The organism is Pseudomonas sp. LBUM1674 (assembly GCF_059695635.1).
Map to the genome: position 1 here is coordinate 4,760,453 of NZ_CP166779.1, position 461,373 is coordinate 5,221,825.

A 461,373-nucleotide genomic window follows, 5' to 3' on the forward strand; every position below is an offset into this window, starting at 1 on the left:
CAGTACGCTGCCATCCGCCGCAAAGGTGCCACCTGTCGTCTTGACGATATCGGTAGCAATTTGCCGCATACGTGCTTCGGCCTGCGCACTGCCCATCAGAATGCCAAAGTCGATCAGGATGTGTGCAGGTGGTTCATTGCCGTTGAGCACGCGGATAAGGAAACAATCGCCCAGATAGCCGGCATATTCACGACCTTGAGCGCCCAACGCCCGGTACATGCGTACGATTATTTGGCTCTTCGCGTTAGCGGGGCCGCCTTTCTTTTGTCGAGTCATTCGAAGCTCCTGTGCAGGAAGGCAAATGGCTCAAGATTGGCGCTCACACGTGAGCCAATCGCCTGTCCCGACGTTTTGCCTGTACGGAAGTCGCGCTGGGCAGCCAAGCGTTTGTCGTCGCAAACATTCTTTCTGATGATGCGAATCAGCTTGCCATCGCGCAGGTCAATATGAATGGTGGCGCCACCGCGGAACCAGAAATCAGGGTCACGCGCGAGGAGAACAGGGTCACCCGCATCCGCCTTCTCCTGGTCGATCGGATCGTCGTACCCACGTCGTTTCTGCGTCATCTGGATGATGAGTTGATGGGTCTCTTGCCCTTCGGGACCGGCTCGCCGAGCGATGCGCGCTGAATGCACCTCGAACTTCGGCACCTTGGAAAATTTGCCGTTCTCATTCGCCTTGCCTGTCCACAACGTAGGGACGTTGGTCAGCGGCGCCTTGCGACGAGGATCATCGAAGGCAAGCAGACGCATGCCGACCAGCTTCTCCCAACCCTCGTCGAACGCACTGTCTTCCTTGAACCACTCGTGAATGAGTAACTGGTTACGCTGGATTACGCCGACAGCGGCTTCGCGGAGGTTGCGTCGCCCACCGCCAGAGGCTCCATGCACGCTCGACGTGTGCATGGGCCCGAGTGAAATGGACAGTTTGAGTGTAGCGAGCAGTTCGGAGAAGACGTTGCTGAGCCCCTCTTCGGGATTCCCGCCGGCTTCACCAAACTCGGGGGTCTCGGAAAGATCCGGCTCATCCCATAGCAAGCTGTCAGGTGCCATCGAGATGCAACCGGGCACGGTGATGCCACGCTTTCTAAAGGCTTCGACGAAAGCAATGCGATAACGCATCGGGTCGTTAGCTACGAGATCCGTATCGGCCGTGATAATTGCCCGCAAATATTCGCCGAAGTGCAGGTCGACAGGGGGGGTATAGTCCAGCGCCCGCACGCACATGCGAAGCACCTGGTCCGCGGCTCTTCCGGCCTCAACAGCCAAACGGTCAACGAGTTCGGCAGAGAGATAATCCTGATTGGGTGCGGCATTCGACCGCGCGAGGCGAAAGAGATCAGCAGTCTTGTGCTCGTAAATGGTGACGAATGCATCAAAGATGGCAGCAACGAGAAAGCCACCACGCGCGTGCGCTTCGAACGTTTCAGATAGTTTCTTGGGTGGCGCGATTTCGCCACTGCCTTTCTCATCGGTCTGGGATGTAGCACCGGCCGATTTTACGGGAGACCCCAGGTACTGCAGTGCATAGCGCAACGACCCGCGGCGTCCCGTCGCGTGACCAAACTGAAGAGCAAGACCATTCAGCAGGCCCGGCTCGCGCAGCGAACCTTTACTCTGTGCCAGCTGATGCCTTACGACATTCGTCAAACTGAAATGCTGGAGTAGCGCAATGATGTCGGCAAAAGCCTCATGAAAGGCCAGAGAGTCGAGATTGGAGGATTCAATCGAGCGCTGCTGCATTCCATGAAGAATCGCATGCGTTGTTTCATGGGCAACGATGTCTTGCGAGAGACAGGTAAAGACCCAGCTGCTGGAAGCGGTGTCGCCTTCTGGATGCTTGAAGTACCCGAAAAGCAGTGCGCGCTTGCTAGGGCTGTAATAGGCATTCTTTTCGCGAAGGCCGTGGGGATAAATCCGCAACCGACGTGTGAAGCTTCGATCCGGCGTGTCTTGCGGTGCATTCCTGTCGCCAGCCCACAAGACCATGCGCCCAAGCGCTCGCTCGAAATTGCGGATGGTGCGCATCGCAACCGCGAACACCATCTGCTGATGGAACTGTGGGCAACCTTCAGACGGTGGTAACCCGTCTTGAGCCAGCAGAAAGGGGGCGTTGAGATCGACCGGGGCGTAAAAGACGTCTGAACTGGGATCGTAATCTATCACCTCGAGATAATCGTTAATGGGGCCTGGCTCCAACTGGTCTTCCCAGCGTGTTTCCCATGGGAGTTCGATGACGGTGTCGTTAATTACCGCGGTCTTCAGTTCCACTGAAGATTGTGGATCGAAAGCGTATACGCGGAGCCGCCGCATGGGTGGCTTCGGCACCAGAGGAACCAGCTGCTGGATATCCGTCATCGTTTCGGTCCTCGCTGGCGTGTAGAGGAGGAATAAACGCTTTTTCACCCATGTCGAGCCGCCGAGTCAGCTGCATCTCGGTTAGCTGGGGATGTCTACCGGAGCGAAAGTAGTCCACCCACGTAAAGTTAGAGTCTTGAACCAGAGGGAGATCTGGTTCATAGATGGCAACTCAGCTTCCCCTACAGTTTTTTTGCGAAAATTAATAACACTTAGAGTCGCAGGTATTAATTTGTGCAATGCCTCGAACCGGAAGTCTAGCTATAAAAATGAGCCTGCTTCTATTAAAAGAGAGTTACGCTTATGACGAAAGAGTATTGAGAGAGCTAGCAGACACTGGTCGCTACTGCCCATAGTAGCGCGCTATAAGAGTGTTTTTTTGGCGCCATTTGTTTGGCATGGAGCGTCTTGTGCGGCTGAACGAGTGATCACATCGGGACGGTTCCGAACCGGCTGATCGGGACAGTGACGAACCGCAGCTTTTGACATAGGCTATTTTGAATAGTATTGGCTGAATCAAACCAAAAGTCGCAGCGCAGGTTGCTTGCTGGACAGGATCATCGGGAAAATTACTTGAATCGAATGATCGGTTGCACTTAAAAAAGGAACCTTCTATGACTGAAGACCAACTGAATGCAGCGCTTCAAGCAGAATATTTACATCTCCAAAAGACCATTGAGGACTTCGATTCACGCGCCTTGACCATTAAAGCTTGGAGTATAACCTTCGGTCTGGTCTCGATAGCTGGAGCTTTCGCTAGTCATTCGTATATTCCTTTTCTTCTCTCCTCCATGAGTACTGCAATTTTTTGGCTGCTTGAGACTCAATGGAAGATCTTTCAGCTCTGTTACTCTTCCCGGAGTAATCTGATCGAGACACACTTCCGTGATAAAGCGAAAGTCGAACACCCTTTCCAAATTGGCTCGTCGTGGTACACCGAGTGGAAAACGATACGAATTCAGAGACTTAAACAAGTCTCACTGTGGCCCCATGTCGCACTTCCTCACGTCTTTGTTATGATTCTGGGCATGTTGCTATTCTTCCTCTCAATTACAAAGGTAATCAACCTGAATGCTACCTAGTTTTATAAACGCAGCTGACTGGCTGCTTTCGGCTGACTTCTGTTGACTGCCACAGGCTGCTACGGGTCGCTTTTTGCCTATCGCCATCGGCAGCTTTGGGTCCAGGCTGTGTGAAAACGTCAGCGCCTAATCGAACAGGGCGTTTCTATGTGAAATCCGTAAATGTTTGGTTGGTTGGCAGAGCTGGATTTTGCGTACAGGCGTAATTTTCGCCCCATTTCCGAACGCCCCAAAGGCTTGGCTACGTTTTCACACAGCCTAGGTCGTAAGCAGCTAATCAAGAACGGCCGCTTCCCACCTACTGCAAACACCAACGTTCAGTTTGAGGGGCGCGAAGCTTGCTGGCGGATCATCCCTCTCGAAGCTCTAGTGAAAATTCACTGCTGGGTGCTCTCTTTGGTTGAGGAAGTCGCTCTGGCTTCTCGAATCATCCGCAGCAATGGTTCTAACTGAGCTGCTTCGCGAGTTCTGTCGGCCGACTCAATAAGCATCTTCAGCGAGCAACCGCGAACGTGGGTAGGATTTTCAAGTACTGCCTGCATTGGCTGGCCAACGGGACCGATAACCATCTGGCGTCCATGCTCTTCAAGGGAATAGCTTGTTCCGCCAACTCTCAAGACGAACAACCCATGAGGATGAGGCTGCGCCAAGGGAAGCCCAGCCGACCGTCCCGCGCCTGCGTCGCAGAACACGTGATAGTCGATGTGATCACCACCGTAAAGTATCAGCGGGCGCTCTGTACGGCCTGAGATCAGTCGAAGAGATGCCTCGCCCGATATATGTGGGGTGGAGAAGTCAGACTCCCTTCGTAGTCCCGATGTCGCTACGATCATTGCTTCAAGGATATTAGGTTCCACTGCCGCCAGCTTTACTCGTGTATCTCGAAGTTCAGTTGATGTCCGCGCCAAGTTTACCTCTAGCTCTCGTTGTCGCTTAGCGGATTCGACCGAAGCCGCATTTGAGCGAATCTCCTTGACAATGCCGAAAGCAAGAGTGCAAAGCATGCACGAAAGTGCAAGCCATCCGCGCCGAGTAATTCGCTTATGTAATGGCTCATTTGTTTTCAACCAAGTCTCGCCACCGAATGCGGCTAACGCTCCGGTGGTGCCAAGGAATAGCAAAGTAAGATTGATCACGGACATCATAGATACTCCGGTGAAGCCTTACGTGGAGATAACCGGCGCTCCGCGACTCTTTCGCGCAGTGTCCAGTTGAACGCGGTGTTAGATTTCTATCTGTGAAATCCGACACCAAGATATTTGTCAAGAACGCACCAGGGAGTGGTGACATGTCTATTGACTATATGAGCAAGTGTAGCAACGTGCCAGTAGTCTGCTTCGGGCAGGATGTCGCTTGTCTCCATCGGCATCTATGGGTCGGAAGAGTTCATTCATGAACGGCAGCTATTGGCCGATTTCTGCCTTGCTGACTGGCAGAATCGGTCGAAACCCGCCACTCGCATGAGACTGTTTCAACCAGGAACAAACCGAGAACCAAAAGCGCCGGAATGCAGTTCTCAACATCAACCTACCGTCTAATCTCATGAGTACCCGACTGCACACACGCTGCTAGCCGCCCCCTGCTGGACAATGCCATTACCGGAAAAACAGCACACCACTGCGCGTCATGGGTCCTGCCCTCCCTGCTCGCCATCAACCTGGCGTTGCTGGCGGGATGTTCAGGTAAGGCCGCCACCGCTCGCTATTCAGCGTCGAACTCAGGCTCGAACTGCTATGCCAAAGCGCTCCCCACCTCCGGCGAGGGCGGTCTCGCCTGGGGAGACACTTTGAGCATGGCGCGCAAGAAATCCCTGAATAACTGCATTAGCTATGCCGGCCGATCCGGTGGCACGCCGGATACCTGTAAGGTGGTGTTGGCCGAGTGCAGAAATTAGGCGTGCAGAAATGTTCGCTCACTCACTTTAAACATCCGCGCAAGGCGCGTGTTTAAGCGCCCTACTGCTTGTTTCCTGAAAGCTACAAGACCTTGCGCCATTGCCTACGGTTACGCCAGAATCCGCCAGCTTGTGCGTCTTGGGGTTGCTCGGTAACTTGATTCGCGTCACTGCTCATCAGTGATCGGGTTTAGTCGCCCGGTGTTATTCAGCAAGATTCACAAGCTTCATTAAGTCAGTATCTCTGTATCTGTACTCAATGGTGGCTGTGTGTAGGGCGCTTCGGCGCGCCGGCAATGCTGATTCTCACCGGTCGACTAACCTGCACACAGCCGCCACCATTCGTTTAGTCGCGATATGGCTGCGGCTCCAAGCATGGAGAATCAGCATATGTTCAAGGTCACGCCCAATCCGCCGGACACCGATCCGGTATCGCCGCACGAACCCGATTCAAACAATCTAAACGAAGCCGCCGAACGCGCCCTCGACTTCCACGTCCCCTCGACTGCCGACATCAATGCCACCCCGCGCACACCCAGCACCCTGTTTACCGTAGCCCCAGAGGCCACCACCGAAACCCTCGTGGTTTATCTGGTCGAAACGCTAGCCTCGGCCGATGTAATGGTCCATCACCTGGTGGATCATCTGGACGGCGGATCGCGCAATGCCCTGCTGGGCATTTCCAACAGCATCATGCTGGCGGAAATCACGGCGAACCGGGTGCTGGATCAAATCGATCCGCCCGCCTGAGGCGAACGAGTCAGCCATGCGGGCTGTGCAGCGGTCCCTTTTTTTGTGGACCGCATTTCACTCCAATAACGAAACCAGCCGCGGCTGAATCGAACCCTCAAGCACCTCCAACAACGCCAGCGTCACCGGCAGCTTGAATCTGCGCCGCCCCGCGCTGCCTGGATTGAGGTACAGCCGTTCGCCGCGCCATTCAATGCATGGCTTATGCGAATGCCCGGTGATCACCAGTCTTATCCCGGCATCCAACTCCGCCGGCACATCGGCAATGTCGTGCACCAGCAAGGTCTGCCAACCGTTCAGGTCGAAACACAGGCGGTCGGCGAGATTGTCTGCCCAGGGGGCGCCCAGGTCATTGTTCCCGCGTACTACGTGCAGGGGGGCCATGGACGCCAGTTGCTCGAGGATCTCGACTGTTCCGATGTCGCCGGCGTGGATGATCCGCTCGCAACCTCTCAGGGCCGCCAGGGCTTCGGCGCGGAGCAAGCCGTGGGTATCGGAGATCACGCCAACTTTCATGCACGGCTCCAAGGCAGGCTCATGAATGTGAATACAGGTTACCTGAGCCAGCACGCTGAGGTCGCAACACTAAAACCTGGCTGTCACTTCACCAGGCGCTTTTCCTTGGAAGGCCTGTAGCCAAAATACGAGCTGTAGCACTTGCTGAAATGACTGGGCGAAACAAAGCCGCAGGCCACCAGCACGTCGACCTGGGACAGCTCCGTGTGCTGGAGCAGTCGACGGGCTTCGGTGATCCGCAGTTCCATGTAATAGCGCTGCGGCGTGGTGCCCAGTTGTTCCTTGAACAGGCGCTCCAGTTGGCGACGTGAGCGGCCGGCGTAGACGGCCAGTTGCTCCAGCTCCAGCGGCTCTTCGAGGTTGGCATCCATCAGTTTCACCACCTCGCGCAAGGGCGCGCTCACGCAGATGTTTTCCGTGGGTTTGATGCGCCGGTAGCGCGACTCTTCGAACGCCAGGATGTCTTCGATGCCCTCGACCAGGGCTTTGTCGTGCAGGCCCTTGATCCAGTCCAGCGCCATATGGAATGCCCCCGAGGGGCTGGATGCCGTGAGCCGGTCGCGATCGATGACATAGGGTTCGCTGCTGACCTGGGTCGCCTTGGCGATTTCGGCGAGTGCGGGGCGATGTTCGGGGTGGATTGCGCAGCGATAGCCGTCGAGCAGGCCTGCCCTGCCCAGGAACCATGCACCGTTCCACAATCCGGCCAGTGTGACACCCTGGTCTGTCGCCGCTCGCAACAGGTTGATGAATTCCTCGTTTGCCTTCAGTTCTGTCCGGTAGCCACCGCAGATGACCAGCAGATCCAGGTCGTGGATAGCTGCAGAATCGAGGCGTGCATCCGGGCGGATGACCAGCCCCAGATCACTGACGACTTCTGCGTCATTCAGGCCGAACGTGCGCGATGAGAACAGCCCGGGGCGCAGCAGATTGGCGGTGACAATGGTATCCAGTGCCTGGGTGAACGCAGGCAGCGAGAAATGCTCGAGCAGCAAAAAGCCTGCTCGAGTCATCTGAGCAGGCTGGCCAGGGTTTTCATTCAGATAGCGGAGGTTTTTACCCTTCATGCCTCCGCTGAATTGACGTCGTTCGATCAAGGTTCGACCCACTCGTTTACGTTAACCAGCCTGTCGCTTGGCGAGCCGGTAAAGCGTAATGCTACCTGCACAAGCGCAAAAAACCCTAGCGCCATTATGCAACTGATCAGGCGAGCTGGAAGCGGTGACGAAGCGGGTCTTTGTGGTCGACGAAAAGGGGGTTGTGTCCGGTGATCTGCGATACCGATGCTTGGGCAGATGCCGTCAAAGGTTCGGAGTTTTACCGGGGCTTCGACCTTTCCTTCGAAGATCGTGCCGATCAGGCTTTCGTGGCGGCCTGCGCAAATGAGTCAGCCGCCCTTAACGGCCCTGCCACACCTGTGTTACACATCACCTGCCTGTGATTCCGCGTCCAATGAGGTTTGCCAATGCTCCACTTCCCACGCTTACCGCAACTGCTGACCTGCGCGCTGCTCGGCGTGTTCGCTGGCGCCGCACAGGCCGCCGCGCCCGCGCCCGATAGCCTGAAACCGCTGCTGGCGACGATGAACGAGCGCCTGAACATCGCCGATCTGGTGGCGTTGACCAAGTGGGACAGTGGCAAGCCAATCCAGGACAGTGCCCGGGAAGCGCAAGTCATCGCCGGCGCGAGGAAGCTGGCCGTGGCGCGCAAGCTGGACCCGGACGACGTTGCCGAATTGGTCGGTGCCCAGATAGAAGCCAACAAGCTGGTGCAATACGGACTGATCGCGCAATGGCATGCGGCGGGCAAGGCGCCGGACACGCCACGGCCGGACCTCACCAAACAGATCAGGCCGCAGCTGGATGAACTGCAGAACCGCCTGCTGCAGCAATACGCCAGGTTCGTGCCCTATCGCACCAACCCGAGCTGCCAGGACTGGCTGGCCAAGGCGCGCTCCGACCTGATCAAGGACGTTTTGCACGGCCAGGCGCTGATCCGCGCCACCGGCGACCTGTGTATTGCCGATCGGTGAGTGCTGGTTGAAGCAGCCATTGACGGAGTTAATAGTCACCATTAACTCAATGAAGTTCTCTTAAAAACTCCGGGGCGTAACATCGCCTCCATACCAAACAACTACACCCCGGAGCACACCATCATGAAACGCCAAATCCTTCTCAGCATCGCTTTCTCGGTTTTTGCAGCTAATGCTTTCGCCGCTACCTCTGCTCACCCGGTTGTCGCTGAAGGCGGCTCGGATCGTTTGATTGAAAGCCGTGTGGCTGAGGGTGGTTCGGATCGTTTGATCGAGAATCGTGTTGCTGCCGATGGTTCGGATCGTTTGATCGAGAATCGTGTTGCGGCTGATGGCTCGGATCGTTTGATCGAGAATCGCGTTGCTGCCGATGGTTCGGATCGTCTGATCGAGAATCGTGTGGCTGCCGATGGTTCGGATCGTCTGATCGAGAATCGTGTTGCCGAAGGTGGTTCTGATCGTTTGATCGAAAGCCGTGCGGCGTAAATGAATGGTTTTACCGCAACACTCAACGAAAAACCCGGCCTCGTCTGCCGGGTTTTTTTATACCTGCAATAACCCGCAATTGGGGTCCCCGGGCGATCACCAAAATCGCCGCCTACGGTATCGACACAATCACCTGCATACAGCCAGCTTGCGGAAAACGCCAATCCTGTAGGAGCCGGCTTGCCGGCGAAGGCGTCTGCATGGGCGCAGCAAGACTCGAGGCCGCCTTCGCTGCGGTGCGGCAATCCGACAAGCCAGCTCCTACACAAGCCTGCGCCACAAAGGCCGGGTATATCCGCCAATTCGTGGTCGTACGCGCATCCCGCAGGCTCCGATCTTTTCGCCCCCTTGCTGTCCACGCAAGGCCTCTTATACTCGACGGGCAACGCAACGCCGCCGGAAGGCCAACAATAAAAATACAGGAGTAGAAGATGTCTGGACTGAAACTGCATCCCGAAGCCGCAGCCTCTCTGAACCAGTGGCACGACATGATCCGCAAGGGTGACTTGAGCGCCTTGCCTGAATTGTTGGACCCACAGGCGATATTCCGCTCGCCGATGGCGCACAAGCCTTACCCGGGAGCGGTCGTGGTCTCGAAGATTCTCAACACCGTCATTGAGGTGTTCGATGATTTTGTCTATCACCGGGAACTGGCGACGGCAGACGGGTTGAGCGTCGTGCTGGAGTTCAGCGCCAACGTCGACGGAAAGGCGCTAAAGGGCATCGACATGATCCGCTTCAATGAACAGGGGAAAATCGTCGAGTTCGAGGTGATGGTCCGTCCCTTCAGTGCCTTGCAAGCCTTGGGCGAGCAAATGGGGCAACGCCTTGGCGCCTACCTGGCGGCCCTGTAGGAGCTGGCTTGTCGGATCGCCGCACCGCAGCGAAGGACGTCAACGATAACGCATTGTTCTTTGGCTAAACGCGTCGCCCGTGGCGTCGGCGGTTGAACCACCACGCACCTCGCGTGCCCCGTTGTTTAGCCAGTTCAATGCGGTTGAAAGGTCTGAAGATAAGCCAGCACGTCTTCGACCTTTTCCGGATCGCTGAGCCCCCAGAAAATCATCCGGGTTCCGGGGACCACCTCCTTCGGAGCTTCGAGGTACGCGGTCAGTGTTTCGCGAGTCCAGACGATGCCGGCCGCTTTCATCGCGTCGGAGTACAGGTAGTCCGTCGTGCTGCCTGAAGGGCGACCGAAAATCCCATTGAGCTGCGGACCAAAAGAGCCCCGCGCCGACTCCCCGACCTGATGGCAGCCACCGCAGATCCGCTTGAACAGTTTGCCGCCTGCCTCGGCATCGCCGGCCGCTTCGGCCTGGGCGCTGCAGAGTCCTGCATTGAGCAGCAGGGCGAAGGTCAGTACGGCATTGCTCTTCATGTCGGTTCCAGGTGTCGTTCACAGCAAAAAAGGGCGGCTATTTCATCATGACTGGCTCCGGCACCAAAACTTAAATGCAAAACTGCCCTCCCCGGCCTTGGCGGCGAAAGCCAGTTGATCACCTTGGGGCTGCCAGCAGATGTGGCCGGATTCAGGCCGCCGGCGAGGGCAACTGCGATCAGGTGTTGGTTGTATCGGCCTGTATGTTTTCCGCCGATCTTACACAGCGATACACAACCGGCGGTTCAGGACACACACGCACTACATGAAGGTGGAAAAGTGGGCGCCATCGGACATCAGCTTCTCCGATGAATCCAGCGACATAACCGCTGAAGAGTCCAACATCCCAGCAGGAGCCACCCATGATCAATCAAATCGACACCGTGCTGTACACCGGCAAGACCCACACCACTGGCGGGCGCAACGGCGAAGCGCGAAGCGACGATGGCCGTCTGGACATCAAGCTGTCCCCGCCGGGCAGCTCAGGCAGTGGCACCAATCCCGAACAACTGCTGGCGGCCGGCTGGTCGGCCTGCTTCATCGGCGCCATGGGCAAGGCGGCTGCCGCGATGAAGCTGAGTTTGCCGAGTGACATCACCGTCGATGCCGAAATCGACCTGGGCAAGACCGAAGAGGCGTTTTTCCTCCAGGCGCGCCTCAATGTCAGCCTCCCGGGCCTGGACCCTGCCGTCGCCCGGGCAGTGGTGGATGACGCGCACCAGCGCTGCCCGTACTCCAAGGCGCTCAGTGGCAACATCGACATTACGATCAATCTGGTTTAACCGGGGCCTAGGCGCGGCCTGCCTTGTCGGGCTGGCTGCGCCGACTTTCCAAGGCCTGAATGCTGGCCCTGTACTACCCCGGTATATGGGCATTACACCGATCAACTGTAGGAGCTGGCTTCAGGGCGACTCGATTCAGGTCAGGCGAGTGCCCGACATCAGGCCTTCGGTGAGCAGCGAGACCAGGGGCTGAACAGGATGTTGAGTGCGAACACCGTCGCCAGGCTCTCCTGCTACGTATAAGCCCCCACCACCCTCTTCACTTTCACCAACGCCTGGCGAAGCGTGTCCAGATCCACCGACCCCAACGCCAAACGGATCGCATGGGGTACATGCACGGAGATCGCAAAAGGCTCGGCGATCGAGACCGCCACCTGCTCGCGCATCAGCTCCATGGCGATCTGGTCGGCCCGTGCGTCTTCCGGCAACGGCAGCCAAAGAAAATACGACGATGGATGACTGATGTAGCGAAGGCCCACAAGCACTCGCGCGGCGATGGCTTGCCTGGCCTGCGCGTCCTTGCGTTTCTCCTCTTCCAACTGCATGACGGTTCCATCGTCGAGCCACGTGCTCGCAATCGCTGTCAGCACGCCAGGGGTATTCCAGGTGGTGGCCCTGATTGTTCGCTCCAGGGCGGGCACCTTATCAAGGGGCGCAGCGATGAAACCTACGCGCAAGCCGGTGGCGACACTTTTGGATAACCCGGACACGTAAACCGTACACTCAGGGGCGAGATCGGCTATCGGTGGCGGCGGGTTTTCAGCCAGGAAGGCGTACGCGGCGTCTTCGATGATGAGCAACTCATGGCGACGCGCAATCGTCACCAGGTGCGCGCGTTGCTCGGCACTCATTACCCATCCCAGTGGATTGTGCAGCGTTGGCATGCTGTAAACCGCCCTGACGCGACGGCTCCGGCAGCGCTTTTCCAGGGCATCGAGATCCGGCCCCTGTTCGGTCACGGGAATGGGCACGATTTCGAGGTGCAGGGCTTCGGCGAGCACCTTGAAACCTGAATAGGTCAGCGCATCGGCGGCAATCACATCACCGGGCTTGAGCAGCGCCATCATCGTCACGGCCAGCCCCTGTTGAGCGCCATTGACGATCAACACTTGCCCGGCCTCCACCGTCAATCCGCGAGCTCGCAGATGACGTGCCACCGACGCCCGCTCATGCAGTCGCCCGGCGTGTGGCTGATAGCGCAGCAGCGCCTCCAGGTCACCACCCGACGCCAGTTGGCGCAGCGCACTGCGCAACAGCTCTGCCTGCCCGGGCAGCGCCGGATAGTTGAAGTTGAGATCGATCATGCCGACGGCCACGTCTTTCTGGTCGATGCCCGCCCCCGGCGCCAGCGCGGTTTCCCTGACGAAGGTGCCGCGCCCGGTTTCCCCGCTGACCAGGCCCATGGCCTCGAGTTCTGCATAGACCCGGCTAGCCGTCACCAGCGCCAGGCCTTCGGTCGTCGCCAGTTGACGGTGGGTCGGCAGGCGCGTGCCTGGCAGCAGGCGCCCGGAGCGGATATCCGCGGCAAAGCTGTCAACCAGCGACTTGTATCGAGAGCGAGGCATGGGCAGATGTATCCATGACAATATTTTGATTGTATTGATCTTCGATCATAGGATGGATCTCTGCAAACTTTTTGAGTGTGAACGAAATGGAACGGGCATCGAAGCTGCAAAACCTGGGGTTGGAAAAGACCGCCAGCGGCTGGCTCAACGGGTTCATCGGCGTCCTGATCTTCAGCGGCTCGCTGCCTGCCACACGGTTGGCCGTGCTGGAGTTCGACCCGGTATTCCTGACGGTTGCCCGCGCCATGATCGCGGGGCTGCTGGCGCTGTGCATGCTGCTGCTGTTCAAGGAAAAGCGTCCGGCCCGAGGTGATCTGCTGCCCCTGGCGATCGTGGCACTCGGGGTTGTGGTGGGGTTTCCGCTGCTGACGGCGTTGGCGCTGCAGTACGTGACGTCGGCGCATTCGATCGTGTTCGTTGGCCTGTTGCCGCTCGCCACCGCGGCGTTCGGTGTAGTGCGCGGTGGCGAGCGGCCGCGGCCGGTGTTCTGGTTTTTCTCGGTGCTGGGCAGTGCGCTGGTGGTGGGTTTTGCATTTTCCCAAGGCCTGACCGCGTCGCCGACGGGCGACATTCTCATGTTGCTGGCGATTCTCGCCTGCGGCCTGGGTTATGCCGAAGGTGCGAAGTTGTCGAGGACCCTGGGCGGCTGGCAGGTGATCTCCTGGGCGTTGGTGCTGGCGCTGCCGGTCATGGTCCCGTTGACCTGGTACCAGGCCCCGCCTTCGTTCTCCGGAATAACGGCATCGGCGTGGATCAGCCTGGCTTACGTGTCGGTCTTCAGCATGCTGGTCGGTTTCGTCTTCTGGTATCGCGGGCTGGCCCAGGGCGGGATTGCCGCGGTCGGCCAGTTGCAGTTGCTGCAACCGTTTTTTGGATTGGCGCTGGCGGCGACGCTGCTGCATGAGCAGGTGAGCATTGGCATGTTGGGGGTGACGGTGGCGGTGATTCTTTGTGTGGCGGGGGCGCGGCGGTTTTCGAAGTAGATGGGGTCATCCGCTGTCGCTGTTTTTTTGATCGTGTACATATCCGTTGTTGCGGTAACGGCGGCTTAGGGTTCCGCCCTTACGGCGGGTCACTTTCGAAAAGCGCGAAAGTAACCAAAGCGCTTTTGCCGCTTTCGTTCGGTGCCTCGCCTAGGCTCGGCATGCCCTCGCTCCGGTCCTGCTCCGTGGGCCCGCCGCCATCGGCCATCCATGGCCGGGGGCGGCTAACCCGGCATCCATGCCGGGTTGCCCACTGCGCAGAACCTCCACTCGGCCTCTCGAGGCGGCGTGCACCGCAACAGCAAAATCAAGAGCCAAAGCGAGGCGGCCTGCCAGCCGACCTGGCTCCACATAAATGCATTACCCTGTAGGAGCTGTCGAGCGAAGCGAGGCTGCGATCTTTTGATCTTGACGTTGACGTTGACGTTGTCGTTACTATTGCCGTTTCACCCGCTAAGGCGCTACCTGTCTCTGCATGACGATGGTGCGCTCGGCCCCGTGAAATTCATCCCGCACTTTTCGAAAACCCAGCCTGGCATAAAAGCCCTCTGCGGTGATTGAAGACGGTACGTGCAGAACAGCAAGGCCCAGTTCAAGGGCAGCCGAATGAATCACGTCCATAAGCTTCCGACCAATTCCGGCGCCCTGGTATTGCGGGTCGACAAAGACGCTTCGTACAACGTCCCCATCCAGGCTGGCGGTCGCGACGACACGTTGATCGAGGGACGCCACATAAACCCGGCGCTGCGTCATCAACTGACTGATCCCCTGCGCAGAGAAGCCCTGCTCCACTCGCGCGATGACATCGGCCGGATAATCCTGCGCATTGGACTCACGTAGCGCGCTGATCACCACGTGACTGATCGCTGCTGCGTCCCCGGTTGTTGCGAGACGAACCTGACAATCCATTTTGCGTTCCCTCGCTACTGTGATCATCCAATCGTAAACGCATAAAAGATCTTGGGATACGCTGATCCGATCATTTCATTTCCGCCCGGAATCCATCACCGGACGCTCTGCATCCGCATGGGACACGGAGAGTGCCGGGTTGCATTCCCATGCGGACGGTTCGACATGGGAATGACCATGTGGGTCAATCCTGTGGATCGACGTTATCCAGTGCCTGATTCACCGCCAGTTCGGCCAGCATGATGACCTGCTGGATGCCCAGCATCGTGTTGCGCTGCGACCCTTCCAGGAACGCCGCGAAATCACTGGCCATGACACTGGCGGAGGCCAGGGATTCACAGGCGTGAGCCAACAGGGTTTCGGTGTTGATGCCGGGGGCGATGACGAACATCGTGCTGGGTTTGTGCGGTGGGATGGCGATTTTGAGGTTTCGGTGAGTGTGCTGAGGGTGGCTGGCACGGTCGGCAGATTCGCTTGCGTCTGCTGACTCGGGAGGGCTGGGAGTTGATCTGATCACAGTGAAGCTCCTTGATTGATGGAGCGGCTACGGTTCGCTGCGAAACGAAAGGTGGCAGCTGTACGCAGGTTCGCAGACCGGGAATCAAGGAACCCGGCAGACCCGAAGATCTCCCGCGCACAGCCGCCATAACGCATTGCAGTAGACGAAAAAAGCGCCACTGAATGGAAACGGTGGCGCTGAGCGCCTTGATTGACCCGGGCTGCGAAACCCGATCGCTGATTTTCAGCAACCCGCAGACGATAGAAGGCAGGCTCAAGGCGCACAAGTCGGCGGATTCTGTCTTAGGCGTAGGCATCTACGCAAGACGATGTAGCCTCCTGCCTACAACTCAGAAAGTTCCTACAGCCGTCCTTTCAATCTGATCGTTCCCACGCTCCGGCCTGCTAATTCACGTGAACGCTTGACGGTGTAAGATGCCCAACAAACGCTCACCATCGAGGCTGTCATGACCGGTATATCCCTGCACCTGCCGGAAGACCTTTCGAACGCTCTCGCCGATCTGGCCAAGACGAATGGCCAAAGTGTGAGCTACTTGGCGATGGACGTTCTTCGCGACTACATCGAGCATGAGAGGACGCTGACCGCACAGATCGAATTGGCGGTAGAGGAAGCCGATCAAGGTAAATTCGCCACCGACGACCAGGTTGCGGCCATGCGCGCCCGCCGCTGGAGCAGGAATGCGGGTTGAGTGGCTGGAAAAAGCCCTAAGAATCTGGAAGACGAAGCCAGCTAAATTGCCAAGACTTTCCTAACCGCTTCGTGAGCAACCGATTCACCATGGACACCCACACATGGAAGTAGCCCCCCGGTTCATCATTCATGAAACCGCCCATTGGATACTCAATCACCACATGTCGTCCGCGCTTCCCGGCTATCTGATGCTCGGCTCAAGGACGCACGTCAGCTCGCTGGCAGAACTGCCCGACGGTGCGCTGGCGGAACTGGGTGGTCTGCTCGCCAAGGTTCAGAAAACCATTGAATCGCAGTTGAAGCCGAAGTGGCTCTACATCAGTCGATTCGGCCATGACCCCGGTTATCCCATCCATTTCCACTTCATCCCGGTGTATCACTGGGTCGAAGATCTGTTCTGGAAGGATACGAGATACAGGCTGCTGGAGACCTTCGCGACAACCGAAAACGCAACGTCGCTTACTGACGGAGCGGAATTGACGCTGTTCATCTGGCGCGAATTCGGGGAAAGCCCTGAGCCACCCCCCATTCAAGGGCCTTCAACCGATCAAGTCATGGATCTGCTACGCAGGTCGTTCAGATAGGACAGCACGGCTGTCGCATCGGGTCGAAATCAGCATCACCCAACCAAGAGGTAGAAAAAAGTGGTCACTTGTTATCTCAGATACGTACTGGATCCCTACCAGATCAAAGCATTCGAACACTACGCGACGCTGTGGATTCCACTGGTTGAAAAATTCGGTGGTCAGCATCACGGCTACTTCCTGCCGTCCGAGGGCGCCAATAACATCGCCATGGCGATGTTCAGCTTCCCGAGCCTTTCGGCGTACGAGCAGTATCGGCAAGACTCCATGAACGATCCGGACTGCATCGCGGCGTTCAAGTATGCAGAGGACACAAAATGCATCCTCAGCTACGAGCGGTCTTTTTTCCGGCCGGTGTTTGGCAATCAGTCGTAGAGGTCAGCGGCATGGCAACGGGCGCCTTTCGGGCGCCCGTTCTGGCTTCAGGCACTCGATTTCATGGCCTGGGTTTGCCGGCCGTTGAAGGCCAACGAGAAGCAGAAAAAGATCGCCAGCGCAAAACCCGCCGGGAACAACCAGATGCTTTTCCAATCGTGGCTGTCCGCCGTCGCATAGTGATCGGTCACCTGCCCCGCCACCCAGAATCCAATGAGCATGCCCAGGCCATAGGTCGCCAGCGTGATCAATCCTTGCGCTGAGCTTCTAAAGCGCTCCGAGGCTTTTGCATCGGTGTAGATCTGCCCCGACACAAAGAAGAAGTCATAACAGATGCCGTGCAGCGCGATGCCGGTGAACAGCATGAAGGCCAGGTCGCCGTTGTTGCCGTAGGCGAACAACAGGTAGCGCAAGGCCCACGCCAGCATCCCCACCAGCAACGCAAGCTTGATCCCGAAACGCTGGATGAACAGTGGCAGGAGCAGCATGAACAGCACTTCGGACACCTGCCCGATGGCCATCTTCGCCGTGGGATTGGTGACACCGATTTCAGCCAGGAACGGGTTGGCATTCTGATAATAGAAAGCCAGGGGAATGCAGATCAGGATCGAGGCGATGAAAAACACCAGGTAGCTGCGATCCTTGAACAAGCCCAAGGCATCCAGCCCGAGCATTTGCTTGAGGCCGCCACTGCCGGGCTCACGCGGCAGCGGTGCGGTACGGGGCAAGGTGAAGCTGTAAAGGCCCAGCGCGAGGGACGCGATGGCGGACATCAGGAAGGTGTTGCGCAAGCCGCCGGACGAGATCGCCTGTTGCGAGTCCCAGGCAAACACAAAGCTGATCACCACGCCCGCGACAATCCAGCCGAGGGTGCCCCACACCCGGATTCGCGAGAACTCCAGCGCCGGGTCGCGCATCTGCCGGAAGGCCACCGAGTTGACCAGGGCCAGGGTCGGCATGTAGATCATCATGTAGGCCAGCACGTACGGATAGAAGGTGCTGAAGTCTGCAGCTTTATAGAGCTGAAACAGCAACACGGCGCCGACCAGATGCAACACCGCGAGGATGCGCTCGGCATTGAAGTAGCGGTCGGCGATCAGCCCGATGACAAAAGGCGCGATGATCGCGCCCCAGGATTGCGTGGAGAACGCCATGCCGATCTGCCCGCCGCTGGCGCCCAGGTTGCTGGAGAGGAAAGTGCCGAGGGTGACGAACCAGCCACCCCAGATAAAAAACTGCAGGAACATCATTGCGCTCAATCGCGCACTCATCGTGGTCATGAACTGTCACCTTGTTGTTTTTATTGTCTGGAAAAAATCGGCAGTTTCAGGCGTCGGGCAACCCCAGCAGCCGTCGATTGAAACGCTCGTCGGACGCCACGCTGGCGAAGTCGTCAAAGGCCTTCCGGGTCTTGTTGATCATGTGCTCGCGGATGAACGCCGCCCCTTCTGCGGCGCCCTGCTCCGAGTCTTTCAGGCAACACTCCCACTCCAGCACGGCCCAACCGGCAAAGTCGTACTGGGCCAGCTTGCTGAAAATCGATTTGAAATCGATCTGGCCATCCCCCAACGAACGGAACCGACCCGGGCGATCCACCCAATTCTGGTAGCCGCCGTAGACGCCGGAACGGGCATCGGGGCGGAATTCGGCGTCCTTGACGTGGAACATGCGGATGCGCTCGTGATAGCGGTCGATGAACCCCAGGTAGTCCATTTGCTGCAACAGCAGGTGACTCGGGTCGTAGAGGATCGTGGCGCGCGGATGGTGATCGACGGCCTCCAGGAAGCGCTCGAACGAGGCGCCGTCGTGCAGGTCTTCGCCGGGGTGGATTTCATAGCAGAGGTCGACGCCGGCCTCCTCGAAGCAATCGAGGATCGGCCGCCAGCGCTGGCCCAGTTCGGCAAACCCCTGCTCGACCAGACCGCTCGGACGTTGTGGCCATGGGTAGATGTAGGGCCACAACAGCGCGCCGGAGAAGGTCGCGTGGGCTTTCAACCCCAGGCGCTGGCTGGCGCGGGCCGCCAGTTTCAACTGGTCGATGGCCCATTCGGTCCGCGCCTGGGGCTGGCCGCGCAGATGCGCGGGGGCGAAGTCGTCGAACAAGGCATCGAACGCCGGATGCACGGCCACCAACTGGCCTTGCAGGTGAGTCGACAACTCACTGATTTCGACGCCTGCCTCGGCGCAGACGGCGTTCAACTCGTCGCAATAACTCTGACTTTCCGCGGCACGGGCCAGGTCTATGTATTGCGTGCCCAGGGTGGGTAGCTGAATGGCCTTGTAGCCCTGGGACGCCGCCCAGCGGGCAATGTTGGCCAGGGTATCGAAGGGCGCTTCGGCGGACATGAATTGCGCGAGGAAAATCCCCGGGCCGCGCAGGCCGGTCGGTGCTTGGGAGGTAGGGTTCACGGGTGGGTTCTCCAGGTTCATGGATGGCAGACCAGGGCGGTCCACTTCGCGTCGCCGCGATGGTTGGCGATCGCCGCTTCGATGAAGGCCATGCCGCGCAGCCCGACGTCGATGCCCGGCACGCCGGGGGCGTCGTGGCCTTCGCCCTTGTTGCGGATCGCGCTGGCGAAGTCGCCGTAGAGGTTGGCCATGGCTTCCAGATAACCTTCGGGGTGCCCGGCAGGCAACCGCATGCGCTTGGTCGCGGCCTCACACAACCAGGGCTGGCCGACACCGGAGCGCAGGATGCGCATCGGTTGATCGAGGGAGCGATGGATCAGGCTCGACGGTTCTTCCTGACGCCATTCCAGCCCGCCTTTGTCGCCGTAGACGCGGATCTTCAGCGGGTTTTCTTCACCGGCGCAGACCTGGCTGGCGATCAACACCCCGGTCGCGCCGGCCGCCATCTTGAACAGCATCGCCGCGTCATCGTCCAGTTGCCGCCCGGCAATGTGCACGCCCAGGGTCGCGCAGATCTGCTCGATGGGCTGATCCGCAACGAATTCGGCCAGGGAAAAGGCATGGGTGCCGATATCGCCAATGCAGCCACCCAGCCCTGACTGCTCGGGCTGGTCGCGCCAGCCGGCCTGCTTGTTGCCCTGCCCGGCCACATCCCGGCTCAACCAGCCCTGGGGGTATTCGACCATGACCTTGCGCACGGCGCCGATCACACCGGTGCGCACCATCTTGCGGGCCTGCCAGACCATCGGATAACCCAGGTAGGTGTGCGCCAGCCCATAGAGGCGGTCGCTGTTTTTGAGCACGGCTTTGAGCGCCAGCAGCTCGGACAGATTGAGCGCCGCGGGTTTCTCGCTGAACACATGAAAACCCGCGCTCAGCGCCTGGCTGGCGATCGGCGCGTGCAAATGATTGGGGGTGACGATGACCAGCAGCTCCATGCGCTGGTCTGCGGGCAGTGCGCGTTCGGCCTCCAGCATGTGCTGCCAGTCGTTGTAGCAGCGTGAGGCGGGCAAGCCCAAGGCGGCACCGCTGTCCTGATTGTTGCGCGCGTCTCGACTGAAGGCGCCGCACACCAGCTCAAAACTTCCATCGAGGCCGGCAGCCTGGCGGTGGGCCTTGCCGATGAAGGCGCCCTCGCCGCCCCCGACGAAGCCCATTCTTATTTTTGGCGTGACCACATTCATCGCGAATTTCTCTTGTTCGGGGCAGGTTCAGACTCAGGATTGACTATGATGTAACCGGTTACATCATGCCGGAAATTTAGGCTCAGTTGCCTGAGGTGTCAAACCCGGATTAGAAACGAAGGTCATTTCAACGCACGACCTGCCTGCGGTAAGCTCGCCGGCCGCGCTGACATTTGCCGTTTCGTAACGAGGTTGTCTTGTCCAATATCCGTGAAGTTGCCCGCCTGGCCGGCGTCTCGGTGGCTACCGTGTCCAGAACGCTGAAGTCGCCGGAACGCGTACTCCCCGAAACCCGGGACAAGGTCAACGCGGCAGTGGAACAGGCCGGCTACCGGCCGAACCTGATGGCCGTGCAATTTCGTTCGCGCAGAACCGGCAACCTGGTGATTCTGGTCCCGGCCATCGCCAACACGTTTTTCGCCCGGGTCATCAGCGGTGCCCAGCAGGCTGCCCAGGCGGCCGGTTACCGCCTGCTGCTGTGCGACACCCAGGGCCGCGAGGAAGTCGAACGGGAATTCGCCGCGCTGGTGCATGCCCATCAGGCCGACGGCGTGATCCAGTTGCGCGCCTACGACCCTTTCGAGTCGCCCTCGCCCAACGGCGAGTCACCGCCCATGGTCAACGCCTGTGAGGTGATTCAGGGCGGACGTCATCCCACCATCAGCCTGGATAACCGTGCAGCCGCCAAGGCCATGACCGAGCATCTGATCGATCTGGGCCACCGCCGGATCGGGCTGGTCAAAGGTCCGAAAAGCAGCCCGCTGACCCGCGATCGGGTGGCCGGCTATCACGATGCGCTGAACCAGGCCGGGATTGCCAGCGACCCGGCGCTGGTCTGCCACGGCGATTTCACCTTGACCGCCGGTTTCGATGGGGCGGGCGCGATGCTGGAACTGGCCGAGCGCCCCACTGCCCTGTTCTGCGAAAACGATGAAATGGCGATCGGTGCGTTGAAGCGCATCAAACAACAGGGGTTGCGGGTGCCCGAGGATATTTCCCTGGTGGGGTTCGACGACATTCCCTTCGCCGCCTACTGTGACCCGCCGTTGACGACCATCGCGCAACCGGCCGAAATCTTTGGCCAGAAAGCCGTGGAGATGCTGATCGCACTCATCGAGAAAAAACCCATCCCGCAGCGGCATGTGGTGCTGCCGTTCGAGTTGACCCTGCGCGACAGCACTGCGGTGCTCAAGAGCGACGCTTGATTCAGCCCTGTTTCAGATCAAGGCAATAGGTGTAGTAACCCGTATCGCGCACATAACCCAGCGACTCATATAAGCGTTGCGCCCCGTGGTTGTCCGTGGCCGTCTCCAGCACCAGGCCTTTGGCGCCGGTCAACAGTGCAAAGGTTCGGGCGGTGTTCATCAGCAAGGTCCCGACTCCGCGACCTCGGGCTGCCGGGGTGGTGAAGAGATCGCTGAGCAGCCAGGTGCGGTGGGCGTCGATGGAGGAAAACGTCGGGTACAACTGAACGAACCCCAGCGCTTCACCCGTGTCGTCCTCGACGAAGAAAATCACGGATTCGTCCCGGGCGATGCGCTCGGCGATGAAATCGCGGGACTGTGTGAGGTTCGGCGGCTGGCCGTAGAAGCCGCGATAGGCGTCGAAGAGGCTGGCGATTTTGTCGAGGTGGGATGGGGCGGCGCGCAGGGGCTGGAGTGCCATGTTGATCGTCTCCGAACGGATAGATTTGATCAGCGGGAAAGGGAAATGTAGATCAAAAGATCGCAGCCTGCGGCAGCTCCTACAGGGGGCGCGTGTATTGGTCGTTCCCAATCAGATCGGAAGAACACCTGCGCTTGAAGGATAGGTCGGCTGTCAGGCCGTCTTCGCGAGCAGGCTCGCTCCCACATAAAGCGCCTCCGGTTCTATGCGCGATAGCGTGACGTCGAAGACGGGGCGTTCCCTCCCGGCTGATCTTTCGGGCTCACCCAGAATTCCGGACATTCAGCTCCGCTCAGAAACCACCGCCGGCACTGATCCCCTGGCCAGCCCGTAATAAAGCATCCCCGGCACCACCAACCCCACGATCCAGGAAATATCGACACCGCCGAGCTGCGCCACCATCGGCCCCGAGTAGAATTTGGTGTCGACAAAAGGCAGCTGGACCAACACCCCGATCGCATACACGCTGATGCCCAACAGGTTCCAGCGTCCGTAGCGACCGGCCGGGTCGGATAACGCCGCAATGTCGTAGCGCTCCTTGTTGATGAAGTAGTAATCCACCAGGTTGATCGCGCTCCAGGGCGTGAAGAACGTCAGCAGGAACAGGATGAAATACTTGAAGGTGTTCAGGAACGAATGCTGCCCCAGCAGCGCCAGCGTGGTGGACGCCGCGACAATCACCAGCACGAACAGCATGCGCTGCCGGGCAGTAATTTCGAGACGGCTGCGAAAGCCACTGATGATGGTCGCCACGCACATGAAGCTGCCGTAGGCGTTGAGGGTGGACACCGTAACCTTGCCGAACACCACGCTCAGGTACAGCAGCGAGGCCATGACGCCGGTACTGCCCAAACCGACGATGGTCGCGACTTCATGCCCGCGAAAATTCGCGCCGGCCAACGCGGCGGCAAACACTCCCAGCACCATTGAGGCCTGGGCACCGAGCACCGTGCCAAGGCCGACGGCGGTGAAGGTCTTCCAGGACGCGGTCTTGCTCGGCAGGTAGCGCGAGTAGTCGGCCACGTAGGGACCAAAGGCGATCTGCCAGGACGCGGACAGGGATACCGCCAGCAGGAAGGTACTCCAGCCGAAGTGGCGGTTTTCCAGCAACAGGCCGATATCATTGAGCGTCATCAACCGGGTAAACAGATACACAAAGGCGATGATCCCCAGCACGCTGGCCACCTTGCCGACCAGGTGGATGACCCGATAGCCGAAGATGGTCAGAAAGGCGATGCAGGAGGCAAAAATCAGGATGCCGACGCTGTCGCTGACATCGATCAACTGGGCAATGGCCTGCCCCGACAGTACCGCGCCGGTGGCGCTGAAACCAAGGTACATCAGGCACACCAGCACGATCGGGATCGCTGCCCCATAGACGCCGAACTGCACGCGACTGGAAATCATCTGCGGCAGCCCGAGCTTGGGCCCTTGCGCCGCGTGCAGCGCAACCACCGCGCCGCCGAGCAGTTGGCCGATCAGCAAACCGATCAGCGACCAGAACACATCGCCGCCCAGCACCACGGCCAGGGCACCGGTGACAATCGCCGTGATCTGCAGGTTGGCGCCAAGCCACAGGGTGAATTGGCTGTAGAGGCTGCCATGACGCTCGGCCTCGGGAATGAAATCGATCGAACGGGTCTCGATCAGGGGACTTCGTTGCGGACTATCGCTGACCTTGGTCATTGCGCTGTTTTCCTTTGAGGAGCTTGTTTTTATTGTGTGGGCTTGCAGGCTTAGAACGTCTTGCTGGCACTGGCGACCACCGTCGCCGTGCACAGATCGCCGTAGCCATACCACCCCGCGCATTCACTTTTCGACAGGTCGGTATCGATGTAGCTCAGACCCCAGGTCACGCCCACGAAATCACGGCTCAGTTTGGCTTCCCACTCGTAATAGGTATCGCGGCTATCGCCGTTGGTGGTCCAGTACGCCGGGTCTTTGACATCGCCGCGCCCGATGCGCAAGTCCAGGCCCAGCTCGGCCGGCAAGGCGATCTGGTAGCTGAGGTAGGTGTAAAGGGTGTCCTGGTCTTCGCCAAAGACGTTCGGCGTATCGTTTGAGTAGTTGGCGCCAAGCTTCACGCCATACACGTCAAGAATGGCGTAGACCTCACTCAGGTTGAATTGGCCCTCCTTGGGATAGTCGTACTTGATGTACCCCAGGTCGAGACTGATGGCCTCGGTCGCCTGCCAGTAATAGCCGGCGTAGTACTCGAGTTCCTGCCGGGTCTTGAACTCGCCGCCGAAATCGACATTCGACGTCCAGGCGCCCATGTACAGGCCGCTGCTGTGCACCAGCGTGGCGCTGGCCTGTGCCGCCGGATCACCCAGGGTTTGCGAAATGCCCCGAGTGCGGTAGTCGCTGAATACACCCAATGTCATGTCCAGGTTGAAGTCGTCATTGAGGGTCAGTGCCTGGGTCGTCAGGGGCGCCAATACAAGACTGGCCAGGGTCAATACTGCGCGTGCGTTCATACAAATCTCTTATTTTTATGGAGGTGCGGGGAATGTCGGGCATGGCGAAGCCGAGCCCCTCGCCATGCGAGGAGCCGGTCATCTTTTTTTTCGGTGCTGCGGCTGGGGTATTCGTCAGGACGCGGGGGAGTAAACCTCTTTGCCGGCGAAGTAGGTCTTCAGGACTTTGGTGTCGAACAGTTCGTCATCGCTGACCTTGAACACATCGCGGTCGAGAATGATCAGATCAGCCTGCTTGCCGGGTGCCAACGAGCCGATCTGCTGCTCCAGGCGCAGGGCTTTGGCGGCATTCAAGGTGTAGGCGTAGAACATGCTCTGGCGATCGATGCTTTCCTTGGCATTGAGCACACCCAGCGGCCCTTTGCGCGTGCTGGCCTGAGCGATGGCATTCCACGGGTTGGGGCTGGACACCGGCCAGTCACTGCCGCCGGCGATGACGGCGCCGGCGTTATGCAGGGACCTGGCGGGGTACTGGTAACCGTAGGCAAACGCGCTGATATAGGGTTTGACGAGTTCGACGGTGTAGCTCTCGCCGGTGGCCCAGAGCAACTGCATGGAGGCGATCACGCCCAGCTGCTTGAAGCGCGCGAACTCTTTGGGGTTGACCAGTTGCAGGTGGCTGATGCTATGGGCCACCGGGGTCGGATTGAGTTTGCGCGCATAGGCAATACCATTGAGTGACTCACGGACCGCGCGGTCGCCGACCGCATGCATGTGCACGATCCAGTCGCGCTTCTCCGCCGCCACCACCAATTCACCGAAGTGCGTGGGATCGATCAGCAGTTGACCGTTTTTCTGGCTGTTGTTGAAGGGAACGATGACCGCTGCCGTCTGCCCTGGGAACTCGAGAACGCCGTCGGCGAATACCTTGATGCCCGGAAAGCTCAGGTTGGGTACGCCCTCGAATGTCTTCATCACCTTGGCCAGCACTTCCAGGTCGGCCGGTCGGCTTTTTGGATTGGCCAGCAACAGCGCGGCAACGTGGGCGCTGAGTTCACCCTTCTGGGCCAGTTCGCGATACAGCGGCAACACACCGTAGCTCTGCTCGGTGGCCTGGAAATCGAACAGCGAGTCGCCACTGCCGGCATTCGCCGCCGCGTCCATCCAGGCGGTGACGCCATTTTGATTGTTGACCTTCACCGCCTCGCGGGCGGCTTTCAACATGATCTCCTCGCTGGGCGCGGGGATCTGACTGCGTACCTGGTCCCAGCGAGACTCGGCAAAATAGCCATTGGGGGTGAAGTCCGCGTCGTGACCGACAAAGCTGCGATCCTGTTCCGACAGACCTTTGACCAGTGCCGCGTCGATCTTCAGGCGCTTGAGCATGGCGTTGTTGGCCCATCCGGTATGCCCGTCAATCCCGCTGAGGACCACCGGTTGTTCCGCCCAGCGCCCTTGATTGAAACGCTGGCCGAGTTCACGGCTTTTGTCCCAATAGGCCGAACTTACCCCGGCAATGCTGATCACGTCACCGGCACGCGCAACGCCCGCCTGATCCTGTTCGATGATCCACTGCTCAAGTTCCGGCAACGGCTTGACTTCATCCAGCAGGTTGGCGCCCATGCTGTTGAAGGCCGCCACCACCGGGTGACTGTGGGTATCGATCATTCCCGGCATCAGCACCTTGCCTGCCAGATCGATGCGTTGCGTGTGGCCATCGGCCAGGGCGTTGATCTGGGCATTACTGCCCGCTTTGAGAATTTTGCCGTCTTGCACGGCCACCGCCTGGACCAGTCCCTGACCGGGTTCGGCGGTGAATACCTTGCCGTTGAACAACACCAGGTCAGCGGCGGCCATGGCCTGCACCGAAGACAAAGCCAGGGCTGCGGCCAACAGGTTGGGAATAAATCGTTGCATCGGAACACTCTCTTGTTGTTATTGGGCTGGGCGGGAGGCTGATGCCTGGGACAACACCTGCGGATCAAGGCCAACGAACGGCGCCTTGGCCCACACGACCTTGCCGCCTACCACTGTCAGCAGCACGTCGTTGCGGGCCAGCGCCTCCTCGGGGACCTGCATGAAGTTCTTGTCCAGGACGATCAGGTCGGCGAACTTGCCCACCTCGACCGAGCCGACGACAGCGTCCAGTTTCAGCTGCTCGGCGGCGTTGATGGTGATGGTGCGCAGCACTTCAGTGCGCGACAGGGCCGGGGCGGCATTCAGCCTGCCCGCGTACTTGGGGCCGTAGCTGTGCGGGTTCAGCGGATCGCCTGAGCGGGTGACACCGATCTTCAGCGCCAGGAATTCGTCGAGCGGGTCGACGGGCCAGTCGCTGCCATACGCCACACGGCCGCCGGCACGAGCGATGCTGCCGGAGGGTTCCATGCGGGCAAAACGCGCAGGCCCCAGATGCTCGTTGGTACCGTCGACCGTAGAAGGTGCCTGCTGGGCCCATTGGAAGGACATGTTGGCGGTCACGTCGAGCGCCTTGAAGCGCGCATAGTCGGCAGGGTCCACCGACTCGTTGTGAGTAATGGCTGGGCGAAAGCCATTGCCAGGCAGTTGCTGGCGCACGTATTCGATGCTGTTCAGCGAATCACGCACCGCCCGATCTCCGGTGGCATGCAGGTGCGGGTCGAGGCCGGCCTGGACTGCCTTCAGCAGCAGCGGATTGAGCACTTGCGGCGGGAAGTAAAGCTCACCGGTGTTCTTGCCGGGAGTCCACTTCGGCGCGGTATCGGTGCCGGCATTGCGCAGGTACGGCGCCAACATTGCACCGGTGTCGGCCGGCGCGTTGATGATGCCATCCATGAACAATTTGACGTGGCGCATGCTCACACCGGGCGCGGCTTTGGCTTCGCCCTGGTCGTAGGTAGTGGCCAATGCCTTGGCCTCGGCGATGGTTTTCGCCGGGTCTGCAGCGGCCGCCGCCGGGTCCAGTTTGATCGCCAACAACGCCCGGGCAGTCAGCTCACCCGACTGTTGCAGGGTAGTAAAAGCTTTGCCGTTTTCCGGCCCCGACAAGGCATCGAAGAAACTGGTGATGCCTTGCTGGCGCATGGCATCGAGCGCCGCGCGGGTCTGATTGAGTTTCTCTGTGTCGGTGGCGGGCGGCACCACGGCGGCCATGGCATCGGCAGCACCGTCTTCGCAGATGCCGGTCGGGTTGCCGGCGCTGTCGCGCACGTACTTGCCGTCACCGGGATTGGCCGTGTGCTTGTTGATGCCAGCCACTTCCAGACCGCGAGAGTTGGTCAGCACGGTATGGAAATCAGTGGAGCGGACCTGAATCGGGCGGTTGGTCTTGAGCGCGTCCAGCGTCGATTTGTCCGGGTCACCGTCAAGTCCGTCCATGCCCATGCGATCCCAGCTGCCCACTTCCAGCCAGACATCGGGGCCTTTGCCCTGGTCGGCATCCAGGCATGCCTGAATGGTCTCCTGGAAAACCTTGCGGGTCATCGTCTGGTATTTCAGGTCGCACAAGGTCATGGCGCGACCGCCGTCCCCCGGATGCATGTGCGCATCGATGAAGCCCGGCATCAGCATGCGGCCCGCCAGATCGATCAGCTGCGTCTGTTTGCCGATGTAAGAGGAAACCCCTGCATCACTGCCGACATAAACGATCTTCCCGCCCGTGACGGCGATCGCCTGCTGCACCGAATTCTTGCCGTCGACGGTGTAGACATAACCGTTGCGCAGCACCATATCGGCGCCTGTCGAACCCTGGGTCTGACACCCCACCAGCGCCATGCTGGAAACTGCCGTGGTCGTGGCAACGGCGATAAATAGCCTGGAAAATTTCAACTGCCTCACCTCTGTTTTTATAGTTGTGGAAGTGGCCCGAGCACGCTGCCGTGCAACCCCTGAATGCCAGGCACACCTTATAGAGGGCAGCACAAATCCGGACCTCCACAAATGAGGAGGGGTAAGGCAGTTTTCAGGTAAAAAATCAGTGGCGCCGCGCCTATTCCCGACGTGCGGCCTCTGCGGGCGAGGGTGGCGAGCGCAAGGCAGAACCGAGTTCCACCTTGCTTTTGACGCCGAGCTGCAGATAGCAGTTGCGCAGATAAGTGCGCACGGTGGCAGGACTCAACGCCAGGATCCTGGCAATTTCCTTGTAGGAATGACCGGCGGCGAACAGCATGGCGGCGGTCCGTTCCCGGGGTGCAAGCGCCGCCCCGCGCGACAGTGTCTCCAGCGACAGAATGACATGCTCGGCATTGGGACTCAGGGTCAGTGCACAACGGCCCAGGCGCATCACGCAGGGTGCCTTCGGCAATTGCGCGATCACCTGCGAAGGCAGCATCGAGCCGCTCCAGCCGGGCAACTCACGCTGAATGGCAGCGCACAGCCTGGCCCCCACGTAGAGCAGGCTGCCATCCATGCGCGCAACGCCGAAGTCGGTTGCACCGTTGCCCGTGTCGAACCGGATCATGTCCTGGACCTGAAATCGCCACAGCTGCAACAGGTGATCGCAGAAGGCCGAAAACAAGCCGGCCTCACTGTCGTTGAACGCCGGTGCCTGAAGGCCACGGTAGAGGCAGACGAAGAACATCAAGCCGCTCTCGGGCAACTCGAACGTGATGCACATCAAGTGGTAGAGATCATGGCGCCGGGCAAAGTCGTTCACTGCCTCGCAGGGGTCGGTGAACCCACTGTCGCGCACGACCTCACCGGGCTGGCTCAGCGTGTCATGGGAAAACCTGTCGCTGACCGCCACCTTGTGCCATTCGACGGCAAACGACTCGGGCAGATTGATTCGCCCGTGCATCCAGCTTTGCGGGGGCGCACTGGCGTCGGACGTCGACATCTCGCCCCACCATGCCGAAGCGAAGGGCACCAACTGAGCAAATGCCTGCAAGCCATCCGCAATGAATTGGGAGGCACCGCGATCCCGGGCAAGGCGCCCCAGGTGAAGCACACACTGATTGAACGCTTTCAGCGTTGCCATCGACGTCCCGACGCCGACCTCATCACCCTCCTCCATCGTTCTGTTCCCGTTTGCTCATTGGCCTGGGATGCGACCATGCCATGACGCACTAATCGCGTCCAGCCGCCGCGGCCGTTGTCCCCCCTGCCCCCTCCTTCATCCGTTACCCGACCGAACGACTCAACCGTAGATCGGGTCAGTGCATTCCTGACCGGGTTGATCGAGACTTTCGGTTCCTGATGCGTATTTCGCTGGTCGGGATCACATCGATCCGGGACACCGGACTGGTCAGGCGTGCGAGGCGGGTATTGTGCTCGGCAATGATGTCATCGGCGGCCATATTGTCGGTGTCGACTGTGGAATGGGCGTCCGCGGCGAGCACTACGTCATAGCCCAGTTTCAGGGCCTGGCGCACGGTGGCATTGACGCAATAGTCGGTTTGCAGGCCGCAGATGATCAGGCGCTCGACGTCCCGCTGTTGCAGCATTTGCAGCAGGCGTGTCTGGTAAAAAGAATCCCGGCTGTTTTTTCGTACACGCAGGTCGTGGGGCGAGGTTTCCAGGCTATCGGCCAGCTGCCAGCCTTCGCCACCCTGCTGTAGCAGACTGCCCTTTTCCTCATGTTGAATCAGGATGACCGGGATGCCTGCTACGCGTGCCCTGGCGCTCAGGCCGTTGATGAGATCGATGACACGCTTGATCTCGAAGCATTCGTACTCGCCGACGCAGAGCAAACGTTGGACGTCGATGATCAGCAGTGCAGTGGTCATGGTGACTTCCTTGAAATCTCAGTGGTTCAGGGGACAGAAAAACAGGTCCGTCCCCTTTTAAAACGACCTTCAGTAACCGAGCGACAACCCGGTATTGCGTCGTGGATCGTTCGCCCCGTAGAAACGGTTCTTGCCCACCGGCTTGCCTTCCAGCGAAGGCGCGCCGACCAGGATCGCCGCCAGGTGGTTGGGGTCCTGGGGACCGGCAAACTTGTGGCCCCAACTTTCCAGCATCTTCACCGTATCCGGGCTGGTGGTGAAGGTTTCCAGGTTGGTCTCTTCCGGCAACCATTGCTGGTGGAAACGCGGGGCGTCGACCGCTTCCTGGATGTTCATGCCGTAGTCGATCACGTTAAGCATGGTCAGCAGGGTCGCGGTGATGATGCGGCTGCCGCCGGGAGTGCCGACGACCATGACCACTTTGCCGTCCTTGGTGACGATGGTCGGGCTCATGGACGACAGCGGTGCCTTGCCGGGCGCGATGGCGTTGGCCTCCCCTTGCACCAGGCCGTACATGTTCGGCACGCCGATTTTCGAGGTGAAGTCGTCCATTTCGTCGTTGAGGATGACGCCAGTCTTGCTGGCCATGACGCCGGCACCGAACCAGTCGTTGAGGGTGTAGGTTACCGAGACGGCATTGCCCCACTTGTCGACGATGGAGTAATGGGTGGTGTTGCTGCCTTCGTGGGGCGCTACGCCGGGTTTGAGCTCGCGGGACACGCCGGCCTTTTGCGGATTGATGGCGGCGCGGATTTTGGTCGCGTAGTTTTTATCCAGCAGATGGGCGATCGGGTTTTTCACGAAGTCCGGGTCGCCGAGGTAGCTGTTGCGATCCACGTAGGCGTGACGCATCGCTTCGATCTGGTAGTGCATGCCCTGGGCCGAGTGATAGCCCAGGTCTTTCATCGGATAACCTTCGAGAATGTTCATGATCTCGCAGATCACCACCCCACCGGAGCTTGGCGGTGGCGCCGAAACCACGTGGTAGCCGCGGTAATCGCATTCGATCGGCGCCAGCTCGCGGGTCTTGTACTTGTCGAGGTCGGCCTGGGCGATGATGCCCTTGTTGGCCTGGCTGGAGGTGACGATGGCGTCGGCGACCCAGCCTTTATAGAAACCGTCAGCCCCCTTCTCGGAGATTTCCCGCAGGGTCTTGCCCAGGTCCTTCTGCACCAGCCTCTGCCCGACCTGCATCGGTTCGCCATTGCTCAGGAAGATCGAGCCGGAATCCTTCATGTCCTTCTTGAACACGTCAGTGGCGTATTCCAGCAATTCGACATCGCCTTGCTCCAGCACAAAACCGTCTTCGGCGAGCTTGATTGCCGGGGCGATCACTTCCTTGCGCGGTTTGGTGCCGTACTTCTGCAGGGCCAGTTCCATGCCGGACACGGTGCCCGGCACGCCGACGGCCAGGTGACCTCGGGTGCTGAGGTCGGGGACGACATTGCCTTCCTTGTCGAGGTACATGTCGGCGGTGGCAGCCAGCGGCGCTTTTTCACGGAAATCGAGGAAGGTCTTGCGCCCGTCCGCCAGTTGAATGGTCATGAAACCACCACCGCCCAGGTTGCCCGCCGCGGGGTATACCACCGCCAGCGCATAACCCACCGCGACCGCGGCGTCGACGGCGTTGCCACCGTTCTTGAGCACATCGACGCCCACATGGCTGGCCAGATGCTGGGCGGTGACCACCATGCCGTTTTCGGCCGCAACCGGGGCCACGGAGGCGGCGTGGGCCATCAGGCAGCTTAGCGCTAACGAGGTCGCAATGAGCGATTTGGCAAAAGGTTCGAACTTCATGAGTCGGTCTCTTTTGGTTTTTTGGCTCTGTGAAAAAACAGAGGAAAAGTTTCAAGAACAGTAGGCAAGTATGGCTGGGATTGCGCATTGCGCCTCCCTGTCGAGGCAGTATGCTTGGCCCCCCTGATCGGCACTTCTGCGGAGTCTGCCTGCATGACCTACACCTGCATGACCATGGCGTCGCCGGTTGGCGAGCTGAAGCTGGTAGCGAACGGTTCGCGACTGGCGGCCATCCTCTGGGAAAACGACAAGCCGAACCGGGTGTTGCTGGGGCCGATGAGCGAAGCCCCGGACAACCCGATCCTCGTGCGCACCGCACGACAGCTGAAGGAATACTTCGCCGGCACACGCGACCGTTTCGAGCTGGAGCTGGATTTTGTCGGGACGGAATTTCAGAAAAAGGTGTGGGCGGCGCTGCTAACCATTCCGTTTGGTGAGACTCGCAGCTACAGCCAGATTGCCGCGCAGATCGGCAATCCAAGTGCGGTTCGGGCTGTGGGTGCGGCGAATGGCAAGAATCCGATTTCGATTGTGGCGCCCTGCCACCGGGTGATTGGCGCGTCGGGGAAACTCACCGGGTTTGCCGGTGGGCTTGAGGCCAAGGAATGGTTGTTGACGCTTGAGGGCGGGCAATGGGGTGGAACCGGACGACTGGAAGGCTTTTGATCCTGCTTTTGATCCTGTAGGAGCTGCCGCAGGCTGCGATCTTTTGATCTTAAGCGTCTGCAAGGGCACCAAAGATCAAGATCAAAAGATCGCAGCCTGCGGCAGCTCCTACAGGGATCGTGTACACCCGTTTGATTTCCGAGGGAATGCGTACACCCGTTAGATTTCCGTAGGGGATGCGTACACCCGTTTGATTTCCGTAGAGTGAACGTGGCTCAACCCGTCGTGAAGATGTTTTTCATCGCCGCATACTGCAACAGCATGATGGTCTTCGCATCGCAGATCTCCCCGCGATCGAATGCTGCAAGCGCATCCTCGAACGACCACTCCAGCACTTCCAGTTCCTCGGTCTCCTCCTCCAGCCCGCCACCCTCGCTGACTTTCGATGAAGCGTCGTACTCGGCGATGAAGAAGTGCAGCTTTTCCGTCACCGAACCGGGGCTCATGTAAGCCTCGAACACCTTCTGCACATGGTGCACGCGATAGCCGGTTTCCTCTTCTGCTTCATCGCGGATGCGCGCTTCAGGCGCCGCGCCTTCAAGCAACCCGGCCGCCACTTCGATCAACAGCCCGTCGTGGTCGTTGACGAATACCGGCAGGCGGAACTGCCGGGTCAGCACCACGGTGTTCTTTTCCCGGTTGAACAGCAGGATCGCCGCGCCATTGCCACGGTCGTAGACCTCGCGGGTCTGGCGTTGCCATTCGCCGTTGTTGCGTTGGTAATCGAAGGTGATTTTCTTCAGCAGGTACCAGTCGTGGGACAACACCTTGGATTCGATGATGTTGACCCGCTCGGCTGTGTTCGACATGACTACGCTATCCCTTTTTCGTCAGAAGGCGGCCATGTTAGACGAAAACACGCTCAAGAAAGCTGGGCCTTGTACTCCTTCACGTATTGCCCGGCCAGGGTCTCTTTCTGTTTGTCGTCGAGCAGCTTGCCGGCCATCTGGAAGAACTTCTGCTCTTCCTCCTTCAGGTGGTGATGCACCTTTTCGCACAGCTTCTTCGCGGTCGCCAGCCAGGCCGGGCTGGACATCTCGGTCTCATCCAGCGCTTCCATCATTTCATCCATCTCGTGATGTTCGGCGATCCCATGGCGGCTGAGGTCGACGCCGTTGTCGAACTCCATCAGCGGGATGTAGAAATGCCGCTCTTCAGCGGTTTCGTGGGCTTGAAGTTCCGACTTGAGCTGCTTGTAGGCCTCGACCCGCTCCGGGGTGTCGCCGCTGGTCTGGATCAGCGCATCGGCGTAGGTGCGTTGGCGGTCATGGCTTTCGCGCAAGGCTTCAAAAATATTCACGGGTTGTCCTCATGGGCTGCGCTCTGGAATGACGCTGTCTAGGTTAGACAGCTGCGCGCTTATGACGGTTCCACTTGAGGGCTGGAACAGCGACCGGGTGCCGCGATAGGCTTGGGACTGTTTTTCACCCTGGCCATAAGGAAGTAGCTGATGAACCTGCGGATCGAACAGTCGCAAAACCCAACGGATGAAGAGGAGCAGGCGATCGTCCTGCCGTTGCGCGCCTACAACGCCTCCAAAGCCGGTGTCACTGTCGCGGAGCCGATCGCCTTGCTGATCCGCGACGAACACGACGAGATTCTCGGCGGCCTGTATGGTCGGTTTTTTTATAGATGGTTGTATGTCGAGTTGCTGTCGGTACCGGAACAGGCCCGGGGACAGGGCATCGGTTCGAAGCTGATGCAGATGGCCGAAGACCTGGCGCGGGAGAAGGATTGCATCGGGGTCTGGCTCGACACCTTCGACTTCCAGGCGCCGGCGTTCTACAGGAAGCTGGGCTACAGCGAGTTGGGGCAGATCGCTGACTACCCGCCGGGGCATAAGCGCTTCTTTTTTCAGAAGCGCCTGATCAACAACGTCTGACCCCTGTAGGAGGGGGAAACGCTGCCGTCAGGTCAGAGGCAGGTCGCCAACGCCGCCAACCGGCGTTTGGCGACAAAATCATCCTTCTGCGCGTAGTAGCTCAACAGTGTTCCCGAGGCATCGGTGGTCACATCCACGAAGGATTCCGCCGAGCGCGTGTAAACCGTGGACCCGCCCTTCTTGCCCGGCTGCAGATACGCACTGGCATCGACCCCGAACACCGCCTCGTCCTGCCAGGAAAACTGAACGCACTGGGCGACGAGTTTTTCCGGTTTGTTCGAGGTCAGGGTTTTGTACGGGGTTCCAGTACGCGCATCGTTCATCGCCGAGCCCGCGCATCCCGCCAGCAAGGTTACGGCCAGCGCTACCATCAGAATTCGCATTGCGTTCGCTCATCAAGAAAAAGCGGACTGTATCACCGTGGCACGGCGTATCGTTCTGCTTTACTTCATTTATACCGCGACACCGCGTGACGATTCGCGCACCCTGTCGCGCCATTAACGCTGCATCGCGCATTTTTCTGGAACGACCCATGACACCCAACGCCGAATACTACAAACCGACCGCTGAATACGCCGACAAACTGATCAGCCAGATCGGTCAGACACCTTCCTGGATCGCCAAGCGCATCGGCGTCACCGACAAGCGGATTCGTTACATCCTTGATGGCGAACGTACCGTCAAAGGTGAAACCACCCCGATCCAGATGACGTACCCCGAGCAGTTTGCCCTCGAGTGCCTGGCCGCTGCGGCCAAAGCCAGCAAGAAGCAGTCTGCGTAATCCATTTTCAAGGAGCGACCATGGCGGCAACCGAACAGCAACACGAGCAGGCGCTGAAGAGGTTTCTCGATGAGCGCCCTGAGCTGCGCGCCGAACTCGACAACCTCAACCCGCTGCTGGCCCAAGCCAAAGGCGAAACCCAGGCGCAGTACCGCGACGACCGCCTGCATGAAGCCTTCGAGGCCGAAGCCGAGCGCCTCGGGCTGTTTGCCTGGGAGCTGACGTTGCAGTTGACCGCCGCGTCGGCGCAGGACTATGAGACCCAACGCATGGAAGTCCACAAGGAAGTGGCCGAGATGGCCGGTATGGACTGGCTGGAGTATTGCGAGTTATATGGATTAGGCAAGTAACCGTCGCCGCTCAAGGATTTATCTAACGATGCTGCCCTCGTCCTCCAGCACCCACGCCAGTCCGGGCCATCTGCATATCCAGAAATGGCGCGGACGCATCGGCCTGTCGCTGGTGGCCGCACTCTCGGTACTGGCCGGCATGACCGATGCCATCGGCTTCATGGCCAGCGGCGATTTCGTTTCATTCATGAGCGGCAACACCACCCGTCTCGCCGTGGCCATCAGCGACGGCGACATGGGCCTGACTCTGCGCCTGATGATCCTCGTGGCCACGTTCATCATCGGCAACGCCCTGGGCATCGTCGTCAGCCGTCTTGGCGGCCGGCGGGCGCTGCCCTTGCTGCTCTGCATCGCCACCCTGCTCTGCGGTGCCGCTGCCTGGCCTTATGACGAACAACTGCCGGCGTTGCTGGCGGCGATCATCGCCATGGGCATGCTCAATGCCGCGGTGGAAGAAGTGAATGGCCTGCCGGTCGGCCTGACCTACGTCACCGGCGCCCTGTCGCGCTTCGGTCGCGGCCTGGGGCGCTGGATGCTCGGCGAACGGCGCAACGGCTGGCGAGTGCAGTTGATTCCCTGGGCCGGGATGTTTGCCGGCGCGGTGCTCGGTGCGGTGCTGGAGCATCATCTTGGGCTCAGGGCGCTGTTTGTCAGCGGGTTGCTGGCGGGAGGGATCGGGTTGCTGTCGTTGAAGATTCCGCGGCGTTGGCAGTTGGGGTATATGCCGCGTTGAATCTTGTATTGACTGTAAGGGCCTCATCGCGGGCAAGCCCGCTCCCACAGGGGTTTGTGTGATGTCAAAGATTCCAGCTTCACCAAATAACCTGTGGGAGCGGGCTTGCCCGCGATGGGGCCCTTACAGACAACATCGATTTAGCCGACCCGCCGATAAAGCTTTATCATGACCGCAGTTTTGCTGATCGAGTCCGTCATGAAGTTCGCCATCGCGCTGTTTTCCGCCGCCCATGCGCCCTCCTCGCGCCGCGCCTTGCTGTTCGCCCAGGCCGCGCTGGCCGGCGGGCATGAGATTGTCCGGCTGTTTTTCTATCAGGACGGCGTTCATAACGCCTCCGGTAGCGTGGTCACCCCACAGGATGAGCTGGATTTGCCCAGTCAATGGCGCACCTTCGTCACCGAGCATCAACTGGACGGCGTCGTCTGTATCGCCGCCGCCCTGCGGCGTGGTGTGTTGAACGCAGAAGAAGCCGGACGTTATCAGCGCGAAGCGGTTGCCGTGGGCGCGCCGTGGGAATTGTCCGGGCTGGGCCAGTTGCATGACGCAGTGCAGGACGCTGACCGCCTGATTTGTTTCGGAGGTGCGTGAAAATGCCCAGATCCTTGCTGATTATCAGCCGTCAGTCCCCATGGTCCGGGCCGGGTGCACGGGAAGCGCTGGACATCGTACTGGCCGGCGGCGCTTTTGATTTGCCTGTCGGCCTGTTGTTCCTCGATGATGGTGTGTTCCAGCTCGCCGCGAAACAGGACGCCAGGGCCCTGCAACAGAAGGACCTGAGCGCCAATCTGCAAGCGCTGCCGATGTTCGGTGTCGAGGACCTGTTTGTCTGTGGCGACAGCGCTGCTGAACGCGGCCTGGACCCGAGCGCTTTGTCGCTCGAAGACATCCAGGTGCTGGCCGCCCATGAAATCACCGCACTTATTGACCGTTACCACCAGGTGATCACCCTCTGATGTCGACTTTGCATGTGTTGTCTCATTCCCCTTTCGGCGACGATCGCCTGACCAGCTGCCTGCGCGTGATTGGCGCCGAGGATGCGCTGCTGCTGTCTGGCGACGCGGCCTATGCCTTGCAACCGGGCACCGCGCCGTTCAATGTGCTGAGTACCCGCAGTCTGAAACTGTTCGTGCTGGCTGAAGATGCCCAGGCTCGCGACCTGCAAACGCCGGACTGGGCCAAGGCCATCGACTACCCGGCCTTTGTCGAACTGTCGATCCACTACGACAAGGTCAACAGTTGGCTATGAATGTCCTGACCGTGGGCGCCCGCGCCATCGAGCTGGACAAGGACGGTTTTCTGGTGGAACTGAGCGACTGGTCACTTGAAGTCGCCAGCGCCCTCGCCACCGCCGAAGACATCGAGCTGAGCCCCGAACACTGGGAAATCCTCGAATTGCTGCGTCATTTCTACACCGAATTCCAGCTGTCCCCCGCCACGCGCCCGCTGATCAAGTACACCGCATTGAAACTCGGCCCGGAAAAAGGCAACAGCCTGCACCTGAACCGACTGTTCAAAGGCACCCCTGCCAAACTCGCCGCGAAACTGGCGGGCCTGCCCAAACCGACGAATTGCTTATGACCGACTTGACCCTCGAAACACCCGCCGAGCACCCGTTCGCCCAGTTCGTGCGCATCCTCGGCAAAGGCAAGCGTGGCGCCCGCGACCTGACTCGCGAAGAAGCCCGCCTGGCCATGGGCATGGTGCTCGACGACAAGGTCGAGGACACCCAGCTCGGCGCTTTCCTGATGTTGCTGCGGCACAAGGAAGAAAGCGCCGAGGAGATGGCGGGGTTCACCGAAGCCTTGCGTGAACGCTTACAGGCACCGGCGTTGAATGTCGATCTGGACTGGCCGACCTATGCCGGCAAGAAACGTCATCTGCCGTGGTACCTGCTGGCGGCCAAGTGCCTGGCGCAGAACGGTGTGCGGATTTTCATGCACGGCGGCGGCGCGCACACGGCGGGACGGCTGTATAGCGAACAGTTGCTCGAAACCTTGCAGATCCCGCTGTGCCGCAACTGGCAGCAGGTCGGCGCGGCACTCGATAATGGCGGCCTGGCTTTCATGCCATTGGTGGATTGGGCTCCGCAGTTGCAACGGATGATCGACCTGCGCAACACCTTGGGTCTGCGTTCACCGATCCATTCCCTGGCACGGATCCTCAACCCATTGGGCGCTCGCTGTGGCCTGCAAAGCATCTTTCATCCCGGCTACCAAGCGGTGCATCGCGATGCCAGCGGTTTGCTCGGCGACACCGCGATCGTGGTGAAAGGCGACGGCGGCGAGATCGAGATCAACCCGGACGCCGACAGTCACCTGTACGGCACCAGCGGTGGCGAGAGTTGGGATGAGGAATGGCCGCAACGGTCAGCCCAGCGCCACGTCAAACCGGCCAGCCTCGAGCCTGAACACTTGAAAGCCGTGTGGCGCGGCGACGTGGTCGACAGCTACCCGCAAATGGCCCTGATTTCGACCATGGCCCTGGCCTTGCGCGGCCTCGGCCAGAGTCGCGAACAAGCTTTCGAAACCGCCCAGCAGTATTGGGATGCGCGGGACAGATCGATTTAACCGATCATAACTGCCCAACCTTTGCGCTTTTAGTTCGAACCTATGCGAATAGACTCCTCTCCAACGCTTATCGGTCGAGGAGTCTTGAAATGGGTTTATTAGTCGAAGGCCGCTGGCACGACCAGTGGTACGAAAGCAGCAAAGACGGCGCGTTCCAGCGTGAACAGGCGCAGCGTCGCAACTGGGTGACCGCCGACGGTAAGCCAGGCCCTAGCGGTGTCGGGGGCTTTGCGGCCGAGGCCGGTCGCTATCATCTCTATGTGTCCCTTGCCTGTCCTTGGGCTCATCGCACGCTGATCCTGCGCAAATTAAAAGGTCTGGAAAGCCTGATCGACGTATCGGTGGTCAGCTGGCTGATGCTGGAAAACGGCTGGACCTTCGACCAGCACCTGGGCTCGACCGGCGACAAGCTCGATCACTTCACGTTCATGCATCAGCGCTACACCGCCGATACCGCCGACTACACCGGCCGCGTCACCGTACCGGTGCTCTGGGACAAACAGCAGAACCGCATCGTCAACAACGAATCGGCGGAGATCATCCGCATGTTCAACAGCGCCTTCGATGATTTGACCGGCAATGATCTGGATTTTTATCCGGCACCGTTGCGCAGCGAGATCGACGCGTTGAACGAGCGGATTTATCCGGCAGTGAACAATGGTGTTTATCGCGCCGGATTCGCCACCTCGCAGAAGGCTTATGAAGAGGCATTCGATGAGTTGTTTGCCGAGCTGGATCGGCTGGAGCAGTTGCTGGACGCCAATCGTTATCTGACCGGTGAGTATTTGACGGAAGCCGATATTCGGCTGTTTACCACGATGATTCGCTTCGACGCGGTGTATTACGGGCACTTCAAGTGCAACCTGCACCGGATTGCCGATTATCCGAATCTGTCGAACTGGCTACGGGAGATTTATCAGTGGCCGGGGGTGGCCGGGACGGTGAGTTTTGAGCATATCAAGCATCACTACTATGGCAGTCACAAGACCATCAATCCGACGGGGATTGTGCCTAAGGGGCCGGCGCAGGATTTCACTGCGGCGCATGATCGGGCGCGGTTGAGTGGGAAAGGGGTTTGGCGCAGGGCCTGAAGATTTGTGCAGGTTTTAGGGCCCCATCGTCGGAACGCCGCCCGGAGCAAGCTCGCTCCCACAGGTTATGTGGTGAAGCTGCAATCTTTTGCATCACATAAATCCCTGTGGGAGCGAGCTTGCTCGCGATGGGGGCGACTCGGTGTTCAGAGTTGCCCCTGAGCCCCTTCAAACCAAGCCAGTTTCTCGCGCAACTGCACCACTTCCCCAACAATCACCAATGTCGGCGCATGCACCTCATGCTCCGCCACCAGCTGTGGAAGGTCGGCCAGGGTGCCGGTAAACACCCGCTGATTGACCGTAGTGCCCTGCTGAATCAACGCCGCCGGGGTATCCGCCGCGCGACCGTGCCTGATCAATTGCTCGCAGATGATCGGCAACCCCACCAATCCCATGTAAAACACCAGGGTTTGCGCCGGCGCGACCAGATCGGCCCACGGCAGATCGGTGGAGCCGTCCTTGAGGTGCCCGGTGACGAACCGCACCGACTGCGCGTAATCGCGGTGGGTCAGCGGGATCCCGGCATAGGCCGCGCAACCGCTGGCCGCCGTGATCCCTGGCACGACCTGGAACGGGATGCCATGGGCCGCCAGTTCTTCGATCTCTTCCCCGCCACGGCCGAAGATAAACGGATCGCCGCCCTTCAGGCGCACCACGCGTTTACCGGCCTTGGCCAGATCCACCAAGCGCTGGTTGATCTGATCCTGAGGCACGGCGTGATCGGCGCGGCGTTTGCCGACGTACACCCGCTCGGCATCGCGACGACACAAATCGAGGATCGCCGGCGCCACCAGGCGGTCATACAGCACCACATCGGCTTGCTGCATCAGGCGCAAGGCGCGGAAGGTCAGCAGGTCGGGATCACCCGGCCCTGCCCCCACCAAATAGACTTCGCCAGTGGCAACAGGTGCCTGGCCATTGATTTTCGCCAGCATCAAGCGCTCGGCTTCGGCCCCCTGCCCGGCCAGTTGCCGATCGGCAATCGGGCCCTGGAACACGTCTTCCCAGAACGCCCGACGCTGCTGCACATCCGGGAACAGGCGTTTGACCTGGCTGCGAAAACGCGCCGCCAGACCGGCAAGTTGCCCGTAGGTGGAAGGAATCCAGGTTTCCAGTTTGGCGCGGATCAACCGTGCCAGCACCGGCGCATCGCCGCCGCTGGAGACCGCGATGATCAGCGGCGAACGATCGACGATCGCCGGGAAGATCACGCTGCACAGGGCTGGCGCATCCACCACGTTGACCGGCACGCAACGCCGATGGGCGTCGGCGGAAACCTGAGCGTTCAGCGATTCGTCATCAGTAGCGGCAATGATCAGCCCGCAACCGTCCAGATCGGCCTCGACGTAACCACGCAACAAGCATTCGCCACCGCTGCCGGCCACCAGTTCGCGCAGTTGCGGTTCGATTTCAGGTGCGACCACCCGCAGCAGCGCACCGGCTTCGGCCAGCAGGCGGGATTTGCGCAAGGCAATCTCCCCCCCGCCGACGACCAACACACGACTGCCGCGAAGGTTATGAAACAGCGGCAGATAGTCCATTTCAGCCGATGACCTCGATGCCACCCATGTACGGTTTCAGCACGTCAGGCACACGGATCGAACCGTCGGCCTGCTGGTAGTTTTCCAGCACCGCCACCAGGGTACGACCGACCGCCAGACCGGAACCGTTGAGGGTGTGAACCAGCTCAGGCTTGCCGGTTTCCGGGTTGCGGAAACGCGCTTGCATCCGACGGGCCTGGAAGTCGCCACAGTTGGAGCACGAGGAAATCTCGCGGTACTTGTCCTGGCTCGGAATCCACACTTCCAGGTCGTAAGTCTTGACCGCGCTGAAGCCCATGTCGCCGGTGCACAGCGCCAGGGTGCGGTACGGCAGCTCGAGCAGTTGCAGGACTTTCTCGGCGTTGGCGGTCAGGCCTTCCAGCGCTTCCATCGAAGTCGACGGCTCAACGATCTGCACCATCTCGACCTTGTCGAACTGGTGCTGGCGAATCATGCCGCGAGTGTCGCGACCCGACGCGCCGGCTTCGCTACGGAAGCACGGGGTGTGCGCAACGAACTTGATCGGCAGCAGTTTCGAATCGACGATTTCGCCAGCGACGATGTTGGTCAGCGACACTTCGGCGGTCGGGATCAGGTACAGATCGGCTTCACCTTCGCGAGCGATCTTGAACAGGTCTTCTTCGAACTTCGGCAGCTGGCCGGTGCCTTGCAGCGCCGGTGCTTGAACCAGGTAAGGCGTGTAGGCCTCTTCGTAACCGTGTTCGCTGGTGTGCAGGTTGATCATGAACTGCGCCAGGGCGCGGTGCAGACGGGCGATCGGGCCGCGCAGCAGGGCGAAACGCGCGCCGGACAGTTTGGCGGCGGTTTCGAAATCCAGCCAGCCGAACTTCTCGCCCAGGGCCACGTGGTCCTGCACCGGGAAGTCAAACACGGCCGGCGTGCCCCAACGGCGCACTTCGACGTTGCCGTCTTCGTCATCACCGATCGGCACCGATTCGTGCGGCAGGTTGGGGATACCGAGCAGGATCGAGTCCAGATCGGTCTGGATCCCGTCCAGCTCGACTTTACCGGCACTCAACTCATTCGCCATGCGCTCGACGTCGGCCATCAGCGGCGCGATGTCTTCGCCGCGCTGCTTGGCCTGACCGATGGACTTGGAACGTGCATTACGCTCAGCCTGCAGTGCTTCGGTGCGGGTCTGGACGGTCTTGCGCTGTTCTTCCAGCGCTTCGATGCGCGCAACATCCAGCTTATAGCCACGGGATGCCAGGCGGTCCGCTACGTCCTGAAGGTTGCTACGTAACAGTTTGGAATCGAGCATGTCGGTTTCTCGTTTATCAAAGTTTGGTCAAGGACAGGCCGGCCCAGGTGGCAAGCAGCCCGCCGAATACGCTGATCGCCGCATAGCCCAGGGCCAGCGGCACTTGCCCGCTTTCCAGCAAGCGCACCGTATCCAGTGAAAAGGATGAAAAAGTCGTCAGCCCCCCGAGGAAGCCGACAATCAGCCCGGCGCGCACTTCGAAAGGCACGTCCGGGCGAATCAAAAACAGACCGTATAGAACGCCGATCAGCAGACAGCCCACGATATTAACGGCCAGCGTCGCGGTATAGAAGTGCCGCGGCCAATTAGCGTTGATCCAATTGCCGGTGGCGAAGCGCAACAGCGTGCCGGCGACGCCACCCACGGAAACCGCAACGATCAATGGGAGCACTATTTTCTCCGCTGCCGGGGGCTGAGTCGGTCCAGTTGCGCCAGGTGATTGAGTTTCTCGCCGATCTTCAGCTCCAGGCCCCGTGGCACCGGCTGATAGAAGGGTTGCGGCTCGAGTTCTTCCGGAAAGTAGTCTTCACCCGCGGCGTAGGCATCCGGTTCATCGTGGGCGTAACGGTATTCGTCGCCATACCCCAGCTGTTTCATCAACTTGGTCGGCGCGTTACGCAGGTGCAGCGGCACTTCCAGCGAACCGTGTTCGGTGGCGCTGCGCAGGGCGGCCTTAAACCCCATGTACACCGCGTTGCTTTTCGGCGCGCAAGCCAGATACGTGATGGCCTGGGCCACGGCCAATTCGCCTTCGGGGCTGCCGAGGCGCTCCTGCACTTCCCACGCGGCCAGGCACAGGCTCAGGGCGCGCGGGTCGGCGTTGCCGATGTCTTCGCTGGCCATGCGCACCACGCGACGCGCCAGGTACAGCGGATCGCAACCGCCGTCGATCATCCGCGCGAACCAATACAACGCACCGTCGGGGTTGGAGCCGCGCACCGATTTATGCAGCGCGGAAATCTGGTCATAGAACGCCTCACCGCCCTTGTCGAAACGGCGACGGGTATCGCCCAACAGGCTTTGCAGCAGATCGACACCGATCTCGCTGTGGTCTTCGGCCAGGTCCGAGGCGTTTTCCAGCAGGTTGAGCAGGCGTCGGCCATCGCCATCGGCCGCAGACAGCAGCATCTGGAAACCTTCATCACTGAGGGTCAGTTGGCGTTTGCCCAGGCCACGCTCTTCGGTCAGCGCGCGATGCACCAGTTTGCGCAGGGCCGTTTCGTCGAGACTTTTGAGCACGTAGACGCGCGCCCGGGACAGCAAGGCGTTGTTGAGTTCGAACGAGGGGTTTTCCGTGGTCGCGCCGATGAAGATCAGCGTGCCGTCTTCGACATACGGCAGGAACGCATCCTGCTGGGACTTGTTGAAGCGATGCACTTCGTCGACGAACAGGATGGTGCGCTTGCCGTACTGCCCGGCCTGCTGCCTGGCGATTTCCACCGCCTGGCGGATTTCCTTGACCCCGGCCAGCACCGCCGAAACCGTCTCGAAGTGCGCATCCGAGACTTCCGCCAGCAGCCGCGCCAGGGTGGTCTTGCCCACACCCGGCGGCCCCCAGAAAATCATCGAGTGCAGGGCACCCTGCTCCAGGGCTTCGCGCAATGGCTTGCCGCGAGCGAGCAGGTGTTCCTGACCGACGTACTCATCCAGATTGGCCGCGCGCAAACGGGCGGCCAGGGGCTGAGCAATCGGGGCACTGCGAAACAGGTCCATCACTACTTATGAAACCTCACTGGGTCCTGATGCCGACGTATTTATCACCACACCCCCTATGGGAGCGGGCTTGCCCGCGATGGCGGCGCGTCAGTCACATCAATGCTGGATGTGCCGACGCTATCGCGGGCAAGCCCGCTCCCACAGGTTCTGTGTTTGTTCTTTATTCCTGGATCACATCGGCACCCTTGGGGATGACGAACTTGAACTTGGACGCCGCAATCGGCTCGTTGGCCTTCACCCCGGTGAACAGGATATTGGTGCGCTGGCCGACACTGTCGATCAGTTGCATATCATTGACCAGACCATTGCGGAACGACAGACGCAGGCTGTCGAACAGCGTGTCCTTGGTTTTCGGTTTCAGGGTGAAGTCGATCACGCCGCCGGCTTCCTTGGCGCTGATATCGAAGCTCTGGCTGATCTTGGACACATCACCGGACAGCAGCAACGCCGGCGTCTGGGTCAGGCGCAGGTCGAGGGTCTTGATGGTGACCTGTTCCAGGTCCGGGTCCCACAGCGTTACCTTTTTGCCGTCGGAGACCATGGTCTGCTCGGCCGGCGCATCGGTGTGCCAGTAGAACAGGCCCGGGCGCTGCAACGACATTTCACCGGCCGTTTCCTGCAACTGGGTGCCGCCGCCGTCGAGGGTCAGCTGGGAGAAACGTGCGGTCAGGGTCTGGGATTTTTCCAGCAGTTGGGTCAGGCGCGCCACGTCCTTGTCATCGGCGTGGGCCGAGAGCGTGGTCAAAGCCAGAACCGGCAGCAATAGCATGCGGATAAGACGCATGGGAGTCCTCATAACATTCGTGGGGGGTGCGGGGCGCATTTCTGCGCCAACGCTTTTCAATTCAAGGCCTGTTCAAATCAGTCGCGTACCGGGCCAGGCGCCAGGACTTCACGGGAACCGTTGGTGTTCATCGACGTCACGACCCCGGCCATTTCCATGGCTTCGATCATGCGCGCGGCGCGGTTGTAGCCGATTTTCAGCTTGCGCTGAACCGCGGAGATGGAGGCGCGACGGCTTTCCAGGACGAATTGCACGGCTTCGTCATAGAGCGCATCGGTTTCGGGATCATCGTCGCCACCGCCGCTGCCGCCGTCGAAACCGCTACCCGGCTCTTCGACACCGGCGAGGATCTCGTCGTTGTATTCCGGCGCGCCGCGCAGTTTCCAGGCTTCAACCACCCGGTGAACCTCGTCATCGGAGACGAAGGCACCGTGGACACGGATCGGCAGGCTGGTGCCCGGCGGCATGTACAGCATGTCACCGTGACCCAGCAACTGCTCGGCACCGCCCTGGTCGATGATGGTTCGCGAGTCGATCTTGCTCGATACCTGGAACGCCATGCGCGTCGGGATGTTCGCCTTGATCAGGCCGGTGATCACGTCGACCGACGGACGCTGGGTCGCGAGGATCAAGTGGATACCGGCCGCTCGGGCTTTCTGGGCGATACGGGCGATCAGTTCTTCAACCTTCTTGCCGACGATCATCATCATGTCGGCGAACTCGTCGACGACCACCACAATGGTCGGCAGCTTGGTCAGCAGCGGCGCTTCGTCATGAATGCTTTCGCGCTTGTACAACGGATCGGTCAGCGGCTCGCCGGCGTCCTGGGCTTCCTTGACCTTGGCATTGAAGCCCGACAGGTTACGCACGCCCATCTTCGCCATCAGTTTGTAGCGACGCTCCATCTCCGCCACGCTCCAGCGCAGGGCGTTGGCCGCGTCTTTCATGTCGGTCACGACCGGGCACAGCAGGTGCGGAATGCCTTCGTAGATCGACAGTTCGAGCATTTTCGGGTCGATCATGATCAGTTTGGCGTCTTCCGGTCCGGACTTGAACAGGATCGACAGGATCATCGCGTTCACACCCACCGATTTACCGGAACCTGTGGTACCGGCCACCAGCAAGTGCGGCATTTTCGCCAGGTCGGTGATGACCGGCTTGCCGCCGATATCATGACCCAGGGCCAGGGTGACCGGCGACTTGAAGTTATCGTACTCGGGGGTCGACAGCACTTCGGAGAACCGCACGATCTGCCGGTCTTCGTTCGGAATCTCGATACCGACCGTGGTCTTGCCCGGGATCACTTCCACCACGCGTACGCTGGTCACGGCCAGGGAACGGGCCAGGTCTTTCGCCAGGTTGGAGATGCGGCTGACCTTGACGCCTGCCGCGGGCTGGATTTCGTAACGGGTAATCACCGGGCCCGGGTGAATCGAATCCACCGAGACTTCGACGCCGAATTCCTTGAGCTTGATTTCCAGCAAGTGGCCCACCGCGGCCAGGGATTCAGGCGAGTAATTGAGTTGTTTCTTTTCCGCGGGGTCGAGAATCGAGATCGGCGGCAACGTGCCTTCGACGGCGCTGTCGACGAACAGCGGTGCCTGCTTCTCTTTTTCCACGCGCTTGCTGGGGGCCGCGGGTTTCGGCGGCGCTGGCGCGATCACTGGCGGTACCTGCTTTTCGCGGTCCGACATGTGTTTGCTCAAGGCTTGCTCGCGCTCGATCAGGCGCTCCTTGACCTTGGCCTGCTCGCGCTTGTCGGTGACGCTCGGCGCCACCACGTCATGCACGCGGTCGTCGACTTCACGCAATTGCGCCACCAGCTGCTTGCGCTCGACACGGGCCGCCCACCAGCGATTGGCCGCGCCCTGGAACAGCTCGAACAGGTCGAGCGTGATCTTGCCGGTGACGTCCATCACCTTGAACCACGACAGGTCGGTGAACACCGTCAGGCCGAACAGGAACAGCGCGATGAACAACAATGTGCTGCCCTGGATGTTCAACGCATTCCTGGCTACGTCACCGAGGCTTTCACCCAACGCGCCGCCAGCGCCGGCCGGCAGACCGGTCGCCGCGTGGAAATGGATATGGGCCAGGGCCGCGCCGGACAAGACCAGGAACACCAGGCCGATCAGGCGCCAGGAGAACAGCCAGCCGCTCCATTCCCAGGGTTCGTGGCGCTGACGGAAGATCTGCCAGGCCTTGACCGCCAGCAGCAACGGGAAGATGTAGGCGAAGTAACCCAGCACCATGAACAGGATGTCGGCGCTGTAGGAGCCGGCCGGGCCGCCGAAGTTCTGCACGTCGTCGATCTTGCTGTTGTGGCTCCAGCCCGGATCGTCCTTGCCATAGGTCAGCAAGGCCATCATCAGGAACAGGCACAAGGCACCGACGGCGATCAACGCACCTTCCTTGAGTCGGTAGTGCAATTGCTGGCGCCAGAGCGGAACGACGGCTGGTTTAGGTGCTGCGGTGGATTTCTTCAAAACGCTTCTTTTCCTGCGCCCATGGCGCGTCCATCTGTTGAATGACTATAAAAAACTGCCCAACCCAGGCAGGTAAAAAAGTTAACAGGCGCAACTGGGACTACTTTTAACACTGCACCCCGGTTTTTATAAACACGGCTCGCAATGCTTATTTTGTTACAAGCACGCTGACAGCAGGCATTGTACGGGTTTGTTCGTCCGATGCCATGCTTGCAATCCCGGGTGTAGCATAGTCAACGGGACTTGCATGCGGTTCAATTTGAGCATGCATTCTCTTTCGTGACAAAGGCTTATGAGGTGTTTTTATGAGCGAAGCGAAGCATTCCCGCCTGATCATTCTGGGTTCCGGCCCTGCCGGTTACAGCGCGGCCGTTTATGCCGCCCGCGCCAACCTCAAACCCGTTGTCATTACCGGCATACAGGCAGGTGGCCAGCTCACCACCACCGTCGAAGTCGACAACTGGCCCGGCGATGTCGAAGGCCTCACCGGCCCGGTGCTGATGGAGCGCATGCAAAAACACGCCGAACGCTTTGACACAGAGATTGTTTACGACCACATCCACACGGCCAAGTTGCAACAGCGCCCGTTCGAGCTCATCGGCGACAGCGGTACGTACACCTGCGACGCACTGATTATCGCCACCGGCGCCTCGGCGCAATACCTCGGGCTGCCCTCGGAAGAAGCCTTTGCCGGCAAAGGGGTTTCGGCCTGCGCGACGTGCGACGGCTTTTTTTACCGCAAACAGGTGGTCGCGGTGATCGGCGGCGGCAACACAGCGGTCGAGGAAGCCCTGTACTTGTCGAACATCGCCAGTGAAGTCCATCTGATTCACCGGCGCGACAAGTTGCGCGCCGAGAAGATTCTGCAGGACAAACTCTTTGAAAAAGCCGCCAATGGCAATATTCGCCTGCACTGGAACCAGCATCTGGATGAAGTGCTGGGCGATGCCAGCGGCGTGACCGGCGCCCGCCTGCGGGACAGCCACAGCGGCGAAACCCGCGAATTGCCGCTGACCGGGGTCTTCATCGCCATCGGCCACAAACCCAACACCGACCTGTTCCAGGGCCAACTGGAAATGCGTGACGGCTATTTGCTGGTCAAGGGTGGCAGCGAAGGCGATGCCACCGCCACCGCGATCGCCGGCGTATTTGCTGCCGGCGACGTGGCCGATCACGTTTATCGCCAGGCCGTCACGTCCGCCGGGGCCGGCTGCATGGCCGCACTGGACGCAGAGAAATACCTCGACGACATTCCCACCGTTTGACGGCACACTTCCGGCGGGCCTGACAGCCCGCTACTGCCCTCCCCTCCTGCAAAGCCCGGATGCCATGCTGACTTGGTTACAACGCAACACCCTGACCTTCCCGCCGCTGGAAAAGGCCATGCGCGACCCCAACGGGCTGCTGGCGGCGGGCGGCGACCTGTCCGCCGATCGGCTGATCAAGGCCTATCGCCATGGCTGTTTTCCGTGGTTCTCGGAAGGCCAGCCGATCCTCTGGTGGTCGCCGGACCCACGCACGGTGTTATTTCCCGACGAACTGCATGTCTCGCGCAGCCTGAACAAGTTGCTGCGCCAACAACGCTACCAAGTGACCTTCGATCAGGATTTTGCCGCGGTCATCCGCGCCTGCGCCGCGCCGCGGGAATACGCCGACGGCACCTGGATCACCGAAGCCATGCAGGATGCCTACCTCGAGCTGCACAAGCGGGGTTACGCGCATTCGGTGGAAGTCCGGGACCAGGGCGAACTGGTCGGCGGGCTGTATGGCCTGGCCATGGGGCAGCTGTTTTTCGGCGAGTCGATGTTCAGCCGCGCCGACAATGCCTCCAAATATGGCTTTGCCACGCTGGTGCGACATCTGGAAGACTCAGGCTTTGTGCTGATCGACTGCCAGATGCCGACCGACCATCTGCACAGCCTCGGCGCCCGGGCGATTCCCCGCCGCGAGTTCGCCGGCTACCTGGCGCGGCACCTGGACCAACCCAGCCGCGCCACCTGGGTTTGCTGAGCGACTTTGGCCCGCGTGACTTACACTTATTCAAAAGCGCTTACACTTATCCAAAAGCTTATCGAGGGTTGATCATGACCGAGTTGGCGCGCTTGAAGTTTTATGCCACTCAGCCCCACTCTTGCAGTTATCTGCCCGAGGAGCAGGCCACGACCTTGTTCCTCGACCCTAGCCAGCCCATGGATGTGCATGTCTACGCAGACCTGTCGGAAATGGGTTTTCGTCGCAGCGGCGATCATCTGTACCGGCCCCATTGCCAGAATTGCAATGCGTGCGTACCGGCGCGTATTCCTGTGGCGCAGTTTTCACCCAACCGTCAACAGAAGCGCATCTTCAAGCGCAACGCCGATGTGCAAGTCCGTCCGGCCAGACCCAAGTTCAGCGAGGAGTACTTCGACCTCTATCAACGCTATATCGAGCAGCGTCATGCCGATGGCGACATGTACCCGCCGAGCCGCGATCAGTTTTCGACCTTCCTGGTACGGGACCTGCCGTTTTCCCGGTTCTATGAATTCCGTCTCGAAGGCCGGTTGCTGGCAGTGGCTGTCACCGACTTGCTGCCCAACGGTCTGTCGGCGGTCTACACCTTCTACGAGCCCGATGAAGAGCGCCGCAGCCTGGGGCGTTACGCGATCCTCTGGCAGATTACCGAGGCCCGGCGACTGGGCCTGGAAGCGGTCTACCTCGGCTACTGGATCAAGAACTGCAAAAAAATGAGCTACAAGACTCAATATCGCCCTATCGAACTGCTGATTAATCAGCGCTGGGTCATCCTGAACTAGAGCAAGCCCTAAACCCCTTGGCTTAAACCCCATTTTTCGGGCACAATGCACGCCGCTTTTGCCTGGCGCAGTTGCACCGGGCCATTCATTGGACACCGAGGGCTTTACTGCATGTCGAAAGAAGACAGCTTCGAAATGGAAGGCACTGTCGTCGACACCCTGCCCAACACCATGTTTCGCGTGGAGTTGGAAAATGGGCACGTCGTAACCGCGCATATCTCCGGCAAGATGCGCAAGAACTACATTCGTATTCTTACCGGTGACAAAGTGCGCGTCGAGCTGACGCCCTATGACTTGAGCAAAGGGCGCATCACTTACCGCGCTCGCTAATCAAGTCAATACAAGACGCCCGGCTTATGCCGGGCGTTTTTGTTTGCCTGCGATTTACCCCTTCACTTTTGAACACCTGCACAAAACCCCTGTGGGAGCGAGCTTGCTCGCGATAGCGGCGGATCAGTCGACATCAATGTTGAATGACATGCCGTCATCGCGAGCAAGCTCGCTCCCACAGGGTTACGTGTTGATTCTCAAAATTCAGCAGACAGCAAAAAGGCGCCTTTCGGCGCCTTTTGCTGTGTAGCGGTTAACGTCAGGCCATCTCAGCCGTGGTCTCGAACTCGAAGGTCAACTCGCCGTCCTTGAGATCGATGTGCACCACGCCACCATGGTCGGCCAGTTCGCCAAAGAGTATCTCTTCCGCCAGCGGACGCTTGATCTTGTCCTGGATCAAACGCGCCATGGGTCGAGCGCCCATTGCCGAATCGTAGCCACCGGCTGCCAGCCAGCTGCGCGCGGCGTCCGTCACTTCCAGCTGCACACGCTTGTCTTCCAACTGCGCCTGAAGCTCGGTAAGGAACTTGTCCACCACGCTCTTGATGACCTCATGACTGAGGCGACCAAATTGGATAATGGTGTCCAGACGGTTGCGGAATTCCGGCGTGAAGCTCTTCTTGATCACTTCCATCGCATCGGACGAATGGTCCTGATGGGTGAAACCGATCGAAGCACGGGCTGCGGTTTCGGCACCGGCGTTGGTCGTCATGATGACGATCACGTTACGGAAGTCCGCCTTGCGCCCGTTGTTATCGGTCAGCGTACCGTGGTCCATGACCTGCAACAGCAGGTTGAAGACTTCCGGATGCGCCTTCTCGATTTCATCGAGCAACAGCACGCAGTGAGGCTGCTTGGTGATGGCTTCGGTCAACAGGCCGCCCTGATCGAACCCGACATAGCCTGGAGGCGCACCGATCAGACGCGATACGGTGTGGCGCTCCATGTACTCGGACATGTCGAAACGAACCAGTTCGATGCCCAACGCCTTGGCCAACTGACGCGCCGCTTCGGTCTTGCCGACCCCGGTAGGCCCTGCGAACAGGAACGAACCGACAGGCTTGTCAGGCGACTTGAGGCCGGCACGGGACAGTTTGATCGCGGTCGACAGCGAGTCGATCGCGGCATCCTGGCCAAATACCGTCAGTTTCAAGTCACGTTCAAGGTTACGCAGCAGTTCCTTGTCGGAGCTGGTGACGTGTTTAGGCGGAATCCGCGCGATTTTCGCGACGATGTCCTCGACCTGAGGCACTTCGATGCGTTTTACGCGCTTCTCGATTGGCTGCAGACGCTGATAGGCGCCCGCCTCGTCGATGACGTCGATGGCCTTGTCCGGCATGTGCCGGTCATTGATGTAGCGCGACGCCAGCTCAGCCGCCGCACGCAACGCTTCATCGCTGTATTCGATGTTGTGATGCGCTTCGAAACGCCCTTTCAGGCCGCGCAGGATACCGATGGTGTCTTCCACCGACGGCTCCGACACATCGACCTTCTGGAAGCGCCGGGCCAAGGCACGGTCCTTCTCGAAGATCCCGCGGAATTCCTGGAACGTGGTCGAACCGATGCAACGGATATCACCGGACGACAGCAGCGGCTTGAGCAGGTTCGAAGCGTCCATGACGCCACCGGACGCGGCACCCGCACCGATGATGGTGTGGATTTCGTCGATGAACAGGATCGCCTGCGGACGTTTTTTCAGCTCATTGAGCAATGCCTTGAAGCGCTTCTCGAAATCGCCGCGGTATTTGGTCCCGGCCAGCAGCGCCCCCAGGTCGAGGGAATACACCACGCTGTTGGCCAGCAGGTCCGGCACCTGGTTGTCGACAATGCGCTTGGCCAGGCCTTCGGCAATCGCGGTTTTACCCACGCCTGCCTCGCCCACCAGCAGCGGATTGTTCTTGCGACGACGCGCCAGGATCTGCGCGACACGCTCGACTTCCAGCTCACGGCCTACCAACGGGTCGATACGACCCTGGCGCGCGAGTTCGTTGAGGTTGCTGGCATAAGCATCCAGGGGATTGCCTGAAGAGGAAGACTCACCGCCCTCGTCGTCCTGCATATCTTGCTCACCTTCAGAGTGATCGCCGTGCCCCGGCACTTTGGAAATGCCATGGGCGATGTAGTTGACGACATCGATGCGCGCGACGCTCTGCTGTTTCAGCAGGAACACCGCCTGACTCTCTTGTTCGCTGAAGATTGCAACCAGCACGTTGGCGCCAGTCACTTCGCGTTTGCCCGAGCTCTGTACGTGAAAGACAGCACGCTGCAGGACACGCTGGAAGCCCAGGGTTGGCTGGGTTTCACGATCCTCGTCATGGACGGGAATCAATGGCGTGGTGGAGTCGATGAACTCCTGCAGGTCATGCTTGAGTTTGTCGAGGTTTGCGCCGCAGGCACGCAAAACGGTGGCGGCAGCCTCATTATCCAATAGGGCCAGCAGGAGGTGTTCGACGGTCATGAACTCATGACGCTTCGATCGGGCCTCCTTGAAGGCAAGATTGAGGGTGACTTCGAGCTCGCGGTTTAACATAGCTTCACCTCATACCCAAGTGGTCGGCGATTAACCGTCCTTCTCGATTTCACAGAGTAGCGGATGCTGGCTTTCCCTGGCGTACTGGTTGACCTGCATGGCCTTCGTCTCGGCGATGTCGCGGGTAAACACTCCACATACTGCCCGTCCTTCTGTGTGGACGGCCAGCATGACCTTGGTCGCCAGCTCGCGATTCAGGTTAAAAAACACCTCGAGCACTTCGACGACGAAATCCATCGGTGTGTAGTCATCGTTGAACAAAACCACCTTATACATCGGTGGTGCCTGTAACGCAGGCTTTGCTTCCTGAACAGCAATGCCTGCTGAATCGTCGTCGTGTTCCTCCGGGCGATCTTTTTGGAGAGTCGGACGATCCTGATTGAATGTTAGTCGAATCTGGCTGATTGCATGCATGGAAAGAAAGGTTCGTCAGTGTGCGAATACAGTGGTGGGGGCGGCCATCGTCGATTTCAACTCCGACTGCCTGGTCACCTTGACTATCGGCAAAACGGTGTTACAACCAATAGAGCCCACAGTGGGTAAAAAAGGTCCGCGGAGTCAACCTTATTTCTAAGAAATGACTGCGGATGTACTGGATGATACTCCAGTGATGGAGTCTGTTGCAGAGGGATATGAGTATGGCGGTCGGCAAGGTGAAATGGTTCAACAACGCCAAGGGGTATGGCTTTATCAACGAGGACGGCAAGGATGAAGATCTGTTTGCCCACTACTCGGCGATCAAAATGGACGGTTATAAAACCCTTAAAGCCGGGCAACCCGTGACCTTCAACATCATCCAGGGCCCGAAGGGGTTGCATGCCGTCGATATCGCCGCCGCCGAGGCTGCGGTAGAACAGACGCTGCCCGCCTCGCAAAACGAAACGGTATCGAGCTGACGCAACCAAACATCCCGTCATAAAAAAACCGCCCGACTCAATCACTGGAGCCGGGCGGTTTTTGTTACAACCGAAATCGCTTACATATGCGAAATCAGCGCATCACCAAACGCCGAAGAAGACAGCAATTTCGCGCCCTCCATCAGACGTTCAAAGTCATAGGTCACGGTCTTGGCGGAGATCGCGCCGTTGGTGCCCTTGATGATCAGGTCGGCCGCCTCGGTCCAGCCCATGTGACGCAGCATCATCTCTGCGGACAGGATCAGCGAACCCGGGTTGACCTGGTCCTTGCCGGCGTATTTCGGCGCAGTACCGTGGGTCGCTTCGAACATCGCGATGGTGTCGGACAGGTTGGCACCCGGCGCGATACCGATACCGCCCACTTCGGCCGCCAGGGCGTCGGAGAGGTAGTCGCCATTGAGGTTCAGGGTCGCGATCACATCGTATTCGGCCGGGCGCAGCAGGATCTGCTGGAGCATGGCGTCGGCGATGGCATCCTTGACGATGACGTTCTTGCCGGTTTTCGGGTTCTTGAACTGCATCCACGGACCGCCATCGAGCAGGGTCGCGCCGAATTCTTCAGCCGCCACTTCGTAGGCCCATTCCTTGAAGGCACCTTCGGTGAACTTCATGATGTTGCCTTTGTGCACGATGGTCAGCGAGTCGCGGTCGTTGTCGACCACATACTGCAGGGCCTTGCGCGCCAGACGCTTGGTGCCTTCCAGGGACACCGGCTTGACGCCGATACCGCAGTTTTCGTCGAAACGGATCTTGGTGACGCCCATTTCTTCTTTCAGGAACTTGATGACCTTGGTCGCCTCCGGCGAACCGGCCTTCCATTCGATACCGGCATAAATGTCTTCCGAGTTTTCGCGGAAGATCGTCATGTCGACGTCGCCAGGTTTCTTGACCGGGCTAGGCACGCCTTCGAACCAGCGCACCGGACGCAGGCAGACATACAGGTCGAGTTGCTGACGCAGGGCCACGTTCAGGGAACGGATGCCGCCGCCGACCGGGGTGGTCAGAGGGCCCTTGATGGAAACCACGTAATCCTTGACCGCGTCCAGGGTTTCCTGGGGTAGCCAGGTGTCCTGATCGTAAACCTGAGTCGCTTTCTCCCCGGCGTAGACTTCCATCCAGGAAATTTTGCGCTCGCTGCCGTAAGCCTTCTTAACAGCAGCGTCGACAACCTTGATCATGACCGGGCTGATATCAACGCCAATACCATCGCCTTCGATGAAGGGGATGATCGGGTTGTTAGGAACATTGAGAGAATGGTCCGCGTTGACGGTGATTTTGTCGCCGACGGCTGGAACCTGAATCTTCTTGTATCCCATGCTGAACTCCATTGTTTGGATTGAACATCTGGCTTCGTTCGAGCGTACCCCAGTTAATTCGGCGCGCAAACCCTCTGTTCCGACCATCTGCCGCAAAGCGGCGCGGTTCGGGGTCTACAAGCCTGAAAGCAAAGGGAAAAACGCCAAACTCAAGCACGGTGCAAGACTCTACGCCCCGCACCCCCCTGCGACCTTTAGACCAATGGACGACATTCGTTGTGTATGAACCATCGGCAGATTGCCAGCTACCTATGTATAATGCCGGCCGCTGACCACAGAGTCACGACGGCCGACCTCTCTGCAACTGGAAATGTAGCCGAGACTTTGGGCCCGAAAAAGCAGGACCGTTACCGCAGTCCACCCGCTTGACGCTCGACTGATGCACCCAACATCACCGCGCACAAATCTCGACATTCGGCTCATGGATGACTTTGAACGAACGCGCTTACCCGGCGCCCCTCGAGTTTTTCTGCGCACGCTTTAGCAAAGAAGAGAGAGTTAATCCGAATATGCCCACCCGCTCGAAGATCATCTATACCTTCACCGACGAAGCCCCCGCCCTCGCCACCTATTCACTGTTGCCTATCGTAGAGGCCTTCACCGCCTCCGCTGATATCGCCGTGGAAACCCGCGATATCTCTCTTGCAGGGCGCATCCTGGCCAGCTTCCCCGAGCAACTGGGTGACAAGGCAGTAGCCGACCACCTCGCCGAACTGGGCGACCTGGCCGTCACGCCTGAAGCCAACATCATCAAGTTGCCGAACATCAGCGCCTCGGTTCCGCAACTGCAAGCCGCGATCAAGGAACTGCAAGCCCAGGGCTTCGCAGTGCCTGACTACCCGGAAACCGTGACCAGCGACGCCGACAAGCTCGCCAAGTCGCGGTACGACAAGATCAAGGGCAGCGCCGTGAACCCGGTCCTGCGCGAAGGCAACTCCGATCGTCGTGCTCCGCTGTCGGTCAAGAACTACGCACGCAAGCACCCGCACAAAATGGGCGCCTGGGCCAAAGACTCCAAGTCCCACGTTGCGCACATGAGCACCGGCGATTTCTACGGCAGCGAGAAAGCTGCCCTGATCGACGCCGCTGATGCCGTCAAAATCGAACTGATCGCTAAAGACGGCACTACCACCGTCCTGAAAGAAAAAACCACCGTGCAAGCCGGTGAGATCCTCGATTGCGCAGTCATGAGCAAAAACGCTCTGCGCAGCTTCATCGCTGCCGAGATCGAAGACGCCAAGCAAAAAGGCGTACTGCTGTCGGTTCACCTGAAAGCCACCATGATGAAGGTCTCCGACCCGATCATGTTCGGCCAGATCGTTGCCGAGTTCTACAAAGACGCACTGGCCAAGCACGCTGATGTGCTGGCACAGATCGGCTTCAACCTGAACAACGGCATCGGCGACCTGTACGCTCGCATCAAGGCCTTGCCTAGCGATCAGCAAGCGCAGATCGAAGCGGACATCCAGGCGGTCTACGCCGTCCGTCCGTCGTTGGCCATGGTCAACTCCGACAAAGGCATCACCAACCTGCACGTGCCGAGCGACGTTATCGTCGACGCCTCGATGCCGGCGATGATCCGTGACTCCGGCAAAATGTGGGGCACCGACGGCCAGCTGCACGACACCAAGGCGGTGATCCCGGATCGCTGCTACGCCACCATCTACCAGGCGGTGATCGAAGACTGCAAGGTAAACGGCGCTTTCGATCCGACCACCATGGGCAGCGTGCCTAACGTTGGCCTGATGGCGAAAAAAGCCGAAGAGTACGGCTCCCACGACAAGACGTTCCAGATCAAGACCAACGGTGTTGTCCGGGTTACCGACAGCAAAGGCGGCCTGCTGCTGGAACAGTCGGTTGAAGCCGGCGACATCTTCCGCATGTGCCAGACCAAAGACGCGCCGATCCAGGATTGGGTCAAGCTGGCCGTCAATCGTGCTCGCGCAAGCAGCACCCCGGCTATTTTCTGGCTGGACCCGATGCGCGCCCACGACGGCGTAGTGATCGAGAAAGTTCAGGCGTACCTGAAGGATCACGACACTGCCGGTCTGGATATCAAGATCATGGCGCCGGTCGACGCGATGAAGTTCACCCTGCAACGCACCCGCGAAGGCAAGGACACCATCTCGGTGACCGGCAACGTATTGCGCGACTACCTGACTGACCTGTTCCCGATCATGGAGCTGGGCACCAGCGCCAAGATGCTGTCGATCGTGCCACTGATGAACGGCGGCGGTCTGTTTGAAACCGGCGCCGGCGGTTCGGCTCCGAAGCACGTGCAGCAGCTGCTGGAAGAAAACTTCCTGCGTTGGGATTCCCTGGGCGAGTTCCTGGCCCTGGCCGCGTCCCTCGAGCACCTGGGTGTGACCTACAACAACCCTAAGGCGCTGGTTTTGGCCAAGACCCTGGACCAGGCCACCGGCCAGTTCCTGGACAACAACAAGTCGCCATCGCGCAAAGTCGGCAACATCGACAACCGCGGCAGCCACTTCTACCTGGCGCTGTACTGGGCACAAGCCCTGGCCGCCCAGGCTGAAGACGCTGCACTGCAAGCGCAGTTTGGCCAGCTGGCGAAAACCCTGACCGAGAACGAAGCAACCATCGTTGCCGAGCTCAACGCCGTTCAGGGCAAGCCAGTGGACATCGGCGGCTACTACCACGCCAATGCCGAGCTGATCAGCCAGGCCATGCGCCCGAGCAACACCTTCAACGCCGCGATTGCCGCGTTGGTTTAAGGTTGTAAGGGAACATCACAAACCCCGGCCTCGTGCCGGGGTTTGTGTTTCTGGCGCTCACACATATTTATCTGTAAACCCGGACCAATGTGGGAGCGAGCTTGCTCGCGATAGCGGTTTATCATTCGGCACTGATATTGACTGACCCACCGCTATCGCGAGCAAGCTCGCTCCCACAAGGGTCGACTCCTACATTGAAATCTTTGCAAACCCGAAATCGAGGAAGCTTTATGGATTGGCTACCCCACATCACTGTCGCGACCATCGTCGAAGACAACGGCCGCTTCTTGATGGTCGAAGAATCCAAGGGCGGACGAACGGTGTTCAACCAGCCCGCCGGTCACCTCGACCCGAACGAAACCCTGATCGAAGCCGCTGTACGCGAAACCCTCGAGGAAACCGGCTGGGACGTCGAACCGACCGGCGTGGTGGGCATTTACCTCTACACCGCCCCCAGCAACGGCGTGACTTACCAGCGGGTCTGCTTCAGCGCCAAACCGCTTAAACATCGCCCGGACTATCAACTGGACGACGGCATCGTCGGCGCCATGTGGCTGACGCGTGACGAATTGCTGGCACAGCGCGCAAACTGGCGCAGTGAGTTGATCATCCGCTGTATCGATGATTATCTGGACGGCAATCACTTCGGTCTCGAACTGATCCGCCCTTCTCTTTAGCCTTGTGGGCTGCGGCCTGCTAGAATCGCGTCCTTTTTCAAGACACTCATTGAATCCCTATGCGTGATCCAGCCCCTTCTGACACACAAAAGAAGCGCGTCATTGTCGGCATGTCCGGCGGCGTGGACTCTTCCGTTTCCGCTCTCCTGCTGATCGAGCAGGGTTATGAGGTGGAAGGCCTGTTCATGAAGAACTGGGAAGAAGACGATGGAACGGAATATTGCACCGCCATGGATGACCTGGCGGACGCCCAGGCCGTGTGCGACAGGATTGGCATCAAGCTGCACACCGCCAACTTCGCTGCCGAGTACTGGGACAACGTGTTCGAGCACTTCCTGGCCGAATACAAGGCCGGTCGTACACCGAACCCGGACATCCTCTGCAACCGCGAAATCAAGTTCAAGGCGTTCCTCGACTACGCCATGATGCTCGGCGCCGACCTGATCGCCACCGGTCACTACGTGCGTCGCCGTGACATCGATGGTCGCACCGAACTGCTCAAGGGCCTGGACCCGAACAAGGACCAGAGCTACTTCCTGCACGCCGTCGGCGGCGAACAGATCGCCAAGACCCTGTTCCCGGTCGGCGAGCTGGAAAAGCCCGAGGTCCGTGCGATTGCCGAGAAACACCAGCTGGCCACGGCGAAGAAAAAGGATTCCACCGGGATCTGCTTTATCGGCGAACGCCGCTTCAGCGACTTCCTCAAGCAGTACCTGCCGGCCCAGCCGGGCGAGATCAAGACCACCGAAGGTGAAGTCATCGGCCGTCACCACGGCTTGATGTATCACACCATCGGCCAGCGTCAGGGCCTCGGCATCGGTGGTTTGAAAGACGCCGGCGACGAGCCCTGGTACGTGCTGATCAAGGATCTGGAGCATAACGAGCTGATCGTTGGCCAGGGCAATGACCACCCTTATCTGTTTTCCCGCGCCCTGCTCGCCTCGGATATCTATTGGGTCAACCCGATCGACCTGACCGAGCCGCGCAAGCTGACCGCCAAGGTCCGTTATCGCCAGAGCGATCAGCCCTGCACCCTGGAAAAGACCGCCACCGGCTACCGCGCGACCTTCGATGACCCGCAACGCGCGGTGACCCCTGGGCAATCGGTGGTGTTCTACGACGGTGAAATCTGCCTCGGCGGCGGCGTGATCGAAATTGCCGAACCCTGGACGAGCAAGAGCACCAGCAAGGGCCAAGCCCAATGAATCCGACCCAGGAGCAATTGACGGCACTGGGCGGGGTGTTTCTCGCCGCGGTGCTGGTCGACAAGATCGCCAAGACGGGCCAGACCACCGAAGCCGGCCTGACCTGCATGCTCGGTAGCCTGCTGATTCGCGACCCCAAGGACACCCTGGAAGTCTACGGCGGCGACGACCTCAATCTGCGTGAAGGCTACCGGGCGCTGATTGGCGCCCTGGAGCGCGACCCCAGCACCCTTCAGCGCGAACCGCTGCGGTATGCGCTGGCCATGCTGGGCCTGGAGCGCCAGCTGGCCAAACGCGGGGACATGCTGGACGAAATCGGCAAGCGCCTGCCGCAGATTCAGTCCCAGGTCGAACACTTCGGCGCGGCTCACGAAAACGTGATCGCAGCCTGCGGCGCGCTGTATCAGGACACCTTGAGCACCCTGCGTCAGCGGATTCAGGTGCACGGCGACATGCGCAACCTGCAGCAACCGAGCAACGCTTCGAAAATCCGCGCCCTGTTGCTGGCCGGGATTCGCTCGGCACGCCTGTGGCGACAGTTGGGCGGCCATCGCTGGCAGCTGGTGATCAGCCGTCGCAAGTTGCTTAAAGAGCTTTACCCGCTGATGCGCAGCAGCTGAACCGCGCCCGCAACACCTTTGGTAATTTGTAACGCGTAATACGCCGGTCAGTTGGCAACGGACCGGCGGATTTTTTCATGTATGATACGCGCCCCATTTCGTTGCCCGACTGTCCGAGAACACCCCATGCAGCTTTCTTCGCTCACTGCGGTTTCCCCTGTTGACGGCCGCTACGCCGGCAAAACCCAGGCCCTGCGCCCGATTTTCAGCGAATACGGCCTGATCCGTGCGCGCGTCCTGGTTGAAGTGCGCTGGCTCCAGCGCCTGGCCGCTCACCCAGGCATCAGCGAAGTGCCGGCGTTCTCCGCCGAAGCCAACGCTGTGCTGAACACCCTGGCGGACAACTTCGCCCTGGAGCACGCCGAGCGCGTCAAAGAGATCGAGCGCACCACCAACCACGACGTCAAGGCCATCGAATACCTGCTCAAAGAGCAAGCGGCCAAGCTGCCGGAACTGGCCAAGGTCAGCGAATTCATCCACTTTGCCTGCACCAGCGAGGACATCAACAACCTGTCCCACGCCCTGATGCTGCGCGAAGGCCGTGATGATGTGATGCTGCCCCTGATGCGCCAGACCGCAGACGCCATCCGCGAGCTGGCGATCCGCTTCGCTGACGTGCCGATGCTGTCGCGCACCCACGGTCAGCCGGCTTCGCCGACCACCCTGGGCAAAGAACTGGCGAACGTGGTTTACCGTCTGGAGCGTCAAATCGCTCAGGTCGCCGCCGTTCCGCTGCTGGGCAAGATCAACGGCGCTGTCGGCAACTACAACGCTCACCTGTCGGCCTACCCTGAGATCGATTGGGAAGAAAACGCCCGCGCCTTCATCGAAGACGAGCTGGGCCTGGGCTTCAACCCGTACACCACGCAGATCGAACCGCACGACTACATTGCCGAGCTGTTTGACGCGATCGCCCGTTTCAACACCATCCTGATCGACTTCGACCGCGACATCTGGGGCTACATTTCCCTGGGTTATTTCAAACAGCGCACCATCGCTGGCGAAATCGGTTCGTCGACCATGCCGCACAAGGTCAACCCGATCGACTTCGAAAACTCCGAAGGCAACCTGGGCATCGCCAACGCATTGTTCCAGCACCTGGCGAGCAAGCTGCCGATCTCCCGCTGGCAGCGCGACCTGACCGACTCCACCGTACTGCGCAACCTCGGTGTCGGCTTCGCCCACAGCGTGATCGCGTACGAAGCCAGTCTGAAAGGCATCAGCAAACTCGAGCTCAACGCTCAGAAGATTGCTGCCGACCTGGACGCGTGCTGGGAAGTATTGGCCGAGCCGATCCAGACCGTGATGCGTCGCTACAACATCGAAAACCCATACGAAAAGCTGAAAGAGTTGACCCGTGGCAAGGGCATCAGCCCTGAAGCACTGCAAACTTTCATCGACGGCCTGGACATGCCAGCCGCGGCCAAGGCCGAGCTGAAATTGCTCACCCCGGCGAACTACATCGGCAACGCTGTAGAGCAAGCCAAGCGCATCTGATCGACCGTTGTACCCGTTTGAGACGCCCGGCAGCGCCGGGCGTTTTTATTCCCGTCTGAAAAGTGCTTTTTTTCAATAGGTTACACATGAATCCTGACATTCCTCTTCAACTTCTGGGCGGCATCACGGCGCGCGAATTCCTGCGCGACTACTGGCAGAAAAAACCCCTGCTGATCCGCCAGGCGATTCCTGAATTCGAAAGCCCGATCGACGCCGACGAACTGGCCGGCCTGGCGCTGGAAGAAGAAGTTGAGTCGCGCCTGATCATCGAGAACGGCGAGCGCCCTTGGGAATTGCGCCGCGGCCCGTTCGCCGAAGACGAGTTCAGCAAGCTGCCGGAACGTGACTGGACCCTGCTGGTTCAGGCCGTTGACCAGTTCGTACCGGAAGTCGCCGAGCTGTTGGAAAACTTTCGCTTCCTGCCGAGCTGGCGCATCGACGACGTGATGATCAGCTTCGCCGCCCCAGGTGGCAGTGTCGGTCCGCACTTCGACAACTACGACGTGTTCCTGCTGCAGGGCCACGGCAAGCGCAACTGGAAAATCGGCCAGATGTGCGATTCCGAGAGCAAGCTGCTGCAACACGCCGACCTGCGCATCCTCGCCGACTTCGAAGCCACCGACGAATGGGTGCTGGAACCGGGTGACATGCTGTACCTGCCGCCGCGCCTGGCCCATTGCGGCGTTGCCGTCGATGACTGCCTGACCTACTCGGTCGGTTTCCGCGCGCCGAGCGCCGCTGAAGTACTGACCCACTTCACCGACTTCCTCAGCCAGTTCCTGCCGGACGAAGAGCGTTACACCGACGCCGACGCCCTGCCTGCGGCCGATCCGCACCAGATTCAGCATGACGCCCTCGATCGCTTGAAAGGCCTGCTGGCCGAACACATGAGTGACGAGCGCCTGCTGCTGACCTGGTTCGGCCAGTTCATGACCGAGCCGCGTTACCCGGAACTGGTGGTAGGTCCGGAAGAGATCGAAGAAGACGACCTGCTCGCCAGCCTCGAGCAAGGCGCGGTGCTGATCCGCAACCCGAGTGCGCGCCTGGCCTGGTCCGAAGTCGATGACGACCTGCTGCTGTTCGCCAGCGGCCAGAGCCGTTACCTGCCGGGTAAACTGCGCGAGCTGCTGAAGATGATTTGCGCCGCCGATGCGCTGCACGTCGACAATCTCGGCGACTGGCTGAGCGACGAAGACGGTCGCGGCCTGCTGTGTGAGCTGATCAAGCAAGGAAGCCTGGGGTTTGCCGATGAATAAGATTCACGTACGTGTCGCAGACTGGCAAAAGGACAACGCCGAGATCCGGCGCATTCGTGAGACGGTGTTCGTCGCCGAGCAGTCCGTTCCGCCAGAACTGGAATGGGATGCCGATGATGTGACGGCCGTGCATTTCCTCGCCCTCGAAGGCGACTTTCCGGTCGGCACCGCCCGCCTGCTGCCCGACGGTCACGTCGGCCGGGTGTCGGTGCTCAGGGACTGGCGCGGCTTGAAAGTCGGCGATGCGCTGATGCAGGCGGTGATCGGCGAAGCCGAGAAACGCGGGCTGAAGCAGCAGATGCTGAGCGCGCAAGTGCAGGCCACGGCGTTCTACGAGCGCTTGGGCTTCAGCCTGGTCAGTGAGGAATTCCTGGAAGCAGGGATTCCGCATGTGGATATGGTGCGGCATTCGGCCTGATACCGAGGCGCGGCCATCGCGAGCAAGCTCGCTCCCACAATTGGAATGCATTCCCCTGTGGGAGCGAGCTTGCTCGCGATAGCGGCTTCAAGAACACCACAAAACGCCCCGCCATCCTCGGATGCCGGGGCGTTTTGCTGTCTACGATTCAACTTGCCCCACGTCGGGCCGACAAGCTGGCAATATCAAACCCCCTGTAGGAGCGAGCTTGCTCGCGATGGTCGCCAACGATAACGCTGGAAACTTGATACCCCGCGGCGATTTCACATCCATCGTCGGAACGCCGCCCGGAGCAAGCTCGCTCCTACACAATATCAAGGCATCAGAAGCCGGAGATAACGGACATGTCCCCACGCACCCTGCTCACCACGCTACTGCTGACCTGCTGTGTTTCAGTCATGGCCGCCACCGAAATCGTGCCCCTGAACTACCACACCAGCGCCGACATGCTGCCGATGGCCCAGGATTTCATCGGCCAGGACGGCCAGGTCAGCGCCTACGGCAACCAGCTGATCGTCAACGCCGATCAACGCAAAATCGACGAACTTAAAGCCCTTATCAGCCAACTCGACACCCAACCCAAGCGCTTGCTGATCACCGTCGACACCAACGAAAACAACTTCCAGGATGACCAGGGTTACTCGGTGAACGGCGCCAGGCCGGGCCAGACCCGCATCATCAGCCGCAGCACCGACAGCCGTGACGGCGGCATTCAGCAAATCCGGGCCAGCGAAGGTGCGCCAGCCCTGATCCAGGTCGGACAGAGCGTGCCGCTGACCAGCACCCAGACCGATGCTTACGGTGACCTGCGCAGCCAGACCGAGTACCGCAACGTTACCCAGGGTTTCTATGTCACCGCCCGCATCACCGGCGAAACCGTTCACCTGGCGATCAGCACCAATCGTGACCGCGTCAGCCAGGAACGTCCCGATGTAGTGTACGTGCAAAGTACCGACACAACTGTCACGGGACGCCTGGGCGAATGGATCACTCTGGCCGGTGTGAATCGCCAGACCCAGGCCGATAAACAGGGCCTGACCCGCAGCTACTCGACCCAGGGCCGGGATGACATGACCCTGCGGGTGAAAGTCGATACTTTGGACTGAATCACCGAAAACTGACTGATTAGTCGTATTAGACCAAAGATGTAGTGCTTTAAAAAAAGCACTACAAAACGTTTGACGATACAAAAAAGCAAAGGCATGATGGCCTCGCTCCCGCTAATCAGGGGCCCTGGCAAGGGCCTTCGAGGCGATGTTCGCACCTACCCCGCGAGCCGCTTCGTGTCTGTACCGCCCACAAGGTGTGTTTGACGAGGTTGCCGACTGGAACGAAGTTGTCCCGAGGGACGGAAGCGTAATTAGGTAACCCGGCTCCACACTGAAGTTCGTATAAAGGCCCACGATGCCCGAATGCGCTCGCCAGTTCGCCCTTACCTGCTCACTTCCCCTCGAGCCCATCGTTCATCCCGTCGCCAACCCCGCCGAATTCGACTTGACCACCTAAGCTTCTGGTCAGCGAGCATGAATTTTTCACCGCAGAACAACTTTCCGTAAAAGACGCGACGAGGTTTATCTCCATGGCACTGACACGCGAACAGCAAATTGCAGCCCTCGAAAAAGACTGGGCTGAAAACCCACGCTGGAAAGGCGTGACACGCGCTTACTCCGCTGCTGACGTCGTCCGCCTGCGTGGCTCGGTTCAACCTGAGCACACCTTTGCAAAACTGGGCGCCGAGAAGCTGTGGAACCTGGTTACCCAGGGCGCCAAGCCGTCCTTCCGTCCTGAGAAAGATTTCGTCAACTGCATGGGCGCCCTGACCGGCGGCCAGGCTGTACAACAAGTCAAAGCCGGTATCCAGGCGATCTACCTGTCGGGCTGGCAAGTCGCCGCGGACAACAACTCCGCCGAATCGATGTACCCGGACCAGTCGCTGTACCCGGTGGACTCGGTTCCAACCGTGGTCAAGCGCATCAACAACTCGTTCCGTCGTGCCGACCAGATCCAGTGGAAAGCCGGCAAAGGCCCGGGCGACGAAGGCTACATCGACTACTTCGCGCCAATCGTGGCTGATGCCGAAGCCGGTTTCGGCGGCGTACTGAACGCTTACGAGCTGATGAAGAGCATGATCGAAGCAGGCGCCGCCGGCGTTCACTTCGAAGACCAACTGGCGTCCGTGAAAAAATGCGGCCACATGGGCGGCAAGGTACTGGTGCCTACCCAGGAAGCGGTACAAAAGCTGACTGCTGCTCGCCTCGCGGCTGACGTGGCCGGTACTCCGACCATCATCCTGGCCCGTACCGATGCAAACGCTGCTGACCTGCTGACCTCCGATTGCGACCCGTACGACCAGCCATTCGTGACTGGCGAACGCACCCAGGAAGGCTTCTACAAAGTGCGCGCCGGTCTCGACCAGGCCATCGCTCGCGGCCTGGCTTACGCGCCGTACGCCGACCTGATCTGGTGCGAAACCGCCAAGCCGGACCTGGACGAGGCTCGTCGCTTCGCCGAAGCAATCAAAAAGGAATACCCGGACCAACTGCTGTCGTACAACTGCTCGCCGTCCTTCAATTGGAAGAAAAACCTGGACGACGCGACCATCGCCAAGTTCCAGCGCGAATTGTCCGCCATGGGCTACAAGCACCAGTTCATCACCCTGGCCGGCATTCACAACATGTGGCACAGCATGTTCAACCTGGCGCACGACTACGCCCGCAACGACATGACGGCCTACGTGAAGCTGCAAGAGCAGGAATTCGCCGATGCTGCCAAGGGTTACACCTTCGTGGCTCACCAGCAGGAAGTGGGCACCGGCTACTTCGACGACATGACCACCGTGATCCAGGGTGGTTCGTCTTCGGTCACCGCGCTGACCGGCTCGACTGAAGAAGAACAGTTCCACTGATAGGCCGCACCTGAACAAACGGCCGTTGCGGACCGAGTAGAAAGCTAACCGCAACGTCGCACATCTGACGCCCCGACTGGTTCGGGGCGTTTTTTTTGCCCGGGAATTTACCGACACCGCCCCCCCCGTAGGAGCTGACGAGTGAAACGAGGCTGCGATCTTTTGATCTTGCTTCTAAAAAAAAAAAGTCAAAAGATCGCAGCCTCGTTGCACTCGTCAGCTCCTACAGGGGTCGGCGACAGCCCGGGAAAAATCATTGATCCAGAGCAGTTTCTCGCTCAGAAGAACAAGGTAAAACGACCCCGCCCACTACATGCAGTAACGCGCATATAAGACAACTTCCCACTCACCCATCCGCCAAACAGTTTAAAAACTACCGCAAACAATATTGATTATCATTTAGCTCGAATTATGTTCGTTACATTCCTTACAAAACATATTTAACGAAAACCCGGCTAATGCCCGCCACGCATGGGCTACAGGGTCCCGGAGGTCCGTCGTGTCCTTATTTCGCCCAATAATTTCGCTATCTGAATTTTACTTGCACGGTGTTTAGCCATAAAATCAGCGGGATCGATTGCTGCGACATATCGTCACTGCGTTGTTTCTTTTTCAAGCTCAGAGACCTTTGCTCTCTGTTAAGGATTACCAGCATGCCCGAAGCGACAGGACTCATGGCCCACAACTGGGGCTTTGCCATTTTCCTTCTGGGCGTTGTCGGCCTTTGTGCCTTCATGCTTGGCGTCTCCAGCCTCCTCGGGTCAAAAGCCTGGGGCCGCAGCAAAAACGAACCGTTCGAATCCGGCATGCTGCCTACAGGTGGCGCCCGTCTGCGGCTCTCTGCAAAATTCTATCTGGTCGCGATGCTCTTCGTGATCTTCGATATCGAAGCCCTTTTTCTCTTTGCCTGGTCTGTGTCCGTCCGCGAAAGCGGCTGGACCGGATTCGTCGAAGCTCTCGTTTTCATAGCAATTCTGTTGGCAGGTCTTGTCTACCTATTTCGAGTGGGCGCCCTTGACTGGGCTCCGGCAGCTCGTCTTAAGCGGCAAGCGAAGCTGAAACAATGAGGCTTTGGCAATGCAATACAATCTCACCAGGATCGACCCCGATGCTCCTAACGAGCAGTATCCGATTGGCGAACGGGAAACCGTTTCCGATCCGTTAGAAGATCAAGTCCACAAAAACATTTTCATGGGCAAGCTCGAAGACGTGCTTAACGGCACGATCAACTGGGGGCGCAAGAACTCCCTGTGGCCGTACAACTTCGGTCTTTCGTGCTGCTACGTGGAAATGACCACCGCCTTCACGGCGCCCCACGACATCGCGCGCTTTGGCGCCGAGGTTATCCGGGCATCGCCGCGTCAGGCGGATTTCATGGTTATCGCCGGTACCTGCTTCATCAAGATGGCGCCGATCATCCAGCGTCTCTACGAGCAAATGCTCGAACCTAAATGGGTTATCTCCATGGGTTCGTGCGCCAACTCCGGTGGCATGTACGACATCTACTCCGTCGTTCAAGGGGTGGACAAGTTCCTGCCCGTGGACGTCTACGTGCCTGGCTGCCCGCCCCGTCCTGAAGCTTTCCTGCAAGGCTTGATGCTCTTGCAAGAGTCGATTGGACAGGAGCGTCGTCCGCTTTCCTGGGTCGTCGGCGATCAAGGCGTTTATCGCGCCGAGATGCCTTCGCAAAAGGAACAGCGCCGCGAACAGCGAATCGCAGTCACCAACCTGCGCAGCCCCGACGAAGTCTGATCCAGATCTGCTTCTTTTATAGAACGAGAACCTGGCTTCATTCTTTACGTTGACCGAAAGCGATAAATAACCATGACTACAGGCAGTGCTCTGTACATCCCGCCTTATAAGGCAGACGACCAGGATGTGGTCGTCGAACTGAATAACCGTTTTGGCCCCGAGGCGTTCAGCGCCCAGCCTACCCGTACCGGCATGCCGGTGCTTTGGGTTGCCCGTGCCAAACTCGTCGAAGTCCTGACCTTCCTGCGCAACCTGCCCAAGCCGTACGTCATGCTCTATGACCTGCACGGCGTGGACGAGCGTCTGCGCACCAAGCGTCAAGGGCTGCCAAGCGGCGCCGACTTCACTGTGTTCTATCACTTGATGTCGATCGAACGTAATAGTGACGTAATGATCAAGGTCGCCTTGTCCGAGAGCGACCTCAGCGTGCCGACCGTCACCGGCATCTGGCCGAACGCCAACTGGTACGAGCGTGAAGTGTGGGACATGTACGGCATCAACTTTGCCGGCCATCCGCACCTGACCCGCATCATGATGCCGCCGACCTGGGAAGGTCACCCGCTGCGCAAGGACTTCCCGGCCCGTGCCACCGAGTTCGACCCGTTCACCCTGACCCAGGCCAAGCAACAGCTCGAGGAAGAAGCCGCGCGCTTCAAGCCTGAAGACTGGGGCATGAAGCGTTCCGGTGCGAACGAGGACTACATGTTCCTCAACCTCGGTCCCAACCACCCTTCCGCGCACGGTGCGTTCCGCATCATCCTGCAGCTGGACGGTGAAGAGATCGTCGATTGCGTGCCGGACGTCGGTTACCACCACCGTGGTGCCGAGAAAATGGCCGAGCGTCAGTCCTGGCACAGTTTCATCCCGTACACCGACCGTATCGACTACCTCGGCGGCGTGATGAACAACCTGCCGTACGTGCTCTCGGTCGAGAAGCTGGCCGGCATCAAGGTGCCCGAGAAGGTCGACGTCATCCGCATCATGATGGCCGAGTTCTTCCGGATCACCAGCCACCTGCTGTTCCTGGGCACCTACATCCAGGACGTCGGCGCCATGACCCCGGTGTTCTTCACCTTCACCGACCGCCAGAAGGCGTACACGGTGATCGAAGCCATTACCGGTTTCCGTCTGCACCCGGCCTGGTATCGCATTGGCGGCGTCGCTCACGACCTGCCGCGCGGCTGGGAAAAACTGGTCAAGGATTTCGTCGAGTGGATGCCAAAGCGTCTGGACGAATACCAGAAAGCCGCGCTGGACAACAGCATCCTGCGTGGCCGGACCATCGGCGTCGCGGCCTATAACACCAAAGAGGCCCTCGAATGGGGCGTCACCGGTTCCGGCCTGCGTTCGACCGGTTGCGACTTCGACCTGCGTAAAGCGCGCCCGTACTCCGGTTACGAGAACTTCGAGTTCGAAGTGCCGCTGGCCGCCAATGGCGATGCCTACGACCGTTGCATCGTGCGTGTCGAAGAAATGCGCCAGAGCCTGAAAATCATCGAACAGTGCATGCGCAATATGCCGGAAGGCCCGTACAAGGCGGATCACCCGCTGACTACACCGCCGCCCAAAGAGCGCACCTTGCAGCACATCGAAACCTTGATCACGCACTTCCTGCAAGTTTCGTGGGGCCCGGTCATGCCGGCCAACGAATCCTTCCAGATGATCGAAGCGACCAAGGGCATCAACAGCTATTACCTGACGAGCGATGGCGGCACCATGAGCTACCGCACCCGGATTCGCACCCCAAGCTTCCCGCACCTGCAGCAGATCCCTTCGGTGATCAAAGGCAGCATGGTCGCGGACTTGATCGCGTACCTGGGTAGTATCGATTTCGTTATGGCCGACGTGGACCGCTAAGCATGAACAGCACGCTTATCCAGACAGACCGTTTCGCCCTGAGCGAAACCGAGCGCTCGGCCATCGAGCACGAGCTGCATCACTACGAAGACCCGCGCGCGGCGTCGATCGAAGCCCTGAAGATCGTCCAGAAGGAACGTGGCTGGGTGCCTGATGGCGCGCTGTACGCCATCGGCGAGATCCTCGGCATTCCGGCCAGCGACGTTGAAGGGGTGGCGACGTTCTACAGCCAGATCTTCCGTCAACCGGTCGGCCGTCACATCATTCGCGTCTGCGACAGCATGGTCTGCTTTATCGGCGGCCATGAGTCCGTGGTCAGCGAAATCCAGAGCAATCTGGGGATCGGCCTGGGCCAGACCACCGCCGACGGTCGTTTCACCCTGCTGCCGGTCTGCTGCCTCGGCAACTGTGACAAGGCGCCGGCGTTGATGATCGACGACGACACTTTCGGTGATGTGCAGCCTGCCGGCGTTGCCAAATTGCTCGAGGGCTACGTATGACCCTGACTTCCTTCGGTCCTGCCAACCGCATCAAGCGGTCGGCCGAGACTCACCCGCTGACCTGGCGTCTGCGTGACGACGGCGAAGCCGTGTGGCTCGACGAGTACCAGGCCAAGAACGGTTACGCCGCTGCGCGCAAGGCCTTCGCCGACATGGCCCAGGACGATATCGTCCAGACCGTGAAAGACGCCGGCCTAAAAGGCCGCGGCGGTGCAGGCTTCCCCACGGGTGTTAAGTGGGGCCTGATGCCCAAAGACGAATCCATCAACATCCGCTACCTGCTGTGCAACGCGGATGAGATGGAGCCGAACACCTGGAAAGACCGCATGCTGATGGAGCAACTGCCCCATCTGCTGATCGAAGGCATGCTGATCAGTGCCCGCGCGCTGAAAACCTACCGTGGCTACATCTTCCTGCGTGGCGAATACACCACCGCCGCCAAGCACCTGAACCGTGCCGTGGAAGAAGCCAAGGCAGCGGGCCTTTTGGGTAAAAACATCCTGGGTAGCGGCTTCGATTTCGAGCTGTTCGTCCACACCGGCGCCGGGCGTTACATCTGCGGTGAAGAAACCGCACTGATCAACTCCCTCGAAGGTCGCCGCGCCAACCCGCGCTCCAAGCCGCCCTTCCCTGCCGCCGTTGGCGTGTGGGGCAAGCCGACCTGCGTGAACAACGTTGAAACCCTGTGCAACGTGCCGGCGATCATTGCCGACGGCGTGGACTGGTACAAATCGTTGGCCCGGGTCGGCAGCGAGGATATGGGCACCAAGCTCATGGGTTTCTCCGGCAAGGTCAAGAACCCGGGCCTGTGGGAATTGCCATTCGGCGTCACCGGCCGCGAGTTGTTCGAAGACTACGCCGGCGGCATGCGCGACGGTTACACGCTCAAGTGCTGGCAGCCAGGCGGCGCCGGTACCGGTTTCCTGTTGCCGGAACACCTGGACGCACAAATGTACGCCGGCGGCATCGCCAAGGTGGGCACCCGGATGGGTACCGGCCTGGCCATGGCGGTGGACGACAGCGTCAACATGGTGTCCCTGCTGCGCAACATGGAAGAGTTCTTCTCCCGTGAGTCGTGCGGTTTCTGCACCCCGTGCCGTGACGGTCTGCCATGGAGCGTCAAGCTCCTGCGCGCGATCGAGAACGGTGAAGGGCAAGCCGGCGATATCGAGACCCTGCTGGGTCTGGTCGGCTTCCTCGGCCCGGGCAAGACCTTCTGTGCTCACGCACCGGGCGCCGTGGAGCCGTTGGGCAGCGCAATCAAATACTTCCGCCATGAGTTCGAAGCCGGCATTGCGCCTGTCAGCGCCGTCGTCCCGCCTCTGGCAAGGCCGATCGTAGTCGGCGCTTAACGCTTTAAAAAAGGCGAAGGGTCCGTGCCCTTCGCTTTTCGTGCGATGACGCCGTAAGCGGCTGTTTTGATTCGTGCGGATAACAAGACTCCATTAGCCACGCCCGCTGACACCGGGCCAACGAAGAACTTTGAACCATGGCCACTATCCACGTAGACGGCAAAGAGCTCGAAGTCGATGGGGCAGACAACCTGTTACAGGCGTGTCTGTCGCTAGGCCTCGATATCCCTTATTTCTGCTGGCACCCCGCCCTTGGCAGCATTGGCGCTTGCCGCCAGTGCGCGGTCAAGCAGTACACCGACGAGAACGACAAGCGTGGTCGGATCGTCATGTCCTGCATGACCCCCGCTACCGACGGCAGCTGGATCTCCATCGACGACGAAGAAGCGAAAGTGTTTCGCGCCAGCGTCGTTGAATGGCTGATGACCAACCACCCTCACGACTGCCCGGTCTGTGAGGAAGGCGGTCACTGCCACCTGCAAGACATGACGGTGATGACCGGCCACAACGAGCGCCGTTATCGCTTCACCAAGCGTACTCACCAGAACCAGGATCTCGGCCCGTTCATCGGTCACGAAATGAACCGCTGCATCGCCTGCTATCGCTGCGTGCGCTTCTATAAGGACTATGCCGGCGGCACCGACCTCGGTGTTTTCGGCGCCCACGACAACGTGTACTTCGGTCGCGTTGAAGACGGCACCCTGGAAAGCGAGTTCTCCGGCAACCTCACCGAGGTCTGCCCGACCGGTGTGTTCACCGACAAGACTCACTCCGAGCGCTACAACCGCAAGTGGGACATGCAGTTCTCGCCGAGCATCTGCCATGGCTGCTCCAGCGGTTGCAACATCTCCCCGGGCGAGCGTTACGGTGAACTGCGTCGCATCGAAAACCGTTTCAACGGTTCGGTGAACCAGTACTTCCTGTGCGACCGTGGCCGTTTCGGCTATGGCTACGTCAACCGCAAGGATCGCCCGCGTCAGGCATTGCTGGCCAACGGCGCCAAGCTGACCCTCGACGAAGCACTGGATAAAGCCGCCGACCTGCTGCGCGGTCGCAACATCGTCGGTATCGGTTCGCCCCGCGCCAGCCTCGAAAGCAACTACGCGTTGCGCGAACTGGTGGGTGCCGAGCACTTCTACTCCGGTATCGAAGCCTCCGAGCTGGAACGCATTCGTCTGGTGATGCAGGTGTTGAAAGACAGCCCGCTGCCAATCCCGAACATGCGTGACATCGAAGACCACGACGCCATTTTCGTTCTTGGCGAAGACCTGACCCAGACTGCTGCGCGCATGGCCCTGTCCCTGCGTCAATCGGTCAAGGGCAAGGCCGAAGACATGGCCGACGCCATGCGCGTTCAGCCCTGGCTCGACGCCGCCGTGAAGAACATCGGTCAGAACGCTCTGAACCCGCTGTTCATCGCCAGCCTGGCTGAGACCAAGCTCGACGACATCGCTGAAGAATGCGTTCACGCCGCGCCAGACGACCTGGCCCGCATCGGTTTCGCCGTGGCTCACGCCCTCGACGCCAGCGCGCCTGCCGTTGAAGGCCTGGACGCTGAAGCTCTGGAGCTGGCCAAGCGCATTGCCGACGCCCTGCTCGCGGCCAAGCGTCCGCTGATCATTGCCGGTACCTCGCTGGGGTCCAAGGCGCTGATCGAAGCCGCGGCGAACATCGCCAAAGCCCTGAAGCTGCGCGAGAAGAACGGTTCCATCAGCCTGATCGTGCCGGAGGCCAACAGCCTCGGCCTGGCCATGCTCGGTGGCGAATCGGTCGACGCAGCACTGCAAGCGGTGATCTCTGGCCGTGCCGACGCCATCGTCGTGCTGGAAAACGATCTGTACACCCGTACCGACAAAGCCCGTGTCGATGCTGCCCTGAACGCCGCGAAAGTGGTGATCGTGGCGGACCATCAGAAGACCGCCACCAGCGATCGCGCGCACCTGGTTCTGCCAGCCGCCAGCTTCGCTGAAGGCGACGGTACGCTGGTCAGCCAGGAAGGCCGCGCCCAGCGCTTCTTCCAGGTCTTCGACCCGACTTACCTGGATGCGAGCATCATGGTTCACGAAGGCTGGCGCTGGCTGCATGCCCTGCGCGCCACCCTGTTGAACCAGCCGATCGACTGGACCCAACTGGACCACGTCACCGCTGCCTGTGCCGCAAGCACTCCGCAACTGGCCGGCATCGTCAGCGCCGCACCGTCCGCCGCGTTCCGCATCAAAGGCCTGAAACTGGCGCGCGAACCGCTGCGCTACAGCGGCCGGACCGCCATGCGCGCCGACATCAGCGTGCACGAACCGCGTACCTCCCAGGACAAAGACACCGCGTTTTCGTTCTCGATGGAAGGTTACTCGGGCTCGGTCGAACCGCGTCAGCAAGTGCCATTCGCCTGGTCTCCGGGCTGGAACTCGCCGCAAGCCTGGAACAAGTTCCAGGACGAAGTCGGTGGTCACATCCGCGCTGGCGACCCGGGCACCCGCCTGATCGAAAGCACCGGTGATTCGCTGAACTGGTTCGCCAGTGTTCCGCGCGCGTTCAACCCGGCTCCGGGCACCTGGCAGGTCGTGCCGTTCTTCCACCTGTTCGGCAGCGAAGAGAACTCTTCCAAAGCCGCACCGGTTCAGGAACGCATTCCGGCGGCTTACGTCGCTTTGGCCAAATCCGAAGCCGACCGTCTGGGGGTCAATGACGGCGCCCTGCTGAGCTTGACCGTAGATGGCCAGACCCTGCGTCTGCCGCTGCGCATCAACGAAGAGCTGGGTGCCGGTCTGGTCGCGTTGCCGGCCGGTATCGCCGGCATTCCGCCAGCGATCTTTGGCAAATCCGTTGACGGTCTGCAGGAGGCAGCTCAATGACCTGGTTCACTCCTGAAGTGATCGACGTGATCATCGCGGTCCTCAAGGCCGTGGTGATTCTGCTCGCCGTTGTGGTCTGCGGCGCCCTGCTGAGCTGGGTCGAGCGTCGTTTGCTCGCCCTCTGGCAGGACCGTTACGGTCCGAACCGCGTCGGCCCGTTCGGCGCGTTCCAGATCGCCGCCGACATGATCAAGATGTTCTTCAAGGAAGACTGGACGCCACCGTTCGCCGACAAAGTGATCTTCACGTTGGCACCGGTCGTGGCCATGAGCGCCTTGCTGATTGCCTTCGCGATCATCCCGATCACCCCGACCTGGGGCGTGGCGGACATCAACATCGGCATTCTGTTCTTCTTCGCCATGGCCGGTCTGTCGGTCTACGCGGTGCTGTTCGCCGGCTGGTCGAGCAACAACAAGTTCGCCCTGCTGGGCAGCTTGCGGGCCTCGGCACAAACCGTGTCGTACGAAGTGTTCATGGGCCTGTCGCTGATGGGCATCGTGATCCAGGTCGGCTCGTTCAACATGCGCGACATCGTTGAATACCAGGCGCAGAACCTGTGGTTCGTCATTCCGCAGATCTTCGGTTTCCTGACCTTCTTCATCGCTGGCGTCGCCGTGACTCACCGTCACCCGTTCGACCAGCCGGAAGCGGAACAGGAACTGGCCGACGGTTACCACATTGAATACGCCGGCATGAAATGGGGCATGTTCTTCGTCGGTGAGTACATCGGCATCGTGTTGATTTCGGCGCTGCTGGTGACGTTGTTCTTCGGTGGCTGGCACGGTCCGTTCGGCATTCTGCCGCAGATCCCGTTCATCTGGTTCGCACTGAAAACCGCGTTCTTCATCATGTTCTTCATCCTGCTGCGCGCCTCGATTCCGCGCCCACGGTATGACCAAGTGATGGACTTCAGCTGGAAGTTCTGCCTGCCGCTGACCCTCGTCAACATGCTGGTGACCGCTGCGATCGTGTTGCTCAACACGCCCGCCGTCGCGGCTCAGTGAGGATAGAGAATCATGAAGTACATTTTTGACATCGTGCATGGCTTCTTCACCCAGCTTCGCAGCCTGGTGATGATCTTCGGCCATGCCTTCCGCAAGCGCGACACGCTGCAGTACCCGGAAGAAGCCGTGTACCTGCCGCCGCGCTTCCGTGGCCGTATCGTCCTGACCCGCGACCCCGACGGCGAAGAGCGTTGTGTAGCCTGCAACCTGTGCGCCGTGGCATGCCCGGTCGGTTGCATCTCGCTGCAGAAAGCTGAAACCGATGACGGTCGCTGGTACCCGGAGTTTTTCCGTATCAACTTCTCGCGCTGCATTTTCTGCGGCCTCTGCGAGGAAGCCTGCCCGACCACCGCGATCCAGCTGACACCGGATTTCGAGATGGCCGAGTTCAAACGTCAGGACCTGGTGTACGAGAAAGAAGATCTGCTGATCTCCGGCCCCGGCAAAAACCCTGATTACAACTTCTATCGTGTTGCAGGTATGGCGATTGCCGGTAAGCCCAAAGGCGCCGCGCAGAATGAAGCCGAACCGATCAACGTGAAGAGCTTGCTGCCTTAAGGAAGAAAGATGGAATTCGCTTTCTATTTCGCATCGGGTATCGCTGTGGTGTCCACGCTTCGCGTGATCACCAACACCAACCCTGTGCACGCCCTGCTCTACCTGATCATTTCGCTGATCGCCGTGGCGATGACGTTCTTCGCCCTCGGCGCACCGTTCGCCGGTGTACTGGAAGTGATCGCCTATGCTGGCGCCATCATGGTGCTGTTCGTGTTCGTGGTGATGATGCTGAACCTGGGGCCCGCCTCGGTTCAGCAAGAGCGCGTCTGGCTCAAGCCCGGTATCTGGCTTGGCCCGGTCGCCCTCGGCACCCTGCTGCTGATTGAACTGCTGTACGTGCTGTTCAGCGACGCCAGCGGCCAGGCCATCGGCCACACCACCGTAGACGCCAAGGCCGTGGGCATCAGCCTGTTCGGTCCGTACCTGCTGGTGGTCGAACTCGCCTCGATGCTGCTGCTTGCCGCAGCCGTCACGGCGTTCCACCTGGGCCGCAACGAAGCCAAGGAGCAATGACGATGCCTGCTATCCCTCTGGAGCATGGTCTGGCGGTCGCCGGCATCCTGTTCTGCCTCGGTCTGGTCGGCCTGATGGTCCGGCGCAACATTCTCTTCGTGCTGATGAGCCTGGAGGTCATGATGAATGCCTCCGCCCTGGCGTTCATCGTTGCCGGTAGCCGCTGGGGACAGCCGGATGGACAGATCATGTTCATCCTGGTGATCAGCCTGGCAGCCGCCGAGGCCAGTATTGGCCTGGCGATTCTGTTGCAGCTGTATCGCCGCTTCCACACTCTCGATATCGACGCTGCCAGCGAGATGCGCGGATGAATCTTCTCTATCTGACTTTCGTATTCCCTCTCATAGGTTTCCTGCTGCTGTCGTTCTCACGCGGCCGCATTTCGGAAAACCTTGCCGCGCTGATCGGCGTCGGTTCCATTGGCCTGTCTGCCATTGTCACTGCTTATGTGATCTGGCAGTTCAACGTCGCCCCGCCTGAAGGCGGTCACTACACCCAGGTGTTGTGGCAGTGGATGGCGGTGGAAGGCTTTACACCGAACTTCGCGCTGTACCTGGATGGCCTGTCCCTGACCATGCTCGGTGTGGTGGTCGGTGTCGGCTTCCTGATCCACCTGTTCGCGTCCTGGTACATGCGCGGTGAAGCCGGTTACTCGCGCTTCTTCGCCTACACCAACCTGTTTATCGCCAGCATGCTGTTCCTGGTGCTGGGCGATAACCTGTTGTTCCTGTACTTCGGTTGGGAAGGCGTGGGCCTGTGCTCGTACCTGTTGATCGGTTTCTACTACAGCAACCGCAACAACGGTAACGCGGCACTCAAAGCCTTCATCGTGACCCGTATCGGCGACGTGTTCATGGCCATCGGCCTGTTCATCCTGTTCGCGCAACTGGGCACGCTGAACATCCAGGAGCTGCTGGTGCTGGCACCGCAGAAATTCCAGGCCGGCGACTTCTGGATGGTCATGGCCACCCTGATGTTGCTGGGCGGTGCTGTCGGTAAATCCGCGCAACTGCCGCTGCAAACCTGGCTGGCGGATGCGATGGCCGGTCCTACCCCGGTTTCGGCATTGATCCACGCCGCAACCATGGTGACCGCCGGTGTCTACCTGATCGCCCGTACTCACGGTCTGTTCGCCCTGGCGCCGGATATCCTGCAACTGGTGGGCATCGTCGGCGGAGTGACCCTGGTACTGGCCGGTTTTGCCGCCCTGGTGCAGACCGATATCAAACGTATTCTCGCCTACTCGACCATGAGCCAGATCGGCTACATGTTCCTGGCCCTGGGCGTCGGTGCCTGGGATGGCGCGATCTTCCACCTGATGACCCACGCCTTCTTCAAGGCGCTGCTGTTCCTTGCGTCCGGTGCGGTGATCGTGGCCTGCCACCACGAGCAGAACATCTTCAAGATGGGCGGCCTGTGGAAGAAACTGCCTCTGGCCTACGCCAGCTTCATCGTCGGCGGTGCGGCCCTGGCGGCCCTGCCACTGGTGACCGCGGGCTTCTACTCCAAGGACGAAATCCTTTGGGAAGCGTTTGCCAGCGGTAACGACGGTCTGCTGTACGCCGGTCTGGTCGGTGCCTTCATGACCTCGCTGTACACCTTCCGCCTGATCTTCATCGCGTTCCACGGTGAAGCGAAGACCGAAGCGCACGCCGGTCACGGCATCGCTCACTGGCTGCCACTGTCGGTGCTGATCGTATTGTCCACCGCCATCGGCGCGATGATCGTTCCGCCCCTGCACGGTGTGCTGCCGCAAAGCGTCGGCCATGCCGGCGGCGAAGCCAAGCACAGTCTGGAAATCGCTTCGGGCGCCATCGCCCTGGCCGGTATCCTGCTGGCCGCGATGCTGTTCCTCGGCAAGCGTCGTTTCGTCACTGCAATCGCCAACAGCGGCATCGGCCGCTTCCTTTCGGCCTGGTGGTTCGCTGCCTGGGGCTTCGACTGGATCTACGACAAACTGTTCGTCAAGCCCTACCTGGCGATCGTCCACGGACTGCGCAAAGACCCGCTAGACCAGACCATCGGTCTGATCCCGCGCATGGCCAAAGGCGGCCACACCGCCCTGAGCCGTACCGAAACCGGTCAACTGCGTTGGTACGCGGCTTCCATGGCTGCCGGCTCCGTGCTGGTCATCGGCGCCATCGTGCTGGTAGCGGTCTGATATGAACCTTGCGAACTTGCGAAAGGAATTGAGCCCGTCATGATTCTGCCTTGGCTAATCCTGATCCCCTTCATCGGCGGCCTGCTGTGCTGGATGGGTGAGCGCTTCGGCGCTACCCTCCCCCGCTGGATTGCGCTGATCACCATGTCCCTGTTGCTCGCTCTCGGCCTCTGGCTGTGGGCCAACGGTGATTATTCATTTGCTCCGGCACCTGGCGCCGATCCGACCTGGGTGATTGAGTTCAAACACGTCTGGATCGAGCGCTTCGGCATCAACGTGCACCTGGCCCTCGATGGCCTGTCGCTGTTGATGATCATGTTGACCGGTCTGCTGGGCGTGCTCTCGGTTCTCTGCTCGTGGAAAGAGATTCAACGTCACGTTGGCTTCTTCCACCTGAACCTGATGTGGATCCTGGGCGGTGTCGTCGGCGTGTTCCTCGCCCTCGACCTGTTCATGTTCTTCTTCTTCTGGGAAATGATGCTGGTGCCGATGTACTTCCTCATCGCGCTCTGGGGTCACAGTTCTTCGGACGGCAAGAAAACCCGGATCTACGCGGCGACCAAGTTCTTCATCTTCACTCAGGCTTCCGGCCTGATCATGTTGGTGGCGATCCTGGGCCTGGTACTGGTCAACTTCAACGACACCGGCGTGATTACCTTCAACTACGCCGACCTGTTGAAAACCAAGATGTCGCTGACCACCGAGTACATCCTGATGCTCGGTTTCTTCATCGCTTTCGCGGTCAAGCTGCCGGTCGTACCGTTCCACTCCTGGTTACCTGACGCTCACGCCCAGGCACCGACCGCGGGTTCGGTCGACCTGGCTGGTATCTTGCTGAAAACCGCTGCCTACGGTCTGCTGCGTTTCGCCCTGCCGCTGTTCCCGAATGCTTCGGCCGAGTTTGCGCCGATCGCCATGACCCTCGGTCTGATCGGGATCTTCTACGGTGCGTTCCTGGCCTTCGCGCAAACCGACATCAAGCGTCTGATTGCCTTCTCGTCCGTTTCCCACATGGGCTTCGTACTGATCGGCATCTACTCCGGCAGCCAACTGGCGCTGCAGGGCGCAGTGATGCAGATGCTGGCGCACGGTCTGTCGGCCGCGGCACTCTTTATCCTCTCCGGTCAGCTGTACGAGCGTACCCACACCCGCGACATGCGTGAGATGGGTGGCCTGTGGTCGAAGATTGCCTACCTGCCGGCCCTCAGCCTGTTCTTCGCCGCCGCGTCCCTGGGCTTGCCGGGCACCGGTAACTTCGTCGGTGAGTTCCTGATCCTGATCGGCACCTTCCCCGCTGCGCCATGGGTCACCATCATCGCCACGTCCGGCCTGGTGTTCGGTTCGGTCTACTCGCTGATCATGATCCACCGTGCCTACTTCGGTCCGGCCAAATCGGACGCGGTACTGCATGGCATGGACGGTCGCGAACTGATCATGGTGGTCGGGCTGGCGGCGCTGCTGATTTACATCGGCGTGTACCCGCAACCGTTCCTCGATACCTCTGCTGCGACGATGCATGGCGTGCAGCAATGGCTCGGTACCGCCTTCACTCAACTCGCTTCGGCCCGGTAAGAGCGCTATGGAATTCACGACTCAACACTTTATCGCGCTTGCGCCGTTGTTGATCACCAGCGCCACGATCATCGTGGTGATGCTGGCGATTGCCTGGCGCCGCAACCACTCGCAGACCTTCCTGATTTCCGTGGCGGGTCTGAACCTGGCGCTGCTGTCGATCCTGCCAGCCCTGAAAGTCGCGCCCCTGGCTGTGACTCCGTTGCTGCAAATCGATAGCTTCGCCTGCTTGTACATGGCGCTGATCCTGGTCGCCACCCTCGCTTGTGTGACCCTCGCCCACGCCTACCTTGGCGATGGCGGTTCGGGTTACCCGGGCAATCGTGAAGAACTGTACCTGCTGATCCTGATGGCCGCCGCCGGTGGCCTGGTTCTGGTCAGCGCGCAGCACCTTGCCGGGTTGTTCATCGGTCTGGAACTGTTGTCGGTGCCGGTCTACGGTCTGGTGGCTTATGCCTTCTTCAACAAACGTTCGCTGGAAGCCGGTATCAAGTACATGGTGCTGTCGGCCGCCGGTTCCGCGTTCCTGTTGTTCGGTATGGCCCTGCTGTATGCCGACTCCGGCAGCCTGAGCTTCAACGGCATCGGCCAAGCCCTCGCGGCCACCGGCCTGCCAAGCTCGCTGGCGCAACTGGGCCTGGGCATGATGCTCATCGGTCTGGCGTTCAAGCTGTCGCTGGTGCCGTTCCACCTCTGGACCCCGGACGTTTACGAAGGGGCTCCGGCACCGGTGGCGGCGTTCCTGGCCACTGCGTCGAAAGTCGCCGTGTTCGCGGTGATGGTGCGCCTGTTCCAGATCTCGCCAGCGGCAAGCAGCGGCGTGCTGAGCGACGTGCTGACCATCATCGCCATCGCGTCGATCCTGTTCGGTAACCTGCTGGCGCTGACCCAGAGCAACCTCAAGCGTCTGCTGGGTTACTCGTCCATCGCCCACTTCGGTTACCTGCTGATCGCCCTGGTGGCGAGCAAGGGCTTGGCCGTGGAAGCCATCGGCGTGTACCTGGTCACCTACGTCATCACCAGCCTCGGCGCCTTCGGCGTGATCACCCTGATGTCCTCGCCGTACAACGGCCGTGACGCGGATGCCCTGTACGAGTATCGCGGCCTGTTCTGGCGCCGTCCGTACCTGACCGCCGTACTGACCGTGATGATGCTGTCCCTGGCCGGCATCCCGCTGACCGCGGGCTTCATCGGCAAGTTCTACATCATCGCCACCGGTGTCGAGTCGCACCAATGGTGGCTGGTCGGTTCCCTGGTACTGGGCAGCGCCATCGGCGTCTTCTACTACCTGCGTGTGATGGTCACCCTGTACCTGATCGAACCGAACCTGCGTCGCCACGATGCGCAACTGCACTGGGAACAACGTGCGGGCGGCGTGATGCTGCTGGCCATCGCCGCACTGGCGTTCTTCCTTGGGCTGTATCCGCAGCCGTTGCTGAACCTGGTTCAGCAGGCGGGGTTGGCGGGTTGATCGCGTAGCGGTACTTGGTAGAAAACAGGAACGGCACCTTCGGGTGCCGTTTTTGCGACCGGCTGATTATTGCAACCGCCATGACGGAACCAATGAAGCTACTCACCGCCGACGGCTCTTACTTGAGTCGCCGCGCGCTGTCCCCACGCACATGACGAAATTGTAATAACCCCATCACCTTGGCGTTATCCGCAGATTGCAACGATGTCACCCGGCGACCACGCGGGCGGGCCCTGCTCTCCCGTCGAACAGTAAAACCCACGCCGAAGAACGTTCCAGTTCTGCCGATCTCGAGGAGTGCTTGATGGTTAACAATACAAAAATGTCGATGGCCGCTTTAGCCGTGGTTGTCAGTTCGGGGGCGTCTATCGCGCAGGCGGAAGATAAAGCCGAGGGGTTTATCGAGGGCAGTAGCCTGACCGTGCTCAACCGTAACTACTACTTCAATCGCGATCACCGTAACGGCCAGTCCAGTCCGACCGGCAATGGTTATTCCGAGGCCTGGGCGCACGCGATCATCAGCAAGTTTGAATCCGGGTTTACCCCGGGTACCTTCGGGGTGGGTGTCGATGGGTTTGCGATGATCGGGTTGAAACTCGATACCGGTGACGGCCGCAACGGAGGCCGCAGTTCGTTCGACGTACTGCCGGTCAACAGTGAAGGCCAGGCGCGGGACGAATACACCAAGGTCGGTGGCGCCGCGAAAGTGCGGGCCTTTGATACGGTGGTTAAAGTTGGCGATGTATTTCCCTCCAACCCGGTCGTCGCGGCGGGCGACTCCAGGCTGCTGCCGGAAAGCTTCCGGGGTGTCACGGCCACCAATACCAGTATCGAACGCCTGTCAGTCCAGGGCGGTCGCCTGCATGCGATGAGCCAACCGGTTTCCAGCGACATGCGCGAAAACTTCGCGACGTTCTACGCGGGCCCGGTCAATTCGCCATGGATTGGCTACTTCGGTGGCGACTACGCACTCAACAACAACCTCAGTTTCAGCCTGTACTCCAGCCGTCTCAAGGATGCCTGGAATCAATATTACGCAGGCAGCGCGTGGACTTACCCGCTGTCGGATGACCTGTCGCTGTTTGGTGGCCTGAATTATTACAAGGCGGTCGACGAAGGCAAACAGCTGCTCGGCGAGTTCGACAACAATATATGGAGCGGTCGGGTCGGGGTGAAACTTGGGGCCCACTCCGTAGCCCTGTCCCATCAGCGCAACAACGGCAATGACGACTTCGATTATCTGCGCCAATCCAATTCGATCTTCCTCGACAACTCCATCCAGTACAGCGACTTCAACTCGCCCAAGGAACGTTCCTGGATGGTGCGGTATGACCTCGACATGAGCAGCTACGGCGTGCCGGGGTTGTCCTTCATGACCCGTTACGCCCGTGGCACCGATGCCGACTATTCCAACGCCAATGCCGTTTACATGCGCCGCGATGCCGAGGGCAACCCGTTAACCGACCAGAAACGCTGGGAGCGCGACGTCGAAGTCAAATACGTGGTCCAGACCGGCTCACTGAAAGATCTGTCATTGCGCCTGCGTCAGGCCAATATCCGCGCCACAGCGTTCGAGTCGGACCTGGATGAAGTGCGAGTGATTGTCGAATACCCGTTCGCCATTCTCTAACTGCGGTGTTGATGCAAATTCACCTTTAGAAGCTCCTTGCTCCTTTGGTAAGAGGTGAATCCTTTGGCGTCCTTCGGGGCGCCTTTTTTATGACCCCGCAAAACAACCCAATAAAAAACCCGACTCATTCAACATGAACCGGGCTACTCGACTATCATATTTCTCAACCACCGCCCTGACGGCAATCCCCCAACACGCTGTACTTGATCGTATTCAGTTCCCCCTGTGAGTCCTCATAAGTCATGGCGGTAGGTACCACAGCACACGCCACCGCCGGCCGCACAACGCTCACCACCTTGACCACATCAAGTTCCATCCCGTATTCATAGTCTTTAACCTCCGGCGCGCGCTTGCCCCGGTCGGCGGCGAATTGCTCCATGGCTGTGGTGTTGGCGCTCAGCATCTTCTCGAACGTCTTGTCACCGCCCCCTTCAGCAAACACGTTCAGGGACATCGCCATCACCCCGGAGAACGCAATCGACTTGATCAATTTCATAGCCTTTACCTTCAAAACATAACTCATAAAAAAGCGCACCATCGGCACTCGATGACGGGCTTGTTCAAGTGCGGCACGCTTGCAAGTCTTGGGTCTTGCCGTCCTCTTTCTCATTCACGACGACGGGATCACGCGCCTGCTCTTTGGCGACAAACAGCGCCACCGAGCGGTCTTTGGACGCCATCATTCTTTCGAAGGTTCTGTCGCCGCCGCCTTCAGCCATGGCCAGAGAAGACATCAGCAACGCCGCCGCAAACACACTCAATTGTGCAAATTTCATATTTGATTCCTCGTTTAATTAACTAACGGAATCAGGGTAACAATGTGAACCTATCGTCACGGTGTCGGGGAAATTACATATCCGTTAGGTGGCTAAAACTATGTGGCGAGTACAACCTCCTCTTCACGGCGATGGGCCAACTGATAGAGCACGGGCAATATCAGCAGCGTCAGGATGGTCGAAGACAGAATCCCGCCAATCACCACGGTCGCCAGCGGACGCTGCACCTCCGCCCCTGTGCCCGTCGCCAGGGCCATCGGAATGAAGCCCAATGACGCCACCAGCGCCGTCATCAACACCGGCCGCAGCCGCGTGAGTGCACCTTCGGTGATCGCGTCGTCGAGTGAGCGTCCCTCCTCCCGAAGATTGCGGATGAACGCGATCATCACCAGACCGTTGAGCACCGCCACGCCTGACAGCGCAATGAATCCGACGCCCGCAGAAATCGAAAGGGGGATGTCACGCAACCACAACGCCATGACGCCACCGGTTAAGGCGAACGGAATCCCGGTGAACACCAAAAGGCCGTCCTTGAGGTTATTGAACATCATGAACAGCAGGCCGAACACCAGCAACAGGGCGACCGGCACCACGATCTGCAGCCGTTTGGCCGCCGACTGCAATTGCTCAAACTGCCCGCCCCAGCTCGTCCAGTAACCGGCCGGAATCTCGACACCCTGCTCGATCGCATCGCCGGCCTCTTTGACGAAGGAGCCAATATCGCGTCCACGGACGTTGGCGCTGACGATCACCAGGCGCTTGCCGTTTTCGCGGCTGACTTGATTCGGTCCAAGCACCAGATCGAGGCTGGCGACCTCCTTGAGGGCGATAAAGCCGATCTGACCGGCACTGCCATTGAGCGGCGCAGGCACCGGAATCAGCAGTGCTGACAAACCCTCGATGTCCTTGCGCATGGCATCGGACAGTCGCACCACCATGTCGAAACGCCGGTCACCCTCATACAACGTTCCGGCCTGCCGCCCACCGACCGCCACTGCAATGGTGTCTTGCACATCGCCGACGTTGAGCCCGTAACGCGACGCCCTTTCGCGATCAATGTTGATCGTCAGCACCGGCAGGCCGGTGGTTTGCTCGACCTTGACCTCGGACGCACCGTTAACCTTCTGCATGGCGGCGGCGATCTTCGCCGCCGTGGCGTTGAGTACGGCCATGTCATCACCGAACACTTTTACCGCCACGTCACTGCGCACGCCGGAAATCAGTTCATTGAAGCGCAACTGGATCGGCTGGGACAGTTCGTAGTTGCTGCCCGGCAGCGTCGCGGCGGCTTGTTGCAGTTCGGCCATCAGGGTTTCGCGGGATTTGCCCGGATCCGGCCATTGCTCTTTCGGCTTGAGCATCACGTAGCTGTCAGAGATGTTCGGCGGCATCGGGTCGGAAGCGATCTCGGCGGTACCGGTGCGGGCGAATACGCGCTCGACCTCCGGCACTTTGGCGAGAATCAGGGTTTCCAGACGCTGCTGCATGTCTACCGATTGCGTGAGGCTGGTGCCCGGCACGCGCAAGGCTTGCAGGGCAAAATCCCCCTCGCTGAGGCTCGGCACAAACTCGCTGCCCATGCGGCTGGTGACCACGCCACTGAGCACAATCACGCCCAACGCCGCACCCACAGCAACTGCACGGTGAGACATCACCCAGGCCAGCGCCGGTGCATATATGCGACGCGCGCCGCGCATGACCACGCCTTCTTCTTCCTTGACCTTCCCGGTGACGAACAGCGCAATAGCCGCCGGAACAAAGGTCACAGACAGCAGCATGGCGCCAAGCAACGCGATCACAACGGTGAACGCCATCGGGTGGAACATTTTCCCTTCGACGCCGCTCAAGGCGAAGATCGGCAGGTACACGACCATGATGATCAACTGGCCGAAAATCAGCGGTCGGCGCGCTTCTTTCGCCGCCGCGAACACTTCGTGAAAGCGTTCGGAACGGGTCAACAAGCGCCCGTGATGTTGCTGCGCATGGGCCAGGCGTCGCAGGGTGTTTTCCACGATCACCACCGCGCCGTCGACGATGATGCCGAAGTCCAGGGCACCCAGACTCATCAGGTTGGCGCTGACCTTGTTGCTGAACATTCCGGTGAAGGTGAACAGCATCGACAACGGAATGACCATTGCGGTGATCAGCGCGGCGCGAATGTTGCCCAGAAACAGGAACAGAATCGCGATGACCAGAATCGCACCTTCCACCAGGTTCTTCTTCACCGTGGCGATCGCCTTGTCCACCAGGTGCGTGCGGTCATACACGGGAACGGCGATCACGCCTTTGGGCAAGGAGCGGTTGATCTGCTCGAGTTTGGCGGCCACCGCCCGGGAAACTGACCGGCTGTTTTCGCCGATCAGCATGAACACCGTACCGAGCACGACTTCACGACCGTTTTCAGTGGCGGCGCCGGTACGCAGCTCGCGGCCGATGTCCACGGCCGCGACGTCCTTTACCCGGATCGGCGTGCCATCGACGTTGGCCATGACGATATTGGCAATGTCCTCGGTGCTCGCCACCTGACCCGGCGCACGAATCAGCAATTGCTCGCCGCTACGCTCGATGTAACCGGCACCGACGTTGGCATTGTTGCGTTCCAGTGCCGTCACCAGATCGGTCAGCGTCAGCTTGTAGGCGGCCAGCCGTTTCGGATCGGGGGCGATCTGATACTCCTTGGCGAACCCACCGATGGTGTTGATCTCGGCGACACCGGGAACATTGCGCAACTGTGGCTTGATGATCCAGTCTTGAATCACCCGCAGATCGGTGGGCGTGTAGGCACCGCCGTCATCCTTGATCGCGCCCTCCTGCGCTTCCACCGTCCACAGGAATATCTCGCCCAGACCGGTGGAAATCGGCCCCATCAGCGCTTCAACGCCCTCGGGCAATTGTTCTTTGGCGATCTGCAAACGTTCGTTGACCAGTTGCCGGGCAAAGAACAGATCGGTGCCATCCTTGAAAATCACCGTGACCTGCGACAACCCCGAGCGTGACAGCGAGCGGGTCTGCTCCAGTGCCGGCAAGCCGGCCATCGCGGTTTCAATCGGGAACGTGATGCGCTGCTCGGTTTCCAGCGGTGAGAACCCGGCCGCGCCGGTGTTGATTTGCACCTGGACGTTGGTGATGTCCGGCACGGCGTCGATCGGCAGCTTTTGATAGCTGGCGATACCGAGGCCGGCCATTAGCAGAACGGCGAGCAGCACGATGATGCGCTGCTCGATGGCAAACTGGATCAGGCGTTCGAACATGAGAACCTTCTCGTCGAGATTGCGGATCAGTGGGAATGTTCAGCCGAGGCTTTACCCAGTTCCGATTTGAGAATGAAGCTGCCGGCGCCGGCGACTTGCATACCGGACTCCAGCCCTTGGGTGATTTCCACGTGACCGGCCGCGCGACTGCCCAACTCCACCGGCTGCGCCTTGAAGCCCTCGGCGGTGCGCACGAATACCGTGGGCTTGTTCTCCACGGTCTGGATCGCGGTTTCAGGCACAGCGACCCGCACTTGTCGGCTGTCGGTCGCGACCAGTACGGTCACGAACAACCCGGGACGCCACGCACCTTGCGGGTTGGCCAGGGTCACCCGAACCGTCGCGGTGCGCGTCTGCTCTCCCAGCAAACTGCCGACGTAGGACACGGTGCCGGCGACTTCGGCGTTCAGTTCCGGGGCGCTGACAGTGACCGGCTTGCCCACCTGCACCTTGTTCAAATCCTTGGGCGAAACACCGAAAGTCACCCACACCCGGGACAGGTCCGAAAGCGTGAAGGCGTTGCTGGTTTCGTCGACCACCTCCCCCGGTGTCAGGTGTTTTTCCACCACCACGCCGTCGAACGGCGAACGCAGCTCATAACGATTGCCCCCGCTGGCGATGACACTGCCGCTGAGCACGCTGATTTTCTGCCGGGCATTGTTCAGGGCGATTTCAGCTTCTTCCAGCGCTTGCCGGGCCTGGAGGAAATCCTGTTCAGCGGAGATTTTGTCCTGCCACAGTTGGCGCTCACGCTCGTAAGTGGTGCGCGCCAGCGCCAGACGCCGTTGCGCAGCCGCCTGCTCGCTGCGCTGATCGGAGATCTGCTGACTGGCGATCACCGCCAGCAACTGACCTTTTTTCACCGACTGCCCGAGGTTGACCTGTACCGACTCGACCACCCCCGGCACACGAGGCACCACGTGCGCCGTGCGGTCTTCGTCGAAGCGCACTTCGCCGGGGAATGGCAACCCGAGGCTGATGTCCTGCGCGCGGGCTTCGGCCAATTGAATACCCGCTGCCGCGATTTGCTCGGTGCTCAGGGTCAGATACCCTTCTTCGCGCTCACCTTCAGCATGTTCGCCACTGGCTGATGCGCCTTCTTCGACAGGGTCGGCGTGCTCGGAGGCTTCATCTGCGTGTGCGTCTATTGATGAATCGCCTGGCCACATCGAGCCGATGCCGATGCCTAAGGTCAACGTCGCCACAGCGACAACGATCAGTTTTTTATCCATGGAAACTCCTCTGCGTCATGCCGTCGCCTTCCACGGTGTCGTGGCGCTACCCGGCCGTGCAGTTATTTGAAAGGTGAAATTCAGGGGCTGACGCCGAACGTGCCGAGATCTCCGAAAATGCGCTCAATGCGTACCCGCGCGTCCGTTGCCTCGGCGACAGCCTGGATGTATTGGGTGCGGGCGCTGATCAGGGTTCGCTGGGCGTCGAGCACATCCAGAAAACCGAACTTGCCCATTTCGAAACCGCGAGTGGCACTGTCGACCGCACTCTGCGCGGCAGGCAGGATGGTTTGATTGAACGCTTTGACTTCGCCGTTGGCGGTCTGCCACTGCGCTAGCGTGGTCTGGATTTCCGTGCGTAAACGCAGTTCTGTGGCATTTCGCAGATCCCGGGCCTGATCGGTACGCCGGGCAGCCGCCAGCACATTGCCCTGATTGCGGTTGAACAGTGGAATCGGTATCGATAGCCCGACGACATTCACCCGCTCGCGCTCCAGTTCGCTGTACTGACTGCCGACATTTACCGTGAGATCAGGAATCCGTTGCGCCTTCTCCAGCCCCAATGACGCTTCGCGCTGATCAATCAGCAATCTGGCCAGACGTAACTCGGCGGTCTCATCCAGACGCTCGATCAATCGGATCGGGGGTGGCGCGGCGGGCATGCCTTGAGCGGCAATCTGCACACTGACCAACGTCGACAACGGCTCGCCCATGACCTGCGCCAATTGCTGATAGGCGTTGGCTTGATCGCGCTCGGCACGACTCACTTCCAAACGCACTTGCGACAATTGCACCTGCGCCCGCGTACCTTCGACCGGAGACGATCTGCCCGCCTCGATACGCCCTTGCGCCACGCGCACACCGTGCTCGGCCAATTGCATCGACTGACGGGACAACTGCAACCGCTGCTGCGCGGTCTGTGCACTGGAAAACGCTTGAATCACATCCGCCCGCAGCGAATTGCGCTTACGCTCCAGCTCGATTCCGGCGGCATCCTGCGCGCGGCTGGCGACATCGATCCGCGCGCCGCGCTTGCCGCCCAGCTCAATCGGCTGGTTGATCATCACCGTGGTGGTTCGCGAATTGCGCCGGGTGTCCTCGGCCTCCCAGGACATCTCGGGGTTGGGGATCAAACCGGCCTGGCGCCGGTCGCCTTCTGCAATACCGATGTCCCACTGTGCCGCCGCCAATTCTGGATTGCCGGCGAACGCGGTTTGCAGGGCTTGACCCAGGGTCAGGGTCGATGCCGACGAAACGGCCGCAACACCAGGGCCAGCCAGCAATAAAAAGCAGGTGCAACTCACCACCTGCGCTGTTGTTTTCAGGCGTGATCGCGCCGTCAGTTCTCTAAATCCGGGCAATTGAATACTTCCTTTTTCAATCAAGAATCTTCGATGCCGCCACGTTAGGGTTTTGAACTTATCGACAAGGTGACTGGAACATTACAAATACGTTATCCACGGTACTCGCGAGTTGTTTTTTGCTCTAGCACGCCAAGTGAAAAAGCCGATACAGCAATACAACGAAACAAATGCCTGGTATTTATCCGCCAAACAGTACTTGCCCGAACTAACTTCCCATGAGGCTGAAGGATACCAGCGCCTATTTCTGCGACAAGCTATTGCATTTCTGCGTTTTCATGGCTCAAGGCGGAGGCCTGCGATTGACTCTGTAGCCACTACTGACTTTACACTGCACGCCTTCATTTGGAGAAATCTCTGCATGAAAGCAACAACCAAATCATTTGACTGTTATTAAAATCCGTTCGGAAGATCCTACAAAAACAACAACTTTCCCGACCGCCCTAATTACTTATACATCAAATAAAAGTGGTGATTGATCATGCGAATCCTTGTCGTTGAGGACGAGCTTAAAACTGCCGAGTACTTGCATCAGGGACTGACGGAAAGTGGCTATATCGTTGATCGCGCGGCCACCGGCGCCGACGGACTTCATCTGGCCCAACAACAGGTCTATGACCTGGTGATACTGGACGTCAATCTGCCCGAACTGGATGGCTGGGGCGTACTGGAACAACTGCGTCGCACACGTGCCACCCGCGTGATGATGCTGACCGCGCGCGGGCGCCTGGCCGACAAGATCCGCGGCCTGGATCTGGGGGCCGATGACTATCTGGTCAAACCGTTCGAGTTTCCGGAATTGCTGGCACGGGTGCGCAGCCTGATGCGCCGTTGCGTAAACATTCCGGTGCCGCAGGTGCTTAAAGTCGCCGATCTGGAACTTGATCCGGGCCGTCATCGTGCTTTCCGCGGCGAGCAGCGGATCGACCTGACGACCAAGGAGTTCGCCCTTTTGCATCTGCTGATGCGCCAGTCAGGTGAAGTCCTCACCCGCACCCAGATCATCTCGCTGGTGTGGGACATGAACTTCGACTGCGACACCAACGTGGTCGAAGTGTCAATCCGCCGACTGCGGGCGAAAATCGACGACCCGTTCGACAACAAATTGATCCATACCCTGCGCGGTGTCGGCTACGTTCTGGAGGCGCGGGCATGAAGCCGGCGAGCCTGTCGCTGCGGCTTGGTCTGACCGTCAGCATTCTCGGCGCCCTGCTTGTGGTGCTCCTCGCGGTACTGGCCTACTTTGCCCTGACCCACGAATTTAACGCGCTATCGCGGGACAGCCTGGCCAAGAAGATGGAGCAGGTTGATCACAGCCTGTCGCTGTACACCGATGCCGGCGAAATCCGTTCGAAGCCACACATCTTGCTTGATCAAGTCATGGGGCATGACAACCTCACCCTGACCATTTACGACCGGGCTAATCTGCGCACGCCGCTGCTGAAATCCGGAACCGGCATGTCCGATCCGCGTCTTGAACTGAAGGCGGTGCGAGGGGCTACGGATCAGTTGGCCTTCTCCCGCAACACCGACAACCAGGGTGGGCGGTTTCTGACCGTCTCCCGAATGATCCGCATAAAGGACGGCACCAGCGTCCCGGTGTTGCTGTCGATGGACAATGCCCACGATCAGGCGTTGCTCAGTGCCTATCTGCGCTCGACGCTGATTGCCTTGCCGCTGTTGCTGATCTTTATCGGTCTCAGTGCCTGGGCGGCGGTACAACGAGGGCTGGCACCGCTGCGTGAGTTTCGCAAAGTGGCGGCGATGGTCTCGGCGCACGACCTCAGCCATCGCCTTTCGGCGGTCCGGATGCCACAGGAACTCAGCGAACTGGCGCAGGGCATCAACTTCATGCTGCACCGCCTCGACGGCGGTGTTCAGCAGTTGTCGCAGTTCTCCGACGACCTGGCCCACGAACTTCGTTCGCCGATCAACAACCTGATGGGCAAGGCTCAGGTGACGCTGTCCCGGGAGCGAACGGCTGAGGAGTACAAAAACGTGTTGGTGTCGTGCACCGAAGAACTGGAACGCGTCGCACGAATTGTCTCGGACATGCTGTTTCTGGCACAAGTCAGCCACCCGGCGGCGCTTACGCCGTTCGAGTCGATCGCTCTCGAAGATGAAGCGTTGAAAGTAGCCGACCTGTTTTCCCTGTCGGCGCAGGAGAAGCGGATCAGCCTGAATGTGGTCGGCAACGCGCGGGTGCTGGGCGATCGATTGATGATTCAACGGGCGATCTCCAACCTGCTGTCCAATGCCCTGCGCCACTGCCCGGCCGGGCACACGATTTCTCTGCTCATTGAACAGGGGGCGACCCAGGTTTCGCTGCTGGTCAGCAACCCCGGCGCGGGCATCGAAGCGCAGCATCTGCCGCACCTGTTCGACCGCTTTTACCGGGTCGATAGCAGCCGCTCGCGCGCGCAGGGCAGCACCGGGTTGGGGCTGGCTATCGTGCGCTCGATCATGAGCCTGCATCAGGGGGTGGCCGAGGTTAAAAGTTTGCCTGGGACGATGACGGTGTTTCGGCTGGGGTTTCCAAAAGCCGACAATGCAATGTAGGGCAGGTTTGCCCGCGATGGCGTCGACCGGTAGATATCAATGTTGAATGTCTGTCCGCATTCGCGAGCAGGCTCGCTCCCACAGGTCTCGCGTCGTTCATCACATTTGTGAACACCACAGACTATTGTGGGAGCGAGACTGCTCGCGAAAACAATGGATCTGGCACAAACAAAAACGGCACCTCTCGGTGCCGTTCTGGTTCACACGATCCAGCTATTTACTTACGCGCCGCCTCCCACGATTTCAGCAGTTCGGTATAGCTCACGGTTTCACCTTTTGGCTTCTCATTCGCCAGCTTGGGCTTCGGTGCACCCGGCTGATCGAACCAGTACTGCGCATCCCGCTCCGGATTCATTTTCGGTGCGCAGGTAGCCTGGGCCTTCGAACGTTCCAGACGGGTCATGATCGCGTCCTGATCCTTGGCCAGGCCGTCCAGCGCCTGTTGCGGGGTCTTCTCGCCACTGGCGGCTTCGGCGATGTGGCTCCACCATAGCTGCGCCAGGCGCGGGTAGTCCGGCACGTTGGTTCCGGTCGGGGTCCATTGCACGCGGGCCGGGCTGCGGTAGAACTCGACCAGGCCACCGAGTTTCGGTGCCAGGTCGGTCATGGCTTGGGAGTTGATGTCCGATTCGCGGATCGGGGTCAGGCCGACGATGGTTTTCTTCAGGGAGACGGTTTTCGAGGTCACGAACTGCGCGTACAGCCAAGCCGCCAGTCGTTGCTTCTCGGGCGTGGACTTGAGGAAGGTCCAGGAACCGGCGTCCTGATAACCGAGTTTCATGCCCTCTTCCCAATACGGCCCTTTCGGCGATGGCGCCATGCGCCATTTCGGTGTGCCATCGGTGTTCATCACCGGCAGGCCTGGTTTGGTCATGTCGGCGGTAAACGCGGTGTACCAGAAGATCTGCTGGGCGATGTTGCCCTGGGACGGCACCGGGCCAGACTCGGAGAAGGTCATGCCCGCCGCTTCCGGCGGGGCATATTTCTTCAGCCAGTCGACGTATTTGGTGGTGGCATAGACCGCCGCCGGGCCGTTGGTGTCGCCGCCGCGGGTAATGCTGGAGCCGACCGGATGGCAGTCCTCGACGCGGATGCCCCACTCGTCCACCGGCAAGCCATTGGGGATGCCCTTGTCGCCAGCACCGGCCATGGAGAACCAGGCATCGGTGAAGCGCCAGCCCAGGGACGGGTCTTTCTTGCCGTAGTCCATGTGCCCGTAGATGCGTTTGCCGTCTATTTCCTTGACGTCCTCGCTGAAGAATTTGGCGATGTCTTCATAGGCCGACCAGTTCACCGGCACGCCCAATTCGTAGCCGTACTTTTCCTTGAACTTGGCTTTCAGGTCCGCCCGCTCGAACCAGTCGGCGCGGAACCAGTACAGGTTGGCGAACTGCTGGTCGGGTAGCTGATAGATCTTGCCGTCCGGCGCGGTGGTGAAGGAAATGCCGATGAAGTCCTTGATATCGAGGGTCGGCGAGGTGTACGCCTTGCCTTCGTTGGCCATGAGGTCGGTGATCGATTCGGTCTTGCCGTAGCGCAAGTGCGTGCCGATCAGGTCCGAGTCGTTGACCCAGCCGTCATAGATGTTCTTGTCCGATTGCATCTGGGTCTGCAACTTCTCCACCACGTCGCCTTCCTGCAGCAGGTCGTGGGTCAGCTTGATCCCGGTGATTTCGCTGAAGGCCTTGGCCAGTACCTTGGATTCATATTCGTGGGTGGCGATGGTTTCGGAGACTACCTTGATGTTCATCCCGCGAAACGGCTCGGACGCCTTGATGAACCACTTCAGCTCCGCGAGCTGCTGCTCTGGCGTGAGGGTGGATGGTTTGAACTCGCTGCCAATCCATTTTTTGGCGGCGTCCTCATAGGCATCGGCCCAGGCCGCAGCGCTCAAACCGCTGAGTGCCAGCATGGCTGCCAATGAAACGCTATGTCGCAGCTTATTGTTTTTGTCGAACATAAGACCTCCTGTTTGAGTTTCGGAGCAGGCTCTGTACGAGAACTGCCTGCGCGTCGACCATGCTGCGTTAAAAACAGGCTCGGAATGCTCATTGACTAAAGTCAACTCCGCTACCTCGCCTGTTTTTGCCTTGCCTGATCGCCGCTCGGCGAGTTCTCGTACAGACCCTATCCCCAACGCATCACAGCCAACAGCCACACCAGGGACAACGCGAACGCAACCCAGATGCTCCAGTCGGTGACGCCGATTACCAGCAAATGCAGGTAGGCGCTGCCGAGAAGACCGATAAACAACCGATCGCCACGGGTGGTGGCAATCGGCAAGAAACCACGCCGAGGGGTACTCGGCGAACGTAACTCCCAGGTCGTCATGCCCACCAGGATCAAGGCAATGACGCTGAAGAACGCCGCCGTAGGGCCGGTCCAACTCATCCATTCCATCATCAGCTCCTCAGACCCGGCCCAGGGCAAAGCCCTTGGCCACGTGGTTGCGAACAAACCAGATCACCAGCATGCCTGGCAGGATAGTCAACACCCCCGCCGCCGCCAGTACGCCCCAGTCGATACCGGACGCGGAGACCGTGCGCGTCATCACCGCCGCAATCGGTTTGGCGTTGACCGACGTCAGCGTTCGCGCCAGCAGCAGTTCGACCCAGGAAAACATGAAGCAGAAAAACGCCGTCACACCGATCCCGGAACCAATCAGCGGAACGAAAATCTTCACGAAGAACTTGGGAAAACTGTAGCCGTCGATGTAGGCGGTTTCGTCGATTTCCTTCGGCACGCCGGACATGAAACCTTCGAGGATCCACACCGCCAACGGCACGTTAAACAGGCAATGAGCCAACGCGACGGCGATGTGCGTATCGAACAAACCGATCGAGGAATACAGCTGGAAGAACGGCAGCAAAAACACCGCCGGTGGCGCCATGCGATTGGTCAGGAGCCAGAAAAACAGGTGCTTGTCCCCGAGGAACCGATAGCGCGAGAACGCATACGCGGCCGGCAATGCCACGCTCAGCGAAATCACCGTGTTCAGGCTCACGTAGTACAGCGAGTTGAGGTAACCGGTGTACCAGGCCGGATCGGTGAAGATCACCTTGTAGTTGGCGAAGGTGAAATCCTGCGGAAACAACGTCAGACCGCTGAGAATTTCGGTGTTGCTCTTGAAGGACATGTTCAGCAACCAGTAGATCGGCACCAGCAGGAACAGGATGTAGATCAGCAACGGAATCAGCTTTCTCTTGCTCATGGCAGACCTCAGCGGTTGGCGTCAGAGTGAGTCATGGCCGTATAGAACAGCCAGGACACCAACAGGATGATCAGGAAGTACACCAGCGAGAAAGCCGCCGCCGGGCCGAGGTCGAACTGCCCGATCGCCATTTGCGTCAGGGTCTGACTCAAGAAGGTCGTGGCATTGCCCGGACCGCCGCCCGTCAACACGAACGGTTCGGTGTAGATCATGAAGCTGTCCATGAACCGCAACATCACCGCGATCAGCAGCACGCTCTTGAGCTTGGGCAGCTGGATGTGCCGGAACACCGCCCAGGCCGACGCCCGATCGATCCGCGCCGCCTGGTAGTACACGTCCGGAATCGCCCGCAGCCCGGAGAAACAAAGCAGCGCCACCAACGACGTCCAGTGCCAGACGTCCATCACCAGCACCGTGACCCAGGCGTCCATGGTGTTGGCCGCATAGTTGTAGCTGATGCCCATGGCATTGAGGCTCGAACCGAGCAGGCCGATGTCTGCCCGGCCGAAAATCTGCCAGATGGTGCCGACCACGTTCCACGGGATCAGCAGCGGAATCGCCAGAATGATCAACACCAGCGACGACCAGCGACCCTTGGTCGGCATGGTCAGGGCGATGGCGATCCCCAGCGGGATTTCGATCAGCAGCACACAGGCGGAGTAAATGAACTGACGCAGCAGTGAGTCGTGCAAGCGCGGATCGAGCAGCACCTGCCGGTACCAGTCGGCGCCGACAAAGTAGCGGCTGGACTGGTCGAAGATGTCCTGCACCGAGTAGTTGACCACGGTCATCATCGGGATCACCGCACTGAACGCCACCAGCAAAAACACCGGCAATACCAGCCACCAGGCCTTGTTGTTGTAGACCTTGTTCATGGCTGTGCCTCCAGCAGATAGTCGTCCGCATACACCATCAACCATTGCGCCGGGAAGCTGATGTACGCCGTCCCTTCAGGCACCGGTTTGTCTTCGGCCAGGCGCACTTTCAGCGGCGCGCCGTCGAGGTTCAGGGTCACGATCTTGTAGGTGCCCAGGTCTTCGACGTGTACGACCCGGGCCTGCATCGCGTCATCAAAGGGTTCGTCCCACACATGCACGAACTCCGGACGGATACCGACTTTCAGGGTTTGCCACTCGGACTCGGCGACGCGCTTCTGCTGCGCTTCGGACAATGGCAAGTGAGTCGAGGCGAAACCGACGCCACCCGGCTGCGGCTGCACCTCGATCAGGTTCATCCCCGGGCTGCCGATGAAATAGCCGACAAAGGTGTGGCTCGGGCGCTCGAACAATTCCCGCGGAGTACCGAACTGCACGATCTGCCCGCCGTACATCACCGCAATTTTGTCGGCGAAGGTCGAGGCCTCCAGCTGATCGTGGGTCACGTAGACCATGGTGATGTTGAATTGCTCGTGGATCTGCTTGAGCTTGCGCCGCAGCTTCCACTTCAGGTGCGGGTCGATCACCGTCAGCGGTTCGTCGAACAGGATCGCCGAGACGTCATCGCGCACCAATCCCCGGCCCATGGAGACCTTCTGTTTTTCATCGGCGGTGAGATTGCGCGCCTTCTTGCTCAGCAGTGCCTGGAGGTCGAGGACTTCGGCGATTTCCTGCACCTTGCTGTGAATCTTCGCCTCGGCCATGCCCTGGTTGCGTAGCGGGAAGGCCAGGTTGTCGTACACCGTCATGGTGTCGTAGACCACCGGAAACTGGAAAACCTGGGCGATATTGCGCTTCTCCGGGGTCAGCTCGTTGACCACTTTGCTGTCGAACAGTACCTGGCCCTGGGACGGACTGAGCAGGCCGGAAATGATGTTGAGCAAGGTCGACTTGCCGCAGCCCGAAGGCCCGAGCAAGGCGTAGGCACCGCCCTGCTCCCAGACGTGATCCATCTCGCGGATCGCGTAATCGTCGGGGCCGGTCGGCGTGCGGGTGTAACTGTGGGCGAGGTTCTGCAAGCGGATTTCGGCCATCAGGCAACCCTCGCGATTCGGCGACCGGGCGCCTGGACCAGCCGTCCCTGGGTATCGAACACAAACAGTTTATGGGTCGGTATGTAGATGCGAATCGGCGCGTCGACATCGTATTCATGGACGCCGGGCAGGTGCAGCACCAGCAGGAAATGCTCGTTGCGCACGTGCAGGAAGGTTTCCGAACCGCTGATCTCAGCGACTTCGACGGTCACCGCCAGTTCTAGATCGTCATCATTGCTGGGCACCAGCGAAATGTGGCTGGGCCGCACGCCGAAGCGGAACTCGCCCTCGCCCACCGGGCGCAGATCCACGTTCAACGGAAAGTGCACGAAGTTGGCGAAACTCACTTCGTTGCCGGCGATACGGCCAGGCATCAGGTTGATCGGCGGCTCACTGAATAATTCGGCGGCCAGCACGGTTTGCGGCTGGTGATAGACCTCGGAGGACCTGCCGCTCTGGATCACCCGGCCTTCATGGAGAATCGTCGTGGTCCCGCCCAGGGCCAGGGCTTCGTTGGGTTCGGTGGTTGCGTAGATGGCGATGGTGTGATGCGCCTTGAACAGCTCGCGCATTTCCTGACGCAGTTCCTCGCGCAATTTGTAGTCGAGGTTGACCAGCGGCTCGTCGAACAGGATCAGCTCGGCGTCCTTGACCAATGCACGGGCCATCGCGGTGCGCTGTTGCTGGCCACCGGAGAGTTCCAGCGGATAGCGCTGGAGGAATTTTTCAATGCGCAGCATCTTCGCGGTTTCCAGCACCTTGCTCTGGATCAGCTCGCTGGAAACACCGCCCTGGCGCAATGGCGAAGCAATGTTCTCGAACACCGTCATGGTCGGGTAGTTGATGAACTGCTGATAGACCATCGACACATTGCGCAGGCGCACTGGGCGCTGGGTGACGTCGACGCCATTCATCAGGATGCGGCCGCTGTCGGGCTTGTCCAGGCCGGCCATCAGGCGCATGAGACTGGTTTTGCCGGACAGCGTGCGGCCTAGCAAAACGTTGAAGGATCCGGGTTCGAAACTAAGGCATGCATCGTCGATCCAGGTCTGGCCCTCGACGGTGCGGCTGACGTGCTCCAGGGTTAATGACATGGCTCGGCCTTTTTATTATTGGAGTCAAGCGACCCAGGCTGTAGAGCGAGTTCCATGCCAAAAATCGCAAGCTGTTGATCCAGCTTTAAAATCCTCAAAACAGCGGCGACACCGCTTTCGTTGCTGAACAGAAATGAACAACCGCGATTGAACATCTGAACAGTCCGACGGTTGACAATGAACAATAGTGAACAACACTCTATGGATGCTTTTTGCTTTACCTGCCGCATCGCGGTCCAGGTAGGAGCTGCCGCAGGCTGCGATCTGTTGATCTTGATCTTCGCCATCGTCACGGGAGCCAAGATCAAAAGATCGCAGCCTGCGGCAGCTCCTACAGGGTATTGTTTTCGACGCGACATCCGTGGCGTGCCGAATGTTATGCAAAGCCCATAAAAACAATAAAAACTTGCTCAGAGATCGACTGCCATGGCCGCTCCCGCCCTGCCGCTCTCCCATGACGCCATCATCCAGGACTCCTGGTCCCGATGCCGCGCGTTCGGTCTCGATCATCAAAGCGCCCCTGCATTCGATCAGCTGCCGCCCGAGGGCATCGCCCGGCTGCTGGAGAGCCAGCATTCACTGGTGCAGACCACCCATCAGGAAGTCCTGCCGTATTACGAGAACATCCTGAGTAATTCCAATTGTTTGATCATGCTGGCCGATAATCAGGGCCAGGTGCTGACATCCTGGGGTACCCAGCGCTTTATCGAGCCCAGCCTGACCCGCGGTTTCAGTGCCGGTGCCAGCTGGATGGAGCGTTGCAGCGGCACCAATGCGATCGGCACCGCGCTGGCGTGCGAGCAGGCGGTGCATATCGAGCATGATGAACACTTCCTCAAGGCCAACCGCTTCATGACCGGTTCCGCCGCGCCGATTTTCGATGCCGAACGCAAGGTGATCGCGGTACTCGATGTATCCAGCGACAGCTACCTGCCGCCGTCCCACACCCTGGGCATGGTCAAGATGATGAGTCAGACGGTGGAGAACCGGCTGATACTCAACCTGTTTCAGGGTCAGCATTTCCAGCTTACGTTCAATACGGGATTGAACAACCTTGACAGCCAATGGGCCGGGCTGTTGATTTTCGATGAAAGTGGTCAGGTGCTGTCGGCCAACCGCCGGGCCGACAACCTGCTGGGCATCAGCCTGTCGCGGGCCAGCGTCGAGAGCCTGTTCAAGGTTTCGTTGCTGGAATTGTTGAATCAGCCAGAAGGTTTGCCGTTTGCATTGCAAGCCTCCGGCCGCAACCGCTTCCAGTGTTTGTTGAAGCGGCCGAAACAGGCACCGATTCAGGCGCGGGTATTTGCCGAACCAACCGTCACGACGCCAGCTGCGATCAGCCTCAATACCCTGCACTTCGGTGATAGCCGCGTGGAAAAAGCCGTTCGCCAAGCCGAACGGCTACTGGAAAAAGACATTCCACTGCTGATCCACGGAGAAACCGGCGTCGGCAAGGAAGTGTTCGTCAAAGCCCTGCATCAGGCCAGCTCCCGGAGCAAACAACCGTTCATTGCCGTCAACTGTGCCGCCATCCCCGCCGAACTGGTGGAATCCGAGCTGTTCGGCTACGAGAAAGGCGCGTTCACCGGGGCCAACCAGAAAGGCAGCATCGGGCTGATACGCAAGGCAGACAAAGGCACACTGTTCCTCGATGAAATCGGCGACATGCCGCTGCCGACCCAAGCCCGGTTGCTACGGGTGTTGCAGGAACGCTGTGTGCAACCGGTGGGCAGCAGCGAGCTGTTCCCGGTGGACATCCGGATTATCTCGGCGACCAACCGCTCGTTGCGCGAGCAGGTTCAGCTTGGGCGGTTTCGTGAAGATCTTTATTACCGGATCGGCGGTTTGACCCTTGAATTGCCGCCGCTCAGGGAGCGCAGCGACAAACAGGCGTTGTTCAAGCGGTTATGGGAGCAGCATCGTGAACCGAGCCAGTGGGCCGGGTTGAGTCGTGAGGTGATGGAGTTGTTCGGCCGTCATCCGTGGCCGGGGAATCTGAGGCAGGTCAGTAGTGTGATGCAGGTAGCGCTGGCCATGGCCGAGGAACAGCCGGTGCGGCCGGAGCATTTGCCGGATGATTTTTTTGTGGATCTGGAGATGGAACCGGTGGATGCGGCCGAGCCGATGGCCGTCGACCTGAACGATGCAGAAGAACTGAATCGGCAATTACAGGCGGTCGGGGGGAATATTTCCCATTTGGCCCGCAGGCTCGGGGTTAGCCGCAATACCCTCTACAAGCGGTTGCGCCAGGTTGAGTGACGAGTGAGCCGTAATAGCTGTGCTTGGCTTAAGACCATCGCGGGCAAGCCCGCTCCCACAGGGATTTGTGTCGTTCGCCACATTGGAATCCACCTCCAAACCTGTGGGAGCGGGCTTGCCCGCGATAACGTCGGTCGCGACACCGCCGCTCTAGCGCCCTGTGGAAAAAAACAAAAACCCGCACAAGGCGGGTTCTGTTTTACAGCCGATCCAGCAATCAGTCAGCCAGACGCCAGGTCGTGCCACCCTTGCCGTCTTCCAGCACCACGCCCATCGCGGTGAGCTGGTCGCGGATGCGATCGGATTCGGCCCAGTCCTTGTTGGCACGAGCCGTCAGGCGCGCCTGGATCAGTGCATCGACCTCAGCCGCATCAACCCGCCCTTCGGCACCGGCCTGCAGGAAGTCGTCGGCTTCAAGCTGCAACACGCCCAACACGCTGGCCAGTTCTTTCAAACGGGCAGCCAGACCGGCCGCTGCGTTCAAATCGCTCTCGCGCAGGCGGTTGATCTCGCGCACCATCTCGAACAGCACCGCGCAGGCTTCCGGCGTGCCGAAGTCGTCGTTCATCACCGTGGTGAAACGCTCGACAAAGGCTTCGCCGCCAGCAGGCGCCACGTTCGGCAGGCCTTTCAACGCGTGGTAGAAACGCTCGAGGGCGCCCTTGGCGTCCTTGAGGTTGTCTTCCGAATAGTTGATCGCGCTGCGGTAGTGGCTCGACACCAGCAGGTAACGCACGACTTCCGGGTGGTACTTGTCGAGCACGTCGCGGATGGTGAAGAAGTTGTTCAAGGACTTGGACATCTTCTCGCCATTGATGCGAATCATGCCGCAATGCATCCACGCGTTGGCGTAGGTCTTGCCAGTGGCCGCTTCGCTCTGGGCGATTTCGTTTTCGTGGTGCGGGAACTCGAGGTCGCTGCCGCCGCCATGAATGTCGAAGGTCTCGCCGAGGCAGCAGGTGGACATCACCGAGCACTCGATGTGCCAGCCCGGACGACCGTCGCCCCACGGCGAAGGCCAGCTCGGTTCACCCGGCTTGGCGCCTTTCCACAGCACGAAGTCCAGCGGGTCCTGCTTGGACTCGTCGACTTCGATCCGGGCGCCGATGCGCAGGTCTTCGATCTTCTTGCGCGACAGCTTGCCGTAGCCCATGAACTTGGCGACGCGGTAGTACACGTCGCCATTGCCCGGAGCGTAGGCATAGCCCTTGTCGATCAGGGTCTGGATCATGCTCTGCATGCCAGCGATATGATCGGTGGCCCGCGGCTCCATGTCCGGCTTGAGGATGTTGAGGCGCGCCTCGTCCTCATGCATCGCGGTGATCATGCGCTCGGTCAGCACGTCGAACGGCTCGCCGTTCTCCTTGGCCCGATTGATGATCTTGTCTTCAATGTCGGTGATGTTGCGCACATACGTCAGGTTATAACCGCTGAACCGCAACCAGCGGGTCACCAGGTCGAACGCGACCATGCTGCGGCCGTGGCCAATGTGGCAGTAGTCGTACACGGTCATCCCGCAGACGTACATGCGCACATTGTTGCCATCCAGCGGCTTGAACACTTCTTTGCTCTTGGTGAGCGTGTTGTAGATCGTTAGCACTTTAGTTGTTTCCTTGAATCACTGGCCCCACGAATCACGCAAGGTCACGGTACGGTTGAATACCGGAGCGCCCGGTTTCGAGTCCTTGATATCCGCGCAGAAGTAACCTTCGCGCTCGAACTGGAAACGGTCTTCCGGCTGTGCGTTGCCCAGCGAGGGTTCAGCACGACAACCGGTGAGAACTTGCAGCGAGTCAGGGTTGATGTTGTCCAGGAAACTGGCGCTGTCTTCGGCCTTCTCAGGGTTGGCCGAACGGAACAGACGATCGTACAGACGCACTTCGCACTCGACGCTTGCAGCCGCCGGCACCCAGTGCACCACACCTTTGACCTTGCGGCCTTCAGGGTTCTTGCCCAATGTTTCCGGATCGTAGGAGCAACGCAGTTCGACGATGTTGCCATCGGCGTCCTTGATCGCTTCGTCGGCGCGGATCACGTAGCTGCCGCGCAGACGCACTTCGCCGTTCGGCTCCAGGCGCTTGTAGCCTTTTGGCGGCTCTTCCATGAAGTCATCGTGGTCGATGTAGATTTCACGGGCGAACGGCAGCTTGCGCACGCCCAGTTCTTCTTTCTGCGGATGACGCGGCAGTTCGAGGTTCTCGACCTGGTCTTCCGGGTAGTTGGTGATCACCACCTTCAACGGACGCAGCACGCACATGGCGCGCGGAGCATTCTGGTCCAGATCCTGACGGATGCTGAACTCGAGCATGCCGAAATCGACGACGCCGTCAGAACGGTTGGTGCCGACCATATCGCAGAAATTGCGGATCGACGCAGGCGTATAGCCACGGCGGCGGAAGCCCGACAGCGTGGACATGCGCGGATCGTCCCAGCCGAACACGTGCTTTTCATCGACCAGTTGCTTGAGCTTGCGCTTGCTGGTGATGGTGTAGTTCAGGTTCAGGCGGCTGAACTCGTACTGGCGCGGGTGCGCCGGTACTGGCAGAGCGTCCAGGAACCAGTCGTACAGCGGACGATGGCTTTCGAACTCCAGGGTGCAGATCGAGTGGGTGATGCCTTCGATGGCGTCCGACTGACCGTGGGTGAAGTCGTAGTTCGGGTAGATGCACCACTTGTCGCCGGTCTGGTGGTGGTGAGCGTGACGGATGCGATACATGATCGGGTCGCGCAGGTTCATGTTCGGCGAGGCCATGTCGATCTTGGCCCGCAACACGCGTGCGCCATCCTTGAATTCACCGGCCTTCATGCGGGCGAACCAGTCCAGGTTTTCTTCCACGGAGCGATCGCGGAACGGGCTGTTCTTGCCCGGCTCGGTCAGGCTGCCACGGTATTCCTTGGCCTGTTCAGGGCTCAGGTCATCGACGTAGGCCTTGCCGGCCTTGATCAGTTCAACGGCCCAGTCGTGCAACTGGTCGAAATACTGCGAGGCGTAGCGCACTTCACCGGACCATTCGAAGCCCAGCCATTTGACGTCGCTTTCGATCGCGTCGATGTATTCCTGGTCTTCCTTGGCCGGGTTGGTGTCGTCGAAACGCAGGTGCGTGACGCCGCCAAATTCCTGGGCCAGGCCGAAGTTCACGCAAATCGACTTGGCGTGACCAATGTGCAGGTAGCCGTTGGGCTCAGGCGGGAAACGGGTGACGATCTGCGTGTGCTTACCCGAGTCCAGGTCCGCCTGGATGATCGGGCGCAGGAAATTGACCGGCACGGCAGGGCCGGTCTTGGAATTCGAGGTAGGGTCGACAGTGGGCTTGCTCATAGGATCCTTGAACGTACAAGTGCGCGGCCAGTTGGCCAAATCAAAGCGGCGGTTATAAATCAAAGGGGCTTATCATAGCCGATGCTGTGAAGTCGCTGACAGAGCAGGCCCGAAAACGGCTGCATTTAATCGGATGCAAATGAAAAACGGCCTCGAAATTCGCGCCTGTCGCGCTAAACTGCGCACCTTGGCCAACATTGGCCGGACCGGTTGAGGGCTGTAACGCCCCTGAACCCACGAATTCCCTGAAAACGCATCTCCCAAAAAGAGTTCACGATCATGACCCAAGTCAAACTGACAACAAACCATGGCGACATCCTCCTGGAACTGAACGCTGAAAAGGCACCGCTGACCGTTGCCAACTTCATCGAGTACGTCAAAGCCGGTCACTACGAAAACACCGTTTTCCACCGCGTCATCGGTAACTTCATGATCCAGGGCGGCGGTTTCGAGCCAGGCATGAAAGAAAAGAAAGACAAGCGCCCAAGCATCCAGAACGAAGCCGACAACGGCCTGCCGAACGACAAGTACACCGTCGCCATGGCCCGCACCATGGAGCCGCATTCGGCTTCCGCCCAGTTCTTCATCAACGTGGCTGACAACAGCTTCCTGAACCACAGCGCCAAGACCACTCAGGGCTGGGGCTACGCGGTATTCGCCAAAGTCGTTGCCGGTACCGACGTGGTCGACAAGATCAAGGGTGTTTCCACCACCATGAAGTCCGGCCACCAGGACGTACCTGCAGAAGACGTGATCATCGAGAAAGCCGAGATCATTGAGTGATACTGCTGATTTCAGACTTGCATCTGGAAGAGGAGCGCCCGGACATTACCCGGGCGTTTCTGGATTTGCTCGCCGGGCGCGCCCGCTCGGCGAGTGCGTTGTACATCCTGGGCGATTTTTTCGAGGCATGGATTGGCGACGATGCCATGACCGCCTTCCAGCGTTCCATCTGCCAGGCCCTGCGCGACCTCAGCGACAGCGGCACGGCCATTTTTCTGATGCACGGCAATCGCGACTTCATGCTCGGCCAGGCCTTCTGCAAACAGGCCGGCTGTACATTGCTGAAGGACCCGAGTGTCGTGCAGCTAGCAGGCGAGCCGGTGCTGCTGATGCACGGCGACAGCCTCTGTACCCGCGACGAAGCCTATATGAAGCTGCGTCGCTATCTGCGTAATCCGATCACCCTGTTCGTCCTGCGGCATCTGCCCTTGGGCACCCGGCAGAAACTGGCGCGCAAGCTGCGCAGTGAAAGCCGTGCGCAGACGCGAATGAAGGCCAACGACATCGTCGATGTCACGCCAGACGAGGTGCCGCGGGTGATGCAGGCCCATGGCGTGAAGACCTTGATCCACGGACACACCCACCGCCCCGCCATCCACAAGTTGCAGATTGGCGAGCAGGCGGCCAGGCGTATCGTGCTGGGGGATTGGGATCGTCAGGGCTGGGCGTTGCAGGTGGATGAGCAAGGGTTTGCGTTGGCGCCGTTCGACTTCGCCCCTCCGCCACAACTGGCGGCACCTGCAAACTGACAGACAAATACCTAAACCCTTGTGGGAGCGAGCTTGCTCGCGATAGCGGTGGATCAGTCAACAAAGATGTTAAATGTGAATCCGCCATCGCGAGCAAGCTCGCTCCCACATGGGTTCTACGGTGCAATCGGATTTTCGGGATTACTTGACCAGAACAGGCTGCCCGCGAAGGCGTCGTATCAGTCAGCTTGATATCGCCTGACACGCCGCCTTCGCTGGCAAGCCAGCTCCTACAGTGGGATTGTCGGCAATCCGGGCTTAATGGCCGGCGGCCGCAGGCCCCGCCTTCGCCGCAAACGGCGGTTTCGCCAGCCACACCAGCAGGATCAACCCCATGAACCCCCACCCCAGCAACGTGAAGTAATCCACGGTGGAGAGCATGTACGCCTGACTGGTCAGCACATGGTCCAGCTGCGCATAGGCCTGATTACTCGCCCCGCCCAGCGCATTCAGCGCATCCCGTGTCGCCGGCTCATAGGTGCTGATGCTTTCGCTCATATAGGCATGGTGTTGATCCGCCCGGCGAATCCAGATCCAGGTAGTCAGCGACGCCGCAAAACTGCCGCCCAGGGTCCGCAGGAAGGTCGCAAGGCCGGCGCCGTCGGCGATCTGGCTCGGTGGCAGGTCCGACATCAGAATGCTCAAGGTCGGCATGAAGAACAGCGCCACGCCGATGCCCATGAACAGCTGCACCAGGGCGATGTGCTGGAAGTCCACTTCGTTGGTGAACCCGGCGCGCATGAAACAGCTCAAGCCAATGGCCAGGAACGCCAGTCCGGCGAGCAAGCGCAGGTCGAACTTGTGCGCGTACTTGCCGACAAACGGCGACATCAGCACCGGTAGAATCCCGATTGGCGCCACCGCCAGACCGGCCCAGGTCGCGGTATAGCCCATCTGGGTCTGCAGCCATTGCGGCAGGATCAGGTTGATCCCGAAAAACCCGGCATAACCGCCCACCAGCACAATGGTGCCGATACGGAAATTGCGATACGCGAACAACCGCAGGTTGACCACCGGGTGCTTGTCAGTCATTTCCCAGATCACAAACACCGCCAGCGCAATCACCGAAATGGCCGCACCGATGAGGATGAAGTTCGACTCGAACCAGTCCAGGTCGTTGCCCTTGTCGAGGATCACCTGCAACGCCCCGACGCCGATGATCAGGGTGATCAACCCCACATAATCCATCGGCTGATAACTGGTCACCACCGGCCGCGCCTTGAGTTGCTGGCGCACCACCATCACCGCGAAAATCCCGATCGGTACGTTGATAAAGAAGATCCATGGCCAGCTGTAGCTGTCGGTGATCCAGCCGCCGAGAATCGGGCCGGCAATCGGCGCGACCACCGTGACCATCGCCAGCAACGCCAGGGCCATGCCGCGCCTGGCCGGTGGATAGACCGCAATCAGCAGCGTCTGGGTCATCGGGTACAACGGGCCGGCCACCAGGCCTTGCAGCACCCGAAAGCCGATCAACTCAGGCATCGAGGTGGAAATGCCGCAGAGAAACGAGGCCAGCACAAACAGAATGGTCGCCCAGAGAAACAGCTTCACTTCACCAAAGCGGCGGCTGAGCCAACCGGTCAATGGCAGCGCAATCGCGTTGCTCACCGCGAACGAGGTGATGACCCAGGTGCCCTGCTCCGAACTCACGCCGAGGTTGCCGGATATCGTCGGCAGCGCCACGTTGGCGATGGTGGTGTCGAGCACCTGCATGAAGGTCGCCAGCGACAGGCCGATGGTGCTGAGCAGCAGGCTGGGCGGCGTGAAAGACGCGTTATTGCTCATCGCAAATCCCGTGAAACTGGCTGACGCTGCGCCCTTTACAGGCGCAGCTGACCCTGTGGGAGCGAGCTTGCTCGCGATGGCGGATTAACATTCAACATCTTTGTTGATTGATCCACCGCTATCGCGAGCAAGCTCGCTCCCACAAGGTCGGTGTGATGGCGAGTCAGCGTTGCGCGGTTTTGCTGACCGCGGCGCTGTTGTCGTGGATCAACTGGGCGATCATCGCGTCGGCTTCGGCCAACTGACGGTCGTAGACGTTAGTGCTGAACGAAGCCTTTTGTGGCGGCTGTTGTGCCAGCACCGGGCCGCTCTGGTCATGCAGGTTCACATCGACCTGGGTCGACAGGCCGACCCGCAACGGGTGCCTGGCCAGTTCTTCGGCATTGATGTGGATCCGCACCGGCACCCGCTGGACGATCTTGATCCAGTTACCGGTAGCGTTTTGCGCCGGCAACAAGGCAAAGGCGCTGCCGGTGCCGGCGCCGAGGCTGTCGATGGTGCCGCTGTATTTCACGTCGCTGCCGTACAGGTCGGCCTCGATGTCCACCGGTTGGCCGATGCGCATGTCACGCAGCTGGGTTTCCTTGAAGTTGGCGTCGATCCACAGTTGATCCAGCGGAATCACCGCCATCAGCGCCGTGCCCGGCTGAACGCGCTGACCGAGTTGCACGGTGCGCTTGGCGACGTAACCGGTGACCGGCGCGATCAAGGTGCTGCGTGCATTGTTCAGGTAGGCCTGACGCAATTGCGCGGCGGCAGACATCACATCCGGATGGGACGACACCACCGTGTCATCCACCAAGGCGCTGGTGGTTTTAAGCTGCTGCCTGGCGTTGGCCAGGGCGTTTTGCGCCGAGGTCAGATCGTCGCGAGCGTGGGACAGCTCTTCCTGGGAAATCGCCCCGCCAGCCGCCAGATTCTTGCGGCGATTGAAGTTGTCCTGGGCCTTTTGCACTTCCGCCTGTTGCGCATTGACCTGGGCCTTCATGCCGTCGACGTTGCTGTACAAGCCGCGCACCTGGCGCACGGTGCGAGCGAGGTTGGCCTGGGCACTTTGCAGGCCGACCTGGGCATCGTTCGGGTCGAAGTTGATCAGCACCTGGCCTTCATGGACCAGGTCGCCATCGTCGGCGCCGATGCTGACCACAGTGCCGGTGACCAGCGGGGTGATTTCCACCACGTTGCCGTTCACATAGGCGTCGTCGGTGCTTTCGTTCCAGCGCCCGTAAAAGTGGTGATAACCCCAGGCACCCAGACCGGTGAGTATCACCATCAGCGCCAGGACCACCAGCATGAGTTTGCGCTTGCGCTGATTGCTCGTGTCTTGGGGGGTGTCAGGGGCTTGGGTTGTGTCGGCAGTAGCCATGACGAATACCTTGAATTAGTTGTGCTGCGTGGCTGGGGTCGGGTTGGCGGCGGTCAGGGTTTCGCCCTGAAAACCGCCACCCAGCGCCTGCATCAGTTGAATCGACAGGTCGATCTGCTCGGCATTCAGGCTCGCCAGCTGACGCTGGGCCTGGAGCAATTGCTGCTCGATGCTGAGCACGTCCAGGTAGTTGCCGATGCCGGAACCGTAGCGCTGGACCACGGTGTCGTATGACTGCTGGGCAATATCGGTGGCGTGTTGCTGGGCGCCGATCTGCCGGCCGATATCGCGCAACTGGTTAATGGTGTCGCTGACATCGCCCAAGGCCTTGACCAGGCTTTTGTTGTATTGCGCCACCGCGAGGTCGTAATCGGCGTCGCGGGCATCGAGGTCGGCACGCAGGCGACCGCCGTCGAAAATCGGCACGGAAATCGTCGGCGCAATGTTGAAGAAACGACTCGCGGAACCAAACATCGCATCGCCCAGCAACGACTCGGCCCCGGCCGCGGCACTCAGGTTGAGGTTGGGGTAGAAGCGGGTTTTACCGGCGTCGATGTTCTTGCTCGCCGCCTCGACCCGCCAGCGTGCCGCCACCAGGTCCGGACGACGACCGAGCAGCTCGGCCGGCAGCACCGATGGCAGTGCCACGGCACTGGCCTGGAGGATGTTCGGCCGGACGATGTCATTACCGCGATCAGGACCTTTGCCGAGCAAGACGGCCAAGGCGATTTTCGCGCTTTGCAGGCGTTTTTCGGCGTCGATCAGGCTGGCTTGGGAGGACGCTTGCAGGCTTTCGGTCTGCTGGAACTGGTACTGACTGTCGATCCCCGAACTCAAGCGACGCTGGCTCAGGTCGAGCATTTGTCCGGTGCGCTTGAGGTCTTCGCTGGCCAGGTCATGGACGATGTGCGCCTGCCCCAGATCGCTGTAGGCACGGGCGACGTCGGCTGCCAGCGTCAACTGCGCCGCCTGCCGGTCGACTTCGGCGGCACGGGCCTGGCCCAATGCGGCTTCCCAGGCGTCGCGCTGGCCACCCCAGAGGTCGAAGTTGTAATTGAAACTGGCGCCGATGTTGCGCACGGTGGAGTAGGCATCACCCTGCCCGTTCGGGTCTTGATCGCGGGCCAGGCGCGAGCGGCTGACGCCGGCGCTGGCATCGAGGGTCGGCATGCGCTCGGCGTCGGCGGCGTAAGCGGCGGCGCTGGCCTGATGGGCGCGGGCGTCGGCGATTTGCATGTCCGGGCTGTCGTGCAGGGCTTCACGGATCAGACCGTCGAGCTGCGGGTCGCCGAGGCTTTTCCACCAGTCGTTTTTCGGCCAGGCCGCCGGCGACAGGGTCACGCCGCTGAGAGATTGTCCGGCCTTGAGGTTTTTCGCCTCGAGGCTGACGCCTTCGGTATTCAGGCCGCTGTAGCTGGCGCAACCGGCCAGGCTCATGGCCAACAGCACCAGGCTGAGGCCGGTGCGCAAGGTTTTACTGTTCATTTGTCACCTACCCGCAGCAGGGTGATCGAGTCACCGGCTGCCACCAGGATTTTCTTCAGGATCTGTTCCAGGGTGTTCAGTTCTTCCGGGGTGATGGCGCCGGCCAGCTCATTCATGGCGTCGGCGCCGATGTGTGGCAGGCGGTCGGCGAGCTTCAGCCCCTCTTCAGTCAGCACCAACTGCACCTGACGGCGGTCCGCCGCGGAACGTTGGCGGGCGAGGAAGCCTTTCTGTTCCAGACGGTCGAGCATGCGTGTCATCGAACCGCTGTCCAGGGACAGGTGACGACAGAGCTCGGCCGGGGTATCGACGCCGAACTGGGCCATGATGATCAGCACTTTGAACTGCGCGGACGTGATGCCGTGGGGTTCCATGTGGGTGTCGATGATCCGGTCCTTGAGCAGCGCCGCGCGCCCGAGCAGGAGGCCGAGATGGCAATGCTGGAATTCGTCCGGGGTGAAATGTTTCATCTGACCACCAATTAGCTGCCTAGGCAGAGAATGTATGTCGAGATGTTACTGCCTAGGCAGCGAATGTCAATGTAATAGTTAGGTTGCTTGCTATTTCCCTGATAAAAGGCGCCGGATTATGTGGCGTCCACGCCGACGCCATCGCGAGCAAGCTCGCTCCCACAGGGATCACATTGAACCTGTGGGAGCGAGCTTGCTCGCGATGGGGGTGACTCAATTTCCGGAAGGGAACGGGGCTTAGAAATCCCGCTTGTAGAAGATGTCCAGCGAACTGGCCACACCACCCGCGGCTTCGAGGTAGACTTTCTTGCTCAGCTTGTAGCGCAAGGCAATAGTGTTGGCCGGTTCAAACACGCCAACCCCATAACGCAGGCTGAGTTTCTCGGAGATATTGCCGCTGGCCACCACACTGGTTTCGTTGCCGCTGCCTTCGGTATCGAGCTGGAAGTCCTGAATACCCAGGCTCTTGGCCAAGCCGCTGGTCACCCCCGAACTGCCCATCAGGCCCAGCCCGAGGGCGGCCTGGGCGAGCATGTTGTTGTCTTCACCGCTGGTACTCAGCGGACGGCCCAGCACCAGATAGGACAACGCCTGTTCCTGGCTCATGGCCGGTTCGGAGAAGATTTGCGTGGTCGGCTGCTCGGCGCTGCCACTCAGGCGAATCCCGGCGATCACGTCATCGGTCTGGCGAATGGCTTCGATGTCGAGGTAGGGCTGGTCGATGGGACCGGCAAACAGCAAACGAGCCCGGCGCACTGTCAGCCGCTGGCCGTAGGCACGGTAACGCCCGTCGTTGAGCCAAAGCTCGCCGCGGGTGTCCATGTTGTCGCCAATGTGCACATGCCCTTGCAGGTTGGCAGTCAGGCCAAACCCGGCAAAGCTGAGTTTTTCTTCGCCGACCACCACATCGATGTCCATCGCCATGGCCATCGGCGGTTTGCCCTCTTCGGTCTGCTGGCCGATGATCACCGTGTCGTCGGAGACCTTGACCGTCGACGGCGGTAACTCGCGCACGGTGATGTCCCCCTTGGGCACCCGCACTTTGCCGGCAACCGACAGTTTGTCGTCCTTCATCGAGATCTTCAGGTCCGGCGCCATTTCCAGCTTGGCATACGGCTCGACGGTCACCGGCAACTGCGAGCCCTTGAGCACCAGATCCACCACCAGCGCCTGGCCCCAGGCGATGTCGCCATTCAAGCTGCCCTGCCCGGTCTTGCCGCTTTTCCAGCTGCCATCCAATTGCACGGTTTCGCCGGCAATCACCGCCCGCAACTGCTGGGCTTCAAGCTCCATCGGCAGTTCAGCCCCGGAAATCTCACCGTCACTGAGCAGCACACTGCCGTTGACCTGAGGGGCCAGCAGTGCACCGGAAATCGTGCCGCTGCCATTCAAGCGCCCGGTCATTTTCTCGACCATGGGCACAAATGGCCGCGCCACGGACAGGTCCAGCCCGGTCAAACGGAAAGAGCCGGTCAGCGGCTTGTCCTTGGGCAACGGATTGATCTGTGCCTGCACCATCAGTTCACCGAGCTTGCCGCCCACGAAGTTGAGGTCGGTGTCGATGCGCTTGGGCGTGAGTTTGCTGGTCAGTTTCAGGGTCTGGTACGGGAAGTCCAGCCACTGATCTTTCTCCCGCACGCGCAGGGTGCCACCGCTGGCATCGATGCTGATCTGACCATTCGGGCCGCTGGCGGGCATGTCCAGTTGCAGGTCAGCGTTGAGCCGGCCCTTCCAGGCAAAATCCTTCGGCAACCACTGCGCCAGGCTGTCGATCGGGAATTGCTTGAGGTGATAACGCAACTTTGGCTCCGGCATCAAGCGCTGGTCTTCACCGCACAGGCTGGCCGGGCCGGACATCCAGCAATGGGCGCCGAAGTTGACCTTGCCGTCCGCCAGCCGTTCGAGCTTCGCCGGGCCTTGCAGCTTCCAGTCCTGACCACCGGCCTGGATAAGGCCACTGGCCAGACGTCCGCGCCAGTTGCCTTTGTCCAGCGTACCGTCAACGCCCAGCGCCAGCTTCAGCTTCGGTCCTTGCAGATCGAGGGTCAGCTTCTGGTTCTTGATGTCGCCCTGGCCGCTGGCGGTCAGCGTTCCCAGCGAGGTGTCCCCGGCCTGGATGCCGCTGCCCTTGAGATCGATTTTCGCCCGTTGCGCGTTGTCGAGCGTCGCGTCCAGGTTCAGGCTTTGCAGACGATTGTCTTCAAATGCCAGCTGCGTACCTTGCAGCCCGAGTTTGCCTTGCGGTGCCTTGAGCGTGCCGGCGAGATCGACGCGGCCATTGAGTTGACCGCGCAGTTGCGGCCAGAGCTGCGCCAGGCGCATCAGCTTGATGTCGATCTGGCCGGTCAGTTTCTGTTGCAGGCTGCCCTTGCCATTGATGCTGTTGTCGCCCAGGCGAATCTGCAGTGCGCTGAGGTTCCATTGCTCGCCGCCGCCATCGGCTTTGGCCTGGATCACGGCCGGTTGGCCGCGCAGCTTGCCCTTCAGATCCAGGTCGGCATTGAGGCTGAGCTTTTCATTCTTCAGCTCGCCTTTGCTGCGTAATGGCCCGGCCAGGGTGCCCGGCAACTCCGCGACCCAGTACGCCGGATTGATCGCCGACAGGTCCAGCGCGGTGTCCCAGGCAATGCCATCGGCAAATTGCAGGTTCAGATGTCCCTGGGCCTTGCCCTGCCCGGCTTCGAGCTGGATTTGTTGCAGGTAGATTTTCGTCAGGTCGCCGGCGAACGGGCTGTTCAGGCTGAAGGCCCCGGCCGGGCCATCCAGTGCCGCCTTGAAGTTGCCAAGGTATTTACCGTCGGTGTAGGAGACTTCACCGTTGAAACTGCGCAACGCCACTTCCGGTTCGTCGATCAGCGGATAGAGGCGGTGCCAGGGGAAATCCAGCCAATCGACTTTCGCCTGGGCGCTCAGGCCTTTGCTCCAGTCCAGAAGCCCGGTGAGCTTGAGGCTTTGCTTGTCGTTGGCCGTCAGGTCCAGACCGGCGATCTGCGCGCCATTGGCGTCGACCTTGCCTTGCAGCAACAACGCGACCGGGCCTTGCTCGGCGGGCAGCGTGGCCTTGCCGAGCAGCTGATAACCCTGTTTCAGGTCGCCGTCGCCGGTGAGTTCCAGCTGATTGAGTTGCAGGGTGTCCGGCAGGTCGGCACTGGGTTTGAAGCCGTCGGCGGTGATCCGCACCTTGGCCGGCAGGTTTTCCACCAGTGGTTGCAATTCTCCAGTCAGTTGTCCGTTCAGATAGCCGCTGCTCTCGGCTTTCAGGTTAAGGGTTTTCAGCAGGTCGCCGTCGACCTTCAGGGCCAGCGCCCAAGGTTCGGTGCCCGGCGACGGCAGGGTCAGTTTGCCTTCGGCGTTGAGCGGCCAGTTGCCAGAGGGTTGCAGCAGGCCGGAAAGATTCAGGCTCAGCTCATCCCGTTGCAGATGCACGGAGTCGATCTGCAAACCTTTTTCGGTCCAGTGCGCCGCCAGTTGCAGGCCCTTGAGCTCTTCGCTGCCATTGAACAGCAGGCTGCCGACCCGGACATCGCCCAACTCGATCGCCAGTGGCAATGTCAGGTCCGGGAGCGTGATGGGGCCGCTGCTCTGATCTTCCTCGCCCGGCGGAAATTGCAGACTGACCTGGTCCGCCTGCAATTGCTCGATGCACAGGGTCATGCGCGTCAGGCACAACGGCGACCAGGCGAAAATCGCCTTGCTCAGCTCAACCCGGCTGCTGTCCTGCTGCCACAGCAGATGGTCGGCGCTCCATTGCCCGCCCAGGCGGCCCTGGAAATTCTCCACGGTCAGCCCCGGCACAAACCCGAGCGCCCAGCGACTGCCGGTCACCGTGCCCAACACCGTGGCCAGCGTCAGGACGACCACCATCAACAGCGCCAGGATCGCCAGCAGCGTTACTTTCAAACCACGCTTCACAGCTCAGGCCCCATGGAAAAGTGCAGTCGAATGCCGCCGTCGTCGTCCATCGCGTGAGCCAGGTCGAGGCGGATCGGCCCCACCGGCGACACCCAGCGCACGCCGATACCGACGCCGGTCTTGAGGTTCGGCAGTTCAAGTGTATTGAAGGAGTTGCCCTGGTCGATGAAGGTCGCCACCCGCCATTTTTCGGCGACGGAATACTGATACTCGACGCTGCCGGCCACCATGTAACGACCGCCGATGCGGTCGCCGTTGGAGTTTTCCGGGGACAGGCTCTGATAATCGTAACCGCGCACGCTCTGATCGCCACCGGCGAAGAACCGCAACGACGGCGGCACCGATTTGTAGCCGTTGGTGGCGCTGCCGCCGACCTGTACCCGACCGAGCAAACGGTGTTTGTCGAAGACAGTGGTCAAGCCCTTCACCAACGCCGTGCCGTAGAGCAGATTGTTATCGGACCCCAAGCCCTCCTTGGCGACCTTGGTTTCGAATGCCAGGCGATAACCATTGTGCGGGTCGATACGGTTGTCGCTTTTCAGATAGGAATAACTGACGCCGGGCATGAGCAAGGTGCTGAGCCCCGAGTCGTCGCCGAGTCGGTACTCTTCCCGTTGCCATTTGAGCGACACCACCCGTTGCCAGCCGCTGGGCAACTTGCTGTGCCACTCGGGACCGAGGGTCAACAGTTTGCTCAGGCTGTCCTTATCGGCGATTTCTTCATACTGATAGCCGCCGGCGAAGCGCAGTTTGTCGGTCAGCGGCGGGTCCAGCGGAATGTCGTAGAACAGCCCGACGTTTTGCCGTGGCGCCGAGACTTCGGTTTCCCAGCCGTAGCTGTGCCCCTGGGGGTTGACCCAATGCCGGGTCCAGTTGGCCTTGACCCGTGGGCCGACGTCGGTGGAGTAGCCCACGCCCAGGCCCATGGTCCGCGGCTTGCGGGTGTCGAGCTTGACGTCCACCGGGATCACATTGTCCTTGGACGCGGTCGGCGCCGCATCGACCCGCACCCCTTCGAAATAGCCACTCGATTGCAGCGCCTGGTTGAGTTCGGCGATCAGTTCGGAGTCATAGGGTGCGCCCGCCTTGAACGGCACCATGCGTTGCAACAAGTCTTCATCGAAGGGGGTGTCACCTTCGAAGCTGACCTTGCCCAGGGAATAACGTGGGCCGCTGTTGTAGACCAATTCGATGTCGGCCACGCCGGCTCGCGGGTCTACCGCCAGTTTCTGGCGGGTAAAGCGTCCGCTGAAAAAACCGTAGCGCGACCCCTGATTCTGGATCAGGCGCTTGGCGTCTTCGTAATGCCCGTGGTTGAGCACCGCGCCGGTTTTCAGCGCAGCGCTCTTGGGCACACGAAAGGATTTAAGGGACGCGGCCGGACCCTCAACGCGAAGGGTGACATTGCGCAAATGCACCGGCTCGCCGGGATCGATGTTCAGCACCAGGCGCGGCGTCTTGCCGCCCTTCACGTCGCTGTCGATCTGTGGCTGGTAATAACCCAGGGCCTGGGCCGCCTTGCGCGCCTGTTCCTCGGCACCACGACTGAAACGCAGCAAGGCTTCCTCGTCGCGATCGCCGAGGCTGCCTATATAGCCCTCTATATTGGCTTTGAGTTCATCGTTGGACGGTTTGATCCGCACATCCAATTCACTTTGCGCCAGCGCCGCGCAGCTGGTGATCAGCATCAGCACGCCGCTGGTAAATCTTCCTGGAAACTTCATAGGCGCGGATGCTATCACGAGCTTGGGAGCGTGATAGAGCCTCGCTATGCAAGAAAGTTCTACCGTTATGCCGTTGCTATTTGTAACACCTGAGGATTGGCGTGGAAAAACACATGCTCGCGAATCGGTCCTACGGCCACCTCGCCGATTTCCTCATAGCCCTGACGCTTATAGAACTCCAGATAACGAGGATTCCCAGTATCGAGGACGACGCCCTGAGAGTGTTCATCCACCGCGCACCAGTTATGCACCGCTTGCAACAGCTGTTCGCCGAAGTGTTTGCCCTGAAATTGTGGATGAATCCCCAGCAATGGCAGCAGGTGTACCGAATCGGACGGCACGCACGCCATCACCGCATCGTGATACTCGAGGTAGCGGCGGGTGCAGCGAAAGCCGGTGCTGAGCACCATGCGCAGGCGCCAGGCCCAGCTTTCGGTGATGCCCAGGCGCCGTTGCGGCGGCGCGATCAAGGCGATGCCGATCAACCGGTCGTTGACCAGCAGGCCGATGGCCGGCAAGTCCTGCAGAAAATGCTGTTTGACCAGTTCGCGCACCGTGGCGCGAACCCGTTGTTCATACCCGGGGCGTTCCGCTTCGAACAGATAACCGAAGGTCGGCTCGTGCCGATAAGCCTGGTACAACAAGGATCGGGCTTCGCGGGAATAGCCGCTGTCGAGCATGTGAATATCGGCGATGGCGGTCGAGGTTTCGGGCATGACGGTTGATCTCTCCGGGGCGCAGCTCAAATGACTGTGCTCTTATGGGTACGAGCCTTTGGTTGCCGACACAGTTCCCCAGACAGGTATAGACCAAGTCAAGATCTTCATCGACTGAGCTGGCCTCTTCGCGGGCAAGCCCGCTCCCACAGGATCATTGGCGTTCACAGATTTTGTGTACGACTGGGGTACCTGTGGGAGCGGGCTTGCCCGCGAAGAGGCCGGCAAAGGCAACACATGTTTGGCAGAGGTACATTCCTCCGGCACCGACACTGGCCCCATTCCTCCAGGTCAGCTAGCATCGCCCTTTTGCCAGGACTGCCGACCATGAAGATCGTCTCCTTCAACATCAACGGGCTGCGCGCTCGCCCGCATCAGCTGGCGGCGCTGATCGAGAAGCACCAACCTGACGTGATCGGGCTGCAGGAAACCAAGGTCCACGACGATCAATTCCCCTTGGCCGAGGTTCAGGCCCTGGGCTACCACGTGTATTTCCATGGGCAAAAGGGCCACTACGGGGTCGCCCTGCTCTCGCGGCAAGAGCCCCTGGCGCTGCACAAGGGGTTTGTTACCGATGACGAAGACGCTCAGCGCCGCTTCATCTGGGGCACGTTCGCCGACGCCAATGGCATGCCGGTGACCATCATGAACGGCTACTTCCCCCAAGGCGAAAGCCGCGACCACCCCACCAAATTTCCGGCCAAGGAGCGTTTCTACGGCGACTTGCAGCAATTGCTGGAAAGTCAGTTCAGCAATGATCAGCCGCTGGTGGTAATGGGCGATGTGAACATTTCCCCGGAAGACTGCGACATCGGCATCGGTGCGGACAACATGAAACGCTGGCTGAAAACCGGCAAATGCAGCTTCCTGCCCGAAGAGCGCGAGTGGATGGCGCGCCTGAAGAACTGGGGCCTGGTGGACAGCTTCCGTCACCTGAACCCGGACGTGGCCGACCGCTTCAGCTGGTTCGACTACCGTAGCCGCGGCTTCGAGGATGAACCCAAGCGCGGGCTGCGGATCGACTTGATCATGGCGTCCCACGGGTTGTTGCCGCGGGTGAAGGATGCGGGCGTGGATTACGAACTGCGCGGGATGGAAAAACCCTCGGACCATGCGCCGATCTGGATTGAGTTGAGCTAAAAGCAAAGGATCGCCGCCCGGCGGTGGAAGAAAAACCGCCGAATGGCGTTTTTTGCGTGTTATCTGCCGCTTTCTGCCTTGCTCTGTGCGCCTGGGTCTACGATTCTTCAAGAACAACGACAACACCTGAGAAACCGCCATGAAAACCGTCGCCCAACTGCTAAAGTTAAAGGCCCAGCAAAATCAGGAAGTCCATACCATTGCGCCTCATCAAATGGTGCTGGAAGCGCTGATGGTCATGGCCGCGAAAAACGTCGGCGCCTTGCCGGTCGTGAAAAATGGAGAGGTCGTCGGCATCATCAGCGAGCGTGACTATGCGCGCAAACTGGTGCTCAAGGGCCGTTCGTCCGTCGGTACGCCGGTCGAGGACATCATGGTGTCGCCGGTCATCACCGTGGACACCCATCAGACCGTGGAAACCTGCATGAGCATCATGTCCGACAAACGCCTGCGGCACTTGCCGGTGGTGGAAGGCGGGGCGCTGATCGGCTTGCTGTCGATCGGCGACCTGGTCAAGGAAGCCATCGCCGAACAGGCCGAACTGATTCGGCAGTTGGAGCAGTATATTCGCGGGGAATAACTCGCTAATACCGCATACCCCCTGTGAGAGCGGGCTTGCCCGCGATTGCAGTGGGTCAGTCGAAACCTATATTTTCTGACCCACCGCAATCGCGGGCAAGCCCGCTCCCACAGGGGATTGGTGGTTTTTTCAGGCTGGCCAATGCCGGGCGAAGACCGGTGCCAGCGTCGGGTGCCGGTCGATGCGTTCCAGCCACGTGAAAAACCCCGGCCGGGTACTGCGCAGATGCTCACGACTGCCTGCCCATCGCGTCACCACCGCTGCCAGCAGGTCCAGGGCCCTTGGGGTTTCATCGCCCAGGTACAACTCGCCCGAGAACTGATCGGCAAACACCTCCCAGCTCCAATGCAGGCGCTTGCGAGCGCCGGCCATGAGGTTCTTCCTGGACGCTTCATCCGCCTCGGCCAACCAGCGTTCGGGGTAATCGATGATGCCGATGGCCGCGTAGCAATTGCTGACGATGTAGGCCAGGCCGCGGATGGCCTGATCGCGCTCGGCGGCCTTTTCCGGCAGCAGCTTCGAATCGGGAAAGGTGAGCCCCAGGTGAATCAGGATCGCCGCACTCTCGGTGAGAATGCTGCCGTCGGGCAGTTGCAAGGTCGGAATCTGCTTGAGCGGGTTGAGTTTCTCCAACGCCATGGTGTCCTGCGGGGACGACTCGACGTCGATGAAGCGGTAAGGGATCTCGCAGAGTTCGAGTGCTGCTTCGATCGCGGCTGCGCCGGAGTTCTGGTGTCCGTAGAGCTGGTACATGGTGCGCTCCCCTGGCGAGACAAGAATATAGTCGGTAGAGGCGCTCTCACCCGCCCTCGTTCCACTTCATTGAGCGAACACTGCCCGTTCACAGTGTAGAAGTGCGCAGGGATGCCGGCAATAATCCGGGGCTCATGCGGTGTCCGCCCCCCCTGTAGGAGCTGGCTTGTCGGATCGCCGCACCGCAGCGAAGGCGGCCTCGAGCCGTGCAGTGCCCATGAAGACGCCTTCGCCGGCAAGCCGGCTCCTACTCCCGCGCCATACACCGCTGATACCGCTCATCGACCCGTTTGGCGAACCATGCCGTAGTGAGCTTGCGGGTGATTTTCGGGCTCTGCAGCACGATTCCCGGTAATACCGCGCGGGGCAATGAGCGGCCCTCGGCCTGTTCGGCCAGCTCAAAGACTCGCTGATACAGCTCGCTGTCCTCGAATTCGAGGCTTTTACCCTCCTCCAGCTGATTGCGGATGGTCGGATTGCGCATGCCCAGTTGCTTGCCGAGTGTGCGCACCGCCAATTCCGTAGTGCCGGGCATGATCGAATCGTAGCGGACCAGATCGCCATCCAGCGCCAGCGGGATGCCCGTCGCACGACTCACCGCGTTCTGAAACGCGGCATTGCGGCTGGCGTACCATCCGGCATTGAAATCGGCGAAGCGGTACAGCGGCTGCTTATAGCTCACCGGATACCCGAGCAAGTGGGCGATGCCGAAATACAGACCACCGCGACGGCTGAACACTTCCCGACGAATCGAGCTTTCCACCGGGTACGGATAATCCTGCGCCTGCTCCTCGGCGAAATCGATGCTGACCTGCATCGGTCCGCCGGTGTGTACCGGGTTGAAACCGCCGAACAACGTGCGGCCCATGGGCACCATGCCGATGAAATCATCGAAGATCGCGCTGAGCTCTTTTTCGCTGCGCGCGGCTTGCAGGCGGTCGCTGTAGCTTTTGCCGTTGCTGGAACTCACCTGCAGCGCGCCACTCACCAGCAGGCCGGGGATGTGGGCCTTGGCGGCTCGGCGGTCGATTTCGTCGCGGGCGATCTTGCCCAGGCCCGGCACCGGGGGGTCCACCTGAAAGGTCGACTCCTGCTCGGTGACCGCCAGTACCGAACACAGGTTTTGCGTGGAGGGGTAGATGTTCTGGGCGGCAAACGCTGCATGGATGTCGGTGGCCCATCCTTGCCGGTCGACGGTTTTGGCCGGCAGCAGACGCACGATCTCGGCCCTGACCTCGGCGGGTTTGCGCGCCGGTGGCTCCTGGACGCGTTGAGTGCCGCAACCGGCCAGGACCAGCAGCGCGGCGATACTCATGATCAATCGATTGGCTTGCATGGTGCTCCATCAAATCCGTTGAGCCGGGTTAACCATACGATCAATGGTATGGCGCAGGCTATGACTGTGGGAGCGATGCGCTGTTCCCTCTGCTGATACATACCTTGTGCGGGCGCCACAAAAAGGCCCCGCTGCTTGATGGCTGCGGGGCCGTTTCCATTGAGCAGTCAGCCTGACCCTATGCCTGGACTGGACCATACTTGCTCCACACATCGAGGATGTACAGCCCATGAACCGTAGCGACGTACTGATCATCGGTGCCGGCCCGACCGGACTGGTACTGGCGCTGTGGCTGAGCAAACTGGGGATCCGCGTGCGGATTATCGACAAGTCGTCGAGCCCCGGCACCACGTCCCGGGCGCTGGCGGTGCAGGCGCGGACGCTGGAGTTGTATCGCCAGCTCGACCTGAGCCAGGCCGTGGTGCAGAACGGTCATCAAGTCGCCGCGGCGAACTTCTGGGTCAAGGGCGCACAAGTGGCGCGCTTGCCTCTGAGCAGCATCGGCGAGGGTCTGACCCCCTACGCATTCCTCGAAATATACCCGCAGGACGAGCATGAACGGCTGCTGATAGAACGCCTGGAAGCCTTTGGCATCAGGGTCGAACGCAATACCGAGCTGGAGGGTTTCGAGGAAACCGGCGACGGCATCACCGCCCGCCTGCGCTTGCCCGATGGCCAGCAGGAAATCTGCCAGACCTGCTATCTGGCCGGTTGCGACGGTGCCCGGTCGATCGTGCGCAAAACCCTGGACACCGGATTTCCCGGCGGCACTTATCAGCAGATTTTCTACGTTGCCGACGTGCGAGGCAGTGGGCCGACGTTCAATGGCGAACTGCACGTGGACCTCGATGAGGCAGATTTTCTCGCGGTGTTTCCTTTGGCCGGTGAAGGGCGTGCCCGACTGATCGGTACGGTGCGCGATGAACGCGCCGAGCAGGCCGAAACCCTGCGCTTCGAAGACGTCAGCAGCCGGGCCATCGAGCACATGAAGGTGCATGTCGAACAGCTGAACTGGTTCTCGACTTACCGAGTGCATCATCGGGTGGCGAATCACTTCCGTACCGGCCGCGCGTTTCTGTTGGGCGACGCCGCCCACGTCCACAGCCCCGCCGGCGGCCAGGGCATGAATACCGGGATCGGCGATGCGATCAATCTGGCCTGGAAACTCACGGCGGTATTGAGCGGTGGTGCCGAGGCCAGACTGCTCAACACCTACGAAACCGAACGCATCGCGTTTGCCCGCAAACTGGTTACCACCACCGACCGCGTGTTCAGTTTCGTCACCGCCGAAGGACGCCTGGCCGACTTGCTGCGTATGCGGGTGGCGCCGTTCCTGATCCCCAGGCTTGCGTCACTGGAAACGAGCCGCGAGTTCCTCTTTCGCACAGTGTCGCAAATCACCCTCAATTATCGCGGGATGCCGTTGAGCAAAGGCGTTGCCGGGCATGTGCATGGCGGCGACCGGCTACCGTGGGCGCATGACGGTGAGGGGGACAATTTCGAATCCCTGAAAAGCCCGACCTGGCAGGTGCATGTGTATGGCGACACCAGCGATGAAATGATTGCCTGGTGCAACGAACATCATTTGCCGTTGCACGTGTTTGGCTGGCGTCCGGCATTTGAAGCGGCGGGCCTGGGGCGTAGCGGGTTTTATCTGTTGCGGCCGGATACCTATGTGGCGATTGCCGAGACGTGCTCTGATCCGAAGGTGATCGAGCGGTATTTCCGGGATCACGGGATCAGGCCGTTTTTTGCTTGAACGAACGTCAAAAGATCTTTATCAGATCCCGGCCAATGCCAGGTCCATCGCGAAGTAAGTGAAGATCAGATCCGCCCCCGCCCGCTTGATCGCCCCAAGGCTTTCACGCACCACCCGATCCTCATCGATTGCTCCGGCCTGTGCGCCGAACTTGATCATCGCGTACTCGCCGCTCACCTGATACGCCGACAGTGGCAGGCGCGACGCTTCACGGATGTCGCGGATAATGTCCAGGTACGCGCCAGCCGGTTTGACCATCAACGCGTCGGCGCCTTCCTGCTCGTCCATCAGCGATTCGCGCACGGCTTCGCGGCGGTTCATCGGGTTCATCTGATAGCTTTTGCGATCGCCCTTGAGCGCACTGCCACCCGCCTCGCGGAACGGCCCATAGAGCGCCGAAGCGAACTTGGTGGAATAGGCCATGATCGCGACCTGGCTGAAACCCGCCTCATCCAGCGCCCGGCGAATGGCCCGGACCTGCCCGTCCATGGCGGCTGACGGGGCAATCACATCGGCCCCGGCCCTGGCGGCGGCCACGGCTTGTTTGCCTAGATTGACCAGGGTCTGGTCGTTGTCGACTTCGTGGTTGTGCAGCACACCACAATGACCGTGGTCGGTGTACTCGCAAAAGCAGGTGTCGGACATCAGGATCATTTCCGGCACCGCATCCTTGGCAATGCGCGCCATGCGCGATACCAGGCCGTTGTCGCTCCAGGTGTCGCTGCCGCTGCTGTCCAGATGATGGGACACGCCGAAGGTCATCACCGACTTGATCCCGGCCCGGGCATAGCGCTCGATCTCGCCGGCCAGTCTGGATTCCGGAATGCGCATCACCCCGGGCATGCTCTTGATCGGCACGAAGTCATCGATTTCTTCCTCGACGAAAATCGGCAACACCAGGTCGTTCAAGCTGAATTCGGTTTCCTGGAACAGGCTGCGCAGGCTCGCATTGCGGCGCAGACGGCGTGGACGTGCTTCGGGGAACTGACTGGACATGGGGCTTCCTGAAAAATCGGGGGGTGGGACGAAAGTCGTAGGGGGCGAAGCTTATGCCCTGCAAGGCGCAGCGCACAAACATTGAACGCTCAAGACTGCGTTACCGGGACGGCAACAATCATTGGCATCAATACAAAACCCTGTAGGAGCCGGCTTGCCGGCGAAGGCGGTGGGTCAGTCAATACATGTGGCGACTGACACTCCGCCTTCGCCGGCAAGCCGGCTCCTACAAGTCCTCGGTCAGCCTGAGATTGGCTTGGGGATTTCCAGCCCGCGCATCACCGCCGGCCGCGCCAGGAAGCGCTCCAGCACTCGAGTGACGTTGCGGAAGTTTTTGATGCCCACCAGATCCCCGGCCTCATAGAAGCCGATCAGGTTGCGCACCCAGGGGAAAGTCGCGATGTCGGCGATGGTGTAGCGTTCGCCCATGATCCAGTCGCGCCCTTCCAGACGTCCGTCGAGTACCTTGAGCAGGCGTTTGCTTTCTTCAACGTAGCGTTCCAGCGGCCGTTTATCCTCGTAGTCCTTGCCGGCGAATCTGTTGAAAAAACCGACCTGACCGAACATCGGCCCGATACCACCCATCTGAAACATCAGCCACTGAATCGTCTCGTAACGCGCAGCCGACTCCTGGGCCAGCAATTGCCCGCTCTTGTCGGCGAGGTAGATCAGGATCGCCCCGGACTCGAACAGCGCCAGCGGCCGGTCGTCCGGTCCATGGGGATCGAGGATGGCCGGAATCTTGTTGTTGGGGTTCAGCGAGAGGAATTCGGCGGACAGCTGATCCTGGGTATCGAAGCTCACCCGATGCGGCTCGTAGGGCAGTCCGATCTCTTCGAGCATGATCGAGACCTTGACGCCGTTGGGGGTCGGCAAGGAGTAAAGCTGGATCCACTCCGGGTATTGGGCCGGCCATTTTCGGGTGATCGGGAACGCGGACAGATCGGTCATGGGGGAGAATCCACGGTAAAATCAAGACCGTTGATCATAATGCAGGCGTTGGCGAAGGCTACGATCTTTTGGGGTTATCGATATTGCTGATGAGCAAGATCAAAAGATCGCAGCGTTCGTCGCCGCCATCGGAGGTACCCTGTCCATAAATCCGCAACATCCTGTTGATATCCTTTGCTCCAATCCGATCAAGGTTGCCGCTAAAGTGCTGCGCTCGCCCGGATCGAACCAAATGGGCTCTGAGGACTCCAATGGACCGGCCCCATGACATGGAAAACACCCGCAGCCAGGAGCTCGCGGTGTAGAGGTTTGTCAGCCTTAACCGAATGCGCCGAAGATCACCCTTACACATGATGAACCCTTTGAAATTCGCCAAACGCTTCAAACATCGCGCGTACATTTTCCTGCCCTCCTTGCTGGCAGTGAGCGCGCTGTTCCTTTCGCTGGAATCCAGCGAAAGCCGCGCCCAACCGGCGGATGGCACCCAGACGCTGGTATTCCTGCGCCACGCGGAAAAACCCGCCGGCGGCCTGGGCCAGCTCAATTGCCAGGGCTTGAACCGCGCCATCGATCTGGCCACCTTGCTGCCGGAAAAATTCGGCAAGGCCAATTACGTGTTTGCCGCCAACCCGACGCGCAATGTCGAGGAAGGCGAACTGGACAATTCCTACAGCTATATCCGTCCCTTGATGACCATCAGCCCCAGCGCCATCAAGCTTGGTTTGCCGGTGAACATCAATTTTTCGGCCAACGACACCAGCGACCTGGCCGATGAACTGCTGCACGACAAGTACCACAACTCGGTCATCTACACCGCCTGGTCCCACGGCTACCTGCCGGAGCTGATCAACAAGGTCGCAGGCGAAGCCGTCGGCAGGAAACAGAACATCACCGATGACTGGGAGTCCAGCGACTACGACACGTTGTACGTGCTCACGCTGACCTGGCACAACGGCAAGGCCAGTGTGGTGAGCCACAGCTATAAGCAAGGGCTGGATAATGGGCAGGAGACCTGTCCGACCTGAGCATCAGTGAGTCGGGCGGGGCGGTATTGATTCAAGGTTTATAGCGTCTGCGAGGGCCTCTTCGCGAGCAAGCTCGCTCCCACATTTGGATCTGCGTCGTACACAAATTTCGTGGCCACTGAAGATCACATGTGGGAGCGAGCCTGCTCGCGAAGGGGCCGGCAGATACACCATCAACCTCGCTGACTGCCCCGCTCTCGCAGATACTCAAGCACAGCCCCCCGCTCCCCCGCGAACTCGATCCGAGCGCCCTTCTTCTCCCGCTGAAACCCATACATCGGGTCGTAATACTCGCGCAGCAGCCCTTCGATCCAGCCCCGATGCAAATCCACCGCCCCACTGTTCTCCTGCTCCGCCAGGGCAGCTTCCATCAACATCAACATCCTCCGATGACGCTCGCCGCCCAGGCGCTTCTGCACATTATTCAGGCTCGCCAGCAACCGCTCGGAAAACAGCCCGAAGCCTTCATCGCCATGTACTTCGATGAACTCGGCGGACAAATCCACCACGTAGTCGCGCAGGATCCGCTCCACCCGCCCTTCCAGGCTGTCTTCCAGCCAGACCATCGGAAACTGCTGCATGCCCTGATACAGCGGTAATGGCAAGGCGCAACTGCCGATCGCCCGGCTCTCGTCTTCCAGCACGAACTGCTCGATGCCACGGGCGCGCTTCTTCAGCATGTCCACGGCCAGGCGGTTTTCAAAGTCGATGTTGGAGGGTTGACCGGTGGCGCGTTTTCCGAAGCTGGAGCCGCGATGATTGGCGTGACCTTCAAGGTCCAGCCCGTTGTTCAATTGCGTGAGCACCTCGGTCTTGCCGGTGCCGGTCATGCCGCCCAGCAGGACGAAATCGCACTGGGCAATGGCTTGATCGACCGTGTCCAACAGGAACGTGCGCATCGCCTTGTAGCCGCCACCGACCCGCGGATAGTCGATCCCCGCCTCGTCCTTGAGCCATTGCTGGACAATCTGCGAGCGCAAGCCGCCGCGAAAACAGTACAAATAGCCGTCGGGATGCGCCCGGGCAAAATCGGCCCAGGCCCGAATACGCTCGGCCTTGATGTCGCCGGACACCAGTTGATGACCCAGGGTAATGGCCGCTTGCTGGCCGTGCTGCTTGTAGCAGGTGCCGACCCGTTGCCGCTCGCTGTCATTCATCAGCGGCAGGTTGACCACGCCGGGGAATGAACCCTTGAGGAATTCGACCGGTGCGCGGGCATCCATCATCGGCCGGTCGTTGAGGAAGATGTCGCGGTAATCGGTGCAGTCCAGTGACATCAAAACACCTCGACCGCATGGGTCTGTCGCTCGACCAATTCACCGATCGGTTCAAGGTTCAGGCCCAGTCCGGCGGCCACTTCGAGGAATTGTGCATTGCCTTCGGGGCTGACGGCGATCAGCAGGCCGCCGCTGGTCTGCGGATCGCAGAGCACGCGTTTGTGCAGTTCCTGCAGGCGTCCGAGCTTGCTGGCGTAGCTGTCGAAGTTGCGCAAGGTGCCGCCGGGAACGCAGCCCTGTTCAAGGTAGTACTCGACACCCGGCAAGCGCGGCACACGGTCATATTCGATGCGCGCGGTCAGTTGGCTGCCATCGGCCATTTCCACCAGATGGCCCAACAGGCCAAAACCGGTGACATCGGTCATCGCGGTCACCCCATCGAGCTTGCCGAATCGGCTGCCGGGTTTGTTCAGGGTGCACATCCAGTCGCGAGCCAGGCCGATGTCGGCATGGCGCAACTTGCCCTTCTTCTCGGCGGTGGTGAGGACGCCGATGCCCAGGGGCTTGGTCAGGTAGAGCAGGCAACCGGCGGTGGCGGTGTCGTTGCGCTTCATGTGGCGCTTTTCCACCAGCCCGGTCACGGCCAGGCCGAAGATCGGCTCCGGCGCGTCGATGGAATGCCCGCCCGCCAACGGGATCCCCGCCTCATCGCACACCGAACGTCCGCCGCGAATCACCTCCCGGGCAATCTCCGGCGCCAGTACATTGACCGGCCAGCCGAGGATGGCGATGGCCATCAGCGGATCGCCGCCCATGGCGTAGATATCGCTGATGGCGTTGGTTGCGGCGATGCGGCCGAAATCGAACGGATCGTCGACGATCGGCATGAAGAAGTCGGTGGTCGACACCACGCCGCGCTCCTCATCGATGGCATACACCGCCGCGTCATCGCGTGAGGCGTTGCCGACCCAGAGTTTCGGATCAAGGTTCTGCGCCCCGCTGCCGGCCAGGATCACCTCCAGCACCTGGGGAGAAATCTTGCAGCCGCAGCCTGCGCCGTGGCTGTATTGGGTCAGACGGATCGGCTCGCTCATTGGGGATCACCTCGTGAAGTCATAGCCCAAGAGTCTACAACAACCCAAACCGTAGGGATCGCGGCGAACCAGGGTGAGGGTCGCCCGCCCTGGGCCGCAATCATTGGGGTTTTGCGGGATTTCATGGTCAAGGGCCGCAGCACTTGTCGCCAGCGGCGGCAGCCGTCCGACAATCCGAATGAATTTTCCGCAGCCCCGACGATCCCTCTATTACCACAGGGAGGAATACCGGCTATATGAACAATGCAAAACTTTTCGTCATTGAATACACCCTTCATGGCGCTCCCAAGTCTTTCATTATCCGCCTGGAAAAAATGGATAACGCGGAGGCCTGGCATTGGGCGAGCTGCGACGCCGGCGTGGGACGGATCCCGCGCTTCGGCCGGGAAAAGGTGCAAAAGACCAGCAAGCCGATGGCGGAAAAATTCGGCGTGGAGAACGTCAAGTGGCGGCCGGCGAATTGACCGCTCGCGCCCGTTTCAGACATTGGGAGGATCAGTGCATGACCACGACACCACTCACCAGCATGGCTCACATCGACTACGGCCTGGACACGCTGTTCGGGCGGGTCACCAAAAGCGCCGAATGTCTGGTCGGGCTGGAACAAGTCGAACATGATCCGACACGCTTTGCGTTACGCGTTCAACCACCCTTGCCCGAGGATCTGGAAAAGGCAAAAACGCTGGTGGTGAGGGTCGCAGGACGACATTTCAATGGTGTCGTCCGCCATACCGAGCGACTGGACGATGAAAGCCTGAAACTGGAAGTGGAGCCCGAATAGGCTCCACTTTATCTCGATGAGCTATTTGTTGTGGGCACACTTGCAACCTTTACTGGCGCATTCTTCGCCGTGTTCATGGTGCTTGGCACAGGCTTCACAGCAATAGTGCTTGCCGTGACGTGCGATCGGATGTTCACCGAGCTTGCAGGAACATTTGGGGCAGTCGCAGATGCTTTCACTGTCGATCATGAGTCTGACTCCATGGGTATGGTTGTCCGGGGCTGTAAATGCGCACCGTAATACCAGTGTAGGAGCTGCCGCAGGCTGCGATGAACGATGACGCGATGTGCCTGATAAACCGCGGCGCCTGAATCGCGGGCAAGCCATGCTCCCACAGGGAAATGTGGTTACAGCACCATCGCCGCCACCCAGCCAAACGCCAGCAGCGGCAGGTTGTAATGCAGGAAGGTGGGAACCACGGTATCCCAGATATGGTGATGCTGGCCGTCGATGTTCAGGCCGGAGGTCGGGCCCAGGGTCGAGTCCGAGGCGGGCGAACCGGCGTCACCCAGGGCGCCGGCCGTACCGACGATGCTGACGATCGCCAGCGGGCTGAAGCCCAGTTGCACGCACAGCGGCACGAAAATCACCGCCAGGATCGGGACGGTGGAAAACGACGAGCCGATGCCCATGGTCACCAACAGGCCCACCAGCAACATCAGCAGCGCGCCGATTGCCTTGCTGTGGCCGATCCACGAGGCCGAGGTTTCAACCAGCGTCTGCACCTGCCCGGTGGCTTTGATCACTTCGCCAAAGCCTGAGGCGGCGATCATGATGAAGCCGATCATCGCCATCATCTTCATGCCTTCGGTGAACAGGTCGTCGGTGTCGCGCCATTTGACGATGCCCGACACCGAGAAAATCAGAAACCCTGCCAGCGCACCGATGATCATCGAGTCCAGCAGCAACTGGACGATGAAGGCCGCGGCGATGGCCAGGCCGGCCACCATCAGGCTCAGCGGGTTGTACTGCACCGCGACCTGCTCGACCTGTTCGATTTTTTCCAGGTCGTAGATCCGCTTCTTGCGGTAGCTGATAAACGCAGCGGCAAGGCCAAACACCATGCCCAACGCCGGAATGCCCATGGCATGGGTGACGTTGATGCCGCTGATATCGACGCCGCTACGGGCAACGTTGGCCAGCAGGATTTCATTAAGGAAGATGTTGCCGAAGCCCACGGGCAGGAACATGTACGGCGTGATCAGGCCAAAGGTAATGACACAGGCGATCAGCCGCCGGTCCAGTTGCAGCTTGGTCAGCACATATAACAGCGGCGGCACCAGCAGCGGAATAAAGGCGATATGTATCGGCAAGATATTCTGGGAGGCGATGGCCACCACCCAGAGCAAGCCGATCAGCAGCCACTTGACCTGTCCGCCACCGCTGGCGTGCTGGCGATCGACCATCGCCAAGGCCTTGTCGGCCAGGGCATGGGCCAGCCCGGACTTGGCAATGGCCACCGCGAACGCACCCAGCAAGGCGTAGGACAAAGCGACCGTTGCCCCGCCGCCGAGGCCGCTGTTGAACGCCTTGAGCGTCGCGTCGATGCCCAGGCCACCGGTCAAGCCACCGACCAGCGCGCCGACAATCAGCGCGATCACCACATGCACGCGGGACAGGCTGAGTACCAGCATGACGCCGACCGCGGCAATTACTGCATTCATTATCAAGACCTCAAGACAAACGGAATGAGTCCGGCCGGCAGTCTGCGTGAGCCGCCAGCGGATTGGAGAGTGGGTTTTATTAGAGGGCGGGCACTGTGCCGGACCGTTGCGGCCTTGTCAAAGCAAACGCCCCCCCTGTAGGAGCTGCCGAAGGCTGCGATCTTTTGATCTTCGGCGCCATCAAGAACGTAAAGATCAAAAGATCGCAGCCTTCGGCAGCTCCTACAGGGTGTGAATCAGGGGGAGCGTCGATATTCGGCCAACGGCATAAAGAAAGCCGAAACCCTGCCGCTACAGTGCCGAGTCTCAGATAATTATCGAATAAAGGACGTCTCCATGTCGCTCAGACAACTTTCCATTCAATGGAAGATCACCCTGCTCGCCGGGCTGTGCCTGGCCGGTATCGTGACCCTGCTGGTGGGTCTTTCGCTGTATCGCATGGAGCACAGTGCCGCGCTGGTGAAAGCCTCGAGCATGGAGATGCTTACCGAAGCCGCCCAGGCCCGGATTGAATCCCAGGGTGAAAACCAGGCGTTGGAGATTCGCCAGCAGTTCATGGACGCCTATCAATACGGTCACGGATTTTCCCGCCAGGTGCTGTTCCTGCGCGACCAGGCCGAGAAGCGCTTTCTCGACGCCTTCGACCTGCGCGAAGACCTGACCCGCCAGGTCAAGTCGGCGCTGCAAGCCAACCCGCAACTGCTTGGCCTGTCGCTGGTGTTCGAAGCCAACGCGCTGGACGGCAAGGACGAGCTGTTTGCCGGCCAGGCGGAGCTGGGCAGCAACGACAAGGGCCGGTTCGCCCTGTATTGGTCGCAACCGACGCCGGGCAAGGTGACCTCCATGGCATTGCCGGAAAGCGACATGACCGACACCGGCACCGGCCCCAGCGGCGAACCGGCGAACGCCTGGTTCACCTGCCCGCGCACCACGCTCAAGCCCTGCGTGATCGAGCCCTACTTCTATGTGATCGACGGGCAGAAGGTGCTGATGACCAGCATCGTTTTCCCACTGATGGTCAATGGCAAGGTCATCGCGTCGCTGTCGGCGGACATCAACCTCAACAGCCTGCAAGCGGTCAGCCAGGACGCAAGCAAGAAGCTGTATGACGGCCAGACCCACGTCAGCATCATCAGCCCGGTCGGCTTGCTCGCCGGCTACAGCCCGGACGCCGGCAAACTCAGCCAGCGCCTTGATACCGTGGACTTGACCAGCGGCGCCGAGCTGATCCGCATGCTCGCCACCAGCAGCCAGACCGAAAGCCTGCACAGCAACCAACAGTTAAAGGTGCTGGCGCCGTTCCAGCCGATTCCCGGTGGCAAGTCCTGGGGCGTGTTGCTCGAGGTGCCGGAAAAAGTGCTGGTGGGCCCTGCCGAAGCCCTGAAGAAACAACTCGATGACAGCAACACCGCCGGCACCCTGGTGGAACTCGGCCTCGGCGCGCTGGCGGCGTTGATCGGCCTGTTGCTGGTGTGGCTGATGGCCCGCAGCGTGACCCGACCGATTCTCGGCGTGGCGCACATGCTCGAAGACATCGCCAGCGGCGAAGGCGACCTGACCCGGCGCCTGGCCTACGACAAACAGGACGAACTGGGTCAGCTGGCCGGCTGGTTCAATCGCTTCCTCGACAAGCTGCAACCGATCATTGCCGAGGTCAAACGCTCAGTGCAGGACGCGCGCAGCACGGCGGATCAGTCGTCCGCCATCGCCACCCAGACCAGTGCCGGCATGGAACAGCAATACCGTCAGGTGGATCAGGTCGCGACCGCCTCCCACGAGATGAGCGCCACCGCCCAGGACGTCGCCCGCAGCGCCGCACAAGCGGCACAAGCAGCGCGGGACGCTGATCACGCCACCCGTCGCGGTCTGAGCGTGATCGACCAGACCACCACCAGCATCGACAACCTCGCCGCCGACATGAGCGCGGCCATGGTGCAAGTCGAAGGCCTGGCGGCCAACAGCGAGAAAATCGGTTCGGTGCTGGAAGTGATTCGCGCCATCGCCGAACAGACCAACCTGCTGGCCCTCAACGCCGCGATCGAAGCGGCCCGCGCCGGTGAGGCCGGACGCGGTTTTGCCGTGGTGGCCGATGAAGTGCGCAACCTGGCACGCCGGACCCAGGAGTCGGTCGAAGAGACCCGCCTGGTGATCGAGCAGTTGCAGAGCGGCACCCAGGATGTGGTCGGGTCGATGAGCAACAGCCATCGACAGGCCCAGGGCAGTGTCGAGCAGGTGGGTCAGGCGGTGACGGCGCTGCGCCAGATTGGCGAAGCGGTGACGGTGATCAGCGACATGAACCTGCAGATCGCCAGTGCCGCGGAAGAGCAAAGCGCGGTGGCCGAAGAGATCAACAACAACGTGGCGACCATTCGGGATGTGACCGAGTCGCTGTCGGGCCAGGCCAATGAATCGGCGCGGGTGAGTCAGTCGCTCAATAGCCTGGCCAATCAGCAGCAGAGTTTGATGGATCAGTTTCGCGTCTGACCCCGCCATGATCATTCCCACGCTCCGCGTGGGAATGCCGCCAGGGACGCTCCGCGTTCCGCTTTGGGATGTGACGCAGAGCGTCACGGGATGCATTCCCACGCGGAGCGTGGGAACGATCAGTCGGCGGAGGTCAGCGCTTGGGCAACTCGATCACCACCTTCAACCCGCCCCACTCACTCTCCTCCAACCTCATCACCCCGCCCCACGTATCAACGATGTCGCGCACAATCCCCAAGCCCAACCCATGCCCATCCATCTGTTCATCCAGCCGCGTACCACGACTGAACACCTGATCGCGCTGGTCCTCGGGAATCCCCGGCCCATCATCTTCCACGCTTAGCTCAAACCCTTGCGCCGTCTCGACCACGTTCAAGCGAACCTCGGCATCCGCCCATTTGCAGGCGTTGTCCAGCAGGTTGCCGAGCAATTCCAGCAAATCCTCCCGGTCCCACGGCAGTTGCAACCCCTGTGGCGCGACATAGCTGAGGTCCAGGTGTTCACCGTGGATCATGTTCAACGTCGCCAACAACCCCGGCAATTCCCCATCGCAATCAAACAGCGCCCCCGGCAGCGCATCGCCGGACAATCGGGCGCGATTGAGTTCACGATTGAGCCGCTGCTGTACCTGCTCCAGCTGCGCCTGAATCACCTTGCGCAGTTCCGGATGCGCGTCGAGTTTCTCGCTGGAGGCCAGGCTCAACAACACCGCCAGCGGCGTTTTCAAGGCATGCCCGAGGTTGCCCAGGGCATTGCGCGAACGCTTGAGGCTGTCTTCGGTGTGGGCCAGCAAATGGTTGATCTGCGCCACCAACGGCTCCAGCTCAATCGGCACCTGATCGTCGAGTTGCGAGCGCTGCCCCTGTTGCAACTGGGCGATTTGTTCACGGGCCTTTTCCAGCGGACGCAAGGCGCGGCGCACGGTGATCCGTTGCAACACCAGAATCAGCAGCAACCCCGCCAGGCCAAGGCCGAGGCCGACCTGTTGCATGCGCAAAAAGCTCTCGCGCACCGGGGTGTAGTCCTGAGCGACGCTGATGGAAATCGACTGGCCGAGGCGGCGATAGTCCGACCGCAAAATCAGCAGCTGCTGCCCTTCCGGCCCCAGTTGCAGGTTGCTGTGCAGGCCGGGATGATCCAGGCGCGGCAGTTCCTGATCCCATAGCGATCGGGAGCGCCAATGGCTGTCGGCGAAATCGATGCGGAAATAATGCCCGGAAAACGGCCGCTGATACGCTGGCGACAGGTGTCGTTCATCCAGCTGCAACCCCTGTGGCCCGCGCACCAGCGCTACCAGCAGGCTTTCACTGTCGTTGCGCAGGCCGGCCTCGAGGTAGCGCTGCAAACCCATTTCGAACAGCCACAGACTGGTCTGCGCCAGCACCAGGCCGACGATCACCATCACGCTGATCAGGCCCAGGCTCAAGCGGCGCTGGATCGACCTCACCGGGCTTGCCCGCCGAACAGGTAACCCTGGCCGCGACGGGTTTCGATCACGCTGCGCCCGAGTTTGCGTCGCAGGTGGTTGACGTGGACTTCCAGCACATTGGAATCGCGCTCGGTTTCACCGTCGTAGAGGTGTTCGGCGAGGTGGCTTTTGGACAGGATCTGTTCGGGGTGCAGCATGAAGTAGCGCAGCAGGCGGAATTCAGCCGCGGTGAGCTGAATGTCGGCGCCGTCGCGGGTCACGCACTGGCGGCCTTCATCCAGATGCAAACCCGCCGCCTTGAGCGTCGGCTGGTTAGCCTGACCGTGGGAGCGGCGCAACAGTGCCTGGACCCGCAGGTGCAATTCTTCAGGATGGAAAGGCTTGGTCAGGTAATCGTCGGCGCCAGCCTTGAGGCCTTCGATGCGTTCGGCCCAGGATCCTCGCGCCGTGAGGATCAGCACCGGCGTCGCCAGGCCGCCGGCGCGCCATTGCGCCAACACCTCCAGCCCCGACAACCCCGGCAGGCCGAGGTCGAGGATGATCAGGTCATAAGGCTCGCTGCTGCCCTGGTACACCGCGTCGCGACCATCCGCCAGCCAGTCCACGGCGTAGCCCTGGCGGTTGAGGCCGGCCATCAGTTCGTCGGCCAGGGGCACGTGGTCTTCCACCAGGAGCAATCGCATCGGTCAATCTTCCTTGTCTTTCAGTAACTGGCCAGTGGTGGCATCGAGGTCCAGCTCACGGACCACACCGTCGGTGGTCAGCAGCTCGACTTCATAAACGTAGACGTCGTGCTTTTCCTCGAGCTCGGCTTCCAGCAGCTTGGCCCCGGGATAACGGTCCAGCGCCTGCTGCAACAGCTGCTCCAGCGGCAGGATCACCCCTTGCTGACGCAGGCGCAGGGCTTCGTCCTGATCCAGGTCCCGGGCCATCGCCATCGAGCAAAAAACCAGCAGCGCCAGGGCCAGGCGGCTGGCGCGCCGGTCTGCAATACAAAGCACCTTCATTACGTATCCTGATGATCCTTGAGAACCTGCCCGCTCACCGCGTCCAGTTCCATGTCCCACTCAATGCCTTGTGGGTCGCGCAGTTCCACCTGATAGATGTACTTGCCGTACTCTTCTTCCAGTTCGGTTTCGGTGATGGTGGAACCCGGGTGTCTGGTCAATGCGGTGGCGTTGAGCTTCTCGAAAGACACAATGGTACCAGCGTCGCGCAGTCTCAGGGCTTCATCGGGGCCCAGGTCGCGAGCCTGGGCAATGCCGGCAGTCAGGGTGATGAGGGTGGCGGTGAACAGGGCAGTCAAAGTGTTCATGGGTGTCTCCGTATTTTTTTATGTGTTGCTTACGGCGGCCACCTTAGCGATTCGAACTTAATTGAAACTGAATTGCCATCATTGGGGCTGGCACCACGATATCGCAGACATGCCCCCGATCAATGTAGGAGCTGCCGCAGGCTGCGATCTTTTGATCTTGATTTTCGGTGCCCATGAAACCGCCAAGATCAAAAGATCGCAGCCTGCGGCAGCTCCTACAGGGGGCAGGGCGTGCTTATAATCCCCGCTCGCCAGACACTGAGACCAGCATGACCGCCATCCACATCAAGTTCCCGTCCCTGACCCTCAAGGCCGGCCCCCGTGCCTTCGCGCGCATCCGTGAGAACGGTTTGAGCGCCACCGACGTCGGCACGCTGCCCGGTGCCGCCGGTGGTCCCAAGGCGCTGGGCATTCAAGGTCTGGACCTGGCACTGTTCGGCGAATGGCTGCCGGCGGCGCCACGGGAGCGTTCGTTGATTGGCGCCTCGGTCGGTTCCTGGCGCTTCGCCAGCGCCTGCCTGCCGGACGCCGCCGAGGGCATTCGCCGTCTCGGGCATCTTTACACCGAGCAAAATTTCGCCAAAGGCGTGACCATGGCGCAGATCAGCCAGAGCTCCCGACGCATGCTCGATGACCTGCTCGACGGCCGCGATGCTTCAATCTTGAGCAACGCCCATTACCGACTGAACATCATGGTGGTCAAAAGCCACGGCCTGCTCGGGGACGATCATCGCGGCCGGCTGGGGCTGGGCCTGTCGTCGGTGATTGCCGACAACCTGCGCGGTCGCGCGCGGCTGTCGCGGCATTTCGAGCGGCTGATCATCCACGACCCGCGCCTGGCGCCACCGCTCAATGCGCTGAACGATTTCCCGTCGCGCTTCATCGCGTTGGAGGCCGGCAACCTGCGCCAGGCCCTGCTGGCTTCGGGCTCGATCCCGATGGTGATGGAAGGCGTGCGCGACCTGCCGGGCGCCGGCACAGGCACTTTTCGCGACGGCGGTCTGCTGGACTATCACCTCGACCTGCCCTACAGCGGCAATGACATCGTGCTCTACCCGCACTTCACCGACCGGGTCATCCCCGGCTGGTTCGACAAAACCCTGCCGTGGCGCCGCGCCTGTGCCGCGCGCCTGCAGGACGTGCTGCTGCTGGCACCGTCGAAGGAATATCTGGCGCGCCTGCCCTACGGCAAACTGCCGGACCGTAATGACTTCAAGCGCTTCATGGGCGACGCGCCGAGCCGGCAGAAGTACTGGCGCGTGGCGATGGACGAAAGCCGCAGGCTGGGCGACGAATTCCTCGAACTCGCCGCCAACGGTCGCCTGGGCGAGCGCTCGCTGACCCTTTAGTCAGTGTTTTCCCGCAACGCCAAACGCAAACTGTTAAACTTGCCGCCTGCCCACATCGCCACGGCGATCGCCACCTGACAGAGCTCAAACCACTGTGGAAATCTTCAAAGAATTTACCTTCGAATCCGCCCACCGCCTGCCCCACGTACCGGAAGGCCATAAGTGCGGTCGCCTGCATGGCCACTCGTTCAAAGTGGCCATTCATTTGAGCGGCGATCTTGATCCGCATACGGGCTGGATACGGGACTTTTCGGAGATCAAGGCGATTTTCAAGCCGCTTTATGAGCGGCTGGATCATAACTATTTGAATGACATTCCCGGGTTGGAGAATCCGACCAGTGAAGTGTTGGCCAAATTTATCTGGAAAGAATTGAAGCCTCTGCTGCCGGAACTCAGCGCGATCCGTATCCACGAAACCTGCACCAGCGGCTGCATCTATCACGGCGAATAGACCAGACAACCACATTCCCCCCTGTAGGAGCTGGCAAGCCAGCTCCTACAGGGGGGAATGCGTTTCGTCAGTGAATGATAAAACCACCTTTAGCGGTGGTTTTTTTATGCCTATGCTTTTTGGCTCGCACACGCCAAGAGGACGCACCCATGACTGACTGGCCGCTGGCTCAGACCTATCGTTTCAACGGGCACGCCGTGCACTTCGCCGACCGGGGCGACGGCCCGCCGCTGGTGTTCGTGCATGGCACGCCTTTCTCTTCTTACGTGTGGCACCGGATTGCGCCGCATTTCATCACCACGCACCGGGTGCATTACTTCGACCTGCTGGGTTATGGGCTGTCCGACAAAGTCGCGGGCCGAGCGTTATACCCGCGAGGCTGAGGGGTTGTACCCGACCATTCGCTGCCCGGTACAGATTCTTTGGGGCGAGGATGATCAGTGGATTCCGATCGAGCGTGGACGAGCGTTGCACGGGATGATTGCGGGGTCGCAGTTTTATCCTGTCCCTAATGCAGGGCATCTGGTTCAGGAAGATGCGCCGGAGGCGATTGTCGCGGCGTTGCTGAGGTTTTTGCCTTCGGTCGATTGATTACAAAGATCAAAAGATCGCAGCCTGCGGCAGCTCCTACACAGATCGGCGTAGGAGCTGCCGCAGGCTGCGATCCTGGCAATCTTGCAAGGCACACAAATGTTCCGGATTGACTTAACCCCGCACCGCTTTCGCGCCCGCCCCGAACCAAATCCCCTCGCTCGTCTATAAATAACAACACCTGCCCCGCTTGGCACGACCGCTGCAACACCCTTCGCGTCCTCCCACCAGCAAGGAACGCCCCATGACGCAGAACGACTCCGGCAACGACTACCCCCTCAGCGAGGTCCCGATGCACGCCCGCAAGGGCCTGGCCTCCACGGCCATGGTGCTGCTCGGTTTCACCTTTTTTACGGCGACCATGTTTGCCGGCGGCAAGCTCGGGGTGGCGTTCGGTTTCGGCGAGATGATGGCGGTGATCGTCGTCGGCAATCTGCTGCTGGGGCTCTACGCCGCAGGCCTGGGCTACATTGCGTTCAAGAGTGGCCTCAATTCGGTGCTGATGGGACGTTTCTGTTTTGGTGAAATAGGCAGCAAGCTCAGCGACCTGATCCTAGGCTTCACCCAGATCGGCTGGTACGCCTGGGGCACGGCGACCGCGGCCGTGGTGTTGGGCAAGTATTTTGAATTGAGCGAGGGCACAGTACTTGGCCTGATGGTGCTGTTCGGCCTGGCATTTTGCGCCACGGCCTATATCGGTTATCGCGGACTGGAAATTCTGTCGTACATCGCCGTGCCCGCCATGATGTTGCTGCTGATGCTGTCGATGTGGGTCGCCACGACCAAGGTCGGCGGGCTCGATGGCTTGCTGGCGGTCGTGCCGACGGCCACCCTCGATTGGTCGACCGCCATCACGCTGGTGTTCGGCACCTTTGTCAGTGGCGCGACCCAGGCGACCAACTGGACGCGCTTCTCGCGCTCGACCAGGGTCGCCGTACTGGCAAGCCTGATCGGTTTCTTTATCGGCAACGGCCTGATGGTGTTGATCGGCGCGTACGGCGCCATCGTCTACCAACAACCGGACGTAGTCGAAGTGTTGCTGCTGCAAGGGTTCGCCTTGGCCGCGATGGCGATGTTGCTGCTCAATATCTGGAGTACCCAGGACAACACCATCTACAACTTCGCCGTCGCCGGCTGCAACCTGCTGCGCACCGGCCGGCGCAAAACCGTGACCCTGGCCGGCGCGGTGATCGGCACACTGCTGGCGCTGCTGGGCATGTACGACTATCTGGTGCCGTACCTGATTCTGCTGGGCACGGTGATTCCGCCGATCGGTGGCGTGATCATGGCGGACTTTTTCTTTCGCCATCGTGGTCAATATCCTCGTCTGGCCGATGCCCGGTTGCCGGCGTTCAATTGGACGGGCCTTTGTGCTTATGCGGTCGGCACCGTCGCTGCGTTCGGTTCGCCATGGGTCGCGCCGCTGGCAGGGATTGCCGCTGCCGCGCTAACGTATGTGATATTGACCGGAATACTCGGCACCCGGACTGCCAACGTGCCACTAGAAGATCTATAAAAGGATTCGCCCGATGCACATCATCAACGCCCGCCTGCGCAACCAAGAAGGGTTGCATGAGTTGCACCTGGAAAACGGTCTGATCAGCAACATCGGCCGACAGACCGAGGCGCCGACCCTGGGTCCCGATGATCTGGACGCCGGCGGCAATCTGGTGATACCGCCCTTTGTCGAGCCGCATATCCACCTCGATGCGACGCTGACCGCCGGCGAACCGCGCTGGAACATGAGCGGCACGCTGTTCGAGGGCATCGAATGCTGGAGCGAGCGCAAGGTAACGATCACCCAGGAAGACACCAGGATCCGCACCCGCAAAACCATCCAGAGCCTCGCCGCCCACGGCATCCAGCATGTGCGCACCCACGTCGACGTCACCGACCCGCAACTGACGGCGCTCAAGGCAATGCTCGAAGTGCGTGAAGAAAGCCGGCACCTGATCGACATGCAGATCGTCGCCTTCCCCCAGGAGGGCATCGAGTCGTATCGCAACGGTCGGGAGCTGATGGAAGAAGCGATTCGCATGGGCGCCGATGTGGTCGGTGGCATTCCACATTTCGAGTACACCCGGGATCAGGGTGTGAGTTCGGTAAAGTTCCTCATGGACCTGGCCGAGCGCACCGGGTGCCTGGTAGACGTGCACTGCGATGAAACCGACGACCCGCATTCGCGCTTTCTTGAGGTGCTGGCCGAAGAAGCCCGCAGCCGCGACATGGGGTCACGGGTCACCGCCAGCCATACCACGGCCATGGGCTCCTACGACAACGCCTACTGCGCCAAACTGTTTCGCCTGCTCGGGCATTCCGGGATCAGTTTTGTCTCCTGTCCCACCGAAAGCATTCATCTGCAAGGGCGCTACGACAACTTCCCGAAACGCCGTGGCGTGACCCGCGTCAACGAGTTGCTCGAAGCGGGCATGAACGTGTGTTTCGGCCAGGACTCGATCGTCGACCCCTGGTATCCGCTGGGCAACGGCAACATCTTGCGGGTGCTCGAAGCCGGCTTGCACATCTGCCACATGCTCGGTTACCGCAACCTGCAAAGCGCGCTGGACCTGGTGACCGACAACAGTGCCAAGGCCATGAACCTGGGTGATCGTTACGGACTGGAACGGGGGCGGCCGGCGAATTTGCTGATTTTGTCGGCGGACAGCGATTACGAAGTGATTCGCAGCCAGGGCCTGCCGCTGTATTCGGTACGCGCGGGCAAGGTGTTGATGAAGCGGCAGATGCCGGTGGTGGAGTTTTTCGGGGATCAGGGCTGAATTCTGCGTTGACTGGGCTGACGCCCTCGCGAGCAAGCTCGCTCCCACAGGGATTGGCGGCGAGCACAACTCCTGTGAACGCCATCAACCACTGTGGGAGCGGGCTTGCCCGCGATGGCGATTTCGAAATCACCCCATCAACCGCGCCGTGCCAAACAAACTGACTCGACTCAATTCACCGTCCATTTCCTCCAACAAGATGGGCGCCGTGCCGCCAGGCATTACGACCTTCACTTCGCCAGCCGCAACCCATCCCACCCGCCAAGCCGCGCAAGCCACCGCACTGGCGCTGGTGCCCGACGATGCCGTAGGCCCTTCGCCACGCTCGAACACCCGGGCAACGATCCGCCCCTGGGACTCAAGCATCGCCCATTGCAGATTAACGCCCGCGGGACACGGCACTCCTGTCCCGGTCGGCATGGCGTAGGCGATACGTGTCAGCCCTTCGGACACTTCCGGTTGACCCATCTGCTCATTGCTCGGCAAGGCATCTGCCTCATCCACAAGGGTCACGCAATGCGGATTGCCCACCCGGGTGAACTGGCTATGTGACCATGCCGGATGCAGTGACGACAAAGGCTGCACGTGGCTGAGTTCGCGCCCGTTCAATGACACGCTTTCAACCCCGTGAGCACTGACGGCTCCCGGCCCGAACGAAGGTTTGCCCAAGTCCAGCCAGAACCCTGGTACACCTTCAACCTGCGCCGGTTTCACCAATGTTTGCCCTGGTGAACCCATGTCGGCCTTGTCGTGATGAACCCTGAGCAGACACGTCTCCTGCCTCGGCCAAAGCCCCTGGTCGCTTAACGCCTGAGAAAAAATCGTCAGCCCATTGCCACTGCGCTCGGCCAGGGTGCCGTCGGTGTTGACGATCAGCAGATCAAAGGGCTGCGATGACTGGAACGGGCCGACCAGTAAACCATCGCTGCGATGGCCCTTGCTGCCGGAGGGTTGTGTGCCGGGGGCCCACCCGCAGTAAGCCTCGATGGCGGCCAACGCCCAGGCCTCGCGGGTTTGCGCTGCCTGGCTGGCCCGATCGGGCAGGTCGATGCCGTCGCGGCGCATCTCCTCTGGCGCCACCACTACGTAACTATTGCCTCGTGCATCGTATAGCCGCGCCATGGCGCCCCCCTTTGAAGGAATCATTGTTTGGGCTCAACATATCGCGAAACAGCGCCTGGCTGTGCAAGGATGTCACCCTGCCGGAGCGCTGAACCGTATGGACGTTGATCGAACCTCACCGGTGAGTCACTGTCCCTTGGAGACGCGACGCTTTTTGCCAAGGATTGATATGACTAACCTCAACACCCGGACCTCGTTCGTTCCCGGACGCCTGGAACAGATGTCCACGCGCGTCGCTTTTTTTATCGCAGGTGCAGGCATCGCCGCGTGGGCGCCGCTGGTGCATTACGCCAAGGCCCGGGCCGGGCTGGATGAAGGCACCCTCGGTTTGCTGTTGCTGTGCCTGGGGGTAGGCTCGATTCTGGCCATGCCGATGGCCGGGATCCTGGCCACGCGCTTCGGCTGTCGCCGAGTGGCGGTCGGCGGTACGTTGCTGATCTGCCTGGCCCTGCCGTTGTTGGCCACGGTGTCCTCGATCCCGGCGTTGATCGCGGCCTTGTTCCTGTTCGGTGCGGGCCTCGGAACCGTGGATTCGACGGTAAACCTGCAAGCGGTGATCGTCGAGCGGGCCAGCGGCAAGACCATGATGTCCGGCTTTCATGGCTTGTTCAGTCTTGGCGGCATCGTTGGTGCGGCGGGCGTCAGCGGCTTGCTGGGCTTGGGCGTGTCGCCGTTGGGGGCGACGCTGGTGGTGAACGTGCTGCTGCTGACCGCGCTGTGCAAGGCCGCGCCGCACCTGCTGCCCTACGGCAGCGAAAGTTCGGGACCGGCGTTTGCCGTGCCCCACGGCATCGTGCTGTTTATCGGCGGGATGTGTTTCATCGTGTTCCTCGCCGAAGGCGCGGCACTGGACTGGAGCGCGGTGTTCCTGGCGCAGGAGCGCGGGATCGACACCGCCTATGCCGGGCTGGGTTATGCGGCGTTTGCGCTGACCATGACCGTCGGGCGTCTGACCGGAGATGCGATTGTGCGGCGCCTGGGCGCCACCAGGGTGATTGTGTTCGGCGGGCTGACGGCGGCTGCGGGTCTGTTTCTGGCGACGTTTGCGCCGAACTGGGAGATGGCACTGGTGGGTTATGCGCTGCTGGGGGCTGGCTGTTCGAACATTGTCCCGGTGCTGTACACCGCGGTGGGGAAACAGACGGTCATGCCCGAAAGCATCGCGGTGCCGGCCATTACCACCCTGGGTTATGCCGGGATTCTTGCGGGGCCTGCGCTGATCGGGTTCATCGCCCATGGCAGCAGTTTGAGTTTTGCCTTTGGGTTGATGGCGGTGTTGCTGGTGGCGGTGGCCATTGGCGGGAAGGTGTTGAAGGTCTGAAAAGCGTCGCGAGCAGGCCGGTTCCTACATTTGATTGCGTCGTACACAAATGTTGTGCCCGCTGAAGATCCCCTGTAGGAGCTGGCTTGTCGGATCGCCGCACCGCAGCGAAGGCGTTTGTCGCCACACCCCAGAATTACTGTGCATGGACGGGCCCCTTCGCTGGCAAGCCAGCTCCTACATGTTGATCCGTGTCGTACACAAATGTTGTGTCCGCCGCAGATCCCTGTGGGAGCGAGCCTGCTCGCGAATGAAGGCACCTCGGTCTATCAGAACCCTACACTGGCCTGCACAAAGAACGTGCGCGGCGCACCGACGTACATGCCCGAGTTGTTGTCGCTGGAGCGGGTGAAGTACTGCTTGTCAAAGATGTTCTTCACCCCCGCCCCGACTTTCAGATTCGAAACGCTCGGGCCGAAGTCATAACCGCCGCGAACGTTCCAGGTGACGTAACCCGGAATGTCACCGTACTGGCCATCTGCAGTGCCTTCGGTGATGTAATTGCCGCTGAAGCTGCCATCGGCGTTCACCGCAACACCCGGCGAGCGCTGTTTGGACTGGGCAAAGGCATCGAGGTTGTAGGTCCAGCGGTTGATGTCATAACGCAGGCCGGCGGTCGCCACCTGGCGCGAGTAGAACGGCAGGTCACGGCCCTTGAAGCCTGGAATTTCCCCTTCATAGACGGCGCGGGTGTAGGTGAATCCGGCGTTGGCAGTCAGGCCATCAAGGCGTGGGTCCAGTGCCGCCATGTCGTAGTGCACCGACGCCTCGATGCCCTGGTGCGTGGTCGCGCCGAGGTTGGTCCAGCCCGCGTCGTTGCTGATGTACTGCAATTCTTTATCGAAGTCGATGTAGAACAGCGTCACTTCGCCGCCCCACACATCATCGTTGTAGCGCGTTCCGACCTCATAGGTCTTGGCCTTTTCCGGTTCCAGGCCATTGGCGGTTTCGTCACCCGTGCCACCCTGGCCGAGCTGGAAATATTGCAGGCTGCCGAACGAGGTTTCGTAGTTGGCGAACAGCTTCCAGGCATCGGACAGGTGATACATCACGCTCAGGGCCGGCAGCGGCTCGTTGCTTTCGATACTGCGGCGCTTTTCCGGCACCGGCCGGCCCGCGGTGTCGAGCACGGGGCGGTCGTGCCAGTCGGTGCTGATGTGTTCGAAGCGGATGCCCGGGGTGATTGTCCAGTTACCGACATCGATCTTGTTGTCGACATACACCGAATTGGCTTCAGTGCCGCCGGTACGATCCTGGTACACGTGCCCGTCCGAACCCGGACGCACCACCGGCTCGTTGTTGACCAGCGCCAGGCGGCTGGCCTCTTCGTGCATGGCTTCCTTGAGGTAGCGATAACCGACGCTGACTTCCTGGGTGGTCGGGCCGACGTCGAACACACGGGACACCCGCGGCTCGATGCCGAAGGTGTAGTAGGTGCGCGGGAACGAGCCCAGGGTCCTCTGATCGCGGGCGGCGATGTTACTGCCACGGAAGCTGTCGGTGTAGTAGGTCAGCACTTCGGCCTGGGTGCGGTCGTCGAGCTGCCGGGTCCACTTGAACGAGACGTCCTTGCGGCGTCCGCTGAAGTTGTCGTTGTTGCGGTCCGACTGAAACGGATTGGCGTCGTACTGCGCCTGGGTCAGGCCGCCGGGCATGTCGGCGCTGGCGTCGTAGTAGTGGAAATTGAGGCTGAAATCGTCGACATCGGTGGGCGCCCAGTGGGTCTTGAGCAGCACGTCGTCGATGTCGTTGCCGTTGTTGCGTTCTCGGTAACCGTTGCCGTTCACGCCCGAGTACAACAGCGCCATGCCGATGCCATTGTCCGCGGTGCCGCCGACGAATGCCGTGTCGATATGCTTCCAGCCACCGTGCTGGGAGGTTTCCAGGGTGCTGCCGATTTCAGCGGAAGCTTTTTCCGGAATCGCGCGGGTCACGAAGTTGATCACGCCACCGACGTTCTGCGGTCCGTAACGCACGGAACCGGCACCACGAACGACGTCGATGCTGTCGAGGTTGCCGGAGGAGATCGGTGCCATCGACAGCTGAGGCTGGCCGTACGGAGCGAACGCTGCCGGAACGCCGTCGATCAGCACCGTGGAGCGTGGCGACAGGCGCGAGGTCAGGCCACGCACGCCAACGTTCAGGGAAATGTCACTGCCACCGGTGCCATTGGCCTCCTGCACTTGCACACCGGGCACGCGCTTCAACACGTCGCCGACGTTCATCGCGCCTTGCTCGACCATCGCCTCGCGGCGGATCACCGTGCGGGCGCCGGGGTGGTTTTGCACCACGGCGGCATCCGCGTCACCGAGCCAGTCGCCTACCACCTTGATGTCCGTCACCCCCAGTTCCAGCGGGCCATTGGCCGCGGAACTCGGTGCTGGCAGCAACGTCACCGAGCCCTGGTCGATCTGGTACTGCAGACCGCTGCCCTGCAGCAACTGGCGCAGAGCCTCTTCTGGCGAAAGGTTGCCATCCACCGCCGGGGCCTGTTTGCCGGCGACCAGCTCAGGGCTGAAGAACACTTGCAGCGAGGTTTGCTGGCCCAGTTCACTCAGGGCCTGGCCCAAGGGTTGCGCCGGAATGTGAATAGCATCGGCGGCAAAGGCCTGGGGCAGCGCAACGTTGACCGCCAGTGCGAGGACCAAGGGCAACCAAGGGCATTTGTTGTTTTTAGCGGTGGTTTTTTTCACGTCGAACCTAGTCCTGTGGATCGCAAGAGTGTGCGTTTGTTAATGCAAACCAGTTGCAGTTGGACAAGAAGACGATGAACTCGAAAAAAACCTGAATCTATTTTGAAATTATTTCCTGGCTGCCGTCATCGAGGGTCCGCACGGCCACCGGCAGAATGTTTGGCAGCGCCTTGAGCAGCGCGTCGGTGTTGTCGGATTTGAACACGCTGGTCAGGCGCAGATTGCCGACTTTGTCGCTGCTCACGGTCAGCGGTTTCTCCCGGTAGCGCGATACTTCCTCGGCGACGTCGCGCAGGCTGGCGTTGTTGAACACCAGTTTGCCGCTGCGCCAGGCGGTCAGTTCCGCAGGATTGACCGCATAGGCGGCGGCCACTTTGCCCTGGGTATCGACCCGCGTACCAAGGCCGGCGGTGAGGCTGGTGAAATCGTTGTCGGCAGCGTCCCGTCCCTGGACCTTGACCGTGCCCTGCTCCACCACGACCCGGGTTTCAGAGGCGCCGCGACGCACATCGAAACGGGTGCCGGTGACCGTGACCTTGCCGCTGCCCGCCTCGACCACGAACGGCCGGCGCGTATCGTGTTCGACGCTGAACATCGCTTCGCCCTGCGTCAACTCGATGCGGCGCCGGTCATGTTCGTAGCTCACCTGGACGCGACTACGGCTGTTCAGGTCGATCACCGAACCGTCCGGCAACGCCACATGCTGGCGCTCACCCAGGGCCGTGGAAAACTCGGCGGTGTAGATCGCCGGCTGATTCAGCTGGCTGAACAATCCCAACCCGACCGCCACGGCCAACACACCGGCGGCCACCGCATAACGCACCAGCGGGCGACGTTTGCCACGGGCCGGCGGGCTCTCGCACAAGGCCTGCAGACGCGCTGCAGGCAGCAGGTCAGCCGCCGTCCACAGCCCCTCAAGCAATTGAAATTCGTCGCGATGCTGGGGATGTTCGTTCAGCCAGCGCTCGAAGCGTCGACGTTCTTCGACGTCCACGGCCGGTTCCTGCAAACGCACAAACCACCGCGCCGCCTCGTCGCGAACCGTTGTTTGCCCGCACGCGCAATCACGAGTATCCATCATGGAAGGTCCTGTTTGCCCGGGGATGAGAAGGCGCGGCCGATCATCGTTGCAACCCGTCCAGACGGTCGCGCAAATGCCGCAGGGTGCGGATCATATACTTTTCCACCATGTTCTTGGACAGCCCCAGGCGTTCGGCGATTTCGGCCTGGGTCAGGCCTTCGATCTTCTGCCACACGAACACCTTGCGGCAGTTGACCGGAAGTTCGCCGAGCGCCCGCTCGATGGAATCAGCCAACTGGATCGCATGCATGAAATGCTCCGGGTCGCCGGACGACGACACACTGTGATCGATCGCCTCCGACTCCATGGCGCCCCGTCGATCCTCACGCCGGTAACCATCCACCGCGATATTGCGCGCGGTCTGGTGCAAGTACGCCCGGGGTTGCTGCACCGCCGCCGAATCGGACTCAAGCACCCGCACGAAGGTGTCGTGGGCCAGATCCTCGGCCTGCTGACGATTTCTCAGGCGACGGGTCCAGGTGCCAACCAACTCTTCGTAATGCTCGAAAAAGCCGTGTCTGCGGGGCAGCTTGGGGGTCATTGCGGCGTGCTGTGAAGACGGGGCGTGAATAGTAATGCTTCCTATTAACCGGAAGCAATGGATTCCAGACCGGCACCTGCCTGGCCAATTCAGGTTATCCGCAAAAATGACGGGCAGGCGAGTTGCGGCTCGTCTGCCCGCCCAAGGGAAAAACCCACAAGATCATTCTTACCTACAGCGGGAGTCTTACAGGCACCGCCAGAACAGGGTCAGAATAACAACTGAAGTCATCAAGGCCCCATCCTGGGTTGCAGGGTGCTTACTTAACTCGCGTTCTCGTCAATCCCCGATTGCAACGATTGCCTGTCAATACGACCGCCAACGGTCCCGGGGCCGACTTTGATACTGCGCTCACCCGGAATCGAAACCTCGGGTTTGCCGCCCTCGATGGCCGGTTTCTGCGGCAGATCGAGTCCACCCCTGACGCTGTAATCGAGGTTGCTCAAGGTCGTGGTAATGACCCCGGAGTCGCCCAGACCCACGCGGCCTTCAGCTGACGCAATCCGTGCGCCCGTCAGTTGCGTCGTGCCGCCGACCTTGAGATTCACGCCCTGTGTACCGCTGATGCCGGAAGCCTGGCCCACGCTGTCCTTGTACGCATAGGCGCCATCGAACTTGAGGGTCGGCTTGTAATCGATACCCTTGAGCCCGGGGTTTGCCGCCAGTTTGTCCTGGTCGACCGGCGCTGCTTTCTTGCCGGTCAGCCCCAGGTCAAGATCAGCCTTGGCCGAGGTCTGGCGGTCCTGACGGCTTTGCACGTTCAGATTGCCTGCGACCGTGCCACTGACCTTTCCGGCATCGATCCGCGCCCCCGCCAATTGCACATCGCCCGCGCTGTTGAGCTCGACATTGCCCGCGGTGATCCGGCTGTTCCGCTCAGTCGTGCCGTTGAGGTGATCCACCCCGACCTTGGCTCCGGCATTCAACCCATAGTCATTGGACGCGACGTCTTCGGTGGCCGTGGCGGTGGGTGTGCTGCTGCCAAGGTTGCCCCCGGCCTTGAGCTCAAGACTCAAGCTTTTGCGGTTCTGCGTGGATTGGGCGGATTGCGCCTGGATTCCGCCCTTTTGTGCATCGAGAAGCACATGCGGGGCGTCCGCCTGGGTGCCTTGCAGGCGGATCGAATCGCCGCTGAGACCGATCCTGTCCTGGCTCTTGAGCTGGACGCCCGCCAAGGTCTGCGCCGACTCGTCAACCCGACCGGCATTGAAGTTGATGCCCAGGGTGCCGGTCTTGGCGACGCTTTTCTCCGTGCTGGTCTTGCTGCCGCCCAGATCCAGGCCGCCGCCCAGATTGCTGCCCTTGACGAGGCGGGTGTCGCTGGCCGCTTGCAGATCGAGTTTGCCGCCGGCCTTGAGGTCTATCGTCCCCGGTATGTCGATCCTGGTTCCTTGCAGCACCAGATCGCCACCGCTGCTCAGTTCTACCGGGCCTTGACCCTGGATATCGGCGACACGGGCCTGGCTGTCCCGGACCTGACTGCCTTTATGATCGAGCTGAAAACCGGCGCCGAGATCAACATTGGTGCCGTTTGTACCAGGCAGGGTCCCGACGTTCAGCGAGGCCTTGCCGCGCAGGCTGGACGTGTCGCTGTCCTGACGATCGTTGGCCTGATTCAGCGCCAGTTCGCCACCGGCCTTGATCGTCACGCCACCCTCCCCGCCATTGAACCGGCTGCCCTCGAACTGCCCGTCACCCCCCAGGTTGATGCTCACCCCCTGGCTGCCGGCGTAACTGCCGACCACCGCGGTGGACGTGTCCTTCTGTGTCTGACGGCTGCCACCCTCACCGCTGCCGGCGACGTTCAGGTCTTCCCCGGTCTTGGTGTAGACCCGCACGGCAGCCTTGGCGTCCAGCGCCTCATCGGTGCTGCCATGGGTGATGCTGGCGGCGTTGGCGATCAACCGGTCGGCGCTGATGTTGACCTTGCCGGCGCTGGCCTCGTACCGGGTGCCCTGGTCCTGCAACGTACCGGCGACCTTGACGTCCACGGTGCCGCCCTTGAACTGGCTGACCACATCGTTGCTGTTTCGCACTTGGCGGTCGGCACTCTGATGACCGATGGCGACGTCGACTCCGATATCAGGCTGACCGAGCTTGCCCAATGCGCCCACGTCCGGGACTTTTGCATCGATGGCGCTTTTGACGGCGTCGGCGATGGGACGGGCGATGTCCTTGTACGCGAGATCGATGCCGACGCCTGCCTGCCAGTTGCTTTCCTTGTGTGTACTGCTGTCCGTGTCCTGCGCCACCCGGTTGTCGATTTCACCGGCGTCGACCACCAGGCCTTTGCCAGCACTGACTTGCGCCCCTTCAGTGATCAGTTTGTCGGCAGTGATGTTCAGGCTGCCGCTGCTCTGGACCTTGCTGGTTTGGGCAGTGGTGGTGTCGCGGGTGTCCCGGGATGTCGAATTCGCGAAGTCCAGGCCACTGCCTACCCGATCAAGGCCGCCGGTGTAGTTGAAACCGCCGCTGGTGCTGCGCCGGTCCGTCGAGGTGTGTTGACTGTCCTGCTCGGCCAGCAGTGCCACGGTTTTGCCCGTCAGCGACGTAGCGCCCGCGGTGGCCGTGACCTCGGCACCCTTGAGCGTCAGGTCGCCACCTGCCGTCAATTGCACGTCAGACCCGGCAAGGCTGGAGCCTTGCTGGCGCACTTCGTTGTCAGTCAGGGTTTGCGTCTTGTCTTCATAACGCACGCCTGCGCTGTACTGGCCGGGAGCCGGCGCGTTCTCCTTGGCGTAGGCATCCAGGCCGCGGCTGGCCGTGGTTGTGCTGCTATCGTGGGTGTCCTGCGCCGAATGCACATTCAGATCTCCCGCCGCATCTGCTTTGAGCGCACCGCCCGCCTTGACCGTGGAGCCCGCCACTTCGATGTCCCTGGCGCTCTTGAGGGTGAGGTTGGTGTCCGACGTCAACTCGCTGCGCACCGTGGTATTGTCCTGGGTGTTTGCGCGAGTTTCATTTTTGCTGATGCCGAGAAATTTGTTGTCCTTGTTGTGGCTGTTGAGGTGGGATGTGTCCTGCACGCCATCGATGATCAGCGAACCCTTGTCGCTGATGACGCTGGCCTCGGTGCCGCCGCGTACCTGGCTACCGCTGACGCGTACGTCGTCGGCCTTGACGATCAATTTGCCGGCGGCATTGATCGCGCTGCCCTCGTGCCGGGTGTTGCCCTGATCCGTATCGCCGGTCTTGCCGAAGAACCCGCCGCCGACCAGATCCCCCGAGTAACGCTTGTCACGAATGAGTCCGGTGCTGGGGACGTGGGTAATTTCCACCTGTTTGGCGGCGATCTGGATATCGTTCGGGCTGGTCACTTGTGCGCCTTCAGAGCGCAGCAACCCGGCCGCGGTCAAGGCGATGTTGTCGCCCTTCAATTGCGTGGTGATGCTGCGCTGCTCCTCACTGCGACTGTCCCAGCTTTCTTTCCACAGGTGTTTGCGGCGTTTGCCCTGATCGGACTTCGTCTTGCTTTCAATGGCTGCCGTGAGGCGCAGATCGCCGCCGCTCTTCACCCGCAGATCCTTCGCCGCCTCGACCCGGGCAGCTTTGAGTTCGGTATCGCCGCCCGAAGAAAGGTCCACATCACGGCGAGCAATAATCTGGCTGCCGTGCTGCCGCAAATCGCCTTCGGTCTGGGTCTGCTCGTAGGTTTCCCAAGTGATGCCGAGAGTGTCTTCGCTCCAGTCGTTGCGTTTTTCCTTGAGCCTGCGGCTTTGCGCAGTTGTCAGCGTCAGGTTGCGTCCGGCGCCGACCTTGACGTCACGACCACTGACATCGGCGGCCGCCAGAAACAGGTCCTTGCCGCTGTGCAAGCCGACATCGCCCTGGCTGCTGTGCACGCCAGCGCGCACCAGATCAAGGCTGTCCGACCCGGGCCCGCCGCTGACGACGAGGTCGCCGGCCGAGCGGATCTGCACACCGTCTCGACCTGCCACCTGCACCGGGCCGACTCGCACGCCCGCGCCTTCTGCGGTGCTGATAATGTTGATGCGCCCGGCCTGCATGGCGCCGAACAGGCGGGCGTCGATGCGGCCGTCGCTGCTGTGACCGCTCGGGTCGACATACCGCACCTGCCCGCTGGCGTAATCCACTGAATTGCGCCCGACCGTGAGGTTCAGGTCATCGCGAGCGCCAAGCTTGCCGTCGCTGTCGATACGCGGAGCGATCAGGTTGATCGAGCCTTCGCTGTTCTGAAGACCCGCGCCCCGGATGCTCAGCTCACCCGTGGCATCGCGGGTGCTCAGGGCTTGCAGCTTGCCTTCGTTCAGCTCGGGGCGTCCGACCAGGAGATGGGCGTTTGGGGTGTTGATGAAACCGGCGCCATTGAGCGAAATGCCATTGGGGTTGGCCAGCACGTAATCGGCGCCACGGCCGAAGATTTCCTGGACTCCATTGATGGCCGAGGCGTTGCGGCTGATCACTTCGTTGAGGATCACGCTCGCCGCCTGCCCCTGGAACTGCGGGTTGGCGGCCAGTTGCCCGGCGAGTTGCGACTGCCCGGCTTCCAGGGCGTTGTTCAGGACCAGGCCCTGGCGGTCGACGTTGTAGTCGAGAAACTGGTTATGGGACAGGCCGGAGCCGTTGGGCGCAACGATATTGACGATGGGCACGCCGTCGCGGGTTTGCAATTGCGCGGTGCCGCCGGGCCCGGGCGCGACCACGATGCCCGTCGCCAGGGCGTTTGGCACCGGCGCAAGGAGAAACAGGCTGGCAATCGCCCAGCGCAATTTGCCACCGGGGGCAAGATGGAACACCAAGGGTTTTGCTGACATAAGAACCTCTCAATTCAAGTGCGGTATCACGGCGCGCGGGAAGGACTGCCGTGGCTGGCGCGCACAGCACCCTCGGCAGTTTTATTAGGTTCACATCTGCAATCCCACGCGCATCAGCCAGGTCGGCGGCTCGTGCTTGAAATGGCTGGGCAGGCTGAAGCTGCGTTGGTAATCGAGGTCCACTTGCAGGCTTTTCCAGCTCAGGTTGACCCCGACGCTGCCCCCACTCAGGCGTTGACTCGGGGCACCGCGATCGGCCTGGACCACACCGCTGTCCAGCCCCAGGCGCGGGGTGATCTGCACCGGCAAGTCGCTGCGCAATGGCAGGCGCAAGGTGTTGCGCCAGACAGCCCCGCTGGCACCGGACGCGCTGTTGATGCGGAATCCGCGCACCGCCGAATCGTCGGTGGCCAGCAGTTGCTCGATGGCCGGCAATGGGTCAGGGCTGTATTGCACATTGAGCTGGCTTTGCCATTGCCAAGCCTGCTGGCCAAAGCGGCCATTGCGCCACTGACCGAGGCCGGCGCGGTACTTGCGAAACTGCGCCTTGGGCTGGCGGTTGTACCGGCGCTCGGCATCATCGTCCGCGCCAAACCACCGCAGGCCCTGGGCGTAATTGACGTCCAGGTTCCACACCGCACTGTCGAGCCAGAACAGATTCAGCCCGGCTTCGGCCACGGTCAGGGTCGGGCTCTGAATCGACAGATGCGCAATGTCCAGGTAGCTGTCGACATCCTTGTGGGACAGTTGCAGGTTGGCGCTGAGTTGATGGCCCTGGCCGCGCCACAGCACTCGATCGGCGCGCAGACTGAGCTGGTCGGTCGTGCCTGTACTTTGTAATGTCAGGCTGCTCAGTTTGAATGGCGCCCGATATTCCCCGTGGCTGGCAAAGACACTCCAGGTCCAGTAACCGTAAGGAATGCTGTAATACAGGCTGGCGCTGCGGCTGTACCGATCGCCTTGGTTGAGGGTGTCGCTGAAGCTGACATTAAACAAATCATTGATTTGCAGCGGCGAATCCAGTCCAAGATTGAGCGTATTACGATCGCGCCCGGTGATGGCGCTGCCGAGATTGTCCAGCCCCAGGTTCAACGCCCAGCGCGATTGATCGCGGGTGCGCGAGCGCAAGATGATCCGCGAGGCGCCAGGCTCACTGCCGGGTGCGATGTCGGCGCTCAGGTCCACCGAGCGCAGGCGGTTCAATTGATCCAGACCCTGCTCCAGGTCCCGCAGGTTCAGCGCCTTGCCGAGCATCCCGGGAAACGCGCCGCCAAGGGCAACGGGCAGGCTCTGGTCGGCCAGTTCGATGGACTCGACGTAGCCTTCATCGACCAGGATATCCAGCGACTGCCCGGCCTCTGGCGTCGTGCTGAGGTACGGCCGACTGGCGATGTAACCCGCTTGCACATAAAGCCCGGTGATGGTCGCCAGCACCTGGTTGATCTGGTTTACGCCCATGCACGGCGATAATGTCGGGGTGAGGCGCTGGTCGAGTGTCTTGCGGTTGATCAGCGTGACGCCACCGACGCGCACCCCGCTGACGGACCAGCATCGCTCATCGACAGCCATTGTGTCGGCTGCCGTTGGCGCGGTCGGCGTGCCACTGAAACTGCCGCGCTCAAGTTGTCGGCGGCGTTGTTCCAGTTGCATCTGTTGCAGGTCGCGTTGTTGCTGTTGTTGTTGGCGTAATACTTCCTGTCCGGGGGCGGAAGACTCGGCGGCATAGAGCGGTGAAATACTCAAAGCCAGCAACAAGGCCGACAATGGCGAGCGCGGATTGGGACGACGAGGTACAACGCGAATAGGATTCGGCACCTGACTTTCTGGCGTTCTTGAAAGGGCGCTATGCCGTTTCGTCTATGCGTTTAATAGTTAAAGCGTTGTCATATTTATGCAATACGGCTATTGCGGCTTTTAAACACTGCCAAGTTTGCGCATTACTCGCGTCTTACTTTTCCTCTCTCGCCTCCTACCAATCAGCCCCCATTTATACTTGCCCCCTACTACTTGCATCAGCCAACTTCCTATTTCCTACATATTAGTTAACCGCTTCCTACTTCCGACTTCTTACGTTCAACTTTAAGCGCCCTATTTCCTACATGAAGATTGGAAACCAAAATCAATTGATACAAAGTGTTAATAAATGGTGTTTTTCTGGAAATTATAGGGGCAAGAGCCTGCTCGCGAAGGCGCGCTCAAGCACCACCATGACAAGGTAAAATCACTGGCCCCTACGCCGTTGCCTGATCCCGGCCAGCAGCAACGCCAACGCACCGCACAGCATCAAGGTTTCACCCAGCGCCTGTCCCCAGCCCACAAGCAACAGCCCGCCGCCGATCAACAGGTAATAAAGCAAACCAAATAACGCGCCAGCCGTGCCCAACCGGTCGCCATAGTTCACCAGGGCCGAACCAAGGATGTTCGGGATCGCCAGTCCGAACGCCAGCACCACCAGCAACATCGCCAGTACCAACAGAACACTGTCCTGCATTAGCCAAACACCCATGCCACCAAGCAGCACCGACACCGCCGCGAGCCGAATCAGCCGAGGGCCGCTGTAGCCTCGACCTAACAGGCGTTTGTTGAGCCAGGCACCGAGGCCGGAACCCAGGGCCAGGATCACGCCGCTGTAGCCGAACCATTGCGCACTCACGCCCAGTCGCTGAAACACGAAGGGGCCGAGGCTGTAGTAGCTGAACAGGGCAACGTTGAACAGCGCCACCAACAGCGTCGAGCGCCAGATATCGAGGTCCTGGAGCATTCTCCACAGCGTCTCGGACAGAGCGGGCACCGTCACATGCTGTGGTCGGGTTTCCGGCAAGGTGCGCAGACACCACAGCCATAACATCGCGGCCAACAGCAACAGACATCCCACCACACCTCGATAACCAAAGGCGTGTACCAGGCTCGCCCCGGTGAACAGGCCAATCGCCGGGCTGGCCGCCAGCGCGATGCCCATCACCGAAAACACCTGGGCCAATTGCGCGCCCTTGAAGCGGTCGCGCAACAGGGTTTGCGTGACGACCGAGCCCACCGCCGCACCAAATGCCGCCAGTGCCTGGGCCGTCAACAAGGCATTGAAGTGACTGACACTCAGCGCCAGTACCGATGCACCGGTGTACAGCGCCAGCCCGGCAAGCATCGTCGGCCGGCGCCCGATCCGGTCGCACATCCTGCCCCACACCACCACGCCAAAGGCGAAGGCCAGGAAAAACACCGACAGGCTTTGTGCCGCCTGTTGCGGCCCGACGGCAAAGGCCAGGCCGATGTCGGCCAGGGCCGGGCTATACAGGGTTTGGGCGATTTGCGGAAACATCAGCAATGCAATCGCCAACATCAACAGATTTCTGGAATTCATCAAAGACGTCGCTCTTCAAGACAATTGCCGAGCAGCATACGAAGTCACGCCTGTCGTATTATCCAGATCCTGACAATCTATCGATGTAATCGGACAAACCATGGCATGGCTCGATGCCCGCGCGCGATTCGACCCCGACAGCTACCCGGCACCCGTCATCGGCATCGCGGCAACCCTGGGCGATCACGATTCAGGCGTGCATCAACATCAACGGGGGCAGCTGCTGTTCACTCGTCAGGGTTGTACGCGTATCACCCTGGCACAACAGTTATGCCTGTTGCCGCCCTCCCGCGCCACCTGGATTCCGCCCGGGGTTACCCACCGCGCCGTGATGCAGCAGAGCGTCGATTACCGCTCCATCTACCTGATTCCCCCGTTGTGCGCCGAGCTGCCGCAACAGACCTGCGTGATTGAAGTCAGCCCATTGCTGCGGGCCTTGCTGGAGCCGATGGCCGACGCCGACTTCGACAGCGATTGGCAGCGAGGCAAGTTCGTTCATCTACTGGCGCTCTGCCTGAGCGAAATCCGTGACGCCGCACAACAACCGATGCTCTTGCCACTGCCCTGGGACAAACGTCTGGCACCGCTGCTCGCAACGCTCGAACAGTTGCCACCGGAACTTCAAGTTTTGGAACGTCAGATCGGCGCCAGCAGCCGAACCATCGGGCGAATCTTCCAGCGGGAAACCGGCATGGGTTATCAACAGTGGCGCCAGCAATGGCGGCTGATGCGCGCCATCGAACTCCTGGCGACCGGGCGAAACATCAGCTACAGCGCTTTCGAACTGGGGTTTGCCAGCGACAGTGCATTCATTGCCTTCTTCAAGAACATGACCGGCGTCACGCCGGGTGCCTGGCTGAAATAAACACCTGACGATCGGCAGCAAAAACCAATTGCCACTAAATATTACATCCGTCATATTACATGCGTAATAAAGGCCCGCTCCCCACAGGTAATTCTCCATGACCAGCATGCCCACCCTTGAATCCGACCTTGCTGTCCCGGTGAACACCGCCAAGCCTCGCCTGTTCAAGCGCGTGCTCCTGTTGACTGCCACCGCGGCAGCCCTGGTAGGTGCCGGGTTGTACGCGACTCACTGGTGGACTGCCGGCCGTTTCATCGAAGAAACCGACGATGCCTACATTGGCGGCGACGTGACGGTGATCGGGCCAAAGGTCGCGGGGTACATCGAAGAAGTGCTGGTCACCGACAACCAGAAGGTCAAGGCCGGCGATGTGTTGATTCGGCTCGATTCCCGTGACTACCGCGCCAACCTGGCCAAGGCCGAAGGTGCGGTGGCGGCCGAGGAAGCATTGCTCGCCAACCTCGACGCCACCGAACAACTGCAGCACGCGGTGATCGGCCAGGCCCGCGCCGGGATCGATGCCGCCGGCGCCGAGACCGCTCGTTCACGGGATGACAACGCACGCTACAAACGCCTGGTCAGCAGCAATGCCGTCTCGGTGGAAAGTGCCCAACGCGCCGATGCCACCTTCAAGACTGCCCAGGCATTGAGTGCCAGGGCCCAGGCCGAACTGCTGGCCGCACAACGCCAGTTGGCCGTGATCGAAACCCAAAAACAACAAGCCCGCGCCGCGTTGATGCAGGCCCGGGCCGAGCGTGACCTGGCGCAACTGAATGTCGGCTACACCGAACTGCGGGCGCCGATCGATGGCGTGATCGGCAATCGTCGGGCGCGGGTCGGTGCTTACGCCCAGGCCGGTTCACAACAGCTGTCGGTCGTGCCGGCCCGCGGGCTGTGGGTTGACGCCAACTTCAAGGAAGATCAACTGGCGCGCATGATCCCCGGCCAGCGGGTGATCATCCATGCCGATGTGCTCTCGGGACAGGAATTCCACGGTCACCTGGACAGTCTCGCACCGGCCAGCGGCTCGCAATTCAGCGTACTGCCACCGGAAAACGCCACCGGCAACTTCACCAAGATCGTTCAACGGGTACCGGTGCGGATCCTGCTCGACCCGGCCGACGGCGTGCTTGGCCATCTTCGTCCGGGCCTGTCGGTGACCGCTGAAGTAGACACCCACCAGGCGCCTGAAACCCCAGCCGTGGCCAGCGCACCATGAGCCGCGCCCTTGCCGCCCCCGCGCAACCATTCGATGCGGCGAGCATGGCGACGGCGACCAAGGTCTTCGCCTTCGCCAGCATGTGCATCGGCATGTTCATCGCCCTGCTGGATATCCAGATCGTCTCCGCCTCGTTGCGTGATATCGGCGGCGGGCTTTCAGCAGGCACCGACGAAACCGCGTGGGTGCAGACCAGTTACCTGATCGCCGAAATCATCGTGATTCCGCTGTCCGGCTGGCTGTCCCGGGTGTTCTCGACCCGCTGGCTGTTCTGCGCCTCGGCAGTGGGTTTTACTTTGGCCAGCCTGCTGTGCGGCGTGGCCTGGAACATCCAGAGCATGATCGCCTTCCGTGCCCTGCAGGGGTTTCTCGGTGGTTCGATGATCCCGTTGGTGTTTACCACCGCGTTTATTTTCTTCACCGGCAAACAACGGGTGATCGCTGCCGCGACCATCGGCGCAGTGGCATCACTGGCACCGACCCTGGGCCCGGTAATCGGTGGCTGGATCACCGACATTTCGTCCTGGCACTGGTTGTTCTACATCAACCTGGTACCGGGGATTTTCGTCGCGGTGGCGGTGCCGATGCTGGTGAAGATCGACCAGCCGGAACTGTCGCTGCTCAAAGGTGCCGACTACCTGAGCATGCTGTTCCTGGCGCTGTTCCTCGGCTGCCTGGAATACACCCTCGAAGAAGGCCCGCGCTGGAACTGGTTCAGCGACAGCACCATCCTGACCACGGCATGGATCAGCGGCCTCGCCGGTCTCGTCTTCATCGGCCGCACCCTGCACGTGGCCAATCCGATCGTCGACCTGCGTGCCTTGAAAGACCGCAACTTCGCCCTCGGCTGCTTCTTTTCGTTCGTCACCGGGATTGGCCTGTTCGCCACTATTTACCTGACGCCGCTGTTTCTCGGCCGGGTGCGTGGTTATGGCGCGCTGGACATTGGCCTGGCGGTTTTCTCCACCGGCGTGTTCCAGATCATGGCGATTCCGCTGTACGCCTTCCTGGCCAACCGCATCGACCTGCGCTGGATCATGATGACCGGCCTGGGGCTGTTCGCCCTGTCGATGTGGGATTTCAGCCCGATCACCCATGACTGGGGGGCCAAGGAATTGATGCTGCCCCAAGCCTTGCGCGGGATTGCCCAGCAACTGGTGGTGCCGCCCGCAGTCACCCTGACCCTCGGCGGACTGGCGCCGTCACGGCTCAAGCATGCCTCGGGATTGTTCAACCTGATGCGAAACCTGGGAGGTGCCATCGGCATCGCCGCGTGCGCGACCATCCTCAATGACCGCACCAACCTGCACTTCACCCGGCTGGCCGAAAACCTCAATAGCAGCAACGAAGCCCTGAACCAGTGGCTGTCCCAGGTCGGCAATAACTTCGCCGCTCTTGGCCAGAGCGGCGACGTCGGTGTGACTGCCAGCCTGCGTCAACTCTGGCTGCTGACCTACCGCGAAGCCCAGACGCAAACCTACGGCGACGCGTTCCTGATGATCATGGCCGGCTTCATACTCGCCACGGCGATGGTGCCCTTGATGCGCAAGGTGCAACCACCGGCCGCGCCAAGTGCGGATGCTCATTGAGCGGTGTGTGTTACTCCTGAGGCATCTTGCGAAAGCCTACCGCCAGGCGGTTCCAGCTGTTGATGGTGGAAATCGCCACGGTCAGGTCGACCAGTTCCTTGGGGGTGAACTGGGCCGAGGCCAGTTCATAGTCTTCATCCGGCGCGTGGGTCAGGCTGAGCTGGGTCAAGGATTCGGTCCAGGCCAGGGCGGCGCGCTCGCGGTCGGTGAAGAACGGCGCCTCGCGCCACGCGGTCACGGCGAACAGGCGACGCGGCGTTTCCCCGCCCTTGATTGCATCGGCGGTGTGCATGTCGATGCAGAAGGCGCAGCCGTTGATCTGCGAGGCGCGCAGCTTGACCAGTTCGATCAGCGACTTTTCCAGCGGCAGCTTCGATACGGCGCCTTCCAGGGTGATCATGGCTTTGAGGGCGTCGGGGGAAGCCGTGTAGAAATCGATACGAGGTTGCATGGTGGACTCCGGTTACAAGGGATGTGGCGCTACGTTAATCCCGCACCGACAGACAGCAAATAGCCAATTATTGGGAAGTCGAGGATGCCAATTGAAGGGCTAGAAAATAGTCCGCATGGGTAATTGCCATCACCGCACCGACATCATTAGAATGCGACTCATTCTTGATAACTCGGCCGGGATGCCGGACACGAGTACCCTCGTCCATGTCGCCCCCCTTCGAAACGCGTTTGCCAGTTGCCGCTTCGCCGAATGCCGAATCCCGTTGGTATCTGGAGTCTTTGTTGTGGGACATGCCGGAACAGGCGCGCGAAGCCTTCCTGCTCTCCCAGATCAATGGTCATCGCCGCGCCCGGATCGCGGCGCAGCAGGCTGCGCACAGAAAGCCGCTGACGCGTCGACAAACCCTGGCTTATCTAGGATTGATATTGATAGCCGGCCCCCTCGACATGGTTTGGCAACATACGCCGTTCGAGGACTGGAACAGTGATGACCGCACCCTGGTCGGTGAACAGCGTGTGAGCCAGGCGCCTACTGATGGCGCACTCGATTGCACCCGCACCCGTCACCTGCGGCCCCCTACGCTCGATTGCGCAACCACTGCAGGAACCCCTTCTTCTCCGCCACCTTAGGCACTTCCTGGGTGAGCGTGCGAGCCTTGCTCAAGCGGAAATCCAGCAGCGCCTTCATCGCCTCGCTGATGTCATGCCGCGCATCCAGGCAGGGTTTGAGGTATTCCTTTTCGATCCGGTACAGGCTGCAGAACGTCTTGGCGGTGAACTGCGCCGGTAGCGCCGTATCGGACAGAATCCCGCCCTCGCCGATCACCTCGCCCGGTCCCATGCGTCCGGACTCGAAATTGACGCCGCCACGGCTCAGCTCCACCGAGACCACGCCGGATTCGATGATGAACAAATGATCGCTGACCTCCCCTGCCGCCAGGATCAGTTCCCCGGCGCGGAAGGTTTGCAGTGTCATGTTCTGGCTGAAGGTTTCCTTCTCTTCCTGACGCAGGGTCGAGAAAATGTTCGAGGTATCCAGCAATGCCCGTGGCCGTGACAGATTGGCCGGTGCATTCGATTCGACGCTCGACAACAGGCTGACGCCGGCGGCGTGCAAGTGTCGGAACGCCAGGTCGTACAGCTGATTGCGCACCACGCGCTTCTGATCCATGGACTCGACGAAACCGCTGATTTCGTATTCCATCCCGGCGCTGCTGGCGCTTTTCAACGAGACGCTGGGCGCCGGTTTGCTCAGCAACTGGCGGCAGCCCTGCATGGCCCGTTCCAGGGCTTCGATCACCGTGTTCGGACGCGCGTGGGGACTCAGTTGCAGGCTGATCGAGACGCCGAAAATGTCGCTCGGGCGGCTGAAGTTGATGATCTTGGCCTTGGCCGCCAGCGAGTTGGGAATGACCGCCATGCTGCCCTGGGCGGTTTGCAGGCGCGTGGCACGCCAGTCGATGTCGGTGACCCGGCCTTCGGTGCCGTCGATGGAGATCCAGTCATCCAGTTGATAGGGTTTGGTGGTGTTGAGGACGATCCCGGAGAACACGTCACTGAGGGTGCTTTGCAAGGCCAGGCCGACGATGATCGCCAACGCTCCGGACGTGGCCAGCACGCCTTTGACCGGGAGCTCGAGCACGTACGCCAGGGCAGCGATGACGGCGATCAAAAAGATCACTGCACCGAGCAGATCCTGCAATAGCCGCCCGGTGTGCCCGACCCGCTGCATCATCACCGCGCCGATCAGCACCGTCAGGGTTCGCGCGCCGAACAGCCACCAACCGATCTGCAAACCGATCGCTGCCAGGTGCAGCGGGATGTTGTCAGCCCAGGGCGCCGGCTCCAGCGGGTTCAAGCCTTCGTTGAACAACACGACGCTGAACAGCGAGAAAATCACCAGCCGCACCACCAGTTTCCAGTTACTGCCATTGGCACTGATCAACCGCCACAGGCCGAGATCGATCAGGATCAGGACCAGCGCGCAGACCAGTGGATGATCGGTGAGCAGGGACAACATCGAGCAACTCCAGCCATGTACGGATGGGCACAGTGTAGGAGTAATTGATGCCTTCAGAACAACACAAAAACCTGTGGGAGCGAGCTTGCTCGCGATGACGGCCTGTCAGTCAACGTTGCAGTGACTGATCGATCGCTATCGCGAGCAAGCTCGCTCCCACAGGGGGCCTACGTTGTTACGGGTTACTTGCTGTTGGTCAGCGCGTTGTAGCTGGTAAACAGGTTGCGATAGTCCGGGATGTGGTTGGAGAACAAGGTGCCCAAGCCTTCCACGTCGTTGCGCCAGTCGCGATGCAGCTCACAGGCCAGGCCGAACCAGGTCATCAATTGCGCACCGGAGGACGACATGCGGTCCCAGGCCGATTGACGGGTCAGTTCGTTGAAGGTCCCGGAAGCGTCCGTCACCACAAACACATCGAAGCCTTCAGCCAACGCCGAGAGTGCCGGGAACGCCACGCACACCTCGGTCACTACGCCCGCGATGATCAGTTGTTTCTTGCCCGTGGCCTTGATCGCCTTGACGAAGTCTTCGTTGTCCCAGGCGTTGATCTGGCCAGGACGGGCGATGTACGGCGCGTCCGGAAACAGCGCCTTGAGCTCGGGCACCAGCGGGCCGTTGGGGCCGGTTTCGAAACTGGTGGTGAGGATGGTCGGCAACTTGAAGTACTTGGCCAGGTCAGCCAGGGCCAGCACGTTGTTCTTGAAACGGTCCGGTTCGATGTCGCGCACCAGAGACAGCAGGCCCGCCTGATGATCCACCAACAGAACGGCGGCGTTATCCTTGTCGAGACGTTTGTAAGCAGTAGTCATGGGGAAATCCTCGCTTTTAATCGATGCCGGACGGAGCCGGCGTGAGTGAACCTGTTTTTTCGTCAAATTCGGCCAGGCAAGCGTAGTCAGTCAAACCTGGCACGCCACAGCGCTGTTGCATTGATTCAACCGCTCATCCGGCCGAAACGGCCCGATTGGAAGTCGGCAAAGGCCTGGTGAATCTCCTGCTCGGTGTTCATCACGAACGGACCGTGACCGACGATCGGCTCGTCAATCGGTTCGCCGCTGAGCAGCAACACCACGGCGTCGTTGTTGTTGGCTTCCAGGCTGAGCTGATGGCCGTCGCGCTCGAACAACGCCAACTGCCCTTCCCGCACCGGCTCCCGACCGTTGACCTGAACCGTGCCGCGCAGCACCACCACGGCGGTGTTGCGCCCTTCGTGCAGATCCAGGGTCAGCGACTTGCCGGCGTTCAAGCGAAGGTCCCAGACATCGATCGGCGTGAAGGTCCGCGCCGGGCCGGTGTGGCCGTCGAATTCACCGGCGATCAAACGCAGGCTGCCGGCCTGGTCCTTGAGCGGGATGCTCGGGATGTCGCCATCGAGAATCGTCTGGTATCCGGCGTCGGCCATTTTGTCCCTGGCCGGCAGGTTGACCCACAGCTGCACCATTTCCAGGGTGCCGCCGGTTTTGGCGAAACCTTCGGAGTGGAATTCTTCGTGAAGAATCCCCGAGGCAGCGGTCATCCATTGCACGTCGCCGGGGCCGATCCTGCCGCCGCTGCCGGTGGAGTCGCGGTGCTCCAGCTCGCCCTTGTAGACGATAGTCACGGTTTCAAAACCGCGGTGCGGATGCTGACCAACGCCACGCCGTTCGGTGGTCGGGGTGAAATCAGCGGGACCGGCGTGATCGAGCAGCAAAAACGGGCTGATGTGTTTGCCCAGGTTGTCGTAGGAAAACAGCGTGCGAACCGGAAAGCCGTCGCCGACCCAATGGGTGCGTGGGCTGGTGTAGATACCGATGATGTTTTTCATCCTGCCTCTCCAATTCTGTTGCGGAAAGCTGTGGTGTGATGCGATGGATAAAGCTTAAAACCACAACCTTTGATGCACTAGACTGCAAAAATCAGCCTTAGCGTTCTATATGGAGAACGATGGTGGAAGATCTCAACACCCTCTACTACTTCACCCAAGTGGTGGAACACGGCGGTTTCGCCCCGGCCGGACGGGCACTGGAGATGCCCAAGTCCAAGCTCAGCCGACGCATCGCCGAGCTCGAAGAGCGCCTCGGTGTGCGCCTGCTGCACCGCACCAGCCGGCAGTGTTCGCTGACTGAAATCGGCCAGGCCTATTACCAGCGCTGCCTGGCCATGCGCGTGGAAGCGCAAAGCGCCGCCGAACTGATCGAACGCAACCGCTCCGAACCCCAGGGGCTGGTACGCATCAGTTGCCCCACCGCCCTGCTCAATTCCTGGGTCGGGCCGATGCTGACCCGCTACATGCTCAAGTACCCCCTGGTGGAATTGTTCATCGAAAGCACCAACCGCCGGGTCGACCTGATCCACGAAGGTTTCGACATCGCCCTGCGGGTGCGCTTTCCGCCGCTGGAAAACACCGACATGGTGATGAAGGTATTGGGCAACAGCACCCAGAGCCTGGTGGGCAGCCCCGCCTTTTGCGAACACCTGTCGGCACCCGCTGCCCCGGCCGACCTCAGCGGTCTGCCGAGCCTGCATTGGGGCGCGGCGCAGCGTGAATATCAGTGGGAACTGTTCGGCACCGATGGCGCCAGTGCGGTGATTCGACATGCGCCGCGGATGGTTACAGATGACCTGCTGGCGCTGCGTCACGCGGTGCTTGCGGGAATCGGCATCGCCCACCTGCCCAACGTGGTGGTGCGCGATGACATCGCCGCCGGACGCCTGGTGGAGCTGGTGCCGGGCTGGGCCCCCAGGTGCGGGATCGTCCATGCGATATTCCCGTCGCGCCGCGGTTTGCTGCCGTCAGTGCGGACGTTGATCGACTTTTTGGGGGAGGAGTTCAGCCGTAGTGATATTGCTTAGGGCTGCGGGGGGTAGAGCTTAAGATCAAGAGATCGCAGCCTCGTTTCACTCGACAGCTCCTACAGAGGATCGCATACCACCTGGTAGGAGCTGTCGAGTGAAACGAGGCTGCGATCTTTTGATTCGTGACTTGCGGTAAACATTGCTTTGCCGATCCAGCGGTTTTTCTCAAGGATGCAGCCGGGGATACTCGTGTCCATTCCCACTGCAACCCCTGGAGTCATTGATGTCTATTCCCGCATTCGGTCTGGGTACGTTTCGCTTGCAAGGCCAGGTGGTCATCGATTCGGTGAGCACTGGCCTTGAGCTCGGCTACCGGGCCATCGATACCGCGCAAATCTACGAGAACGAAGCCGAGGTCGGCCAAGCCATAGCCGCCAGCGGCATTGCCCGTAAAGACTTGTTCATCACCAGCAAGATCTGGGTCGCCAATTTCGCCAGGGACCGCCTGATCGACAGCCTCAAGGAGAGTCTGCAGAAACTGCAGACCGACTACCTGGACCTGACCCTGATCCACTGGCCGTCGCCGGAAGACCAGGTGCCGGTGGCAGAGTTCATGGGCGCCCTGCTCGAAGCCAAAGAACTCGGCCTGACCCGGCAGATCGGCGTGTCCAACTTCACCGTCGACCTGATGAAGCAGGCGATCGCTGCGGTCGGTGCCGAGAACATCGCCACCAACCAGATCGAACTGCACCCATACCTGCAAAACCGCAAGGTCGTCGAGTTCGCGCAAAGCCAGGGCATTCGGATCACCTCGTACATGACCCTGGCTTACGGTGAAGTACTCAAGGACCCGGTCATCCGGCAGATCGCCGATCGCCTGCAGGCGACGCCGGCACAGGTCACCCTGGCCTGGGCCGTACAACGGGGTTACGCCGTGATTCCCTCGTCCACCCAGCGCGCCAACCTGGCCAGCAACATGAAAGCCAGTGCGATGAAATTGAGCGACGCCGACATGGCCTTGATCGCTGGCCTGGAGCGCGGCCAACGCTTGACCAGCCCCAAAGGTATTGCCCCGGACTGGGATTAAACCTCAGCCCTGTGCAAGGCGTTGATCCAGGCGCGTCATGGCCTGTTGCAACTGATCGACGGCCTCGTCGATCAGTGCCGCGCGGCCCTCGCCACAGGCCCGCTCCAGTTGCTCGCAACACTGGATCAGCCTGGCCGCGCGAACCATCAGCGCGCCGCCCTTGATCCGGTGCGCGAGTTTCGGCAAGTCGTGGAGATTGCGACTGGCGTGCAGCTGCAGCAGAAGCTCGCGGTCATCGCGGTTGGTCACGGCCAGATCGCGCAGCAATTGTTCGATCAGCTCACGGTCTGCACCGACGTAGTGTTCCAGGCCGCTCAGGTCGATCTCGGCCGTTGCAGGTGCTGCGATCACCCTGGGCCATTCGCCCGCAAACCTCGATGCCAACCATGCACTCAGATCGGCCAGCCGGATGGGTTTGAACAGGCAGTCGTCCATCCCCGCTTCGACGCAGCGGATCTTTTCCTCGGGCTGCGCATTGGCGGTAAACCCCAGAATCAGCGTCGGTTGCAAGCCTTGAGCCCGCTCGTCATCGCGTATCGCCCCCGCCAGTTCATAACCACTGATCACTGGCATGTTGCAGTCGGTAATGATCAGATCGAATTCATGTTCGCGCCATTGCGCCAAGCCGCGCTCGCCGTCCTCGGCCTCGAGCACCTGGTGGCCCAGGAAGCTCAGCTGCCGTGACAGCAACAATCGATTGGCCGGGTAATCGTCCACCACCAGAATCACCAGCGGCCGGGTGGGCACCTGAACTTCGCTGGCGGGCGACTCGCGCGAAGGCAAGGGTTGCAACGTCACCAGTTCAAGGCTGACGTCGATCCGGGTGCCCCGCCCGAGAACGCTGTCGAGCTGCAAGCGACCGCCCATCATTTCACACAAGGAGCGGCTGATCACCAACCCCAGGCCGGAACCACTGCGGCCGGACTGCTGACTGTTGCCGCCCTGGACGAACGGACTGAACAACCGCTGCTGATCCACGGTGCCGATGCCGATACCGCTGTCCTCGATGCACACACTGACCGCCAGCTGCCCCGACAGGACAGGCTCGACCCGCAGCGTCAGGCTCACTTCACCTTCGTGGGTGAACTTGATGGCATTGCTCAACAGATTGGACAGCACCTGCTTGAAGCGCGTGGGATCGATCAATACGTCGCAGTTGCTGTGCGGATCCAGATCAACTCGCCACTCCAGGCTCTTCTGCCGTGCCAGGCCCTCGAAAACCCGACACACCGACTCCACCAGCATCCGCAGGTTGGCTCGGTCAGGGGTCAGCGACAAATGCCCGGATTCGATGCGGGCGATGTCCAGGATGTCGCCGATCAACGCCAGCAATTGTTGCCCGGCAGTCGATGCCACTTCAATCGCGGCACGGTCGGCAACGCCCTCCTGCGCCTGCTTCTGCGCCAATTCGAGCATGCCGATCAGGGCATTCATCGGCGTGCGGATCTCATGGCTCATGGTCGCCAGAAACGTGGTCTTGGCTCGATTGGCCTCGTCGGCGGCGTCCTTGGCGTCCTGCAGTTGGCTGAGCAACAGCTGGCGCTGGCGGATCTGCCGACGCTGGTAACCGATCCAGACCAGGGCGAGCACCAACAAGGCGCCAGCGCCGGCGAATGCCTGGAAAATGGCCTGGCGATGACGCAGCCAGAAGCTTTGCTCCACCATCAGATCATTGCGCCAATAGAGGGTCAGGTCATCGATGTCTTCGGGGGCGATACTGAGCAACGCCTTGTCCAGGATCGAATGCAGTTCAACGGCGTCGCGACGGGTGGCCAGGGTACTGCGGGCGGGATCGGTGCCGACGGTGCTGGTCACCCGCAGCTGATCCCGGTAGCGCCGGGAAATCATGTAGCGGGCAGCGATCAACGAGTTGATACCGCCGTCAGCCTTGCCCCGGGCGACCATGTCCATCGCATCCGCGGTCAAGGGTGCATTGACCAGCCTGATCCGCGGGAAATGCTGACGAATGAATTCACCGGCACTGTTGCCCTGGGTGACCGCCAGGGTTTTGCCGGCCATTTCATCCAGGGTCGTGGGATTGTTCGGCCCCGAGCGAGTCACCAGCACATTCGGGCTGGTGAGAAACGGGCGAGTGAAGCGCAACTCGGCCTCACGTTCGATACTGGGGCTTATCCCCGCCACCAGATCGACCTCTCCGGTCTTGAGCGACTCCAACATCTCGGCGATTGATCTGGCAGGCCGTATATCGAACTGCAAGCCGGTGCGCAGACTGATTTTGTCCAGTACATCAGCGCTGATGCCGCGGAACTTGCCATCGCTGTCGATAAATGAAATCGGCAGGATGTTTTCGTTCATTGCCACGGTTGCACGCGGATGCCGATCGAGCCAACGCTGCTCGGCCACGCTCAATCGCAGCGCTTGCGTACCCGGGATGGAAGTGCCGCTGGCGCCCCATCGACGCAGGATGTTCATGTGTTCATTGGTGCTCACCGTCGCCAGCGCGCTGTTGACGATGCGATGCAATGGTTGATTGTCGCGGGCCATCGCAAACGCAAAGCGACCGGACTCCATGCGCGAAAAATCGGCCAACTGCACGTTGTTCAGATAGTTCTTGCTGATCAGGTAATGGGCGCTGATCGCGTCGCCCAGATAGACGTCCGCTTGCCCGAACGCTACGGCCCCCACCGCACTCAGGGTAGAGGGAAACAATTGGACGCTGGCCTTGGGGTAGAACGCCTGCACGTCATGCTCAGGCAGATAGTGGTACAGCGTCGCCAGCCGTGTGCCGGCCAGGTCCGGGTCCAGCGGCTGCGATGACTCTGTGCGCGTCACCAGCACCGGTTGGTCGACGGCATAGGCACTGGACATGCGCAGCGCTGTGTTTTCGGCCTCATAACTGTTGGCCGTGCCGAGCAAATCCGCGGTCCCTTGCTTGATTGCCCGCACCGCGTCCTCTCGCGATGGGTAACGCTGGACGTCGATCTCTACGTGCAGCAGCTGCTGCAGCAGACCGGCATAGTCAGCGGTCAATCCCTCGTAGTCAGTGCCAGTGGTCGTGATGTCGAAGGGGGGATAATCCGGTGCGGACACGGCGAGCACCAATCGGCCCTTTTGCCGCAGCCAGCGTGAGTCGGTCTCTGACAGTTTGACGGCGTGCCCCTCGGCACTGGAGCGCCCCAGCAACGTCAGCGGCTGCGGCTGCGCACAGACACTCGATATCCAGAGCCCCCCGGGTAGCAGGAGGATGATCAGGCTGCGCCAACGCCGCAAGGTTCTCATTCAGATCAAATGATTACGCAGGGCGAAATCCCTCAGGTGCACCGGGGATTCCACATTGAGCTTTTCTATTGTCCGGGTCTTGTAGGTGCTGACCGTCTTGTGGCTCAGGTTCATGATTTCGGCGATTGCCTTGTTACTCATGCCATGGGCCAGATACTGAAAGATCGTCAATTCCCGGTCGGAGAGATTGTCGATCAACTCTTTTTCGCTGCGTTGCAAGCTATTCAGCGACACCGAGCTCGTAGGTAGCCTGGCGAAATAACTATAACCGGCCATGACCGCTTGCACGGCCTTGTGCAGATGTTCCAGGTCATTGGCCTTGGACACATACGCCGCGGCACCGGCACGCATGCAACGATCCTGATAAAACAGGCCTTCCAGGGAGGTGAACACCACGACCCGGCACGGCACGTCACCGGCCTGGATCCGTGCCAGCACATCAAGCCCGTCCAACGAGGGCATGATCAGATCCTGCACCACCAGATCAGGTTTATGCTCGCGGATCATCGGCAAGACCTCGTTACCGCTGGACACCTCGTAGATCTGTTTGAACCCCTCCTGTGCAAGCAGGATTTTCACTGCAGCGCGAACCACCGGATGATCGTCCGCTATCAGCGCTGACTTCGCTGACTTCATGGCAACTCCCTGTGCAAAGGCACTACGAACGGGCAATCAATGCCCTTGGGCCAGGCCCGGGTTAACACAACGGCTGCGCAGAGACTGTTGCATGGAATTTCGGGTGAATCTACCTGACAGAAATGACAGTGCCGACGAACGGTAGTGAGCGATCGATGATTGCCATCACCCGTTCAATGGACGCCAGTTCGGGCAGCGATCCATGGCTCACTTGAACCTTCTGCTGCCCGCAGGCCGGGATCGGCGGCAAATGCGCCTGTTGGCCGTCGTAGATCAAGGCGTAATGAACCTGCGGGTGATCGAGGAAAAAATCGAGCAAGTCCAGCGCGCCGCCGGCCAACGAGGCATTGATGACCACCAGATCGAATGGCGTGCCACTGTAGTCGACCAGCGTCAGCAGCTCCGCCAGGTTTTGCACCGGTGCCACCCGGCAATAGCCGAGCCGGTTGAACAGGCGCTCGATTCTCATCCGCTGAAAATGTTGCTCGTCGGCAATCAGGATACGTAATGCTTTGTTCGACAACAGAGGCCCCCGGCAGGGTGTGAGTTTCGCGAGGGCACAAGACTACGCAAGAGCCGGCATGCTTTCTGTAGGACTATTCCTAAAAACAGGAACGCCTGATCCGGTGTCGTGTAGGGATGTCGGTGGCGAGCGAGTAAAGGCTGGGTTGGGGGGGAATTGCGGGGTTCTTAAGGTAGGGCTAAGGGGCAGAATTTGTATTGTTCTTTCGGGCCTCTTCGCGAGCAAGCTCGCTCCCACAGGGGATCTTTTGTGAACACAGAGTTTGTGTACGACATCGATCAACTGTGGGAGCGAGCTTGCTCGCGAAGGCGGCTTAATAGGCGCTAGATATTTCAGCTGGCAGTAGCGAGCAACACATCCATCACCGACCGCCCCTGCCCACGCGCCTTGCCATGGTCATACAACGAACCGGCAATCTCATCGGCACGAATCGGCAGGATCGACAACAAGGTGTCGCTCAAGCCATGACTGGCCTGGCAGAAGCCCTGCATGTAAATGCCGGCCTTGCAGCGCTCGTCGGTGATGAGTTTGTAGTTGCGATCCACTTCGAAATCGCCCAGGTAGTGTTCCAGTGGCGCCAGCAGCTTGCGGTGCATCTGCCGCTCGTAACCGGTGGCCAGCACCACGGCATCGTAATGACGCACCGTCACTTCACCGGTGGCGTTGTTGCGCACGGCCAGTTCGATGCCGCGTTCGGTGGCGGTGGCTTTTTCGAGGGTGGTCAGGGTGCGGAACGCATGACGGGCGATGCCCGAGACTTTCTGCCGGTAGAAGATGCCGTAGATGCGTTCGATCAGGTCGATGTCGACCACCGAATAGTTGGTGTTGTGGTACTCGTTGACCAGACGCTCGCGCTCGCTGCTCGCCTGCTGGAACACCAGGTCGGTGAATTCCGGCGAGAACACTTCGTTGACGAACGGGCTGTCATCGGCCGGTTTCAGTGCCGAGCCGCGCAGGATCATGTCCACCTGCACCGACGGGTAGCTGTCGTTCAGGTCGATGAAGGCTTCCGCCGCGCTCTGCCCGCCGCCGATGATCGCAATGCTCATCGGTTGGTTGTTCACACACGGCTGCCTGGCCATCTGTGCCAGGTACTGGGAGTGATGGAATACGCGACTGTCATTCTTCAGCGCCTTGAACGCTTCGGGAATGCGCGGGGTGCCGCCGGCGCTGACCACCACCGAACGGGCGGTGCGAACGTGCTGTTGACCCTGGGTGTCGCGCGAGATCACCCGCAGCGCTTCGACCTGCTGGTTGTGCAACACCGGCTCGATCGTCAGCACTTCTTCACCGTAACGGCTCTGCGCTTCGAACTGCGCGGCGACCCAGCGCAGGTAATCGTTGTACTCCATGCGGCACGGATAAAAGGTGCCGAGGTTGATGAAGTCCACCAGGCGACCGTGGTGCTTGAGGTAATTGACGAACGAGTAAGGGCTGGTCGGGTTGCGCAGGGTCACCAGGTCCTTGAGGAAGGAAATCTGCAACTCGCTCTGGGTCACCAGGGTGTTGCCGTGCCAGCGATAATCGGCCTGCTTGTCGAGAAACACTACATCCAGCTCGCCCTGGCTCGTCCCACGCTCTTGCAGAGCGATGGCCAGCGCCAGGTTCGAAGGGCCGAAACCGACGCCAATCAGGTCGTGAACGATGGGCGATGCAATTGCCTGTGTCATTTCCAGTGTCCTCTGGATGAACCCCCCAGCAGCGGGGCGTAAGCCTGAATGACCTGACCGGCCTGGAGCAGGACAGCAGATCGTCTGTTGATAGGGAACGAGGACAATGAAACAAAATTTAATATTGTTTCTTTATGAATCAGAACGGATCAATGCGCATCCCATTGCAGCATCCGCACGCGGCAATGCTTCATCGCATTGACGATGTGCTTCTCCACCAGCGCCCGGGAAATCCCCAGCTGTTCGGCGATCTCGGGGTGGGACAAACCCTCGATCTTGCGCAGCAGGAAACTCTCGCGGCACAGCCGCGGCAATTCCGCCAGGGCGCGCTGGAGCATGTCCAGGCGCTGGCCGTGATCGAGACTGTTATGCGGCGAGGGGGTGAAGTAGCGTTCTTCGTTGTCGAGCACTTCCAGCGACTCGACCTGACGCAGGGCATTGCGCCGATGGTCATCGATCACCAGATTCAGCGCGGTGCGATAAAGGAATGCCCTGGGCTGCTCGATCGGCGTGTCGCTGGAGCGCTCCAGTATCCGCAGATAAGCGTCATGCACCACATCTTCGGCCACCTGACGGTTGCCCAGCTTGGCGTTCAGGAAACACACCAGCTCGCGATAGTAGTTTTCCAACATGACTCCCGGCCGCACCCGTGCGGTTTCTATCCTTGAGCCACCGCGACAACCCCCGAAACAGGCAGTGGCACGATAGTGGCAGTTTGAGTCGCGTAATTTATAGTAATTCTCATATAGATTTAAAGTATTGCTTTGTCCTGCCCGATAAATAGTCACGTTGGCGCCGCCACTTCACCTGTAGGAGCTGCCGCAGGCTGCGATTTTTTGATCTTGATCTTAAAAAAATCAAAAGATCGCAGCCTCGTTTCACTCGACAGCTCCTACAGACAGCTCCTACAGACAGCACCTACAGGTGTTACGCCATATGTCTGTGGCTAAATTCCCGGCCGCTTTCATCGTTTACAGGACAGCTCCCCGTCCCTGCCGACTCCTGGCAGTGTTCAACTGAACGACGGGCCGATACTCATTGGCCGGAACCCTGCATGAAACGTCCCCGACAGACCCGACGCGCCCTGCTTGCAGCACTGTGTCTGATCCCCGTTATCGCCGTCGCCGCCTGGCAGATCATCCCCCCCGGTCGCGACCAGTTCGCCACCGTCCCCGTGACCCGGGGCGATATCGAAAGCAGCGTCACGGCCCTGGGCACTTTGCAACCGCGGCGTTATGTCGACGTGGGTGCCCAGGCGTCGGGGCAGATCCAGAAGATCCACGTGGAAGTCGGCGATGTCGTCAAGGAAGGCCAGCTGCTAGTGGAAATCGATCCCTCCACGCAACAGGCCAGACTCGACGCCGGACGCTTTTCCATCGAAAACCTCAAGGCGCAGCTGCAGGAGCAACGGGCGCAGCACGACCTCGCCCGACAGAAATATCAGCGCCAGCAGCACCTCAAGGCTGGCGGCGCCACCCGCGAAGAAGACGTGCAGACCGCCGAGGCCGAACTGCGCGCCACCCAGGCCCGCATCGACATGTTCCAGGCGCAGATCCGCCAGGCCCAGGCCAGCCTGCGCAGCGATCAGGCCGAACTCGGTTACACCCGAATCTATGCCCCCATGAGCGGCACCGTGGTCGCACTCGATGCCCGAGTCGGCCAGACCCTCAACGCCCAGCAACAAACGCCGCTGATTCTGCGCATCGCCAAGTTGTCGCCGATGACCGTCTGGGCCGAAGTCTCGGAAGCCGATATCGGTCACGTCAAACCCGGCATGACGGCGTGGTTCACCACCCTCAGTGGTGGCCAGCGGCGCTGGAACAGCACCGTGCGGCAAATCCTGCCGGTGCCGCCCAAGCCGCTGGACCAGACCAGCCAGGGCGGTGGCAGCCCGGCCAGTTCGAGCAAAAGCGGCAGCGCGCGCGTGGTGCTGTACACCGTGTTGCTCGACGTCGATAACGCCGACAACGCACTGATGGCGGAAATGACCACTCAAGTATTTTTTGTCGCCGACCAGGCGAAAAATGTCCTCACCGCGCCCATTGCGGCCCTGCAAGCCGGCACGCAAACGGACAGCCAGACCGCCCAGGTCGTCGCGAAAAACGGCCGCGTCGAGCAACGCGACGTTCGCACCGGTATCAGCGATCGCCTGCGGGTGCAGATCCTCGACGGCTTGCAGGAAGGCGATCACTTGCTGATCGGTCCAGCCGACGGGAGTGGCGGCTGAATGCTGACGCCCCTGATCGACCTGCAGGACATCCGCAAAGCCTACGGCGGTGGCGACTCACCTGAAGTTCACGTGTTGCGCGGCATCGACCTGTCGATCCACGCCGGGGAATTCGTGGCGATTGTCGGTGCTTCCGGCTCCGGCAAGTCGACGCTGATGAACATTCTTGGCTGCCTCGACCGCCCCACATCGGGCGAATACCGCTTCGCCGGGGAAAACGTCGCCGCCCTCGACAGCGATGAACTGGCCTGGCTGCGCCGCGAAGCCTTTGGCTTTGTGTTCCAGGGTTATCACCTGATTCCCTCCGGCTCGGCCCAGGAAAACGTCGAGATGCCGGCGATCTACGCAGGCTTGCCGGCGGCCGAACGTCACGCCCGCGCCGCTGCCCTGCTCGACCGGCTCGGGCTGGCCTCACGCACCGGCAACCGTCCGCACCAGCTCTCCGGCGGCCAACAACAACGGGTGTCCATCGCCCGCGCCTTGATGAACGGCGGCCATATCATCCTCGCCGACGAACCCACCGGCGCCCTCGACAGCCATAGCGGCGCCGAGGTCATGACCCTACTCGACGAACTGGCGAGCCAGGGTCACGTGGTGATCCTCATCACCCACGACCGCGAAGTCGCGGCGCGGGCCAAGCGCATCATCGAAATTCGCGACGGGCTGATCATCAGTGACAGCGCCCGGGACAATCCCGACGTACAAACCTCGGCCAATCCCGGTGCGTTGCAAGCGGTGGATCTGCGCAAGCGTCTGACGGAAGGTTCCGAAGCCACCGGCGCCTGGAAAGGCGAGTTGGTGGATGCGGTGCAAGCGGCCTGGCGGGTGATGTGGATCAACCGCTTCCGCACGGCGCTGACGCTGCTCGGGATCATCATCGGCGTCGCGTCGGTGGTGGTCATGCTGGCGGTCGGTGAAGGCAGCAAGCGTCAGGTAATGGCGCAGATGGGCGCGTTCGGCTCCAACATCATTTATCTCAGCGGCTCGTCACCGAATCCACGAACGCCATTGGGCATCGTCACCCTGGACGACGTCGCCGCAGTGGCCAGCCTGCCGCAGGTGACACGGATCATGCCGGTCAACGGCCAGGAAGCCGGGGTGCGCTTCGGCAACCTCGACCACTTGAGTTACGTCGGCGGCAACGACACCAACTTCCCGGCGATCTTCAACTGGCCGGTGGTTGAGGGCAGCTACTTCACTCAGGAAGATGAACGCAATGCCGCGGCAGTCGCAGTGATCGGGCACAAGGTCCGGACCAAGCTGCTCAAGGACGTCGCCAACCCGATCGGCCAGTACATCCTGATCGAGAACGTGCCGTTCCAGGTGGTCGGCGTGCTCGCCGAAAAAGGCGCCAGCTCCGGCGACTCCGACAGCGACGACCGCATCGCCATCCCCTACTCCGCCGCCAGTGTACGGCTGTTCGGCAGCCACAACCCCGAATACGTGGCCATCGCCGCCGCCGATGCGCGCAAGGTCAAGGAGACGGAACACGCCATCGAGCAATTGATGCTGCGCCTGCACAACGGCAAAAAGGATTTCGAACTGACCAACAACGCAGCGATGATCCAGGCCGAGGCCCGCACGCAAAACACCCTGTCGCTGATGCTCGGCTCGATTGCCGCGATTTCACTGCTGGTGGGTGGCATCGGCGTGATGAACATCATGCTCATGACCGTACGCGAACGCACCCGGGAGATCGGCATTCGCATGGCCACCGGCGCCCGTCAGCGTGACATCCTGCGCCAATTCCTCACCGAAGCGGTGATGCTCTCGGTGGTCGGCGGCCTCGCCGGGATTGCCCTGGCGCTGATCGTCGGCGGCGTGCTGATCCTCAGCGAAGTCGCCGTCGCGTTCTCCTTGATAGCGGTGCTCGGCGCCTTCGGCTGCGCCCTGGTCACCGGTGTTGTCTTCGGCTTCATGCCGGCCCGTAAAGCTGCCCGGCTCGACCCGGTCACGGCCCTTACCAGTGAATGATCTCTCCATGAAGCCGCAACTGAGTTTGCTGACCCTTTGCCTGTTGCTCGGCGCCTGTGGCAGCCCCGCCCAGCGCCCGGACAGCGGCATCCAGCCGCCTTTGTCCTGGCAATTGCCGCACACGCAACATGCCACGCACAGTCACCTGCAATGGTGGACGCAGTTCGGCAGCCCAGAGCTTGATCGCCTGGTCGAGCAAGCCAGGGTCGGTAGCTACGACCTGGCCGCCGCCATCGCCCGGGTGCGTCAGGCGCAGGCCGACACGGTGATTGCCGGCGGTTCGTTGCTGCCTGAAGTCACGGCCGCCCTGAACGCCAATCGCCAGAAGCTGCTGCGCGGCAATGGCTACAGCCAACTCGACGCCGACAGCAGCAACAAGGCCGTGGATTACTTCGACGCCAACCTCAGCGCCAGTTACGAAATCGACTTCTGGGGCGGCCAACGCGCCTCCCGCGACAGCGCGCAATTCGGTTTGCGGGCCAGCGAATTCGATCAGGCGACGGTAGAGTTGACGCTACTCAGCGGCGTCGCCAACACGTACGCGCAAGCCTTGTCATTGCGCGAGCAAAGCCGCATTGCCGAGTTGAATCTGGCCAACGCGCAAAACGTCCTGAAACTGGTGCAGACCCGTTTCGATTCCGGCTCGGCAACCGCCCTGGAACTGGCCCAGCAGAAGAGTCTGGTGGCGGCGCAACAACGGCAATTGCCGCTGGTGCAGCAACAGGCCCAGGACGCCTTGATCAGTCTCGCCGCCCTGCTCGGTCGGCCGGTTCAGCAATTGCGCCTGGGGGCAGAACGCTTTGACCAGCTGTCATGGCCGACCATCGCAGCCGGCGTGCCCAGCGAACTGCTCACCCGCCGCCCGGACATCGCCCGGGCCGAAGCGCAACTGGCCGCCGCACAAGCCGATGTCACGGTTGCCCGTGCCGCCATGTTGCCGGCCGTAACCCTGAGCACCGAACTGGGCTCCGGCGCCGACCGCGCCGCCGACATCCTGCGCAATCCGTTCTATAACCTCACGGCCGGATTGCTTGCCCCGATCTTCAACAACGGCCGCCTGAGCGCCGAGCGCGACAAGGCCACGGCGCGCCAGGAAGAGCTGCTGGAGAATTACCGCGGCGCGATCATCAATGGTTTCGCGGACGTGGAAAAAGCGCTTAACAGCATTCGCGGGCTGGATGAACAGCGGCAGTGGCAAGGGGAAGAACTGAACCAGGCGCAGACCGCTTTCACCATTGCCCAAAGCCGCTACGAGGCCGGGGCGGAGGACTTGCTGACGGTGCTGGAGACACAGCGCACCTTGTATGCGGCGCAGGATTTGAATGTGCAGCTGCGGTTGTCGCGGTTGCAGGCGAGTATTGCGTTGTACAAGGCGCTTGGGGGCGGGTGGCAGGCTTTGTAATCTGCGTCGCTACGGGGGGCGATCGTTCCCACGCTCTGCGTGGGAACGCCTCAACGGACGCTCCGCGTTCGGCTCTTGATGGGACGCGGAGCGTCCCGGGCTGCATTCCCACGCGGAGCGTGGGAATGATCAGGTAGAGATCGGCCTGGCCTTCAAATGCCGCGCATACCAAGGCCGTTGCGGCACCTTGCGGAACAGGTCCGCCAGCTTCTTCTCGTCCTCGCCAAAGGTAATGCGCAACGCCAGCTTCATGGTTTCCGGGTCCATTTCCACCGACTTGCCCGCCTGCAGCCCCGGCGTGGTACTGCAGCCATGGGTGCCCGGACCGAGCCACGGGTCGTCGATTTCGACCCAGCGTCCAGGCGCGAACCACGCCACGCCATTGACCTCCAGCCGACTGACCTCCCCCGGATGAAAGCGCTCATGGGCGCGGAACCAGTCTTCCAGGCGATCGTCGATCCAGCCGTGGAAATGCCAGAACACAGGGCTCACATGGGACGAAAACGGATCGCCGAGGAAATCGTTTTCCGGCGCAAACCAGCGCGCCGAGAAGTCCGACGGATCCCGGGCGAACGGCACCGGTTGGCCGTTGGACGGATCACGCGGCACCGAAGCCCAGCGCATGTGCAGCCAGTCGTGCAGCCCCAGCTCCACCTCTGAGCCAAACTGGCCCAGGGTCAGTTTCGACAGATAGCGTGGATCGCGGTAACGCGACTCCCAGACCTGGAAATTGCTGTGGTAGGTCTCGGCGGTCTTGATGTCGGCGACCCATTGCGAATACTCGGCATCGTCGTCCGCCAGCCAGGTCGGCGGCAGCGCGGTGCCGTCGTGGTTGTCGAAATAATTGGCGAAACCGATGCGATCCCGCGCCAGCTCCGGCTGCGGCAACGGGAAATGTGGCCACGACGGCAAGTCCTGCAGGGAGCGCGCCGTGCCGAGCATGTGCCGGTGCATGAAGAAAAAATCCACACCCGAGCCGTTGCGGTCCTTGCGCGCGCCACGGGCATCTCGCTCCTTGTCGCGAGGGCCCGGCTGCCAGCCGATACCACGCAGGGCACTGCGTTTGTCTTCGGACAAGGTGTGCCACTTGTCCCGGGAGGCATGCCAGAGCTGATGAAACAATCGATGTTCGGGAGAGACCAGCCAGGCCAGTAGCGGCGCGTTAAGACCGGTTCGCTCCCGGGCTTCAGGGAAGACGCGCTTGACGGCGATGAAGTGGTTGTCCTGCGCGGTCATCATCAGCGGACGATCGAGGTTCATCACCCGACCACTGAGGGTGCCGCTGCCGGCGTTGCCGAAACTGGCCCAGACTTCGTCCAGTGCCATGCTGAATTCGTAATCCGGGGTGCCGTTAGCCGCGTGGGCGCTGACCAGCCGCCAGCTCAATTCGGCTGGCTTGGCCTCGGCCAGGTCGCCGAGTACCCGGTAGCGGGGCTCTTCGGCCGAACGCAAACGTTCGGCGGTGTCGAGGAAGCCGATCAAGCCGCGCCCTTTGTGGCCGACGTCGAGGAACACTTCCAGCCCGTCCCGGGGCAGGCCTTCGATGCCGGCGTCACGGCCTTCGAAACGAATCTGCCAGACCCCGCGCAAGGTGTTTGCCAGGTGCTGGCCGACGACATCCGCGACATCGAACGACGCTTCACCGGGAGTGATCGTCGGATCCGGTTTCGTCCATTCACGATGCCCATAAAACGCCGCAGGCACGGCGGCGCCGGTCAGCGCCAGGCCTGCCATGAACCATCGTCGAGAAATCGTCATTGCCCTACCTGTGTCAGCCATGAAGCAGGCTTTATCCAAGCTAGAACGTTTGTTCCCCGCATAAATTTATGGTGTTCCCGAAAAGATCGCAGCCTTCGGCAGCTCCTACATTGGAATGGCGTGCACCTGTAGGAGCTGCCGAAGGCTGCGATCTTTTGGGGCAGCCTAAATTCCCTGGTCGGCCACTCGTTCCTTTCAGATAGCAAAGACCCCTGCGCACGCTTCGGGGACGGCGAACCTGACAGAGACGGCAATGACAAAACCACGTTCGAAAAAGGCGCTTTACATCGGCCTGCCGCTGGCCCTGGCGATCAGCGCCGGCGCCGGTTTTGCGGCCTGGGATTACTGGTTCAAGGGCAACCCCGGTTACCCGGTCAAGGTGATGAAACAGGCCGATGAACTCCAGGAACGCATGCTCTCGTTCGACAGCCACATCACCGTGCCCATGGATTTCGGCACCGCCGGCAACGAAGCCGACAAGGACGGCAGCGGCCAGTTCGACCTGGTCAAGAGCGGGCGCGGACGTTTGTCCGGTGCGGCCCTGACCATCTTTGGCTGGCCGGAAATCTGGAACGGCGACAACGCCCCGCACCGCCCCACCGCCGGTTTCGTCGACGAGGCACGCTTCGAACAGGAAACCCGCTACAAGATCATCAGCACGATGGTGCGCGATTTCCCCAATCAGGTCGCCATCGCCTACACCCCCGACGATTTCCGCCGTCTGCATGGCGAAGGCAAGTTCGCGATCTTCCTGAGCATGCTCAATGCCTATCCACTGGGTAACGACCTCAACGCCCTGGACAAGTGGGCCGCTCGCGGCATGCGCATGTTCGGTTTCAGTTACGTGGGCAACAACGCCTGGGCCGACTCGTCGCGACCGCTGCCGTTTTTCAACGACTCCCGGGACGCCCTCGGCGGCCTGTCGGAGATCGGCAAACAAGCGGTGCACCGTCTCAACGACCTCGGTGTAATCATCGATGTGTCGCAGATGTCGACCAAGGCCCTGGAGCAAGTCGCCCAATTGAGCCGCACCCCGATGGTCGCCTCCCACTCGGCGCCACGGGCGCTGGTGGACATCCCGCGCAACCTCAGCGACCAGGAAATGCAGCTGATCAAGAACAGCGGCGGCGTGGTGCAGATTGTCGGCTTCCCGACGTATATCCGTCCGCTGAGCCAGGCCACCCAGGACAAGCTCAACGCCCTGCGCGCCCGCTTCGACTTGCAACCGCTGCAAGGGCTGGAGATGGCGCTGATGCCGGGCGATCCGGTGATCACCGTCTGGTCCGAGCAACGCTTCGGCGAGTACGCCAGCGAACTCTACGCGATAGTCGACGAAGAACCCAAGGCCACGCTCAAGGACTACGGCGACGCCATTGATTATGCGGTGAAGAAAATCGGCATCGACCATGTCGGCATCAGTTCCGACTTCAACGACGGCGGCGGCCTCGATGGCTGGAAGGACGTCAGCGAGGGCCGCAACGTGACGGCCGAGTTGCTCAGCCGCGGCTACAGCGAAGCCGATATCGCCAAGCTCTGGGGCGGCAATTTCCTGCGGGTCTGGGACCAGGTGCAGAAATCTTCCAGACCCGTGGCCAACCATTGATCCCGACTTTGCCAGGCGAACCGAATCCATGACCAACCGTCGTTCATTCCTCAAACAGGCCGGCATTCTCGCGGCGGGCCTGCCCCTTGGCGCCGCCGTGAACCTGCCGGCGCTGGCTGCCAGCCCGGCGCCGCTGGCCCGGGACAAATGGGCGCAACTGCGCCAGCTGTTCAATCAGGACCCGGATTACCTGCACTTCGCCAACTTCCTGGTGACCTCGCACCCCAAACCGGTGCGTGACGCGATCGAAAAACACCGCGCCAACCTCGACCGCAACCCCGGCCTGGCCATGGACTGGGACCTGGGAGAAAACGAAAAGCGCGAACAAGAAGTGCGCGTCTGGGCCGGTCGTTACCTCAAGGCCAGACCTGAGCAGATCGCCCTCACCGGCAGCACCACCGAAGGCTTGTCGATGATCTATGGTGGTATTCATGTGCGCCCGGACCAGGAAATCCTCACCAGCGAACACGAACACTACGCCACCAACTACGCCTTGGATTACCGCCAGCAAAAGGACGGGGTCAAGGTGCGCAAGCTCAAGCTGTTCGAAAGCACTCACACCCTTTCGGAAGATGAAGTGCTCGGCTTGATCGCCAAAGGCATTCGTCCCGAAACCCGTGTGCTGGGCTTGACCTGGGTGCAATCTGGCAGCGGCGTGAAACTGCCCATCGGCGAAATCGGCAAACTGGTGGACGAACACAACCGCAACCGCGCAGAGAAGGACCGCATCCTGTATGTGGTCGATGGCGTGCACGGCTTCGGCGTCGAGGACCTCGACTTCCCCGACATGCATTGCGACTTCTTCATTGCCGGCACCCACAAATGGATGTTCGGCCCGCGCGGCACCGGGATCATCTGCGCCCGTTCAGCCGAGCTCAAGGACGTGACGCCGACCATCCCGACCTTCTCCGAGGCGACCACCTTTTCCACCATCATGACCCCTGGCGGCTACCACAGCTTTGAACATCGCTGGGCGCTGGACGAAGCCTTCAAGCTGCACCTGGAGCTGGGCAAGGCCGAAGTCCAGGCACGCATCCATGCGCTCAACACCTACGCCAAGAATCGTCTGCTGGAGCATCCGCAAGTCGAGCTGGTCACACCGAAAAGCCCGGACCTGTCCGCCGGTTTCACCTTCTTCCGGATCAAGGACCGGGACTGCGAAAAAGTTGCGCTCCAGCTGATGCAGAACCGTGTGGTCTGCGACTCGGTCGAGCGCGACGTCGGCCCGGTAATCCGCATCGCCCCCGGCCTGCTCAACACTGAAAAAGATATCGACCGCTTCATCACCTTGCTGAGCAAGACCACCTGAACCCTGTGGGAGCGAGCTTGCTCGCGATGGCGGACTGTCAGTCGACATGGGTGTCGACTGACAGTCCGCCATCGCGAGCAAGCTCGCTCCCACAGGGGCCTGGCGCGATACCCGTTTTTTTATCGAGATAACGCATGAACAGTGATCTGCTACCCCGCCCGCTCAAGGCGCTCGCCCTGACCGCCCTCATGGCCGGCCTGCTGCCGGCCACCGCCCAAGCCGCTGCCGCTGCGCAACCCGGCAAGGTATTCAAGGACTGCCGCGATTGCCCGGAAATGGTCGTACTGCCCGCCGGCACCTTCACCATGGGCACCCCTGACGACGAAGTCGGGCGCGAACCCGACGAAGGTCCGATGCACGAAGTGACCTTCGCCAAGCCGTTCGCCATGAGCCGCTTCCAGGTCACCGCCGGTGAGTGGGACAGTTACGTGCACGAAAGTGGCGTGACCATCGCCAATGGCGACCCCCGCCCCGGTCGCGAGTGCATCGCCAGCAAGCCGCGCTATCCCCAGAGCCCGCGCCAGCCCGCGGTGTGCATGAACTTCGATGACGTGAAAAACTACGTCGCCTGGCTGTCGAAAAAAACCGGGCAGAAATATCGCATGGTCAGCGAGGCGCAACGCGAATATGCGGCACGCGGCGGCACCAAGGGTCCGTTCCCCTTCCCGTTCGATGAAGGCAAGGAATACAGCATCGCCAGGCACGCCAACACCTATGGCCCGGCGGACGGTTTCAGCTACAGCTCGCCAGTGGGCAGCTACCCGCCCAACGCGTTCGGCATGTACGACATGCACGGCAATGTGTATGAGTGGGTCGAAGACTGCGAACACCCGAACTACATCGGCGCCCCCACCGATGGCAGCGCCTGGGTCGAGGCCAACTGCGAAGCCATACGGATTCGTGGCAACGACTGGGGTGAAGCCCCGGTGTTCTCCCGCTCCGGTAACCGCAATAGCCAATACCCGCAAGAGCGCGGCGACTGGATGGGCTTCCGCATAGTCCGCGACCTCTAACCCGGCACGCGATCCCCTGTAGGAGCTGGCTCGACAGCGAAGAGGCCGTCACATCCAACATCATCGTTGCCTGTGACACCGCTATTTTGAGGCGACGCTGATCCCTGTAGGAGCTGCCGAAGGCTGCGATCTTTTGATCTTGTTTTTAAAAGCAAAGTCAAAAGATCGCAGCCTTTGGCAGCTCCTACAGGGATTGTGTGGGGTCAGTGAGCAATGCTTCACCGCCAGTCGGCGCCCTTGTAAATTAAGCCTCCCACCAGACGTTCTACTGGGTATCTGCCTTCACGACCCAAGGAACCGTCTTCCATGACCCAGCCAACCCGTGGCGCCATCGGCGAATTGTTCGCCCTGTTGAAACCCTTTCGGCTCATCGTCGCTGCGTCCATTTTCCTGGGCATGGTCGGCGGCCTGAGCGTCACGGTATTGCTGGCGACCATCAACAACGCCCTGCACTCGGAAACCGGCCTGACCCAGGGCGTCGTCGCGCTGTTCGCCGGCCTGTGCCTGCTGGCACTGGCCAGCTCGATCTGCTCGGACATCGGCACCAACTATGTCGGCCAACACATCATCGCCAAGCTGCGTAAACAGTTGGGCGAAAAAGTCCTGTCGGCCCCGATCGAGCAGATCGAGCGCTATCGCAGCCACCGCTTGATCCCGGTGCTGACCCACGACGTCGACACCATCAGCGACTTCGCCTTCGCCTTCGCGCCGCTGGCGATTTCCGTCACCGTGACCCTGGGCTGCATGGGCTACCTGGCGATTCTGTCGTGGCCGATGTTCCTGATCATGGTCGCCGCGATCCTGATCGGCACGGCGATCCAGGCCTATGCCCAAAGCAAGGGCGTGCAGGGTTTCATGGCCGCCCGCGATGCCGAAGACGAATTGCAAAAACACTACAACGCGATTGCCGAAGGCGCCAAGGAACTGCGCATTCACCGCCCTCGCCGCCAGCGCATGTTCGTCTCGGGCATCAAGGCCACCGCCGAGTTCATCTGCAACACCCAGGTGCGCTCGATCAACACCTTCGTCATCGCCAAGACCTTCGGCTCGATGCTGTTCTTCGTGGTGATCGGCCTGGCCCTGGCGCTGCAAACCTACTGGCCGAGCGCCGACAAAACCGTGATGAGCGGCTTCGTGCTGGTGCTGCTGTACATGAAAGGCCCACTGGAGCATCTGATCAGCACCTTGCCCATCGTCAGCCGTGCGCAGATTGCTTTTCGCCGGATCGCCGAGTTGTCCGAACAATTTTCCACCCCTGAACCGCATCTGCTGCTCAACGATCAGGGCAACGTCCAGCCAGCGGTGCACGAACTGAAACTGGCCGATGTGCGTTTCAGCTTCCCGGCAGCCGAAGGTGCCGCGCCGTTCCAGTTGGGGCCGGTGAACCTGACGATCAAGCAAGGCGACATCACCTTCATCGTCGGCGAGAACGGCTGTGGCAAGACCACGCTGATCAAGTTGCTGCTGGGCCTGTACACGCCGCAGCAGGGTGAAATCCGCGTCAACGGCGTGGCCATCGACGCGCAGAACCGCGACGACTATCGCCAGTTGTTCACCACCATTTTCGCCGACTATTACCTGTTCGATGACGTGGTCCAGGGCGATACGCACATCCCCGAAGACGCCAACAAGTACCTGCAACGGCTGGAGATCGCGCACAAGGTCAGCGTCAAGGACGGCAATTTCACCACCACCGACCTCTCCACCGGCCAACGCAAACGCCTGGCCCTGGTCAATGCCTGGCTCGAAGAACGTCCGGTGCTGGTGTTCGATGAATGGGCGGCCGATCAGGACCCGACCTTCCGCCGGATCTTCTACACCGAGCTGCTGCCGGACCTCAAGCGCCAGGGCAAGACCATCATCGTGATCTCCCACGATGACCGGTATTTCGATGTGGCGGATCAGTTGGTGCGCATGGAAAGCGGCCGGGTTGTCACTGAACTGGCCCCCGCCTGAACGCTATTTACCTGTGGGAGCGAGCTTGCTCGCGATGAGGCCATCACATTCAACATTGATGGTGATTGACCCACCGCTATCGTCGGATCGCCGCCCGGAGCAAGCTCGCTCCCACAGGTTTTTCACTGACGGGCTGGCATCTGGGCTGGCCCACTCCTCCCCGTTTCTGCGCAGCTTTGCTCCTCCGTAAATTTATTTTCCCGGTTTCTTTCCGGTTTTCCGTTCGTGCTGCGTCTAATAATCATTCTTATTAACAAAAACTCTGCACAACACTTTTTCAGGAGCTCAGGTAAGTAATGCGACCTCTAACCCGCCGCACACCTCTCGCGCTGGCCGTACAGCGCCCGACTTTGCATCGCACCCTGTTCACCAGCGTACTGCTGACCGCCACCTTGCTGGGGAGCTCGATGGCCAATGCGGCACCTGTAAAAGTGAGTATCCCGGTCCAGCCGCTGTCCAGCGCGCTGACTGAACTGGGCATGCAGACCAACCTGCAGATCCTCTACAGCCCGGACCAGGTCGCCGGGATCAAGTCCCGTGCGGTGTCCGGTTCGCTGGAGCCTTCCCAGGCCCTTTCTGAACTGCTCAAGGGCACCGGCATTTCGTTCCAGATCAACGGCAACACTGTCACCCTGGTGTCCGGCGGCGGCTCCAGCCTGCAACTGGGCGCAACCACCATTTCCGGCCAGGCCCTGGGGCTGACCACCGAAGACACCGGTTCCTACACCACCGGCGCGACCACCACTGCCACCAAGCTGCCGCTGACCCTGCGTGAAACGCCGCAATCGGTGACCGTGGTGACTCGTCAGCAGATGGATGATCGTGGTGTCACCAGCGTCGCCGACGCCTTGCGCAATACTCCGGGCGTTACGTCGCAGAAGTACGACAGCGACCGTACCGAGTTTTCCGCGCGGGGCTTCGCTATCACCAACTTTCAATACGATGGCGTCAACATTCCTTATGACGGTGTCTACGGTGAAAATCCGAACAACGGCGACGACGCTGCAAACCTCGACCGCATCGAAGTCATCAAGGGTGCGACGGGCCTGATGACCGGCGCGGGTGACCCATCCGCCACCGTCAACCTGGTGCGCAAGAAGCCGACCAAGGACTTCAAGGCGTCGGTCAGCGCCACCGCCGGTTCCTGGGACAACTATCGCACCGAAGGCGACATCTCCGGTTCGTTGAACGATAGCGGCACCGTGCGCGGCCGCTTTGTCGGCGCCCTGCAGGACAAAGATTCGTACATCGACCATTACAGCCAGAAGAAAGACCTGTACTACGGCATCCTCCAAGCGGACCTGACCGACGACACCCTGCTGACCCTGGGCGTCGACAAGTCCAGCGCCACCCCGCGCGGCAGCTCCTGGACCGGTAACACGGTTTACTTTGCCGACGGCGGCCGTACAGACTTCTCTCGCAGCTTCAACCCGGGCGCCGACTGGAGCCGTCGTGATTTCGACAGCACCACTTACTTCGCATCTTTGGAGCAAGCACTGGCCAACGACTGGAAGTTCAAGGCCAGTTTCGATCAGAAAACCACCGATCACGACACCCAACTGGCTTCGGCCAGCGGCGGTGCCCCGGACCGCGCTACCGGCGAAGGCATGTTCCTTTACTGGGGGCGTTGGGAAGGCCATCGCGTGCAGAATACAGCCGACGTGAACGTCTCCGGCCCGTTCTCCCTGGGCGGTCGCGAGCATGAACTGGTGGCTGGCTTCATGACGTCCCACTCCCGTCAGACGGGTGCCAACTTTGGCGCTCCCGGCTCCGATGGACTGGTTCCTGGAAGCATCTATGACTGGAACGGCGATCTGGCAAAACCGGACTTTCCGAAAATCGGCAAATACGAGCGCACTCTGAGCCAGAACGGCGCTTACCTGGCCACGCGCCTGCGTCCGACCGACGACCTGTCATTCATCCTCGGCGGCCGTGTGAGCACCTACAAGTACAACGAGGATTACAGCTACTACTCAGGCGCCGGCACCGACACACACGCCAGCTACAAGGAACACGGCGTCGTCACGCCTTACGCCGGTGTGGTCTATGACCTGGACGACACCTACTCGGTCTACGCCAGCTACACCAGCATCTATCAGCCACAAATCAACAAGGACGCCAGCGGCAAGACCCTGGAACCGGTTGAAGGCAACAGCTACGAGACCGGTCTGAAAGCGGCCTACTTCGAAGGAAAACTGAACGCCAGCCTTGCCTTTTTCCGCATCGAGCAGGACAACGTTGCTGAGTCGATCGGCACCAATGAGATTACCGGCGACGGCATTTACAAAGCCGTCGACGGTGCCACCACTAATGGCGTTGAACTGGAACTGGCCGGCGAACTGGCACAGGACTGGAACATATCGGCCGGGTACACCTATGCCCGTACCCGCGACAAGGACGAACAGCGCATCTTCGGTTTCCCGCTGGCTACCAGCAAACCGGAACACGTAGTACGCACATTCACCACCTACCGCCTGCCCGGCGCCCTGGACCAGGTCACCGTTGGTGGCGGTGTCAGCTGGCAGAGTGCTTTTTACGGCCAGAGCTTCAGCCCTAACGTGGGCAATGGCGAGCCCGGTGCGACCTCGCTCAAGCAAGGCGGCTACACCCTCGTAGACCTGATGAGCCGTTACCAGTACGACGACCACCTGAGCTTCACAGTTAATGCTTACAACGTCTTCGACAAACGGTACCTGACCGGCCTGGGCAACTTCGGCACCACGTTCTACGGCGAGCCGCGCAACCTGCAACTCACCGCGAAGTATGATTTCTGAGCGCTGAGCTGAACTGAAAAATGCCCGTGTCGTGAGATGCGGGCATTTTTTTGGCTGAGAGTTTTATGGTGACTGTGATGCCGTCTTCGCGAGCAAGCTCGCTCCCAAAGGGGATCTTCAGTGAATACAGAATTTATGTTCACATCGGCCACCTGTGGGAGCGAGCTTGCTCGCGAAGGCGATGGCCGCCCTGCTACAAATCCCGGCACCAGACATCAGGCGAAGGAGCAATGATTACTAAGGCGGGTCGAGTCGATCCAACGCCCGATTCACCGCCAACTCCCCCAGCATGATGACCTGCGCAATCCCCAGCAGTGAATGGCGGCCAGGCCCCTCCATATGGTCCGCCAGGTCCATGGTCATGACATTGGCCGATGCCAGCGACTCGCAAGCATGGGCCAGCAGAGTCTCGGTATCGAGCTCGGGGTTGACGATGAACATGGTCCCCGGTGTGCGCGGAGTGGCCATGATGTTGGCGGCCGGATTGAGGTGATGGTCGAGCGCGTGTTCGGCGGCTTCCAGGGGCTTTTTTGAATCGAGGTTTTCGTAGGGGGATGCCGGATCGTTGTCCGGCGGATTGGGCGTTACCTTGAACATAGATGAAACTCCTAATGCGAATAACAAAGGAGCCATCACCCTCGCTACCAAACGAAAGGTGGCGGCCATACGCGGGTTGGTAGACCGGTCGCACTAGGAACCCCGGCGCCCCCGAAGGAGCCCTGCGCATGACCACCATAAAACAGAGTCCGGAGAAAGCGACTGCGTAAGGTGGCGCTATGCGCCTAATACGAAACGGGCTACCAAACCCGATCGCTGTTTTTCAGCGACCGACAAACGATAGAGCCCGCACCCAAGGCGCACAAGCCGGCGGATTCTGGAGTAACTGTAGGCAATGACGCAAGGCGTTGTGGCTTTCGGGAAGTAACCTGGCTGGCAATTAAACATGCTGCAAATTGCTCGCATAAGAACCGCGAATAGCGGTGGAACAACCCTCACTCTGATCGCTTAAATGCTGTCCGATACCGCCGCGCGCCCCCCTTCGCCAAACCCGCAAAAATCCTACAGATCAGACGCGCCACCATCTCGGACGCATCCTACGCGTGTATCAGAAGCTTCCTATCCCAACTTTTGTCAGATTCGTGAAAGCTGTCGAGTACTTGAATGAGGGTGGAAATTAAGCCTCCCCGTATGCCTATCCATACTTGGGAGGATTTAACGTGAATGCCCTGCCCGTCTTCTTCGACCACAGCCGCCATTAACTCTGGGTCCGCGATCTTGCGACCCACCTCGACGTCCTCGCCTTCCACGGTGAAGAGCGCCTAAGCCACCCCTTCGTGCTGAACAATCAGAGAAAAACCGCGCCAGGTTCAGTTGTGGTTGCTGCTGTTTCAATAACTCAACTACTCAAGGACTGATATGAATGACACCCTGCACCGTACGGATACACTCAACCCTTCCAAAGATGTTACATGCGGCAAACAGAAATATTACTGGGTGGAATTCCAATTACTGGACGAACAGGGCGAGCCCGTCGCGAACATGCCCTATCGGGCGATTAATGACGCCACCCGCACCGGCTATGTGTCCGAATATGCTGGCCAGAGCGACGCCCAGGGCTTAATCCGTCTTGACGGCCTGCACCCGCTATCCATCACTCTCAAGATCGAGGCCGGTCCTCTGCTCGAGCAGATGCAGACTCGCCGCCTGCGTGCCGAACGGCCCGAGCCACCCCGGCCAGGTGTAGGGGACCGCACTCCGCTGTATGGGCCACAGCGTTCGGGTTTTTCGCCAATTGAAGAACAGTCTCATGCAGCAGGCCACGGCTACCGCTACCTGCGCATCGGCCAATTATGCGATCGGAAGCCCACTTTCGATCCGCCCTTGGCTGATCCGAATCAGCTTCCGGCCTTCCATTTTCCGGACCTGTCATACAGCGGTTTTACCGTTGGTGACGACCAACTGGCTCGTCGTCATGTGTTGGAGATCTGCCCGTTTCGTGCCTGGTCGCTGACGTTGCACCACCAGGCTGACTACAGCCTCGCCAATGCTTACAACCTGGGACTGATGAGCATTCTGGCTTACAGCGCACAGTCCGAAAACGAACTGGGTTCGGTCAAGGAGCTGTTCGAGCAGCAATGCCTGGATCTGTCACGCACGCCCCGAGTTTGGGATAACGGCCAGGCATGGCCTTGTCTGGTGAGTGACGTTCCCTTTCGCGATCGCTACACAGCGGTCAAGTCATTGGATACCAGATTGGCAATACCCCCAGAAGGCAATACTCAATTCTTTTACGCCATAAGTGCATCCCAGGTGTTGGTGGCTTGGCGCGGCACCGAAATGAATGGTCTGGCCGACTTGAGCACCGATTTGACTTTTCGCCCGGTGAAACCGGAGGTCGCGGCCAATTGCGAGCCGAAGGTGCCCTGTGCTGATCTGGTTCCAGAGGGCAGTGTGCATCTGGGTTTTCGCGATGCGTTTGAAATAGCCAGGAGGATTTATGCCACGGATCTGGGGGAGACGATTCCGGAAAACGCATTTGAAAAAAAGCTGTTCATCTGCGGACATAGTCTCGGTGGTGCCCTCGGTCTAGTTCATGCCGCCTCACTGAAAGACCGCAATCCGCTCCTGTATACCTACGGCATGCCACGCACCTTTACCCTCAAGGCCATTCAGTCCTTGAGCGAGCTATGGCATTTCCGCCATGTCAACGACACCGACCTCGTCCCCCGTGTGCCGCCCGAAGCGGCACTGGACAATCATTTTTACGACGTCTACGGCTCAATGGGTACCGTAATGGGTTTTAGCTGGTCTTCAGGCCGGGCACTGGCCAGTACGATCTTCAAACACGGTGATCCGTTCAGCCATCACGGCGAACTCGCCATGTTTCTCAAGGCCGAGCAGCACCGGGAACAGGGAATCACCCCATACCCCGCTTACCGCAAACCGGACGGCGCGCCCTATCGCAGCAACATCACGGTGAAGTTGCAGGAAATGGCCAAGCCGTATCTGGTTCCAAGCCTTGGCGAGGCCGAAGACCAACAGGCCGAGCAGGCCCAGGAACGTCTGATCACGTCCCTGAGCGCCGAGAGTCGTGCCCGATTCTTTCCGCGCCACAGTCACCCGGATATAAACCGCCTGCTGAGTATTGGCGATCACCTCATGTCGCAGTACCAACCCTATATCCACAATCAGTTGCTGGAATCGATCGACCCGGAGCGCAATCCGTCACTGGAGCGCCAGGTGCAGCGGAGCAAGTTCAAGCAGCAGATGAAGGGCAACTACGCAACCATTCCTGCGGCTGAGTACGAGCGTAACAGCGTGTTCCTGGAATTACAGAAGCTGGTTGACCAAGCGTTGGGGGTAACGCAACAGGCCGAGGGCGGTACAGAAGCGCTACAGCGCTTCAATGCCATCGCTGACCCACGAGCCTATTACGAGAAAACCTACGGTTAAGCCCATGAACGCGACAAAGGACAAAAACATGCGTCACAGGCTACCCGTCGTTTTAATCACACTGTTTTTCAGCCTCAGTGGTTGCAGTCAGGATTACAGCCTGGCGCCGCCTGCGGACAGTGAAAAAGTAACCGTAACAGTAAAACTGCCGAAAGAGCTTGAAGCTAGAAGTATGCAAGTAGTGTATCGCTCGACTCGATGTACGTTTACCGATCACACAGCCAGTGGCAAATCCTATCAACGCGATGGGTATCAGAGTAGCAATGTAGAACCCATGCGGCAGGGTCAGAGCGACCTATACGAAGCGAAAATATCGATGGATGGTGGTGGCGCATGTAAATGGCGTTTGAGCAACGTGACCTTTGGCGTTACCTATGGTGATCCAATGTTTTTTGGCGAAGACGTGACCCATGGCGCGGGAGGAGGTGTGGTCGTGATCTTCGACCATAACAACTCACCTCGAGGCGGAGCGGATATCAAGGTTGAAGGAGATTTGACGATTAAGAAAGATTACTACCCATGGATAAAAGAGGCTTTCTTAGGTGGATACAGCAAACGTGTCAGCCTTACAGGTGACGGCGGTATTTATCTCATGTATCAGGCATTACAAGCCCGCCAGGTGTATTTCGAACCCATCCTGCATTCAGACTTTACGATTTACTCCAAGCAACCGAAGGAGAAGAAAGAGGGCAACTACACGGCTTTCACCTACCCCGACGGCACCACCGTGGCAGATGGAAAATGGCACCCTAACTTCTTGAGGCTCCAAACCATCCGCACCGGACGCGACGCCGATTGCTTTTCACGTTGGCGTTACGCCAACTGTCCAGACCGCCGCCCACAACTATTACCCGATTGGCTGCCCGAGCCCGGCAAACCGGGATTTGGACGCTACGTCGTTGCGGACGAGTGGGGCAATAAATTGCCGTCTTACTTCTATCGACTGGTCGGCGAAGACGGTCAGGTATTTCAAGGCTTGAGCGAACCCAACGGGCGCACGAAACCGTTGCCAGAAAGCGCGCATCCAGTGCGCAACGCCGAGTTTCCCAAGCGGGGATGGTGATGTATTGCGCGCAAATTCAGGTGTTCATGTTCTCCGCCAGTCTCCGAAGATTTGACAAAGGACAAAATCATGCGTCACAGGCTGCCCGTCGCTTTATTCACACTATTTTTCAGCCTCAGTGGTTGCAGTCAGGATTACAGCCTGGCGCCGCCTGCGGACAGCGAAAAAATAACCGTGACCGTGAAACTGCCCCAGGAACTGAAAACCGAAACCATGTGGGTAATGTATCGCTCCGCTACTTGTAAAAGCGTCAGTCATGGGGCCAGCGGCCAACGCGTAGAACAGGACGGTCATCATTCCGTTTATAAGGAATTTCAGCGTCAGGGGCAGAGTGATCTCTATCAAGTCGAGCTACCAAAAGATGGTGGCGGCGCGTGCAAATGGCATCTGGCCAATGTGACCTTTGGCGTTGTCTATGCCGATCCGGCTCGCTTTGGCGAGAACGTAATCGAAGGAGGAGGAGGAGGTGTCGTCGTGATCTTCGACCATAACAACTCACCTCGAGGCGGAGCGGATATCAAGGTTGAAGGAGATTTGACGATCAAGAAGGATTACTACCCTTGGATAAAAGAGGCGTTCTTAGGTGGATACAGTAAACGTGTCAGCCTTACAGGTGACGGCGGTATCTATCTCATGTATCAGGCATTACAAGCCCGCCAGGTGTATTTCGAACCCATCCTGCATTCAGACTTTACGATTTACTCCAAGCAACCGAAGGAGAAGAAAGAGGGCAACTACACGGCTTTCACCTATCCCGACGGCAGCACCGTGGCAGATGGAAAATGGCACCCTAACTTCTTGAGACTCCAAACCATCCGCACCGGACGCGACGCCGATTGCTTCGATATTTGGCGCTACGACAGTTGTCCAGACCGCCGCCCACAACTATTACCTGATTGGCTGCCCGAGCCCGACAAGCCGGGATTTGGACGCTACGTCGTTGCGGACGAGTGGGGCAATAAATTGCCGTCGTATTTCTATCGACTGGTCGGCGAAGACGGTCAGGTATTTCAAGACTTGAGCGAACCCAACGGGCGCACGAAACCGTTGCCAGAAAGTGCGCATCCAGTGCGCAAAGCCGAGTTTCCCAAGCGGGGATGGTGATGTATTGCGCGCAAATTCAGGTGTTCATGTTCTCCGCCAGTCATCAGCGAGGAGACCGTCATGGTGCGCCACTGTTTGTACGACGGCCGATGTTCACACCTGTTAGGAAAACCCGATGCTTAAGTCCGAAGATTTGACAAAGGACAAACCTATGCGTCACAGGCTGCCCGTCGTTTTATTCACACTGTTTTTCAGCCTCAGTGGTTGCAGTCAGGATTTCAGCCTGGCGCCGCCTGCGGACAGCGAAAAAATAACCGTGACCGTGAAACTGCCCCAGGAACTGAAAACTGAAACCATGTGGGTGATGTATCGCTCCGCTACTTGTAAAAGCGTCAGTCATGGGGCCAGCGGCCAACGCGTAGAACAGGACGGTCGTCATTCCGTTTATAAGGAATTTCAACGTCAGGGGCAGAGTGATCTTTATCAAGTCGAGCTGCCAAAAGATGGTGGCGGCGCGTGCAAATGGCATCTGGCCAATGTGACCTTTGGCGTTGTCTATGCCGATCCGGCTCGCTTTGGCGAGAACGTAATCGGAGGAGGAGGTGGTGGTGTGGTCGTGATCTTCGACCATAACAACTCACCACGAGGCGGAGCGGATATCAAGGTTGAAGGAGATTTGACGATCAAGAAGGACTATTACCCTTGGGTAAGTGAGGCCTTTCTTGGAGGTTATAGAAAACACATTAGTCTGGCAGGCGGAGGCGGTATTTATCTCAAGTATCAGGCATTACAAGCCCGTCAGGTGTATTTCGAACCTATCCTGCACTCGGACTTTACGATTTACTCCAAGCAACCGAAGGAAAAGAAAGAGGGCAACTACACGGCTTTCACCTATCCCGACGGCACCACCGTGGCAGATGGAAAATGGCACCCTAACTTCTTGAGACTCCAAACCATCCGCACCGGACGCGACGCCGATTGCTTCGATATTTGGCGCTACGCCAGCTGTCCAGACCGCCGCCCACAACTATTACCTGATTGGCTGCCCGAGCCCGACAAGCCGGGATTTGGACGCTACGTCGTTGCGGACGAGTGGGGCAATAAATTGCCGTCGTACTTCTATCGACTGGTCGGCGAAGACGGTCAGGTATTTCAAGACTTGAGCGAACCCAACTGGCGCACGAAACCGTTGCCAGAAAGCGCGCATCCAGTGCGCAAAGCCGAATTTCCCAAGCGGGTATGGTGATGCGTTGCGCGCAAAATCAGGTGTTCCAGTTCTCCGCCAGTAACCAGCGGGGAGACCGCCATGGTGCTCCAATGTTTGTACGACGGCCGATGTTAACACCTGTTAGGAAAACCCGATGCTTAAATCCGAAGATTTGACAACGGACAAAATCATGCGTCACAGGCTGCCCGTCGTTTTATTCACACTGTTTTTCAGCCTCAGTGGTTGCAGTCAGGATTACAGCCTAGCGCCGCCTGCGGACAGTGAAAAAGTAACCGTTACAGTAAAACTGCCGAAAGAGCTTCAAGCTAGAAGAATGCAAGTTATATATCGCTCAACCCGATGCACGTTTACCGATCACACGGCTAGTGGAAAATCTTATCAACGCGATGGATACCAACGTAGTGATGTAGAACTGATGCGGCAGGGGCAGAGCGACTTTTACGTGGCGAAGGTACCGATGGATGGTGGTGGGGCATGTCAATGGCGTTTGAGCAACCTGACCTTTGGGGTGAAGTACGGTGAACCGACGCTTTTTGGCGAGAACGTGACCTTTGGCGCAGGAGGTGGCGTGACTGTAATATTCGACCGCAACAATTCGCCACGAGGTGGAGCGAATATCAAGGTCGATGGGGATCTGACGATCAAGAAAGACTATTACCCTTGGGTGAGTGAATCATTTATTGGAAAGTATAAAAAGGACGTCAGTCTATTAAGCGAAGGTCCAGATTACTTCTTGACTTATCAGGCATTGCAGGCGCGCCAAGTGTATTTTGAGCCGATCCTGCACACCGATCTTCTGGTTAGCTCAGTAGGGCCTAAAGTAAAGAAAAAAGGTAACTACGCAGTTTTCACCTATCCCGATGGCAGCAGTGAAGCTGTGGCTCGTGCCAAGCCGGATTTCTTGAAACTACAAACTATCCGCACTGGAGGAGCCCGCGATTGTTTCACCGTCGGGCGTTACACCAACTGCCCAGACCGCCGTCCACAACTATTACCCGATTGGCTGCCCGAGCCCGGCAAACCGGGATTTGGACGCTACGTCGTTGCGGACGAGTGGGGCAATAAATTGCCGTCTTACTTCTATCGACTGGTCGGCGAAGACGGCCAGGTATTTCAAGACTTGAGCGAACCCAACGGGCGCACGAAACCGTTGCCAGAAAGTGCGCATCCAGTGCGCAAAGCCGAGTTTCCCAAGCGGGTATGGTGATGTCTTGTGCACAAAACCAGGTATTGGAGTTCTCCGCAAGTTACCAGTGGCGAGAGCACCATGAGTCGAAAAGATATCCCGACAAGGGTTCCTGGGGAAACGTGTTTCAACCGTGACTGGGTGGTTAATATGCCTTTATTGCGCGGAAGTATGGACTCAATACTCCGCGCAAATGTGACGCTGGTGTTCGTTCACATCACAAACGCGAACGCACCCAGCCCGCCAGCTCCGCATGAATCCCTCCCACCTCCCCCAACAACCCCGCCATGCGCAAAAAATCATGGGTCATGCCCGGCTGTTCCAGCAGCGTCACGTCATTACCAGCAGCTCGCAAGCGCTCGGCATAGGCCAGCCCTTCGTCATGCAACGGATCATGTCCGGCCAGGTACACCAGCGCCGGTGCGACGCCTGACAGGTCCTGTGCCAGCAGCGGCGAGCAGCGCCAGTCCGCCAGGTCTTGGGGCGTGCGTGCGTAATGGGCGTAGAACCAGTCCAGCGTCGGCGTTTCCAGCAGGTAGCCTTCGGCGAAGTCGCGGTGCGAGGCGCGTTTGGTGGTGGCATCTGTCACCGGGTACACCAGTACTTGCGCCTTGGGTTTCAACAGTAATTCAGCAGGTTCGCGCACGGACATGATCGACAGCACCGTGGCCAGGGTCGCGCCGACGCTGTCACCGGCCACGGCCACCCGCGTTGCATCCAGGCCATGGGCCGCGCCTTCGCGGACCAGCCAGTTACCCGCGTCGCAGGCGTCCTGCACCGGGGTCGGGAAACGCCATTCCGGTGCCAGGCGGTAATCCACCGTCAACAGGTCGAAGCCACCTTGGGCTGCCAGGCGTCGGCACAGTGCATCGTGGGAGTCGAGGCTGCCGACGACGTAACCGCCGCCGTGAAAATACAGCAGCACGGGCTGCAGTCCGTCGACCGAGGTGCCATCGCGATACAGCCGCGCCGACAGGCTATGGCCGTCCCGCGCGGCAATGGTGAAGTCCTCGCAGGTAACGCTGCCCAGCGGCACGTCAAGAAAGCCCGAGGAGGCTTCGAAGTCGATTCGTGCCTGTTGCGGTGACAGTTCATGCATGGCGCGGCTTTTGCCGGTCAGGCGGCCGAATTCGGCGAGTTCGAGAAATGCTTCAAGTTCTGGCAACACAGCCATGGGATGAATCCTTTTACGCAAAGAGGTCAATACAAAATCTTGAAACGAGCGGCGCTTTTGTAGGAGCTGTCGAGTGAAACGAGGCTGCGATCTTTTGATCTTGATCTTAAAAAACAAGATCAAAAGATCGCAGCCTCGTTTCACTCGACAGCTCCTACAGGGGACTGTGGCGCCCCCGTTTAAGCGATTGCCAATCGGCGCTCCAGCAGGTTTTCCAGCTCGTCGAGCAACTCTTCTCCGCGCAGCAGTTCGTAGTGCCCGCCAGCCAGCAGGCGATCAACGCCATGGGCGCCAACCTGTGCTTCGAACACCCGGCGTTCGTCGTCGCGCCCGGCTACCCACCAGCGATGGGCCGTGGCCTGGATCGCCGGCAGTTGTCGTTGCGCCAGCGACAGTTGTTTGAGCGATGAACCGGTGGCGAAGATCTGCGTGAGCTCCCCCGTCCCCAACGCCGCATGATCGTTGGAGCCGTGCATGGCCGCTTCGATCACTGCGGCGGCGCCTTCGCGCTCGTTCAGGCCAGCGGCTTTCGAGGCAATCAACGCCTGTGCTTCTTCAGACGGCTGACCGAGGACAAACTTCAAGAAGTCCGCCAAATCTTCTCGCCAGTCCGACGCCTGCGCCGTGCCCGCCACATAACTGTCGACCAGCCCGGCAAACGCCACCGTCTGACCCTGGGATTCCAGTTCATGGGCAACCAGTTGCGTCAACGCGCCACCCAGCGACCAGCCGAGCAAGTGGTACGGGCCTTCAGGCTGTTGCGTGCGAATTCGCTGCGTATAGGCTTGTGCCATGACCAGCAGCGACGCGTCCTGCCACTGCGGATCGAGCAGCATCCGGCATTGCAGGCCATACACCGTGCGCCGGCCTTCCAGACGCCGCGCCAGTGGTTCGTAGTCGAACACCGTGCCGAAACCGGCGTGCAGGCAGAACAACGCCGGCACGTTGGGGATTCGCGCATTCAGCGCCAGCAGCGGGTCCGGCGTCGCTGCAACGGGCTCGGCGACTTGATAGCCGCTGAGTTCGGCGATGCAGGGCTTCTGCATCAGGTCGCGCAGTTTCAATTCGAAGCCCAGTTGCGGCTGGCTGCGCACCCGGGAGATGACTTTGAGCACCTGCAGCGAGTCGCCACCCAGTTCGAAGAAGTTGTCGTCGATGCCCACCTGCGGCACACCGAGCACTTCTTGCCAGATCGCGGTCAGCGCCGTTTCCAGTGCGTTGCGCGGCGCGCGATAACCGCCGAGCGCCCATTCAGGCACGGGCAGTGCGCGACGATCGAGCTTGCCGTTGGCCGACAGCGGGAAGCGTTCCAGCACCAGAATCCGCGCTGGCACCATGTAGTCCGGCAGTTGCGCTTGCAGGTCAGATTTCAAGCGGCGATCAAGTCCAACAGCACCGGCAGCCACCACATAGCCAACCAATTGCTTGCCAGTCGGCGTGTCGTGCACCACCACGGCGGCATCCTGCACCCCGACACAGTCACGCAGGCGGGCTTCGATTTCGCCCAGTTCGATGCGGAAACCACGGATCTTCACTTGCTGGTCGAGACGCCCCAGGTAGTCGATCAACCCGCATTCGCGTTGGCGCACCAGGTCGCCGGTGCGGTACATGCGGCCACCGGCCTCGAACGGATCGGGGATGAAACGTTCGGCACTCATGCCTGGACGCTGGTGGTAACCACGGGCCAGGCATTCGCCGCCCAGGTACAGCTCACCGCTGACACCGACTGGCAATGGATTGAGATCGGCATCGAGTACATAGAGTCCACGCCCGGCCACGCCACGGCCGATCGGCGCATAGGCCGCGTCACAGGTTTCGCTGACCTCGGCACGCCACAACAGCGGCGTGACCACGGTTTCGGTCGGGCCGTAACCGTTGACCAGACGCTGCGGGCGCAAGGCGCGCTTGACCTGCTCGAAGCTGGCTTCCGGCACCGCGTCGCCACCAAAGCAATACACCTCGACCGCCGGTGGATTGCCCAGGCGTTCGGCCACTTCGGCCATCTGCTGCAGGTACGCCGGAGGGAAGCAGGCCACGGTGACGTTGTGGCGATGCAGCACTTCCAGGGTTTGTTCCGGGGTCCACAGACTGTCGTCGCGGATCACCAGGCTGCCGCCGGCCAACATCACACTCAGCCAACGCTCCTGGGCGCCGTCGAAGGCGAACGACATGAAGTGCAGCTCGCGGCTGCGCGGTGCCAGCTCGTAGAGCTCGATGATGCCGCGGCAATGCCGGGCAATCGGACCGCGCGCCACGGCCACGCCTTTTGGTTGGCCGGTGGAGCCGGAGGTGTAGATCAGGTATGCCAAGTGCCCCGGCAGCGGATGGGAAACCGGGCACGCAACGTCGTCGGCAACGCTCAGTTGATCCAGCAACAGGCGTGGCGGGCTGTCAGCCAGGGTCACTCGATCACCCAGATCGCTGTCGCACAACAATAGGCTGGCCGCAGAATCACTCAACATGTAGGCCAGTCGCTCGGCTGGGTATGCCAAGTCTAAAGGCAAATACGCAGCCCCGGCCTTGAGCACCGCAAGGAACGCCACGATGGTGCGTTCAGAGCGCGGCAACGCCACAGCCACCAGACTTTCCGCACCGATACCGCGACCGATCAATTGTTGCGCCAGCCCGTTGGCCTGTGCCTCAAGCTCGGCATAGCTGACTTGCCGATCTTCACAGATCAAGGCGATTTTCTGCGGCTGGTTGCGCACATGCTGATTGAAGGCGTGCAGCAAATCAGCATTGTCATCGCTCGCTTGCGGCAAGCTGATAACCGCTTCCGGCAAGCCAATATTGCCGAGCAGGCACGTGGCATCCTCCGGCAACGCACGCAGCAACCCTTCAAGTTGCGCACGAATCCGCTCAACTTCCACTTCACTGAAGCGATCACGCAGGAATAGATACTCGACTTCCAGGCCTTCCTCGTTGGCGCTGACCATCAAGTCCATCGGGAAGTTGGTGACCCCGCCGCTGCCGACTTCGGCAAAGCGCAGTTCACCTTCCTCGCCACCGCGCAGCGCATGGTCCACCGGATGGTTTTCAAACACGATGATGCTGTCGAACAGCCCCTGACCACCCTGCCCGGCCCAGCGCTGAATGTCCGACAACGGCGTGTGCTCGTAGTCGCGCACCATCAGGTTGTAGTCCTGCAACGCGCGCAACCACTCGCCCAGCGGCTGTTGCGGGTCGAGGGTCTGGATCACCGGCAAGGTGTTGATGAACAGGCCGAGCATGTCTTGCGCACCGGCAAGACCGGTCGGACGCCCCGCCACCGTGGCGCCGAATGCGACGCTGCGCTGGCCGCTGTGGCGTTGCAACAGCAACAGCCAGGCACCCTGCACCAGGGTGTTGAGGGTCACCCGTTGACGCTTGGCGAACGTGTGAAGTTTGCGCGTCGCCTCGGCATCGAGGTTGCTGTACATCACGCCGTGACCGGAGCCTGCGGCACCCGAAGCCTTGGCCAGGATGGTCGGCTCTTCGAGCAATGCCAGGCGCTCGCGCCAGAAGCCTTCCGCCTGCGCACCGTCCTGACGTTGCAGCCAGGCGATGTAGTCAGCGTAACGACCGGTCAGGGCCGGCAGGCTGTCGTTGTGGTAAAGGCGCAACATGTCGCCCAACAGTCGCGAGGCGCTCCAACCGTCCAGCAACAGGTGATGGTAGATCCAGATCATCTGGTAGCGGTCGTCGCCCAGGCGCACCAATATGAAACGCATCAGTGGCGGGCAGCTCAGGTCGAAGCCTTTGGCTTGCTCCGCTGCCGCCAATTCGCTCAGCGCCTGTTCGGTATCGGTACGCTCGCGCCAGTCGAGTTCTTCGATCGGCAGCTCGACGTCGGCGAACACCGCTTGCAGCGGATCCGCCAGGCCATCGCGCCAGCGGAACGCCGCGCGCAGCACTTCGTGACGCTCGACCAGGGTCTGCCAGGCCGCACGGAAACGCGGCACCTGCAAACCGTCCACCGCCACGCTCAACTGGTTGACGTAGGGGTTCAACTCCGGTGAATCGAGGCAATGGAACAGCATGCCTTGTTGCATCGGTGACAGCGGATACAGGTCTTGCAAACCTTCGCGAGCGGCGATATCGATGTGCGGCACCAGGGCAAAGGCCTCGACTTTCGGTGCTTCGATCAACGCGGCTTCACGGCTGGTCGCCACCGCTGCGAGGGCTCGAATGGTCTGCTGTTCGAACAGTTGCTTGGGACTGAACACCAGCCCGCGCTGCCCCGCACGACTCACCGCCTGCAGAGAGATGATCGAGTCCCCGCCGAGCTCGAAGAAGTTCTCGGTGACACCCAGCGAATGCAGCCCCAGCAGTTCCTGCCAGATCTCCACCAGCAAGGCTTCGGCCGGTGACGCGGCGGCCACTTGATCGTGGGTCTCTCGGGTAGCTTCAGGCGCCGGCAGGCCCTGGCGATCAAGCTTGCCGTTCGGCGTCAGCGGCAACGCGGCCAGGCACATCAAATGCGCGGGCAACATGTGCGCCGGCAGACGGCTGCGCAAGTGAGCGGTCAGGGCTTCACGCAACTCCTGCTCATCGGCGAGCGGATCGCGGGGCACTACATAACCGACCAACTGCCGGCTCACCGGGCCTTCGCGATCGATCACGAAGGCTTCACGCACGCCTTCGTGTTCAAGCAGGCAGGCTTCGATTTCGCCAAGCTCGATACGGAACCCGCGAATCTTCACTTGCTGGTCGATTCGGCCGAGGTATTCAACGACGCCATCGGCACGGAACCGCGCGAGGTCGCCACTGCGATACAAACGCGAACCCGGCACAAATGGATCCGGCACGAAACGTTCGGCAGTCAGGTCGGGGCGTTGATGGTAACCGCGCGCGACGCCTTCGCCCCCCAGGTACAACTCGCCCGCCACGCCAACCGGCAACGGCTGCAAGCCGCCGTCCAGGATGTAGGCGCTGCGGTTGCCGACCGGCCGGCCAATCGGCATGAACGCCGAGTCGAATTCGGTATCCGGGTACGCCAGCCAGATCAGCGGCGTGATCACCGTCTCGGTCGGGCCGTAACCGTTGATCAGGCGCTTGGGTTGCAGCACCTGCTGGACCTCATCGAACGCGTGCTTGGCCATGCCTTCACCGCACGGAGTGTAGGAACGGATCGGCAGATCGCGCCCTGCTTCGCCCATGAAATCGGCGATCTGTGCCAGGTAAGTCGGGGTGAAGCAGGCGATGGTGATGCCGTGCTTTTCGATCTCGGCGCAGGTGCGCTCCACACTCCACAACTCATCGTCCCGCGGCATCACCGCCGAACCGAACACCAGCGGCGTCAGCCAGCGTTCGTGGGCGCCGTCGAAGCTGATCGAGGCAAATTGCAGCTCCCGATCGTCCGGGGTCATGCCATACAACTCGCCGATCGACAGGCAATGCATGGCCAGCGGACCGTGGGCCACGCTCACGCCTTTGGGCCGGCCGGTGGAGCCCGAGGTGTAGATCAGGTAGGCCAGGTTTTCGCCGCAGGTCAGGTTGACCGGGTTGGTGTCGGCCATGGATGCCAGCGGTTCGCGGTCGATTTCCAGCACCGACAAGCCTTCGGGCAATGGCAGTTTTTCCCGCAGCCACGATTGGCTGAGCAGCAGCGAAATCCCGCTGTCGTCCATCAGATAGCGCAGGCGTTCGGCCGGGTACGCCGGGTCCAGCGGCACGTAGGCGCCGCCGGCCTTGAGGATGGCCAACAGGCCAATGATCATTTCCGGGGTTCGCTGCATCGCCAGGCCGACCCGCACTTCCGGGCCGATGCCCAATGCGCGCAGGCGATGGGCCAATTGGTTGGCGCGGCGGTTGAGTTGGTCGAAGCTCAATTCCAGGTCGTTGAAGATCAGTGCAGTGGCGTCCGGGCGGGCGACGGCCTGGGCCTCGATCAACTGATGCACGCACAGCGGGTTTTGCGTCGCGGTGAACACTGGGTTCCACTCCAGCAACTGTTGCGTACGTTCCGGCGCGGTCAGCAGGTCCAGTTCACTCAACGCAGCCTGTGGCGCGGCGACCATCGCTGCCAGCAATGCAACCAGGTGCTCGCTCATGCGGGCAATGGCGTCGCTGCTGAAGTGCGCGCACTGGTAGCTCCAGTTCAGGCTGAGCTGGCTTTCGGCGGTGGCCGCCAGCGTCAGCGGGAAGTTGGTGCGTTCATGGTTCTGCGGGATCGAGAAGCTCAAACCGGCTGGCGCGCCCTGTTGCAGCGCTTCGGCCACCGGGAAGTTTTCGAACACCAGCAGGCTGTCGAACAGCGGCTCGCCGGCACGCCCGGCCCAACGCTGAATGTCACCGAGGGCGGTGAACTCATGCTCACGCAATTCCAGGTTTTGCGCCTGCAAACGGGTCAGCCACTGGCCGACGCTTTCAACGGCGTCCGGGCTGCTGATCACCGGCAAGGTGTTGATGAACAGGCCGAGCTGGCTTTCGGCCCCCGGCAAGTCCACCGGGCGCCCCGCCACCGTTGCGCCGAACGCGACGCTGCGCTGACCGCTGTAGCGTTGCAGCAGCAGTGCCCAGGCCCCTTGCACCAGGGTGTTGAGGGTGACTTTCTGCTGACGGGCAAACTCGCTGAAGCGCTTGCTGGTGGCGACATCGAAGGTCTGGCGATGGTCGGCAAACTCCGCCATCGACAGGTTTTTACTGTCGCCATGGGCCAGGCTCTGCGCCAACAGAGTCGGGTTGTCGAGGGTCGCCAGTTGCTCGCGCCAGAACAGCTCGTCGGCGTGCGCATCCTGACGTTGCAGCCAGCCGATGTAGTCGGCGAAACGCCCGGTGGGTGCCTGTACTTGTTGCCCGGCATAACGCTGCAGGACTTCGCTCAACAGCAGCGAGTTACTCCAGCCATCGAGCAACAGGTGATGGTGGGTGTAGATCAGTTGCTGACGCTCGTCGTCGAGGCGCACCAGGGTCAGGCGCATCAGCGGCGCCCGGGTCGAATCGAGTTGCAGGCGTTCGCTGTCGATCAGTTGAAGCAATGCTTCGGCCTGATCACTGCGGTCGCGCCAGTCGAGGCAGGTCAGCGGCAAATGAAGATGACGATGGACCAATTGCACCGGCGCTTCGAAACCTTCCGGGAAGTGGAAGCTGCTGCGCAGGATCGGATGGGTGTCGAGCACCGCTTGCCAGGCGCGACCCAAGCGCTCGGCGTCGAGCCCGCGGGCTTCGACGCTGAGCTGGTTGACGTACGCGCCGGACTCCGACTCGTACAGGCTGTGGAACAGCAAACCGGCCTGCATCGGCGACAGCGGATACAGGTCCTCGATCTGCGCTGGCGGCACTGGCAGGCCATCGAGTTGCGCCTGGGTCAGACGGGCCAACGGGAAGTCCGCCGGGGTCACGCCGCCCGCGCCATCGCTCAGGCAGTGGGCGATCAGCGCCAACAACTCGCTTTGATAATCTGCGGCCAGCGCTTCGATTTCACGTTGGTCGAAGCATTCACGGCTGAAGGTCCAGTCCAGTTTCAGTTCGCCGCCATAGACCTGACCGTCCACCGACAGCCAGTTCGGCAAAGGCGCGTCGGCCGATTGTGCGGCACCGCTGGATTCGCGCGCCGGGGTGAACAGCGCGTCCTCGGCGAAGCTCTGGTCGAACTGCCCGAGGTAGTTGAAGGTGACCCGCGCTTGCGGCAACGCGGCCAACGCCGCCTGGGTCGTGGCATCGCCCATGTAGCGCAACAGGCCGTAGCCCATGCCTTTGCCGGGGATCTCGCGCAGTTGCTGCTTGATCGCCTTGATCGACCCGGCAAGGTCGGCGGTCGGCGTCAGGCGCACCGGGAACAGACTGGAGAACCAGCCGACGGTGCGGGTCAGGTCGATGTCGTCGAACAGCTCTTCGCGGCCATGGCCTTCGAGTTGGATCAACGCTGATTCATGGCCGGTCCAGCGGTTCAGGGTGCGGGCCAGTGCAGCCAGCAGCAGGTCGTTGACCTGGGTGCGGTAGATCGCCGGCGCCTGTTGCAGCAATTGACGGGTTTGTTCGCGGTCCAGACCGATGCTCACACCTTGGCGCAGATGCCCGGCCTGACTCGCCTCGGCATTGGCCGCTGGCAGCGAATCATCCGCGACGCTCAGTTGCGCCTGCCACCAGTTCAGTTCACCGGCGGCGGCTTCGGAGCGCGCATAAGCGTCGAGTTTGTCAGCCCAGGCCTGGAAAGCGCTGGTCTTCGGCGGCAGGTCCTGCCCTTGGTAAGCCGCCTGCAAATCTTCCAACAGCACTCGCCACGACACACCATCCACCGCCAAATGGTGGATAACCAACAGCAACCGCTGCGAGCCATCGGCCTGAGCGATCAACGCCACGCGCAGCAACGGGCCGTCTTGCAGACTGAGACTGCGCTGGGCCTCATCGCACACCGACTCCAGCGAGGCATCGCTGGCCACGCGAGCGGTCCAGAGCATGTCGATGACATCGCAGCTGTCGGCTCCGACATAACGCGCCGACCACTCTGTGGGAGCGAGCCTGCTCGCGATGAGGCCAGCACCGGCAACATTGATGTTGCCTGCCCCACCGCCATCGCGAGCAGGCTCGCTCCCACAGGGATCCTGCAGGGATTGCGGTGTCGTGGCGACCTGGCTGAAGCGCAGACGCAGGGCATCATGCTGCTTGAGCAGGCGTTGCAGCGCCGCTTGCAGGCGCGGGAGTTCGAGGGTTTCGCGCGGCGTCAGCAGCACGGCCTGGTTCCAGTGCGCGCGTTGCGGGATTGGCTCGTCGAAGAACCAGCGCTGAATCGGCGTCAGCTTTTGCACACCATCCACCGGCCCTTGTTGCGCCAGGGGTGCCGCCTGTTCTTTGACCACCGCCGCCAGCGCCTGCAAGGTTTGCTGCTGGAACAGATCGCGCGGTTGCAGGCTCAAGCCGGCGCGACGGGCGCGGCTGACCACCTGGATCGAAATGATCGAGTCACCGCCCAGTTCGAAGAAGTTGTCCTGACGCCCCACCTGTTCCACACCCAACACGTCCTGCCAGATCTGCGCCAGCACCTGTTCGTGTTCGCTGCGCGGCGCTTCGAAGGCGCGTTGGCTGACCTGTGCAGTGGGTGCCGGCAGGCGCTTGCGGTCGAGTTTGCCGTTGGGGCTCAGCGGCATCTGCTCGATCAGTACGGTCTGCGCTGGCACCATGTAATCCGGCAGGCTGGCGAGCAGATGGCTTTTCAGGGTTTCGCGCCATGCGCCTTGCTGCTCGGCATCGGCGCTGACCAATGCGTGATCTTGCGGCAGGATGTAAGCGACCAATTGCTTGCCGCTTGGGCCATCGAGGGCCAGTACCACGGCTTCCTGCACGTCGGCATGTTCTTGCAGGCGCGCTTCGATTTCCCCCAGCTCGATGCGCAAACCGCGAATCTTCACTTGATGGTCGATACGCCCGCAGTAGTCGATGGCGCCATCGACGCGGTAGCGCGCCAGGTCTCCGGTGCGGTACAGGCGCTCGCCACTGCCGAACGGATCGACCACGAAACGCTCGGCGGTCAGCGCGCCACGACGGTGATAACCGCGGGCCAGGCCGACACCGCCGAGGTACAACTCGCCCACCGCGCCCAGCGGCAAGGGTTGCAGCTCGCTGTCGAGGATGCAGGTGCGCAGGTTGGCGATCGGCCGGCCGATCGGCACGCTGTCGCGGCCTTCATCCACGCAGGTCCAGTGGGTGACGTCGATGGCCGCTTCGGTCGGGCCATAGAGGTTGTAGAGATCGGCTTGCGGCAAGCTGCGCAGGGTCTGGCGTTGCAGCTCCATCGGCAGCGCTTCGCCGCTGCAGATGATCCGTTGCAACGAGGTGCAGGCCAGCGACTCATCGGCACCGATAAACGCCGAGAGCATCGATGGCACGAAGTGCAGCGTGGTGATCGCCTGCTCGACGATCAGCGCCGCGAGGCGCTGCGGATCGCGGTGCTCGCCGGGGGCGGCGATGACCAGGGTGGCGCCCTTCATCAGCGGCCAGAAAAACTCCCACACCGACACGTCGAAACTAAACGGCGTCTTTTGCAGCACGCGGTCCGTAGGCCGCAGGTTGTAGGCTTCTTGCATCCATTCCAGACGGTTGTGCAGCGCCACATGACGGTTGCCTGCGCCCTTGGGTTTACCGGTGGAACCGGAGGTGTAAATCACGTAGGCGAGGTTTTCTGCGACCGCCCGGCTCTTTAAATCAGAAGCAGGCAGATCGGTGCCCGGCAGATCGCTCAGCCAATCGGCTTCGGCGCGCAGGCACAAGCTGCGTACGTTGTCCGGGGTCGGCAGTTGCGCCAGCAGATGTTCCTGGGTCAGCAACAGCGAAATGGCGCTGTCTTCGATCATGTAGCTCAGGCGATCGAGCGGGTATTCCGGGTCCAGCGGCACATAGGCGCCACCGGCCTTGAGGATCGCCAGCAGGCCGACGACCATTTCGAACGAGCGGTCGCAGGCAATCCCCACCAGCACTTCCGGGCCGACGCCCTGGGCGCGCAAGTGATGGGCAAGACGGTTGGCGCGCAGGTTCAGCTCGGCGTAACTCAAGGACTGGTCCTGGAACACCAGCGCGGTGGCATCACCGTCTTCAACCACGCGTTCTTCGAAATGGCGCTGCACGCAGACTTCGCCCGGATAAACCTGAGCGGTGTCATTAAGGTCACCCAGAATGCGCAGACGCTCGTCGGCGTCCAGCAATGGCAACTCGGCGAGCGGGCATTGCGGGTTCGCCAGCACGCCGGCCAACAGGTTGCGCCAGTGACGAGCGAGGTGTTCGATGCGCTCGGCGTCAAACAGATCGGTGGCGTAGGTCAGGCTGGCGAACAGCTGGTCGCCCTCCTCCTGAGTGTCCAGTTGCAGGTCGAATTGCGTGGTGTGCGCCGTGGCGTTCAACGCCTCGACCCGCAGCCCGGCGAGCAAGCCGCTGACTGCCGCCGGCTTGGCTTGCTGGTGGTTGAACATCACCTGGAACAACGGGCTGTGGCTCAGGCTGCGTTCACCTTGCAGCGCTTGCACCAGACGCTCGAATGGCAGGTCCTGATAATCCTGGGCATCCAGCGAGGCGGCGCGGGTCTGGTCGAGCAATTGGCTGAATGGCAGGCGCCCGTCGAGTTCGGCACGCATCACCTGGGTGTTGACGAAGAAGCCGATCAGGCCCCGGGTTTCCGCGCGATTGCGGTTGGCAATCGGCACTCCGACCCGCACATCGGACTGACCGCTGTAGCGATAGAGCAAGGCCTGGAAACTCGCCAGCAACAGCATGAACGGCGTGACACCGCGCTGTTTGGCCAGGCTCATCAGGCCGCTGGCCAAGGTCGCATCGAGGGCGAAATCCAGGCGCGCGCCACGCTGGCTCGGTTGCGCCGGGCGCGGGCGATCCGTCGGCAATTCCAGCAGCGGTTGTTCGTTGCCCAGGGTTTCGCGCCACCAGTTGAGCTGACGCTCCAGCTCCCCCGCTTCCATCCAGCGGCGTTGCCACAGGGCGTAGTCGCAATACTGGATCGGCAGCGCTTGCAGCGCCGCGCTCTGACCTTGGCAATGCGCGGCGTAGAGCCGGGAAAACTCCTCCACCAACACGCCCATCGACCAGCCATCGGTGACGATGTGGTGCAGCGTCAGCAACAACACATGATCTTCAGTATCAAGCTGCAGCAGACTGACCCGCAGCAGCGGACCGTGCTGCAGATCGAACGGCCGGGCAATCTCCTGCTCCACCGCTTTCATCGCCAGATCGAGACGCTGATCCTGAGGTTCACCGCGCAGGTCGAGCTGTTCGATCGGCAGCGAGGTGAACCCGGCCAGCGTCTGCAGCACCTGCCCATCGTCCTCGACGAAACGGCTGCGCAGGCTCTGATGCCGTTCCAGCAGCACATCGAAGCTCTGCTGCAACGCCGCGACATTCAGCGGCCCGTGCAAACGCAACGCAGCCGGAATGTTGTACGCAGAACTTTGCGGATCGAGCTGCCAGAGAAACCATTGGCGCTGCTGCGCATAGGACAGTTCGAACGTGGCTTGCGGCTCGGCGGCGGGCGGAATCGGCAGTTGGCCGAAGCTCACGCCCTGCTCTTGCATGCGTTGCAGAAATTCGCGGCGCTTGTCGGCAGGCAGGCCGGCGAAGCGGGTGGCGATACGCTGGGCAGTGGTGTGTTCCATCAGTTGATCTCCATCTCGTCCAGAAGCGATTCAAGCGCATCAAGACGTGCATCGTTGTCAGTCGGGGCTTGTTGCCCGGCCATGGCGGCATAAGCCTGAAGGTCGGTGGATTCGAACAGCGCGCGCAGCGGCAGCTCGATGCCCAGTTCCAGTTCCACGCGGGCGCTGGCCTGGGCGGCGAGCAGCGAATGCCCGCCCAATTCAAAGAAGTTGTCGCGCCGGCCGATCTGCGCCACGCCCAGCACGTCGGCCCAGATGGCCGCCAGTTGCCGTTCGAGGTCGCCTTCGGGGGCTTCGAAGGGTCGCTGCCAGTCCTCGGCATCAGGCAGCGGCAAGGCCTTGCGGTCGAGCTTGCCGTTGCCGGTCAGGGGCAACGCTTCCAGCAGCAGCCAGTGGCTCGGCACCATGTAGTCCGGCAGGTCGACCTTGAGCGCGGCGCGCAGGCTGTCGCGCCAGGCGATCGGGTCGTGCGGGGTTTGTTCGGCGACGACGTAGGCGCACAGCTGCGGCCCGGCGTCGCCCGAGTGCACGCTCAGCACCGCCTGGCGTACGCCCGGTTGCGCCAGCAACGCGGCTTCGATTTCACCCAGCTCGATACGGAAACCGCGAATCTTCACTTGCTGGTCGATGCGGCCGAGGTAATCGATGCTGCCGTCGGCCCGCTGACGCGCCAGGTCGCCACTGCGATACAAGCGTTGCGCGGCATCGAACGGGCTCGGCACAAAGCGCTCGGCGGTGAGGCCGAAACGCCCGTGATAACCCCGGGCCAGGCCGGCGCCAGCAATGTACAACTCCCCCGCCACACCCACTGGCACCGGCTGCAACTGGCTGTCGAGCAAGTACCAGCGCAGGTCACGGATCGGCAGGCCGATCGGGCTCTGGGCCTTGCCGTCGAGGTCGGCCAGGCGAATGGCGCGGTAGGTCACGTGCACCGTGGTTTCGGTGATGCCGTACATGTTGACCAGGGTTGGCTGCTGGTCGCCGAAGCGCTCGAACCATGGGCGCAGGCTCGCGACTTCCAGGGCTTCACCGCCGAAAATCACCTGACGCAGGGCCATATTCCGTTCGCTGGCGCAGGCAATCGGCAACAGTTGGCGGAAGGCGGTCGGGGTCTGGTTCAACACCGTCACGCCCTCATCACAGAGCAAGCGGTGGAACTCCTGCGGCTCGCGGCTGATGTAATACGGCACGATCACCAGGCGCCCGCCGGTGCACAGCGAGCCGAACAGCTCCCACACCGAGAAGTCGAAGGCGTATGAGTGGAACAGGGTCCAGACATCGTCCGGGCCGAAGTTGAATTCGGTAGCGGTGGCCGTGAGCAGACGCCCGACGTTGCCATGGTTGAGCAGTGCGCCTTTAGGCCGACCGGTGGAACCGGAGGTATAGATGACGTAGGCGAGGTTGTCCGGTGCTGCGAGCGCTGGCAGGTTGTCGGCGCTGTAAGCGTCCAGTTGCAGCGATTCGAGGTTCAGCACTTGCACGCCATCGCGGGACGGCAAACCGTCGATCAAGTGCTGTTGAGTCAGCAGCAACGTGATGCCGCTGTCTTCGATCATGTAGCTCAAGCGCTCGGCCGGGTATTGCGGGTCCAGTGGTACGTAGGCGCCGCCGGCCTTGAGAATCGCCAGCAAGCCGACCACCAGCGGCATCGCGCGCTCGGTGGCGATACCGACCCGCACCTCGGGGCCGACGCCATACTCGCGCAGTTTGCGCGCCAGTCGGTTGGCCTGGGCGTTGAGCGCGGCGTAGGTCAGCTGTTCGCCTTCGTACACCAGTGCGATCGCGTTCGGCCGTTGCGCAACCTGGGCTTCGAACAACTGGTGCAAGGTTGGCGACAGCGGTTGCGCCTGGAACGCCGGGTTCCAGTGCTGGATCAGCGCATCGTATTGCGGCGCTTGCAGCAAGGGCAGTTCGGCGACCCGTTGCTGTGGATCCTTGACCACCGCACGCAACAGGTTCAGCCACTGCTCGGCGAGACGCTGCATGGAAGCCTCGTCGTACAGATCAGTGGCGTAGGTCAGGCTGGCGTCGAGCGCTTCGCCCTGTTCCTGGGTATCGAGCACCAGATCGAATTGCGTGGTGTGCTGCTGCCATTGCAGGCGCTCGACCTGCAAGTCTGCGACTGTTCGCTCGACACTTGCGCCCAACTGCTGCTGGTGGTTGTAGAGCACCTGGAACAATGGGCTGTGATTGAGGCTGCGGTCAGGCTGCAAGGCATCGACCAATTGCTCGAAGGGCAAGTCCTGATTGGCCTGGGCGCCCAGTGCAACCTGCTTGATCTGCTGCAGCAAGGTGCTGAAGGTTTGCTGCCCGTCGATCTCGGCACGCAGCACCTGGGTGTTGATGAAGAAGCCGATCAGGCCTTCGGTTTCGATGCGCGAACGCCCGGCGCTCGGCACGCCGACGCTGATGCTCGGCTGGCCGCTCTGGCGATGCAGCAGGGTCTGGAAGCTCGCCAGCAACAGCATGAACAAGGTCACCTGTTGTTCCTGGGCGCGTTGGCGTAAACCGGCGAGCAATTCGCGATCAACGTTCAATGCCAGGCTGGCGCCGCGCTCGGTGCGACGGGTCGGACGGGTCAGTTCGCTCGGCAACTCAAGCGGCGTCTGGCTGCCCGCCAGTTGTTCGCGCCACCAGCTCAGTTGCCGTGCGCCCTCGCCGGCTTGCAGCCAGTCGCGCTGCCAACGGGCGTAGTCGCTGTAGTTCACCGCCAGGCTATGCAAACCGTCTGCGCGACCGCAGGCGGCGGCCTGATACAGCGCGCTGAACTCATCGACCATGACCTGCATCGACCAGCCATCGGCGGCGATGTGGTGCACGGTGAGCACCAGCACATGTTCGTTGGCATTGACCTGCAGCAGCAACACCCGCCACAGCGGGCCATTGCGCAGGTCGAACGGTCGGGCGATTTCTTCGGCCACGGCGCTGTCGATCGACAACTGATCGCAATGGCGTTCCTCCAGTTGCAGCGACAGGTTGTCGTGAAGCACGGGACGCGCCTGCTGCCCATCCTGTTCGAAGGTGGTGCGCAGGGTTTGGTGACGGAGCTGCAACCGGGCGAAGGCTTCGCGCAGGGCTTCGCGGTTCAGCGTGCCCTTGAGGCGCAGCGCGGCTGGAATGTTGTAGGCCGGACTCTGCGGATCCAGCTGCCAGAGAATCCATTGGCGTTGTTGGGCGTAAGAAAGGATCTGAGGCTGATCGGCCGCTGCACGCTGCAGGACCGGTTGCCCGCTGATGTTCGCCCGTGTAGCACGCTCGGCAAATTCCGCCAGATTCGCGGCAGAGAACAGGCTGCTCACGGAGAGTTCAAGCTGCAGCTGCTGACGTACGCGGGAGATCACTTGCAGCACCAGTAACGAGTGCCCGCCCAACTCGAAGAAGTTGTCGTTGCGGCCCACGCGCCCGACCTGCAGCACCTCTTGCCAGATTAGCGCCAACTGCGTTTCCAGCCCTTCGGCCGGGGCTACGAAATCGCGTTGAGCGTTGCCGGCTTCAACGCGTGGCAAGGCTTTGCGGTCGAGCTTGCCGTTGTTGTTGAGCGGCAGTTTGGCCAGCAGGATCAGGTGGCTTGGCACCATGTATTCCGGCAACGACTGACGCAAAACGGCTTTGAGTTGTTCCAGATATTCAGTCCGGGAAGCCACTGCACCGCTGGCCACGACGTACGCCACCAGTTGCGTCCCGTCCTGCGCGATGACGGCGGCTTCGCGCACTTGGTCCCGGGCTTGCAGGCAGGCTTCGATCTCGCCCATTTCAATGCGGAAACCGCGAATCTTCACTTGATGGTCGATGCGCCCGACGTATTCCAGATTGCCCTCAGCGTTGTAACGCGCCAGGTCGCCACTGCGGTACAAACGCGCACCCGGCTCACGGGCGAACGGGTCCGGCAAGAAACGTTCGGCGGTCAGTGCCGGGCGATCGAAGTAGCTTTGGGCCAGGCTGGCTGGGGCGCCGATGCACAATTCACCGACTCCGCCGTTTGGCAGCAGCTGGCCGGCAGCGTCCAGCACATACAACGCACGACCCGCGATGGCCCGACCGATCGGGATGCCAAACGCGTCGCTGGCATCGTCGAGACGGCATTCATGAACGCTGGATACCACAGTCGCCTCGGTCGGGCCGTAGGTGTTGAGCAAACGCACATGGCTCAAACCGGCCTGATGCCACAAGCGCATACCTTCGACCGACATCGCCTCGCCACCGACGTGAACCTGGCGCAAGTCGCCCAGGTAACGCACGGCACCATTGGCACATTCGCGAGCCAGCAAATACCAGTAAGCGGCCGGCAAGTCCGCGACGGTCACCCCCTGCTGGACGATTTCGGCGGCGAGTCGACCGGCATCCCACACGTCATCGCCACGCATGATCAACGCCGCGCCAACGCACAGCGCCGGGAAGCACTGCTCGACGAAGCCATCGAAACTGAAGGTCGCGAATTGCAACACGCGATCCGAGGCCGTAAACACCGAATAGTCGGCGGCGGTCTGGCAGAACTCGCGCAGTGCGGCATGGGTGATGGACACGCCTTTGGGGTGGCCGGTGGAGCCGGAGGTGTAGATGATGTAGGCCAGGTCTTCGGCGACTGAGCCAGCGCCTTCGCGAGCAAGCATCGCTCCTACAGGGACCGCGTGATTTCGCGGATTGCTGTCCGGGTAGCGGGCGTTATCTTCGAGGTCCAGACGCAGCACGCCTGGCACATCTTCCAGCAGGCCGGATTCACACAGCAGCACGTCGAGACGGCTGTCGTCGATCATGTACGCCAGGCGTTCAGCCGGGTATTTCGGGTCCAGCGGTACATACGCAGCGCCGCTTTTGAGCACCGCCAGCAGGCTGACGATCAGTTGCGGACCGCGATGCACTGCCAGGCCGACGCGCTTGCCGGGGCCGGCACCGTTCTCGATCAGACGATGGGCCAGGCGGTTGGCCTGGGTGTTCAGCTGGCCGTAGCTCAGGCTCTGACCGTCGACCCGCAATGCCAGGGCATCTGGCGTGGCGGCGGCTTGCGCAGCGATTTGTTCGTGCACCAGACGGGTTGTGGATAACTCGACGTCGGCCGGTTGGCTGATCGCGAGCACAGCATTTTTGCCGTCGACATCGAGCAGTTCCAGCGCACCCAATGCCGCGTCCGGCAGTGCTACCAATTGCGTTAGCAGGTGCTGCAGATTGGCCGACAACTCGGCAATTTGCGCGGCACTGAATCGCGCGGTGTCATAGCTGAAGTCCAGGCTCAGGCCTTCACCCAATTCAATGCCCAACGTCAGCGGATAGTGCGTGCGCTCGTGGTTGTGCAGGTTGCCGAACGACAACCCGGCCGGTGCGCCCTGCTTCAGCGCTTCGGCCACCGGGAAGTTTTCGAACACCAGCAGGCTGTCGAACAGCGTCGACCCCTGATGCTCCGCCCACCCCTGAATGTCGTAAAGCGGCACATGCTCGAACTCGCGCATGGCCAGGTTCAGCCCTTGCAGCTCGGCCAACCACTGGCTGACGGTCTGATCCGGCTTCATCGCGCACACCAGCGGCAAGGTGTTGATGAACAGCCCCAGTTGCTCTTCGATCCCTGGCAGCGGCGCGGATCGGCCGGCCACGGTAGCGCCGAAGACCACGCAATCCTGACCGGTGTAGCGTTGCAGCAACAGGCTCCAGGCCGCTTGCAGCAAGGTGTTGAGGGTGACTTTCTGCTGGCGGGCGAACTCGGCCAGACGCTGGGTTGCGCGGCTGTCGAAGGCCACGCGGTACTCTTCGCTACCCTCGGCGCCGACGGGCGGGCGCAAGGCTTCGGCCAGCAAGGTGGGCGCGTCAAGCGGTGCCAGGGCGGCTTTCCAGAACTGCTCGCCTGCGACGGCCGATTGCTGCTGCAGCCAGCCCAGGTAATCACGGTATTGCCCCGACGGCGACGGCTGCGCCTGGCCAGCGGCGTAGTGCTGGATCACTTCGGCGAGCAACTGCGCGTTGCTCCAGCCGTCCATCAGGATATGGTGGTTGGTGTAGATCAGGTGCCAGTCCTGTGCGCCGGTGCGTACCAGTTTCAAGCGGAACAACGGTGCCGTGCCCAGTTCGAAACCCTGGGCCCGTTCGGCGTCGGCCAGCACATCGGTGTCGGTCGCTTCAAGCACTTCAAGCGGCAGCGCCACTTGGCGGGCAATCGCCTGATGCGCACAGTCGAGGCCCTGCCAATGGAAGCTGCTGCGCAGAATGTCGTGGCGCTCGACGGCTGCCTGCCAGGCTTGTGCAAAACGCTGCGAGTCCAGACCTTGAATGTCCAGACGCAACTGGCTGATGTAGGCACCGACTTCGGGTTCGTACAGGGTGTGGAACAGCATGCCCTGCTGCATCGGCGACAGCGGGTAAAGGTCTTCGAGGGTCGAAATGGCCACCGGCATTGCGTCGAGTTGCGCCTGACTGATGCGCGCCAGCGAGAAGTCCGAGGGTGTCGCCTGGTTTGTTTCAAGGGTGCAGCAGTGCTCGATCAGCGCGTTGAGCTCCAGCGCGTAATCATCCGCCAGACGCTGGATGGTCGCGCTGTCGAACATCTCATGGCTGAAGCCCCAGCTCAGGGACAACTCGCCGCCATAAACCTGGCCTTCGATCGTCAGCCAGTTGCCCAATGGCGCCGAGGGGTCCTGCGCCACACCGTTGCCTTCGGTGGACGGAACAAACATCGCCGCGTCGTCGAACTGACGATCGAACTGCCCCAGGTAGTTGAAGGTAATCCGCGGTTGCGGCAACGCCGCCAGTTCATCGCGAATCGCCGCAGTGCCGAGGTAGCGCAGTGCGCCGTAGCCCAGGCCTTTGTCCGGTACAGCGCGCAGTTGTTCCTTGATGGTTTTGATCGAAGCGCCGAGGTCGTTCGCAGGCGTCAGGTTGACCGGGAACAGGCTGGTGAACCAACCGACAGTGCGGGTCAGGTCGATGTCATCAAACAGGTCTTCGCGGCCATGGCCTTCGAGCTGGATCAGTGTGCTGCCCTGCCCGCTCCAGCGGCACACCGACCGCGCCAGTGCGGTCAGCAGCAGGTCGTTGACCTGGGTGCGATAGGGCGCCGGAGCTTGCTGCAGCAGTTTGCGAGTCTGTTCGGCATCGAGCTTGAGTTCGATTTTCTGCTCGAAGCGATTTTCCAGTGCGCCGTGCGGACGGTCGCAGGGCAGATCGGTGGGTGCGCCTTGCAACTGGGTCTGCCAGTGACCGAGGCTGTTTTCAAAGGCTGGGAGATGATCCTGCAGGCGGGCGACCCAGCGCTGATAAGTACTGGTTTTCGCCATCGAAACGTTGCCGCCATAGAACTGCTGCAGGTCTTCCAGCAAAACCCGCCAGGAAACACCGTCTACGGCCAAGTGGTGAATGACCAGCAGCAATCGTTGACTGCCGTCGGCCATCGCCACCAGCAGCGCCCGCAGCAACGGGCCATTTTGCAAGTCGAGGCTGCGTTGGGCTTCGTCGCACAGAGCGTTGAGTTCTTCGACCGACTGCGCCTGACGCTGCCACAGCACCGATTCAGTGGTCGCTGCGGCATAGGCTTGCTGCCAGGCGTTTTCGGTCTGTTGGTAGCGCAGGCGCAAGCTGTCGTGGTGGGTGAGCAATTTCACCAAGGCTTGTTCCAGCGCCTCGACGTTCAACGGCTCGCGCGGTACCAGCAGCAGCGACTGATTCCAGTGCTGACGCTCGGGAATGGTTTGCTCGAAGAACCACTGTTGCACCGGTGCCAACGCCACCGTGCCAGTGGCGGGGCCTTGGTCGATCAATTGCTGTTCACCGCTGCGAGCGGCCTGGGCCAGGCTGCGGATGGTCTGGTGCTGGAACAGATCCTTGGGGCTCAGCACAATCCCGGCCTGTCGCGCCCGGCTGACCACTTGCATGGAGACGATGGAGTCGCCACCCAGTTCGAAGAAGTTGTCTTCCAGGCCGACACTGTCGATCGCCAACACCTCTTGCCAAATCGCGGCGAGGGCTTTTTCCAGAGCACTACGTGGCGCGACGTGTTCCCGTTGTTGCAGGGAACCGTCGATCGCCGGCAAGGCCTTGCGGTCGAGCTTGCCGTTGGGGGTCAGCGGCAGTTGGGCGAGGAACAGCAGGAATGCCGGGACCATGTAGTCCGGCAGATGCTGGCGCAGTGCCGCTTTCAGGGTTTCACGCAGGGTCGCCTGGGCGTCGATGTCATCCAGCAACGCCGGATCGGTCGGCACGATGTACGCGACCAGTTGCTGACCGTTGATGCCGTCCTGCGCCAGCACTGCCAGCTCGCGGACCGCGTCTTGCTGCAACAACCGGGCTTCGATTTCGCCCAGTTCGATACGAAAGCCACGGACTTTTACCTGATGGTCAATGCGACCGACGTATTGCAGCGTACCGTCGGCCTGGTAACGGGTCAGGTCCCCCGTGCGGTACAGGCGTTCGCCGTTGCTGGCGAACGGGTTCGGCACGTATTTTTCGGCGGTCATGCCCGGACGGGCCAGGTAACCGCGAGTGATGCCGGCACCGGCCAGATACAGTTCAGCCGACACACCCTGGGGCACCGGTTGCAGCTCGGCATCGAGGACATAGCTGGCGGTGTGTTTGAGCGGTCGGCCAATGTTCGCGCGGCCACCGGCCTCGCGGCGGGTCCAGGTCGAATAGGTGGTGTCTTCCGAGGGGCCGTACAGGTCGTAGACGTGTTCGACGGTGGGCTGCTGATACAGCGCCTCCACCAGGCTCTGTTTCAGCGGCTCGCCGGCAAGGTTGATGATGCGCACGCTTGGCGGGATCTGCCCGTCGCGCTGCAAGGCATTGATCGCCGATGGCACGGTGTTGATCAGGCGTACCTGATCCCGGGCCGGCAGATGCGGCAACTCCAGGGCGTTGCGGGCGATGATCAGCGAACCGCCGTTGGCCAGGGTGACGAACAGCTCCCACACCGACAGGTCGAAGCAGACCGAGGTCGACGCCAGGACACCTTGAATGTCTTCGCGGCTGTAGACCGATGTCGACCAGTCGATCAGCGCCAGCACGTTGTGGTGGGCGATGGCCACGCCTTTGGGTTTGCCGGTGGAACCGGAGGTGTAGATCACGTAGGCGAGGTTGTCCGGCGTGACGCGGGTCACTGGAACGCTGCCTGGGTAAGCCGCGAGCAGCGATTGCCTGTCGTCCATCAGCAGGACTTGAGTGTCGGCCGTCACGGTCAATGTCGCGGCGACTGCCTGCTCGGTCAGCAGCACCAGGGCGCGGCTGTCTTCAAGCATGTAGGCGACACGCTCGGCCGGGTAGTCCGGGTCGAGCGGAACATAGGCGCCACCGGCCTTGAGTACGGCGAGCAGCGCTACCAGCAGCGTGTCGGAACGCTGCATCGCCACGCCGACCCGGATTTCCGGGCCGACGCCCAACTCGATCAGTTTGTGGGCCAGACGATTGGCCTGGGTGTCGAGCTCGGCGTAAGTCAGTTGTCGGGCGGCGAACGTCACTGCCAGGGCAGTCGGGTTTGCCACGACTTGTTGGTTGATCAGCTCATGAATGCACAGGTCCTGGGCGAAGCTTTCGTCTGTGCAATTCCAGTCATGCACGATGCGCTGGTATTCGGTTTTTTCCAGCAGTGGCAAATCACTGATCCGCTGCCGCGAATCGCTGACCATGCCGTGCAGCAGGTGCGTCCAGTGCTGCGCCATGCGCGCGATGGTGGAGGCGTCGAACAGGTCGTTGGCGTAGGTCAGTGCGGCGTGCAGCTTGCCGCCCTTTTCATAGGTGTCGAGGGTCAGGTCGAACTGGGTGGTGCGCCCTTCCCACTCGATCACCCCCAGCGCCAGGCCGGACGCGGTGCTGACCGTGGAAATGTCCGCGACCTGCGGCTGGTGGTTGTACATCACCTGGAACAGCGGCGTGTGGCTGAGGCTGCGCTCCAGTTTCAAGGCTTCGACCAGGCGCTCGAACGGCAGGTCCTGATGAGCCTGGGCACCGAGGGCGGTTTCCTTGATGGCGCGCAGCAAGTCGTCGACCCGGGTCTGGCCATCTAGCTGGGTGCGCAGCACCTGGGTGTTGACGAAGAAGCCGATCAGGCCTTCGATTTCGGCGCGGTTGCGGTTGGCGATCGGCACGCCGACGCGAATGTCGGTTTGGCCGGTGTAGCGATGCAGCAGCACGTTGAAGGCGCCGAGCAGCAGCATAAATAGAGTGATGTTGTGCTTTTGTGCCGTGGCCCGCAGCTGCTCGGCCAATTGACCATCAACGGCGAATTCGTAACGGGTGCCGCGATAGCTGGGCATTGCCGGGCGCGGATGATCAGTGGGCAATTCCAGCACCGGGTGCTCGGCACCCAGTTGCGCCTGCCAGTAATCGAGTTGGCGCGCCTGCTCGCCGGCCTCCAGCCAGCGACGTTGCCACAGGGCGTAGTCGCTGTACTGGATCGGCAACGGCGCGAGTTGCGGTTGAGTGCACGCTTCAAAGGCGTCGTAGCAGCGGATGAATTCGTCGATCAGCACGTTCATCGACCAGCCATCGGACACGATGTGGTGCAGGGTCAGCAGCAGCACGTGTTCCTGGTCGGCGAGCTTGAGCAAGGTGACGCGCAGCAGCGGACCGACCGAGAGGTCGAACGGCAGCACGGATTGTCGTTCGGCCGCTTGGGCGACTGCCACTTCACGCTCGGCGGCCGGCAATGGGCTGAAATCCATATGTTCAATGACCAGCGGCGCACTGGCCGGCACTTGCAGCAAAGTGTCGTCGGCCTGGCGCTGGAACACCGTGCGCAGGGTTTCGTGACGCTCAACGAGGCTGGCGAACGCTTGCTCCAGGGCAGACAGGTTCAACTGCCCGGTCAGACGCACCGCCCCCGGCAGGTTGTATGCGCCGCTTTGCGGGTCCAGTTGCCAGAGAAACCACATGCGCTGCTGGGCGTAGGACAACGCTTGGCGATCCTCGGCCTCGACGCCGGCAGGGATCGGAAACCGGGCGAAATCAACGCCTTCCTTGTGCAAGGCCGCAAGGAACATCTGGCGCTTTTCCAGGGGCAACCCGATAAACCGGCGAGCAAGTTTCAAGGAGTCTTCAGCGTTCATTTCTGGGTATCCGGATCAGTGGCGGGAAGCACAAAGGCACGTCGTCCCTATAAAACGAATGCAGACCGGAAAAATTAGCGAATGAGAACAAGTATCACAAAGGAGGTTAACGGCGGGGGATGCACCCCCTGTAGGAGCTGGCTTGCCAGCGAAGGGGGTTCATCATTCAACATTGATGTTGGCTGGCCCGACGCCTTCGCTGGCAAGCCAGCTCCTACAGGGGCCCGGTGGGTCAGCCAACGTTGATGTCGCCTGTCATGGCCTCTTCGCTGGCAAGCCAGCTCCTACAGGGATGGCGGTGGGTCAGGCAACAGCGTTGTCGCCTGGGGCCGGTGATCGAGGGGTCAGGCGCTGGCGGCCATGGCATGCCGCCGATGATGAACCTCAAGCTGATCCTTGATCACCCGCAACACCTTGGCCTCGTGCTCATGGATAAAGAAGTGTCCGCCGGCCAGCATGTCCACGGAAAAACTGCCGTGGGTTTCCTTGCGCCAGCCGATCAACTGTTCGGTGGTGGCGCGGTCGTCCTTGCCGCCGAGCACATGCACCGGGCACTTGAGCAACGGCCGCTGCACGGGTTCGAAACGCCCGCACAACTGGAAATCGGCGCGCAGCACCGGCAGCGTCAGGCTCATCAGCTCTTCATTGGCCAGGACTTCTTCGCTGGTGCCGTTGAGGGTACGCAATTGCTCGATCAACTCGGCGTCCGACTTGGGCTCGGCAAAACCCCGGTCGTAATCGGCACGCAGGGTCGGCGCAGCGGTGCCCGAGGCAAACAGCGCCACCGGCTCCGGGCAACCCAGCGAGCGCAAGGCATGCGCCATTTCACAGGCCAGCAACGCGCCCAGGCTATGGCCGAACAAGGCGTAGGGTGCCTTGAGCGTGGTTTTCTGTTCATGGGCCAGTTGCAGCGCCAGGCGCCGCATGTCGGTGTGCAACGGCTCGCCAAAACGCGCGCCACGCCCGGGCAGTTCCACGGGCTGCAGTTTCAGCCACTCCGGCAACTTGCGCCGCCAGCGGCTGTAGACCATGGTGCTCGCGCCTGAATAGGGCAGGCACAGCAATGTCAGCTGGGTCACCGGGCTTACCTCGATAGTTGTCTGTTAAGAGAACGGATGAGGCGGAGTCTGAATTAGTCGAAGATCCAAATGTGGGAGCGAGCCGGCTCCGGGCGGCGTTCCGACGAAGGCGATGTATCCGGCACCATTGATGCCGACTGACACTCCGCCTTCGTCGGAACGCCGCCCGGAGCCGGCTCGCTCCCACAGTTAATCTTTATTTCAAGTGGCGAAAGCTTTGCACCGCCGAACCGAGCACCACAGCCCCCGCCCCGATCGCCACCCAAAACCCGCTGCGGGCGCCAAAGGCATCTACCAGCCACCCCGAACTGGCCGCTCCAATCGCCACGCCGATACTCAACCCGGTCACCAGCCAGGTCAGGCCTTCGGTAAGTTTGGCCGGCGGTACGATTTGCTCCACCAACGCCATCGCCACAATCAGCGTCGGCGCAAAAAACAGCCCCGCGACAAACACCGCCAGCGACAACCCGAGAATGTTCGCCGCCAGCAGCAACGGCAAGGTGGTCACCGCCGTCGCGACCCCGCCGTACAAAAACAACCGAGGCAACGGCACTTTCGAACGCAGCGCACCGAACGCCAGCCCGGCCATGCATGAACCGATGGCATACACCGACAGCACAATGCTCGCCGCCGCCGGTTGGCCCTGCTGCTGGGCGAAGGCGACGCTGACCACATCTATCACACCGACGATGGTGCCCATGGCGACCATCAACAGCACCAGCCATTGAATCTCGCTGGAACGAATGATCGAACCTTGATGATGTTCTTCATGGGGATGCACTGGCGGCTCGGTGTCGCGTTGCAACACAAACGCGGTGACCCCGATCGCCAGCATCAGCAACGCCGCCAAGGGCCCGGCCTCGGGAAACGCCACCACGCACAACCCTACCGACAACGGCGGTCCGACGATAAAGCACACTTCGTCGAGCACCGACTCCAGGGCATAGGCAGTTTGCAGCTCGGGCTGGCCGCGATACAACTCGGTCCAGCGCGCCCGCACCATCGCCGACATGCTTGGCATGCAACCAGCCAGCGCGGCGAACAGGAACAAGGTCCAGTCCGGCGCCTGCAGGCGGGTACAGAGCAACACCAGCAACAGCGCCCCGCCACCGATCAGCGCCGAGATCGGCAAAATGCGCCGCTGCCCGAAACGGTCCACCAGCCGCGACACCTGCGGTGCGCAAAATGCCGTGGCCAAGGCAAAGGTGGCGGCCACCGCACCCGCCAGTCCGTAACCACCCTGCAACTGCGAGAGCATGGTGATCAGGCCGATGCCGGTCATGGAGATGGGCATGCGCGCGATCATGCCCGCCAGCACAAAAGCTCGGGCGCCTGGGGCTTTGAATAGCTCGCGGTAGGGGTTTGCCATGGGGTGCAGGTCTCGACAAGGGCCTGCAAGTTGCCATAAGGCCGATCGTGGGGGAAGCAGGTAATTGTTGGCTGAATGTGAAGGCCTTGAAGATCAAAAGATCGCAGCCTGCGGCAGCTCCTACAGAGAGTCGGGGATGCCGAAGTTTTGCGGATAACGCGGTCAATGTAGGAGCTGCCGCAGGCTGCGATCTTTTGATCTTGCCGCTGAACTCTTGAAGCATTCGGCCAGTCAGCTACTTAAGCCCTCAATTCAAGGTGCTGACATTTATGCAGCTATCCCTCGCCCAACAAGTCGCCCTGGTCACCGGCGCCAGCTCCGGCATCGGCGCCGCTGCTGCCAAGGCCTTGGCCGCTGCCGGTGCCGCGGTGGTGATCAACTACCATTCCCAGGCCGAACCCGCCGAAGCACTGGCCCGACAGATCAATCATGAAGGCGGTCGCGCCATCGCCATCGGTGCCGACGTATCCAAAGAGGAGGACGTCGAGCGGCTGTTTGCGCAAACCCTCGATGCCTTCGGCTGTCTGGACATTCTGGTGGCCAATTCCGGGATGCAGAAAGACGCCGCCATCGTGGACATGACCCTCGACGACTGGAACCAGGTAATCGGCGTCAACCTCACCGGGCAATTCCTCTGCGCCCGCGCCGCGCTACGGATTTTCAATCAACAAGGCATCCGCGAAGGCGTGTCCCGGGCCGCCGGCAAGATCATCCACATGAGCTCGGTGCATCAGCGGATTCCCTGGGCCGGTCACGTCAATTACGCCGCGTCCAAGGGCGGCGTCGACATGCTGATGCAAACCCTCGCCCAGGAAGTCAGCCACCAGCGAATCCGCATCAATGGCATCGCGCCGGGGGCGATTCGCACGGCGATCAACCGTTGCGAAACTGAAGGCGCCGCCGGGCACGACCTGCTCAAACTCATCCCCTACGGCCGGGTCGGCGAGGTCGAAGATATCGCCAACGCGGTGGTCTTCCTCGCTTCCGATGCGTCCGACTACATCGTCGGCACCACCCTGTTCATCGACGGCGGCATGAGCCTCTACCCGGAGTTTCGCGGCAATGGCTGATCATCATCTTGAACGACAAAGCGCCATCGACGCCCACGGCATCATCGGCGACATGCGCAGTGCGGCGCTGGTCAATGACAAGGGCAGCGTGGACTTTTTCTGCTGGCCTGAGTTCGACAGTCCGTCGATCTTCTGCTCGCTGCTGGACACGCCCGAGGCGGGGATTTTCCAACTGGCGCCAGACCTGCCCGACGCCCGCCGCGAACAGATTTACCTGCCGGACACCAACGTCCTGCAAACCCGCTGGCTCAGCGACCGCGCAGTGGTGGAAGTCACCGACCTGCTGCCCATCGGCGACAGCGAGGATGATCTACCGGTGCTGATGCGCCGGGTGCGGGTGGTCAGTGGCCAGGTAACCATTCACATGCGCTGCGCCGTGCGCCATGACTACGCGCGCGCCAGGACCCGCGCACGCATGGATGACCGACACGTGACCTTCGCGGCCGCCGACCAGCCTTCCCTGCGCCTGTCTTCAGACCAGGTGCTGCGTATCGAAGACAATGCGGCGGTCGCCGAATTCACCCTCGAACAGGACCAGAGTGCCGAGTTCCTGCTCGGCGGCATCGACGATCCGCGCTTCAAGGAAGGAGGCGCCATTCTGTGCCTGGAGCGCACCCTGAAGTACTGGCGCGACTGGTCCGGCCAATCCAATTACCGGGGGCGCTGGCGGGAGATGGTCAATCGCTCGGCCCTGGCCCTGAAGCTGCTGACCTCGCGCAAACACGGGGCGATCCTCGCTGCCGCCACCTTCGGTCTGCCAGAAACGCCTGGCGGCGAACGCAACTGGGATTATCGCTACACCTGGATCCGCGATGCGTCATTCACCGTCTACGCGTTCATGCGCCTGGGTTTCGTGCAGGAAGCCAACGACTACATGCGCTGGTTGCGCGGGCGGGTCAGCGATTGCCAGGGCAAGCCGATGAAAATCAACATCCTCTACGCCATCGACGGGCGCCAGGAATTGCCGGAAACCGAACTGTCGCACCTGTCCGGCCATGGCGGTGCGGTGCCGGTGCGCATCGGCAATCAAGCTTATGATCAAATCCAGCTCGACATCTTCGGCGAGCTGATGGACGCGGTGTACCTGGTCAACAAATACGGTGACGCCATCTCCCATGAGGGCTGGAAACACGCTGTGGAGGTGGTTGATCAGGTATGTGAAAACTGGCAGCAAAAGGATGTGGGCATCTGGGAAATGCGCGGTGAGCAACATCACTTCCTGCACTCGAGGCTGATGTGCTGGGTGGCCCTGGACCGAGCCATTCGTCTCGCCTCCAAACGCTCGTTGCCCGCGCCGTTCGCCCGCTGGGACCAGACCCGACAGGCGATCTACGTCGACATCTGGGAAAACTTCTGGAACGAAGAGCGCGGGCATTTCATCCAGCACCTCGGTGGCACCGCCCTTGACGGCTCGATGCTGTTGATGCCTCTGGTGCGTTTCGTCAGCGCCAAGGATCCGCGCTGGCTCTCGACCCTGCAAGCCATCGAAAAAACCCTGGTGCGCGACGGCATGGTCTACCGCTACCGCAACGAAGACAGCCAGATCGACGGCCTCGCCGGCACCGAAGGCGCCTTTGCCGCCTGCTCGTTCTGGTACGTCGAATGCCTGGCCCGCGCCGGTCAGGTGGAGAAGGCCCATCTGGAATTTGAACAACTGCTGCGCTTTGCCAATCCGTTGGGGTTGTATGCCGAAGAATTCGACAGCCATGCCCGGCACCTGGGCAATACACCACAAGCGCTGACACATCTGGCGCTGATCAGCGCAGCGTGTTTTCTCGATCGGAAATTGAGTGGGGAGAAGAATTACTGGCAGCCTTGAGACCAAGTCGCCCCCTTCGCGAGCAGGCTCGCTCCCACATTAAATCGCGAGTGAACACACTACTTGCGAACACCTCGGATCAAATGTGGGAGCGAGACCGGCTTGCCGGCGAAGGGGCCATCCGCCACAACACATGACGGGATGAATAGCGGCGAAAGAACCGGCGGGCTGTGTAGGACACCTCCTACAACCAGTAAACAAATCTGTCGAACCACCACGAAATACCGCACTTCCATAGCCGTTAATCGTTTGTTGCCAGCCGCTACATCCCCCCCTAACATCCCCCCTCAACGGGCACAGCGGAGCTGTCCAACAAAACCCGAATTCAAGGAACCAGAATGACCCAGCGCATCCACCGCAGCATCGACACCCCACTCCGCTCAGGCCTGAACCGCGACGAACTGTGGGAAGCCGCCGACAAGGGCCTGATCAAATGCTGGGAAATCGGCCGCCAACGCGCCGCCCGCTTCCCGGACCTTGCCCAACGATGCCTCGCCGATGAATTGCCGGTGCTGGGCTGGAAAGGCGGCGTCAGCCGTAGCCTGAAGAAACTCGAAAAATACGGATCCCTCAAATACCTCGCCCAATGGCAGGGGTTGCGTGGGGAGGATCTGGATATCGATCTGAGTGAAGAACGGGCGGTGACCTGTTCACGGACCAGAATGGTGGTGACCTTTACGCCGGATCGATCGAAGTACTTCAATCAGGTGGCGGAAGCCGAAACATAAAACGCAGGTCAAAACAGTCTATCTGGAGTGTTGAATGAACAATGACGTGCCGATAAAACATGTCCTGACCCCAGGTCTGAACCTCGCCTATGAAGAACACGGCCCCACCACCGGCGAGCCGATCATCCTGCTCCACGGTTTCCCCTACTCCCCTCGCGCCTACGACGTAATCGCCCTGGTGCTCGCCGCGGAGGGCTACCGCGTCATCGTCCCGTACTTGCGTGGCTATGGCCCGACCCGTTTCAATAGCGCGGACACCCCGCGCTCCGGGCAACAAGCCGCCCTTGCCCAGGACTTGCTCGACCTGATGGATGCCCTGTCCCTCAAACAAGCGGCCCTCTGCGGCTACGACTGGGGCGGTCGGGCGGCGTGTATCGTTGCGGCGCTGTGGCCGGAGCGGGTTCGCTGCCTGGTCACAGGCGACGGCTATAACCTTCAGGATATTCCCCACTCGACCCGACCGCGGGACCCGGAAACCGAACACCGGCTGTGGTACCAGTACTACTTCCACACGCCTCGCGGCGTCGAAGGCCTGACTGAAAATCGCCGAACCCTGTGTGAATTACTCTGGAAATTGTGGTCACCGACCTGGAAAAAGGGTCCAGAGTTGTACTCACTAAGCGCTCCGGCCTTCGATAACCCGGATTTCGTCGAGGTAGTGATTCACTCTTACCGCCACCGCTTCATGTACGCCCTTGGCGATCCGGCGCTGGAGTGGATGGAAGAGACGCTAGCCAGGCAGCCACCGATCAGCGTGCCGACGATCTCCCTCTGTGGTGCCGACGATGGCGTAGGCCCTGCACCGGAAGTCGATGAAGATGCCGAGCACTTCACCGGACGCTACGAACGGCGAGTGCTGGCGGGCGTCGGGCATAACATTCCCGAAGAAGCGCCCGAAGCGACGGTCAAGGCATTACTGGATCTGCTTGAGCACTGACGGAAAAACGCTCGCGAAAGGCCTGCGGCGTCACCCCCATGGCTCGCAGGAAACTGCGCCGAAGCGTCTCTTCACTGCCGAACCCGCACTGCACCGCCACCCGTTTGATCGGCACACCCGTGTCGCTGAGCAAGCGCCGGGCGGTCTCTACCCGAATCAGTTCGATGGCCCGCGCCGGGGTCTGGCCGGTGTCGGCGCGATAGTGGCGCACGAAGCTGCGCTCGCTCATGCCGGCCTGCAGCGCCAGGGTCGGGATGCCGAGGTCCATGCTGAGGTTTTCGCTGATCCAGGCGTGAAGGTCGTCGAAACGGCTGCCTTCCTTTTGCAGGGACAAGGTCACGCTGAACTGTGACTGGCCGCCCGGACGCTTGAGGAACACCACCAGTTGCCGAGCGACTTCCAGCGCCATATTGCGGCCCAGGTCTTCCTCGACCATGGCCAGTGCCAGGTCGATACCGGCAGTGACGCCGGCCGAGGTCCACACCGGGCCGTCGTTGATGAAGATCGGGTTGGGCTCGACGCGCAGGCGTGGGTGCATCTGCGCCAACTGCTCGCAACGGGTCCAGTGGGTCACCACTCGCCGGTCATCGAGCCAGCCGCTGGCCGCCAGCAAAAACGCCCCGGTGCAGACCGATGACACCCGTCGACACCCCGTCGCATGTTCACGCACCCAAGCCACCAGCGACGCATCATTCGCCGCTGCATAGACACCCCAGCCGCCAGCGATGACCAAAGTGTCACTCCCCTCCTCGGGCAATGGCTCGGCCAGCAGCGCCAACCCGGCCGACGACATCACCGCCCCGCCGCCGCTGGCGATTACTGCCGGCGCATAGGGCGGCGGTAAACCTTTCTGGCGGGCAATGTCGTTGGCCGAGGCGAACACCTGCAACGGCCCGGTGACATCGAGCAGTTGCACGTTGGCAAATGCCAGGACGCGGATGGTTTTCGGCATTTTGGCGTAATTCGTGGGGTGATTGGCGTATGCGCCAAATCCTACGAGCCTAGAGTGAAGCCGTCCACCCACTTCATGAGAAAAACACCATGACGTTGCAGATCGGTTTTCTGTTGTTTCCCCAGGTTCAACAACTGGACCTGACCGGCCCTTACGACGTATTGGCCTCGCTGCCGGACGTGAAGGTGCATTTGATCTGGAAGGACCTGGTGCCGGTCACCGCGAGCACCGGCCTGGTGCTGAAGCCGACCGTTACCTTCGACGATTGCCCGGCACTGGATGTGATCTGCGTTCCCGGTGGCAGCGGCGTCGGGCCATTGATGGAAGATGACGAGACGCTGGACTTCATCAAGGCTCAGGCGGCCAACGCGCGTTACGTCACGTCGGTGTGCACCGGCGCACTGGTGCTCGGCGCAGCGGGTCTGCTCAAGGGCAAGCGTGCCACGACTCACTGGGCCTACCACGACCTGCTCACACCATTGGGTGCCATTGCGGTGAAGGACCGGGTCGTGCGCGACGGGAATCTGTTGACCGGAGGCGGGATTACCGCGGGGATCGATTTTGCCCTGACCCTGGCGGCTGAGTTGTTTGATAAGGACACAGCGCAGCTGGTGCAACTGCAGCTGGAATACGCTCCGGCGCCGCCGTTTGCTTCGGGCAGTCCCGAGACCGCTCCGGGCAACGTACTGGAGCAAGCCCGGCAACGTGCGGCCGGTTCGTTGAAATTACGCTCTGAAATCACCGCACGAGCAGCCGCGAAGCTCGAACAGATGCCAGCACGCTGATCCATTCCGGCCGGCAGTCAGTCATGGCTGCCGGTGCTTGCGGGCCAGGTTGATGCCCAGAGGACTTTCCATCGCTCAAAAAAAAAACCCGCCTAAGCGGGTTTCTCAAGACCATACGACATCCTGTCTGCGGCCATCCAGGCCTATGGTCGATCATCCGTGATCCTGAGTGCATCCTGCGACTCAGTTGATGGATCCAGAATAAGCGCTTCGCGCAAGCATAAACAGAGGACATACCAGCGCTCTGGTGTAAGCGATTGACCATCCGGGGCCTGAATCCCACAGGATGATCAGTGGCATTTCAACCGGACGAAAAAAAACCCGCCGAAGCGGGTTTTTCCCAAGACCATGGTCGACTCCCTGTCGGAAGCGTTCCTTGCTGATGGTCGATCATCCGTGATCCTGAAGCACTTCCTGTGCTTCAGTTGATGAGGTGAGATTACGCTTCGGATCCAATCCATAATAGACGACATCGTTACTTTCGCGTGTAAGACATTCGCTATACCCACCCTGTCGAATAACCCGGGGACACTTCAAATAGCGAGCATGGAAGCCGCGACTTTCGCGACTATCGCCATGCAACACAACGACATCACGCGGACATCGCGGGTACATCGTTCATGCGCACCGGCAGCAAACGCCTGCCAGGGGTGATGATCGGCTCGCCGTCCGGCACCAGCACCCAGCGAGTCAGCCTGGTTCGAACATGCAGCGTTCACTATCCCTGAAGCTCCCGCGCCTTGGCAGTGTCGGCCAGAAACTTTTCAATGTTGTTCATCTGCTCCTCCCAGCCCCGGCTGTCCATGCGAAATGCCTTTTCCCGACGCGACTGGGGAATATGATCAAAACCGGACTCGGACACCTTCAGCAACGTGCCTTCGTCGTGATCTTCCAGCTCGAACTTCACCAGCGTGGTCGGCTCCTGGGAATAGTCGATATCCGTTTTCACCGCATACGGGTGCCAGCGGAAGGAAAACACCCGCTCAGGCTCGACCCGTTCGACCAGCACATTCCACAATACGTGCTCATAACCGGGGTAGGTAACTTGCCCCTGGGTCCACTCACCGGCAACAAAACGCTTGCCTTCCAGCGCCACGCCAAACCACTGGCCGAACGCTTCGGCATGGGCCAGCACACGCCACACGTGCGAACGCGGCGCTTTGAGCAGGATCTTCCTTTCGATGCGATCTGATGCTGGATTCATAAGTCACCTCCTGTACTGAACAGTAGGCCTGTAAGACCACAAGACCAACCCTAAGTTGTATCAATCGGGCTGCGCAAGCAACCCTGTCTGTAGTATTTGGCTGCATTTACGGCGGTAAGTTCGCAATTTCCCTCCACTTCTCCCTCCACCACAGAGGTTGCCCCGGACGTCACTAGGGGTTGGCCACCCGCTTGGCTACACTGCACCTCTATTTCCATGCCACAGCGAGAATCTCCATGCACCCACGCGTTCTTCTGGCGTTGACGCCTTTGCTGTTCACCTCCGTTGCCCATGCTGTGGACTGCGACAATGCCGCGGATCAGACCACGATGAACCAGTGTGCGGCGCAGCAGAACAAGGCGGCGGACAGGGAATTGAATGCGCTTTACCAGCAGATCACTGCGCGCTTGAAGGTCGATCCCGAGAGCAAAAAACTGATGGTGGGTGCGCAGCGAGCGTGGGTTTCGTTTCGGGATGCCGAATGCAAGTTTTCCGCCTCAGCGGTGGAAGGTGGCAGTGCTTATCCGCTGATCTACAGCAATTGCATCACTGACCTGACCAAGGCGCGGGTGGAGACGTTCAAGAATTACTTGAAGTGCCAGGAGGGGGATTTGGGGTGTCCGGTGCCGGGGGCCTGATTTTTTTGGTGTTCTTGAGGGCCTCTTCGCGAGCAGGCTCGCTCCCACATTGGAATTTCAGAGAACACAAGTTTTGTGTACGACTGAAAACCACTGTGGGAGCGAGACCGGATTGCCGGCGAAGGCGTCAGTGCAGGCGCCGTATTACCGGACAAATATCTGCGCCGTCGTGATCGCCATATCCCCACCCGGCAATTTGATGCTGCCGATCTGCTTCATGGTCTCGGGATCGAAGATCGCCACGTCGTTGAACGTCCCGGCCAGGTAGATCTTGCTCCCGTCCTTGTTGAAGGAAATGCAGTAGTAGGAGTGATCCAGCGTCGCCGCCTGGAGCATTGTCTTCTGCTTGATGTCGTACTTGGCCAGGCGGTTGAGTACGCCGAACATCAGGTTCGGATCCTTCGGTGAGCGCATGCCACTGAAGTAGATCTCCGTCAGCGGACCGAAGTCGGTGGTTTCGGTCTTGCCGGTTTTCAGGTCGATGCTGAACAGTCCATAGAGGTACTCGGCGGTCGCCGGGTCCTGCTTTTTGTCCTTGAATTTCGCCGTGGTGTAGAGCAGCGAGAAGTCATGGCGAAAGGTCTGCTGGTTCCACACGTAGAGCACGTCCGGCGCGCTGTAGTTCGGGCGTTTCCAGTGGCGGCTGGGGATCAGCACGTCGAACTTGCCGGTTTTTACATCGACCTTGTAGATGTCCGCCCCGGCCACATACAGCGTGCCATCGTCGCCACTCTGCATGATGGTCAGCTGGCGGGGTGCCGGGAAACTGCGCACCGGCTTGGCGTCCAGGCCGGCGTCGGTGGCGTAGACATCCAGGCGAGGCTGCTGCACTTCGTAACGGTCATTGAGCATCAGTGTCGGGTTGGCAATGGCGAACAGTTCCTTGCCGTCATGGCTGACGGTGAAGGCGAACATCGACTTCGCTTTCTCCCCCGGCTTCTGGGTGATGCTGGCGTGGAACACCTGCTTGCAGCTGTCGAGTTCGACGCCGTAGACATCGGCGTAGTGGTTGTTCAGCACGTAGGCGGTCTTGCGATCCGGCGACATCTGCACGCTGCCGGGACCGAAAGCGTCGGGCATCTTGCAGGTCTTGAACAGGGTGTCCGTGGCCAGGTCGATGACGTGCAGGTTATTCGGGTAATTGGTGGTCACCATGTACTCGTGACCGGTTTCGAGCGCAGTGTTTTCATCGGCCAGAACGTTAAGCGAACAGGCGCTCAGGACGGCGAACGCGGCCAGGCCGCAGGCTTTGATGCTGTGCATGCTGGAATCCTTCTATCAGTCCGACTGCTTTCTATGGACGATCATTTGTCTTTTGGAAAGACAGTCCCGAGGTTGCGCCAGTTGTCGTTGGACGCCTGGGCATCCTTGTTCCAGTCCGGGTAGGTGCTCATCATGTCGGGCACCTGGGCCGGCCACCAGCAAGGGTCGGAGCAGCCATACAGGTCGGATTCCATCGGCTGGCACAGCGACGACACTCCGCCAAAGGCGTCGATTTCCCAGCCCGGGTCGGTGGTCGAGGCACAACCGGCGACTGAACTCATCGCCACCACTTCTTCGATGCGGTTTTCGGCCGCGGCCTCATCGAGTTTCAGCGCTTTGTTATTGATTGCCTTGAGATGTTTCATATCAGTGAGCCTTGCGCGGAGTGATGTAGCTGCTGATAAACGCAGGGTTGTGGGCCATGATCCGGGTGTAGACCTCGATGCCGAAGTCGACCCAGTCACGCATCAGTTCGCAGTAGTGGTAGGTCGGATGGGTCGGGTCGCCGTACCGTGCATAACTCTCGTGGTAGCAGCCGCCGGAGCACAGGTTGCGGATCTGGCAGTCTTCGCAGCCGGTGTTGGTGCGGTCCAGGCGCTGGGACAGGAAGTCGTTCAACTCGACCTGCTTCACACCGCTGTGGACGTTGCCGAAGGTCGGCAACGATGAACCGGTAAAGCGGTGGCACAGGTTCAGCTCGCCCTTGTGATCCACCGCCAGCATCTTCAGGCCCGCGCCGCACGGCAGGGCTTTCTTGTGGCCTTCGTGGATGTCGGTGATCAACTGGTGCAGGTTGGAGAACCCGATGTTGCGGTGCTCCAGCGCCGCTTCCAGGTAACGTCGGCCGAGCTTCTTCATGTTGGCGAAGACCTCGATCAGCTCGTCACTGGAGAGGTTGAAGGTGCTGATGTCACCGGAGGTCACCGGGGCAAACCCGACTTCGGCAAACCCCAGTTCATTGAACAGGTGATCCCAGATGGTTTCGACGTCGGTGACGCCGGTGGTCAGGGTGACGCGGGCACCGACCGGGCGGCTGTTGTAGCGCGACAGCAGCATCTCGGCTTTGCGCCGCACCACGTCGTAAGTGCCCTGCCCGCCCACGGTGATGCGGTTGCGGTCGTGCACGGTTTTCGGTCCGTCGATACTGACCGAGAGCCCGAAGCGGTGGGCATTGAGATAGTCCACGGTCTCTTCGGTGAGCAGCGTGGCGTTGGTGGTCATGACGAACTCGACGAACTTGCCGGCCTCGCGGAAACGCTTCTCGCAATAATCGACCATGTACTCGATCAGCTTGCGATTGCTCAGCGGCTCGCCGCCAAAAAACACCACGGTGAAACGCTCTTCATCCGGGGATTCGCGCAGCAGCATTTCCACCGACGCCACTGCCGTATCGATGTCCATTTTCTTGCCGGCCGACGGCTTGTCGAGGTCTTCCTTGTAGCAGTAGGTGCAGCTCAGGTTGCAGCCGGTGTTGACGTTGAGCACCACGGTATTGATCGCCGTGCGTTCGACCCGCTTGGTACCGATGTCCGGGGTCAGCGGCGAGCCGTCGCTGACCAGTTCCAGGGCCATCAGTTCGCGCAGGGTCTCGGTGATTTCCTCGCCGTTGAAGCGCGCGGCCAGGCGCTGAATCAGGTCATCCGACGAACAGCCGGGACCGCGCAATGTATCGATGATGGTGCCAGTCAGCTCATCGCTGGCGAACAGCGAACTGCTGGGGATGTGAAACAGCATGCGGTCGGCATCGACATGCACTTCGTGCAGGTTCCGTTCGACCAGATTCAAAATAGCGCCCATTGCAACCTCCTGTGCAAACCCCGTTCTACGGGGCCTGCGGTCATTCCGAAAAGTGTGTGAAACGGTGAACAGTCAAGCCAGCTCACGTACTCGACATCACGGAATGGGTGGATTGTTCCAGCGCTGCACGGTGACGACCATCTGGCCTTCGCCGGTCAGGGATTTCCCTGCGTCGTCGACGGCGGCGATCACCTTGAGGTTGCCGGCATTGTTGGTGGACATTTTACGTTGCGGGTTCGGCCCGGCGTCCCCTGGTGTGAATACGCCGCTGTCGGCCTGCATGGTGCCGGCGAACTTGACGTCCTCATCTTCCCTGGCGCGATCGTCGAAGGCTTCGACCGACCACTGCGCCGGGAATACGCCGATGCGATACGGCTTGCCGTCGGCGCCCTTGCCCCAGGCTTCGGCATCGAACCGACCCTGGACTTTCGGCGTCGAACCGCCGCCATCACCGATTCGCGCCACCGAGAATTCGGGCACGACCCTGACTTCGGCGATTTTGCTGTAGACCGACAGGGTCGGGCCTTTCAGCGTGCCGACGGTGACGTTGCGCAGACCCGGCTGGGCATTGGCAGCAGCCTTGAGCTTGACCTTGATCCGTTCCGGGGTCTGCTCGACGACTTCGACCACTGCCACACCTTTGCCGAAGTTCGGCTTACCGGTGAGACCGCTGCCGATCAGCGTGACTTCAGTTTCGGCGCCAGCCTTCAGGTAGCCCGGCTGCACCGCCAGCAAACGACTGGAACCCTGTTTGGCGGCAATGAAGTCCAGACCGCGTTCGTCATGCTCGGCCTCGAACATCCGGCCCTGCATCGCATTGCCTTGGGCGGCGAACACCTGACGCATGGTCACGCCATCGATGGTCACGTTGCCGCGCCATTCGTAGCCGGTGTAGAGAATCGCGCTGCCGTCACCGTTGAACGGGCTGCCATCGGCGTATTGGCCTTTGACGCTGACCTTGAACGTGTCGCTGCCATCGGCCGTGACGCTCATCACCCCAGCCAGTTCGGCCCTGCCGGGTAAGTGGCCGCTGAAACTCCAGTCCCCGACCAGCGCTTCGGCTTTCGGTGCGGTGCTCTGCCATTTTTTCCAGGCCGGGTTGTCCAGCGGATAACGCTTGGCCAACAGCGGCACCATTTCTTTGCGAGCCAGGTCGAACCAGTCGCGGTCACGAGACAGGGCCTGGTATTCCAGGGACGGCCATTGGCCGAGGTGGAAATTCACCAGACGCTCCCACTCCTGGGCGGGACGCCGTTGCAGGGCGACCCGTGCACCGGAGTGGCAGCGGCCACACATCTGGCTGGTCTGGTCGTCGAACTTCTCGACGATATTGAGCCGCCGCTCCAATGCATAACGTACGCCGTCGGTCTCGCTTGGGGCCAGACCCTGGGTGTCAGCAAGGTATTTGACCAGGGTACGGCGGTCGTCATCGCTGATTTGCAAACCGTGCATGACCTGCATGCGGGCGATGCTCATCAGCCAGCCTTCCGGGGTCTTGCGCTGGTGACTGATGCGGCTCAGGGCGTTGTCCGCTTCGGGGGTATGACAGCCCTGACAGGTTTCCTTGAGGATGGTCTGGGCGTCGCGAGCTGCCAGGCTGTAGGGCGAATGCAGCGCCACACAGGCCGCCACGGCCAGCAGGCTGGCGCTCAGGCCTGATCGGAGTTTTCTCTTCATCAACGTCGAACCTCGCACGGTGCTTTCTTATTTTTGTGGCTTATCGTTTTTAGGGTCTCTGCCGTCGGCGGCGAACCGCTGACGGAGGCAAGAGAAACGTCTGCAATGAGCAATACACGGAGCGTGCCAGCTTGCCGATTACCTTTTCTATCAAGCAGTTACCTGAAGACAAGGCCTGCCGGTTGCGTCTGGACGAGATCGACGGCGTCTAATATCGCGACAGGAGTTGCACTCTGAGACAGCATACGTGCCGCGGCCGGGACAGTTCATCGCCCGACGATTGACGACAACCCTGTGCAAGCGCGAAATGGGTATTCACCGATTGCGGACAGGGGATACAAAATGGCAAGCATCACTGTCCTGGCGGGGGACTTTCTGCAGGGTGATGGAGAGTACAGAGACGGCGTTTTCACCCTCAGGACGTCGCTTCACCCGTGGCCCGGCATTACCCTGCCGCTCTCTTCATTCAAGAGCGTAGAAGTGGCCAATGAGGGTTCTATCAACAACATCAAGGATGCCATCGGCTTCGGCGTCGCCGGCGCCATGCTGCTCGGTCCCATCGGGGCCATTGCCGGTTTCATGTTGGCCGGCAAGGAAACCGAAGTGACTTTTCTGGCGACGCTCAAGGATGACAGGAAGCTACTCGCTGCCGTGGATGGCAACACATACGACGAGATTTACCGGAAGTTTTCCACCTGATCGATCAGCATCGATCAGCGCAGGCCGTACCGTATCCCGACGGTGCGGCCTGACGCCAATTCAGGTGCTATAAGTGGGTTGAATGCTTTTGTGAGCCTCGATTTCTTGCCGCATGTCCGCCACCAGCGAGGCGATGGCATGGGGACTGTCCAGTGTCCGCAGGGGAACATGGGTCGCCACCAGATCCACTTTGCCAGTCATGCAATCGCAAACCCGAATGGTCAGGGACTGGTCTGCCTCCATGACGCACGTGCACACGGCGGGCAGCATTTTGTGTTCGATGATGTTTTGAATTTCCAGGGTTGAAAGGAACATTACGACCTCCCTCGCAATTGCCGGATAAACGGTTCGTCATTTCATTCCCCCGAGCCAGAAAATTCTATTCCTCAATGATGGGAGCCTCAAGGTCGCAACCCGGTTGCTCGTCGTCTCATATTGTCGCAATTTGCAACAGTCCCGTAGCCCCTCCATTCCCTTGAGTGCCCCTGAACCCCGCCGACAAAGGGCGGCCCGGCACATGCGGGCACTTGGCACAGCCATTGCGAAAGCCTTGTTCTCACGAACAACAAGAGGCCTCGCCATGTCCCTCCCCTATCTGCTTCCCGCCACTTCGGCATTTATCCAGCGCGCCCCGCGCATGCTTATCGGTGGTGACTGGGTCGAGGCCGCCGACGGCCAGACCATGCCCCTGCACAACCCGGCGACCGGCGAAGTGCTGTGCGTGGTGCCACGGGCCACACCTGAGGATGTCGACCGTGCCGTGCTGGCCGCCCGTCAGGCGTTCGACGATTCGGCCTGGACCCTCACCCGGCCTCGGGAGCGGCAGAACCTGCTGTGGAAACTCGCCGAACTCATGGAGCGCGACGCCGAACTGCTGGCGCAACTGGAATGCCTGAACAACGGTAAAAGCGCCGCGGTCGCCCAAGTGATGGACGTGCAGCTGTCCATCGACTTCCTGCGCTACATGGCCGGCTGGGCGACCAAGATCGAAGGTTCCAGCGTCGAAGTGTCGATGCCGTTGATGCCCAACGATCAATTCCACAGTTTTATCCGTCGCGAAGCAGTGGGCGTGGTCGGGGCCATCGTCGCCTGGAACTTCCCGCTGCTGCTGGCCTGCTGGAAACTCGGCCCGGCTCTCGCCACCGGCTGCACCGTGGTGCTCAAGCCCGCCGACGAAACCCCTCTGAGCGCATTGAAACTCGCCGAACTGGTGCTGGAAGCCGGTTATCCCGAAGGCGTGTTCAACGTGGTGACCGGCACGGGTATCACTGCAGGTTCGGCGCTGACCCACAACCCATTGGTGGACAAGCTGACCTTCACCGGTTCCACCGCCGTGGGCAAGCAGATCGGCAAGATCGCCATGGACTCCATGACCCGGGTCACCCTGGAACTGGGCGGCAAATCACCCACCATCGTCATGGCCGATGCCGATCTCAAGAGCGCCGCCGTTGGCGCCGCCAGCGCGATTTTCTTCAATCAGGGCCAGGTGTGCTGTGCCGGGTCCAGGCTGTATGTGCAGCGCAAGCACTTCGACAATGTGGTGGCGGACATCGCCGACATTGCCAACGCCATGAAGCTCGGCAACGGCCTGGACCCGAGCGTCGAGATGGGGCCATTGATTTCGGCGCGCCAGCAGGAGCGGGTGTACCGTTACATCGAAATGGGTCGGGAAAGTGGCGCGACCATCGCTTGCGGCGGCGAGCAGTTCGGGCCGGGGTTCTTCGTCAAGCCGACGGTGATTGTGGATGTCGATCAGCAGCACTCGCTGGTGCAGGAAGAAATCTTCGGCCCGGTGCTGGTGGCGATACCTTTCGATGACGAAGCCGATGCGTTACGCATGGCCAATGACAGTCCCTATGGGCTGGGAGCGAGCGTCTGGTCCAATGATCTGGCGGCGGTGCACCGGATGATTCCGCGAATCAAGTCAGGCTCGGTGTGGGTCAACTGCCACAGTGCCCTGGACCCGGCGCTGCCGTTCGGCGGGTACAAGATGTCGGGGGTCGGGCGGGAAATGGGGTATGCGGCGATCGAGCATTACACCGAGTTGAAGTCGGTGTTGATCAAGCTGTGAGCCGCTCCCTGTGGGAATGGCAACGATAACGCGTTCGACCTGAGTGAACGCGCCCCCTGTGGGAGCGAGCTTGCTCGCGATGGACGTCAACGATAACGCGTTCTTCCTGAATGGATGCGTCGCCAGTGAGACCATCGCGAGCAAGCTCGCTCCCACAGGGGGCGCGTTTATTCAGGATGAACGCGTTATCGTTGACGTCCTTCGCCGGCAAGCCGGCTCCTACAGGGGGCTGCGTTTATTCAGGAGAAACGCGTTAGCGTGGTGGATCAGAAGGGCAGTTTCATGCCCGGCGGCAGTTGCATGCCCGCGGTCATGCCGGACATCTTGTCCTGGCTGTTGGCTTCGATCTTGCGCACGGCATCGTTGACGGCAGCGGCGAACACCGCTTCGAGCATTTCCTTGTCGTCTTCGCTCAGGCCTTCGACCAGGCTTGGGTCGATGGTCACGCGCTTGACGTCGTGACGACCGGTCATGACCACGGTGACCATGTCGCCGCCGGCTTTACCGGTGACTTCAGCGTTGGCCAGTTCTTCCTGCATCTTGGCCATTTTTTCCTGCATCTGCTGCGCCTGCTTCATCAGGCCGGCCATGCCACCCTTCATCATGGTAATCACCTCAAAGTACTTGGATAAAAATCGCGCCCGGCCGTTGGGGCCGAACGCCTTCAGTTATTAGCCCTGAGTGACCAGGGCTTCGACAGGTTCAATAGTATCGTTACGGACCACCGCACCGAACTGCTGCATCATTTGTTGGATGAACGGGTCACCATGGATCGACTCCTCGGCCTCGCGCTGACGATTGACACGACGGCGGGACGCGGCCTGGGCCGGCGTTTCCTGCTCAGGCTTGATCAGCTCCATGCTCAGGGTCAGCGTCCGCCCGTGATGCTGGTTCAATGCATCGTTGAGGCGACGCTGCTGGGTCGCATTGAACAAGGCGCTGTGGGCCGGGTCCAGGTGCAACAGCCAGTTGTCGCCATCGACCGCGATCAAGGTGCAGTTGGCGGCAATGCTCCCGGTCATGCCGGAGATCGGCAATTTCGGGAACAGTTCCAGCCATTGCAGGGCCAAACCGGTAGCCGGCATGGCGGCCGGCTCGGGTTCTGGCTCCGGAGCCGGCTCGGCGGCATGCTCGCTGGCCAGTTCGTCCAGGTAGCTGTAGGACGAATCCATGTCCGGCTCGATGTAGTCCTCGTCCAGCGGCGGCTCGTCGTCCAGGTCCATGCCCGGCGTCGCCGCATCGACTTCGGTCTCGGAGGGTTCCGGAATCGGCGCTGCGGCCCACTCCGGGGCGTCCGGCACCACGCTGTCGGGCGTCGGCAATGGCATCGGCGGCAATTCGGGTTGTTCAGCGGCGGTTTCCAGAACCGGTTCGACCGCGGGCTGCTGGACGACTTCGGGTTCTACCGGGTCGTTCCACGGCAGGTCGACGACGGCCTCGACCGCTACCGCCTCAATCACCGGCTCGGGCACGACGACCGGTGCAACCGCTTCAGGCACCGGAGTTGGAGCTGGAGCAACCGCCGGCGCAACTGGCGCAGAGACAACCGGTGCAACTGCCGCAGCCACTACCGGCGCAGCCACTCGCGCGGCAGCCACTGAATGGGCGGAATCAGCTGTGGCCTGGCTGATCCCCACTGTCTTTAGCGGTTGCCTCGGGGCGTCCGCGGTGTCTGCCGGCCGGAACGCGAGCATGCGCAGCAGGACCATTTCGAAACCACCCCGAGGGTCCGGCGCCAGCGGCAAATCGCGGCGACCAATCAGGCCCATCTGGTAGTAGAACTGTACGTCTTCGGCCGGCAGGGCCTGGGCCAGTGCCAATACCCGGTCACGGTCGCCATGACCGTTGTCGACGCCCTCAGGCAAGGCCTGGGCGATGGCGACACGGTGCAGCACGTTGAGAATTTCCGAGAGCACGCCGTTCCAGTCCGGGCCTTGTTCGGCCAGGTGACGCACGGCTTCGAGCAACGCCTTGGCGTCGCCCTCGATCAGCGCATGCAGGACGTCGTAGACCTGACCGTGATCGAGCGTGCCGAGCATCGCCCGCACGTCGGCGGCCATGACCTTGCCTTCACCAAACGCGATCGCCTGGTCGGTCAGGCTCATGGCATCGCGCATCGACCCATCGGCGGCGCGGCCCAGCAGCCACAGCGCATCGTCTTCGAACGGCACGTTCTCGACACTCAACACGTGGGTCAAATGCTCGACCACGCGCTCCGGCGTCATGTTCTTCAGGGAGAACTGCAGGCACCGCGACAGAATCGTTGCTGGAAGTTTCTGCGGGTCGGTGGTGGCGAGGATGAACTTGACGTAGGGCGGCGGCTCTTCGAGGGTTTTCAACAGCGCATTGAAGGAATGGCTGGACAGCATGTGCACTTCGTCGATCAGGTAGACCTTGAAGCGCCCGCGGCTCGGCGCGTACTGCACGTTGTCGAGCAGCTCGCGGGTGTCCTCGACCTTGGTCCGGCTCGCGGCGTCGATTTCGATCAGGTCGACGAAACGGCCTTCATCGATCTCACGGCACACCGAGCACTCGCCGCAAGGCGTCGAAGTGATACCTGTTTCACAGTTCAGGCATTTGGCGATGATCCGCGCGATGGTGGTCTTGCCCACGCCGCGGGTACCGGTGAACAGATAGGCATGGTGCAGCCGCTGGCTGTCCAAGGCATTGATCAGAGCCTTGAGCACATGGGTCTGGCCGACCATTTCGCCAAACGAGCGCGGACGCCATTTACGTGCAAGAACCTGATAACTCATCGAAAACCGTCGCAACTAAGGAACAGAAGCGGCTAATGCTAGCGGAGCAAGGCCAAAATTGCATCCGGTGCGCTCGTCTAATCTGGCTAAGATGCACTTTGGCGGGCTTTTATCGGCCAGGGATTGTTCAGGACCGGAGCGTTTATGCGGCTCGCCTTGGGGGCACTGCTGTTGATGAGCTTGAGTGCGGCTGGCGCCGAAGCGCCGCTGCGCTTCGTGGTGCCCGACAGTTGGGCAATGCCGATGGTCCAACTGGAACGCGGCCGCCCGACCCAGGGTATTTTGCATGACGTGATGGTCAGCCTATACTCAATGACACAGCGCCTTCGCGAGCAGGCTCGCTCCCACATTATTTTGATCTTCGTATGCCTGATAGCGAAGTTCAGGCTGTTTGCTGAAGTACCCGCCATTGCAGTGGCGCAACATATCCTTCGACCCAGGCCAGCACTTCTGCCGGCGGCATCGGCCGCGCAATGCAATGACCCTGGGCTACGTCGCAGCCCAGCCGCAGCAGCAATTCACCCTGCTCGATACTGTCCAGCCCCTCGGCGATCACCTGCCGCCCGAATGCCCGGGCCAGGCCAATCACCGCCGTGGTCAGCGCCAGGTCATCACGATCATGAAGAATGTCGCGGACAAAGGACTTATCGATCTTGATGGTCTGGGTTCGCAATCGCTTGAGGTAGCTCAGCGACGAATAACCGGTGCCGAAATCCGCCAGCGAAAACTGCACGCCCAAGGTCTGACAGGCCTTTAGACAGGCGCTGACATGTTGAATATTCTCGACCGCCACCGACTCGACGATTTCCAGGTCGAGCATCTGCGGTGCAACCTGGGCATGCCGGGCGAGCACCTGACCGAGCCGGTCGACGAAATCCGCCCGCTGAAAATGGCGCGCCGCGATATTGATGCTCACCGGCCAGCCCTGCCCCGCCTGCTGCCAGTGGTGCAACTGCGAAAGCACTTGATCCATGACCCATTCACCGATATCGATGATCAGGTCCGTCTCCTCCACCAGCGGCAGAAAATCCCGTGAGGGCACCATGCCGTCCTGGGGATGTTCCCAGCGCAAAAACGCCTGGAAACCGATGACCTCGCCGTGACGCATGTTCACCCTGGGCTGGAAGTGCAAACGCAATTCACCCGCCAGCAGCGCCTGACGCACTCGCTCGACGGTCTGGTGCGTGACCTTGACTTCCCGATCCCGAATCACGTCGAACACATGAAAACGATTGCGCCCGCCCTGCTTGGCCACATACATCGCCTGATCGGCGTGACGCAGCAAGGTTTGCGCATCTTCGTTGTCGTGGGGGAACAGGGTGACGCCAATGCTGGCAAACACATTGAGCTCTTTGCCATGCAGTGTGTACGGCGCCGAAATCGCGCCCAACACCCGGTTCAGTGCCGCGCGCAGTTCCGGCAGATCTCGCACATAACGCAACACCAGCACAAACTCGTCACCGGCCAGCCTGGCCACCACGTCTTCGCCGCGCACGATACTGCGCAGGCGCCTCGCCACTTCCACCAGCAACAGGTCGCCACTGGCATGCCCGTAGCCATCGTTGACCGCCTTGAAGCCGTCGAGGTCGAGCATGCACACCGCCAGCGAAATGTTTTCCTGGCGGGAGAACTCGAGGGCCTGATCCAGCAAATCCGAGAGGAACGCGCGATTGGGCAGTCCGGTCAGCACGTCGTGGCCAACCCGCCATTGCAAGGAATGCAGCAGTTGACGTTTTTCACTGATGTCGAAACGAATCGACAGGTAACGATCAACTCTTCCGGTCGCGTCATCGAGCACCGGTACCATGGTGCTTTCGACCCAATAAAGGCTGCCGTCCTTGGCCCGGTTGCAGATATCGCCCTTCCAGACGCTGCCCAGCGCGATGGTGCGCCACAGGCCAGCGAAAAAGTCAGCCGAGTGCAGGCCCGAATTGAGCAGACGATGGTTCTGTCCCAGCAGTTCCTCGCGGCTATAACCGGACACGGCACAGAACTGATCATTGACGTAGGTGATCCGGCCGCTCAGATCGGTCTCGGAAAAAATGGCGGCTGCATCCACAGCCCTGCGGTATTTCTCATCCATGAGTCAGGCTCGTTGTCGCTAGCGGTGGCACCGCTCGACCAGTGCAGGATGCCCGGAAGAGATGTTTTGAGACGGACTGCGCAGAAACACGTGATCACTCCATGAACAGCGTTTGATGCCCCCCGGACAGCCAAAGATCAACTAATCTGAAAGGCCGTATGAAAGGGCAAAAACGACGAATTCAGGTAGCATTCTGCAAGGTTCAAGCGCGGATTTGGGGCTGCCTGTCTACCCTGCAAAAGCATGCATAGTGGCTTTTTCGCATCTCGCTCGCGATCGAGGCCTGGTCACCGTAGCCCCTTCGGAGCGGCGATTCTACGAAATGCATCACATTTTGCAAGTCAAGGTGATGGATGATGCGGTTGTCATACGCCGAAATCTATCGTTAAGTTCTTGATTCCAAATGGGAATTTAGCGATGCAAATTTCAAGTTTGGGTCCAGCCATCCGGCGTTACCGCAAGGTCGCGGGGCTTACTCAGGCTGAACTCGGCGAAAAAACCGGTTTTGACCCCAAGACCATCAGCCGCTTCGAAACCGGCACCTATACCCCCAGCGTGGACGCCCTGTTCCTGCTTGCCGAGGTACTGGGGGTGACGCTGAAAGCCTTTTTCGCCGATCCGGGCGATGAAGATGAACAGCGGGCGTATCTGTTCGGCGTCATTCATAAGGCCAGCCCGAAGGATCTGGGAAAGTTGATTGCTGTGGTTAATCAGGCCTTGTCCAAGCCTTAGTGCGGTAATGAAAAAAGGAGGCCGACTTGTCTACTCGACAGGTCGGCCTCCTTTTTAGACACGACTTCAAAAATCGGAAACGACAAAAATCCGCCCCGGACGATATCCATGGCAGAGCAACAAGAAAGTAGTTTCAAACAGATAACGCGAAAGGGATTCGCGGCTCGTTAAGGTGGTAACCCCACCAGCCACACCCCGGCACACAATGTCACCGCTGCGGCTGCTCCCTTCCAGGCCTGACCGGGTTCACGGTTGATCGTTGCGGGGGGACCGATGGGGTCACCATAACGACGCTCACCTGACGGCGAGCCGCGCCATTGTACCTATCTGAGACGAAGTTACAACCGTTCGCACGGATTAAAAAAAATGAGTTGGCTCAAGGACATGCAGCGGCCTTTAAAAGATCGCAGCCTTCGGCAGCTCCTACGGGGAGCGGTATGCACCCGAGGGCTGCGATCTTCTGATCTATTGCGCCAACACCTCGTCCGCCCGGCCGCCCTCCTGCTGGATCACCAGGTGGATAAAGTGCAGCTTGGCGATCACCGCCGGTGGCAGGACGAAGGGATAAAAATCCGGCTGGCCCATGCTGCGCGACAGTTCGTTGAGCATGCCGGCCAGTTCGATCCATGCGTTGACGAATGACAGGAACGCCGCCCCTCCGGGATGCTGCGGGTCGTAGAGGGCACTGGAGGGAAATGGCTGGTAGTCGAAATCCAGTTCCCGGGCGCTCATGCCGAAGCCCAACGCGGTGTCCACTGCGTCCATCATGTGCAGATAGTGAGCCCAGGTTTCGGCCCAGTCCTCCCACGGATGCATGGTCGCGTAGGCGCTGACGTACTGTTGTTGCCAGTCGAGCGGCGCGCCTTGTTGATAGTGGCGCTCGAGGGCATCGGCGTAGCTGGCGCGTTCGTCACCGAACAGGCCGCGGAACGGTTCCAGCCAATGACTGTTGGCGATCAGGCGGTCCCAGTAGTAATGCCCGACCTCGTGACGAAAGTGCCCGAGCAGCGTGCGATACGGTTCGTGCATCTGCACCCGGACCTGCTCGCGATGGGCGTCGTCGGCTTCCTTGATGTCGAGGGTGATCAGGCCGTTGGCGTGGCCGGTGGTCGGTGGCTGGCCTTCGACGTCGACGCCGATGAAGTCAAAGGCCAGGCCTCGCTGTTCATCCAGGTTTTTTGGAATCACCTGCAAGCCCAGACTGATCAGCTGCGCGACCAGACGCCGCTTGGCGGTTTCGACTTTGCGCCAGCGTTCAGGGTTGTCGGCAATCGACAGGTCGGGGATGGTGTGGTTCAGGCTGCAGGCGATGCACAGCGCATCATGATCATTGGCCGGGAGCAGCCAGTTGCAGGCGGCCGGGGAGTCGAGATTGGCGCAGCGACGGAACACGCCCGCCTCGGGATCGGCATCGAGCAGCCAGGTGTCCGCCTGCAAGCCGGGCTGCAGCGAGGACAGCCGGCTCTGCTCGGGCTGATAACCCAAGGCCGCCGAACAGGCCAGGCACTGGCTGTTGCGAAAGAACAGCGACTGCCCGCATCGGCACTGCCAGACTTTGCTGTTGCGCGAGCGCTCGACCATGAAAGGTGCGGCGATGCGTGAGCTGAGCTGTTCGAAGAAGCGGTACATGGCGATCTCTCCCTGGGACTGGCCAAGACTAGATCATTCTCCGGGCATGATCGTTCCCACGCTCTGCGTGGGAACGCCGCCCCGGGCGCTCCGCGTCCGCTTTGGGAAGTGACGCGGAGCGTCATGGGATGCATTCCCACGCAGAGCGTGGGAATGATCTTCACTAAACCGTGATGCCGTGCTTGCCCAGGAACACGACAAACGCTTCTTCATCCAGCACTTTCAACCCCAGTTCATTGGCCTTCGCCAACTTCGAACCGGCACCCGGCCCGGCGACCACGCAATGGGTTTTGGCGGACACCGAGCCAGCCACTTTGGCACCGAGGCTTTCAAGTTTGTCTTTGGCGATATCACGGCTCATCAACTCCAGCGAACCGGTCAAAACCCAGGTCTGGCCCGCCAGCGGCAAACCCTCGACGACTTTCTTCTCACTCTGCCAGTGCATGCCGAAAGCGCTCAGCTGCTTTTCGGCGGCCTCAGCGAGCTGGCGATTGTCTGCCAGCGCGAAAAACTCCCGAACCGAGTTCGCCTGTTTCTCCGGTAATGCCTGACGCATGTCCAGCCAGTCGGCATTCATCACCGCTTCCAGCGAACCGAACTTGTCAGCCAGCTTCTGCGCCCCGCCCGGCCCTACCGACGGAATGTGCAGCTTGTCGAGGAAGCCGCCGAGCGTAGTGCTTGCGGAAAATTCGGCGCCCAGCTCGCCCTGATCCTGAATCTGCAGGCCGTGCTTGAGCAGTTCCTCGATCACCTGCTGGTTGTGTGCATCTTCGAAGAAGCTGTGGATCTCGTGAGCCACCTCAAGGCCAACATCCGGCAAGTACGTGAGCACTTGCGGCAACGCCTGCTTAACCCGCTCCAGCGAGCCGAGGGAGCGCGCCAGCACCTTGGCCGTCTCTTCGCCGACATCGGGAATCCCCAGGGCGTAGATGAAGCGCGCCAGACTCGGCTGCTTGCTGTCCTCGATCGCACTCAGCAGTTTTTTGCTCGACAGCTCGGCAAACCCTTCCAGGTCAACTATGTCGTCGAACTTCAGCGCATACAGGTCGGCCGGTGAACTCACCAGGCCTTCATCCACCAGTTGCTCGACGCTCTTGTCGCCCAGGCCTTCTATGTCCATGGCGCGACGGGAGACGAAGTGAATGATCGCCTGCTTGAGTTGCGCGCCGCAGGCCAGCCTTCCGACGCAGCGATACACCGCGCCTTCGCTGACGGTCTCGCGGCCCTTGCTGCGCTTGACCAGTTGCGTGCGCTCGACATGCGAGCCGCACACCGGGCACTGCTCGGGAATCTGCACCGGCCGGGCATCGTCCGGGCGGCGTTCGGTGACCACTTGCACCACCTGCGGAATCACGTCGCCGGCGCGACGGATGATCACCGTGTCGCCGATCATCAAGCCCAGGCGCGCGACCTCATCCATGTTGTGCAAGGTCGCATTGGCCACGGTGACGCCGGCCACCTTGACCGGTTTCAAGCGCGCCACCGGCGTCACCGCGCCGGTACGGCCCACCTGGAATTCCACATCGAGCAACTCGGTGAGTTCTTCCATGGCCGGGAATTTGTGCGCGATGGCCCAGCGCGGTTCGCGCGCGCGAAAGCCCAGTTCACGCTGGGAGGCAATGCTGTTGACCTTGAACACCACGCCGTCGATTTCATAGGACAGCGCATTACGGCGCTCACCGATGTCGCGGTAGTAATCCAGGCATTCATCGATGCCGTATGCCAGCTTCAGTTCGTGACTGATCGGCAGGCCCCAGGATTTGAGCTGCTTGAGATTGCCAATGTGGGTGTCGGCAATATCCGCTGAAATCTGGCCGATGCCGTAGCAACAGAATTCCAGAGGACGGTTGGCGGTGATCTTCGAATCCAGCTGGCGCAAGCTGCCCGCCGCCGCGTTGCGCGGATTGGCAAAGGTCTTGCCGCCGACTTCCAGCTGCGTGGCATTGAGCCGCTCGAAACCGGCCTTGGACATGAACACTTCGCCGCGCACTTCCAGGGTCGCCGGCCAGCCGCTGCCATGCAGCTTGAGCGGGATATTGCGCACGGTACGCACATTGACGCTGATGTCTTCGCCGGTGGTGCCATCGCCCCGGGTCGCGCCGCGCACCAGCACGCCGTCCTGATACAACAGGCTGACCGCCAGGCCATCGAGCTTGGGTTCACAGCTGTATTCCACCGCGGCGGCGCTGCCGAACAAGTCGCCGGTCGGCAGATCCAGACCCTCGTTGACCCGGCGATCGAACTCGCGCATGTCGATTTCTTCGAAGGCGTTGCCGAGGCTCAGCATCGGCACTTCGTGGCGTACTTGAGTAAACGCCGACAGCGCCGCGCTGCCGACACGCTGGGTCGGCGAGTCGCTGGTGATCAGCTCGGGATTGGCCGCTTCGAGGGCCTTGAGCTCGTGGAACAACCGATCGTATTCGGCGTCCGGAATGCTCGGCTCGTCCAGCACGTGGTAGCGATAGTTGTGCTGATCCAGCTCAGCGCGCAGCTCTAGAATTCGTTTTTTGGCGGCGGTCATGGGTGTTCTCTCATAAAGCAAAAGAGCAGCCGAGGCTGCTCAATCTCATCTCATCAGGATCAAGAGATCGCAGCCTCGTTTCACTCGACAGCTCCTACAGAAATCGCGAATCCTGTAGGAGCTGTCGAGTGAAACGAGGCTGCGATCTTTTGACTTTAACGCCTCTGGGTCAAGGCGCGGCGTTCGAATTCGACGATGCGCTGACGGTAATGCTCGATCGTCTGGGCAGTCAAAACGCTACGCTGGTCGTCTTTCAGTTCGCCGTTCAGCTCCTGGGACAGTTTGCGTGCCGCAGCCACCATCACGTCGAAGGCTTGCTTCGGATGACGCGGGCCCGGCAGGCCGAGGAAGAAGCTCACCGCCGGTGTGCTGAAGTGGTCGATATCGTCCAGGTCGAAAACGCCCGGCTTGACCGCATTGGCCATCGAGAACAGGACTTCGCCGTTACCGGCCATGCTTTCGTGGCGGTGGAAAATGTCCATCTCGCCGAAGCGCAGGCCGCTTTCCAGAATATTCTGCAACAGCGCCGGGCCCTTGAAGCCGGCAGCGTCGCGGCAGATCACACTGATCACCAGCACTTCTTCGGCTTGCGGCTGTTCCCTGTCGCTGGCCGAGCCTGAGCTCTTGGTGTCGTCAGGGTAATCGTCGTCATGGCTGCTGAAGCTCGGGCCGCCTTCCAGATCCAGGTTGAGGTTCATGTCGCCCTGGGATGGCTCGCCCTGGCCACGCTTGCCGCGCCTGGAACCCGATTCACGCTGTTCACGGGCAGACATGCTCACCGACGGCAGATCGTGCTCGTCCAGGTGCGGTTCCTTATGGGTATCCAACACCCGGGGCGGGCCCAACAGCTCGGCGCTGGTGTCTTCGTCCGGCAAATTGGACAGATTCCGGTCAAGACGGAATTTCAGTTTCCCCTTGCCACCGCGCATGCGGCGCCAGCCGTCGAAAAGAATCCCGGCAATGACAATAATGCCGATGAGGATCAGCCACTCGCGCAGACCGATTTCCATGTAATCCCGTGCCTCTATAAAAAATGCTGAAAAATAAGGGGTTTACAGCTGGTAAACCGCTTTAAAACGTGGCGCCAACTCTATGTTCTGACAGGCGTTTTGCCCACGCATACGATAAATTGACATTAAACTAGCACGACCAAAGGCAACTTTACACCGTCTGTCTCGTGGCTTGGGCGAATATGTCGACTGGCCAGCAAGTAGTAACCGGTAATTCGTGCCGTTGCTCACAAACTCTTGTCCTGATTGTCCTACAAGCCCGCGACTCAGGCCTCGACCATCGCCATCGCCTCCTCGACATCTACCGCCACCAGCCGCGAACAACCCGGTTCGTGCATCGTCACCCCCATCAGTTGATCGGCCATTTCCATGGCGATCTTGTTGTGGGTGATGTAGATGAACTGCACTGTCTGCGACATCTCTTTGACCAGCCGTGCATAGCGCCCAACGTTAGCGTCATCCAGTGGCGCGTCAACTTCATCGAGCATGCAGAACGGCGCCGGGTTCAACTTGAAGATGGCAAATACCAGCGCCAATGCGGTCAGGGCTTTTTCGCCACCGGAGAGCAAATGGATGGTGCTGTTCTTCTTTCCTGGCGGCCGCGCCATGATCGTTACCCCTGTATCGAGTAGATCTTCGCCCGTCAGTTCCAAATACGCGCTGCCTCCACCGAAAACTTTTGGGAAAAGGGCCTGAATTCCGGCATTGATCTGATCAAAGGTATCCTTGAAGCGGTTTCGGGTTTCCTTGTCGATCTTGCGAATCACATTCTCGAGGGTGTCCAGCGCCTCCACCAGATCGTCGTTCTGCGCATCCAGATAACGTTTGCGTTCGGATTGTTGCTGGTATTCGTCGATGGCCGCCAGGTTGATCGCACCGAGGCGCTGGATCCGCGCGGCAATACGTTCGAGCTCCTCCTCAGCGTCTTTCTCGTTGGCCCCGGCCACCAGGGTGGCGAGCACGCCGTGCAGGTCGTAGCCATCCTCGTGCAACTGATCTTCGAGGGCCTTGCGGCGCACGGTCAGGGCTTGCCATTCCATGCGCTGTTGTTCGAGCTGGCCGCGGATCAATTGCGATTGCTGCTCTGCCTGGTTACGCCGTTTTTCCGCTTCGCGCAATTGGCGATCGGCATCCTCCAGGGCGATCTGCGCGGTCTTGAGTTCTTCGTCGACGGTCATGCGCTTGTCGAGCAACTCTTCGAGCTTGAGGCGCAGCTCTTCCAGCGGCGCTTCGCCCTCCTCCAGATTGAGGCTCAGCTGTTCGCGTTTTTCGGTCAGGCGCTCGGACTGCATCTCCAGCCGTTCCAGCGCCTGACGCGTGGAATCGTGCTGGGCCTTGAGCGAACCCAGGCGCACCGCCAGTTGATGCGCATGATCCTTGTGCTGCCGGGCTTCCTGGCGCACCCGATCGAGACGCTCGCGCAGGCTGTCGCGCTGGGCCAGCAGCAACTCGCGCTGCTCGGTATCGAGCGCCATGCTGTCGAGGGCTTCCTGCAAGTGCAGGCGCGCTTCGCCGATATTTTCGTGCTCCAGCGCGCGCTGCTCACCGAGCTCGACCAACTCTTCGTCCAAACGGGTACGGCGTAGTGTCAGTTGTTCGACCTTGGCTTTGCCGGCGGACAGCTGAGCCTTCAGCTCACCTTGCTGACGGGCTTCGTCCTGCAGCAAACGGCGCAGGTGCTCGCGACCGTTTTCCTGCTGACGTTGCTGTGCCCGCAGGTTTTGTAGTCGGGTTTCCAGGGTTTCCACTGTGGCTTCGCGCTCTTCGCGCTCAAGGCCCAGGCGCTGGATTTCCTGGCCACGGGCCAGCACGCCGCTTTCCGCTTCGCTGGCCCGACGCACGCGCAAAAAGTGCGGGCCGACCCAGTATCCGTCGCGGCTGATCAGGCTTTGGCCGGCGCTCAATTGACTGCGCAGGGCCAGGGCCTGTTCGAGACTTTCGACCGGTTTGACCTGCCCCAACCATGGCGACAGATCGATCTGCGCCTCGACCTTGTCGAGCAAGCTGCCGGCCAGGCGCACGCCATCGCTGGCCGGGCTGAGCAAACGCAGATCGCCCTGGGCAAACCCGGCCAGGTCAAAAGCAGCAAAATCGTCCACCAGCACTGCTTGCAGATCGGCGCCGAGCACGGTCTCCACCGCCAGCTCCCAACCGGCCTCGACCTTCAGGCCTTCGGCCAGGCGCGGGCGATCCGCCAGGTGCTGTTCGCGCAGCCATTCGGCGGTGCCGGTGCCAGGATCGAGTGCGGCTTGCTGCAAAGCTTCCAGGGAAGCGAGCCGCCCGTTGAGGCGCTGCAAATCACCCTGGGCCTGCTGCTGCGCCGACAGCGCTTGCTGCAGTTCCTGACGCAGTTGCTCCAGGCGTTCGACCTGCGCTTCTTCGCTGGCCTGCAAGTCTTCAAGGGTCGCTTCACTCGCGGCCAACTGCTCGCTGAGTTCCATGATCGCCGCGTCTTCCGGATCCGCCGAGAGCAAGGCGCGCTCTTCGCCCAGACGCTTCTGTCGATCGGCCAGGCGCTCCATGCTGGTTTCCAGCTGCTGGATCCGCGACTGCTGGACTTCCGCCTGACGCCGGGGCTCGGCCGCCGTGAGGTTGAAGGTGTCCCACTGTTCCTGCCAGCCGTGCATGGTGGTTTCGGATTCTTCCAGCGCGGCGGCCGCTTCTTCGGCGGCGGCACTGGTGACTTCCTGTTCAGGGGTGAGCATGTCCAGCTCTTCGCCCAGGGTCAGCAGCAACGTGCGGTCGTGCTCCAGGTGAGATTCGGTTTCCAGCCGCGCGCGCTCGGCTTCCTTCAAGTCATCCTGCAACTGACGCAAGCGCTGCTGTCCGTGCTGGATGCTCTGCTCGACCCGGGCGATGTCGCCGCCGACCGAATAGAAGCGCCCCTGCACCAGATTGAAGCGTTCGGACAGGTCGTGGTGCCCGTCGCGCAGGCGTTCGATCGCCGCGTCGGCATTGCGCTGCTCGGCCACCAGCGCTTCGAAGGTGATTTCCTGAGTGCCGATGATCACCTCGCGCTGACCGACCTGCTCGTTCAACGCCTGCCAGCGCAGGGCCGAGAGCTGGGCCTTGAGCTGACGTTCCTCGCCTTTGAATTCCTGATACTTCTTCGCCGCCTCGGCCTGGCGGTGCAAGCGTTCGAGCTGACGCTCGAGCTCTTCGCGCAGGTCGGTCAGGCGGGCGAGGTTTTCGTGGGTGCGGCGGATGCGGTTTTCGGTTTCGCGTCGGCGCTCCTTGTATTTGGAGATGCCGGCCGCTTCCTCGATGAAGTTGCGCAGGTCTTCCGGCTTGGCTTCGATCAGCTTGGAGATCATCCCCTGCTCGATGATCGAATAGCTGCGCGGGCCGAGGCCGGTGCCGAGGAAGATGTCGGTGATGTCACGACGACGGCATTTGCTGCCGTTGAGGAAGTAGCTGTTCTGGCTGTCGCGGGTGACTTTGCGGCGAATCGAAATTTCGGCGTAGGCCGCGTATTCGCCGATCAAGGTGCCATCGGAATTATCGAACACCAGTTCGATGCTCGCCTGGCTCACCGGTTTGCGGCTGGTGGAGCCGTTGAAGATGACGTCGGTCATCGACTCGCCGCGCAAGTTCTTGGCCGAGCTCTCGCCCATCACCCAACGGACGGCGTCGATAATGTTCGACTTGCCGCAACCATTGGGCCCGACCACCGCCGCCATGTTACTGGGGAAGTTCACCGTGGTCGGGTCGACGAAGGATTTGAACCCCGCCAGTTTGATGCACTTGAGCCGCACGCTTAAACGTCCGTCAGGGCGGAAACCACCAGATCGCAGCTGCGCTGGGTATACGCCGTCAGCACTACGCGGATCTGCGCAAAGTCACGGGCCAGCACGGCGGCGAGCAGGCGCTCGAACAGTTCAAGGAACTCGCTCATCGAGGCCTTGCGCTGGTCCAGGGCGAGGAAATACGCACGGCTCATGGCCGGCTGCAGGTTCTCGACGGTTTCCTGCAAGTAGGGGTTATTGGCAAACGGGTACGCGGCGCGCATCACGTTGAAGCTGTCATCGACGAAGGTGCGGATGTCCTGGCGTTCGTAGCTGGCGGCCAGGCGCTGCTGGATCTGCACGAACGGCGCCATGTCGGCCTGGACTTGCCAGCCGCTGGCCACGGCGTTGCCGAGCAGGATGTACAACTCGCTCATCAGCGTGCACAGGCTCTGCACCTTGTGGACGGTGAGCTCGGTGACGTGGGCGCCCCGTCGCGGCAGGATCGCGATCAGGTGGCGCCGCTCGAGGATCAGCAAGGCTTCGCGAACCGAACCGCGGCTGACATTGAGGGCCAGCGTGACCTTCTGTTCCTGGATACGCTCTCCGGGCTTCATTTCGCCGCGAATGATGCGTTCGGCGAGGTGGTGAGCGATTTGCTCGGCGAGGCTGTCCGGCGCCTTGAACGTCATGGTTGTCCTTCAAACTCTTCGATTTGCACAAGCGGCGCAGTGTAGCGCAATTGATCCGTCAGGGCGGAGTGCCCGTCCGGTGCTTTTTGGCACGATTCAAGCAAAAAGCAGGCTAGCGAACGAGGGTCAATAATGAAGATAACCAGTCGTTGATCGACATTTGATAATTTCCTGACCTTTAAGTCAGAAAATCATTGACCGAAAAGTCAGACCTGCTAAATTCGGTTCATGTCGGTTAACAACAATAATGAGTCTGCGAGGCCTTCCGTGATCCAGTTTTTACTTAACCAGGAACTCCGTAGCGAGCACGCCCTGGACCCGAACCTGACCGTGCTCAATTACCTGCGCGACCATGTGGGCAAACCCGGCACCAAAGAAGGCTGCGCCAGCGGTGATTGCGGCGCGTGCACCGTGGTGGTTGGCGAACTCCAGACCGATGACGGCGGCCGCGAGCACATCCGCTACCGCAGCCTCAATTCGTGCCTGACCTTTGTTTCGTCGCTGCATGGCAAACAACTGATCAGCGTTGAAGACCTCAAACACCAGGGCGAACTGCACAGCGTGCAGAAAGCCATGGTCGAATGCCACGGCTCGCAATGCGGTTTCTGCACCCCGGGCTTCGTCATGTCGCTGTTCGCGCTGCAAAAGAACAGCGACGCGCCCGACGCCCATAAAGCCCACGAAGCCCTGGCTGGCAATCTGTGCCGCTGCACCGGTTACCGGCCGATTCTGCAAGCCGCCGAACAGTCCTGCTGCGGCCAGCAAACGGACCAGTTCGATGCCCGTGAAGCCGACACCATCGCCCGCTTGAAAGCCATCGCGCCCACCGACATCGGCGAACTCAACAGTGGCGACAAGCGCTGCCTGGTGCCGTTGACGGTCGCCGACCTGGCCGACCTCTACGACGCTTATCCACAAGCGCGCCTGCTGGCCGGCGGTACCGACCTGGCATTGGAAGTCACCCAGTTCCACCGCACCCTGCCGGTGATGATCTACGTCGGCAACGTCGCCGAGATGAAGCGTATCGAGGTGTTCGACGATCGCCTGGAAATCGGTGCCGCCACCGCCCTCTCAGATTGCTACGACGCCTTGAAGGCCGAGTACCCGGACTTCGGCGAACTGTTGCAGCGTTTCGCCTCGTTGCAGATCCGCAACCAGGGCACCCTCGGCGGCAACATCGGCAACGCTTCGCCGATCGGTGACTCGCCACCACTGCTGATTGCCCTGGGCGCGCAGATCGTGTTGTGCAAAGGCGAAACCCGCCGCACCATCGACCTGGAAGATTACTTCATCGATTACCGCGTGACTGCGCGTCAGGAAAGCGAGTTCATCGAGAAGATCATCGTGCCGCGTGCCAGTGCCGAACAACTGTTCCGCGCCTACAAGGTGTCCAAGCGTCTGGACGATGACATTTCCGCCGTTTGCGCTGCATTCAATCTGCGCATCGACAACGGCGTGATTGCCGACGCCCGGGTGGCTTTTGGCGGCATGGCGGCCATCCCGAAACGCGCCAAGCACTGTGAAGCCGTGTTGCTGGGCGCCACCTGGAACAACGATACCGTCGAGCGGGCCTGCGCCGCTCTGGCCGAAGACTTCACGCCGCTCTCGGACTTCCGCGCCAGCAAGGAATACCGCCTGCTCAGCGCGCAGAACCTGCTGCGCAAATACTTCATTGAGCTGCAAACACCGCACATCGAGACTCGGGTGACCGCTTATGTCTAATCATCACGCCGTAGAGAAGACCCAGGCCGAACTGGCTGAACTGTTCGCCAAGGACCTGACCACCGGTGTCGGCCGCAGCGTCAAGCACGACAGCGCCGCCAAGCATGTGTCCGGCGAAGCGCAGTACATCGATGACCGGCTGGAATTCCCCAATCAGCTGCACGTTTACGCTCGGCTGTCGGACCGCGCCCACGCGAAAATCATCAGCATCGACACCAAGCCCTGCTACGCCTTCGAAGGCGTGCGCATCGCCATCACCCATGAAGACGTGCCGGGCCTGAAAGACATCGGCCCCTTGCTGCCGGGCGATCCGCTGCTGGCCATCGATGACGTGCAGTTCGTCGGCCAACCGGTGCTCGCCGTCGCGGCGAAAGACCTGGAAACCGCGCGTCAAGCTGCCATGGCCGCAATCATCGAATACGAAGATCTCGAACCGGTACTGGATGTGGTTGAAGCCCTGCGTAAACGCCACTTCGTGCTCGACAGTCACACCCATCAGCGTGGCGATTCGGCATCGGCACTTGCCAGCGCAGAGCATCGCATTCAAGGCACGCTGCACATCGGCGGCCAGGAACACTTCTACCTCGAAACGCAGATCTCTTCGGTGATGCCGACCGAAGATGGCGGGATGATCGTCTTTTGCTCGACCCAGAACCCCACCGAAGTGCAGAAACTGGTGGCCGAGGTGCTGGACGTGTCAATGAACAAGATCGTCGTCGACATGCGCCGCATGGGCGGCGGTTTTGGCGGTAAGGAAACCCAGGCGGCCAGCCCGGCGTGCCTGTGCGCGGTGATCGCGCACCTCACCGGCCAGCCGACCAAGATGCGCCTGCCGCGGGTCGAAGACATGCTGATGACCGGCAAGCGTCACCCGTTCTACGTCGAGTACGACGTCGGCTTCGACAACACCGGTCGCCTGCACGGCATCGCCCTGGAATTGGCCGGCAACTGCGGTTGCTCGCCGGACCTCTCGGCATCGATTGTCGACCGTGCGATGTTCCACGCCGACAACTCGTACTACCTGGGCGATGCGACCATCAACGGTCATCGCTGCAAGACCAACACCGCGTCGAACACCGCTTACCGTGGCTTCGGCGGCCCGCAAGGGATGGTCGCCATCGAAGAAGTGATGGACGCGATTGCCCGCCATCTGGCCCTGGATCCGCTGGCGGTGCGCAAGGCCAACTACTACGGCAAGACCGAGCGCAACGTCACCCATTACTACCAGACCGTCGAGCACAACATGCTCGAGGAAATGACCGCCGAACTGGAAGAAAGCAGCCAGTACGCCGAGCGCCGCGAAGCGATCCGTCGCTACAACGCCAACAGCCCGATCCTGAAAAAAGGCCTGGCGCTGACCCCGGTGAAATTCGGTATTTCCTTCACCGCCAGCTTCCTTAACCAGGCCGGTGCCTTGATCCATGTCTACACCGACGGCAGCATCCACCTGAACCATGGCGGCACGGAAATGGGCCAGGGTCTCAACACCAAGGTTGCGCAGGTGGTGGCCGAAGTGTTCCAGGTGGAAATGGACCGCGTGCAGATCACCGCGACCAACACCGACAAGGTGCCGAATACCTCGCCGACCGCCGCTTCCAGTGGGGCGGACCTCAACGGGAAAGCCGCGCAGAACGCCGCTGAAATCATCAAGAAGCGCCTGGTGGAATTCGCCGCGCGGCACTACAAGGTCAGCGAAGAAGACGTGGAATTCCACAACGGTCACGTGCGGGTTCGCGATCACATCCTGACCTTCGAAGCGCTGATCCAGCAGGCGTATTTCGCCCAGGTGTCGCTGTCGAGCACCGGGTTCTACAAGACCCCGAAAATCTACTACGACCGCAGCCAGGCCCGTGGTCGGCCGTTCTACTACTACGCCTTTGGCGCGGCCTGTTGCGAAGTGATCGTCGATACCCTGACCGGCGAGTACAAGATGCTGCGCACCGACATTCTTCACGACGTCGGCGACTCGTTGAACCCGGCCATCGACATCGGCCAGGTCGAGGGCGGTTTCATCCAGGGCATGGGCTGGCTGACCATGGAAGAGCTTGTCTGGAATGCCAAGGGCAAGCTGATGACCAACGGTCCGGCGAGCTACAAGATCCCGGCGGTGGCGGACATGCCGCTGGACCTGCGGGTGAAGCTGGTGGAAAACCGCAAGAACCCGGAAGACACGGTGTTTCATTCCAAGGCCGTGGGTGAACCGCCGTTCATGCTGGGTATCGCGTCGTGGTGTGCGATCAAGGATGCCGTGGCGAGTTTGGGTGACTACCGGCATCAACCGAAAATCGATGCACCGGCGACGCCGGAGCGGGTGTTGTGGGGGTGCGAGCAGATGCGGCAGTTGAAGGTGGCGAAGGCTGCCGAGGCTGAATCCGAAGTAGTGGTTTGATCGTTCCCACGCTCTGCGTGGGAATGCAGCCCGCGACGCTCTGCGTCGCATTGTGAACAGCGGACGCGGAGCGTCCAGAGATGCATTCCCACGCGGAGCGTGGGAACGATCTTGAGAGGTGAAACATGTACAACTGGATCGACGCCCTCGCCGACCTGCAATCAAAGGGTGAACCCTGCGTGCTGGTGACCATCATCGAAGAGCTCGGCTCGACGCCGCGCAATGCCGGCTCGAAGATGGTCATCAGCGCCACCCAGGCCTTCGACACCATCGGTGGCGGGCATCTGGAATACAAGGCCATGCAGATCGGCCGGGAGATGCTGGCCAGCGGCAAGCAGGACACCCATTTGGAGCGCTTCAGCCTCGGCGCCAGCCTCGGCCAGTGCTGTGGCGGCGTGACCGTGTTGCTGTTCGAACCGATGGGCCAGGTCCAGGCACAGATCGCCGTGTTCGGTGCCGGCCATGTCGGTCGCGCGTTGGTACCGCTGCTCGCCAGCCTGCCCTGCCGGGTGCGCTGGATCGACTCGCGGGAAGCGGAATTTCCGGAACAGATCCCCCACGGCGTGCGCAAAATCGTCGCCGAAGAACCGGTCGATGAAATCGACGACCTGCCAACCGGCAGCTACTGCATCGTCATGACCCACAACCACCAGCTCGACCTCGAACTCACCGCCGCGATCCTCAAGCGCAACGACTTCGCCTACTTCGGCCTGATCGGATCGAAAACCAAGCGAGTGAAGTTCGAACACCGCCTGCGTGAACGTGGCTTCGACAACGCCGTGCTGCAACGCATGCGCTGCCCCATGGGTATCGGCGAAGTCAAAGGCAAGTTGCCTGTGGAAATCGCCATCTCCATCGCCGGCGAGATCATCGCCACCTATAACGCCGACTTCGGCCAGCACACGGCCAGCGCCGGATCCTCGATCGCCAAGCTGCTGCCGGCTTCACGCCGCAGCCAGGCCACGAACCTGAAAGCGTCAAACTGATAAGCCTCATAAATAGAGAACGACATGCCTCTGACTCGCAAAGCCTACCGCGCCGCCATTCTGCACAGCATCGCCGATCCCGCCGAAGTGGGGATCGAAGCCTCCTATGAGTATTTTGAAGACGGTCTGCTGGTGATCGATAACGGCAAGATCAGCGCCCTGGGTCACGCCAGCGAACTGCTGCCGACCCTGCCGGCCGACATCGAGATCACCCATTACCAGGATGCGCTGATCACCCCCGGCTTCATCGACACGCACATCCACCTGCCGCAAACCGGCATGGTCGGCGCCTACGGCGAGCAACTGCTGGACTGGCTCAACACCTACACCTTCCCCTGCGAAAGCCAGTTCGCCGACAAGGCCCACGCCGATGAAGTCGCGGACATATTCATCAAGGAACTGCTGCGCAACGGCACCACCACCGCGCTGGTGTTCGGCAGCGTGCATCCGCAATCGGTGAACTCGTTCTTCGAGGCCGCCGAACAGCTGGACCTGCGGATGATCGCCGGCAAGGTGATGATGGATCGCAACGCACCGGACTACCTGACCGACACCGCCGAATCCAGCTATGTGCAAAGCAAGGCGCTGATCGAACGCTGGCACGGCAAGGGTCGCCTGCACTACGCGGTCACCCCGCGCTTCGCCCCCACCAGCACCCCGGAGCAACTGACCCTGGCCGGCCAGTTGCTGGGTGAATATCCCGACCTGTACATGCAGACCCACATCAGCGAAAACCTCAAGGAAGTCGAATGGGTCAAGGCGCTGTTCCCGGAGCGCAAGGGCTACCTGGACGTTTACGATCACTACCAGCTGCTGGGTGAGCGCTCGGTGTTCGCCCACGGCGTGCACCTGTGCGACGACGAATGCGCCCGGCTGGCAGAAACCGGCTCGGCCATCGCCTTCTGCCCGACCTCGAACTTCTTCCTCGGAAGCGGCCTGTTCAACCTGCCGATGGCCGAGAAGCACAAGTTGAATGTCGGTCTGGGGACGGACGTCGGCGGCGGCACCAGTTTCTCGTTGCTGCAAACGTTGAACGAAGCGTACAAGGTCATGCAGCTGCAAGGGGCGCGTTTGAGCCCGTTCAAATCGCTATACCTGGCCACCCTCGGTGGGGCGCGTGCGCTGCGCCTGGAAGACAAGATCGGTACCCTGCAACCGGGCACCGATGCGGACTTCCTGGTGCTGGACTACAACGCCACGCCGTTGCTGAGCTATCGCTTGAAGCAGGCCACCAACATTGCCGAGACCTTGTTTGTGTTGATGACGCTGGGGGATGACCGGACTGTTCTGCAGACTTATGCGGCGGGCAACCAGGTGCATCAGCGGTAGGTTATTGCGGGCATAAAAAATCCCCCGTCGCGTTACAGCCCGGGGGATTTTTATTGCCTGTCATATTGCTATCGCGGGCAAGCCCGCTCCCACAGTGATCTATGCTGTTCACAAGGTTTGCATTCCACCCTGAACCCTGTGGGAGCTGTGCTGTTCACAAGATTTGCATTCCACCCTGAACCCTGTGGGAGCGGGCTTGCCCGCGATGGGCGCGACTCGGTCTGACCTATAGCTTCGCGGCCGGCCGCCCCGGCTTCTTGGTCTGCAACAAATGCGAGAACACCGCATGCAGGTCATCCGACGCACTTTCCTCGTCAAGGTTGAGCTTGCTGTCGATGTGATCCATGTGATGCATCATCAAGTCCACCGCCAGCTCGCCGTTGCGCGCTTCGATGGCATCGATCAGCTGGGTGTGTTCGTCGTAGGAGCAGTGGGAACGGTTGCCGCTTTCATACTGGGCGATGATCAGCGAAGTCTGCGACACCAGGCTGCGCTGGAAGCTGATCAATGGGGCATTCTTCGCCGCTTCGGCCAACTTCAGATGGAACTCGCCCGACAGACGGATACCGGCACCTCGATCGCCGCGGGAGAAGCTGTCGCGCTCGTCGTCGACCATCTGTCGCAATTCGGCGATCTGTTCGGCAGTGGCGTGCTGCACGGCCAGTTCAGTGATCGCGCGCTCCACCAGACGCCGGGCCAGGAACACCTGACGGGCTTCTTCCACGCTCGGGCTGGCGACGACCGCGCCGCGGTTCGGACGCAACAGCACGACGCCTTCATGGGCCAGGCGCGACAGCGCACGGCGGATGATGGTGCGACTGACCCCGAAAATTTCCCCCAGCGCTTCTTCGCTCAACTTGGTGCCGGGCGCCAGACGCTGTTCGAGGATGGCCTCGAAGATATGCGCGTAGACAATATCGTCCTGGGTACCGCTGCGGCCGGCTTTGCCTGCGCGCGGTTGTTTCTTAAGGGGCTGCAACTGTTCGTTCATGGGCACTCGAGTCGGTAGAACGGCGGCGAATTGACCGTGACTGTAATATGGCACAGTGGGTCACTGGCAAGTATCGCGTAAAAATCACTGCGATTGTACACAATGACGGGTGGCAACACGACTGTACGGCTGTTTGTCGCCTTTGCTGTATTGCAACGGTCCCTAATGTTTGAGTTTAGGCTTGATCGCAGAATCCGTGGTTTACACGATCCCCCTGTAGGAGCTGCCGCAGGCTGCGATCTTTTGACTTTTATTTAGCAACAAGATCAAAAGATCGCAGCCTGCGGCAGCTCCTACAGGGGGACTGCGTTGCTACGGATATTTTCGTACGTATAAGGAACACCGCTGTCATGACCGACGCCACGCACACGCAGCTCCGCCCTCTGGCCGACACCTCACCCTCGGCCATCGTCGCCGGCTTCATCGCGATGATGACCGGCTACACCAGCTCCCTGGTGCTGATGTTCCAGGCCGGGCAAGCAGCGGGCCTGACCAGCGGGCAGATTTCATCGTGGATCTGGGCGATCTCGATCGGCATGGCGGTGTGCTCGATCGGCCTGTCGTTGCGTTATCGCACGCCCATTACCATCGCCTGGTCGACCCCCGGCGCGGCCTTGCTGATCACCAGCCTGGGCGGCGTGAGCTACGGCGAAGCCATCGGCGCCTACATCACTTGCGCGGTGCTGGTGACGGCCTGTGGTTTGACCGGCAGCTTCGAGCGCCTGGTGAAAAAGATTCCGGCCTCACTGGCCGCGGCCTTGCTGGCCGGGATTCTGTTCAAGATCGGCAGCGAAATCTTTGTCGCCGCGCAACACCGCACCGCGCTGGTGCTGGGGATGTTCTTCACTTATCTGCTGGTCAAGCGCCTGTCCCCGCGTTATGCAGTGCTGGCGGCATTGCTGATCGGCACGGCGCTGTCGGGCTGGATGGGATTGCTGGATTTCAGCGGTTTCCATCTGGAACTGGCGACGCCGGTCTGGACCACCCCGCACTTCTCCCTGGCCGCGACCATCAGCATCGGCATCCCGCTGTTCGTGGTGGCGATGACGTCGCAGAACATGCCGGGCATCGCCGTATTGCGCGCCGATGGTTACACCGTACCGGCCTCGCCACTGATCACCACCACCGGCATTGCCTCGTTGCTGCTGGCACCCTTCGGCTCCCACGGGATCAACCTGGCGGCCATCAGCGCAGCCATCTGCACCGGGCCCCATGCCCATGAGGATCGCCACAAGCGCTATACGGCAGCTGTCTGGTGCGGGATTTTCTACGGGATCGCCGGGGTGTTCGGCGCAACGTTGGCGGCGCTATTTGCCGCGCTGCCTAAAGAGTTGGTGCTGTCGATTGCCGCGCTGGCGCTGTTCGGCTCGATCATCAATGGCTTGAGCATCGCCATGGCGCAAGTGCAGGAACGGGAAGCGGCACTGATCACCTTTATGGTCACGGCGTCGGGGTTGACGCTGTTTTCCATCGGGTCGGCGTTCTGGGGGATTGTGGCGGGGGTGTTGACGCTGGTGATTCTGAATTGGCGTAAAGCCCTGTAGGAGCGAGCTTGCTCCGGGCGGCGTTCCGACGATGGACGTTAACGATAACGCTTTTTGTCTGAATAAACACATCGCCCTTGAGACCATCGCGAGCAAGCTTGCTCCTACAAAAAAAGCATAAAAAAACGGCGACCCGAAGGTCGCCGTTTTTTTAGAACATCAAGCTACCGGATTGATCGGCTTTTCCGGGTACCAGACGTCGATCAACGGGCTGACGGTCGCTTCCGTCAGTTCGCTGCGGCCCTTGAGCCAGGCTTCAACAGCGGCACGCTGCTCTTCGGAAACCGAGCCACGCTTCTGCAGGCAAACCAGACCGAAGTCGTCGCCGCCAACATAGCCCAGGCCGTTGGCTTCCATGGCTTCTTTGAGGAATGCGTCGAGGAAAGCATCAATGGCTTCATCAGCCAAATCTTCTTTGAAATCCAGGTTCAGCTCGAAACCCAGCTCTTGAAATTCATCGACGCACAGTTTTTTGCGCAGACGCTGGGAACGGTTAGTCGCCATTGGAACAATCCTCATAAGTAATAACGGGCGGCACTTTAGCAGTTTAAGACGCCGATTGCCCGTCTCTCGGCGCCGCCACGCTTACCGTCGGTAAAAAATAGCGCATTTGGAAGCCAGGGCACGGCACAAGCCGCTACACCTTGGGGCATAATGCCGACACTTTCATGACCATTGAGGGAATTCATCTTCATGCCCTCGTCTTTTTCCCCTCGGCTGTAGGGTTTTATTGCACATGATCAAGTCTTTGCGCCCATTGTTGCTGGCCGGTTTACTGCTTCCCCTGGCCTTCCCTGTTTCCGCCGCGGCAATCAACACCGGTCTGTCGCCCAACGTCGAAAAGGCCATCAAGGCCAGCAAAATGCCGAACAGCGCCCTGTCGCTGGTGATGATCCCGCTCAACGGCCCTGGCACCCCGACCATTTACAACGCTGACGTCTCGGTCAATCCGGCCTCGACCATGAAGCTGGTCACCACTTACGCGGCCCTGGAAATGCTCGGCCCCAACCATCAGTGGAAAACCGAGTTCTACACCGACGGCACCCTCAGCGGCGGCATCCTCAACGGCAATCTCTACCTCAAGGGTGGCGGCGACCCCAAGCTGAACATGGAAAAACTCTGGTTGCTGATGCGCGACCTGCGCGCCAACGGTGTGACGCAAGTCACCGGCGACCTGGTGCTGGACCGCAACTTCTTCATGCAACCGCAACTGCCCGAGTTCAACGACGACGGCAATGACGAGAACAAGCCGTTCCTGGTCAAGCCCGACTCGCTACTGGTCAACCTCAAGGCCCTGCGTTTTGTCGCGCGCAACGACAACGGCCGGGTACTGGTGTCGGTGGAACCGCCGATTGCCAGCATTCGCATCGAAAATCAGGTCAAGGCCGTCAATTCCAAGCAATGCACCGGGGGCGTACGGTACAACCCGGTCACCCAGGCCGACGGCAGCGTGACCGTGACCGTCGGCGGCCAGCTGGGCGATGGCTGCAGCTCCCAGACCTACCTGTCGCTGCTCGACCACGCGACCTATACCGCGGGCGCGGTGCGGGCGATCTGGAAGGAGTTGGGCGGCAGCATTCAGGGCAAGGATGTGCTGGCGCCAACGCCGAAAAACGCCAAGGTCCTGGCCCGCGCCTTCTCACCGGACCTGGCGGAAATCATCCGCGACATCAACAAATACAGTAACAACACCATGGCCCAGCAACTGTTCCTGAGCCTGGGCCAGAAATTCCGCACTGACGCTGACGGTGACGACGCCAAGGCTGCCCAACGTGTCGTGCGTCAGTGGCTGGCGAGGAAAGGCATCACCGCGCCGCACCTGGTGATGGAGAACGGTTCCGGCCTGTCCCGTGCAGAACGTGTGAGCGCGCGGGAAATGGCGGCAATGTTGCAAGCCGCATGGCGCAGCCCGTATTCCGCCGAGTTCATCAGCTCGATGCCGATTGCCGGCACCGACGGCACGATGCGCAAACGCCTGAAGACCACCGCGATGCGCGGTGAGGCCCACGTCAAGACCGGCACACTGAACACGGTACGGGCGATCTCCGGCTACAGCCGCGACATCAACGGCAATACCTGGGCGGTGGTGGCGATCCTCAACGACAAGGCACCGTTTGGCGCTTCCTCGGTGCTGGACCAGGTGCTGCTGGACCTGTATCGCCAGCCGAAATTGCCGGAAACGGCTTCGGTGCTGTAACCCGATCTAATGAACACCACAGATCCCCTGTGTAGGAGCTGACGAGTGAAACGAGGCTGCGATCTTTTGATCTTGCTCTTTAAAAACAACATCAAAAGATCGCAGCCTCGTTTCACTCGTCAGCTCCTACAGGGGGGTATGCGTACAGCCTTAATCCATCTCGCTTTCAACCCGATCCCGGCCGGCCTGTTTCGCCGCATAAACCCCGGAATCCGCCCGCAGCAGCAACTCATCCGCACCCTCCCCGACCCGCCAACTGGCAATGCCGAAACTCGCGGTGACGATCCCGACGTCGTCGATCGGTGAGTTGCGCAACCCTTGCCATAACTCCAGCGCCAACACATGGGCCTGTTTGCCGTCGATACCCGGGCAGAGCACCATGAACTCCTCGCCACCCAGGCGACAGAACACGTCAGAGCGGCGCAGCCGATGGCCGATACGCTCGCAGACTGTTTGCAACACCCGATCGCCCACCGCGTGACCATGCTGGTCATTGATGCGCTTGAAGTGGTCGATATCGAGCATGATCACCGATAACTCGCCGCCACCGCGGTCGACCCGGGCCATTTCGGTGGTCAGCCGTTCCTGGAAATAGCGGCGATTGTGGATCCCGGTCAGGGAGTCCGTGACCGACAGCGCCCGCAGCTCTTCCTCGACCCGTTTCAGGTCGGTAATGTCCGAGATGTAGCCATGCCAGAGTACACCGCCGCCAGGCAGTTCCTCCGGGGTCGCCTCGCCACGGACCCAGCGCAGGCCGCGCACGGGCAATTGCACGCGGTACTCTTCGCGCCAGGGGCTGAGGGTGTCTGCCGACGCCCGGATCGAGGCGCGGACCCGGGCCGTGTCCTGGGGATGAATCCGGGTGAAAATCGTTTCGGCATTGAGCAACAACACGTCGGGTTCCAGCTCATAGATCTCACGGATACCGTCGCTGGCGTAAATCACACTGAAGCGCCCGTCGAACTCCATCTTGAATTGGTAGATGCCGCCGGGCACATGGGCGCTGAGTTTCTTCAGCAACAGATCCCGGGCCGCCAGGGCCTCGTGGACCCGTTTGCGCTCGGTGATGTCGATACAGATCGCCAGGTGGCCGACCCACAGGCCTTGCTCATCGAGTACCGGGGCTGCCAGCATGTTCACCGTCAGATGGCTGCCATCGCTGCGCAGCAGCGTCCACTCCCGCGCTTCGTGACCGCCCTCTTCCCCCCCCTCGACCAACATCGCCTGGCAGGTCGGAATCGGCTTGCCATAACGCGCGCTCAACTCCGCCGAGCGCGCCATGAGTTCGCGGGGCAGGTGCAGGTTTTCCAGGGTCATATGGCCCACCGCTTGCGCGCTGGTGTAGCCGAGCATTTGCTCCGCACCGGCGTTGAACGTGCTGATGATGCCCCGCAGGTCGGTGGCGATGATCGCTACCTGCGTCGCGGCATCCAGCACGCCCCGCAACTGGCCATGGGTGCCGCGCAGTTCATGTTCACGGGCGCGCAGTTCATGGGTGCGCTGTTCGACCATTTTCAACGCCCGCTGACGCTGACTGACCAGCACGTAAAGCAAGGCACTGAGCAACACACTGAGCAAACCGCCCAGCACCACCAGGCTGGTCACCGAAGAATGGTTGGCCTCCAGAAAAGCCTCGCTGGGCAGTATGTCGACTTGATAGTCGTGGTCGGCCATTCGCAGCAACCGGGTCGCCGACAATTCGCTGGTAGCAGGCGGATTGGGGGATTCGAACAGCACTTCGTGCCGATCGTCAGTGGATAAGTCGAGGATACGCACCGAGAGATAATCACGGTCCGCCTCGGGCAACCCGTCCGCCAGCAACTGGCGCATGCTGATGACCGCCATCACATAGCCGTAGGGTTTGACTGCCGCCGCGCCCGGACGGTTGCGCGACATCACCGGCGCCAACAGCAACACACCGCGCGCATAGGCCAGTTCGATACTGATCAGATGCAGCGGCTGCGACACCGCCATGCCACCCAACGCATCCGCGCGCTCAAGTGTGGAACGACGCAAAGGTTGGGCCAGCAAGTCATAGCCCAGTGGCGAGCCGAGTTTGCTTGCGGTCTGACTGAAAAGTACCGGCACGTACTCATCCCGTTCGGCCGCCAGTTGCAGCTGACCGTCGGCAACAAGTTCACGGATGGTGAAATCAGGCAGACCTTCTTCGCGCACCTGACGCTCGAATTCCACCCGTTCGGCACGGCTCACCCGCCGGGCGAACGAGTACGCCTGGGTTCGATGAAGCAAAGGTTGGGTGTAACCGTCGAATTCCTCACGGGACACCGAGTCGGAATTGGCAAAGAACCGGCGCAGGCCATCGAGGCGCTGCACCTGATCTTCGAAGCGTTCTTCGATACGGCTGTAACGTTCGCTGGCCAGCAGCTGGAACCGTTGCCGCAATTGTTGATGAAACAGATTCAGCGTCGACCAGGCCAGCAATCCCGTGAGAATCCCGCCGACGAGCAACACCAGCAGCGCGACCAGCCAGGCCGAGACGTCTTCACTGATAAACCCCAGGATCTTTGGGCGCACGGCGTTCAACGACATAGACGCAACTCAGGACGCCAGGTGCGGGAAAGCCCATTGGCTACCTTGAGTTATAGCTATTAGCCATTAACTTCACCAGTCCCTGTAGGAGCGAGCTCGCTCGCGATGAGCCCGAGAGCGCCGCGTGTATCCAGACAGCACGCGTTATCGTTATCGATCATCGTCGGAACGCCGCCCGGAGCAAGCTCGCGCCTACAGGAGTTTGTTGTCAGCGGGCAGTGATTTTCCATGCGCGGTGGATCTTGCCGTTACGGGCGAAATCCGGATCAATGGTCTGGGCGGTGATTTCCTCGACCGCGTAACGCTCGGTGAGGTTCTCCTCCAGGGTGAACTTGCGGAAGTTGTTGGAGAAGTACAACACCCCACCCGGTGCCAGCCGCGCCATGGCCAGGTCGATCAGTTGCACCTGGTCCCGTTGCACGTCGAAGATGCCTTCCATGCGCTTGGAGTTGGAGAAAGTCGGCGGGTCGATGAAGATCAGGTCGTACTCGTCACGGCAGGCGTCGAGCCAGGCCATCACGTCGCCCTGCTCCAGCCGGTTCTTGTCGGAGAAGCCATTGAGCGACAGGTTGCGCCGTGCCCAGTCCAGGTAAGTTTTCGACAAGTCGACGCTGGTGGTGCTGCGCGCACCGCCCTTCGCCGCATGGACGCTGGCGGTTGCGGTGTAGCAATACAGGTTGAGGAAGCGCTTGCCGGCCGCCTCTTTCTGGATTCGCATGCGCATCGGCCGGTGGTCAAGGAACAGCCCGGTGTCGAGGTAGTCGGTGAGGTTGACCAGCAGCTTCACGCCGCCTTCATTGACTTCGACGAACTTGCCCTGAGCCGCCTGGCGCTCGTACTGCTTGGTGCCGCTCTGACGCTCGCGACGCTTGACCACCACGCGGCTCTTGTCAATGTTCAACGCCTGGGGAATGGCCGCGAGAGCATCGAACATGCGCGCCGAGGCTTTTTCCGGATCGATGGATTTCGGTGCGGCGTATTCCTGGACGTGGACCCAATCCTGATACAGGTCGATGGCCATGGAGTATTCCGGCATGTCGGCGTCATACACGCGGTAGCAGTCGATGCCTTCACGCTTGACCCACTTGCCCAGGGCCTTGAGGTTCTTTTGCAGGCGATTGGCGAACATCTGCCCGCCTTCGCTCAAGCGCGGTTGCTCGACCACCACCGGTGCCGGTTTGATCGGGTTGCCGTTCTTGTTGTACTTCTCGTACTTGCCCGGTGCCACATCGTTGTCGGCCACCTCGACTTCGGCTTGAACTTGTTCACGCTCGACCTGACGCTGTTCCGGGGTGCGCCGTTCACCGGTGACGAACTGGTCCGGCGTGACCTTGATCAGCAACAATTTGCACGGCAAGGCGCCGTTCCAGAATGAATATTGTTTGTGGCTGCGAATACCCATGCGCTTGCCCAGGTCCGGGGCGCCGGTGAAGACCGCGGCTTCCCAGTTCAGGCAGGCCTGACGCAGACGTTCGCCGAGGTTCTGGTACAGGTAGAGCAAGCTCGCCTCGTCACCCAGGCGTTCGCCGTACGGCGGGTTGCAGATCACCAGGCCTTTCTGGTTCTGGTCCGGACGCGGCTCGAAGGTACCGACTTCGCCCTGGTAGATCTTGATCCACTCGCTCAGGCCGGCACGCTCGACGTTGTTGCGGCCCGGTTGAATCAGGCGCGGGTCGGCTTCGTAGCCACGAATCCACAGGGGTGGCCTGGCCAGGCCGGCCGCGCAACGTTCAGTGGCTTCTTCGTGAAGTTTTTTCCACAGCGCTGGCACGTGACCCAGCCAGGCCGTGAAGCCCCACTGTTCGCGACGCAGGTTAGGTGCCATGTCGGCAGCGATCATCGCCGCTTCCACCAGGAACGTACCGACACCGCACATCGGGTCAGCCAGGGCGCCGCCTTCGGCAGCAATCCGTGGCCAGCCGGAACGGATCAGAATCGCCGCCGCGAGGTTTTCCTTCAGCGGCGCCGCACCCTGCTGCAAGCGATAGCCGCGCTGGTGCAGGCTGTGGCCGGAGAGGTCGAGGGAGAGAATCGCTTCGCCACGATCCAGGCGCAGGTGAATGCGCAGGTCCGGGTTGAGCTTGTCGATGGAAGGGCGGTCGCCCTGCGGGGTACGCAGTTTGTCGACGATGGCGTCCTTGACCTTCAGGGCGCCGAAGTGGGTGTTGTCGATCCCCGAGCCGTGACCGCTGAACTCGACGGCCAGGGTGCCGTCATTGAGCATGTGGTCTTGCCACTCGATATCGAGCACACCGTGGTAGAGGTCTTCGGCATCCTTCATCGGGAAACGCTTGAGCACCAGCAGCACCCGGTTCGCCAGACGCGACCACAGGCACAGGCGATAGGCGGTTTCCATGGTTGCCATGCCGCGCACGGCAGAGGTGTGCTCACGCGCTTCTTCAAGGCCAAGCCCGACGGCTTCCTCGATAAGCAGGCCTTCAAGGCCTTTGGGGCAAGTGAGGAAGAGTTCGAAACGATCGGACATGGGAATTCCAGAACCTTTAGCTGAGTGGACCGGCAACGCATTGCCGGCCCGGTTTTCAATCAGGCGCTTTTCTAAAAGAGCGCCCGCGTGGCACGAAGGTGTGCCGTTCCACCCCTGCTGCTCGGGTCAAAAGAGCTTAGATGCACGGGTAGATAAAATAGTTGGTGCAACAAAATGTCATAAATCGACCCTTCGTCGAATAATGCCCGGCGTAACGCGAGCTATTCTCAGCAAAGGATTAACCCCATCATCTAGCGCAGGGCCGATCATACCGGGGTTTGACCAATTAACGCCGGACAAATATCGTGTTACTTATCGCCTTACCATCTTTATTGTTACGTCCTTATGACAAAACGATCATTCCCTCGATGTGACGCATTGGTTAGAACTCAATACAGGTTGACGTCGCAACGGCGTCAACACCTTGGCTCGCGACGCCGGCAGCGAGCCCCAACGGCAGAAGTTTTTCTGCCAGACCTCAATTGAGGTCGACGCGATAAATACAGTCAACAAGTGAGGGCAACACCCTATGAGAAGACTTAAGCGTGATCCGTTGGAAAGAGCATTTTTGCGCGGATATCAATATGGCGTTGGTGGCAAATCCCGTGAGCTTTGCCCATTTACTCTACCGTCGGTACGCCAAGCCTGGATTAACGGCTGGCGAGAAGGACGCGGCGACAACTGGGACGGTATGACCGGCACTGCGGGAATCCACAGACTCAACGAACTTCACGCCGTCGGCTAATACAGGGCACAACACTCCGACACGACAATCTGATTACGTAACAACTTACCACGCACGCCCCATCCGGGCGGCGGGCTCCGGCCCAAGGGCTCCCTCGAGGAGCCCTTTTTTATGCCTGTTCTCTGGCCAGAGCCCATTCCCGTTTTACTCCGGCATGATTAAACGCGATCCCGTGTAGGAGCCGCCGCAGGCTGCGATCTTTTGATCTTTGTTTTTGCTCGCGCAAAGAGCACAGAAGCAAGATCAACAGATCGCAGCCTGCGGCAGCTCCTACATTAACCGTGCACGCCGCGATTTGATGGGTGCGCTCAGCAATCGGTTATCTCAGGGCGGCGATGGCGTCGACGGACTCACGAATCAGCGCAGGGCCCTTATAGATGAAGCCGGAATACAGCTGCACCAGGCTCGCCCCCGCCGCAATTTTCTCGGCCGCGTGTTTGCCTTCGGTGATACCGCCCACGGCAATGATCGGCAAACGACCGGCCAGTTCCGCCGCCAGCACTTTCACCGTATGGGTGCTCTTCTCGCGAACCGGAGCGCCGGAAAGACCGCCCGCCTCGTCACCGTATTCCATGCCTTCGACGCCGACACGGCTCAGGGTGGTGTTGGTGGCAATGACCGCATCCATCCCCGTTTCGATCAACGCTTGCGCGACCTGCGCGGTTTCTTCATCGGTCATGTCCGGAGCGATCTTGATTGCCAGCGGCACATGTTTGCCGTGGCGCAGCGCCAGTTCCGCGCGACGGGTGGCCAGGTCGGCCAGCAGTTGCTTGAGCGAGTCGCCGAACTGCAGGCTGCGCAAGCCCGGTGTGTTCGGCGAGCTGACGTTGACCGTCACGTAGCTGGCGTGGGCGTAGACCTTGTCCAGGCAGATCAGATAGTCGTCGACCGCACGCTCGACCGGCGTATCGAAGTTCTTGCCGATATTGATCCCCAGCACGCCTTTGTACTTGGCCGCTGCCACGCGAGCCAACAAATGATCGACGCCGAGGTTGTTGAAACCCATGCGGTTGATGATCGCCTCGGCTTCCGGCAGACGGAAAATCCGTGGCTTCGGGTTGCCCGGTTGCGGACGCGGGGTAATGGTGCCGATTTCGACAAAGCCGAAACCCAGTTGGGCAAAACCGTCGATGGCCGCGCCATTCTTGTCCAGGCCGGCTGCCAGACCCACCGGATTCGGGAAGTCCAGGCCCATGACGGTCACCGGCATTTTCGCCGGCGCCTTGCACAGCAAGCCGTTGAGGCCCAAACGCCCGCCCGCGCCGATCAGGTCCAGGGACAGATCGTGGGAGGTTTCCGGGGAAAGTTGGAACAACAGCTGACGGGCCAGGTTGTACATGGGCGGCTTTGACTCGATTGGCGGCGAAATGAGGCGGCGATTATAGCCGGGCATCGGGGGTGCAGGCGAGGCACGCAGCAAAAACAGCCGGCGATGGCATATGCCTTGCACCGTCACTGGCATCAGCACCCATGCCAACGGCGGGATGGGTCGAAAGACAAAGGCGTCGTCACCTGGCCTTGCTCTGGCAAGCAGCCGGTACGGCGCTTTTTTATGGAAGGTGTTTACCCATGATTGAAAATCCAGCCTCCCCCCTGGCCTGGGTCCACGGCAGCGATGCCCCGGAAAAGACCGAAATCAACCTCGGCTTCATGGCCCTGAGCGACTGCGCTTCGGTGGTGGTCGCGGCCACCCAGGGTTTCGCCCAGCCCTATGGCCTGACCCTGAACCTCAAACGCCAGTCGTCGTGGGCCAATCTGCGGGACAAACTGGTCAGCGGTGAACTCGACGCCGCTCACAGCCTGTACGGCTTGATGTATGCGGTTCACTTAGGGATAGGCGGAGTGGCTGCGACCGACATGGCCGTGTTGATGGGCCTGAACCAGAACGGCCAGAGCATCAACCTGTCCCATGGCTTGCAGGCCCTGGGCGTGACCAGTCCTGAAGCACTGGAGCGGCATGTGCACCAAAGTCGCCCAAAACTCACCTTTGCCCAGACGTTTCCAACCGGCACCCACGCCATGTGGCTGTATTACTGGCTGGCCAGCCAGGGCATCCATCCGTTGCACGACGTCGACAGCGTAGTGGTGCCGCCGCCGCAAATGGTCGCGCACCTGCAAGCGGGGCGCATCGACGGTTTTTGCGTCGGCGAACCCTGGTCCGCCAGTGCGGTGAAACAGAATCTCGGTTTTACCCTGGCGACGACCCAGACAATCTGGCCCGATCACCCGGAAAAAGTCCTCGGCTGCACCCGCACCTTCGTCGAGCAATACCCCAACACCGCACGGGCGCTGGTGATGGCGATTCTGGAGGCCAGCCGCTTCATCGAAGCCAGCACCGAGAATCGCCGCAGCACCGCCCAATTGCTCGGCGCATCGCAATACCTGGACGCGCCACTCGACTGCATCGAACCGCGTTTGCTCGGCGACTATGCCGATGGCCTCGGCAATCGCTGGCAAGACCCGCACGCACTGCGCTTGCACGGCGCTGGCGAGGTCAACTTGCCTTACTTGTCCGATGGCATGTGGTTCATGACCCAGTTCCGCCGCTGGGGTTTGTTGCGCGACGATCCGGACTACCTCGCAGTGGCGCGTCAGGTGCAGCAACTAGACTTGTACCGAGAGGCCGCCACCGCAGTCGGTGTCGCCGCCGGGAGTGAGCCGATGCGCAGCAGCCAGTTGATCGACGGCAAGGTCTGGGACGGCTCGGACCCTGCCGGCTATGCCCGCAGTTTCAAGCTGCATGCCATGAGCGACACCTCACCGCTTTTCGCCAGTCGCTGACAGGAGACTGCAAATATGTTGCGAATCCTGCTGATCAACGACACCGCGAAGAAAGTCGGTCGCCTGAAAGCGGCCCTGACGGAAGCCGGGTTCGAGGTAATAGACGAATCCGGCCTGACCATCGACCTGCCTGCGCGCGTCGAAACGGTGCGTCCGGACGTGATCCTGATCGATACCGAGTCACCGAGCCGCGATGTCATGGAGCAAGTGGTGCTGGTGAGCCGCGACCAACCGCGGCCGATCGTGATGTTTACCGACGAGCATGACCCTGACGTGATGCGCCAGGCGATCAAGTCCGGGGTCAGTGCCTACATCGTCGAAGGCATTCACGCACAACGCTTGCAGCCGATTCTCGACGTGGCCATGGCGCGCTTTGAAAGTGACCAGGCCCTGCGTGCGCAACTGCAGGCCCGGGACCAGCAACTGGCCGAGCGCAAGCGTATTGAGCTGGCCAAGGGGCTGCTGATGAAGATGAAGGATTGCAACGAGGAACAGGCCTACACCCTGATGCGCCGCCAGGCCATGAGTCGCCAGCAGAAACTGATTCAGGTGGCGGAGCAGATCATTGCCATGAGCGAGTTGCTTGGCTGAAGTCCTATGGCGCCTGTCAATGATCGTTCCCACGCAGAGCGTGGGAACGATCTGCGTGAAAGTGGCACAGATCTCGCTAGGTAATCACTACAGGTAACCAACGGCGGTTGCCCCACCTACGACAAAGACGTCGCTCACCCCATTCGCTCCTGGCGAATCGGGTGGCGGCGTTTTTTTGTTTTGGCCCCACAACCCGGGGCCGGTGGTGCGGCCGAATGCGGCGCCCCACTTGCAAGCTCATGACTCCTTCTCGAGACGACTAACAGCTGAGGTGCGCGATGAATTCAAGCTTCTGGAAATCCGGCCATACCCCGACCCTGTTCGCGGCCTTCCTCTATTTCGACCTGAGCTTCATGGTCTGGTACCTGCTCGGCCCGTTGGCAGTGCAGATCGCCACCGACCTGCAACTGACCACCCAACAACGCGGGCTGGTGGTCGCCACGCCTATCCTGGCCGGGGCTGTCCTGCGTTTTGTGATGGGCCTGCTGGCTGACCGCCTGTCGCCCAAGACCGCCGGGCTGATCGGCCAGGTGATCGTCATCTGCGCCCTGTTCGTCGCCTGGAAACACGGGATTCACAGTTATGAGCAAGCGCTGCTGTTGGGGCTGTTCCTCGGCATGGCCGGCGCGTCCTTCGCCGTTGCGCTGCCGCTGGCCTCGCAGTGGTACCCGCCGCAGCATCAAGGCAAAGCCATGGGCATCGCTGGCGCTGGTAACTCTGGCACTGTGCTCGCAGCCCTGATCGCCCCGGTCCTGGCCGCTTCGTTTGGCTGGAGCAACGTGTTCGGCTTCGCCCTGATCCCGTTGATCCTGACTATCATCACCTTTGCCTGGCTGGCCAAGAACGCCCCTGAACGGCCGAAAGCCAAATCCGTTTCCGACTACTTCAAGGCCTTGGGCGACCGCGACAGCTGGTGGTTCATGTTCTTCTACAGCGTAACTTTCGGCGGCTTCATCGGCCTGGCCAGCGCCCTGCCCGGCTACTTCAACGACCAATACGGCCTGAGCCCGGTAACCGCCGGTTATTACACCGCAGCCTGTGTGTTCGGTGGCAGCCTGATGCGTCCGTTGGGCGGCGCCCTGGCCGACCGTTTCGGCGGGATTCGCACACTGCTGGTGATGTACACCGTGGCCGCGACCTGCATTGCGGCGGTGGGTTTCAATCTGCCGAGTTCCTACGCAGCCTTGGCGCTTTTCGTCTGCACCATGCTTGGTCTGGGGGCGGGCAACGGCGCGGTATTCCAGTTGGTTCCGCAGCGCTTCCGTCGTGAGATCGGCGTGATGACCGGTTTGATCGGCATGGCCGGTGGTATCGGTGGCTTCGCGCTGGCGGCTGGGATGGGCGCGATCAAGCAAAGCACCGGCAGCTATCAGCTGGCGCTGTGGTTGTTCGCCAGCCTCGGAGTCCTTGCCTGGTTCGGCCTGCACGGGGTGAAACGTCGCTGGAGAACCACCTGGGGTTCGGCTGCCGTCACCGCTGCACGGGTGTGAGGGCTGAATGAGCCTGCAATTGAGTTTTGCCGAAGCGAGCGCCATCGGCCCTCGCGAGGAGAACCAGGACGCCCTGCGCCTGGTCACTCCGACCCCGGCGCTGGCGGCGAGCAAGGGTTATCTGTTCGCCATCGCCGACGGCGTCAGCCAGTGCGCCGATGGTGGCCTGGCCGCCCGCTCGACCTTGCAGGCCCTGGCGCTGGACTACTACGCCACCCCGGAAACCTGGGGTGTCGCCCAGGCACTGGATCGCCTGTTGCTGGCACAAAATCGCTGGTTGCAGGCCAACGGTGGTGGGCAGCCCTTGCTCACCACGGTCAGCGCCTTGGTCATGCGTGGCAGGCGCTTCACCCTGGCCCATGTCGGCGATTGTCGGGTTTATCGCTGGCACGCCAACGCTTTGCAACGGGTCAGCGAGGATCATGTCTGGGACCAACCGGGCATGCAGCATGTGCTCAAACGGGCGCTGGGGCTGGATCAGCACCTGGTGCTGGATTTTCTCGACGGCGAATTGCGCGTCAACGAGAGCTTTGTGCTGCTCAGTGATGGAATCTGGGCCGTGCTGGGCGATACCGCTATTGCGGCGATCCTGCGCGATCAACCCGATCTGGACAGCGCCGCGCAGACCCTGGTCAACGCCGCGCATCTGGCTGGCAGCCAGGACAATGCCAGCGCCTTGCTGGTGCGGGTTGATGCCTTGGGTGAAACCAGCATCGGCGACGCATTGATTCATTTGCAGCAATGGCCGCTGCCGCCCGTGCTGAAACCGGGCCAGACCTTCGAGGGCTGGCAGGTCGAAGGGATACTCGGTCAGAGCCAGCAATCGCTGCTCTATCGGGTTCGCGACGGGCAACAACAGCCCTGGCTATTGAAAACCTTGCCCGGCGCGCTACGCGATGACCACCTGGCCGGACAAGCGTTGCTGTCGGAGGAATGGTTTCTCAAGCGCGTAGCCGGACGGCATTTCCCTGAAGTCCACGCCGCCAGCCAGCGTCAGCATTTGTACTACGTGATGCGTGAATATTCGGGGTCGACCCTGGCGCAACTGCAGGAGAAAGTCGGACCGCTGCCCTTGGCCCAATGGCTGGATCTGGCCGAACGCCTGCTGCGGGCGGTGGGGATGCTGCACCGACGTCAGATTCTCCATCGCGATATCAAACCGGAGAACCTGCTGCTGGGGAACGACAGTGAGTTGCGTCTGCTGGACTTCGGCCTCGCCTACTGTCCCGGCCTGTCCGAAGATCAGCCCTCTACCCTGCCCGGAACGCCCAGCTACATCGCGCCGGAAGCTTTTGGCGGGGGTACGCCGACGCCGCAACAGGATCTGTATGCGGTCGGCGTGACCTTGTATTTCCTGCTCACCGGACACTATCCCTACGGCGAAATCGAAGCGTTCCAGCGACCGCGATTTGGCGTGCCGGTCAGTGCCAGCCGCTACCGACCCGACCTGCCGGAATGGATCGCACAAAGCCTGGAGCGCGCCGTTGCGGCAGATCCGGACCAGCGGTTTGAAACGGCGGAAGAATGGTTGCTGGTATTGGAACAGGGGGAGCGGCGCAGCTTGAGCGTGCGGCCCAGACCCTTGCTGGAGCGCGAGCCGCTGAAGGTCTGGCGGACGTTGGCGCTGGTGTCGTTGGTGGTGAATCTGGTGTTGTTGGTTTTGGTGTTTCGTGGGTAGAAGATCAAAAGATCGCAGCCTCGTTTCACTCGACAGCTCCTACAGGCGCAACGAGGCTGCGATCTTTTGATCTTCTGCCTTAATACCGGGCACCTCGCATCAAATCGGTGCATCAAAATACCCCTTCACCGACGCAACACCCCTGAAACCACTGCTTTGTACCACTTGGCACAACCACTGCATTACCTCTCTCAACTGACATAAAGCCCAGCCTTCAACGACGAAGGGTGCGCTGCCCGAGAGAACGGGACAAGGACAAAGGCGTCCTCGCCAGGCAACTGGCGGGATGCCTTTTTTTGTGTGCGCAAAATTTGTCGAGCAAGACCTGAAAGCCCTGATGAGGCGGGTCCGAGCTCCCCGGAGAACCTGATGAAAAAACTAAAACTGGTGATGATCGGCAACGGCATGGCCGGGGTTCGTACCCTGGAAGAACTGCTCAAGCTGAGCAACGAGTTGTACGACATCACGGTCTTCGGCGCCGAACCCCATACCAACTACAACCGCATCCTGCTGTCGCCGGTACTGGCCGGCGAACAGACGTTCGAAGAGATCGTGCTCAACGACCTGGACTGGTACCTGGACAACAACATCAAGCTGCTGCTCAACCGCAAAGTGGTGGAGATCGACCGGGTCAAACGCCGGGTCATTGCCGAAGACGGCAGCGAGGCCGAATACGATCGCCTGCTGATCGCCACCGGCTCGACCCCGTTTATCCTGCCGATTCCCGGCAACACCTTGCAGGGCGTGATCGGCTACCGCGACATTGCCGACACCCAGGCGATGATCGACACCGCAAGGACCCACAAACACGCCGTGGTCATCGGCGGCGGCTTGCTCGGCCTGGAAGCGGCAAACGGCCTGATGCTGCGCGGCATGCACGTCACCGTGGTGCACATCGGCGAATGGCTGCTGGAACGGCAACTGGACAAAACCAGCGGCGAACTGCTGCAAACCGCCCTTGAAGGTCGCGGCCTGCACTTCCGCCTGCGCGAACAGACCCAGGCCCTGCACGACGCCGGCAATGGCCGGGTCGGCTCGGTCGAGTTCAAGAACGGCGACATCATCCCCGCCGACCTGGTAGTGATGGCCGCCGGTATTCGCCCCAGCACCGAACTGGCGGAAAAAGCCGGCATCCCCTGCAACCGCGGGATTCTGGTCAATGACACGATGCAAACCTACGACCCTCGGGTCTACGCCATCGGCGAATGCGCCAGCCATCGCGGAACCGCCTACGGCCTGGTGGCGCCGCTGTTCGAACAAGCCAAGGTCTGCGCCAACCACTTGGCCCAACTGGGTTTCGCCACTTACAAGGGCTCGGTGACCTCGACCAAATTGAAAGTCACCGGCATCGACCTGTTTTCCGCCGGCGACTTCATGGGCGGCGAAGGCACCGAGACCATCACCCTCTCCGACCCGATCGGCGGGGTCTACAAAAAACTGGTGATCAAGGATGACGTGCTGGTCGGTGCCTGCCTGTACGGCGATACGGCCGACGGCGGCTGGTATTTCCGGCAGATCCGTGAGAACCACGACATCCGGCAGATCCGCGATCACCTGATGTTCGGCGGCTCTTCGTCTATGGAGCTGGCATTAGGCGATGTAGGACACCAGGGCCAGGACAAAGCCATGAGCATGGCCGACACCGCCGAAGTCTGCGGTTGCAACGGCGTGTGCAAAGGCACCATCGTCAAGGCCATCCAGGAACACGGCCTGTTCAGCGTCGACGACGTCAAGAAGCACACCAAGGCCGCCAGCTCCTGCGGTTCCTGCGCCGGCCTGGTGGAACAGATCCTGATCAACACCGTGGGCGGCGCCGCCGACGTCAAGCCGAAGAGCGAAAAAGCCATCTGCGGCTGCAGCGACCTCAACCACGGGCAAATCCGCCAGGCCATCCGCGAGCAGCATTTGCTGACCATCGCCGGCACCCTGAGCTACCTGAACTGGCGCACCCCGAACGGCTGCGCCACCTGCCGCCCGGCGCTCAACTACTACCTGATTTCCACCTGGCCGGGTGAAGCCAAGGACGATCCGCAATCGCGCCTGATCAACGAACGCGCTCACGCCAACATTCAGAAAGACGGCACTTACTCGGTGGTCCCGCGGATGTGGGGTGGTGTGACCAACCCTTCGGAACTGCGGCGCATCGCCGACGTGGCCGACAAGTACAACGTGCCGATGGTCAAGGTCACCGGCGGCCAGCGCATCGACTTGCTGGGGATCAAGAAGCAGGACCTGCCGGGGGTCTGGAAGGATCTCGACATGCCGTCCGGCCATGCCTATGGCAAATCCATCCGCACCGTGAAGACCTGCGTCGGCAGCGAGTTCTGCCGCTTCGGCACCCAGAACTCGACGCAACTGGGCATCGAGCTGGAGCATGACCTGTTCAACATGTGGTCGCCGCACAAGGTGAAGCTGGCAGTCTCCGGTTGCCCACGCAATTGCTCGGAAGCAGGCATCAAGGACGTTGGAATTATCGGCGTGGATTCGGGCTGGGAGATGTACATCGGTGGCAACGGCGGGATCAAGACCGAAGTCGCCGAGTTCTTCGTCAAGCTCAAGACCGCCGAAGAAGTGCGCGAATACAACGGCGCGTTCCTGCAGCTGTACCGCGAAGAAGCCTTCTACCTCGAGCGCACCGTGCATTACCTGCAACGGGTCGGCATGGAACACATCAAGAAAGCCGTGCTGGAAGACCCGGAGCGGCGCAAGGCACTCAATGCGCGCCTGCAATTCTCCCTGTCGTTCGAACAGGATCCGTGGAAGGAACGCCTGGAACAGCCGCTGCTGAAGAAAGAATTCGAGGTCATCCCCGTGAAGAACCTGGAGGTGCTGGCATGACCTGGCTGGATATCTGCGCACTGGAAGAAATCAATGCCTTGGGGTCGCGGATCATCGCCGGCCCGAAAGGCGACATCGCGATTTTTCGTACGAGCGACGATGAAGTGTTCGCCCTCGACGACCGCTGCCCGCACAAGGGCGGTCCGCTGTCCCAAGGCTTGATCTACGGCAAACGCGTCGCCTGCCCGCTGCACAACTGGCAGATCGACCTGGAAACCGGCGAAGCCCAGGCACCGGACATCGGTTGCGCTCACCACCATGCGGCCCGGGTCGAAAATGGCCGGGTGTTGCTGTCCCTGCGGGAAGCACGCTAATGAACCATCAGATCACCGCCTCCACGTGCTGTTACTGCGGGGTCGGCTGCGGCGTGCTGATCGAGCATGACGGCGAGCGCATCCTCGGCGTCAGCGGCGATCCGGCCCACCCGGCCAACTTCGGCAAACTGTGCAGCAAGGGCTCGACCCTGCACCTGACCGGCGACCCGGCGGCTCGGGCGTTGTACCCCGAACTGCGCCTCGGCAAAGGCCTGGCCCGCAGCCGCACCGATTGGGATACCGCCCTCGATCACGCCGCCAGCGTCTTCGCCGACACCATTGCCGAACACGGCCCTGACAGTGTGGCGTTCTACATCTCCGGGCAGTTGCTGACCGAGGATTATTACAGTTTCAACAAGCTGGCGCGCGCGCTGGTGGGCACCAACAACATCGATAGCAATTCACGGTTGTGCATGTCTTCAGCGGTGGTCGGCTACAAGCGCAGCCTCGGTGCCGACGCTCCGCCCTGCAGCTACGAAGACCTGGAATTGAGCGACTGCGTGATGATCGTCGGCAGCAACATGGCCTACGCGCATCCGATACTGTTTCGTCGCCTGGAAGAAGCCAAATCCCGTCGGCCGCAAATGAAAGTCATCGTCATCGACCCGCGTCGCACCGACACCTGCGATCTGGCGGACTTGCACCTGGCGATTCTTCCGGGTACCGACGTCGCGTTGTTCCATGGGATTTTGCACTTGCTGCTGTGGGAAGACTGGATCGACCGCGATTTCATCCAGGCGCACACCCAAGGCTTGGCGGAGTTGAAGAACCTGGTGCGCGATTACACGCCGCAAATGGTTTCGCAGTTGTGCGGGATCAGCGTCGAGCAATTGCAGGAATGCGCCGAATGGGTCGGCACCTCGCCAAGCTTCCTGTCGCTATGGTGCATGGGGCTGAACCAGTCCACCGCCGGCAGCGCCAAGAACAGCGCGCTGATCAATCTGCACCTGGCCACCGGGCAAATCGGTCGCCCCGGCGCCGGACCTTTCTCGCTGACCGGTCAGCCAAATGCCATGGGCGGACGGGAAACCGGCAGCCTGTCGAACCTGCTGCCAGGTCATCGCGAAGCCGGCAATGCCGAGCATCGAGCGCAAGTGGCGTCTTATTGGGGTGTTGAGCAGCTGCCGGAAACCACCGGCCTGACCGCCATCGAATTGTTCGAACAGGTGCGCAGCGGCAAGGTCAAGGCGCTGTGGATCGCCTGCACCAACCCCGCGCAATCCATGCCGGATCAGAGCGCCGTGCGCGCGGCACTGCAAGCCTGTCCATTCGTGGTCTTGCAGGAAGCCTTCCGCACCACCGAGACCGCCGCCTTCGCCGATCTGCTGCTGCCTGCCGCCAGTTGGGGTGAAAAAGAGGGTACGGTGACCAATTCCGAGCGGCGTATTTCCCACGTTCGGCAGGCGATCGTCGCACCCGGCGAGACCCGTTCCGACTGGGCGATCACCGTGGATTTCGCTCAGCGCCTGGAAAAACATCTGCGTCCAGGGCTTGCCAGTCTGTTTGCGTTCGACACACCGGCGCAGATTTTCGATGAATACAAGCAACTGACTCGCGGCCGCGACCTGGACCTGTCCGGCATCAGCCATGCGCTGATCGACCGTCTCGGCCCACAGCAATGGCCCTTCCCTGCGGGCGCCAGTGAAGGCACGGCGCGGTTATACCTGGACGGCATTTTCCCGACCGCCAGCGGACGCGCGCAGTTTGTCGCCGATCCGTATCGCGCCGCCAAGGAACAACGGGATGCGCGCTTCCCGCTGACCCTGATCACCGGCCGACTGCGCGACCAATGGCACGGCATGAGCCGCACCGGCACCGCCGCTCAATTGTTCGGTCATGTCAGCGAAGCCGTATTGAGTTTGCATCCGGACGAACTGCGTCGCCATCGCCTGCAACCGGGCGACCTGATCAGCCTGAAAAGTCGCCGGGGCGCGGTGATCGTGCCCGTCGACAGCGATGACAGCGTGCGGCCCGGCCAAGCGTTTCTGCCGATGCATTGGGGCGACCGGTTCCTCAAGGGCGGCGTGAATACGCTGACCCAACCGGCTTTCGATCCCCTGTCGAAACAACCGGAACTCAAGCACAGCGGCGTGCGCCTTGAACCTGTGCACCTACCGTGGCAGCTGTTCGCCCTCATCGAGGGCAATGTTCAACAGCATTTTGAGACGCTACGACCGCTCTGTGAGGCATTTTCCTACGCCAGCCTGAGCATCGCCGGCCGGGAACGCCCGGCACTGCTCATACGCGCTGCCAGCGCCTCCGCGCCGGATCCGCAACTGTTGCGTGAGATCGATCAATGCCTGGGTCTCAATAACGGCCCGGTATTGGCCTACGACGATCCTCGACGCTCCATTGGCAAACGGGTACGGATCGAGAATGGCCGGATCACCGCGATTCGCCTGGCCGGCGAAACTCTCGCCCAGCACTGGCTGCAAAACCTGTGGCTGGAAGGCCGCGCCGACGAACAACTGCGACGCTGGCTGCTCGCGCCACTGAGCGCACCACCAGGCCAGGCCAATGCGGCGACCGCTGGTAGCAAAACCCTGTGCAACTGCATGAACGTCAGCCAAGGCGCGGTCTGTGCCGGCATCGGCCGCGGCCTGAACTTGCAGGGGCTGAAACAAGAATTGGGCTGCGGCACGCAATGCGGCTCCTGTGTCCCTGAAATCAAGCGTTTGCTGGCCGCCACTGCGCAGCCGATCGCCGTTGTCTCGTGAGGAAAAACACTATGAGCGCTAAAGTCTGGCTGGTGGGTGCGGGTCCTGGCGACCCGGAATTGCTGACCCTGAAGGCGGTACGGGCATTGCGAGAAGCCGATGTGGTGCTGATCGATGATCTGGTCAACGCCGCAGTGCTGGAGCATTGCCCCCAGGCGCGGATCATTCCCGTGGGCAAGCGCGGCGGCTGTCGCTCCACGCCCCAGGCGTTTATCCACCGCCTGATGCTGCGTTATGCCCGTCAGGGTAAATGCGTGGTACGGCTCAAGGGTGGCGATCCGTGCATCTTTGGCCGGGGCGGTGAGGAGGCACAGTGGTTACGTGAACGTGGCGTCGAGGCGGAGCTGGTCAATGGCATCACGGCCGGACTTGCCGGTGCGACGCAGTGCGATATTCCGTTGACCCTGCGCGGCGTTGCGCGTGGCGTGACGCTGGTCACTGCCCACACCCAGGATGGCAGCAGCCTGAACTGGCAAGCCCTGGCCCAGGGCGGCACGACGCTGGTGATCTACATGGGGGTGGCGAAGCTGAGCGAGATCCGCGAGCAGTTGCTGGCCGGCGGAATGGCGGCGGATATGCCGGTGGCGATGATTGAAAACGCTTCACTGCCGCATCAGCGGGAATGTCGCAGTGATCTGACGGCCATGGAGGAAGATGCCCGTGCTTTTCAATTGAAGAGCCCGGCGATTCTGGTGATTGGTGCTGTGGCGGCTTGTGATGAGATCAAAAGTGCGGCAGCTCCTGCATGGGTTCGGCGTACATCCTTGTAGGTGCTGTTGCGGCTTGGGGAGATCAAAAGGGGCGCCGCCAAACCAAGGTTGAAACCCCAAATCGCAGACAAAGAAAAGCCCGGCCGAAGCCGGGCTTTTCAGAGCTGCGAGCTAATTACTTAGCGTTAGCTTCAACCTGCGCTTCTACGCGACGGTTTACAGCACGGCCAGCGTCAGTAGCGTTGTCGGCAACTGGGCGGGATTCGCCGTAGCCAACAGACTGAACGCGGGACGACTCAACACCGTACTGGTTGGTCAGAACTTGCTTAACGGCGTTTGCACGACGCTCGGACAGTTTCTGGTTGTAAGCGTCAGGACCGACGGAGTCAGTGTGACCTTCAACAGTGGTGCTGGTCGATGGGTACTGCTTCATGAAGTCAGCGAGGTTTTTGATGTCGCCGTAGCTGTTAGGCTTGACTACCGACTTGTCGAAGTCGAACTTCACGTCCAGCTCAACACGAACAACTTCAGCAACTGCCGGGCAGCCATCAGCGTCAACAGTTACGTTGGCTGGGGTATCCGGGCACTTGTCAACGTTGTCGCACACGCCATCGTTGTCGCTGTCGGAGCAGACTTCAGCTGGTGCTGGAACTGGAGCAGGAGCAGGCTTGGAGCCGCCACCGAAGTTCACACCGATACCGACGCTTGGAGCCCACTCGGTGTCGCCCTGGTCGATGTTGTATTGAGCTTCAACGCCAGCACGGGCGTAGAAGTTCTCGGTGAAGTACAGCTTGGCACCGCCGCCAACGTTGGCGAAGGTGGAACGGTTGCGACCGTTCGAGCCGTTCTGATCAATGCTCTGATCGGAGAAGCCAGCCGAGACGTACGGACGGACCATGTCGCCTGGGTTGTTGAAGTGGTACAGAGCGTCCAGAGCGGTGTTGGCGCCCTTGATGTTCTGGCCGGAGTCAGAACGAACGTTGTGCACTTCGTCGTAGGCCAGACGCAGTTCAACGTCGTCGGTCAGGAAGTAACCTACGGAACCGCCGAACAGGTTGCCGTTGTTCTTGAAGTTACGAGCGCTGTCGAATTGTTCTTTCTTTGCGAAGCCTTCGATTTCAACTGCGCCTTGGCCTTGTGCCAGAGCGCCGAACGAAGTGGCGGCAATCAAAGAACCAATGGCCAAGCCCAAGGTGTTTTTCAGTTTCATCCGTTAAATCCCCATCTGGTGATTGTGAAGCAGTCCCGCAAACCGGGGGACAACTCGGCGGCAAGTCTATCAGAACTTGCCTACACGTAAGAGATATTTGCGCTGAACTAAGTTTCAGCAACGCCTGCAAATTTCTCACGCAATTTGTCTAGAGCACGTTTGTAACGCATTTTTGTCGCACTCAAACCCATGTGCATGATGTCTGCGATCTCCTGAAATTCCAGCTCTGCGACAAATCGTAGCACCAGGATTTCACGGTCGATCGGGTTCACATACACCAGCCAGCGATCGAGTCCGCCCTTCTCCTCGGGTTTCGGCGCCTTCTCTTCAGACGCTTCCTCGAGGGGGTCCAGACTCAAAGCGTCCATCAAGCGACGCTTTCGCCGTTCTTTCCGATACTGCGTGATGCATTCGTTGTACGTGATGCTATATAGCCACGTCTTGAACTTCGATTTCCCCTCGAAGTTCTTCAAGCCATACAACACCTTCAACATCACTTCCTGACAGACATCATCTGCGTCGCGATCGTTCCCAAGATACCGTGCACAGACGTTAAATAATGTTCTCTGGTAACGCCGCATCAGTTCTTCATAGGCGCGCGTTACGTGAAACAGCTCGGTATGCGAGCGCGCGACCAACTCCTCATCAGAGAGCTCGCGGGGGTCGTAGCGCGTGGAGAGCGATTGAGCTTTATTCAAAACAAGTCAGGGCCGACAGTCAGGTCAATGTCCGCCGCGGCCCTTGCGGGCTTTCAGCGGCGGCATACATTAGCAGGGTTTGCCGGGTTAGCGGCTACTCACATGCTGCTCCAGGAGGATCCGATTGGAGAGAGAGACTAGCTCACCCTCATCGGTCAGCAATGTGGTTTTAACCGTGCCGATCTCTTCGATCTGACCTTCGACCTCGCCAACACGCACTTGTTGCCCAACCTGATACAACTCACGCACATAGATTCCCGCAAGAATCTGACCGGCAATTTCCCGGCTTCCCAAACCCATGGCCAGCGCAACCGCCAGACCAACGGTAATCAAAACAATCACAATCACATGGTTGAGCAGGTCAGTCTTGACCTCCAATTGGCTGATTGCGACCGAAATACTGATGATAATCACCAGGCCCTGGGCAATTCGCCCCAGACCGGCGGCGTAATCCAGTCCTACACCCTCTGCCGCTCCACGCACCAGCCCATTGGCCAATTGCGCCAGCAACACACCCACCAGCAGCACCAGCGCGGCGCCGAACACTTTCGGCAAATACAGCGCAAGCATATCCAGCGTAGCTGAAACTCGCTCAAGTCCAAGGGATTCTGCCGCAGAAACCAGAAAAATCAGCAGAACGAACCAGTAGACGATCTTCCCGATCAGGGTCGAGATCGGCACTTGAAGACCGGCCCTGGACAACAATTTGGTCAGGCCGGTGCCGCCCATCAGACGATCGAGTCCCAGCTTGGCGAGCAACTTGGACAACAAAGTATCCAAAAGTTTCGCAACGACGAAACCCAACAGCAAAACAACCAGTGCACCGAACAGGTTCGGGATGAAATTTGCAACCTTGGTCCATAACGCAGTCATTGCAGTGACGAGGCTCTGAGTCCAGAGATCAAGTTCCATATTCAATCAGCCTTATCTGCAGTGCGAGCGGTAGGTTTACGGTGACGGGAAACCGGCGACACATGGGCCGATCCGTTATTCAGGGCGATCATCAGCGCGGGCAGCCAGCGGCCCAGCAGGCTGAACAGGTCACCGGCGCCGACCTGGCGGTTGGCGGTTTTCAGTACACGGCCAAGGCACGCATCGTCGTCCCGGGTGGACGGTGATGCCTTGAGCATGTCACGCAAAGACTGTTCGAACGGATCGTGCATACGCACCTCTCGTGATGTCTGTGAAAGACGCGGTCAAATTTGGCCGGGTCACATGGCTCACCCTCAGACCCAGCGCAAACGTCGAAATAACCACCACTGTCCCAGTGCCACCGAGATCATCATCAGGCAGGCAATCAGGAAGCCATAGGGACTTTCCGAGAACGGAATGCCACCGACGTTGATGCCCAAAAGACCAGCCAGAAAACTCATTGGCAAAAAGATCCCGGTGATGATCCCGAAGCGGTACATCGTGCGGTTCATGCGCACGCTCAAACGCCGGTCTTCGGCCTCGAGGACCAGCCCCACCCGCTCCCGGGTCAATTCCAGCTCCTCGAGATAGCGGGTCAGGCTGTTGTTCAATTCGTTCCAGTAATCACCATCGTCCTCGACGAACCAGGGCAATTTTATCCGCGTCAGCTGAGCGAAAATATCCCGTTGCGGAGCGAGAAAGCGCTTCAGCGCAGCCGCCCTGCGACGGATCTGCAACACGGCTCCATGCTCGGGAGTGTACCGTTCGTCGGCATCCAGCTTTTCTTCTTCCTCATCGACCACTTCCGAGAGGCAAGCGACCAGATCCTGCACCTTGTTGGTGAGGTACTGAGCCATATAAAGGATGAGTTCGGAGGCGGTTTTCGGCCCTTTGCCTTCGGCGAGCTGCACCAGCAGCTCGTCGGTGGCGCGCAATGGACGCAAGCGCAGGGAAATGATCCGCTGGGCCGAGGCGAAAATCCGCACCGATACCATGTCTTCCGGCTCGGCCCCGGGGTTGAGGTTGACCCCACGCAAAAACAGCAGCAGTTCGCAGTCCGGCAGCGGCAGTAGACGCGGCCGGGTGTTTTCTTCGAGCAGCAGGTCACAGCTGAATTCGCTCAGGCCACTGGATTTACGCAGCCAGGTCTGGGTTTGCGGGTGGCTGCGATCCCAGTGCAGCCACAGGCTTTCATGGGCCTGCAGCTGCAAGTCATCGAGTTCAGTCCGGGCTATCGAACGCGCACCGCCTTTACCGTCCAGCACCAGGGCATGTACCAGCCCCCACTGCGCGTTTTCTTCCTCGAACATCCTCACCCCTTTGTTAGTACGCGCTTATTCAGGCATTTCAAGCGGGCTTGGCGAGATGATCACGCCGTTGTTGTCCGCATAAATGTAATGGCCTGGATGGAACGTCACGCCGGCAAAAGTCACGGCCACGTTGAGATCGCCGATACCGCGCTTGTCGGTTTTCATCGGGTGACTGGCCAGGGCCTGAACCCCCAGCTCGGTTTGCGCGATGACATCGACGTCACGGATGCAACCGTAGATCACCAGCCCTTCCCAGCCGTTTTTCGCGGCTTTCTCGGCCAGCAAGTCGCCCAGCAGTGCCCGGCGCAGCGAACCGCCGCCGTCGACTACCAATACCTTGCCGTCACCCTTGAGCTCGACCTGCTCCTTGACCAGCGAGTTGTCTTCGAAGCACTTGATGGTCACGATTTCGCCGCCGAAGGAATCATGGCCGCCGAAATTGCTGAACATCGGTTCCAGCACCTGCACCAGCTCCGGATAGGCGTCGCACAGGTCAGGCGTGAGGTAATGTTTCATCGAGAAACTCCTGTAAAGAGGAAGGCAAGCACGAACATCACTGAGGGCACAGCAATCGAAAATGACCAGAACAGCTCAACGCGTCATATCTTAGCCGCAAGCCGATCAGAGCGAAATGCCCTTGTTAGAGCATCAGGCCCGGATCACTGAAGACAAATCCGGGTTTACATCCAGCAAGGGCGCCTGTTGATCCGCCAGCCAGCGTGCAACCAATGGCCAGACTTCGGCCTGGGCCGCTTTGCTGACGAGCATTTCCACGTGACCGAAATTATCGCCAAAGCCTTGGTCGCGACCCAGGGTAATGAATTGTTTGTGCTCGGAACCGACCTGATCGAACAGTTTACGACAGGCCCAGGCCGGATCCTGATGGTCACCCGTGGCACTCACGGCCAGCACTGGCAACTGGACGTCGGCCAGTCCGGCCCACCAATCCTTGTCGGCATCGCCAAAACGCCCGAACAAGCCATACCAGCGCATGCTTTCCAGGGCCAGGCCAATCGGCTCGTCCTCCGGGCCGCGCTTGAGCCGCGACCCCGACAGCTGGGCAAAACGTTTGAGAATGAAGCGCCCGCCCCATTCCACCGGCGGAAGCTTCAACGGCCAGTACGTGCGGCTGACTTGCGTGCCAAAAAATGCCGCAGAAGCCACGACCGGTTCACCGATGTACTCACCGCCCAGTGCCGCGGCCAGCGTAATACCCCCCAGGGAGTGACCGATCCAGTGCGGGACCTGGTCACTTTGCTCACGCACGAAGGCGCCAATGGCCGGCAGATCGTATCGAGCGTAGTCGGCAACACGGTTATTGCGATAGTTCTGGTTGCGCTGAGACAAGCCATGGCCGCGCATTTCTGCAATCCACACATCAAAGCCCAGGCGCGCCAGATAAGCGCCCAGCCCCAGGCCTTTGGGGGAAAACCAGAACCGTCGATTGGAAAAGCTGCCGTGCAACAGGATCACCGGCACGCCACGCACGGCGGGCTCGTCGGCCATGCCGAGACGGGTCACAGCCAGTTCGACGGTGCCGTCGGGGCTGTTGCCGGGTTTCAAACGATAGACGTCTTCGCTCAGATCACCGCGTCGTTCGGCGCTGATCAGGGCGACAGGAAATAGGTTGCTGCTGCTTTGCATAATGCTCTTGCACAAAAAAGGGCGGCTTCCAGAGGAGCCCGCCCTACTTGAATCTTAAAGCCCCGGCCAGTGTGGGAGCGAGCCTGCTCGCGAAGGACGCCAGAACAACGCGTTTATCCAGCCAATACGCGTTATCGTTTACGACCTTCGCGAGCAGGCTCGCTCCCACAGAGAGCGAGCCCTTTCATACAGCATCAAGCCGAAGCTTGACCTTCAGCCAGGAAGAACCAGGTTTCCAGCACGGAATCGGGGTTCAACGAAACGCTTTCAATGCCCTGTTCCATCAGCCATTTGGCCAGATCAGGGTGGTCCGAAGGGCCCTGACCGCAAATGCCGATGTACTTGCCAGCCTTGTTACAGGCCTGAATCGCGTTGGCCAGCAGCTTCTTGACCGCCGGATTACGCTCGTCGAACAGGTGCGCGATGATCCCGGAGTCACGGTCCAGGCCCAGGGTCAGCTGGGTCAGGTCGTTGGAGCCGATGGAGAAACCGTCGAAGAACTCGAGGAATTCTTCAGCCAGGATCGCGTTGGACGGCAGTTCGCACATCATGATCACGCGCAGACCGTTGTCGCCACGGGCCAGGCCGTTTTCGGCCAGCAGGTCGACGACCTGGCTCGCTTCGCCCAAGGTACGCACAAACGGCACCATGATTTCAACGTTGGTCAGGCCCATCTCGTTGCGCACGCGCTTGAGGGCACGGCACTCAAGCTCGAAGCAGTCGCGGAACGCTTCGCTGATGTAACGCGAAGCACCGCGGAAGCCCAGCATCGGGTTTTCTTCTTCCGGCTCGTAGAGTTTGCCGCCGATCAGGTTGGCGTATTCGTTGGACTTGAAGTCCGACAGACGCACGATGACCTTTTTCGGGTAGAACGCTGCAGCCAGGGTGCTGATGCCCTCGACCAGTTTCTCGACGTAGAAGCCGACCGGGTCGTCGTAACCGGCGATGCGCTTGTCAACGCTGTCCTTGATGTCCTGCGGCAGGCCGTCGTAGTTCAACAGCGCCTTGGGGTGAACACCGATCATGCGGTTGATGATGAACTCCAGACGGGCCAGGCCCACACCGGCGTTCGGCAGTTGCGCGAAGTCGAAGGCGCGGTCCGGGTTGCCGACGTTCATCATGATCTTGAACGGCAGATCCGGCATGGCATCCACGGAGTTCTTCTTGATGTCGAAGCCCAGTTCGCCTTCGAAGATGTAACCGGTGTCGCCTTCAGCGCAGGACACGGTCACGCCCTGGCCGTCTTTCAACAACTGGGTGGCGTTGCCGCAACCGACCACGGCCGGGATGCCCAGCTCGCGAGCGATGATCGCCGCGTGGCAGGTACGGCCACCACGGTTGGTGACAATGGCGCTGGCGCGCTTCATGACCGGTTCCCAGTCCGGGTCGGTCATGTCGGAGACCAGTACGTCGCCTGGCTGGACCTTGTCCATCTCGGACACGTCCTTGATGATGCGGACCTTGCCGGCGCCGATGCGCTGGCCGATGGCGCGACCTTCAACCAGCACGGTGCCGGTTTCTTTCAACAGGTAGCGTTCCATGACGTTGGCCGAGGTACGGCTCTTCACGGTTTCAGGACGGGCCTGAACGATGTAGAGCTTGCCGTCGTCGCCGTCTTTGGCCCATTCGATGTCCATCGGGCACTTGTAGTGCTTCTCGATGATCATCGCTTGCTTGGCCAGTTCGCTGACTTCGGCATCGCTCAGGCAGAAACGGGCGCGATCGGCCTTGTCGACGTCGATGGTCTTGACCGATTTACCGGCCGTGGCGACTTCGCCGTAGATCATCTTGATGGCCTTGCTGCCCAGGTTGCGACGCAGGATGGCCGGACGACCGGCTTCCAGCGTGCCTTTGTGGACATAGAACTCATCCGGGTTCACCGCGCCTTGTACGACGGTTTCACCCAGGCCGTAGGCGCCGGTGATGAACACCACGTCACGGAAGCCCGATTCGGTATCGAGGGTGAACATCACGCCGGCAGTACCGGTTTCGGAGCGGACCATGCGCTGCACGCCGGCCGACAGGGCCACCAGCTTGTGGTCGAAGCCCTGGTGGACACGGTAGGAAATGGCGCGATCGTTGAACAACGAGGCGAACACCTCCTTGGCGGCGCGAATGACGTTTTCGACGCCACGGATGTTCAGGAAGGTTTCCTGCTGACCGGCGAAGGAAGCGTCCGGCAGGTCTTCAGCGGTAGCCGAAGAGCGCACGGCCACGGCCATGTCAGGGTTGCCGGCCGACAGCGTGGCGAACGCGGTGCGGATTTCGGCGTTGAGCTTCTCGGGGAATTCGGCTTCCATGATCCATTGACGGATCTGCGCACCGGTCTTGGCCAGGGCGTTCACATCGTCGACGTCCAGGGCGTCGAGCGCGGCATGGATCTGATCGTTCAGGCCGCTCAGCTCCAGAAAATCACGATAAGCCTGAGCTGTCGTGGCGAAGCCACCGGGCACCGATACACCGGCACCGGCCAGGTTACTGATCATCTCGCCCAGGGATGCGTTCTTGCCCCCTACGTGCTCTACATCATGGACGCCGAGCTTATCGAGGGAAACTACGTACTCTACCAAGGTGATCTCTCCACTAACTGTGTTGGAAAAGCTCAGAAGCCGGCTGCTACAGGGAGCATTTGCCGGCTGTATGGCCTGGACCTGGAAAATAAGTGAGAATGCAGGCCACTGGCGGCCGGCAAATCGCGCCTATCATATCCAAGATTCGTTACTAGCTTAAGGCCCAAGGTGCAAATGAAACGATCTGCTTTCTTTATCTCCGATGGTACCGGCATTACAGCCGAAACCCTGGGTCAAAGCCTCCTGGCGCAGTTCGAAAACATTACCTTCAGCAAATTCACGAAGCCGTACATCGACAACGCGGATAAAGCGCGGGTCATGGTACAACAAATCAACAAAGCCGCCGAAAACGATGGCTTTCGGCCGATCATCTTCGACACCATCGTCAATCAGGACATCCGTGAGATCCTCGCAACGTCCAATGGTTTCATGATCGACATTTTCTCGACCTTTCTGGCGCCTCTTGAACAGGAATTGACCGAGCATTCCTCCTACACCGTCGGCAAGTCCCACTCCATAGGCAGCAATTCCAACTACATGGAGCGGATCGAGGCGGTGAACTTCGCCCTGGACAACGACGATGGCGCCCGTACGCACTATTACGACAAGGCCGACCTGATCCTGGTGGGCGTGTCCCGTTGCGGCAAAACCCCGACCTGCCTGTACATGGCCATGCAGTTCGGCATCCGCGCGGCCAACTACCCGCTGACCGAAGACGACATGGAGCGCCTGCAACTGCCGACGGCCCTGCGCACCCACCAGCACAAGCTGTTCGGCCTGACCATCGACCCGGACCGCCTCACCGCAATCCGCCACGAGCGCAAGCCCAACAGCCGCTATTCGAGCTACGCCCAGTGCGAGTTCGAAGTGCGCGAGGTGGAGAACCTGTTTCGTCGGGAGAATATTCCGCACATCAATTCCACGCACTTCTCCGTTGAGGAAATTTCGGCGAAGATCCTGGTGGAAAAAGGGGTCGAGCGGCGGTTCAAGTAGTTTTTCGGCGACAGTTACACCGCCATCGCGGGCAAGCCCGCTCCCACAGGGGTCTGTGTTGAATGCAAAATTTGCAAACAACGCAGAACCTGTGGGAGCGGCGGTGCGGCGATCCGACTTGCCCGCGATTGAACGATGACGCGGTGCAACTAGATAACAAACAAATCCACAAACCGATTCACCGGTGTGGCCTCAAGCTTCGCCTGGTCTTTGCACAACGCAAAGATCTCGGCGCTGCGCTGCACGGTGAAGCGCGTCGCCAGGTTGGCCTTGAACTTGTCTTCCAGCAGCGGGATGCCGTCGGTACGTCGCCGGCGATGGCCGATCGGGTACTCGACCACCACGTTTTCGGTGCTCGAGCCGTCTTTGAAAAACACCTGCACCGCGTTGGCGATAGAGCGCTTGTCGGCTTCCAGGTATTCGCGGGTGTAGCGCGGATCTTCGACGATGACCATTTTCTCGCGTAGCACATCGATGATCGGATGCGCCCGGTGGAAGTCATCTTCGTACTGCTCGGCCACCAGATTGCCGAAGGCCAGCGGCACGGCCGTCATGTACTGGATGCAGTGATCACGGTCGGCGGCATTGGCCAACGGGCCGACCTTGGAAATGATGCGGATGGCCGACTGGTGGGTGGTGATGACGATCTTGTCGATTTCGTGCAGGCGATTCCTGACTTGCGGATGCAGGGTCACCGCCGCTTCGCAGGCCGTTTGCGCATGGAATTCGGCCGGGAAACTGATTTTGAACAGCACGTTTTCCATCACATAGCTGCCCAATGACCGGGAGAAACTGAAAACTCGCTTGTCCTCAGGCTTGAGCGCCAGATCGTTGTTGGTGTGACTGAACAATACGTCGTAAAAACCCCACTGTTTGGCGGTCAGCACGCCGGGAATGCCCATTTCACCGCGCATCGCGATGTCCGCCAGACGCACGCCACGGCTGGACGCGTCGCCCGCCGCCCAGGATTTTCGCGATCCGGCATTCGGCGCGTGACGGTAAGTGCGCAGTGCCTGACCGTCGGCGAAGGCGTGGGATAACGCGGACAGCAACTGCTCGCGATTGGCCCCCATCAGTTTGGCGGTGACCGCTGTCGAGGCGACTTTCACCAGGATGACGTGATCGAGGCCTACGCGATTGAAGGAGTTTTCCAGCGCGATGATGCCCTGGATCTCATGGGCCATGATCATGGCTTCAAGCACCGTGCGAACGGTCAGCGGTGCCTCGCCATTGGCCAGGCGTTTTTGCGACAGGTGGTCCGCCACCGCGAGAATGCCGCCAAGGTTATCGGACGGATGGCCCCATTCGGCGGCGAGCCAGGTGTCGTTGTAATCGAGCCAGCGGACGATGCAACCGATGTCCCAGGCGGCTTTGATCGGGTCGAGACGGTAACTGGTGCCGGGAACGCGGGCGCCAAAAGGGACGACGGTGCCCTCCACAATGGGGCCCAGGTGCTTGGTGCATTCGGGGAAGCGCAGGGCCAGCAGGCCGCAGCCGAGGGTGTCCATCAGGCAGTTGCGGGCGGTGTCGAGGGCTTCTTTGGACTCGATGTTGAAGGTCAGGACGTAATCGGCGATGTCCTGCAGGACCCTGTCGTAGTCGGGGCGGTTGTTCAGGTCGACGTTGGCGCTCATGTTCGATTCACTCGGTCGGTGGTTCGTTGATGGGACCTCGGTTCAGGGCATTCTCAGTGGGTTACTGCTTTCTTATTTTGGAATACGGTCAACTGTGGGAGCGAGCTTGCTCGCGATGACTGAATCACATCCAACACTGCTGTCGACTGACTCACCGCTATCGCGAGCAAGCTCGCTCCCACAGGGTTTTGTGTTTATCTCTGGATTCGGGTTAGAAAGAATCGCCCGGCACGCGGACGTAGCCTTCCATCAATACCCGCGCGCTGCGGCTCATGATGGCCTTGTTTACGGTCCATTCACCGTTTACCAGGCTAGCCTCGGCGCCCACGCGCAACGTGCCGGATGGATGGCCGAAGCGCACAGCGTTGCGTTCGATACCGCCCGCGGCGAGATTCACCAACGTGCCGGAAATCGCCGCCGCCGTGCCAATGGCAACCGCCGCCGTGCCCATCATCGCGTGGTGCAGCTTGCCCATCGACAGCGCGCGCACCAGCAGGTCGACATCACCCGCCGCAATCGCCTTGCCGCTGGATGCCACGTAATCCGCCGGTTTGGCCACGAACGCCACCTTGGGCGTGTGTTGACGCTTGGCCGCTTCGTCCAGATCCTTGATCAAGCCCATGCGCAGCGCGCCGTAAGCCCGAATGGTTTCAAACATCAGCAAGGCCTTCGGATCACTGTTGATCGCGCCTTGCAGCTCGGTGCCGGTGTAGCCGATATCTTCGGCATTGACGAAGATGGTCGGGATGCCGGCATTGATCATGGTCGCCTTGAAGGTCCCGACCCCGGGCACTTCAAGATCATCCACCAGGTTGCCGGTGGGGAACATCGAACCACCGCCGCCCTCTTCTTCCGCCGCGGGGTCCATGAATTCGACTTGCACTTCGGCGGCCGGGAAGGTCACGCCGTCGAGTTCGAAGTCGCCGGTTTCCTGCACTTCACCGTTGGTGATCGGCACGTGGGCGATGATGGTCTTGCCGATGTTGGCCTGCCACACCCGAACTATGGCCACGCCGTTGTGCGGGATGCGGCTGGCGTCCACCAGGCCGTTGCTGATGGCAAACGAACCGACCGCCGCCGACAGGTTGCCGCAGTTGCCGCTCCAGTCGACAAAAGGCTTGTCGATGGAGACCTGGCCAAACAGGTAATCGACGTCGTGATCGGCCTTGATGCTTTTCGACAGGATCACGGTTTTGCTGGTGCTGGACGTCGCGCCGCCCATGCCGTCGATTTGCTTGTCGTAGGGATCGGGACTGCCGATCACGCGCAACAACAGCGCATCACGCGCCGGGCCGGGAACCTGTGCCGCTTCGGGCAGGTCTTGCAGGCTGAAGAACACGCCTTTGCTGGTGCCGCCGCGCATGTAGGTGGCGGGGATTTTGATCTGAGGTGCGTGAGCCATGGTGCTGCTTACTCCTTACCTAAAAAACAAACACGGGACCTAAAGTCCCGTGCCCGCAAAGCGCGTGTTAAACGGCAACCGCCGATTCTTCGAGGAAGTCCTGGGCAAAGCGTTGCAACACGCCGCCGGCCTCGTAGATCGACACTTCTTCGGCGGTGTCGAGGCGGCAGGTCACCGGCACTTCGACGCGTTCGCCGTTCTTGCGGTTGATCACCAGCGTCAGCTCGGCACGTGGGGTGCGTTCGCCGATCACGTCATAGGTTTCGCTACCGTCGATGGCCAGGGTGTGGCGGTCGGTGCCCGGCTTGAACTCCAGCGGCAACACGCCCATGCCCACCAGGTTGGTGCGATGGATGCGCTCGAAACCTTCGGCCGCAATCGCTTCCACACCCGCCAGGCGCACGCCTTTGGCTGCCCAATCCCGGGACGAGCCCTGGCCGTAGTCGGCGCCGGCGATGATGATCAGCGGCTGCTTGCGTTCCATGTAGGTTTCGATGGCTTCCCACATGCGCATCACTTTGCCTTCCGGCTCGACGCGGGCCAAAGAACCCTGCTTGACCTTGCCGTTTTCCCGGACCATTTCGTTGAACAGTTTCGGGTTGGCGAAGGTGGCGCGCTGGGCGGTCAGGTGGTCGCCGCGGTGGGTCGCGTACGAGTTGAAGTCTTCTTCCGGCAGGCCCATTTTCGCCAGGTATTCGCCGGCGGCGCTGTCGAGCATGATCGCGTTGGATGGCGACAGGTGATCGGTGGTGATGTTGTCCGGCAGCACCGCCAGCGGGCGCATGCCCTTGAGCGGACGCGCGCCGGCCAGAGCGCCTTCCCAGTACGGCGGACGGCGGATGTAGGTGCTCATTTCGCGCCAGTCGTACAGCGGGGTCACTTTCGGACCGGTGTCTTCGTGGATGGCGAACATCGGGATGTAGACCTGGCGGAACTGCTCCGGCTTGACCGACGCCTTGACCACCGCGTCGATTTCTTCGTCGCTCGGCCAGATGTCTTTCAGGCGGATTTCCTTGCCATCCACCACGCCCAGCACATCTTTTTCGATGTCGAAACGGATGGTCCCGGCGATGGCGTAAGCGACCACCAACGGCGGCGAAGCAAGGAAGGCGTTCTTGGCGTACGGGTGAATCCGGCCGTCGAAGTTGCGGTTACCGGACAACACGGCAGTGGCGTACAGGTCGCGGTCGATGATCTCTTGCTGGATCACCGGGTCCAGCGCACCGGACATGCCGTTGCACGTCGTGCAAGCGAAGGCGACGATGCCGAAACCGAGTTGTTCCAGCTCGCTGGTCAGGCCGGCCTCGTCGAGGTACAGCGCCACGGTTTTCGAACCCGGCGCCAGGGACGACTTGACCCACGGCTTGCGGGTGAGCCCGAGCTTGTTGGCATTGCGCGCCAGCAGGCCGGCGGCAATCACGTTGCGCGGGTTGCTGGTGTTGGTGCAACTGGTGATGGCGGCGATGATCACCGCGCCGTCCGGCATCTGGCCGGGCACTTCGGTCCACTGGCCGGAGATGCCTTGAGCCGCGAGATCCGAGGTGGCGACGCGGGCGTGCGGGTTGCTCGGGCCGGCCATGTTGCGCACCACCGAGGACAGGTCAAAGGTCAAACCGCGCTCGTATTGCGCGCCCTTCAGGCTGTCGGCCCACAGGCCTGTAATCTTGGCGTAGTTCTCGACCAACTGCACTTGCTCGTCTTCACGACCGGTGAGCTTGAGGTAGTCGATGGTTTGCTGGTCGATGTAGAACATCGCCGCGGTGGCACCGTATTCCGGGGCCATGTTGGAAATGGTTGCGCGGTCGCCGAGGGTCAGCGCGGAGGCGCCTTCGCCGAAGAACTCCAGCCACGCGCCGACGACTTTTTGCTGACGCAGGAACTCGGTCAGCGCCAGCACCATGTCGGTGGCGGTGATGCCCGGTTGCAGCTTGCCCGTCAATTCGACGCCGACGCTTTCCGGCAGACGCATCCACGATGCGCGGCCGAGCATTACGCTTTCCGCTTCCAAACCGCCGACACCGATGGCGATCACGCCCAGTGCATCGACGTGCGGGGTGTGGCTGTCGGTGCCGACGCAAGTGTCGGGGAACGCCACGCCATCGCGCACCTGGATCACCGGAGACATTTTCTCCAGGTTGATCTGGTGCATGATCCCGTTGCCCGGCGGAATCACATCAACGTTCTTGAAGGCCTTTTTGGTCCAGTTGATGAAGTGGAAACGGTCTTCGTTGCGACGGTCTTCGATGGCGCGGTTCTTCTCGAACGCCTCCGGATCGAAGCCACCGCGCTCGACGGCCAGGGAGTGGTCGACGATCAATTGCGTCGGCACCACCGGGTTCACTTGCGCCGGGTCGCCACCTTGCAGGGCGATGGCGTCACGCAGGCCGGCAAGGTCGACCAGCGCGGTCTGGCCGAGAATGTCGTGGCACACCACACGGGCCGGGAACCACGGGAAGTCGAGGTCGCGTTTGCGCTCGATGAATTGCTTCAGGGATTCGGTGAGCGTGGCCGGGTCACAGCGGCGCACCAGGTTTTCCGCCAGCACGCGGGAGGTGTACGGCAGAGTGTCGTAGGCGCCAGGCTGGATGGCTTCGACAGCCGCACGGACGTCGAAGTAATCCAGATGGCTGCCGGGCAGCGGTTTACGGAATTCAGTGTTCATCGTCAGGACTCGGTCACGGTGGTTTCAAAAGGTGGGGCCTGGCACGGCACCTGAAATGAACACAATCCACTGTGGGAGCGAGCTTGCTCGCGATTGCGGTGGGTCAGCCGACATCAATGTCGGATGTGACTCAGTCATCGCGAGCAAGCTCGCTCCCACAGGGATCTGCATTGAATTCAGATCCCTGTGCAGGCCTTCACCATTCAGCGTTGTTCGATTGGCACGAACTTGCGCTGTTCGACGCCGACGTATTCGGCGCTCGGGCGGATGATGCGGTTGTTGGCCCGTTGCTCAAACACATGCGCCGCCCAGCCGGTCAGGCGCGAGCAGACGAATATCGGAGTGAACAACTTGGTCGGAATGCCCATGAAGTGATAGGTCGACGCATGGTAGAAGTCGGCGTTCGGGAACAGTTTCTTCTGCTCCCACATGGTCTTGTCGATGGCTTCGGAGACCGGGAACAGCACCGTGTCGCCCACTTCGTCAGCGAGTTTTTTCGACCAGGCCTTGATCACCTCGTTGCGCGGATCGTTGTCCTTGTAGATCGCGTGACCGAAGCCCATGATCTTGTCCTTGCGCTCGAGCATGCCGAGGGTGCCCTTGATCGCCTCCTCCGGCGAGCTGAAACGTTCGATCATTTCCATCGCCGCTTCATTGGCGCCGCCGTGCAGCGGACCGCGCAGGGTACCGATGGCTGCGGTGACGCAGGAGAACAGGTCGGACAAGGTCGAGGCGCACACTCGCGCGGCGAAGGTCGAGGCGTTGAACTCGTGCTCCGCATAGAGGATCAGCGAAACGTTCATCACCTTGACGTGCAACTCGCTCGGCTTCTTGTCGTGCAGCAGGTGCAGGAAGTGACCGCCAATGGTCTGTTCGTCGCTGACGCAGCTGATGCGCTTGCCGTCGTGGCTGAAGCGATACCAGTAGCACATGATCGCCGGGAACGCGGCCAGCAGGCGGTCGGTCTTGTCGTGCTGCTCGGAGAAGTCGTTCTCCGGTTCGATGTTGCCCAGGAACGAGCAACCGGTGCGCATCACGTCCATCGGGTGGGCGTCGGCGGGGATGCGTTCCAGCACTTCTTTCAAGGCTTGCGGCAGGTCGCGCAGCTTGCCCAGTTTGCTGATGTAGGCGGCGAGTTGCGCTTGGGTCGGCAGTTCGCCGTACAGCAGCAGGTAGGCCACTTCTTCGAATTGGGCGTCAGCCGCCAGTTCGCGAACGTCGTAGCCGCGATAGGTCAGGCCTGCGCCCGGATGGCCCACGGTGGACAGGGCGGTTTGCCCGGCAACCTGGCCACGGAGCCCGGCGCCACTGAGTACTTTTGCTTCGGCCATTGCTGTCTCCAGTTTTTCTTGAATTTGTCAGGGAATCGGCAAATTGTGATTCATCAGGTTATTCGGGTAATGCCGAAAAGATCGCAGCCTCGCTTCGCTCGACAGCTCCTACATGAACCGCGTTCGGCAGCAACCCTGTAGGAGCTGTCGAGTGAAACGAGGCTGCGATCTCTTGTTCTTCATTTTTTAGCAGCAAACAACGCATCGAGCTTCTGCTCGAAGGTGTGGTAGTCGATGCGATCGTAAAGCTCCATGCGCGTCTGCATGGTGTCGATGACGTTCTGTTGCGTGCCGTCGCGGCGGATCGCGGTGTAGACGTTTTCGGCAGCCTTGTTCATGGCGCGGAAGGCCGACAGCGGGTACAGCACCAGCGACACGTCGGCGGCGGCCAGCTGCTCGGTGGTGTACAGCGGCGTCGCGCCGAACTCGGTGATGTTGGCCAGGATCGGCGCTTTCACGCGGCTGGCGAACAGCTTGTACATCTCCAGTTCGGTGATGGCTTCCGGGAAGATCATGTCGGCGCCGGCCTCGATGCACGCCGCGGCGCGATCCAGGGCCGATTCCAGGCCTTCCACCGCCAGGGCGTCGGTGCGGGCCATGATCACGAAGCTGTCGTCGGTACGGGCATCGACCGCGGCCTTGATGCGATCGACCATTTCCTGCAGGGACACGATCTCTTTATTAGGACGGTGACCGCAGCGCTTGGCGCCGACCTGGTCTTCGATGTGAACCGCCGCCGCGCCGAACTTGATCATCGACTTGACGGTGCGCGCGACGTTGAACGCCGAGGAACCAAAACCGGTATCCACGTCCACCAGCAGCGGCAGGTCGCAGACGTCGGTGATGCGACGCACATCGGTCAGCACGTCATCGAGGCCGGTAATGCCCAGGTCCGGCACGCCGAGGGAGCCGGCAGCCACCCCGCCACCGGACAGATAGATAGCCTTGAAACCGGCGCGCTTGGCCAGCAGCGCGTGGTTGGCGTTGATCGCGCCGACCACTTGCAGCGGATGTTCGCTGGCGACCGCATCGCGGAAACGCTGGCCTGGAGTGCTCTTGTTGGAACTCATGACTCACCTCGTTCAGTGGCTGTCGGGTTAACGCCGTCCTGGTAGTGACGGGCGATATTGCGTTTGGACGCGCCGATGTGGCGGCGCATCAACAACTCGGCCAGCTCTCCGTCACGGTCGGCGATGGCGTCGAGAATCCGGTGGTGCTCGGCAAAGGCCTGGCGTGGACGATTGGGCGTGGTGGAAAACTGGATGCGGTACATGCGCACCAGTTGATAGAGCTCGCCGCAGAGCATCTGGGTCAGGGTGCGGTTGCCGCTGCCCTGGATGATTCGGTAATGAAAGTCGAAATCGCCTTCCTGCTGGTAGTAGCCGACACCGGCCTGAAACGCCGCATCGCGCTCGTGGGTTTCGAGGACCCGGCGCAGTTCGTCGATTTCTTCAAGGGTCATGCGTTCGGCCGCCAGACGGCAGGCCATGCCTTCGAGGGATTCGCGGATTTCGTAGAGTTCCAGCAGCTCGGCGTGGTTGAGCGACACTACCCGCGCGCCGACGTGAGGTATGCGCACCAACAGGCGCTGGCCTTCCAGGCGGTGGATCGCCTCACGCAACGGGCCGCGACTGATGCCGTAGGTGCGCGCCAGTTCCGGCTCGGAGATCTTGCTGCCCGGAGCGATTTCGCCTTTGACGATGGCCGCCTGAATGCGTCGGAAGACATTCTCGGAAAGGGTTTCCGAATCGTCCTGCGCAATGACCGGCGGATCGAGTTGATCCAACATATTGTCGACACCTTGATAACCAATGCCGCAAAAACTAACGAATACAGGCCGTATAGTCAAAGGATAATTGGGTATTGTCGACAATCGTCTAATAACCGTCTGCATTCCATCAACGCAGTCGCGCGGTTTATAGCCACCCGTCAGCGCTGGCGCCATAAAACCACCGTGCTAGAATGCCGGCCGCATTTGTTTGTGACATCTGCACGGCTTGTCATCGTTGATAGGCATACGAGGGAGCTTGCGCAGCGATGCCAGTGCCTTGAATTGAAGTATGGACCGCCGCGCACCAGGATTTATGAGACTCAAGCCCTTCCCCGCATTCCTTTTTATGCTTTGCCTGCCCGGTTTTGCCGCGGCGGGGGAAAAAACCGTGTACGGCCTCAATGAGTACGCCTCGCTGGACGGCATCAACCTGGAAGTCGCCGCCAAACTCGACACCGGGGCGAAAACCGCCTCCCTGAGTGCCCGCGACATCAAACGCTTCAAACGCAATGGCGAGTCCTGGGTGCGCTTCTACCTGGCCATCGACGCCGCCCATTCGCACCCGATCGAACGGCCGCTGGCCCGGGTCAGCAAGATCAAGCGCAGGGCCGGTGACTACGATCCGGAAGCCGGCAAGAAGTACACCGCCCGTCCGGTGATCGAGCTCGATATCTGTATGGGTTCGGCTTTACGCAGCATCGAAGTGAACCTAACCGACCGAAGCGCCTTCCAATACCCGCTCTTGATCGGCTCCGAAGCCCTGAAACGCTTCGATGCGCTGGTCGACCCCAGTCTTAAATACGCTGCTGGCAAACCCGCCTGCGCCACCGACGCACATACCGCAGAGTAATTCCAATGCGCTCTCTTACCCTCCATCTGAAACTGCTGATCGCCATCCTGGTGGTGCTGGGCATTTCAGTTACGGCCTATCAGATCTTTGTGCTCGGCATTCCCGTGACCGAAGACGCCACCGACGACTTGTGGAACATCGACGCCAAGGTCGAGTTCGTCGCCAGCACCAAGGACCCGGTCAAGATCCAGATGTTCGTGCCGCCGCTGAGCCGCGATTACGTCAGCCTCAACGAGAGTTTCATTTCCAATAACTACGGCGTGGCGGTGAACCGGGTTGACGGCAACCGCAAGGTCACCTGGTCGGCGCGTCGGGCCAAGGGCAACCAGACCCTTTATTACCGCCTGGTGCTGACCAAGCGTTATAGCGGCGAAAAATTGAAGATCAAGGGCCCGACCTTCCGCGACAGCATTGCCGTGGAAGGCCCGGAAAAAATCGCCGCCGAAGCCCTGCTCGCACCGATCCGCCAGCACTCGGCCGACGTCGAGACCTTCATCGGCGAAGCCATCAAGCGCGTCAACAACGTCAACGATGACAATGTGAAGCTGCTGCTGGGCGGCGATCCGTCCACCGCGAACAAAGCCAAAATAGTCGAGCTGGTACTGTCCATCGCCCACGTGCCGGTGGAAAAGGTCCACACCATTCGTCTGGTGGCCGACCAACCGCAACTGCCTGAACTCTGGCTGCGCAGTTTCAACGGCACCGACTGGCTGTACTTCAACCCGGAAACCGGCGAACAGGGCCTGCCGACCGACCGCCTGCTGTGGTGGACCGGTGACGAAAACCTGATCACCGTCGATGGCGGCAAGAAAGCCACTGTCACCTTCAGCATGAACAACAGCGAAATGAACGCCATTCGCCTGGCCAAGCTGACTGACGAAAACACCGACGCCAACTTCCTCGAGTACTCGTTGTACGGCCTGCCGCTGCAAACCCAGCAGACCTTCATGATCATGGTGATGATCCCGATCGGCGTACTGGTGATCCTGATCCTGCGCAACCTGATCGGCATCCAGACCCTGGGCACCTTCACCCCGGTGCTGATCGCCCTGGCCTTCCGCGAAACCCAGCTTGGCTTCGGCATCGTGCTGTTTACCGTCATTACAGCGCTGGGCCTGTCGCTGCGTTCCTACCTTGAACACCTGAAGCTGCAAATGCTGCCGAGGCTGTCGGTGGTACTGACCTTCGTGGTGGTGCTGATCGCGACGATCAGCCTGCTCAGCCATAAACTCGGCCTCGAACGCGGGTTGTCGGTGGCGCTGTTCCCGATGGTGATTCTGACCATGACCATCGAACGCCTGTCGATCACTTGGGAAGAACGCGGCGGCGGCCATGCCATGAAGGTGGCGATCGGTACGTTGTTCGCCGCGGCCCTGGCGCACCTGATCATGAGCGTTCCGGAGCTGGTGTATTTCGTGTTCACCTTCCCGGCGATCCTGTTGATCCTGGTGGGTTTCATGCTGGCGATGGGTCGTTATCGCGGCTACCGCCTGACCGAACTGGTGCGCTTCAAGGCCTTCCTGAAGAAGGCTGACGCCTGATGTTCGGCCTCTGGAAGACCTGGAAGGCCCTGGAAGCCCGGGGCATCATGGGGATCAATCGGCGCAACGCGGACTACGTGCTCAAGTACAACAAGCGCAGCCTGTACCCGATCGTCGATGACAAGATCATCACCAAGGAGCGCGCCATCGCCGCCGGCATTCATGTGCCGGAACTCTATGGCGTGATCTCCACCGAGAAGGAAATCGACAACCTCGACGAGATCATCGGCGGGCGCAACGACTTTGTGGTCAAACCGGCCCAGGGCGCCGGCGGTGACGGCATCCTGGTGATCGCCGACCGCTTCGAGGGGCGCTACCGCACGGTGTCCGGCAAGATCATCAGCCACGAGGAAATCGAGCACCAGATTTCCAGTATCCTGACCGGCCTCTATTCGCTGGGCGGTCATCGCGACCGGGCCCTGATCGAATACCGCGTGACCCCGGACCAGATCTTCAAGAGCATCAGCTACGAAGGCGTGCCGGACATCCGCATCATCGTGCTGATGGGCTATCCGGTGATGGCCATGCTGCGCTTGCCGACCCGTCAGTCCGGCGGCAAGGCCAACCTGCACCAGGGCGCTATCGGCGTCGGTGTCGACCTCGCCACCGGCCTGACCCTGCGCGGCACCTGGCTGAACAACATCATCACCAAACACCCGGACACCACCAACGCGGTGGACGGCGTGCAACTGCCCTATTGGGACGGCTTCATGAAACTCGCCGCCGGCTGTTATGAGTTGTGCGGACTGGGTTATATCGGAGTCGACATGGTCTTGGACCAGGAAAAAGGCCCACTGATTCTTGAGCTCAACGCCCGTCCCGGGTTGAACATTCAGATTGCCAATGATTGCGGCCTGACGTTGCGTACCCATGCCGTTGAAGCGCGGCTTGAAGCATTGAAGGCTCGCGGGATCAGCGAAACGGTTGAGGAGCGGGTGGAGTTTGTCCAGGAGATGTTCGGGCATATTCCTGCGGTCGAGGGCTGATCCGGAACCGAGTCGCGCCCTTCGCTGCGGTGCGGCGATCCGACAAGCCAGCTCCTACACAGGGATGGCGCTGAACCTTGTAGGAGCTGGCTTGCCAGCGAAGACGGCCTGACAGCCAGCACACCACTCAACCCCGCCGCCAATCTGCTAACCCCCCGACATCCCCCACAAAGGAGTATGCAATCCCCTGTGGGAGCGAGCCTGCTCGCGAAGACGGCCTGACAGCCAACACACCCACCCAACCCTGCCGCCAATCTGCCAATCCCCGACATCCCCTCTAGGAGCATTCCCCCGAGGAGACTACAATCGCCACCCCGCCTCGATGGCTGATCCGCCCCGCCCATGTTGACCTGTTCCGTACACCCGCTTCCCTATCGCGCCAATCCCGCCGACTACTTCGCGGCGATTCGGCATGCCCCCGGTGCCGTATTGCTCGACAGTGGTCGGCCGACTGCCGATCGCGGTCGCTATGACCTGCTCAGCGCCTGGCCGCTGGAACAACTGGCCGTATTGCCTGACGAAAGTGGTGGCGATTTCCTGCAGCGCCTGCGCGATAACCTGACACGGCTGGGTGAAGCCGCGCTGCCGTTTGACTTGCCTTTCGCCGGCGGCTTGATCGGCTACCTGAGTTATGACTTCGGCCGTCGCCTGGAGCATCTGCCGAGCCTGGCGCAGGACGATCTGCAATTGCCGGATGCGCGTTTCGGGCTCTATGACTGGGCACTGATCAGCGACCACCAATTGAAGACCAGTCAGCTGGTATTTCACCCGACACTGATCGACAGCGAGCGGCAACGTCTGATTGCCCTATTCAGTCGCCCCGGAATGGAACCGATCGAGCCTTTCAAACTGAAAGCACCGATGAGTGCCGACTTGAGCGCTGACGAGTATCGCCACGCGCTGGAGCTCATTCAGCACTATATACAGGCCGGTGACTGCTATCAGGTCAACTTCGCCCAGCGTTTCCGCGCGCAATGCCAAGGCGACCCGTGGGCCGCCTATTGCGCATTGCGCGCAGCCTGCCCGACGCCGTTTTCCGGCTTCCAGAGCCTGCCCGATGGCGGCGCGGTGCTGAGCCTGTCGCCGGAGCGTTTCGTCAAAGTCAGCGAACGCCACGTGGAAACCCGCCCGATCAAAGGCACCCGCCCTCGCGGCCTGACCGCTGCCGAAGATGCGGCGAACGCCGCCGAACTGTTGGCCAGCCCCAAGGACCGCGCGGAAAACCTGATGATCGTCGACTTGCTGCGCAATGACCTGGGTCGCACTTGCCGCATCGGCTCGGTGCGGGTGCCGGAGCTGTTCAGCCTGGAGAGCTACCCGAACGTGCATCACCTGGTGAGCAGCGTGACCGGAGAACTGGCGGATGAACGGGACGCCCTGGACCTGATCGCCGGCAGCTTCCCGGGTGGCTCGATTACCGGCGCGCCGAAGATACGGGCGATGCAGATCATCGATGAACTCGAGCCAACCCGACGCGGGTTGTATTGCGGTTCGTTGCTGTACCTGGACGTGCGCGGCGAGATGGACAGCTCCATCGCCATTCGCAGCTTGCTGGTCAAGGATGGGCAGGTATGTTGTTGGGGCGGTGGCGGGATCGTCGCCGATTCCGAATGGCAGGCCGAGTATCAGGAATCGATTACCAAGGTGAAGGTGTTGCTCGATACCCTGCAAAACCTGAAACCGATCCATCGACCAACACCGTCCATATAGGAGCTGCCGCAGGCTGCGATCTTTTGACTTTGCTTCAAAGGCAAGATCAAAAGATCGCAGCCTGCGGCAGCTCCTACAGGATCGGGTTTACAAGGATAGGGCTCGATTGGAGGCTCTGATGAACTCCTGCTTCAGCTCTTCAAAACTGTGCACCGCCGGAAACTGCGGAAACTCGCGAATCACATTGTCCGGCGCATGGAACAGAATCCCTGCATCCGCCTCGCCCAGCATCGTCGTGTCGTTATAGGAATCCCCTGCCGCAATCACTCGATAGTAGAGGCTCTTGAAGGCCAATACCGACTGGCGTTTGGGATCTCTCTGACGCAACTGATAGCTGGTCACCCGACCGGAGTCATCCGTTATCAGGCGGTGGCAAAGCAAGGTCGGGAAGCCCAGCTGACGCATCAGCGGCTGGGAGAATTCGTAGAAGGTGTCCGACAGAATCACCACCTGAAACCGCTCACGCAGCCAGTCGACGAACTCGATGGCACCGTCCAGCGGCTTGAGCGTGGCGATCACTTCCTGGATGTCGGACAGCTTCAGGCCATGTTCGTCGAGAATCCGCAGGCGCTGCTGCATCAACACGTCGTAGTCGGGGATGTCCCGGGTGGTGGCCTTGAGGGATTCGATCCCGGTTTTTTCGGCAAAGGCGATCCAGATTTCCGGGACCAGCACACCTTCAAGATCCAGACAGGCAATTTCCACGAGACACTCCCATTTGTATTGATTATTGAGTCGAGCGAGCAAAAGGACTGCCGAACTCTAGCGACTCGGGCTGGCCTGCGCAACGCAGAGGGCGCGCCAGTCGCTGCAGGATTTTGTTACCATCAACCCCATATAGAGCGCCCAGCGCCACCGACCTGTAGGAAGCCGCCCTGATGAGCCCATCGTTCGATGTCGTGGAACTCGCCACGACCTATGCCAACAAATCCGCCCAGGACATCCTGAAACTCGCGTTCGCCGAGTTCGGCGATGACCTGTGGATATCTTTCAGCGGCGCCGAAGACGTGGTGCTGGTGGACATGGCCTGGAAGCTGAACAAAAACGTCAAGGTGTTCAGCCTCGACACCGGTCGCCTGCACCCCGAGACCTATCGTTTCATCGATCAGGTGCGCGAGCATTACAAGATCGAGATTGAACTGGTGTCACCGGACTACACGAAACTTGAACCTTTCGTGAAGGAAAAAGGCCTGTTCAGCTTCTATAAGGACGGCCATGGCGAATGCTGCGGTATCCGCAAGATCGAGCCGCTGCGTCGCAAGTTGTCCGGCGTGACAGCCTGGGCCACCGGCCAGCGTCGAGACCAGAGCCCGGGCACCCGCAGCGCCGTCGCCGTGCTGGAAATCGACACCGCGTTTTCGACGCCGGAACGCACCCTGTACAAATTCAACCCGCTGGCACAGATGACCAGTGAAGAGATCTGGGGCTACATCCGCATGCTCGAACTGCCGTACAACAGCCTGCATGAACGCGGCTTCATCAGCATTGGCTGCGAACCTTGCACCCGCCCGGTGCTACCGAACCAGCACGAGCGTGAAGGTCGCTGGTGGTGGGAAGAAGCGACGCAGAAAGAATGCGGGTTGCATGCGGGGAATATCATCAGCAAGTCCAAGGCGTAACCTCCAGCCTTAGCATTTCCCGCGGAAAAATGTGTACACACGAATGTCACCATAGGTGCCATTTATGTGTGCACTTTTCGTTTCAGCGCTCCAAAAAGTTACATCCTCCTTTCCTGACTTTCCCAGCCGACCGTTGTCACAGACCTCGCCGAAAAATAATTACCTGCTCAATCGGACAATTTATATCTTTTTAATTTCAGACACTTAGCCAATCAAGATAACAAAACGAAATTAGCGCTGTGATTGATAGCTCGGCAACTGGCATAGATCTGGCTTTAGTGCATACATGTTTTGTATACAATTATATCAAAACATAAACACACTTTAGATCCACAAGCCTGAAGCGCCCTATCCCGTACAGGCTGCAGATGCCCCGTAATCAATGATGCTTTTTGCCCCGCGACGAAGATTTGTCGAGCCTTCGCTCATGCACAGTCATCGCGGCGCCAAGCTTCAGGAGCCTGCCGGAATGCGTACTAGCCTCTCCAATAACAACATCGCGCTGGATCTGCCCTCCTCTCACCCCGAACCCGCCACTTTCGATCAAAGGTTTCAAGCACCTGTCAGCGGCGAATCCATCGCGGTCGATAACGTCAGTCATTAATCCCGTGACGGCCCGACAATGTCGGGCCGCAGAACCATCCGTCATAAGGACTTTCCATGCGCATTCTCGTGGTCAACGTCAACACCACCGAATCCATCACCCAGGCTATCGCACGTTCGGCGCAGTCCGTGGCCGCGCCCGGCACCGAAATCGTCGGCCTGACGCCCTACTTCGGCGCCGATTCCATCGAAGGCAACTTCGAAAGCTACCTGGCTGCCATCGCCGTGATGGATCGGGTGCTGGCCTACGACCAACCCTTTGACGCGGTGATCCAGGCCGGTTACGGCGAGCACGGCCGCGAAGGGTTACAGGAGTTGCTCAACGTGCCGGTGGTGGATATCACCGATGCGGCCGCCAGCACCGCGATGTTTCTCGGCCATGCCTATTCGGTGGTCACGACGCTGGACCGCACCGTGCCGCTGATCGAGGATCGTCTCAAACTGTCGGGACTCTGGGACCGCTGTGCGTCCGTGCGAGCCAGTGGCTTGGCCGTGCTGGAGCTGGAGTCTGATCCAGAGCGCGCACTGGAGGCCATTGTCCGCCAGGCGGAATTGGCGGTGCTTGAGGACAAGGCCGAGGTGATTTGCCTGGGATGCGGCGGCATGGCCGGGCTGGACGAGCAGATTCGTCGCCGTACGGGGGTGCCGGTGGTGGATGGTGTGACGGCGGCGGTGACGATTGCCGAGTCTTTGGTGCGCTTGGGGTTGTCGACGTCCAAGGTGCGGACTTATGCGACGCCGCGGCCGAAAAAAATTGTGGGTTGGCCGGGGCGGCTTGGCAGATAGACCGCGTTATCGTTCATCGCGGGCAAGCCACGCTCCCACAGGGTTTTGTGTCGTTTACATAACCGTCGCACAACACAAAACCTGTGGGAGCGGGCTTGCCCGCGATGGCCACACCTCGGTCCCCCGCCAGGCTCAAAGAGCACTGAACCGCTGCCCCAACCCTCGCTCCGCAAACTGCTCAATAATGAAATCGACAAACGCCCGGGTCTTGCCCGGCAGCAGTTTGTGCTCAGCGTAATAGATAGAGATGTTGCCATCGTCGACATACCATTGCGGCAACACCCGCTGCAACGTCCCGGCCTCCAGATAACCCACGGCGAACGGCATGCTCACCAGCGCGATGCCCAAGCCCTGAACTGCTGTGGCGCAGGCAGCCTCGGAATCACTCATCGTCATCCGTGCCTTGAGCGTCAACGGACTGTGTTGTTGGGTGCGACTGGTCAACTGCCAGGACCGCACGCGACCGGTTTGCGGCGATCGAATCAGGATCCCGTCATGATGTTTGAGATCATCGGGCTCGACGATAGCTTCACGCTCCGCCAGATAGTCGACTGACGCCACCAATACCCGATGCGCTGGCGTCAGCTTGCGCGCCACCACGCCCTGAGGCAATTCGAATCCCCCGCCAATGGCCGCGTCGAAGCCTTGCGCAATCAGGTCGACTTGCCGGTTATCGAAATGCCAGTCCGGGTTGATGGCCGGAAACCGTCGCAGAAACTCCCCGAGCAACGGCACGATGTACAAGCGGCCGAACACAGTGCCCATGCTGACCTTTAATGTGCCGGCCGGTCGTCCTTCGGCGCTGGCCAGATTGGCCACGGCATTCTGGATCGTGAGCAGGCTGGCGCTGACCTCGCCGAGAAACAGATGACCGGCTTCGGTCAACGTCAGGCTGCGGGTGCTGCGCTGGAACAGTCGCACGCCCAATCGAGCTTCAAGCTTGGCGACGCTCTTGCCCACCGCCGCCGGGGTCAGGCTCAAGCGCCGCGCGGCTTCGGCAAAGCTGCCGACTTCGGCGCTGCGCACGAAGCATTCGATACTGCTGAAGGTTTCCATAAGCGCCACTATAAACTTCTGGTTTACACAGACTATCGCAATTACCGTCTACACAGCCTGCAATCCTGAATCGATACTAGGCTCCATCAACCGAGACACCTCGCCTCGGGACTTGGAGATCGATATGACTACTCAGAACCTCAGCGGCAAAGTGGCGTTGATTCAAGGCGGTTCCCGCGGTATCGGCGCAGCCATCGTCAAACGCCTGGCCGCTGAAGGCGCGACGGTCGCCTTCACCTATGTCAGCTCCACGGCCAAGGCCGAAGAATTGCAAAACAGCATCACCGCCAAAGGTGGCAAAGCCTTGGCCATCAAGGCTGACAGTGCCGACGCCGAGGCCATTCGCAGCGCCGTCACTGCGACAGTCGAAGCCTTCGGTCGCCTGGATATCCTGGTCAACAACGCCGGCGTACTGGCTGTCGCACCGCTTGAAGACTTCACTCTCGAAGACTTCGACCAGACCCTGGCGATCAACGTGCGCAGCGTATTCATCGCCACGCAGGCCGCCGCCAGGCACATGACCGAAGGCGGTCGCATCATCAACATCGGAAGCACCAACGCCGAGCGCATGCCCTTCGCCGGCGGTGGGCCATACGCCATGAGCAAATCGGCGCTGGTCGGCCTGACCAAAGGCCTGGCTCGGGACCTCGGCCCACGGGGCATCACCATCAACAACGTGCAACCAGGTCCGGTCGACACCGACATGAACCCGGCCAGCGGCGACTTCGCCGAGAGCCTGATTCCGTTGATGGCGGTGGGCCGTTATGGCCAAGTGGAAGAAATCGCCAGTTTCGTCGCCTACCTGGTCGGCCCCGAAGCCGGCTACATCACCGGCGCCAGCCTGACCATCGACGGTGGTTTCGGCGCCTGATACAGGTCAATCAACCGTAGCCTATTGTGGGAGCGAGACCGGCTTGCCGGCGAAGGCGGGCGGTCAGCCAATATTGATATCGACTGACACTCCGTCTTCGCCGGCAAGCCGGTCTCGCTCCCACATTTCCCCCGTCAAGCCCAGTCGAGGTGCGGCAATCCACAAGCACTCGGATTGAACGCCTTCAGCGTACGAAGAATGCCATCGGCATGTGCGTACTTTTCGTCGGCCATCGCCGCGTCCGGAATCGCAATCGCTGTCATCCCCGCCGCTTTCGCCGCCGTGACACCGAACGGCGAATCTTCGAACACCAGGCAGTCCCCGGGTAACACACCCAGGCGCCGCGCAGCGGTGAGGAAAATATCCGGCGCCGGTTTGGCCGCGCCGACTTCCGGATCATCGGCGGTGACGATGAAGTCGAACAGCGCAAACCAGTCGCGGTGCAAGGTGGTTTTCTGGCCAAACGATTGACGCGAGGAACTGGTGCCCACCGCGATCGGAATGTTGTTGGCCTTCAGATGCCGAACCAGTTCCTGGGCGCCCGGCATCGCCAGCGCCGCTGGAAAACGCTCGCGCATCAGCGGTTCACGGATCTGCAGAAACTCTTCGGCCGTAATCGGCAGGTCCAGCGCCTCGACCACATACCGCGCCAGATCACCCGCGCCACGGCCGATGATGTTCTGTTTGACGCTCCAGTCGAAGGTCCGCCCATAACGCCCGGCAATGAGGGAGGTGACTTCGGTGTAAATGCCCTCGGTGTCCAGCAGCAAGCCGTCCATATCGAAAATCACGGCCTTTATCGGGCCGAATTCATTCAGCGCTGCATTCATCGCATCTGATCCGTTTTTAATGACATCCCGGACATTCGGGCAAGGCCGGAATATCCGCGATTGATTAAAGGGTTCAGCAGCATAACGAGCGCGGCCGTCATAGAGCAACGGCAACACGCCCGACGAATGCAAAAACCTGTGCTGGAGGATGGCCCTGATTCGGCGATCACTTACCTCCCGAGCCTCCCGTCCCCCCGCCTGCGCTACCCGTACCACCACCGGCACTGCCCGAAGTGCCACCGCTGCCACTTCCACTCATTCCCGAACTACCGGATTCTCCAGACCCACTTCCAGAACCGCTCCCCATCGAACTCCCACCACTCATTGACCCGCTTCCCTTCCCCGGGCGGGTGCTGCTCCCACTGGCATCATCGCCATTCCCGCCCTTGATGGAGCCAGGTGGCAGGGCATTGCCATCGGTGGAACCCGCATTCATCTCCGTAGAGGGAGGCATACCGCCTTTATCGATGGGCGCATCGGACTGAGCGATCACCGCCATCGAGCCGACCGACAACACGCCGGCCACCATCATGGCTGTCAATTTTGACCTGATCATGGTGTGACTCCTTTAAAAGTTGCTGACCTGATTTCTGGCAGCCTCCGCTTTTTAAGGGTGCCGCTCGATCGACCAGCGGCGAGGAAGCCCTGGACGTGCGTCAACTCGGCTCGTTGGAGCCGTCGTTGCCGGCAATGTCCGGATCATCAGGCGTAGCTTCAACATCAGTGTCAGTGCGCCTCACATCATCGTTCGGCACTTGCTCCACTCCCGCGTCATCATCCGGCGGGCGCTGGTCGCGTGAAAGCGGGTCGGTAGGAGAAGGCAGCGGGTATTCAGGCGTGTCGTCGATGTCGGAATCTTTTGGATCAGCGTTCATAAAACACCTCTCAGGGGGCCTGAAACCAGGTCCTGAAATTTCGATGACAGCACAACGGCCACGGTTCGATCAGGCGGACGATCGGTCAGCCTGGTCCCGGAGCCTGATCATTGTTCGTCTTCGTCGTCCTCGTCTTCAAACTCGGTCTGGTCCACGTTGCTGGCGGCGTCGTCGGCATCGTTGAGCGGCACCGTCGCGTCATCCATCAGGGAGCCCGGGTCTTCATTGCCGGGATCGTTGATGAATGGCAGCCCGCTCGGGCCTTTTTCTTCCTTGCCTTCGGTTTCAGGCGTCATGGCAGTCCTCGCAACAATCAGGGAGTGTATGACGTTCGAGGCGGCCTTCAGTCAATCGTTCCGCAACAGGACCACAGATACGACAAACCCGGCACCAGGCCGGGTTTGCGCGTTGATTCGGTGTCGAATCAGTGATGCTTGTTCTTATACTTATTCTTGTTCTTATGCTTGTGTTTGTGGCCGCTCCCCGAATGGGATTTGCCGCTGTCGGTCCCCAGGTTATTGCCCACCGCACCACCCGCAGCACCGCCCAGACCGGCTCCGATGGTAGAGCCGGTCGAGCCACCGAGACTGTTACCAATCACCGAGCCGCCAGCCGAGCCCAAACCGCCGCCAATGGCAGCTTCGGTCCGACTGCCTTTCGGGGCACCCACCGCACTGCCTGCCGCGCCGCCGACGCCGGCACCAATCGCTGCCCCCGTGCTGCCGCCCATTTGCTGGCCGACCACGTTACCCAGCGCACCGCCAATACCACCACCTACTGCAGCAGTGCCATCACCGGCAGCCATTGCACCTTGAGCGACCAAAAGCCCCAGAACCACTGTGGACAATGTCAAACGCATGATATGAACCTCTGATTCCGCATCGGGGAAGATAACGCACTACGGATGGGCGAGAGTCTAGCACCTGCGCCCGCTGAATCCGGTCAGCGATGAGCGTTGGACCGCTGTCGATTCGAAGAGTACGGGTGGAGAAACATCCAGATACTTAAAGCCCGGCATCAAGCCGGGCTCAGAAGTGATCGCGCAGGATCAGTGACGCTTGTGACCCTTGGCCAGGTTGCTGCCCACGCCGCCACCCAATGCACCGCCCAGGCCCGCGCCGATGGTCGAACCGGTCTTGCCGCCCAGGCTGTTGCCAATCACCGAACCGCCCGCCGCGCCAACACCGCCACCGATGGCGGCCTTGGTGCGGCTGCCTTTGCGTGCGGCAACCGCACTGCCCGCCGCGCCGGCCACACCGGCACCAATCGCCGCACCCGTGCTGCCGCCCATTTTCTGGCCGACCACATTACCCAGCGCGCCACCCAGGCCGCCACCCAGCGCGGCAGTGCCGTCGCCGGCAGCCATTGCACCTTGAGCAACCAAAAGTCCCAGAACCAGAGCGGGCAGAGTTAAACGCATGACGAGAAACCTCAAAAAAAGGGAAACCGAAAGGGCAATAATTAAATGTTTTTATCAAACAACGACCACAGACAAGTCGCCGCAACCATACAGTTGGCGACGGTTGGACAGCGTTTATGGAAAAGGTTTTATGACAGGCAAAAAAAAGCCCGCTGGGGAGACGGGCTGGAGTATTGCTTTCTAACGGATGAGCTGAGACTACGTCGATGGGTGTGAAAACTTTGTGAAAGATTTCGTGGGGAACACTTGCCTGCACCTATTTCTTCAACGCCTGAAAAACCCCGTTCGATGACGGGGTTGGCTGGTGCGTTACTTCCTGGACGGTGCCGATACCTTGGGTAAAAATTTCGCCTTCGGTCCTGGGCGCGCCATGGATTTCATCTTGTCGTTCTGGGTCTGGTCTTCACCGAAGCCCGCCACATAATCGGTCTGCCCACATTGCACGCAGTTGTTGATCGGAAACTCTGCGCCGTCGTCTTCGATATACGGATCAGCCATATCTTCGCCCCTCTCAAAATGCGGGATCGACACCGGCAAGCCCTTTTGCCTGATAAATATCGATCGCCAAGGCGTTTCAGACTAGCCGGTCATTACTGGACTTGTAGTTCAGATTGCCCGCTGCCCGACGAATGGCCCTCACGAACTTCACTTCAGCTTGACCGCCGTCCCGGTCACAAACACCACGACCATCCCGCCCTTCCCGGCCGGCATGCTGATCTCGTAATCAAGTCCCACTACCGCATCCGCTTGCAGCGCCCGCGCCCGTTCCTTGAGTTCGTCGGTTGCCTGGATCCGTGCTTCCATCAAGGCTCGCTCCAATGTCTGAGAGCGCCCACCGAAAAAATCCCGCATCCCGGCGAACAGGTCGCGGATGACATTGACGCCCTGTACCGACTCGGCGCTGACGATGTCCAGGTAGGCGGTGATTTGCCGGCCTTCGATGGAGTGGGTTGTGGTGGTGATCATGCAATTTCCTTGTTCATGGCTATGCACTCAGGGCTATCTGGACAAATACTGAGCCAACGCTTCAAACGCCGGCAACGTCACCGGATCATTCGCAGAATTAGCGGCAACAGGATGGGACGCGTAGCGAACAATCACCATCTCTGCGTTCGGGTCGACGTAAATTCGCTGACCATGGACTCCGCGCGCCATGAAGGCGCCACCTTCCTTATCGGTCACCCACCACATCGAGTGGTAGCTCCAACCCTTGAGCAAGTCATAACCGGCCTTGGCAAATGCCTGTTTATCACCGCCCTGGCGGATGTCGTCCACCACCGCTTTGGGCACGATCTGCTGACCGTTGAACGCGCCATCATTGCGTAACATCTCGCCAAACCGGGCCAGGTCGCGCAAGCCAGTGTTCAAGCCGCCGCCGGCAAACGGGGTGCCGATGGAGTCCACCGTGAAATAGGCATCCTGCTCGGCCCCCAGCCGACTCCAGATCCGCTCGGACAACACCTGCGCGACGTTACGACCGGTCACCCGAGCGATGACCCAGCCCAATACGTCGGTGTTGACGGTTTTGTAGGCGAACGCGCTGCCATGTACGCCTTGCAATTGCACTGTCTGCAAAAACTCGTAGTAGCTTCGTGGTCCCGTGTAGTCCTTCGGCTTGGGTAAAGGACTGCCGGCTTTGGCATGGGCCCAGACTTCGGCGTTCGGGTCGGCATAGTCCTCGCTGTATTTGAGCGCGGTCGTCATATCCAGAACCTGACGCACCGTGGCACTGCCAAACGCGGAGCTCGCCAGTTCAGGGACGTAATCGGCGACGTGCTTTTCCGCATCGATTCGCCCTTCAGCCACCAACATCGCCCCTAACGTGCCGACCACGGACTTGGTCACCGACATCGCAGCATGCTGGCCTTCAGGTTTCAGCACGCCAAAGTAACGTTCGTAGACAACCTTGCCGCGATGCATCACCACAATCCCGTCGGTGTAGGTGGCCGCAAGGGATTGATCCCATGTCATCGACGCCTTTGCGCCGATCGGGACGAAGCTGATGGCGTCGATGTCGTTGCGCAACGCGGATTGCAAGGGAACCAGTGCCCCAAGTCCTCGCGAGACGTTGATGGTCGGCATGAGTTGGCGGAAGTTCGAAACACTCCAGCGCATCGCCGGGAACTGGAAATAGCTGCCGTCTTCGAAACGTAGAGTGCGATCGGCGGGCGGTGGGGCGCCAATCATCCAGCCTAGTTTTGCGGGGTCGCTGGCGGCGGCGTCGGGGAAGGTTGTGGTGGTGGATGCGGGGGTGAGGGATGACATGGCGCCCATCAACACGGCTGTAATAGACACTGCCAAGCGGCGGGAGGAGGTGCGGGGGTGAGACATGGTGTCGATTCCATTCGAGGGGTTCGGGCAGTTTAACAGGTGACTGGAGAGGCTGAAGCCCGGGCTTTTCGAGGTGAAAAAGAGGCAAACCCTGCCTGCCGTTCGGCTAAAGCAGTTTAATCAGTACCGCAGTAACGGTCGCCACCGTGCCAATCAACCCTGTCGCCACAGCCACCGGATACCAAAAAGTTTCACGGGTCATCTTGCCGGCCTCAGCGTTCAGCTTGCGCTGTTCAGCCATCAGCTTGACGATCTCGACCTGAACTTTTCCAACTCGGCCTGTTTCATGGTGAATTCTTGCATAACGTGCCTATGTCCGATCCGTGTGACGGGGCGCGCCTGGTGCGCCGCCCTTTGCGCCATTTTGTACCTTGATGGTGCAAATCTAACAACCTTGTACCAGGCGGCTCGCAGGAGGCGCTGAAACCAGGAAAAGCACTCAACCTCTTGGCTTTCCAGCTTTGCTTCCCACACGACCATCATTCGTCCTACAGAATTTTCAGAAAGTAACTTCACTGGTTAGCCCGGGCTTTGAGCAAAGCCTTTATTGAAAAACCAGACGCCAGAAACCACAAAACCCCTGACTTCTCTCGAAATCAGGGGTTTTGCTTACATCGAATTTGGCGGTGAAGGAGAGATTCGAACTCTCGATACAATTTCTTGTATACACACTTTCCAGGCGTGCTCCTTAAGCCACTCGGACACTTCACCGTATCTCGTCAAACAAGTTCTGTCTGTCGAGGCGCGCTAATGTAGTCGAAAGCTTTTCCGATGGCAAACTTTTTTTGCAGAATTTTCATGCGGTTAGCGATTTAGTCGTTCCGACGGGTTTCGGGCCATGGCAAAGCTGCCAATCTCCGGCTCGCCGTCCTCTTCTATATAGAGGGCAATGCACTGCCGGCATGGCGGGCTACGCCTGGCGGGCGGGAAAAGGGTGACTGGCGGGTCAGTCATAGCGCTTTACCTGGCCTATGGCGGTGGGTAACGTCTGCCCTACTTTATTGAAAGGAATAGCGTCATGAGTGAGTTGATTTCCTACCATCTCGAAGACGGTATCGCGACCCTGACCTTGAGCAATGGCAAGGTCAATGCGATCTCGCCAGACGTGATTGCTGCATTTAATGCTGCGCTGGATCAGGCGGTGACTGATCGCGCGGTGGTGATCATTACCGGCACGCCCGGGATTCTGTCCGGCGGTTACGACTTGAAGGTGATGACGTCCGGTCCTGAACAAGCCGTGGCGCTGGTGACGGCCGGTTCGACCCTGGCCCGTCGCCTGTTGTCGCACCCGTTCCCGGTGATCGTGGCGTGCCCTGGGCATGCGGTGGCCAAGGGGGCGTTCCTGCTGTTGTCGGCCGACTATCGCATTGGTGTCGACGGCCCGTTCAGCATTGGTCTGAACGAGGTGCAGATCGGCATGACCATGCACCACGCCGGCATCGAGATCGCCCGTGATCGTCTGCGTAAGTCGGCGTTTCACCGTTCAGTGATCAATGGCGAGATGTTCAATCCGCAGAGCGCCGTGGATGCCGGTTTCCTCGACCTGGTGGTGTCGGCCGAAGAGTTGCAGGGCGCGGCGCTGGCAGCGGCGCGTCAGTTGAAGAAGATCAACATGACGGCGCACAAGAACACCAAGCTCAAAGTGCGCAAGGCACTGCTGGAGACGCTGGATAACGCGATCATCCTGGATCAGGAGCATTTGGGTTGAGCCCCGCGCTGCACTATTGAAAAGCCTGACCATCGTGTCGTGATGCTGTTCATTTGAGAAAATGGAAGGCGGACCGGAGTTTTTGATTGTGTATATCCGGTTCTATGGTGACGGCGATTTGTGGGTTGGGGTGGGGGGTTTGGGGTTGGGGTTGGGGTACATATCCGTTTCTGCGGTAATGGCCGCTGACGGTTTCGCTCTTACAGCGAGTCACTTGGAAGAGCCCCAAGTAACCAAGGGCTATTGCCCCGCCATTCGGTGCCTCGCCTAGGCTCGGCATGCCCTCACTCCGGCATTGCTCCGGAGGCCCGCCGCCATCGGCCATCCATGGCCGGGGGCGGCTACCGCGGCATCCCTGCCGCGGTGCCCCCTGCGCAACGCCTGCGTTCGGCCTCTGGGAAAGGGGCGGCAGATCTGAAGCCAAAGCAACAGCAACAGCAACAGCAACAGCAACAGCAACAGCAACAGCAACAGCAACAGCAACAGCAACAGCAACAGCAACAGCTTCGCGAGCAGGCTCGCTCCCACATTAATGGATCGGCGTACCCCTTCGCTTTTTCACCACTCAACAGGCCGAGCGTTAGCTCGCCTGCAGCTTTTGATCTTGATGCACCGCCCCCTCACGCCCTGAGCCTCTCCGTCAACCTGTGGCTACCTCCATCGGCGCCTCGATCAACGTTGATCCGCGCCGCGTTAAAGCCTGCAAGTTAGCCTTTTCGTCATAGACGGTGCTGGTTTTCCAGCACCGATAGACGACTCTGATCCACATTGGTCATCTCGCTCCAGTTGAAAAGCCTACAGCAGCCCTGAATCGCGCCTGACAGACAAGTCGGAAACATGCACTCAAACATCGGCCATCTCCTGACTCCATAGCGGCAATTGCCGAAAACAGTGCACATCCGTACACTGCGCCACCTTTTGTCCCGGTGGGGCCTGTAAATGTTGTTTGTGTTTCGTATGTTATTGATGGGGCTGCATTTTATTCTGGCCGGTGGGCTTGGAGTATTGCTGGGGCTGTGCCGCCCGTTCAATCCGGATAACAGCCGGTTGTGCGCGCGTCTGTATGCGTGGCCGGCGATGTGTATCTTGCGCTGGCGGGTGAAGGCCGAGGTCGGGCCGCTGATGGATAAACCCAATAGCTGCGTGATCATCGCCAACCACCAGTCCAACTACGACCTGTTCGTGTTCGGCAATGTAGTGCCGCGCCGCACCGTGTGCATCGGCAAAAAAAGCCTGAAGTGGGTGCCGCTGTTCGGCCAGCTGTTCTGGCTGGCGGGCAATGTGTTGATTGATCGTGGCAATGCGCAGAAGGCGCGACAGTCGATGCTGACCACCACCCATACGCTGCAAAATGAAGACACGTCGATCTGGGTGTTCCCGGAAGGCACGCGTAATCTCGGCGAAGAGTTGTTGCCGTTCAAGAAAGGCGCGTTCCAGATGGCGATTGCTGCGGGCGTGCCGATCGTGCCGGTGTGTGTCAGCACTTACGTCAAACACATGCGCTTGAACCGCTGGCGCAGTGGGAAAATTCTGATCCGCTCGCTGCCGGCGATACCTACGGCTGGATTGAGCCTGGATGACATGCCGCTGCTGATTGAGCAGTGCCGCGAGCAGATGCGCGAGTGCATCGCCTCGATGGACCGGCAGCTGCAAGCCGCTTGAAAGAAAACCCGCCTGGTGCGGGTTTTCTTTTGCCCGCGAGCTTTTGCCTACGAACTCTGCAGACTTTGCTGACTCTCAAGCAACAGACAAGGCTAAGCTGAACACTGCCTGCCACTGCCATCTGCTTATAAGAAGTGAACCACCATCATGGGTAGAGTTGTTGCTGCTGCGGTTTATAGCGCCGGTAAGAAAGTCACCAATATCACCCTCGACGAAGGCGCGGCCTGGGCGGCAAAACCGGGCCACTTTGTGTGGATCGGCCTTGAAGAGCCGAACGCTCAGGAGCTGTTCAATCTGCAGCGCCAGTTCAACCTGCATGAATTGGCCATCGAAGATGCCCTGGAGAAACACAGTCGACCGAAACTCGAGACCTTCGGCGACGCACTGTTTATCGTCACCTATTCGCCGATCCGCAATGAAGGCAAACTGGAGTTCATCGAGACTCACATCTTTGCCGGCACCGGCTACATCATTACCGCACGCAATGGTCACTCGGCGTCCTACGCCTATGTCCGCCAGCGCTGCGAGGCGCGTCCGCTGTTGCTGGAGCACGGCGAAGACTTCGTGCTCTATGCCATTCTCGACTTCGTGATCGAAAACTACCAGCCCATGGGCGAAGCGATCCATGCCGAGATCGACGAGCTGGAAACCAATGTCATGTGCGGTTCCCTGAACGAGCGCGACATTCAAAAACTCCACAGTCTGCGCCGTGATGTCCTGCGCCTGCGACGTTACGCGGCACCGATGGTGGAAATCGGCGAGGAACTGCAGAAGCTGAGTTTCCCGTTCATCGACAAGAACATGCGCCCCTATTTTCGCGATGTGCAGATCCACGTGACACGGCAGATGGAAGACCTGACGACCCTGGCGGACATTGCCAGTCAGACGATCGAAGTCGGGGTGTTGCTGGAGGCGTCACGGCAGAGCGTGGTGCAGCGCAAGTTTGCGGCATGGGCGGCGATTCTGGCGTTCCCGACGGCGGTGGCGGGGATTTACGGGATGAACTTCAATAACATGCCGGAGTTGACCTGGCATTACGGGTATTTCGGGGTATTGGGGTTTATTGCGGTGGGGTGTGTGGGTTTGTGGGCGAGTTTCAAAAGATCCGGGTGGTTGTAGCCGACACCGGGGCGTCTGTGACATTCGCTGCGGTGCGGCGATCCGACAAGCCAGCTCCTATGGGGTTTTGTGTTGATCACAGATCCCCTGTAGGAGCTGGCTTGTCGGATCGCCGCACCGCAGCGAAACTCTTAGCTTTTAGCTGCTTCAGCATCTGGCTTATGCGCCACAAACCGCATCATCCACTCCGCAACTGTAGCGCCATGGTGCTCATGCTCCAGGCTCGCCATGCCTTTGGTATAAATCTGCTCGCCCAGCGCCTCCTGACGAATATCCAGCAACGCCCGAGAGTAATCGTGAATGAACTCCGGATGCCCCTGGAAGCACAGCACCTGATCGTTGATGTGGTACGCGGCGAACGGGCAGAAATCGCTCGAGGCAATGACCGTGGCATTTTCCGGTAGCGCCGTTACCTGATCCTGATGACTGATCAACAAGGTCAGTTCTTCCCGCACCGGGCTCATCCACGGCGCCTTGGCCGCGAGTTTGTAGTTATGCGTGCCGACGCCCCAGCCCTGGGTCGCGCGCTCGCTCTTGCCGCCCAGCAGCAATGCCAGCAATTGATGGCCGAAGCACACGCCCAGCAGTTTGTCGCCGCGCTCGTAGCGCTTCAGCAGATAAGCCCTGAGGGTTTCGATCCATGGGTCGGTGCCGAAGGAATCGGCCTTGCTGCCCGTGACCAGGTAAGCGTCAAAGGTCAGCTCATCGCCGGGATATTCGCCTTGCATCACGTTGTAGACGGTGAACTCGGCCTCGATGGGTTGCTGCGAAAACAGACGCTGGAACATCTGCCCGTAACCCTGATACTGATCGACCAGTTCTGGACGCAGGATGTCGGTTTCCAGAATGCAGATGCGTAACGACATAAAAAATACCTGACACGTGATGGGAATAATGCACACCCAGAGCGTGCCTTGAAACACGGTGGCAAGGCAAGTCCCGGAATGCGTCATCGGTCCCTTAGAACACCTGCCCTTTGGCGGCTTTCTCCAACAATAGCGCGGGCGGAGCGAATCGCTCGCCATATTGCCCGGCCAGGTACTGGGCGCGGGCGACGAAATCCTTCACGCCGTACTGGTTGATGAACTGCAGTGCGCCGCCGGTCCAGGCCGCGAAGCCGATACCGAAGATCGAGCCGACGTTGGCATCCGCCGTCGAGGTCAGTACGCCCTCTTCCAGGCAGCGCACGGTTTCGATGGCTTGCACGAACAACAGCCGGTCGCGCACGTCCTTCGGCGAAATCTGCCCGTCGTGTTGCTCGAAACGGGTTTTCAGCCCTGGCCACAAATGCTTCTGGCCACCGGCCGGGTACTCGTAGAAACCGACTCCAGCGGCCTTGCCCGGGCGCTTGTATTCATTGAGCAGCACATCAATCACGGCGAACGCCGGGTGCTCGACCAGCGTTTTGCCTTCGGCTTGCAGGTCTTTGGCGGTTTGCTGGCGGATATGGCTCATGAGGCTGAGGGAAACTTCGTCGGAGATTGCCAGAGGCCCGATGGGCATGCCGGCCTTGCGCGCTTCGGTCTCGATCATCGGCGCGCCCACGCCTTCGCCAAGCATGGCGATGCCTTCGTTGGTGAAAGTGCCGAACACCCGCGAAGTGAAGAAACCGCGACTGTCGTTGACCACAATCGGGGTTTTCTTGATTTGCAGGACGAAATCGAACCCACGCGCCAAGGTTTCGTCGCTGGTGTTGGCACCCTTGATGATTTCCACCAGGGGCATTTTTTCTACAGGGCTGAAGAAATGCAGGCCGATGAACTTGCTCTGGTCCGGCACTGCCGTGGCCAGGCCGCTGATCGGCAGGGTTGACGTGTTGGAGGCGATCACCGCGTCCGCGCCGACGATTTCTTGCGCCGCCAATGAGACCTTGGCCTTCAATTCCCGGTCTTCAAACACCGCCTCGATGATCAGGTCGCACCCGGCCAGGTCCGCATCGCTTTGTGTGGTACGGATTCGCGCCAGAACTTCCTCGCGTTGTTCTGTACTCATCTGACCGCGCGCGACTTTTTTGTCCAGCAGCGCCGCCGAATGTGCCTTGCCCTTCTGCGCTGCGGCGAGGTTGATGTCCTTGAGCACCACTTCAATACCGGCCGAGGCGCTGACAAAAGCGATACCGGCGCCCATCATCCCCGCACCGAGTACGCCGACTTTTTTAGTGACGTAGGGCGCCAGACCCTGAGGCCGCGAACCGCCGGCATTGATTTCGTTGAGTTGGAACCAAAAGGTGCCGATCAGGTTTTTCGACACCTGGCCAGTGGTCAATTCGGTGAAGTAGCGGGTTTCGATCAGGTGCGCCGTGTCGAAATCCACCTGGGCGCCCTCGACCGCGGCACACAGGATTTTCTCCGGGGCGGGCATTGTGCCTTGGGTTTTATTGCGCAAAATCGACGGTGCAATCGCCAGCATCTGTGCGACTTTCGGATTCGACGGGGTACCGCCGGGTATTTGATAACCCTTTACATCCCAACGCTGCACCGCCGTCGGGTTGGCGACAATCCAGGTCCGCGCCTTGGCCAGCAGCTCATCGTGATCGGCCGCCAGTTCATCTATCAGTCCCGCCTGCAACGCCTGTTGCGGCCGCACTTTTTTGCCTTCGAGCAAATACGGCAGGGCTTTTTCCAGACCGAGCATGCGCACCATGCGCACTACCCCGCCGCCGCCCGGCAGCAGGCCGAGGGTCACTTCCGGCAGGCCGAGTTGCACGGATGGATCGTCCAGCGCCACGCGATGATGGCAGGCCAGGCAGATTTCCCAACCATCGCCCAGCGCTGCGCCGTTGATCGCGGCAACCACCGGTTTGCCAAGGGTTTCCAGGGTGCGCAGTTGGCCCTTGAGGTTCAGCACCATGGTGTAAAAGGCCTTGGCTTCGGGCTTGCCAACCTTGATCAGCTCATTGAGGTCGCCGCCGGCGAAGAAGGTTTTCTTGGCCGAGGTAATGATGACGCCGGCAATGGCATCCTTGTCGGCGATCAGTCGGGCGACGCAGGCGGCCATGGCGTCGCGGTAGACCGCATTCATGGTATTGGCGCTCTGGCCCGGCATGTCGATGGTCAGGACGACGATCTGGTCCTGCCCCTTTTCGTAACGAATGGCTTCGCTCATTACAGGATTTCCTTGAAGTCGGGGCTCAGAGGCGTTCGATGATGGTGGCGATGCCCATGCCGCCGCCGACACACAGGGTCGCGAGGCCATAGCGCAGGCGACGGGTTTCCAGTTCATCGAGCAGCGTGCCGAGGATCGCGCACCCAGTGGCTCCGAGCGGGTGGCCCATGGCGATGGAGCCGCCATTGACGTTGACCTTATCCAGGTCGATGGCCATGTCCTTGATGAATTTCAGCACCACCGAGGCGAAGGCTTCGTTGACTTCGAACAGGTCGATGTCCTGGACCCGCAACCCGGCCTTGGCCAGTGCCTTGCGCGTGGCCGGCGCGGGGCCGGTGAGCATGATGGTCGGATCGGTGCTGGTGACCGCCGTGGCGACTATCCGTGCCCGTGGTTGCAGGCCCAACGCCCGGCCTTTGGCTTCGGAACCGATCAGCATCAAGGCCGCGCCATCGACGATCCCGGAACTGTTGCCCGGCGTGTGGACGTGGTTGATTCGTTCCACGTGGCTGTAGACCCGCAGCGCGGTGGCGTCAAAGCCCATTTGCCCGATCATCTCGAAGCTTGGCTTGAGTTTGCCCAAGCCTTCCAGGGTCGATTCGGCGCGGATGAACTCATCGTGATCGAGCAGGATGATGCCGTTCTGGTCCTGCACCGGCACCAGTGACTTGTTGAACGAACCGTCCGCGCGCGCCCGTGCGGCCTTCTGCTGGGAGTGCAGCGCGTAGGCATCGACGTCCTGACGACTGAAGCCTTCAATCGTGGCGATCAAGTCGGCGCCCACGCCTTGAGGGGTGAAATGACTCTGCAGGTTGGTTTCCGGGTCCAATGCCCACGCACCGCCGTCGCTGCCCATTGGCACGCGCGACATCGATTCGACGCCGCCGACCACGACCAGGTCTTCGAAGCCGGAACGGACTTTCATCGCACCGAGGTTCACGGCTTCCAGCCCTGAGGCGCAGAAGCGGTTGATCTGCACACCTGCCACACTGACGTCCCAATCGGCCACCTGGGTCGCGGTTTTGGCGATGTCGGCGCCTTGATCGCCGATCGGCGTTACGCAGCCGAGCACCACGTCATCGACCTGGCTGGTGTCGAGGGAGGTACGCTGTTGCAATGCCTTGAGTAGCCCGGCCACCAGGTTCACCGGTTTGACGCTGTGCAAGGCGCCATCCGCCTTGCCCTTGCCCCGGGGCGTGCGTAACGCGTCGAAAATCAAAGCTTGGGTCATGACGTTCTCGAACCTGATGGTGAGTAGGTACTTAAGATCAAAAGATCGCAGCCTTCGGCAGCTCCTACAGTGGATCGCGTTCTTATGTAGGAGCTGCCGAAGGCTGCGATCTTTTGATCTCTCACCTTATGCCGAGCCGTCATGGATTCAATGACCGCAACGCTCAGCCGCGTTGACGCACACGCTCAGACGGACGGTAGTTCGCTTGGGGATCAACCTATTCAGGACACCAAGCTGTCTAGCAGACGGGCGACCAAGAAGCTGGCAATAGGCCTCATACCCTTTTAAGAGCTACTGGTAACAACACCATATGAAATGGATCTAAACCAAGCGTGACGCGGGCTCTAAGGTGAAGTTATACGAAGTTGTCGTCGGGTTTTGCCGAGGCGCTCGTTCTACAGGAAGTGCAACGCTTTGCCGTCATGGAGATATGCAGGCAAGCAATCAGGAAATAACAAAAAAAAGGCGGTCAGCCATGTTCAAGCAATCGAAAGTACGTCAAGCCGGGCTCATTCTATTCGCCACCACGCTGTTGTTGATTTTGCCGAACCTGACCAAGGTGATTGGTTAGTCGGTCTTTAAATACGGCGTCAGTTTTTTACATCGCCTCATTAAAAATGTAACTGGCTCGCTACCCGGGCCAGCGTGGGTGTGCCAATCTTTGTGGCACTTGCACGACATGGAAGGCGATCACTTGAAAACGCTTATTCTGTTCGGGGCCTTGCTGCTGAGCACGCCCCTCTTTGCCGCACAGCTGAACCTGGAGCTGGGCGCGAACAGTCGCAACTGGCAGACCGGGGAATTGCTCACGCACCCTCAGGTTCAGACCATCACCATCACCAACGACGTTTCCTACAAACGGGACATGAGCTATCGCGCTGTTCCGTTGGCGGCATTGTTGACGGGTATCAAGCCTGAAGATCACTTGCAAGCCGTGGCACTGGACGGGTTTGCCGCAGAGCTGTCGGCGGCGCCGCTGCTCAATGCCAAGGGTGCGCGGGCGTGGCTGGCGATTGAAGACCCGGCCAAACCCTGGCCGGCGTTGTCCGAGGGCAAGCACAGTGCCGGGCCGTTCTATCTGGTCTGGACCGATCCGCAAGCGGGCAATATCAGTCCTGAGCAATGGCCGTTTGAAGTGGCGAGCATCAAGCGCATGGCACCGGTGGCCGAGCGCTTCCCTGCCCTTCTGCCCGACCCTGCACTGGCGGCGGATGATCCGGTGAACAAGGGCTTTGCACTGTTTCAGAAGAACTGCCTGGCCTGTCATCGGCTCAATGGTGCCGGGGATGCGCAGTTCGGGCCGGATTTGAATATTCCGTTCAACCCGACCGAATACTTCGGAGCGGATTTCCTCACGCGTTACATTCGTGACCCGCAGGGTTTGCGGCAGTGGCCGCAGGCGAAGATGCCCGGGTTTACGGCGGCTGTGTTGCCGGAGGGGGACCTGGAGATGTTGGTGGGGTATTTGAAGCATATGGCTGGGCGCAAGGTGAAGCCCTGACATTGTTCCCCTTGTAGGAGCAAGCTTGCTCGCGATGAGGCCCTGACAGTCAACATCGATGTTGACTGTCAGGCCGCCTTCGCTGGCAAGCCAGCTCCTACGGGGGGTATGCGGTGATCCTGGTTACTGTTGTTGCACCAAAATCACAGGCGCTGGCATCGGCGTCGGCGAAACAAACACCTTCGCATGCATCTGCTCACACCCACCGCCCCGGCGCATGCCGCGCACCGGGCAGGCATCCAGGTAATCCAGGCCCACCGCCAGTTTCAGGTGGCGCTCGGGCCGGGCCAGTTCGTTGGTCACATCGAAGCTGTACCAGGCGTCATCGAGCCAGGCTTCAGCCCATGCGTGGCTGGCCAGGTGCTCGCAGTCCTCGCTGTACAGATAGCCCGACACATAACGCGACGCAATCCCCAGGCTGCGCGCGCAGGCGAGGAATGCATGGGTGTGGTCCTGGCACACGCCCGAACGTCCGGCGAAGGCCTGGGCGGCGCTGGTGTCCACTGCAGTGGAGCCCGGCGTGTAGGTCATGTGCTGGTTCAGGCCATGCATCAAGTCGATCAGCGCCGTGCGATCCCGACGTTGCTTGCATTGCGTCCGGGCAAACGCGCGCAGGGCTTCGTCGGCTTCGGTCAGTCGGGTGAAACGCAGGAACGGCAGCGCCGACCGGCTCTCATGCTCGGCTTCGCGCAGCTCATCGATGTCCACCTGGCCCCTGGCACCGATAATGATGGCCTCGTGGGGCTCGTCCATGGTCAATACATGCAGGATGTTACCGAACGGGTCGAGTTGTGCCCGCACCGGACGCGGCAGGTCGAGTTGCCAGCTGAGTACGTGTTGGCGTTCACTGTCGTGGGGGGTCAGTCTCAGGTACTGGATGCTCGCCCGCACCTGATCTTCGTAGTGATAGGTGGTCTCGTGGCTAATGGAAAGTCTCATGCAGCCTCCAGGTAAGAACTGTGAATGGCGTTGCCCAACTGGCGCACCAGCGGGATGAACTCGGTCAGCCAGGTGTGCAGGCCTTCGTCGAGAATTTCGCTGATACCGGTGTAGCGCAGGCGCGCGTCCATTTCCGCCGCCAGGCGTTGCGCCGGACGGCCGTTGGCCCCCGGCAGCTGGGCGAGGATCTGGTCGATCTCTTCGGTACAGGCCCGCAGCGAACGCGGGACGTCGGCACGCAGTAGCAACAGTTCGGCGACATGCCGGGCACCGGGAGCGTCGCGGTAGATCTCGGTGTAGGCCTCGAACGAGGACAAGGCCCTCAATAAGGCACTCCACTGGTAATAGGCGTGGGCCGTGCCGTCGCTGACCGCTTCGGCCTGATCGCCGGCCATTTCGTAGCGTGCATCGAGCAGGCGCAAGGTGTTGTCTGCCCTTTCGATGAAGGTACCCAGACGAATGAAGCGAAACGCGTCGTTGCGCATGATGGTGCCGTAGGACGCGCCGCGGAACAGGTGGGAACGCTCTTTGATCCACTCGCAGAAACGGCTCATGCCGTAGCGACTCAAGCCCTGGTCGGCGATCCCGCGAATTTCCAGCCAGGTGGCGTTGATGTTTTCCCACATGTCGGCGGTGATTCGCCCGCGTACCGCATGGGCACTGGCCCGCGCCGCGCCGAGGCAACTGTAGATGCTCGCCGGGTTGGCCGCGTCCAGGGCGAAGAAATGCAGCAGCCGCTCGGCATGCAGATCGCCATGGCGCTCCAGGTAATCGTCCAGGGTGCCGGTAATCAGCAACGGCATGGCGAGTTCGTGCAAACCGTCACCGCGACCATCCTGTGGCATCAGCGACAGCGAATAACTGATGTCGAGCATCCGTGCGAGGTTTTCCGCCCGCTCCAGGTAACGCGACATCCAATACAAATCCGAGGCAGTTCTACTTAACATGGCAGGCTTCCTTCAATCCTCGACCACCCAGGTGTCCTTGGTTCCACCGCCCTGGGATGAATTCACCACCAGAGAGCCTTCGCGCAGGGCGACACGGGTCAAACCGCCGGGCACAACCCGGGTTTCGCGGCCAGACAATACAAACGGACGCAGGTCGATATGGCGTGGAGCGATGCCGTTTTCGACAAAGGTCGGACAGGTCGACAAAGACAATGTCGGTTGCGCGATGTACGCGTGGGGCTTGGCTTTGATCCGCGCGCGGAAGGCTTCGATTTCTGCCGCCGTCGCCGCCGGCCCCACCAGCATGCCGTAACCGCCTGACCCCTGGGTTTCCTTGACCACCAGCTCTGGAAGATTGGCCAGTACGTGGGACAGTTCAGAGGGATTACGACACTGCCACGTCGGCACATTCTTCAGGATCGGCTCTTCGTCGAGGTAGAAGCGGATCATGTCCGTGACGAACGGGTACACCGACTTGTCATCCGCCACCCCGGTGCCGATGGCATTCGCCAGTACCACGTTGCCGGAGCGATACGAGGACAGCAGTCCGGGCACGCCGAGCATCGAGTCCGGGTTGAACGCCAGCGGGTCGAGGAAGGCATCGTCGAGGCGCCGGTAGATCACGTCGACGGCTTTCGGCCCGTCCGTGGTGCGCATGAACACCTTGTCGTCACGCACGAACAGGTCCGCGCCTTCCACCAGTTCAACGCCCATTTCCCGAGCGAGAAATGCATGCTCGAAAAACGCACTGTTGAAGCGGCCTGGCGTCAGCACCACCACGCTGGGGTTATCGATCGGGCTGGAGCTTTTCAGGGTATCGAGCAACAGGTTCGGATAGTGGTCGATGGGTGCAATGCGTTGCGCCGCGAACAATTCGGGGAACAGTCGCATCATCATCTTGCGGTCTTCGAGCATGTAGCTCACGCCGCTCGGTGTACGAAGGTTGTCTTCGAGCACGTAGTACGTGCCGTCGCCATCGCGTACCAGGTCGACACCGGAAATGTGCGAATAGATATTCCGGTGCAGATCCAGCCCTTGCATCGCCAACTGGTATTGCTCGTTGGCCAGCACTTGCTCGGCCGGGATGATGCCGGCCTTGATGATGCGCTGTTCGTGATAGAGGTCGGCGAGGAACATATTCAGCGCCTTGACCCGCTGGATACAGCCGCGTTCGACGACTCGCCATTCACTGGCGGGGATGCTGCGGGGAATGGTGTCGAAGGGAATCAGGCGCTCTGTCCCTTGCTCGTCACCGTAGAGCGTGAAGGTAATCCCGGCGCGATGAAACAGCAGATCGGCCTCGCGTCGCCGTTGGGCCAAAAGTTCATCAGGCGTTTCGGCCAGCCAACGGGCAAACTCCCGGTAATGCGGGCGGACCTGGCCGCCGGCATCGTACATTTCATCAAAATAGGTGCGGATCATGCCGTACTCCTTGTCACCCGGACACCCAGGCCTTCGCAAGGCCCGTGCCATCGGCATAAACGCTTTGAAATCAATCAGTTGGATAATAACGCCGCAACCGCCGCACCAATCCTGTGCGGCAAATGCTCCAACCTGATCGCCCCCGCTTCATTGCGAAGCAATGTCTTCGCCTAACAGCAGCATAGTCAAATCAAAAACAAGGTCAAAAGATCGCAGCCTCGTTTCACTCGACAGCTCCTACAGGCAACGAGGCTGCGATCTTTTGATCTTGCTTTTCACAACCCCGGAAACGAAAACGGCCAACCCGAAGGTCAGCCGTTAGTGGATGTTGTCGCTGTTCATAGTGTTATGCGAGTCGCCCTCGTACCTCCTGCTTCACGCCCCAGCCTTCGATGATCCCGCCCAGAGGCTCGACCACGGCCTCGAAGTCCTGCTCGAAGTCGCCGATACCGTCGTAGGTGGCATACATCACTTTACTCAGTTCCAGATACCACGCGCCGTCATCACGCACGCTGATCTGGGCATTCAAGGATTCACCACAGAAATGCCCTGCCGCCCTGCGCGCCCGCTCCTCGTCGGGGAAAATGGCGTAGAACTCGATGGGATGGAATCGTGAAAAGTCGAAACCGCCTTCTTTCATGCGGCGCAGCACGCTGCTGCTGATGTCTTCTTGATAGGCTGTGCTCATGAAACGTCCCCCTCACATTGATGGATAGACTTTCCGTATTCCCGGCACACGCAATCGAATGGTGCGAGCGATGCGGCAACAACGTTGCCGGTGGGAAGCAAGCATGTAGCTGACAAGACCAGACCTTAGCGATCCGTTCGCTGATCTCGCTTGCAGAGTAGCCCCAAGATAGAGGCGCTGCCAAGGTCTGGTTATTTCACGAATGTGCCAGGAAGTGTTTCAGACGGGAGTAATGCCGAGGATTTGTATGCTGTTCTGGGTCTTGAGATTTTTGACGCTCGCATCAGCGGTTCGCCCTTCCAGATCATTCAGATCCAGTTCGGCAGCGACAGGAAGGAGACGAGCCTTGATGAGTCTGGCGGCTTGCTCGTTGTCCGGGCATTCGTCGCACTCGAAGACTTCGTCGACTGTTTCACCGTGATCATCCACGAAAGTGATTTTCCACTTTTGCATCAGTGCCTCCTCGAACAAACCCGCAAATGGGCTTACAACTATCTGGACTTTTACCCTGACCGATCGTTCAACGGATTACAGGGCGTCAGCTGAAAAAACACAGAACCTGTGGGAGCGTGTCGTTTCGGGAAATGCAGTCAGACCCGCACATTGCCCCGCGGTCCGGCGATGGCCCAGATGATCAGACCCAGGACCGGCAGCAGCAGGATCAACAGCACCCAGACGATTTTCATCCCTGTGTCGGTGCCACTTTTCAGCACGTTGATGATTGCCCAGATGTCCAGGACAAGAATGATCAGGCCAACCAGACCATTGAACGTGGAACCCATGGTGTCGCTCCCGAAAAGTGGTGTGCTCTCTTAGGATAGCTGGCCCCTGCGAGGGTTCCGTTTTATTAGGCGTATGGCGGCGTCAGACGTGAATCGCCACTTTCAGGGCTTCCAGCGAAGGCGCGGCAGCGATGCCGGCTTCAGCACACAACTCGAGCACCCGCGGCACGTCATTGCCGTAGACCAGCACCACTTGCAGCTCGTCATCGAGCAACTGGCTGAAGTTCATCAGCACGTAGCCGCCGTTTTCCTTGTTCATGCTGCTCATCTGCACCTGAATGCGATTGAGCGCGGTCAGGGCTTCGGTCTTGGCCAGCTGCTTGGGTTTGATATTGAAATCAACGCCAGGTCCGAACGAAGCAACGATCCGGGCGAACAGATCCATATAAGTGTCGGCCTGGAACAGCACGGTTTCCGGCAGGCTGCCGACGACCACCCACTCGCCCAGGGGAATCGGGAAGGTGTCGTCGTAGTTGATATCCGGATTGGCCGCCAGGAAAGCCTCTGGATCGGCGTAGGCCTGGGCCGCTTCGTCAGCGATTTTCAGGATTTCGTCGTCGCTCATGCACCCGGAGCTGATTTTGCTGATGAGTTCGACGAGTGCGGCTTTCATGGGGCGGAATCCTGTAGCGAGGGAATTTTCAAGGCGCGAAGGATAGCGCATTCCGCCCCGCCGTGGCTGTACGGGAGTACTGCCGGGGAATGTTGACCCAATATTCTGGTGACAACAGATCAACTGTGGGCTTGCCCGCGAAGGCGTCAGCCCGGTCACCATCAACATCGCGCATGATCCCTATCACTTCGATAGCCACCTTTGATTCGCCCCCCGCAACTGCCGGGCCTATCCTTCAATCATGTGTTGAACACGGATCGAGGATCGGCATCATGGGCAAACGTCACCCCAACCTTCCCGCCTGGCAATGGCGAGCGTACCCGAACAATCATCAGCACCCGACCAATCTGGTGTTGCACCTGATTGCCGTGCCGCTGTTCATCGTGGGTGTCCTGCTGATGATTTGCGGGGTGTTCAGCCTGAATCTGGGCAATTTCGCCATCGGCATTATCGGCCTGTTGGCTGCGCTGGGCCTGCAACGCCATGGTCACCGCCTGGAGGCGCAAGCCTCCGAGCCGTTCAGTGATCGCAAGGATGCGGTATCACGCTTGCTGGTCGAGCAATTCCTGACCTTTCCCCGGTTCTTCCTGAGCGGCGGCTGGTGGCGCGCCTGGCGTGAGCGCCACCGTCGGCACTGAGTCAGGCAAAAATCGTCACGGTCTGCCGGCTCATGGCGATCAACTGGCCGTCTGCATTCCACAGCTTCGCGGCGGCATGACCGTAGCCGTCGGCGGCATGTTCGATTTCAACCAGGTATTTGCACCAGTCCAGCGTGCTCAGCTCAAGCAATGGCTGAACGAATTCGATGGTCCAGGTCAGCGTACTGCCCATCGCCGGTTTGTTCAGGTGCGGCAACAACGCCGGCGGCCAGGCGTCGACCAGTGCCAGAATATGCGACTCACTGACCGCCTCTGCCTTCACGTCCCCACGCAAACGCACCCAGCCGCCCATCTCGCGGGATTTGTTACCGGTGAACGGCAGTCCGCCGACGCTCCAGCGCATGGCCAGATGACGCATGAACTCCGGGGTCACGCCTTTGATATAGGGCAGCTCCTGGCAGTCGTCCCAGTGCTTCATCTCCGGGGCCGGGTCGGCGGTCACAGCCACTTCGGATGGACGCGAGGCACCGAAACTGCCCTGAATCAACGTCACGACCTGGCCCTTCTGCACCGCCCGGCCCAGTACCTGGCTGACGGCCTTGCCTTCACGCAACACATCGACTTCAAAGCTGACCGGCACTTCAGGCTCGACCGGCCCGACAAAGGTGATCGCCAGCGAACGCACCGGACGATCCGCCGGCACCTTGGCGCGCATGGCTTCGTATTGCAAAGCGGCCACCAGGCCCCCAAAACTGGCCCGCCCTTGAGCCCATTCGGCCGGGATAGACAGCTCGCGTGGCTGGCTGCGGACGGTGTCGAGCAGATCGGAAAAGCGCATGAAAACCTCAAGAACGGGAAAAGGATGCAGGGATCTTAACCAGCCGGCGAGGACGGCACAGCGCTTATTCCGGCCAAAGAGGCTGACAGATAGGCCGCATGCCGAACATAGATACCCAATTCAACAGCGATCAGTGTGGGAGCGAGACCGGCTTGCCGGCGAATGCGATCTGTCAGTCACCTCCATGTCGGATGTGAAACCGCTTTCGCGAGCAGGCTCGCTCCCACATTGGATCTCAGTGTTTTCAGGATTTGAAGCAGGCGGAACTGAGTTTGTCGAGGACGCGGTCGGCGCGGTCTTCGGCCTTGGCCAAATCGGTTTTCCAACCCGCCACACAGGGTTGCAAATCCGCTTCCTCTTCAGCCCTGGCCAGCCATTGCCAGCAATCGTGCCAATCGCCCAAGGCGCCCTGGGCGGACTTCAACCTGGGCATGGCCGCCTTCGGCAAACGGTCCAGCTCGGGATACGCTTCGATGCCATAACGCACGCGCTTGATCAGCAGGCGCAGACGATGGCGATCATGGGCCGGATCATGCAGCGCCTTATCCAGTTTTTTCCATTGTTTGGCCAGGCGCTTTTCAATGCGTGTGCGCAGGCCCTTGAGCAGGCCTTGTCGCTGGGAAGCGCGCAAAAACTGCGGAAACGCGTCGAGGATCATCAGCAACTGCGCCAACTCGGAACTGGCCGCCACCGCCGGATAGGCCTCGGCCATTTGTGCCATGCGCCGGTGCGCAGCCTCGGGTTGATCATGCTCGAGCAAATACGCGGCCAAGACTTCGCGATCGCGCAATGGCGTTGAAAGATCACCGACCGCGGACGCCGCCGCTTCCAGCTGTTCCACGCCGGGCAAGCCACGCAATGGCCGCAGCAAACTGCGCAAACGGCGAACCGTGGTGCGCAGGTCATGCAAGGCTTCAGGGTCGGTGCGGGCACTCAGGCGCGCCTGGCAGGCCAGCAAACGAACTTCCAGGCCCAGGACTCGAGCCACCAACCGATCAACCAAGGCAGACATCATTTAGCTCCCTGAATCGAATTTCCCCAAGCGCTCATCATGCCTCAACGGCCGGCGCGAGACTCACGAATATAGAAACGCGCCCGCTCGGCCTTCTTGGAGCAGCCTTCGAACGCTTCGAATTGCTGCTGGGTCTTGGCGCCGGTCAACAGCGACAGCGCCTTGGAGTAACTGACGGTCCCGGCAAACCCCTCAGCCTTGGCCAGGTCCAGTTCGTGCCACGCGGCATCGATTCCAGTGGCGCAGCTGTCGCGATAGGCGGTTTTGCCGGCACATCCGGCGAGTGCCAGCGCAATCAGGGGCACACAGATCCAGGCTTTCATCACTCACACCTCAAAGATAGGTAAACAGTCGTGCTCGTAAGACGGTCAGGCGCGTGAAAAGTGCCTTGGCCCCGCCGCGAAAACGACAGCGCCGGGAAGAATACCCATCTGCCGCCATGGAGTGTCGAAAAAACGACGCGATTGCCCCACCGAGCGACCTTGGCGATTGAACCGCGGCCCTCGATGGGTGCATTGTTGAACCTTGTCAGACGAGGGCGATTCATGAAAAAGCGCGTCGCACTGGTGCTGGGCTCAGGTGGGGCCCGGGGCTATGCCCATATCGGGGTCATTGAAGAGATCGAACGGCGTGGCTACGACATCGCCTGTATTGCCGGTTGCTCCATGGGCGCCGTGGTCGGCGGGATCTACGCCGCCGGCAAACTCGACGAGTATCGCGACTGGATCGAGAGCCTCGATTACCTGGATGTGTTGCGCCTGGTCGATGTCAGTTTTCGTCTGGGGGCGATTCGCGGGGAGAAGGTCTTCGGGCAAATCCGGAAGATCGTCGGCGAAATCAACATCGAAGACCTGCGCATTCCCTACACCGCAGTGGCCACCGACCTGACCAACCAGCAGGAAATCTGGTTCCAGGAAGGTTGCCTGCACCAGGCCATGCGCGCCTCGGCGGCGATCCCCAGCCTGTTCACCCCGGTGATGCAAGGCAATCGCATGCTGGTGGACGGTGGGATCCTCAACCCTTTGCCCATCGTGCCGGTGGTGTCGAGTCATTGCGACCTGATCATCGCGGTCAACCTGAACTCCACCAACCAGCGCCACTATCAACTGCCGGTGATCCAGCGCCCGGCCGCGTTCAAGACCCGTTTCGACAGCCTGATCAATTCGCTCGGATCAAAATTGCCATTTCGCCGCAAACAGGCGGAACAATTGCTGCTGCTGGAAAAGGAAGCGTTGCTGGCGGAGGCTGCCGAGATCAATCCCTGGATCGAATCCGCCGAACCCGAAGCCCAGCAACCGGCGGCCGCGCCTGAACGTGACGGCGCGCCGAAATCCGCCACCGGTTCGTTCATCATCGACAACGTGGGCCCGGCCTCGTTGCTGGATTTGATCAACCAGAGTTTCGAGGTGATGCAGACCTCCCTGGCGCAATACAAGATTGCCGGTTATCCGCCGGATATTCTGATCAACGTACCGAAGCGGGTGTGCCGGTTTTTCGAGTTCTACAAGGCGCCGGAGCTGATCGCGCTGGGTCGGGAGATTGCGCGGGATACGCTGGATCGGTATGAGAATGAGCAGAATCGCGATTCTTGAGGGTCTCGGTTGACTGTATGGGCCCCTTCGCGAGCAGGCTCGCTCCCACAGGGGATCTTCAGTGTCCACACAAGTTGTGCTCAGCACTGAACCAATGTGGGAGCGAGACCGGCTTGCCGGCGAAGGGGCCGGATCAGGCAACACTAAACTAAAGGCTGTCCTCACTCAAAAGCCGATACCCCACCCCCGCCTCGGTCACGATAAACCGCGGCCGGGTCGGATCATCCGCCAGCTTCTGCCGCAAATGCCCCACCACAATCCGTAAATAGTGACTGTCTTCGGTATGGGTCGGCCCCCAGATATCCTTGAGCAATTGCTGCTGGGTGATGACCCGCCCCGGAAAGCGTGCCAGTTGTGCCAGCACCGCGTATTCCTTGCGGGTCAACGCCACTTCGACGCCATCGAGCAGCACCCGGCGATACGCCAGGTCCACGGTCAACGGGCCGAACGTCAGTGCCGCCTGTTGGGCTTCACCGGCCGGTGCCTGACGCAACAAGGCGCGTACCCGCGCCAGAAACTCCTGGATGCCGAACGGCTTGGTCACATAGTCGTTGGCACCGCCATCGAGGGCCTCGACTTTCTGCCCTTCGTTGGCACGCACCGACAGCACCAGCACCGGCACCGTCGACCATTGGCGAAACTCACGCAGCACTTGCTGACCGTCCATGTCCGGCAAACCGAGGTCGAGCACCAGCAAGTCCGGTTTGTTCAGCGCGGCTTGCGCCAGGCCTTCGGTGCCGGTGCCGGCTTCCAGCACTTTGTAACCCTGGGAAGCGAGGCTGATGCGCAGGAATTTGCGGATCTGCGGTTCGTCGTCGATGACCAAAATGGTCGCGGTCTGGCTCATGGTTTTCGATCGCGGCAAGGTGAGAGGCAAAGGGTATCAGGCTTCACTTTCAAAGCCAGGTTGTTCCTGCACCGGCAAGTGCAGGGTGATACAGGTGCCGCGCCCTTCGATGCCGTCGGCGACGCTGATCCGCCCGCCATGGGCACCGACCATGCCCTGACAGATTGCCAGCCCCAGCCCTGTGCCCTGTCCGCCACGATCGCCGCGCGCAGCGGTGTAGAACATGTCGAAAATTTTCGCGCGCTCCTCTTCCGGAATCCCGGGTCCTTCATCGCTCACCGAAAAAAACAGCTCGCTGTCATCGGCTCCGGCGCGCAATTGCAGGCGCCCGTGAGTCGGTGAAAAACGTGCAGCGTTCTCCAGCACGTTGACCAGCGCCTGCTCGATCAGCGCGGCGTGGACAAACAGCAGCGGCAACTGCGCGGGCACTTCGGTGCTGACCTGCAACGGTGCCAGCACTGCGCGCAGGCGATTGAGCGCACTGCCAACGATGTCGGCCGGCGATACCCAGTCCCGTGCCAGCTTCAAGGCGCCGTGCCCGAGGCGCGTCATGTCCAGCAGGTTTTGGATGTAACGATCGAGGCGTTCGGCCTCATCGCGCGTGCCTTCGAGCAGCTCCCGGCGATCCTCCAGCGGGATGGCTTCACCCAGGGCCAACAGGCTGTCGATGCTGCCGCGCATGGAGGTCAGCGGCGTGCGTAAATCATGGGACACCGACGCCAGCAAGGCGCTGCGCAGTTGTTCGGTTTCGCCGTGCAGCCGCGCCGCTTCCAGGTCCTCGGCCAATTGCGCACGGGCCAGCGCCTGGGCCAGCGGCTGGCTCAGCGCGGTCAACAAACGCCGACGCTGGCCGCTCAAGGTCTGACCTTCCTTGGCACACACCCCGAGTAGCGCCAGCGGTCCATCCTCCACCGACAGCGGCCACCACCACCAACGGCCGAACGGCAAGGTGCCGGTGCCTGCGCCAGCCGGCTGATCGTGCTGCCAGGCCCACTCGGCCGCGGCGCGTTCGGCTTCGGAAAACTCCAGCGGAACACCGGTTTCGACTTTCCAGCCACTCTGGCCGTCGCGATTGAGCAGGCACACTTGCAGATCGTTCCAGCCGTTGAGGTGCTGGGCCGCCGCGCTGACCACCGCCTGGCGGTCGGTGGCGGCGGTGAGTTTGCGCGACAGGTCGAGCAATTCCGTGGTCTCTTCCTGAGTGTCGCGCAACGCCTGCAATTGCCGGCGCTGCCGGGCCGCCAGGTTGCCGGTGAGCGCCGCCATCAGCAGGAAGAACAGCAACGTCAGCACGTCTTCTTCGCGCTGGATGCTGAAGGAGAAATTCGGCGGAATGAACAGAAAATCATAGGTCAGAAATGACAGCGCTGCACAAGCCAGCGCCGGACCGAGGCTGCTGCGCACCGCCACCAGTAACACGGCGGCCAGGAACACCAGCGAGATGTTCGGCAATGGCAGAACACTCGCCACTGCCCAGGCCAAAGCACTGGCCAAAATTGTCGCCACCACCGCCAGGGCGTAGTCGAACCAGACCAGCGACTGCACCGAGCGCTGGCGCGGCTGATGCTGTTCGTGGCCACTGTCGATGACGTTGATTTCCAGGCCGCGGGCATTACGCAGCAAGCGTGACGCCAGGCCACCGCCAAACAAGCGTCGACGCCAACGCTGTCTCGACTGGCCCACCAGCACCAGGCTGGCACGGCGTTCGGCGGCGTGCTGGATCAGGGTTTTCGCCACCTCGCCGGCGCGCAGCAACACCACTTCACCGCCGAGGCGTTCGGCCAGTTGCTGGGCGCTTTGCAGGCGCAGCCGGGATTGCTCGTCGGGCACGCTGCCGTTGTCCACATGCACCAGGCTCCACGGCAGATGCCGACGCTGGGCGACGCGGCTGGCGTGCCGCACCAGGCGTTCAGCCTGGGCATCGCCATCGACGCCGACCAGCAAACGACCGCGCACCGCCGGTGCGGCCTGGCCGAGCTGGCGATAGCCCTGGGCCAGATCATTATCGACCTGGGCGGCAGCGGTCTGCATCGCCAGTTCGCGCAGGGCGGTGAGGTTGGTCTGGGTAAAGAACGCATCGATGGCCGCCCGCGCCTGCTCCGGCACGTAGACCTTGCCCTCGCGCAGACGCTCGAGCAGCTCGCGCGGCGGCAGATCAACCAGCAGCAATTCGTAGGCTTCCTGCAGCACCCAGTCCGGCAAGGTTTCGCGCACTTGCACTCCGGTGATGCCGCGCACCTGGTCGTTGAGGCTTTCCAGGTGCTGGACGTTGACCGTGGTGAACACGTCGATGCCGGCGGCGAGCAGCTCCTGGATGTCTTGCCAGCGCTTGGCGTGGCGACTGCCGGGGGCGTTGCTGTGGGCCAGCTCGTCCACCAGCACCAGTTTCGGCCGGGCCGCGAGCAAGCCGTCGAGGTCCATTTCTTCGAGCATCACCCCACGGTATTCCGAACGCACCAGAGGCTGCTGCGGCAAAGTACCGAGCAGTGCCTCGGTTTCGGCGCGGCCGTGGGTTTCCACCACCCCGGCGATGACTTTCACACCCTGACGCAGTTGGGTGTGGGCCGCTTGCAGCATGGCGTAGGTCTTGCCGACGCCGGGCGCGGCACCGAGGAAAACCTTGAGCCGGCCACGGCCATCCCGGGGCAGGTCTGCTAACAGCGCGTCGGCGCGGCCGGAGTTGCTCATGCTTTGGGATCTCTTTTTTCAGAGGTTGATGTGGTGATTGTTCTATCGCCATCGCGGGCAAGTCGGGTCGCCGCACCGCCGCTCCCACAGGGATCAATAGTGGTCACAAATTTTGTATCCACCATCGCCTCTTGTGGGAGCGGCGGTGCGGCGACCCGACTTGCCCGCGATTGGCGGCGCCACAGATTTAAAGTTTTTCCAGCGCAAGGTTCAGCGCCAACACATTCACCACCGGCGGCCCCACCAACGGTTGCTCGATGTGCGCATCCAGCAGCTGCTGCAGCGCAGACACGGGTAAATTGCGCGCCGCCGCCACTCGCGCCAGTTGATAGGCAATCGCGGCCGGTGGCAAGTGTGGATCGAGGCCGCTGCCGGAGGTGGTCAGCAGCGCCAACGGCACCGCCCCCTGGCCGGGCACCAACAATTTATTGGCCTCATCGATCACCCTCGTGGCCAGCGCCGGGTTGCTCGGCGAGAGGTTACTGGCACTGCTCGAAACGGTAGCAAAGGCACCCGCCGATGGCCGTGGATGGAACCAGGCATCACCGGCGAAATCCTGGGCAATCAGCGACGATCCGCGGACCTTGCCATCGGTGTCGCGCACCAGGCTGCCATTGGCCTGGTCCGGGAACGCGACCTGAGCGACGCCGGTGACCACCAAGGGGTAGGCAACGCCGGTGATCAGGGTCATCAGGAGCAACAGGCTCAGGGCCGGACGTATCATTGTGGACATTTCAAAATCCTCGAATTCAGAGATCACTACTGCGTTTATTCATGTTCATTGCGGTGAATTCATCGCGGGCAAGCCCGCCCCCACAAAAGCACCGCATTCCCTGTGGGAGCGGGCTTGCCCGCGATGGCGGCGTATCTGACACACCGCCGTGCAAGATCAAACCAGATGCAATCCCGTCAACAGCATGTCGATCGCCTTGATCCCCACGAACGGCACCACAATCCCGCCCAGCCCGTAGATCAACAGATTGCGTCGCAGCAACGCCGCCGCACTCGCCGCCTGCACCCGCACACCGCGCAATGCCAATGGGATCAGCACCACGATGATCAAGGCGTTGAACACGATCGCCGAGAGGATCGCGCTCTGCGGACTGCTCAGGTGCATGATGTTGAGCACGCCGAGTTGCGGGTAGATCGAGGCGAACAACGCCGGCAGGATCGCGAAATATTTGGCCACGTCGTTGGCGATGGAGAAGGTCGTCAATGCGCCGCGGGTCACCAGCAATTCCTTGCCGATCTGCACCACGTCCAGCAGCTTGGTCGGATCGCTGTCGAGATCGACCATGTTCGCCGCCTCGCGCGCGGCTTGCGTGCCGTCGTTCATCGCCATGCCGACATCCGCCTGGGCCAGGGCCGGGGCATCGTTGGCGCCGTCACCGCACATGGCGACCAGGCGACCGTCGTTCTGTTCATGGCGAATGCGCGCCAGTTTCTTCTCCGGGGTGGCTTCGGCCAGCACGTCATCAACGCCCGCCTCGGCTGCAATCGCCGCCGCCGTCAGCGGGTTGTCGCCGGTCACCATGACCGTGCGGATGCCCAGTTTGCGCAGCTCGGCGAAACGCTCGCGGATGCCTGGCTTGACCACGTCCTTGAGGTGGATCACGCCGAGCAGTTTGCCGTCGGCACAGACCAGCAATGGCGTGCCGCCGCTCTGGGCGATCTTGTCGATTTCCCGGGACAGGGACGGTGCCAGGTCAGCACGTTTCAGGCCGACAAAGGCCAGTAACGAATCCACCGCGCCTTTGCGATAAACACGTCCCTCATAGTCGACACCGGACAGGCGAGTCTCGGCACTGAACGGCACAGCCGTCAGCAATTCGAGGGCCGGCTCGGGCAGTGAATGAGTCCCGCGCAGGTACTCGACAATGGATTTGCCTTCCGCCGTGTCATCGGCCAGCGACGCGAACAGTGCGCCTTCAGCCAGTTCCCTGGTGCTGACACCGGGCGCCGCATAAACCGCGGTGCAACGCCGATTGCCAAACGTGATGGTACCGGTCTTGTCCAACAGCAGGACGTGCACGTCCCCCGCCGCTTCCACCGCGCGACCGGATTTGGCAATCACGTTCAGACGCACCAGACGATCCATCCCGGCAATCCCGATGGCGGACAGCAACCCGCCGATGGTGGTCGGAATCAGCGTGACCAATAACGCCACCAGGAACACCAGCGGCAGGCTGCCGTTGGCGAAGTGGGCGAAGGGTTGCAGGGTAACGACCACCAGCAGGAAGATCAGCGTCAGACCGATCAGCAGGATGTCGAGCGCCACTTCGTTCGGGGTTTTCTGGCGTTTGGCGCCTTCGACCAAGGCGATCATGCGGTCCAGGGTCGACTCACCGGGGTCGGCGGTGATGCGCACCAACAGCCAGTCGGAGACCAGGCGGGTGTTGCCGGTGACGGCCGAACGGTCGCCGCCGGACTCACGGATCACCGGCGCGGATTCACCGGTAATCGCCGCTTCGTTGACCGCTGCAATACCTTCGATCACCTCGCCGTCACCGGGGATCATCTCCCCGGCCAAGACGCGCACCACATCGCCCTTGCGCAAGCTGGTCGCCGGTACCACCTGGAAGGCGCCGCTAGTGGTTTTGCGCCGGGCGCTGAGGCCTTCGCTGCCGGCCTTGAGGCTGTCGGCGCGGGCCTTGCCGCGACCTTCGGCCAGGGCTTCGGCGAAGTTGGCGAAGAGCACGGTGAACCACAGCCACAGCGCGATTTGCGCGGCGACAAAGGTCGGCACGGCGTTGTCGGGAATGAAGCACAGCACGGTGGTCAGTATGGCGGTCAGTTCGACCACCAGCATCACTGGCGCACGTTGCAATTGCCGAGGGTCGAGCTTGACGAAGGCTTGCACCAGCGCCGGGCGCCACAGGGCCGAGATTGCGGTTTTCGGTTGTTCCGGGGCCTTGACGGTGGCGGTTTTGGTTACGGGCATATTCATTATCAGATCCTCAGAAGCCCATGCTCAGATGTTCGGCAATCGGGCCCAACGCCAGCGTCGGCAAGAAGGTCAAACCACCCACCAGCAAAATGGTCACGGTCAACAGCGTCACAAACAGCGGACCGTGGGTCGGGAAACTGTTCTGGCCGATCGGTGCGGTTTTCTTCATCGCCAGGCTGCCGGCCAGAGCCAGTACCGGAAGGATGTAACCGAAGCGACCGATCAACATGCCCAGCCCCAGCATCAGGTTGTGGAATGCCGTGTTTGCGCCGAAGCCGCCAAACGCAGAACCGTTGTTGGCACTGGCCGAGGTGTAGGCGTATAGCAACTGGCTGAAACCGTGAGCGCCGGGGTTGCTCACCGCGGCGACCGGGCCAGGCAGGCTCGCGGCAATCGCACCGAGTACCAGCACGCCTACCGGCATTACCAGCAAGGTCACGACCAACAGTTGCACCTCCCTGGCCTGCAGTTTCTTGCCGAGGTATTCCGGCGTGCGACCAATCATCAGCCCGGCGAGGAACACCGCGATCAGCACATTGAGCAACATGCCGTACATCCCGGCGCCGACGCCGCCGAAGATCACTTCGCCGACCATCATGTTGACCAGCGCCACCATGCCGCTCAGCGGGTTGAGGCTGTCGTGCATGCCGTTGACCGAACCGTTGGACGCTGCGGTGGTGGTCACCGACCACAGCACTGTGGCCGTGGTGCCGAACCGCGCTTCCTTGCCCTCCAGCGGCGCGGTCTGTTCGACGGCGACGTTATTCAGGGTCGGGTTCGGCTGGTATTCAGCCCACAGCGAAGTCGCGCCGCCGATCAGGAACAGCGCCAGCATGCAGGCAATGATCGCGCGGCTCTGACGCAGGTCCTTGACGTAGTGGCCGAAGGTGAACACCAGCGCCACCGGGATCAGGATGATCGAGGCCACCTCGAACAGGTTGCTCCAGGCCGTCGGGTTCTCGAACGGATGCGCCGAGTTGACGCCGAAGAAACCACCACCGTTGGTGCCCAGTTGCTTGATCGCAATCTGGCTGGCGGCCGGGCCGAGCGGGATCACCTGATCGACGCCTTGCATCGTCACCGCATTCACGTATTGCGCGAAGGTTTGTGGCACGCCCTGCCAGACCAGGTACAGCGCCAGCAGCAGGCACAGCGGCAACAAGCCGTAGAGGGTGGCACGGGTCATGTCGACCCAGAAATTGCCGAGGGTTGCGCTCGACTTGCGACCGATACCGCGACACAACGCCACCAATACCGCCAGGCCGGTAGCGGCGCTGACGAAGTTCTGCACGGTGAGGCCGGCCATCTGGCTCAGGTAACTCAGGGACGCTTCACCGCTGTAGGCCTGCCAGTTGGTGTTGGTCATGAAACTGATGGCGGTATTGAACGCCAGGGTCCATTCCTGACCCGGCAAGTTCTGCGGGTTGAGCGGCAAATGGTCCTGGAACAACAGGATCATGAACAACAGCAAGAAGCCCGCGAGGTTGAAGGCGAGCAAGGCCAGGGTGTACCGCTGCCAGCTCTGTTCGGCCTGCGGATCGACGCCGGCCACTTTGTAGCACCCGCGCTCGACCGGTCCGAGGATCGGGGTCAGCCAGGTGCGCTGCCCCTCCATGACCTTGTAATAGAACCGCCCGAGAAACGGCGCCGGGATCAGCACCACGGCCAGGAAGGCGAGGATCAGCCAATAGTCATAACTGTGCATGGTCGCTCCTAGGTCCGGTCCGCGCGCAACAGCGCAACCAACAGATAAATGAACAGTCCCACTGCCAGCAGCAGTGACACTCCGTCCAGAACGCTCATGAAAGTTCTCCGTGTTACGGCGTATTGCCGCGTGTGCAGTCATTGTCGGCAAGGAGGCTGTAAAGGAGCGAGATCGAGGGAGGTAGCGGGGTATAAAGAAAGCGTAAAGAGTGGGGTTACCCTGGGGTTACAGGGGTGTCGTGGCGGAGTTCTTTGCGAGCAAGCCCGCGACTCGCGGCGGTTAACGCCAGATGGTCGAGTAACTGTCCGCACCTCCTGCTCGCTTCAGTGCGCGCTTTGAGCAAGAATGTCGGCCATTGATGACTATTGCCGGAGTAATACCCATGAATGTAATCACCACCGATTTGCCCGGTGTTCTGATCATCGAACCGAAGGTATTTGGTGATGAACGAGGTTTCTTTTACGAGAGTTTCAATGCCAAGGCTTTTGCGGATGCCACTGGCCTGGACACTCAATTTGTTCAGGACAATCATTCGCGCTCGCAAAAAGGCGTATTGCGTGGGTTGCATTACCAACTGGAAAACACCCAAGGCAAATTGGTTCGCGTGACGGTGGGTGAAGTACTCGATGTAGCCGTGGATATTCGCCGCAGCTCGCCGCACTTCGGCAAATGGGTCGCTGTGCGCCTGTCCGCCGAAAACCATCGCCAGCTCTGGGTCCCGGAAGGTTTCGCCCACGGTTTTGTGGTGTTGAGTGATTTCGCCGAGTTTCTCTACAAGACCACCAACTACTACACGCCGTCTGCCGAGCGCAGCATCCGTTGGGACGATCCGGACCTGGCCATTGACTGGCAACTGGACGAAGCACCGCAACTGTCCGCAAAGGACCAGGCTGCGAAGTTCTTGAAAGACGCTGAGGTTTTTGCGTAACCCTGAGCGATTGGCGCAGATGCATGGGGCATAACAGGCATAGAATGGAACCACCGCGAAAATAAATCGCTCAAAGTGGTATGCACGATCGATTGGCGAAACCCGCCGACCGGCCTGCCCTCAAGGAGAGCCCTATGCCCTGGTATGCCTGGTTGATTCTGGTCGTTGCAATCGGCTCGATCGTTGGCGGTTTGATGATGTTGCGCGACACCGCCAACAAGGTCGAACTGACCGAAGAGCAACGTAAGCGCGTCGCTGAACGCAACGCGGAAGCGGATGCCAAGGATGCGCAGGACCGCTAGATCAATAGATCAAAAGATCGCAGCCTTCGGCAGCTCCTACGCGGAATGTGCGCTCCTATGTAGGCGCTGCCGCAGACTGCGATCTTTTCGCTTATTTCTCCCAATCCGCCTTGGCAATGTGCAAGCCATGCAGTCCTTTGTACGCCGCGCGCTCCGGCTGGCTCCAGCCCGCAAGCAGCGAATCCTCCAACTGATAAATCTCCACCCCAAGCGGTCGACACACGCTCAGCGGGTCCTGCGCATCCGGCCCCCACATGGCCAGCGAAAGATCGCCGCCCGGACAGGTTGACAATGCGCACAGCAGATCGATTTCGGCAAAGAACTCCAGGTAGTCGCCCTTCTGGGCCGGACAGGCTTTCATGAAGTACATGTCGTCATGGTTCAGGCCGGTGCACTGGAAAATATTCAACACGTCATGCACGTCGAACTCGGTCAAACCATGGGGCAACACCGCACGGGTCAGGTTCGAATGACAGTGATGATGGAAGTCTTCGCCGGTGAGCATTTTGTTCACATAGGGATCGCAACGGGTGCCGAGCAAATCGTGCAAGCGACCACCGTGCTCGTCGATGCCGTAACCGGCCAGGCTGTCATCGGTGATGGTCACCAACGGCCGTAAAAACGGCAGGTTCGACCAGAGCCGGTCATGGGTACTGACATGCGCGCCTTGCAGCTGTCGGGTGCGGGCCGCCCACAAGCGTTCACGCGGGTCGTTGGCATTCCAGACATTGAAATCCCCGACTTGCGGACCAACAGGCGTCGTGACACGGAACACGTGTCCGGCTGGCACCTTCCACGCACGGCCGGTGCGGATCGGCACTTCAAATGTTTCGATCAGCGTGCGCCCATCCTTGTTGTCGCGGATCCGTTCGTAGAACGCTGTGTCCACCTGCAAGGCCGAGCCTTTGCTGACTTGATAGGCTGCCGGATAGTCTTTGTACATGGCACGAGTCCTCGATCAGTGATGGGAAACCGGAGTAAGCATCTGCAGCAGGAGCTGTTCAGAATCGTCGAGATACAGGCTCATGGCGTCCTCGGCCGCGCGTTTGTCGCCCTCGACCAGCCATTCGTGTATCTGTCGGTCGCGCACCAGCCACGGCGCCTGAAATCGTGATTCGTCAGGGGCGGCGCAAAACACCAGGCGCAATTGCGCGACGACATTGGTAAAAAACTCATCGAACAAAGGGCTGCGCAGCAACCCGACGATATGTTGATGAAACGCCAGGCTGTGGGTACCGACGGCGCGCCAATCCTCACGCTCCCGGGCCAGTTCGGTGGCTTCCAGGGCTTGGAGCATCCGATCGGATTGAGCGTCGCGCAGCGGCCGGCTCGCGCTGATGGCATGCAACTCCAGGGTGCGACGAACGTTAAACAGATCCCGCACATCCTCGACGCCCAGTTGGCGAACCATCACGCCTTTATTGCGCACATAACGGGTCAGACCTTCCTGCCCCAGGCGATGCAACGCTTCGCGAATAGTGTTACGGGATGCGCTGTAGGCCGCCACCAGATCGTTTTCCACCAGCGCCATGCCAGGCAGCAAACGACCGCCGATGATGTCGGCGCGCAGCTCCAATGTGATGTGGTCGGCCAGGGACAATCCGCTGCTCATGCTTGTTACCTCCTGATTGTTCAACAATCGTCGGTTAACAAGTAATCACTATTCGTGCCAGCTCATTCGATATAGCAAAGACGAAGTTGGACGCATCTGCATGCTTTTTAGCAGTAGAAGTACAGTCACCATCCAATTTTCATTGGTTAAGATGGGGCATTGTTGCGGAGATTCGAAATGCGTTACTCGCAGGACCACAAAGCTCAGACCCACCAACGTATCATCAAGGAAGCATCCGCCCGGTTTCGTCGCGATGGTATTGGCGCAACCGGCCTGCAGCCACTGATGAAAGCGTTAGGTTTGACTCACGGCGGCTTCTACTCGCATTTCAAGTCCAAGGACGAACTGGTAGAAAAAGCCCTGCAAGCGGCGGGTGATCAGGTAGACGTTATTTGCGCTGAACTATTTGCCCAGGATCAACCGCTGGAAACATTCATCGACGTCTATCTGTCTGAATGGCACCAGATTTCACCTGATGAAGGTTGTCCGCTGCCGACCATGTCGTCGGAACTCGGCCTTCGCGGACAGCCAAGTCCGACCTCTGACGCGGTGCTCAATGCACGGCTCGACCAAGTGCAAGCCACCCTCGAAAGCGAGGACGCCGCCGACCGCGCCATCGTCATCATGTCGACCCTGGTCGGGGCGCTGCTGCTATCGCGCAGTGTCGAAAATCCGCAGTTCGCCCAGCGGATTCTCGACGTCACGCGCGCCTATCTCAAACGAACCCGGGATTAACCCTGCCAGCGTTTGAACAGCACGCTGGCATTGACCCCGCCAAAGCCGAAGCCATTGGACAATGCGTATTCAATGGCCATCGGCCGCGCCTGACCATGGACGATATCCACGCCTTGGCTAGCGGGGTCCGGGTTATCGAAGTTGAGGGTGGCCGGCACGACCTGATCGCGAATCGCCAACAGCGTGAAGATCGCCTCGATTCCGCCTGCGGCACCGAGCAAATGCCCGGTGGCAGATTTGGTCGAGGTCACCGCAATGTTGTTATCCGTGCCGAACACCGCCTTGATGGCGGCCAGCTCACCGAGGTCTCCAATCGGCGTCGAGGTTGCGTGGGCATTGAGATGCTGCACCTGCGCAGGTGAAATACCTGCCTGGGCCAACGCCAGCGACATGGCTCGCTGTGCACCGCTGCCATCCTCGGGTCCGGCGGTCAGGTGATAGGCGTCGGCGCTGGTGCCGTAGCCGACCAACTCGGCCAACGGTTGCGCGCCGCGAGCCAGGGCATGCTCCAGGGATTCGATCACCAGAAGACCGGAGCCCTCACCCATGACGAAGCCATCGCGACCGCTGTCGAACGGCCGCGAAGCACGCTCCGGGGTATCGTTGTAAGCACTGGACAAGGCGCGAGCCGCGGCGAATCCGGCCAGACTGACGCGATCGATCGCCGCTTCCGCACCGCCACACACCGCAATGTCCGCCTCACCGCAACGAATCAACCGCGCCGCATCGCCAATCGCCTGGACCCCGGCCGCGCACGCCGTCACCGGAGCACCCAACGGCCCCTTGAAACCGTGCTGAATCGACACATGACCGGCAGCGAGGTTGACCAGAAACGAAGGAATGGTGAACGGCGACAAGCGCCGCGGACCACGGCTGTCGGTGGTACGCACTGCATCGGCAATCGCGCCGAAACCGCCCACACCGGAACCGATAATGGTCGCCGTATGTTCCTGGGCATTGGCGTCCTGCGCCTGCCAACCCGCTTGCTCGAGCGCCTGACGAGCCGCCTCCATGGCAAACAGAATGAAACGGTCCATTTTCTTTTGCTCTTTGGGCGACGTGGCCCGGTCCGGGTCAAAACCGGCCTCGGCATCCTCAGCCAGCGTCGGCACTGCACCACCGACCTTGGTCGACAGATCGGCAACCACCTCGTCGGGCAATTTGCGCACCCCTGAACGCCCCGCCAACAAACGCGCCCAGACGGCCTCGACACCACTGCCCAACGGCGACACCAGGCCCATGCCTGTCACAACTACTCGACGAACACTCATACTGCAATTACCTCAAGCCAATGGATGGCACCTCACTTGTAACGCGAGGCGGCCTTGCTTTTGGAAAGATTCGGCGCCATCACGTGACGCGCCGCAACAAAGGCATCCCAGTCGGCGGCATCCGGCAACGACGGAATGGTGACCAACTCACCCTGGTCCAGTCCCGACAACGCCGCATCGACCATCTCCCCCGCCTCCATCACCATGTCTGCCGGGATCTGGGTAGCATCGATACCGGAGCGCTCCCAGATCTCGGTGCGTGTTACACCAGGCAACACAGCTTGAACCTTGACCCCGGTGCCATCCAGCTCGGCGTTCAACGACTGGGTCAGACTTAACACATAAGCCTTGCTGGCGCTGTAAGTTGCGTTGAAGCGCTCGGGAAACAAGGCCACCACCGACGCAATATTGATGATCGTCCCCCGGCCCGCCTTGGCAAAACCAGCCGCCGCCGCCGACGCCAGCCGCGTCACCGTTGTAACGTTCAGCTGGATCAATCGCTCCAGCTGATCCATGTCGGCATTGGCCAACAAACCATCCGCCGCAACACCGGCATTGTTCAACAGCAAGCTGATACTGGAATCGCTACGCAGGCGTTGCTCAAGCTTGAGCACATCATCCTTTTGCGTCAGATCAGCCCTGAGCACCTCAACCTGAACCCCATGCTCGGCGCGCAACCTGCTCGCCGCCGCGTCCAGCCGCTCCTGATCGCGAGCGACCAGCAACAAATCGAAACCACGCGCTGCCAAGCGCTCGGCGTAGATCGCGCCGATACCGGAAGAGGCACCGGTGACGAGGGCTGTACCTTGGGTCTGGACAGAATTCATGACAGTGCTCCTGGATAGAAGAGGCTCGAAGGAAAGACAGCTGCCCGGGTTGAAAACGCTGCAGTGGGCGACCTATTTATTATATGCATAATATAATGCAAATATGATAGCCGTAATTTTTATCGAGCTGACGGAAGGTGCTCGGTCGTGGCCGGTTGCCAGATGCAAAAAGGCCGGTCAAATGACCGGCCCCTAGTGTTGTCTTAGTAGCTTAGTTCACTACAAGCTTCTCGCGATTCTTATCCAGCAGGGCTTTACCGATCCCCTTGACCTCAAGCAACTCGTCCACTGACGAAAACGCCCCATTACTCTCACGATACGCAACAATCGCCCTGGCCTTCGCCTCCCCGATCCCGGACAGCTCGCTCTGCAGGGTCGGCGCATCCGCCTTGTTGAGATCGACTTTACCGGACTGTGCCTCGGGGGCCATTTGTTGCACTTGGGGTGCATTGCCAGCTTCGGGCTTGACTGCTGGTGCAGCAACGGCAGCGATAGAGGCGCTGGTGAGCAGGGCAAAAACCAGAGAATAGAAGTAGCCAGTACGCATAAATGACGCTCCATGACATCGATTGGGAAAGCAGCTTTTTCCGAAGCTGCCTTCCAAACTTAGGCGATGGATGGAGACTGTCAAAAATGTGTCTGTTGCGGGATGTGAAACAATCAGGGTTCGAGGCGGCGTTGTTGGTAGATCCAGTCGACGATTTCGCCGTCCGGGGTGTAACCGCTGACGGTTTCGCGCAGGAGCTGCCGGACGCGGGAGTAATCATCCTGATCGACAGCGCTCAGCAAATCGCTAAGCCTTGCCTTGAGTACATCCCACTCCAGGTGATCTTCGTTAGCGCTCATGATCATAGGGTGCGGGGTAGCGGCGACGTTGTCGCCTATCAACAACTCTTCGTAAAGCTTCTCGCCGGGGCGCAGCCCGGTAAACTCGATGGAAATATCTCCATGCAGATTCTTTTCTGAACGAACACTCAGGCCCGACAGATGGATCATCTTCTCGGCAAGTTCAACAATTTTGACTGGCTCGCCCATGTCCAGAACGAAAACATCACCACCCTGCCCCATGGATCCAGCCTGAATCACTAACTGCGCGGCTTCCGGAATCGTCATGAAATAACGGGTGATTTTCGGGTGGGTGACCGTTAGCGGCCCACCGGATTTGATCTGTCTGTGAAACAATGGAATAACCGAACCGGATGAACCCAAGACATTCCCAAAACGCACCATAGTGAAGCGAGTTTTATTCACATGTGAGATGTTAGTGGTATCGCCGAACAACACTGGCGCCAGCTCTCGACTAAGCGCCTGCAACGTCATTTCGGCGAGACGTTTGGTGCTGCCCATCACATTGGTAGGTCGAACAGCCTTGTCTGTTGAAATCAGGACAAAGTTGGCAACACCCGCCTTAAGCGCCGCCTCGGCGGTATTGAGGGTTCCCATAACGTTGTTGAGAACACCTTCGGCAATGTTGTGCTCAACCATAGGCACGTGTTTGTAGGCAGCGGCATGGTACACAGTATCCACATGCCAGGTTTTCATCACATCCAGCAACTTATTTGGATTACGCACTGAACCGAGAATTGGTAATAGGCGAACCGACAAAGACTCGCGAGCGATGCGATGCTCAAGCTCGGACAAGATGCTGTAAAGGTTGAACTCACTGTGTTCAAACAACAGAAGTGTCGTTGGACGCAGCGCTAGAATCTGGCGGCACAGTTCAGATCCAATGGATCCACCAGCCCCAGTGACCATAACGGACTGCCCCTTGATACAATGGGCAAGTAAGTCGCCCTGGGCTGGAACGGCATCTCGGCCCAAGAGGTCCGCAATGTCGACTTCTTGAATGTCATCGACTTTCACCCGGCCGCTGGCCAAGTCCATGAAACCGGGGACACTTCGAACATGAAGGGGGAAACCTTCAAGGTAACCGAGTATTTCACGACGGCGACCACGGGTAACGGAAGGAATCGCGAGCAATATCTCTTGAGCACCGGTCGCATCAATCATCTCTTGTATATGCTTCGGCTTGTAGACTTGAAGTCCTGAAATTACGCGATTAGCAATACTGCTGTCATCGTCGATAAAAGCGATGGGGCGCATCATCCTTCCCATGCGTAATGCTGCAACCAATTGGTTACCTGCAGCTCCCGCCCCGTAGATAGCAACTTTTGGAAGTCCGTCATCACGATTAGTGAAAGGTACGTGTTGCGTCGTAGCAAACCAGTCACCCATAAAGTACTGACGCAGGGCCAAGCGTAAGCCACCCACCATGATTAGACTCAACCACCAGTAGTTGAAAATAATCGATCGAGGAATAGTACGTTGGTGGTTGCTGTACAAATATACGGCAACACCTAGCATTAACGCAGATAAACTGACGGCCTTAATGATTGCAATCAGGGCATCGTTACCGAAGTAACGCATCACCGCCCGATACAGGCCAAAACGAATAAATAGAGGAATTGCCAGGGCTGGTGCTGCGATAAACAACCAGTAATGCTGAATAAGAGGATCGATCATATCCTCCAGTCCGAGACGGACGACAAACGACATCCATAAAGCCAGCCATACTAATAAGACATCAGTAACAACTTGCAAAACACGCTTTCGTTGCCTCGGAAGACTTAGTAAGTAAATTCTTATTTTATCCATAAACCCTGATCACCTTTCATGACACCAAAACAAAAATCATCCAAGCCAGAAACCACTGATGGCAGCCCATCAGACCGGAGCAAGGCCCATACCCCTACTGTGATATGACAAGGAAACCACCGTCGATCTGCGATGCGTCCCCGGCCATCAACAAGGCGAGGCATCACCCTTCCAGTACCCGCGCCGAGTACCACCAGAACCAGCGTCCAGGCCATGAGCCCGACCAAACAAAAAATGGACAAGACACACAGGAAACCAAAAGCAATCGCAACGCCACCTTCACGGCAGGTCAAAATCGATTGCGAAATACGAGCATTCGGCAAATCAGCACAGCTGCAGGCTAGAGCAAAGTGACGCATGGCTCCAGTGAGAACCAATGAGACACCCGCTACGACCAACAACGACAACCATAAAGTCATCGAACAGAAGCATCCATTTGAGGGGTTAGGATTAAAACGCGACTTAAAGCTATTTTCGCCATGGCATTATCATACACGTCAATGCTTGCAATTCATTGCTCTCTACACCTCAACACCGCTGCACACCTCGCCTAGATTACTACCGCGCGTATCTGAGGACTTCTACTACGAGCGCCAAGGCCATCTGACTACCGCGCAGTGTCTGTCAATTTCAGCATTTTCTCAGGGTTGGGTACACAAAAAAAATGAGACCTGACCTCTTCGTGATGGAGCAAAATCAGGCCCTAGAAAATCCTTTTTCTCGTTGAAGCACACTAAAGAGACCCAAACACGTAAATAAGTCTCGGGGGATGCAGGTAGCTGGATACCCTGAAACCATACGTCTCTTGTGTATTCATCCACTGGCACCCTGTTCTCACCTAACAACGGCCATCCTGGAAACTCAAAAATTCGCCAGCCGCGACCTACTCTGCCAGACCTTGAATGAGCTATCGCTGGATGCGACCATACCTGCTATTGACCGATGGTCGTGAATCTGTCTTAGCAAAACGATCGGATGTAGGGACGTGCGATGTCCTGGCGATAGACTTCGCCATTGCCATGTCAGTACAAATCACCATGGAGAAAGCAACTGAGAGCCTACAGATGCCAAATTCACCCATAGGCAGGAATCCACAACTCGTGAGATGATCGCTTTTTTGGCAAACCATGAACGAATCAAAATAGCTTCTAATACCTGTACAAGTGAACCTACTACTGACACGTAGAGTGTGGGAGGAATAGATCATGAACTCCGGAAGTTTTCTTATAAAGAAAGATTTCTTTGGCGAAGAAAAAATATCAGAAATCAGAAAAACAGCTCTAGAACTGGAGATCAATAAGTCAAACGTACACGCCAACGGAAAGTACGCCGGGATCCAATGGCATAAAATAGATCTCGATCCCAAAACCCACACATTCATGCAAGATATTTATGACTTTCTGGGGGCAGATCAGAGCGGTGTCTGCGTTTTTTATTACTTATCCCCTGGCGCCGTTCTTCACGCTCACCGAGACCTCACCGGTGCGTCAAGCAACGCGAGAATTCGTTTCCACATCCCAATCATCACCAACGACAACGTTTTTTTTAATGTATCAAAAAAACGGGTAGTCATGTCACCGGATGAATTATGGGCGCTGGACACCTCCTACTTGCATGAGGTGAAGAACGAAAGCACTGAGACAAGAGTTCATATTGTCATAGAGTGCAACATTAACGAATCGGTAAAAGCAAAACTGCCACAAAAAAACATCCGTGGAAAAATTCACGATATTTATTTTTTTATGATTCTTGCTCTCAATTTACTCAAATCGATCATTATCAACATTTGGAAGGACCCCAAGTATTTCATGGATCAAATGAGGATGCTTAAAAAATTCGTTGCATGGCGTTTCTTGGGGAAGAAGAAGGTAGAGTAGATACTTAAAATACGCTCTACGCGCGCATGCTTGACAAGCATACAAATTGGCGGATACCTTGTTAAAATCCGCCAGAATGTGGATGCGTGGAATGGTTAAACCACCTTAAATCGTGATTCAAACAAAACGACATCCGCGACCCTAATTGCTAATATTTATAAAAACCTACCCCTGTTTTTCGGCCAAGCCTATTTGCCCTGACCATTTTTCGCAATAAGGGATGAGCTCTGTATTTCGAATCGCCCGTTTCGTTATGCAGTGTTTCCATTATCGATAGGTTTACATCGTTACCAATCAGATCTGCTAGAGCGAGCGGGCCGATCGGATGATTTGCGCCAAGTTTCATTGCCTTGTCGATTTCCTCCGCAGTCGCAACGCCCTCCGCGAGTATACCGATAGCTTCATTTATCATCGGTATAAGCATTCGGTTAACAATGAAACCTGGTGCTTCATTGACCAAGACAGGTTCTTTACCTAGTTCTTTTGCAAAGTCAAACGCCCATGTCGCCGTTTCATTCGAAGTCGAGATTCCAACAATTACTTCGACCAACTTCATAACTGGGGCGGGGTTAAAAAAATGCAAGCCAACTAACTTTTCAGGATGCCGAGTGATGCTCGCCAATTCGGTGATAGAAAGCGAAGACGTATTTGTGGCAATTACCGTATTTGCATTAGCATACTTGGCAATCTCCTTAAATACTTCGTGCTTGACGGACATATCTTCCGCTACGGCTTCAAGAATCAAGTCGCAATCAGAAATACCCTGGAAACCATCGCCAATGCGGACCTTGTCAGAATAGATTTTCGCATTTTCAGCCGAAAGCCTCTTCTTATTGATCATCCGTTCCCACTGTGAATTGAGATCGTCCAGCGAAGAGCGACAGCTGGATTCGGCACGGCCTACCCATACCACGGAATAAACGATATTGGATTGCGCCAAAATCTGGACAATTCCTTTGCCCATCGTCCCTGCCCCAATCACCGCTACTTTGATCTCTTTCATGCTGCTGTAAATCCTTATCTTGAGACTTTGTTTAGCAGCTTTGCAGGGTTGCCAAATACTGTCGTATAGGGTGCGACGCTCTTGGTGACAACGGCACCCATGCCAACAACTGCACCTTCGCCGATAACAATTGGCCTTTCTGGAGTGCCTTGACGAATCATCGCCCCGGTTCCAATGTAGGCATGATCTTCTATAACAACACTACCGTTGCATTGCACATTCGGTGCAAATGTAACGTAGTCACCAATAACACAATCGTGCGCAATATATGAATAGATATTGGCGTGAAAGAACTTACCAATTTTCGCATTGGCAGTGACTGTGGTGAACGGGCAAAAAACGGCACCTTCGTCAATGTCATTGTGGCTTAAACTGATGGCATTCAACGCAGAAATCGAGAAAGGCGTTATACCCTTAGCGATGAATCGTTCTGCAACCTCCTGCCTGACTTTGCTGTTGGCAATTGTGATATTGAAGAATTTTTCGCCGCCCATACTGAAGAATTCGTTGGTATCGACAACACTGAATCCATTGATGATTTTTTCGGGTTGGTTGTCATCGACGAAGAGAATCTTGAAGCCCGCTCCGCTAGCGCTCCCAAGCATTTCTTTTGCTAGAGGCGCTACCTCACGCCCAAAACCACCAGCACCAACGATTGCGTAAATTTTCATGCTCAATCCTTCAGTTCTATGTCGAGACAGCTGCTCCAGGCAGGTAGGGCTTGAAATGGCTGTCGACTTAATGGGCGCGCCGGAATTTTACATACGAAATAGGCTGCTGTCAGGCAGAGATAGCGAAACCACACCTGTCAGCGATCCCTGCCAGCCATCTGGCCGATTGATTCAAGCGGCCTGCTGACTTCCGTCCGTACCCTACGCGCCGACCGAAAAAATCGGCAGATTCAGATGTCGCTGTCGACAAGAGATGTCCTTGTGGCGCCCCCATCGTTTACCGTACACAGATCCTGCATAGAAAGCACAAACAGCTGTGCTTCCTAGCCACCTGAAGGCTCCGCACACGGTAACGCAGCACGTAATGGTAACGTGATAAACGGATCTTACTTTGAACGATACACTTGGAGACTCCAAACGATCGCTCCCGTGGGAGACTTCACTCCCTGAATTTGACGTACAACACTGCGGGAAAATTGATCGCAAGATCTAGAACCATCCAGAAATGTGAGTTCCTCTTCAATTATCGAACAGGAACTCACATTGCATAATTTGGTTAAACTTATACTTTAACCGCCTGCAACATTACATTTTTAAGTGCGTCACAAGTCCTGTCTATCTCAACTTCTGTCAAAGTAGGATGCACAAGGAACATCAGACTCGTCTCTCCCAGCTCCTTGGCCACAGCGAAACGAGTCTCCGGTCGCCATCCGGTATCGTCGAATGCTTTCTCGAGATAAACCTCAGAGCAAGAGCCAGAGAAGCACGGCACCCCAAGAGAGGCAATTTCAGCAAGAATACGGTCTCGACTCCAATCTGCTTTCAACAGTGTCGGCTCGACGAACACGTAACACTTGTAAGCCGCATGAGTGCAATCGGCCGGTACTACGGGAACTCGGAGACCGTTAAGCGCACGCGCACAATCCCAAATGCGTTCAGCATATTTAGACCGGAGAGACTGCCACTCCGGCATACGACGCAACTGGATTCGGCCAATAGCACCCTGCATTTCAAGCATGCGCCAATTGGTACCAAAACTCTCATGCAGCCAACGAAAGCCTGGGGCATGCTCACGTTCATAGATCGCTTCCCAGCTTTTGCCATGGTCCTTGAACGACCACATCTTGCGCCAAAGATCTCGATCGTTGGTCGTGACCATTCCGCCTTCACCACCGGTGGTCATGATCTTGTCTTGGCAAAATGACCATGCGCCCACATGACCGATGGAACCTACTGGACGTCCCTTGTAGGTTGCACCGTGCGCCTGGGCACAATCCTCGATGACCTTTAGACCATGAGAGGTCGCGAGATCCATTATCGGATCCATGTCACACGGCCAGCCTGCGAGATGGACACAGATCACACCACGGGTACGGGAAGTCAACACCGCCTGAATGGATTTTGCAGTAATATTTTGAGTATCACGGTCGACTTCAGCGAACACCGGGGTAGCACCAGCATTAACAATACTGGAAACCGAGGCCAGAAAGGTACGAGGTGTAACGATGACTTCGTCGCCCGGACCTATCCCAAGAGCGTTTAGCGCCAAGTCCAGTGCGACAGTGCCGTTCGCCAACGCAACGGCATACTCCGTGCCTGCCCATGTAGCGAACTCTTTCTCAAATTCCCGGCACTCTTGTCCAGTCCAATAATTTACCTTATTGGAAAGCACCACATCGCGAACAGCATCGGCCTCTTCCGCAGTGAATGAAGGCCAAGGAGAAAATGGAGTATTCAACACGTTTTTTTACCTGCCATCCATAATTAAAAAGAACCGTAGTACTCAAACGGTTGTTTGTTCACTTGTATCCGAGGCTAAACACTCAGGATTTTCCAAGCGCCTGCGCCATCACCCAGCTAAAATCATGTTATCAGAGATATCGCCAGCCAATGCCACCCCGACTGTCAGTTGTGCGAATCTTGAGTACCGCACCCTTACGTCTGATACCTACGCTGACGATCACTACGACCATTCCATCAGCAGATGCAGACCTTCATTTTTTAGACCCGGTAAACCTGGTCATCGTTACCTCACCTTCAGCGCTAATCCCATCTCGGACGAGAACTTTTTTGATGGTGCGAAATATGATTTTGAGGTCAAGCAACAGTGATTGGTTGTCCACATACCAGACATCAAGTTTGAATTTTTCCTCCCAGGACAATGCGTTACGGCCATTTATCTGAGCCCAACCGGTAACCCCTGGCGGCATCTCATGCCGACGGAATTGCTCTTCGTCGTACAGAGGCAGGTACTCCATCAGCAGTGGACGAGGTCCCACCAAACTCATGTCTCCCTTGATTACATTCCACAGCTCGGGCAGCTCGTCCAAACTGCTGGAGCGTAGAAACCTACCAAAATCTGTCATTCGCTCAGAATCAGGTAATGGCTTGCCGTTGACGTCCAATGCGTCCCTCATCGTACGAAACTTGACCATCTCAAAGGGTTTTCCACCCAGACCTGGTCTGACCTGCCGAAATAAAACAGGAGAGCCGAGTCGCTTATGAATCAAGTACGCGACCACTGCGATCACGGGGGACAAGACGATCAACCCGATCGTAGCAGCCACAATATCGAAGAAGCGTTTAGACATCGGAAATCCTTGAAAATGTGATTAACGCTTGAAACAGGTTTAAAAATCATTTGCTCAAACGTTTGAAATGCATGCCAAAACGTTCAACACCGACGCGTAATGACAGCTCTTCGCGATAGAAAGTCTTCCCGCTCTCACCCATCCGATTACGATCCTCAGCAGAAACATCCATTAAAGCCAGGACTGCATCGGCGAGAGCCTGCGCATTGCCTGACTCACTGACTACTCCGCAACCGGCTGCGCGGACAAGATCTGCAGCATCCCCATCAACGCCCATCAAGATCGGCTTGCCAGCGGCCATATAGGCTTGGGTTTTTGACGGAATTGTGATCGAGAACAATGGATCTTTCTTCAAATGAACGAGCAACGCGTCGGCGCTAGATAAATAAGCACCTATTTCAGACATCGGAACAGCAGGAAGAAAATAGACATCTTCAAGCTTTTTGCTTTTAGCGAGCGCTTCTAACCTGGAAGCTTCAACTCCCCCACCGATAAAAATAAACGCTACTTGACTGGTTTGTTCTTGAACTAAACGCGCAGCCTCAATAACCGTTTCCAGTGCTTGAGCCTTACCCATATTGCCAGCAAATAGAATTTTTAACTTAGAGACAACAGGAAAGTTGCCTGGTGGCTTAAGCAACGTAGTATCGATCGAGCTTTCCGCACACCAATTGTATATTACATCGATTTTCTCTGACGGCACACCTCGCTCGATTAACAAGCGTTTGAAGCCTGGAGACAAGACGACTATTTGATCTACGTGACCGTATACCCAATCGCAAACTCGAGAGACTATTTTCAATAATTTTTCGTTAGAAAACATCCCGGTTGCCTTGAGCGTGTCCGGCCACATATCTTGTATATCGTAAACCACAGGAACACGGCGAAAAAAACGTACCAGCGCAGCAGCAATACCAACTGTTAGCGGAGGGTGGTAAGCATAGATAACATCTGGTTTTTTTGCCCGGAAAACCCCGTAGATCAACATACTAGCGGCAAAGCTAATGTAGTTCGCCAATCGTCCAATCCCGCTCTGCCCATGACTTGGGTAAAGTGGGACACGAGTAACCTGCACGCCGTCGATGACCTCTCGCTGCAAGGCCTTGATTCTATAGCCTGGGTAAATTTTCCCACCGGGATAATTAGGAAACCCGGTTACAACCTCAACTTCAAAGCCCTGTGCAATCAACTCTCGAGCGAAAACCATTCCCTTGAAAGTCGGCTCGGGTTCAAACCACTGAGTAAAGAGTAAAACACGAATGGCCATCCGTATCAGTACCTTCTCCAGACGGTCCGCATCACATAGTCACGGTAGCTATGGATAATTCGAACTACCTTCTCTGCCACGTTTGGCATACTGTAGTCAGCTACAAGTCGCAGACTCCGCTCATCAGCACGACTTTGATTTTCCAGTACCTGCAAGCCTTGCATAACCCTGTCGGTCTCCAGCCCGACCATCATTACCGCAGCCTCCTCCATCCCCTCAGGACGCTCATGTGCTTCCCGAATATTCAATGCAGGAAAGTTTAAAATCGATGACTCTTCGTTGATTGTACCGCTGTCAGAAAGCACAGCCTTCGATTCAAGCTGTAACTTATTGTAATCCTTGAAACCCAATGGTTTGAGCAAGCGAATATTTTCGTGAAACTTCACACCCAAGGCATCAACCCGTTTCTGAGTGCGAGGGTGGGTGGAAACAATGACCGGATACCCAAAATGCTCAGCAACAGTGTTTAGCACTTCGACCAGCTTCCCGAAATTTGTATCGGAATCAATATTCTCTTCGCGATGTGCGCTGACGACAAAAAATTTACCCTTCTCCAAACCAAGACGGGTGAGCACATCTGACGCTTCGATACCTTCACGATAGTAATTCAACACCTCAAACATAGGGCTGCCAGTTTTGATAACCATGTCCGGCGACAGACCCTCGCGCAGCAAATAATCACGCGCAATGGTGCTATAGGTCAAATTGATATCTGCGGTATGGTCAACAATACGACGATTGATCTCCTCAGGAACCCGCATGTCGAAACAGCGGTTGCCGGCCTCCATATGGAAAGTCGGGATCTTTCGACGCTTGGCAGGAATTACTGCCATGCAACTGTTTGTGTCACCCAATACCAGCAGCGCTTCCGGTTCAACTTCCGCCAGTACTCGGTCTACACTGATAATTACATTACCAATGGTTTCGGCGCCAGTTGCCCCCGCCGCATTCAGAAAGTGATCAGGCTTGCGAATTCCCAAATCCTGAAAGAAAATCTCATTGAGTTCGTAGTCGTAATTTTGACCCGTGTGAATAAGCACGTGGTCGCAATATTGATCCAGAGCGGCTATCACACGCGACAAGCGAATGATTTCCGGGCGAGTACCTACGACGGTAACAATCTTCAACTTTTTCATTGTAATACTCTTTCCTAATGCAATCAGGCTTTGGTGCCCACAGCCATAGTGTAGGTATCCGGGAGCTCACGATCAAATATCTCGTTCGCCCACAGCATGACGATCATTTCACTTTCACCAACATTGGTGATGTCATGGCTCCAGCCTGGCACAGTCTCTACGACTTGCGGTGCGTTACCATCAGTGAACAACTCATAGAACTCACCCGATATTATGTGGCGAAACCGGAAACAAGCCTTGCCCATGATAACTAGAAATTTTTCTGTCTTCGTATGATGATAATGACCGCCTCGAGTAATACCGGGATGCGCAGTAAAGTAAGAAAACTGGCCCGAATCCTTGGTCTTTAGCATCTCCACAAAAACACCACGGGCGTCTCCGTACTTCGGAACTTCGTAAGTGAACTCTTCTGGAGGCAAGTAACTGAGATAAGTAGAGTACAAAGCACGAACAAGGCCAGTACCCACACGTTCGGCAATCATTGATTTTCGACTTTCTTTGAATGCGTACAGTTGTGCCGAGAGTTCACCTACGGTAATCGAATAATGTGGCTCAACAACGACAAACGGATTACCTGATTTGTCACCATCCATAACAGAGATAAAACTACTTATGACGTCGTCGATGTAAACCAAAGTAATATTTGCATTAGCATCGTTGATGCTGACAGGCACATTATTTGCGATATTATAGCAAAACGTCGCCACGGCTGAATTATAGTTAGGCCGAGCCCATTTCCCAAATACATTTGGCAATCGAAATAAATGAACATCGTTGCTATATCGCGCGGACAAGTTCAATAGCGCATCTTCGGCTTCGCGTTTACTTGAGCCGTAAGCGTTGCCTAACTCAGCTTGAATAGAAGAGGTATAAAGTAAAGGAATGTTTCGACCACTAGCCGCGACCGCTGCGCACAACGCCTGCGTAAAATCGGCGTTACCGATTTTGAACTCCTCAACATTCTGAGGGCGATTGACACCGGCCAAGTGGAAAATAAAATCCACTTTTGATACGAGTGAATGCAGACTGCCGATGTCATCTTCACGACAGAATCGCAGCACCTCGACGTCTTTTCGCTCTTGCAGATGAGCAACAAGGTTTTTACCAACGAAACCGTTGGCACCGGTGATCAATACTTTCATGCCTTATTCCTCGGGTGTCGCGTGTTCGCCGCGCTGAATAGCACGCATAAAATCAAGCTTCAACAGCAAATTCTGCATTCCCACAACGTCCAAACGCTCGGTGTTATGTGAGTTATAGTCCACCATCGTGGAAATTTTTTCTTCGCCTTGCTCCACGAACTTACTATAATTCAAATCTCTAAGATCCGGCGGCACACGGAAGTAATCACCCATATCTTCGGCGCAGGCCATTTCTTCTCGACTCAAGAGTGCCTCGTAAAGTTTTTCGCCGTGTCGTGTTCCTATGATCTGGATGGGATGTTCGGGCTGCCCCAACATCGACGTCAAGGCGCGAGCAAGAGTTTCCACTGTTGCGGCTGGCGCTTTCTGGACAAAGAGATCACCGTTATTACCGTGCTCAAAAGCGTACAAAACCAGATCAACGGCATCCGCCAAAGTCATCATGAACCGCGTCATGTTTGGATCTGTAATAGATAGTGGTTGGCCTGCACGAATCTGATCAATGAACAAAGGAATGACCGAACCACGCGAGGCCATGACATTACCGTAACGCGTACCACAAATCACTGTCTTACTCTCGTCAACATTACGCGACTTTGCCACCATGACCTTTTCCATCATTGCCTTGGAAATACCCATGGCGTTGATCGGGTACACAGCTTTGTCGGTACTTAGACAAACCACTCGCTTAACCTGATTCTGGATCGCCGCCTCCAGGACATTCTCGGTGCCAAGTATGTTGGTCTTGACAGCCTCCATCGGGTGAAACTCGCAAGACGGAACCTGCTTCAGTGCTGCCGCATGGAAAATGAAGTCCACGCCACGAGAAGCGTTCAATATGCTCTGGTAATCCCGAACATCACCGATATAAAACTTTAGCTTAGGACTGGCATAGCGCTTGCGCATGTCGTCCTGTTTTTTCTCGTCACGGCTAAAAATACGTATTTCATTAATATCGGTATCTAGAAATCGCTTGAGCACAGCGTTGCCAAAAGATCCTGTCCCCCCCGTGATTAGTAGAGTTTTTTTATCAAACACAGCCAGCCCTCTTTATTAAATAATACTGAAAATAGCTCGAGACCAAACATAGCGGGTTTTTATTTTTTTAAAAAAACCGCGGTTATTATTGGTCAAATTGTTACCATGAATACGTCTTAAAGTGACCGTATCATTCAAATGGGCAACTGAACAACGCCTATTTGCAACGAAAGCAATCCATATATCATGGCTGATATCCGCCGAGTAGAAAGGAATCAAATAAGGTTTAATTTTATTAGATAAAAGCATAGCGCATCCAAAGTAAGGCACGCTACGCCCAACAAAGATATCAAACATATTCTTAAACGGAGAGGCGTTCCTGGTTTGATCAAAGCCGCAAAAAAATCTACGAGAGTTAACATCATCGACAAAGGACTCCATGCCACCCACGACTAGCAAACTCTTGGAGACTTCCATTGCAGAGATCATTTTATCGACCCTCCCAGCCGGCCAGACATCATCCTGATCACTTAGAAAAATGTAATGACCTTTTGCTCTGCTAATCAAGCTCTCAAAGTTACGTATATACCCGAGATTCGAGGTATTTCTTATAACTTTAATCCTGGAATCCTTAAATTCTTCAATAATACGAATTGTTTCATCGATAGAACCATCATCACCGATTAAAACTTCAGAGTCTTGTGGGATCTGCATGAGAATTGAATGAAGCTGCTCACTTATAAAATCAGCCCCATTGTAAGTAGCTATACACACGCTGACCGAAAGCATATTTATTCCTGGCTATTAGCAACAACAAAACTTACATCACAAAAAAATACTACAACCTTTAACAAAACACTCTCCAAAGACCTTCATTGCATTAATTGCTGCTGCCCAGCTACATCTAGCTCCACTTGAGGGGAAAGCTCTGTAATAACCAACATTATAGCTATAAAATGCATGAATACAAACACAGGAGCTAGCAACAACGGGTTTCCTGCACCTGGTATCAGGAAGGCCATCAAACCTAGAATCCAAGCGCCTGTGAATCGCTTACCATCAAAAAAGAAAAATTTAATACCAAAGAAAAGAACTGAGGCATAAGACAAGAACAAAGGAATACTTAGGACACCAAGCTTGTTAACTAAATTTATGTAAGTCAGCTCAAATCCATACCCTGTTTCATCGCGCCGATATCCTGACACCAATGAACTTCCCAAGCCCGCCCCGCTAAAGTTCCACTCAGACACCAAATAACCAAACTGCTCACTTCTGGTAGAGTTACTACTTTCACTTGATGAAAAACTAAAAGCGATGACATTATAAATATCTGTAAATAACAATAATGCAGCGCCCGCTGAAAAAACCAGAAGAGTCATAACAAATAAATTCTTTCCGATCACCATAGAACGTAAAACCGAAGAATATCCGGCGATAAAAACAAGCATGAACAAAAGTATAAAAACCAGAATGAAGCCTTTAGACATAGCAGGAACGACTAAGGTAAAACCAAAAATCAAAAGCAAAAAACCAGCCTTCAAATCACTTTTAAAAACGGAATCACTTTTTTTCTGCAAAAACAAACCGACTAAACAAATGAAAAGAAAAGGGACCACATAAAGGAAAGTAGCTGAATACAATGTTCGGAAACCAGCAATTCCAACTTGATCAACGTCTCCCCCTCCACCTACAGAGGCATACGAACTGTAAACCGCATAAAATCCAAAAATACAACTACAAATCGCTGAGAAGAATAAAGCTTTCTTCGAAGCTTCGAGCTCCACAGAAAAATAGAAAACATAGAACAAAACATACAAAGAAAGACCAGCAAAGTTAGCAAAAACATAACTGACCTCAACGCCATTCAACAAACCAACAATAACTCCATAGCACCAAGAGAAAAAAACGAAAAGAGGCATTATAAAAATAAAAAACTGCGCAGAGCTTAATTTTCTAACACCAACTAAAGATGAGAAAAAACCAATTTTGATTACACCAACCACACAAAAAAGCGCGACTGCCAAATAAGAGAGTCGCCCGTCAATTATCGTGAGAGCGAAAATCAAAAACACGCTCAGAAAAATCATTCCTTGTGCCCCCGCAAAAATTTAACCATAAGAAAAGAGTAACAAATAGCTCCATATAAAACACCGAAACCGAAAACAATCCATATTAAAAAACTAAAATCTTCAGAAAATAATTTCATTCTAGCAAAAATAAATCCAGCCATACATAAGCCATAGATAATCAGAGAAGTCATATAGACCTTAGCCAAACCAAGGAATACAAATATAAAATTCAACGAAGCGTGAAAATATAGTACAAAATAAAAGAAGGCAAACCCTATAACAAAATCAGAATACAACAAATATTTATCGCCTAAAAACACACCTAAGAATAGGTTTGGAATAGCAACACCAGAGAACAACAAATAGGAAACTAACAAGCCCGCAATAAAAATAGCTGCCGAGACATTAAGAAACATGAGTGCACCATTTCTACCTGAAGCACATAACTTAGGAAAAAAATAGTTGTTAAACGCTCCATACAACAGCCCTCCCCCCAAAACCAAAGTCAACATACTTGAGTAAAAAGCTGCGAATGAAGGATCTGCACCTGTAACAAAATATCTAGGTATATTTACTATGACACTTGAAAAAAAAGCGGCCGCCCCTAATACGAACCCTTCAAATGAAGTGTGACCACCATCAAATGCAACAGGAATAAATTTAGATGCCAGGAGGGAGAACACAACTCCAATTGTTATAAGGACAACGATCAAACCTGCCCCAACATAAAGCAAAACCAACACAATTGAAGCAAACACTATAAATCTAAGTAAAGTCGACACAAAAACCTTACGATAACTTCCCTTCCTGATTCCATCACAAAGAAATGGTTCGTATAGAAACTCAGCACATCTATAGAGAAAAAACCAAAATACTATTTGCGAGGAAAATAATAATGCCCCAAGCAATCCCAAAAGCAAAAAAGGTATAATTAGTGCAAACCTTGTGCGCAATGAATCCCTTAAGCTTATTTGCCCGCTCAAAATAGAAACATTATGTTGCATGGAAAAAAAGAGCTGCACAGGCGCGCAAATAGCAAACGACGCACCTAACAAGGCCACTTCATCGTAGCTTCCAAGGTGAGAGCACGCCACTACCAAAAATATAGAAGGAGCACTAAAAAACACATTAGAAAAAAACGAAAAAATAAAATTATTCATCTTCAATAGCCGTACCAAAGTTCAAAGCAAGATGATCCTGCTCACCTATGCGCTTTATCAAATCCGGCCATCTGGTATCAAAAAAAAGATTGCCCCATAAGACTAATCTCTCAGAAGAATTAGAGTAAATACGCGTCACCTCACCGTTTTCTAGAGAAAGAAGTCCGTGCGCAAGCTCTGGAATCCTAGACAACTGTAACTCCCCAGACTCAGCATGGAGTTTTTTGAGTTTTAAATCAGCCTTGGAGACCGGCCACCATGAATGAAAACACGCTACCGCCCCAGGATTTACCGTTGGTTTCCTGAGAACGCCGTGTTCACAATCATGTCTGACCACAGTCGTCGGGACCAAGGTCACCTACTCGTTGCCGCCGATGCTTGTCATTGGCAACCTAATTTGCTGCTGACGATTAAGGAGGCGGATCAACAGTACGACCCTTTCATCTCCATCCACCGCCATAAAAATTGCATCGAACTCAGCGAACTCATCCATTACTGAATCTGCATTGGGCATTTACTACAGAGACACTTACAGCAATCCCTGCTGCATTGCGGCGCCCGCCTGGTCGACCCCGCGATCGCCACAGTGACCCAAGGCTTTAGCAAGGATGTCTAAAGCAAGCCCGTCCGAAACGCATTTTTTAGGTTGCTCTTCGCCGTGCACCCGCCTTACCTCTGACGCCCAATCAGCCATGTCGATTGCAAATTCTACCAAACCTTTCTCATCCGCGTGCGCGGAGTAGCCGTTAATCGTACCCAACCCCGCAATGATGGGGTAGCGCTCAAGGTCCAGCTCGACATACGGCGACTACCTTCGCCTGCTATGCTCATTTGCCCATGAGACACCCCGACGGATATGTACTATCTTGGGGTGAAGATCAAAAATGGTGGACACCATTTTGGCTAATTTCGCTAGCTGTCAGCAGCGAGGGCTGAGCGCAGGTTATCTACGAAACGAATTGGAATGAGGAATTGTGTCTAAATGCTTTAAACCCTACCTTTCCTGATCAGAACGAAATGGCGGATCAACGCGATCATGAAACCTAGCACGCCACCCAAGAACAGTCCTAGCAGTATGATGAGGCCTTTTTTGGGCTTGATTGGACGGTCAGGCTGTTCGATGGGACCATCCTGGCGGTAGACAGAGACGGTGTCTGGGTTTACCTTCAAATCTGTGTAAAAGCTTTGCTTAATTTGCAGCGCTCTTAACTTCCCTATAAATGGATCATCAGATTTACGTGTTTCAAGGTTCTGAATTTCAGCCTTTAGCGCTTTACTACCGCGCATATAAGTCAGCTGCCCATCCATACCAGCAGAGATCTCCGCGGAAAGATTGCCCGAAATGATAGGCGGGTTCTGCAGGCCAATGGCCTCAGCAATCGTCAGCGCTTCGCGCAATCGGGTGATGGAGTCCTGGCGAATTCGGCTTTCGGTTTCTTGTAAGGTACTGATCTGCTGACCAAGGTTACGTGCCCGCACTTCCGCTTCACGGGTGGCGTTGCTGATCATTTCTTTTTCCGCTGCGGCACCCGCTCTTACTGCAAAATCCTTCACCCAACCAGTGGCGTGTGCAGGATCCTCGCCTTGAACGATAACGGAATAACGATCTGGTTGCTCCTTGCTCGGAAGACCTATGGTCAATATTTTAAAAAAATCGGCATACAGTACGTCTTGCGACCCACTGCGCTCGGACGCCGGTAGCGAAGGCAAATAAACCTCATTGAAAAAGGTACGGCGGAGTGATTCACTCTGTAAATTACGGGTGAATACCTCATACACATCTTTGATCGTAAAGGGTATTAATTCTGAATCGACAGTTCGGCCATAGTTGAAATCGGCGATACCGTTCAAAGTAGGCGGTTGCAAGTAAACTCGCGCTTCATAAACTGGTTTACTGAAAAAAGCATAAGTTGCTGCTGCCAGGGCTGCGACCAAGGCCACACTGATGATCAGAAACTTCTGAGCCCATATCGCCGCAATCAATTCCAACAGGTCGATCTCATTCGCCTGCTGCGCCGTTGCCGGGGTGTTCGCCATATCAAATTAAACCTTTTCAATTTTTATAGTGGATTGGACGCGAGCTTCTATCTCTTCAGCACCCGCTCCGATACGATTCTTCGTAGATGTTAAGCGATCCGTAGGACTACCAGCTTTCACCAGTGCGTGAAACTCGCACACTGTCGGGTGGATGTACTAGTGGCATGCCAATCCTGCTTAAACGGTTCGAACGTTGTCGTCCAGAAGGTAACGCGCTCGTCTTACCTGGAAGGCGAGTCCAGCAGCTTCTCTAGATACTGACCGTAGCCGGTCTTCTTCAGCGCTTCGGCTTGAGCACCCAACTGCTCAGCAGTGATCCAGCCGCTGTTGTAAGCTATCTCTTCCAGGCAAGCCACTTTCAACCCCTGACGCTGCTCGATGGTATGCACAAAGTGACTGGCTTCAAGCAGAGAATCGTGAGTACCGGTATCCAACCACGCGAAGCCGCGACCGAGCATTTCGACGTTGAGGGTCTTTTGTTCAAGATAGGCGCGGTTGACGTCGGTAATTTCCAACTCGCCACGTTCTGACGGTTTGATGTTCTTTGCGATATCGACAACCTGGTTGTCGTAGAAGTACAAACCAGTCACCGCGTAGCTGGATTTCGGCTTGAGCGGTTTTTCTTCGATACTCAGGGCACGGCCAGAGGCATCGAACTCAACCACACCGAAACGCTCCGGATCGGAAACGTGATAACCGAAAACCGTCGCACCATGGGCTTGAGTGCTGGCAGAACGCAGCTTGTCCGAGAAGTGCTGACCATAGAAGATGTTGTCGCCCAGGATCAGGCAGCATGGGTCTTTGCCGATGAATTCTTCACCTATGATAAAGGCTTGGGCAAGGCCATCCGGGCTTGGCTGCTCGGCATAGTTCAGCTTGATACCATAGAGGCTGCCATCCCCTAACAGCTTGCGGAAGCACGGCAAGTCTTCCGGGGTGGAGATGATCAGAATTTCACGCATGCCCGCAAGCATCAGCACCGACAGCGGATAAAAGATCATCGGCTTATCGTAAATCGGCAGCATCTGCTTCGAAACGCCGAGAGTTAGCGGGTGTAAACGCGTGCCCGATCCGCCTGCGAGAATGATGCCCTTACGATTTGTCGTGATCATTTATTCAGAACTTCCATAAGCATTCGGGTTACACCACTTTGCCAATCCGGCAGGTGTAGCGAAAAATTTTCACGCAGCTTCTGAGTATTCAATCTCGAATTCAGAGGACGGCGTGCAGGCGTCGGATATGCAGTCGTTTCAATGGGATTTATCGATGTAACGGCGAGCTGCTCTGCATTGGCCTTGGCGTACTCGATCACATGGATGGCATAGCCGTGCCAGGAAACCTCTCCGCTTGCCGCCAAGTGATATAGACCTGACAGCTCTGGACGCTTGGCAGCTTGCTGAATGGCCAACGCCGTCACATCCGCAATCAGGTCTGCCCCCGTCGGCGCTCCGACCTGGTCCGCAATAACGTTTAATATTTCACGCTCCCTGGCCAGACGCAGCATAGTCTTGGCGAAGTTGGTACCGCGAGCGCCATAGACCCAACTGGTGCGGAAAATCAGGTGCTTGCAGCCGGAAGCCATGATTGCCTGCTCGCCTGCAAGCTTGCTGACACCGTAATGATTCACGGGGGCAACTGCGTCAGTTTCCTGCCAAGGCGTGGAGCCCTGACCGCTGAAGACATAATCAGTTGAATAGTGAACGAGCCAGGCATTCAAAACCGAGGCCTCTTCGGCCATGACCTGACTTGCCAGACTGTTCACTCGGTCCGCCAGCTCGGTTTCGCTCTCAGCCTTATCAACAGCCGTGTAGGCCGCCGCATTCACAATGACGTCAGGTCTCACCTTGCGTATCGTCGCGCGCAAAGCGTCGAGATCAGCAAGGTCGCCCGATAATCCATCAATCGCGTGCCGATCCAGAGCAATCAGCTCACCCAAAGGTGCGAGGGAGCGTTGTAGCTCCCAACCCACTTGGCCATTTTTTCCCAATAGAAGGATTTTCATGCTTTGTTCGTGCGATCCGCGTAGTTCTCGTCGATCCACTGCTGGTAGCTGCCGCTCTTCACGTGCTCTACCCACTCAGTATTATCGAGATACCATTCAACCGTTTTGCGGATGCCGGTTTCAAACGTTTCTTCCGGAATCCAGCCCAGCTCGTGCTGGATTTTGCTGGCATCGATCGCGTAGCGCTGGTCATGCCCAGGACGATCCTGAACGAAGGTGATCAGGCTGGCGTGTGGACGGTGCGCGGAATCTGGACGAAGCTCATCAAGCAATGCACACAAGATGTGCACGACTTCGATGTTTTGCTTTTCGTTATGTCCGCCGATGTTATACGTCTCGCCAATCACACCTTCAGTAACGACTTTGTACAGCGCTCGGGCGTGATCTTCGACGTAAAGCCAGTCACGGACCTGATTGCCCTTGCCGTAAACCGGGAGTGGCTTGCCTTCCAGCGCATTGAGGATGATCAGCGGGATCAACTTCTCGGGAAAGTGGTATGGGCCATAGTTGTTCGAGCAATTGGTGACCAGGGTTGGCAGGCCGTAGGTGCGGGCCCAGGCGCGGACCAAATGATCGGAACTGGCTTTGCTGGCTGAGTACGGCGAGCTTGGCTGATAGGGCGTGGTTTCGGTGAAGAGGTCTTCCGGACCTTCAAGGTCTCCGTAAACTTCATCAGTCGAAATGTGATGGAAGCGGAAATTGGCTTTGCGCGCTTCGTCAAGCGCCACCCAATAGTGACGTGCAGCTTCCAGCAGGGTGTAGGTGCCGATGATATTGGTCTGGATGAATTCAGACGGGCCGGAGATCGAGCGATCTACATGAGACTCTGCGGCCAGATGCATGATGGCGTCCGGCTGGTGCTCACGCAAAACCCGGTCTACTTGGTCACGGTCACAAATATCAACGCGCTCGAACACGTACCGCGAGTTGTGGCTGACATCAGCCAGGGACTCAAGGTTGCCCGCATAAGTGAGCTTATCGACGTTAACGACAGAATCGGACGTGCTGGAGATAATATGGCGGATGACCGCCGAACCGATGAATCCGGCACCGCCGGTTACTAGAATTTTCACGCGAAACCATACCCTTGAGTTACTGACAGGGCCGCCAACCGTGCGCTGTCTAATCCATGAATGCAAAAACCGGCAATGACCCGAGCATCCTGGCAGAGTCAACCCGCCCGACCTTGGAACCAGCCGTTTCGGACAAGCGAAGCATTTTACAGCTTAATGACGTTTTTACTAATGGATGTAGACAAGCAGTGGCTAATGCTTGGTGCGTTTCCCGGCCTACGAGGCAGTCAGCCAGGATATTTGCGTGACCGTGTGGACGTTCGCACAAGGAACCAACTCAATAGAGGTCCGACCACCATACCTGCCAGAAGCGCAGACAGTATTGCCAGTGAAACGGGCAACTGCGGCCCAGCCCAGCCAAGAAACAGCAATGAAACCGATTGCTGATTCTCGAGAACGAACGCCAGGATCGCCAGAACCAGCAATAGGACGAAAACAGCGAGCATTACGCGTTTGAAATTACGCATGAACGGATCCTTGAATTGCAGCGGCGACTATCAAAGCCCCTCCTCCTCATCCTCATTCACCCGATCCCGAAGCTCCTTCCCCGGCTTGAAATGCGGAACAAACTTGCCATCCAGGCTAACCGACTGCCCGGTCTTCGGATTGCGCCCTACCCGCGGCGCTCGGTAATGCAGTGAGAAGCTGCCAAATCCACGGATCTCGATACGATCACCGGTGGCCAGGCATTGGGACATTTGCTCGAGCATGGTCTTGATGGCCAGCTCCACATCCTTGGATGAGAGCAGCCCTTGATGGGTGACAATTCGTTCGATCAACTCCGACTTCGTCATATTTTTCCCTTCTTTTTCAAGCAGCTAGATCAGCGCTTCAAAGGTTTTAGCACGCCCGGATGGATTTGAACAGCCCGAGTTTTCACATATCTTTACCAGCTGTGAGCGGCCCTATTGCGGAACAAGAGGACGCTGATCGCTCCCTTATTGGCTCATCTGCAGATAACCAGCATGGTGCGGGTCAGGTAGCCGGCCGGATTGAAGCCGAAAGGATATTCATCTTCTTCCTTGGCATCATCGGACCTCGTCACGACTTTGTAGCCAGCGCCCTTGCACTCCTTGTCCGCTCGTTTGCGGCACTTCTCCCAGCCTGAGCCGAGCCCGGAGCAATCGACCTCAATGCCACTGACCCCGCGCTTTGCGTGTGTCTTGGCGTTAGTGGTACAACCTGCCAATGCCAGTACTGCCACTGCGACAATGAGCTTGTTCATTCACTTCCTTATGCCGGACGCTCCGCCCGACTGTCGTTTGCTTCAGGCTATAGACTAGCTGCAATTAAACGATTGATCCTGTTAAAGAAAGAGACAACTTGTGAGGACTGCGGTTCATCGCTGATGCAAGGCCGTAGCAGAAGATCAAAAGATCAAAAGATCAAAAGATCAAAAGATCAAAAGATCAAAAGATCAAAAGATCGCAGCCTGCGGCAGCTCCTACAGGGGATCAGCGTGACGCTTATTGCATGTTCATCCTGGAGCGGTGCATTGCCAAACCGTAAGGGGATCAGCGTAGCGGTGCTTCCGCGTACACCTTGAACGGTGCATTTGCCAAATCGCACCCACAAAAAAGGGCGACCGAAGTCGCCCTTTTTCTATGGTCTGACAGAACTTAGTTCTGTTTTTCCATTTGTGCACGCAACAGGTCGCCCAGAGTGGTAGGACCAGCAGCAGGAGCATCCGAAGCTGGCTTGTCGCGCAGGCTCTGGATGGCTTCTTTCTCTTCTTCAACGTCTTTCGACTTGATGGAGAGCTGGATTACACGGCTCTTGCGGTCAACGCTGATGATCTTGGCTTCTACTTCTTCGCCTTCTTTCAGAACGTTGCGCGCGTCTTCAACGCGGTCACGGCTGATTTCGGAGGCTTTCAGAGTCGCTTCGATATCGTCGGCCAGAGTGATGATGGCGCCTTTGGCGTCAACTTCTTTCACGATGCCTTTAACGATTGCGCCTTTGTCGTTCTCTTGAACGTACTCGGAGAACGGATCGCTTTCCAGTTGCTTGATACCCAGGGAGATGCGCTCGCGCTCTGGGTCAACCGACAGGATAACGGTGTCCAGCTCGTCGCCCTTCTTGAAGCGGCGAACGGCTTCTTCGCCCACTTCGTTCCAGGAGATGTCGGACAGGTGAACCAGACCGTCGATGCCGCCGTCCAGACCAATGAAGATACCGAAATCGGTGATCGACTTGATGGTGCCGGAAATTTTATCGCCCTTGTTGAACTGGCCAGAGAAGTCTTCCCATGGGTTGGACTTGCACTGCTTGATGCCGAGGGAGATACGACGACGCTCTTCGTCGATGTCCAGAACCATGACTTCCACTTCGTCGCCGACTTGTACGACTTTCGAAGGGTGGATGTTCTTGTTGGTCCAGTCCATTTCGGAAACGTGTACCAGGCCTTCAACGCCTTCTTCCAGCTCAGCGAAGCAGCCGTAGTCGGTCAGGTTGGTTACACGAGCGGTAACGCGAGTGCTTTCTGGGTAGCGGGCTTTGATAGCAACCCATGGATCTTCGCCCAGTTGCTTGAGGCCCAGGGAAACACGATTGCGTTCGCGATCGTACTTCAGAACCTTGACATCGATCTCGTCGCCAACGTTGACGATTTCGGAAGGATGCTTGATACGCTTCCAAGCCATGTCGGTAATGTGCAGCAGGCCATCGACGCCACCCAGATCGACGAATGCGCCGTAATCGGTGAGGTTCTTGACGATACCTTTGACTTGTTGACCTTCCTGCAGGGATTCCAGCAGAGCTTCACGCTCGGCGGAGTTCTCGGCTTCGAGGACGCTACGACGGGAAACGACAACGTTGTTGCGTTTCTGGTCGAGCTTGATGACCTTGAATTCCAGCTCTTTGCCTTCCAGGTGCGTGGTGTCGCGCACAGGACGGACGTCAACCAGAGAACCTGGCAGGAACGCACGGATGCCGTTAACGTCGACAGTGAAGCCGCCTTTAACCTTACCGTTGATAACGCCCTTGACCACTTCTTCGGCTGCGAAGGCTGCTTCCAGAACAATCCAGCATTCAGCGCGCTTGGCTTTTTCACGGGACAGCTTGGTTTCACCAAAGCCGTCTTCAACCGAGTCCAGAGCAACGTGAACTTCGTCACCGACGTTGATAGTCAGTTCGCCAGCATCGTTGTAGAACTGCTCAAGCGGGATGAGTGCTTCAGACTTCAGGCCAGCGTGAACGGTTACCCAGCGAGCTTGGTAATCGATATCAACGATAACACCGGTGATGATGGAGCCTGCCTGAAGGTTCAGGGTTTTTAGGCTTTCTTCAAAGAGTTCCGCAAAGCTTTCGCTCATTTTAATTCCTGTTGAATAAGGGCGAAGGATACGCCCAGCTCCACATCCCAGACGACGTGGGTTACGTTCATTTAAAGAAACGACACAGGACTATGACTGGTCCCCTGGGTCGCTTCTTGGTCACCCGGCAAGATCGCGGAGGGCGATCTCGCTCATGATGCGTTGCAACACCTGCTCGATGGATAATTCCGTGGAGTCCAGCTGTATCGCGTCAGCCGCCGGCTTGAGCGGGGCTACCGCGCGCTGGGTGTCACGCTCATCGCGTGCACGAATCTCATCTAGCAGACTCGACAGACTAACACCATCCACTTTGCCCTTCAACTGCAAGTATCGACGGCGCGCACGCTCCTCGGCACTGGCAGTGAGGAATATCTTCAGCGGAGCGTCGGGGAACACCACCGTGCCCATGTCGCGCCCGTCGGCCACCAACCCCGGGGCTTCCTGGAAGGCACGCTGGCGCTGCAGCAGCGCCTCACGCACGGCGGGCAGCGCCGCGACCTGGGAGGCACCCGACCCGACACTCTCGGTGCGGATGACATCGCTGACTTCGTCACCCTCCAGGATGATGCGTTGCAGTTGACCGTCGGTCGCCGCGATGAACTGCACGTCCAGATGAGCGGCGAGTTTCTTCAGCAGCTCTTCATTGGTCAGGTCGACGCCGTGGTTATACGCCGCGAACGCGAGCAATCGATACAACGCACCGGAGTCCAGCAGATTCCAGCCCAGACGCTTGGCCAGTATCCCGGCGACCGTGCCTTTGCCAGAGCCGCTTGGCCCATCAATGGTGATGACCGGTGCGCTGATTTTCACGACTGAGCCTCTTGTGCTACACGGATACCGACCTGCGCGCACAACGCGAGGAAGTTCGGGAACGACGTCGCGACGTTGGCACAGTCATGGATGCGGATCGGCGCAGTGGCGCGCAGCGAGGCTACGCTGAAGGCCATGGCGATCCGGTGATCGCCGTGACCGTGCACTTCGCCGCCGCCGATCTGGCCGCCGTCGATGATGATGCCGTCCGGGGTCGGTTCGCATTTGACGCCCAGCGCCAGCAGGCCATCGGCCATGACCTGGATCCGGTCCGACTCCTTGACTCGCAGCTCTTCAGCCCCGCGCAGGACGGTGCGCCCTTCGGCACAGGCCGCGGCCACGAACAGCACCGGGAACTCATCGATGGCCAGCGGAACCAGCGCTTCGGGAATCTCGATACCTTTGAGTTTAGCTGCACGTACGCGCAGGTCCGCTACCGGTTCGCCGCCGACTTCACGCTGGTTTTCCAGGGTGATGTCAGCGCCCATCAGGCGCAGGATGTCGATCACGCCAGTACGGGTCGGGTTGATGCCGACGTGCTCAAGCACCAGCTCCGAACCTTCGGCGATCGACGCGGCCACCAGGAAGAACGCGGAAGACGAGATGTCGCCCGGCACTTCAATGTGGGTCGCGGTCAGTTTGTGGCCGGACTCAACCGATGCGGTCGCACCGTTGACGCTGACCGGGTAGCCAAAGCCACGCAGCATGCGCTCGGTGTGGTCACGGGTTGGAGCCGGCTCGGTGACAGTGGTTTTGCCTTCGGCGTACAAACCCGCCAGCAGCAGGCAGGATTTAACCTGAGCACTGGCCATCGGCATGGTGTAAGTCAGGCCTTTGAGCTTGTTACCGCCACGAATGGTCATCGGCGGACGACCTTCAGCAGCGGTCTCGATCACGGCGCCCATTTCACGCAGCGGATTGGCCACGCGATTCATCGGGCGCTTGGACAGCGAGGCGTCACCGGTCAGGGTGCTGTCGAAGTCCTGCGCAGCCAACAGGCCAGACAGCAGGCGCATCGAGGTGCCGGAGTTGCCCAGGTAGATCGGGCCCGGCGCAGGCTTCAGGCCATGCAGGCCGACGCCGTGAATGGTCACGCGACCGTGGTGCGGACCTTCGATCACCACACCCATGTCTCGGAAGGCTTGCAAGGTCGCCAGGGCGTCTTCGCCCTCGAGGAAGCCTTCGACTTCGGTGACGCCGCAGGCTAAGGAGCCGAGCATGATCGAACGGTGGGAAATCGATTTGTCGCCCGGTACACGAATCCGCCCAGTCAGGCGGCCACCAGGTTGTGCCAGGAAAATCAGGTCGTTGGAATTCATAGCGTCCACATAAGCCCGGCGGGCCAGGATTTTACTGAAATGTTCGCGGGCAACCCGGGCGCGCGTGAACACGCCCAACAATTGGTGCCCATCCCCTGCATCGACCGCGTCGCGCAAAGCGTCGAGGTCGCTGCGAAATGTATCGAGTGTGCGCAGGACAGCTTCGCGGTTGGCGAGGAAGATGTCGTGCCACATGACCGGGTCGCTACCCGCGATTCTTGTGAAATCGCGGAAACCGCCCGCAGCGTAACGGAAGATCTCAAGGTTTTCATTGCGCTTGGCCAACGAATCAACCAAACCGAACGCCAACAAGTGCGGCAAATGGCTGGTCGCCGCCAACACTTCGTCGTGACGCTCGACCTGCATGTGCTCGACATCGGCGCCCAATTCGCGCCACAACCGGTCGACCACTGCCAGGGCTGCCGGATCGGTTTGTTCCAGCGGTGTCAGAATTACTTTGTGGCGGCGGAACAGCTCTGAGTTAGAGGCTTCCACCCCGCTCTGCTCGGAACCGGCAATCGGATGCCCCGGCACGAAACGCGCCGGCATGCCGCCGAACGCTGCGGTTGCCGCACGCACGACGTTGCCCTTGGCGCTGCCGACGTCGGTCAGAATCGCTTGCCCCAGATTCATGCTGGCCAATTGGCCGAGCATTTTTTCCATGGCGAGGATCGGCACGGCCAGTTGAATCACGTCGGCGCCCTGGCAAGCAGTGGCCAGGTCTTCCTCACAGCGATCCACCACGCCCAACTCGACCGCCAGCTTGCGCGACTGCGGATCGAGATCGACCCCGACCACTTCGCGGCACAGGCCGCTTTCACGCAAACCCTTGGCAAACGAACCGCCGATCAAGCCCAGGCCGACCACCACCAGGCGCCCGATCACAGGTGCAGCAGATTGCAGTGCAGTAGCATCAACCACGGGCCAGGACCTTGGTCAGCGCCTCGAGGAAGCGGCTGTTTTCCGCCGGCAGGCCAATGGTGACGCGCAGGTGGTTCGGCAGGCCGTAGTTGGCCACCGGACGCACGATCACGCCTTCGCGCAGCAGGCCCTGGAACACCGGCGCGGCGATACGACCGACATCGACGCAGATGAAGTTGCCTTTGGATGGAATCCAGCCGAGCCCCAGTTCGCGCAAACCCGCCTCCAGTTGCTGCATGCCGGATTCGTTCAAGCGACGGCTTTCGGCCAGGTACTCGGTGTCTTGCAGCGCAGCGCACGCAGCGGCCAGGGCCAAGCTGTTGACGTTGAACGGCTGACGCACTCGGTTCAGCACATCCGCAACCACCGCCGTGGACAAGCCATAGCCGACCCGCAATGCCGCCAAGCCATAAGCCTTGGAGAAGGTGCGCGAAACCAACAGGTTCGGGTAGGCCGCCAGGTAGTCCAGGCCGTCCGGCAAGTCGCTGCCTTCGGCGTATTCGATATAGGCCTCGTCCAGCACCACCAGCACGTGTTCCGGTACGTCCTGCAGGAAATCGTCCAGCGCCTCGGCATCGAACCAGGTCCCGGTCGGGTTGTTCGGATTGGCGATGAACACCACGCGGGTATCGGTATCGATCGCGGCCAGCATGGCCGACAGGTCATGACCCCAGTCTTTCGCCGGGATAACCCGCGCGTCAGCCCCAACGGCCTGGGTCACGATCGGGTAGACCGCAAACGCATGCTCGCTGAACACCGCGTTCAGGCCCGGCGCCAGATAGGCACGCGCGACCAGCTCGAGAATGTCGTTGGAACCGTTGCCCAGGGTCACTTGGTTCAGCTCGACGCGGCACTGGTCGGCCAGCAGGGTCTTGAGTGCAAAACCATTGCCGTCCGGATAGCGGGTCAGCTCGGCCAATGCTTCGCGAATCGCCGCCAGAGCCTTGGGACTGGCGCCCAGCGGGTTTTCGTTGCTGGCCAGTTTGACAATGCTGGCCGGATCGATGTCCAGCTCGCGCGCCAGTTCGTCCACGGGCTTGCCCGGAACGTAAGGCGAAAGTTGTTGTACGCCCGGCTGTGCCAGAGCGAGGAAGTCGCCACTCATTTGCTACCCCTTAGAGAACGGCTTTCGGGTAGGAACCCAGCACTTTGAGTGCCACTGCTTCCTGACTGATCTTTTCCAGCACACCTTTTACCAGCGGATCGCGGTGGTGGCCGACGAAATCGATGAAGAACACGTAGGTCCATTTACCGCTGCGCGACGGACGGGTCTCGATGCGCGTCAGGTCGATGCCATTATCGTGGAACGGCACCAGCAACTCGTGCAACGCGCCAGGCTTGTTGCTCATGGACACGATGATCGAGGTCTTGTCGTCGCCGGTCGGCGGCACTTCCTGGCTGCCGATCATCAGGAATCGCGTGGAGTTGTCCGGACGATCCTCGATTTTCTCCGCCAGACGGGTCAGCCCGTACAAGCCTGCCGCCATGTCGCCGGCAATCGCCGCCGAGTTCCACTCACCCTTGACCCGCTTGGCCGCTTCGGCGTTGCTGGACACCGCCACGCGCTCGACATTCGGGTAATGCGCGTCCAGCCACTTGCGGCACTGGGCCAGGGACTGGGCGTGGGAATAGATACGGCTGATGCTGTCGGTCTTGGTGTTTTCACCGACCAACAGGTGGTGGTGAATGCGCAGCTCGACTTCGCCACAGATCACCATGTCGTGCTCGAGGAAGCTGTCGAGGGTGTGGTTGACCGCGCCCTCGGTGGAGTTTTCCACCGGGACCACGCCAAAGTTCACCGCGCCGGCCGCGACTTCACGGAACACTTCGTCGATGGCGGCCATCGGCTTGCTGATCACCGCGTGACCGAAGTGTTTCATGGCCGCCGCTTGAGTGAAGGTGCCCTCAGGGCCGAGATAAGCCACTTTCAGCGGCTGCTCGAGGGCCAGGCACGAGGACATGATTTCGCGGAACAAGCGCGCCATCTCCTCGTTGCCCAACGGCCCCTGGTTTCGCTCCATCACACGCTTGAGCACCTGAGCTTCACGCTCGGGACGATAGAACACCGGCACTTCGCCTTCGGCCAGCGAGGCCATCTTTACCCGCGCAACTTCCTGGGCGCAACGTGCGCGCTCACTGATCAGCTCCAGGACCTTTTCGTCCAGGGCATCAATGCGCAGGCGCAGTGCCTTGAGTTCTTGCTCAGACATCAGCCGTGTTCCTTCTCGAACTCTGCCATGTACGAAACCAGTGCGTTGACCGCAACGATGTCGACGGCGTTATAAATGGAGGCACGCATGCCGCCCACGGAACGGTGCCCCTTGAGATTCAACAGGCCACGCTCGTCGGCGCCGGCCAGGAATGGCTTGTCCAGACGGTCGTCCGCCAGGCGGAACGGCACGTTCATCCACGAACGGTCCGACTTGTTGATCGGATTGCTGTACAGGCCGCTGGCATCGATGAAATCGTACAGCGTGCGCTGTTTCACATCGTTGAGTCTGCCGATGGCTTCCACACCACCCTGCTCCTTCAGCCACTCGAATACCAGACCCGACAGGTACCAGGCCAGGGTTGGCGGGGTGTTGTACATCGAGCCGTTATCGGCCGCGACCTTGTAGTTGAGCATGGTCGGGCACAGGGAACGGGCGCGACCCAGCAGGTCTTCGCGAATGATGGTGACGACCAGGCCGCTCGGGCCGATGTTCTTCTGGGCGCCGGCGTAGATCATGCCGAAGCGCGAAATATCCATCGGACGCGAGAGGATGTCCGAGGACATGTCAGCGACCAGCGGAACGTCACCGGTCTCTGGGATCCACTGGAATTCCAGGCCGCCGATGGTTTCGTTCGGCGCGTAGTGAACGTAGGCCGCGTCTTTAGACAGGTTCCACTCGTTCTGGCCGGGAATGGCGAAATAGTCGTAAGGCTTGGCGGTGGCCGCAACGTTGACGTGGCCGTAGCGCGAAGCTTCTTCGATGGCTTTCTGCGACCAGATACCGGTGTCGATATAGTCGGCGGTGCCGCTTTCCGGCAACAGGTTCAGAGGAATCTGCGCAAATTGCTGACTGGCGCCGCCTTGCAGGAACAGCACTTTATAGTTCGAAGGGATATTCAGCAGATCACGCAGATCCTGCTCGGCCTTGGTGGCGATGGACACGAACTCATCACTGCGATGGCTCATTTCCATGACCGACAGGCCCTTGCCGTGCCAATCAAGGAGTTCACCCTGGGCGCGCTGCAGGACAGCTTCGGGTAGCGCCGCAGGACCGGCGCAGAAGTTATAGGCTCTCTTGCTCACATCCAATCTCGCTCTGATTTGGGGGTAACACGCAGTAAATCTGAAAACTCTGAAAACTCTGAAAACTCTGAACATCTGTAGGAGCTGTCGAGTGAAACGAGGCTGCGATCTTTTCCCGGCATCCACGAAGCAAGATCAAAAGATCGCAGCCTCGTTTCACTCGACAGCTCCTACAGGCCCTACAGGCCCTACAGGCCCTACAGGTCCTACATTCAAACAGGAGAAACAAGAAGGGGCGAATTTTCATCCGCCCCCCTGTTTGCCCGCTTACTCTTGCGGTTCTTCGTCAGCGGCGGCGTCGAGTTGCTGGTCTTCGGCAACGTCGTCGATCACGACTTCACCGTCGAACACTGCACCTTCTTCGCCCTCTTCACCTTCCAGCTCTTCGCCTTCGACTTCCGACGGCTCCTGAACCCGCTCCAGGCCTACCAGCGTTTCATCGCTGGCCAGCTTGATCAGGGTCACGCCCTGGGTATTACGACCCAGACTGGAGACTTCGTCGACACGCGTACGCACCAGGGTGCCCTGGTCGGAAATCAGCATGATTTCCTCGCCATCGAGCACCTGGACTGCACCGACCAGACGGCCGTTACGGTCGTTGCTGACCATGGCGATAACGCCCTGACCGCCACGCTTGTACTCTGGGAACTCGGTGATCGCCGTGCGCTTGCCGAAACCACGCGCCGAAGCGGTGAGGATCTGGCTGCCTTCTTCCGGGATCAGCATGGAAATCAGCTTCTGGCCTTCCGGCAGACGCATGCCGCGGACACCGCGAGCGGTACGGCCCATGGCGCGGACATCGGTTTCCTTGAAGCGAGTGACCTTGCCGCCGTCGGAGAACAGCATGACTTCGCGCTCGCCATCGGTAATGGCGGCAGAGATCAGCACGTCACCTTCATCCAGCTCCAGCGCGATCAGGCCGACGCTGCGCTGACGGCTGAAGGATTCCAGCGGAGTCTTCTTCACGGTGCCTTTGGCAGTGGCCATGAAGATGAAGTGACCTTCGGTGTATTCCTCGACCGGCAGCATGGTGGTGATGTATTCATCACTGTCCAGCGGCAGCAGGTTGACCAGCGGACGACCGCGGGCCGCGCGGGAGGCTTCCGGAATTTCGTAGGTTTTCAGCCAGTACACCTTGCCCTTGCTGGAGAACAGCAGCAGCGTGGTGTGGCTGTTGGCGACCAGCAGGTGAGCGATGTAATCCTCATCCTTCACGCCAGTAGCCGATTTGCCTTTACCGCCACGACGCTGGGCCTGGTACGCAGCCAATGGCTGGGTCTTGGCGTAGCCACCGTGGGAAATGGTCACGACGCGCTCTTCTTCCGGGATCATGTCACCCAGGGTCAGGTCGAGACGGGCATCGAGAATCTCGGTGCGGCGCACGTCGCCGTATTCGGCGCGGATCACTTCCAGTTCTTCGCGGATCACTTCCATCAGGCGCGTGGCGCTGCTGAGGATGCGGATCAGTTCGCCGATCTGGTTGAGGATCTCTTGATACTCGGCCAGCAGCTTTTCGTGTTCCAGGCCGGTCAGGCGGTGCAGACGCAGCTCCAGAATGGCTTGCGCCTGTTCCGGCGACAGGAAGTACTTGCCTTCGCGCAGACCGTATTGCGGGTCCAGAGTCTCTGGACGGCACGAATCGGCACCGGCGCGCTCGACCATCGCAACCACGGCGGAGGATTCCCACGCAGTCTTGATCAGCGCTTCCTTGGCTTCCGACGGCGTTGGCGAAGCTTTGATCAGGGCGATGACCGGGTCGATGTTCGACAGGGCAACCGCTTGACCTTCCAGAATGTGACCACGTTCGCGGGCTTTACGCAGCTCGAACACGGTACGGCGGGTAACGACTTCGCGACGGTGACGAACGAAGGCTTCCAGCAGGTCCTTGAGGTTGAGGATCCGCGGACGGCCGTCGATCAGTGCGACGATGTTGATACCGAACACCGCTTGCAGCTGGGTCTGGGCGTAGAGATTGTTGAGGATCACCTCAGGCACTTCGCCGCGACGCAGTTCGATCACGACGCGCATACCGTCCTTGTCGGACTCGTCGCGCAGTTCGGTGATGCCTTCCAGCTTCTTCTCTTTGACCAGCTCGGCGATCTTCTCGATCAGACGGGCCTTGTTCAGCTGGTAAGGGAGTTCGGTGATGACGATCTGCTGACGGCCACCGACCTTGTCGATGTCTTCGATCATCGAGCGGGCGCGCATGTAAATGCGCCCGCGACCGGTGCGGTAGGCTTCGATGATGCCGGCGCGACCGTTGATGATCGCGGCGGTCGGGAAGTCCGGACCGGGGATGTATTGCATCAGCTCATCGATGGTCAACTCGGGGTTGTCGATGAGTGCCAGGCAACCGTCGATGACTTCACCGAGGTTGTGCGGCGGGATGTTGGTCGCCATGCCCACGGCGATACCGCTGGAGCCGTTGACCAACAGGTTGGGAATACGGGTCGGCATGACCGCCGGGATCATTTCGGTGCCGTCGTAGTTCGGCACCCAGTCCACGGTTTCTTTATGCAGGTCGGCCAGCAGTTCGTGCGCCAGCTTGGTCATGCGCACTTCGGTGTATCGCATGGCCGCGGCGTTGTCGCCGTCCACCGAACCGAAGTTGCCCTGGCCGTCTACCAGCAGGTAGCGCAGCGAAAATGGCTGCGCCATCCGAACGATGGTGTCGTACACCGCGGTATCACCGTGCGGGTGATACTTACCGATCACGTCACCGACAACACGGGCAGATTTCTTGTACGGCTTGTTGAAGTCGTTACCCAGCTCGCTCATCGCGAACAGCACACGCCGGTGCACGGGCTTCAAGCCATCGCGCGCATCCGGCAGTGCCCGCCCGACAATTACGCTCATCGCGTAGTCGAGGTAGGACTGCTTCAGCTCGTCTTCGATATTGACCGGGAGGATTTCTTTGGCCAGTTCGCCCATGAGAAGCCTGATTCCTTTTTCTGGTGAAACTTCGTCACATCCATATGGGACGAACGAAGCTCGCCGCTGCAGGCTGAGTGCCGTGCACCGACTTACGACAAATCAACGAGTTATGCCATGGATCTGCGCAGTAAAGACAACCCCGTGGGACTGCCTCGGAAAACGCCGGATGTTATCACAAGAGCCGCCACGCACCTATCCCCCTGATGCGCATGGAGTGTAGTTAGTTGACTGGTGGCAGGCTGATAGGGGACGAGAGAGGCTTAGAGCCTTTTTGAATGAAGAATTTCGGGGTGAATGGGGGTTGTATGGTGACTGTTATGACCCCTTCGCGAGCAAGCTCGCTCCCACATTTGACCGTGTCTCATTGGAGAACTCGGTCAAATGTGGGAGCGAGCTTGCCCGCGAAGGCGATTTATCAGGCGCCGCAGATCATCAATGCAGGCGCTTGCGGCACATCAACTGCGCCATTTTCGCCGTATCCGGGCGCTCGACGATGCCCTTTTCCGTGACGATCACATCGATCAGGTCTGCCGGGGTCACGTCAAACACCGGGTTGAACGCGGCGACATCGGCCCCGACCCGCGTACCGCCGACATCCAGCAACTCGCGACCGTCACGCTCTTCGATTGGAATGTCGTCGCCACTGGCCAGGTTCATGTCGATGGTCGAACTCGGCGCCACGACCATGAAGCGCACGCCATGGTGCATGGCGTTCACCGCCAATTGATAGGTACCGATCTTGTTGGCCACGTCACCATTGGCGCTGATGCGGTCGGCGCCCACGATCACCCAGGTAATGCCCTTGGTTTTCATGATATGGGCAGCGGCCGAGTCGGCATTGAGCGTGACCGGAATCCCCTCGTTGGCCAATTCCCACGCGGTCAGGCGCGAACCTTGCAGCCAGGGCCGGGTTTCGTCGGCGTACACCCGTTCGACCATGCCTTCAAGGAACGCCCCGCGAATCACTCCCAGCGCCGTGCCGAAGCCGCCGGTGGCCAAGGCACCGGTGTTGCAATGGGTCAGGAACGCCTGGGCATTGCCCTGGTGCTTGCGAATCAGGTCCACCCCCAGTTGCGCCATGGTCAGGTTGGCTTCGCGATCGCTTTCATGAATGGCAATGGCTTCCGCTTCCAGCACCGCCAGCGGATCGGCGTGATGCTTGAGACGCCCAAGCCGTTCGCGCATGCGGCCCAAAGCCCAGAACAGATTGACGGCGGTCGGACGTGCATCGGCGAGCAGCGCGAAATCCTCTTCCATCGCCGCCCGCCAGTCGCCGCCTTCGACAAACCGGGCACGCGCCGCCAACACCACGGCATAAGCGGCACTGATGCCGATGGCCGGCGCGCCGCGCACGACCATCGAGCGAATAGCCTCGGCCACACCTGCGGCACTGGTATAGCCGATCCACGTTTCCTCGAACGGCAAAATACGTTGATCCAGCAGATACAGGGCGCCATCACGCCAATCGATGGCCTTCACCTTCTCCGCAGCCAACAGTCGATCGCGCATTCCCCACCCCGCACTCAGAAACAAAAGCCGCCGATTATAGCGATCCCCCCGCGAACACGCTCGGGTATACTTCGCCATCCTTTATAAAAGCACTGGAACCCATCCTCGATGCCGAACACTGCCGTTGCGCTCGACCTGCTATTACTGCCGACCTGGCTGGTACCCGTCGAACCTGCTGGCGTTGTCCTCAAGGAGCATGCTCTGGGCATCCGCGACGGGCGCATCGTCTTTATCGGCCCGCGTGCCGCGGCACTGAAGCTTGACGCAAGCGAAATCCGCGAACTGCCGGACATGCTGCTCTGCCCTGGCCTGATCAATGCTCACGGGCATGCCGCGATGACGCTGTTCCGCGGGCTGGCGGATGATCTGCCGCTGATGTCCTGGCTGGAACAGCACATTTGGCCGGCCGAAGCCAAATGGGTTGACGAATCCTTCGTTCGCGACGGCACCGACCTGGCGATCGCCGAGCAGATCAAAGGCGGCATCACCTGCTTCTCCGACATGTATTTCTTTCCGAAAATTGCCAGCGAGTGCATCCATGACAGCGGCATTCGCGGGCAAATCGCCATTCCGATCCTCGACTTTCCGATCCCGGGCGCCAGCACGGCGGACGACGCCATTCGTCAGGGCGTCGAACTGTTCAACGATCTCAAGCACCACGAGCGTATCAAAATTACCTTCGGCCCCCATGCACCCTACACCGTGGGCGACGAAAACCTGGAGAAAATCCGGGTGATCGCCGAAGAACTGGACGCGTCGATTCACATGCACGTCCACGAAACCGCCTTCGAAGTGCAGCAGTCGGTCGAGCAATGTGGCGAACGCCCGTTGGCCCGCCTCGGCCGCCTGGGTCTCCTGGGGCCGCGCTTCCAGGCGGTTCACATGACGCAGATCAGCGATGAGGACCTGGTGTTGCTGGTAGAAAGCAACACCAGCGTAATCCATTGCCCGGAGTCGAACCTGAAGCTGGCCAGCGGCTTCTGCCCGGTGGAGCGTTTGTGGCAGGCCGGCGTCAATGTCGCCATCGGCACCGATGGCGCGGCGAGCAACAATGACCTCGACCTGCTCGGCGAAACCCGCACCGCTGCATTGCTGGCCAAGGCCGTCGCCGGCTCCGCCACCGCGCTGGACGCCCATCGCGCGCTGCGCATGGCCACCCTCAACGGCGCCCGCGCGCTGGGGATCGAAACTGACGTCGGCTCGCTGGAAGTCGGCAAAGCCGCGGACATGGTGGCATTCGACCTCTCGGGCCTGGCGCAGCAACCGGTCTACGACCCGGTTTCGCAGCTTATATACGCCACTGGCCGGGACTGCGTGAAACACCTTTGGGTCGCCGGCAAGCAATTGCTCGACGACCGTCGCCTGACCCGCCTGGATGAAGACCAGCTCTGCGCCACTGCCAAGGCCTGGGGCCAGCGCATCAGCGGCCGTACCGAATCGTAAGCCCCCCCGGTCGGGGCAACAGGATTTTTCAAGTTTTAGAGGACTTAAGCATGAGCAACGTCGACTACGCCGAAATCGCCAAATTCGAAGCCCTGGCGCATCGCTGGTGGGACCGTGAAAGCGAGTTCAAACCGCTGCACGACATCAACCCGCTGCGGGTCAACTGGATTGACGAACGGGTCCACCTGGCCGGCAAGAAAGTCCTCGACGTCGGCTGCGGCGGCGGCATTCTCAGCGAAGCCATGGCCCAGCGCGGCGCCACCGTAATGGGTATCGACATGGGCGAAGCGCCGCTGGCGGTCGCGCAACTGCATCAGCTGGAGTCAGGCGTGAGTGTGGAGTACCGGCAGATCACCGCCGAAGCCCTGGCCGAAGAGATGCCCGAGCAGTTCGACGTGGTCACCTGCCTGGAAATGCTCGAGCACGTGCCGGACCCCTCCTCGGTGATCCGCGCCTGCTTCCGCATGGTCAAACCCGGTGGCCAGGTGTTCTTCTCCACCATCAACCGCAACCCGAAGGCGTACCTGTTCGCCATCGTCGGCGCCGAATACATCATGAAGCTACTGCCGCGCGGCACCCATGACTTCAAGAAATTCATTCGCCCGTCCGAGCTGGGTGCCTGGAGCCGCATGGCCGGGCTGACCGTCAAGGACATCATCGGCCTGACCTACAACCCGCTGACCAAACACTACAAACTCGCGTCCGACGTGGACGTCAACTACATGATCCAGACCCTGCGCGAGGAGTAAGCCGATGCGAATCAGAGCAGTCCTTTTCGACATGGACGGCACCCTGCTCGACACCGCGCCGGACTTCATTGCCATCTGCCAGGCGATGCGTGCCGACCGCGGCTTGCCGCCGATCAACGACAAACAGATTCGCGACGAAATCTCCGGCGGCGCCAAGGCGATGGTCGCCGTGACCTTCGCCATGGACCCGGAATCGCCGGACTTCGAAGAACTGCGCCTGGAGTTCCTGGAGCGTTATCTCGTGGGCTGCGCCGTTCACAGCAAGTTGTTCGACGGCATGGGCGAACTGCTGGCCGATATCGAGAAAGCCAATTTGATCTGGGGCGTGGTCACCAACAAGCCGCTGCGGTTCGCCGAGCCGATCATGCAGCGGCTGGGGCTGGCCGAGCGCTCGGCGCTGCTGATTTGCCCGGACCACGTGAAGAACAGCAAGCCGGATCCCGAACCGTTGATTCTCGCCTGCAAGATGCTCGACCTGGACCCCGCCAGCGTACTGTTCGTGGGTGATGACCTGCGCGATATCGAATCCGGTCGCGATGCCGGCACCAGGACCGCTGCGGTGACTTTTGGCTATATCCATCCGGACGACAACCCGCGGCATTGGGGCGCGGATGTGGTGGTCGATCATCCGCTGGAGTTGCGCAAGGTGCTCGATAGCGCCCTTTGTGGCTGCTGAGAACCGGTTTTCGGTTCCGGGAATGAGGTGTGAATGCGGACGCCATCACGGGCAAGCCCGCTCCCACAAGGACCGGGAGCGTTCACATATTTTGTGAACGGCAACTGATCCTGTGGGAGCGGGCTTGCCCGCGATTGGCCGCACCGCGATCTGTCTTCTGTTTTTGTGAGGTTTTTTATGTTTGATTATTCCGCCCGCCCCGAACTGCTCAAGGACCGGGTCATCCTGGTCACCGGTGCCGGTCGTGGTATCGGCGCTGCCGCCGCGAAAACCTACGCCGCTCATGGCGCCACCGTGCTGCTGCTGGGCAAGACCGAAGCCAACCTGACCCAGGTCTACGATGAAATTGAAGCCGCCGGTCATCCACAGCCCGCGGTGATCCCGTTCAATCTGGAAACCGCCCTGCCCCATCAATACGACGAGTTGGCAGCGATGATCGAAACCGAATTCGGCCACCTGGACGGCCTGCTGCACAACGCGTCGATCATCGGCCCGCGTACACCGATCGAGCAGCTGTCCGGTGAAAACTTCATGCGCGTCATGCACGTCAACGTCAACGCGATGTTCATGCTCACCAGTACGCTGTTGCCGCTGCTCAAGCTGTCCCAGGACGCCTCGGTGGTATTCACCTCCAGCAGCGTCGGCCGCAAGGGGCGTGCCTATTGGGGGGCGTACGGGGTCTCCAAATTTGCCACCGAAGGCTTGATGCAAACCCTGGCCGATGAAGTCGATACCGTGGCACCGGTGCGCGCCAACAGCATCAATCCCGGCGCTACCCGTACCAGCATGCGCGCCCAGGCCTACCCCGGGGAAAACCCGCTGAACAACCCGACGCCGGAGGAGATCATGCCGGTCTATCTCTACCTGATGGGACCGGACAGCACCGGCATCAACGGCCAGGCTTTCAACGCTCAGTAACGCCGTGCGTCGCTTTTGTGCCGCGACTGCTTCCTGTCGCGGCATTCAAGATGCCTGCTAACCGCCCCTAATCTTCGTCAAACAACTGACATCATTCGGCAATATCGGCGTTAATTAATTTTCAAGCCATTGAATTTAAAGATGTTTTTATCCAAAGGAACATAATGGCATGACGTTCGCTCTAAATCTGCTCAAACACGCAGTGTGAAAGCAGATGGGGCGCCGATAGTTACTTGTCTTCGGCAATGCGGATTAGACTTGTAGGAGATTTCCTACGGGACTGATGGACCAGTACGACGCGCAGCCCAAAGCCGCTCTCACCCAGCCTGTAAGACAGTCTTACTGCTCAGGGGCGCACGCCATATGAAACCACCTTCCCAGACCAACGCAATTGACTTCGATCGCGCCAAATTGCAACGCCTGGGCTTTGGTCAGCAGCCCCCCCTTCCAGAGAGGTCGGTCAGCCTTGCGCAAATGCGCCAGCAGCTGAGCTTGCTGTTGCAAACCAGTCTTGAGCCGCAACGCATCCTCGGGCTGTTTTTTCGCGAGATCCAGCGACTGATCCCACTGGACGCCTTGAGTTACGAGCACAAGGCCAGCGACTTGCGCCTGGAGTTCGGCCAGCCTGCCCCTCATTCGATCAGCTACAGCCTCAGCCATGAGGGCGAGCACCTGGGGCACCTGGTGTTCCGCCGCAAGCAGCGATTCAGCGACCTGGAACTGGGCAACCTCGAGTCGATACTGTCCGCATTGTTGTATCCGATGCGCAATACCCTGCTCTACCGTGCCGCCACCCAAAGCGCCTTGCGTGATCCGCTCACGGACACCGGCAACCGCATCGCCATGGATCAGACGCTGCAACGGGAGATCGAGATGTCGCACCGACACCTGCAACCCTTGTCGCTGTTGATGCTGGACATCGATCACTTCAAACACGTCAATGACAATCACGGGCACAGCGCTGGCGATGAGGTGCTGAAGGCGGTTGCCGCCTCGATCAAGAACCAGTTGCGCAACGTGGACATGGTGTTCCGCTTTGGTGGCGAAGAGTTCCTGATTCTGCTTTCCAACACCGGCCGGGAGGCGGCAGCCATAATTGGCGAGCGGTTGCGGTTTGCCGCGCAGGCGCAGGATTATGCCGCAGATGGCAAGTCGATCGAACTGACGGTCAGCCTCGGCTGTTCATCCCTATTGCCCGGCGAGTCCGCCGATAGCCTGCTGCGACGGGCCGACAGCGCCCTGTATGTGGCCAAGCGCGCAGGTCGCAACCGGCTGGCGATGGCGGGGTGAAAGCCGCCAGAGCGGCCCGCGCGCAATAGCGCTAACGGACAGTGCCGCGCAACTCGCCCACCATCCCTTGCAGTCTAGCCGGTTCGGCCACCTCTACCGTCACGGCAGGACCCGCCACCAGTGTCACTCGCGACCACAACCGACGAAATACCCCCTTGTCCGGATCGCGACTGAAAAAACTGCCCCACAACCCCTGCAATGCCAGCGGAATCACCTGCACCGGTGTCTCTTCAAGAATCCGCGTCAGCCCGCCCTTGAATTCATTGATCTCGCCATCGGCGGTCAGTTTGCCTTCAGGGAAGATGCACACCAGCTCACCGTCCTTCAGATACTGAGCAATGCGTGTGAAGGCTTTTTCGTAAATCTGGATATCTTCCTGACGCCCCGCGATCGGAATCGTCCCGGCCGTGCGAAAGATGAAATTCAGCACCGGCAGGTTGTAGATCTTGTAGTACATCACAAAGCGAATCGGCCGACGCACCGCACCACCGATCAGCAACGCATCGACGAAAGACACATGATTGCAGACCAGCAGCGCCGCGCCCTCATCGGGAATCATTTGCAGATTGCGATGCTCCACGCGGTACATGGAATGACTGAGCAGCCAGACCATGAAGCGCATGCTGAACTCGGGGACGATTTTGAAGATGTAGGCGTTGACGCCGATGTTCAACAGCGACACCACCAGGAACAGCTGCGGGATCGACAGCTTGACCAGGCTCAGCAATACGATCGAGACAATCGCCGAGACCACCATGAACAGCGCATTGAGAATGTTGTTGGCCGCAATCACCCGCGCCCGCTCGTTCTCGGGCGTGCGCGACTGGATCAGCGCGTACAGCGGCACTATATAAAAGCCGCCGAAGATCCCCAGGCCGAGAATATCGATCAACACCAGCCAGGTATGGCCAAACCCGAGGATCTCGACCCAGCCATGGCCGTCGACGCTGCCCGGAATCCCGCCGGAATGCCACCACAACAGCAACCCGAACACCGTCAGGCCGAACGAGCCGAACGGCACCAGGCCGATTTCGACTTTGCGCCCGGACAGTTTCTCGCAGAGCATCGAGCCGAGCGCGATACCTACCGAGAACACGGTGAGAATCAGCGTCACCACGGTTTCGTCGCCGTGCATCCACTCCTTGGCGTAAGCCGGGATCTGTGTCAGATAAATCGCCCCGACAAACCAGAACCATGAGTTGCCGACAATCGAGCGCGACACTGCCGGGGTTTGGCCCAGACCCAGCTTCAGGGTGGCCCAGGATTGACTGAAAATGTTCCAGTTCAGGCGCATTTCCGGCGAGGCGGCCGCAGCACGAGGGATGCTGCGGCTGGCCAGGTAACCGATGACCGCAATGCCAATGATCGCAGTGGAGACGATGGGCGCGTAATGACTGGACGACATCATGATCCCGGCGCCGATGGTGCCGGCGAGGATCGCCAGGAAGGTACCCATCTCCACCAGGCCGTTACCGCCCACCAGCTCTTCTTCGTGCAAGGCCTGGGGCAGGATCGAGTATTTCACCGGGCCGAACAGCGCCGAGTGAGTGCCCATGGCAAACAGCGCCACCAGCATCAGCGACAGGTGATCGAACATGAAACCGACCGCACCGACCGCCATGATGGCGATTTCCCCGAGCTTGATCAGACGGATCAGCGCGTCCTTGGCGAATTTTTCGCCGAACTGCCCGGCCAGCGCCGAGAACAGAAAGAACGGCAGGATGAACAGCAGCGCACACAGGTTGACCCAGATCGAGCGGTCACCGTCGATCGTCAGCTTGTACAGAATGGCGAGGATCAACGACTGTTTGAAGATGTTGTCGTTGAACGCACCCAGCGACTGTGTGATGAAAAACGGCAGGAAGCGCCGGGTGCGGAGCAAGGTGAACTGTGAGGGGTGACTCATCTTCCGTGTGTCCCTGATCTTGGGGTAGAGAGTGGCGTGGATACAGTGATTGGAATGTCGAATGTCGATCCAGGCCACACATTACCTAATCCTGGGCGGTTATTTCTTTAATCCTGCAATACAAGGCGAGACGAACAACTCGCCCCGCCACGCGCCCTGCACCGTCCGTTTGCCGACGATCAGCCACATCACCGCCAGCATCACCACCAGCGCACAGCCGAAGACACTGAAAAACCTCAGGTCCAACACGCTGGCCAACTTCAACGTCGTCAGGGCATACACGCCCAGTGGGAACGTAAAGCCCCACCAGCCGAGGTTGAACGGAATCCCCGCGCGCAGGTAGCGCACGGTGATCAGCAGCGCGATCAGCATCCACCACAACCCAAAACCCCACAGCGTGATCCCTGCCACCAGTCCCAGCCCGGCAGCGATTTCACCGACCCCGGGCAAACCGTTGGCGGCGAAGATCGCTGGTGCGTCGGCGCCCAGCAGCAACATGCCCAGCGCCCCGGTACCGATCGGGCCCAGCGCCAGCCAGCTCGAGGCAGCCATGTTTTCGTGGGGCAATTTATGCAGCGCCATGCGCAACAGCAAAATGGTCAGAATGCTGAATGCCACCGGCAGGGAAAAGGCCCAGAGTACGTAGCTGGTAACCAGCATTACCAGTTGCGAATGCGCATCGGCCAAGTGCGGCGCCAGCAGCCCGCCGCTGGCAGCAGCCACTTCCGCGGCCACCACCGGCAACAACCACACCGCCGTCATCTGATCGATGCTGTGTTCCTGACGGGTGAACATCAGGTAGGGGATCAGCACTCCACAAGCCACGGACATTGCCACGTCCAGCCACCACAGTATTTCGGCGACAGGTATCACGCCTTCGCCCCAACGCGGCAGACCGAACACCAGAAAGCCATTGATGATGGTCGCCAGGCCCATAGGGATGGTGCCGAAGAACATCGACACGGTTGAATGACCGAAAATCCGCCGCGCCTCATCAAAAAACAGCACCCAACGTGCTGTGTATAGAGCGCAGAAGACGACGAACAGTAGGATATTGAACAGCCAGAGTGCTTGCGCGATCCCGTGCACGCCGGGACTCGCCCCAGGCCATTGCGCCAGCGCCAATGCCAGCACACCGGTGCCCATGGTGGCGGCGAACCAGTTCGGGGTGAACTGGCGGATGACTTCACGCGGGTGCTGCAAATGACTGAAAGGCTTGAAACCGGCTGTAGCGGTGTTGGGGCATGTCATGGCGAACTCCTGTCCTCTTGTTGAGGTGGAATTCATGGTAGAACCGAATCGAATATCTATATAACGGGTAATATCTCTAACTGTTATCTATTTTATGAATATATCATTCATCCGACATCGGCGCGACAGACGTTGACAGGCCGCCGCAGCTTCAACCCAAGCAGCGCCCCCAGAGACAGAACGATCAACACCGCGCCATAACCATCGGTGGTTGCCACCAGGCCGAAGGTCCGTGTCAGGTTTCCCGCCAGCAACGACGGCAAGCAGAACGCCAGATAGCTGAGCACATAAAACGCCGACATCAACCCGGCCCGTTCATGGGGCAGCGCCAGCGGCACCAGACTGCGCACCGCCCCCAGGAAACCGGCGCCGAACCCGCAACCGGCTACCAGAGTGCCGAAGAAAAACAATGCCAGGCTGGCGCTATGCACCCCCAGCAAAATCAACACGAGCCCCGCTGGCAGCAAGGTGCCTCCCAATAGCAGCGCCATTGCGGCGGGACGATTGCGCAGGGTGAAGATCATCAACGCACCGGTCACCGTCAATGCCGCCACCGTCGCGCCGCCAATCAGGTTCGAGGTCGAACCCGTGGCTGTACGCACCAACGAGGGTGCCAGCGATGCGTAAAAACCGCCGAGCGCCCAGGTGGCGGAGTTGAGCGGCAACACGCGCCACAAGGTGGATCGTGCCTGGATCGGCACATGCAGGGTCGGGCGCAGCGACGCCCAGGCACCCGCTTGTGGACTGACGGTTTCGGGCAGGCGCCAGACGTACAATGCTTGCATCACGAACAGCGCGAGCAGCACCCAATAGGTCAACTGCAATGGCAGCGGCGCAAATTCGGCCAACAAGCCGCAGCCCATGGCCCCGAACGCCATGCCCAGTAATGGCGCGACACTATTGACCAACGGCCCTTGCTGACGATCGGTATCCAGCAGCGCCGCACTCAGCACGGTGGTGGCCATTCCCGTTGCAAACCCCTGAAGCACCCGCGCACCGACCAACCACGCCACGCTGTCAGCATTGATAAACAGCAACATCGCCAGGACGTTAAGCAATACGGCGGTGAAGATCACCGGTTTGCGCCCCAGATGATCCGAAAGCGAACCGACCGTCAGCAGCGCCACCAGCAAGCTGATGGCGTACACACCGAAAATAACGGTCAGGGTCGCTGCCGAGAACTGCAGGTGCTCCTGATACAAGTGATACAACGGCGTCGGGGCAGTGGAAGCCGCGAGAAAACTGAGTAAGGTAATCGCCAGAAAACACAGGCTGGAACGCTGGGACGCAGAACGGTTCGACGTTGAATAGAGCATTACACACTCCGCAAAAGCTATTTTTTTGCTTTTGCGGAGTGTGCTACTGGTTAAAGCTTAAAGCAAATTCTTTGTGTTAAGGTCGGATGCATGGCTATTAAAGAAGGTTTACGCCCGGGTGGCCGTAGCGCCCGGGTGCAAGAGTCGATTCATTCGGCCGTTCGTGACCTGCTCCAGGAGCAGGAGCGCTCAACCGTGACCGTCCCGCAAATCGCCGCCCGTGCGGGGGTCACGCCGTCGACCATTTACCGGCGCTGGGGTGACTTGTCGGCGCTGCTGGCCGACGTGGCCCTCGCGCGCATGCGTCCCGACAGCGAGCCGGCCAACACTGGCAGCTTGCGCGGTGACGTGCTGGCCTGGGCGGAGCAGTATCTGGACGAGATGAGCTCCGAACCCGGGCGCAACATGCTGCGCGACGTGCAAAGCAGCACCCTGCCGATTTATTGTGCGACGATCATTGCCGGGCAGTTGCAGACGATTCTGGATCGGTATCCCGATCAGCCGAAGCCGGGCGTCGATAGATTGATCAATCTGGTGGCGGCGCCGACGGTGTTTCGTATCCTGTTTTCGCCAGCTCCGCTGGAGGTTGAGGAATTGCGTCGGTTGATCGAGATAGCGTTCAGTCAGTAAGGCCGCTATCGCGGGCAAGCCCGCTCCCACAGGGATCTTCGGTGTGCACACTATTTGCCATACACAAAGGAGACCACTGTATGTGCACACTATTTGCCACACAGAGACCACTGTGGGAGCGGGCTTGCCCGCGATGAGGCCGGCACAGTCACCAAAAATCTGACGGCCACTCAGCGTGCGACACCCCGCCACGTCACGACCTTGGTCGACACTGACTAACGCCGGCGCTCGTGCGAGACTGTCTGACCGGGCGGGAGTCCCGGGTGTCTTTTGTCTGGAGTTCCCATGACGCTGTCCAGCGGGCTGATCGCCACCGTCGCCCTGGCCTATATGGCCATCCTGTTCGCCATCGCCTTCTACGGTGACCGGCGCAGTGCGCCCTTGCCACCGCGCGTGCGTGCCTGGGTGTACAGCCTGTCGCTGGCGGTCTATTGCACCAGCTGGACCTTCTTCGGCGCCGTGGGCCAGGCCGCCGAACAACTCTGGTCATTCCTGCCGATCTACCTCGGGCCGATCCTGCTGCTGGTCTGCGCGCCGTGGGTCCTGCAAAAAATGGTGATGATCAGCAAGCAGGAGAACATCACCTCCATTGCCGACTTCATCGCCGCGCGGTATGGCAAGTCCCAGGCGCTGGCCGTGGTGGTGGCGCTGATCTGCCTGGTCGGTGTGCTGCCCTATATCGCGCTACAGCTCAAGGGCATCGTGCTCGGGGTGAACCTGCTGATCGGCGCGGGCGCGGACGCCACGGGCACTCGCGCCCAGGATACGGCGCTGGTCGTGTCGCTGGTGCTGGCGCTGTTTACCATCGTCTTCGGTACCCGCAACCTCGACGCCACGGAACACCACCGCGGCATGGTGCTGGCGATCGCGTTCGAATCGCTGGTCAAGCTCTTCGCGTTTCTCGCGGTCGGCGCGTTCGTGACCTACGGCCTCTACGACGGTCCCGACGACCTGTTCGATCAGGCCATGCTCGCCCCACGCCTGGAGGAATACTGGAAGGAAACCATCAACTGGCCGTCGATGGTGGTCCAGACCGGTGTGGCGATGATGGCGATCATCTGCCTGCCCCGACAGTTCCATGTGACGGTCGTCGAAAACATCGACCCCCAGGATCTACGCTTGGCCAAATGGGTGTTCCCGGCTTATCTGGCGCTGGCGGCTTTGTTTGTCGTCCCGATCGCCCTCGCCGGTCAGATGCTTCTGCCCAGCTCGGTCTTGCCGGACTCTTTCGTCATCAGCCTGCCCCTGGCGCAGTCTCACCCGGCCCTGGCATTGCTGGCGTTTATCGGGGGTGCCTCGGCGGCGACCGGCATGGTGATCGTCGCCAGCGTGGCGCTGTCGACCATGGTCTCCAACGACATGCTGCTGCCGTGGTTGCTGCGACGCAACAACGCCGAGCGGCCGTTCGAAGTGTTCCGCCAGTGGATGCTCTCGGTGCGCCGGGTCACCATCGTGGTGATTTTGCTGCTGGCCTACGTCAGCTATCGCCTGCTGGGCTCGACCGCAAGCCTGGCAACCATCGGCCAGATTGCCTTCGCCGCCGTGACCCAACTGGCCCCGGCCATGCTCGGCGCGCTGTACTGGAAACAGGCCAACCGTCGGGGTGTATTCGCCGGCCTCGCCGCCGGGACGTTCCTCTGGTTCTACACCCTGATTCTGCCAATTGCCGCCCACAGCCTGGGGTTGTCCTTGAGCAGTTTCCCGGGCCTGACCTGGCTGCACAGCAATCCGCTGCACCTGCCGATCACCCCACTGACCCAAGGCGTGGTGCTGTCCCTGGCGGGCAATTTCACCCTGTTTGCCTGGGTGTCGGTGCTGTCGCGCACCCGGGTTTCGGAACACTGGCAGGCCGGTCGCTTCATCGGCCAGGAAATCAGCGCCCGCCCCAGCTCCCGCTCCATGCTGGCGGTACAGATCAACGATTTGCTGCAATTGGCGGCCCGTTTCGTCGGTGAAGAACGCGCCCGTCAGAGTTTCATCCGTTTTGCCTACCGCCAGGGCAAAGGCTACAACCCGAACCAGAACGCCGACGGTGAATGGATCGCCCACACCGAGCGCCTGCTGGCCGGTGTGCTTGGCGCCTCCTCGACTCGCGCAGTGGTGAAGGCAGCCATCGAAGGTCGGGAAATGCAACTTGAAGATGTCGTGCGGATCGCCGACGAAGCCTCGGAAGTGCTGCAATTCAACCGCGCCCTGCTGCAAGGCGCGATCGAGAACATCACCCAGGGCATCAGCGTGGTCGACCAGTCACTGCGGCTGGTGGCGTGGAACCGGCGCTACCTGGAGTTGTTCAATTATCCGGACGGCTTGATCAGCGTCGGGCGACCGATTGCCGACATCATTCGCTACAACGCTGAACGCGGCCTGTGCGGGCCCGGCGAAGCGGAAGTACACGTCGCCCGCCGCCTGCACTGGATGCGACAAGGTCGCGCCCATACTTCGGAAAGGTTGTTCCCCAATGGACGGGTGATCGAGCTGATCGGCAACCCGATGCCGGGCGGTGGTTTCGTCATGAGTTTCACCGACATCACCGCGTTCCGCGAGGCCGAACAGGCGCTGACCGAAGCCAACGAAGGCCTGGAGCGACGAGTCACCGAGCGGACCCACGAACTCTCGCAGCTCAACGTGGCCCTGACCGAAGCCAAGGGCACCGCCGAGTCGGCCAACCAGTCGAAAACCAGGTTCCTGACAGCGGTCAGCCATGACTTGATGCAACCGCTGAACGCGGCGCGGCTGTTCTCCGCCGCCCTGACTCACCAGGACGACGGCTTGTCCAGCGAGGCGCAAAAACTGGTGCATCACCTGGACTCGTCCCTGCGCTCGGCCGAAGACCTGATCAGCGACCTGCTGGACATTTCCCGCCTGGAAAACGGCAAGATCAACCCTGATCCCAAGCCATTTGTGCTCAATGAGTTGTTTGACACCCTCGGGGCCGAGTTCAAGGCGCTGGCCAGGGACCAGGGGCTGAAATTCCGAGTCAGGGGCAGTACGTTACGGGTCGACAGCGACATCAAACTGTTGCGCCGGATCTTGCAGAACTTCCTGACCAACGCGCTGCGCTACGGCAAAGGGCCGGTGTTGTTGGGGGTTCGGCGGCGCAGGGGCGAATTGTGCCTGGAGGTCTGGGACCGTGGCCCGGGAATTCCGGAAGATAAGCGGCAGGTGATTTTCGAAGAATTCAAACGCCTCGACAGCCACCAGACCCGCGCCGAGAAAGGCCTTGGCCTCGGTCTGGCGATTGCTGACGGCTTATGTCGCGTGCTGGGCCACACCTTGCAAGTCCGCTCCTGGCCGGGTCGCGGCAGCGTGTTCAGCGTCACCGTGCCGTTGGCTCGGGCGCAAACTGCGATGCCGACCAAGGTCGTCGAACTCAACGGCAAACCATTGAGCGGCGCGCAGGTGCTGTGTATCGATAACGAAGACAGCATCCTGATCGGCATGAACAGCTTGCTGACACGCTGGGGTTGCCAGGTCTGGACCGCACGCAACCGCGATGAATGCGCGGCGCTGCTCAGCGATGGGGTGCGTCCGCAACTGGCACTGGTGGATTACCACCTGGACCATGGCGAGACCGGGACCGAGCTGATGGCATGGTTACGGACGCGCTTGGGCGAACCGGTGCCGGGCGTGGTGATCAGTGCCGACGGGCGACCCGAAATGGTGGCGCAGGTGCATGCAGCCGGGCTGGATTACCTGGCCAAACCGGTGAAACCGGCGGCGTTGCGGGCGTTGTTGAGTCGGCATTTGCCGTTGTAGTGTGATATTTGGGAGCGGTGTCGCCCCCGAAAAGATCGCAGCCTGCGGCAGCCCCTACATTGACCGCGTGCAAACCCGATCCCGTAGGAGCTGCCGCAGGCTGCGATCTTTTGATCTTTTTGATCTTTACTCCGGCAACTCGGCCAGGCCATCCACATCCGTCATCGCCCGCTCCAGCAGATCTGCCGGCAGGCTCTTGCTCGCCCGCGCCCCCAGCAACTTGAGCTGCTCACTGCGACTCACCAGGTTGCCACGCCCCTCCGTCAGCTTGTTGCGCGCGGAGCTGTAGGCCTTGTCCAGTTGTTGCAAGCGATTGCCGACTTCATCCAGATCCTGAATGAACAACACGAACTTGTCGTACAGCCACCCGGCTCGCTCGGCGATTTCCCTGGCGTTCTGGCTTTGGCGCTCTTGTTTCCACAGGCTGTCGATGACACGCAGAGTCGCCAGCAGCGTCGTCGGGCTGACGATCACGATATTGCGGTCGAAAGCCTCCTGAAACAGCGTCGGCTCAGCCTGCAACGCTGCGGAAAACGCCGCTTCGATCGGGACGAAGAGCAAGACGAAATCCAGGCTGTGCAAACCGTCGAGCCGCTTGTAATCCTTGCCGGACAGGCCTTTGACATGATTGCGCAGCGACAGCACATGTTGCTTGATGGCGATCTGGCCGATGGCATCGTCTTCGGCCGCCACGTATTGCTGATAGGCCGTGAGGCTGACTTTGGAGTCGACCACCACCTGCTTGTCGCCCGGCAGATAAATGATCACGTCCGGCTGGAATCGCTCACCGTCCGGGCCCTTGAGATTGACCTGGGTCTGGTATTCGCGCCCCTTCTCCAGGCCCGCATGTTCCAGCACCCGCTCAAGAATCAGTTCGCCCCAGTTGCCCTGGGTCTTCTGCCCTTTCAAGGCCCGGGTCAGGTTGGTTGCTTCATCGCTCAGTCGCAGGTTCAGCTGCTGCAGCCGCTCCAGCTCCTTCGCCAGGGAGAAACGCTCACGGGCTTCGGCCTGATAACTTTCCTCCACGCGTTTTTCGAAGGACTGGATGCGTTCCTTCAAAGGATCCAGCAACTGCCCCAGACGCTGCTGACTGGTTTCGGCAAAACGCTGCTCACGCTCGTCGAAAATTTTGCCGGCCAGCTCCGCAAACTGTGCGCGCAGCTCGTCTCGCGAGCCTTGCAGGTCACTGAGACGCTGCTGATGGCTTTCCTGCTGCTCACGCAGCTCGGCGTTGAGCGAGGCGGTCTGGGCGTCCAGACGACGTAACTCGGCTTCTTTGCCGGCGCGTTCCAGGTTCCAGGCGTGGGCGGCATCGCGGGCGTCGTCACGCTCGATCTGCAGCAGTTCGACTTCACGGCGCACGGCGGCCAGGTCCGCTTGCCGGGCGGTGTTGGCCTGGCCCAGATCGGCAATTTCATCGCGGCAGGCTTCGAGTTGGGCGTTCAGTCCATCCTGGGCCAGATGGGCCGTAGTCAGGCGCTCTTCCAGCAAGGCGACTTCTGACTGCATGGCGCTCGCCCGGCGCTGTAATTGCCAGGCCAATACCAGCAACGGCAGCGCAGCACCCGCCAGACCGAGCAATGCGCTGGTCAAGTCCATAGCCATAGCCACTCCTGCCAATTCAATAAAACTTGAAGGTTAACCAAGGCGTCAGGTCTTGGACAGCTCAGTCTTCGATCAGACCCAGTTCCTGCAGGGCGCGTCGATCCCCTGCCCGCGCAGCCTGGCGCAGCAGGTCCTGACCGATTCGGCGATCCCGGGCATTGCCGCACTCGCGGCACATCAACTGGCCGAGACGGCTTTGCGCGGCGACGACGCCGTCACGGGCCGGTTGCTTGAGCAAACGTCCGGCGAAGTGTTTAACGTTGGTGTTTTCACCCAGACGCGGGCTGTCCAGCAACCACTCGGCCACGCGCATCGAAAAACGCTTGGGCGGGGTAACACTGGCGGGTGTGGAAGTTACTGAGATTGATACTGAGCGAAACTTCATAAAGCACTGTGGGACAGATCGGAAGGCGCGCCACTCTACTCTTTTTTTCCTACAGGTAAAGCCTAAAAAACCCAGCACGCCCGTCCTAGAGCAAGCGCTCGGGACAATCCACAGAAGCTGTGGATAACTCAGTGGACAACCGCCCTTGAACTCTCGCAAAGCCCTATGGAATGGGGCCCGCAGTCAAACTGACGATTTTTTCACCAGTAAAAAAAAGCGATGTTTTTCATTGACTTAAATTTTGGATACAGGCACCCACCAGGGTTGAAGGCAAGATGACAGTGGGGTGACAGCCCGCGCAACTGATGTGCACAAGTACCTTTCAGGCAGTTATATCGGTGCGTTTTTTCGGAGCATTTTCGTGTCAGTCCTGGGGATAAAACCCTGGCAAACCCGTGATCCAGGCCAGTGCAAACTCGACGAACGACGGCAACCGATTGTCGGAATCTGTGCTATTACAGAGCGAGATCGCCGGTCTTGAGCTTCTCTTGATGCCCGACTCGCAAGGCGGAAAAAGCGATTGCAGGCATCTTTTTTGCCAGGACACTTCCCTTTGTCAAACCAATCCGTTACTATCCGCGGCGTTAGTACCAAGCTGAAAGTCAATTCTGGTCGAACACTCCCCCCGGTCAACCTTCCCCCAGGAAGCCTCTACCGAAAAAGCGGGATCGACCACCTCGATGGTTTCCAGGTAATCCTTACGTCAACACAGCCTTTGAATCGAAAGCAAAGGGTGTTGCGAAGTTCACTTACTCTGACCGAACCAACCTGCAAATTGATCAGGATCTTCACCCCGGGCCCAGAACCTTTGCCCTTGATGTGTTGCCTGCCCTCCTAAGTACCTACCTGCCAGCCCAAGCGCGCCAATTATCAGCGCTTCAAACTGGCTGCTTTGTTCCAGTCGGGTTCTTCGTTCGACCAACGGTGGTCGTCGTCACTGGAACGTTTTAATTTTGCACGGCTCTTATCCGTGTCGCTTGTAGGAACACCCAATGACTATGTCTACTCAAATCCACACCCAGGATGCTATCCGCACCCTGACCAACGCTTTTGCACCGATGAACTGCCTGATCATGGCCGCTCGCAAAGGCTGCTTCAGCTTCACCCTGGTCAACGAACACGGCATCGCCCGTCACAGCGAACGCCTGTACCCCGATCAATACTCCAGCGCCGAGCCGCTGCAGGCCGTGATCGAGCGTACCCGTCAGGCACTGGTTGCCTGATACGCCAGTAAGACTGAGAACCGTAAAAGCCCTGCTCAAAAAGCAGGGTTTTTTATTGCCCGATATTTCCCATTACGTCGCCACTGCCTAAGCACTAACCGGTCTAAAGGTTATAACTCGAAGCCGGAAATATTTTAAAAACAGTCCTTTACAGCGCGAATATGACACTACACTTCAACTCAAGCGGCCTGTTCCGCTTCCGGCGAGCCTGAGTCGATCCACTGCTGCCAAGGCCCCCTTCAGGACTCGCCGACTACTTCGCGTTTCGAGGGTGTTATGGGTATCGCTGCCAGCGAACTGTGCCGTTATGTGATCCGTCCGACATTGATTTACCTCGGGCGCCATAGCGCAACTGCCGAATCCCTGCTGCTGGGCATTGCCGCCAGCCAGTCTGCCCTGGGTTCCGCCCTGCATGACCGCCGTGGACACGGCCTGTACCGAATTGCCGAACTCCGCCACCAGGCGCTCTGGGACCACTACCTGGCACTGGACCCGGAACGCGCCAGCCTGGTTCGCGGCCTGGCCAGCCAGCATGCATTTCTCAGTAGCCCGCACCTGGAATTGACCGTCAACCTGCGTTACGCCACCGCCATCGCCTGGCTGCTGGTAGAAGAACAAAATACTCCGCTCCCCGAAGCTGCAGACGACTTGATGGGAATGGCGCGCATCTGGCGCCAGACTTTCCAACCTCAAGGACGCCTGCGTGACTTCACCTTCGCCTGGCAAACCTGTGTTTCACCGCTGAATCAGGTTGCCTGCTGACCCTCCTTTTCGAAAGATCGTGCAACATGTCGCGAATCTGGTCGGATTGTCCTACAAAACCGCTCTAAATCAAGCGTTACAGGCTATAGCGCCCGGACGAAATTCTTGGTAATTTTCGCCCCGGTGATCACCAGGAGTTCTAATAATGAAAAAAGTAATGCTCAAAACCACCATTAGCCTCGCCGTTGCCTTGGCATCCACCCAGATCTTTGCAAGTGGCTTCGCCCTCAACGAACAAAGCATCAGCGGGATGGGTACAGGTTTTGCCGGGCGATCTTCTTCTGCCGACGACGCATCCACCATTTTTGGCAACCCTGCCGGCATGTCTCGCCTCAAACGCGAACAAGTGACCGGCGGTGTTGCATTTATCGATGCACACACTGACATCAGTGATGCCAGCTCCCGTCCAAATGGTGGCACCAACAAAGGTGACATGGTCCCTTTCATGGGCGTGCCCATGGGCTACTACGTAAAGCCAATCGATGACCAGTGGGCATTCGGCATCGGCGTGTACGCTCCATTCGGCCTGGTGACCGATTACGAGAACGGCTTTGCCGGCCGTTACTTCGGCAGCAAGAGCGAAGTCAAGATCGTCACCCTCCAGCCAACCGTCAGCTACGCCTTCAACGACAAGGTTTCCATCGGTTTCGGCCCGACCATCAACCGCATCGACGGCAAGCTGGAATCGAACCTGTCGCTCGACCCGCGCGCGCCGGATGGCGAAGTCAAGATCAAGGGTGACGATACGGCGCTGGGCTACAACGTGGGTATCCTGGTTCAAGCCACCGACAGCACCAGCGTCGGCCTGACCTACCACTCGAAAGTGAAGTACAAGCTTGATGGCGATACCAAGGTCAACTACGGCCTCCTCGGCGCCCTGGGTCAGAACCCGAACCAGAAGTTCGACGCTTCGCTGGACATCACTACCCCTGAATCGGTCGACTTCTCGGTTACCCACAAACTGGACGACCAGTGGACCCTCTACGCAGGCAGCACCTGGACTCGCTGGAGTCGCCTGAAAGAAATCTCCGTCGAGAACGAAGGCGTTCCTGCCGCTCTGGCCGCACGCGGCTTCGGCACCATCACCGAAGAGCAGAACTGGCACGACACCTGGGCTCACGCTATTGGCGCGTCCTACCAGTTGAACAAGCAATGGGTACTGCGTACCGGTCTGTCCGTTGACCAGGCGCCGACCAACAACGAAAACCGCTCCCCACGCATCCCGACTGGCGATCGCACAATCTTCAGCCTCGGTGCTGGCTGGAGCCCAACCGACGACCTGACCATCGACGTGGCGTATTCGTACCTGCGTGAAGAGTCGGTCAAGGTCAACGACAACAACGGCCGCCAGGCCTACGACGCCAAGTATGAAAACTATGCGAATGGTTTCGGTGTAGGCGCGACCTACCGTTTCTGATGATTCTCGGCGAGCCTGAACCCCTCGCCGCCTGAATTGAAAAAGCCCCGCGCTCTTGTACAGAGGCGGGGCTTTTTATTGGACGGTGATCGCCCCCCCCCTGTAGGAGCTGGCTTGCCAGCGAAGGCGATATTCCATCCAACATTAACGGTGACTGATACACCGCTTTCGCTGGCAAGCTGAACTGGCCTAATAATTCCGGACACCTCTTAAGGGCGATATGATTTCGCCAATTTGGAGGCTCCATGAAAGAAAGAAAGGTCTATTCCCGCGAGTTCAAGCATCGTGCGGCTAGCATGTTGATTGATGACGATTGTTCGGTCCAGGAAGTCTGCGCGTCGCTGGACATCAGTGCCACCGCGTTACGACGGTGGGTCGACCAGGTTCGCAAGGAACAAAAGGGGCAGCCGGTTGCAAACGGGTGGTCAAGTGGAGTGCAATATTCCAATTGGTATTCCAACTAAAAATTAAAATTATTAATGTTATAGATCAATAACTTACCAAACTGATTCAAATTACCCCGGACCAATTTGTCTTCCCAGGAAGACCCGAAAAATCCGTAAAACATAGATAAATCAAAGCCGTACGGATTTTTTGTTGTCCGCGCTTCCCCACCTGCCTCCGGGCCTCCCACATGGCTATCACCTTTTTGAGTGATTGGCATAAAGCTTTGATACAAAGGGACCGACGGCGTGTAAAGAAATAGTAAATTTTCGCCCCACAGTCAGCCGTGCAATACATGTAGATATTGAATCTGGGGTAGCATCCCGCACCTGAATCGGCTCTCGCAGAAAAGAGCCTCTTGCTCCCGGGTTCGCGCCCAGCATGCAGGGTTGTGTGCTGGAATACGGCTGAATTTACCGTGCCTGTGAGCTACGGTTGTACCTATTTTGAGAAGCGGCCCTCGATGCGCGTAAGCTCTCGCCCATGCCTCCCGACCTTGCTGGCGACCGTTAAATGAAATCATTGCTTCATCCAGCCAGGGCTGTCGCTCTGGTTTTTCTGGCCGCAATACTCGTCGGCAGCGCCCTTCTGATGCTCCCGATATCCCACGCCGAAGGTAGTGCTACGCCCTGGGTGACTGCATTTTTTACAGCGGTATCGGCCGTATGCGTTACCGGGCTGGTAGTGGTGGACACCGGTACTTACTGGTCAACCTTTGGTCAGTCGGTGATTCTGCTGCTGTTCCAGCTAGGCGGCTTCGGCATGATGACTGTGGCGACCTTGCTGGGCTTGATGGTCAATAGCTCCTTTCGTCTGCGCACCAAAATGATTGCCCAGTTCGAGTCACGTTCATTGAGGTTGGGCGACATTGCCAGCGTGGCCAAACTCGTGCTTGTGGTGACATTTGCCCTGGAGCTCATTATTGCCCTGTCGCTCACCCTCCGATTACACCTGGCCTATGACCTGCCATGGGCTGAAGCGGCGTGGAGCGGTCTGTTTCATGCCGTATCGGCATTCAATAACGCGGGCTTCTCCATCCATCCGGACAGCCTGATGCGCTATGCCACAGATGCATTTATCTTGCTACCGGTCATGACCGCAATTGTTATCGGTGGTATCGGCTTTCCCGTCCTGCATGACTTGCGTCGCAGATTCAACGATCCCCGCCATTGGTCACTGCATACCAAATTCACTCTGATTGGCACGGCAATACTGCTGCTGGGCGGTTTTTTCACTTTGCTGGTGTTTGAGTGGTCTAACTCGGCAACACTCGGCCCCATGCCCTTTGCCGATAAAGCTCTCTCGGCGGCATTTGCTTCTGTTTCTGCACGTACAGCCGGGTTTAACTCGATTGATATCGGCGCGCTGACCCAAGAGAGTTGGGCAATACACTACTTCCTGATGTTTGTGGGGGGCGGTAGCGCGGGAACCGCTGGCGGTGTCAAAGTCGGTACCGCCGCCATCCTGGCCATACTGATTATTGCTGAAATTCGAGGTCACAGTGACAGTGAGGCATTTGGCCGGAGAGTCGGCGCCTCAGCGCAACGCCAAGCCATCACGGTGCTCATGCTTGGCAGCGCCATGATTGTGTTGGGGACGCTGTTCATCTTGCGCGAAACTGATTTCCCCACCGACCAGGTCATATTCGAAGTCATCTCTGCGTTTGGCACGGTCGGCCTGTCCACCGGAATCACCGGCAATCTACCTGAGTCGAGCCAATTGATGCTAACTCTGCTGATGTATGTCGGGCGGGTCGGCACCATCACGCTTGCGGCGTCACTGGCCCTCGGCGAGCACCGCATGCCCTATCGCTATCCAGAGGAGCATCCAATTGTTGGCTAAGTTTCTGTTTACGGAGCAGTTTTCTTTTTCCAAAGGCGATAGCGTTGTGGTGATCGGCCTCGGTCGCTTCGGCAGTTCTGTGGCCCAATCGTTGATGCGGTTGGGCCATGACGTCATGGGCATCGACAGGGATGCTGAACCTGTCCATGACTGGGCTGATCTCTTGACTCACACAGTCCAGGCCGACTCCACCAACATCACGGTCTTGCGCCAACTGGGCGTTGCCGACTTTGCCCATGCCATCGTGGGGATCGGTACCGACCTGGCGGCCAGCCTGATGACCATCATGGCGTTGACCGAACTGGGCATCCAGGATATCTGGGTCAAAGCACTGACTGCCGAACATGGACATCTTGCTCAGCGTATTGGCGCCCATCACGTTGTCTACCCGGAGGCGGATATGGGGGAACGTGTCGCGCACCTCATTACCGGGCGGATGATTGATTTCATCGAGTTTGATGACGGCTTTGCAATCGCCAAAATTCACGCCCCGCTGCCGACTCAAAACAACACACTTGCCGACGCCAATATTCGTGAAAAATATGGCGTAACGGTCGTAGGACTCAAGCGCGCCAACGAAGACTTCCAGCATGCCACACCTGGCACCCTGATCCTGCCGGGCGATCTACTCATCGTCTCTGGCTCGACTCATCTGATTCAGAAATTTGCGAGCCGCTCAAAATGATCAGAGGGGCCTCCTGGTGGCCCCGCGTGAGTCGTGCTGGCCTCGATAAATCTGTGCGTGCGCTTCTGGCCGTTCTCGGCCGGTCGTCACTACGGCGCGTGCTGGTTAAGTCGAATGCAAACGGTTGGTCAGCACGAATGCAATTGACTGGTCAGTGGCAATGCAAATGGGTGGTCAAGTCCATGCAATTGCGCAAGTCATTCCCGACCGCCATCCTGTGCCGCGTTTTCGATGTAAAGCGCAGCAGTTTTTATGAGTGGATTCAGCGGCGCGCCAAGCCAAGGATCAGACGCGAAGAACTCAGAGGGAAAGTGATCGAGTTGCACAGCGAAAGCCGGGAAGATCTGGTGTGGCGACGTTACCAGCTTGATGGTAGGCAAGCGCTGGGTTCATCTGGCCATCGTGATCGACTTGTTTGCTCGCCGGGTCATTGGTTGGGCATTTTCTCTGGTCAATGACGCCAACCTGGTTAGCAAGGCGCTACACATGGCGACAGCGTTTCGAACATGCACTCCGGGATTGATGTAGTGCTTCACCGTGACCGGTGTCCGGGATTACTTGACCAGTTCAGCTTGCCAGCGAAGGCGATATTCCATCCAACATTAACGGTGACTGATACACCGCTTTCGCTGCGGTGCGGCGATCCGACAAGCCAGCTCCTACAGCGGGGGGTCGATCAGGGTTGCGAAGCCAGGGCTTTCTCCACGGCTTCGATGAATTCCGGGTCGTCAGGCTTGGTCAGGCTGGAGAAATCGGCGATCACCTTGCCCTGGCGATCGACCACGTATTTGTAAAAATTCCACTTTGGCGCACTGCTTTGTCTGGCCAGGACCTTGAACAGGTGGGTCGCGTCGTCGCCGCGGACTTTTTGCGGCTCGGTCATGGTGAAGGTCACGCCGTAGTTCACGTAGCAGACCTTGGCGGTCTCTGCGCCATCCTTGGACTCCTGCTTGAAGTCATTGGACGGAACGCCGATCACCTCCAATCCCTGATCCTTGTAACGCTGATTCAGCGCCTCAAGGCTTTTGAACTGCGGAGCGAAACCACAGAAGCTCGCCGTATTGACTACCACCAGCGGCTTGCCGGCGAAGCGCTGGCACAAGTCAATGGATTCCTTGGCGCGCAGCTTGGGCAGCGAACCTTGCAAAAGGTCCGGGCACTCTGCCGCTTGAGCCAACCCGGTAAACGCTACCAGTAACGCAGGAACTGCCAACCAGCGCATCAGCATGTCGGTGCATCCTTGAGAGTTCGTCAAAAACGAAGTTACTCGCCCTGACATCCTGCTAGCAAGCACCCATGCCCAACTGCATCAAGGCCAACCCGCCCTGATGCCATCCCCACCATGCCAGGGTCAGCAGCAAGGCGCCGACGGCCGTCAGCGCAATCCGCGGCCAGAGCCTGTTCATATCGCACTCATCCGGGTTTGCAGGCGCGCCACCGGCCGCTCACGCACCGGCCAGTTCAGGGCGGCGGCCAACAGGCTCAAGAGAATCGCTACCTGCCAGATCAAGTCGTAACTCCCGGTTCGGTCATACACCACCCCACCCAACCAGCCACCGAGGAACGACCCGAGCTGGTGGAACAGGAACACAATCCCGCCGAGCATGGACAGATTTCGTACACCGAACAAGGTCGCGACCGTGCCGTTGGTCAAGGGCACTGTCGACAGCCACAGGAAACCCATCGCCATGCCAAACAGATAGGCGCTGGTCGTCGTCACCGGCGCCCACAGGAACAACCCGATCACCACCGCCCGCAGCAAGTACAGACCGGTGAGCAAGCGCGGCTTGGACATCCGCCCGCCGAGCCAGCCCGCCGTGTAGGTACCGAAGATGTTGAACAGCCCGATCAGCGCCAGCACTGTCGTACCGACGGTGGCTGGAAGATGCTGGTCCACCAGATAAGCCGGCAAGTGCACGCCGATGAACACCACCTGGAAGCCGCAGACAAAAAAACCGAACGCCAGCAGCCAGAAGCCCGAATGGGAGCAGGCTTCGTGCAGTGCTTCGGACAGGGTTTGTTCATGACCGAGGACCGGCAACGGTTTGTCCTTGAGCATAGTCACAAGAGGCACGATCAGCGCCACCAGCAGGCCCAGCACCAGCAATGCCGCGGACCAGCCCAGCCAGCCGATCAATCCCAGCGTGCCGGGCAACATGGCGAACTGGCCGAAAGAGCCGGCGGCACTGGCGATGCCCATGCCCATGCTGCGTTTCTCCGGCGGCACCGCGCGCCCCACCACGCCGAGAATCACCGAGAACGAAGTGCCCGACAGACCGATACCGATCAACAGACCGGCACTGAGCGACAAGGTCACGGCCGAGTCGGACAGGCCCATGAACACCAGACCCAAGGCATACAGGACTCCGCCGATCGCCACCACTTTCGCCGCACCGAAGCGGTCGGCCAACGCACCGGTGAAAGGCTGCGCCAACCCCCAGATCAGGTTCTGCAAGGCGATGGCGAAGGCAAATGTCTCGCGACCCCAACCGAACTCGGCACTCATCGGCGCCAGAAACAGCCCGAAGCCATGCCGTACGCCCAGAGACAACGCGAGAATCAGCGCACTCCCCAACAGCACCCATCCGCACGTACGCCACATCGATGTCATTCTTGTTCTCCAGTTGCGGGTATATACCCGCTTAAAATCGGAAAAACCGGCTTCAAGCCAGTTCATCCAGCAGCTTCAACAAGGTTTCGCGTTTTTCAGCACCCAGTCGATCCACCAGGCGCTGTTGCGCGGACTCCCAGGCCGGCAAAGCCGCTTTCAGGCGTTCCGCGCCGGCCTCGGTGAGCTTGACGATGCGATTTCGCATGTCTGCGCCTTCGACCAGCATGACCAGCCCTTCGCCCTCCAGCACCCGCAGATTACGCCCCAGGGTGCTGCGGTCCAGTCCCATGGCCTCGGCCAGGGTGGAAATACTCGGTTGATCCAGACGCTGCAGATTGCACAGCAGAGAATACTGGGCAACGTTGATCCCGAAGCCATCGAGAGCGCCGTCGTAGTGCCTGCTGACGCCACGGGCGGCGCGACGCAGGTTGATGCATAAACATTGGGAATCAAGCATGGTGCGTGTATATACCCGCGAGTGTGTTAAATCAAGTTACAGATGGGTTTATTCAGTAACTGGGCCGCGTCTGGTCGATCGCAATCGCGAGCAAGCTCGCTCCCACAGTTGATCGGCGTCAAGCACAAACGCTATGGCCGCTGAAGATCCAATGTGGGAACGAGCTTGCTCCGGGCGGCGTTCCGACGATAGGGCCAGAACATTCACCACAATCCCATCAGACTAAAGCCAAGCCCACTAGCAACGCTACTTCCAGCAGCTCCAGCAACGCCCCCGCCGTATCGCCCGTCGTCCCGCCCAATCGCCGCAGCATCACCTGCCGCAACCAGGCAAATACCAGCGCTGCCAGCACAACGGCCAAAACACCATTCAGACCCGCAACCAGCACACAGCCCAATGCACTCGCCGCCAACACCTGCATGCCCGCCCGACGCGGCAAATAATCAGCCAGCGCCTGCCCCAAACCACCGGGACGCACATAAGGTGTAGTCAGGAACAACCCCAGCATCGCGCCACGGCCAATCAATGGAACAATGATCAAGGCAACGCTGTGTGGCTGCTCGAGCAACGCCAGCAACGCGGCGAATTTGAGCAGCAGCACCAGCACCAGCGTCACCACCGCGATCGGCCCGCTGCGAGGGTCCTTCATGATCGTCAGTGTGCGCTCACGGTCGCCAAACCCGCCGAGCCAGGCGTCGGCGCTGTCGGCCAGGCCGTCGAGGTGCAACGCCCCGCTGAGCAACACCCACACCGTCAGCAACAGCGCCGCGTGCAGCAACAGCGGCGTACCCAGCAACAATCCGTTCAGCGCCCAAAGAATCACGCCGAACAGTAAACCGACCAGCGGATAAAACAGCAGCGATCGACCGAGTTCCCGAGGCGCCGGCATGCCGGGCAGACGAATCGGCAGACTGCTCAGGAACTGCAGGGCGATCCAGAACGGCAGCATGTTCAGCTCGCTTCCGTTAACAAGCCGTCGGACCCGATGGCCAGCGAGAACAACGCACCATGACCGACTTCAACATTGAGCAACTGTTCACGCGGCAAGCCCCGCGCCTGGGCCAGTAACAAACGCATCACACCGCCATGGCTGATCAGCAATACCCGCTGACCCGCGCAGGTCGCCTGCAAACGCCCGACCCCTGCCAACACGCGCGTCGAAAAATCCTCGACCCGCTCACCCTCAGGCGGCGTAAACGCATAAGGATCGGCCCAGAACAAACCCAAGGCTTCGGCATCGGTCTCCATCAGCGTCGCGGCGCTCTGCCCTTCCCAGGCACCGAAATGCAACTCCTGAAGATCTTTGTCCAATTGCACGGGCAAACCCAGTCGTGCTCCGAGCTCTTCGGCGAACCGTGAACAGCGTTGCAAAGGTGAGCTGACCAGGCGATCCCAAGGTCCTTGCTCGACGACCGCCGCGCGCATCTGCGCCCAGCCCTTATCGGTCAGCGCATCGTCGAGGCTGCCGCGCAGGCCACCGCCAAGTTCGGTTTCGCCGTGGCGCAAGAGATCAAGGTGCAAGGTCATGCCGGACGATCCGCCACCGCGGCTTCGGCAAAGGTCGCCATCTGCCCGTGAAGATCGCAGGCCAGACGCAGCAACGGCACCGCCAACGCGGCGCCACTGCCCTCACCCAGGCGCAGCCCCAGGTCCAGCAGGGGTTCGGCGTCCAGGGTTTCCAACACATGGCGATGACCCGGCTCGGCACCGCGATGGCCGAACAACAGCCATTCGCGGCAATCCGGGTTCAAGCGCACCGCGACCAACGCGGCAACACTGCAAATGAACCCGTCCACCAGCACCGCGATACCTTCCTGGGCACATGCCAGATACGCGCCGACCAGCGCCGCGATTTCAAAACCGCCGAGGTTGAACAGGGTTTGCAGCACGTCGCCACACTGAGCGCCGTGCAACGCCAACGCGCGCTCGATGACTCGTGCCTTATGGCTGACGCCCGCCGCGTCGAGTCCGGTGCCCGGCCCGGCCAGATGCAGCACCGGGCAATCGAGCAAGGCGCAGGCCAGGGCGCTGGCCGCGGTGGTATTGCCGATGCCCATTTCGCCACCGATGAACAACTGCGCGCCCGCCGCGATGGCTCGCTGCGCACTGTCGCGTCCGGCCTGCAAGGCGAGTTCGCCCTGGGCCTGAGTCATGGCCGGACCGTCCACGAAATTGGCGGTGCCCGGGCCGAGGTTGAGGTGACGTACCCCCGGCAGATTCAACGACGGCGTCACGGTCCCCAGATCGACCACTTCAAGTGTGGCCCCCAGTTGCCGCGCCAACACGCTGATCGCCGCACCGCCGTTGACGAAGTTGAGCAGCATCTGCCCGGTGACTTCCTGGGGAAACGCCGACACACCTTCGGCGACCACGCCATGGTCACCGGCGAATATCGCGATCCACAGCTGATCCAGGCTCGGCTTTACCCGTCCCTGCAGCCCGGCCAATTGCACCGCCACCGACTCCAGACGACCAAGGGAGCCGGCAGGTTTGGTCAGCTGCTGCTGACGCATCCGGGCCTGCTCGAGCGCTTGGGCATCGATCGGCTTACACGGGTTCAGCCACCAGGATTGAGTCATAACGCAGTTCCTTTCAAAGTCAGGGGCAGGCCGGCGACGGTCAGGACGACGCGCTGACAGCGCTCGGCCAAGGCTTGATGCAGCCAACCGGCTTCATCGACATAGCGGCGAGTCAATTCGCCCAGCGGCACGACACCCATTCCGGTTTCGTTGCTGACAAAAATGATCTCGCCCGGCAGCGATGCCAGGCACTCGAGCAGGGCTTCGCGTTCGGCGACCAGGCGTTCGGCATTTTCGAGCATCAACAGGTTGGTCATCCACAGGGTCAGGCAGTCCACCAGCAGGCAACGGTCAACGCTGGCGGTTTCGCGCAAGACGCGGGCGAGTTCAACGGGTTCTTCGATCAACGCCCATTCGGCCGGGCGACGGGCGCGGTGATGAGCCACCCGTTCGTTCATTTCACCGTCCAGGGGTTGGCTGGTGGCGATGTAGGTCACTGCCAGACCACTGTCGGAGGCGAGTTTTTCGGCCAGGCGGCTTTTGCCGGAACGGGCGCCGCCGAGGATCAGTTGCAGCATGGTTCATTCCTTAAAATCTTCGGTGAGTCGACAGGCCTCATCGCGGGCAAGCCCGCTCCCACAGGGATCTGCGTCGTACACAAAACCCTGTGGGAGCGGGCTTGCCCGCGATGAGGCCGGCACAGGCGCCTCAAAAACCACAGAGCTGACGCAACAGCCGGGTATCCAGATGCTTCTCCACCAAATCCGCCAACCGCTCGATATCCCGCTCACGCAACCCGTGATAGTCTACTTCCTGCACTTGCTGCAAACCCGCCCAACGCAACAACGCACTGCAGGCCGCCGGCGATTCGAACAGGCCAAACGAGCCAAGCAGTGTCGGCGGCCCAGTATTTACAAGGAGTTGCGGCAGTTTTTGGTCCTGGATTTTCACTCACCCACCGACCACCTAACCACAGAAAGTATCCATTGGTGCCAATTCAAATACGTAGACTCTTTGCTCAAATCAATCGCCATAGACCTCCCCACCGACCACCCAACCCAATGGGGTAAGCCCACAATGTCGAGTGCTCGGCAGGGATGTCCCGAAGCAGGTGCTCCGGATTTTACGCAGTTTTTCCCGACTCCGCTGGACTCCAGATAGTACCTGTCGCATTAGCCGCTGCATCCACTGCCGCAAGCAAGGTCTCCTGTGACAAGTGACTGTAACGCTGAGTGGTCTTCAACTGAGCGTGCCCAAGCACCTTGGATACCTCATAGATTGAGCGGCCTGAGTTCACCATATTGCTGGCCATGCTGTGCCGTAGATCGTGCATCCTGACTTCCGCCAACCCAGCTTGCTTGCGTGCAGTATCCCAGCTACTGAAAACAGACTTGAAAGGTTGCTTGATCTTTGGGTTGGGCACTAAATAAGGGCAACCATCCCATTTAGGCAACTGCTCCAGAATCGCCAACACCGCCTTTGATAAAGGTACATACCTCGGCTTACCTGACTTCGAGGTCGGGATACGCCAAACGCGGCGTTCCAGATCAAAGTGTTCCCAGCACGCATCAAGCAGCTCCCGTTTACGCGCCCCGGTCAGCAACAACAAAGGGACGATGTATTTCATCTGACTATTTCCACAGTCATCCAGTGCATCTTTCAATCGCAGCGTCTCCTCTGCGGTTAAAAACCGCTCACGGGCATTGTTCAGCTCGTACATCGAAGCTCCCAAGGTTGGATTAGTTTCAGCTCCAGGTATCTTCCATTTCTTCGCAAGGTTGAACATGTAACGCATCAAAACAAGCACACGATTACAGGTCGCGGGCGCATACCCCTCAGCACGCATAGCATGGTGATGCTCGATGACAGACTGCTGGCTTATTTGATCCAGATGGCAATTTCCAAACGTAGGCAGCACATGGTTACGAAAATAGCTTTCGTCTGATGACCAACTTTTCTTGTCCCCCTTCACAAACGGCATGTACCTATCCTTCGCAAATTCAGCCAGCGTCGGAACTGTTCGCTTGACCTTACGCACGTCAGATGGGCTTTCTCCCAGCACCACACGAGAACGTAAAACCTGAGCCGCCTGACGAGCTTTGTCATAAGAGATTGACTTAGAGTCACCAATTTTGTGTTGGCGTTGTTTGCCATGCTGGTCACGGTAACGAAGGTGAAACGTCTTTCCACCAGAAGCGCGAACTTCAAGAATGAAGCCTGTGATGGTTGTGTCGTAATAGTCCACCTTGCTCTTGCCCTCGGGGCAGATAGCCGTGCGGACAAAGTGGGCATCCAGGTTTGCGTTGGGCATGGGAATGTTCCTTATTGGAAGCAGTAGAAGAAGGACAGGCCACAACCCAAAGCTGGCTGCAGCACGGGGTTGATGGGATAGGCGAGTACTGGGCAAGCGCTATGAGCGATGCAGATAGCAGACAAAACGGCATTTATTCTTCGGAACTCCTTTGTGTTTCAAGGGCATAGGAAGTCCACGACCACAAGCACTGGGCTGGGCCGGGAACCGTTGGGATAAAAAAGCGGTGTAAGGACATCAGGGGGGAGGAGGTGGTGGCAAAAATGGGGCATTGGCCGTTAATGAATTCCAAAAATCGACACAGCTTCGATTTTTAAATCTATTAACTAAAATCTTGGAAAAGTCCTACCCCCTGCTCCCCCTCTTGCCCCTAAGTCCTGAGCACTTAATAGGTGGCAGTGCCCATGACCTCAATAGTCATCCAAATTCACCGATTTTAAAGGTGTCTTCGGGAGTAAGAGTGTCGGGTTAATCTTGAGCGGAACGCGCCATTTGTATGACCCCTTAATTTTCTTAGGAGGGCCCAATAGCTCACGTAGGATCGATGCGCATTCCTTGCATTGCGAGTTATGAGGTCGTTCAATGCCCAGCGTTTTGAGCAGCGTTATCGCGGTCATGGGCAGGTCACCCACATTGACATCGCGCTCCAGATCTAGTGCCTCCATCATGAGTTCGCGTATGACACTGAGCGTCCTGTGCTGGCTATTGCACGATTCCAGCAGCTCTTCCTCAGATGGGCAAAGCCACCATTCGGCACCCTTTTTAAACTCATCAGCCAATTGTGCAAACAGCTGCTGCATCTCGATCTGGTGCTGATAGTTAATGGAAATCAAAGGTATCGTCCACCAGCGGCTATTACCGGTGGAATCGACTAAAAAGTTGCTGTCATTGACGGTGGCAAAGAACACCGTTTTGCGCGGGTACTCTGATTCAATCCGACCATAAGGCCGACGAACCTTGTCGCTGTCACTGGTTAGAAACCCCTTCAAGCGAGCCACGTCTTTCCTGAAGGAACTGTCAAGTTCTCCGATTTCAACAAACCAGTGGACAATGGCTCCGAGGATGGAGTCCTTGTTGCTAGGGTCCAAATGGTGATCCACCTTGACCACCTTATCGCGCAACCCCGAGTCCGGAACCAGTGACGTCAACCAGCTGGTCTTACCGATTCCTTGTGGTCCTTGAAAGGTCAATACACCCCGTCCTTTGAAGCCACTGGGCTTTAGCGCAGCAGCTACAGCACTGAGCAACCACTTCCTAACCAGCGTGTGTTTGAGCGACACCGGAAACTCTTCCGTCGTCACCAAGGTGTTATACATGGAGGGCAGTCGATCGAAACCGTCCCATGGCGTGCCCTCAATCCATTCTGCAACGGGGTTATAGGGTGTGTTATTGCCTATGGCTTCGACGTAGGACCAAATCTGACCGTAAGCAATACCGTTGAGTGTGGCCAAGCTAATGATTTGCGTCATGGCCGAGATGTCACCGTTATCAGGGGCTCCAAGATGGCTAGGCAGACTAATCTGGAGTTTCTTGGTGATGACATTACTTCTCACGGTAATGCCATAAGCCGAGATCAAATGGCTGATATTAGGGATGGTCGCCGGTGGAAAGGATGCGCCTGGACGTGGCGGGTTAGGAAACGTCATGGGATCCAAAGGTTGTGCAGCATCGAGGCTGGAGGCAGGCATTTCTGACATGTTGAGATCAGGCGTTCGCGAAGCCAAGGAAGCCAATTGAGCGCTAGGGTTGGTGTGGGGAATATCAGGAGAAGGGCCACCGATCTCGGGCTGCTTAGCTACGCAGAGTTGGGCACTGATTATGTGTGCATCAGCCACAGAGGCGTCTTGAGCACGCGCTGGGAGGTGCTCAGCGGTAGAGGACACGTCAGGGGGATTTAGAATGGACAATCGAACGGACGCAGCAATAGCGGTAGACATGGCGTTTTCCAAAACAAGTGCAAACCAAAAGCATCAACCTAAAGGCTGATACTGAGTTAGACGTGGGGTAGGCACTTGCCGAAGGAAAAGTAATAATGAACAAAAATATATCAACGCAGTAGGTCGTAGGTCTTGGACAACCGTTGATGTGCGTCATACTCCAATAAAATTAAACACCAAGTCAATATGATTAATGAAAAAAATCTCAAAAACCGTTGAAAATATTAAAATTCAACTAGCAAATAATTAAAACTAGTAAATATATTTTTTAACTATTTAAAGAGGCTTTCACCAAACACCCAAAATAAATGCTAACGAACGTACATTCATAAGCTTCACACTCACACCGTCCGTGTACCGACGAGTCTTCCAGAAATTTCGCTACCCCCTGCTGCCCCCTTCAGGTCCTCCGGTAAGACGCCCTTTTTGCTACCCCCTGCTACCCTCCCCGCCGAACGCCAGACACGCGACCCCCTCCGCGCAATGGCAGATCGCCCAACGGGAACGAAAAGTGCGACAGTGGTGTAAGCCAGGGAACAACTAGGGGTAGCAGGAGGGTCGAGGCATGACGCTGGGGATGTGCATCCACAGCGTGACTCAGGGGCGGACGCTGGAACGCCTGGTGCGTTTCAGTCCATTGATTGGTACTCGACTTAGCCTGTTTTTTGTCCAGGAGCAGCAGCATTACCGTCTGGCCAGCCTCGATCACCAGTGCGACTCGGTCAAACCCCGGCAGTACACCGATGCCGGACTGGCTTCGCTGCTGGGATTCTGTCGCTGGCTGGCTGGAGGCAAATCGCTGCAACCGTTGAGTGTGGAGTTTACCTATCCCGAACGTGAAGACATCTCGGAGCATCAGCGGCTGTTTGGCAGTGAGCTGCGTTTCGGGGCGGCCTATGACAGCATCCTGTTCGATGGCCAGGCGCTTCTGCGTCCATTGAGCATGGCCAACGAGTCGCTGGCTGTACTCCATGACAGTTTTGCCGAGGCTCAGCTGGACCTGTTGTACGGCTTCACTATTGTGTGCAGGATTCGTGCACTGATCACCGAGCGCCTGAGTCAGGGGCAAGGGCTGTGTGATATGGAATCGATAGCCGCCGCGCTGAACATCAGCAAGCGAACGTTGCAACGGGCACTGGAGAAGGATGGCGCCCAGTTCAAGGACGTGCTGAACGATGTGCGGCGGCAGCTGGCCGACTTCTACCTGCGGCATTCCCATTTCAATATGAAGCACGTGACTCACCTGCTCGGGTTCCACGACCACAGCAGTTTCCACAAGGCCTGCACCCGCTGGTTCGGCATGACCCCCGGTCAGTATCGAGTCGATGAATCCCAGCTCAATGTCAAGGAAGCCACCAAAAGGAATTATAGTCCCGGCATGTCGTCCGGGGAATACAAGCGGGTGGTCAAGTGGGATGCAATTACGCAAGCAGCCTTTGCTGCCGACACTGAGCTCACTCTCCCGGACAACCGCTTTGAAGGCGCCAGCACGCTCTCAGGGCCACCCCGGCGCACGAATGCCTCTTTCGCGGCGAGCCTAAGCCCCGCACTCTTCATTCCTGGTAGTAATACAGCTTATTGACAATGATCCAGTGACCATCGATTTTCAGGAGTGACAGGTAGTCTGTAAACCTCATCCCGCTGTAATCATCAATGATTTTTACAGCGGCGGCGTCCCCCGTCACATCCATACTCTCCACCTGCCAAAATGGTTTTACATCGCCTGCGGCTGGGCCTTCTATTAGAATTGCGCTGACAAAGTCATTGAGAGATAACCACTCAAGGGTTCCCTGAAAGTGGCCAATGATATAGCACGAGGGGTGGAAAGCTTGCCGCAGTAAAGTTTCGTCTGCGAAGACCATCCCCTCTACATAATTGCGGATCACAAGGTTGATGCCGTCTTTGTCTGATGCCTGAATATCCATCTCATTCACCCCTGACTTTTTCGATGTCTTGCCAAGCATCGTGCTTCTTGGGTTGATCTATTGCCTCTCTAGGAAGCTGATCAATTTGAAAGCCTAGCACCGTGCCTCAGATGTTGCCTCGAACGCCCATGCATCCCGGACGGCAGAATTGATGGGTGACAGAGGCTCTCAGAGGCGGGTTGACGATCGGTTACCGACAGCGCTACCGGAAACTTGCCGCTCACTCGAAAAGCCTCGGAGCGCCAGCTGGTGGGCTGCTGCGTAATTGCAGCGCAATTGACCACCCATTTGCATTGCCTCTGACCAGTCAATTGCATTCGTGCTGACCAACCGTTTGCATTCAACTTGACCGGCACACGCAGTAGTGACGACCGGCAGAGAACGGCCAACAGTGGCCGGTGAACATGGAGATGGCAAATGGGTAGCGTCACTGATGCTCCTTTCGTCTCAAGAGGGCCGCAGGGCTTGCCGTCATCCATGTCGTGTTTCTCCCTGAGCAATGTCGCATTTGCCGCGACTACGTCTAAGCTAGACAAGGACTTACAGGACGACTAGGAACGTTATACGACACGCCATCGCGACAAGAAATGCGACATGGCATGTCGCCTAATAGTAGTTAGGTATCGATCATGGACTATGAATCGAAATGTGCTGGTTGCTGCCGCTCTCAGGGCCTTGACGCTGTACCAGGGGGAATTGCGAAGTTGGCTGGCGGCTGGGTAGTAAATCAGTACTGGGGATCGGAGGGTTTTCTCGGCTGGCTTGCGCTACAGCCCCGCTTTCATCGCATGTCGCTTTCTGAACTGACTGAAGATGAAGCAAGGTCACTTGGCCAAAATGTGCGAGACTTAGATTCCGTTTTAACGAGTTACTGGTTAAACCAATTTCCACATGATCCGCTCGAACGGGTATACATGATTTACATGTTTGAAGCTGAATTCGCCGAACCTCAGCCCACAGATAAATTTCATCTTCATATTCACCTGATCCCGAGAACCAAGAGTCTTGGGCAACATGGGCGGTTGCGATTTACGAAGAATGGGATCACGTGGAACGATGGCTGGCATATGCCTCGAATGAAGGAGCATGGAGTAATTCCAGAGCCTTACGATCTGTCTCCTAACAACCGTGTCGCTCGGGCTACTTCTTTAATGGATTATATTCGCCATGAATTGTCCATCAAGCCGTAAGCTGCCTAACCCGGCAGTGAAGGCCGACGCGCGAACTCGTACTTTTACCTATTTCCACAATTCGGGGCGCGCGCGGCTTACTTCGTTCCGTTATGTATGCAGGAGAGACAAGTGATAAAAACGCTTTCTATTGTGTTTATGATGCTTGTTCTCTGCTCGGGATCCACGAGGGCAGGGATAAGTGACGATATAACTACTGGCTATTCCGGATTTAATCCAGGAAAATGGTCTTTATATAGCCTTGAAATTGAAATGAACTTTAACGAGGTTTTAAAGGCATTCCCAGGCAAATGGCTTGAACTAAAAGATAATGATAAAAACCTGATTGCATTCTATTCTGTTGCAGGCACAGAACTGGGAGTTCCTCGCGCGAAAGTCTTTGTATAGCGATCAAAAGATAAATTAATTGTTAACCAAGTAGAAATCAATGTTGCAGAAAACGACATCAAGTATGGAAGAATCGCTCACGTTACAGAAACAATGGAACTTTTGCTTGGTACTGCTATTCACTTTAGGGGCGATAAATACGACCATTTGTGGGTTGACGTCAAACTCGGCAAGGCAATTAGAGTCAAGAAAAGTGATTTTATGCCAAAAGCATTCATTATTATTCTTTCAAGTATGCTAAGTGAAGCCGATAGCATGAAATGGAATTGCGGCTAACAATACCTATATGGACTCTCCCCACAAGTAGTGAGCAAAGCTCCCCCACGCCGAGGTCTACCCGGGAAGACCAATGTCTATTTTTGTATTGGCGAGCAGACAGGTTGAACGGTGATGGTCGGGCGCACGCCGATCTCTGCCGGTGTCGACCGTCCGCTTTGGGTCGAGCCTGTGTAAAAACGTTTTAAAGTACGTTTCACGGTCAGAGCCAGAACGAAAATCGCGTTCCTACGCAAATTTCAGATCTGCTGATTAACCAAACGCTGACAGATTATACGTAGCAACGCAGACTACAAAACGGTGCGTGCGTTTTCACACAGCCTGGGTCGTTTTCTGCCGGTCGCCACCGACAGCGATGGGTCTCTTGCCACCTATCACGACTCGCAGGTATGCGGCGATTTGAGCTAGTCAGGAACGAGCACACGGGTTGTGAGTTCTCTCTATTTCTGTGACCAGTTTGTTGGCGCTGATTGAAAACTGACCCACCCTGCCGATTGAAAATTGACCCAGGGCGGATTGCTGATTTTTGCAACAGCAATTGTGGATAAGCTTAGCAGCAGTGACCCGGTGACAGATGCACTAAGCGCCACCGCATGCAGGCATACGGCAGGGTATTCCGGGTGAGGAACAAAATGGCTCATCGTCCTCTGTACCATCATCGTCCTTGCACTTACGTTCACGTAATTTGATCTTTGTCTGAGCAATCAAATTACTGTGTTGCAGGCGGTAGGACTCATTGCCCGTTTCGATGTGGCAGTGGTGCGTGAGCCGATCTAGCAACGCAGTGGTCATCTTGGCGTCGCCAAACACGCTCGACCATTCCGAGAAGCTGAGATTGGTGGTGATGACCACGCTGGTGTGCTCGTACAGCTTGGACAGCAGGTGAAATAGTAGGGCACCACCGCTCTGGATGAAGGGTAAATACCCCAGCTCATCGAGTATCACCAGGTCTGTCCGAAGCAGCCCTTGAGCGATTCGGCCCGTCTTACCGTCGTATTTTTCACGCTCCAATAAATTAACCAAATCCACCGTGGAGTAGAAGCGTACGCGTTTGTTGTGCGTCGTGATCCCGGACACAGCCAAGGCGGCGGCCAGATGTGTCTTGCCTGCGCCTGCGCACATCTGAGAAATAAAACCGCCTCAACTTCGCCCCCAACCGTTCTTCAGAGAAGAAAAACAATATTTGAAATGTGAGCAGCGTAAAAAACAACGGAATCATCAAAGTATCCTATACTCAAATGTTTTACTATCAAGTAAAAAATGACGCCATTAGTCTAATAAAATAAGACACGTCAACACAAGATCTTGACATTGAAAAATAATGTCTAGAATAAACAAATCGGTCGATAGCTAAAAATTTCCTACCTTACTACCCACAGGCTAAGATCGAGGACGTAACGTGACGAAAGAATTACACCTTGTCGGGTGAAGCTAAAGCGAGGCGACATGAAATATACCAGAGTTTTATCACCACAAAAAGTTACACGCCTCGCAATAGCATTTTTTGGAGTGATATTTTATTTCTTACTAAACAACTTCCCAGATGTATCAGCAGCAACGATCGCCCGTCCAGGTGCGCATTTAGAAGCCCCCCACCGAGGAAAACAATATCCTGGTGCAGGTTATCAATTACAGTCATTATATAACGAGCAACGCTATAGAGAGAATGCACCAAAATATTTCGAAAACCTCAAACAGACAACAAAAGCAAAAGCGCGGATCTTGCTCAATAACTTATCAGATCGTGAGCTGACAGCCCTCATTGGTGGGCTAACTCTGGAACAGCGAGTTGACGTTCAAACATCGCCCTCCTCAGACCAAGTGACACTAAACAAATTAGTTGAACAGTACATATATCAAGACTTACGCGTTAGTACTCGAGATGCTTTTTTGAATATGATTAATAGTGAGATTGACAAAACAAACAAAGACAACTTAAACCAAATGTCAGAAGCAAATAAAAACATGCTATTTGACTTCGCCAAAGAAAGAGGCTCAAAGGCTTTAAAAGTTGAGCAGATCGATATTGACCTAGTCGACAAATGGTATGAAAGCATAATTAAGGAGCAAGATAAACTACTGGCAACCTTCCCTATCCTGTACAACATTCGCGAAACCGATCGACCTTTGCTGGACATCTCTACTGCAATAAACAGCATTTCACAGTCAAACACGCGCAGACTTGCACTCCATGAGTATCTGGATAAAAATACAGACCTACAAAAACTCAGTATAACAGACTGGAAAATAAAAACAAATACAGCAGAAGAGGTGTGGAATACCCTTCACATACTCGCCAGCCCATTACCTGGGGACCGACCTGACATAGTACTATTCATGGATCCTACATACTCAGGTAAAACCATTTCAGAAATATCAAAAGCTTCAAAGAAAAACATAGGAAAACCTAAAATCCTGGATCACACTGACATCCAGCGCTTCCTTTCAGGATATGAAGGAAAAACGGTAATTTTAATCGGTCACATGGAGAACTCTCATATCGTTCTCCGAAAAGACAACGCAACCTCACTCAAGATACACATACCAACTCTCATAGAAAAAGCAGCAAAACAGAACACCTTACTACTTCCTCTAGGATGTAACTCCGCAAGTGAGGGTGCTTACTTTGGTTTTTTACGACCTATTCTCGCGAGTGAAATTGCTGCCTCAATAAAAATGATACCCAGTCGAGCCATTAATATAGGCGAATTTCTGAATGCCTTTAACAACATTGGATCAATCGCCTTAGATGCGACAAATATTGCACAGCATTTGGATTTTGTTATACACCAGTCGTCACCCCAAGGAAAAAAAGAGGGGATTACAGTCATCAGGATTCCAACCTTCAATGCAGCACCGAGACAGAGCTTCTCAAGCTACTATAGCAGTTTAGGTAACATCGAACACATTGAGACAATGGGCACTCCGAGCCCTCCGCCTCCACTCCCTGAAAGCACCTCGGTACTAGGCACTTTTTTTGCGACATTTGCTGGCGCCATTTTTTCATTCCCTGTACGAGTTTACTTCCGAGATAAGCTTATGCGCCGACAAGAGCTTCTCATTAAAATTCAACTCATGATGGCATTTGGAGTTATTCTCACAGGTGCAATTATCTTTGCCTCTTGGCTGCTTTCAATCAATTTAAACATACCACTTACCATCACATTAGCAATACTACTCTGCTTAGCTCTACCAATCAACACAGGAACCATCAAGGCCTACAAAGGAAATCTGAAATAATGAACATACTAATTAACTACTTGGACACCGCCCACCCAGACACACTAAAAGAACTAAGCACTAAGTACCCAGAGGATTCAGCTCACTTAAAAAACGACGAAGAACTTGGTGAAAACCTTACAAAACAGAAAATTGAATCCATCAGTCGTGACACACTAATAGCAATTTTAAGGACGACCACGGAACACCTGATCAATGATTCTGAAAAACTGATATTAATCTTCAAAGATCAAATAAATAAAATCCAAAGGATCAAGATGTTTGGTGGGATCTTAGCGGCATCTGTTGGACTATTCACAGCGCTATTCGTTTTTTTGGAGAAGCATCATGGATGGTCTACTGAAGGAAGCGTGCTTGGTGGTGCGATAATCAGTACTTTAGGAGGCCTCATGACCTTGTCAGCAGATCAATTAGAGCGTAGTCCTATCGGAAACAAGGTTTCTGCTATCGAAGAACTTAGTGCGCTAATAGAATCCCGATGCAATATAGAGCGCTTAAACAAAAAAATCCTGCGCGATCCTCTCATCCCACTTACAGACGAAGAAATAATGAATTCCACCGAGCTACTCGATAATTTAGCACTCAGAACCCTCCGACTAAACTTTACAATCCAACATGAATAAACTTGGTTTGTTTCCTAATAATCGCAGTTAGAATAATGGGACAGATTTGTTTTTATAGTAACTGACGTCGTGATGAAAACCAATCTGCCCCATTCTTCCTCTACCCATTAAAGATTGGCAACGCCACCCTCGCACCCATCCAGTCTCCGGCTTCTCACCGTCAACTCTCCTCCTGCTCCAGTTCGATCGCTGTCGCCGCAGTACTCAGTGCACTGGCCGCTTTCGGCCGATTCTGTTGAAAAAGTCGGTTTTCCTAAACTGCGGAAAATTGATCGGTCAGCGTGCCTTTTTAGCGCGTTGCTACATGAAATCTCAGCCCGAATGACCTCTGCGAAGATTCGAAATTTCAATCTCAGGCGCGTTTTTTTTTGCGATGGTAACCGACGCCGACTTTTTCAACAAAATCGGCCGATTTCTGCCTGTCGTCACTGTCGGCTTCAGGTCGGATAGCGACCACCACGCACTGTACCTAATCCACCCTTGTCCTTGCCAGCTTGAGGTTCGGCTGCTTCATTGGCAGGATAACCAGCCTCCAATCCTCAGGTCAAAGCAGTAACCAGTCACTCTGCCACAAATGGATAGTCATCAGACTGCTTCTAGTTATTTTAAGCATGTATCGATTCATGCAATAGGACGACGTTCACCCTGCAAATATTTGGTAAGTTGTAGGCCCATACTTTTTGGAATTAGGTATATAGCTTTCCCTTTTCCGTTGATACTTGACGCACTAACCAAACTGATCTTGACTCCTTTCAACGTTGAATCAAGGATCTCCCCATGACCAACATCGTGATTAGCTGCGACGGGACTTGGAACACTCCCGAGCAACTCGACAAAGGAGTACCCGCCCCCACCAATGTGGTCAGACTGCACAATGCCGTGGCAGACTCCGACGCCAAAGGAGCAAGCCAAGAGAAGTACTACCACCCAGGAGTCGGTACCACTGGCAAGTGGTGGGAAAAAGCCATTGGCGGTGGCACAGGGGCTGGGCTGGACGACAACATCAAAAGCGCATACCAGAGGCTGTGTTACAGCTATAAGCCGGGTGCAGCTATCTATCTGTTTGGTTTCAGTCGCGGTGCGTACACGGTCCGAAGTCTGTGTGGTTTCATCACCAGTTGCGGCTTACTGAAGATCGCTGGTTTAAAGCCGGCAGAAGTATGGAGCCGGATCGATCAACTGCTGAAAAGAGGCTACCGGCGCAAACTGGAAACTCGAACAAACTGGGATGACTTGGGTTGGAAGTTTCACAACTCGGCGAGTGCCAGCATTCCGATTCACTTTATTGGTGTATGGGACACCGTTGGCGCGCTGGGCATTCCTGACGACATGGCTTTGCTCAACTTAATAGACGACCGCAATCGCTACACCTTCCACGACACCACCCTGCACAACTCAGTGAAAACGGCGCGCCACGCGCTGGCCATGGATGAACGTCGGGCATCGTTTCAGCCGACCTTGTGGACCAATGTGTCAGCAACACACGATGTTCAGCAGTTATGGTTTCCCGGTGTGCATTCAGATGTGGGCGGGGGCTATCACGAAAGCGGGCTGGCAGATGGTGCCCTGCAGTGGATGATCGAAGAAGCGTCCAAGTGCGGGCTGCAATTCAATAATGCCATTACGCAGGTCAAGCCTGATTACCACGATATGATGCATGACTCTTGTGACGGTGTGTTCGGCCTGTTGCCTACGCAACCGCGCAGTATTGCGAACCTTCTTCAACAACAAACCAGTTTTCACACATCCGCACTGCAACGCCAAGCTGATCCTCCTATCACCCAATACCCCTATCGCCAATCGCGCCTGCTTGCACCATCACCCTCTTTAATGCTTGATATCTCGGCACGTCTTCCATGGAACGAAACTGGGCTGTGGCTGGAGGCTGGTGTGACTTACACCCTTAGCGCAACTGGGGAGTGGCTGGATAGCTCCATCAGTTGCGGTCCCGATGGCACCAATGACGGGAACTTCCAGCCAGCGGAAGTTGCACAACTGGTGGCCAGCGCACTCGGGCAGGTGGAGTCCTGGTATGGCAAGCTCTTCAAAAACAGCGATGCCAACTTCCGCTTCACAAAGCGACACGAACAGTACCCCTGGTTCTGCTTGATGGGTGCCATCGTCAATGGTGATGGCGTGGACGCCAAGGGTTTTCTGATAAAGCCCGAGACTTTCAAGATTGGCAAGGGGTGCAGTTACACGCCTAAGCGCTCGGGGTATTTGTATGCCTATGCCAATGACGCCTGGAACTGTTATGGAAACAATCGAGGGCATGTGGCGCTGCAATTGAAGTAGTATTGCAATAGCAGCCTGCAACGACAGGGCAGAGTGCAATATGACTACTAGGACGCATTTGCGGGCCATCGCGACAGGCAGAAATCGGCCGATTCTGTTGAAAAAGTCGGCTTCGATTTTCACGGCAGAAAAGTAGGCGTTTGAGATTGAAATCCTTACTTTGTGCAGAAGGTTCCGGGCTCAGATTTCACGTAGCAGCGTACAAAAAAGACGTTTTCACCGCTCAATGCACGGACGGCTTGGCCGGATGGACTTTTTCAACAGAATCGGCCATTTTCTGCCGGTCATGGTTACGACGCGTGCTGGTCAAGTCCGATGCAACTGGATGGTTAGGTCGAATGCATACGGGTGGTCAAGTCAGTGCAAATACCCAGTTCTTCTCTTTCCGCGCTCTATCGTGTGATGCTGCCAGCGAATCGCCTCAGGTACGATTTCATTGATGATCACGGCGCCTGCCGGGTCAAACCGGACTGTTTTAGATGACACTATGCCGGTTGTAATGCCGTGGGCTTAATCGTCACGGGAAATCACAGGGGTGTCGACGCTGATCGAAACTTGCCCGTCCTGCCGATTGAAACTTGACCCAAGACGGATTGGTGATCCCGGCGTTTTTCAAGGTAGTTGTCGCTTCAGCCATCTAACTATGCCGCTCTTTCTCGACCTGTTGCTCTCGATCCGGGTTCAACAGCACGGTGCCGATCGGCTCCCAGTTACGTGTTCGACCCGACCACCGTTCCGGCTTTTTCTCTTTGGCTCGTTCGTACAGCTCATGTCGCCGGCTCGAGACCTAATGGTCCAGTCCCCGATGTCGCTCAGCCGGTGTGACGAACCGGATACGGCTATGCCGGTGCTACTGGGCATCACGCCCTCACGGGGCCGACCGCGGTGAACCGCCTGGGGCGCTGACTACGGCCTCGTTGCTGTTGACCCGTCGCTCGCAAGACGCGATAAACGTCGCCTCCGATGCCAGATAACGCCCGTTATCCAGGCCGATGCCCGAACGACGACCGTGCGGCCAACGCCGCGCAATGCGCTGAGCGAGGTCGAGCGACAAGCGATCGTGGCGCTGTGCAGCAGCTCCGAGTACGCCCACCTGCCGCCGAGCCAGATTGTGCCGCGTCTGACCGATCAAGTGCATAACGTGCGCGCTTGTTGGCGGTAGGGACTCGTAGCTTTCGACTCTACCACGGAGCTGGTCTAACTCAGAAGAGCGTGAGGATGGTTACCCGAGTCTCAGATGGGAAGTATTTCAGCCCACAAAGCATGCGTGACCGACCGACTTCTTCAACGACGACATTGAACTTCAACGTGCCATCCTCTTTGGAGCGCCCCATGCTGTAAATATAGCCAGCTCGGAGCTTTTCCTTGACCTTGTTGGCCAGTTCATCGGCTGTAATTTCGGCTAATCCAGCATGCTTTAGGGCGGGCGCGTGTTGGTCTCGAAGGTAAATCAACTTTTTCTCATCTATATCCAGGATGCAGTCTTTGATGTGTACGGGATAAGGCGTTAGCGCGTTTAGAGACATTGCCACGTCATGTTCATGCTGTAGAACGGGTCGCTCGATTTTGTAGGACAGGAACATACGGTATAGCGAGCTTTCTATGCTCTTCACTGTGAATCCGAACGTCTTGAAGTCCCAAGGTAAATAGCCTTCGTTGTGATGTGGGCCGAGGCCATCGTCGTGGGTATCGATGATGATGTTCTTATGCTGAACGAAAGCTCTTATCAACATCGTGGAAATCATTGCTTTCATGAGCGTTGTATAGGTTAGATCCAAGGCCCCCATATATGCGGGATGATTTGAAAAGGACTGCACGATTGCCTGCTTGCTCGAAGGCGTCAAATTATTTACATAGTAGAGAGCCACAGTGTCCCTAAACCAAGCGTTCGGAAACCGAGCCTCCAAGTCCGTTTCGCCATAGCACTTCTCGTATACGCGAGCAAAGGAACCTGTTGCTCCTATCCAGTCTCCATACAGGACGCTCCGAGCACCGCCTCGATCAAGTTTTGGCAAAAGCATGTCCATGACCTCGTGGCCATAGAAGTCACTGCTGAATTTTGTCCAGTCGAAAAGAAAAGCCGTTTCTATCTTTTTTCTAGTCAACGGAACGAGTGCATTCTTCAGGTCTTTGTAGTCGATTCCCTTTGCATCGAGCCCAACACGTAACGCCAAATAGGAGCCCCTAATAGTTCGATGCATCTGTTCGGTGTCCAGCTGCAAAACGCTCTCAAGGATCTCCAGCGTGGAATCGCTGCGAGCCTCCAATGTATGAATGTAATCAAATTCGTGTGCCATGCCTGCTAGCCAATAGGGACTGTCCTTAGGACTATAGCCGCATAGTGTTGACGCTGATCGAAACTTGACCCGCCCTGCCAATTTAAACTTGACCCAAGACGGATTGCTGATCCTGTGCCTGATGGCCTGTATCCTCCTACCCAAAAATTTGGGAGGAGTGGGAGAACACGTGGGTCAGTTTTGAATCGATAGAACAGCCGTTAGTGGGTCAGTTTTCAATCAGCGCCAACACCGTGGAAACCAAAGCCGACTTTTCAACAGAATGGCCGATTTGAGCTGGTCAGGAACGAGCACACGGGTCGTGAGTACTCTCTATTTCTTTGATCAGTTCACTTCGAGTGATGATGTGGTAGTCATGGTTTGTCTCCAAAAAAAATAAGGGAGCAGGCCATCGGCACTGCTCCATAGGGGAAATCCCCAAACGCCAGACACAGGTATCCCTCCGTACGATGGCTGATCAACAACAAGGAAAGGGAGTTCAGATCTGGAGCGTGGGGAAGGTCAGTGTTGCGGGGATAGTACGGGGGTGGTGTAGAAACCGGGCAGATCTGCCCTGGCCGAGTGGATCAGGATACCTTTTAGCGGATACGGAAGAAGTAGAAGGACCATCCCACTACCAATACCAGCGGAATGCCCAGCCATGGGTATAGGAAGCTCAACACTGCTGTACTGGAGATGCCCAGCCAACGAGTCGCCGGAAACCACATGCCCAAGACAGCAGCACAGATCAACGCCGAGGTAATCGACCACATACCTCAAGCCTCCTTATGTTTGCGTTTACCTTTGGTAGCCGCTGACTTTTCCGCTTCATCCTCCTGCACCATTGCCTCGATTGCTACCTGTTCAAATGTCATCCCCTTAATGTGTTCATGCCAACGACTGTTCTCCACCTTGTTCTGAATCAACCCCAACGCCTTGATGACCGCCATGACAAAGCCTCCGGTATTGACAGACTTGTTTGGAAAGAGGGTCTTGAAGGACGTTGAAGTGAGCTCAGCAGCACCAGTGATCAATTGCTCGATCACCAGACACGGAATCCACTCCTTGCTGAAAAAGCCGCTGCCGGTGTTGCTGACCAGCTTCAGGTACAGCTCAGATTCCCCTTTGCAGCCCAGCTGGTAGCCCAAGGTGGATCGACCGGTCAGGGAGGGACAGCTACCACTTTTCAGAACACGGATTTGATCATCAAGGCGAATGGTTCCAGGGGTGGTTCCAGGCACAGGCTCTGGTACGACTTCAGATGATGCTCCTGTTACGGATGAGGATTGGTTTTCAGTTTCGGATACAGATTCTATGGACATAGTGATACCTCTCAAGTTTAGAAATGAGATACAGGGATGGATGGGTATTGGTGTACCGAGGAATTGAAGGGCTTTAGGGGCCTTTCAAATAAGATGGCCGAATGGCCGTAACAGGTAGGACGGGTTATTGGCGGGCGTATTGCTGGAGCATCTGGAGCAGTTCCGGATCAGCGTGTTTTGGTACGAACACCACGACACCGAATCCATCGTCACTGAGCACATAAACCAACTCAAACCAGTTAATGTGTTCCTCGATGGCCTCCCATGAAGGGCTGAAGCCTGGTTCTCCATACCGGCAGCCATCGAAGCGATTAGCCATGATAGGGAAGCCCAAGGCGGCATCCAGATCCGCGACGGTATCGCACTCTTCAAACACGATGAAATTAACCAACTCACTTAGGTCGTAACCCTCATATTCGTTAAGACGTTTGACATGAACAGCCAATAGCTCATTCAGCTCAGGCTCAAGCCATGACCTAACCCCCTCCTCTATCGATTTTGAATCTCGCAATATCTGCATCGTACACCTCCTTTTCTGCGGACAAAAAAAAACGTCCAAGGATTGCTCCTAGGACATCATTTACACTCAAGACAACCACAACAAGGCACCACACCCACACACGAATCCCTCCGCGCAATGGCGGATGCTCCTGTGGGGATCAGGACGTGCCACAGTGGTGAGCCAGGGAACAACGAGGAGTAGCGGGAGGGTCGATAAATCAGCGCCGCCCTGAGCGACCGAATGCTGCCGTCTCGGTGGACCTTGAGAGGGTGACTAACGGCTCCTCCTATTTGAGGTCCACCCCCTCTGCCCTCGCAGAGCGATAGCTCTCACCAATGCCCTGTAGGCAAGTTTCCCAGGCCTCAACTTGCCTAGATGTAGCCACGATTGGCCGGATTGCATTCGATCGGCCGAATAACTGTTTACAAATACGCTGCAAAATGAAAATCTCCGATTGATTGAATGACAGGAGTAGCGGTATTGCAGCATGATACATTTGCCTCAAACTGAAGTCGTAGCGCACCAATTTTTGGACCGGAGGGACCATGTGTAAACTTACAAAATGGAGCAGAACTCTTATGTAGGTATTAAAAATATAAAATATAAAATATAAAATATGAACAACATTTGATGATCGAAGGGTAGCATGGAAAGAACACTAGTTTTTAAGGCCTCGTACAATTTTAACGCTGACGATAAAGGGACTGTAATACCCGTAGCCATAGAACATGAGGATGGTACAATTACACCAGCCAGCCCGGAGGATTATCCAAGCAATAATAGGATTTTCATTTCGAAGGAATATCAAAAAATTAATTCCACCTTTGCAGACGGCGAGCTTTTTGCGCTCAGCGATGTAAAAGAGGCAAACCTGGAAGAGAGTTATGGTGCACCGGGACGCTCAAAATATTATTCCATGGGGTTCTATAGTACCGCACTGGAGGCAAGCACCTATGTACCGATAGTTAAGATGGACTTACCAAACATTGCATCTGGTCGGGTAGAGCATGGTCCTGGCGTGGACGTAGGAGGCAAACCATTTTTCATCCTAAATGGCGGTATCGTTTCCGGACCTTTTGTGTCCCAAGGCGATGAAGACTCTTATCTGATAACTCCATTGCAAAGCGTAACCCCTTTATCTCTGAGCACACACTATGTAGCTCAGTTTGTACTAAGTGATTTAGAAAGCGCCGGGATGGTATTAAGGACTTCGGCTAGTGGTCCGGAGAGGTTGTATTTTACCTCCATGAAAAAAGCAAAGGAATCAGTCCCTTATGATCTCCAAGACTATATTTCTGATGCAGCCCTAATTCGTCTTTTTGCCAAAAATGATTTTGGCCGTGGTCTAGGGAGCCTTACGAAGACTGAGGCAACAAAGCTCGCAGGTCTTATCAACTCCTATCGAAAGAAAAATAAAGTAACAGCTGACAATGACAGAACAGCTCGACTTGAGAGTGTGCTTGACGACTACCTAGCATTTGAGGGCGTCGGCAATGACGTGTTAAATAACTACCTCCAAACCAAGGATGGAAGAAATTTCCTTGGCGAGTTTGTTGATCGCAACAAAGAAATTTTGCTGAGAGAAACTATAAAAAATATTGAGAGCCGTGAAACTGAGCGCCGGGAAAAAGCGGAGCGCGAAACGGCTGAAGTTTTAAGTAAGCTAGAGTCAAAGAGAAGTGAATTGCGCCAAATTGAGGAAGAGTTTGAGCGACGCAAACGAGAGGCTCAGGACAAAATTGAGCAAATTAATACTAAATCCCGCGAAGAGGAGGAAGTTACACTGAGGGATAGAAACAAGCAGATAGTCGAAGAGATCGAGAACAACGAAAAACAACTTACAGAACTCCGACAATTGCTGGGCGACTATAAAGAAATAAACAAAAGAAAAGAACAAATCAAAAAACTAGAAACACACATAGAGATCAAGAACGAAGATCTTAGCAAACTAAAACAGCTTGTCGAGCAACAGCAGACCTTTATTACAAATCCAACCATGGCCAGTCAAAAAATGGTTGAAATTGACATGGTAAAAAAATTGTTGAGTGGGAGCTCTAATAGCGCAGAACAAGAGGATGTTATGCCTCTATCTTTAGCTGCATATCCCGCTGAAGTTAGAGGCGAGTCTCGCATTTCTTATATTAATGACTTAAAAGACAAGTTCTCTGGTTCAGATGGACGAGTTTACAGCTATGATGAAATGGCAAACATTGTAATTACAGTCATGCAGAGTTATCTAACGATCATGGCTGGACCACCCGGAACAGGAAAGACGTCTACAGTAAATCGACTTTCAGACTCCCTGGGCCTTACTGCTTCGAGCAAGTCCAGCATGGAGACAGACAACTTCCTCAGCATATCTGTTGCTCGTGGATGGGCATCCAGTCGAGAGTTACTTGGCTTCTTCAACTCGCTTAAAAATTCCTATCAACCATCACGCAGCGGCCTATACCAATTTCTGAATGCGTTCTCCAAGCAAGCAACTCAAGGTGGCGAGTATCTCGACGCACTGAAACTGGTCCTGCTCGATGAAGCGAACCTATCTAGCATTGAACATTACTGGTCTGACTTTCTTCTAATCTGCGACTATTTTGAGAAAGGAAATAAAATTGATATTGGTGGCAATAGTCAAAAGAGTCGATACATAGACATTCCAAGTAGCCTTCGATTCATTGGCACCATCAATAACGACTCGACAGTGGAAGGACTTTCGAACCGTCTGATTGATCGCGCAGCAATTATCAGTCTCGGTTATGAATCATCAGTAACTAGCTCCAAGCTAAGCAACGATGTTTTGTATGGAGCAGTCCCATACAATGAACTGGCAAATGCCTTTATTCCCCGCGATGACGAGGACTATTTAGAAATTGCAGATGAAGTTCGCTTGAAACAAGTTCTAGACATTTTGTCCACCTCGGCAATTAAGGGCGGGCAAATCCACTATAGCAAGCGCAAGACGAACGCTATTAATCGCTACTGCTTTATCGCCAATCAACTTTCTTACGAAAAGACTCAACCACTTGACTTTGCAATTAGCCAACATATTCTCCCGGCCATCAGCGGTCATGGCCAAGGCTTACGTGAACGTCTAAAACAACTGGAAGCGAAGCTGGATGAGTTTGACTATTCAGTATCGCGTAAAATCATTACAAGCATTATTGATGCTGGCGATGACTATTCAGACTCTTACTCTTTCTTCTGAGTCACATAGATATGTTTGAAGTTGAAATTATAAGTGGACGACGACGGGGGGAGAAGCTGGCTTTACTCAGCAGCACTCACGAAGCAGAAACTCCAATAATTTTTCAGGAGGATGAGGTATTAGTATTCAGAACGAAAATTGACCAGGACGTCCCAAATCTGACCCTTGTTCTTCATGAAAATGAAGTCCCCTACAGCACTCGCGTTGAGCATGTTGATGGCTGGCTATACGAGTGGCACCCTAAGGAAGTCTATAGAGGACGTAAAGAGGCTTTTTTCCATAACTACTATGGCCTGGCTGAGTTATCTCTAGCCGCGAAGAAAATTGATGACTCAACACAATTTTCTTTTGTTTTACATATGCAACCTATAGAGGTGCTCGCAAAAAAAATTAACGCGGAAAGAGTTTCAGAAATGCTAAAGTTTTTGTCCCGACAAGATGGCAAAGATTTGGCGAGCGCCATTAGAATCACCCGACTACGAGCAGGACTCAAGGAAGGGGGTCGTACCGAGCAATTTTTGCTAGACCGCATTCAAAACAATATAATTTTCCTCAAGAAAATTTTACCTGATATTGTTATGCGGCCTATCACAAAACTTCGGCAGACAGAGCGCTTAGTAACCCCAAACGAAGAAACCCTTATAGATGAATCTTCTTTACATTGGATTAGTGAAAACCCAGATTATCTATATGAAATCGACTCGCACGAAAACACACTGCTTATTTATGAAGATGAACGATACGGATCGAAAAAAATAGTAGAAACACACGTAATTGAAAGCTCTGACTTGTATGAGAACCACGTCATTCATGGCTTTATCGCATCGCTAATGATCGCGATCAATAAAATACGTGAAAAACTAGCTAGCAATAATACTAAACAATCGTCATCAACCAGTCATTTCGAGGGTTATGTATCCTTCTTTACTCAGATACAAAAATTTTCGGATGTAATAAATGCCAATAAAATCGCAAAGTGTGATCAAATCATCAGCGATCTGCGAGGCTTGAGGAACTGGCTTGAAAAGAAAACCCCAGTAAGCAAGATCGAAACAGGCCTACCCTACTTCACCCAGAAAGCCAAACAAAACTTCCTTTACCACCAAGTATTCAGCAGAGTTATCACATGGCATCGATATGGCACTCCTGATTGGGGGGTTCAGGATGAACTTAACTCAATCAAGGATATTCCCCGCTTGTTTGAGTATTACGTGCTTTGCGTGATCAAAAATCATTTGGATGGCATGAGCGTAAATGGTGTTGAAATGATGAAGGCAGCCAATGATGGTAGCCAAGATCTATTTGAGTACAAAGCAGGGCAGAGCAGCATTCGTCTGATGTATGAACCAGAAATTTGGACAGCAGGTCATGCAAGGTCTGCCCAGCAGAATCTTGTAAATACTGAAGGCTGGAGCAAGTCGTATACTTCTAACGTTTGGGATAGTCAACAACAAAGCAAAAGCTCACTAAAAACACGATCCAATAGAGGAGCATATTCTCAGAGACGACCTGACTTCTTGATAGAGGTATCCCGTGCAGGGAGCGAGTCTCACTACATCATTATAGATGCAAAGTATACTGACTCTGAAAAGGCATTTATTTCGTACCTGCCCGAACTGACGATGAAGTACATTCATGGCATCCATCAGCAGGGGACCGGTAAAAATCAGTCCAAGGCATTAATGATAGTAAATCCATCCAGCAATGCCTGCACCCGTCACTTCCATAGTGATGAATACAGCATTTACGGAAGCGCTCCTGTAACCCCAGCTCTGATGGTTACATCTATCGATGTCGCGCAAGCTCATCAGAATAGCTCAAACATAAAATGCGATCTCGACAGACTGCTTAGCCTATCCATTTAATACAGTCACTCTCACTTGGAAGAAATAATTTCTGGGTGAGAGTATTGATTTTCACGAAAACTATTAGCCGTCAAAAAAAAACACCTAACATTAGAAAATTGACTTCAACACCCAGCCCAGAATCTGCGACACCTTGTCAGAGCACATCAGTCCTAGAACCCACAAAGTTCACGCAACAGCCGGGTATCCAGATGCTTCTCCACCAAATCCGCCAACCGCTCGATATCCCGCTCACGCAACCCGTGATAGTCCACTTCCTGCACTTGCTGCAAACCCGCCCAACGCAACAACGCACTGCACGCCGCCGGCGATTCGAACAGGCCATGCAGATAGGTGCCGAAAATCTGCCCATCAACACTTTGCGCACCGTCGCAGCGACCATCGTCCAGCTGCACAGCGGCGTTTTCCAGCGCCGGTCCGGTGGTCACCCCGGCATGGATTTCATAACCAGTGACCGGCGCATCTTCCAGCGCCAGACGCCCGCGGACATTGCGCAGCTGCTTCTCTTGTTCCAGTTGGGTTTCGAACGCCAGCCAACCCAAACCGGCGCTCGACCCGGGCGCACCTTCGAGGCCCAGCGGGTCATGCACCTGCTCGCCGAGCATCTGCAGGCCACCACAGATGCCCAGCACTTTACCGCCATAACGCAGATGACGACTGATGGCGGTGTCCCAGCCATTGTCCCGCAGATACGCGAGATCGCTGCGCACGCTTTTCGAACCGGGAAGAATGATCAGGTCGGCGGGCGGGATAGCCTGGCCGGGGCCGATGAATTGCAGGTCCACTTGCGGGTGCAGACGCAGCGGATCGAAATCGGTGTGATTGCTGATCCGCGGCAGCACCGGCACCAGCACTTTGAGCACCTGGTCCGCCTTGTCGGTCTGGCGCTGATCGATACCGTCCTCGGCTTCCAGGTGCAGGTCCATCACATAGGGCAAGACGCCGATCACCGGTTTGCCGGTGCGCGCCTCCAGCCAATCCAGCCCCGGCTGCAGTAACGCGATGTCGCCGCGAAAACGGTTGATGATGAAACCTTTGACCCGTGCCTGTTCACTCGGCGACAGCAACTCCAGCGTGCCCACCAGATGGGCAAAAACCCCGCCGCGGTTGATGTCGGCAATCAGCACCACCGGGCAGTCCACCGCCTCGGCGAACCCCATGTTGGCGATGTCGCCGGCACGCAGGTTGATCTCGGCCGGCGAACCGGCGCCTTCGACCATGACCACCGGATAAGCCGCACTCAGCCGTGCATGGGACGCCAGCACCGCTTGCATGGCGATGGCTTTGTAGTCGTGATAGGCAACCGCATTCATGGTCGTGACGGCGCGACCATGAATGATCACCTGGGCGCCGGTATCGCTGTTGGGTTTGAGCAGCACCGGGTTCATGTCGGTGTGCGGTTCAAGGTTGGCCGCCTGGGCCTGCACCGCTTGCGCGCGACCGATTTCGCCGCCATCGGCAGTCACGGCGCTGTTGAGCGCCATGTTCTGCGGCTTGAACGGCACGACGCTGACGCCCTGGCGGGTGACCCAGCGACAGAGCGCCGTCACCAGCGTGCTTTTACCGGCGTCCGATGTAGTGCCTTGCACCATCAACGTAGTCATTGGCTTTCCTTGGCATAGGCGTCGAACGCTTGCGCGAGACGTGTCCAGTCGGCCTCATCGGCGGGCAAGCCGAATCGCAGGCTGCTGTTGTGGGTGAATAACCGCAGCAGGATGCCGCGCCGGGCCATGAACTCATGCAGTGCTTCGGCACGCTCGGTGATCAGCCATTGAAACAGCGCGCAACCGCCCTGGGGTGCGAAACCGTACTGTGCCAGCAGCCGCGCCAGGCGCTCGCTGGCCGCTTCGGTGCGCTGCCGTTGGCGAGCGTGGCCTTCGGTGTCCAGCAGGCAGGCCTGCCCCACTATCCGGGTCGGTCCGCTGACCGCCCACGGCCCCACCTGTTCGGCCAGCAATTTGAGCAGCCTGCGCTCGGCCAGCACGAACCCCAGGCGCACGCCGGCCAGACCAAAAAACTTGCCGAAGGAACGCAGCACGATCAACCCGACCTGATGGGCAAAAGGCGCCAGGCTCAGCTGCGGCGTGTTGTCCATGAACGCTTCGTCCACCACCAGCCAGCCACCGCGCTGGGCCAGTTTCGAATGCCAGTCGAGCAGGCGACTGGGGGTCAGGCTCAGGCCCGTGGGATTGTTCGGGTTGACCACCACAAGCACGTCGAGGCTGTCGAGGAAGAAGTCGACTTCCTGCTCCAGCACTTCACGCACGATATAGCCGCTGCGGCGCCACGCTTCGGCGTGCTCGGCGTAACAGGGCGAGAGCACGCCGACCTTGCCGATGCGACGCAAACGCGGCAACAGCTGGATCGCCATTTGCGAACCGGCCACCGGCAGCACTTGTGCGGCGCCGTAGTAGTCGCAGGCCGCCTGCTCCAGACCGTCATCGGTTTCCGGCAACCGCGCCCAGGCGCGCAACGGCACCTGCGCGACCGGAAACGGCCAGGGTGCGAGTCCGCTGGACAGGTCCAGCCAGTCGGCTTCGGCGATGCCGTATTCGAGCGCCGCCTTGCGCAATCGACCTCCGTGCTCAAGCATAGAATTCAGCTCCCACGCAAAGGATCAGCAACCATAACCATACCCCGCGCTTAACCAATTGCCAGCCACGGTCGATGGAGTCGGCATCCGCCGGCGGGCCTTCACCCAGTGGCGGGCGCTGATGCAGTTCACCGTGATAGATCGCCGCCCCGCCCAACTCGACGCCGAGCGCGCCAGCCCCGGCGGCCATCACCGGCCCGGCATTCGGGCTGTCCCAGGTCGGCCCCTGGGTGCGCCAGCATCTCAACGCCAGGCGGGTCTTGCCGAGCAGCGCGTAGGTCAACGCCACCAGGCGTGCGGGAATGTAGTTGAGCACGTCGTCGATCTTGGCCGCGGCCCAGCCGAAACGTTCGAAGCGGTCGTTACGGTAACCCCACATCGCATCGAGGGTGTTGCTCAGACGATAGAGCACCACACCGGGCGCCCCCGCCACGGCGAACCAGAACAGCGCGGCAAATACCGCGTCGCTGCCGTTCTCCAGCACCGATTCGGTGGCAGCGCGGGCGACTTCGGTTTTATCCAGTTCGCTGGTCTGGCGGCTGACCAGATAACCCACGCGTTTGCGTGCTTCTTCAATATCATCGCTGCGCAAGGCCTTGGCCACTGGCTCGACATGTTCACCGAGGCTGCGCATGCCGAGGGCACAATAGAGCGCGAGGATTTCGACGATCCAGCCGACATAAGGCGCCCAGGATAAAGCCGTGGCCAGTAAGGTCAGCGGCACGACCGCGATGACCCAGGCGGTGACGCCGTGACTGCGCCAGCCGCGACCTTCGCTGTTGAAACGTTGCTCGATCCGGTCGGCAAAACGGCCGAACGCCACCAGCGGATGCCAGCGTCTGGGTTCACCGAGCAGCGCATCCAGCGCCACCGCGGCGACACTCAATAACGCCACACTCATTGATTCACTCCCCAATAGTTTTCATACAGCAATTCGCCGAGCGGACGCGTCTGCGCCCAGCCTTCGAGCGCCAGCATCGGTGCCGGATAGAATTCCTTTACCGGGCCCAGGCAAAGCACGGCCAACGGCTTGGCGCCACCGGGCATTTGCAGCAAGTCGGCCAGGGCTTGCGGCTCGAACAAGGAGACCCAGCCCATGCCCAGTCCTTCGGCACGGGACGCCAGCCACAGGTTCTGGATCGCGCAGGACAAGGAGGCCATGTCCATTTCCGGCAAGGTGCGGCGGCCGAAGATGTGGCGCTCGCGATCGTCCATCAGCGCGGCGACCAGCACTTCAGCGCAGTCGTTGATGCCTTCGACCTTGAGCTTCATGAATTCGTCGCTGCGCTCGCCGAGGGCTTCGGCGGTGCGGATGCGTTCTTCTTCCACCAGTTGTTGGATTTTGCCGCGCAAGGCGCGGTCGCTGATGCGGATGAAGCGCCAGGGCTGCATCAGGCCCACGCTCGGGGCCTGGTGGGCGGCTTCGAGCAGGCGTCGAAGTAAGTCGGGCGCGACGGTGCCACCGCTGAAGTGGCGCATGTCGCGGCGTTCGGCGATCGCACGGTAAACCGCTTCGCGTTCGGCCTGGCTGAATGCGTTGTCAGTCATGGCCTCTTCGCGAGCAAGCTCGCTCCCACAGTGGACCGCGTTTCTTCAGGCAACACACTTTCTAATGTGGGAGCGAGCTTGCTCGCGATGGCGGCTTCAAGGTCAGGCGCGAACAATGCGGCAATCGCCGATGGATTGGACGGAAAATAAAAATGCACATAAGAGGCCGTCATCCGCCCCTCACGATAAACCGCCTCCGCCCCACGCCCGCCATTCGGGCTCAACCCACGAGCAATCGGCTCAAGCCCGGTGCTGGTCAGCGAATGATGATAAGTATGCCCACGCAACAAACCTTCCGGCAGCTCAACCGCCTGCAGGGCCAACGCCGCCAGACGCTTTTGCATCACCGCATCTCCGGCCAGCAAGCCGACCAGTTCAGCACGAGTGCCCTCGACATCGGTCAACGAATCCAGCAGATAAAGCATGCCACCACACTCGGCCAACAACGGTTTGCCCGCGGCATGGTGAGCGCGAATCGCGTCGAGCATCGATGTGTTCTGTGACAGTGCCACATGGTGCAATTCCGGATAACCGCCCGGCAGGTAGAGACTGTCTGCCTCCGGCAATCCGGTATCACGGATCGGCGAGAAAAACAGCAACTCGGCGCCCATGGCTCGCAGCAGATCCAGGCTCGCGCCGTAGGTGAAGGCAAAGGCTTCGTCACGGGCCACGGCAATCCGCACGCCGGCCAACAAAGGCTCGGCAGCGATCACATCGGGGGCGGCGAATTCCACTGCCGGCGGCAACGCCACCTCGCAACTGCTGGCCAGGGCATCGGCCGCTGCGTCGAGGCGCAGATCAAGATCGTTCAACTCGCTGGCCTGAACCAGCCCCAAGTGCCGGCTCGGCAGTTCGATCCCGGTCTCCCGGGACAAGGCGCCATACCAGCGCAAGCCTTCAGTCAGGCTGCCTTCGAGCAACTGCGCATGGCGCAACGTGCCCACGCGATTGGCCAACACACCGGCAAACGGCAAGTCCGGCTGATAGCGCGCCAGCCCCAGGGCCAGTGCACCAAAGGTCTGGGCCATCGCGGTACCATCGATCACTCCGAGCACCGGCACACCGAAGTGCCGCGCCAGATCGGCGCTGGACGGCGTACCGTCGAACAGCCCCATCACGCCCTCGATCAGGATCAGGTCGGCAACAGCTGCGGCTTCCCACAACAGTCGACGACTTTCCTGCTCGCCGACCATCCACATGTCCAGTTGATACACCGGCGCACCGCTGGCGCGCTCGAGAATCATCGGGTCGAGGAAGTCCGGGCCGCACTTGAAGACCCGCACCTTGCGCCCCTGATTGCGGTGCAAGCGGGCCAGCGCGGCGGTGACGGTGGTCTTGCCCTGACCGGAGGCCGGCGCGGCGATCAATACCGCCGGGCAATGACGTGGTTGACTCACAATTCGACGCCTTTTTGCGCTTTGATACCGGCCTGGAACGCGTGCTTGATCACGCCCATTTCCGTGACGGTGTCGGCCAGCTCGATCATTTCCGGTTTGGCACCGCGACCGGTGACCACCACATGCTGCATCGGCGGACGCGCCTGCAAATCACTGAGCACCTGATCGAGGTCGAGATAACCGTGCTTGAGGGCGATGTTCAACTCATCGAGCACCACCAGACCGATGGACGGATCGCTCAGCAGTTCGCGGGACACTGCCCATGCGGCTTCGGCGGCAGCGATATCACGCTGGCGATCCTGGGTTTCCCAGGTGAAGCCCTCGCCCATCACATGAAACCGCACCTGCTCTGGAAAACGGCGGAAGAACAGTTCTTCGCCGGTACTGTTGCGGCCCTTGATGAACTGCACCACGCCACACTGCATGCCATGGCCCAGGGATCGGGCGAGCATGCCAAAGGCCGAGCTGCTCTTGCCTTTGCCGTTGCCGGTCAGCACCAGCAGCAGGCCGCATTCGTTCGGGGAATTGGCAATGCGTTCATCGATCACGGCTTTTTTGCGCAGCATGCGCGCCAGGTGACGTTCATCACGATCGGGGGTATCAGTCATGGGGGAGCTCTCCGTTGAGGCTGGATAACGGCGGGCAGGCACAAGAATAGACGGCAAAAAGCCTGGCATCGCCCACCGTGATGCCGCTGGATGGATCAGGCCGGTCTCCGGGCTCATGAGCGGCGCTGGCCTGACTGCGCGCCTTCCCATGTCGGCTTTCGACACAGTGGCTCAAGGCGCAGTCTTCACTCATTTACCGTTGCGGGGGCAGCGTCGGGATCATGACTCTTCATCGTTCGAAGACAGTCACTCACCGACTTCCCTGTTTCACTCTGTCGGCCATGGCCACAGAGCACCTGAAACAAGCCGCGAAGGTTAGAGGGTTGGGGGTGGAGCGTCAATTGAGAAAGAGGCTCGCGACTGACCGGTTGAACCATCGCACCTCCCGGCTTCTCTATGATTGTATCAACGCGTCCATAGGGAAGATCAGCATGCGCAAGCCCCAGCTCGTTCTCGTCATCGCGCTCGCCGGAGGGCTCGCCGCCTGTGGTGAAACCTCCAGCCTGCAAGTCATGGACGGCACCGGTCCGTCGCCCAAGCTGCCAGAACCGAACAAGACCCTGATCCCGACGGTGAACATCGCCCCGGCGATCGGCTGGCCGGACGGCGCAAAACCCGTCGCGGCGACGGGAACTCAGGTCGCCGCCTTTGCCGAAGGCCTCGATCACCCGCGCTGGCTCTACGTGTTGCCCAACGGCGACGTGCTGGTCGCCGAGACCAATGCGCCACCCAAGCCCGATGATGGCAAAGGCGTTAAAGGCTGGGTCATGAAGCAAGTCATGGGTCGTGCCGGTGCTGCCATACCGAGCCCGAACCGCATCACGCTGCTGCGGGACAAGGACCACGACGGCATTGCCGAAACCCGTACGGTGTTCCTGGAAAACCTCAATTCGCCGTTCGGCATGACCCTGGTCGGAACTGACCTGTACGTTGCCGATACGGACCGCTTGCTGCGTTTCCACTATGAAGATGGCGATACGGCGATCAAGTCGCAGCCAATCAAAGTGGTCGATCTGCCGGGCGGCACGCTCAATCATCACTGGACCAAGAACGTCATCGCCAGCAAGGATGGGAGCAAGCTGTACGTGACGGTGGGTTCCAACAGCAATGTCGCCGAAAACGGCATGGACCAGGAAGAAGGTCGCGCGGCGATCTGGGAAGTGGATCGCGCCACCGGCAACCATCGGATCTTCGCTTCGGGGATCCGCAATCCCAACGGCCTCGCCTGGGAACCCCAGAGCGGTGCGCTGTGGACAGCCGTCAATGAGCGTGACGAAATCGGCAGCGACCTGGTACCGGACTACATCACTTCGGTGAAGGACGGCGGGTTCTACGGCTGGCCTTACAGCTATTACGGACAACATGTCGATGCACGCGTGACCCCGCAGAATCCGGACCTGGTGGCCAAGGCCATTGCGCCGGACTACGCCGTCGGCCCGCACACGGCATCGCTGGGCCTGACCTTTGCTGAAGGCAACACTCTGCCGACGCAGTTCAAGGAGGGCGCATTCATCGGCCAGCATGGCTCGTGGAACCGCGATCCGCACAGTGGTTACAAGGTGATCTTCGTACCATTCAGCGCGGGAAAACCGGTCGGACAGCCGGTTGATGTGCTCACCGGATTCCTCACCGACGACGAAAAAGCCATGGGCCGCCCGGTAGGGGTGGTGATTGATCGGCAGGGAGGATTGCTGGTGGCTGATGATGTGGGGAACAAGGTGTGGCGGGTGTCGACAGCGCGATAGCTGTACACATGACCTGTGGGAGCGGGCTTGCCCGCGATGAGGCCGGCACATTCAACATTGATGCTGTCTGACCCACCGCAATCGCGGGCAAGCCCGCTCCCACAGGGATCGCGTTTAACGTTTACGACAGAGCGTCAACCCATCCCCCAACGGCAACAACGACAGATCCACCCGCAAGTCATCCTTCAAGGCCAGATTGAGCGCCTGGATGGCCCGGGTGTCTGCGCTTTCAGGATTCTCCTCAAGCACCCGCCCACTCCACAATGTGTTATCGAACACCGCCAGGCCACCGACCCGCAGCAAACGCAACGCATGCTCCAGATAGCTCGGATAATTGGCCTTGTCGGCATCGATGAAGATCAGGTCGAACTGTCCCGGGCAATCCAGTTCGGCCAGGGTTTCCAGCGCAGGCGCCAACCGCAGATCAATCCTTTGCGCCAGACCCGCTTCCTGCCAGTAACGGCGCGCGGTAGCGTTGTAGTCGCCGGGAATGTCGCAGCAGATCAGCGAACCCTCATCCGGCAACGCCGCTGCCATGCACAAGGCGCTGTAACCGGTGAAGGTACCCACTTCCAGTACACGCCTGGCGCCGGTGAGTTTCACCAGCAACGCGAGGAACTGCCCCTGCTCCGGCGCCACCTGCCAACGCGCCATGGGCAGCGCCTGGGTTTCATCGCGCAAGCGCTTGAGCAGCGGCGTCTCCCTGAGGGAGACGTCGAGCAGGTATTGATACAGGGCATCATCGAGATTGAGCGTGCGAGCGGTCATGACCAGACTCTGCAATCTATGGGTTATGGGCCAGATGCTCTGGTTGTAGCACACGCTTGGCGCTCAGGTAGGCTCTCTGCCAATAAGCCTTGGACAAGCTGTCGAGCTTCACCGTACCGCCAGTGGCCGGGGCATGGACGAAGCGACCTTCGCCGACATAGATCCCGGCGTGGCTGACCTGGGAGCCGCCATTGGTGGCGAAAAAAAGCAGGTCGCCGGTTTGCAGGCCTTCCTTGCCGACACTGGCCGCTTGCATGCCGATCATCTCGCGAGTCGTGCGCGGCAAGGAAATACCGGCAACATCGCGGTAGACGTAACCGATCAGCCCGCTGCAATCAAAGCCCGAATCTGGCGTGTTGCCGCCCCACCGATACGGCGTGCCGACGAGGCCGAGCGCACGAAACAGTACGTCTTCGGCGGCGGGAGAAAAGGCTTGGGAGGGACCGAAAATCAGCGGCGCGCGAATCACCGGCGCCGGTGGCGGCGGTGTGCGGCTGGCGCAGGCACTGAGCAGCGCTGCGAAGCACAGGATTGCGAGGCGGGCCGACATCGTCATAGGCAGAACATCCTGATCTGGCTGCGGCTTTTTCCACCGACAGGGCAGAAAAGAAAACCGCCTGCGCAGGACGCAGGCGGTTTGCCATCAATATTAGATCAGGATTTTAGCTGCTGCGTGGCAAACTTCAAGTAAGACTTTAAGTTCACCCTACAAAATGTCCGCTTACTTGCGTGCCGTGACGATCGCCGGGCCTGTCGTTGGCGCCATCGCGAGTGCGCGCTTGGCTTCGATGAAGGTCTTGCTCCAGTAGCTGTCGCCCAGACTGTCGATCCGGACACCCCCGCTGCGGCGGCTGCTGGAATGGATGAACTGGTTGTCGCCCAGGTAGATCCCGGCGTGACTGACGCGCCCACGACGGCCGTTAGTGGCGAAGAACAACAAGTCACCGGGTTTCAGATCGCTGCGAGTGACCAGCGGGGCGTCGACGTTGATCATTTCGCGGGTGGAGCGCGGCAGGTTCATACCGGCCTCTTCACGAAACAGATAACCGATAAAACCGCTGCAATCGAAGCCGGCTTCGGAGGTGCCACCGAAACGGTAACGGGTACCGATCAGGGCCATGCCGCGTTCGAGGATGCTGTCGGCCAGAACCGGAAGCTGGTACGACTTGCCATTGGCGAAGCTGGCCAGTTCTTTATCGGTGGCCGCCTCTTGCTCAATCGCTTCCTGCAGAAGAACGGAAGTCGATTGGGCGGTAACTGAATTGATAACCTGCTGTTTTTGCTCTTGCTGGGGCACTGGAGAATGAGCAGCGCAACCGAACAACAGGGTGACGAGTGCGAGAGGCACGAGGGGTGCGAAGCGCATTAGCATGGGCACGACCGTGGCTGATAGTTATAAAAGAAGCCGCGACTATGCCCGCAATCATGCTCATTTGCAAATTCAATCGACCTTGATGTGACTTTCCTGCTTCTCGATTACATCTAAGCGCTTAAGCCCCATTTAGTCGTTGCGCAGCCTGCTGACCTGTAGGAATGCAGATTTTCTGACGTCTGAAAACTGCCGAAACCTGCGTCAGGCATGGCCTTTTACCAGCCCAACGTTTCTTTGAGGAACGGGATCGTCAACTTGCGCTGGGCTTGAAGAGACGCCTGGTCGAGGCGCTCAAGCAACTCGAAAAGCGCACTCATGCTGCGAGTGCCACGCGTCAGGATGAAATGCCCGACTTCGTCGGTCAGGTGCAAGCCGCGACGAGAAGCGCGCAGTTGCAAGGCGCGCAATTTGTCTTCGTCGGAGAGCGGGCGCATCTGGAAGATCAGGGCCAGGGTGAGGCGGGATTTGAGATCCGCCAGCTTGACCGGCAGCTCACGCGGGGACGTCGAAGCGGCGATCAACAGGCGCCGACCGCTGTCACGCAGACGGTTGAACAGATGGAACAGCGCCTCCTCCCAATCCGCACGCCCGGCAACCGCCTGCAGGTCATCCAGGCAGACCAGTTCGTATTGTTCGAGGTTGTCGAGGATTTCGATGCCACGATCCAGCAGCTCGGCCAACGGCAGATACACCGCCGGTTCCCCCAACTGTTCGAAACGCAGACAGGCCGCCTGCAACAGATGCGTACGCCCTACCCCGTCCTTGCCCCAGAGATAAATCAGGCTTTCGGTCCAGCCGGCGTCGGCTTCGCATAGCCGCTCGACATAGCCGAGTGCAGCGGCATTGGCGCCTGGGTAGTAATTGATAAAGGTAGCGTCATCACGCAGACGCACACCTAGGGGCAGCTGAATCGGTTTCATGCTGACTGAACAGTTCCAGGGGAACCGTTAGTGGCCTCTGTGTAAAGTTTGCGAAGTTTATACCCGTGAAGCTGACCGCACAATGCGACAGACCACAAGCAAAATCAACGGTTTGCGTTAACGCACTGGTTTTATGACAGTTTCTTTGGCGCCAAGGGCGATAGCCATGCAACAGAGGCGGGCCAACCTGGCGATGAACCAGGCCGCCCCCGAGCAACCGTCAACCCACCTCAGAGATCAGGCTCGTCGACGCCACTGTACATATCTGAATCCTTGTACAAATCATGCACATGACGCACCAGGACCATGATCACCGCCGCCACCGGCAATGCCAGAAGCACGCCGGTAAAGCCGAACAGCTCGCCCCCCGCCAGAATCGCGAAGATCACCGCCACCGGATGCAGACCGATCCGGTCCCCCACCAGCAACGGCGTGAGCACCATGCCTTCCAGCGCCTGACCGACCATGAATACTGCGACGATGCCAACCATGGGGTACAGGTCGCCACCGAACTGGAACAGGCCGGCAACCAACGCCGCACCAATCCCGATGACAAAGCCCATGTACGGCACGATCGCGGCCAGACCGGCAATGAGGCCGATCAACAGCCCCAACTCCAGCCCTAACAGCATCAGGCCCGCCGCGTAGATCACGCCCAGCGCCACCATCACCAGCAACTGCCCGCGCACGAATGCACCCAGCACTTCATGGCACTCACCGGCCAGCGTCACCACACGCTCTTCCCGATCACGTGGCAGTAAACCGCGGATCTTGGCCATCATCAGGTCCCAGTCCCGCAACAGGTAGAAAACCACCACCGGGATCAGCACCAGATTGGCCAGCAAAGCAATCAACGCCAGCCCGGAAGCCGTCGCCTGACTCAGCACCACACCGACAATGTCAGTGGTCTGGCCCATGTGTTCGCTGATCGCTGCCTTGAGCTTGTCGAATTTCCAGAAACCGTCCGACAGGCCAAATTTCGATTGCGCCCAGGGCAGTGCGCTGTGCTGCAACCAGTCGAGCATCTGCGGCGTCAGTTCGTACAAGCGAAACAACTGCTTGGCGAGCATCGGCACCAACACCAACAGCAAGGTGGTGAAGATCAAGGTAAACAGCGCAAACACCGCGATCACGCCCCAGGTCCTGGACAAACCGGCTTTCTCCAGCCGATCCACCAGAGGGTCGAACAGATAGGCCAGCAGCAGCGCGACCAGAAATGGCGTGAGGATCGGATGCAACAGCCAGACAAACGCGCAGAGCAGGATCACCCCACCCAACCAGAACCAACGCCGCGTATCGGCCATGAACCACTCCAGCTTCTATATAAGGAAAGAACAACTTACCAGCGGAAACGCAGCTGCGGCGTCGGTTTCGGAGCCGGCGCCACGACAGGTACCGAGCCATCAACCGAGGGCTGGGCAGGGGTCGCGGGGGCTGGCGCCTCACCGGCCGGAACTTCCTGCAACCTGGCCAGGGACAACTGTGCCTTCAACTGTTCGGCGCTGCCATTGACCCGATAGAGAATCCGGTCGCCGTCGACGCTTTGCAGACGCGCACCAAAAGGTTCGAGCAAACGCCCAAGGGCCGCATAGCGCTCCAGGTTCATGCCCTGCACTTCCAGCAATTGTTCACTCGAAGCACCCGGCTTGACCACAAACCGCGGTGCCAGACGCGCACTGACCGCCAACATGACGGCATCGGCCACGGCGGCCTGATCCGCGCCCTGCACACTGCCGGCCTCTTTCTGATCGCCCAGCCACAAGCGCCACTTGGCTTGCCACTGCCCCCCTTCTTCACGGGCATGCACGGCCAGCAAGGCATCGGCGTTGTAACGGGCCGAAGCACCGCGCAACGGCGCCGGATCCGCGCCTTCCAGATTCGGTGCGGTGGCAACGATCTGCTCATTCAAGTCCGCCAGCGGCAAGCGCAGTGGCAAACCACGGTATTGTGCCGCGCGGCGCAAAGGCGTCGCGCTGGCCTGACCATCGCCCACCAGGCTCGAGCCCTCGGCGGCATCGTTCAACCACCAGCCCAGGATCGACGGTCGGTTCGCGCCCCAGAGCGACAATCCGGCACGGCGCAACGCCTGCTCCGTGGTGGCCGGGTCGAAATCGACCTTCAGTACTTCCGGCGGGCCGGCATCAAAACCGAATTGACTGATGATCTGTTGCGGATCCTTGCGCAGCGCCGCCAACCCCGGGCTTTGCGCCGCCTTGGGATCACCGGTCAGACGCAACACCAATGTATTCAGCGCGCGCTGGGTGGCTTGATCGCGCTCCTCGGGCGCCTGACTGCTGACAGGCTCGCGCACCTGATAAAGGCCTTTGACGGTTTCGGCATGACTGGCGAGGCTGACCAACGATAAACCGCCCATAAACAGCAATTTGAAAAAACGCATGGAGAATTCCTGACGACAAGAGCGGCTGGAACAGACCGCATGAAGACAATCGAACAAGGCTGTGACCCTCGCCCGATGCAAAACATTCACACGGCCCGGGTAAGTTTTTCGCACTGCCATAACGATAGACGGTTTATAGCGCTACCTTATACAGCCCTGCGCGATTGCACCAACCCCGGCAATTACAGTTTTTTTCAGCCGATATGCCCCTGCTGTCGGCCTGAGGATGGCCGCTGCCCCTCAAGCCTGATAAAATCGCGCGCCTTCGCAGACCGGCAACAGCCGGGCCCTTGAATTTGCGCTCGGCAATCGCCCTCGCCTGTACAAGTGGTCCCGTTGGACTCGGTCGTTACCCCTGAATCCCCCCTAAAGGCCTGGATCATGAGCAAGCAACCCTCCCTGAGCTACAAGGACGCCGGTGTAGACATCGACGCCGGTGAAGCATTGGTCGAACGCATCAAGAGCGTCGCCAAGCGCACTGCGCGCCCGGAAGTCATGGGCGGCCTGGGCGGTTTCGGCGCCCTCTGCGAAATTCCGGCCGGCTACAAGCAGCCTGTGCTGGTTTCCGGCACCGACGGCGTCGGCACCAAGCTGCGCCTGGCACTGAACCTGAACAAACACGACAGCATCGGCATCGACCTGGTGGCCATGTGCGTGAACGACCTGGTGGTCTGCGGCGCCGAGCCGCTGTTCTTCCTCGACTACTATGCCACCGGCAAACTCAACGTCGAAACCGCGACCCAGGTCGTGACCGGCATCGGCGCTGGCTGTGAATTGTCCGGTTGCTCCCTGGTCGGCGGCGAAACCGCTGAAATGCCTGGCATGTACGAAGGCGAAGACTACGACCTGGCCGGCTTCTGCGTCGGCGTCGTGGAAAAATCCGAAATCATCGACGGTTCCAAAGTCGCTGCCGGCGATGCCCTGCTCGCCCTGCCGTCTTCCGGCCCGCACTCCAACGGCTACTCGCTGATCCGCAAGATCATCGAAGTGTCCGGTGCCGACATCGAAAACATCCAGCTCGACGGCAAGCCGCTGACCGACCTGCTGATGGCCCCGACCCGTATCTACGTGAAGCCGCTGCTCAAGCTGATCAAGGAAACCGGCGCCGTCAAGGCCATGGCCCACATCACCGGTGGTGGCCTGCTGGACAACATCCCGCGCGTTCTGCCAAAAGGCGCTCAAGCGGTGGTTGACGTCGCGAGCTGGACCCGTCCTGCCGTGTTCGACTGGCTGCAAGAAAAAGGCAACGTCGACGAAAACGAAATGCACCGCGTGCTCAACTGCGGCGTCGGCATGGTCATCTGCGTGGCGCAAGAACACGTCGAAACCGCGCTGAACGTCCTGCGTGAAGCCGGCGAGCAGCCTTGGGTCATCGGCCAGATCTCCACCGCTGCCGAAGGCGCGGCTCAGGTCGAACTGAAAAACCTCAAGGCACACTGATGCAAGAGCGGATGTCCCACACCTGTGATGTGGTGGTGCTGTTGTCCGGCACCGGCAGTAACTTGCAGGCCTTGATCGACAGCACGCGGACCGGCGACAGCCCGGCCCGCATCGCTGCGGTGATTTCCAACCGCGCCGACGCCTACGGCCTGCAACGCGCCAGGGACGCGGGTATCGACACCCGCACCCTGGATCACAAGGCTTTCGAAGGCCGCGAGGCCTTCGATGCCGCGCTGATCGAACTGATCGACGCCTTCAATCCCAAACTCGTGGTACTGGCCGGCTTCATGCGCATTCTCAGCGCCGGCTTCGTGCGCCACTACCAGGGTCGCCTGCTCAACATCCATCCCTCGCTGCTACCCAAATACAAAGGGTTACACACTCACCAGCGCGCGCTGGAGGCCGGCGACACCGAGCACGGCTGCTCCGTGCACTTTGTCACCGAGGAACTCGATGGCGGACCGCTGGTCGTACAGGCAGTAATACCGGTAGAGTTGCAGGATTCGCCGCAGAGTCTGGCGCAGCGAGTCCATGGCCAGGAACACCTGATCTACCCGATGGCTGTACGCTGGTTTGCCGAAGGTCGTTTATCACTCGGCGAGCAAGGTGCTTTACTGGATGGGAAGCTACTCGCCGCCAGCGGCCACTTGATTCGAACCTAGGAGATTTTATGCGTCGCGCCCTGCTCTTCGCTTGCGCTCTGCTCGCTCTGCCTTTTGCGCAGGCTGCAGAACTTCAACCTTTCTCCGCCAGCTACACCGCCGACTGGAAACAGCTGCCGATGAGCGGCACCGCCGAGCGCAGCCTGACCAAGCAAGCCAACGGCGCCTGGAAGCTCAGCTTCAAGGCCTCGATGATGATCGCCAGCCTGACCGAAGAAAGCACCCTGACCCTGGACAAGGACACCTTGCTGCCACAGTCCTACCATTTCGAACGTGGCGGCCTGGGCAAAGCCAAGAAGGCTGACCTGGACTTCGACTGGACCAACAAAATGGTCACCGGCACCGATCGCGGCGACCCGGTCAAACTCCCGCTCAACCGCGGCATGGTCGACAAATCCACTTATCAGCTGGCCCTGCAGCATGACGTGGCCGCCGGCAAGAAAAGCATGAGCTATCAGGTCGTCGATAATGGCGAAGTCGACACCTATGACTTCCGCGTGCTGGGTTCGGAAAAAGTCGACACCAAGGCCGGCCAGATCGATGCGATCAAGGTCGAGCGCGTGCGCGATCCGACACAGAGCAAACGCATCACCGTGCTGTGGTTCGCCAAGGACTGGGATTACCTGCTGGTCCGCCTGCAACAGGTCGAGACTGACGGCAAGGAGTACAACATCATGCTCCTGGACGGTACGGTCAACGGCAAGGCTGTCAAAGGCAGCTGATCCGGATCGATACGAAACAAGCCTCGCAATGTGCGGGGCTTTTTTTCGTCTGACGAATAGTCATCTTTGTAACCGTTCCTTGTAGGAGCCGGCTTGCCGGCGAAGGCGCTCTCAAGGACGCCTTCGCCGGCAAGCCGGCTCCTACAGGGAACGGGGCAGGATCGATAGAAAGTTATCCCGCGCGACTTTTCTGGCGACGTTTTCTGGCAATGCTTCGAGAAACGGGTCGAATCCACGCATTTCCTTACCGAGCTTGTTGAAACGTCCCACAACATCAGAGCCGAGCATGAAGCGTTCAGGGAAGCGCTCCACCAGTTTCACCCACTCGCCCCGAGGCTTGCCCTGCTCATCCAGCAGATAAGGCGTCAGCATGCTCCAGGACAGGTCGACGAACAGATTGGGGTAGGCCTCAAGCATGCGCGTCAGGGTCGGCAGCAGAAAATCCAGCTGGGTCTGGTGGCGATGAATCTCGGCGCTGGTACCGGCGTGGGCCCAGATGAACCGGGTGTGCGGATGATTGCGCAGCGGTTCTTCGACTTCCGCCAGGTACAGTGGATTTTTTTCACGCTTGGAGGTGATGTTGGAATGCAGCATGACCGGCAAATCGTTTTCGGCGGCGAGGTGATAGATCCGCGTCATGGCCTCGTTATTGGCCCGTGGCGTGTCGCCGGAGGTCAGCGCAGTCAGGTCGTCATGGCGGGTAAAAACCTCGCCTATGCCTTGCCATAGACCGGGATTGAGATCGAGCATGCGCTGGATATGCGCCACGGAGTTCTTGTCGTTGGGGTTGAAGCCCGACAGGAACGGGTGAAAGTACTGACGCTGCTCGGGGGGCAAGCTGTTCACAGCAGCGGCGACTATGACATCGGTGGCGCTGTACCAGTAGGCATCGGCGTCGTCGCCGGCGTAATAACGTGGACGCTTGGGTTCGTCTTCGTGCCATTTCTTGGCCACCGGAATGCCGGAAATCATCACATGCTCGATGCGATTGTCGGCCATGGCCTTGAGCAATTTCGGCATGCCGGCCGTTTCCTGAAAAAAGTCCACGTAATGCAGGTGCGCGTCGCTGTAGGCATATTCGCGGGCGCTGGCAACGTGGCAGGCAAAGACCAACAGGCAGGCAACGTAGCGAAACAGAGGCACGGGCGATCTCCAGGATGTAGGAACAGCGTAGACCCCACCGTAAGGTCCAGGGTTCATCAGGGCAAGAAAGTGGAACGCGACTTTGTAGGAATGCTCTATAACTTCAAGGCCTTTTTTGACCGAATGACTTTTCCTTGCCTACGAGGTTTCCCATGACTGTTACCGTCAACACCGTTTCCGCCGAAGGTTTTCGTCACAGCGTCCAGATCGATGAGCACGAATTGTTTGCAGATGTCCCCAAGGATGTCGGCGGCGAAGGCACTGCGCCAGAGCCCCATGACTACTTCGATGCCGCCCTCGGTGCCTGCAAGGCCCTGACCCTGAAGATGTACGCCAAGAAGAAGGACATTCCGCTGACCGGAGTCACGGTCGAGGTCAAACGCGATAACAGCGAAGAGCAGAAAGGCAAATATGCCCTGCACGTCAAACTGACCCTCAAAGGTGTGCTCACCGACGCCCAGCGCGACGAGCTGCACCGTGTTGCTGACCGCTGCCCGGTACACAAACTGATGACCAGCACCGACGTCAGTATCGAAACCCATCTGTCCGAAGGTGCGTTCAGCCAATAGCGGCAAGGGCTGCGCAAGCGGGTTATGCTCCATGCGTCACCCGCTCAGCCTGGAATGCACCATGAACACTCCACTCGTGATTCGCCCCCGCGCCGAAGATGTCGAGGGCCAACCGATTCTTCGCCCTTTGCCGTCAGCCAAATGCCGCAGCGTCGGGCCCTTCGTGTTTTTCGACCACATGCTGCAAACCCGTTACCCGGCCGGCCATGGCATGAACATCCGGCAACATCCGCATATTGGCCTGTCCACCCTCACCTACTTGTTCGAAGGGCAAATCCAGCACAAGGACAGCCTTGGCTCCGATCAGGTGGTCGAGGCCGGGGATGTCAGCTGGATGACAGCCGGCAGCGCGATCGCCCATGTGGAGCGCACACCGCAAGCGTTGAAGGACAGCGGGTTCAGCATGCACGGGCTGCAGATCTGGCTGGCGTCGCCCAAGGAACATGAACAAGGCCCGGGGCACTACAGCCACCATCCTGCGGCCACGTTGCCGGTCAGCGATAACCTCGGGGTGAAGATCCGGATGATTGCCGGGTCAGGCTTTTGCCTGGAATCGCCGGTGCCAGTGCTTTCTCCTACGCTGTATGCCGAATTGAACCTGCAAACGGCAACCACTTTGCTCATCCCCACCGAGCATGAAGAGCGGGCGCTGTATGTGTTGAGCGGCGAGGCGCAGCTGGATGGCGAGCTATTGGAACCCCATACGCTGGCGGTGTTGCCTGCCGGGGAAGAGATGACGCTGTTCGCCGAGAGTGACTGTCACGCCGTGCTGTTCGGCGGCGCACCGCTGGACGGGCCGCGGCGGATCAACTGGAATTTTGTGGCGAGTGATCCGGCGGCTATCGAAGAAGCGCGGCGACGCTGGGCGGCTGGGGATTGGCCGACGGTGCCGGGGGAAAGCGAGAGGATCGAGTTGCCAAAACACCTAAGCAAGCCAACTCCCTTGTAATGATCGTTCCCACGCTCCGCGTGGGAATGCAGCCCGTGACGCTCCGCGTCACTGGACGCGGAGCGTCCCTAGAGGCATTCCCACGCAGAGCGTGGGAATGATCGGCGACCGCCCCTTGAACACCAAAAAGTTACCAGAATAAAAAAACCCGCCGAAGCGGGTTTTTTTGTACAACGCCGTTAAACCGACAGTTCAACCAGCAGCTTGTTGAGGCGGCGCACATACGCCGCCGGATCCTTCAAGCTGTCGCCGGCCGCCAGGGCCGCCTGATCGAAGAGAATGTGCGACAGGTCGCCGAAGCGTTCGTCGCTCTGCTCGTTGTCGAGTTTCTCGATCAGCGGGTGAGCCGGGTTGAACTCGAAGATCGGCTTCGACTCCGGAACCTTCTGACCGCTGGCTTCCAGGATCTGACGCATCTGCATGCCCAGGTCCTGCTCGCCGATGGCCAGAATCGCCGGGGAATCGGTCAGACGGTGGGAAACCCGCACTTCGGCCACGGAGTCGCCCAGTGCAGTTTTCAGACGCTCAACCAGACCTTCTTTGGACTTGGCGACTTCTTCCGCGGCTTTCTTGTCTTCTTCCGAATCCAGGTTGCCCAGGTCCAGGTCACCGCGCGCCACGTCGACAAAGCTCTTGCCGTCGAAGTCGCTGAGGTAGCTCATCAGCCACTCGTCGATACGGTCGGTCAGCAGCAGCACTTCGATGCCTTTCTTGCGGAAGACTTCCAGGTGCGGGCTGTTTTTGACCTGTGCGTAGGTTTCGCCGGTCAGGTAGTAGATCTTGTCCTGACCTTCCTTGGCGCGAGCCAGGTATTCGGCCAGGGAAACCACTTGCTCGCCTTCTTCGCCCTGAGTGGAAGCGAAACGCAGCAGGCCGGCGATTTTCTCTTTGTTGGCGAAGTCTTCCGCCGGGCCTTCTTTCATGACCTGGCCGAAGTTTTTCCAGAAGCCTTTGTATTGCTCAGGCTCGTTCTTCGCCAGCTTTTCCAGCATGTCGAGAACGCGCTTGGTCAGCGCCGACTTCATGGAATCGATGATCGGGTCTTTCTGCAGGATTTCCCGCGACACGTTCAGCGACAGGTCGTTGGAATCGACCACGCCTTTGATGAAGCGAAGGTACAGCGGCAGGAAGGACTCAGCCTGATCCATGACGAACACGCGCTGCACGTACAGCTTCAGGCCTTTGGGCGCTTCACGCTGGTACAAGTCGAACGGAGCACGGGCCGGCACGTAGAGCAGCGAACTGTATTCCAGCTTGCCTTCGACCTTGTTGTGGCTCCAGCTCAGCGGGTTCTCGAAGTCGTGCGCGACGTGTTTGTAGAACTCCTGGTATTCCTCGTCCTTGATCTCGGTACGCGGACGGGTCCAGAGAGCGCTGGCACGGTTGACGGTTTCCCATTCAACGGCGGGCCCCGCCTCTCCATCAAGAGCTTCGCCATCGGCGGCGGCCACTTCTTTCGGCAGCTCGATCGGCAAGGCGATGTGGTCAGAGTACTTCTTGATGATGTTGCGCAGACGCCAGCCATCGGCGAATTCGTCTTCACCGGACTTCAGGTGCAGGACAATGCGAGTGCCGCGGTCGGCTTTCTCGACGGTGGCGATTTCGAATTCGCCTTCGCCCTTGGAGGACCAGTGCACGCCTTCGCTGGCAGCGAGGCCGGCACGGCGGCTGAACACGTCGACTTTATCGGCGACGATGAATGCAGAGTAGAAACCCACACCGAACTGACCGATCAGGTGCGAATCTTTCTTCTGATCGCCGGACAGATGCTTCATGAAATCGGCGGTGCCGGATTTGGCGATGGTCCCCAGATGGGTGATCGCGTCTTCGCGGCTCATGCCGATGCCGTTGTCTTCGAGGGTGACGGTTTTAGCGTCCTTGTCGAAGCTCACACGGATTTTCAGCTCGGCGCCACCTTCCAGCAGGTCAGGCTTGGCCAGGGCTTCAAAACGTAATTTATCGACAGCGTCAGAGGCGTTCGAGATCAATTCGCGAAGGAAAATTTCCTTGTTGGAATACAGCGAATGGATCATGAGGTGCAGCAGTTGCTTCACCTCGGTCTGGAAGCCCAGGGTTTCCTTTTGAGTTTCCACACTCATGGTCATCAAACTCCAATCAGATGGCAGTGGCCGCGACCTTGACGGTCGGCGGCGGGTTGTCATCAAAGTTGGGGGCTCAGATCAGGATTTCAAGGGCTCTTCGATTTTGAAATGGGCCCGGGCCGTGGCAATCGGCTCGGATTCGGTACTTTGCCAGGCCGTAATCGCTACGTTGGCGACGCGCCGCCCCTGGCGACAAACCTGGCACCTGGCCCAGGTGTCACGAAATTGCCCTGCGCGCAGGTAGTCGAGGGAGAAGTCGATGATCTTCGGCACGCCGGGTGATCCGGTGAAAATCAGCAGGTGCAGCGCCGCGGACAACTCCATGAACCCGGCAATCACGCCGCCATGAATCGCTGGCAGCAGAGGGTTGCCAATGTTGTCCTTGTTGGCCGGCAAGCGAAACAACAACTCATCCCCCACGCGCGAACACTCGACGCCAATCAGTTTGGCATAGGGGACCAGGTGCAGCAGCGAGGCGTAGTCCCCCTGTTCATGGGCCTGTTGCAGTTGTTCTTTGAAGTTGTCAGTCATTTCGCACCTCCGCCGATCACACCGCCAAAACCTTTGGTGCCCTTGATGGCTTTACCCATGCGCATGAAGGTGCCGACAACATGGGCGATGGGTTGTTCGGGGTCGTCCTGATAGGCAAAGCCGCGGGCGAAGATCACATCGGTGGTCACCCGGTAGCACTGGGCGAATCCATAGACATCTTTGTGCGGTTCGGCGGCGTGCATGTAATCGATGCGCAGGTCCAGGGTCGGACACACTTCGAACTCGGGCAACACGCAAAGGGTGGACATGCCACAGGCGGTGTCCATCAGCGACGTCAGTGCCCCTCCATGGATGACGCCGGTTTGCGGATCGCCGACGATTTGCGGGCTATACGGCAACATCACCGTGAGCCCTTCACAACTTGCGCTGTGAACCCGCAGCCCGAGTACCTGACAATGTCGCAGCGCCGACAGGAATCGTGTCGCACGCTCAAAAACGGGGTTTTCGGCCATTTGATAAAAACTCTTGTTAGTGTCCTGAGATCGCACTAGGCGCTTTGAGTAAAAGTTCCCGCCGGAATAATCTTATATATCTGTACGAATTGAGGAACTTAACGCTGAGCACTGTGCTCGAAAGGCCAGTAGATATTTTCCATAAGGAGAAACACCCCATGCGTAAGACTTTAGCTGTTGCCTTGATGTTGACCGCTTCCCTCGGTCTCGCTGCTTGCGATAAAAAATCCGAGGACAAAGCTCAAGATGCTAACCAACATGCTGAGCAAGCTCAGCAAGACATGAACAAAGCTCAGGATAAAGTGAACGACGCAGCGAAAGAAAACGCCGAAGCTGCCAAAGCTCAGGCTGAATCGAACGAAGCTGCTACAAAAGAAGCACCTAAAAACTAAAACGTTTTTAGCGTGACAAAGAAAACCCGCAAAAATGCGGGTTTTCTTTTGTCTGCAATTCGGGCACTAGAGCAAAATAGTTCTAAAAGTCGGACTAATCATCAGCAACAACGAACAGACTAAGCCCACAAACCACACCAGGCTGCGCTGCCAGGCCAGATCTGCCCAGTAGCACAACAAATAAATGATTCGTGTTAT

381 protein-coding genes, 1 tRNA gene, 1 other RNA gene, 10 pseudogenes and 1 riboswitch (2 of these 394 only partly in view) are annotated in these 461,373 nt (G+C 59.3%); of the genes and pseudogenes, 164 read left to right on the forward strand and 229 right to left on the reverse strand.

Going from position 1 to position 461,373, the window contains the following annotated elements; translation table 11 throughout:
* Together ACA067_RS21920 and ACA067_RS21925 are read right to left on the reverse strand one after the other, a co-directional pair.
* Positions 1-276, reverse strand: partial view of a ComEC/Rec2 family competence protein gene (locus tag ACA067_RS21920; RefSeq protein WP_497458461.1) — the beginning only. 1,308 nt of this gene lie to the left of the window's left edge; only the first 276 of its 1,584 coding nucleotides appear in the window; its start codon is at positions 274-276; the stop codon falls past the left edge of the window.
* On the reverse strand, positions 273-2,357 hold the full coding sequence (locus ACA067_RS21925) for a hypothetical protein (protein WP_497458462.1): 2,085 nt from the start codon (positions 2,355-2,357) through the stop codon (positions 273-275). The genes ACA067_RS21920 and ACA067_RS21925 overlap by 4 nt, the downstream gene beginning before the upstream one ends.
* A gap of 614 nt (positions 2,358-2,971) precedes the next feature.
* On the opposite strand from ACA067_RS21925, the gene ACA067_RS21930 reads away from it, so the two are divergent.
* On the forward strand, positions 2,972-3,439 hold the full coding sequence (locus ACA067_RS21930; protein WP_497458463.1) for a hypothetical protein: 468 nt from the start codon (positions 2,972-2,974) through the stop codon (positions 3,437-3,439).
* A 377-nt stretch (positions 3,440-3,816) separates the two neighbouring features.
* Here ACA067_RS21930 and ACA067_RS21935 read toward each other — a convergent pair whose 3' ends face one another.
* Positions 3,817-4,581, reverse strand: coding sequence for a hypothetical protein (locus tag ACA067_RS21935; RefSeq protein ID WP_497458464.1), 765 nt, complete (start codon positions 4,579-4,581; stop codon positions 3,817-3,819).
* A gap of 452 nt (positions 4,582-5,033) precedes the next feature.
* Here ACA067_RS21935 and ACA067_RS21940 point away from each other — a divergent pair, with 452 nt between their 5' ends.
* On the forward strand, positions 5,034-5,333 hold the full coding sequence (locus ACA067_RS21940; RefSeq protein ID WP_497462831.1) for a hypothetical protein: 300 nt from the start codon (positions 5,034-5,036) through the stop codon (positions 5,331-5,333).
* A gap of 390 nt (positions 5,334-5,723) precedes the next feature.
* Entirely contained in the window at positions 5,724-6,083 is a 360-nt protein-coding gene (locus ACA067_RS21945; RefSeq protein ID WP_497458465.1) for a DUF6124 family protein, read from the forward strand.
* A gap of 57 nt (positions 6,084-6,140) precedes the next feature.
* Here the strand turns inward: ACA067_RS21945 and ACA067_RS21950 are convergent, their stop codons facing one another.
* The 3 genes and pseudogenes from ACA067_RS21950 to ACA067_RS21960 form a co-directional block, all read right to left on the reverse strand.
* Positions 6,141-6,599, reverse strand: a complete 459-nt coding sequence (locus tag ACA067_RS21950; protein ID WP_497458466.1) for a metallophosphoesterase family protein — start codon at positions 6,597-6,599, stop codon at positions 6,141-6,143.
* Between the two features lie 83 nt (positions 6,600-6,682).
* Positions 6,683-7,696: a GlxA family transcriptional regulator gene (locus tag ACA067_RS21955; protein WP_497458467.1), complete on the reverse strand. Its 1,014-nt coding sequence runs from the start codon at positions 7,694-7,696 to the stop codon at positions 6,683-6,685.
* Between the two features lie 106 nt (positions 7,697-7,802).
* Positions 7,803-7,971 (reverse strand): annotated as a pseudogene (locus ACA067_RS21960) (proline racemase family protein); the annotation flags it as partial.
* Positions 7,972-8,064: 93 nt separating this feature from the next.
* Between ACA067_RS21960 and ACA067_RS21965 the strand changes: the two are divergent.
* The 3 genes from ACA067_RS21965 (at position 8,065) to ACA067_RS21975 (ending at position 9,971) form a co-directional block, all read left to right on the forward strand.
* Positions 8,065-8,631, forward strand: coding sequence for a chorismate mutase (locus ACA067_RS21965; RefSeq protein WP_497458468.1), 567 nt, complete (start codon positions 8,065-8,067; stop codon positions 8,629-8,631).
* A 123-nt stretch (positions 8,632-8,754) separates the two neighbouring features.
* Positions 8,755-9,117 (forward strand): hypothetical protein, encoded by a 363-nt coding sequence (locus tag ACA067_RS21970; RefSeq protein WP_497458469.1) that lies wholly within the window; start codon positions 8,755-8,757, stop codon positions 9,115-9,117.
* A gap of 431 nt (positions 9,118-9,548) precedes the next feature.
* A complete protein-coding gene (locus tag ACA067_RS21975; protein WP_497458470.1) occupies positions 9,549-9,971 on the forward strand; it encodes a nuclear transport factor 2 family protein in 423 nt (140 codons plus the stop codon).
* Between the two features lie 134 nt (positions 9,972-10,105).
* Here ACA067_RS21975 and ACA067_RS21980 read toward each other — a convergent pair whose 3' ends face one another.
* Positions 10,106-10,495 (reverse strand): c-type cytochrome, encoded by a 390-nt coding sequence (locus tag ACA067_RS21980; RefSeq protein ID WP_497458471.1) that lies wholly within the window; start codon positions 10,493-10,495, stop codon positions 10,106-10,108.
* 362 nt (positions 10,496-10,857) lie between these two features.
* Between ACA067_RS21980 and ACA067_RS21985 the strand changes: the two genes are divergently transcribed.
* Positions 10,858-11,277 (forward strand): organic hydroperoxide resistance protein, encoded by a 420-nt coding sequence (locus ACA067_RS21985; RefSeq protein ID WP_497458472.1) that lies wholly within the window; start codon positions 10,858-10,860, stop codon positions 11,275-11,277.
* Between the two features lie 233 nt (positions 11,278-11,510).
* On the opposite strand, the gene ACA067_RS21990 is transcribed toward ACA067_RS21985, so the two are convergent.
* Positions 11,511-12,842, reverse strand: coding sequence for an aminotransferase-like domain-containing protein (locus ACA067_RS21990; protein ID WP_497458473.1), 1,332 nt, complete (start codon positions 12,840-12,842; stop codon positions 11,511-11,513).
* 86 nt (positions 12,843-12,928) lie between these two features.
* On the opposite strand from ACA067_RS21990, the gene ACA067_RS21995 reads away from it, so the two are divergent.
* A complete protein-coding gene (locus tag ACA067_RS21995) occupies positions 12,929-13,825 on the forward strand; it encodes a DMT family transporter (RefSeq protein ID WP_497458474.1) in 897 nt (298 codons plus the stop codon).
* A gap of 453 nt (positions 13,826-14,278) precedes the next feature.
* Here the strand turns inward: ACA067_RS21995 and ACA067_RS22000 are convergent, their stop codons facing one another.
* Positions 14,279-14,734 carry a GNAT family N-acetyltransferase gene (locus ACA067_RS22000; protein WP_497458475.1) on the reverse strand — a complete coding sequence of 152 codons (456 nt, stop codon included), beginning with the start codon at positions 14,732-14,734 and terminating at the stop codon, positions 14,279-14,281.
* A gap of 184 nt (positions 14,735-14,918) precedes the next feature.
* Entirely contained in the window at positions 14,919-15,251 is a 333-nt protein-coding gene (locus tag ACA067_RS22005; protein ID WP_497458476.1) for a DUF6124 family protein, read from the reverse strand.
* A 448-nt stretch (positions 15,252-15,699) separates the two neighbouring features.
* On the opposite strand from ACA067_RS22005, the gene ACA067_RS22010 reads away from it, so the two are divergent.
* The 3 genes from ACA067_RS22010 (at position 15,700) to ACA067_RS22020 (ending at position 16,903) form a co-directional block, all read left to right on the forward strand.
* A complete protein-coding gene (locus ACA067_RS22010; RefSeq protein WP_338919733.1) occupies positions 15,700-15,942 on the forward strand; it encodes a CopG family ribbon-helix-helix protein in 243 nt (80 codons plus the stop codon).
* Positions 15,943-16,045: 103 nt separating this feature from the next.
* A complete protein-coding gene (locus ACA067_RS22015) occupies positions 16,046-16,528 on the forward strand; it encodes an HIT family protein (RefSeq protein WP_497458477.1) in 483 nt (160 codons plus the stop codon).
* 60 nt (positions 16,529-16,588) lie between these two features.
* Positions 16,589-16,903 (forward strand): NIPSNAP family protein, encoded by a 315-nt coding sequence (locus ACA067_RS22020; protein ID WP_497458478.1) that lies wholly within the window; start codon positions 16,589-16,591, stop codon positions 16,901-16,903.
* A gap of 47 nt (positions 16,904-16,950) precedes the next feature.
* Here ACA067_RS22020 and ACA067_RS22025 read toward each other — a convergent pair whose 3' ends face one another.
* Genes ACA067_RS22025 through ACA067_RS22035 form a run of 3 tightly spaced genes read right to left on the reverse strand, consistent with a single transcriptional unit; the run spans position 16,951 to position 20,496 of the window.
* A complete protein-coding gene (locus tag ACA067_RS22025; RefSeq protein WP_497458479.1) occupies positions 16,951-18,183 on the reverse strand; it encodes a nucleoside permease in 1,233 nt (410 codons plus the stop codon).
* 46 nt (positions 18,184-18,229) lie between these two features.
* Positions 18,230-19,333 (reverse strand): sugar phosphate isomerase/epimerase family protein, encoded by a 1,104-nt coding sequence (locus tag ACA067_RS22030; protein WP_497458480.1) that lies wholly within the window; start codon positions 19,331-19,333, stop codon positions 18,230-18,232.
* Entirely contained in the window at positions 19,330-20,496 is a 1,167-nt protein-coding gene (locus ACA067_RS22035; RefSeq protein WP_497458481.1) for a Gfo/Idh/MocA family protein, read from the reverse strand. The genes ACA067_RS22030 and ACA067_RS22035 overlap by 4 nt, the downstream gene beginning before the upstream one ends.
* A 197-nt stretch (positions 20,497-20,693) precedes the next feature.
* Between ACA067_RS22035 and ACA067_RS22040 the strand changes: the two genes are divergently transcribed.
* Positions 20,694-21,701, forward strand: coding sequence for a LacI family DNA-binding transcriptional regulator (locus ACA067_RS22040; RefSeq protein ID WP_497458482.1), 1,008 nt, complete (start codon positions 20,694-20,696; stop codon positions 21,699-21,701).
* A 1-nt stretch (position 21,702) separates the two neighbouring features.
* On the opposite strand, the gene ACA067_RS22045 is transcribed toward ACA067_RS22040, so the two are convergent.
* The 8 genes from ACA067_RS22045 to ggt form a co-directional block, all read right to left on the reverse strand.
* Entirely contained in the window at positions 21,703-22,161 is a 459-nt protein-coding gene (locus ACA067_RS22045; RefSeq protein ID WP_497458483.1) for a GNAT family N-acetyltransferase, read from the reverse strand.
* A gap of 282 nt (positions 22,162-22,443) precedes the next feature.
* The gene (locus tag ACA067_RS22050; protein WP_497458484.1) at positions 22,444-23,847 is read right to left on the reverse strand and encodes a purine-cytosine permease family protein; all 1,404 of its coding nucleotides are present in this window, start codon (positions 23,845-23,847) and stop codon (positions 22,444-22,446) included.
* A 50-nt stretch (positions 23,848-23,897) separates the two neighbouring features.
* Positions 23,898-24,638, reverse strand: a complete 741-nt coding sequence (locus tag ACA067_RS22055; protein WP_497458485.1) for a TorF family putative porin — start codon at positions 24,636-24,638, stop codon at positions 23,898-23,900.
* 114 nt (positions 24,639-24,752) lie between these two features.
* Positions 24,753-26,495: an amidohydrolase gene (locus tag ACA067_RS22060; RefSeq protein ID WP_497458486.1), complete on the reverse strand. Its 1,743-nt coding sequence runs from the start codon at positions 26,493-26,495 to the stop codon at positions 24,753-24,755.
* 18 nt (positions 26,496-26,513) lie between these two features.
* The gene (locus ACA067_RS22065; RefSeq protein WP_497458487.1) at positions 26,514-28,382 is read right to left on the reverse strand and encodes an amidohydrolase; all 1,869 of its coding nucleotides are present in this window, start codon (positions 28,380-28,382) and stop codon (positions 26,514-26,516) included.
* A gap of 160 nt (positions 28,383-28,542) precedes the next feature.
* Positions 28,543-29,565: a helix-turn-helix transcriptional regulator gene (locus ACA067_RS22070; RefSeq protein ID WP_497458488.1), complete on the reverse strand. Its 1,023-nt coding sequence runs from the start codon at positions 29,563-29,565 to the stop codon at positions 28,543-28,545.
* 139 nt (positions 29,566-29,704) lie between these two features.
* Positions 29,705-30,277, reverse strand: a complete 573-nt coding sequence (locus tag ACA067_RS22075; RefSeq protein ID WP_497458489.1) for a cysteine hydrolase family protein — start codon at positions 30,275-30,277, stop codon at positions 29,705-29,707.
* 69 nt (positions 30,278-30,346) lie between these two features.
* A complete protein-coding gene (ggt, locus tag ACA067_RS22080) occupies positions 30,347-32,074 on the reverse strand; it encodes a gamma-glutamyltransferase (RefSeq protein WP_497458490.1) in 1,728 nt (575 codons plus the stop codon).
* A 153-nt stretch (positions 32,075-32,227) separates the two neighbouring features.
* Here ggt and ACA067_RS22085 point away from each other — a divergent pair, with 153 nt between their 5' ends.
* Positions 32,228-32,740 (forward strand): methylated-DNA--[protein]-cysteine S-methyltransferase, encoded by a 513-nt coding sequence (locus ACA067_RS22085; RefSeq protein ID WP_497458491.1) that lies wholly within the window; start codon positions 32,228-32,230, stop codon positions 32,738-32,740.
* A 215-nt stretch (positions 32,741-32,955) separates the two neighbouring features.
* Here the strand turns inward: ACA067_RS22085 and ACA067_RS22090 are convergent, their stop codons facing one another.
* Both ACA067_RS22090 and ACA067_RS22095 read right to left on the reverse strand, forming a co-directional pair.
* Positions 32,956-33,549, reverse strand: a complete 594-nt coding sequence (locus ACA067_RS22090; protein WP_497458492.1) for an NUDIX domain-containing protein — start codon at positions 33,547-33,549, stop codon at positions 32,956-32,958.
* Positions 33,550-33,602: 53 nt separating this feature from the next.
* A complete protein-coding gene (locus ACA067_RS22095; protein WP_497458493.1) occupies positions 33,603-34,040 on the reverse strand; it encodes a hemerythrin domain-containing protein in 438 nt (145 codons plus the stop codon).
* A gap of 150 nt (positions 34,041-34,190) precedes the next feature.
* On the opposite strand from ACA067_RS22095, the gene ACA067_RS22100 reads away from it, so the two are divergent.
* The gene (locus ACA067_RS22100; protein WP_497458494.1) at positions 34,191-34,622 is read left to right on the forward strand and encodes a GNAT family N-acetyltransferase; all 432 of its coding nucleotides are present in this window, start codon (positions 34,191-34,193) and stop codon (positions 34,620-34,622) included.
* A 32-nt stretch (positions 34,623-34,654) separates the two neighbouring features.
* Here the strand turns inward: ACA067_RS22100 and ACA067_RS22105 are convergent, their stop codons facing one another.
* On the reverse strand, positions 34,655-35,005 hold the full coding sequence (locus ACA067_RS22105) for a hypothetical protein (protein ID WP_497458495.1): 351 nt from the start codon (positions 35,003-35,005) through the stop codon (positions 34,655-34,657).
* Between the two features lie 149 nt (positions 35,006-35,154).
* Here ACA067_RS22105 and ACA067_RS22110 point away from each other — a divergent pair, with 149 nt between their 5' ends.
* From ACA067_RS22110 to ACA067_RS22150, 9 genes are all read left to right on the forward strand, one after another.
* Complete coding sequence (locus tag ACA067_RS22110; protein ID WP_064678716.1) at positions 35,155-35,403, forward strand: hypothetical protein; 249 nt, start codon at positions 35,155-35,157, stop codon at positions 35,401-35,403.
* Between the two features lie 20 nt (positions 35,404-35,423).
* Positions 35,424-35,753, forward strand: a complete 330-nt coding sequence (locus ACA067_RS22115) for a DUF6388 family protein (protein ID WP_497458496.1) — start codon at positions 35,424-35,426, stop codon at positions 35,751-35,753.
* A 28-nt stretch (positions 35,754-35,781) separates the two neighbouring features.
* Positions 35,782-36,486, forward strand: a complete 705-nt coding sequence (locus ACA067_RS22120) for a YoaK family protein (protein WP_497458497.1) — start codon at positions 35,782-35,784, stop codon at positions 36,484-36,486.
* A gap of 198 nt (positions 36,487-36,684) precedes the next feature.
* A complete protein-coding gene (gene tusD / locus ACA067_RS22125) occupies positions 36,685-37,077 on the forward strand; it encodes a sulfurtransferase complex subunit TusD (RefSeq protein ID WP_497462832.1) in 393 nt (130 codons plus the stop codon).
* A 2-nt stretch (positions 37,078-37,079) separates the two neighbouring features.
* A complete protein-coding gene (gene tusC, locus ACA067_RS22130; protein WP_497458498.1) occupies positions 37,080-37,442 on the forward strand; it encodes a sulfurtransferase complex subunit TusC in 363 nt (120 codons plus the stop codon).
* Positions 37,442-37,735, forward strand: a complete 294-nt coding sequence (gene tusB, locus ACA067_RS22135) for a sulfurtransferase complex subunit TusB (RefSeq protein WP_497458499.1) — start codon at positions 37,442-37,444, stop codon at positions 37,733-37,735. The genes tusC and tusB overlap by 1 nt, the downstream gene beginning before the upstream one ends.
* The gene (locus ACA067_RS22140) at positions 37,732-38,067 is read left to right on the forward strand and encodes a TusE/DsrC/DsvC family sulfur relay protein (protein ID WP_497458500.1); all 336 of its coding nucleotides are present in this window, start codon (positions 37,732-37,734) and stop codon (positions 38,065-38,067) included. Before tusB ends, ACA067_RS22140 begins: the two co-directional genes overlap by 4 nt.
* Positions 38,064-39,056, forward strand: a complete 993-nt coding sequence (locus ACA067_RS22145; RefSeq protein WP_497458501.1) for a glycosyl transferase family protein — start codon at positions 38,064-38,066, stop codon at positions 39,054-39,056. Before ACA067_RS22140 ends, ACA067_RS22145 begins: the two co-directional genes overlap by 4 nt.
* Before the next feature lie 89 nt (positions 39,057-39,145).
* A complete protein-coding gene (locus ACA067_RS22150) occupies positions 39,146-40,147 on the forward strand; it encodes a glutathione S-transferase family protein (RefSeq protein ID WP_497458502.1) in 1,002 nt (333 codons plus the stop codon).
* Positions 40,148-40,293: 146 nt separating this feature from the next.
* Here the strand turns inward: ACA067_RS22150 and cysG are convergent, their stop codons facing one another.
* From cysG to ftsK, 6 genes are all read right to left on the reverse strand, one after another.
* Positions 40,294-41,688: a siroheme synthase CysG gene (cysG, locus tag ACA067_RS22155; RefSeq protein WP_497458503.1), complete on the reverse strand. Its 1,395-nt coding sequence runs from the start codon at positions 41,686-41,688 to the stop codon at positions 40,294-40,296.
* A 1-nt stretch (position 41,689) separates the two neighbouring features.
* Positions 41,690-42,970 carry a serine--tRNA ligase gene (gene serS / locus ACA067_RS22160; protein ID WP_497458504.1) on the reverse strand — a complete coding sequence of 427 codons (1,281 nt, stop codon included), beginning with the start codon at positions 42,968-42,970 and terminating at the stop codon, positions 41,690-41,692.
* Between the two features lie 16 nt (positions 42,971-42,986).
* On the reverse strand, positions 42,987-43,361 hold the full coding sequence (gene crcB, locus ACA067_RS22165) for a fluoride efflux transporter CrcB (protein WP_497458505.1): 375 nt from the start codon (positions 43,359-43,361) through the stop codon (positions 42,987-42,989).
* Complete coding sequence (locus ACA067_RS22170; protein ID WP_497458506.1) at positions 43,361-44,683, reverse strand: replication-associated recombination protein A; 1,323 nt, start codon at positions 44,681-44,683, stop codon at positions 43,361-43,363. Before ACA067_RS22170 ends, crcB begins: the two co-directional genes overlap by 1 nt.
* 163 nt (positions 44,684-44,846) lie before the next feature.
* Entirely contained in the window at positions 44,847-45,470 is a 624-nt protein-coding gene (lolA, locus tag ACA067_RS22175) for an outer membrane lipoprotein periplasmic chaperone LolA (protein WP_128871298.1), read from the reverse strand.
* A gap of 77 nt (positions 45,471-45,547) precedes the next feature.
* A complete protein-coding gene (ftsK, locus tag ACA067_RS22180; RefSeq protein ID WP_497458507.1) occupies positions 45,548-47,956 on the reverse strand; it encodes a DNA translocase FtsK in 2,409 nt (802 codons plus the stop codon).
* Positions 47,957-48,261: 305 nt separating this feature from the next.
* Here ftsK and trxB point away from each other — a divergent pair, with 305 nt between their 5' ends.
* The 4 genes from trxB (at position 48,262) to infA (ending at position 51,078) form a co-directional block, all read left to right on the forward strand.
* Positions 48,262-49,221 (forward strand): thioredoxin-disulfide reductase, encoded by a 960-nt coding sequence (gene trxB / locus ACA067_RS22185; RefSeq protein WP_497458508.1) that lies wholly within the window; start codon positions 48,262-48,264, stop codon positions 49,219-49,221.
* A gap of 64 nt (positions 49,222-49,285) precedes the next feature.
* Positions 49,286-49,966, forward strand: a complete 681-nt coding sequence (gene aat / locus ACA067_RS22190; protein WP_497458509.1) for a leucyl/phenylalanyl-tRNA--protein transferase — start codon at positions 49,286-49,288, stop codon at positions 49,964-49,966.
* 74 nt (positions 49,967-50,040) lie between these two features.
* Positions 50,041-50,748, forward strand: a complete 708-nt coding sequence (locus ACA067_RS22195) for an arginyltransferase (protein WP_497458510.1) — start codon at positions 50,041-50,043, stop codon at positions 50,746-50,748.
* 111 nt (positions 50,749-50,859) lie between these two features.
* Positions 50,860-51,078 carry a translation initiation factor IF-1 gene (gene infA, locus ACA067_RS22200; protein ID WP_002553999.1) on the forward strand — a complete coding sequence of 73 codons (219 nt, stop codon included), beginning with the start codon at positions 50,860-50,862 and terminating at the stop codon, positions 51,076-51,078.
* A 259-nt stretch (positions 51,079-51,337) separates the two neighbouring features.
* Here infA and clpA read toward each other — a convergent pair whose 3' ends face one another.
* Entirely contained in the window at positions 51,338-53,608 is a 2,271-nt protein-coding gene (clpA, locus tag ACA067_RS22205) for an ATP-dependent Clp protease ATP-binding subunit ClpA (RefSeq protein WP_007946437.1), read from the reverse strand.
* Between the two features lie 30 nt (positions 53,609-53,638).
* A complete protein-coding gene (gene clpS / locus ACA067_RS22210) occupies positions 53,639-54,022 on the reverse strand; it encodes an ATP-dependent Clp protease adapter ClpS (protein WP_020799529.1) in 384 nt (127 codons plus the stop codon).
* A 224-nt stretch (positions 54,023-54,246) separates the two neighbouring features.
* Here clpS and cspD point away from each other — a divergent pair, with 224 nt between their 5' ends.
* Positions 54,247-54,504: a cold shock domain-containing protein CspD gene (gene cspD, locus ACA067_RS22215; RefSeq protein ID WP_497458511.1), complete on the forward strand. Its 258-nt coding sequence runs from the start codon at positions 54,247-54,249 to the stop codon at positions 54,502-54,504.
* Positions 54,505-54,584: 80 nt separating this feature from the next.
* On the opposite strand, the gene icd is transcribed toward cspD, so the two are convergent.
* Entirely contained in the window at positions 54,585-55,841 is a 1,257-nt protein-coding gene (icd, locus tag ACA067_RS22220; RefSeq protein WP_497458512.1) for an NADP-dependent isocitrate dehydrogenase, read from the reverse strand.
* A gap of 509 nt (positions 55,842-56,350) precedes the next feature.
* On the opposite strand from icd, the gene ACA067_RS22225 reads away from it, so the two are divergent.
* The 23 genes from ACA067_RS22225 (at position 56,351) to ACA067_RS22335 (ending at position 84,376) form a co-directional block, all read left to right on the forward strand.
* Positions 56,351-58,576, forward strand: coding sequence for an NADP-dependent isocitrate dehydrogenase (locus ACA067_RS22225; RefSeq protein WP_497458513.1), 2,226 nt, complete (start codon positions 56,351-56,353; stop codon positions 58,574-58,576).
* 230 nt (positions 58,577-58,806) lie between these two features.
* Positions 58,807-59,253, forward strand: a complete 447-nt coding sequence (locus ACA067_RS22230; protein ID WP_497458514.1) for an NUDIX hydrolase — start codon at positions 58,807-58,809, stop codon at positions 59,251-59,253.
* Between the two features lie 59 nt (positions 59,254-59,312).
* Positions 59,313-60,458 carry a tRNA 2-thiouridine(34) synthase MnmA gene (gene mnmA, locus ACA067_RS22235; RefSeq protein WP_497458515.1) on the forward strand — a complete coding sequence of 382 codons (1,146 nt, stop codon included), beginning with the start codon at positions 59,313-59,315 and terminating at the stop codon, positions 60,456-60,458.
* Positions 60,455-61,078, forward strand: a complete 624-nt coding sequence (hflD, locus tag ACA067_RS22240) for a high frequency lysogenization protein HflD (RefSeq protein WP_064678738.1) — start codon at positions 60,455-60,457, stop codon at positions 61,076-61,078. Before mnmA ends, hflD begins: the two co-directional genes overlap by 4 nt.
* A 126-nt stretch (positions 61,079-61,204) precedes the next feature.
* A complete protein-coding gene (gene purB / locus ACA067_RS22245) occupies positions 61,205-62,575 on the forward strand; it encodes an adenylosuccinate lyase (protein ID WP_401365246.1) in 1,371 nt (456 codons plus the stop codon).
* Between the two features lie 86 nt (positions 62,576-62,661).
* Positions 62,662-63,831: a ribosomal protein uL16 3-hydroxylase gene (locus ACA067_RS22250; RefSeq protein WP_497458516.1), complete on the forward strand. Its 1,170-nt coding sequence runs from the start codon at positions 62,662-62,664 to the stop codon at positions 63,829-63,831.
* The gene (locus ACA067_RS22255) at positions 63,824-64,249 is read left to right on the forward strand and encodes a GNAT family N-acetyltransferase (RefSeq protein WP_497458517.1); all 426 of its coding nucleotides are present in this window, start codon (positions 63,824-63,826) and stop codon (positions 64,247-64,249) included. The genes ACA067_RS22250 and ACA067_RS22255 overlap by 8 nt, the downstream gene beginning before the upstream one ends.
* 344 nt (positions 64,250-64,593) lie before the next feature.
* On the forward strand, positions 64,594-65,355 hold the full coding sequence (locus ACA067_RS22260; protein ID WP_497458518.1) for a secretin N-terminal domain-containing protein: 762 nt from the start codon (positions 64,594-64,596) through the stop codon (positions 65,353-65,355).
* Between the two features lie 473 nt (positions 65,356-65,828).
* Entirely contained in the window at positions 65,829-67,154 is a 1,326-nt protein-coding gene (gene aceA / locus ACA067_RS22265) for an isocitrate lyase (RefSeq protein WP_008032724.1), read from the forward strand.
* 653 nt (positions 67,155-67,807) lie between these two features.
* Positions 67,808-68,221 carry an NADH-quinone oxidoreductase subunit A gene (locus tag ACA067_RS22270; protein ID WP_008146033.1) on the forward strand — a complete coding sequence of 138 codons (414 nt, stop codon included), beginning with the start codon at positions 67,808-67,810 and terminating at the stop codon, positions 68,219-68,221.
* 10 nt (positions 68,222-68,231) lie between these two features.
* The gene (locus ACA067_RS22275) at positions 68,232-68,906 is read left to right on the forward strand and encodes a NuoB/complex I 20 kDa subunit family protein (protein ID WP_008146035.1); all 675 of its coding nucleotides are present in this window, start codon (positions 68,232-68,234) and stop codon (positions 68,904-68,906) included.
* 72 nt (positions 68,907-68,978) lie between these two features.
* Positions 68,979-70,763, forward strand: a complete 1,785-nt coding sequence (nuoC, locus tag ACA067_RS22280) for an NADH-quinone oxidoreductase subunit C/D (RefSeq protein ID WP_497458519.1) — start codon at positions 68,979-68,981, stop codon at positions 70,761-70,763.
* Positions 70,764-70,765: 2 nt separating this feature from the next.
* Positions 70,766-71,263, forward strand: coding sequence for an NADH-quinone oxidoreductase subunit NuoE (nuoE, locus tag ACA067_RS22285; RefSeq protein WP_497458520.1), 498 nt, complete (start codon positions 70,766-70,768; stop codon positions 71,261-71,263).
* Positions 71,260-72,615: an NADH-quinone oxidoreductase subunit NuoF gene (gene nuoF / locus ACA067_RS22290; protein WP_497458521.1), complete on the forward strand. Its 1,356-nt coding sequence runs from the start codon at positions 71,260-71,262 to the stop codon at positions 72,613-72,615. Before nuoE ends, nuoF begins: the two co-directional genes overlap by 4 nt.
* A gap of 137 nt (positions 72,616-72,752) precedes the next feature.
* Positions 72,753-75,467, forward strand: a complete 2,715-nt coding sequence (nuoG, locus tag ACA067_RS22295; RefSeq protein WP_497458522.1) for an NADH-quinone oxidoreductase subunit NuoG — start codon at positions 72,753-72,755, stop codon at positions 75,465-75,467.
* Positions 75,464-76,471, forward strand: coding sequence for an NADH-quinone oxidoreductase subunit NuoH (gene nuoH, locus ACA067_RS22300; RefSeq protein ID WP_497437232.1), 1,008 nt, complete (start codon positions 75,464-75,466; stop codon positions 76,469-76,471). Before nuoG ends, nuoH begins: the two co-directional genes overlap by 4 nt.
* Before the next feature lie 12 nt (positions 76,472-76,483).
* Positions 76,484-77,029, forward strand: coding sequence for an NADH-quinone oxidoreductase subunit NuoI (gene nuoI, locus ACA067_RS22305; protein ID WP_019648466.1), 546 nt, complete (start codon positions 76,484-76,486; stop codon positions 77,027-77,029).
* Positions 77,030-77,038: 9 nt separating this feature from the next.
* Positions 77,039-77,542, forward strand: a complete 504-nt coding sequence (nuoJ, locus tag ACA067_RS22310; RefSeq protein ID WP_497458523.1) for an NADH-quinone oxidoreductase subunit J — start codon at positions 77,039-77,041, stop codon at positions 77,540-77,542.
* Between the two features lie 2 nt (positions 77,543-77,544).
* Positions 77,545-77,853, forward strand: coding sequence for an NADH-quinone oxidoreductase subunit NuoK (nuoK, locus tag ACA067_RS22315; protein ID WP_007905077.1), 309 nt, complete (start codon positions 77,545-77,547; stop codon positions 77,851-77,853).
* Complete coding sequence (gene nuoL, locus ACA067_RS22320) at positions 77,850-79,703, forward strand: NADH-quinone oxidoreductase subunit L (RefSeq protein WP_497458524.1); 1,854 nt, start codon at positions 77,850-77,852, stop codon at positions 79,701-79,703. Before nuoK ends, nuoL begins: the two co-directional genes overlap by 4 nt.
* 39 nt (positions 79,704-79,742) lie before the next feature.
* Positions 79,743-81,275, forward strand: coding sequence for an NADH-quinone oxidoreductase subunit M (nuoM, locus tag ACA067_RS22325; protein ID WP_497458525.1), 1,533 nt, complete (start codon positions 79,743-79,745; stop codon positions 81,273-81,275).
* A gap of 7 nt (positions 81,276-81,282) precedes the next feature.
* Positions 81,283-82,746: an NADH-quinone oxidoreductase subunit NuoN gene (gene nuoN, locus ACA067_RS22330; RefSeq protein WP_128871316.1), complete on the forward strand. Its 1,464-nt coding sequence runs from the start codon at positions 81,283-81,285 to the stop codon at positions 82,744-82,746.
* A gap of 304 nt (positions 82,747-83,050) precedes the next feature.
* The gene (locus tag ACA067_RS22335) at positions 83,051-84,376 is read left to right on the forward strand and encodes an OprD family porin (RefSeq protein ID WP_497458526.1); all 1,326 of its coding nucleotides are present in this window, start codon (positions 83,051-83,053) and stop codon (positions 84,374-84,376) included.
* A gap of 163 nt (positions 84,377-84,539) precedes the next feature.
* On the opposite strand, the gene ACA067_RS22340 is transcribed toward ACA067_RS22335, so the two are convergent.
* The 5 genes from ACA067_RS22340 to ACA067_RS22360 all read right to left on the reverse strand — a co-directional run bounded on the left by ACA067_RS22340 (position 84,540) and on the right by ACA067_RS22360 (position 90,996).
* A complete protein-coding gene (locus tag ACA067_RS22340) occupies positions 84,540-84,872 on the reverse strand; it encodes a DUF2790 domain-containing protein (protein WP_497458527.1) in 333 nt (110 codons plus the stop codon).
* Between the two features lie 64 nt (positions 84,873-84,936).
* On the reverse strand, positions 84,937-85,152 hold the full coding sequence (locus ACA067_RS22345) for a co-regulatory protein PtrA N-terminal domain-containing protein (protein WP_497458528.1): 216 nt from the start codon (positions 85,150-85,152) through the stop codon (positions 84,937-84,939).
* A gap of 98 nt (positions 85,153-85,250) precedes the next feature.
* Positions 85,251-88,403 (reverse strand): CusA/CzcA family heavy metal efflux RND transporter, encoded by a 3,153-nt coding sequence (locus ACA067_RS22350; RefSeq protein WP_497458529.1) that lies wholly within the window; start codon positions 88,401-88,403, stop codon positions 85,251-85,253.
* A gap of 26 nt (positions 88,404-88,429) precedes the next feature.
* On the reverse strand, positions 88,430-89,635 hold the full coding sequence (locus ACA067_RS22355) for an efflux RND transporter periplasmic adaptor subunit (RefSeq protein WP_497458530.1): 1,206 nt from the start codon (positions 89,633-89,635) through the stop codon (positions 88,430-88,432).
* A gap of 80 nt (positions 89,636-89,715) precedes the next feature.
* A complete protein-coding gene (locus ACA067_RS22360; protein WP_497458531.1) occupies positions 89,716-90,996 on the reverse strand; it encodes a TolC family protein in 1,281 nt (426 codons plus the stop codon).
* A 481-nt stretch (positions 90,997-91,477) separates the two neighbouring features.
* Here ACA067_RS22360 and ACA067_RS22365 point away from each other — a divergent pair, with 481 nt between their 5' ends.
* Positions 91,478-92,152 (forward strand): heavy metal response regulator transcription factor, encoded by a 675-nt coding sequence (locus ACA067_RS22365; RefSeq protein WP_497458532.1) that lies wholly within the window; start codon positions 91,478-91,480, stop codon positions 92,150-92,152.
* Positions 92,149-93,555 carry a heavy metal sensor histidine kinase gene (locus ACA067_RS22370; RefSeq protein ID WP_497458533.1) on the forward strand — a complete coding sequence of 469 codons (1,407 nt, stop codon included), beginning with the start codon at positions 92,149-92,151 and terminating at the stop codon, positions 93,553-93,555. The genes ACA067_RS22365 and ACA067_RS22370 overlap by 4 nt, the downstream gene beginning before the upstream one ends.
* A 217-nt stretch (positions 93,556-93,772) precedes the next feature.
* Here ACA067_RS22370 and ACA067_RS22375 read toward each other — a convergent pair whose 3' ends face one another.
* From ACA067_RS22375 to ACA067_RS22405, 7 genes are all read right to left on the reverse strand, one after another.
* The gene (locus ACA067_RS22375; RefSeq protein ID WP_497458534.1) at positions 93,773-95,515 is read right to left on the reverse strand and encodes an ABC transporter substrate-binding protein; all 1,743 of its coding nucleotides are present in this window, start codon (positions 95,513-95,515) and stop codon (positions 93,773-93,775) included.
* Between the two features lie 167 nt (positions 95,516-95,682).
* Positions 95,683-95,955: a DUF2160 domain-containing protein gene (locus ACA067_RS22380; RefSeq protein WP_497458535.1), complete on the reverse strand. Its 273-nt coding sequence runs from the start codon at positions 95,953-95,955 to the stop codon at positions 95,683-95,685.
* 10 nt (positions 95,956-95,965) lie between these two features.
* The gene (locus tag ACA067_RS22385) at positions 95,966-96,766 is read right to left on the reverse strand and encodes a carbohydrate ABC transporter permease (RefSeq protein ID WP_017339615.1); all 801 of its coding nucleotides are present in this window, start codon (positions 96,764-96,766) and stop codon (positions 95,966-95,968) included.
* A gap of 8 nt (positions 96,767-96,774) precedes the next feature.
* Positions 96,775-97,641, reverse strand: a complete 867-nt coding sequence (locus ACA067_RS22390) for a carbohydrate ABC transporter permease (RefSeq protein ID WP_497458536.1) — start codon at positions 97,639-97,641, stop codon at positions 96,775-96,777.
* The gene (locus tag ACA067_RS22395; protein WP_497458537.1) at positions 97,638-98,735 is read right to left on the reverse strand and encodes an ABC transporter ATP-binding protein; all 1,098 of its coding nucleotides are present in this window, start codon (positions 98,733-98,735) and stop codon (positions 97,638-97,640) included. Before ACA067_RS22395 ends, ACA067_RS22390 begins: the two co-directional genes overlap by 4 nt.
* Positions 98,735-99,829 (reverse strand): ABC transporter ATP-binding protein, encoded by a 1,095-nt coding sequence (locus ACA067_RS22400; protein WP_497458538.1) that lies wholly within the window; start codon positions 99,827-99,829, stop codon positions 98,735-98,737. Before ACA067_RS22400 ends, ACA067_RS22395 begins: the two co-directional genes overlap by 1 nt.
* Complete coding sequence (locus ACA067_RS22405; protein ID WP_497458539.1) at positions 99,820-100,188, reverse strand: hypothetical protein; 369 nt, start codon at positions 100,186-100,188, stop codon at positions 99,820-99,822. Before ACA067_RS22405 ends, ACA067_RS22400 begins: the two co-directional genes overlap by 10 nt.
* A gap of 67 nt (positions 100,189-100,255) precedes the next feature.
* On the opposite strand from ACA067_RS22405, the gene ACA067_RS22410 reads away from it, so the two are divergent.
* Positions 100,256-102,088 carry a sigma-54-dependent Fis family transcriptional regulator gene (locus tag ACA067_RS22410; protein WP_497458540.1) on the forward strand — a complete coding sequence of 611 codons (1,833 nt, stop codon included), beginning with the start codon at positions 100,256-100,258 and terminating at the stop codon, positions 102,086-102,088.
* A 217-nt stretch (positions 102,089-102,305) separates the two neighbouring features.
* Here the strand turns inward: ACA067_RS22410 and cysS are convergent, their stop codons facing one another.
* Both cysS and ACA067_RS22420 read right to left on the reverse strand, forming a co-directional pair.
* Positions 102,306-103,688 carry a cysteine--tRNA ligase gene (cysS, locus tag ACA067_RS22415; protein WP_497458541.1) on the reverse strand — a complete coding sequence of 461 codons (1,383 nt, stop codon included), beginning with the start codon at positions 103,686-103,688 and terminating at the stop codon, positions 102,306-102,308.
* Between the two features lie 18 nt (positions 103,689-103,706).
* Complete coding sequence (locus ACA067_RS22420; protein ID WP_497458542.1) at positions 103,707-105,407, reverse strand: glutamine--tRNA ligase/YqeY domain fusion protein; 1,701 nt, start codon at positions 105,405-105,407, stop codon at positions 103,707-103,709.
* A gap of 279 nt (positions 105,408-105,686) precedes the next feature.
* Here ACA067_RS22420 and ACA067_RS22425 point away from each other — a divergent pair, with 279 nt between their 5' ends.
* Both ACA067_RS22425 and lpxH read left to right on the forward strand, forming a co-directional pair.
* A complete protein-coding gene (locus tag ACA067_RS22425; RefSeq protein ID WP_497458543.1) occupies positions 105,687-106,190 on the forward strand; it encodes a peptidylprolyl isomerase in 504 nt (167 codons plus the stop codon).
* Positions 106,187-106,939 carry a UDP-2,3-diacylglucosamine diphosphatase gene (lpxH, locus tag ACA067_RS22430; protein WP_497458544.1) on the forward strand — a complete coding sequence of 251 codons (753 nt, stop codon included), beginning with the start codon at positions 106,187-106,189 and terminating at the stop codon, positions 106,937-106,939. The genes ACA067_RS22425 and lpxH overlap by 4 nt, the downstream gene beginning before the upstream one ends.
* 258 nt (positions 106,940-107,197) lie before the next feature.
* Here the strand turns inward: lpxH and ACA067_RS22435 are convergent, their stop codons facing one another.
* The 7 genes from ACA067_RS22435 to ACA067_RS22465 all read right to left on the reverse strand — a co-directional run bounded on the left by ACA067_RS22435 (position 107,198) and on the right by ACA067_RS22465 (position 118,400).
* Positions 107,198-108,727, reverse strand: coding sequence for a DHA2 family efflux MFS transporter permease subunit (locus ACA067_RS22435; RefSeq protein WP_497458545.1), 1,530 nt, complete (start codon positions 108,725-108,727; stop codon positions 107,198-107,200).
* A gap of 163 nt (positions 108,728-108,890) precedes the next feature.
* Positions 108,891-110,093: an HlyD family secretion protein gene (locus ACA067_RS22440; RefSeq protein WP_497458546.1), complete on the reverse strand. Its 1,203-nt coding sequence runs from the start codon at positions 110,091-110,093 to the stop codon at positions 108,891-108,893.
* A 15-nt stretch (positions 110,094-110,108) separates the two neighbouring features.
* Positions 110,109-111,578 carry an efflux transporter outer membrane subunit gene (locus ACA067_RS22445; RefSeq protein ID WP_497458547.1) on the reverse strand — a complete coding sequence of 490 codons (1,470 nt, stop codon included), beginning with the start codon at positions 111,576-111,578 and terminating at the stop codon, positions 110,109-110,111.
* Positions 111,575-112,048 (reverse strand): MarR family winged helix-turn-helix transcriptional regulator, encoded by a 474-nt coding sequence (locus ACA067_RS22450; RefSeq protein ID WP_497458548.1) that lies wholly within the window; start codon positions 112,046-112,048, stop codon positions 111,575-111,577. The genes ACA067_RS22445 and ACA067_RS22450 overlap by 4 nt, the downstream gene beginning before the upstream one ends.
* A gap of 237 nt (positions 112,049-112,285) precedes the next feature.
* A complete protein-coding gene (locus tag ACA067_RS22455; RefSeq protein WP_497458549.1) occupies positions 112,286-115,960 on the reverse strand; it encodes a translocation/assembly module TamB domain-containing protein in 3,675 nt (1,224 codons plus the stop codon).
* Positions 115,957-117,684: an autotransporter assembly complex protein TamA gene (locus ACA067_RS22460; protein WP_497458550.1), complete on the reverse strand. Its 1,728-nt coding sequence runs from the start codon at positions 117,682-117,684 to the stop codon at positions 115,957-115,959. The genes ACA067_RS22455 and ACA067_RS22460 overlap by 4 nt, the downstream gene beginning before the upstream one ends.
* Positions 117,685-117,749: 65 nt before the next feature.
* Positions 117,750-118,400 carry a GNAT family N-acetyltransferase gene (locus tag ACA067_RS22465; protein WP_497458551.1) on the reverse strand — a complete coding sequence of 217 codons (651 nt, stop codon included), beginning with the start codon at positions 118,398-118,400 and terminating at the stop codon, positions 117,750-117,752.
* A gap of 327 nt (positions 118,401-118,727) precedes the next feature.
* Between ACA067_RS22465 and xthA the strand changes: the two genes are divergently transcribed.
* Positions 118,728-119,540 carry an exodeoxyribonuclease III gene (gene xthA, locus ACA067_RS22470; RefSeq protein ID WP_497458552.1) on the forward strand — a complete coding sequence of 271 codons (813 nt, stop codon included), beginning with the start codon at positions 118,728-118,730 and terminating at the stop codon, positions 119,538-119,540.
* Positions 119,541-119,679: 139 nt separating this feature from the next.
* Positions 119,680-120,120, forward strand: coding sequence for a CBS domain-containing protein (locus ACA067_RS22475; protein WP_150747372.1), 441 nt, complete (start codon positions 119,680-119,682; stop codon positions 120,118-120,120).
* Positions 120,121-120,249: 129 nt separating this feature from the next.
* On the opposite strand, the gene ACA067_RS22480 is transcribed toward ACA067_RS22475, so the two are convergent.
* The gene (locus tag ACA067_RS22480) at positions 120,250-120,873 is read right to left on the reverse strand and encodes a glutathione S-transferase (protein ID WP_497458553.1); all 624 of its coding nucleotides are present in this window, start codon (positions 120,871-120,873) and stop codon (positions 120,250-120,252) included.
* A gap of 247 nt (positions 120,874-121,120) precedes the next feature.
* Positions 121,121-122,209: a DUF1615 domain-containing protein gene (locus ACA067_RS22485; RefSeq protein ID WP_497458554.1), complete on the reverse strand. Its 1,089-nt coding sequence runs from the start codon at positions 122,207-122,209 to the stop codon at positions 121,121-121,123.
* A 229-nt stretch (positions 122,210-122,438) separates the two neighbouring features.
* On the opposite strand from ACA067_RS22485, the gene ACA067_RS22490 reads away from it, so the two are divergent.
* Entirely contained in the window at positions 122,439-123,968 is a 1,530-nt protein-coding gene (locus ACA067_RS22490) for an FAD-dependent oxidoreductase (protein WP_497458555.1), read from the forward strand.
* Between the two features lie 21 nt (positions 123,969-123,989).
* Here ACA067_RS22490 and hemB read toward each other — a convergent pair whose 3' ends face one another.
* Together hemB and ACA067_RS22500 are read right to left on the reverse strand one after the other, a co-directional pair.
* On the reverse strand, positions 123,990-124,964 hold the full coding sequence (gene hemB, locus ACA067_RS22495) for a porphobilinogen synthase (RefSeq protein ID WP_497458556.1): 975 nt from the start codon (positions 124,962-124,964) through the stop codon (positions 123,990-123,992).
* 240 nt (positions 124,965-125,204) lie between these two features.
* Positions 125,205-125,915 (reverse strand): glutathione binding-like protein, encoded by a 711-nt coding sequence (locus tag ACA067_RS22500; protein WP_497458557.1) that lies wholly within the window; start codon positions 125,913-125,915, stop codon positions 125,205-125,207.
* A 353-nt stretch (positions 125,916-126,268) separates the two neighbouring features.
* Between ACA067_RS22500 and ACA067_RS22505 the strand changes: the two genes are divergently transcribed.
* Positions 126,269-126,940: a histidine phosphatase family protein gene (locus tag ACA067_RS22505; RefSeq protein ID WP_497462833.1), complete on the forward strand. Its 672-nt coding sequence runs from the start codon at positions 126,269-126,271 to the stop codon at positions 126,938-126,940.
* Between the two features lie 173 nt (positions 126,941-127,113).
* Here the strand turns inward: ACA067_RS22505 and mnmH are convergent, their stop codons facing one another.
* Positions 127,114-128,217 (reverse strand): tRNA 2-selenouridine(34) synthase MnmH, encoded by a 1,104-nt coding sequence (mnmH, locus tag ACA067_RS22510; RefSeq protein WP_497458558.1) that lies wholly within the window; start codon positions 128,215-128,217, stop codon positions 127,114-127,116.
* Positions 128,217-129,251 (reverse strand): selenide, water dikinase SelD, encoded by a 1,035-nt coding sequence (gene selD / locus ACA067_RS22515; protein ID WP_497458559.1) that lies wholly within the window; start codon positions 129,249-129,251, stop codon positions 128,217-128,219. Before selD ends, mnmH begins: the two co-directional genes overlap by 1 nt.
* 236 nt (positions 129,252-129,487) lie before the next feature.
* Here selD and ACA067_RS22520 point away from each other — a divergent pair, with 236 nt between their 5' ends.
* Both ACA067_RS22520 and ACA067_RS22525 read left to right on the forward strand, forming a co-directional pair.
* Positions 129,488-129,715 (forward strand): DUF6555 family protein, encoded by a 228-nt coding sequence (locus tag ACA067_RS22520; RefSeq protein ID WP_064678785.1) that lies wholly within the window; start codon positions 129,488-129,490, stop codon positions 129,713-129,715.
* A gap of 38 nt (positions 129,716-129,753) precedes the next feature.
* Entirely contained in the window at positions 129,754-130,032 is a 279-nt protein-coding gene (locus ACA067_RS22525) for a hypothetical protein (protein ID WP_497458560.1), read from the forward strand.
* A gap of 21 nt (positions 130,033-130,053) precedes the next feature.
* Here ACA067_RS22525 and ACA067_RS22530 read toward each other — a convergent pair whose 3' ends face one another.
* Entirely contained in the window at positions 130,054-130,221 is a 168-nt protein-coding gene (locus tag ACA067_RS22530; protein ID WP_497458561.1) for a metallothionein, read from the reverse strand.
* 158 nt (positions 130,222-130,379) lie between these two features.
* The gene (locus ACA067_RS22535) at positions 130,380-131,696 is read right to left on the reverse strand and encodes a Na+/H+ antiporter family protein (RefSeq protein ID WP_497458562.1); all 1,317 of its coding nucleotides are present in this window, start codon (positions 131,694-131,696) and stop codon (positions 130,380-130,382) included.
* Positions 131,697-133,175: 1,479 nt separating this feature from the next.
* Here ACA067_RS22535 and ACA067_RS22540 point away from each other — a divergent pair.
* Positions 133,176-133,322, forward strand: a pseudogene (locus tag ACA067_RS22540) (HAMP domain-containing protein); the annotation flags it as partial.
* A 102-nt stretch (positions 133,323-133,424) separates the two neighbouring features.
* Positions 133,425-134,180: a methyl-accepting chemotaxis protein gene (locus ACA067_RS22545; protein WP_497462834.1), complete on the forward strand. Its 756-nt coding sequence runs from the start codon at positions 133,425-133,427 to the stop codon at positions 134,178-134,180.
* 133 nt (positions 134,181-134,313) lie between these two features.
* Here ACA067_RS22545 and ACA067_RS22550 read toward each other — a convergent pair whose 3' ends face one another.
* From ACA067_RS22550 to ACA067_RS22565, 4 genes are read right to left on the reverse strand one after another with little or no spacing between them, the layout of a single operon-like run.
* The gene (locus tag ACA067_RS22550; protein WP_497458563.1) at positions 134,314-135,627 is read right to left on the reverse strand and encodes a sensor histidine kinase; all 1,314 of its coding nucleotides are present in this window, start codon (positions 135,625-135,627) and stop codon (positions 134,314-134,316) included.
* Complete coding sequence (locus ACA067_RS22555; RefSeq protein ID WP_438659374.1) at positions 135,624-136,292, reverse strand: response regulator transcription factor; 669 nt, start codon at positions 136,290-136,292, stop codon at positions 135,624-135,626. Before ACA067_RS22555 ends, ACA067_RS22550 begins: the two co-directional genes overlap by 4 nt.
* A gap of 3 nt (positions 136,293-136,295) precedes the next feature.
* Complete coding sequence (locus tag ACA067_RS22560) at positions 136,296-136,616, reverse strand: PepSY domain-containing protein (protein ID WP_497458564.1); 321 nt, start codon at positions 136,614-136,616, stop codon at positions 136,296-136,298.
* Complete coding sequence (locus ACA067_RS22565) at positions 136,616-136,924, reverse strand: PepSY domain-containing protein (protein ID WP_497458565.1); 309 nt, start codon at positions 136,922-136,924, stop codon at positions 136,616-136,618. Before ACA067_RS22565 ends, ACA067_RS22560 begins: the two co-directional genes overlap by 1 nt.
* A 269-nt stretch (positions 136,925-137,193) precedes the next feature.
* Here ACA067_RS22565 and ACA067_RS22570 point away from each other — a divergent pair, with 269 nt between their 5' ends.
* The 5 genes and pseudogenes from ACA067_RS22570 (at position 137,194) to codA (ending at position 142,092) form a co-directional block, all read left to right on the forward strand.
* A complete protein-coding gene (locus ACA067_RS22570; RefSeq protein ID WP_497458566.1) occupies positions 137,194-138,273 on the forward strand; it encodes a patatin-like phospholipase family protein in 1,080 nt (359 codons plus the stop codon).
* Between the two features lie 94 nt (positions 138,274-138,367).
* On the forward strand, positions 138,368-138,724 hold the full coding sequence (queD, locus tag ACA067_RS22575; protein WP_008152165.1) for a 6-carboxytetrahydropterin synthase QueD: 357 nt from the start codon (positions 138,368-138,370) through the stop codon (positions 138,722-138,724).
* Between the two features lie 149 nt (positions 138,725-138,873).
* Positions 138,874-139,315, forward strand: a pseudogene (locus tag ACA067_RS22580) (alpha/beta fold hydrolase).
* A gap of 244 nt (positions 139,316-139,559) precedes the next feature.
* Positions 139,560-140,831: a cytosine permease gene (codB, locus tag ACA067_RS22585; protein ID WP_497458567.1), complete on the forward strand. Its 1,272-nt coding sequence runs from the start codon at positions 139,560-139,562 to the stop codon at positions 140,829-140,831.
* A gap of 13 nt (positions 140,832-140,844) precedes the next feature.
* A complete protein-coding gene (gene codA / locus ACA067_RS22590; RefSeq protein ID WP_497458568.1) occupies positions 140,845-142,092 on the forward strand; it encodes a cytosine deaminase in 1,248 nt (415 codons plus the stop codon).
* 129 nt (positions 142,093-142,221) lie between these two features.
* On the opposite strand, the gene ACA067_RS22595 is transcribed toward codA, so the two are convergent.
* On the reverse strand, positions 142,222-143,214 hold the full coding sequence (locus ACA067_RS22595) for a diaminopimelate epimerase (protein ID WP_497458569.1): 993 nt from the start codon (positions 143,212-143,214) through the stop codon (positions 142,222-142,224).
* Between the two features lie 169 nt (positions 143,215-143,383).
* Here ACA067_RS22595 and ACA067_RS22600 point away from each other — a divergent pair, with 169 nt between their 5' ends.
* Positions 143,384-144,535, forward strand: a complete 1,152-nt coding sequence (locus ACA067_RS22600) for an MFS transporter (protein WP_497458570.1) — start codon at positions 143,384-143,386, stop codon at positions 144,533-144,535.
* Between the two features lie 269 nt (positions 144,536-144,804).
* Here ACA067_RS22600 and ACA067_RS22605 read toward each other — a convergent pair whose 3' ends face one another.
* From ACA067_RS22605 to ACA067_RS22630, 6 genes are all read right to left on the reverse strand, one after another.
* Positions 144,805-147,228, reverse strand: a complete 2,424-nt coding sequence (locus ACA067_RS22605) for a TonB-dependent siderophore receptor (protein ID WP_497458571.1) — start codon at positions 147,226-147,228, stop codon at positions 144,805-144,807.
* Positions 147,229-147,325: 97 nt separating this feature from the next.
* On the reverse strand, positions 147,326-148,309 hold the full coding sequence (locus ACA067_RS22610; protein ID WP_497458572.1) for a FecR family protein: 984 nt from the start codon (positions 148,307-148,309) through the stop codon (positions 147,326-147,328).
* A 40-nt stretch (positions 148,310-148,349) separates the two neighbouring features.
* Positions 148,350-148,850: a sigma-70 family RNA polymerase sigma factor gene (locus ACA067_RS22615; RefSeq protein ID WP_497458573.1), complete on the reverse strand. Its 501-nt coding sequence runs from the start codon at positions 148,848-148,850 to the stop codon at positions 148,350-148,352.
* Positions 148,851-149,113: 263 nt separating this feature from the next.
* Positions 149,114-153,625, reverse strand: coding sequence for a hemagglutinin repeat-containing protein (locus ACA067_RS22620; protein ID WP_497458574.1), 4,512 nt, complete (start codon positions 153,623-153,625; stop codon positions 149,114-149,116).
* A 90-nt stretch (positions 153,626-153,715) separates the two neighbouring features.
* Positions 153,716-155,440: a ShlB/FhaC/HecB family hemolysin secretion/activation protein gene (locus ACA067_RS22625; protein WP_497458575.1), complete on the reverse strand. Its 1,725-nt coding sequence runs from the start codon at positions 155,438-155,440 to the stop codon at positions 153,716-153,718.
* 406 nt (positions 155,441-155,846) lie between these two features.
* Positions 155,847-156,983 carry an MFS transporter gene (locus ACA067_RS22630; protein ID WP_497458576.1) on the reverse strand — a complete coding sequence of 379 codons (1,137 nt, stop codon included), beginning with the start codon at positions 156,981-156,983 and terminating at the stop codon, positions 155,847-155,849.
* A 100-nt stretch (positions 156,984-157,083) separates the two neighbouring features.
* Here ACA067_RS22630 and ACA067_RS22635 point away from each other — a divergent pair, with 100 nt between their 5' ends.
* The 3 genes from ACA067_RS22635 to ACA067_RS22645 all read left to right on the forward strand — a co-directional run bounded on the left by ACA067_RS22635 (position 157,084) and on the right by ACA067_RS22645 (position 160,656).
* Entirely contained in the window at positions 157,084-157,848 is a 765-nt protein-coding gene (locus ACA067_RS22635; protein WP_497458577.1) for an AraC family transcriptional regulator, read from the forward strand.
* Between the two features lie 97 nt (positions 157,849-157,945).
* A complete protein-coding gene (locus ACA067_RS22640; protein ID WP_497458578.1) occupies positions 157,946-159,067 on the forward strand; it encodes an HlyD family secretion protein in 1,122 nt (373 codons plus the stop codon).
* Positions 159,064-160,656 carry a DHA2 family efflux MFS transporter permease subunit gene (locus ACA067_RS22645; protein WP_497458579.1) on the forward strand — a complete coding sequence of 531 codons (1,593 nt, stop codon included), beginning with the start codon at positions 159,064-159,066 and terminating at the stop codon, positions 160,654-160,656. Before ACA067_RS22640 ends, ACA067_RS22645 begins: the two co-directional genes overlap by 4 nt.
* Positions 160,657-160,666: 10 nt before the next feature.
* Here the strand turns inward: ACA067_RS22645 and ACA067_RS22650 are convergent, their stop codons facing one another.
* Positions 160,667-161,107 (reverse strand): carboxymuconolactone decarboxylase family protein, encoded by a 441-nt coding sequence (locus tag ACA067_RS22650; RefSeq protein ID WP_497458580.1) that lies wholly within the window; start codon positions 161,105-161,107, stop codon positions 160,667-160,669.
* Positions 161,108-161,313: 206 nt separating this feature from the next.
* Here ACA067_RS22650 and ACA067_RS22655 point away from each other — a divergent pair, with 206 nt between their 5' ends.
* On the forward strand, positions 161,314-161,739 hold the full coding sequence (locus ACA067_RS22655; RefSeq protein ID WP_497458581.1) for a hypothetical protein: 426 nt from the start codon (positions 161,314-161,316) through the stop codon (positions 161,737-161,739).
* On the opposite strand, the gene ACA067_RS22660 is transcribed toward ACA067_RS22655, so the two are convergent.
* From ACA067_RS22660 to ACA067_RS22670, 3 genes are all read right to left on the reverse strand, one after another.
* Positions 161,687-163,129 carry a mechanosensitive ion channel domain-containing protein gene (locus ACA067_RS22660; RefSeq protein WP_497458582.1) on the reverse strand — a complete coding sequence of 481 codons (1,443 nt, stop codon included), beginning with the start codon at positions 163,127-163,129 and terminating at the stop codon, positions 161,687-161,689. The two genes, ACA067_RS22655 and ACA067_RS22660, sit on opposite strands and share 53 nt — an antisense overlap.
* Before the next feature lie 182 nt (positions 163,130-163,311).
* Positions 163,312-163,938, reverse strand: a complete 627-nt coding sequence (ycaC, locus tag ACA067_RS22665) for an isochorismate family cysteine hydrolase YcaC (protein ID WP_497458583.1) — start codon at positions 163,936-163,938, stop codon at positions 163,312-163,314.
* Positions 163,939-164,063: 125 nt separating this feature from the next.
* Entirely contained in the window at positions 164,064-164,933 is an 870-nt protein-coding gene (locus ACA067_RS22670) for a pirin family protein (RefSeq protein WP_497458584.1), read from the reverse strand.
* A 119-nt stretch (positions 164,934-165,052) separates the two neighbouring features.
* Between ACA067_RS22670 and ACA067_RS22675 the strand changes: the two genes are divergently transcribed.
* The gene (locus tag ACA067_RS22675) at positions 165,053-165,961 is read left to right on the forward strand and encodes a LysR substrate-binding domain-containing protein (RefSeq protein WP_497458585.1); all 909 of its coding nucleotides are present in this window, start codon (positions 165,053-165,055) and stop codon (positions 165,959-165,961) included.
* Positions 165,962-166,187: 226 nt separating this feature from the next.
* On the forward strand, positions 166,188-166,991 hold the full coding sequence (gene dkgB, locus ACA067_RS22680; protein WP_497458586.1) for a 2,5-didehydrogluconate reductase DkgB: 804 nt from the start codon (positions 166,188-166,190) through the stop codon (positions 166,989-166,991).
* 3 nt (positions 166,992-166,994) lie between these two features.
* On the opposite strand, the gene ACA067_RS22685 is transcribed toward dkgB, so the two are convergent.
* From ACA067_RS22685 to ACA067_RS22705, 5 genes are all read right to left on the reverse strand, one after another.
* The gene (locus ACA067_RS22685) at positions 166,995-170,231 is read right to left on the reverse strand and encodes a transporter substrate-binding domain-containing protein (protein WP_497458587.1); all 3,237 of its coding nucleotides are present in this window, start codon (positions 170,229-170,231) and stop codon (positions 166,995-166,997) included.
* On the reverse strand, positions 170,232-170,867 hold the full coding sequence (locus ACA067_RS22690) for a response regulator (RefSeq protein ID WP_497458588.1): 636 nt from the start codon (positions 170,865-170,867) through the stop codon (positions 170,232-170,234).
* A gap of 109 nt (positions 170,868-170,976) precedes the next feature.
* Positions 170,977-171,390 carry a response regulator gene (locus ACA067_RS22695; protein ID WP_497458589.1) on the reverse strand — a complete coding sequence of 138 codons (414 nt, stop codon included), beginning with the start codon at positions 171,388-171,390 and terminating at the stop codon, positions 170,977-170,979.
* 332 nt (positions 171,391-171,722) lie between these two features.
* Positions 171,723-173,060: a lysine N(6)-hydroxylase/L-ornithine N(5)-oxygenase family protein gene (locus ACA067_RS22700; RefSeq protein WP_497458590.1), complete on the reverse strand. Its 1,338-nt coding sequence runs from the start codon at positions 173,058-173,060 to the stop codon at positions 171,723-171,725.
* A gap of 149 nt (positions 173,061-173,209) precedes the next feature.
* Complete coding sequence (locus ACA067_RS22705) at positions 173,210-173,692, reverse strand: sigma-70 family RNA polymerase sigma factor (protein ID WP_497458591.1); 483 nt, start codon at positions 173,690-173,692, stop codon at positions 173,210-173,212.
* 422 nt (positions 173,693-174,114) lie between these two features.
* Here ACA067_RS22705 and ACA067_RS22710 point away from each other — a divergent pair, with 422 nt between their 5' ends.
* The 3 genes from ACA067_RS22710 to ACA067_RS22720 are packed head-to-tail and all read left to right on the forward strand — an operon-like array spanning position 174,115 to position 178,663.
* The gene (locus ACA067_RS22710) at positions 174,115-175,287 is read left to right on the forward strand and encodes an efflux RND transporter periplasmic adaptor subunit (RefSeq protein ID WP_497458592.1); all 1,173 of its coding nucleotides are present in this window, start codon (positions 174,115-174,117) and stop codon (positions 175,285-175,287) included.
* Positions 175,288-177,261: a MacB family efflux pump subunit gene (locus ACA067_RS22715; protein ID WP_497458593.1), complete on the forward strand. Its 1,974-nt coding sequence runs from the start codon at positions 175,288-175,290 to the stop codon at positions 177,259-177,261.
* A 7-nt stretch (positions 177,262-177,268) separates the two neighbouring features.
* Entirely contained in the window at positions 177,269-178,663 is a 1,395-nt protein-coding gene (locus ACA067_RS22720; protein ID WP_497458594.1) for an efflux transporter outer membrane subunit, read from the forward strand.
* Positions 178,664-178,792: 129 nt separating this feature from the next.
* Here ACA067_RS22720 and pvdP read toward each other — a convergent pair whose 3' ends face one another.
* The gene (gene pvdP, locus ACA067_RS22725; RefSeq protein WP_497458595.1) at positions 178,793-180,421 is read right to left on the reverse strand and encodes a pyoverdine maturation tyrosinase PvdP; all 1,629 of its coding nucleotides are present in this window, start codon (positions 180,419-180,421) and stop codon (positions 178,793-178,795) included.
* Between the two features lie 253 nt (positions 180,422-180,674).
* Here pvdP and pvdM point away from each other — a divergent pair, with 253 nt between their 5' ends.
* The 5 genes from pvdM to ACA067_RS22750 all read left to right on the forward strand — a co-directional run bounded on the left by pvdM (position 180,675) and on the right by ACA067_RS22750 (position 189,076).
* Positions 180,675-182,024: a pyoverdine-tailoring dipeptidase-like protein PvdM gene (gene pvdM / locus ACA067_RS22730; protein ID WP_497458596.1), complete on the forward strand. Its 1,350-nt coding sequence runs from the start codon at positions 180,675-180,677 to the stop codon at positions 182,022-182,024.
* 28 nt (positions 182,025-182,052) lie between these two features.
* Entirely contained in the window at positions 182,053-183,333 is a 1,281-nt protein-coding gene (pvdN, locus tag ACA067_RS22735; protein WP_497458597.1) for a pyoverdine-tailoring periplasmic protein PvdN, read from the forward strand.
* A gap of 134 nt (positions 183,334-183,467) precedes the next feature.
* Positions 183,468-184,346 carry a dihydropyoverdine dehydrogenase gene (gene pvdO, locus ACA067_RS22740; RefSeq protein WP_497458598.1) on the forward strand — a complete coding sequence of 293 codons (879 nt, stop codon included), beginning with the start codon at positions 183,468-183,470 and terminating at the stop codon, positions 184,344-184,346.
* Between the two features lie 306 nt (positions 184,347-184,652).
* Entirely contained in the window at positions 184,653-186,302 is a 1,650-nt protein-coding gene (locus ACA067_RS22745; RefSeq protein ID WP_497458599.1) for a cyclic peptide export ABC transporter, read from the forward strand.
* Positions 186,303-186,598: 296 nt separating this feature from the next.
* Complete coding sequence (locus ACA067_RS22750; protein WP_497458600.1) at positions 186,599-189,076, forward strand: TonB-dependent siderophore receptor; 2,478 nt, start codon at positions 186,599-186,601, stop codon at positions 189,074-189,076.
* Positions 189,077-189,313: 237 nt separating this feature from the next.
* On the opposite strand, the gene ACA067_RS22755 is transcribed toward ACA067_RS22750, so the two are convergent.
* Positions 189,314-189,673, reverse strand: a complete 360-nt coding sequence (locus ACA067_RS22755) for a DUF6124 family protein (RefSeq protein WP_497458601.1) — start codon at positions 189,671-189,673, stop codon at positions 189,314-189,316.
* 819 nt (positions 189,674-190,492) lie between these two features.
* Between ACA067_RS22755 and ACA067_RS22760 the strand changes: the two genes are divergently transcribed.
* From ACA067_RS22760 to ACA067_RS22780, 5 genes are all read left to right on the forward strand, one after another.
* Entirely contained in the window at positions 190,493-192,529 is a 2,037-nt protein-coding gene (locus ACA067_RS22760) for a lipase family protein (protein ID WP_497458602.1), read from the forward strand.
* 4 nt (positions 192,530-192,533) lie between these two features.
* The gene (locus ACA067_RS22765; RefSeq protein ID WP_497458603.1) at positions 192,534-193,592 is read left to right on the forward strand and encodes a hypothetical protein; all 1,059 of its coding nucleotides are present in this window, start codon (positions 192,534-192,536) and stop codon (positions 193,590-193,592) included.
* A 69-nt stretch (positions 193,593-193,661) separates the two neighbouring features.
* Positions 193,662-194,696: a hypothetical protein gene (locus tag ACA067_RS22770; RefSeq protein WP_497458604.1), complete on the forward strand. Its 1,035-nt coding sequence runs from the start codon at positions 193,662-193,664 to the stop codon at positions 194,694-194,696.
* A 115-nt stretch (positions 194,697-194,811) separates the two neighbouring features.
* Positions 194,812-195,882, forward strand: coding sequence for a hypothetical protein (locus tag ACA067_RS22775; RefSeq protein WP_497458605.1), 1,071 nt, complete (start codon positions 194,812-194,814; stop codon positions 195,880-195,882).
* A gap of 115 nt (positions 195,883-195,997) precedes the next feature.
* Positions 195,998-197,071, forward strand: a complete 1,074-nt coding sequence (locus ACA067_RS22780; protein WP_497458606.1) for a hypothetical protein — start codon at positions 195,998-196,000, stop codon at positions 197,069-197,071.
* A gap of 196 nt (positions 197,072-197,267) precedes the next feature.
* Here the strand turns inward: ACA067_RS22780 and ACA067_RS22785 are convergent, their stop codons facing one another.
* From ACA067_RS22785 to ACA067_RS22805, 5 genes are all read right to left on the reverse strand, one after another.
* The gene (locus ACA067_RS22785; RefSeq protein WP_497458607.1) at positions 197,268-198,224 is read right to left on the reverse strand and encodes an alpha/beta hydrolase; all 957 of its coding nucleotides are present in this window, start codon (positions 198,222-198,224) and stop codon (positions 197,268-197,270) included.
* Between the two features lie 179 nt (positions 198,225-198,403).
* Positions 198,404-210,298, reverse strand: a complete 11,895-nt coding sequence (locus ACA067_RS22790) for a non-ribosomal peptide synthase/polyketide synthase (RefSeq protein WP_497458608.1) — start codon at positions 210,296-210,298, stop codon at positions 198,404-198,406.
* Positions 210,298-221,316: an amino acid adenylation domain-containing protein gene (locus ACA067_RS22795; protein WP_497458609.1), complete on the reverse strand. Its 11,019-nt coding sequence runs from the start codon at positions 221,314-221,316 to the stop codon at positions 210,298-210,300. The genes ACA067_RS22790 and ACA067_RS22795 overlap by 1 nt, the downstream gene beginning before the upstream one ends.
* A 344-nt stretch (positions 221,317-221,660) precedes the next feature.
* A complete protein-coding gene (locus ACA067_RS22800) occupies positions 221,661-222,395 on the reverse strand; it encodes a thioesterase II family protein (RefSeq protein WP_497458610.1) in 735 nt (244 codons plus the stop codon).
* Between the two features lie 196 nt (positions 222,396-222,591).
* Positions 222,592-223,764, reverse strand: a complete 1,173-nt coding sequence (locus ACA067_RS22805) for an MFS transporter (RefSeq protein WP_497458611.1) — start codon at positions 223,762-223,764, stop codon at positions 222,592-222,594.
* 269 nt (positions 223,765-224,033) lie between these two features.
* Between ACA067_RS22805 and ACA067_RS22810 the strand changes: the two genes are divergently transcribed.
* The 4 genes from ACA067_RS22810 (at position 224,034) to ACA067_RS22825 (ending at position 228,318) form a co-directional block, all read left to right on the forward strand.
* Complete coding sequence (locus tag ACA067_RS22810) at positions 224,034-224,834, forward strand: glucose 1-dehydrogenase (RefSeq protein WP_497458612.1); 801 nt, start codon at positions 224,034-224,036, stop codon at positions 224,832-224,834.
* Positions 224,827-226,653 carry a glycoside hydrolase family 15 protein gene (locus ACA067_RS22815; protein ID WP_497458613.1) on the forward strand — a complete coding sequence of 609 codons (1,827 nt, stop codon included), beginning with the start codon at positions 224,827-224,829 and terminating at the stop codon, positions 226,651-226,653. The genes ACA067_RS22810 and ACA067_RS22815 overlap by 8 nt, the downstream gene beginning before the upstream one ends.
* Before the next feature lie 338 nt (positions 226,654-226,991).
* Positions 226,992-227,381 (forward strand): hypothetical protein, encoded by a 390-nt coding sequence (locus ACA067_RS22820; protein ID WP_497458614.1) that lies wholly within the window; start codon positions 226,992-226,994, stop codon positions 227,379-227,381.
* A gap of 34 nt (positions 227,382-227,415) precedes the next feature.
* Positions 227,416-228,318 (forward strand): alpha/beta fold hydrolase, encoded by a 903-nt coding sequence (locus ACA067_RS22825; protein WP_497458615.1) that lies wholly within the window; start codon positions 227,416-227,418, stop codon positions 228,316-228,318.
* Here the strand turns inward: ACA067_RS22825 and ACA067_RS22830 are convergent.
* Positions 228,287-229,270, reverse strand: coding sequence for a GlxA family transcriptional regulator (locus ACA067_RS22830; RefSeq protein WP_497458616.1), 984 nt, complete (start codon positions 229,268-229,270; stop codon positions 228,287-228,289). The genes ACA067_RS22825 and ACA067_RS22830 overlap by 32 nt on opposite strands.
* An 89-nt stretch (positions 229,271-229,359) precedes the next feature.
* Here ACA067_RS22830 and inhA point away from each other — a divergent pair, with 89 nt between their 5' ends.
* Entirely contained in the window at positions 229,360-230,055 is a 696-nt protein-coding gene (gene inhA / locus ACA067_RS22835; protein WP_497458617.1) for an isonitrile hydratase, read from the forward strand.
* A 718-nt stretch (positions 230,056-230,773) separates the two neighbouring features.
* Here the strand turns inward: inhA and ACA067_RS22840 are convergent.
* Positions 230,774-231,259, reverse strand: a complete 486-nt coding sequence (locus ACA067_RS22840) for an SRPBCC family protein (RefSeq protein ID WP_497458618.1) — start codon at positions 231,257-231,259, stop codon at positions 230,774-230,776.
* 236 nt (positions 231,260-231,495) lie between these two features.
* Here ACA067_RS22840 and ACA067_RS22845 point away from each other — a divergent pair, with 236 nt between their 5' ends.
* Entirely contained in the window at positions 231,496-231,897 is a 402-nt protein-coding gene (locus ACA067_RS22845) for a lysozyme inhibitor LprI family protein (RefSeq protein ID WP_497458619.1), read from the forward strand.
* A 144-nt stretch (positions 231,898-232,041) separates the two neighbouring features.
* On the opposite strand, the gene peaD is transcribed toward ACA067_RS22845, so the two are convergent.
* The 4 genes from peaD to peaA form a co-directional block, all read right to left on the reverse strand.
* On the reverse strand, positions 232,042-233,160 hold the full coding sequence (peaD, locus tag ACA067_RS22850) for a quinohemoprotein amine dehydrogenase subunit beta (protein WP_497458620.1): 1,119 nt from the start codon (positions 233,158-233,160) through the stop codon (positions 232,042-232,044).
* A gap of 41 nt (positions 233,161-233,201) precedes the next feature.
* A complete protein-coding gene (qhpC, locus tag ACA067_RS22855) occupies positions 233,202-233,525 on the reverse strand; it encodes a quinohemoprotein amine dehydrogenase subunit gamma (protein WP_150800721.1) in 324 nt (107 codons plus the stop codon).
* A gap of 1 nt (position 233,526) precedes the next feature.
* Complete coding sequence (peaB, locus tag ACA067_RS22860) at positions 233,527-234,957, reverse strand: quinohemoprotein amine dehydrogenase maturation protein (protein ID WP_497458621.1); 1,431 nt, start codon at positions 234,955-234,957, stop codon at positions 233,527-233,529.
* Positions 234,958-235,053: 96 nt separating this feature from the next.
* Positions 235,054-236,634 carry a quinohemoprotein amine dehydrogenase subunit alpha gene (gene peaA / locus ACA067_RS22865; protein ID WP_497458622.1) on the reverse strand — a complete coding sequence of 527 codons (1,581 nt, stop codon included), beginning with the start codon at positions 236,632-236,634 and terminating at the stop codon, positions 235,054-235,056.
* 342 nt (positions 236,635-236,976) lie between these two features.
* On the opposite strand from peaA, the gene ACA067_RS22870 reads away from it, so the two are divergent.
* On the forward strand, positions 236,977-237,333 hold the full coding sequence (locus ACA067_RS22870; protein ID WP_497458623.1) for a hypothetical protein: 357 nt from the start codon (positions 236,977-236,979) through the stop codon (positions 237,331-237,333).
* 60 nt (positions 237,334-237,393) lie between these two features.
* On the opposite strand, the gene ACA067_RS22875 is transcribed toward ACA067_RS22870, so the two are convergent.
* The gene (locus ACA067_RS22875) at positions 237,394-237,648 is read right to left on the reverse strand and encodes a DUF1652 domain-containing protein (protein WP_497458624.1); all 255 of its coding nucleotides are present in this window, start codon (positions 237,646-237,648) and stop codon (positions 237,394-237,396) included.
* Positions 237,649-237,913: 265 nt separating this feature from the next.
* On the opposite strand from ACA067_RS22875, the gene ACA067_RS22880 reads away from it, so the two are divergent.
* A complete protein-coding gene (locus ACA067_RS22880; protein WP_497458625.1) occupies positions 237,914-239,404 on the forward strand; it encodes an aldehyde dehydrogenase family protein in 1,491 nt (496 codons plus the stop codon).
* A gap of 266 nt (positions 239,405-239,670) precedes the next feature.
* Here ACA067_RS22880 and ACA067_RS22885 read toward each other — a convergent pair whose 3' ends face one another.
* The gene (locus ACA067_RS22885; RefSeq protein ID WP_008028561.1) at positions 239,671-240,009 is read right to left on the reverse strand and encodes a YbaB/EbfC family nucleoid-associated protein; all 339 of its coding nucleotides are present in this window, start codon (positions 240,007-240,009) and stop codon (positions 239,671-239,673) included.
* A 66-nt stretch (positions 240,010-240,075) separates the two neighbouring features.
* Positions 240,076-242,160: a DNA polymerase III subunit gamma/tau gene (gene dnaX, locus ACA067_RS22890; protein WP_497458626.1), complete on the reverse strand. Its 2,085-nt coding sequence runs from the start codon at positions 242,158-242,160 to the stop codon at positions 240,076-240,078.
* A gap of 144 nt (positions 242,161-242,304) precedes the next feature.
* Here dnaX and ACA067_RS22895 point away from each other — a divergent pair.
* Positions 242,305-242,466: pseudogene (locus ACA067_RS22895) on the forward strand (amino acid ABC transporter substrate-binding protein); the annotation flags it as partial.
* A 76-nt stretch (positions 242,467-242,542) separates the two neighbouring features.
* Here ACA067_RS22895 and ACA067_RS22900 read toward each other — a convergent pair.
* A complete protein-coding gene (locus ACA067_RS22900; RefSeq protein WP_497458627.1) occupies positions 242,543-244,243 on the reverse strand; it encodes a putative bifunctional diguanylate cyclase/phosphodiesterase in 1,701 nt (566 codons plus the stop codon).
* Positions 244,244-244,660: 417 nt separating this feature from the next.
* Between ACA067_RS22900 and ACA067_RS22905 the strand changes: the two genes are divergently transcribed.
* Complete coding sequence (locus tag ACA067_RS22905) at positions 244,661-244,975, forward strand: helix-turn-helix domain-containing protein (protein ID WP_497458628.1); 315 nt, start codon at positions 244,661-244,663, stop codon at positions 244,973-244,975.
* 179 nt (positions 244,976-245,154) lie between these two features.
* Here ACA067_RS22905 and ffs read toward each other — a convergent pair.
* From ffs to ACA067_RS22935, 6 genes are all read right to left on the reverse strand, one after another.
* An RNA gene (ffs, locus tag ACA067_RS22910) (signal recognition particle sRNA small type) lies at positions 245,155-245,251 on the reverse strand.
* A 189-nt stretch (positions 245,252-245,440) separates the two neighbouring features.
* Entirely contained in the window at positions 245,441-246,604 is a 1,164-nt protein-coding gene (locus ACA067_RS22915) for a zinc-binding metallopeptidase family protein (RefSeq protein ID WP_497458629.1), read from the reverse strand.
* 163 nt (positions 246,605-246,767) lie between these two features.
* Positions 246,768-249,125, reverse strand: a complete 2,358-nt coding sequence (ligA, locus tag ACA067_RS22920) for an NAD-dependent DNA ligase LigA (RefSeq protein ID WP_497458630.1) — start codon at positions 249,123-249,125, stop codon at positions 246,768-246,770.
* Between the two features lie 155 nt (positions 249,126-249,280).
* Positions 249,281-250,135 (reverse strand): cell division protein ZipA, encoded by an 855-nt coding sequence (gene zipA, locus ACA067_RS22925; RefSeq protein ID WP_497458631.1) that lies wholly within the window; start codon positions 250,133-250,135, stop codon positions 249,281-249,283.
* A 266-nt stretch (positions 250,136-250,401) separates the two neighbouring features.
* Complete coding sequence (gene smc / locus ACA067_RS22930; protein WP_497458632.1) at positions 250,402-253,890, reverse strand: chromosome segregation protein SMC; 3,489 nt, start codon at positions 253,888-253,890, stop codon at positions 250,402-250,404.
* A 2-nt stretch (positions 253,891-253,892) separates the two neighbouring features.
* Positions 253,893-254,552 (reverse strand): GntR family transcriptional regulator, encoded by a 660-nt coding sequence (locus tag ACA067_RS22935; protein WP_497458633.1) that lies wholly within the window; start codon positions 254,550-254,552, stop codon positions 253,893-253,895.
* Between the two features lie 267 nt (positions 254,553-254,819).
* Between ACA067_RS22935 and xdhA the strand changes: the two genes are divergently transcribed.
* The 4 genes from xdhA to guaD all read left to right on the forward strand — a co-directional run bounded on the left by xdhA (position 254,820) and on the right by guaD (position 260,978).
* The gene (gene xdhA / locus ACA067_RS22940) at positions 254,820-256,274 is read left to right on the forward strand and encodes a xanthine dehydrogenase small subunit (RefSeq protein ID WP_497458634.1); all 1,455 of its coding nucleotides are present in this window, start codon (positions 254,820-254,822) and stop codon (positions 256,272-256,274) included.
* Complete coding sequence (xdhB, locus tag ACA067_RS22945; protein WP_497458635.1) at positions 256,267-258,663, forward strand: xanthine dehydrogenase molybdopterin binding subunit; 2,397 nt, start codon at positions 256,267-256,269, stop codon at positions 258,661-258,663. Before xdhA ends, xdhB begins: the two co-directional genes overlap by 8 nt.
* A gap of 125 nt (positions 258,664-258,788) precedes the next feature.
* Positions 258,789-259,649 (forward strand): xanthine dehydrogenase accessory protein XdhC, encoded by an 861-nt coding sequence (xdhC, locus tag ACA067_RS22950; protein ID WP_497458636.1) that lies wholly within the window; start codon positions 258,789-258,791, stop codon positions 259,647-259,649.
* A 24-nt stretch (positions 259,650-259,673) separates the two neighbouring features.
* A complete protein-coding gene (gene guaD / locus ACA067_RS22955; RefSeq protein WP_497458637.1) occupies positions 259,674-260,978 on the forward strand; it encodes a guanine deaminase in 1,305 nt (434 codons plus the stop codon).
* A 226-nt stretch (positions 260,979-261,204) separates the two neighbouring features.
* On the opposite strand, the gene ACA067_RS22960 is transcribed toward guaD, so the two are convergent.
* Positions 261,205-261,969: a GntR family transcriptional regulator gene (locus ACA067_RS22960; RefSeq protein ID WP_497458638.1), complete on the reverse strand. Its 765-nt coding sequence runs from the start codon at positions 261,967-261,969 to the stop codon at positions 261,205-261,207.
* 350 nt (positions 261,970-262,319) lie between these two features.
* On the opposite strand from ACA067_RS22960, the gene ACA067_RS22965 reads away from it, so the two are divergent.
* Positions 262,320-263,513 (forward strand): benzoate/H(+) symporter BenE family transporter, encoded by a 1,194-nt coding sequence (locus tag ACA067_RS22965; protein WP_497458639.1) that lies wholly within the window; start codon positions 262,320-262,322, stop codon positions 263,511-263,513.
* Positions 263,514-263,672: 159 nt separating this feature from the next.
* On the opposite strand, the gene ACA067_RS22970 is transcribed toward ACA067_RS22965, so the two are convergent.
* Positions 263,673-264,017, reverse strand: coding sequence for a YggL family protein (locus ACA067_RS22970; RefSeq protein WP_007896965.1), 345 nt, complete (start codon positions 264,015-264,017; stop codon positions 263,673-263,675).
* A gap of 232 nt (positions 264,018-264,249) precedes the next feature.
* Here ACA067_RS22970 and dacB point away from each other — a divergent pair, with 232 nt between their 5' ends.
* Positions 264,250-265,710 carry a D-alanyl-D-alanine carboxypeptidase/D-alanyl-D-alanine endopeptidase gene (dacB, locus tag ACA067_RS22975; protein ID WP_497458640.1) on the forward strand — a complete coding sequence of 487 codons (1,461 nt, stop codon included), beginning with the start codon at positions 264,250-264,252 and terminating at the stop codon, positions 265,708-265,710.
* A 150-nt stretch (positions 265,711-265,860) separates the two neighbouring features.
* Here dacB and ACA067_RS22980 read toward each other — a convergent pair whose 3' ends face one another.
* A complete protein-coding gene (locus tag ACA067_RS22980; RefSeq protein ID WP_497458641.1) occupies positions 265,861-268,260 on the reverse strand; it encodes a sensor domain-containing diguanylate cyclase in 2,400 nt (799 codons plus the stop codon).
* Between the two features lie 208 nt (positions 268,261-268,468).
* Positions 268,469-270,745, reverse strand: coding sequence for a bifunctional 23S rRNA (guanine(2069)-N(7))-methyltransferase RlmK/23S rRNA (guanine(2445)-N(2))-methyltransferase RlmL (gene rlmKL / locus ACA067_RS22985; RefSeq protein ID WP_497458642.1), 2,277 nt, complete (start codon positions 270,743-270,745; stop codon positions 268,469-268,471).
* A gap of 529 nt (positions 270,746-271,274) precedes the next feature.
* On the opposite strand from rlmKL, the gene rmf reads away from it, so the two are divergent.
* On the forward strand, positions 271,275-271,490 hold the full coding sequence (rmf, locus tag ACA067_RS22990; protein WP_003223300.1) for a ribosome modulation factor: 216 nt from the start codon (positions 271,275-271,277) through the stop codon (positions 271,488-271,490).
* Between the two features lie 319 nt (positions 271,491-271,809).
* On the opposite strand, the gene ACA067_RS22995 is transcribed toward rmf, so the two are convergent.
* Complete coding sequence (locus ACA067_RS22995) at positions 271,810-272,829, reverse strand: quinone-dependent dihydroorotate dehydrogenase (protein WP_339503103.1); 1,020 nt, start codon at positions 272,827-272,829, stop codon at positions 271,810-271,812.
* A 230-nt stretch (positions 272,830-273,059) separates the two neighbouring features.
* Here ACA067_RS22995 and ACA067_RS23000 point away from each other — a divergent pair, with 230 nt between their 5' ends.
* The 8 genes from ACA067_RS23000 to cobA all read left to right on the forward strand — a co-directional run bounded on the left by ACA067_RS23000 (position 273,060) and on the right by cobA (position 284,669).
* Complete coding sequence (locus ACA067_RS23000) at positions 273,060-274,271, forward strand: CmpA/NrtA family ABC transporter substrate-binding protein (protein ID WP_497458643.1); 1,212 nt, start codon at positions 273,060-273,062, stop codon at positions 274,269-274,271.
* 15 nt (positions 274,272-274,286) lie between these two features.
* Positions 274,287-274,862: an ANTAR domain-containing response regulator gene (locus ACA067_RS23005; protein ID WP_150745416.1), complete on the forward strand. Its 576-nt coding sequence runs from the start codon at positions 274,287-274,289 to the stop codon at positions 274,860-274,862.
* A gap of 278 nt (positions 274,863-275,140) precedes the next feature.
* Positions 275,141-276,352: a nitrate/nitrite transporter gene (locus tag ACA067_RS23010; protein WP_497458644.1), complete on the forward strand. Its 1,212-nt coding sequence runs from the start codon at positions 275,141-275,143 to the stop codon at positions 276,350-276,352.
* 7 nt (positions 276,353-276,359) lie between these two features.
* On the forward strand, positions 276,360-278,030 hold the full coding sequence (locus tag ACA067_RS23015; RefSeq protein ID WP_497458645.1) for a bifunctional protein-serine/threonine kinase/phosphatase: 1,671 nt from the start codon (positions 276,360-276,362) through the stop codon (positions 278,028-278,030).
* A gap of 369 nt (positions 278,031-278,399) precedes the next feature.
* Entirely contained in the window at positions 278,400-280,868 is a 2,469-nt protein-coding gene (gene nirB, locus ACA067_RS23020; protein WP_497458646.1) for a nitrite reductase large subunit NirB, read from the forward strand.
* Positions 280,865-281,182, forward strand: a complete 318-nt coding sequence (nirD, locus tag ACA067_RS23025; RefSeq protein WP_497458647.1) for a nitrite reductase small subunit NirD — start codon at positions 280,865-280,867, stop codon at positions 281,180-281,182. Before nirB ends, nirD begins: the two co-directional genes overlap by 4 nt.
* Entirely contained in the window at positions 281,182-283,899 is a 2,718-nt protein-coding gene (locus tag ACA067_RS23030) for a nitrate reductase (protein ID WP_497458648.1), read from the forward strand. Before nirD ends, ACA067_RS23030 begins: the two co-directional genes overlap by 1 nt.
* A gap of 11 nt (positions 283,900-283,910) precedes the next feature.
* Positions 283,911-284,669: a uroporphyrinogen-III C-methyltransferase gene (gene cobA, locus ACA067_RS23035; protein WP_497458649.1), complete on the forward strand. Its 759-nt coding sequence runs from the start codon at positions 283,911-283,913 to the stop codon at positions 284,667-284,669.
* Positions 284,670-284,784: 115 nt separating this feature from the next.
* On the opposite strand, the gene ACA067_RS23040 is transcribed toward cobA, so the two are convergent.
* From ACA067_RS23040 to ppsA, 8 genes are all read right to left on the reverse strand, one after another.
* Positions 284,785-285,819 (reverse strand): OmpA family protein, encoded by a 1,035-nt coding sequence (locus ACA067_RS23040; RefSeq protein ID WP_497458650.1) that lies wholly within the window; start codon positions 285,817-285,819, stop codon positions 284,785-284,787.
* A 107-nt stretch (positions 285,820-285,926) separates the two neighbouring features.
* Positions 285,927-286,517 (reverse strand): RNA polymerase sigma factor SigX, encoded by a 591-nt coding sequence (gene sigX / locus ACA067_RS23045; RefSeq protein ID WP_064678884.1) that lies wholly within the window; start codon positions 286,515-286,517, stop codon positions 285,927-285,929.
* A gap of 87 nt (positions 286,518-286,604) precedes the next feature.
* The gene (locus ACA067_RS23050) at positions 286,605-287,429 is read right to left on the reverse strand and encodes a mechanosensitive ion channel family protein (protein ID WP_008027407.1); all 825 of its coding nucleotides are present in this window, start codon (positions 287,427-287,429) and stop codon (positions 286,605-286,607) included.
* Between the two features lie 2 nt (positions 287,430-287,431).
* A complete protein-coding gene (locus ACA067_RS23055) occupies positions 287,432-287,680 on the reverse strand; it encodes a hypothetical protein (RefSeq protein ID WP_064678886.1) in 249 nt (82 codons plus the stop codon).
* Between the two features lie 63 nt (positions 287,681-287,743).
* Positions 287,744-288,739 carry a divalent cation transporter CmaX gene (gene cmaX / locus ACA067_RS23060; protein WP_497458651.1) on the reverse strand — a complete coding sequence of 332 codons (996 nt, stop codon included), beginning with the start codon at positions 288,737-288,739 and terminating at the stop codon, positions 287,744-287,746.
* Between the two features lie 24 nt (positions 288,740-288,763).
* Positions 288,764-289,255: a ribonuclease E activity regulator RraA gene (gene rraA, locus ACA067_RS23065; protein WP_150764331.1), complete on the reverse strand. Its 492-nt coding sequence runs from the start codon at positions 289,253-289,255 to the stop codon at positions 288,764-288,766.
* A gap of 132 nt (positions 289,256-289,387) precedes the next feature.
* Positions 289,388-290,383: an alpha/beta fold hydrolase gene (locus ACA067_RS23070; RefSeq protein ID WP_497458652.1), complete on the reverse strand. Its 996-nt coding sequence runs from the start codon at positions 290,381-290,383 to the stop codon at positions 289,388-289,390.
* A gap of 194 nt (positions 290,384-290,577) precedes the next feature.
* Positions 290,578-292,953 carry a phosphoenolpyruvate synthase gene (gene ppsA, locus ACA067_RS23075; protein ID WP_497458653.1) on the reverse strand — a complete coding sequence of 792 codons (2,376 nt, stop codon included), beginning with the start codon at positions 292,951-292,953 and terminating at the stop codon, positions 290,578-290,580.
* A 174-nt stretch (positions 292,954-293,127) separates the two neighbouring features.
* On the opposite strand from ppsA, the gene ppsR reads away from it, so the two are divergent.
* Complete coding sequence (gene ppsR / locus ACA067_RS23080) at positions 293,128-293,946, forward strand: posphoenolpyruvate synthetase regulatory kinase/phosphorylase PpsR (RefSeq protein ID WP_497458654.1); 819 nt, start codon at positions 293,128-293,130, stop codon at positions 293,944-293,946.
* Between the two features lie 149 nt (positions 293,947-294,095).
* Here ppsR and prpD read toward each other — a convergent pair whose 3' ends face one another.
* The 6 genes from prpD to ACA067_RS23110 all read right to left on the reverse strand — a co-directional run bounded on the left by prpD (position 294,096) and on the right by ACA067_RS23110 (position 302,761).
* Entirely contained in the window at positions 294,096-295,580 is a 1,485-nt protein-coding gene (gene prpD, locus ACA067_RS23085) for a 2-methylcitrate dehydratase (protein ID WP_497458655.1), read from the reverse strand.
* 211 nt (positions 295,581-295,791) lie between these two features.
* Positions 295,792-296,982, reverse strand: coding sequence for a 2-methylaconitate cis-trans isomerase PrpF (gene prpF / locus ACA067_RS23090; RefSeq protein WP_497458656.1), 1,191 nt, complete (start codon positions 296,980-296,982; stop codon positions 295,792-295,794).
* 67 nt (positions 296,983-297,049) lie between these two features.
* Positions 297,050-299,644, reverse strand: coding sequence for a Fe/S-dependent 2-methylisocitrate dehydratase AcnD (gene acnD, locus ACA067_RS23095; RefSeq protein WP_497458657.1), 2,595 nt, complete (start codon positions 299,642-299,644; stop codon positions 297,050-297,052).
* Between the two features lie 203 nt (positions 299,645-299,847).
* Positions 299,848-300,975 (reverse strand): bifunctional 2-methylcitrate synthase/citrate synthase, encoded by a 1,128-nt coding sequence (gene prpC, locus ACA067_RS23100; RefSeq protein ID WP_497458658.1) that lies wholly within the window; start codon positions 300,973-300,975, stop codon positions 299,848-299,850.
* 179 nt (positions 300,976-301,154) lie between these two features.
* Complete coding sequence (prpB, locus tag ACA067_RS23105; protein ID WP_497458659.1) at positions 301,155-302,045, reverse strand: methylisocitrate lyase; 891 nt, start codon at positions 302,043-302,045, stop codon at positions 301,155-301,157.
* On the reverse strand, positions 302,042-302,761 hold the full coding sequence (locus ACA067_RS23110) for a GntR family transcriptional regulator (protein WP_178084770.1): 720 nt from the start codon (positions 302,759-302,761) through the stop codon (positions 302,042-302,044). Before ACA067_RS23110 ends, prpB begins: the two co-directional genes overlap by 4 nt.
* 298 nt (positions 302,762-303,059) lie before the next feature.
* Between ACA067_RS23110 and rloA the strand changes: the two genes are divergently transcribed.
* The 4 genes from rloA (at position 303,060) to pabB (ending at position 307,833) form a co-directional block, all read left to right on the forward strand.
* Complete coding sequence (gene rloA, locus ACA067_RS23115) at positions 303,060-303,596, forward strand: retropepsin-like aspartic peptidase RloA (RefSeq protein ID WP_497458660.1); 537 nt, start codon at positions 303,060-303,062, stop codon at positions 303,594-303,596.
* 5 nt (positions 303,597-303,601) lie between these two features.
* A complete protein-coding gene (gene rloB, locus ACA067_RS23120; protein ID WP_497458661.1) occupies positions 303,602-305,137 on the forward strand; it encodes an osmotic stress tolerance membrane protein RloB in 1,536 nt (511 codons plus the stop codon).
* On the forward strand, positions 305,137-306,123 hold the full coding sequence (locus ACA067_RS23125) for an alpha-L-glutamate ligase-like protein (RefSeq protein WP_497453243.1): 987 nt from the start codon (positions 305,137-305,139) through the stop codon (positions 306,121-306,123). Before rloB ends, ACA067_RS23125 begins: the two co-directional genes overlap by 1 nt.
* Before the next feature lie 342 nt (positions 306,124-306,465).
* Entirely contained in the window at positions 306,466-307,833 is a 1,368-nt protein-coding gene (gene pabB / locus ACA067_RS23130; protein ID WP_497458662.1) for an aminodeoxychorismate synthase component I, read from the forward strand.
* A gap of 87 nt (positions 307,834-307,920) precedes the next feature.
* On the opposite strand, the gene thrH is transcribed toward pabB, so the two are convergent.
* Positions 307,921-308,538 (reverse strand): bifunctional phosphoserine phosphatase/homoserine phosphotransferase ThrH, encoded by a 618-nt coding sequence (gene thrH, locus ACA067_RS23135; RefSeq protein ID WP_497458663.1) that lies wholly within the window; start codon positions 308,536-308,538, stop codon positions 307,921-307,923.
* Between the two features lie 173 nt (positions 308,539-308,711).
* On the opposite strand from thrH, the gene ACA067_RS23140 reads away from it, so the two are divergent.
* The 3 genes from ACA067_RS23140 to ACA067_RS23150 all read left to right on the forward strand — a co-directional run bounded on the left by ACA067_RS23140 (position 308,712) and on the right by ACA067_RS23150 (position 310,841).
* Positions 308,712-309,452: a phosphoadenylyl-sulfate reductase gene (locus ACA067_RS23140; protein WP_253438840.1), complete on the forward strand. Its 741-nt coding sequence runs from the start codon at positions 308,712-308,714 to the stop codon at positions 309,450-309,452.
* Between the two features lie 469 nt (positions 309,453-309,921).
* A complete protein-coding gene (locus tag ACA067_RS23145; RefSeq protein WP_497462889.1) occupies positions 309,922-310,056 on the forward strand; it encodes a hypothetical protein in 135 nt (44 codons plus the stop codon).
* Between the two features lie 56 nt (positions 310,057-310,112).
* Positions 310,113-310,841 carry an aspartate/glutamate racemase family protein gene (locus tag ACA067_RS23150; RefSeq protein WP_497458664.1) on the forward strand — a complete coding sequence of 243 codons (729 nt, stop codon included), beginning with the start codon at positions 310,113-310,115 and terminating at the stop codon, positions 310,839-310,841.
* 132 nt (positions 310,842-310,973) lie between these two features.
* Here the strand turns inward: ACA067_RS23150 and ACA067_RS23155 are convergent, their stop codons facing one another.
* A complete protein-coding gene (locus ACA067_RS23155) occupies positions 310,974-311,897 on the reverse strand; it encodes a LysR family transcriptional regulator (RefSeq protein WP_497458665.1) in 924 nt (307 codons plus the stop codon).
* A gap of 124 nt (positions 311,898-312,021) precedes the next feature.
* Here ACA067_RS23155 and ACA067_RS23160 point away from each other — a divergent pair, with 124 nt between their 5' ends.
* A complete protein-coding gene (locus tag ACA067_RS23160) occupies positions 312,022-312,768 on the forward strand; it encodes a 3-oxoacyl-ACP reductase family protein (protein WP_497458666.1) in 747 nt (248 codons plus the stop codon).
* 134 nt (positions 312,769-312,902) lie between these two features.
* Here the strand turns inward: ACA067_RS23160 and ACA067_RS23165 are convergent, their stop codons facing one another.
* The 10 genes and pseudogenes from ACA067_RS23165 to ACA067_RS23210 all read right to left on the reverse strand — a co-directional run bounded on the left by ACA067_RS23165 (position 312,903) and on the right by ACA067_RS23210 (position 318,935).
* Complete coding sequence (locus ACA067_RS23165; protein ID WP_497458667.1) at positions 312,903-313,598, reverse strand: HAD-IA family hydrolase; 696 nt, start codon at positions 313,596-313,598, stop codon at positions 312,903-312,905.
* Positions 313,599-314,254: 656 nt separating this feature from the next.
* Positions 314,255-314,473 (reverse strand): hypothetical protein, encoded by a 219-nt coding sequence (locus tag ACA067_RS23170; RefSeq protein WP_497458668.1) that lies wholly within the window; start codon positions 314,471-314,473, stop codon positions 314,255-314,257.
* Positions 314,474-314,580: 107 nt separating this feature from the next.
* The gene (locus ACA067_RS23175) at positions 314,581-314,769 is read right to left on the reverse strand and encodes a hypothetical protein (RefSeq protein ID WP_497458669.1); all 189 of its coding nucleotides are present in this window, start codon (positions 314,767-314,769) and stop codon (positions 314,581-314,583) included.
* A gap of 128 nt (positions 314,770-314,897) precedes the next feature.
* Positions 314,898-315,332, reverse strand: coding sequence for a glycine zipper domain-containing protein (locus ACA067_RS23180; RefSeq protein WP_497458670.1), 435 nt, complete (start codon positions 315,330-315,332; stop codon positions 314,898-314,900).
* A gap of 189 nt (positions 315,333-315,521) precedes the next feature.
* A complete protein-coding gene (locus ACA067_RS23185) occupies positions 315,522-315,893 on the reverse strand; it encodes a hypothetical protein (RefSeq protein ID WP_064678912.1) in 372 nt (123 codons plus the stop codon).
* Positions 315,894-316,202: 309 nt separating this feature from the next.
* Positions 316,203-316,391: a hypothetical protein gene (locus tag ACA067_RS23190; protein WP_497458671.1), complete on the reverse strand. Its 189-nt coding sequence runs from the start codon at positions 316,389-316,391 to the stop codon at positions 316,203-316,205.
* Between the two features lie 147 nt (positions 316,392-316,538).
* The gene (locus ACA067_RS23195) at positions 316,539-316,859 is read right to left on the reverse strand and encodes a YbjQ family protein (protein WP_497458672.1); all 321 of its coding nucleotides are present in this window, start codon (positions 316,857-316,859) and stop codon (positions 316,539-316,541) included.
* Positions 316,860-316,892: 33 nt separating this feature from the next.
* Positions 316,893-318,167 carry a serine hydrolase domain-containing protein gene (locus ACA067_RS23200; protein WP_497462835.1) on the reverse strand — a complete coding sequence of 425 codons (1,275 nt, stop codon included), beginning with the start codon at positions 318,165-318,167 and terminating at the stop codon, positions 316,893-316,895.
* 163 nt (positions 318,168-318,330) lie between these two features.
* Positions 318,331-318,512 (reverse strand): annotated as a pseudogene (locus tag ACA067_RS23205) (hypothetical protein).
* 333 nt (positions 318,513-318,845) lie between these two features.
* A tRNA-Ser gene (locus ACA067_RS23210) sits at positions 318,846-318,935 on the reverse strand.
* A gap of 307 nt (positions 318,936-319,242) precedes the next feature.
* On the opposite strand from ACA067_RS23210, the gene ACA067_RS23215 reads away from it, so the two are divergent.
* The 3 genes from ACA067_RS23215 (at position 319,243) to ACA067_RS23225 (ending at position 322,713) form a co-directional block, all read left to right on the forward strand.
* On the forward strand, positions 319,243-319,932 hold the full coding sequence (locus ACA067_RS23215; protein ID WP_497458673.1) for a crotonase/enoyl-CoA hydratase family protein: 690 nt from the start codon (positions 319,243-319,245) through the stop codon (positions 319,930-319,932).
* Between the two features lie 939 nt (positions 319,933-320,871).
* A complete protein-coding gene (locus ACA067_RS23220; RefSeq protein WP_497458674.1) occupies positions 320,872-321,594 on the forward strand; it encodes a lysophospholipid acyltransferase family protein in 723 nt (240 codons plus the stop codon).
* Between the two features lie 147 nt (positions 321,595-321,741).
* Positions 321,742-322,713, forward strand: coding sequence for a magnesium and cobalt transport protein CorA (locus ACA067_RS23225; protein WP_497458675.1), 972 nt, complete (start codon positions 321,742-321,744; stop codon positions 322,711-322,713).
* 131 nt (positions 322,714-322,844) lie between these two features.
* Here the strand turns inward: ACA067_RS23225 and ACA067_RS23230 are convergent, their stop codons facing one another.
* From ACA067_RS23230 to ACA067_RS23240, 3 genes are all read right to left on the reverse strand, one after another.
* Positions 322,845-323,579 carry an amidotransferase gene (locus ACA067_RS23230; protein WP_497458676.1) on the reverse strand — a complete coding sequence of 245 codons (735 nt, stop codon included), beginning with the start codon at positions 323,577-323,579 and terminating at the stop codon, positions 322,845-322,847.
* A 94-nt stretch (positions 323,580-323,673) separates the two neighbouring features.
* Positions 323,674-325,818, reverse strand: coding sequence for a 3-hydroxyacyl-CoA dehydrogenase NAD-binding domain-containing protein (locus tag ACA067_RS23235; protein WP_497458677.1), 2,145 nt, complete (start codon positions 325,816-325,818; stop codon positions 323,674-323,676).
* A gap of 25 nt (positions 325,819-325,843) precedes the next feature.
* A complete protein-coding gene (locus tag ACA067_RS23240; protein WP_497458678.1) occupies positions 325,844-327,049 on the reverse strand; it encodes an acetyl-CoA C-acetyltransferase in 1,206 nt (401 codons plus the stop codon).
* Positions 327,050-327,728: 679 nt separating this feature from the next.
* On the opposite strand from ACA067_RS23240, the gene ACA067_RS23245 reads away from it, so the two are divergent.
* The gene (locus ACA067_RS23245) at positions 327,729-328,550 is read left to right on the forward strand and encodes a c-type cytochrome (protein WP_497458679.1); all 822 of its coding nucleotides are present in this window, start codon (positions 327,729-327,731) and stop codon (positions 328,548-328,550) included.
* 123 nt (positions 328,551-328,673) lie between these two features.
* Here ACA067_RS23245 and ACA067_RS23250 read toward each other — a convergent pair whose 3' ends face one another.
* From ACA067_RS23250 to ACA067_RS23280, 7 genes are all read right to left on the reverse strand, one after another.
* Positions 328,674-329,489, reverse strand: coding sequence for a transglutaminase family protein (locus ACA067_RS23250; protein WP_497458680.1), 816 nt, complete (start codon positions 329,487-329,489; stop codon positions 328,674-328,676).
* Complete coding sequence (locus ACA067_RS23255) at positions 329,486-330,436, reverse strand: alpha-E domain-containing protein (RefSeq protein ID WP_128873371.1); 951 nt, start codon at positions 330,434-330,436, stop codon at positions 329,486-329,488. The genes ACA067_RS23250 and ACA067_RS23255 overlap by 4 nt, the downstream gene beginning before the upstream one ends.
* 12 nt (positions 330,437-330,448) lie before the next feature.
* On the reverse strand, positions 330,449-331,858 hold the full coding sequence (locus ACA067_RS23260) for a circularly permuted type 2 ATP-grasp protein (protein ID WP_497458681.1): 1,410 nt from the start codon (positions 331,856-331,858) through the stop codon (positions 330,449-330,451).
* A 346-nt stretch (positions 331,859-332,204) separates the two neighbouring features.
* Positions 332,205-332,546 (reverse strand): ribonuclease E inhibitor RraB, encoded by a 342-nt coding sequence (locus tag ACA067_RS23265; RefSeq protein WP_497458682.1) that lies wholly within the window; start codon positions 332,544-332,546, stop codon positions 332,205-332,207.
* A 219-nt stretch (positions 332,547-332,765) separates the two neighbouring features.
* On the reverse strand, positions 332,766-332,999 hold the full coding sequence (locus tag ACA067_RS23270) for a hypothetical protein (protein ID WP_497458683.1): 234 nt from the start codon (positions 332,997-332,999) through the stop codon (positions 332,766-332,768).
* Positions 333,000-333,136: 137 nt separating this feature from the next.
* Entirely contained in the window at positions 333,137-333,328 is a 192-nt protein-coding gene (locus ACA067_RS23275; protein ID WP_307328563.1) for a PLDc N-terminal domain-containing protein, read from the reverse strand.
* A gap of 82 nt (positions 333,329-333,410) precedes the next feature.
* Positions 333,411-333,941, reverse strand: a complete 531-nt coding sequence (locus ACA067_RS23280) for a hypothetical protein (RefSeq protein WP_497458684.1) — start codon at positions 333,939-333,941, stop codon at positions 333,411-333,413.
* 272 nt (positions 333,942-334,213) lie between these two features.
* On the opposite strand from ACA067_RS23280, the gene ACA067_RS23285 reads away from it, so the two are divergent.
* On the forward strand, positions 334,214-334,579 hold the full coding sequence (locus ACA067_RS23285) for an Mpo1-like protein (protein ID WP_497458685.1): 366 nt from the start codon (positions 334,214-334,216) through the stop codon (positions 334,577-334,579).
* Position 334,580: 1 nt separating this feature from the next.
* On the opposite strand, the gene ACA067_RS23290 is transcribed toward ACA067_RS23285, so the two are convergent.
* The 3 genes from ACA067_RS23290 to ACA067_RS23300 all read right to left on the reverse strand — a co-directional run bounded on the left by ACA067_RS23290 (position 334,581) and on the right by ACA067_RS23300 (position 336,713).
* Complete coding sequence (locus ACA067_RS23290) at positions 334,581-335,378, reverse strand: acyl-CoA thioesterase (protein WP_497458686.1); 798 nt, start codon at positions 335,376-335,378, stop codon at positions 334,581-334,583.
* A gap of 244 nt (positions 335,379-335,622) precedes the next feature.
* Positions 335,623-336,390 (reverse strand): CHAD domain-containing protein, encoded by a 768-nt coding sequence (locus tag ACA067_RS23295; protein WP_497458687.1) that lies wholly within the window; start codon positions 336,388-336,390, stop codon positions 335,623-335,625.
* 44 nt (positions 336,391-336,434) lie between these two features.
* Positions 336,435-336,713 (reverse strand): hypothetical protein, encoded by a 279-nt coding sequence (locus tag ACA067_RS23300; RefSeq protein ID WP_128873362.1) that lies wholly within the window; start codon positions 336,711-336,713, stop codon positions 336,435-336,437.
* 222 nt (positions 336,714-336,935) lie between these two features.
* Here ACA067_RS23300 and ACA067_RS23305 point away from each other — a divergent pair, with 222 nt between their 5' ends.
* Positions 336,936-337,982: a patatin-like phospholipase family protein gene (locus ACA067_RS23305; RefSeq protein WP_497458688.1), complete on the forward strand. Its 1,047-nt coding sequence runs from the start codon at positions 336,936-336,938 to the stop codon at positions 337,980-337,982.
* Between the two features lie 148 nt (positions 337,983-338,130).
* Here ACA067_RS23305 and ACA067_RS23310 read toward each other — a convergent pair whose 3' ends face one another.
* From ACA067_RS23310 to kdpF, 6 genes are all read right to left on the reverse strand, one after another.
* Positions 338,131-338,829: a response regulator gene (locus tag ACA067_RS23310; RefSeq protein WP_497458689.1), complete on the reverse strand. Its 699-nt coding sequence runs from the start codon at positions 338,827-338,829 to the stop codon at positions 338,131-338,133.
* A gap of 36 nt (positions 338,830-338,865) precedes the next feature.
* Positions 338,866-341,517 carry a DUF4118 domain-containing protein gene (locus ACA067_RS23315; protein WP_497458690.1) on the reverse strand — a complete coding sequence of 884 codons (2,652 nt, stop codon included), beginning with the start codon at positions 341,515-341,517 and terminating at the stop codon, positions 338,866-338,868.
* Between the two features lie 187 nt (positions 341,518-341,704).
* The gene (gene kdpC, locus ACA067_RS23320; protein WP_497458691.1) at positions 341,705-342,250 is read right to left on the reverse strand and encodes a potassium-transporting ATPase subunit KdpC; all 546 of its coding nucleotides are present in this window, start codon (positions 342,248-342,250) and stop codon (positions 341,705-341,707) included.
* 156 nt (positions 342,251-342,406) lie between these two features.
* The gene (kdpB, locus tag ACA067_RS23325; protein WP_497458692.1) at positions 342,407-344,464 is read right to left on the reverse strand and encodes a potassium-transporting ATPase subunit KdpB; all 2,058 of its coding nucleotides are present in this window, start codon (positions 344,462-344,464) and stop codon (positions 342,407-342,409) included.
* Positions 344,465-344,474: 10 nt separating this feature from the next.
* Positions 344,475-346,169, reverse strand: a complete 1,695-nt coding sequence (gene kdpA / locus ACA067_RS23330) for a potassium-transporting ATPase subunit KdpA (RefSeq protein WP_497458693.1) — start codon at positions 346,167-346,169, stop codon at positions 344,475-344,477.
* 8 nt (positions 346,170-346,177) lie between these two features.
* Entirely contained in the window at positions 346,178-346,267 is a 90-nt protein-coding gene (kdpF, locus tag ACA067_RS23335) for a K(+)-transporting ATPase subunit F (RefSeq protein ID WP_007950940.1), read from the reverse strand.
* A 284-nt stretch (positions 346,268-346,551) separates the two neighbouring features.
* Between kdpF and rfbC the strand changes: the two genes are divergently transcribed.
* Entirely contained in the window at positions 346,552-347,097 is a 546-nt protein-coding gene (gene rfbC / locus ACA067_RS23340; RefSeq protein ID WP_497458694.1) for a dTDP-4-dehydrorhamnose 3,5-epimerase, read from the forward strand.
* Between the two features lie 134 nt (positions 347,098-347,231).
* Positions 347,232-347,399, forward strand: coding sequence for a DUF2897 family protein (locus tag ACA067_RS23345; protein WP_010461642.1), 168 nt, complete (start codon positions 347,232-347,234; stop codon positions 347,397-347,399).
* A gap of 91 nt (positions 347,400-347,490) precedes the next feature.
* Here ACA067_RS23345 and ACA067_RS23350 read toward each other — a convergent pair whose 3' ends face one another.
* The gene (locus ACA067_RS23350; RefSeq protein WP_497458695.1) at positions 347,491-348,342 is read right to left on the reverse strand and encodes an urea carboxylase-associated family protein; all 852 of its coding nucleotides are present in this window, start codon (positions 348,340-348,342) and stop codon (positions 347,491-347,493) included.
* A gap of 15 nt (positions 348,343-348,357) precedes the next feature.
* On the reverse strand, positions 348,358-349,011 hold the full coding sequence (locus tag ACA067_RS23355; RefSeq protein WP_497458696.1) for a GntR family transcriptional regulator: 654 nt from the start codon (positions 349,009-349,011) through the stop codon (positions 348,358-348,360).
* Between the two features lie 177 nt (positions 349,012-349,188).
* On the opposite strand from ACA067_RS23355, the gene ACA067_RS23360 reads away from it, so the two are divergent.
* Positions 349,189-349,746 (forward strand): TetR/AcrR family transcriptional regulator, encoded by a 558-nt coding sequence (locus ACA067_RS23360; RefSeq protein WP_497458697.1) that lies wholly within the window; start codon positions 349,189-349,191, stop codon positions 349,744-349,746.
* Here the strand turns inward: ACA067_RS23360 and fabF are convergent.
* From fabF to ACA067_RS23385, 5 genes are all read right to left on the reverse strand, one after another.
* On the reverse strand, positions 349,743-351,017 hold the full coding sequence (gene fabF / locus ACA067_RS23365; protein ID WP_497458698.1) for a beta-ketoacyl-ACP synthase II: 1,275 nt from the start codon (positions 351,015-351,017) through the stop codon (positions 349,743-349,745). The two genes, ACA067_RS23360 and fabF, sit on opposite strands and share 4 nt — an antisense overlap.
* Before the next feature lie 32 nt (positions 351,018-351,049).
* Complete coding sequence (locus ACA067_RS23370) at positions 351,050-351,844, reverse strand: SDR family NAD(P)-dependent oxidoreductase (RefSeq protein WP_497458699.1); 795 nt, start codon at positions 351,842-351,844, stop codon at positions 351,050-351,052.
* A 211-nt stretch (positions 351,845-352,055) separates the two neighbouring features.
* On the reverse strand, positions 352,056-352,391 hold the full coding sequence (locus ACA067_RS23375; RefSeq protein WP_497458700.1) for a ComEA family DNA-binding protein: 336 nt from the start codon (positions 352,389-352,391) through the stop codon (positions 352,056-352,058).
* A gap of 113 nt (positions 352,392-352,504) precedes the next feature.
* Complete coding sequence (locus tag ACA067_RS23380; RefSeq protein ID WP_497458701.1) at positions 352,505-354,499, reverse strand: polysaccharide biosynthesis protein; 1,995 nt, start codon at positions 354,497-354,499, stop codon at positions 352,505-352,507.
* Positions 354,487-354,918, reverse strand: coding sequence for a hypothetical protein (locus ACA067_RS23385; protein ID WP_497458702.1), 432 nt, complete (start codon positions 354,916-354,918; stop codon positions 354,487-354,489). Before ACA067_RS23385 ends, ACA067_RS23380 begins: the two co-directional genes overlap by 13 nt.
* Positions 354,919-355,704: 786 nt before the next feature.
* Between ACA067_RS23385 and ACA067_RS23390 the strand changes: the two genes are divergently transcribed.
* Positions 355,705-356,376: an aspartyl/asparaginyl beta-hydroxylase domain-containing protein gene (locus ACA067_RS23390; RefSeq protein WP_497458703.1), complete on the forward strand. Its 672-nt coding sequence runs from the start codon at positions 355,705-355,707 to the stop codon at positions 356,374-356,376.
* 148 nt (positions 356,377-356,524) lie between these two features.
* On the opposite strand, the gene ACA067_RS23395 is transcribed toward ACA067_RS23390, so the two are convergent.
* The 11 genes from ACA067_RS23395 to ACA067_RS23445 all read right to left on the reverse strand — a co-directional run bounded on the left by ACA067_RS23395 (position 356,525) and on the right by ACA067_RS23445 (position 368,393).
* Positions 356,525-357,379, reverse strand: coding sequence for a 3-hydroxyacyl-CoA dehydrogenase family protein (locus tag ACA067_RS23395; RefSeq protein WP_497458704.1), 855 nt, complete (start codon positions 357,377-357,379; stop codon positions 356,525-356,527).
* 14 nt (positions 357,380-357,393) lie between these two features.
* Positions 357,394-358,050, reverse strand: a complete 657-nt coding sequence (locus ACA067_RS23400; RefSeq protein WP_497458705.1) for an acetyltransferase — start codon at positions 358,048-358,050, stop codon at positions 357,394-357,396.
* A gap of 562 nt (positions 358,051-358,612) precedes the next feature.
* Positions 358,613-359,791, reverse strand: a complete 1,179-nt coding sequence (locus ACA067_RS23405; RefSeq protein ID WP_497458706.1) for a DegT/DnrJ/EryC1/StrS family aminotransferase — start codon at positions 359,789-359,791, stop codon at positions 358,613-358,615.
* Between the two features lie 253 nt (positions 359,792-360,044).
* Complete coding sequence (locus tag ACA067_RS23410) at positions 360,045-360,641, reverse strand: sugar transferase (protein WP_497458707.1); 597 nt, start codon at positions 360,639-360,641, stop codon at positions 360,045-360,047.
* A gap of 46 nt (positions 360,642-360,687) precedes the next feature.
* A complete protein-coding gene (locus tag ACA067_RS23415; RefSeq protein ID WP_497458708.1) occupies positions 360,688-361,908 on the reverse strand; it encodes a glycosyltransferase family 4 protein in 1,221 nt (406 codons plus the stop codon).
* Between the two features lie 5 nt (positions 361,909-361,913).
* Complete coding sequence (gene wecB / locus ACA067_RS23420; protein WP_497458709.1) at positions 361,914-363,044, reverse strand: non-hydrolyzing UDP-N-acetylglucosamine 2-epimerase; 1,131 nt, start codon at positions 363,042-363,044, stop codon at positions 361,914-361,916.
* 23 nt (positions 363,045-363,067) lie between these two features.
* The gene (wbjC, locus tag ACA067_RS23425) at positions 363,068-364,186 is read right to left on the reverse strand and encodes a UDP-2-acetamido-2,6-beta-L-arabino-hexul-4-ose reductase (protein ID WP_497458710.1); all 1,119 of its coding nucleotides are present in this window, start codon (positions 364,184-364,186) and stop codon (positions 363,068-363,070) included.
* Positions 364,187-364,189: 3 nt separating this feature from the next.
* Entirely contained in the window at positions 364,190-365,224 is a 1,035-nt protein-coding gene (locus ACA067_RS23430; RefSeq protein ID WP_497458711.1) for a polysaccharide biosynthesis protein, read from the reverse strand.
* A 15-nt stretch (positions 365,225-365,239) separates the two neighbouring features.
* Positions 365,240-365,953, reverse strand: coding sequence for a glycosyltransferase (locus ACA067_RS23435; protein ID WP_497458712.1), 714 nt, complete (start codon positions 365,951-365,953; stop codon positions 365,240-365,242).
* Positions 365,954-366,036: 83 nt separating this feature from the next.
* Positions 366,037-367,251: a hypothetical protein gene (locus ACA067_RS23440; RefSeq protein WP_497458713.1), complete on the reverse strand. Its 1,215-nt coding sequence runs from the start codon at positions 367,249-367,251 to the stop codon at positions 366,037-366,039.
* Entirely contained in the window at positions 367,248-368,393 is a 1,146-nt protein-coding gene (locus ACA067_RS23445) for a hypothetical protein (RefSeq protein WP_497458714.1), read from the reverse strand. Before ACA067_RS23445 ends, ACA067_RS23440 begins: the two co-directional genes overlap by 4 nt.
* Before the next feature lie 262 nt (positions 368,394-368,655).
* On the opposite strand from ACA067_RS23445, the gene ACA067_RS23450 reads away from it, so the two are divergent.
* On the forward strand, positions 368,656-368,892 hold the full coding sequence (locus ACA067_RS23450; RefSeq protein WP_497458715.1) for a hypothetical protein: 237 nt from the start codon (positions 368,656-368,658) through the stop codon (positions 368,890-368,892).
* 30 nt (positions 368,893-368,922) lie between these two features.
* On the opposite strand, the gene ACA067_RS23455 is transcribed toward ACA067_RS23450, so the two are convergent.
* From ACA067_RS23455 to mtnA, 16 genes are all read right to left on the reverse strand, one after another.
* Positions 368,923-369,186 carry an MBL fold metallo-hydrolase RNA specificity domain-containing protein gene (locus ACA067_RS23455; RefSeq protein ID WP_497462836.1) on the reverse strand — a complete coding sequence of 88 codons (264 nt, stop codon included), beginning with the start codon at positions 369,184-369,186 and terminating at the stop codon, positions 368,923-368,925.
* A 194-nt stretch (positions 369,187-369,380) separates the two neighbouring features.
* Positions 369,381-370,430 (reverse strand): Wzz/FepE/Etk N-terminal domain-containing protein, encoded by a 1,050-nt coding sequence (locus ACA067_RS23460; RefSeq protein WP_497458716.1) that lies wholly within the window; start codon positions 370,428-370,430, stop codon positions 369,381-369,383.
* Between the two features lie 221 nt (positions 370,431-370,651).
* A complete protein-coding gene (rfbA, locus tag ACA067_RS23465; RefSeq protein WP_497458717.1) occupies positions 370,652-371,542 on the reverse strand; it encodes a glucose-1-phosphate thymidylyltransferase RfbA in 891 nt (296 codons plus the stop codon).
* The gene (rfbD, locus tag ACA067_RS23470) at positions 371,539-372,432 is read right to left on the reverse strand and encodes a dTDP-4-dehydrorhamnose reductase (RefSeq protein ID WP_497458718.1); all 894 of its coding nucleotides are present in this window, start codon (positions 372,430-372,432) and stop codon (positions 371,539-371,541) included. The genes rfbA and rfbD overlap by 4 nt, the downstream gene beginning before the upstream one ends.
* On the reverse strand, positions 372,429-373,505 hold the full coding sequence (rfbB, locus tag ACA067_RS23475; protein WP_497458719.1) for a dTDP-glucose 4,6-dehydratase: 1,077 nt from the start codon (positions 373,503-373,505) through the stop codon (positions 372,429-372,431). Before rfbB ends, rfbD begins: the two co-directional genes overlap by 4 nt.
* A 227-nt stretch (positions 373,506-373,732) precedes the next feature.
* Complete coding sequence (locus tag ACA067_RS23480) at positions 373,733-373,972, reverse strand: LapA family protein (protein WP_497458720.1); 240 nt, start codon at positions 373,970-373,972, stop codon at positions 373,733-373,735.
* 30 nt (positions 373,973-374,002) lie between these two features.
* Positions 374,003-374,299 carry an integration host factor subunit beta gene (ihfB, locus tag ACA067_RS23485; RefSeq protein ID WP_003369729.1) on the reverse strand — a complete coding sequence of 99 codons (297 nt, stop codon included), beginning with the start codon at positions 374,297-374,299 and terminating at the stop codon, positions 374,003-374,005.
* Positions 374,300-374,451: 152 nt separating this feature from the next.
* Positions 374,452-374,730 carry a hypothetical protein gene (locus tag ACA067_RS23490; RefSeq protein WP_064678977.1) on the reverse strand — a complete coding sequence of 93 codons (279 nt, stop codon included), beginning with the start codon at positions 374,728-374,730 and terminating at the stop codon, positions 374,452-374,454.
* 394 nt (positions 374,731-375,124) lie between these two features.
* Complete coding sequence (gene rpsA / locus ACA067_RS23495) at positions 375,125-376,819, reverse strand: 30S ribosomal protein S1 (protein WP_213939899.1); 1,695 nt, start codon at positions 376,817-376,819, stop codon at positions 375,125-375,127.
* Between the two features lie 120 nt (positions 376,820-376,939).
* Positions 376,940-377,629, reverse strand: coding sequence for a (d)CMP kinase (gene cmk / locus ACA067_RS23500; RefSeq protein WP_497458721.1), 690 nt, complete (start codon positions 377,627-377,629; stop codon positions 376,940-376,942).
* On the reverse strand, positions 377,626-379,833 hold the full coding sequence (locus ACA067_RS23505; protein ID WP_497462837.1) for a bifunctional prephenate dehydrogenase/3-phosphoshikimate 1-carboxyvinyltransferase: 2,208 nt from the start codon (positions 379,831-379,833) through the stop codon (positions 377,626-377,628). Before ACA067_RS23505 ends, cmk begins: the two co-directional genes overlap by 4 nt.
* A 28-nt stretch (positions 379,834-379,861) precedes the next feature.
* Positions 379,862-380,974 (reverse strand): histidinol-phosphate transaminase, encoded by a 1,113-nt coding sequence (gene hisC / locus ACA067_RS23510; protein WP_497458722.1) that lies wholly within the window; start codon positions 380,972-380,974, stop codon positions 379,862-379,864.
* Positions 380,975-380,984: 10 nt separating this feature from the next.
* Positions 380,985-382,079 (reverse strand): prephenate dehydratase, encoded by a 1,095-nt coding sequence (pheA, locus tag ACA067_RS23515; protein WP_007899727.1) that lies wholly within the window; start codon positions 382,077-382,079, stop codon positions 380,985-380,987.
* Entirely contained in the window at positions 382,079-383,164 is a 1,086-nt protein-coding gene (gene serC, locus ACA067_RS23520; protein WP_497458723.1) for a 3-phosphoserine/phosphohydroxythreonine transaminase, read from the reverse strand. Before serC ends, pheA begins: the two co-directional genes overlap by 1 nt.
* A 267-nt stretch (positions 383,165-383,431) precedes the next feature.
* Positions 383,432-386,095 carry a DNA gyrase subunit A gene (gyrA, locus tag ACA067_RS23525; protein ID WP_497437782.1) on the reverse strand — a complete coding sequence of 888 codons (2,664 nt, stop codon included), beginning with the start codon at positions 386,093-386,095 and terminating at the stop codon, positions 383,432-383,434.
* A 435-nt stretch (positions 386,096-386,530) separates the two neighbouring features.
* Complete coding sequence (mtnA, locus tag ACA067_RS23530) at positions 386,531-387,607, reverse strand: S-methyl-5-thioribose-1-phosphate isomerase (RefSeq protein WP_497458724.1); 1,077 nt, start codon at positions 387,605-387,607, stop codon at positions 386,531-386,533.
* 108 nt (positions 387,608-387,715) lie between these two features.
* On the opposite strand from mtnA, the gene ACA067_RS23535 reads away from it, so the two are divergent.
* The 5 genes from ACA067_RS23535 to ACA067_RS23555 all read left to right on the forward strand — a co-directional run bounded on the left by ACA067_RS23535 (position 387,716) and on the right by ACA067_RS23555 (position 392,683).
* Positions 387,716-389,050 carry a TRZ/ATZ family hydrolase gene (locus tag ACA067_RS23535; RefSeq protein WP_497458725.1) on the forward strand — a complete coding sequence of 445 codons (1,335 nt, stop codon included), beginning with the start codon at positions 387,716-387,718 and terminating at the stop codon, positions 389,048-389,050.
* Positions 389,051-389,100: 50 nt separating this feature from the next.
* On the forward strand, positions 389,101-389,799 hold the full coding sequence (gene ubiG / locus ACA067_RS23540) for a bifunctional 2-polyprenyl-6-hydroxyphenol methylase/3-demethylubiquinol 3-O-methyltransferase UbiG (RefSeq protein WP_064678985.1): 699 nt from the start codon (positions 389,101-389,103) through the stop codon (positions 389,797-389,799).
* Between the two features lie 4 nt (positions 389,800-389,803).
* Positions 389,804-390,475: an N-acetylmuramic acid 6-phosphate phosphatase MupP gene (mupP, locus tag ACA067_RS23545; protein ID WP_497458726.1), complete on the forward strand. Its 672-nt coding sequence runs from the start codon at positions 389,804-389,806 to the stop codon at positions 390,473-390,475.
* A gap of 177 nt (positions 390,476-390,652) precedes the next feature.
* Entirely contained in the window at positions 390,653-391,393 is a 741-nt protein-coding gene (locus ACA067_RS23550) for a YciK family oxidoreductase (protein ID WP_128873329.1), read from the forward strand.
* A 363-nt stretch (positions 391,394-391,756) separates the two neighbouring features.
* The gene (locus tag ACA067_RS23555; protein WP_497458727.1) at positions 391,757-392,683 is read left to right on the forward strand and encodes a GGDEF domain-containing protein; all 927 of its coding nucleotides are present in this window, start codon (positions 391,757-391,759) and stop codon (positions 392,681-392,683) included.
* Positions 392,684-392,714: 31 nt separating this feature from the next.
* On the opposite strand, the gene ACA067_RS23560 is transcribed toward ACA067_RS23555, so the two are convergent.
* The 3 genes from ACA067_RS23560 to ACA067_RS23570 form a co-directional block, all read right to left on the reverse strand.
* Positions 392,715-394,589: an MFS transporter gene (locus ACA067_RS23560; protein ID WP_497458728.1), complete on the reverse strand. Its 1,875-nt coding sequence runs from the start codon at positions 394,587-394,589 to the stop codon at positions 392,715-392,717.
* Positions 394,590-394,688: 99 nt separating this feature from the next.
* On the reverse strand, positions 394,689-395,840 hold the full coding sequence (locus ACA067_RS23565; protein ID WP_497458729.1) for a TDT family transporter: 1,152 nt from the start codon (positions 395,838-395,840) through the stop codon (positions 394,689-394,691).
* 107 nt (positions 395,841-395,947) lie between these two features.
* Positions 395,948-397,156: an MFS transporter gene (locus ACA067_RS23570; RefSeq protein ID WP_497458730.1), complete on the reverse strand. Its 1,209-nt coding sequence runs from the start codon at positions 397,154-397,156 to the stop codon at positions 395,948-395,950.
* 90 nt (positions 397,157-397,246) lie between these two features.
* Here ACA067_RS23570 and ACA067_RS23575 point away from each other — a divergent pair, with 90 nt between their 5' ends.
* Complete coding sequence (locus tag ACA067_RS23575; protein ID WP_497458731.1) at positions 397,247-397,786, forward strand: TetR/AcrR family transcriptional regulator; 540 nt, start codon at positions 397,247-397,249, stop codon at positions 397,784-397,786.
* A 285-nt stretch (positions 397,787-398,071) separates the two neighbouring features.
* Positions 398,072-401,542, forward strand: a complete 3,471-nt coding sequence (locus ACA067_RS23580) for a hybrid sensor histidine kinase/response regulator (protein WP_497458732.1) — start codon at positions 398,072-398,074, stop codon at positions 401,540-401,542.
* Positions 401,543-401,668: 126 nt separating this feature from the next.
* Here ACA067_RS23580 and ACA067_RS23585 read toward each other — a convergent pair whose 3' ends face one another.
* Both ACA067_RS23585 and ACA067_RS23590 read right to left on the reverse strand, forming a co-directional pair.
* The gene (locus ACA067_RS23585; RefSeq protein WP_497462838.1) at positions 401,669-403,033 is read right to left on the reverse strand and encodes a DNA recombination protein RmuC; all 1,365 of its coding nucleotides are present in this window, start codon (positions 403,031-403,033) and stop codon (positions 401,669-401,671) included.
* Positions 403,034-403,208: 175 nt separating this feature from the next.
* Positions 403,209-403,532, reverse strand: coding sequence for a sel1 repeat family protein (locus tag ACA067_RS23590; protein ID WP_497458733.1), 324 nt, complete (start codon positions 403,530-403,532; stop codon positions 403,209-403,211).
* Between the two features lie 998 nt (positions 403,533-404,530).
* Here ACA067_RS23590 and ACA067_RS23595 point away from each other — a divergent pair.
* The 7 genes and pseudogenes from ACA067_RS23595 to ACA067_RS23625 form a co-directional block, all read left to right on the forward strand.
* Positions 404,531-404,755, forward strand: a complete 225-nt coding sequence (locus tag ACA067_RS23595; protein WP_007898912.1) for a hypothetical protein — start codon at positions 404,531-404,533, stop codon at positions 404,753-404,755.
* A gap of 276 nt (positions 404,756-405,031) precedes the next feature.
* Positions 405,032-405,517, forward strand: a complete 486-nt coding sequence (locus ACA067_RS23600) for a hypothetical protein (protein ID WP_150764419.1) — start codon at positions 405,032-405,034, stop codon at positions 405,515-405,517.
* A gap of 145 nt (positions 405,518-405,662) precedes the next feature.
* The gene (locus tag ACA067_RS23605) at positions 405,663-406,934 is read left to right on the forward strand and encodes an OmpP1/FadL family transporter (protein ID WP_497458734.1); all 1,272 of its coding nucleotides are present in this window, start codon (positions 405,663-405,665) and stop codon (positions 406,932-406,934) included.
* A 245-nt stretch (positions 406,935-407,179) separates the two neighbouring features.
* Complete coding sequence (locus ACA067_RS23610) at positions 407,180-407,398, forward strand: transposase (protein WP_497458735.1); 219 nt, start codon at positions 407,180-407,182, stop codon at positions 407,396-407,398.
* 493 nt (positions 407,399-407,891) lie between these two features.
* On the forward strand, positions 407,892-409,220 hold the full coding sequence (locus ACA067_RS23615) for a TrkH family potassium uptake protein (RefSeq protein ID WP_497458736.1): 1,329 nt from the start codon (positions 407,892-407,894) through the stop codon (positions 409,218-409,220).
* The gene (locus tag ACA067_RS23620) at positions 409,210-409,905 is read left to right on the forward strand and encodes a potassium channel family protein (protein WP_497458737.1); all 696 of its coding nucleotides are present in this window, start codon (positions 409,210-409,212) and stop codon (positions 409,903-409,905) included. Before ACA067_RS23615 ends, ACA067_RS23620 begins: the two co-directional genes overlap by 11 nt.
* 342 nt (positions 409,906-410,247) lie before the next feature.
* Positions 410,248-410,397, forward strand: a pseudogene (locus tag ACA067_RS23625) (IS3 family transposase); the annotation flags it as partial.
* A gap of 184 nt (positions 410,398-410,581) precedes the next feature.
* Here ACA067_RS23625 and ACA067_RS23630 read toward each other — a convergent pair.
* From ACA067_RS23630 to ACA067_RS23680, 11 genes and pseudogenes are all read right to left on the reverse strand, one after another.
* Positions 410,582-411,133: a glutathione peroxidase gene (locus ACA067_RS23630; protein WP_497458738.1), complete on the reverse strand. Its 552-nt coding sequence runs from the start codon at positions 411,131-411,133 to the stop codon at positions 410,582-410,584.
* A gap of 55 nt (positions 411,134-411,188) precedes the next feature.
* The gene (locus tag ACA067_RS23635; protein ID WP_497458739.1) at positions 411,189-411,311 is read right to left on the reverse strand and encodes a hypothetical protein; all 123 of its coding nucleotides are present in this window, start codon (positions 411,309-411,311) and stop codon (positions 411,189-411,191) included.
* Positions 411,308-412,516, reverse strand: coding sequence for an MFS transporter (locus ACA067_RS23640; protein WP_497458740.1), 1,209 nt, complete (start codon positions 412,514-412,516; stop codon positions 411,308-411,310). Before ACA067_RS23640 ends, ACA067_RS23635 begins: the two co-directional genes overlap by 4 nt.
* Before the next feature lie 52 nt (positions 412,517-412,568).
* Entirely contained in the window at positions 412,569-412,973 is a 405-nt protein-coding gene (locus ACA067_RS23645) for a MarR family winged helix-turn-helix transcriptional regulator (RefSeq protein ID WP_497458741.1), read from the reverse strand.
* Between the two features lie 217 nt (positions 412,974-413,190).
* Positions 413,191-413,922: an adenosylcobinamide-GDP ribazoletransferase gene (locus tag ACA067_RS23650; protein WP_497458742.1), complete on the reverse strand. Its 732-nt coding sequence runs from the start codon at positions 413,920-413,922 to the stop codon at positions 413,191-413,193.
* A 2-nt stretch (positions 413,923-413,924) separates the two neighbouring features.
* Entirely contained in the window at positions 413,925-414,500 is a 576-nt protein-coding gene (gene cobC / locus ACA067_RS23655; protein WP_497458743.1) for an alpha-ribazole phosphatase family protein, read from the reverse strand.
* Entirely contained in the window at positions 414,497-415,552 is a 1,056-nt protein-coding gene (gene cobT, locus ACA067_RS23660; protein WP_497458744.1) for a nicotinate-nucleotide--dimethylbenzimidazole phosphoribosyltransferase, read from the reverse strand. The genes cobC and cobT overlap by 4 nt, the downstream gene beginning before the upstream one ends.
* A complete protein-coding gene (gene cobU, locus ACA067_RS23665) occupies positions 415,549-416,070 on the reverse strand; it encodes a bifunctional adenosylcobinamide kinase/adenosylcobinamide-phosphate guanylyltransferase (protein WP_497458745.1) in 522 nt (173 codons plus the stop codon). Before cobU ends, cobT begins: the two co-directional genes overlap by 4 nt.
* A 130-nt stretch (positions 416,071-416,200) precedes the next feature.
* Positions 416,201-416,371 (reverse strand): annotated as a pseudogene (locus ACA067_RS23670) (cobyric acid synthase); the annotation flags it as partial.
* A 244-nt stretch (positions 416,372-416,615) separates the two neighbouring features.
* On the reverse strand, positions 416,616-417,803 hold the full coding sequence (locus ACA067_RS23675; RefSeq protein WP_497458746.1) for a tyrosine-type recombinase/integrase: 1,188 nt from the start codon (positions 417,801-417,803) through the stop codon (positions 416,616-416,618).
* 410 nt (positions 417,804-418,213) lie between these two features.
* The gene (locus ACA067_RS23680) at positions 418,214-419,740 is read right to left on the reverse strand and encodes a VapE domain-containing protein (protein ID WP_497458747.1); all 1,527 of its coding nucleotides are present in this window, start codon (positions 419,738-419,740) and stop codon (positions 418,214-418,216) included.
* A 565-nt stretch (positions 419,741-420,305) separates the two neighbouring features.
* On the opposite strand from ACA067_RS23680, the gene ACA067_RS23685 reads away from it, so the two are divergent.
* The gene (locus ACA067_RS23685) at positions 420,306-421,322 is read left to right on the forward strand and encodes an AraC family transcriptional regulator (RefSeq protein WP_497458748.1); all 1,017 of its coding nucleotides are present in this window, start codon (positions 420,306-420,308) and stop codon (positions 421,320-421,322) included.
* On the opposite strand, the gene ACA067_RS23690 is transcribed toward ACA067_RS23685, so the two are convergent.
* Positions 421,294-421,665 carry a nuclear transport factor 2 family protein gene (locus tag ACA067_RS23690; RefSeq protein ID WP_497462839.1) on the reverse strand — a complete coding sequence of 124 codons (372 nt, stop codon included), beginning with the start codon at positions 421,663-421,665 and terminating at the stop codon, positions 421,294-421,296. The two genes, ACA067_RS23685 and ACA067_RS23690, sit on opposite strands and share 29 nt — an antisense overlap.
* A 629-nt stretch (positions 421,666-422,294) precedes the next feature.
* On the opposite strand from ACA067_RS23690, the gene ACA067_RS23695 reads away from it, so the two are divergent.
* Both ACA067_RS23695 and ACA067_RS23700 read left to right on the forward strand, forming a co-directional pair.
* Positions 422,295-422,855 carry a calponin homology domain-containing protein gene (locus ACA067_RS23695; protein WP_497458749.1) on the forward strand — a complete coding sequence of 187 codons (561 nt, stop codon included), beginning with the start codon at positions 422,295-422,297 and terminating at the stop codon, positions 422,853-422,855.
* Between the two features lie 111 nt (positions 422,856-422,966).
* Positions 422,967-423,242: a hypothetical protein gene (locus ACA067_RS23700; protein ID WP_497458750.1), complete on the forward strand. Its 276-nt coding sequence runs from the start codon at positions 422,967-422,969 to the stop codon at positions 423,240-423,242.
* 855 nt (positions 423,243-424,097) lie between these two features.
* On the opposite strand, the pseudogene ACA067_RS23705 reads toward ACA067_RS23700, so the two are convergent.
* Positions 424,098-424,631, reverse strand: a pseudogene (locus tag ACA067_RS23705) (ATP-binding protein); the annotation flags it as partial.
* Between the two features lie 333 nt (positions 424,632-424,964).
* Between ACA067_RS23705 and ACA067_RS23710 the strand changes: the two are divergent.
* The 3 genes from ACA067_RS23710 (at position 424,965) to ACA067_RS23720 (ending at position 429,676) form a co-directional block, all read left to right on the forward strand.
* Positions 424,965-426,758 (forward strand): hypothetical protein, encoded by a 1,794-nt coding sequence (locus tag ACA067_RS23710; protein ID WP_497458751.1) that lies wholly within the window; start codon positions 424,965-424,967, stop codon positions 426,756-426,758.
* On the forward strand, positions 426,758-427,381 hold the full coding sequence (locus ACA067_RS23715; protein WP_497458752.1) for a hypothetical protein: 624 nt from the start codon (positions 426,758-426,760) through the stop codon (positions 427,379-427,381). The genes ACA067_RS23710 and ACA067_RS23715 overlap by 1 nt, the downstream gene beginning before the upstream one ends.
* A gap of 777 nt (positions 427,382-428,158) precedes the next feature.
* Positions 428,159-429,676 (forward strand): T6SS phospholipase effector Tle1-like catalytic domain-containing protein, encoded by a 1,518-nt coding sequence (locus ACA067_RS23720; RefSeq protein WP_497458753.1) that lies wholly within the window; start codon positions 428,159-428,161, stop codon positions 429,674-429,676.
* Positions 429,677-430,313: 637 nt separating this feature from the next.
* Here the strand turns inward: ACA067_RS23720 and ACA067_RS23725 are convergent.
* Positions 430,314-430,526, reverse strand: a pseudogene (locus tag ACA067_RS23725) (IS3 family transposase); the annotation flags it as partial.
* A gap of 123 nt (positions 430,527-430,649) precedes the next feature.
* Between ACA067_RS23725 and ACA067_RS23730 the strand changes: the two are divergent.
* Positions 430,650-430,808 (forward strand): annotated as a pseudogene (locus tag ACA067_RS23730) (IS3 family transposase); the annotation flags it as partial.
* Between the two features lie 70 nt (positions 430,809-430,878).
* Here the strand turns inward: ACA067_RS23730 and ACA067_RS23735 are convergent.
* The 4 genes from ACA067_RS23735 to ACA067_RS23750 form a co-directional block, all read right to left on the reverse strand.
* The gene (locus tag ACA067_RS23735) at positions 430,879-431,973 is read right to left on the reverse strand and encodes a hypothetical protein (protein WP_497458754.1); all 1,095 of its coding nucleotides are present in this window, start codon (positions 431,971-431,973) and stop codon (positions 430,879-430,881) included.
* Positions 431,974-432,551: 578 nt separating this feature from the next.
* Positions 432,552-432,725 (reverse strand): hypothetical protein, encoded by a 174-nt coding sequence (locus tag ACA067_RS23740; protein WP_497458755.1) that lies wholly within the window; start codon positions 432,723-432,725, stop codon positions 432,552-432,554.
* Positions 432,726-432,728: 3 nt separating this feature from the next.
* Positions 432,729-433,274 (reverse strand): hypothetical protein, encoded by a 546-nt coding sequence (locus ACA067_RS23745; protein WP_497458756.1) that lies wholly within the window; start codon positions 433,272-433,274, stop codon positions 432,729-432,731.
* Between the two features lie 124 nt (positions 433,275-433,398).
* Positions 433,399-433,794, reverse strand: a complete 396-nt coding sequence (locus ACA067_RS23750; protein WP_497458757.1) for a hypothetical protein — start codon at positions 433,792-433,794, stop codon at positions 433,399-433,401.
* 628 nt (positions 433,795-434,422) lie between these two features.
* On the opposite strand from ACA067_RS23750, the gene ACA067_RS23755 reads away from it, so the two are divergent.
* Both ACA067_RS23755 and ACA067_RS23760 read left to right on the forward strand, forming a co-directional pair.
* On the forward strand, positions 434,423-436,978 hold the full coding sequence (locus tag ACA067_RS23755; RefSeq protein ID WP_497458758.1) for a DUF8727 domain-containing protein: 2,556 nt from the start codon (positions 434,423-434,425) through the stop codon (positions 436,976-436,978).
* Between the two features lie 11 nt (positions 436,979-436,989).
* Entirely contained in the window at positions 436,990-438,843 is a 1,854-nt protein-coding gene (locus ACA067_RS23760; RefSeq protein WP_497458759.1) for a DUF2357 domain-containing protein, read from the forward strand.
* Positions 438,844-438,995: 152 nt separating this feature from the next.
* Here ACA067_RS23760 and ACA067_RS23765 read toward each other — a convergent pair whose 3' ends face one another.
* Genes ACA067_RS23765 through cobO form a run of 6 tightly spaced genes read right to left on the reverse strand, consistent with a single transcriptional unit; the run spans position 438,996 to position 444,989 of the window.
* A complete protein-coding gene (locus ACA067_RS23765) occupies positions 438,996-440,447 on the reverse strand; it encodes a cobyric acid synthase (protein ID WP_497458760.1) in 1,452 nt (483 codons plus the stop codon).
* Positions 440,444-441,436, reverse strand: coding sequence for a threonine-phosphate decarboxylase CobD (cobD, locus tag ACA067_RS23770; RefSeq protein WP_497458761.1), 993 nt, complete (start codon positions 441,434-441,436; stop codon positions 440,444-440,446). The genes ACA067_RS23765 and cobD overlap by 4 nt, the downstream gene beginning before the upstream one ends.
* Positions 441,429-442,337, reverse strand: coding sequence for an adenosylcobinamide-phosphate synthase CbiB (cbiB, locus tag ACA067_RS23775; protein ID WP_497458762.1), 909 nt, complete (start codon positions 442,335-442,337; stop codon positions 441,429-441,431). The genes cobD and cbiB overlap by 8 nt, the downstream gene beginning before the upstream one ends.
* Positions 442,334-442,984, reverse strand: a complete 651-nt coding sequence (gene bluB, locus ACA067_RS23780) for a 5,6-dimethylbenzimidazole synthase (RefSeq protein ID WP_497458763.1) — start codon at positions 442,982-442,984, stop codon at positions 442,334-442,336. The genes cbiB and bluB overlap by 4 nt, the downstream gene beginning before the upstream one ends.
* Positions 442,981-444,381, reverse strand: a complete 1,401-nt coding sequence (locus tag ACA067_RS23785) for a cobyrinic acid a,c-diamide synthase CobB (RefSeq protein WP_497458764.1) — start codon at positions 444,379-444,381, stop codon at positions 442,981-442,983. The genes bluB and ACA067_RS23785 overlap by 4 nt, the downstream gene beginning before the upstream one ends.
* On the reverse strand, positions 444,378-444,989 hold the full coding sequence (gene cobO, locus ACA067_RS23790; RefSeq protein WP_064679011.1) for a cob(I)yrinic acid a,c-diamide adenosyltransferase: 612 nt from the start codon (positions 444,987-444,989) through the stop codon (positions 444,378-444,380). Before cobO ends, ACA067_RS23785 begins: the two co-directional genes overlap by 4 nt.
* Positions 444,990-445,070: 81 nt before the next feature.
* Positions 445,071-445,304: riboswitch (cobalamin riboswitch) on the reverse strand.
* Positions 445,305-445,420: 116 nt separating this feature from the next.
* Here cobO and ACA067_RS23795 point away from each other — a divergent pair.
* On the forward strand, positions 445,421-446,734 hold the full coding sequence (locus tag ACA067_RS23795) for a PQQ-dependent sugar dehydrogenase (protein ID WP_497458765.1): 1,314 nt from the start codon (positions 445,421-445,423) through the stop codon (positions 446,732-446,734).
* Positions 446,735-446,848: 114 nt separating this feature from the next.
* On the opposite strand, the gene ACA067_RS23800 is transcribed toward ACA067_RS23795, so the two are convergent.
* The 6 genes from ACA067_RS23800 to ACA067_RS23825 form a co-directional block, all read right to left on the reverse strand.
* Complete coding sequence (locus tag ACA067_RS23800) at positions 446,849-447,502, reverse strand: O-methyltransferase (RefSeq protein ID WP_497458766.1); 654 nt, start codon at positions 447,500-447,502, stop codon at positions 446,849-446,851.
* A gap of 16 nt (positions 447,503-447,518) precedes the next feature.
* Positions 447,519-448,058 (reverse strand): C40 family peptidase, encoded by a 540-nt coding sequence (locus ACA067_RS23805; RefSeq protein ID WP_497458767.1) that lies wholly within the window; start codon positions 448,056-448,058, stop codon positions 447,519-447,521.
* Between the two features lie 165 nt (positions 448,059-448,223).
* Positions 448,224-448,874 (reverse strand): C40 family peptidase, encoded by a 651-nt coding sequence (locus ACA067_RS23810; RefSeq protein WP_497458768.1) that lies wholly within the window; start codon positions 448,872-448,874, stop codon positions 448,224-448,226.
* A 215-nt stretch (positions 448,875-449,089) separates the two neighbouring features.
* On the reverse strand, positions 449,090-449,794 hold the full coding sequence (gene hda, locus ACA067_RS23815) for a DnaA regulatory inactivator Hda (protein ID WP_008033543.1): 705 nt from the start codon (positions 449,792-449,794) through the stop codon (positions 449,090-449,092).
* 230 nt (positions 449,795-450,024) lie between these two features.
* Positions 450,025-451,098: an AI-2E family transporter gene (locus ACA067_RS23820; RefSeq protein WP_497458769.1), complete on the reverse strand. Its 1,074-nt coding sequence runs from the start codon at positions 451,096-451,098 to the stop codon at positions 450,025-450,027.
* A 35-nt stretch (positions 451,099-451,133) separates the two neighbouring features.
* Positions 451,134-452,192, reverse strand: coding sequence for a DUF2066 domain-containing protein (locus ACA067_RS23825; protein WP_497458770.1), 1,059 nt, complete (start codon positions 452,190-452,192; stop codon positions 451,134-451,136).
* A 381-nt stretch (positions 452,193-452,573) separates the two neighbouring features.
* On the opposite strand from ACA067_RS23825, the gene purM reads away from it, so the two are divergent.
* Genes purM through ACA067_RS23840 form a run of 3 tightly spaced genes read left to right on the forward strand, consistent with a single transcriptional unit; the run spans position 452,574 to position 455,016 of the window.
* Positions 452,574-453,632 carry a phosphoribosylformylglycinamidine cyclo-ligase gene (gene purM / locus ACA067_RS23830; protein WP_008148639.1) on the forward strand — a complete coding sequence of 353 codons (1,059 nt, stop codon included), beginning with the start codon at positions 452,574-452,576 and terminating at the stop codon, positions 453,630-453,632.
* Positions 453,633-453,643: 11 nt separating this feature from the next.
* A complete protein-coding gene (purN, locus tag ACA067_RS23835) occupies positions 453,644-454,294 on the forward strand; it encodes a phosphoribosylglycinamide formyltransferase (RefSeq protein ID WP_497458771.1) in 651 nt (216 codons plus the stop codon).
* An 8-nt stretch (positions 454,295-454,302) separates the two neighbouring features.
* Positions 454,303-455,016: a DUF3108 domain-containing protein gene (locus tag ACA067_RS23840; RefSeq protein WP_497458772.1), complete on the forward strand. Its 714-nt coding sequence runs from the start codon at positions 454,303-454,305 to the stop codon at positions 455,014-455,016.
* 141 nt (positions 455,017-455,157) lie between these two features.
* Here the strand turns inward: ACA067_RS23840 and ACA067_RS23845 are convergent, their stop codons facing one another.
* The gene (locus ACA067_RS23845) at positions 455,158-456,216 is read right to left on the reverse strand and encodes an amidohydrolase family protein (RefSeq protein WP_497458773.1); all 1,059 of its coding nucleotides are present in this window, start codon (positions 456,214-456,216) and stop codon (positions 455,158-455,160) included.
* Between the two features lie 95 nt (positions 456,217-456,311).
* Between ACA067_RS23845 and ACA067_RS23850 the strand changes: the two genes are divergently transcribed.
* Together ACA067_RS23850 and ACA067_RS23855 are read left to right on the forward strand one after the other, a co-directional pair.
* A complete protein-coding gene (locus tag ACA067_RS23850; protein ID WP_497458774.1) occupies positions 456,312-456,728 on the forward strand; it encodes an OsmC family protein in 417 nt (138 codons plus the stop codon).
* Positions 456,729-456,789: 61 nt separating this feature from the next.
* Complete coding sequence (locus ACA067_RS23855; protein WP_497458775.1) at positions 456,790-457,677, forward strand: pirin family protein; 888 nt, start codon at positions 456,790-456,792, stop codon at positions 457,675-457,677.
* A 179-nt stretch (positions 457,678-457,856) separates the two neighbouring features.
* On the opposite strand, the gene htpG is transcribed toward ACA067_RS23855, so the two are convergent.
* The 3 genes from htpG to ACA067_RS23870 all read right to left on the reverse strand — a co-directional run bounded on the left by htpG (position 457,857) and on the right by ACA067_RS23870 (position 460,783).
* Positions 457,857-459,776, reverse strand: a complete 1,920-nt coding sequence (gene htpG, locus ACA067_RS23860; RefSeq protein ID WP_497458776.1) for a molecular chaperone HtpG — start codon at positions 459,774-459,776, stop codon at positions 457,857-457,859.
* A gap of 81 nt (positions 459,777-459,857) precedes the next feature.
* Positions 459,858-460,310, reverse strand: coding sequence for a PaaI family thioesterase (locus tag ACA067_RS23865; RefSeq protein WP_497458777.1), 453 nt, complete (start codon positions 460,308-460,310; stop codon positions 459,858-459,860).
* Positions 460,307-460,783, reverse strand: a complete 477-nt coding sequence (locus tag ACA067_RS23870) for a PaaI family thioesterase (RefSeq protein ID WP_497458778.1) — start codon at positions 460,781-460,783, stop codon at positions 460,307-460,309. The genes ACA067_RS23865 and ACA067_RS23870 overlap by 4 nt, the downstream gene beginning before the upstream one ends.
* Before the next feature lie 158 nt (positions 460,784-460,941).
* Here ACA067_RS23870 and ACA067_RS23875 point away from each other — a divergent pair, with 158 nt between their 5' ends.
* Positions 460,942-461,175 (forward strand): hypothetical protein, encoded by a 234-nt coding sequence (locus ACA067_RS23875; protein WP_497458779.1) that lies wholly within the window; start codon positions 460,942-460,944, stop codon positions 461,173-461,175.
* A gap of 66 nt (positions 461,176-461,241) precedes the next feature.
* On the opposite strand, the gene ACA067_RS23880 is transcribed toward ACA067_RS23875, so the two are convergent.
* Positions 461,242-461,373: the 3' end of an MAPEG family protein gene (locus ACA067_RS23880; protein ID WP_497458780.1), read on the reverse strand. The gene runs 270 nt beyond the window's last position; only the last 132 of its 402 coding nucleotides appear in the window; the start codon falls outside the window, past its right edge; the stop codon is at positions 461,242-461,244.

What these genes read in the sequence shown, in the direction of transcription:
- ACA067_RS21925 (WP_497458462.1), bottom strand. Translation starts at nt 2,357, where the DNA reads ATGACGGATATCCAGCAGCTGGTTCCTCTGGTGCCGAAGCCACCCATG.
- ACA067_RS21930 (WP_497458463.1), top strand. Translation starts at nt 2,972, where the DNA reads ATGACTGAAGACCAACTGAATGCAGCGCTTCAAGCAGAATATTTACAT.
- ACA067_RS21935 (WP_497458464.1), bottom strand. Translation starts at nt 4,581, where the DNA reads ATGTCCGTGATCAATCTTACTTTGCTATTCCTTGGCACCACCGGAGCG.
- ACA067_RS21945 (WP_497458465.1), top strand. Translation starts at nt 5,724, where the DNA reads ATGTTCAAGGTCACGCCCAATCCGCCGGACACCGATCCGGTATCGCCG.
- ACA067_RS21950 (WP_497458466.1), bottom strand. Translation starts at nt 6,599, where the DNA reads ATGAAAGTTGGCGTGATCTCCGATACCCACGGCTTGCTCCGCGCCGAA.
- ACA067_RS21965 (WP_497458468.1), top strand. Translation starts at nt 8,065, where the DNA reads ATGCTCCACTTCCCACGCTTACCGCAACTGCTGACCTGCGCGCTGCTC.
- ACA067_RS21970 (WP_497458469.1), top strand. Translation starts at nt 8,755, where the DNA reads ATGAAACGCCAAATCCTTCTCAGCATCGCTTTCTCGGTTTTTGCAGCT.
- ACA067_RS21975 (WP_497458470.1), top strand. Translation starts at nt 9,549, where the DNA reads ATGTCTGGACTGAAACTGCATCCCGAAGCCGCAGCCTCTCTGAACCAG.
- ACA067_RS21980 (WP_497458471.1), bottom strand. Translation starts at nt 10,495, where the DNA reads ATGAAGAGCAATGCCGTACTGACCTTCGCCCTGCTGCTCAATGCAGGA.
- ACA067_RS21985 (WP_497458472.1), top strand. Translation starts at nt 10,858, where the DNA reads ATGATCAATCAAATCGACACCGTGCTGTACACCGGCAAGACCCACACC.
- ACA067_RS21990 (WP_497458473.1), bottom strand. Translation starts at nt 12,842, where the DNA reads ATGCCTCGCTCTCGATACAAGTCGCTGGTTGACAGCTTTGCCGCGGAT.
- ACA067_RS21995 (WP_497458474.1), top strand. Translation starts at nt 12,929, where the DNA reads ATGGAACGGGCATCGAAGCTGCAAAACCTGGGGTTGGAAAAGACCGCC.
- ACA067_RS22000 (WP_497458475.1), bottom strand. Translation starts at nt 14,734, where the DNA reads ATGGATTGTCAGGTTCGTCTCGCAACAACCGGGGACGCAGCAGCGATC.
- ACA067_RS22010 (WP_338919733.1), top strand. Translation starts at nt 15,700, where the DNA reads ATGACCGGTATATCCCTGCACCTGCCGGAAGACCTTTCGAACGCTCTC.
- ACA067_RS22015 (WP_497458477.1), top strand. Translation starts at nt 16,046, where the DNA reads ATGGAAGTAGCCCCCCGGTTCATCATTCATGAAACCGCCCATTGGATA.
- ACA067_RS22025 (WP_497458479.1), bottom strand. Translation starts at nt 18,183, where the DNA reads ATGACCACGATGAGTGCGCGATTGAGCGCAATGATGTTCCTGCAGTTT.
- ACA067_RS22030 (WP_497458480.1), bottom strand. Translation starts at nt 19,333, where the DNA reads ATGAACCTGGAGAACCCACCCGTGAACCCTACCTCCCAAGCACCGACC.
- ACA067_RS22035 (WP_497458481.1), bottom strand. Translation starts at nt 20,496, where the DNA reads ATGAATGTGGTCACGCCAAAAATAAGAATGGGCTTCGTCGGGGGCGGC.
- ACA067_RS22045 (WP_497458483.1), bottom strand. Translation starts at nt 22,161, where the DNA reads ATGGCACTCCAGCCCCTGCGCGCCGCCCCATCCCACCTCGACAAAATC.
- ACA067_RS22050 (WP_497458484.1), bottom strand. Translation starts at nt 23,847, where the DNA reads ATGACCAAGGTCAGCGATAGTCCGCAACGAAGTCCCCTGATCGAGACC.
- ACA067_RS22055 (WP_497458485.1), bottom strand. Translation starts at nt 24,638, where the DNA reads ATGAACGCACGCGCAGTATTGACCCTGGCCAGTCTTGTATTGGCGCCC.
- ACA067_RS22060 (WP_497458486.1), bottom strand. Translation starts at nt 26,495, where the DNA reads ATGCAACGATTTATTCCCAACCTGTTGGCCGCAGCCCTGGCTTTGTCT.
- ACA067_RS22070 (WP_497458488.1), bottom strand. Translation starts at nt 29,565, where the DNA reads ATGGAGGAGGGTGATGAGGTCGGCGTCGGGACGTCGATGGCAACGCTG.
- ACA067_RS22075 (WP_497458489.1), bottom strand. Translation starts at nt 30,277, where the DNA reads ATGACCACTGCACTGCTGATCATCGACGTCCAACGTTTGCTCTGCGTC.
- ggt (WP_497458490.1), bottom strand. Translation starts at nt 32,074, where the DNA reads ATGAAGTTCGAACCTTTTGCCAAATCGCTCATTGCGACCTCGTTAGCG.
- ACA067_RS22085 (WP_497458491.1), top strand. Translation starts at nt 32,228, where the DNA reads ATGACCTACACCTGCATGACCATGGCGTCGCCGGTTGGCGAGCTGAAG.
- ACA067_RS22090 (WP_497458492.1), bottom strand. Translation starts at nt 33,549, where the DNA reads ATGTCGAACACAGCCGAGCGGGTCAACATCATCGAATCCAAGGTGTTG.
- ACA067_RS22100 (WP_497458494.1), top strand. Translation starts at nt 34,191, where the DNA reads ATGAACCTGCGGATCGAACAGTCGCAAAACCCAACGGATGAAGAGGAG.
- ACA067_RS22105 (WP_497458495.1), bottom strand. Translation starts at nt 35,005, where the DNA reads ATGCGAATTCTGATGGTAGCGCTGGCCGTAACCTTGCTGGCGGGATGC.
- ACA067_RS22110 (WP_064678716.1), top strand. Translation starts at nt 35,155, where the DNA reads ATGACACCCAACGCCGAATACTACAAACCGACCGCTGAATACGCCGAC.
- ACA067_RS22115 (WP_497458496.1), top strand. Translation starts at nt 35,424, where the DNA reads ATGGCGGCAACCGAACAGCAACACGAGCAGGCGCTGAAGAGGTTTCTC.
- ACA067_RS22120 (WP_497458497.1), top strand. Translation starts at nt 35,782, where the DNA reads ATGCTGCCCTCGTCCTCCAGCACCCACGCCAGTCCGGGCCATCTGCAT.
- tusD (WP_497462832.1), top strand. Translation starts at nt 36,685, where the DNA reads ATGAAGTTCGCCATCGCGCTGTTTTCCGCCGCCCATGCGCCCTCCTCG.
- tusC (WP_497458498.1), top strand. Translation starts at nt 37,080, where the DNA reads ATGCCCAGATCCTTGCTGATTATCAGCCGTCAGTCCCCATGGTCCGGG.
- tusB (WP_497458499.1), top strand. Translation starts at nt 37,442, where the DNA reads ATGTCGACTTTGCATGTGTTGTCTCATTCCCCTTTCGGCGACGATCGC.
- ACA067_RS22140 (WP_497458500.1), top strand. Translation starts at nt 37,732, where the DNA reads ATGAATGTCCTGACCGTGGGCGCCCGCGCCATCGAGCTGGACAAGGAC.
- ACA067_RS22145 (WP_497458501.1), top strand. Translation starts at nt 38,064, where the DNA reads ATGACCGACTTGACCCTCGAAACACCCGCCGAGCACCCGTTCGCCCAG.
- ACA067_RS22150 (WP_497458502.1), top strand. Translation starts at nt 39,146, where the DNA reads ATGGGTTTATTAGTCGAAGGCCGCTGGCACGACCAGTGGTACGAAAGC.
- cysG (WP_497458503.1), bottom strand. Translation starts at nt 41,688, where the DNA reads ATGGACTATCTGCCGCTGTTTCATAACCTTCGCGGCAGTCGTGTGTTG.
- serS (WP_497458504.1), bottom strand. Translation starts at nt 42,970, where the DNA reads ATGCTCGATTCCAAACTGTTACGTAGCAACCTTCAGGACGTAGCGGAC.
- ACA067_RS22170 (WP_497458506.1), bottom strand. Translation starts at nt 44,683, where the DNA reads ATGGACCTGTTTCGCAGTGCCCCGATTGCTCAGCCCCTGGCCGCCCGT.
- lolA (WP_128871298.1), bottom strand. Translation starts at nt 45,470, where the DNA reads ATGCGTCTTATCCGCATGCTATTGCTGCCGGTTCTGGCTTTGACCACG.
- trxB (WP_497458508.1), top strand. Translation starts at nt 48,262, where the DNA reads ATGAGCGAAGCGAAGCATTCCCGCCTGATCATTCTGGGTTCCGGCCCT.
- aat (WP_497458509.1), top strand. Translation starts at nt 49,286, where the DNA reads ATGCTGACTTGGTTACAACGCAACACCCTGACCTTCCCGCCGCTGGAA.
- ACA067_RS22195 (WP_497458510.1), top strand. Translation starts at nt 50,041, where the DNA reads ATGACCGAGTTGGCGCGCTTGAAGTTTTATGCCACTCAGCCCCACTCT.
- infA (WP_002553999.1), top strand. Translation starts at nt 50,860, where the DNA reads ATGTCGAAAGAAGACAGCTTCGAAATGGAAGGCACTGTCGTCGACACC.
- clpA (WP_007946437.1), bottom strand. Translation starts at nt 53,608, where the DNA reads ATGTTAAACCGCGAGCTCGAAGTCACCCTCAATCTTGCCTTCAAGGAG.
- clpS (WP_020799529.1), bottom strand. Translation starts at nt 54,022, where the DNA reads ATGCATGCAATCAGCCAGATTCGACTAACATTCAATCAGGATCGTCCG.
- cspD (WP_497458511.1), top strand. Translation starts at nt 54,247, where the DNA reads ATGGCGGTCGGCAAGGTGAAATGGTTCAACAACGCCAAGGGGTATGGC.
- icd (WP_497458512.1), bottom strand. Translation starts at nt 55,841, where the DNA reads ATGGGATACAAGAAGATTCAGGTTCCAGCCGTCGGCGACAAAATCACC.
- ACA067_RS22225 (WP_497458513.1), top strand. Translation starts at nt 56,351, where the DNA reads ATGCCCACCCGCTCGAAGATCATCTATACCTTCACCGACGAAGCCCCC.
- ACA067_RS22230 (WP_497458514.1), top strand. Translation starts at nt 58,807, where the DNA reads ATGGATTGGCTACCCCACATCACTGTCGCGACCATCGTCGAAGACAAC.
- mnmA (WP_497458515.1), top strand. Translation starts at nt 59,313, where the DNA reads ATGCGTGATCCAGCCCCTTCTGACACACAAAAGAAGCGCGTCATTGTC.
- hflD (WP_064678738.1), top strand. Translation starts at nt 60,455, where the DNA reads ATGAATCCGACCCAGGAGCAATTGACGGCACTGGGCGGGGTGTTTCTC.
- purB (WP_401365246.1), top strand. Translation starts at nt 61,205, where the DNA reads ATGCAGCTTTCTTCGCTCACTGCGGTTTCCCCTGTTGACGGCCGCTAC.
- ACA067_RS22250 (WP_497458516.1), top strand. Translation starts at nt 62,662, where the DNA reads ATGAATCCTGACATTCCTCTTCAACTTCTGGGCGGCATCACGGCGCGC.
- ACA067_RS22255 (WP_497458517.1), top strand. Translation starts at nt 63,824, where the DNA reads ATGAATAAGATTCACGTACGTGTCGCAGACTGGCAAAAGGACAACGCC.
- ACA067_RS22260 (WP_497458518.1), top strand. Translation starts at nt 64,594, where the DNA reads ATGTCCCCACGCACCCTGCTCACCACGCTACTGCTGACCTGCTGTGTT.
- aceA (WP_008032724.1), top strand. Translation starts at nt 65,829, where the DNA reads ATGGCACTGACACGCGAACAGCAAATTGCAGCCCTCGAAAAAGACTGG.
- ACA067_RS22270 (WP_008146033.1), top strand. Translation starts at nt 67,808, where the DNA reads ATGCCCGAAGCGACAGGACTCATGGCCCACAACTGGGGCTTTGCCATT.
- ACA067_RS22275 (WP_008146035.1), top strand. Translation starts at nt 68,232, where the DNA reads ATGCAATACAATCTCACCAGGATCGACCCCGATGCTCCTAACGAGCAG.
- nuoC (WP_497458519.1), top strand. Translation starts at nt 68,979, where the DNA reads ATGACTACAGGCAGTGCTCTGTACATCCCGCCTTATAAGGCAGACGAC.
- nuoE (WP_497458520.1), top strand. Translation starts at nt 70,766, where the DNA reads ATGAACAGCACGCTTATCCAGACAGACCGTTTCGCCCTGAGCGAAACC.
- nuoF (WP_497458521.1), top strand. Translation starts at nt 71,260, where the DNA reads ATGACCCTGACTTCCTTCGGTCCTGCCAACCGCATCAAGCGGTCGGCC.
- nuoG (WP_497458522.1), top strand. Translation starts at nt 72,753, where the DNA reads ATGGCCACTATCCACGTAGACGGCAAAGAGCTCGAAGTCGATGGGGCA.
- nuoH (WP_497437232.1), top strand. Translation starts at nt 75,464, where the DNA reads ATGACCTGGTTCACTCCTGAAGTGATCGACGTGATCATCGCGGTCCTC.
- nuoI (WP_019648466.1), top strand. Translation starts at nt 76,484, where the DNA reads ATGAAGTACATTTTTGACATCGTGCATGGCTTCTTCACCCAGCTTCGC.
- nuoJ (WP_497458523.1), top strand. Translation starts at nt 77,039, where the DNA reads ATGGAATTCGCTTTCTATTTCGCATCGGGTATCGCTGTGGTGTCCACG.
- nuoK (WP_007905077.1), top strand. Translation starts at nt 77,545, where the DNA reads ATGCCTGCTATCCCTCTGGAGCATGGTCTGGCGGTCGCCGGCATCCTG.
- nuoL (WP_497458524.1), top strand. Translation starts at nt 77,850, where the DNA reads ATGAATCTTCTCTATCTGACTTTCGTATTCCCTCTCATAGGTTTCCTG.
- nuoM (WP_497458525.1), top strand. Translation starts at nt 79,743, where the DNA reads ATGATTCTGCCTTGGCTAATCCTGATCCCCTTCATCGGCGGCCTGCTG.
- nuoN (WP_128871316.1), top strand. Translation starts at nt 81,283, where the DNA reads ATGGAATTCACGACTCAACACTTTATCGCGCTTGCGCCGTTGTTGATC.
- ACA067_RS22335 (WP_497458526.1), top strand. Translation starts at nt 83,051, where the DNA reads ATGGTTAACAATACAAAAATGTCGATGGCCGCTTTAGCCGTGGTTGTC.
- ACA067_RS22340 (WP_497458527.1), bottom strand. Translation starts at nt 84,872, where the DNA reads ATGAAATTGATCAAGTCGATTGCGTTCTCCGGGGTGATGGCGATGTCC.
- ACA067_RS22345 (WP_497458528.1), bottom strand. Translation starts at nt 85,152, where the DNA reads ATGAAATTTGCACAATTGAGTGTGTTTGCGGCGGCGTTGCTGATGTCT.
- ACA067_RS22350 (WP_497458529.1), bottom strand. Translation starts at nt 88,403, where the DNA reads ATGTTCGAACGCCTGATCCAGTTTGCCATCGAGCAGCGCATCATCGTG.
- ACA067_RS22355 (WP_497458530.1), bottom strand. Translation starts at nt 89,635, where the DNA reads ATGGATAAAAAACTGATCGTTGTCGCTGTGGCGACGTTGACCTTAGGC.
- ACA067_RS22365 (WP_497458532.1), top strand. Translation starts at nt 91,478, where the DNA reads ATGCGAATCCTTGTCGTTGAGGACGAGCTTAAAACTGCCGAGTACTTG.
- ACA067_RS22370 (WP_497458533.1), top strand. Translation starts at nt 92,149, where the DNA reads ATGAAGCCGGCGAGCCTGTCGCTGCGGCTTGGTCTGACCGTCAGCATT.
- ACA067_RS22375 (WP_497458534.1), bottom strand. Translation starts at nt 95,515, where the DNA reads ATGTTCGACAAAAACAATAAGCTGCGACATAGCGTTTCATTGGCAGCC.
- ACA067_RS22380 (WP_497458535.1), bottom strand. Translation starts at nt 95,955, where the DNA reads ATGGAATGGATGAGTTGGACCGGCCCTACGGCGGCGTTCTTCAGCGTC.
- ACA067_RS22385 (WP_017339615.1), bottom strand. Translation starts at nt 96,766, where the DNA reads ATGAGCAAGAGAAAGCTGATTCCGTTGCTGATCTACATCCTGTTCCTG.
- ACA067_RS22390 (WP_497458536.1), bottom strand. Translation starts at nt 97,641, where the DNA reads ATGAACAAGGTCTACAACAACAAGGCCTGGTGGCTGGTATTGCCGGTG.
- ACA067_RS22395 (WP_497458537.1), bottom strand. Translation starts at nt 98,735, where the DNA reads ATGGCCGAAATCCGCTTGCAGAACCTCGCCCACAGTTACACCCGCACG.
- ACA067_RS22400 (WP_497458538.1), bottom strand. Translation starts at nt 99,829, where the DNA reads ATGTCATTAACCCTGGAGCACGTCAGCCGCACCGTCGAGGGCCAGACC.
- ACA067_RS22405 (WP_497458539.1), bottom strand. Translation starts at nt 100,188, where the DNA reads ATGTCGCGTCGAAAACAATACCCTGTAGGAGCTGCCGCAGGCTGCGAT.
- ACA067_RS22410 (WP_497458540.1), top strand. Translation starts at nt 100,256, where the DNA reads ATGGCCGCTCCCGCCCTGCCGCTCTCCCATGACGCCATCATCCAGGAC.
- ACA067_RS22420 (WP_497458542.1), bottom strand. Translation starts at nt 105,407, where the DNA reads ATGAGCAAGCCCACTGTCGACCCTACCTCGAATTCCAAGACCGGCCCT.
- ACA067_RS22425 (WP_497458543.1), top strand. Translation starts at nt 105,687, where the DNA reads ATGACCCAAGTCAAACTGACAACAAACCATGGCGACATCCTCCTGGAA.
- ACA067_RS22435 (WP_497458545.1), bottom strand. Translation starts at nt 108,727, where the DNA reads ATGAGCAATAACGCGTCTTTCACGCCGCCCAGCCTGCTGCTCAGCACC.
- ACA067_RS22440 (WP_497458546.1), bottom strand. Translation starts at nt 110,093, where the DNA reads ATGGCTACTGCCGACACAACCCAAGCCCCTGACACCCCCCAAGACACG.
- ACA067_RS22445 (WP_497458547.1), bottom strand. Translation starts at nt 111,578, where the DNA reads ATGAACAGTAAAACCTTGCGCACCGGCCTCAGCCTGGTGCTGTTGGCC.
- ACA067_RS22450 (WP_497458548.1), bottom strand. Translation starts at nt 112,048, where the DNA reads ATGAAACATTTCACCCCGGACGAATTCCAGCATTGCCATCTCGGCCTC.
- ACA067_RS22460 (WP_497458550.1), bottom strand. Translation starts at nt 117,684, where the DNA reads ATGAAGTTTCCAGGAAGATTTACCAGCGGCGTGCTGATGCTGATCACC.
- ACA067_RS22465 (WP_497458551.1), bottom strand. Translation starts at nt 118,400, where the DNA reads ATGCCCGAAACCTCGACCGCCATCGCCGATATTCACATGCTCGACAGC.
- xthA (WP_497458552.1), top strand. Translation starts at nt 118,728, where the DNA reads ATGAAGATCGTCTCCTTCAACATCAACGGGCTGCGCGCTCGCCCGCAT.
- ACA067_RS22475 (WP_150747372.1), top strand. Translation starts at nt 119,680, where the DNA reads ATGAAAACCGTCGCCCAACTGCTAAAGTTAAAGGCCCAGCAAAATCAG.
- ACA067_RS22480 (WP_497458553.1), bottom strand. Translation starts at nt 120,873, where the DNA reads ATGTACCAGCTCTACGGACACCAGAACTCCGGCGCAGCCGCGATCGAA.
- ACA067_RS22485 (WP_497458554.1), bottom strand. Translation starts at nt 122,209, where the DNA reads ATGCAAGCCAATCGATTGATCATGAGTATCGCCGCGCTGCTGGTCCTG.
- ACA067_RS22490 (WP_497458555.1), top strand. Translation starts at nt 122,439, where the DNA reads ATGAACCGTAGCGACGTACTGATCATCGGTGCCGGCCCGACCGGACTG.
- hemB (WP_497458556.1), bottom strand. Translation starts at nt 124,964, where the DNA reads ATGTCCAGTCAGTTCCCCGAAGCACGTCCACGCCGTCTGCGCCGCAAT.
- ACA067_RS22500 (WP_497458557.1), bottom strand. Translation starts at nt 125,915, where the DNA reads ATGACCGATCTGTCCGCGTTCCCGATCACCCGAAAATGGCCGGCCCAA.
- ACA067_RS22505 (WP_497462833.1), top strand. Translation starts at nt 126,269, where the DNA reads ATGAACCCTTTGAAATTCGCCAAACGCTTCAAACATCGCGCGTACATT.
- mnmH (WP_497458558.1), bottom strand. Translation starts at nt 128,217, where the DNA reads ATGTCACTGGACTGCACCGATTACCGCGACATCTTCCTCAACGACCGG.
- selD (WP_497458559.1), bottom strand. Translation starts at nt 129,251, where the DNA reads ATGAGCGAGCCGATCCGTCTGACCCAATACAGCCACGGCGCAGGCTGC.
- ACA067_RS22520 (WP_064678785.1), top strand. Translation starts at nt 129,488, where the DNA reads ATGAACAATGCAAAACTTTTCGTCATTGAATACACCCTTCATGGCGCT.
- ACA067_RS22525 (WP_497458560.1), top strand. Translation starts at nt 129,754, where the DNA reads ATGACCACGACACCACTCACCAGCATGGCTCACATCGACTACGGCCTG.
- ACA067_RS22530 (WP_497458561.1), bottom strand. Translation starts at nt 130,221, where the DNA reads ATGATCGACAGTGAAAGCATCTGCGACTGCCCCAAATGTTCCTGCAAG.
- ACA067_RS22535 (WP_497458562.1), bottom strand. Translation starts at nt 131,696, where the DNA reads ATGAATGCAGTAATTGCCGCGGTCGGCGTCATGCTGGTACTCAGCCTG.
- ACA067_RS22545 (WP_497462834.1), top strand. Translation starts at nt 133,425, where the DNA reads ATGGAACAGCAATACCGTCAGGTGGATCAGGTCGCGACCGCCTCCCAC.
- ACA067_RS22555 (WP_438659374.1), bottom strand. Translation starts at nt 136,292, where the DNA reads ATGCGATTGCTCCTGGTGGAAGACCACGTGCCCCTGGCCGACGAACTG.
- ACA067_RS22560 (WP_497458564.1), bottom strand. Translation starts at nt 136,616, where the DNA reads ATGAAGGTGCTTTGTATTGCAGACCGGCGCGCCAGCCGCCTGGCCCTG.
- ACA067_RS22565 (WP_497458565.1), bottom strand. Translation starts at nt 136,924, where the DNA reads ATGAACACTTTGACTGCCCTGTTCACCGCCACCCTCATCACCCTGACT.
- ACA067_RS22570 (WP_497458566.1), top strand. Translation starts at nt 137,194, where the DNA reads ATGACCGCCATCCACATCAAGTTCCCGTCCCTGACCCTCAAGGCCGGC.
- codB (WP_497458567.1), top strand. Translation starts at nt 139,560, where the DNA reads ATGACGCAGAACGACTCCGGCAACGACTACCCCCTCAGCGAGGTCCCG.
- codA (WP_497458568.1), top strand. Translation starts at nt 140,845, where the DNA reads ATGCACATCATCAACGCCCGCCTGCGCAACCAAGAAGGGTTGCATGAG.
- ACA067_RS22595 (WP_497458569.1), bottom strand. Translation starts at nt 143,214, where the DNA reads ATGGCGCGGCTATACGATGCACGAGGCAATAGTTACGTAGTGGTGGCG.
- ACA067_RS22600 (WP_497458570.1), top strand. Translation starts at nt 143,384, where the DNA reads ATGACTAACCTCAACACCCGGACCTCGTTCGTTCCCGGACGCCTGGAA.
- ACA067_RS22610 (WP_497458572.1), bottom strand. Translation starts at nt 148,309, where the DNA reads ATGATGGATACTCGTGATTGCGCGTGCGGGCAAACAACGGTTCGCGAC.
- ACA067_RS22615 (WP_497458573.1), bottom strand. Translation starts at nt 148,850, where the DNA reads ATGACCCCCAAGCTGCCCCGCAGACACGGCTTTTTCGAGCATTACGAA.
- ACA067_RS22620 (WP_497458574.1), bottom strand. Translation starts at nt 153,625, where the DNA reads ATGTCAGCAAAACCCTTGGTGTTCCATCTTGCCCCCGGTGGCAAATTG.
- ACA067_RS22630 (WP_497458576.1), bottom strand. Translation starts at nt 156,983, where the DNA reads ATGAATTCCAGAAATCTGTTGATGTTGGCGATTGCATTGCTGATGTTT.
- ACA067_RS22635 (WP_497458577.1), top strand. Translation starts at nt 157,084, where the DNA reads ATGGCATGGCTCGATGCCCGCGCGCGATTCGACCCCGACAGCTACCCG.
- ACA067_RS22640 (WP_497458578.1), top strand. Translation starts at nt 157,946, where the DNA reads ATGACCAGCATGCCCACCCTTGAATCCGACCTTGCTGTCCCGGTGAAC.
- ACA067_RS22645 (WP_497458579.1), top strand. Translation starts at nt 159,064, where the DNA reads ATGAGCCGCGCCCTTGCCGCCCCCGCGCAACCATTCGATGCGGCGAGC.
- ACA067_RS22650 (WP_497458580.1), bottom strand. Translation starts at nt 161,107, where the DNA reads ATGCAACCTCGTATCGATTTCTACACGGCTTCCCCCGACGCCCTCAAA.
- ACA067_RS22655 (WP_497458581.1), top strand. Translation starts at nt 161,314, where the DNA reads ATGTCGCCCCCCTTCGAAACGCGTTTGCCAGTTGCCGCTTCGCCGAAT.
- ACA067_RS22660 (WP_497458582.1), bottom strand. Translation starts at nt 163,129, where the DNA reads ATGTTGTCCCTGCTCACCGATCATCCACTGGTCTGCGCGCTGGTCCTG.
- ycaC (WP_497458583.1), bottom strand. Translation starts at nt 163,938, where the DNA reads ATGACTACTGCTTACAAACGTCTCGACAAGGATAACGCCGCCGTTCTG.
- ACA067_RS22670 (WP_497458584.1), bottom strand. Translation starts at nt 164,933, where the DNA reads ATGAAAAACATCATCGGTATCTACACCAGCCCACGCACCCATTGGGTC.
- ACA067_RS22675 (WP_497458585.1), top strand. Translation starts at nt 165,053, where the DNA reads ATGGTGGAAGATCTCAACACCCTCTACTACTTCACCCAAGTGGTGGAA.
- dkgB (WP_497458586.1), top strand. Translation starts at nt 166,188, where the DNA reads ATGTCTATTCCCGCATTCGGTCTGGGTACGTTTCGCTTGCAAGGCCAG.
- ACA067_RS22685 (WP_497458587.1), bottom strand. Translation starts at nt 170,231, where the DNA reads ATGAGAACCTTGCGGCGTTGGCGCAGCCTGATCATCCTCCTGCTACCC.
- ACA067_RS22690 (WP_497458588.1), bottom strand. Translation starts at nt 170,867, where the DNA reads ATGAAGTCAGCGAAGTCAGCGCTGATAGCGGACGATCATCCGGTGGTT.
- ACA067_RS22700 (WP_497458590.1), bottom strand. Translation starts at nt 173,060, where the DNA reads ATGACACAGGCAATTGCATCGCCCATCGTTCACGACCTGATTGGCGTC.
- ACA067_RS22705 (WP_497458591.1), bottom strand. Translation starts at nt 173,692, where the DNA reads ATGTTGGAAAACTACTATCGCGAGCTGGTGTGTTTCCTGAACGCCAAG.
- ACA067_RS22710 (WP_497458592.1), top strand. Translation starts at nt 174,115, where the DNA reads ATGAAACGTCCCCGACAGACCCGACGCGCCCTGCTTGCAGCACTGTGT.
- ACA067_RS22715 (WP_497458593.1), top strand. Translation starts at nt 175,288, where the DNA reads ATGCTGACGCCCCTGATCGACCTGCAGGACATCCGCAAAGCCTACGGC.
- ACA067_RS22720 (WP_497458594.1), top strand. Translation starts at nt 177,269, where the DNA reads ATGAAGCCGCAACTGAGTTTGCTGACCCTTTGCCTGTTGCTCGGCGCC.
- pvdP (WP_497458595.1), bottom strand. Translation starts at nt 180,421, where the DNA reads ATGACGATTTCTCGACGATGGTTCATGGCAGGCCTGGCGCTGACCGGC.
- pvdM (WP_497458596.1), top strand. Translation starts at nt 180,675, where the DNA reads ATGACAAAACCACGTTCGAAAAAGGCGCTTTACATCGGCCTGCCGCTG.
- pvdN (WP_497458597.1), top strand. Translation starts at nt 182,053, where the DNA reads ATGACCAACCGTCGTTCATTCCTCAAACAGGCCGGCATTCTCGCGGCG.
- pvdO (WP_497458598.1), top strand. Translation starts at nt 183,468, where the DNA reads ATGAACAGTGATCTGCTACCCCGCCCGCTCAAGGCGCTCGCCCTGACC.
- ACA067_RS22745 (WP_497458599.1), top strand. Translation starts at nt 184,653, where the DNA reads ATGACCCAGCCAACCCGTGGCGCCATCGGCGAATTGTTCGCCCTGTTG.
- ACA067_RS22750 (WP_497458600.1), top strand. Translation starts at nt 186,599, where the DNA reads ATGCGACCTCTAACCCGCCGCACACCTCTCGCGCTGGCCGTACAGCGC.
- ACA067_RS22755 (WP_497458601.1), bottom strand. Translation starts at nt 189,673, where the DNA reads ATGTTCAAGGTAACGCCCAATCCGCCGGACAACGATCCGGCATCCCCC.
- ACA067_RS22760 (WP_497458602.1), top strand. Translation starts at nt 190,493, where the DNA reads ATGAATGACACCCTGCACCGTACGGATACACTCAACCCTTCCAAAGAT.
- ACA067_RS22765 (WP_497458603.1), top strand. Translation starts at nt 192,534, where the DNA reads ATGAACGCGACAAAGGACAAAAACATGCGTCACAGGCTACCCGTCGTT.
- ACA067_RS22770 (WP_497458604.1), top strand. Translation starts at nt 193,662, where the DNA reads ATGCGTCACAGGCTGCCCGTCGCTTTATTCACACTATTTTTCAGCCTC.
- ACA067_RS22775 (WP_497458605.1), top strand. Translation starts at nt 194,812, where the DNA reads ATGCTTAAGTCCGAAGATTTGACAAAGGACAAACCTATGCGTCACAGG.
- ACA067_RS22780 (WP_497458606.1), top strand. Translation starts at nt 195,998, where the DNA reads ATGCTTAAATCCGAAGATTTGACAACGGACAAAATCATGCGTCACAGG.
- ACA067_RS22785 (WP_497458607.1), bottom strand. Translation starts at nt 198,224, where the DNA reads ATGGCTGTGTTGCCAGAACTTGAAGCATTTCTCGAACTCGCCGAATTC.
- ACA067_RS22790 (WP_497458608.1), bottom strand. Translation starts at nt 210,298, where the DNA reads ATGGAACACACCACTGCCCAGCGTATCGCCACCCGCTTCGCCGGCCTG.
- ACA067_RS22795 (WP_497458609.1), bottom strand. Translation starts at nt 221,316, where the DNA reads ATGAACGCTGAAGACTCCTTGAAACTTGCTCGCCGGTTTATCGGGTTG.
- ACA067_RS22805 (WP_497458611.1), bottom strand. Translation starts at nt 223,764, where the DNA reads ATGGCAAACCCCTACCGCGAGCTATTCAAAGCCCCAGGCGCCCGAGCT.
- ACA067_RS22810 (WP_497458612.1), top strand. Translation starts at nt 224,034, where the DNA reads ATGCAGCTATCCCTCGCCCAACAAGTCGCCCTGGTCACCGGCGCCAGC.
- ACA067_RS22815 (WP_497458613.1), top strand. Translation starts at nt 224,827, where the DNA reads ATGGCTGATCATCATCTTGAACGACAAAGCGCCATCGACGCCCACGGC.
- ACA067_RS22820 (WP_497458614.1), top strand. Translation starts at nt 226,992, where the DNA reads ATGACCCAGCGCATCCACCGCAGCATCGACACCCCACTCCGCTCAGGC.
- ACA067_RS22825 (WP_497458615.1), top strand. Translation starts at nt 227,416, where the DNA reads ATGAACAATGACGTGCCGATAAAACATGTCCTGACCCCAGGTCTGAAC.
- ACA067_RS22830 (WP_497458616.1), bottom strand. Translation starts at nt 229,270, where the DNA reads ATGCCGAAAACCATCCGCGTCCTGGCATTTGCCAACGTGCAACTGCTC.
- inhA (WP_497458617.1), top strand. Translation starts at nt 229,360, where the DNA reads ATGACGTTGCAGATCGGTTTTCTGTTGTTTCCCCAGGTTCAACAACTG.
- ACA067_RS22840 (WP_497458618.1), bottom strand. Translation starts at nt 231,259, where the DNA reads ATGAATCCAGCATCAGATCGCATCGAAAGGAAGATCCTGCTCAAAGCG.
- ACA067_RS22845 (WP_497458619.1), top strand. Translation starts at nt 231,496, where the DNA reads ATGCACCCACGCGTTCTTCTGGCGTTGACGCCTTTGCTGTTCACCTCC.
- peaD (WP_497458620.1), bottom strand. Translation starts at nt 233,160, where the DNA reads ATGCACAGCATCAAAGCCTGCGGCCTGGCCGCGTTCGCCGTCCTGAGC.
- qhpC (WP_150800721.1), bottom strand. Translation starts at nt 233,525, where the DNA reads ATGAAACATCTCAAGGCAATCAATAACAAAGCGCTGAAACTCGATGAG.
- peaB (WP_497458621.1), bottom strand. Translation starts at nt 234,957, where the DNA reads ATGGGCGCTATTTTGAATCTGGTCGAACGGAACCTGCACGAAGTGCAT.
- peaA (WP_497458622.1), bottom strand. Translation starts at nt 236,634, where the DNA reads ATGAAGAGAAAACTCCGATCAGGCCTGAGCGCCAGCCTGCTGGCCGTG.
- ACA067_RS22870 (WP_497458623.1), top strand. Translation starts at nt 236,977, where the DNA reads ATGGCAAGCATCACTGTCCTGGCGGGGGACTTTCTGCAGGGTGATGGA.
- ACA067_RS22875 (WP_497458624.1), bottom strand. Translation starts at nt 237,648, where the DNA reads ATGTTCCTTTCAACCCTGGAAATTCAAAACATCATCGAACACAAAATG.
- ACA067_RS22880 (WP_497458625.1), top strand. Translation starts at nt 237,914, where the DNA reads ATGTCCCTCCCCTATCTGCTTCCCGCCACTTCGGCATTTATCCAGCGC.
- ACA067_RS22885 (WP_008028561.1), bottom strand. Translation starts at nt 240,009, where the DNA reads ATGATGAAGGGTGGCATGGCCGGCCTGATGAAGCAGGCGCAGCAGATG.
- dnaX (WP_497458626.1), bottom strand. Translation starts at nt 242,160, where the DNA reads ATGAGTTATCAGGTTCTTGCACGTAAATGGCGTCCGCGCTCGTTTGGC.
- ACA067_RS22900 (WP_497458627.1), bottom strand. Translation starts at nt 244,243, where the DNA reads ATGGATGAGAAATACCGCAGGGCTGTGGATGCAGCCGCCATTTTTTCC.
- ACA067_RS22905 (WP_497458628.1), top strand. Translation starts at nt 244,661, where the DNA reads ATGCAAATTTCAAGTTTGGGTCCAGCCATCCGGCGTTACCGCAAGGTC.
- ACA067_RS22915 (WP_497458629.1), bottom strand. Translation starts at nt 246,604, where the DNA reads ATGTACCGCTTCTTCGAACAGCTCAGCTCACGCATCGCCGCACCTTTC.
- ligA (WP_497458630.1), bottom strand. Translation starts at nt 249,125, where the DNA reads ATGACCGCCGCCAAAAAACGAATTCTAGAGCTGCGCGCTGAGCTGGAT.
- zipA (WP_497458631.1), bottom strand. Translation starts at nt 250,135, where the DNA reads ATGGAAATCGGTCTGCGCGAGTGGCTGATCCTCATCGGCATTATTGTC.
- ACA067_RS22935 (WP_497458633.1), bottom strand. Translation starts at nt 254,552, where the DNA reads ATGACGTTCAAGGCGCCGGACAGCCTCGCCGAGCAAATCGCTCACCAC.
- xdhB (WP_497458635.1), top strand. Translation starts at nt 256,267, where the DNA reads ATGTCTAATCATCACGCCGTAGAGAAGACCCAGGCCGAACTGGCTGAA.
- xdhC (WP_497458636.1), top strand. Translation starts at nt 258,789, where the DNA reads ATGTACAACTGGATCGACGCCCTCGCCGACCTGCAATCAAAGGGTGAA.
- guaD (WP_497458637.1), top strand. Translation starts at nt 259,674, where the DNA reads ATGCCTCTGACTCGCAAAGCCTACCGCGCCGCCATTCTGCACAGCATC.
- ACA067_RS22960 (WP_497458638.1), bottom strand. Translation starts at nt 261,969, where the DNA reads ATGAACGAACAGTTGCAGCCCCTTAAGAAACAACCGCGCGCAGGCAAA.
- ACA067_RS22965 (WP_497458639.1), top strand. Translation starts at nt 262,320, where the DNA reads ATGACCGACGCCACGCACACGCAGCTCCGCCCTCTGGCCGACACCTCA.
- ACA067_RS22970 (WP_007896965.1), bottom strand. Translation starts at nt 264,017, where the DNA reads ATGGCGACTAACCGTTCCCAGCGTCTGCGCAAAAAACTGTGCGTCGAT.
- dacB (WP_497458640.1), top strand. Translation starts at nt 264,250, where the DNA reads ATGATCAAGTCTTTGCGCCCATTGTTGCTGGCCGGTTTACTGCTTCCC.
- ACA067_RS22980 (WP_497458641.1), bottom strand. Translation starts at nt 268,260, where the DNA reads ATGTCGTTGAACGCCGTGCGCCCAAAGATCCTGGGGTTTATCAGTGAA.
- rlmKL (WP_497458642.1), bottom strand. Translation starts at nt 270,745, where the DNA reads ATGTCCGATCGTTTCGAACTCTTCCTCACTTGCCCCAAAGGCCTTGAA.
- rmf (WP_003223300.1), top strand. Translation starts at nt 271,275, where the DNA reads ATGAGAAGACTTAAGCGTGATCCGTTGGAAAGAGCATTTTTGCGCGGA.
- ACA067_RS22995 (WP_339503103.1), bottom strand. Translation starts at nt 272,829, where the DNA reads ATGTACAACCTGGCCCGTCAGCTGTTGTTCCAACTTTCCCCGGAAACC.
- ACA067_RS23000 (WP_497458643.1), top strand. Translation starts at nt 273,060, where the DNA reads ATGATTGAAAATCCAGCCTCCCCCCTGGCCTGGGTCCACGGCAGCGAT.
- ACA067_RS23005 (WP_150745416.1), top strand. Translation starts at nt 274,287, where the DNA reads ATGTTGCGAATCCTGCTGATCAACGACACCGCGAAGAAAGTCGGTCGC.
- ACA067_RS23010 (WP_497458644.1), top strand. Translation starts at nt 275,141, where the DNA reads ATGAATTCAAGCTTCTGGAAATCCGGCCATACCCCGACCCTGTTCGCG.
- ACA067_RS23015 (WP_497458645.1), top strand. Translation starts at nt 276,360, where the DNA reads ATGAGCCTGCAATTGAGTTTTGCCGAAGCGAGCGCCATCGGCCCTCGC.
- nirB (WP_497458646.1), top strand. Translation starts at nt 278,400, where the DNA reads ATGAAAAAACTAAAACTGGTGATGATCGGCAACGGCATGGCCGGGGTT.
- nirD (WP_497458647.1), top strand. Translation starts at nt 280,865, where the DNA reads ATGACCTGGCTGGATATCTGCGCACTGGAAGAAATCAATGCCTTGGGG.
- ACA067_RS23030 (WP_497458648.1), top strand. Translation starts at nt 281,182, where the DNA reads ATGAACCATCAGATCACCGCCTCCACGTGCTGTTACTGCGGGGTCGGC.
- cobA (WP_497458649.1), top strand. Translation starts at nt 283,911, where the DNA reads ATGAGCGCTAAAGTCTGGCTGGTGGGTGCGGGTCCTGGCGACCCGGAA.
- ACA067_RS23040 (WP_497458650.1), bottom strand. Translation starts at nt 285,819, where the DNA reads ATGAAACTGAAAAACACCTTGGGCTTGGCCATTGGTTCTTTGATTGCC.
- ACA067_RS23050 (WP_008027407.1), bottom strand. Translation starts at nt 287,429, where the DNA reads ATGGAACTTGATCTCTGGACTCAGAGCCTCGTCACTGCAATGACTGCG.
- ACA067_RS23055 (WP_064678886.1), bottom strand. Translation starts at nt 287,680, where the DNA reads ATGCACGATCCGTTCGAACAGTCTTTGCGTGACATGCTCAAGGCATCA.
- cmaX (WP_497458651.1), bottom strand. Translation starts at nt 288,739, where the DNA reads ATGTTCGAGGAAGAAAACGCGCAGTGGGGGCTGGTACATGCCCTGGTG.
- rraA (WP_150764331.1), bottom strand. Translation starts at nt 289,255, where the DNA reads ATGAAACATTACCTCACGCCTGACCTGTGCGACGCCTATCCGGAGCTG.
- ACA067_RS23070 (WP_497458652.1), bottom strand. Translation starts at nt 290,383, where the DNA reads ATGCAAAGCAGCAGCAACCTATTTCCTGTCGCCCTGATCAGCGCCGAA.
- ppsR (WP_497458654.1), top strand. Translation starts at nt 293,128, where the DNA reads ATGAAACGATCTGCTTTCTTTATCTCCGATGGTACCGGCATTACAGCC.
- prpD (WP_497458655.1), bottom strand. Translation starts at nt 295,580, where the DNA reads ATGAGCGCCAACGTCGACCTGAACAACCGCCCCGACTACGACAGGGTC.
- prpF (WP_497458656.1), bottom strand. Translation starts at nt 296,982, where the DNA reads ATGGCTCACGCACCTCAGATCAAAATCCCCGCCACCTACATGCGCGGC.
- acnD (WP_497458657.1), bottom strand. Translation starts at nt 299,644, where the DNA reads ATGAACACTGAATTCCGTAAACCGCTGCCCGGCAGCCATCTGGATTAC.
- prpC (WP_497458658.1), bottom strand. Translation starts at nt 300,975, where the DNA reads ATGGCCGAAGCAAAAGTACTCAGTGGCGCCGGGCTCCGTGGCCAGGTT.
- prpB (WP_497458659.1), bottom strand. Translation starts at nt 302,045, where the DNA reads ATGAGTTCCAACAAGAGCACTCCAGGCCAGCGTTTCCGCGATGCGGTC.
- rloA (WP_497458660.1), top strand. Translation starts at nt 303,060, where the DNA reads ATGAGACTCAAGCCCTTCCCCGCATTCCTTTTTATGCTTTGCCTGCCC.
- rloB (WP_497458661.1), top strand. Translation starts at nt 303,602, where the DNA reads ATGCGCTCTCTTACCCTCCATCTGAAACTGCTGATCGCCATCCTGGTG.
- ACA067_RS23125 (WP_497453243.1), top strand. Translation starts at nt 305,137, where the DNA reads ATGTTCGGCCTCTGGAAGACCTGGAAGGCCCTGGAAGCCCGGGGCATC.
- pabB (WP_497458662.1), top strand. Translation starts at nt 306,466, where the DNA reads ATGTTGACCTGTTCCGTACACCCGCTTCCCTATCGCGCCAATCCCGCC.
- ACA067_RS23140 (WP_253438840.1), top strand. Translation starts at nt 308,712, where the DNA reads ATGAGCCCATCGTTCGATGTCGTGGAACTCGCCACGACCTATGCCAAC.
- ACA067_RS23145 (WP_497462889.1), top strand. Translation starts at nt 309,922, where the DNA reads ATGCGTACTAGCCTCTCCAATAACAACATCGCGCTGGATCTGCCCTCC.
- ACA067_RS23150 (WP_497458664.1), top strand. Translation starts at nt 310,113, where the DNA reads ATGCGCATTCTCGTGGTCAACGTCAACACCACCGAATCCATCACCCAG.
- ACA067_RS23155 (WP_497458665.1), bottom strand. Translation starts at nt 311,897, where the DNA reads ATGGAAACCTTCAGCAGTATCGAATGCTTCGTGCGCAGCGCCGAAGTC.
- ACA067_RS23160 (WP_497458666.1), top strand. Translation starts at nt 312,022, where the DNA reads ATGACTACTCAGAACCTCAGCGGCAAAGTGGCGTTGATTCAAGGCGGT.
- ACA067_RS23165 (WP_497458667.1), bottom strand. Translation starts at nt 313,598, where the DNA reads ATGAATGCAGCGCTGAATGAATTCGGCCCGATAAAGGCCGTGATTTTC.
- ACA067_RS23170 (WP_497458668.1), bottom strand. Translation starts at nt 314,473, where the DNA reads ATGAACGCTGATCCAAAAGATTCCGACATCGACGACACGCCTGAATAC.
- ACA067_RS23175 (WP_497458669.1), bottom strand. Translation starts at nt 314,769, where the DNA reads ATGACGCCTGAAACCGAAGGCAAGGAAGAAAAAGGCCCGAGCGGGCTG.
- ACA067_RS23180 (WP_497458670.1), bottom strand. Translation starts at nt 315,332, where the DNA reads ATGCGTTTGACATTGTCCACAGTGGTTCTGGGGCTTTTGGTCGCTCAA.
- ACA067_RS23185 (WP_064678912.1), bottom strand. Translation starts at nt 315,893, where the DNA reads ATGCGTTTAACTCTGCCCGCTCTGGTTCTGGGACTTTTGGTTGCTCAA.
- ACA067_RS23190 (WP_497458671.1), bottom strand. Translation starts at nt 316,391, where the DNA reads ATGGCTGATCCGTATATCGAAGACGACGGCGCAGAGTTTCCGATCAAC.
- ACA067_RS23195 (WP_497458672.1), bottom strand. Translation starts at nt 316,859, where the DNA reads ATGATCACCACCACAACCCACTCCATCGAAGGCCGGCAAATCACCGCC.
- ACA067_RS23200 (WP_497462835.1), bottom strand. Translation starts at nt 318,167, where the DNA reads ATGGGCGCCATGTCATCCCTCACCCCCGCATCCACCACCACAACCTTC.
- ACA067_RS23215 (WP_497458673.1), top strand. Translation starts at nt 319,243, where the DNA reads ATGAGTGAGTTGATTTCCTACCATCTCGAAGACGGTATCGCGACCCTG.
- ACA067_RS23220 (WP_497458674.1), top strand. Translation starts at nt 320,872, where the DNA reads ATGTTGTTTGTGTTTCGTATGTTATTGATGGGGCTGCATTTTATTCTG.
- ACA067_RS23225 (WP_497458675.1), top strand. Translation starts at nt 321,742, where the DNA reads ATGGGTAGAGTTGTTGCTGCTGCGGTTTATAGCGCCGGTAAGAAAGTC.
- ACA067_RS23230 (WP_497458676.1), bottom strand. Translation starts at nt 323,579, where the DNA reads ATGTCGTTACGCATCTGCATTCTGGAAACCGACATCCTGCGTCCAGAA.
- ACA067_RS23235 (WP_497458677.1), bottom strand. Translation starts at nt 325,818, where the DNA reads ATGAGCGAAGCCATTCGTTACGAAAAGGGGCAGGACCAGATCGTCGTC.
- ACA067_RS23240 (WP_497458678.1), bottom strand. Translation starts at nt 327,049, where the DNA reads ATGACCCAAGCTTTGATTTTCGACGCGTTACGCACGCCCCGGGGCAAG.
- ACA067_RS23245 (WP_497458679.1), top strand. Translation starts at nt 327,729, where the DNA reads ATGGAAGGCGATCACTTGAAAACGCTTATTCTGTTCGGGGCCTTGCTG.
- ACA067_RS23250 (WP_497458680.1), bottom strand. Translation starts at nt 329,489, where the DNA reads ATGAGACTTTCCATTAGCCACGAGACCACCTATCACTACGAAGATCAG.
- ACA067_RS23255 (WP_128873371.1), bottom strand. Translation starts at nt 330,436, where the DNA reads ATGTTAAGTAGAACTGCCTCGGATTTGTATTGGATGTCGCGTTACCTG.
- ACA067_RS23260 (WP_497458681.1), bottom strand. Translation starts at nt 331,858, where the DNA reads ATGATCCGCACCTATTTTGATGAAATGTACGATGCCGGCGGCCAGGTC.
- ACA067_RS23265 (WP_497458682.1), bottom strand. Translation starts at nt 332,546, where the DNA reads ATGAGCACAGCCTATCAAGAAGACATCAGCAGCAGCGTGCTGCGCCGC.
- ACA067_RS23270 (WP_497458683.1), bottom strand. Translation starts at nt 332,999, where the DNA reads ATGCAAAAGTGGAAAATCACTTTCGTGGATGATCACGGTGAAACAGTC.
- ACA067_RS23275 (WP_307328563.1), bottom strand. Translation starts at nt 333,328, where the DNA reads ATGGGTTCCACGTTCAATGGTCTGGTTGGCCTGATCATTCTTGTCCTG.
- ACA067_RS23280 (WP_497458684.1), bottom strand. Translation starts at nt 333,941, where the DNA reads ATGAAAGCCGCACTCGTCGAACTCATCAGCAAAATCAGCTCCGGGTGC.
- ACA067_RS23285 (WP_497458685.1), top strand. Translation starts at nt 334,214, where the DNA reads ATGGGCAAACGTCACCCCAACCTTCCCGCCTGGCAATGGCGAGCGTAC.
- ACA067_RS23290 (WP_497458686.1), bottom strand. Translation starts at nt 335,378, where the DNA reads ATGCGCTTTTCCGATCTGCTCGACACCGTCCGCAGCCAGCCACGCGAG.
- ACA067_RS23295 (WP_497458687.1), bottom strand. Translation starts at nt 336,390, where the DNA reads ATGTCTGCCTTGGTTGATCGGTTGGTGGCTCGAGTCCTGGGCCTGGAA.
- ACA067_RS23300 (WP_128873362.1), bottom strand. Translation starts at nt 336,713, where the DNA reads ATGAAAGCCTGGATCTGTGTGCCCCTGATTGCGCTGGCACTCGCCGGA.
- ACA067_RS23305 (WP_497458688.1), top strand. Translation starts at nt 336,936, where the DNA reads ATGAAAAAGCGCGTCGCACTGGTGCTGGGCTCAGGTGGGGCCCGGGGC.
- ACA067_RS23310 (WP_497458689.1), bottom strand. Translation starts at nt 338,829, where the DNA reads ATGAGCCAGACCGCGACCATTTTGGTCATCGACGACGAACCGCAGATC.
- ACA067_RS23315 (WP_497458690.1), bottom strand. Translation starts at nt 341,517, where the DNA reads ATGAGCAACTCCGGCCGCGCCGACGCGCTGTTAGCAGACCTGCCCCGG.
- kdpC (WP_497458691.1), bottom strand. Translation starts at nt 342,250, where the DNA reads ATGTCCACAATGATACGTCCGGCCCTGAGCCTGTTGCTCCTGATGACC.
- kdpB (WP_497458692.1), bottom strand. Translation starts at nt 344,464, where the DNA reads ATGAATATGCCCGTAACCAAAACCGCCACCGTCAAGGCCCCGGAACAA.
- kdpA (WP_497458693.1), bottom strand. Translation starts at nt 346,169, where the DNA reads ATGCACAGTTATGACTATTGGCTGATCCTCGCCTTCCTGGCCGTGGTG.
- kdpF (WP_007950940.1), bottom strand. Translation starts at nt 346,267, where the DNA reads ATGAGCGTTCTGGACGGAGTGTCACTGCTGCTGGCAGTGGGACTGTTC.
- rfbC (WP_497458694.1), top strand. Translation starts at nt 346,552, where the DNA reads ATGAATGTAATCACCACCGATTTGCCCGGTGTTCTGATCATCGAACCG.
- ACA067_RS23345 (WP_010461642.1), top strand. Translation starts at nt 347,232, where the DNA reads ATGCCCTGGTATGCCTGGTTGATTCTGGTCGTTGCAATCGGCTCGATC.
- ACA067_RS23350 (WP_497458695.1), bottom strand. Translation starts at nt 348,342, where the DNA reads ATGTACAAAGACTATCCGGCAGCCTATCAAGTCAGCAAAGGCTCGGCC.
- ACA067_RS23355 (WP_497458696.1), bottom strand. Translation starts at nt 349,011, where the DNA reads ATGAGCAGCGGATTGTCCCTGGCCGACCACATCACATTGGAGCTGCGC.
- ACA067_RS23360 (WP_497458697.1), top strand. Translation starts at nt 349,189, where the DNA reads ATGCGTTACTCGCAGGACCACAAAGCTCAGACCCACCAACGTATCATC.
- fabF (WP_497458698.1), bottom strand. Translation starts at nt 351,017, where the DNA reads ATGAGTGTTCGTCGAGTAGTTGTGACAGGCATGGGCCTGGTGTCGCCG.
- ACA067_RS23370 (WP_497458699.1), bottom strand. Translation starts at nt 351,844, where the DNA reads ATGAATTCTGTCCAGACCCAAGGTACAGCCCTCGTCACCGGTGCCTCT.
- ACA067_RS23375 (WP_497458700.1), bottom strand. Translation starts at nt 352,391, where the DNA reads ATGCGTACTGGCTACTTCTATTCTCTGGTTTTTGCCCTGCTCACCAGC.
- ACA067_RS23380 (WP_497458701.1), bottom strand. Translation starts at nt 354,499, where the DNA reads ATGGATAAAATAAGAATTTACTTACTAAGTCTTCCGAGGCAACGAAAG.
- ACA067_RS23385 (WP_497458702.1), bottom strand. Translation starts at nt 354,918, where the DNA reads ATGACTTTATGGTTGTCGTTGTTGGTCGTAGCGGGTGTCTCATTGGTT.
- ACA067_RS23390 (WP_497458703.1), top strand. Translation starts at nt 355,705, where the DNA reads ATGAACTCCGGAAGTTTTCTTATAAAGAAAGATTTCTTTGGCGAAGAA.
- ACA067_RS23395 (WP_497458704.1), bottom strand. Translation starts at nt 357,379, where the DNA reads ATGAAAGAGATCAAAGTAGCGGTGATTGGGGCAGGGACGATGGGCAAA.
- ACA067_RS23400 (WP_497458705.1), bottom strand. Translation starts at nt 358,050, where the DNA reads ATGAAAATTTACGCAATCGTTGGTGCTGGTGGTTTTGGGCGTGAGGTA.
- ACA067_RS23410 (WP_497458707.1), bottom strand. Translation starts at nt 360,641, where the DNA reads ATGTCTAAACGCTTCTTCGATATTGTGGCTGCTACGATCGGGTTGATC.
- ACA067_RS23415 (WP_497458708.1), bottom strand. Translation starts at nt 361,908, where the DNA reads ATGGCCATTCGTGTTTTACTCTTTACTCAGTGGTTTGAACCCGAGCCG.
- wecB (WP_497458709.1), bottom strand. Translation starts at nt 363,044, where the DNA reads ATGAAAAAGTTGAAGATTGTTACCGTCGTAGGTACTCGCCCGGAAATC.
- wbjC (WP_497458710.1), bottom strand. Translation starts at nt 364,186, where the DNA reads ATGAAAGTATTGATCACCGGTGCCAACGGTTTCGTTGGTAAAAACCTT.
- ACA067_RS23435 (WP_497458712.1), bottom strand. Translation starts at nt 365,953, where the DNA reads ATGCTTTCGGTCAGCGTGTGTATAGCTACTTACAATGGGGCTGATTTT.
- ACA067_RS23440 (WP_497458713.1), bottom strand. Translation starts at nt 367,251, where the DNA reads ATGATTTTTCTGAGCGTGTTTTTGATTTTCGCTCTCACGATAATTGAC.
- ACA067_RS23445 (WP_497458714.1), bottom strand. Translation starts at nt 368,393, where the DNA reads ATGAATAATTTTATTTTTTCGTTTTTTTCTAATGTGTTTTTTAGTGCT.
- ACA067_RS23450 (WP_497458715.1), top strand. Translation starts at nt 368,656, where the DNA reads ATGAAAACACGCTACCGCCCCAGGATTTACCGTTGGTTTCCTGAGAAC.
- ACA067_RS23460 (WP_497458716.1), bottom strand. Translation starts at nt 370,430, where the DNA reads ATGGCGAACACCCCGGCAACGGCGCAGCAGGCGAATGAGATCGACCTG.
- rfbA (WP_497458717.1), bottom strand. Translation starts at nt 371,542, where the DNA reads ATGATCACGACAAATCGTAAGGGCATCATTCTCGCAGGCGGATCGGGC.
- rfbD (WP_497458718.1), bottom strand. Translation starts at nt 372,432, where the DNA reads ATGAAAATCCTTCTATTGGGAAAAAATGGCCAAGTGGGTTGGGAGCTA.
- ACA067_RS23480 (WP_497458720.1), bottom strand. Translation starts at nt 373,972, where the DNA reads ATGCGTAATTTCAAACGCGTAATGCTCGCTGTTTTCGTCCTATTGCTG.
- ihfB (WP_003369729.1), bottom strand. Translation starts at nt 374,299, where the DNA reads ATGACGAAGTCGGAGTTGATCGAACGAATTGTCACCCATCAAGGGCTG.
- ACA067_RS23490 (WP_064678977.1), bottom strand. Translation starts at nt 374,730, where the DNA reads ATGAACAAGCTCATTGTCGCAGTGGCAGTACTGGCATTGGCAGGTTGT.
- rpsA (WP_213939899.1), bottom strand. Translation starts at nt 376,819, where the DNA reads ATGAGCGAAAGCTTTGCGGAACTCTTTGAAGAAAGCCTAAAAACCCTG.
- hisC (WP_497458722.1), bottom strand. Translation starts at nt 380,974, where the DNA reads ATGAGTGGCGACTTCCTCGCTCTGGCACAGCCGGGCGTACAACAACTT.
- pheA (WP_007899727.1), bottom strand. Translation starts at nt 382,079, where the DNA reads ATGTCTGAGCAAGAACTCAAGGCACTGCGCCTGCGCATTGATGCCCTG.
- gyrA (WP_497437782.1), bottom strand. Translation starts at nt 386,095, where the DNA reads ATGGGCGAACTGGCCAAAGAAATCCTCCCGGTCAATATCGAAGACGAG.
- mtnA (WP_497458724.1), bottom strand. Translation starts at nt 387,607, where the DNA reads ATGCGCGATCGACTGTTGGCTGCGGAGAAGGTGAAGGCCATCGATTGG.
- ACA067_RS23535 (WP_497458725.1), top strand. Translation starts at nt 387,716, where the DNA reads ATGCCGAACACTGCCGTTGCGCTCGACCTGCTATTACTGCCGACCTGG.
- ubiG (WP_064678985.1), top strand. Translation starts at nt 389,101, where the DNA reads ATGAGCAACGTCGACTACGCCGAAATCGCCAAATTCGAAGCCCTGGCG.
- mupP (WP_497458726.1), top strand. Translation starts at nt 389,804, where the DNA reads ATGCGAATCAGAGCAGTCCTTTTCGACATGGACGGCACCCTGCTCGAC.
- ACA067_RS23550 (WP_128873329.1), top strand. Translation starts at nt 390,653, where the DNA reads ATGTTTGATTATTCCGCCCGCCCCGAACTGCTCAAGGACCGGGTCATC.
- ACA067_RS23555 (WP_497458727.1), top strand. Translation starts at nt 391,757, where the DNA reads ATGAAACCACCTTCCCAGACCAACGCAATTGACTTCGATCGCGCCAAA.
- ACA067_RS23560 (WP_497458728.1), bottom strand. Translation starts at nt 394,589, where the DNA reads ATGAGTCACCCCTCACAGTTCACCTTGCTCCGCACCCGGCGCTTCCTG.
- ACA067_RS23565 (WP_497458729.1), bottom strand. Translation starts at nt 395,840, where the DNA reads ATGACATGCCCCAACACCGCTACAGCCGGTTTCAAGCCTTTCAGTCAT.
- ACA067_RS23570 (WP_497458730.1), bottom strand. Translation starts at nt 397,156, where the DNA reads ATGCTCTATTCAACGTCGAACCGTTCTGCGTCCCAGCGTTCCAGCCTG.
- ACA067_RS23575 (WP_497458731.1), top strand. Translation starts at nt 397,247, where the DNA reads ATGGCTATTAAAGAAGGTTTACGCCCGGGTGGCCGTAGCGCCCGGGTG.
- ACA067_RS23580 (WP_497458732.1), top strand. Translation starts at nt 398,072, where the DNA reads ATGACGCTGTCCAGCGGGCTGATCGCCACCGTCGCCCTGGCCTATATG.
- ACA067_RS23590 (WP_497458733.1), bottom strand. Translation starts at nt 403,532, where the DNA reads ATGAAGTTTCGCTCAGTATCAATCTCAGTAACTTCCACACCCGCCAGT.
- ACA067_RS23595 (WP_007898912.1), top strand. Translation starts at nt 404,531, where the DNA reads ATGTCTACTCAAATCCACACCCAGGATGCTATCCGCACCCTGACCAAC.
- ACA067_RS23600 (WP_150764419.1), top strand. Translation starts at nt 405,032, where the DNA reads ATGGGTATCGCTGCCAGCGAACTGTGCCGTTATGTGATCCGTCCGACA.
- ACA067_RS23605 (WP_497458734.1), top strand. Translation starts at nt 405,663, where the DNA reads ATGAAAAAAGTAATGCTCAAAACCACCATTAGCCTCGCCGTTGCCTTG.
- ACA067_RS23610 (WP_497458735.1), top strand. Translation starts at nt 407,180, where the DNA reads ATGAAAGAAAGAAAGGTCTATTCCCGCGAGTTCAAGCATCGTGCGGCT.
- ACA067_RS23615 (WP_497458736.1), top strand. Translation starts at nt 407,892, where the DNA reads ATGAAATCATTGCTTCATCCAGCCAGGGCTGTCGCTCTGGTTTTTCTG.
- ACA067_RS23630 (WP_497458738.1), bottom strand. Translation starts at nt 411,133, where the DNA reads ATGCTGATGCGCTGGTTGGCAGTTCCTGCGTTACTGGTAGCGTTTACC.
- ACA067_RS23635 (WP_497458739.1), bottom strand. Translation starts at nt 411,311, where the DNA reads ATGAACAGGCTCTGGCCGCGGATTGCGCTGACGGCCGTCGGCGCCTTG.
- ACA067_RS23640 (WP_497458740.1), bottom strand. Translation starts at nt 412,516, where the DNA reads ATGACATCGATGTGGCGTACGTGCGGATGGGTGCTGTTGGGGAGTGCG.
- ACA067_RS23645 (WP_497458741.1), bottom strand. Translation starts at nt 412,973, where the DNA reads ATGCTTGATTCCCAATGTTTATGCATCAACCTGCGTCGCGCCGCCCGT.
- ACA067_RS23650 (WP_497458742.1), bottom strand. Translation starts at nt 413,922, where the DNA reads ATGCTGCCGTTCTGGATCGCCCTGCAGTTCCTGAGCAGTCTGCCGATT.
- cobC (WP_497458743.1), bottom strand. Translation starts at nt 414,500, where the DNA reads ATGACCTTGCACCTTGATCTCTTGCGCCACGGCGAAACCGAACTTGGC.
- cobT (WP_497458744.1), bottom strand. Translation starts at nt 415,552, where the DNA reads ATGACTCAATCCTGGTGGCTGAACCCGTGTAAGCCGATCGATGCCCAA.
- cobU (WP_497458745.1), bottom strand. Translation starts at nt 416,070, where the DNA reads ATGCTGCAACTGATCCTCGGCGGCGCCCGTTCCGGCAAAAGCCGCCTG.
- ACA067_RS23675 (WP_497458746.1), bottom strand. Translation starts at nt 417,803, where the DNA reads ATGCCCAACGCAAACCTGGATGCCCACTTTGTCCGCACGGCTATCTGC.
- ACA067_RS23680 (WP_497458747.1), bottom strand. Translation starts at nt 419,740, where the DNA reads ATGTCTACCGCTATTGCTGCGTCCGTTCGATTGTCCATTCTAAATCCC.
- ACA067_RS23685 (WP_497458748.1), top strand. Translation starts at nt 420,306, where the DNA reads ATGACGCTGGGGATGTGCATCCACAGCGTGACTCAGGGGCGGACGCTG.
- ACA067_RS23690 (WP_497462839.1), bottom strand. Translation starts at nt 421,665, where the DNA reads ATGGATATTCAGGCATCAGACAAAGACGGCATCAACCTTGTGATCCGC.
- ACA067_RS23695 (WP_497458749.1), top strand. Translation starts at nt 422,295, where the DNA reads ATGGACTATGAATCGAAATGTGCTGGTTGCTGCCGCTCTCAGGGCCTT.
- ACA067_RS23710 (WP_497458751.1), top strand. Translation starts at nt 424,965, where the DNA reads ATGAAATATACCAGAGTTTTATCACCACAAAAAGTTACACGCCTCGCA.
- ACA067_RS23715 (WP_497458752.1), top strand. Translation starts at nt 426,758, where the DNA reads ATGAACATACTAATTAACTACTTGGACACCGCCCACCCAGACACACTA.
- ACA067_RS23720 (WP_497458753.1), top strand. Translation starts at nt 428,159, where the DNA reads ATGACCAACATCGTGATTAGCTGCGACGGGACTTGGAACACTCCCGAG.
- ACA067_RS23735 (WP_497458754.1), bottom strand. Translation starts at nt 431,973, where the DNA reads ATGGCACACGAATTTGATTACATTCATACATTGGAGGCTCGCAGCGAT.
- ACA067_RS23740 (WP_497458755.1), bottom strand. Translation starts at nt 432,725, where the DNA reads ATGTGGTCGATTACCTCGGCGTTGATCTGTGCTGCTGTCTTGGGCATG.
- ACA067_RS23745 (WP_497458756.1), bottom strand. Translation starts at nt 433,274, where the DNA reads ATGTCCATAGAATCTGTATCCGAAACTGAAAACCAATCCTCATCCGTA.
- ACA067_RS23750 (WP_497458757.1), bottom strand. Translation starts at nt 433,794, where the DNA reads ATGCAGATATTGCGAGATTCAAAATCGATAGAGGAGGGGGTTAGGTCA.
- ACA067_RS23755 (WP_497458758.1), top strand. Translation starts at nt 434,423, where the DNA reads ATGGAAAGAACACTAGTTTTTAAGGCCTCGTACAATTTTAACGCTGAC.
- ACA067_RS23760 (WP_497458759.1), top strand. Translation starts at nt 436,990, where the DNA reads ATGTTTGAAGTTGAAATTATAAGTGGACGACGACGGGGGGAGAAGCTG.
- ACA067_RS23765 (WP_497458760.1), bottom strand. Translation starts at nt 440,447, where the DNA reads ATGACTACGTTGATGGTGCAAGGCACTACATCGGACGCCGGTAAAAGC.
- cobD (WP_497458761.1), bottom strand. Translation starts at nt 441,436, where the DNA reads ATGCTTGAGCACGGAGGTCGATTGCGCAAGGCGGCGCTCGAATACGGC.
- cbiB (WP_497458762.1), bottom strand. Translation starts at nt 442,337, where the DNA reads ATGAGTGTGGCGTTATTGAGTGTCGCCGCGGTGGCGCTGGATGCGCTG.
- bluB (WP_497458763.1), bottom strand. Translation starts at nt 442,984, where the DNA reads ATGACTGACAACGCATTCAGCCAGGCCGAACGCGAAGCGGTTTACCGT.
- cobO (WP_064679011.1), bottom strand. Translation starts at nt 444,989, where the DNA reads ATGACTGATACCCCCGATCGTGATGAACGTCACCTGGCGCGCATGCTG.
- ACA067_RS23795 (WP_497458765.1), top strand. Translation starts at nt 445,421, where the DNA reads ATGCGCAAGCCCCAGCTCGTTCTCGTCATCGCGCTCGCCGGAGGGCTC.
- ACA067_RS23800 (WP_497458766.1), bottom strand. Translation starts at nt 447,502, where the DNA reads ATGACCGCTCGCACGCTCAATCTCGATGATGCCCTGTATCAATACCTG.
- ACA067_RS23805 (WP_497458767.1), bottom strand. Translation starts at nt 448,058, where the DNA reads ATGACGATGTCGGCCCGCCTCGCAATCCTGTGCTTCGCAGCGCTGCTC.
- ACA067_RS23810 (WP_497458768.1), bottom strand. Translation starts at nt 448,874, where the DNA reads ATGCTAATGCGCTTCGCACCCCTCGTGCCTCTCGCACTCGTCACCCTG.
- hda (WP_008033543.1), bottom strand. Translation starts at nt 449,794, where the DNA reads ATGAAACCGATTCAGCTGCCCCTAGGTGTGCGTCTGCGTGATGACGCT.
- ACA067_RS23820 (WP_497458769.1), bottom strand. Translation starts at nt 451,098, where the DNA reads ATGGCCGATACGCGGCGTTGGTTCTGGTTGGGTGGGGTGATCCTGCTC.
- ACA067_RS23825 (WP_497458770.1), bottom strand. Translation starts at nt 452,192, where the DNA reads ATGCGTTTTTTCAAATTGCTGTTTATGGGCGGTTTATCGTTGGTCAGC.
- purM (WP_008148639.1), top strand. Translation starts at nt 452,574, where the DNA reads ATGAGCAAGCAACCCTCCCTGAGCTACAAGGACGCCGGTGTAGACATC.
- purN (WP_497458771.1), top strand. Translation starts at nt 453,644, where the DNA reads ATGTCCCACACCTGTGATGTGGTGGTGCTGTTGTCCGGCACCGGCAGT.
- ACA067_RS23840 (WP_497458772.1), top strand. Translation starts at nt 454,303, where the DNA reads ATGCGTCGCGCCCTGCTCTTCGCTTGCGCTCTGCTCGCTCTGCCTTTT.
- ACA067_RS23845 (WP_497458773.1), bottom strand. Translation starts at nt 456,216, where the DNA reads ATGAACCCTGGACCTTACGGTGGGGTCTACGCTGTTCCTACATCCTGG.
- ACA067_RS23850 (WP_497458774.1), top strand. Translation starts at nt 456,312, where the DNA reads ATGACTGTTACCGTCAACACCGTTTCCGCCGAAGGTTTTCGTCACAGC.
- ACA067_RS23855 (WP_497458775.1), top strand. Translation starts at nt 456,790, where the DNA reads ATGAACACTCCACTCGTGATTCGCCCCCGCGCCGAAGATGTCGAGGGC.
- htpG (WP_497458776.1), bottom strand. Translation starts at nt 459,776, where the DNA reads ATGAGTGTGGAAACTCAAAAGGAAACCCTGGGCTTCCAGACCGAGGTG.
- ACA067_RS23865 (WP_497458777.1), bottom strand. Translation starts at nt 460,310, where the DNA reads ATGACTGACAACTTCAAAGAACAACTGCAACAGGCCCATGAACAGGGG.
- ACA067_RS23870 (WP_497458778.1), bottom strand. Translation starts at nt 460,783, where the DNA reads ATGGCCGAAAACCCCGTTTTTGAGCGTGCGACACGATTCCTGTCGGCG.
- ACA067_RS23875 (WP_497458779.1), top strand. Translation starts at nt 460,942, where the DNA reads ATGCGTAAGACTTTAGCTGTTGCCTTGATGTTGACCGCTTCCCTCGGT.